This window comes from Streptomyces sp. NPDC016640 (assembly GCF_043076215.1).
GTDB lineage: Bacteria > Actinomycetota > Actinomycetes > Streptomycetales > Streptomycetaceae > Streptomyces.
On record NZ_JBIBRG010000001.1, the window covers coordinates 1 to 455,484 of the forward strand.

Sequence of the window (455,484 nt, forward strand, 5' to 3'; positions counted from 1 at the left end):
GCCCCTACGGCGACTACTACGTCTGGGCCGACGACGACAAGCAGTACCAGGACGCGCGGATCATCTTCGTCGACACCGAGGCCTCCAACTGGACGTACGACCCGGTACGGGGGCAGTACTACTGGCACCGCTTCTTCTCCCACCAGCCGGACCTGAACTACGAGAACCCGGCGGTGCAGGAGGAGATGATCTCCGCGCTGAAGTTCTGGCTGGACCTGGGCATCGACGGCTTCCGGCTGGACGCGGTGCCCTACCTGTACCAGCAGGAGGGCACCAACTGCGAGAACCTGCCGGCCACGCACGCCTTCCTGAAGCGGGTCCGCAAGGAGATCGACACCCAGTACCCCGACACGGTGCTCCTCGCGGAGGCCAACCAGTGGCCCGAGGACGTCGTCGACTACTTCGGCGACTACCGCGCCGGCGGCGACGAATGCCACATGGCCTTCCACTTCCCCGTCATGCCCCGCATCTTCATGGCCGTGCGCCGCGAGTCCCGCTACCCCGTCTCCGAGATCCTCGCCAAGACCCCCGCCATCCCCTCCAACTGCCAGTGGGGCATCTTCCTGCGCAACCACGACGAACTGACCCTGGAGATGGTCACCGACGAGGAACGCGACTACATGTGGGCCGAGTACGCCAAGGACCCCCGCATGCGCGCCAACATCGGCATCCGCCGCCGCCTGGCCCCCCTCCTGGACAACGACCGCAACCAGATCGAACTCTTCACCGCCCTGCTCCTCGCCCTGCCCGGCTCGCCGATCATCTACTACGGCGACGAGATCGGCATGGGCGACAACATCTGGCTCGGCGACCGCGACGCCGTGCGCACCCCCATGCAGTGGACCCCCGACCGCAACGCCGGCTTCTCCTCCTGCGACCCCGGACGCCTCTTCCTGCCCACGATCATGGACCCCGTCCACGGCTACCAGGTCACCAACGTCGAGGCCTCCATGGCCTCCCCCTCCTCCCTGCTCCACTGGACCCGCCGCATGATCGAGATCCGCAAGCAGAACCCCGCCTTCGGACTCGGCACCTACACCGAACTGCCCTCCTCCAACCCCGCCGTCCTCGCCTTCCTCCGCGAGTACGAGGACGACCTCGTACTCTGCGTCAACAACTTCTCACGCTTCGCACAACCCACCGAGCTGGACCTCAGCGCCTTCGACGGACGCCACCCGGTCGAGCTGTTCGGCGGCGTGCGCTTCCCGGCCGTCGGCGAACTGCCGTACCTGCTCACCCTCGGGGGCCACGGCTTCTACTGGTTCCGGCTCCGCAAGGACGCCGTGTAGAAGGCCGGGGCGGGGCGGTTTCCACCGCTCCGCCCGGGGCACGCATCAGTAACGCCCCCGCCCACCGGCGGCGCCTTCGCGGCAAGCCGAAGAAGGGGAAAGGACGCGACGCCATGTCGGAAGCCGTCACCCGTACCGTCACGAGCCCGCCCGGCCTCCTTGCGTCACTGGATCCACTGCTGAGGGAGTGGCTGCCGCGGCAACGCTGGTTCGCGGGCAAGGGCCGCCCGGTCACCGGGTTCGCCCTGGTCTCGGCCACCGAACTGCTGCCGCCCACCGCCAAGCTGGGCCTGTACCACCTGCTCGTGCGCGCCCACCAGTCACTGCAGCCGGGTCACAGCGGCCAGGAACAGCCCGGCGACTGCTACCAGCTCCTCATAGGCGTGCGCGAGGCGCTGCCGCCCCGGCTCGCGCCCGCGCTGATCGGTCATGTGTCGCGGGGCCCCCTGGCCGGACAGACGGTCTACGAGGCCCTGCACGACACCCGGCCCGCCGAACTGCTCCTGGAGGCCTTGCGCACCCGGGCGCGGATCGGCGGGCTCCGCTTCGAGCGGGACCCGCGCCGGGAGATCAGGCCCGGCCTGGTGCCGCGCCTGATGACCGCCGAGCAGTCGAACACGTCGGTCGTCTACGGAGATACGTTCATTCTGAAGCTGCTGCGCCGGATCGTGCCGGGGATCAACCCCGATCTGGAGCTGCCGCTGGCGCTGGCCCGCGAGGGCTGCCCCCGGGTGCCCCCGCCCACGGCCTGGCTGGTCGCGGACCCCGACGACGCACCGGACCCGCCGCCCCCGGCCGAACCGTACGTCCTGGGGGTCCTGCAGCCCTTCGTGCAGGGCGCGACGGACGGCTGGGAGCTGGCGCTGCGGGAGCTGGCCAAGGGGCAGGACTTCACCGCCGAGGCGCGGGCCCTCGGACGTGCCACCGCCGAGGTGCACACCGCGCTGGCCCGGGCGCTGCCGACGGTCACCCTGGGTCACACCCAGCTCCGCACGATCGTCCACGGCATGACCGAGCGGCTCGAGGCGGCCGTGCAGGCGGTGCCCGCCCTGCGGCCGTACGCGGCCGGGCTGCGCTCGGCGTTCACGGCGCTGGACGACCTGGCCGCCGAGGGCGGCACCTGGACCGCCCAGCGGGTGCACGGGGACCTGCACCTGGGCCAGTGCCTGCGGTCCCCGGCCAAGGGCCCCTCCCCCGCTCCCGGCAGTGGGGGTGAGTGGTCGCTGATCGACTTCGAGGGCGAACCGGCCCGGCCGCTGGCCGAGCGCCGGATGCCCCAGCCCGCGGTCCGGGACGTGGCCGGCATGCTGCGGTCCTTCGACTACGCGGCGCGTTCGGCGGACCCGCCCCAGCCGGAGTGGGCCGAGCACTGCCGGGCGGCGTACTGCTCCGGGTACGCGGAGACCGCGGGCCGGGATCCGCGCACCGACCCGGTGCTGCTGCGCGCGTACGAGATCGACAAGGCGGTCTACGAGGTGGTCTACGAAGCCCGGCACCGGCCCGAGTGGCTCCCCGTACCGCTGGCCGCCGTGCGGCGGCTCGCCTCGCCCGACCCGACCTGACCCACCCGACCTTCGTCCAGGAGGCCTCGCCCGTGATCCCCCGCCCCGAGTCCAGCGGTCCGCATCCGGAGCAGCCGGCCGAGCAGAAGCCCGCGGCAGCCGAGCCGACGGGGACGGCCGCCGCCGGCAAGACGGTGACGAAGAAGGCGGCCGCGAAGAAGAAGGCGCCCGTGCCCGTGGAGGCGGCGCCCGTGAAGAAGGCGGCGGCTGCCGAGCCCGTCGCGAAGAAGACGGTGGCGAAGAAGGCCACCGCGAAGAAGGCCCCCACGAAGAAAGCCGTTGCGAAGAAGGCCGTGACGAAGAAGACCGCGGCACAGAAGGCCGTGGCGAAGAAGACCGTGGCACGGAAGACGGCGGCGAAGAAGACCGTGGCGAAGAAGGCCCCCGCCCGGAAGGCGGGCGCGGGGGCGCCCGAGCCCGCCACCGCGCAGTCCCTCCCCCCCGAGATGGAGATCGCCGTCTCCCCCGCCGTGGACGCCGCCGACCGGGAACGGCTGCTGAGCGGTACGCACCACGCCCCGCACTCCGTGCTGGGCGCGCATCCCGTGCCCGGCGGGGTCGTCTTCCGGGTGTTCAGGCCGTACGCCCTCGCGGTGACCGTCCTGTCCGGCGGCCTCGGCGTCGAGCTGCACGACGACGGGGAGGGGTTCTTCTCGGGGCTGCTGCCGCTGTCCGGGGTTCCGGCCTACCGGCTGCGTGTGACGTACGAGGGGACGGTGCAGGAGACCGAGGACGCGTACCGCTTCCTGCCCACGCTCGGCGAGCTGGACCTGCATCTGATCGGTGAGGGCCGGCACGAGGAGCTGTGGACGGTGCTGGGCGCGCACCCGATGACCCACCAGGGCGTGGCCGGCACCCGTTTCTCGGTGTGGGCGCCGAACGCGCGCGGGGTGCGGGTGGCCGGCGGCTTCAACTTCTGGGACGCCTCCGGCTTCCCCATGCGGTCGCTGGGCTCGACGGGGGTCTGGGAGCTGTTCGTGCCCGGGATCGGCGAGGGCGAGCTGTACAAGTTCGAGATCACCCGCCCCGACGGGTCGAAGACGATGCGGGCCGACCCGCTGGCCCGCCGCACGGAGGTCCCGCCGGCCACCTCGTCCGTCGTCACCGCCTCGCACTACGAGTGGGGCGACGCGGAGTGGCTGGAGCGGAGGGCGGACGTGCCCGCCCACCGGGCACCGTTCTCGGCGTACGAGGTGCACCTGGCGTCCTGGCGTCCCGGACTGACGTACCGTCAGCTGGCCGAGCAGCTCCCGGCGTACGTCAAGGACCTGGGCTTCACGCACGTCGAGCTGATGCCGGTCGCCGAGCACCCCTTCGGCGGCTCCTGGGGCTACCAGGTCACCGGCTTCTACGCGCCGACGGCCCGCCTCGGCACCCCCGACGACTTCAGGTACCTGGTGGACGCGCTGCACCGGGCCGGCATCGGCGTGATCATGGACTGGGTGCCGGCGCACTTCCCGCGCGACGAGTGGGCGCTGGCCGAGTTCGACGGCCGGCCCCTGTACGAGCACGAGGATCCGCTGCGGGCCGCGCACCCGGACTGGGGCACCCTGGAGTTCGACTTCGGGCGGCGCGAGGTGCGCAACTTCCTGGTGGCCAACGCGCTGTACTGGTGCGAGGAGTTCCACATCGACGGCCTGCGGGTGGACGCGGTCGCCTCGATGCTCTACCTCGACTACTCGCGCGAGCCGGGCCAGTGGACGCCGAACGAGCACGGCGGCCGGGAGAACCTGGACGCGGTGGCGTTCCTGCAGGAGATGAACGCGACCGTGTACCGCAGGGTGCCGGGCGTGGTGACCATCGCGGAGGAGTCCACGGCGTGGGACGGCGTCACCCGGGCCACCCACCACCAGGGCCCCAGCGGTTTCGGCGGGCTCGGCTTCGGGCTGAAGTGGAACATGGGCTGGATGCACGACTCGCTCCAGTACATGAGCCACGAGCCGGTCCACCGCCGGTACCACCACGGCGAGATGACGTTCTCGATGGTGTACGCCTACAGCGAGAACTACGTGCTGCCGATCTCCCACGACGAGGTGGTGCACGGCAAGCGGTCCCTGGTCTCCAAGATGCCGGGTGACTGGTGGCAGCAGCGCGCCGGCCTGCGCGCCTACCTCGCCTACATGTGGGCCCACCCCGGCAAGCAACTGCTCTTCATGGGACAGGAGTTCGCCCAGGGCGCCGAGTGGTCGGAGGCGCGCGGCCCGGACTGGTGGCTGCTGGACCCGCACTACGGCGCCGAGGCCGACCACCGCGGCGTGCGCGACCTGGTGCGCGACCTCAACACCGTCTACGCGCACACCCCGGCGCTGTGGCGTCGCGACACCGAGCCGGACGGTTTCCGCTGGGTGGCCGGGGACGCGGCCGAGGACAACGTGCTCGCCTTCCTGCGGTACGACGGCGACGGCTCGCCGCTGCTCGCGGTGTGCCACTTCGCCCCGGTGGTCCGGCACGACTACCGGATCGGCGTCCCCGACGACGTGCCCGCCTGGCACGAGGTCCTGAACACCGACGCCGGCCGCTACGGCGGCGGCGGCATCGCGAATCCGGACCCGGTCAAGCCGGAGGCGCGGGGGCGGCACGGCCATCCGGCGAGCATCCGGCTGACCCTGCCGCCCCTGGCGACGGTGTGGCTGCGTCCGGCCTGACCTGCGGTCCGGTTCCTACGCCAGGGCGTCGGCCAGCGGCCTCGGCAGCGGTCCGGTGTGCAGTACGCCGAGCCGCTGGGTGGCGCGGGTGAGCGCCACGTACAGGTCGCTGGTGCCGTAGCGCCCCGGCTCGGCCACGAGGACCGAGTCGAACTCCAGCCCCTTGGCCTGGCGCGGGTCGAGCAGGACGACGTCGTGCGTCAGGTCGGGTTCCGCGCCCGCCGTCACCCCTTCCAGCCGGGCGGCCAGGGCGCGGTGCAGGTCGCGCGGGGCGATGACGGCGAGGCGGCCCTCCGCGGGGGTGAGGTCCGCGACGGCCTCGGCGACGGCGCCGGGCAGGTCGTCGGTGGCGCGGGCCCAGGGGCGTACGCCGGTGGACCGCACCGAGCCGGGCGGCTCGAAGCCGGGGTGCTCCGCGCGGACCACGGCCGCGGCGACGTCCATGATCTCGGCCGGGGTGCGGTAGTTGACGCCGAGCCGGGTGTGCTCCCAGCGGTCCTCGACGTAGGGGCCGAGGATGTCGGCCCAGGCGCCGACCCCGCCCGCCTCCGAGGTCTGCACCGGGTCGCCGACCAGGGTCATCGCACGGGTGGGACTGCGCCGCATCAGCAGCCGCCAGGCCATCGGCGACAGTTCCTGCGCCTCGTCGACGATGATGTGCCCGAACGCCCAGGTGCGGTCGGCGGCGGCGCGCTCGGCGGTGCTGCGGTGGTCCTCCTCCTCGTGCCGCTCGGCGAAGCGTTCGGCGTCGATGATGTCGTGTGCGGACAGCACCTCGGAGGACTCGGGGTCGTCGTCCTCCTTGTCCTCGAACTCGAAGGTCCGGGAGGCGTAGGAGACGTCCAGCACGCCCTGCGCGAAGGCGATCTGCGTCCGCCGCTCGTGTTCGGCCCGCTCGCGGACGAGCCGGTCGTCCTCGCCGAGCAGTTCGGCGGCCTCGTCGAGCAGGGGCACGTCGGAGACGGTCCAGTGCCGGGTGACCGGACGGCGGATCGCGGCGGCGTCCTCCTCGGACAGACGGCCCTCGGGGGCGGCGAGGAGGTCGGCGACCAGGCGCTGCGGGGTGAGCCGGGGCCACAACCGGTCGATGGCGGACCAGACCTCGGGGTTCTCGGCGAGTTCGTCGCGGATCTGGGTGATGTCGCTGGGGTCGAGCAGGTTGGAGCCGTCGTACGGGTCGGTGCCGATGCGTTCGGCGACCATGTCGGTGAGCGCGTTGAGGATGTGGCCCTCGAAGTGCTCCCGGGCCGCGTTGTGCGGCAGCCTGGCGGCGCGGGTGCGTTCGCGGGCGACGTTCACCAGGCCGTCGTCGAGCATGAGGATCTCGCGGTCGTGCTCGATCGTGATCACCGGGTCGGGCAGCGCCTGCCGGTCGCGTACGGCCTCGGCGAGCACGTCGGCCATCTCCGCCCGCCCCTTGACGGCGGCGGCCTCGGGGGTGTCGGTCCGGGTGGTCCGTACGCCGGGGAACAGTTCGCCGACGGTGGCCAGCAGCACCCCGGTCTCGCCGAGGCTGGGCAGCACCTCGCCGATGTAGCCGAGGAACGCCGGGTTGGGGCCGACGATCAGGACGGCGCGGCGGGCGAGCAGTTCGCGGTGCTCGTAGAGCAGGTAGGCGGCGCGGTGCAGGGCGACGGCGGTCTTGCCGGTGCCGGGGCCGCCCTCGACCACCAGGACGCCGCGGTGCGGGGCGCGGATGATGCGGTCCTGGTCGGCCTGGATGGTGCGCACGATGTCGCCCATGCGGCCGGTGCGCGCCGAGCCGAGCGCGGCGAGCAGCACCGCGTCGCCCGTCGGGTCCTCGTGGCCGGTGCGGGTCTCGTCACCGAGGTCGAGGATCTCGTCGTGCAGGGCGGTGACCTCGCGGCCCTCGGTGGAGATGTGGCGGCGGCGCCTGAGGCCCATCGGGGTGTGGCCGGTGGCCAGGTAGAACGGCCGGGCGACGTCGGCGCGCCAGTCGATGAGGACGGGGGTGCGCTCGGTGTCGTCGGCGCGCAGGCCGATGCGGCCGATGTGGTGGGTGTCCCCCGAGGAGAGGTCGATCCGGCCGAAGCAGAGGGAGCCGTCCACCGCGTTCAGCGCGGCGAGCAGCCCGGAGCGCTCGGCGACGAGGATGTCCCGCTCCAGCCGGGCCTGCATGGGGGTGTCGCCCTGGGCGAGCGCTTGCGTGACGGAGACCTCGGCGTCGCCGCGCAGGAGGTCCACGCGTGCGTACAGTCCGTCGATGAATTCCTGTTCCTGGCGCAATTCATCGTCCGGAAATTCGGTGTTTGACAATTCCACTCCCGCCCGGATATACTGTGCTCATCGAACTTCACCGCGACTTGTTTCTCCTGAAGTCGCGAACCAATGAATATACGCAAAGAAAACCCCCGGGCGCAATTGCCCGGGGGTTTTCTTGTGCGGATACGCCGCGGATACGCCGCGGATACGCTGCCGACCGACTGCCGCTTCGCGGGTCAGAGCGCGTCCGCCGGCTCCTCCAGCAGCCGCCGCCCGGACCTGGCCCCCGCCATCGACCGCAGCGGCTCCCCGTCGCGGAACACCATGCAGGTCGGCATCGACAGCACCTGGTACGCGTTGGCCGTCCCGGGATCGGCGTCCACATTCAGCTGGACCGCCTTCAGGTGAACCACCTTCGGCCGGCTGGCCTCCTCGACGGCCGGCGCGCTCAGCACCGGGGCCGTCCGCCGGCACGGCGGGCACCGGTCGGCCGTGGCCCCCACCAGCACCGGCGGCTCCGCCCCGATCACCTCCGCGGCGAAGTCCGCGTCCGTGTGGTGGTCCCGGCCCGTGCGGCCGGCTCGCCGATTCGCGTACCGCCGAACGCAGACCTTGACGTCGGCGTCAGGGCGAGGGCGGACCGGACGGAAAAAGCCGGGCGACGGGCTCACGGGGGGGGGAGGAGCCCGCCGCTCGGCGGTGCGGGAGACCCGGCCTCGGGCCTCCGGCGACCGGGGGGCTGAGCTACGGGGGAGTACCCAGCCGCCCGGGGTCTGCGGGGAGTGGCGCCGGCCGTCAGGCCCTGGCGAGTTCCTTCTCGCCGCCCTGCCCGGGCGCGGCGGCGCGGGAGTCGTCCGGCTTCCCGGTGCCGTGGTCGTCCAGCAGGGTCCGCTCGTCGAAGGGGGCACGGCCGGCGAGGACCTCGGTCACCCGCTCCTTGTCGATCTCCTTGGTCCAGGTGCCGACCAGCACGGTGGCGACCGCGTTGCCCGCGAAGTTGGTCAGGGCGCGGGCCTCGCTCATGAAGCGGTCGATGCCGACGATGAGGCCGATGCCGTCCACCAGGGCGGGCTTGTGCGACTGCAGACCGCCGGCCAGCGTCGCCAGGCCCGCTCCGGTGACACCGGCGGCGCCCTTCGAGGCGACCAGCAGGAACAGCAGCAGCGGGATCTGCTCGCCGAGGGACATCGGCGTGCCCATGGCGTCGGCGATGAACAGCGAGGCCATGGTCATGTAGATCATGGTGCCGTCGAGGTTGAAGGAGTAGCCGGTCGGGACGGTGATGCCGACCACCGGCTTGCTGACGCCCAGGTGCTCCATCTTCGCGATGAGCCGCGGCAGCGCCGACTCGGAGGAGGAGGTGGACAGGATCAGCAGGAACTCGCGGCCCAGGTACTTGAACAGGGTGAGGATGTTCAGTCCGGCGACGATCCGCAGCAGCGCGCCGAGCACCAGGAAGACGAACAGCACGCAGGTGACGTAGAAGCCGAGCATCAGCACCGCGAGGCTCTTGAGCGCGTCCAGGCCGGCCGAGCCGGTGACCGCGGCCATGGCGCCGAAGGCACCGATCGGGGCCGCCCACATGATCATGGCCAGCACGCGGAAGACGAGGCGCTGGATGTGCTCGATGCCGCGCAGGATCGGCTGGCCGGCATTGCCCATGGCCTGCAGCGCGAAGCCGCAGAGCAGGGCGACGAGCAGGGTCTGCAGGACCTCGCCCTGGGTGAACGCGGACACGATCGTGGTCGGGATGATGCCGAGCAGGAACTCGGTGGTGTCCTTCGCCTCGGAGTCGATCTGCGCGTGGCCGGTCTCCTTGACCGCGTCGGTGACCGCGAGGCCGGTGCCCGGGTCCAGGACGTTGCCGACGACCAGACCGATGCCCAGCGCGACCAGTGACATGACCAGGAAGTAGGCCATGGCGATGCCGCCGACGGCGCCGACCTTGGCGGCCTTGCGCACGGAGCCGATGCCCAGCACGATCGTGCAGAAGATGATCGGCGAGATCATCATCTTGATCAGGTTCACGAACCCGGTGCCGATCGGCTTGAGCTCGACCGCGAAGTCGGGTGCGATCAGGCCGACGGCGATACCGAGGGCTACCGCGATGATCACCGCGATGTAGAGATAGTGCGTGCGGTCCCGCTTCGCGCGGGGTGCGGCAGGTGCCGTATCGGCTGTGCTGGTCACGGCGGCCCTCCTTGACGACGTCGTCGGCATCACCGGCGTGCGGCTCACGTCCGGGGGATGGTTCGGGGAATGCCGTGACTATGTCCTGTCCTGTGAGCGCGGTCACCCTTCCGTTCATTTAGTTCACCGCGGGGCGGAGAGGCAGACTGGCGGCATGCGCATCCCCGTCCCCGCACCCCGCAGCCTCGCGGGCCAGCTCTTCGCCATGCAGGCCGTGCTCATCGCGGTCGTCGTGGCCGGGTACGCGCTGTTCACCTACGTCAGCGACCGCAGCCAGGCCGAGCAGGCGGCGGGCAGCCAGGCCACCTCGGTGGCCCGCGCGGTCGCCGACTCCCCCTCCGTGCGGGAGGCGATCCGCACCTCCGACCCCTCGGCGCGGCTCCAGCCGTACGCGGTGGCGGTGGTGCGCGACACGGAGGTCGACTTCGTCACGATCATGAACCCGCGGGGCATCCGCTGGACCCATCCCGACCCGGACCAGATCGGCCTGGCCTTCCAGGGCCACACGGGCCCGGCGCTGCAGGGCCGCACCTTCACCGAGACCTACACCGGCACCCTCGGCCCGTCGGTCCGGGCGGTCACCCCGGTCCGGGACGGCGACCGGATCGTCGGCCTGGTCAGCGCGGGCATAAAGGTCGAGGAGATCAGCCAGCGCGCCCAGGGGCAGCTTACGGCGCTGCTCGCGGTCGCGGCCGGCGCCCTCGGGCTCGGCGCGATCGGCACGTACGTCGTCAACGCCCGGCTGCGCCGGCACACCCACGGCATGAACGCGACCGAGCTCAGCCACATGCACGACTACCATCAGGCCGCGCTGCACGCCGTGCGCGAGGGGCTGCTGATGCTGGACGGCCAGTACCGGGTGGCGCTGATCAACGACGGCGGCCGGGAACTGCTGGGCGTCGGCCGGGAGGAGGACGTGGTGGGCAGACCGGTGGCCGAACTGGGGCTTCCGGCACCGCTGACGGGCGCGCTGCTCGCCTCGGAGCCCCGGGTCGACGAGGTGCACCTGACGGCGGACCGGGTGCTGGCGGTGAACACCTCCCCGGTCACCGGCGGCGAGCGGCGCGGTGCGGTGGTGACCCTGCGGGACGTGACCGAGCTGCAGTCGCTGATGGGCGAGCTGGACTCCGAGCGGGGCTTCACCCAGGCGCTGCGCTCCCAGGCGCACGAGGCCGCCAACCGGCTGCACACCGTGGTCTCGCTGATCGAGCTGGGCCGGGCCGAGGAGGCGGTGGACTTCGCGACCGCCGAGCTGGAGCTGGCCCAGGCGCTCACCGACCAGGTGGTGGCGGCGGTGAGCGAGCCGGTGCTCGCGGCGCTGCTGCTGGGCAAGACGGCCCAGGCCAACGAGCGGGGCGTGGAGCTGGTGGTGTCGGCCGACAGCCGCCTGGACGACGGCCTGCTGCCGGACGCCCTGCCCGCCCGGGACCTGGTGACCATCCTCGGCAATCTGATCGACAACGCCGTGGACGCGGCACAGGGCGGGACGCACCCGCGGGTGACGGTGACGGCGCTGACCGAGGACCGCTCCGAGCTGATCCTGCGGGTGTCCGACACCGGTCCGGGAGTGGACCCGGACCACGTGGAGGCGGTCTTCCTGCGGGGCTTCACGACCAAGCCGTCCGGGCCGGGCGGACGGGGCCTGGGCCTGGCGCTGGTGCGGCAGGCCGTGGGCCGCCACGGCGGGGCCCTGTCCGTGGCGTCCGCGGAGGGGGGCGGCGCGGTGTTCGAGGCGCGGCTGCCGCTGCGGGACACCGGACCCGCCGGGGCGGTCGCTGCCGGGGCCGCGGCGGTCGCCGAGGGCGCGGGAGGCGCCGGATGAGCGGGCCGCCGATCAGGGTGCTGGTGGTCGAGGACGATCCGGTGGCCGCCGACGCCCACGTGATGTACGTGGGACGGGTGCCGGGATTCGTCGCCGTCGGCAAGGCGCACACCGGGGCGGAGGCCCGCCGGGCGCTGGAGCGCACGCCCGTCGACCTGCTGCTCCTCGATCTGCACCTGCCCGATGTGCACGGACTCCAGCTGGCCCGCTCGCTGCGGGCGGCCGGACACCACGCCGACGTGATCGCGGTGACCTCCGCCCGGGACCTCGCGGTCGTGCGCGAGGGGGTGTCGCTCGGGGTCGTCCAGTACGTGCTGAAGCCGTTCACGTTCGCGACGCTGCGGGACCGCCTGGTGCGCTACGCCGAGTTCCACGCCGCGGTCGGCGAGGCCAGCGGCCAGGACGAGGTGGACCGGGCGCTGGCCGCCCTGCGCGCTCCCGGACCGGCCGCGCTGCCCAAGGGGCTGAGCGCGCCGACGCTGGAGCGGGTGACCCTGGCCCTGCGCGACTCCGGGGAGGGTCTGACGTCCACCGGGGTCGCGGAGGCGGTGGGCATCGCCCGCATCACCGCCCGCCGCTACCTGGAGCATCTGGTGGACACCGGCCGCGCGGCCCGCCGCCCGCAGTACGGCACCGTGGGGCGGCCGGAGCTGCAGTACCGGTGGGTGAGCGGGAGTTGAGGCGCACGAGGCCCTCGCCCGCGTCCGGGGGCAATCGGGCGCACACGCATTGACCTGACCGGACCGGTCCTCTTACGTTCGCCACGCAGCCGTCCCGGCCCACAGCGTCGTGTGTCCGTAGGAGGTCGTGCCCGTGCGCCTTGTTGCCGCCCGCCCCCGCCCAACCGCCCGCCTCACCGCGTTCGTCGCTCTCGCCGCCGTCACCCCGCTGGTGCTGACCGCCTGCGGCGGCGGGTCCGGCGATCCAGGAGGCCATGGAGGGGGTGACCACGGGTGACCTGTCGGTCGAGGAGGCCGCGCGCGGCTACGACGACGCGCTGAGGGACGCCACCGGCGGCCGGGTCGTCGAGAAGTGAGCACCGCGCGCCGGTTACTCCCCCGCTTCCTGCCCCTCACCCCCGCGCTGGTCCTGCTGCTGCTGTTCCTCGCGGGTCCGATCGCGTACTGCGTCCTCATCGCCTTCACCGATCTCCAGCTGACCGGTCAGGCCGAGGAGTCGTTCGTCGGCCTGGAGAACTTCCGGCGGGCGTTCGCGGACCGGGAGTTCCTCGACGCCGTGTGGCTGACGCTGGTGTTCACCGTGCTGTCGTCACACTGCAGACGCTGTCGGTGTTCGGGCTGATCCGGGTGATGACGCGGGGCGGTCCCGGCGGGAGGAGCCGGACGCTGCCGCTGTTCATGTACGAACAGGCCTTCCGGAACAGCCTGATCGGCTACGGCACGGCCGTCGCACTGCTGCTTCTGCTGGTCGGCTCGCTGTTCTCCCTCCTGTACATGCGTCTGCTGCGGACGGAGGTCTGACCCGCCATGGCACAGCGCCTGTCCTCCCGCCGCGCCTCCCGCCGGCTGGCCGCCGACGCCGCGCTGCTCGTCGTCGCCGCCGCGTTCGTCCTGCCGCTCGCCTGGGTGGTGCTGTCCGCGCTGGATCCGCGCGCCGGTCTGCGGGTGAAGGTCCCCGACGGGCTCACCCCGGACCACTGAGCATCAACGACTTCTTCGGCAACCGCGGCATGGTGGCGTACGGGCAGCTCGCCGCGTTCTCGATCGTCTACTCGACACCGGTGATCCTGCTGTACGTGCTGATCGCGGGCCGGCTGGGCGGGGGGTTCGCGCTGGGCGGGGCGGTCAAGGGGTGAGCGGGGCGGTCGGTTCGCGCCGCGTGCGCGGCTGCCGCCCGGGCGCCCGGACGCGGCGTACGGTCGCCCGGGGACACGGTCCCCGGGCGTCACGGTGCTCCACCGGCCGCACCGGGACCACCAGGGCCACCCGGCCGCCACCCCCGGCCGGGACGGCGGCCGACGACACGTGCTGCCCCCGGCGGCCGGCGCGGCACGGACCGACCCGGCGGCCGGCGGCAGGGGGCGTGGGCTAGAAGACCGACTCCGCCTCGTCCATGCGGTCCTTCGGGACCGTCTTCAGCTCGGTGACCGCCTCCGCCAGCGGAACCATCACGATGTCCGTGCCGCGCAGCGAGGTCATCCTGCCGAAATCGCCCCGGTGCGCGGCCTCCACCGCGTGCCAGCCGAAGCGGGTGGCGAGGACACGGTCGTACGCGGTCGGTACGCCGCCGCGCTGGACGTGTCCCAGGATGACGGGCTTGGCCTCCTTGCCGAGCCGCCGCTCCAGCTCGTAGGCGAGGGCCGTGCCGATGCCCTGGAAGCGCTCGTGACCGAACTTGTCGATCTCGCCCTTGCCGTAGTCCATGGTGCCGTCGGACGGGTGCGCGCCCTCGGCGACGCAGATCACCGCGAACTTCTTGCCGCGCGCGAAGCGTTCCTCGACCATCTTGACCAGCTGGGCCGGGTCGAAGGGGCGCTCGGGCAGGCAGATGCCGTGCGCACCGGCGGCCATGCCGGACTCCAGGGCGATCCAGCCCGCGTGCCGCCCCATGACCTCGACGACCATCACCCGCTGATGGGACTCGGCGGTGGTCTTCAGACGGTCCATCGCCTCGGTGGCGACACCGACGGCGGTGTCGAAGCCGAAGGTGCGGTCGGTGGAGGAGATGTCGTTGTCGATCGTCTTCGGGACGCCGACCACCGGCAGACCGGCGTCGGAGAGCATGCGCGCCGCGGTCAGCGTGCCCTCGCCGCCGATCGGGATCAGCGCGTCGATGCCGAAGTCGCGGATCATGTCGGAGGCGTTCTCGCAGGCCTCGCGCAGCCGGTCGCGCTCCAGCCGGGAGGAGCCGAGGATGGTCCCGCCGCGGGCCAGGATGCCGCTGACCGCGTTGAGGTCGAGCGGGCGGTAGCGCCCGTCCAGCAGACCCGAGTAGCCGTCCTCGAAGCCGATGACCTCGTCGCCGTAGTTGTCGACCGCTCGGTGGACGACCGACCGGATCACTGCGTTCAGGCCGGGGCAGTCGCCGCCTGCCGTGAGAACTCCGATGCGCATCGTGCTGTGTCTCCTGGTCGCTGTCGATACCGGTGAGCCACTGCCGATTCTTTCACGTCCCCCCGTGCGGTGCCGACGCCGGACGGACGGGCGTCCTAGCCAGTGCCGGAGGTATTGTCAAGAGGGATCGGCTCACCTCGGTGGGCGATTTTTGTGGCCCGACGACACCCCTTGCGTACCCCGACGAAACGGAGAGCGCGCGTGACCCGCAGCGTGTACGTGACCGGCATCGACCGCGGCGACGGCCGCCAGGTCGTCGAGCTGGGCGTCATGGAGCTCCTGACCCGGCAGGTCGACCGGGTGGGCGTGTTCCGTCCCCTGGTGCACGACGGGCCGGACCGCCTCTTCGAGCTGCTGCGTGCCCGCTACCGGCTCACCCAGGACCCGGCGACCGTCTACGGCCTGGACTACCAGGAGGCGTCCGCGCTCCAGGCCGAGCGGGGCACGGACGAGCTGGTGTCCACCCTCGTCGACCGGTTCCACCGCGTCGCCCGCGACTACGACGTCGTCCTCGTCCTCGGCACCGACTACGCCGACACCCAGTTCCCCGACGAACTCTCCCTGAACGCCCGGCTGGCCAACGAGTTCGGCGCCTCGGTGATCCCGGTCGTGGGCGGCCGCAGGCAGACGGCCGAGTCGGTGCTCGCCGAGACCCGCAACGCCTACCGCGCCTACGACACCCTGGGCTGCGACGTGCTCGCCACGGTGGTCAACCGGGTCGCCCGCGAGGACCGCGACGAGATCGCCGAGCGGCTGGCCACCAGGCTGCCCGTGCCCTGCTACGTGCTGCCGGACGAGCCGGCGCTGTCCGCCCCGACCGTCTCCCAGATCGCGCTCACGCTCGGCGCGAAGGTGGTGCTCGGCGACGACTCCGGGCTCGCCCGCGACGCCCTGGACTTCGTCTTCGGCGGCGCGATGCTGCCGAACTTCCTCGCCGCCCTGACCCCGGGCTGCCTGGTCGTCACCCCGGGCGACCGGGCCGACCTGGTGGTCGGCGCGCTGGCCGCGCACAGCGCCGGCACCCCGCCGATAGCCGGGGTGCTGCTCACCCTGGACGAGGTTCCCGGCGACGACGTCCTCACCCTCGCCGCCCGGCTCGCCCCCGGCACCCCGGTGCTCTCGGTGCCCGGCACCAGTTTCCCCACCGCCGAGCAGCTCTTCTCCCTGGAGGGGAAGCTGAACGCGGCCACCCCGCGCAAGGCGGAGACCGCGCTCGGCCTCTTCGAGCGGTACGCCGACACCGCGGAGCTCACCCGGCGGGTCTCCGCGCCCAGCAGCGACCGCGTCACCCCGATGATGTTCGAGCACAAGCTGCTCGAACAGGCCCGCTCCGGCCTGCGCCGGGTCGTCCTCCCCGAGGGCACCGAGGAGCGGGTGCTGCACGCGGCCGAGGTGCTGCTGCGCCGGGGCGTGTGCGAGCTGACCCTGCTCGGCCCGGTCGACACCATCCGCAAGAAGGCCGCCGACCTCGGCATCGACCTCGGCGACACCCAGCTGATCGACCCCTCCGGCTCCGAGCTGCGGGACGCCTTCGCCGAGCGGTACGCGGCGCTGCGCGCGCACCGGGGCGTCACCGTGGAACTGGCCTACGACGTCGTCTCCGACGTGAACTACTTCGGCACGCTGATGGTGCAGGAGGGCCTCGCCGACGGCATGGTGTCCGGCTCGGTGCACTCCACGGCCGCGACCATCCGGCCGGCCTTCGAGATCATCAAGACCCGCGAGGACGCGCGGATCGTCTCCTCCGTCTTCTTCATGTGCCTGGCCGACAAGGTGCTCGTCTACGGCGACTGCGCGGTCAACCCCGACCCGGACGCCGAGCAGCTGGCCGACATCGCCGTGCAGTCGGCGGTCACCGCCGCCCGGTTCGGGGTGGAGCCGCGGATCGCGATGCTGTCGTACTCCACCGGTACGTCGGGCTCCGGCGCCGACGTGGACAAGGTGCGCGCGGCCACCGAGCTGGTGCGCGCCCGCCGGCCCGATCTGCGGATCGAGGGGCCGATCCAGTACGACGCGGCCGTGGAGCCGTCGGTCGCGGCGACCAAGCTGCCGGACTCCGAGGTCGCCGGGCAGGCGACCGTGCTGATCTTCCCCGACCTGAACACCGGCAACAACACCTACAAGGCCGTGCAGCGCTCGGCCGGCGCCATCGCCGTCGGCCCGGTGCTCCAGGGTCTGCGCAAGCCGGTCAACGACCTGTCCCGGGGCGCCCTCGTCCAGGACATCGTCAACACGGTCGCCATCACGGCGATCCAGGCCCAGACCCCCGCCCCCGCCCCCGCCCCGCACGAGAAGGCAGCCGCCCGGTGAGTTCCGCCCGCCCGTCTCCCCCCACCACCCCGTCCGGCGAGCCGCGCCCGGCCCCTCCCTCCCGTGTCCTCGTCCTCAACTCCGGTTCCTCGTCGGTGAAGTACCAGCTGCTCGACATGCGTGACAGCAGCCGGCTCGCCGCGGGACTGGTCGAGCGGATCGGCGAGCGGACCTCGCTGGTGCGGCACACGCCCGTCGCATCGGGCGGCGCGAGCCGGGAGCGGACCGGCCCGGTCGCCGACCACGGCGCCGCGCTGCGGGCGATGGCCGAGGAACTGGCGGCCGACGGCCTGGGACCGGACTCCCCCGAGCTGGCCGCGATCGGGCACCGCGTGGTGCACGGCGGGAAGCACTTCACCGAGCCGACCGTCGTCGACGACCGGGTGCTCGCCGAGATCGAACGGCTGATCCCGGTGGCCCCGCTGCACAACCCGGCCAACCTGACCGGCATCCGCACCGCGCGGGCGCTGCGCCCGGACCTGCCGCAGGTCGCCGTGTTCGACACCGCCTTCCACACCACGATGCCGGAGGCGGCGGCCCGCTACGCGATCGACGTGGAGACCGCCGACGCGCACCGCATCCGCCGCTACGGCTTCCACGGCACCTCGCACGCGTACGTCTCCCGGGCCACGGCGCGGCTGCTGGGCAAGGCGCCCGAGGAGGTGAACGTCATCGTGCTGCACCTGGGCAACGGGGCCTCCGCCTCGGCCGTGCGGGGCGGGCGGTGCGTGGACACCTCCATGGGGCTGACGCCCTTGGAGGGGCTCGTGATGGGTACGCGGTCGGGAGACATGGACCCGGCCGTCATCTTTCATTTGATGCGTGTTGGCGGAATGTCCGCCGACGAGATCGACACTCTTCTCAACAAGAGGAGCGGTCTCGTCGGACTGTGCGGGGACAACGACATGCGGGAGATCCGCCGCCGGATCGACGAAGGCGACGAACGGGCGAAGCTCGCGTTCGACATCTACATTCACCGTCTGAAGAAGTACATCGGTGCCTATTACGCCGTTCTCGGGCGGGTGGACGCGGTGGCCTTCACCGCCGGGGTCGGCGAGAACGCCGCCGCGGTGCGGGAGGCGGCCGTGGCGGGCCTGGAAGGGCTGGGCCTGGCGGTCGACGGCGGGCGCAACGCCGTGCGCGGGGGCGAGCCGCGGCTGATCTCGCCCGAGGGCGCACGGGTCGCGGTCGCGGTGGTGCCGACGGACGAGGAAATGGAGATCGCACAGCAGACATACGCACTGGTCGGAAAGAACAACTGAGCAGGGACTTCCTCATTTGTATTTTCCGCCAGACGGAATATTCCGTTGTGAAACAAACCGATAGGATCGCCCCATGCGCCGTTCGAAAATCGTCTGTACTCTCGGCCCCGCGGTCGACTCCCACGAGCAGCTGGTCGCTCTGATCGAAGCCGGCATGAACGTGGCCCGCTTCAACTTCAGCCACGGCTCGCACGCCGAGCACCAGGGCCGGTACGACCGGGTCCGTGCCGCCGCCAAGGAGACCGGCCGGGCCATCGGTGTCCTCGCCGACCTCCAGGGCCCGAAGATCCGTCTGGAGACCTTCGCCGAGGGTCCCGTCGAGCTGGTGCGCGGTGACGAGTTCACCATCACCACGGAGGACGTCCCGGGCGACAGGACGATCTGCGGGACGACCTACAAGGGCCTGCCCGGTGACGTGTCCAAGGGCGACCAGGTCCTCATCAACGACGGCAACGTCGAGCTGAAGGTCACCGAGGTCGACGGCTCCCGCGTGAAGTCGATCGTCATCGAGGGCGGCGTCATCTCCGACCACAAGGGCATCAACCTGCCCGGCACGGCCGTGAACGTTCCCGCGCTGAGCGAGAAGGACGTCGAGGACCTGCGGTTCGCCCTGCGGATGGGCTGCGACCTGGTCGCCCTGTCGTTCGTCCGGGACGCCAAGGACGTCGCCGACGTGCACCGCGTGATGGACGAGGAGGGGCGCCGCGTCCCGGTCATCGCCAAGGTGGAGAAGCCGCAGGCGGTGGACAACATGGAGGACGTCGTGATGGCGTTCGACGGCGTGATGGTCGCCCGTGGCGACCTGGCCGTCGAGTACCCGCTCGAGCGGGTCCCCATGGTGCAGAAGCGCCTGATCGAGCTGTGCCGGCGCAACGCCAAGCCGGTGATCGTGGCGACCCAGATGATGGAGTCGATGATCACCAACTCGCGCCCGACCCGCGCCGAGGCCTCCGACGTGGCCAACGCGATCCTGGACGGCGCCGACGCGGTGATGCTGTCCGCCGAGTCGAGCGTGGGCGCGTACCCGATCGAGACCGTGCGGACGATGTCGAAGATCGTCCAGGCGGCCGAGCAGGAGCTGCTCTCCAAGGGCCTGCAGCCGCTGGTGCCCGGCAAGAAGCCGCGCACGCAGGGCGGTTCGGTGGCCCGCGCCGCCGCCGAGATCGCCGACTTCCTCGGCGGCAGGGGCCTGGTGGCCTTCACCCAGTCCGGCGACACGGCCCGGCGGCTGTCCCGCTACCGCGCCGGCCAGCCGATCCTGGCGTTCACCACGGACGAGTCCACCCGCAACCAGCTGGCGCTCAGCTGGGGCGTCGAGTCGCACGTCGTGCCGTTCGTGAACAGCACCGACGAGATGGTCGACCTGGTCGAGCAGGAGCTGGTCCGGCTGGGCCGGTTCAACGAGGGCGACATCGTGGTGATCACCGCCGGTTCGCCGCCCGGGGTCCCCGGCACCACCAACATGGTCCGCGTCCACCACCTGGGCGGCCCGACCAGCTGACCCGGCCGGACCCGGCACGGCGCGAGGGCGCTCCCTGCGGACAGGGGGCGCCCTCGGCGTCCGTGCGGCTCCCGGGGGGGGATCTGAGGAGGGCTCAGTCGGTGACGTACTGGCTGAGCCCGGGTACGAACAGGGTTCCGCCGAACTGGCCGGCCTGCTGCACCGTCACATCGGTGAAGTAGATCAGCGGGAGGTTGAGCGGCGGCGGGTGCTCCGGGTCGAACGTGACCGGGATGAGGCCGAGCAGGTTGCCGGAGATCCTCTCCGTGTACATCACGGTGTCGCCGTCGCGGATGGTGGACGTCGATCCCTTGTCGGCCTGCACGTGGTGGGTCTTGCCGGACCGTCTGTCCTTGACCGTCTGGTGCAGGTCGCCGATGTCGGTGCCGTCGGAGACGACGTACTTGAGCACCTTCTTGGTGGCGCCGCTCGCCGTGCGCACTTCGACGATGCCCTGGTAGTCGGCGCCCTTCAGCAGCAGCGAACTGGCGTTCAGGTACCAGGGGTCGTCGGGCAGCAGGATCCTGTTGTCGACCCCGCCCTCGGCGTCGGTGGCGACCGGGCAGTCCTCCGGGTCGGCCGCGGCCGACCCCGAGGGGCTCGGGGAGGCGGAGGGCACGGGGGTCCCGGTCGCCTCCTCGGCTGCTTCTCCGGCGGCCTCCCCGACCGCGTCCACGATGTCCTCCGCGGCCTCCGACGCCTTGCCGCCGGTCTCCTTCGCGGTGTCCTCCACCGTGTCGGTGACCTTCCCGGTGATCTCCTCCACGGCGGAGGCCACGGCCTCGGCGGCGGGCGCGGAGGCGGACGGGGTGGGGCTCGGACTCGCCCCGGGCTTCTCGTCCCCCGGGGTGAGGACGTCCTCGAGGGCGTCCCCGATGCCGTCCAGCAGGTTGCGGTCGGTCTTCGACGGGGACGGCGCGGGCGTTCCCTGCCCCGCGCTCCCGGAGGGGGCCGGCTCGGCACCGGACCCGTCGTCGGAACCTGAATCCGACGAAGAGTCCTCGTCCGGGCTTCCGCCCGTTCCCTCGCCCGTTCCCTCGTCCGTGCCCTCGCCGGTGCCCGCTTCCGGGGCCTGCTGCGCGGGGGCCGAGGGGCTCGGCTCCGCCGAGGGCTCCTCGTCCGCGGAGGCGTCGTCGCCCGGCGTGGCGGTGGGCGTGGGAGAGGAGCCGTCGTCGTCCTTCTCGGCGCCCTCGACGACCTCCAGGCACTTCTGGTACTCGTCGACCGTCAGGCTGTTGGCCGGCGGCGTCTTCCCGTCGTTGCCGTCGGCGAGGGCCAGCGTCGGCGTGAACCCCATCCCCATGAGGACCGCCGTGGGCATCGCCGCCAGGGCGATCGCCTTGCCGCTCGGCACGTGGAATCTGGTGAACAGCGGCTTCCTGGGGGCCGCGTGGCGCGGTCCGCGGACCTCGTCAGCCGACACGGTGCCCCCCGTCGCGGGCTTCGGCCCGGACGCCGTCCGTCCCGTCGCCCCCACCGTTGCCGTAGGGGGTGGCCGGGTACCGCGGGGCGTCGGGGTCCCGGGGCCCGGGGTCCGAGGCCGCGTCCGGCCGGGGCGCGTCGTAGCCGTCCCGGTGCCCCGTCGCCTCGGCCGGGGGCCGGCCCGGCACCCAGGAGAGGGCGAGCGCGCCGCCGACCAGCGCGAGCAGGAAGCCGACCAGGAAGCCGCCTATGTTGGAGACCACCAGCGAGACCAGGGCCAGCAGGATCGCCGCGACACCGGCGAAGACCCGGGTGGCCGACTGGAACCACATGGTCAGGCCCAGCGTGACCAGCAGCACGCCGATGATCAGCGACCCCGCGCCGGCCGTCGTCGCCATGGCGAGCGACATGTGGCCCAGCTTGAGCGTGGCGTAGGGCAGGTAGGCGATGGGGATGCCGCCCAGCAGGGTGAACAGGCCGGCCCAGAACGGCCGGGTGCCCCGCCAGTCGCGGAACCGCAGACGCAGCCGGGTGAGGGTCCCGGCGCTCTGGCCCGGAGTCTCGGCACTCATGGAAAAGCTCCCTGGTCCGGTGGAGGTACGTACCGGCTCGGCCTTAGGCGTGCAGAAGCCGGAAGTCTGAGTCTGTGCGGTGGCCCGGCACGGGGGGCCGGCCGGGCCGGCGGGGCGGAGAAGCGGTGGCTTCCCCGCCCCCGGAGCGGCTCGACCGCTCCAGGACACCCGGTGACGGAGCCGTCAGTAGCACTCCATCTCGGCGTCCGTGCCGAGACGCATCGACAGGCCGTTCAGCGTGAACGTGCCGGCCGTGGTCGCCCACGCCGTCTGCTCGACGCCGTAGAGGTCGGCCGACTCCGCCTGCTGGGCGAAGCCACCCGGCAGGGTGTTCTCGCCCTGCTTGACCTCGGGGCCATGGGACTTGTCCTTGACCGCGACACCGATGTCGATGTTCGTGAACTCCGCGTCGGCGTCGAGCCGGGCGACATCGATGAAGAGGTTCTTGGCCGTGACCGGCTTGTCCGCGTCGTTGCCCGCCTCGAGACGGAGGTAGACCGCCCCCACGAAGGGAACGTCCGTCTTGACCGACTGGCACATCTTGGTGATCCTCGCCGTCTCGAACGACGAGATGGCGACCGGGACCTGCGTCTTCTTGTCACCCTTGACCGAGGTGTAGACGCTGTCGATGCCGCCGTACTGGGCGAAGCCCTCACCGTGCAGGTGGTCGGCCGTCACCTTGAACTGCTGGCCGGACACGCTGAACGACGCCGCGAGGGCACCCTGCGCCAGGCCGACACCCACCGCGGCCGTGGCGACCACGCTGGGCACCATGACCACGGCGAACCGCTTCCATCTGGTCCCGCCACGCACCTGGGACTCCATATTTCCTCCTTCTCGGACGTACATCTCCTGTCCTGACGCGCCGCCATGACGGCGGCCGCGGCCGGGCAGGGATGGGAGAAGTGCTACGTCCTCGGGAAGGGGAGCGCCCGCACTCGGCGGCACGTACCACGCGCCCGAAGCACCGGCGATCACCCCCGAGCGACAACCACTGGTCGCGCCTGACACGCATCACGCACAACCCTGCCGGACAGGCTTCGCCGGGTGGGCGAAGACCCCCCTGTCCGAGAACCGGCGTCACTTCCGCCGGTTCTGCTCGGTGGGGACCCTGGAATTCCCGCGGCCCGACCGGCTGTCGGGGTACGGGAACGGACCGAGCGTCGCTGATCGTGGTGCATTCTCGCCGCCCGCACAAGGGGGTTCGTTACTGGCTAGTAACGATGGGGTAACCGCGCGATGACCCGGCGGCCCCACCCGGCGACGCTGGGTGCACCCGCGGAGGCGGACGAAACTATTGATCGTTGGACGAAATCCGACAGATCAGCGTCGGCGACTTACTCGCAGTAACAGCGGTTTCGATTGCCAAGTTTTGGCAAAGCGGAGCCGCACGGACCTCCGGAGGCCGATCGGGCGACTCCGACCCCACGAATCCGGCCGATCGGTGAACCGGCCGGATTCGGACACCACCCGGAGTCGCTCAGAACAGGGCCCGTGCCAGCGCCCGGCGCGCGGCGATCACGCGCGGGTCCTCGGAACCGACGACCTCGAACAGCTCCAGCAGCCGCACCCGTACGGCGTCGCGGTCGTCGCCCGCGGTGCGCCCCACCGTCTCGATGAGCCGGCCGAAGGCGTCCTCGACATGACCGCCCACCAGGTCCAGGTCGGCGGCGGCGATCTGCGCCCCGGCGTCCCGCGGCTTGTCGGCGGCCTCCTTGCGCACCTGCTGCGGGTCCAGGCCCTGGACGCGCTGGAGCAGTTCGGCCTGGGCGAGACCCAGCTTGGCCTCGGGGTTGCCCGGGTCGTCGGCGAGCACGTTGCGGTACGCCTGGACGGCACCGCCCAGGTCGCCGGAGTCCAGGGCCTGGACCGCGGCCTCCAGCAGCGCGTCGTAGGGGCCCGCGGGCACGGCCTCGGCCACCCGGTCGTCGCCGCCCGGCTCGGCCTCGGGGTCGACGGTGAGGCCGGTCAGGCCGAAGCGCTGCTCGGCGACCTGCACCAGCTGGTCCAGGGTCTGACGGATCTGCGCCTCGCCCGCGGCCCCCTGGAAGAGCGGCAGCGCCTGTCCGGCCACCACCGCGAAGACCGCCGGGATCCCCTGGATCCCGAACTGCTGCATCAGCATCTGGTTGGCGTCGACGTCGATCTTGGCGAGGAGGAAGCGCCCGTTGTATTCGACGGCGAGCCGCTCCAGGACCGGGCTCAGCTGCTTGCAGGGCTCGCACCACTCGGCCCAGAAGTCGATGACGACCGGGACCTCGGTGGACCGCTGCAGGACGTCGCGCTCGAATCCGGCCTCGTCGACGTCGATGACGAGATCGGCCGGGGAGACGGCGCCCACGCCGCCCTGCCGTGCCGCTTCGGCGCGCGCCTGCTCCGCCTTCGCCTTGGCCTCCTGGGCCGCCTTCACCGCGGCGAGGTCGACGACTCCGCTCATGGACATGTTCCGTGGCTGCATGCGCCCATCCTCCCCCGTACCGCGCCCGTGTGTGAAAACGCCCGGGAAAGCCAGGCGTACGTGTGCTGTGGGGCGCCGGGTCCCCACCCCGCGCCGGTGGCCGTCGCTCGGGCACGCCGGTCGCACGTGCTTTCGCTCCGGGTCGTAGCGTAATGCCGGCCGGGGTTCCCTGAACAGGGCGTCGCGGTGATCTCCCTCACGCGAAACCGCGCGGAATCCGCCGTTATCGTCGTGCCATGCAGAGCCGCACCCCAGCCGGTCGCACCGGGCGCCCGCGCAGCGCCGCCGCGGATGCCGCGATCCTGGCCGCGACCCGTGCGGCCCTGGTCGAACTGGGCTGGTCCAAACTCACCCTGGGAGACGTGGCGGTCCGCGCCGGGGTCGCGAAGACCACCCTCTACCGGCGCTGGGCGGGCAAGAACGAACTGGTCGTGGACGCCATCGCGGAGCTCTTCGACGAGCTGGGCCTGCCCGACCGCGGCTCGCTGGCCGCCGACATCGAGGGCGTGGTGCTCCAGTTCGCCTCGATCCTGGACCGCCCGGAGGCCAGGAGCGGGCTGATGGCCGTCATCGCCGAAGCCACCCGCGACCACGCCCTGCGCGAACGCATCCGCGCCTCGATCGTCGAACGGCAGAAGCGCCTCGTCCGCGCGGGCCGCGCCCGCGCCCAGGCGCGCGGCGAGCTGCCGCCCGAGCCGGACGTCCGGGAGGCGGCCCGCGCGGTCGACCTGATCTTCGACATGGTGGCCGGCGCGGTGGTCCACCGCACGCTGGTGAGCGCGGAGCCGGCGGACGAGGAGTGGGTGCACGGCCTCACCCGGGTCCTGCTGTCGGGCCTCGCGGCGGCACCGGACCCGCGTGGCGGGGAAACGCCCTGAACCGTCTTCCGGTACCGGGGCGCCGTCGCCCGTCGTCACCACGGCCCGCCGCCGGGATCACGCGAGACCCGCCGACGAGGAGGGCGCCGGCCACCACGCGGTGATCCCGCCGGACGGCACGGTGGCCCGTGAGCCGTGGCCCGGCGTCCGGGCGGACACCGGGCCACGGCTCACGGTGCCGGGGTCTAGAAACCGGCGGGTTCGGTGTACACGCCCCACTCGTCGCGCAGGACGCCGCAGATCTCGCCCAGGGTCGCCTCCGCGCGGACGGCGTCGAGCATCGGCCCGATCATGTTGGCGCCGGAGCGCGCCGCCTCGACCATGGTGTCCAGCGCGCCGCGCACCTTCGCGTCGTCGCGGGCGGCCCTGCGCTCGCCGAGGAGCCGCACCTGCTCGCGCTCCACCTCGTGGCTGACCCGCAGGATCTCCAGGTCGCCGGTGACGGATCCGGTGTGGACGTTGACGCCGACGACCCGCTTGTCGCCCTTCTCCAGCGCCTGCTGGTAGCGGAACGCCGACTCGGCGATCTCGCCGGTGAACCAGCCGTCCTCGATGCCGCGCAGGATGCCGGAGGTGATCGGCCCGATCGGGTGCCGGCCGTCCGGATGGGCGCGCAGGCCCCGCTCCCTGATCTGCTCGAAGATCTTCTCCGCGTCCGCCTCGATCCGGTCGGTGAGCTGCTCGACGTACCAGGAACCGCCCAGCGGGTCCGCGACGTTGGCGACGCCGGTCTCCTCCATCAGCACCTGCTGGGTGCGCAGGGCGATCTCGGCGGCCTGCTCGCTGGGCAGCGCGAGGGTCTCGTCGAGGGCGTTGGTGTGCAGCGAGTTGGTCCCGCCGAGCACGGCGGCCAGCGCCTCCACGGCCGTGCGGACGACGTTGTTGTACGGCTGCTGCGCGGTGAGCGAGACGCCGGCGGTCTGGGTGTGGAAGCGCAGCCACTGCGCCTTCTCGCTCCGCGCGCCGTAGACGTCGCGCATCCAGCGGGCCCAGATCCTCCTGGCGGCGCGGAACTTGGCGATCTCCTCGAAGAAGTCGACGTGCGCGTCGAAGAAGAAGGACAGGCCGGGCGCGAAGACGTCCACGTCCAGACCGCGGCTGAGCCCCAGTTCCACGTACCCGAAGCCGTCCGCCAGGGTGTACGCCAGCTCCTGAGCGGCCGTCGAGCCGGCCTCGCGGATGTGGTAGCCGGAGACCGACAGCGGCTTGTAGGCGGGGATGCCGGCCGCGCAGTGCTCCATCAGGTCGCCGATGAGGCGCAGGTGCGGCTCGGGCTGGAAGAGCCACTCCTTCTGGGCGATGTACTCCTTGAAGATGTCCGTCTGGAGCGTGCCGTTGAGCACGGCGGGGTCGACGCCCTGGCGCTCGGCGGCGACGAGGTACATGCAGAAGACGGGCACGGCGGGCCCGCTGATGGTCATCGACGTGGTGACGTCACCGAGCGGGATGTCCCGGAAGAGGACCTCCATGTCGGCCGCCGAGTCGATCGCCACCCCGCAGTGCCCGACCTCGCCCAGGGAGCGGGGGTCGTCGGAGTCTCGGCCCATGAGCGTCGGCATGTCGAAGGCGACGGAGAGCCCGCCGCCGCCGTTGCCGAGGATCATCTTGTAGCGCTCGTTGGTCTGCTCGGCGTTCCCGAATCCGGCGAACTGCCGGATGGTCCACGTCCGGCCCCGGTAGCCGGTCGGGTACAGACCGCGGGTGTAGGGGTACTCACCGGGCCAGCCGATCCGCTCGAATCCCTCGTAGGTGTCCCCGGGACGGGGTCCGTACACCGGCTCCACGGGATCGCCGGAGAGCGTGGTGAAATCCGCGTCGCGCCTGCGCGCGGCGTCGTACCGGGCCTGCCAGCGTCGGCGGCCCTCCTCGATGGCGTCAGCGTCCATACCCTCGAATTTACTAGGGCGTCCAAGTAAATGTCGATGGCTGACCGCCGCACACTGCTCCGTGCGGCGGCAGGACGCGCTACGCGACCGCGGGGGCCCCGTCCGCGGCCTCGGCCTCCAGCTCGCGGCTGACCCTGCGCTCCACGAAGAACGCCGCGGTGGGGATCGTGCCGGCCAGCAGCACCCAGAGCTGCTTCTTGACCGGCCACTTCGCCTTGGAGCCCAGGTCGAAGGCGAAGATCAGGTAGACCACGTACAGCCAGCCGTGGGCGATGCTGACCACCTGGGTGAAGTCGGCCGCGCCGCCCATGTCCAGCACGTACTTGCCGATCATGCCAAAGGTCAGGGCGACGAGGAGGACACCGGTGACGTAGGCCATGATCCGGTAGCGGGTCAGCACGCTTCGCTTCATGAGGTCGAGCGTAACGGGCCGTTCCGGGAGATCCCGCCCCGGGTCACTCCTCCACGAAGTCCCCCGCCGCCAGCCGCAGCGGGCGGAGCATGGCGAAGAGTTCGGCGCACTCCTCGGCGTCGTAGGCGCTCAGGCCGAAGTCCATCGCCATCAGGTCGCGGGTGGCCGCCTCGACCACCTCGCGGCCCTTGCCGGTGATGGTCGCGAGGGTGCCCCGGCCGTCGTTGGGGTTGGGGCGCTTGGCCACCAGCCCCGACCCCACCAGCCGGTTCACGGTGTTCGTCACCGACGTGGGATGCACCATGAGCCGCTCGCCGATCTTGGACATCGGCAGCTCACCGGACTTGGAGAAGGTCAGCAGCACCAGTGCCTCGTACCGCGCGAACGTCAGCCCGTACGGCTTGACCACCGCGTCGACCTCGGCCAGCAGGATCTGGTGGGCCCGCATGACCGAGGTGATCGCGGCCATCGACGGCACGTTTCCCCAGCGCTGCTTCCAGAGCTCGTCGGCGCGGGCGATGGGATCGAACGAGAGACTGAGCGGCTTCGGCACGGAGCAGACCCTATCGGCCGGTCAGATGCCGGTCAGCTCCGTCTCGCCCATCGGTCCGCGCTCAGCCGCCGTCCGGCGCCAGGTGACGCTCGACGGTCTCCACCTTGGACGTGAGGCCGTCCGCCACGCCCGGGCGGATGTCCGCCTTGAGGACCAGGGAGACGCGCGGGGCGCGCGCCTCCACGGCGGCCACGGCGCGCTTCACCACGTCCATGACCTCGTCCCACTCGCCCTCGACGGAGGTGAACATGGCGTCGGTGCGGTTCGGCAGCCCGGACTCGCGGACCACGCGGACGGCGTCGGCGACGTACTCCCCCACGTCCTCGCCGACGCCCAGCGGCGTCACGGAGAAGGCGACGATCACGCGTTCACGACCTTCTCGTTACGGACGCGGGAGGCGATCACCGCGTCCTCTGCCTCGCGCTTGAGCCGCCGGTCGGCGAAGAAGCCGCCGGCCGGCAGGACCGACATCAGGAAGTAGAAGGCGGCGGTCTTCAGCGGCCACTTGGCGCGGTTCCAGGCGTCGGCCCAGAAGAGCACGTACAGGACGAAGAGGAAGCCGTGGACCGCGCCCATCACCGGTACGGCGTTGAACTCCGTGGTCCGCTTCAGGACCGAGCAGACGAGCAGCAGGAGGAAGGAGATCGCCTCGGGGCCCGAGACCAGGCGGAGGCGGCGGAGGGCGGTGGCGGTCTTGATGTCCACGGGTCACCTTCGGTGGGAGAGACGTCGGCGTCGAGAGGTCGGGTCGACTTGTGAACGTACGCACAAGCGCCCCGCCATTGTGACAAACCGGCTCCGCGGCCGGCAGAGGGGGTCCCGCTCACCCGTCCGGCCCTAAGGGTCCGGTCAGGGGCCGACTCCACCCCGGGGATCTGTTCGGCGGGGCAAAGGGGCGGCTACCGTCGCAAGCGTGGCGATGTTGCGACTTCAGAGCAGCAAGGTGCTCGCCGTCGAGATGACCGGGGATGCCGTGAAGGCGAAGAACGGCTCCATGGTCGCCTACGACGGCGAGATGGCCTTCAAGAAGCTCAGCGGCGGTGGTGAGGGCATCCGGGGGATGGTGACCCGGCGGCTGACGGGTGAGCAGATGACGCTGATGGAGGTGAGGGGACACGGGACCTGCTGGTTCGCGGACCGGGCCGCCGAGATCAATCTGGTGGGCCTGCGGGGGGACAAGCTGTACGTGGAGGCCGGCAACCTGCTGGCGACCGACGCCGGCCTGCGCACCGGGACCGGTTTCACGGGGGTGCGCGGGGCCTCGCAGGGCAACGGGCTGTTCACCACCACGGTCGAGGGGCACGGCCAGGCGGCCATCCTGTCGGACGGGCCGGCCGTGCTGCTCCGGGTCGGTCCGCAGTACCCGCTGACCGTCGACCCCGGTGCCTATGTGGCCCACCAGGGCGATCTGCGGCAGTCCTTCCAGTCCGGTGCGACCTTCCGCACGCTGCTCGGCGAGGGCGGCGGCGAGGCCTTCCAGATCCGCTTCGAGGGCGACGGGCTGGTCTACGTGCAGCCCAGCGAGCGGAACACGATCGCGGGGGATGTCTGACGTGGCCTTCCGGGAGATCAACGCGAGGGTGGTCGAGGCGACCGTGGCGCCGGGGGAGCGGCTGTTCAGCCAGCGGGGCGCGATGCTCGCCTGCACGGGCGACGTGAGCTTCACCCCGAACCTGGCGGGCGGCCGGGGCGGACTGACGTCGATGATCGGCCGCCGGGTGGCCGACGAGGACACGCCCCTGATGACGGTCGAGGGCAGCGGCACGGTGCTGTTCGGGCACGGCGGCCACCACGTCCAGGTGATCGGCCTGGCCGGCGACACCCTGTACGTCGAGGCCGACCGGCTGCTGGCCTTCGAGGGCACGCTGCAGCAGGGCACGGTGTTCCTCGGCTCCCAGGGCGGGGTGATGGGCATGGTGCGGGGACAGGTCTCCGGACAGGGCCTGTTCACCACCTCGCTGAAGGGCCACGGCTCGGTCGCCGTGATGGCGCACGGCGGGGTGATCGAGATCCCGATCACCCCTCGGCGGCCGGTGCACGTCGACCCGCAGGCGTACGTCGCCCACCACGGTGACGTACGCAACAGGCTGTCCACCGCCCTGGGCTGGCGGGACATGGTGGGCCGCGGCTCCGGCGAGGCGTTCCAGCTGGAGCTGAGCGGCAGCGGTGCCGTGTACGTGCAGGCCTCGGAGGAGAAGCTGTGAGCACCTACGGAACCCCGGGCGCCGGACCCGCGGCCCACGACCCGGCGACCCTGCCGGCCGACGACAACGTCAACGACTACACCTTCTGCGTGGAGCTCACGGGCACCCGGTGGTTCATGCAGAAGGGGAAGATGATCGCCTACTACGGCTCGATCGAGTTCAACGGCATCGGACACGGCCGACTCGACCGGCTCGTCCGTACGTCGTTCCATTCGCCTCTGCACGCGAGCGACTGGGTCGTGGCGGAGGGCACGGGCAAGATGCTCCTCGCCGACCGGGCCTTCGACGTGAACTCGTACGACCTCGAGGACGGCAACCTGACCATTCGCTCGGGCAACCTCCTCGCTTTTCAGCCAAGTCTGTCGCTCAAGCAGTCGATCGTGCCGGGTTTCCTGACGCTGATCGGAACCGGAAAGTTCGTCGCCGCCTCGAACGGGCCGGTGGTGTTCATGGAACCGCCCGTCCGTGTGGACCCGCAGGCTCTGGTCGGCTGGGCGGACTGCCCCTCCCCGTGCCATCACTACGACCACGGCTACATGACCGGCCTGATGGGCGGTCTACGTGCGATGACGGGCCTCGGCGGGGCCTCCGGCGAGGAGCACCAGTTCGAGTTCGTCGGGGCCGGCACGGTACTGCTGCAGTCCTCGGAGGCGCTGATGGCGGAGCAGGCCACGGGAGTCACCCCGGGTGAGCCCGGGGTACCCGGCGGCGGGGCGTCCGGGGGCGCCGGGCAGCCGCCCGGGGCACCGCGCCTTCCCGGTCAGCTGGGAGACCTCCAGCGTCGCTTCGGGCTGTGAGCGGTAATGTGCGGGGTGTGACATCGAACGCCTGCCCGTGATGTCACACGGAAGCCTCATTAGTTCGCCTTTCAACTTGCTTAGGTAGACTTCATTCATGGAGACCGAGACGGCCACCCGCTGGCTGACCAATGCGGAGCAGTGCGCCTGGCGCACCCACCTGGAGGTCAACAGGCTGTTGACGTACCAGCTCGAGAAGGATCTGCAGCCGTTCGGCCTGACGATGAACGACTACGAGATCCTGGTGAACCTGTCCGAGTCGGAGGACCGGCGGATGCGGATGAGCGACCTCGCCGCCGCCACGATGCAGTCCAAGAGCCGCCTCTCGCACCAGATCACGCGCATGGAGAACGCGGACCTGGTCCGGCGGGAGAACTGCGAGTCGGACCGCCGCGGGCTGTACGCCGTCCTCACCGAGCACGGCATGGAGACCATGCAGAAGGTCGCGCCGCATCATGTGGCGTCCGTGCGCCGGCACTTCATCGACCTGCTCTCCCCCGAGGCGCTCGCCGAGCTCGACAAGGCGCTCAAGCCCATCGCCGAGCACTTGCGCGGGCACCGGGGACGCCACTGACGCCCTGACCGGGGCCGTCAGCCGTGCCGGGTCCGCCCGGCCGACGGCAGGCGGAGCTCGAACAGGGCTCCGCCGCCCGGCGCCGCACCCGCCGTGAGCGTCCCGCCGTGCCGTACGGCGACGTCCCGCGCGATGGCGAGTCCCAGACCGGCGCCGCCGTCGTCGCGGCTGCGGGCGGCGTCCAGCCGTACGAACCGTTCGAAGATCCGCTCCCGGTCCGCCTCGGCCACCCCCTCGCCGTCGTCGGCCACCCCGAGCACCGCCCACGCGCCCTCCCGCCGCACGGTGACGGTGACCCGTTCGCGGGCGTGCCGGCGGGCGTTGTCCAGCAGGTTGGCGAGCACGCGTCCGAGCTGCCCCCGCGACCCGGACACCTCGGCCGGCTCCGCGTCCACCGTCACGCCGGTACGGCCCGCGGCCTCCTCACGGGCCAGCGCGGCCAGGTCGACCCGGGCGTCGGCGGGCCGCTCCCCCGCGTCCAGCCGGGCGAGCAGCAGCAGATCGGCGGCGAGGCGCTGGAGCCGCACGGTGTCCTCGACCGCCCCGTCCAGGTCGAGCAGCTCGGGATGGGCGGCAGCCACCTCCAGCTGGGTGCGCAGGGACGCGATCGGGCTGCGCAGCTCGTGCGAGGCGTCGGCGACGAACCGCCGCTGCCGCTCCACGGACGCCTCCAGCGCGGCGAGCGTCTCGTTGGTGGTACGGGCGAGACGGGCGACCTCGTCGTGCGTGGCCGGTTCGGGAACGCGGCGGGCCAGGTCCTCGGAGGCGGTGATCGCGGCCATCTCCCGGCGGATGCCCTCCACCGGGCGCAGGGCGCGACCGGTGACCAGCCAGGTCACGCCGGCGACCACGCCGAGCAGCAGGGGGAGGCCGATGAGCATCGCGGTCAGCGAGGTGGCCACGGCGCCGTGCTCGGCGGCGAGCGGGGCGCCGGCGTGGACGGTGAGACGGCCCCGGTCGAGGGTCCGGACGTCGACGGCGGCGAAGCGGTAGTCCTCCGCGTCGCCGTCGATCGTCGCGGAGCCGTTGTTGAAGGTGGTCCCGCGGGCGATCTCGCCGGGGGCGAGGGACTCGTCGGAGCCGCCGGATCCGTCGGAGCCCTCCGCGTCGTCGCCGTCGGTGCCGTCGGTGCCGTCATCCGGGTCGTCGCCGTCGTCGGCGTCGTCCGGGTCGTCCCCGGGGGCGGGGGCGGACGGCTTCGGCGTCACCTCGCCGGTCGCCGTACCGCTGATCCGCTCCAGGTCCTCGCTCGCCGCGACCAGTCCCCCGTCGCGGCCGACGATCTGCACCGGGCCGTTGTCGCCGTCCAGCCCCGACAGCCTGTCGTACGGCACCCGGGCGGCGAGTTCGGCGGCGACCGCCCGCGCGGAGCGCTCCGCCCGGGTGCCCGCCTCGCCGATCAGGTTCGAGCGCAGCGACAGCAGTACGGCGGTGCCGGCCGCGACGAGGGCCACCGCGACCACGAGGGTGGCACCGAGCGTCGCCCGGGAGCGGACCGAACCGAACAGCCGGCTCACGGCGCCGTCTCCAGCCGGTAACCGGCGCCGCGCACCGTCCGGATCAGTCCGGCGCGCAGCTTGCGGCGCAGGGCGCTGACGTAGACCTCGACGATGTTCGGGTCGCCCTCGTAGGCGAAGTCCCAGACGTGCTCCAGGATCTCGCCCTTGGACACCACCTCGCCGGCCCGCAGCACCAGCTGCTCCAGCACCGAGAACTCCTTGGCGGTCAGCGCCACCTCGGCCTCGCCCAGGAACACCCGGCGGGCGGCGGTGTCCACCTTGAGGTCGCCGTGCACATGCACCGGGGAGGCCCCGGCGCCCTGGCGGCGGCGCAGCAGCGCCTTGATCCTGGCGACGAGGACGACGTACGAGAACGGCTTGGTGAGGTAGTCGTCGGCGCCCGTGTCCAGGCCCTCGGCCTCGTCGTACTCACCGTCCTTGGCGGTGAGCATCAGGATCGGCACGTCGTGGCCGGCGGCACGCAGGGCCGCGCAGACCCGGTAGCCGTTCAGGCCGGGCAGCATGATGTCGAGGACGACGAGGTCGTACGTCCCCTCCGTGGCCCGGTGCAGGCCCTCCCGGCCGTCGTGGACGACGTCCACGGCGTAGCCCTCGGCGGTCAGGCCCTTGGCGAGCGACAGGGCGAGCCGCTTCTCGTCCTCCACGATCAACAGACGCATGCGGTCAAGGGTCGCAAAGCGAAGCTGAAGACCCCTTCAGGGTGCTTCAGGTTCCTCTCAGCGTCGGTCGGCGAGATTGGCGGCATCGAAAACGAAGCGACTCGGGAGGAATCCACATGAAGCGCAACATCGTGATCGCCGTCATGACGGCCGCGGCCCTCGTCGGTGGGGGCACGGCGACGGCCCTCGCGGTCTCGGGGGACGACGACGGGGCGGCGTCGGTGACGCGGACGGAGACCCGGGCGGGGGACGACGACGGGCGGGACGACGACCAGGGGCGTGAGGACGCGGACGGGCGGGACGACCGCGATGACCGCGATGACGACCGGGGCGACGACCGGGGCGTCTCCGGTGGCGTGACCGCTGCCGACGCCATCGCCGCCGCGCTGAAGCACACGCCGGGCACCGCCGTCTCCGCCGAGCTGGACGACGATGGCGACGACGATGACGACAACGGCGGCAGGGCCGCCTGGGAGGTCGACGTCCTCGGGGGCGGCGACACCTGGCACAGCGTGCGTGTCGACCCGGCGACCGGCAAGGTCCTGGGCGCGCAGAAGGACGACGCCGACGACACCGACGACACCGACGAGGTGCGGGGCGTGCTCAAGGGGACGTCCGTGACGGCCGAGGAGGCCGCGCGGGCGGCGGCCGCCAAGGGGACGGTGGTCTCGGTCGGCCTGGACGACGACGAGCGGGGCTGGGAGGCGGAGACGGCCGCCTCCGGCGGGGGTGAGAAGGACTGGCGTGTGGGTCCGGGCAGCGGGAAGGTCACGGCGGACCGAGGGGATGACTCGGATGGCTCGGACGACTCGGACGACTCGGACGACTGACCGTGCGGAGGGGAGGGGGATCGGCGCGGGGGGTCTCACCCCTGCGCCGCCCCTTCCCGTCCCGGGGGGCTGCCGTCCCCTGGACCCCCGCTTCGGCCCCGAACGGGCCTCGTCCCCAGACGCCGGACGGGCTGAAGCCCCCGCCCGGCGGTCAGGACCGTGTCAGCCCCGCCACCAGTTCGTCCGCCGCGCGGTACGGGTCCAGTTCGCCGGCGATGATGCGTTCCGCGAGTGCGCCCAGGCGGCGGTCGCCGTGCAGGTCGCCGATGCGTTCGCGCAGGGCGGTGACGGCGATGGTCTCGACCTCGCGGGAGGCGCGGGCCAAGCGGCGTTCCGTCAGGACGCCCCGCTCCTCCATCCAGGCCCGGTGCTTCTCCAGGGCCTCGACCACCTCGTCGACGCCCTCCCCGCGCGCGGCGACCGTCTTGACGATCGGCGGGCGCCAGTCGCCCGGGGCGCGGGCCTCGCCGAGGCCCAGCATGTGGTTCAGCTCGCGGGCGGTGGCGTCGGCGCCGTCGCGGTCGGCCTTGTTGACGACGTAGAGGTCGCCGATCTCCAGGATTCCGGCCTTGGCCGCCTGGATGCCGTCGCCCATGCCGGGGGCCAGGAGGACGACGGAGGTGTCGGCCTGGGAGGCGATCTCCACCTCCGACTGGCCCACGCCGACCGTCTCGACGAGGATCACGTCGCAGCCCGCCGCGTCCAGCACGCGGATGGCCTGCGGAGCGGCCCAGGCGAGGCCGCCCAGATGGCCGCGCGTGGCCATGGAGCGGATGTAGACGCCGGGGTCGGAGACGTGCTCCGACATCCGGACGCGGTCGCCGAGCAGGGCGCCGCCGGAGAACGGGGAGGACGGGTCGACGGCCAGGACACCGACCCGCCTGCCCTGCTTGCGGTACGCGCTCACCAGCGCCGAGGTGGACGTCGACTTGCCGACGCCCGGGGAGCCGGTCAGACCGACCACGTACGCGTTTCCGGTCAGCGGCGCCAGGGCCGCCATGACCTCCCTGAGCTGCGGGGACGCCCCCTCCACCAGAGAGATCAGCCGGGCCACGGCCCGCGGCCTGCCCTCTCTGGCCTGGGCCACCAGAGTGGAGACGTCCTGCATCACAGCTCCGTTCAGATCCGTTCGTAGGGAAGGTCCGGCGACACCCGCCGGATCTCAGGCCCGGGGTACCCGCACGATCAGCGCGTCGCCCTGGCCGCCGCCACCGCACAGCGCCGCCGCGCCGACACCGCCGCCGCGCCGCTTCAGCTCCAGCGCCAGGTGCAGCACCAGCCGTGCGCCGGACATTCCGATCGGGTGACCCAGCGCGATGGCACCACCGTTGACGTTCACCTTTTCGGAGGAAACGCCCAGGTCTTTCATTGACTGCACGGCGACCGCGGCGAACGCCTCGTTGATCTCGATGAGGTCCAGGTCGGAGACCTCCAGGCCCTCCTTCTTCAGGGCGTGCCGGATGGCGTTGGACGGCTGCGACTGCAGGGAGTTGTCGGGGCCCGCCACGTTGCCGTGGGCGCCGATCTCCGCGATCCACTCCAGGCCGAGCTCCTGCGCCTTGGCCTTGCTCATCACGACCACGGCCGCCGCACCGTCCGAGATCTGCGAGGAGGAACCGGCCGTGATGGTGCCGTCCTTGGTGAAGGCGGGACGCAGCTTGCCCAGCGACTCGGCGGTGGTGTCGCCGCGGATGCCCTCGTCCTGACTGAACAGCACCGGGTCGCCCTTGCGCTGCGGGATCCCGACCGGGGTGATCTCGGCCTCGAAGACGCCGTTCTTCTGGGCGGCCGCGGCCCGCTGGTGGGACAGGGCGGCGATCTCGTCCTGCTCCGGGCGCGCGATGCCGAGACGGGTGTTGTGCTTCTCGGTGGACTCGCCCATGGCGATGTTCTCGAAGGAGTCGGTCAGACCGTCGTGCGCCATGGCGTCGAGCATCTGCACCGCGCCGTACTTGAAGCCCTCGCGGGACTTCGGTAGCAGGTGCGGGGCGTTGGTCATGGACTCCTGGCCGCCGGCGACGACCACGTCGAACTCGCCGGCCCGGATGAGCTGGTCGGCCAGCGCGATGGCGTCGAGGCCGGAGAGGCACACCTTGTTGATGGTGAGCGCCGGGACGCTCATCGGGATGCCGGCCTTGACGGCGGCCTGGCGCGCCGGGATCTGCCCCGCCCCGGCCTGGAGCACCTGCCCCATGATCACGTACTGGACCTGGTCGCCGCCGATCCCCGCACGGTCGAGGGCGGCCTTGATCGCGAAGCCGCCGAGGTCGGCTCCGGAGAAGGACTTCAGCGAACCGAGCAACCGCCCCATCGGGGTGCGGGCGCCCGCGACGATCACGGACGTGGTGCCGTTCGTTGCGGAGGATGCGGAGGATGCGGAGGATGCGGAAGATGCAGATGACATGGGCTGCGATCCCCTTCCGGCTGCACAGCCGAGGAGTGAACGAGGGTTTACTTCGAATGTACTGAGGCGCGGTCCGCGCCGTCATCGGCCTTTCGGTGTGATCGCGCGCACGTTGCGTAACCACCCGGGGAGCGCTGCACTGAACCCATGCTGACGCGAATCGACCACATCGGGATCGCCTGTTTCGACCTGGACAAGACCGTGGAGTTCTACCGGGCCACCTACGGCTTCGAGGTGTTCCACTCCGAGGTCAACGAGGAGCAGGGCGTGCGCGAGGCCATGCTGAAGATCAACGACACCTCCGACGGCGGGGCCTCCTACCTGCAGCTGCTCGAACCGACCCGCGAGGACTCCGCCGTCGCCAAGTGGCTCGCGAAGAACGGCGAGGGAGTCCACCACATCGCCTTCGGTACGGCGGACGTGGACGCGGAGTCCGCCGGCATCAGGGACAAGGGCGTACGCGTTCTGTACGAAGAGCCCCGGCGCGGCTCCATGGGGTCACGGATCACCTTCCTGCACCCCAAGGACTGCCACGGCGTACTCACAGAACTGGTCACTTCGGCGCCTGTTGAGTCATCCGAGCACTGACCCTCGTACATAAGGGCCGGTAGGGTTGGGTCCGGTCGCCGCTCGACTCGTGGTGACCGTTCCCGTCGTCGCGTTCGTCGGCGGGATGACCGGGGTCCGGGTATCGGGGGGCGAGCGCGGGGCATCAGCCCATGCTCCGCCGTTGATCTGACACCATTCCCCGGGGGCCCCGTCCGGCGGATGGACGGAGCTCGGCCAGACTTGCGACCAGGGGACGGATGGGACCGCGCAGTGCGGGGCTACGAGAGCCAGGAGCGAGAGCCGGCGGCTGACGTCGACCACCTCTCTCGGTTCGAAGCCGAGATGAAGCGGCTGAAGACCGAGCGGGAAAAGGCGATCCAGCACGCCGAGGACCTCGGCTACCAGGTCGAGGTGCTGCGCGCCAAGCTGCACGAGGCGCGGCGCACCATCATGTCCCGGCCCGCCTACGACGGCGGCGACCTCGGCTACCAGGCCGAGCAGATGCTGCGCAACGCGCAGATGCAGGCCGAACAGCTCCGCGCGGACGCCGAGCGGGAGCTGAGCCAGGCGCGGGCGCAGACCCAGCGGATCCTCCAGGAGCACGCGGAGCAGGCGGCGCGGCTCCAGGCGGAGCTGCACCAGGAGGCAGTGACACGGCGCCAGCAGCTCGACCGGGAACTGGCCGAGCGCCGGCAGACCGTCGAGTCGCACGTCAACGAGAACGTGGCGTGGGCGGAGCAGTTGCGCGCCCGCACCGAGCAGCAGGCCCGCCGGCTGCTGGAGGAGTCCCGCGCGGAGACCGAGCAGGCCATGGCCGCCGCCCGCGCGGAGGCCGAGCGGCTGACCTCCGAGGCCCGCCAGCGGCTGCGGAGCGAGGCCGAGTCGGCCCGCGCGGAGGCCGAGCAGATCCTGCGCCGGGCCCGCGCGGACGCCGAGCGGCTGCTCAGCGCCGCCTCCACGCAGGCGCAGGAGGCCACCGACCACGCCGAGCAGCTGCGGACGTCGACCGCCAGCGAGTCGGAGTCCGCGCGCCGTCAGGCGCAGGAGCTCAGCAGGTCCGCCGAGCAGCGCATGGCGGAGGCGGAGAGCGCGCTGCGCGAGGCGCGCGCCGAGGCGGAGAAGGTGATCGCCGAGGCGAAGGAGGCCGCGTCCAAGGCCATCGCCTCCGCCGAGTCCGCCAACGAGACCCGCACCCGCACCGCCAAGGAGCAGGTCGCCCGGTTGGTCCAGGAGGCCACGAAGGAGGCCGAGCAGACCAGGGCCGAGGCGGAGCAGCTGGTCGCCGACGCCCGCGCGGAGGCCGAGAAGGTCGTCACCGAGGCCGTCGAGAAGGCCCGCGCGCGCACCGCGGAGGAGTCCGCGACGCAGCTGTCCAAGGCGGCCAGGACCGCCGAGGACGTCCTCAACAAGGCGTCGGAGGAGGCGAAGCGGACCACCAGGGCCGCCGCCGAGGAGGCCGAGCGGATCCGCACCGAGGCCGAGGCCGAGGCGGACCGGCTGCGCGCCGAGGCGCACGACATCGCCGAGCAGCTCAAGGGCGCGGCGAAGGACGACACCAAGGAGTACCGCGCCAAGACGGTCGGGCTGCAGGAGGAGGCCCGCCGGCTGCGCGGCGAGGCCGAGCAGCTGCGCGCCGACGCGGTCGCCGAGGGCGAGAGGATCCGCGCGGAGGCCCGCAAGGAGGCCGTGGCGCAGATCGAGGAGGCGGCGAAGTCCGCCGAGGAGCTGCTCGCCAAGGCGAAGGCCGACGCGGACGAACTGCGCTCCACCGCGCAGACGGACAGCGAGAAGGTCCGCACCGAGGCCATCGAGCGCGCCACGACGCTGCGCCGGCAGGCCGAGGAGACGCTGGAGCGCACCCGCAAGGAGGCCGAGCGGCACCGCGCGGAGGCCGTCGAGCAGGCCGACGCGCTCCGGGAGGACGCCGAGCGGGCCGCGCGCGAGCTGCGCGAGGAGACCGAACGCAGCGTCGAGGCGCGGCGCGCGGAGGCCACCGAGGAACTGGCGCGGCTGCGCACGGAGGCCGCCGAGCGCCTGGCAGCCGCCGAGCAGGCGCTGAGCGACGCGCGCGAGGAGGCCGCCCGGATCCGCCGGGAGGCGTCCGAGGAGACCGAGCGGCTGCGCACCGAGGCCGCCGAGCGGATCCGTACGCTCCGGCAGCAGGCGGAGGCGGAGGCCGAGCGGCTGCGCGACGAGGCGGCCGCCGATGCGTCCACGGCCCGCGCGGAGGGCGAGTCGGTGGCCGTACGGCTGCGGTCGGAGGCCGCGGCCGAGGCGGAGCGGCTGAAGTCGGAGGCGCAGGAGAGCGCCGACCGGATGCGGGCGGAGGCACAGGGGGCCGCCGAGCGGATCGCCGCGGAGGCGTCGGAGACGCTGGCCGCCGCGCAGGAGGAGGCGGCCCGGCGCCGCCGGGAGGCCGAGGAGCTGCTCGGCGCGGCCCGGCAGGAGGCCGGCCAGGAGCGCGAGCGGGCCCGCGAGCAGAGCGAGGAACTGCTGGCCTCGGCGCGCACCCGCGTGGAGGAGGCGCAGGCCGAGGCCGTGCGCCTGGTCGAGGAGGCCGACCGGCGCGCCACCGAGATGGTGTCGGCCGCCGAGCAGCACGCGACGCAGGTGCGGGAATCCGTCGCGGGGCTGCACGAGCAGGCCCAGGAGGAGATCGCCGGGCTGCGCAGCGCGGCCGAGCACGCGGCGGAGCGCACCCGGCACGAGGCCGAGCAGGAGGCGGACCGGGTCCGCGCCGACGCCTACGCGGAGCGGGAGCGGGCGAGCGAGGACGCGGGACGGCTGCGGCGCGAGGCGCGGACGGAGACGGAGGCCGCCAAGGCGCTGGCCGAGCACACCGTGTCCGAGGCGATCGCCGAGGCCGAGCGGATCCGCTCGGACGTCTCCGAACACGCCCAGCGGGTGCGCACGGAGGCGTCGGACACCATCGCCGAGGCCGAGCAGGCCGCGGCGCGGACCAGGGCGGACGCCCGTGAGGACGCCAACCGGATCCGTTCGGACGCGGCGACGCAGGCGGACACGCTCATCACCGAGGCGCGCAACGAGGCGGAGCGGCTCACCACCGAGACCCTCACGGACACCGACCGGCTGCGCACGGAGACCGTCGCCGAGGCGGAGCGGGTGCGCTCGGAGTCGGTCGCCACGGCGGAGAAGCTGATCGCGGACGCCACCGGCGACGCGGAGCGGCTGCGGGCCGAGGCCGCCCGGGCGGTGGGGGCGGCGCAGCAGCACGCGGAGCGGGTCCGCGACGAGGCCGAGCACGTCAGGACCGACGCCTCGGCGGAGGCCGAGCGGCTGGTGTCGGCGGCGCGCGAGGAGGCCGAGCGGACCCTGGACGAGGCCCGCAAGGAGGCCAACAAGCGGCGCTCCGAAGCGGCCGAGCAGGTCGACACGCTCATCACGGAGACCACCGCCGAGGCGGACAAGCTGCTCACCGAGGCGCAGCAGCAGGCGCTGAAGACGACGGCGGACGCGGAGGCGCAGGCGGACACGATGGTCGGCGTGGCCCGCAGCGAGGCCGAGCGGATCGTCTCCGACGCGACCGTCGAGGGCAACTCCAGGGTGGAGAAGGCCCGTACGGACGCGGACGAGCTGCTGGTCGGCGCGCGCCGGGACGCGACCCAGATCAGGGCGCGCGCGGAGGAGCTGCGCGACCGCCTCACCAGCGAGATCGAGGAGCTGCACGAGCGGGCCCGCCGCGAGGCGGCGGAGACCATGAAGTCCACGGGCGACCGCTGCGACGCGCTCATCAAGGCCGCCGAGGAGCAGCTCGCCAAGGCGGAGGCGAAGGCCAAGGAGATCGTGTCCGAGGCCAACTCCGAGGCGGGCAAGGTGCGTATCGCCGCCGTGAAGAAGGCCGAGGGTCTGCTCAAGGAGGCGGAGCAGAAGAAGGCCACGCTCGTCAAGGAGGCCGAGGAGCTGAAGGCCGAGGCGGTCCGGGAGGCACGGCGCACGGTCGAGGAGGGCAAGCGCGAGCTGGAGGTGCTGGTGCGGCGCCGCGAGGACATCAACACCGAGATCTCCCGGGTGCAGGACGTGCTGGAGGCGCTGGAGTCCTTCGAGGCCCCCGCGGGCGGCAAGGACAACGGGGTCAAGGCGGGTGCCTCGGCGGGTGCCACCCGCCCGGGCGGCAAATCATCGGAAAGCTAGCAAAGCGGACTAAATCCCCCGCGTTCGAGGAGCTTTTACCAAGGGTTTGGCAAGCCCTGGGACACTCAGCCACTCAAAAGGGGTGTCATTCTCCGTATCAAACGTGCATCCGCTCGATGACACAGCGCTTCGACCCCTAGGATTCCACCTATCACCTCACCGGTCTCATTCGACAGGAACCCCATGAGCGACACTTCCCCCTACGGCTTCGAGCTTGTGCGGCGTGGGTACGACCGCGCTCAGGTGGACGAACGTATCTCCAAGCTCGTCTCCGACCGTGACAGCGCTCTCGCCCGCATCACCGCTCTGGAAAAGCGCATCGAGGAGCTCCACCTCGAGACGCAGAACGCCCAGGCCCAGGTCAGCGACGCCGAGCCGTCCTACGCCGGTCTCGGCGCGCGCGTGGAGAAGATCCTGCGCCTCGCCGAGGAAGAGGCGAAGGAGCTGCGCGAGGAGGCGCGGCGCGCGGCGGAGCAGCACCGCGAACTCGCCGAGTCGGCCGCCCAGCAGGTGCGCAACGACGCCGAGTCGTACGCCGCCGAGCGCAAGGCCAAGGCCGAGGACGAGGGCGTCCGGATCGTCGAGAAGGCCCAGGGCGAAGCCTCCCAGATGCGCTCCGAGGCGCAGAAGGACGCGCAGTCCAAGCGCGAGGAGGCGGACGCCCTCTTCGAGGAGACCCGCGCCAAGGCCGCGCAGGCCGCCGCCGACTTCGAGACGAACCTCGCCAAGCGCCGCGAGCAGTCCGAGCGCGACCTCGCCTCCCGTCAGGCCAAGGCCGAGAAGCGCCTCGCCGAGATCGAGCACCGCGCGGAGCAGCTGCGCCTGGAGGCCGAGAAGCTGCGCACCGACGCCGAGCGCCGCGCCCGCCAGACGGTGGAGACCGCGCAGCGCCAGGCCGAGGACATCGTGGCCGACGCCAACGCCAAGGCCGACCGGATCCGTTCGGAATCCGAGCGCGAGCTCGCGGCGCTGACCAACCGCCGCGACTCCATCAACGCCCAGCTGACGAACGTCCGCGAGATGCTGGCGACGCTCACGGGCGCCGCGGTGGCCGCGACCGGCACGTCGGCCACCGACGACGAGCCGATCTCCCGCGGGGTGCCGGCCCAGCAGTCCCGGTAACGTCCGGCCGAACGGCGACCGAACATCGGCGAAGCCCTCTGCCACTGAGGTGGCAGAGGGCTTTGTCCCGTTTTAGCGTGGCCTCATGATCGAGCTCGAGGGGCTGACCAAGCGGTACGGCGAGAAGGTGGCGGTCGACCGCCTCACCTTCACCGTCAGACCGGGCATCGTCACGGGTTTCCTCGGTCCCAACGGCGCGGGCAAGTCGACCACCATGCGGATGATCCTGGGCCTGGACCGGCCCACCGCCGGGGACGTGCGGATCGACGGCACCCACTACGACCGGCTCAAGGACCCGCTGACGTCCATCGGCGCCCTGCTGGAGGCCAAGGGCGTGCACCCGGGCCGCAGCGCCTACCACCACCTGCTGTGCCTCGCCCAGAGCAACGGCATCCCGCGGCGGCGGGTGCACGAGGTGCTGGACGCGGTCGGGCTGACGGCCGTGGCGCGCAAGAAGGCCAAGGGGTTCTCGCTCGGCATGGGCCAGCGGCTCGGCATCGCCGCCGCCCTCCTCGGCGACCCGCGGATCCTGATGTTCGACGAGCCGGTGAACGGCCTCGACCCCGAGGGCATCCACTGGATCCGCACCCTGATGAAGTCGCTCGCCGCCCAGGGCCGCACGGTCTTCGTCTCCTCCCACCTGATGAGCGAGATGGCGCTGACCGCCGACCACCTCGTCGTCATCGGCCAGGGCCGGCTGCTCGCCGACACCTCCATGGCCGAGTTCATCGAGCGCAACTCCCACTCCTTCGTCCGGGTGCGCAGCCCGCAGCGCGAGCGGCTCCTCGACGTGCTGCACCGGGCCGGGATCACCGCCGTGGAGAGCGGCAACGGGGCGCTGGAGGTGGACGGTTCCAAGGCCGAGTACATCGGGGAGCTGGCGGCCCGGCACCAGCTGGTGCTGCACGAGCTGAGCCCGCAACAGGCCTCCCTGGAGGAGGCGTTCATGCGGTTGACCGCGGAGTCGGTGGAGTACCACGCCCACTCCGGCACGCCCGCGCCCCCGCAGCAGTGGGGCGACGGCCGGGAGAGGGGCCGAGCATGACGGCAGCACGGGTCGTACGGTCCGAGTGGACCAAGATCCGGTCGGTGGCGTCCACGGTGTGGACGCTCTCCCTGGCGGTGGTCGTCACCATCGCGCTCGGCATGCTGATCTCCGCGCTCTCGAGGAACGAGTTCGAGGGGATGAGCGCGCGGGACCGGCTCTCCTTCGACCCGACGTTCATCAGCTTCGCCGGGATGAGCCTCGGCCAGCTCGCCATGATCGTGTTCGGGGTGCTGGTGGTGTCGACCGAGTACAGCACCGGCATGATCCGCGCCTCGCTCGCGGCCGTACCGCAGCGCGGCACCTTCCTCTTCGGGAAGCTGGCGGTGGCCACCGCGCTCGCCCTCGTCGTCTCCATGGCGACGAGCTTCGCCGCCTTCTTCCTGGGCCAGGCGATGCTCGGCGAGCACAAGGCGTCGATCGGGGACGCCGGGGTGCTGCGGGCGGTCCTCGGCGGCGGCCTCTACATGACGCTGATCGCGCTGTTCTCGATGGGCGTCGCCACGATGCTGCGCTCACCGATGCTGTCGCTGGGCATCCTGATGCCGTTCTTCTTCCTGATCTCCAACATCCTCGGCAACGTCGACGCCACCGAGAAGGCCGGCCGGTTCCTGCCCGACCAGGCGGGCAGCAGGATCATGCAGGTGGTCCCGCGCCTCGACGACGAGACGCCGTACGGGCCCTGGGGCGGCCTCGGCATCATGGCGCTCTGGGTGCTGGCCGCGCTCGCCGGCGGCTACGCGTCGCTGAAACGGCGTGACGCGCAGTGAGCGAGCGACCGCCCGGGACCGGTTTCCACCTCGCCTCGAGCGGAACCGTCAGCACCTGGATATCCTCCTAACCCTTACGGGGGCGTGTGCCCCGCTGTCCTGAACCTTTCGATGGGTGCGGAGCATGATCGAGGCAGTCGGCCTGACCAAGCAGTACGGCGACAAGACCGCCGTGTACAACCTCTCCTTTCAGGTGCGACCCGGTGCCGTCACGGGGTTCCTGGGTCCCAACGGCTCGGGCAAGTCGACGACGATGCGCATGATCCTCGGTCTGGACAACCCCACCGCGGGGCAGGTCACGATCGGCGGCTATCCGTACCGCAGGCTGCCCAACGCCCCTCGTCAGGTCGGCGCCCTGCTGGACGCCAAGGCGGTGCACGGCGGCCGGTCCGCCCGCAACCACCTGCTGTCCCTGGCGCAGTTGTCGGGCATCCCGGCCCGGCGCGTGGACGAGGTGCTCGGTGTGGTGGGCCTGCACGAGGTGGCGCGCAGGCGGTCGAAGGGGTTCTCGCTCGGCATGGGCCAGCGCCTCGGCATCGCCGCCGCGCTGCTCGGCGACCCCCAGGTGCTGCTGTTCGACGAGCCCGTCAACGGCCTCGACCCCGAGGGCATCCTCTGGGTGCGCAACCTGATGAAGTCGCTCGCCGCGGAGGGCCGTACGGTCTTCGTCTCCTCCCACCTGATGAGCGAGATGGCGCTGACCGCCGACCACCTCATCGTCATCGGGCGCGGACAGCTGCTCGCCGACATGAGCGTGAAGGACTTCATCTCGGCCAACTCCGCCGACTTCGCGCGGGTGCGCACCCCCGACGCCGAACCGCAGCAGCGCGAGAAGCTGTCCGCGGCGATCACCGAGGCCGGCGGGCACGTCCTGCCCGAGCAGAACGGCGCGCTGCGGGTGACGGGACTGCCGCTGCCGCGCATCAGTGACATCGCCCACGACGCCGGCGTACGGCTGTGGGAGCTGTCGCCGCACCAGGCCTCGCTGGAGGAGGCGTACATGCGGATGACGCAGGGCGCCGTCGACTACCGCTCGACCACCGACCAGAAGGAAGGGCTCCAGCAGCCGCTGCCGCCCGGTGTGCAGCCGTCGCTGCCGGTGCCGGGCCAGGGCCAGCCCGGCTGGTACGCCCCGCCGCCGCCCCGGCCCGGCGGGCAGCCCTTCGCAGTACCTCCGGCCGCGCCCCTCCACGCTCCCGCGGGTCCCTACGCCACTCCGGGCGCCCCCGCCGCCAACCCCTACGCGCAGCCCGCCCCGCCCGCCGCGCCCCCGACCGCTCCCGCCGCCGACCTGACCAAGCCCGAGGACGCCCGATGAGCACGCCCCCGCCCCCGATGCCGGGGACCGCCGCACCCGACTGGCAGGCGGCGCCCGGCTCCCCCCACCCCCACTACACCTCGCCGATCCCCGTGGTGCGCACGCACCTGGGGCACGCGATCACCTCCGAGTGGACGAAGATCAGGTCCGTGCGCTCCACGATGTGGACGCTGGGCGTGTTCGTGCTGCTCGTCGTCGGCATCGGCCTGCTGACCGGCCTGGTGGTGGCCGGCTCCGACCCCGGCACGGGGGGCGAGAGCCCGCTCTCCCTCGGCTTCTTCGGACTGCTGCTGGGCGCCATGTGCGTCATCACGCTGGGCGTGCTGACCACCGCGTCGGAGTACGGCACCGGCATGATCCGCACCACGACGGTCGCCTGCCCCACACGCGGACGGGTGCTCGCGGCGAAGGCCCTGGTGTTCTTCCTGATCGCCTTCGTGGTCACCCTGGTGTGCGCCACCCTCGTCGGCTTCCTGCACGTGGCGCTGCTCGAGGGGCACGACGTCAAGGAGCCGACGGGCGAGGAGTGGCTGAAGGGCACGGTCGGCGTCTCGCTCTACCTGGCGCTGCTCGGCACGCTGGCGCTGGCCGTCGGGTCCGTCATCCGGCACTCGGCGGGCGCCATCACCATCATGATCGGCGCCGTGCTCGCCCCGCTGGTGATCGCGCTGTTCATGTTCTCGTCCTCGCTCCGGGACGTCCAGCAGGCGCTGTTCGAGTACTCCATCCCGAACCAGATGAGCATCTTCTACGCCAACTCCCTGTCGCAGTCCGGCCCGTCCGGCTGGGACCCGCTGTGGATCATGCTGGTCGCCACGGCGGCCGCGCTCGGGGGCGCCTTCACCCTGCTGGAGAAGCGGGACGTGTAGCGGCCGTTCAGAACTTCGGCGCGTTCCGGGACCGCTGCACCCGTGTGGTGCGGCGGTCCTTGGCGTTCCAGCAGGCCTTGTGCCAGTGCCGGCGCTCGTCGACGCCCGAGTGCGCGGGCCAGGCCACCACGTGCGGCACGCCGTCCGGGATCAGCTGGTCGCAGCCGGGGCACCGGTAGGCCTTGCCCTGCGCGCTGGAGCCCGCCACGTGGCGTACGCTCCACTCCTCGCCCCGCCAGCTCTCCGTGGAGTGCCAGCCGCCGTAGCGGCCGGACCGGTCGTCCTCGGCGCTCCGGCCGGACGAACCGGCTCCCTTGGGTCGGTTTCGACGCGGGGACACAGAACACCTCTCGGGGATTCACCGGATGCGGGGGCGGCGTCCAGCCTACGCGGGAGGAGCCGGGGCAGACATACGGCACCGATCGCCACGCGTTCCCGCCGCGGTGCCGCGGCACCCCTGCCGAGCCGCGCATTCTGCAGACAATCCGCAAAGTCCCTCGTCCTGCCGTGTCCTCGGCAGGTGTCGGGCGGTTATGCCCTGCGGGGGAGCTCCGCGTCGGGGCCAAGGAAGCAGGAAAGTGATGCGCGTCGGAAGTTTCGTGTTGGCCGCCCGGTTCCCCGGGCAGGGCGAGGGTGAGGCACTGCACCGCGCGGTCCGCTCGGCCGAGGTCGCCGAGGAGGCCGGACTCGACACCGCCTGGCTGGCCGAGCACCATTTCGTGCCGTACGGCACCTGTCCGTCGGCCATCACCCTGGCGGCCCTCCTGCTCGGCCGCACCCGCCGCCTGAGGGTCGGTACGGCGGTCAGCGTGCTGTCCACCGTCCACCCGGTGGCCCTCGGCGAACAGGCCGCGCTGCTGCACATCACGAGCGGCGGACGGTTCACCCTGGGACTCGGGCGCGGCGGCCCGTGGGTCGATCTGGAGGTGTTCGGCTCCGGACTGGAGGCGTACGAGAAGGGGTTCCCGGAATCACTCGATCTGCTGGTGCGCTGGCTGCGTGAACCGTCCGTCGCGGCCGGCGGCGAGCGTTTCCGCTTCCGCGAGGTGCCCGTCGTCCCCCGCCCGTCGGAGGCGCTGACCGAGACCGGGGGCCCGGAGGTGGTGGTCGCCTGCACCTCCCCGTCGAGCGTGCGGCTGGCCGCCGAGCGCGGACTGCCGATGCTGCTCGGGATGCACATCGGGGACGAGGAGAAGGCCGAGATGGTCGCCCTGTGGGGGCGGCACGCGCGCGCGTGCGGGCGGCAGGGCCCGGAGGTCCACCGCGCGGCCCATGTCTCGGCCGGCGTCTGCCAGATCGCCGACCGGCGCACGGACGCGGCGGAGACCCTGCTGAAGGCGATGCCGGGCTGGCTGAAGCAGGGGCTCGAGGCCCATGTCACGGTGGACGGGCGGCAGCGGCGGATGCGCGATCCGCTGGCGTACACCGAACTGCTCTGCGGGCTGCACCCGGTGGGGCCCCCGCGGCTGTGCGCCGACCGGCTCGCCGCGACCAGCGAGCGGACCGGCATCTCCCGGTTCGCCCTGCTGGTCGAGGGTTCCGGCGACCTGGCGGCCACCGAGGAGAACGTACGGCGGCTCGGGGGCGAGGTGCTCCCCCAACTCGCCTGAGCGAGCCGGGTTCACGGAAGGCTTGCCGCCCCGGTACAGACCGTACTTCCCGCGTACGGAGCGGCAAGCGATGAGGCGCGTCAGCAGTCGCGCAGTTCCGGCGACTGGTTCAGCAGCTGATTGCGCACCGAGGTGAAGCGGGCCAGCGTCTCGTCGACCGAGGAGTCAAGCGGGAACACGGCCACCCGGTGGCAGTTCTGGAAGGCCAGCCGAACACCGAAGTGCCGTTGCAGCGCGCCGCGTATCGCGTCACTCGCGAGCGCACGCAGCAGTTGACCGCGCGCGTGCTCGTCCGGCGGGGGCGTCTGGTTGTCGGCGAAGGCTCCGCCGTCCACCTTCAGCTGGGCCACCAGGGAGCTGATCATCTCCCACGCGTAGGGCAGGGAGGTCCGGACGCAGTCGACGAATTCAGCTTCGTCGACCTCGCCTCGCTCGGCCTGTTCGAGTAGGGCCGGTGAGACGTCGAGCGACATGGGTTCTCCTCTCGCACCCCCAACGAGCAGGGGTTGCCTGACAGATGAGGGAGGGCGCGATATCGGACACACTGCGTACCCAGTTCGCGACCTCCCGTTCAATACCGTAAGCAACGGACCGTAACGGCACCACCAGAACGGCCGGATACGGGACTCCCCGTGGGCCGGTAATCGGCCATCCCCCGAACACGCGTTTTCCAGGAGATTCAGGACGCGCCCCGTGGGGCTCAGGGGGCTGCCGTGAGGGCGGATCGCGTCCACCCCGTCCGGTCGAGTAGCGTTGCCGACCATGCGTCTCGTCATTGCCCGCTGCTCCGTGGACTACGCCGGGCGGCTCACCGCGCACCTGCCGTCGGCACCCCGTCTGATCCTGATCAAGGCGGACGGCAGCGTCTCGATCCACGCCGACGACCGGGCCTACAAGCCCCTGAACTGGATGTCGCCGCCCTGCACTCTGAAGGAGGGCACCGGCGAGGAAGAGGGCGTCTGGACCGTCGTCAACAAGGGGGGCGAGAAGCTCATCATCACGATGGAGGAGATCCTCCACGACTCCTCGCACGAACTGGGCGTCGATCCCGGCCTGATCAAGGACGGCGTGGAAGCGCACCTCCAGGAACTGCTCGCCGACCGCATCGAGACCCTCGGCGAGGGCTACACCCTCATCCGCCGCGAGTACATGACCGCGATCGGTCCCGTCGACATCCTGTGCCGGGACGCCGAGGGGCGGACCGTCGCGGTGGAGATCAAGCGGCGCGGCGAGATCGACGGCGTGGAACAGCTCACGCGCTATCTGGAGCTGCTGAACCGCGATCCCCATCTCGCCCCGGTGCGCGGTGTGTTCGCCGCGCAGGAGATCAAGCCGCAGGCCCGGGTCCTCGCGACCGACCGGGGCATCGGCTGCCAGGTCCTCGACTACAACGCGCTGCGCGGCATCGAGGACGACAAGCTGCGTCTGTTCTGATCCGGGCGTGACGGACGTGAGGGCCGGGTTCCGTCGGGAACCCGGCCCTCACGCGTGTCCGCCGGCTCAGATCACCGTTTCCGGGCTGCCGGGCGTGCCGGCCCCGCTGCTCTGCGGGGCGCTCGCCGAACTGCTCGTCTCTGCGGGGGCGGAGGAGGTGGGGCCGCTGGCGTTGTCGCTCGTGGACGGCTCCTCCGTCGGCGTGGTGCCGGTCTCGCTCCCGGTGGGCTCCGGGTCCGGGTCCGGTTCGGTCTCGGTCGGCTCCGACTCGGACGGCTCGGGAGACTCCGACGGCTTGCCGGACGTCGAGGGCTTCGCGGGCGGCTTGCCGGACGTCGACGGCTTCGCCGGGTCCGAGGGCTCGTCCGGCTTCGCCGTACCGCTCTTGCGCTCCGACGGCTCGTCCGACGCGGTGGCCGTCGGCGTCGGGTCGTCGGCGGTGCCCAGGGTGCCGTCCGGCCCCGGGTCGGTCGGCCGGCTGGTGGCCTCGCCGGTGTCGCCGCCGCTCTCCTCGTCCGCCCGCTCGGCGCCGAGGCTGCCGTCGTCGGCGCCCTGGCTCGCGGACGGGTTCACGCCGACGCTGTCGGACGGGGTGCCGGCGTCGTTCTCCGACGTGGCGCCGAGGGTGACCACGGTGCCCAGCACGGCGACGAGCAGCGCGCCCGCGCCGGCCGCCACCAGATTGCGGCGGGCCACGCCCTTGAGGCCGCCGGTCTTCAGCGCGCCGGCCCTCCCGGCGGCGCCCGTCCGGGAGCGGGAGGGCGGCGGCACGGCGCGGTTGAGGACCAGCGGGGTGTCGGCGGGCGGCTGGAGCTCCGGGAACGCGGTCGGCGCCCCGCGCGGCGGCGGGGCCGGCTCCTCGGGGTACGCCTCGGGCAGTTCCTCGCCCGCCGGGGGCGTGAGCGTCAGCGGAGTGCCCGAGCGGTCGGCGACCAGGGCCAGCGCCCGGCGGCCGGCGACGGTGCCGCGCCTGTCGGCGAGGGCGCCGCGCAGCGCGATGGAGGCCTCCAGTTCGGCGCGCGAGCGGTCGAGCTGGCCGGCGCACAGGGCGTGGACGCCGAGTTCGTGGTGGAAGTAGGCCTGTTCCGCCACGTCACCGGCGAGCCGGGCGGCCTCCGAGCCGGACCGCAGCGCCCGTTCCCAGGCGCTCCAGTGCAGGCCCGCGGCGAACGCGGGCGCCGCGGCACGGGCCAGCCGTACGGCCGTGTCGGTCTCGTCCCCGGTGGTGGTGGCCGCGAGCGGCGACAGCACGGTGAGGGCGGCGAGCACCGCGTCGGCCTCGGCGCACACCCGCTCGGGGGTGACCGAGGGGTGCCCGGTCCACCAGGCGTAGTGCCGGGCGGCGGCGCGGGCCTGCGCCTCGGCCTCGTCGGCGTACCCGGCGGCCTCCAGCTGGGCCGGGACCCCGGCGGCGAGCCGGTAGCGGGAACCGGCCGGGGAGACCAGCCCGCAGGCGACCAGCTCGCCGAGCGCGGCGTCGGCGTGGGTGTCGCCCACCAGGGCGGGCAGATGGGCCTGGTGGGGCACCTCGCCGCCGAGCGCGACGGCGAACCGCAGGGTGGCGCGGGCGGAGGCGCTGAGCCGGGAGGCGAGCAGCGGGGCGGGGGCGGCGGCCTCGCCGAGCGAGGGCAGCGGGACCTCGTCGCCGTCGGCCGGTTCGGAGGGGGGCGCGCTGGGCCACACGTCCTCGAAGACGCCGTACTCGTCGACGGCGTCGGCGCCGGCCCGCAGCCGGTCCCGCTGCCGCAGCAGGGCGCCGGCCTGGACGAAGCGCAGCGGCAGTCCCTCGGACTCGAACCAGAGGTCGCCGGCCCAGTTCGACTCGTCCTCGGTGAGCCGGCGGCCGACGGCGTGTTCGAGCAGGTCGAGGCCGGCCGCGCGGTCGAGGTGGGTGAGGGCGACCTCCTCGATCCCGGCGTCGGCGGACGGCTCGGGCACGTCCGGGGTGACGCCGAAGAGGAAGGCGCACTCGGGGGTGGCGTCCAGCAGCTCGTCCAGGGCGGCGCCGCCGAACTCGAGGTCGTCGAGGACGACGACGGCGCCGATCCCGCGGACGCAGTCGAGGAGTTCCGCCCGGTCCGGCCGGTGCAGCGGGGCGTCGTGGACGGCGTAGAAGAGGTCGTGCAGCAGGTCGTCGGCGGTGCGGCGGTGGCCGTTCAGGCGGACGACGCCGTCGGGGGCGAGGTCCGCGCAGTCCTCGGCGACGACGCCGAGGAGCCGGGTGCGGCCGGAGCCGGCGGGGCCGGTGAGGCGTACGGAGCGGCCGCGGGCGAGCAGCCGGACCAGCTTCTCGCGCTCCTCCCGCCGGGCCAGCAGCGGCAGCGGGGGCTGCGCGGGTCCGGGCGGCACGGGCGGCCTGGCGGCCCGCTCCACCTCGGCGCGCTCGGCCTCGCCCATCTTCACCGGACGGGCGGGCCGTTCGGCCGGCGGGCAGGGTTCGATCTCGCTGCCGTCGACGGGGTTCACGGTGAGCAGGAAGTCACCGGAGACGAGCTGCACCGTGCGGGCGAGCGCGGGCGCGTGCTGTCCGAAGTCCGCGGTGAGGGACTCCCGGGCAGGGCGCTGGCGCGGCGCGGGGCCCGCGCCGGTCCCGGATCCTCCCCCGCTCCCGGCTTCGCTCGAGCGGGGGGACCCCCATGACCGGGAGGCGCCCCTCTCGTCCTGGCCGTACTCCTCGGGTCCCGGATTGTTCGGGTCCATAGGTCCTTAGCCCCCCAAAAGCGTCGTGTGCCTGCCTGAAGCCCTCCCGGCCTTGCCGCACACCGCGCGCTGTCGCTTCTGGTCCGGGCCCGCTCGAGGGTTGCGAGGCAGCGGGCAGCCGCACCCTAAACCTTCGCCCAGTATCTACGACAGCCCGGGGTGCCGCGCCGTCCCGGACGTCACAGTCTCGTGAGGATTGTGCGGACGACGCACGGTTCGCCGAGGTCCGGCCCGGGTCGTACCGGTCGCCCCTTGCGTCCCCGTACGGCCTCACACACGGGGCAGCGTGTCCACCCCGATGCCCCCCTCGATCGCCAGGATCCGGTGCAGCCGGGTGGCCACCAGCAGGCGCTGCATCTGCGGCGGGACGTCGCGCAGCACCAGTCGCCGGCCGCACCGGCCGGCCCGCCGGTGCGCTCCCATGATCACCCCGAGTCCGGTGGCGTCCCAGGAGTCCAGTTCGGACAGGTCCAGCACCAGGTCGCCGGCTCCGTCGTCGACCGCCGAGTGCAGGACCGTACGGGCGTCCGCCGCGCTGCGGACGTCGAGGCGGCCCCCGACGACCAGCTCGGCGTGGTCGCCCCTGATGTGCATATGCGCTCCCCGTGCGTGCGTCTCGTGCTCCGCGTTCGTGATGCCGGTGATGCAACCTCTGACTCCGCCGCGGCGGCCGGGGTTGCCCGCTGTAAGCGAACCGATACCGAATTCACCCCGGCGTGTGATGCGCGCCGGGGCGGGTGCGGTCTCAGTGCTCGTAGAAGCCCTGCCCGCTCTTGCGGCCGATGTCACCGGCGTCAACCATCCGGCGCATCAGCTCGGGAGCGGCGAACTTCTCGTCCTGGGACTCGGCGTAGATGTTGCCCGTGGCGTGCAGCAGGATGTCCACGCCGGTCAGGTCGGCGGTGGCCAGCGGCCCCATGGCGTGACCGAAGCCCAGCCTGCAGGCCAGGTCGATGTCCTCGGCGCTCGCCACGCCCGACTCGTACAGCTTGGCGGCCTCGACGACGAGGGCGCAGATGAGGCGGGTGGTGACAAAGCCGGCGACGTCGCGGTTGACGACGATGCAGGTCTTGCCGACCGACTCGGCGAACTCCCGCGCCCTGGCGAGGGTTTCGTCGCTGGTCTTGTAGCCGCGGACCAGCTCGCACAGCTGCATCATCGGCACCGGCGAGAAGAAGTGGGTGCCGACGACCCGCTCCGGGCGCTCCGTCACGGCCGCGATCTTGGTGATCGGGATGGCGGAGGTGTTGGAGGCGAGGACGGCGTCCTCCCGTACGAGCTTGTCGAGCGCGCGGAAGATCTCGTGCTTGACCTCGAGCTTCTCGAACACGGCCTCGACCACGACGTCCGCGTCCGCGCAGGCGTCCAGGTCGGTGGTGGTGGTGATCCGGGCGAGGGCGGCGTCGGCGTCGTGCGCCTCCAGCTTCCCCTTGGCGACGAACCTGTCGTACGACGCCCTGATGCCGTCGGTGCCGCGCGTGAGCGCCTCGTCGGTGACATCGCGCAGGACGACGTCCCAGCCCGCCTGGGCGGAGACCTGGGCGATGCCGGACCCCATGAGGCCGGCCCCGATGACGGCGAGCTTGCGTGCCACTGTACGACTCCCCTGATGCGCGCTGGCTTGTTCTCCAGGAGCGGACACTAGCGTTCACCGGGCGCCGTGTGACCGCTAAGTAACGCGCGTCACGTCTCACATGACGGACATCACACCGGAGCCGGTCAGGAGGCGCCCCGGACGGCGTACTTGAGCACCTTGGGACTCAACAGGCCCTCCATCTCGTCCAGCAGGACCAGGGTCGCGCGGGACACCTCGCCGCGGTCGCGGCCGGCGACCATGGCGCGCCCGATGGTGCCCATCACCGTCTGGTGGACCCAGTTGAGCTGACCGGCGATCAGGGCGGGCAGGGGGTCGTCGTCCGGTGCGCCGGTCTCCTCGCGCAGGGTCGCCTCCAGGTTGTCCTGGACCTCCTGCTGGATGGCCCACAGCCGGGAACGCAGGGGCGGCGCGTCCTGGATGACCCTCATGAAGCGGTCGTAGCCGTCCATCAGGCCGACCCGGGGCGAGACCGCCTCGACCTCCCCGCGCAGTTCGCGCAGCACCGCGGCGGCCGCGGACTCGCCGGTGTCCCGGCCGCGCACCCAGCGCGAGAGCCGGTCGACGACGCCCGCGCTGCGGTCGAAGAAGAGGTCCTCCTTGGTCGGGAAGTAGTTGTACACGGTGTTCACGGAGACGTCGGCGGCCTCCGCCACCTCGGCGACGGTCACCGTCACGAAGCCGTGCTCCAGGAACAGCCCGGTGGCGATGTCCGAGATCCGCTGCCTGGTCTCGCGCTTCTTCCGCTCCCTGAGCCCCTCTGCCATGCCCCTCATCGTAGGGCGGGACGAAATTCCTTGGGCTCTCTGAAATTTTGGGCTCATTGCAAAATTTAAGTGACTCTGATTTCCTGAGGCCATGGCAATCATCAGTACGGCCGGTCTCGCCCGTACCTTCCGGACGAGGAACGGCCCGGTCGAGGCAGTGCGCGGCATCGACCTCACCGTCCGCGAGGGTGAGATCCTCGGCTTCCTCGGGCCCAACGGCGCCGGCAAGACCACCACCCTGCGGATGCTCACGACCCTGCTCGCCCCCACCGGCGGCGCGGCCACCGTCGCCGGCCACGACCTGGCCGGCGATCCGGCCGGGGTGCGGCGGGCCTGCGGCTACGTGGCGCAGTCCGGCGGGGTCGACCCGCAGATCACGGTGCGGGAGGAACTCCTCACCCAGGGCCGCCTGTACCGGCTCACCCGGGCGCGGGCGGCCGAGCGCACCGCGGAACTGGCCCGCGACCTGGACCTCACCGGGCTGCTCGACCGCAAGTGCGCCGCGCTCTCCGGCGGGCAGCGGCGCCGCCTGGACATCGCGATGGCGCTCACCCACCGCCCGAAGGTGCTGTTCCTGGACGAGCCCACGACCGGCCTCGATCCCGGCAGCCGCGCCGGACTGTGGGACCTGGTGCGCCGGCTGCGCGACGAGCACGGCACCACCGTGTTCCTGACCACGCATTACCTCGACGAGGCGGACGCGCTCGCGGACCGGCTGGTCGTCGTCGACCGGGGCGTGGTCGTCGCCGAGGGCACGCCGAGCGCCCTGAAGCTCCGGTACGGCGGCTCGATCGACGCCTCGCTCCAGGAGACCTTCCTCGCCATCACCGGCCGCAGCGCCCCGCAGGCCGACGCCGCCCCCGTAGCCGTGTAGGACACCGACACCCATGCTGCTCCACGACACCGCGCTCATCTACGGGCGCTATCTCCGCCAGTCCCTGCGCTCGCGCTTCGCACTGCTCTTCGGCGTGCTGATGCCGCTGCTGTACCTCCTCTTCTTCGGCCCGCTGCTGACCGGTCTGCCACTCGGCGGCCGGGGCAGCTCCTGGCAGCTGCTGGTACCGGGGCTGCTGTTGCAACTCGGTTTGTTCGGGGCCTCGTTCGCCGGTTTCACGATCATCATCGAGAAGAACCAGGGGGTGGTCGACCGGATGCGGGTCACACCCGTGAGCCGCCTCGCCCTGCTGCTGGGCCGGGTGCTGCGGGAAGCCACCGTGTTCGTCTTCCAGGCGGTGCTGCTGGTGCTGGCGGCCCTGGTGATGGGCCTGCGGGCACCGCTGGCCGGCGTGCTGATCGGGTTCGCCTTCGTCGCCCTGCTGACCGTGTCCCTGGCCTCGCTGTCGTACGCGCTCGCCATGAGGATGGACACCCCGCAGAGTTTCGGGCCCGCGATCAACGCGCTGACCATGCCGTCGATGCTGCTGTCGGGCCTGATGCTCCCGATGAGCCTGGGCCCGGCCTGGCTGGACGTGCTCTCCCACCTGATGCCCTTCCGCTACCTGGTGGACGCGGTGCGGGACGCCTACGTCGGGGAGTACGCGAGTGCCTCCATGCTGTACGGCGTCCTGGTCGCCGTCGGCCTCGCGGCCCTCGCCCTGACGGTGGGCACACGGGTGTTCCGCACGGCCGGTGCCTGACCACCGACACGGCACTTAGGCTGGTCGCATGGTCAACCTGACGCGCATCTACACCCGGACCGGGGACAAGGGCACCACCAACCTCGGCGACATGAGCCGGGTGCCCAAGACCGATCCGCGGATCTCCGCCTACGCCGACGCCAACGAGGCGAACGCGGTGATCGGTACGGCCATCGCGCTGGGCGGCCTGGAGGACGAGGTCGTGCGGGTCCTCACCCGGGTGCAGAACGACCTGTTCGACGTGGGCGCGGACCTGTCGACGCCGGTGGTGGAGAACCCGGAGTTCCCCCCGCTGCGGGTCGAGCAGTTCTACGTCGACAAGCTGGAGGCGGACTGCGACCGCTTCAACGAGCGGCTGGACAGGCTCCGCTCGTTCATCCTGCCCGGCGGCACGCCCGGCGCGGCCCTGCTGCACCAGGCGTGCACCGTCGTACGGCGGGCCGAGCGCTCCACCTGGACCGCGCTGGAGGCGTACGGCGAGACCATGAACCCCCTGACCGCCACCTACCTCAACCGCCTCTCCGACCTCCTGTTCATCCTGGCCCGCGTGGCGAACGAGGAGACCGGCGACGTGCTGTGGGTGCCGGGCGGGGAACGCTAGGCCCCTCGGCGCACGGACCGGTACAGGCCCCACGCGGTCTGCGCGCCGCCGCAGCACATCATCACCACCCCGACCTTGGCCGGGGTGACGAGGGGGACCTCCACTCCCCCGGTGAACAGCCACAGGGCGAGGCCCACCAGGAGGGTGGCGCTCCCCTCCCACACGTTCCGCTCCGACAGGTGCCTCACCGGCCCGCCCCCTCCTTCTCCTGCCCGGAGGGGGCCGGGGCGGTGGCGGCCGGGGCCTTCTTCGGCCAGATCGCGTACGAGAGGGCGATCAGGCCGTGGAGGGCCGCCGCACGCCAGGCCGTCTCCTGCCAGCTCTCCAGGGAGGTGGTGCGGCTCGGGTCGTCGACGTACCACATGGCGATCCGGAGCAGCCCCGTCGCCACGGCCGCGGCGAGCAGCGTGCCGAGCCACACCGTGCCCTCGTACCGGGCGCGGGCCATGCCGTACCGCGGCGGGCCCGCCGGCCGGGGCGCGCCGCCCAGCCGGTGCGCGGCGTGCCCGTCGAGCCACTTCACCGTGCGGTGTCCGTGGCCCACGGTGTAGCCGATGTAGAGCGCGGCCAGTCCGTGCGTCCAGTTCGGCTCGGCGCCGTTCTTCAGGTCCAGGGCGGTGGCGACCAGCAGGACGACCTCCAGCAGCGGTTCGCACAGCAGCAGCGCCAGCCCGGTGCGCGGCATCCTCAGCAGGTAGCGGCAGGCCAGCCCGGCGGCCAGCAGCACCCAGAAGCCGATCTCACAGGCCGCGATCAGCGCGACGATCATGGTTCGCTCCTTTCGGTCACCCATTCAGGCTCCCGTCCGGAGCGGCCCGGCGCGTCGTCGCCGCCGGTGAACCCGCGGTACACCGAAAGATGCAGTCCGGGACCGTCCCCGGGGATCAGGCGCCCGGTCCGCGCGCCGTGTTGGATGGTGCCATGGCCGTACCACTGCCCCGCCCCCGCCGCTTCGACGCGTGGGTCGCGCTCGCCGGACTGCTCGGCGGGCTGCTGCTGTGGGGCATAGGGCTGGGCACCCGGCCGGCCGACGAGCCGTACGTGCTGTTCGACGGCCGCTGGCCGCTCCTGGTCCCCCTCGCCGTGGTCGCCGGCTGCGAGCTGCTGCGCCGCGCCGCCCCGCGCACCGGGCTGCTCCTCGGCACCCTCGCCCTGGTCGCGGACACCCTGACCCGGGGCAGCATCGCCACCCTCCTGATGTACACCGACCTGATGTACGCCGCCGTCCTGTACGGCCCGGCCGCCTCCGCCCGCCGCATCCCCTGGATCACCGGGCTGCTCAGCATCGCCGCGGCGCTGGTGCCGTACGCCGTGTGGCGGATGCCCGAGGCGTTGCTGATCGGCGTGGCCGTCGGCGTCGTCTCCTTCGGTCCCGCCTCCACGGGGCTGATCGTGCGCAACCACCGCGAGGCCGCCGACGCCGCCCGGCTGCGTGCCGAACAGACCGCGCTGCTGGCCGAGATGGACCGGACGCAGGCCGTGACGGCCGAACGCGCCCGGATGGCGCGCGAGCTGCACGACATGGTCGCCAACCACCTCTCCGCGATCGCCATCCACTCCACGGCCGCGCTCTCCCTGGACGACCCCGTGACGTCCAGGGAGGCACTCGGCGTGATCCGGGAGAACAGCGTCGAGGGACTGTCCGAGATGCGGCGGCTCATCGGCATCCTGCGCGACGGGGCCGACGACCTGGAACCGGCCGCGACCCCCACCCTCGACTCCCTCGCCGCCCTGGTCGAGGGAGCCCGCGCCAACGGACTGGACGTCACCCTCGACGCCCGGTACGACTCCGTCCCCGCGCCGGTCGAACTGGCCGCGTACCGGATGGTGCAGGAGTCGCTGACGAACGCGCTGAAACATGCCGCGCGGGGGGAGGTCACCGTGTGGCTGCGCCGCCTCGACGACGCCCTCGCGGTCAGCGTGAGCAGTCCGTACGACGGCCGGGACGCCCCGCGCGCACCGGGCTCGGGAGCCGGGCTCGTCGGCATGCGGGAGCGCGCCGCGCTGCTGAACGGCACGTTCGAGGCCGGAGTGGAGAGCGGTCCGGACGGCAAGCTGTGGGTGGTGCGCGCCACCCTCCCCGTCACCGACATCGCCCAAGGAGCAAGCGAATGATCCGCGTCCTGGTCGCCGAGGACCAGTCCGCCGTCCGGGCGGGACTGGTGCTCATCCTGCGCAGCGCGCCCGGCATCGAGGTCGTCGGTGAGGCGGCGGACGGCGAGCAGGCGGTGGCGCTCGCCCGTGAACTCGGCCCCGACGTGGTGCTGATGGATGTGCAGATGCCGCGGCTGGACGGGGTGTCGGCGACCCGGCGGGTGGTCGCGGAAGGGCTCGCCGATGTGCTGGTGCTGACCACCTTCGACCTCGACGAGTACGTGTTCGGGGCGCTGCGGGCCGGTGCCGCCGGGTTCCTGCTGAAGAACACGGAGGCGAAGGACCTCGTCGAGGCGGTGCGTACCGTGGCGCGCGGCGAGGGCATCGTCGCCCCGGCCGTCACCCGGCGGCTGATCGCGGAGTTCGCCGCGAAGCCCGCCCGCCCGGTGACGGCCGATCCGGCGGTGCTGGACTCCCTCACCCGGCGCGAGCGCGAGGTGCTGTCCTGCCTGGGCCAGGGGCTGTCCAACGCCGACATCGCGGTCCGCCTCGACATGGCCGAGGCCACGGTGAAGACGCACGTCAGCCGTCTGCTGGGCAAGCTGGAACTGCGCAGCCGGGTGCAAGCGGCGGTGCTGGCGCAGGAATGGGGGATCTAGCGGAGCGCGGGGGCCGCGACGAGGACAGTGGTCCAGACCTATTGACCCGTGGTCCAGACCTTTCTATTCTCGCGGCACTGCGGGTGTGATGGCTCAGTCACACCCCCACCATCCCCCAGCCGGAGGGACGCCGCGGTGTCGGGAGCGTGAGCGCGCGCAGGCCCCAGGGGCCGAGCACGCTCACGTTCCGGCACCGGCAAGGGCGTCCGGACGGCTAAACCAAAGAGGAGGCGCAGCGTGCGCTTCAGACACAGAGCCGCGGCAGGGTTCGCGACCCTGCTGCTCCCCTTCGCCGGCCTCGTCGGCCTCGCCAGTCCCGCCGAGGCCGCGGCCTCGGCGACCGCCACCTACGCCAAGACCCAGGACTGGGGTTCCGGCTTCGAGGGCAAGTGGACGGTGAAGAACACCGGCACCACGACCCTCAACTCCTGGACCGTCGAGTGGGACTTCCCCTCCGGAACCAAGGTCACCTCCGCCTGGGACGCCACGGTCACCGGCTCCGGCAACCACTGGACCGCCAAGAACCTCGGCTGGAACGGCACCCTCGCCCCCGGGGCGACGGTCTCCTTCGGCTTCAACGGCAGCGGCACCGGCTCCCCCACCGGCTGCAAGCTCAACGGCGGCAGCTGCGACGGCACCTCCGTCCCCGGTGACGCGGCCCCGTCCGCGCCCGGTACCCCGACCGCCTCGAACGTCACCGACACCTCGGTGAAGCTGTCCTGGTCGGCGGCGACCGACGACAAGGGCGTCAAGAACTACGACGTCCTGCGCGACGGCGCCAGGGTCTCCACCGTGACGGGCACCTCGTACACGGACTCGGGCCTCGGCAAGGGCACCGACTACTCGTACACCGTGCAGGCCCGCGACACCGCCGACCAGACCGGCCCGGTCAGCGGCGCGGTGAAGGTCCGCACCACCGGCAGCACCGAGGAACCGCCGCCCACCGGCGACAAGGTCAAGCTCGGCTACTTCACCGAGTGGGGCGTCTACGGCCGCAACTACCACGTCAAGAACCTGGTGACGTCCGGCTCGGCCGCCAAGATCACCCACATCAACTACTCGTTCGGCAACGTCAAGAACGGTCAGTGCACCGTCGACGACACCTTCGCCGCGTACGAGAAGGCCTACACCGCCGACCAGTCCGTCAGCGGCACCGCCGACACCTGGGACCAGCCGCTGCGCGGCAACTTCAACCAGCTGCGCCAGCTGAAGGCCAAGTACCCGCACATCAAGGTGCTGTACTCCTTCGGCGGCTGGACCTACTCGGGCGGCTTCGGCCAGGCCGCGGCCAACGCCGCCGCGTTCGCCAAGTCCTGCAAGTCGGTCGTGGAGGACCCGCGCTGGGCCGATGTCTTCGACGGCATCGACATCGACTGGGAGTACCCGAACGCCTGCGGCCTCACGTGCGACACCAGCGGTCCCGCGGCCTTCAAGACCCTGTCGCAGGCGCTGCGCGCCGAGTTCGGCCGCGACTACCTGGTCACCGCGGCCATCACCGCCGACGGCTCCTCCGGCGGCAAGATCGACGCGGCCGACTACGGCGGCGCCGCCCAGTACCTCGACTGGTACAACGTGATGACGTACGACTACTTCGGCGCCTTCGACGCGGACGGCCCGACCGCCCCGCACTCGCCGCTCACCTCGTACCCGGGCATCCCGCAGGCGGGCTTCAACTCGGCCGACGCGATCGCCAAGCTGAAGTCGAAGGGCGTCCCGGCCGCCAAGCTGCTGCTCGGCATCGGCTTCTACGGCCGCGGCTGGACCGGCGTCACCCAGTCCGCCCCCGGCGGCACGGCGACCGGACCGGCTCCGGGCACCTACGAGCCGGGCATCGAGGACTACAAGGTCCTGAAGAACTCCTGCCCGGCCAACGGCACCATCGCCGGCACGGCGTACGCGCACTGCGGCAGCAACTGGTGGTCCTACGACACCCCGGCCACCATCAACAGCAAGATGGCCTGGGCCAAGAGCCAGGGCCTCGGCGGCGCCTTCTTCTGGGACTTCAGCGGTGACACCACGAACGGTGAACTGGTGAGCGCCATCGACGGCGGACTGAAGTAGGGCTCGGCACACCGAGCGACGTTCACCCTCCCCCGACAGCTGCGCGACACCGTTGGCGAATCCCGGGGCTGAACGTGACGTCGGCCTTCACGACCCGTTGTGGCCGTTGTGGTCGTGAAGGCCGACGTCGTGTCGGGGGGTGTCGGTGTCGTTGCACGCAATGCGTGGTGGACCGACGCCCCAAGAGCCCGCACTCGCACATCTCACCTGGCATCCCTCCGGCCCGCCCGGCAAAACGCGGCAGGCCCGCGTCCACCGCGGAGTGGCCATCGGTCCCATGAGGTGCGAGTGGTGCGCCAGGAGTCTCCGGCCGCCGTCTCGTGCGCCGTCGGACCTGCGAGGGGTGTGACCGAGATACCCGCCGAGGGGGCAACGGGGTGATCTTGAAGCCCTGAGCGCCGGGCCCGTCCCGCATTCCAGAGGGACACCTACGCTGGTCTGCCGACGGCAGAACACCGGCCGGACCGGGCTCGACGATCACTACAGTCCAGTCTCATGACGACGATCACGACGCGTACGGTCCAGTACCCGGCCGACGGTTTGACGATGACCGGGCACCTCGCGCTCCCGGCCGGTGTCGACCGCCGGCCCGCGGTGCTGCTCGGCCCAGAGGGCATGGGGCTCAGCGACGTCGAACGCCGCCGGGCCGATGCTCTCGCCGAGCTGGGATACGTGGCGCTGGCCTTCGACCTTCACGGCGGGCGTTATCTGGGTGACCCCGAGGAGATGCTGGCCCGCTGCATGCCCCTGCTCGCCGATCCCGACCGGATGCGGCGCATCGGCCACGCGGCACTCGAGGAGTTGCGCACCGAGCCCCGGACCGACCCCGACCGGATCGCCGCCATCGGCTACGGCACCGGGGGCGCCATCGCGCTGGAACTCGGGCGCGACGGCGTCGACCTGCGCGCGATCGGGACAGTCAACGCCACTACCACGGGCCGACCGGGCGAGGCGGCGCGCATCCGCTGCCCGGTGTGGGCCGGGGTCGGATCGGAAGACCCGATCATGCCTCCCGCGCGACGAAACGCGTTCACCGCCGAGATGCAGGCCGCGGGCGTCGACTGGCGCCTCGCGATCTATGGCGGCGCCTTGCACGCCTTCCACCACCCGCCGGTCGACCACCCCGTGGTCCCCGGTGTCGGCTACCACCCACAGCACGCGCAGCGAGCCTGGCGCGACGTCGTCGGCCTGCTCGCCGAGTGCCTGCCCGTGACGGAGGACCTGGGGGCATGACGCAGGCAGGCATGGATCTGTAACGGGACACCGACGCCGAAGAGGTCCTCGCCGGAGCCGGATGGGCACCGCCCGTCTGCTGCATCGGCTCGATCGAGCCGACACCGCCGGGCGACGACCAGGGCCGACGTTGCCTGATCAGGAAATTCGCCAACGGTGTCGCTCCGCTGCCGGGGGCACCCCCACCCAGCGGGCCCCCGAACGCCGCTCTACGCGACGTTCACCCTCCCCCAACAGCTCCGCTGCCGGGGGCACCCCCACCCAGCGGGCCCCCGAACGCCGCTCTACGCGACGTTCACCCGCTGTCCCGGTGGGGCCGCCTCCAGCCATGCGAGGAAACCGGTCAGCGCGTCCTCGCTCATCGCGAGCTCCAGCCGCGTGCCCCGGTGCCGGCAGGCGAGGACCACGTAGTCCGTCAGCAGCGCCAGCTCCTCCTCGCCCTCGGGAAGGCGGCGGCCGGCCACCTCGATCGCGGAACGCTCCAGGGCACGGCGCGGGCGGGGGGCGTAGGAGAACACCCGGAACCACTCCACCCGGTCGCCGTTGTAGCGGGCCACACCGTAGGCCCAGCCCTTGCCCTGGGAATCACCCGACTCGGGGGCCTCCCAGCGCAGGCTGCAGTCGAACGTTCCGCCGGAGCGCTGGATGAGGCGACGGCGCAGGCCGAAGACGAAGAGCCCCGCCAGCACGAGCACCAGCACGATTCCGCACACAGTCAGAGCGAGGACCATCGGCACCGACCTCCTCGTCTCCTAGGTAACGGAACGGAAAAATCATCCAGATCTGCCTCAGCCGCGGTCGGCTCCGGATCTCTCCGGTGCCGGCCGCGGCTGAGTGACGTCATCTCACCGCTGTGGGATCAGCGCCCCGCCGTCGCCGCCCGCAGACGGACATCCGCACGACGCTGGGCCTCGGCGTCGTCCTCCGCCTTCGCGCGGGCCAGCTCCTGCTCCGCGCGCTGGACGTCGATCTCGTCCGACAGCTCGGCGATCTCGGCCAGCAGGGACAGCTTGTCGTCCGCGAACGAGATGAAACCGCCGTGCACCGCGGCGACGACCGTCCCGCCCTCGGGCGTACGGATGGTCACCGGGCCCGACTCCAGCACACCGAGCAGCGGCTGGTGACCGGGCATGACGCCGATGTCGCCGGACGTGGTGCGCGCGACGACCAGGGTGGCCTCGCCGGACCAGACCTCTCGGTCGGCCGCGACCAGCGCGACGTGCAGCTCAGCAGCCAAGGTGGCTCCTCGGGTCACCACCCGGCGGGTCTGCCGGGTGTTGGTTACAAGTCTAAGGGGCGTGGGAGAGGGGGCGGGACGCGCCCGCCCCCTCAGGTGTGAACCTCAGGGGTTCACGGTGAGCCTGGTGCTCAGGAGACGCCCAGCTCCTTGGCGTTGTTCTTCAGGTCCTCGATGCCACCGCACATGAAGAACGCCTGCTCCGGGAAGTGGTCGTACTCACCGTCGCAGATCGCGTTGAACGCGGCGATCGACTCGTCCAGCGGCACGTCCGAACCGTCCACGCCGGTGAACTGCTTGGCGACGTGGGTGTTCTGGGACAGGAAGCGCTCCACGCGACGGGCACGGTGGACGACGAGCTTGTCCTCCTCGCCGAGCTCGTCGATACCGAGGATCGCGATGATGTCCTGCAGGTCCTTGTACTTCTGCAGGATGTTCTTCACGCGCATCGCGGCCTGGTAGTGGTCCGCCGCGATGTACCGCGGGTCGAGGATGCGGGACGTGGAGTCCAGCGGGTCCACGGCCGGGTAGATGCCCTTCTCCGAGATCGGACGGGAGAGCACCGTCGTCGCGTCGAGGTGGGCGAAGGTGGTGGCCGGGGCCGGGTCGGTCAGGTCGTCCGCGGGGACGTAGATCGCCTGCATCGAGGTGATCGAGTGACCACGGGTCGAGGTGATGCGCTCCTGGAGGAGACCCATCTCGTCGGCCAGGTTCGGCTGGTAGCCCACCGCGGAGGGCATGCGGCCGAGCAGGGTCGACACCTCGGAACCGGCCTGGGTGAAGCGGAAGATGTTGTCGATGAAGAACAGCACGTCCTGCTTCTGCACATCGCGGAAGTACTCCGCCATGGTCAGACCGGCGAGGGCCACGCGCAGACGGGTGCCCGGGGGCTCGTCCATCTGGCCGAAGACCAGGGCGGTCTTGTCGATGACGCCCGACTCGCTCATCTCGTCGATGAGGTCGTTGCCCTCACGGGTGCGCTCACCGACACCGGCGAACACCGACACACCGTCGTGGTTGTTGGCGACGCGGTAGATCATCTCCTGGATGAGCACCGTCTTGCCGACGCCGGCACCGCCGAACAGACCGATCTTGCCGCCCTTGACGTACGGGGTCAGCAGGTCGATGACCTTGACGCCGGTCTCGAACATCTCGGTCTTCGACTCGAGCTCGTCGAAGTTCGGCGCCTTGCGGTGGATCGGCCAGCGCTCACCGGTGTAGGTCTCGTCGACGTTCAGCACCTCACCGAGGGTGTTGAACACCTTGCCCTTGGTGAAGTCGCCGACGGGGACGGAGATGGCGGAGCCCGTGTCGGTCACCACGGCCTGGCGGACCAGGCCGTCGGTGGGCTGCATGGAGATGGTGCGGACCAGGCCCTCGCCCAGGTGCTGGGCGACCTCCAGGGTCAGCGTCTTGAGCTCGCCCGCCTGCGCCGGGTCGGCGACCTCGACGTGGAGGGCGTTGTAGATCTCCGGCATCGCGTCGACGGGGAACTCCACGTCGACGACCGGGCCGATGACCCGGGCGACGCGGCCCGTAGCCGCCGCGGTCTCAACAGTGGTGGTCATTAGTTGTCACTCCCCGCGGTCGCGTCGGCCAGGGCACTGGCGCCACCGACGATCTCGCTGATTTCCTGGGTGATTTCGGCCTGGCGGGCCGCATTGGCAAGACGGGAGAGCGTGTGGATCAGCTCGCCCGCGTTGTCGGTGGCCGACTTCATCGCGCGCCGCGTGGCGGCGTGCTTCGAAGCGGCCGACTGGAGCAGCGCGTTGTAGATGCGGCTTTCGACGTAGCGCGGCAGCAGGGCGTCGAGGACGTCCTCCGCCGACGGCTCGAAGTCGTACAGCGGCAGGATCTCGCCCTTGGTGGACGTCTCCTCCGCGACCTCTTCGAGGCGCAGCGGAAGCATCCGGGAGTCGACCGCCGTCTGCGTCATCATCGACACGAACTCGGTGTAGACGATGTGGAGTTCGTCCACGCCGCCGTCCGCCGTCTCGCTCTGGATGGCCTCGATCAGCGGAGCCGCGACCTTCTTGGCGTCCGTGTACGAGGGCTCGTCGGTGAAGCCCGTGAACGACTCCGCGATCGTGCGCTCACGGAAGTTGTAGTGGGCGACACCACGACGGCCGACGATGTACGTGACGACCTGCTTGCCCTCGCGCTCGAGGCGCTCGGTCAGCTGCTCCGCCGCCTTGATGGCGTTGGAGTTGAAGGCGCCGGCCAGACCGCGGTCGCTCGTGAGGAGCAGGACCGCGGCACGGGCCGGGTTCTCCGCCTCCGTGGTCAGCGGGTGCTTGGTGTTCGAACCGGTACCGACCGCCGTGACCGCGCGGGTGAGCTCCCGCGCGTACGGCGTGGAGGCCGCCACCTTGCGCTGCGCCTTGACGACGCGCGAGGCGGCGATCATCTCCATCGCCTTGGTGATCTTCTTGGTCGCGGTGACGGATCGGATGCGACGCTTGTAGACCCGGAGCTGAGCTCCCATGAGTCAGGTCCCTTCCTTACGTCACTTGGCGGCGGACGGGGCGTCCTCGCCGAGCAGCTTGCCGTCGCTCGTCTCGAACTGCTTCTTGAAGTCCGCGATCGCCTCGGCCACGGCCTGCAGGGTGTCGTCGGACATCTTGCCGCCCTCACGGATGGAGGTCATGAGGCCCTGCTCCTTGCGGTGCAGGTACTCCAGCAGCTCCTTCTCGAAGCGGCGGACGTCGGCGACCGGCACCTCGTCCATCTTGCCGGTGGTGCCGGCCCAGACGGAGACGACCTGGTCCTCGGTGGACATCGGCTGGTACTGGTCCTGCTTCAGCAGCTCGACCATGCGCTGACCGCGCTCCAGCTGCGCCTTCGACGCGGCGTCCAGGTCGGAACCGAAGGCGGCGAACGCCTCCAGCTCGCGGAACTGGGCGAGGTCCACGCGCAGACGGCCGGAGACCTGCTTCATCGCCTTGTGCTGCGCGGAACCACCGACTCGGGAGACGGAGATACCGACGTTCAGCGCGGGGCGCTGACCGGCGTTGAACAGGTCCGACTCCAGGAAGCACTGGCCGTCGGTGATGGAGATGACGTTGGTCGGGATGAACGCCGAGACGTCGTTGGCCTTGGTCTCGACGATCGGCAGACCGGTCATCGAGCCCGCGCCCAGGTCGTCGGAGAGCTTGGCGCAGCGCTCCAGCAGACGCGAGTGCAGGTAGAAGACGTCACCCGGGTAGGCCTCGCGGCCCGGCGGGCGGCGCAGGAGCAGGGAGACGGCGCGGTAGGCGTCGGCCTGCTTCGACAGGTCGTCGAAGATGATCAGGACGTGCTTGCCCTCGTACATCCACTGCTGGCCGATGGCCGAGCCGGTGTACGGCGCCAGGTACTTGTAGCCGGCCGGGTCGGACGCCGGGGCGGCGACGATGGTCGTGTACTCCAGCGCGCCGTTCTCCTCCAGCGCGCGGCGGACCGACGCGATGGTGGAGCCCTTCTGGCCGATGGCGACGTAGATGCAGCGGACCTGCTTCTTCGGGTCGCCGGAGCGCCAGTTGTCACGCTGGTTGATGATCGTGTCGACGGCCAGGGCGGTCTTGCCGGTCTGGCGGTCGCCGATGATCAGCTGGCGCTGACCACGGCCGATCGGGGTCATGGCGTCGACGGCCTTGTAGCCCGTCTCCATCGGCTCGTGCACCGACTTGCGCTGCATGACCGTGGGGGCCTGCAGTTCGAGGGCGCGGCGGCCCTCGGTCTCGATCTCGCCGAGGCCGTCGATCGGGTTGCCGAGCGGGTCGACCACGCGGCCGAGGTAGCCCTCGCCGACGGCGACGGACAGCACCTCGCCGGTACGGGTGACCGGCTGGCCCTCCTCGATGCCGCTGAACTCACCGAGGACGACGCAACCGATCTCGCGCTCCTCGAGGTTGAGGGCGAGACCGAGGGTGCCGTCCTCGAACTTCAGCAGCTCGTTGGCCATGGCCGAGGGAAGGCCTTCGACCTTCGCGATGCCGTCGCCGGCAACGGTGACCGTACCGACCTCCTCGCGCGAGGCCGCGTCCGGCTTGTACGACTGGACAAAGTTCTCCAGCGCGTCCCGGATCTCCTCCGGCCGGATCGTGAGCTCCGCCATCTGAGTTCCCTGCTCTCCTTGTTGGGCCCGAAGTTTCACTTGGGGGGATCGGGGACTCCCCCCAATAAGAGGTGAATCCTCTGCACGGCCCAACCAGGGCCGTAAGTGCGTACTACTTATGTGAGATGTGCTGCTCAGCTCGCCAGCCGACGACTCGCGTCCTCGAGCCGGTCCGCGAGGGAGCCGTTGATGACCTCGTCACCGACCTGCACCCGGATCCCGCCGACGACCGCGGGGTCGACGTCGAGGTTGAGGTGCATCCGGCGGCCGTAGAGCTTCGCGAGGGCGTCGCCCAGGCGCTGCTTCTGCGGGTCGCTCAGCGGTACCGCGGAGGTGACCACGGCCACCATGCGGTCGCGGCGGTCCGCGGCGAGCCTGGACAGGGACTCCAGTCCCGACTCCAGGCTACGTCCCCGCGGCGCGGTCACAAGACGCGTGACCAGACGCCCGGTGGCCGCGTCCGCCCTGCCGCCGAGCAGGCTGCGCAGCAGCTCGCCCTTGGCGGAGGCGGTGGCGCTCCGGTCGGTCAGCGCGGCGCGCAGCTCGGTGTTCGAGGAGACGATCCGGCCGAACCGGAACAGCTCGTCCTCGACGTCGTCGAGCGCACCGGCCTTCTGGGCGGCGGCGAGGTCGGCCGTGGCGGCCAGCTCCTCGATCGCGTCCACCAGGTCGCGCGACTGCGACCAGCGGGAACGCACCATGCCGGACACCAGGTCGACGGCCGGGCCGCTGACCTGCGAGCCGAGGAGGCGCCGGGCCAGGTCGGCCTTGGCCTCACCGGCCTGCGCCGGGTCGGTGAGGACCCGACGCAGCGACACCTCGCGGTCGAGCAGCGCGGTGACGGCGGCCAGCTCGTCGGCGAGCGAGCCCGCGTCCACGGACGTGGAGTCCGTCAGCGCGTCGAGACGCTCGCGTGCGGCTGCCAGGGCCTCGCGGCTCGCTCCGTTCATCGCGTGGCCTCGGCCTTCTGGTCGAGCTCGTCGAGGAAGCGGTCGATCACGCGGCTCTGCCGGGCGTGGTCCTCGAGGGACTCGCCGACGAGCTTGCCGGCCAGGTCGGTGGCGAGCTTGCCCACGTCCTGACGCAGCGCGGACGAGGCGGCCTTGCGGTCGGCCTCGATCTGCGCGTGACCCGCGGCGACGATCTCCTCGCGCTGACGCTGGCCCTCGGCCCGCATTTCGGCGATGAGCGTGGCACCCTGCTCCTGCGCCTCCTGGCGCAGACGCGCGGCCTCGTGCCGGGCCTCGGCGAGCTGAGCCTTGTACTGCTCAAGGACGCTCTGGGCCTCGACCTTCATGGCCTCGGCCTCTTCGATACCGCCTTCGATCGCCGTGCGGCGCTCCTCCAGAACCTTGTTGATGTTCGGGAGCAGCTTCTTCCAGAAGAAGAAGAACACGATGGCGAAGGCGATGGTGCCGACGAGCAGCTCGGGGCCCGGAGGAATGAGCGGGTTCTGCTTTTCCTCGGCCGCCAGCTGTACCAGGTTGGCGATCACATCAGTGCCTTTCGTCGAAAGGTTTGGCTCGTCGGCGTTCGTCAGTTGTAGACGAACGGCATGACGATGCCGATGAGGGCGAGCGCCTCACAGAAGGCGAAGCCGAGGATCTGGTTGGCACGGATCAGGCCGGCGGCTTCGGGCTGGCGGGCGAGCGCCTGGGTGCCGTTACCGAAGATGATGCCGACGCCGACGCCGGGGCCGATGGCGGCGAGGCCGTAGCCGATGGAACCGATGTTGCCTTCGACGGCGGCGAGGGTCTCAAGGGCAGCCATGCTGATTCTTCCTTCTCTTTCATGGACCGGCGGGGGTTGGCCACCGGACGTTCACGGGGTCTGGGCCGGATCGCTCAGTGGTGCTCGGAGAGCGCGCCCTGGATGTACGAGCAGGCCAGCAGTACGAAGACGTACGCCTGGACGGCCTGCACGAAAAGTTCGAAGAGGATCATGACCATGGTCATGATGAAGGAGATGCCGGCTGCCGGGATCATCCAGCTGTTCAGCAGGTACCAGGAGGCGACGGTGAACATCACCAGCATCAGGTGGCCGGCGAACATGTTGGCGAAGAGTCGCACGGCGTGGGTGAACGGCCGGACCAGCAGGTTCGAGAAGAACTCGATGATCATGACGAGCGGCAGCACCGCGCCCAGCGACTTGTCGTAGCCCGTGACGTTCTTGAAGAAGCCGACGAAGCCGTGCCGCTTGAAGGTCAGCCCCACCCACACGACCCAGACGATCAGCGCGAGCACCATGGGGTACGCGATGATCGACGAGACGGGGAACTGGGCCAGCGGGATCACGGACCAGATGTTCATGATCCAGATGAAGAAGAACAGCGAGACCATGAAGGGGACGTACTTCTCGCCCTCCTTCTTGCCGAGGGTCTCGTAGACGATGCCACGGCGGACGAAGTCGTAGCCGGCCTCACCGACCATCTGGAGCTTGCCCGGCACCACCTTCGCCTTGCCGAAGGCCGCCCAGAAGAAGCCGATGACGAGGACGGTGGTGATGAGCGCGAGCAACATCACCTTGTTGAACTCGAACCCGCCCACCGTGGTGATCGGCTTGAAGAGGAACGAGTGCAGGCCCGGAGCCGGAAAGCCACACCCGTTGTCGGACATGATCCGACAGCTCCAGTCAAAGGCGAGCTGGGTCTGGTCAGCACTCACCGCGGGCTCCTTCGGCATGACGCATAGGTACGGCAACCTCGTTGTGTCGGCGCGGCACGCAGCCGCGGGTCGGCACCGGACAGGTGTTACGGATGTGGGGGCGGCTGGGGGGCATCAAGCCTCGCGAATGAGCAGGCGTCAGCTCGGATGCCCGCGCCCGCGATGCCGCAGTTGGCACCGGACGATAGCAGGATCCCTCTTGCCTCTTTATCCCGGGCCCACCCCTCACGACGAGTGCCCCGGCTTCCGGGGCTTCCCGCCCGCCGTCGACTCGGGCTCGACGTAGAGGATCTTGGCCTTCATGTGGGCACGCGTCTGCGCGGCGATCCAGGCGAGGGTGCCGGCGACCAGCGTGAACGCGAAGGCCTTGGGATGGAACAGCGTGGTGTCCCTGAACGCCGTCAGGAAGACGAACAGCAGCAGGATCTGCGCCGCGTACAGCATCAGCCCCATCATCTGGAACAGATGCGGAAGCGTTTTCGCGGTGCGCTGCAGGACGTACAGACCGATCCCCATGAAGAGGACCACCACCCCGGTCGCGACCACCGCGCCGATCGCCCCCTTGCCACCGGCGACCACCGCGCCGACGACGGCGGCCACCGCGCCGACGGCAGCCGTGGGCACGGCGGCCTGGGCCAGGATCCGGACGTCATTGGACGGCATGGCGGCAACTCCGCTTTTTCACAGGGGGCAGGGTGTCGTCATGGACGAGCGTAGACCCCCGGGCCGAGGGCGAATTCCTCGCGCCGTCGCACCGTCGCATTGCGGTGCGTCGGCTCTATCCGGGGTTCTCGTGAACGCTATCACAAACTATTTGATGCAGTCTTTACCTGATGGGTGTGCTGACTGTCACACATGAGAGTGAATCTGCGCGTCTGAGCGCGAACCCAACCTCTATGTCTGGTATTGGGGCGCTTCGCACCCCCAACGGGGACCCATCGGGGCACCACGACTTGGCAATGCTCTAGTCGGATTCTTACCTTGACCGTGCCGGCCGGTCGGCCAGGGATGTGCCGGAGCCCACGGCCGTCGCGCCGTTGGCACCGGAGACTCCGGCGGCGACCGGGGCACGCTCCTCGGGTGCCTCCTCACCGTCCGCGCGGGGCACGGGGTGGGCGGGGACCGACGCGTCCGGGACGGCCGCCGCCGCACGGCGCCGGTAGCGCGGCGGGACGAAGGCCTCCGCCCAGCGCGGGGCCCGCGGGGTGAAGCGGGGCAGCAGCAGGAGCACCAGGCCGATCGTGGAGAGGATGACCACGCTCAGCACGATCCACATCGAGGCCGAGTTCACCGAGTACGTCAGCGCGCCGAAGGCGATCAGCGCCGACCAGAAGTACATGATCAGCACGGCCCGGCTGTGCGAGTGGCCGATCTCCAGCAGCCGGTGGTGCAGATGGCCGCGGTCCGCCGCGAACGGCGACTGGCCGCGCCAGGTGCGGCGCACGATCGCCAGGATCAGGTCGGCCGCCGGCACCGCGATGATCGTCAGCGGCAGCAGCAGCGGGATGTAGACCGGCACCGTCTGGTGCACGGCCTCCTTCTCCGAACCGGCGAACAGCTTCAGCGCGTCCGGGTCGACCTGCCCCGTGACGGAGATCGCGCCGGCGGCCAGCACCAGGCCGATGAGCATCGACCCGGAGTCGCCCATGAAGATCCGCGCCGGGTGCATGTTGTGCGGCAGGAAGCCCAGGCACATGCCCATCAGGATCGCCGAGAACAGCGTCGCGGGAGCGGCGGCCTCGATGCCGTACGAGTACCAGATGCGGTAGGCGTACAGGAAGAACGCCGCCGCCGCGATGCACACCATGCCGGCCGCGAGGCCGTCCAGGCCGTCCACGAAGTTGACCGCGTTGATGGTGATGACGACCAGCGCCACCGTGAGCAGCGTGCCCTGCCACTGGGTGAGCGCGACGGAGCCGACGCCCGGGACGGGCAGCCACAGGATGGTCAGACCCTGCATGACCATCACACCGGCGGCGATCATCTGTCCGCCCAGCTTGATCAGCGCGTCGATCTCGAACTTGTCGTCCAGCACACCGATCAGCCAGATCAACGCCGCCCCGGAGAGCAGCGCCCGGGGCTCGTTGGACTTCTCGAAGAGCTGGCTGAGGTTGGTGAGGTGGTCGGCGGTCAGCAGGCCCGCGCACAGGCCGAAGAACATGGCGATACCGCCGAGCCGCGGAGTGGGTTCCCGGTGCACGTCACGCGCCCGGATCTCCGGCATCGCCCCGGCCACGATCGCGAACTTCCGTACCGGCCCGGTCAGCAGGTACGTCACCGCAGCCGTGATGCAGAGCGTCAGCAGGTATTCACGCACGGGCTTCCCCACAGGTCTCGCTGGCCATCACAGCCCCACACCCTAGCGAGGCGCGCATACGAGTGGGGACTTCCGGGTAGCGACGATGGTTGCACGCGCGGCTGTGCGCACGGCACACCTCCTCCGTTCCGCCCCGCTCTGTCGCGTTCTGTTCCGTTCCGCTCCGCTCAGCGGGGATACGGCGGGAACGCCGCGGTCAGTTCCCGCACGTCCTCCCGGGCCCGCGCGGTGTCGGTGCCGCCCCGCAGGACGCTCGCCAGCAGTCCCGCGACGAACGTCATCTCCCGCGTCCCCATGCCCTGCGTCGTCACCGCCGCCGTGCCCAGGCGCAGTCCGCGGTCGTCGGCGTGCGGAAGCGCGCAGCAGTCGAGGACGAGACCGGCCGCCGCGAGCCGGCCGCGGGCGGTGCGTCCGTCCACGCCGAGCGGGGCGGGGTCGGCGGTGATCAGGTGCGTGTCCGTGCCCCCGGTGGTGACGGCCAGCCCTTCGGCGGTCAGTGCGGCGGCCAGCGCCCGCGCGTTGGCGACCACCTGGTGCGCGTACGCGGCGAACGCCGGTGTCGCCGCCTCGCCGAACGCGACCGCCTTGGCGGCGATGGTGTGCATCTGGGCCCCGCCCTGGGTGAACGGGAACACGGCACGGTCGACGCGCTCGGCCAGCTCCTCGCCGCACAGGATCATCCCGCCGCGCGGGCCCCGCAGCACCTTGTGCGTCGTCGCGCACACGATGTCCGCGTACGGCACCGGACTGGGCGCCACTCCCCCGGCGACCAGGCCGATGGGATGCGCGGCGTCCGCGACGAGGAAGGCGCCCACCTCGTCGGCGACCTCGCGGAAGAAGGCGTAGTCGAGGTGGCGCGGGTAGGCGATGGAGCCGCAGACGATCGCCTTGGGGCGGTGGCCGCGGGCGAGGGCGCGGACCTGGTCGTGGTCGACGAGACCGGTCTCGGCGTCCACGCCGTAGCCGACGAAGTCGAACCAGCGGCCGGAGAAGTTGGCGGGCGAGCCGTGGGTGAGGTGGCCGCCGTGGGGCAGGCCGAGGGCGAGGACGGTGTCGCCGGGCCGCAGCAGGACGGCGTAGGCGGCGAGCACGGCGGAGGAGCCGGAATGCGCCTGCACATTGGCGTGGTCGGCGCCGAACAGGGCCGTGGCCCGCTCCACGGCGAGGCGTTCGGCGACGTCGACGATCTCGCAGCCGCCGTGGTGCCGGTGGCCCGGGTAGCCCTCGGCGTACTTGTTGGCCAGCGGTGAACCGAGAGCGGCCAGCACGGCCGGCGACATGAAGTTCTCGGCGGCGATCAGCTGGAGCGTGGTCGACTGCCGCTCGCGCTCCCCGAGCAGCACTTCGGCGAGTTCGGGGTCCTGCCGCCGCAGAACATCGGCTTCAAGGGCATGGCTGACCGTCATGGTGGTCTCCCGGACGTCGGCACTGACGTAGGCCCAATGTAGGCCCAACGCCCCGGGACCGCCCGAGTTCCCGCCCCTCGCCCGGCCGTGGTCACCCCAGCGGTCGCCTACGCCCGGGCGGGCACCCCGGTCAACACCGTCACCACGGGATCCAGCGCCTGGTGTATCTCGTCCCCGATGGACCGGAAGAACGTCAGCGGCGCCCCGTACGGGTCGTACACCTCGTCCGCCTCGGCCGTGGGCGCCAGCAGCCACCCCCGCAGCGCCGCGGCGGCCCGCACCAACGCCCGCGCCCGCATCACCAGCCCCTCGTCCAGCGGGGGCAGCGTCGCCGGGTCGATCGCGTTCACCAGCCGGGTGAACTCCTTCAGCGTGAACGTGCGCAGCCCGGCCGAGTGCCCCATGGAGATGACCTGCGCCCGGTGGTCCCGGGTCGCGGTCAGCACCAGGTCCGCGCGGATGACGTGCTCGTCCAGCAGCTCCCGTCCCACGAAGCCGGAGGCGTCCGCGCCGAAGTCCGCCAGCACGGTCTCCGCGTGGGCCTCCATGGACGCGCCCTCGTGCCCCCAGGTGCCCGCGCTCTCCACGATCAGCCCGCCGCCCAGGATGCCCAGCCGCTGGCTCACGAAATGCCGGGTCAGCCGCTCGGTGATGGGCGAGCGGCACACGTTTCCGGTACTGACGTGGAGGATGCGGAAGGTGTCGCGCGGAAACCCGAAGGTCGTGGTCACTTCCGCGCTTGATTCCCCGTTGCCTATGCCACGCCCCGCTCCAGGGGCCGTCAATTCGCCACCTCGAGGTCGGGTACGACCTTGCGCAGCTCGTCCGGCGAGATCGCCCCCTCGCGCAGCAGCACCGGAACGGGCCGCGTGACGTCGACGATCGAGGAGGGCACGTTGCCGGGCGTCGGACCGCCGTCCAGGTACACGGAGACGGAGTCGCCGAGCATCTCCTGCGCGGCGTCGCAGTCCTCCGGCGCCGGGTGACCGGTCAGGTTCGCGGACGACACGGCCATGGGACCGACCTCGGTGAGCAGCTCGATGGCGACCGGGTGCAGCGGCATCCGCACGGCGACCGTGCCCCGGGTGTCCCCGAGGTCCCACTGCAGGGACGGCTGGTGCCGGGCGACCAGCGTGAGCGCGCCCGGCCAGAAGGCGTCGACCAGTTCCCAGGCCAGCTCGGAGAAGTCGGTGACCAGGCCGTGCAGGGTGTTCGGGGAGCCGATGAGCACGGGCGTGGGCATGTTGCGGCCCCGGCCCTTGGCCTCCAGCAGGTCGGCGACGGCCTCCGCGGTGAACGCGTCGGCGCCGATGCCGTACACCGTGTCCGTGGGCAGCACCACGAGCTCGCCCCGGCGGACGGCGGAGGCGGCCTCACGCAGACCGGTCACGCGGTCGGTGGCGTCGTTGGTGTCGTATCGCCGAGCCATCTGGCGGGCCTCCTCGTACACGTGCTGCTGGGGGGTCGGGTGGTGCGTGGTGCTCACGGCAGCGCCTTGCGGGCGGTCGCGAAGCGGGGGCGGTTGTTCAGATCGGGGTGGTCGGCGGCGTCGGTCCAGCCGCGGTCCTCGGCGAAGATCCACGGCACCTGGCCGCCCTGGGTGTCGGCGTGCTCGACGACGACCACCCCGCCGGGGCGCAGCAGCCGGTGCGCGGTGCGCTCCAGGCCGCGGATCAGGTCGAGGCCGTCCTCGCCGGAGAACAGGGCCAGGTCGGGGTCGTAGTCGCGGGCCTCGGGGGCGACGTACTCCCACTCGGTGAGCGGGATGTACGGCGGGTTGGAGACGACCAGGTCGACCTGGCCGTCGAGGTCGGGGAAGGCCGTCAGGGCGTCCCCCTGGCGCAGTTCGACCCTGGACCCCTCCATGTTCCTGCGGGTCCACCGCAGGGCGTCCTCGGACAGCTCCACGGCGTACACGCGCGAGCGCGGCACCTCCTGGGCGAGGGCGAGGGCGATGGCGCCCGAGCCGGTGCACAGGTCGACGATGCACGGCTCGACGACGTCCATGGCGCGGACGGCGTCTATGGCCCAGCCGACCACCGACTCGGTCTCCGGACGCGGCACGAACACCCCGGGTCCGACCTGGAGCTCCAGGTAGCGGAAGTAGGCGTGTCCGGTGATGTGCTGGAGCGGTTCGCGGGCCTCGCGGCGGGCGATGACCTCCCAGTACCGGGCGTCGAAGTCGGAGTCCTTCACGGAGTGCAGCGCGCCGCGCTTGACGCCGTGCACGAACGCGGCGAGTTCCTCCGCGTCGGTGCGCGGCGAGGGCACGCCGGCGTCGGCGAGCCGCTGGGTGGCCTGGGCCACCTCGGCGAGCAGCAGGTTCACGCTGGTCCTCCGGGCTGGGTACGGGGGTTACGCGGCGGCGAGCTTGGCGGCCGAGTCCGCGTCGACACAGGCCTGGATCACCGCGGTGAGGTCGCCGTCCAGGACCTGGTCCAGGTTGTACGCCTTGAAGCCGACGCGGTGGTCCGAGATGCGGTTCTCGGGGAAGTTGTACGTGCGGATCTTCTCGGAGCGGTCGACGGTGCGGACCTGGCTGCGACGGGCGTCGGCGGCCTCCTTCTCCGCCTCCTCCTGCGCCTTGGCGAGCAGCCTGGAGCGCAGGATACGCAGTGCCTGCTCCTTGTTCTGCAGCTGGCTCTTCTCGTTCTGGCAGGAGGCGACGACTCCGGTCGGGATGTGCGTGATGCGCACGGCGGAGTCGGTGGTGTTGACCGACTGCCCGCCGGGACCGGAGGACCGGTAGACGTCGATGCGCAGGTCGTTGGGGTTGACCTCGACGTCGACCTCCTCCGCCTCGGGGGTCACCAGGACGCCCGCCGCGGAGGTGTGGATACGGCCCTGGGACTCGGTGGCCGGCACGCGCTGCACGCGGTGCACGCCGCCCTCGTACTTCAGCCGGGCCCACACGCCCTGGCCGGGTCCGGTCTGCCCGCGGGTCTTCACGGCGACCTGGACGTCCTTGTAGCCGCCCAGCTCGGACTCGGTGGCGTCGATGATCTCGGTCTTCCAGCCGACGCGCTCGGCGTAGCGCAGGTACATGCGCAGCAGGTCGCCGGCGAACAGGGCGGACTCGTCGCCGCCCGCGCCCGCCTTGATCTCGAGGATGACGTCCTTGTCGTCGCTGGGGTCGCGCGGGACCAGCAGCAGGCGCAGCTTCTCGGTGAGCTCCTCGCGCTGCCGCTCCAGGTCCTTGACCTCGGCGGCGAAGTCCGGGTCGTCGGCGGCCAGTTCGCGGGCGGTCCCGATGTCGTCGCCCGTCTGCCTCCAGGAGCGGTACGTGGCGACGATCGGGGTGAGCTCGGCGTAGCGCTTGTTCAGCTTGCGCGCGTTCGCCTGGTCGGCGTGGACCGACGGGTCGGCGAGCTTCTCCTCCAGAACGGCGTGCTCGGCGACGAGTTCCTCGACGGCCTCGAACATGTGGGCTCCTGCTGGTACGTGGGTGAAGGGCGGGCGACCAAAAACGCCGGTCCCGGCCTGCCCCCGGGCGAGGGCGCGGCCGTGGACCGGCGAATGAGGGCTCGCTACTTCTTGGAGCCGGCGGCCTTGCCGAAGCGGGCCTCGAAGCGGGCCACACGGCCACCGGTGTCGAGGATCTTCTGCTTGCCCGTGTAGAACGGGTGGCACTCGGAGCAGACCTCGGCGCGGATGGCACCGCTGGAGATCGTGCTGCGGGTGGTGAACGACGCGCCGCAGGTGCAGCTGACCTGCGTGTCGACGTACTCGGGGTGGATCTCGCGCTTCAAGGTGTCTCCTAGGTTTCGGGAGGGCGCCGGGTCGCCCGTCGCGGGATGCGGGAGCGTGAACCGGAGCCGACGTACCAGTCTGCCAGGACTGGTGCCATCCCCCAAAACCGGGGGCGAGGGCGGGGTATTCCCCGCGGGCCGGCCGCGCCGGCGCGGCGAAACGGCGCACCGCTACGGTCCCGCGCCCCTAGGCGGCGTCGACCACGTCCTTCGCTTCGCCGGTGGCCGTCCCCTCGGTGGCCGCCGCCGGGATCGTCCGGTCGTTCCTCAGCGCGTCCCACACCTGCCGGGCCCTGGTCTCCTCGACCAGGACGCGGTTGGCGTCGGCCGGGTCGTAGATCACCGGCATGGTGACCATGCGCACGCCGGCGGGCTCGATGCCCTTGAGGCCGCCGGCGAAGGACATCAGGGCGTTCACCGAACCCAGGCCGGAGTCGGTGGTGACGGCCCTGGTGGCGCTGTCGGCGAGGTCGTAGAGCTTCGTGGGGCTGGTGAGGACGCCGACGTCCCTGACCTGCTGGACCAGGGCCTTGACGAAGGCCTGCTGGAGCTGGATGCGGCCGAGGTCGGAGCCGTCGCCGACGCCGTGCCGGGTGCGGACCAGGCCGAGGGCCTGCTCGCCGTCGAGCCGGTGGGTGCCGGCCGGGAGGTCGAGGTGGCTCTCGGCGTCCTCGATGTCCTCGGTGATGGTGATCTCGACGCCGCCGAGCTCGTCGATGAGCTGCTGGAAGCCGGCGAAGTCGATCTCCAGGTAGTGGTCCATGCGCAGATCGGTGATCGACTCGACGGTCTTCACCGCGCAGGCCGCTCCGCCCGTGGAGTAGGCGGAGTTGAACATCACGTCGCTCGCGGCGGGGTGGGTGCCGCCCTCGGAGTCGGTGCATGCGGGACGGTCGATGAGGGTGTCGCGCGGCAGGGAGACCACGCTCGCCTTCCGGTGGCCCTCGTGGACGTGCACGATCATCGCGGTGTCGGAGCGGGCGCTGCCGTCGTCGTCGCCGCCGCCGAGCTCCTTGTTGTCACCGGCGCGGGTGTCGGAGCCGAGGACGAGGATGTTCTCGGAGCCGTTGTCCGCCTTCTCGGGCCGGTCGGTGCCGAGGGCCTGGTCGATGTCGACGCTCTCGATGTTGCCGCTGAGCTCGAGGTACAGGTACCCGGCGCCCGTGCCGCCGAGGACGACGATGCCCGCCGCGGTCCAGGCCACGATCTTCATGCCCCTGTGCCGCTTGTCGTGGGTCGTACGGCGGCGCCCCCTGCTCCGGTGGCGCGGCTCCGCTGTGTTCTCGGCAGCCATCCGCTCCTCAGCTCGTCTCCGGTCGGTTACCCCCTGCGCGCGGCGCCAACCGGGCATGTCACGGCCCTGTACGACGCCGTCGTCCGGCCGGACGGCGGGACGGCGGGACGCGGCACAGGGTTGCACGGCGCCCTGTGCCGGGCCTGTGCGCGAAGGGGAGTCAAGCGTTCCGGACGGGAGCGGTGAAGCCCGGCCGACCTGCGCGTTCCGCCACGGAGGCGATACCGCCCGGCCGCCGCGCCGACGCGCGTCCCTGTGGTGAGGACCTCGCCGCAGGAATGCGCGAAGGGCCGCTTCCGGTGCGGAAGCGGCCCTTCGGCGGAAGGCGGGGCGTCAGTCGCCGTTGCCCGGCGTCGGCGTCGTCTTCTGGATCTGCATCAGGAACTCGGCGTTCGACTTGGTCTGCTTCATCTTGTCGAGGAGCAGTTCGATCGCCTGCTGCGAGTCGAGCGCGTGCAGCACCCGGCGCAGCTTCCAGACGATGGCCAGCTCGTCGCTGCCGAGCAGGATCTCCTCCTTGCGGGTACCGGACGCGTCCACGTCCACCGCGGGGAAGATCCGCTTGTCGGCGAGCTTCCGGTCGAGCTTGAGCTCCATGTTGCCGGTGCCCTTGAACTCCTCGAAGATCACCTCGTCCATGCGGGACCCGGTGTCCACCAGGGCGGTGGCGAGGATGGTCAGCGAGCCGCCGTCCTCGATGTTGCGGGCCGCACCGAAGAAGCGCTTCGGCGGGTACAGGGCGGTCGAGTCGACACCACCGGACAGGATGCGGCCGGAGGCCGGGGCGGCGAGGTTGTACGCACGGCCCAGACGGGTGATCGAGTCGAGCAGCACGACGACGTCGTGACCCAGCTCCACCAGGCGCTTGGCGCGCTCGATGGCGAGCTCGGCGACCGTGGTGTGGTCCTCGGCCGGGCGGTCGAAGGTCGAGGAGATGACCTCGCCCTTGACCGACCGCTGCATGTCGGTGACCTCTTCCGGACGCTCGTCGACGAGGACGACCATCAGGTGGCACTCGGGGTTGTTGTGGGTGATCGCGTTGGCGACCGCCTGCATGATCATGGTCTTGCCGGTCTTCGGCGGGGCCACGATCAGACCGCGCTGGCCCTTGCCGATCGGCGACACGAGGTCGATGATCCGGGTGGTCAGCACGCCCGGGTCCGTCTCCAGGCGGAGGCGGTCCTGCGGGTACAGCGGGGTGAGCTTGTTGAACTCCGGCCGTCCCCGGCCGTGTTCGGGCGCCATGCCGTTGACGGAGTCCAGGCGGACCAGCGCGTTGAACTTCTCCCGCCGCTCGCCCTCCTTGGGCTGGCGCACCGCGCCGGTGACGTGGTCGCCCTTGCGCAGGCCGTTCTTGCGGACCTGGGCGAGGGAGACGTACACGTCGTTCGGGCCCGGCAGGTAGCCGGAGGTACGGATGAACGCGTAGTTGTCGAGGATGTCCAGGATGCCCGCGACCGGGATCAGGACGTCGTCCTCGGTGACCTGCGGCTCGGAGGCCATCTCGTCACGGCCACGGCGGCCACGGCGGTCGCGGTAGCGGCCGCGACGGCCACGGCGGCCACTGCCGTCGTCGTCGTAACCGTCGTCCTGACGGCCTCCGCCGCCCTGCTGGTTCTGCTGGCGGCCCTGGCCGCCACCCTGCTGGTTCTGCTGGTCGTCGCCCTTGTTGCGCCGGTCGGCGCGGTCACCGCGGTCACCACGGTCCGCGCGGTCACCACGGTCCGCGCGGTCGCCACGGTCCGCGCGGTCGCCACGGTCCGCGCGGTCACCACGGTCCGTGCGGTCACCACGGTCCGCGCGGTCACCACGGTCCGTGCGGTCACCACGGTCGCCACGGTCCGCGCGGTCGCGGCCGCGCTCACGGCGGTCGCGGCGGCGGCCCTCGCCGTCGTGGTCGGACTTGGTCTCGCCCTGCTGCGTCTGCTGCTGGGCCGGGGCCTCGGCCTCGTTCTTCGCCTCCGCGGTGATCGTCTCGGTCGCGGCGGCCGGGGCACCGGCCTCGGCGGTGGCGCGACGGCGGCGGCGCTCGGCGGGGGCCTCGGCGGCCGGCTCGGCCGCGGCCTTCGGGGAGGGCTGGCCCGGGATGTCGATCTGCTGCTGGGCCGCGGCCTTGCCGGCGGGGGCCTGCTCGTCCTTGACGTCGGCCTTCTCGGCGGCCTCGCCGGTGCGGCTCCGGGAGGTGGCGCGGCGCTTGGGCTTGGTCTCGGTGGCGGACTCGGCCTTGGCCGGGGCGGTGCCCCCGGCGGCCTGCGCCTCCTTGATGACCTCGATCAGCTGGCTCTTGCGCATCCGCGCGGTGCCCCTGATTCCGAGGCCGGATGCGACCTGTTGCAGCTCGGCCAGCACCATGCCCTCGAGGCCGGTACCGCGGCGCCGCCGGGAGCCGGCACCGGTGGCAGGCGCGGAAGCGTCCGTGGCGGGCGCGGCAGCGGTCTCCTCGACACGTGCGCCCATCAGATCGGTGGTGTCGCTCACGAAGGGTCCTTCCCTGGAGCGGACGTCGGCCTGTCTGGCTCGGCGACCGGTTGTGCTGTCCGGCATCGGTCCTTGCTCTGTGAACCGTGCCGGGGCGGTGGTCCGCCTGAACGGCGGAAGAAATGACTGGTGATGGCGCTTCCATGAGCCGTGGCACCCCGTGTCACGTGGCGTGGTCGCACCGGTTCCGGAGCTCCCCCAGAGGGGGTACCCCCACCGTCGGGCCGTTCAGTGTCCGCGTACGACGTACTGCCCGCATACGAAGCAGAGAACACAGTGCGGCTTGGGGGGCTCCCGGAAGAATGTCTGTCCCGGACGGGGACACGAGGCACCTCGCCATGGTGGGGTCGGGTGCAGACTTGAGATTAACACTACCGGATCCAACAAACATTCCCCCTCTCCTAATCCGGCAACCGTGTCAGGTGGCGAGCGGAAGCACGCTCGCTCCCCGCACGTCGAGGCCGAGCCGGTTGGCGGCCCAGTCGGTGCCGGCCAGCGCTTCGACCTTGTCCGCGGTGTCCGCGTCGGCCAGCGCCATGACGGTGGGTCCGGCGCCGGAGATCACCGCGGGGATCCCGTCCCCCCGCAGCCGCTCCACCAGGGCGGCGCTCTCCGGCATGGCCGGGGCGCGGTACTCCTGGTGCAGACGGTCCTCGGTGGCGGGCAGCAGCAGCTCGGGGCGCCGGGTGAGGGCCTCGACGAGCAGGGCGGCACGGCCCGCGTTGGCGGCGGCGTCGACGTGCGGCACGGTGCGCGGGAGCAGTCCGCGCGCGGTCTCGGTGAGGACCGGCTTCCCGGGCACGAAAACCACCGGAACGATGGAATCGGCGGGGTCCATCCTGATCGCGCGGGCCGAGCCGCCCTCCATCCAGGCCAGGGTGAAACCGCCCAGCAGGCAGGCCGCGACGTTGTCGGGGTGGCCCTCGATCTCGGTGGCGAGTTCCAGGAGGGCGCTGTCGTCGAGCCGGGCGTCGGCACCTATCGTCACGGCGCGGGCGGCGACGATTCCGGCGCAGATGGCGGCCGAGGAGGAGCCCATGCCCCGGCCGTGCGGAATGCGGTTGGCGCAGACGATCTCAAGGCCGCGCGGCTGTCCGCCGAGCAGGTCGAAGGCGGTGCGCAGGGAGCGTACGAGCAGATGGCTCTCGTCGCGCGGGAGGGTCTCGCCGCCCTCGCCGGCGATGTCGATGTGCAGCCCGGAGTCGGCCACCCGGACGACCACGTCGTCGTACAGGCCCAGCGCGAGACCGAGGGCGTCGAAACCCGGGCCGAGATTGGCGCTGGTGGCGGGGACGCGCACCCGGACGGCGGCGGCGCGGAACGCGGGACCGGCCATCGCTCGAAGACTCTCCTTGAGCTGCGTGACTGTCGAATGACATTCGATGGACATTCGATGACGTACGAGAACCCCGGGACCGCCGCCGACCGGGGTGGCCGACCGCTTTCCGGGCCGTTCCTGGCCCCGGTTCCGGGCCGCGGAGACGACGTACTGCCGCGGCATATGCGGCGGGCGGGTTCGGTACAGCCTATCGAAGACGGGTTCAATGGCGACACAGGGCGCACAGGAGGCGCACGATGCGTGTCGCAAGCCCCCTGTGCACCCCTGGGGGGGGAACTTCCCCAGGTGAGCGCCCTTACGCCGGTTCCGTGGTTCCGGGAACCGTGCGGCTCGGCGCCGTCCGCCCTAGACGAGACCGAGCCGCTCGGCGGCGGTCGCCGCGTCGACGGGCACGGTGACCGGCTGCGGCGCGCCGGCGACAGCCCAGTCCGGGTCCTTCAGGCCGTTGCCGGTGACGGTGCACACGATCCTCTGCCCCGGGTCGACCCTGCCCTGCTCGGCGGCCTTCAGCAGACCGGCGACCGAGGCGGCGGAGGCGGGCTCGACGAAGACGCCCTCCTGCGAGGCCAACAGCCGGTAGGCACGCAGGATCTCACGGTCCGTCACCTCGTCGATGGCGCCGCCGGACTCGTCCCGCGCGGCCAGCGCGAAGTCCCAAGATGCGGGGTTGCCGATGCGGATGGCGGTGGCGATCGTCGACGGGTCCTTGACGACCTCGCCGCGCACGATCGGGGCGCTGCCCGACGCCTGGAACCCCCACATGCGGGGCGTCCCGGTGGCCACGCCGTCGGCGGCGTACTCCTTGTACCCCTTCCAGTACGCGGTGATGTTGCCCGCGTTGCCCACCGGCAGCACATGGATGTCCGGCGCGTCGCCCAGCATGTCCACGATCTCGAAGGCGGCGGTCTTCTGCCCCTCGATGCGTACCGGATTGACCGAATTGACCAGCGCCACGGGGTAGTTGTCGCTCAGCGCGCGGGCCAGCGTCAGGCAGTCGTCGAAGTTGCCGTCGACCTGGAGGATCTTCGCCCCGTGGACCAGCGCCTGGCCCATCTTGCCGAGCGCGATCTTGCCCTGCGGCACCAGCACGGCGGAGACCATCCCGGCGCGCACCCCGTACGCGGCGGCGGAGGCGGAGGTGTTGCCGGTGGAGGCGCAGATGACGGCCTTGGCCCCCTCCTCCTTCGCCCTGGAGATGGCCATGGTCATCCCGCGGTCCTTGAAGGACCCGGTCGGGTTCGCGCCCTCGACCTTGAGGTGCACCTCGCAGCCCGTGCGCTCGGAGAGCACCTGCGCGGGCACGAGCGGCGTGCCGCCCTCACGGAGCGTCACGACCGGTGTGGTGTCGGAGACCGGCAGCCGGTCCCGGTACTCCTCGATGATTCCGCGCCACTGGTGGGTCATTGCTGGTTACTCTCCTTCAACCCGCATGATGCTGGCGACACCACGCACGGTGTCGAGCTTGCGCAACGCCTCGACGGTCCCGCCGAGGGCCGCGTCGGACGCACGGTGAGTGATGACGACGAGGGAGGCCTCACCGTCCTTGCCCTGCTGGCGAACCGTGTCGATCGAGACACCGTGCTCGGCGAACACGGTCGCGACCTGGGCGAGAACACCCGGTTTGTCGGCCACGTCGAGGCTGATGTGGTAGCGCGTGACGACCTCGCCCATCGAGGAGACGCGCAGCGCGGCATACGCGGACTCACCCGGTCCGGTCGTCCCGCCGAGCCGGTTGCGGCCCACGGCGACGAGGTCGCCGAGCACGGCGGACGCGGTCGGCGCACCGCCGGCACCGGGCCCGTAGAACATCAGCTGTCCGGAGGCGTCCGACTCGACGAACACGGCGTTGTAGGCGCCGCGCACGGAGGCGAGCGGGTGGCTGAGCGGGATCATGGCCGGGTGCACGCGTGCGGTGACCGAGGCACCGTCCTCGGCCCGCTCGCAGATGGCGAGCAGTTTGATGGTGCAGCCCATCTCCCTCGCCGAGGCGAAGTCGGCGGACGTGACCTCGGTCATGCCCTCGCGGTAGACGTCGTCGAGGCGCACGCGCGTGTGGAAGGCGATCCCGGCGAGGATGGCGGCCTTGGCGGCGGCGTCGAAGCCCTCGACGTCGGCGGTCGGGTCGGCCTCGGCGTACCCGAGGGCGGTGGCCTCGTCGAGCGCCTCCTGGTAGCCGGCGCCGGTGGAGTCCATCTTGTCGAGGATGAAGTTCGTCGTCCCGTTGACGATGCCGAGCACCCGGTTGACCTTGTCACCGGCGAGCGACTCGCGCAGCGGACGGATCAGCGGGATGGCGCCGGCGACGGCGGCCTCGTAGTAGAGGTCCCGGCCGTGCTCCTCGGCGGCGGCGTGCAGCGCGGCGCCGTCCTGGGCGAGCAGCGCCTTGTTGGCGGAGACGACGGAGGCACCGTGCTCGAAGGCGGTGGTGATGAGCGCGCGGGCGGGCTCGATGCCGCCGATGACCTCCACGACGATGTCGAGGTCGCCGCGTTTGACGAGGGCGGTGGCGTCGGTGGTGACCAGGGCGGGGTCGATGCCCTCGCGGACCTTGTCGGGCCGGCGCACGGCGACCCCGGCGAGCTCCACCGGGGCCCCGATGCGGGCGGCGAGGTCGTCGGCGTGCGTCGTCATGATGCGCGCCACCTCTGAGCCGACCACTCCACAGCCCAGCAGCGCCACCTTCAGCGGACGCGTACGCATCATCCGACCTCGTTTCCTGATTACCGTCTCGGTTGCACCAGTCTCACTCACCGAACCGGACTTTCTGCCCTTGGTCCGGATCGTGAGACGTCTATTTCATTCCTGCCGCCGGGAAAACCGCAGATCTTTCCGGCCTGTCCTTCGCCGGTCCTTCGCCGGTCCTTCGCCGGTTCCGCCCGCTAGCCGACGTCGAGACGGAGGAGGTCCTCCTCGGTCTCCCGCCGGACGATCACGCGCGCCTCGCCGCCGCCGACGGCGACCACCGGCGGACGCAGGACGTGGTTGTAGTTGCTGGCCATCGACCTGCAGTACGCCCCGGTCGCCGGTACGGCGATCAGGTCACCCGGTGCCAGGTCCCCCGGCAGGAAGGCGTCGCGCACCACGATGTCCCCGCTCTCGCAGTGCTTGCCGACGACGCGGCACAGCATCGGCTCGGCGTCGGAGCCCCGGGAGACGAGGGCGACGCTGTACTCGGCGTCGTACAGCGCGGTACGGATGTTGTCCGACATCCCGCCGTCGACGGAGACGTAGGTCCGCAGCCCGTCGAGCGGCTTGACGGTGCCGACCTCGTAGAGCGTGAAGGCGGTCGGTCCGACGATGGCGCGTCCGGGCTCGACGGAGATCCGGGGGGTCGTGAGGCGGGCGGCGTCGCACTCCCGGGTGACGATCTCGGTCAGCGCCTTGGCGATCTCGTGCGGCTCGCGGGGATCGTCGTCGCTGGTGTAGGCGATGCCGAGCCCGCCCCCGAGGTCGATCTCGGGGAGTTCCACCCCGTGCTCGTCACGGATGTCCCTGAGCAGCCCCACGACCCGGTGCGCGGCGACCTCGAACCCGGACATGTCGAAGATCTGCGACCCGATGTGCGAGTGGATCCCGATGAGTTCCAGCCCATCCAGCTGCAGCGCCCGCCGTACGGCCTCGGCGGCCTGCCCGCCGGCCAGCGGGATGCCGAACTTCTGGTCCTCGTGGGCGGTGGCGATGAACTCGTGCGTGTGCGCCTCGACGCCGACGGTGATACGGATCTGCACCCGCTGCCGCCTGCCCAGTTCCTGCGCGATGTGCGCGACCCGGACCATCTCCTGGAACGAGTCGAGCACGATCCGCCCGACCCCGGTCTCGACGGCCCGGCGGATCTCCGCCACGGACTTGTTGTTGCCGTGGAAGGCGATGCGCTCGGCCGGCATCCCGGCGGACAGCGCGGTCGCCAGTTCCCCGCCCGAGCACACGTCGAGGTTCAGCCCCTCCTCGTGCAGCCACCGCACGACGGCCCGGGACAGGAACGCCTTGCCGGCGTAGAACACGTCGGCCTCGCTGCCGAACGCGGTGCGCCAGGCCCGCGCCCGGGCCCGGAAGTCGGCCTCGTCGAGGACGTAGGCGGGGGTGCCGAACTCCTCGGCGAGCGACTTGACGTCGATCCCGCCGACCGTGACCACGCCGTCCTGCCCGCGGGTGACGGTCTCGGACCACACCTTGGGGTCGAGGGCGTTGGGATCGGCGGGCGGTGCGGAGTAGTGCCCCTCGGGGAGGACGTCGGCGTGACGGGGCCCGGCGGGGTGTGCGGAACGGCTCATTTCTTCGCTGGCTCTCTTCGCTGGCTCTTCAGAGGTGGTCGGGTGCGTCGATGCCGAGCAGGGACAGGCCGCCGGCCAGCACCGTCCCGGCGGCCTCGGCGAGGGCGAGCCGGGAGCGGTGGGCGGCCGAGGGTTTCTCCTCGCCGAGGGGCAGGGCGGCGGGGAGCAGGGGCAGCACGGCGTCGGCGACGGTGACCAGATGCCGGGCGAGCCGGTCGGGCGCGTGGTGGGTGGCGGCACCCTGGAGGACACGGGGGTGGTCGGCGAGCGCCTGGAGCAGCGGCCGGGCATCCTCCGTCTGGGGCCCTGGCTCGGGGGTGAATCCGAGGTCCGTGGCGTTGCGGAGCAGGGCCCGGGTGCGGGCGTGGGCGTAGCGGACACGGAAGAGCGGGTTGCTCTCGCGCTGTTCCAGATGCTCGTCGCCGAGCCGGGGCCGGTCGTGCGGGGCCGGGTGCAGCAGCGCCCAGCGGCCGGCGTCCCGGCCGAGGGGAAGCGGGTCGGCGGGTGCCGGTACGGGGCGGACGTCGGCGTACCGCCCGGGCTGGTCGTCGACGTCGATGCGTACGCCCAGCACACGGCCCCACTCCGCCTCGGGCGGGCCGCCCTCGCAGCCGGTGCGGACGAGGGCGCCCTGGGAGCGGAGGATGCGGGCCAGGACGTCGAGGTGAACGCAGGCACGGACCTCACGCCGGGCGCGGAGCCGGACGGCCTGCCCGGCGAGGGCCTCGGAGCGGCCGTACCGGGAGCCGCGCCGCAGGATCTCCCGCACGAGGGCGGCGGAGGCGGCGTCCCGCAGACTGATGTTGAGGAACCCGGGCCCGGTGACGACGACGTCCGTGATGCCGCCGGTGCCCAGCAGATGGGGCCGGAGGATCTCGGCGACGTGCCCCGGCGGCTGCCCGGCCGGGCGCGCGAGCTGCAGGGCGACGTTGGTGGCGTAGTCCCCGCACCCGCCCGGCCCGGGAGGCGCGACCACGACCCGCTCGGGCACGGCCACCGCCAGTTCCCCCGCGTCGACGGCACGGCGCACCGCGTGCAGCACGGTGCGGGAGAGCTCGACGGGAGTCACGGGACAAGCGTAGGGGAGGAGGGGGGTGGGCAGGCGAACGAGTTCGGTCGCGGTCCCGGGATGTGGACGGCCCCGCGGTCCTGGGAGGGTGCGGCTCCGCGATCCCGGGAGGGTGCGGAGGCCGGCGACGCGGCTCCGCCGCCCTTCGGGCCCGGCCGTCCTCACCCTCCGCTGTGTCCGCGACCCGCTCTCACCCTCCGGCGTGTCCGGCGGCCGGCTCGGCGTCCCCGGGCCCGCGCACGCACCCCGGACGATCCACGCCACCCGGGTGCCGCCCCACGATCAGCTGCTGGACGAGCCGGACGAGTTCCCCCGGGTCGAAGGGCTTGGCGAGGAAGGCGTCGACACCCACCTCCAGCCCGCCCTCGACCTCGTACTGGGTACAGGCGCTCACGACGACGAGCGGGAGATCACGAGTACGAGGGTCGGCACGCAGCCGGGCAGCCGTCCGGAGCCCGTCCAGCCGGGGCATGACCACATCGAGGGTGATGAGGTCGGGCCGCACCTGATGGACGACTTCCAGACACTCGGCACCATCGGCCGCGGTCACGACCTCGATGCCCTCCAGCTCGAGGTTGACCCTGATCAACTGCCGGATGACCTTGTTGTCGTCCACAACAAGAACCCGGCCCGCGGCGCCTGGCACAACTCGAGAGTAGGCGCGGACCGGCCACCACGTCCGGCGTTTCCCCACTTCCACTCCGCACGGGCGACACCCCGCCCGGCGGACCGACGGCCGGCCACCCCGAAAACGGGTTCATGACCACCCCGCCGGGCCTGGTAATGTTCTACCCGTCGCCGCGATCACCGCGAACGACACGCCCCCGTAGCTCAGGGGATAGAGCAACGGCCTCCGGAGCCGTGTGCGCAGGTTCGAATCCTGCCGGGGGCACCTTGATTCAGGTGCCCAAAGACCCCGCCATCAGCGAGAACGCTGAGGACGGGGTCTTCGCGTATGTGCAGGCGGATGCCGCTCAGAGCGGGCGTATGTCGGGGTCCGTGGACTATTCGTGGACAGGATCTTGGGGCATCGTCCCTGGTCAGCCTCAAGATTTCCGAAGTGCCCCTCAGCCAGCATCTGGCCACTCTTCCGGAACCGGAGGCGGCTCCGGATCCTTCTGCCGCTCTGCCCGCCGCGCGTTCTCCCCTCTCAGGGTCGTCAACCACGGCCACAGATCCGGTAGAGGCTGTGCCGGGCAGGCGAGACGGTGCTCGATACGGCACCGCTGGAACTGATCCGGCGGACACACCCCGTAGACCGTCACCCGCCCGTCGGACAGCTCAATCCATCGGTGGTCCGCCGGCACCGTGTGAGCCAGCGGATGCATGTCCGGCTCCAGCAGCACCCATTCGTGTTCGAGTGTCGCCACCCGATCCCCTAACAGCCCGCATCGCGGGCAGCGGGACTGCCCACCACCCAGCCGCCGCGGCTTCTCCTCTAAGACCCCCATACCGTGAGGGTCGCGAGCCCGGCACTCCAGGCGTAGAGCGCGAACCGGACAGATCCCTTGGGACAACCGACCACCAGCGGGACAAAACACGACGCGACAGGTGCAGCCAGCAACCAACGGCCGACGGCACACGGCCGAGATATGACGAAGCCCTCCGGCCCGAGCGGGCTGGAGGGCTCACGGCCTACGCGCGCGTGATCACTCGTACTCGCGCAACAACTCCTCGATCTTGCGGTTGGCGATCTCCTGCCGTCCGTCGATGCACTTGGCGTAGCGGCTCAGCAGGACCTCCACACTGTTGCCCGCACGCTCGGCGACCTCTGTCGGGTCCACCCCAGAGTTGAGCCAGGTCGACAGCGCCGAGTGCCGGAGGTCATACGGGCGAGCCGCGAGCGGTGAGGCGACCACGGCCGGCGGGAGCGCCAGCGCACGGGCCTCCTGCCAGACGCGGTAGTACGTCGAGGAGCCGACCACTCCCCCACGCTCGTTGGTGAATAGCCGCCCGTCCTCGACGGTACCGAACATGTCGAGGTGCTGCCGGAGGATGGCGACGAGCTGGGGCGGGATCGGGACGAGCCGGACCTCTTCCGCCGGGCGGTTCTTGAGGCCCCGATCGTCATGGGTCTCACCGGAGTCCGTCCACTGCTTCCCGACGCTGGGACGCGTCCGATTCAGCAGCACCGTTCCCCAGCCGGCCTCGGGCAGCTTCAGGTCTGCATCGGTGAGGCCGACGGCCTCAGCCGGACGCAAGGCGCCGTAGTACATGCAGGCGAATAGGCCGACGAGGCGGCGGCCACGCGCCCGGCCATACCCACCGACATACGAGACCGCAGTCAGCAGGGAACGGGCCTGTGCGGGATTGGCGACCACCCGGGGATCGACTTCCCCAGTCACCTTCGGTTTCTTCCAGCGAATGCCCGTGATCGGGTTCTCTTTGAACTCCCCGAGATCCACTGCATAGTGCAACGCGTTGACGAGTGTTCGACGCTTGCGCCGGACGGTCTCCGCGGCTGCCGCCGTCCCGTCGAGCTTCAGCTTGAGCGAATCCAGGACGGCCCTGCCGATCGCGGCGTCACCGAGGTCCGAGAGCGGACGCGACGCCTTGGCCACCCAGTGCAAGGTGTTCGCAATCTCAGTCGGCAATTCGCGCTCGTCCGGTCCGGGAAGAACGAAGGCCCAGTTACGAAGCGCCCTCCTGATCAGTTCCTCGGACGGCTGCCCCGGACGCTCGTCGAAAAGAGCCATCGTCACGGCGGTCAGGGCCTCATTGATGCCGTTGCGCGTGTTCGGCGCCGCGTGCGGCCACTTCATGGCGAGGTACTTCAGAGCGAAGGCGTACCAGGTCATTGAGGCTGCCTTTTCGACCATCGAGTCGGGCAGCCCTGTCTCTGTGTCGAACTCTTCACCGGCATGAGCGGCGCGAAGCAGCTTGGAACGGTAGTGGTCCGCAAGCCCTTTGGTGCGGAACTGTTCGGAGAATACGTTCCCGGCAACAGTCCACCGGACGTCATAGGACGACTTCTTGGTGTTCCTCTTCCGAACACCCCACACCTTTACGTCGAGAGACTTCACGCCGCCGCCTCCAACTGTCGCAGCCAGGCGGTGAAGTCACTCCGCCACACCCGGAGTTCCCCGTTGGGCAGCTTGAACGCAGCGGGGCCCTGCCCCAGCTCTCGCCACCGGTAGAAAGTACGGCGGGACACACCACCCAGCTCTGCGAGGATCTGCGGGACGGTCATCAATTCGTCACGTCGGTGGTCCACGCCGGTTCTCCTTCCGTGTCGTCGTTTGTCAGGGATGCGGGTGAAGGGGTGCCGTGAGCGATGAGGTGTTCTGCAGCGGTCAGTCCGGTGCCGGCGAAGCGCCAGTGCGAGAGGACGAGCACGGTGTCCGGGTCGGGCAGCGGGTGGCCGGCCTCGGCCGCGCGTTCGCGGGCCAGTGCTTCGTTGTGGTCGGCGCGTTCCTGGCGGAGGGCACCGAGAGTGACGGAGTAGGCGCGGGACTTGGTGGAGAAGTGGCCGCGGAAGCCGAGCATGTGGGCCCACTTGCGCAGGCGCAGGTCTTCGAGTTCGGGCAGGGCGCCGAGGTGCCAGCAGGTGAGGATCAGGCGCCGGGCGTGGTCGGTGACGCCGGAGCCGATCAGGTCGGTGATCGGGTTACGGATGGGCCGGTCCAGGGTGCCCGCGGTCTCGGCGCCCTTGGTGGCGTACTTGGCGATGTAGGCGGCCACGGCGCGGCTGGACAGTTCCGAGGTGCCCGCGAAGTCGGCCGAGCGGATGGGGCGGATGTCGAGCTGTTCGCCGAAGCGGAAGGCGTACGCGTAGCCGTCGAGGACCGGGCCGGGTGTCTCGGCCGTCCGGGCCGCCGAGCGAATCGCGTCGGTGAGCAGTTCGGTCGTGGCCCAGGCCGGCGGGGCGTCCTCGGCGCCGTCCGGGCCGTCGAGGCGGATGACGGCGTGGAAGTGGACGGCGCCGCGCCGCTGGTACTCGGCGACCTTGGCATAGGAGACCTTGAGGCAGTGGCGCAGCGCCGAGCGGCTGATGCCCACGCGCGAGGCGAGGTGTTGGCGCAGGTAGGTGGTGAAGCGGCTCCACAGCGCCCCGGCGTGCGCGTTCCACAGGACGGCCGCGCGGTAGTCGTAGCGGTCCGGGTCCAGGGGCGTGCCGAGGGCGGGGTCGTCGTCCGGGTGGAGGCGTCCGCAGCGGCACCGGCCGCCGCCGGGGCGGTTGTGGACGGGGCCGAAGGACGGGGCGGTGAAGGTGACGAAGACGCGCGGGTGCCCGGCGACGGCCGGGCCGATGCCCTTGCCGCCGCTCAGCCCGGCGGTGACGAGGTGGAAGGTGTCCTTGCGGTAGATCTCGGCGCAGGAAGCGCACCGGGTGGCACGGCGGTTGTTGCAGCGGATGAGGAGCTGTCCGGCCGGGAGGTCACGGTCGGCGATCTCGCGGACGATCTCGCCGGTGGCGGCGTGGACGTCGAGCCGGTGGCCCTCCATCCGGACGGGCCGCTCGCAGCCGCCGAGGCGCTGGACCTGGTGGGCGTAGGCGCCGAGGTCGCCATGCCAGGCGAGAGCTGCCAGTTGGCGGATGGCTGCGGACGGAGCCGCAGGACGCATGTGCGGGTTCCTCCTTGAAGAGAGCGGACGTGCGGTGTGAGCGCCCGGCCTGTCTAGGGGGCTAGACAGCATGAGCAGGCCGGGCGGACGGAGCGATGAGGTCAGCGGCGGGTGAGGACGGAGCGGATGACGACGGCGCACACGGCCACAGACGTGGCGGTAAGGGCGACGGCGAGGAGCATGGAGACCAGGACGGCGCCGACGACCAAGATCACGCCGGTGCCGCCGCCGACGAGGGCGAGCGCGGCGCCGGGCGTGAGCCTGGCGGCCGGGCGGGTCGGGACCGGGGTGACCGGGGCCTGCGGCGGAGCCGGGGCACTCGGCGTGATGGTGGTCGGTTCGACGACGGCGGGCGGGGCGACCAGACCGGTGGGCTGAGGCATGGTCGGGATCTTCGGTCGGAACATGAACGCTCTCCCTTCGCGGGTTACTTGAGGACGGGGTCGATGACGGGGGCGAGCAGACTGTCGGCGAGGAGGTAGCCGCCGACGAGCAGCACGGCGATGAGCCACCAGGGCGGGCGGATGAGCTTGACGCCGAGAACGCCGACGACGAGCAGGGCAAGCCAGAGCGGAACGTCCACTTCGGTGGTCTCCTGTCAGGCCGAGCAGCGGTGGGTACGGGCGGCCAGTTCGGCAGCGGCGCGGCTGTCGTACTCGGCGGAGAAGTCACAGCGGGGCGCAGTGCAGGCGGCCAGGTGGCGGTGCCGGCCGCGGTCGACGTACGAGGCGACGTTGACCGGTCCGATACGGCGGACGTTGCGGAAACGCCGGTTCATGGCGGTGCTCCTCTCAGAGGTGTGCGGCGACGGATGCGGTCATGGACGGGGGCAGGCCGAGCCGGGCGCGCACGGCGTCCGGGTCGGCGGGGCGGCCGGTGGTCGAGCGGTATTCGTCGGCCAGCACCCGGACGCGGTCGACGAGGGCGGGCGGCAGGGCGACGGCGGGAGCAGACGCGGGGGCCGGAGTGGCGACCGGTTCGGCAGTGACCTCCGGAGCCGAGCCGGGGTCGGTGGAGGACGCCGGCAGTGCCTCACGGTCGGGCTGGTCGACGGCAGATGGAACGGCGTGCGGCTCCGCAGGGGTGTCCGCTGTCGAGGGGGCCGGGGCCGCCGGTGTTTCCGGAGCGTGCGGAGCGTGGGCCAGCAGCGTGCCGCCGAAGAAGGCGATGGCGGGCCAGCCCGCGACCGTCACGCGGAGCCAGGCCGGCACGTCGTCCAGGTCGAGGAGCCCGGCCGTGGCGACGTTGGCGCCGAGGGACGCGGCCAGGGCCACCAGGAACCACAGCCGCGGGCCACCGGCCGCCTGGCCAGCCCGCTGCTGCTGACGCATCCGGCGCCAGGCGGCGACCAGGAGCAGGTCGACGCTCACGGGGTAGGCCCACGCCTTCCAGCCGTCCTGCCCGGCCGCCGCGGCGAGGTCGTGCAGGTGGGAGAAGGACAGGGCACCGGCGATGACGGCCTGAACGATCACGGCGTCCACGCGGGCCAGGTGGGCACGCATCGGCTCGGTCTCCTTCCGGCGTGATCAGTCGGTGGACTTGAGGGAGTCGGCGGGCTCGCGGGCGAGGCGGGTCACCTCGGCGGCCTCGATGTCGCCGGGCGTGTGGTCGGCGATGCGCTCCAGCAGATCCGCCTTACGGTCCATGAGCGCGGCGTACTCGGCAGAGGTCCGGTCCTGCCGGAGCGCGGCCAGGTCCGCGATGAGCGTGCTGACCTCGGCGATGGAGGGACGTGGCACAGGGCTTCCTTCCGATTTCGGGCATGGGAGGGGTAGGGACATGACGCGAGGCGGTCACGTCGGCCGTGGGAGAGGGAGTGCGGTTACTCGGTAACCGGGCGAGCGGTGGGTGCGACAGGAGCGGCCGAGGGAAGCTCGGCGGGCTCCGGGGCGACGACGGGCCGGAAGGCGTCGAGACGGGGCAGTTCCGGGACCAGGCCGGAGGTGTCGCGGCAGACGGCCGCCGCGTCGTCGAGGGTGAGGTGGGGCGAGCGGACGCGAGACCAGCCGCCGGAGGAGTCGCCGACGACCGCGACGCCGGGCCGTTCGGCCGGGATGGAGGTGGCGGCCAGCGCCGCTTCCGGTGCGATGTCGCCGAGTGCCATGTTGGCGGACGTCTCGTCGTTGACGCGGTGGCAGACCCGTCCGGTGAGCTGGGCGCGGAGCATGGTGGCGCCCTTGCCGAGTTCGGCGCCGAAGCGTTGCCCGCACACCTCCAGGTAGATGCCGGCCGCGCGGCCGAGCTGGGCGAGGCGGATGAGCTTGGTGACCATGGCGTCCCGCCGCTTCTCGTCGTCCTTGCTCGCGGCGAGGAAGAGTTCGGCGACCTCGTCGACGACGACCACGATCGGCACCGGCCGCACCTTCTCCGGCAGGCCCCAGACGTCCGAGGTGAGCACGGCGTCCGGACCGGCCCCGCCCGTCATGCCGATCAGGTGGAACCGTGCCTCCATCTCCTTCACCAGGACGTCAAGGAGGTCGTTCGCACGGTCCGGCGTGTCGGCGAGCGCCGACAACCGGGGCGCGAACGGCGCCAGTTCGACGCCCCATTTGCAGTCAATGCCGACGAGCGCGACGGGTTGCCGGGCCAGCCCGCACAGCAGGTTGCGCAGGTACACGGACTTGCCCGACTGTGTGGCGCCGAGGATCAGTTCGTGCGGCACGGTACGGAAGTCCCGGACGTGCCAGTGCCCGTCCTCGCGCAGCGCCAGCGGCAGGGACAGCGGTTCGGTCCGCAGCCACCGCCGAGGAGGACGGACGTCGGCGAGGACGTCCCAGCCGATCAACCGCAGCTCCAGCCGACCCGGCTTGGTGGGACGGACGTGCACGGCGTGCGCGCCCCAGGCGTGCCGCAGCCGGTCGGCCGAGGCGGTGAAGTCCTCGGGTGCCTGCCCGGCCGCCATGCGCAGCCGCATCACGAGCCCGGACCCGGTCGGCAGCGGCAGCGACCGACGAGGCGGTACGGGAGCAGCCTGCCTCCCGACCATCCGGGCGGTGGCCCGGCGCATGGCCGAGGCCGGCACCGTCAGGCCGCAGGCGTCCATGGTGGCCCGGTACGTGGCGAGCACCCGCAGCGCGACGACCGGATACCCGACCAGCCACCAGAACAGGACCGGCAGCCGCCGACGCACCGCGACCAGCGCAGCCACCGCCAGCAGGGCAGGCACCAGAACCCACAGGGCATCGGTCATGACGCTCAGCCCTGCGCCACAGCAGGAGTGCCGACCATGACGGCGTCCGCCCGGTAGGCAATGCCGTGCCGGGCACGGCCGCCGAACTCGCTCTCCCAGGGCCGGGCCACCAGGCCGGACAGGAAGACCGGCGCGCCCATGACCAGGCCCTCGCCGATGCCCTTCTCGGGAACGGTGACCTTGATCATGTCCGAACCGCCCTGGGCGATGAACACCAGCTCCAGGACCATGAGCCGGTCGTTGGTGACCGGGTCCACGGCCACCTCGCCGGTCTGCCGGTCCCTCACCTTGACCTCGGGCAGCTTCGTGACCAGCAGAGTGGCGGACGAAGTGTCCACGGGGATGACACGCATTCTGTGAACCTCACTTGATCGGGCGTCCGTCACAGACGCCGAGCCGCTGAATACCCCCCTAGACAGCGCAGAGGGGAACCCACCCCAACTGTCTAGGGGGGTTGACGGCTACCGTAACGCGACACCCCGACAACTGTCTAGGGGGGTATACGAGCGCCGTGTCGGCAGAGTGACCGGCGCTCTATGAAAGCGCCCAGTGCAGGGCGGTGGCGTCATCGTGCGCCTTGCCCCGCGGCCAGCGCCGGCCGTCAGGGTCGCCCTCCTCCGCCTTACGGGTCTGGCGGATCAGTTCGTCCGGGCCGGCGGAGTCGAGGAGAGCCGAAGTCTCGTCCCACGAGGCAAGCCCGAAGCGGTCCACCAGCCGTGTCGCGCCGTCACTCAGCAGCGTCACCGAGGCCAGGGAGTCAAGCGGCACCGTGCCGGTCAACGCATGCTCGGCCGCGAGCGGATCGGGACCGGCGATCCAGAAGCCGCCCGGCCGGTTCCGGAGAGACGTCAGGGCGTCCCGGTACTCGGCCAGTGCGGCGGCATGTTCTGGCGAACCGGTGGGCAGCTCGTCGACCGACCCACGAAGCCGCGCGCCGACCTCGTCTAGACGCCGGTCAGTGATGACGGAAGAGCTCCCGTCCCGCTTCGCGAGGAGCAGTGAGGAGTCACCAAGCACGAGGTGTTCGAGTACTCCGCCATGGGCACGGACGGCAACGACCGTGCTGGTCGGACTGGTCCGGTACTCCAGGTCGCAGACGTCCTCGTGAAGCGAGCGGGTGATGCGGATGGAGTCGGCCAGACACTCGGCGAGCGACCAGGCCGGACGCGCGACGAGGGTACGCAGCAGCAGCGCACCCAGAGTTCCGGAGAACCAGGCGACGCCGTGCACGCACCCGGTTTCCACGCCCCCTACGCCGGCGCCATCGAGGAGGACGGCGGCATCAGATGCGGCAGCGGCGAAGTCCTCGTTCTCACTGTCCGGCGTGGACGGCGAGGTACCGAGGGTGAACCTCACTCCGCCGTCTCCTCGTCGTGACGGTATAGCGGGCAGACCAGTTCGACGGACCGCGGCTCACTGGTCTCCGGGTCGTACTCGACCCCTACCAGCGTGGAGAACCGGCGATCTCCCACCTGCCCCCAAAGGGAGTTGAGTTCGGAGGAGAGCAACTGGACGACACCGAGCGATCCTTGCGTGTGGATACCGGCGATGGCCAGGAGCGAGCCCTTGCCGTCCGGGCGCGGCAGTCGGCCGAGATAGCCGATGTCGTACGGCCGGGCCGGATCACTGTCCTGCCCCGACCGGTGCACGGTGCCGGTGAGCCGGTCCACGACCGTCCAGGGGCCGCCTTCCGCCTTCTCCCAGCGCAGCACAGGGTCTTGAGCATAGGTGTTCCACATGTCCTGTGACATGCGCGGCCCGCAGACGACGACCAGGCCGTCGCGGTTCAGGTCGATCTCTCCGCTCACCGGTACGTGCTCGGAGGTGACGGCGAGCCCGTACGACCGCGCCAGGTCCTCCAGACGCTTGCCAGAACTGACGTCGTCCACGGCAACGACCGTGCGCCCGCGTTCGTCATCCCGCCGCAGCGGAGTCGCGACCGTGACGGCGCCCGACCCGAGGAACGCGCCCTCGGGCGCCGGGCCGGTGTGGCGGATCTGGTGAATGCGTCCGCGACTGAGGCCGGCCTTCGCCGCGATCTGCGCGTACGACAGTCCTTGTGCATGGAGGTCCTGCACCACGCGGCGCCGCAGCCGAGCGAGTTCGGTGACCTCCTGCTGTGCGTCGGCCAATCGCGTCGTGACCTCACGCAGGAGCAGGTACGGATCATCGATCGCCATGATCCGTTGCAACTCGTCCGACATGTGCTCACCTCCTTGCCTTACCCAAGAGTCTAGGCCCCTAGACGAAACGGGCAGGAGTGGCCGGCCCGACCGGACGCCAATCACGTGGAAGCCGGACCGGCGCCGAGGCACCCCGCGAGGAGTCATTCCCTGCCGCCCGCGCGACGGCCGAGGAGAAGCAGGCTGGAGGTGGTCACACCCCCTCCCGCACCAGATCTGCCCACACCGAAGAGCCCTTCGGCAGAGACTTGGCACCCCAGTCCTTCGCGCAAGCCGCCACCAACATCAGCCCGCGGCCGCCCTCTTCCAGGCCGGTCGCGTTCCGCATCATCGGAGCGCTGTCGCCGCCCTGGTCGATCACCTCGATGCGCACGAAGTCCGCACCGAAGCCGACGACCACGAGGAACCAGCCGCCGGCCTTGCCGCTCAGCGAGTGGCGTACGGCGTTGGCCGCCAGTTCCCCGGCGACCAGGGCCCCCTCGTCGACGCAACCCCACTCCTCGAGTAAGACGGCTACGAAGTGGCGAGCTTCGGCGACTTGTTCAGGCAGGCCAGGGAAGGCACGGCACCACTTGGTGAGCACGGCAACACTCCTCGTCTAGAGGGCTAGACAGCACGAGGAGCAGGGTATTCCCACATGCGACACCAATCTAGGCATGCAGAGGAATTATTCCTCTACTGAGTGACGGCAGTCTCCAACCCGCGAAACTCCCCCATCACCTGCATCAGCAGGTCGCGCGCCTCACCGCCGAAGAGAGCCGCGCCCTCGAACCGGCTGAACATCTCCTCGTACCGAGCGAGGTCGTCTGTCTCAGTGGAGACCCGCTCACTGGGGAACGCCTCCACCACGACGGACCGCCGGTCGCAGAGCGTGAAGCCATGACGAGGCAGCACCGGCACCGGCCGAGTCCACGGGATGACCCCGAGTCGCACCGTGTCCAGACTTTCGACGGCCAACAGCCGATCGAGCTGAGCGAGCATCAGCGACGGCGTCCCCGGCCACGTCCGCAGCACCGCTTCCGTCAACACGAACACCGACTCACGCCCCGGCTCGTACAACAGGCTCTGTCGCTCCACCCGAGCAGCGACGGCCCGGCCTACCGCCTCAGCATCCAGGCCCGGTGACGTCAGGAAGACGTGCCGGGCGTACTCGGCGCTCTGGAGCATGGCCGGCAGGACCACACACTGAAAGGAGCGCACCAGCCGAGCACCGCGGACCGACTCATCCACGACGAGCTCCGCGGAGATGTCCCCATCGGAGCCAGAACCGGTCTCCACAGCAGCAACCGCAGCCAGCAGCTCACGAACCTCACCGACGGTTGACTCATCGAGCCCGAGCCCTCGGGACAACCGGTCCAGCACATCCAGACTCGGGACCATACGCCCGTTCTCGACCTTGGAGACCGTCGGCTGACCCACGCCGGCCTGCTGTGCCAGAGCAGCACCCGTCAGACCGGCATCCGCACGCAGAGCCCGAAGACGTGCCCCAAGCACCTTCATCCGCTCGCGCCGTTCACTCCCCATACTCAGGGTTCTACACCACGAGCCAGCAGCCACCAGGCACAAGAGCAGCCTCAACGACCAGCAACACGAGCGTGATTCAAACTCTCTCTACTGGTTCAAGGCGGCTCGCTCCGCTCACCGCGCGCGGCCCGGCCCCCGGCCGGGCCTGCGCTCCTGTCTCCGCCCCGCTCCAGCCCGGCCGGCGCCCGTGCCGCGCACACAGCAATCAGTCGCCTGATGCCAGAGAAGGGGTACGTCGTGGCTGGGGCGGTCGGCTCCGCGGCTTTACGGAGCCACTTTGGCGCGAGCCTCGAAGATCATGGCCCCAACGTCGTGCTTTACCGGGCAGGTCCACAGACTGCCCGACGCGCCGGAAGCTTACGGGGCCATGATCACTCGCGCCAAAGCAGCGCCACCCCAAAGCCGCTCCACCGACCTGAGCCGTGGGCGGCGAGAGACAGGGCGCGGATCGCTGGTCGACATCGTTCCTGTAGGGGAGAGTAGTCGGTTCGACTGCCGCCACGGCGGACAACTCGGCATCGAGCAGCGGGCCCCAGCTTCCGCCGACGAGGCACTCAACCTCCAGAACGCCGACATCGCCATCCAGCACGTACGAAGCAACCTCTACGCCTCAGCAGCCACGCTAGTGGCAGCGCACCAGCCCTACACTCGAAGAACCCGAACCCGCCACAGCCCGCCTGCTAGGCCCAGCCATGCAGGCGCTCCCCTTCGGGTGAAGGTTCGCCCAGCAACAGAGTTCACAGAACGGGCCGGAGGTCAGCCTCTCGTCGCCAACCGTCGAGGGGAAGGCCCAATCCCCTCGCCTGGGTGAGCCTCCTTAGCACCCACGTGGGGTTGGTACGCCTCAGGAATCGGGACAGGCGCGACGGCACGCGGGACCCTCAGCTGACGCACGGGCAGCAGAGACGGCGCCCTCGCCAAAAGACGAGACCTGGCTGAAGCCCCGCCCAGCTCAAGGTCTCTCACGATCGTCCGCCCCAGTACCTCTGCAAGTAGCGGAGGGGTCGCGTTACCCACCATCCTCCGACCAGCACGGAACGGCTGATCAATGATCCATTCATCAGGGAAGGTCTGCAAGCGCATCTGCTCACGCACAGAAAGGGGCCGATTGTCCCAGTGGAACGGCCCCGTGCTCGGCCCAGGAGAGGCCGGCAAGGTCCAGGACGGTCGATCCTTGGCCAGCTTCAGCAGAAACGACCAGTACCGGGTTCGCCAGCCGAAGAGTTCCTCACCGTCGCCACGAGCCGTGAGATGGAGATAGTTGCCACCTTCTGGGATGGAAGGCAGTAGCGCTGCCCATTGCCCTGTAGCAACAGGCTTCTCATCCTCTTCAAGATCCCAAAGCACGTCCCAGGCCCGCATCGGGTCGCCTGCGTGAGTCGCCTCCGGCAGGTGAACCTCTGCACCGTCCCGGTACGCAATGCCGATAGCCCGACGTCGATGCTGAGGCACCCCGTAGTCAGCTGCATCAACGACCTTGGCCACCATCCTGTAGGAGGTACCATGCCGATCGTTGATACCCGCGAGCCCCTCGTCAATGACCTCGGAGGCGTTCCCGTTCCCTCTCAAGAACCCCTCAACGTTCTCGACGAGCAATGCCCTAGGGAGGAAACCCTCAACCAGGTCGAGCATCCCATGCACACACTTGGCTCGGTCGTCCTCCATGCCACTGCGGGCAGTCGAAGCCCACTGCGCAGCCTTTGAAAACGGCTGACAAGGCGGCCCCCCCGCAATGAGGTCGAGTTGCCCGCGCTTCAACCCTAGCGCTCGGGGAGTGAGGTACTGGGCAGCAGTGTTGACATCGCCGTTGCCAGGCATGGCCCATCCCGGCCGATTGGCTGCGAGCACAGCCCTGGCTTCAGGGTCAACTTCCAGGCAAGCGACGGTAGCCAGCCCAGCCCTCTCCAGACCCACGTCAAGGCCACCCGCTCCGGTAAACAGAGAGAGCACCTTCCCCATGGGCCGGGTTCGCGCTGACGATCGTGCGGCGGTCAACGGAGGCACTCCCCGAAGTAGATCTGCTCAGTGTCTTGACAGAGGGAGCTCACCGGAGAAAACCGCAGCTGTCAAGGCAACCGGGCAGTTCAGCGAGCACAGACACCGAAGAATATCCGACAGACGTTCGAAAAGCGACCAATGTCCTACCGATGGGCTAACGTCTTCCTACGCAGATGAGGGGGTTGCCCATGGACTATGACAGCTGGAACAGAGTTCTCACGGAACACTTCTTCCCTCTCCGTGAACCAGCAGCCCCTGTGTACTTGTCGGTAGACGATGCCCTGCTCACCGAACTGCTGACCAGGCACACCCAGACTGCCACAACGCCCACGACTGCAGCCGAGAACTTCCAAACTGCCATCAGGAGCCGGGTCTTCGGGCGCGACCCCTTCGAAGGCATCGCCTCCAGTGCTCGCCGCTGGCGCCGACACGGGGCCGCGGGCCACCCGCCTTTCATAGCACTCCTCGCAGCAACAGTGCTCGCAGCCTCCAGGATGAACCGCTCCGACAACACTGCAGCCGGCAGGTTTTCCTACTATGGTCCGCTGCGCGAGCTGCTCGGCCTGCACGAAGGCTCCGGCATGCCGGACGGCTACGACGTGATCGTCCCCACCCTGTGGGGTCACCTGAAGTGGTGGCTGACCGAGCATGAACAGGGCCGCCGCGGCCTGCCCTCCGCTATTCCCCATCCGACCCAGGTCAACATCGGCTGGTCCCTGTCCCAAGCCGTTCTGGTCGGATCGGACCGCGTGCAAGTCGGGCTGTTCCTGTCAGCGATCGGAGCACAGCCGGGAGATTCGGTCCCCGAAGCGGAACTCCTCGACCGGTTCCAGGAGTGGGTACGGCTCAACCGGCCCAGCCCGCGAGTCCAGCGCGCTCTGGCATCGCCGGAGTTGCGACCGATCCTGGCAAGCATCCTGCAGCAGGAACTCACCCACTACGACGGGCTCCCGAGAAACTCCGCTGGCCTGCCGTGTGTGCCCTTGTCTCTCACGACCGATGCAGGCGGTTTCCCGTACGGCATCGCGGCCCGCATCCCCTCCCACCTCCGTCTCGAATCGCTCAGCCTGAGCGGCGACGTCATCACGGTTCCCTCCGGCGCGGAATGGTTACCTCTCACGCCTCCGGACCAGAAGCTCACTCCGGGACCGGCACTCGAACTGGCCGCCGACAACGCTACGCTGATGCTCCCCGCTCGCGACCTCTACGTCCTCCAGGCCAACGACTTGGTCGGGAAGTGGACGTCCGTCAATACAGCGGAAATCGGGGTTCCGCATCGGGTATTGGTGAGGACTGACTTCGCAGCGCAGGCGGAGGCGGTGATGCTTGCCTGTGGGTCAGACGCCGTACGCCAGCCCCGCAGAGTTCAGGTGCCGCCCGGCTGGACGTTGTTCAAAGACTACACACCGACCCGATCCGCGACGGTGTCCGGCGTCGTCGGCCCGCTGGCCCCACTGCACCAGCAGCTGGCCCGCCTGTCCGGCGGCCTCCGCATCGATGGCGGCAGACAGACCTACCTCCTCGGGTACGCACCCGATCTGGTTCTGCCAGCGACTCACGATGACCATCCGCCTGCCGTCACCATCAACGGGGTGCCCTTGCCGCCGATTTCCCCGGCCTCGACGGACACGATCACGATTCGGCTAGCGGATCGAGTGCACTCCGTCGGCGAGCACCAGATCGGGGTCGGGAATCGCAAGCTCACATTCACCCTGGTCGAGCGCTACCGGGAGAGAGTTGCCCTGCCGCTACTAGCGCTCCCTCCGAGGAGCAACAAGCTGGCCACAATCCCCAGCAAGGTCCAGAACACGGCAAATCCGTCGGCGCGCGCCCCCTGGCTGCCGCCCGGTCATTTGTCCGGCTCGTTCTTCGGGGACTACCAACCCGACCTGCTTCCTTCTACGAGCCTCCTGCGCCTCGGCGGCTCGATCTACGCCCTAGGCGAGAATCGCCTCGCTGCCCAGCTCGTTCCCGAAGCGCCAGCCTGGATCGCCACCATGGACCAAGTGCCTCACGCGATCGACATCGAACCGCTGCTCGTTGCTCTGCCTTTCCAAGCTCTATGGCTGCTTCAGGTAACCGGTTCCCAGAACGCCAGGGCCTGGCGAGCCCTGATCGTCCAAACCGGATCATGTGGCACGTGTGACGCACCTTCAGGGAGCTGGACGATTCTCAGCCAAGCCGACTGGCACAGGCTGACCTCGGGGAACATCACCACCACCGCACTGGCTTGTGCACAAGACTGGACCGACTACACGGCAGGGAAGTGAATGGTGCACGACGAGCTGCTCCTGTGGTGCTCCGAACGCGGTGCCGGGAGCCTCGATGCCTTCCACGCCACGTACACATGGCTGGGGAAGGGCAAGCAGGAAAGTTCCACGCTGGACTGGCGCATCGCGTTGTATAACCTGCAGGTTCTCGGCCATGTCGAAGTGGACTGGGAAGCCCGGATCTGGAGTGTGACGCCACCGGTCCTCACTACCTTGCCCAATTCCGGAGGGCACGCGCTCCTGGTGGGGCAAAGGCCGCTCTGGCTCATACAGCGGCTGGAACGGCTGCACGAAGACCCTGACCCTGGTACGGCCGCACTCGCGCAGTCCGTGGTAGCACTTCCGCCACATCGACAGGCCAACGGCCCGTCGGTGCGGATGGTGACACTGGCGGATCCTGAGGAATGCCGCGCTCTCTGCAAGGTACTCGGCATCGCCTTCGAGGACCGCGCCGCGGATCAACTCGTTCTGCGTCTTCCCCGCTTCCAAGAAATGCTTACCGAGCGTGGCGTACAGCGGGGGCCCGGCGGCATCGATCCTCAGAAGATGTCCGAGGGGGGCAGTGACCTCTGGACAGATGTCGAAGGCCACGGCGAACCACCTCTCCACGGCGCCTACAGATATCAGCGCTACAACACCCACCGCTATATCTACTGGATCGGCATGAGCGGCTTCATCGCCGACAAGCGCACGGTGGTGTACGCGGAACTCGCGCGCGCACAACGCTGGGTGCTGCGATACAGCCCGCTACGGCGGGAACTCTACGCCCCGAAACGCATGCAACTACCGCATCTCCACGCCCGCGCCGCAGTGCTGCGCAGCGGGCTGCTGCCGCAACTAACCGCGCTCGACCCACAGACAGAGCCAGACCGGCAGTCGATCCCTGGGCACAAGAGTTACGTCAAATACGTGAACGTTGACGAGTCATTCGCCAGAAAATTGGCCGAATCCCTATACCAGAAACTTCAACTCGTCCCCTAAGTCCGGACCCCCGTGAGGATCTTGATGTCTGGCATCTCTCCGTCGGCCGTCCACCGCCGACTTGCCGAGTACTTCCAGCGGTACTACGACACCGCCTACTCCCTTCGCGACTCTTCGGTGGGCGAGGAACTCAGAGGGCTACTCCGCACTCCCGGGGTCCTCTTCCAGGAGCCGTATCTGGAGCTGTTGCCTCAATACGTGCAGTCAGCCCAGACCCTGGAAGAGCTGACGGCGCAAATAGGGATTCCGGAGTTCGCCGGACTTCTAGGAACCGGTCTTCTCCGAGGAATCCCCAGGCTCTACACCCACCAGGCGGACGCGCTGAGGGCAAACAACCGCGGACGGGACATCGTGGTGACGTCCGGAACCGGTTCCGGAAAGACCGAAGCCTTCCTCGTCCCGGTGCTGGCCAGGCTGACCAATGAATCCCGCCAGTGGGCACCGGCAGGGCCCCAGGGTACCGAGCAACCCTGGTGGCGCACGTCACAGCACTGGCAGGCTCAGCGCCGCGGAAGCGGTCGCCCCTCGGCCATGCGCGCCATGTTCCTCTATCCAATGAACGCGCTGGTGGAGGACCAGCTGATCAGGTTGCGGCGTAGCCTGGATGCACCAGACGTACGCGACTGGTTCGAAAGGCACCGTGCCGGCAACCGCTTCCACTTCGGACGCTACACCGGCCGCACCCCGGTTGCCGGCCCGCTGGAGCTAGCTTCCAAGCCGAACTCCTCCAAAATGAAGGAGTTGCGCAGGACTCTGGCCTCGATGGAAGACCGAAGCCGCCAACTGGAGCAGCGCATCGCGGACGGCCTTGTGGAGGACGAGGAAGCCCGCTACTTCCTCCAGCGCCCCTTCGGGGCCGAAATGCGTTCTCGCTGGGACATGCAGGTCGCTCCGCCGGACATCCTCATCACCAACTACAGCATGCTCAACATCATGCTCATGCGCCGAGACGAGGATCCCATCTTCGATCGGACCCGTGACTGGCTGAAGAGTTCCAAGGACCACGTCTTCAGCCTGGTCGTGGACGAACTCCACATGTACAGGGGAACTCAGGGCACTGAGGTCGCCTATCTCCTACGCAAGCTTATCGACCGGCTCGGGTTGTCCACCGATTCGGACCAACTGTCCGTGATCGCCACCTCCGCTTCTATGGATCCGGAAAACCCGGTGGACCGGAAGTTTCTGAGCGACTTCTTCGGACGGTCAGCTGACCGCTTCTCCGTGCTGGCCGGTGAACGCGTCCGGACCAAGGGCAGGACTGATCTCATGCCCTGGGCAGACACCATTGGCCAAGGAACAGGCGCCCTGCCGCCTCTTCCTGACCGGCACGCGGCGCTCCAGGCCGCGTTCAGCGTGAGCGACGAGGACGACTCCCCCCGAGCGAAGCCCCTCACCGATGTATCCGTCAAGCTCTTCCCTGGCCTCGCACCCGACAAGGCTCTGAAGGCCACCGACGCACTCATCTCGCGCCTCGACGGGGAGGCGGATGCCGGCTCGCGATTCCGGCTCCATCTGTTCTTCCGGAACGTCACCGGCATATGGGCGTGCGCGGATCGCAACTGCTCCAAGGTACAACCGCGCACCGCGGAGTCACCGGCGGACCGGCTGGTCGGAAAGCTCTACAGTCGGCCCAGGTATGCCTGTGAATGCGGCGCTCGCGTCCTGGAATTGCTGTACTGCGACACGTGCGGAGAGGTCTTCCTCGGCGGATTCAATTCTCCGACAATCGGCCCTGATCCCACCAGGCGCTACCTGGTCTCCACCGCAACCGATCTCGAATCCCTCCCGGACAAAGCGCGCTTCGATCGCACCGCAGATGTGTACAGCATCTTTCTGCCCACTGCAGGAGAACGCTCCGGTCTCGACATATCGCCGCACAAACACAAGGGTGGCCGACCGGGGGCGAAGAATCGGACGGAGTACACGTTCACTTTTGTTCCGGCCGTGCTGGATCCCGTGAGCGGCAAGGTTGGCAGCTACCCGGACGAGGAGAACAACGGATACCTGCTGGTGGCACAGAGCCAACCGCAGAACCACCTCGGTAAAGTCCGCGCCTTCCCCACGGTCTGCCCCTGCTGCGGGGAAGACAAGGAGATCTTTAAGAACGTTCGCCAGTTCGAGGACCCGTCGCGGTCCAGGTCCCCCATCCGCACCATGGGTACAGGTTTTGAGAAGTCCAACCAGGTCCTGACCGATGCCCTCAAGAGGCAGCTGCAGACGAAGATCGTCGTCTTCTCGGACAGCCGACAGGACGCGGCCCGCATCTCGGCGGGCCTGGAGCGGTCGCACTATCAGGACTTGGTCAGGCAGCTCGTGATCGCCGCCCTCGATCATCCGAAGGATCTCGTGGCCCTGGCAGCAGAGTTCTTCAAGGGGAACCAGGCAGGCCAGGCCGCGCTAACCCAGCTCACAGCGACTGGTTCACCCGATCTGGTTGCAGCAGTGGTCGCCTTGGCCCACGACAACCTCACCCCCGAGCACGAACGCGTGCTGGCGGACTACCGGGCCCAGCAGAAGGGCCCGACACTTGTCGAACTCGGCAACGCAGTCAGCTCGCAAGCAGTCACATACGGCGTGCATCCCGGTGGGCCCTCGTTCTCGCTGAGCGCAAGCACCGAGTCACGGAGCTGGACCAATCTCTACGACTGGACCAGTGGCGTCCCGGTCCCACGGCCCGATGCTTCCCTCACCAACGATCTGTGCGTCCTGAGTTCCGAAATCCACCGGACAGTGCAAGCACAGGTCCAGCAGGCGGTCTTCGCGGGAGGCGGCCGTGACCTGGAATCGCTCGGCATCGGCCATGCCTCTCAGGACATCACCTTCAAGAGCCGGTTGCTCGATGAAGAGGTCTTCCACCAGGTGTGCCTGTCCACGCTGAGGCTGCTGGGTGTGCGCCGCCAGTTTCAGGAGCAGCGACCTGAGCCGCCAGCGAATCTGCACACGGCAGCGAGAAAGTACATCAACGCCGTCGCACGACGTCACGACGTATTCCCGGACGCACTGGTCCAAGAGGTAAAGAATGCACTGGGTCTGAGCGACGCCGAGCCCAGGATCGAAGGGCAGAAGATCAGGATCGTCCTGGCCGGCGGGACCGAATGGCGCTGTGAACGCTGCACCAGAAGGCACCTGCACGGCTCCGCCGGCGTCTGTGCCTTCTGCCTCAGCTCACATCTCGTAGCCGAACCCCTCGACCCGGATTCCGTCACCCTGGACGACTACTACACCTTCCTGGCCCGCGAGGCCGGGATTCCCTTCAGACTCCACTGCGAAGAGCTGACGGGCCAGACCGACAACGACGACGCGCAAGCCCGGCAAGCCCTCTTCCAGTCAGTCTTTCTGAGCGGGAAGGACATCGAGTTGGTCGATGAGGTCGACCTGCTCAGTGTCACCACCACGATGGAGGCCGGCGTCGACATCGGCGCGCTCCGCGCGGTGGTAATGGCGAACATGCCACCACAGCGCTTCAACTACCAGCAGCGTGTGGGCCGGGCCGGCCGCCGGCTCGATCACCTGTCCATCGCCCTGACACTGTGCCGTGGCACCAGGACCCATGACGACCACTACTTCCAGCACCCCAATCGGATCACCGGCGATCCCTCGCCGAGCCCATACGTGGATCTCGATCGCCTGGAGATCCTGCTCCGTTGCTACGCCGCAAGCCTGCTGACTCTCGCCTTCCGGTCGGTCGAGGGAACGTCCGACTGGGATCCGGGACGCAATGTCCACGGGCCATTCGGGACCGTCAGCGGATGGCTATTGGTGCGGGATGACATCCGAAACTGGCTGGCCGGGAACGACATTGCTAAGAGACACGCGGGCCAGGTACTCCTGCAAGGGGCGTCTCCTGGCGCGCCTTCGCTGGATGATCTGGTCTCCTGGGCCACTTCCCGTCTCTACTCCGAGATCGAGGAGGTGGTGACGAACGCGCCAGACGCGGGTCCGCTCAGCCAGTCGCTCGCGGAGCACGGAGTGCTCCCCATGTTCGGATTCCCCACCCGGGTTCGCAACCTGCATCATCAGAGGCCGCACGGACCGGAACTCACCGACGTCATCGACCGGGACATCGACATCGCCATCTCGGAGTGGGCGCCCGGCGGTGAAGTGGTCAAGGACAAGGCGTTGCACACAGCAGTCGGCCTCGTGACGTACGAGCCCGCGGGCGGGCAGTGGCTGCCAGGCAAGGCTCCGGACAGTGATCGCCTCATGGTGGGCATCTGCGCCAAGTGCCTCTCCGTCAATCTCCGCGAATCCGAGCACTCGTGTCCTGTGTGTGGGGCCACCGCAGGAGAAGCCGGCGACTACCGGATGCTCCCGTCGTGTCAGCCGCTCGGATTTCGTACCAGCTACAAGGCTCAGGATTACGACGGCACCTTCGAGTTCACACCACGCGCGTTCTCCGCACGCCTCACCCTCGACACGACATCAGCGCTCGTCCCACGCTGCACTAAGGCCGCTGAATTCAGGAGTGGTCAGGGACGCATCGTGGTGGTCAACGCAGGAACTGGCGAGGGATACCAATTCGGCAAGGTCAAGGGATACGACGGTCTGCTGGACACAAAACTCCTGGCCGATGCCGACCGCGCGAGAGATCTGGGCCTGCCCACACAGCCTTCGGTCAGCAACGAAGAAAAGCTGGCACTGGCCTCAGTGAAACTCACCGACGTTCTTTTGGTCGGCCTCCGCGAGCAACCCGCCGATCTGGCCCTCGACCCAAGACGCATGGCCGCAAGGGCTGCTTGGCTCTCACTCGGTACGGTTTTCAAACTGGCTGCCGTCAGGCTGCTGGACATTGACGGAAGAGAACTCTCGGCTGGCCTGTATCCCGACCGAGGAGAAGAAGAGGGCAGCGTCAAGGCACAAGTCTTCCTCTCGGACACCTTGGAGAACGGAGCCGGATATTCGACCTGGCTGGGGAAGCGCCCTACCGACTTCCTGCTCGCCGCGCGGGAGGTCGCAGCCGATCTCACCCGACACCGCTCCGGTAGCTTGAAGGCCGGGCCATGCGACTCGTCCTGCTACGACTGCCTGCGGGACTACAGCAACAGCGCCTACCACCCGCTGCTCGATTGGCGCCTTGCCACACAGATGGTCGAACTGCTCGATGGGGAGAACCCCGACTTCACCGCTGAGGAGGACTACGCGTTCGAGCGTGTCGAGCAGTTCGCCAGAAGCTTCTCGCACTGGAAGGCCGATTCCTCTCATGGCCTGCCAGTCCTGAAAGACATCCAGCACGAGGATCTCGCTGTCCTCATCACCCATCCTCTTGAGTCCTGGACCGGTCCCGCCCGCTCGAAGCGTGTGGCCCGAGCTCTGGCCTCACTGGAAGCAGAGGGCTTCGAGGTGTTCGAGTCGTTCGAGAACCCGGTCCTGGACAGCGAACCGCCACAGCGCGCGATCGTCGGGGTCGACACGTTCGAGCTGCTTCGGCGGCCCGGCTGGATCGAGTCGAGACTGCAGAGCCTCTTCGATTGACCGGTCGGGCAAAGGGCAGGGACCTGTTTCTGGACCCCTGCCCTCTACCACCGACTCTCCTGCGCTTTCGCGCACCTGACAGTTCCGCTCATATCAGTTCTGGTGGATACACGTCTGGAGTACGCTGATGCATTTTCTTGTAGTGCCTCGCAGCGCGGGCTTCACCGTGCCTTCCACCCTTCCGGCACTCGTCCTTCGGCGCGACCTTTGGGATGATTTTGGATTTAAAACCATGTTCGATGCCTATCTGTACCCTTCCCGAACAGAAGCATCTATTGACTTGGGATCCGTAAAGATCATAAAAAGAGGGCAGAGCGGCGGCCCCACCGAGATCCCCGAAAGTTTCGTCCAACTCGATGATAGTTACTGCTCGCTCGGGCAAGCTTTTTCCTACTACGAAGCGCTGCACGGACTTCCAGAAGAACTACGCGACAGCATTCTGTTCGGCCTCCGCGATATCGCAATCGATCCCTCACTCAGGGAATCGTTTGCCAATGAGCCGGCGATGACCGCCTCACTCCTGCGCTACGGGAACGCCGAACTCGCATTGAGAGACGCCACGGCCCTGTTCGGAGGAACGATAGCCTCGCAGGACAGCAAGCTCGCGTTCACGTTCAGAACGAGTGTCGGAGGAGATCCCTTCTCCATTCACTTTGGCTTCGCGGACCGCCTCCCCCTGCCAGGCCGCATCAACGTCGTCGTGGGCTATAACGGATGCGGAAAAACGCAACTCCTTGCGAACCTAGCCAACACCGCGCATGCAGACCTTACCGACCGAGCTGACGAGAACTTTATCAGACGGTATGGAGAATTCCCCGAAGGAAGCGGTGCGCCACGTTTCTCTTCGGTCATAGCTATCTCATATAGCGCTTTCGACACGTTCGACCTACCGGGGAAGAACCGGCAAGAAGAGGAGCGGCTGGAATCCAGCGGCGAGGTCTCCGGATACACCTATTGCGGCCTTAGGAGATATAATCTCAGCCTTGATTCCAATGCGCCCCGCACCGGGTCACTCAAGGGTGCTGAGGAGATCCAGGATGACATCATGTCCGCCCTCGTTAGGGCTAGTACGCCCGAGCGTAAACAGAGACTGGCAGCAGCCCTCTCTCCGCTGAGCCGAGAACCTTCCTTCAAACGAGTTGAGTTGTCCGACACCTTCGCCTTCGACAGTGATTCGTGGCGGGATTCCTTTTCTGGTCTCAGTACCGGACACAAACTCGTGCTCAACATTGTCGTGCAGCTTGTGGCGCACCTGGAACCCGGATCGCTGGTTCTGATCGACGAACCCGAATCCCACCTGCACCCTCCGCTCTTGGCTGCCTTGCTGAAGAGCATCAGCATATCCCTGGATCAGTTCAACTCCTACGCCGTGATAGCGACGCACTCTCCGGTCCTCCTCCAGGAAGTCCCCAGACGTTACGTTAGGGTCCTGCAGCGATTTGGAGAACTCACACTCGTTGCAGAGCCAGAGATCGAAACTTTTGCAGAAAATGTAGGACTGCTCACGCGCCACGTATTCAACTTGGACAGCAGCGCGACCGACTATCATTCAACCCTCCGATCCATGCAGGAGAGTTTGAACCTGGATGAGATCATGGAACTGTTCGACGGCGAGATGAGCGCACAGTCCATTTCCTACCTGGCGAGCATCAGTCGCGATCGGCCCGGTAGATGATTCGGCTCCCTCGCCCGGAAAGAGATTGCCTGGCCGACCTCGATCTCGCCGTGAGCCGTCGACGGCCATCCTCTCGACGTGTCCTCATGGGAATACGCGCGGGAATCATCGACGCCTATGGCGACTACGAGGACGTTCTGCGAGATATTCGCCGTTTTACATCGCTTGCCCACGGTTCCGATGTGCTCACCAAGGCCCTTCTGGGGAATTACGCTCTCCTCGACAGAGGCCGCCCCCTGGAAGATCTCAGAAACTCGATCTTCCGGACAGCACTGACCCGCAACTCTCGGTGTCCACTGTGCGAAAGAGCCCAGGTTTGCGCCCTCGACCACTTCCTTCCAAAGAATGAATTCCCAGAATATTCGATCCTGGCCGATAATCTCATCCCTGTCTGTGAAAGGTGTAATCGACTAAAGGGGGATGAGTGCGACAAGATAGACGGACTACTCATGTTTCACGCATACTTTGACGAATTCCCGGACTGCGAAATACTGCTCACGGACGTAGGTATCGAAAACACCGTCTCAATCGGATATTCGTTGCATCGCTCCGACAAAATCGACAACCTCACCTTCGCAAGAGTCGAAAAGCAATTCAAAATACTTGGACTTTTCGACTTCTATCAGATGGAGGCCATAGCCGAGCTAACGGACCAAATCGATCTTTATGATGAAACATACGCTTCCCTTGGCGATTCAGGATTGCGCTCAACCCTTAGCGCCTTGGCTCGAGGGGCCGAGAGAAAGGGCGTAAACCACTGGAAGGCAGCACTTTATCGTGCCCTATCCAGAAATGCAGAATTTTGTAGCGGCGGTTATCGGAAGCTACTCACATCGCCAATGACTTGACGGCGTCAAATCTGGCGGACACCGCAATAGTAAGTAGCCTGGAGTGCTGAGGACAGCTTGGGTTGCGGCTCCAGATACGGCTGGCATGCCCCGTCGCCACACCGCTGGCCAGCGCTTGGAGCGCGGCAACGAGCCAGCACTATGACCGACCCCGCTCCTGTGGCACCTCCATAGACCCCCGGATCGACTCCGACGGCGGTTCGTGGACTATCCATGGACGAGTGATCGCGAACTGACCGGCAACAAGCTTGTGACCTGTATAGACGTCCCGTACCGAAGTGCCCTCCGGAGCCGTGTGCGCAGGTTCGAATCCTGCCGGGGGCACCTTGCACGAGGTGCCCGAAGACCCCGCCATCAGCGGAAACGCTGAGAACGGGGTCTTCGCGTATGTGCAGGCGTGTGCCGGGGTCCGTGACGGGATTTCGAGGCGTCGCCGCAGGTGAGCCCCGGCAATCGGGAAGGCCTCTGAACAGTTCCAAAGGTCGGGCACTCGGGATCCCCCGAGAAGGGCGCGCGCACGTGACGTGGCCGTCAGCCCAGGGCGCCTACGGGGTGCCGCCGCCGACCTCGATCGCCGCACACCCACGGCACGAGCCGGCCACAACCGGGAATCCGGACGGGCGGCTCCGTGGTCATGACACGGCCTTCGCACCGCGACTGGGCCGTGCGAAGGCCATGAGGGCAAAAACAGTCCCCGGTAGTACTGCACGTGTCCTGGAGCTTCAGTCGTCACTGTCACTCCGGTATCGCGCCGGCTTGCCGGGGGCCTACACCACATCCTGTCCAAGCCACTCCGCCGACTAGACGTCCTCATCGACTTTGTGACTCTTTCGGTGTTGCGGCTTATTAACCAGGTTAGGCAGCATATGCGCCGAGTCAACATTCTGGGCGGAGTTTTTGAACTCGGAGATCGCCCTGGCAGACCTCGTGCGGGACATCGCGAGGATCGGCTACCCGATGAGCTGGGGCATGGAGCATCGACGAGGCCCCTGGACGCGATGCCAGGGGCCTCGGGTGCAGGACCCCGGTGGCAAGGCGGAGGACCGCGGGCGGGTTCGGGAAGACCTGGACGACGTCGGCGCGGCGCTTGATCTCCCGGTTCGGCCGCCGGGGCACCGGAAGGGGGAGTTCGAGCGAGTCGGGGACGCTGCGGATGTCTGCGGGGCTCTTGAGCGTCGTCAGGGGCAATGAGGCGTCGCGCACTCGCCGGAAGGGGTGACCCAGCACGGGGAGGATGAGAGGTGGGATCAGTGGCATGAGTGAGCCTACCGGCAAGTACTCGATCACCATGCCGCGCGACGTCGCGGAAGCGGCCAAGGCCCGCAGCGGCCCCTCCGGCCTGTCCGCCTACGTGGCTGCGGCCGTCGCCCGTCAGATCGAACGGGAGAGCCTCAACGAACTCGTCGCCGTCGGCGAGGCCGAGCACGGCCCCGTCACAGACGAGGAGATCCAGTCCCTGCGGGACCAGCTCCACCAGGCACGCGAGCAGCAGACGCGGGGCGGAGCGAACGCGGTGTGACCCGTTCCCCCGCCATCCCCGGCGGCACCCTGGTCCTCGACAGCGAAGGGCTGGCCAAGGCTGTTCTGCGAGACCGCACAGTGACCGGCTGGCTCGCCCTGGCCCGCACCGATGACCTGCGCGTGATCACTTCGGCAGCCACACTCGTGGAAGTGGTCCATCCCCGGATCAACCGCCCGGCCCTGGAGTGGACTCTTTCCCGCCTGGTCGTCGAACCGGTCACCGAGCCGATCGCCCGGCGCGCCGCCGCGCTCCTCGCCGACACCGGCCTGCACGGCCACGAGTACGCCGTCGATGCCATGCTCGCCGCCACCGCCCTGACCGCCCCGGGGCCGGTGACTGTCCTCACCTCCGATGCCGAGGACCTCATGGCGCTGTGCGGCGGACGCGTCACCGTCATGAAGGTGTGACGCACCGGGCCGCAGCGGGAGGTGACCGGAGCCCGCCCTCCCCTTCTCCACAGCGGGGAACCAGCGCTCGCAAGGGCACGCCCGGGCGGCATGATGGCGGTATGACGGATGGCGTGGGCAGTGGCGCGGAGGACGTGGTGAACGCGGAGCAGGCCGCGGCCTGGAACGGGTACGAGGGGCGGCACTGGGCCGACCATCAGGACCGCTACGACGCGATCAACGACGGGGTCAACGCCCCGCTGCTCGACGCGGCGGCCCTCGCGCCGACCGACCGGGTCCTCGATGTCGGGTGCGGCAACGGGCGCGTCACCCGTCTCGCCGCCGGGCGGGCGGCGTACGCGCTGGGGGTAGACCTGTCGGCGCCCATGCTGGAGCGCGCCCGGGCCGGTGCCGCCGCCGAAGGGCTCGGCAACGTGGAGTTCGTACGGGGCGACGCGCAGGTGTACGGGTTCGGGGAGGCCGCGTTCGACGTGGCCGTCAGCCGGTTGGGGGTCATGTTCTTCGCCGATCCGGTCGCGGGGTTCGGCAACATCGGGCGGGCCCTGCGGCCCGGTGGGCGTCTGGCGTTCGTCTGCCCGCAGGGTTTCGCCCGTATGGACCAGTCCACGGTCTTCGCGGCGATCGGGGAGCACGTACGGCTGCCCGATCTGTCGCGGCCCGCCGGGCCGGGGCCGCAGGCGTTAGCGGACCCCGGTCACGCGAGGCGGGTGCTGACCGGCTCGGGGTTCGGGGACGTGGCCGTCGAGGGCGTCGAGGCGTCCCAGTACTGGGGTGAGGACGCCGAGGACGCCGCCGGGTTCCTCTTCGGGTTCGGGCCGTTGCGGCACTGGCTGCGGGAGGCGGGCGCCGATGCCCGGACGGAGGAACGCGCCCGGCGGGCCGCGGTGGAGGCGTTCCGGACCTTTCAGGAGGGCGGGGGCGGCAGTGGTGTGCGGCTGACGGGCCGCTACTGGGTCGTCACCGCCGTGCGCCCGGCCGGCTGACGGCCCGTCGGCTCCTGCGCCGTCCCCCGTGCGAGCTGCGTAGGGGTGTCTCCTGTGAGGTGACGATTCCCGGGCGGCCGATCCGTGGCGTTCGAGGCGGTCGCGGCGCTTCGGCCGCGGGTCCGTCGAAGGAGTCCTCCTGGGAGTGGTCCGGCGGATTCCGGCCGTGGTGGGCATCGCCGCCACCGGTGGTTGGATCGTGGTCGCGGTCGAGGACGGCCCGTGGCCGGCGCCGGCCGTCGGACTGTCGGTGGCGGTGCTCCCGGTGCTCGTCTACCGGTGGGTGGTGGGACGGACCGGGCGGGCACGGCTCCTCGGTGGGCGACGGCGGGGTCAATCCGTTCTCCCCGCGATCCTCGCGGCCTCGGTCCCGCCCGCGGCGTCGGTCCCGCCCGTGGTGTCGGTCCCGCCCGTGTTCCCGGTCGCGTCCGGGGTGGCGGCCCTTGGTCGCCCGGTCCGGGCGTCCCCCGGTGTGGCGGCCGTCTCCGTCGGGCTCGGGGCGAGCGTCGAGGTGATCTCGATGTGGTCGCCCACCCGGGCCCGCCGGTAGAACCACTCGGCGTCCGTGATGCTCATGCCCACCCATCCCGCCTTGGCGGTGAGGGCGGCGAGCGCCTTGGTGTCGAAGGCGAGGGCGCCCGCGTAGACCGGTTCCCGGTCGGGGGTGCGCAGTTCCACCAGGTAGGGGACCTTGACGTCCTCGCCCGCCTGGGTGCCGTACTGGAGCGGCAGCAGCTTGGAGTCCGCCCGGGCGACCACCGTCATCCGGGTGCCGGGCGCGAACCGGCGGAAGGAGTGCGAGTCGACGCGCATGACGCGGTCGCCGACCGTGAGGGTGTGGCGGCCCAGGTCGAGGACGCCGGCCGTGGCGGGGGCGGGGACCGGGGCCGCCGTGCTCGGGGGCGGGGCGTCCGGTGCCGCGGCCGGCAGCCGGCGGTTCTCGGCGGGGGCCCCGGTGTGCAGGGTGAACGCGACGGCCGCCAGCGCGCAGGCCGCCGCGGCCGCCGTGCCGAGCGCGGCCGTCGCCCTGCGGCGGCGGGAGCGGCGCCGGGCCCGGTCGCGGATCTCCGCGGCCGCCACGCGCGGCGGGGTCTCGTGCTGTGCCGCCAACTCGCGCAGGACACGGGAGAGTTCATCCGACACGGCCGCTCTCCCTCCAGGCCGGCTCCTCGGCCTCGTCCACCGCCAGCTGCCTGGCCAGTGCCGCCCGTCCGCGGGACAGTCTCGCCTTGACCGTCCCCACGGGTGCGCCGGTCTCGGAGGCTACCTGTTCGACGCTGAGGTCGCACAGATGGTGCAGGACGATCGCCCTGCGCTGGGCCTCCGGCAGTCGGCGCAGCGCGGTGACCAGGGCGGTGCGTTCGGGGCCCGGTCCGGGGGTCGACTCCGGGGGCGGGGTGTGCCGTACCAGTTCCAGCCAGCGTTTCGCGCGTCGCCAGCGGCTCACCGCGAGGCGCATGGCGACGGTGCGTATCCACGCCTCGGGCGCCTCGTCGGCCAGCAGTTTCCGGCGCCGGTCCCAGGCCCGTACGAACGCCTCCTGGACCACGTCCTGGGCCTCGCCGTGGTCCCCGGTGAAGGCGTACAACTGCCCGGTCAGACGGGGGAACGCGGCCGCGTAGAAAGCGTCGAACTCGTCCTCGGTCATGCCCTCCGCCGGAGTCTCGGATTTTCCCCTGCAACCCGGCCGTCACCGCCATGCGTACAGGTATCGCAGGTCGCGCACATCGAAGCACATCCCTGGAGGAAGACGATGAACACGGGTGCCGGGATCCATCGACCCGTCGTGCGGGTGGGCGCGCGGCGCACAGGCCCGGCGGTCACGGAGGTGACGTACGCACCTCTCCGTTCCGGGCGGCCGCCCCAAGCCAACGACGTCGAGGGGGACTTCGCCCGCTACGCACGTGACCGGTGGCCGCGGCTGGTCGCCACCGCGCGGCTGCTCACGGAAGACGCGGGTGCCGCCGAGGAGTTGGCGCGGCGCACGCTGGTGCGGGTGTGCGCGCGGTGGCGGCGGGTGCCGCGGAACGACGTGGACTTCCATGTGCGGCGGTCCCTGGTGCGCGCGTACCTCCGAGGGCGTCGGGCGGGCGGCCGGCGGCGGGTCGTGCTGGTGCTGCGGCACTGGGAGGGGCTGGGGGAGGCCGAGATCGCGCAGCTGCTGGGGTGTTCGGTGGGAGCCGTACGCGCGTGGGTGCGGCGCGGGGAGAAGGAGACCCGGGCCGAGGACAGGCGGGCCGGGTTCGCCGCGGTGCTCGCCGGTCTCGTGCCGCCGGCCGTTCCGCTCGACGACATCCAGCGGGACGGCGTGCTGCGGCGCCGGCGCCGGGCGGGAGCCGTCGCCGCCGGGTGCGCCCTGCTGCTCGCCCCGCCGGCCCTCCTCGCCGCCGGACCGCTCGCGGGCGGTGGCGCCACCCCGGCCTCGGAGGCGCCCGACCGGCCGGCGCCCGGCCCGGTGCGCATCGTCGCTCCCGGTGAGCGGGTGTCCGTCGCACCGGGTGTGGACCTCTGGCTGACTCCGGACGGCCGGCACTGGTCCTCACCGCAGGCGCCGAACCGGTTCCTCCCGGTGGACGACGTGAACCTGGACCGCACACGGGCGGGTGTCTCCGTCCAGGGCGAGGATCTGGGCGGCGGCACGTACCTCCGGAGCGGCATGTACTACGGCCTGACCGCCGACCCGGCCCGCATCGAGATCCGCGCCGGCGGCCGGACCGTCACCGCGAACGTGCTGACGCTGGCGGGCAGTCCGGGGTGGGGTGTGTGGTACGCGAAGACGCCGCTCGCGGACACCGGCACGGACACCATCACGGGGGCCGCCGCCGACCGGGCGAGGACCGCGACGGGAGCGCGCCCGGCCGGGAGCGGGCAGACCGTCACGGTGTACGACGCGGCCGGTGAGGTTCTGGTGCGGTCGGCCGTCGGGCCCCCGGCGGCCCGGCCGGTGCCCGTCGGGATGTGGCGCTCGTGAGGCTGCCGCCAGCCGTCGGCCGCCTCCCGCGCAGGACCGCGGACCGTCTGCGCGCGGCTGCGCACCGTCCGCGCACGGCCCTGGACCACCTCCGGAAGGCTCCGGACCCCCCGCACGGCACCCCGGACGGCCCGCGCAAGGCCCCGGAAGTCCCGCACGGCACCCCGGACGGCCCCCGCGTCCCCTTGCGGACCCGTCTCCGCCGTACCCGTGGACGGTGGCTGCGGCGGCTGCTCGTCGCCTTCCTCACGCTTCTCGCCGTGGTGTGCGGCGCGGCCGTGGTCGCCTACAAGCTGACCGTCATCCCCGAGCCGCACCCCGAGACGGTCGTGCAGAGCACGGTCTTCGTGGACGCCGAGGGCTCCTATCTGGGCCGGCGCGGTCCGGTCGACCGGCAGGAGGTGCCCCTGTCCCAGGTCCCCCGGCATGTCCAGGACGCGGTGATCGCCGCGGAGAACCGGTCCTTCCGTACCGACACCGGGGTGTCCCCGCGTGCCGTCGCCCGCGCGCTGTGGGCCACCGTGTCCGGCGGCGCCCCGCAGGGCGGTTCCACCATCACGCAGCAGTACGTGAAGAACGCGCTGCTCAGTCCGGAACGGTCGCTGTCGCGCAAGGCGCGGGAGGCGTTGATCGCCGTCAAGCTCGACCGTACCCGCGCCAAGGACGAGATCCTGGAGGGCTATCTCAACACGGTGTACTTCGGCCGGGGCGCCGCCGGTGTCCAGGCCGCCGCCCGCAACTACTTCGACGTGGCGCCGGGGGACCTCACCGTCTCGCAGGGCGCCGCCCTGGCGTCGATCGTCAACATCCCCTCGTACTACGAGAAGGCGGGCTCCGATCCGGAGGTGACGGCGAGGCTCCGGGACCGCTGGGAGTGGGTGCTCGACGCGATGGAGGCCGGCGGCGACATCACGGGCGCGCAGCGCGCGGGCGCCCGCTTCCCGGCGTTCCGGTTCTATCCGCCGGGTGGGACGGAGGGGCAGCGGCAGTATCTGATCGACGTGGCCGCGAAGGAGGCGGCCGGCCGGCTCGGCATCAGCGAGGACCAGCTGGCGCGCGGGGGGTACACCGTGCACACCACCTTCGACCTGGCGTTGCAGGACGCGACCGCCGAGTCGGTGAAGCAACGCCCGAGGGGCTCCGGCGACGACGACGTCCGGGTGCACACGGCGGTGGTGGGGATCGAGCCCGGCGACGGGGCGGTACGGGTGCTGTACGGCGGGGCGGACTACGCCCGGCAGCCGTTCAACGACGCGGTGAGCGGGGCGGTGGAGGCCGGCTCGGTGCTGGATCCGTTCGACGGGGTGCGGCTCGACGGCCCGCTGCGCGGACTGCGCGAGTCGGCGGCGCCGACCCCGCTGCGGCTGGCGTCCGCGTACGCGGCCGTGGCGGCGGACGGCGTGTACGCGACCCCCCATACGGTGGCCCGGATCACCCGCGAGGGGCGGACGGTCCACACCGCGCGCCCGGAGACCCGGCGGGTGCTGGACGAGAAGGGCGCCTTCATGGTGACGGCCCGGGCGCAGGGGCGTCTCGGCGGGTGGTCCGGCCCGGGCGTCTCCGTCGCCGCCCCGGCCGGCGGGAGGGGCGGCGACGGCGCGTTCCTCACCGCCGGGGCGGGTGGCGGCATCACCCGGCGCACCGTGTGGTCCGTGGGGTACGACTCCCGGCTCGCCCTGGCCGTGGCGCTCTTCGCCGACCGGCCCGGCGCGAAGAAGGACACCACGGTCCCCGCGCACCTGCCGGACGTCCCCTCGCCCACCCGGTACGCGGAACAGCTGGTGGACGGGACGTGGGCATCGGGGAGACAGCCGTGACGTCGTCCACGGGCGGACCACGTGCCGGTGACCCGCCCGGGCCGGCGGGGGCTCGGCAGGTGTGTGTCCCCGCTCACCCGCCTGGTGGAGCGTGGCACATCAGGCACGTTCCGCGTCCGGTGCCGCCGTGAGCGCCCCGGCTCAGCCGGTCACAGCCCTGCCCAGGTGTTCCGGTCGCGGGCCATCGCGTGCAGGGCCTCCACGTCGGCCGGTTTCAGCACTCCGCCGAGGCGGGACAGGCTGTCCACCTCCCCGTCGGCCAGGACGCGCACCTCGCGGGGCGGGACCGGGACCGTCACGTCCGACGCGCCGACCAGGACGAGCACCGGGTGGACCTCGGCGGTCAGGGCGTAGGAGGCGCGGCCGGCGTCGGCACGGACCCGGCGCAGCAGGGGCCGCGGTTCATGGCGGCCGAGCTTCACCTGGGGGTCGGCCACCGTCACCCGTTGCCCGCGGGTGTACAGGGCGTGGACGGCGTACAGGCCGCCGGGGCCGATCAGCAGGTGGTGCACGCGGTCGCCGCCGGGAAGCGGGATCGAGTGCAGGGCGTGCCAGCCGGCGCCGTCCATGCGGTCCAGGGCCTCGCCCACCGTCCGCTCCGCGGCGAGGGCCCCGCGGCGCGGGTCGGGGCGGAGCAGGCGGGGCGGGCCGGGGTCCCGGTCGAGGGCGATCAGCAACGCCTCCCCGGGGCGGTTCGGCGCGAGGTCGTCGTCGGGGTGCAGGGAGAGACGGGCCAGCTCGGCCGGGGTGGGGACCGGGGGCGGACCGACCGAGACCGGGCCGGTGAGGAAGGGGCCCAGCGCCTCGAGCACGGCTTCCTCGCGGTCGTCGGCGAGCAGGCTCACCCGGGCCGTCTCACGGTCGTACCAGGCGAGGTTCCCGCCGTCCGGGAGGCAGACGTACAGCCTCTCCCGGCCGTGCCGCCAGGTCGGTATGACGCGCAACCCGTCCATGCACCATCACCCCAGTCCATGGGAACAGGCGGGGTGCCCCGCGGGCAAGAAGCCGGATGCCTGAGGCTGAGTCGGGCGGTGAGGGCGGGGAGGCGCCGTCGCGTACCGGCGGGAGGCAAGCCGGCGTACCGGCTCCGGGCAGCCCGTGGGACGAGATCGTGTCCGGTCCGTGGGTGGGCGGGCACCGGTTCCGGGTCCCTCCGGGCAGCTGGGGTCCGCCGTGGCGCTCCGGCGGTTCGATCTTGTGCAGACGCTGCTGCGGCTGCCCGGGCACGGGCCGGAGGCCGATGTCGGGTGCCAGGTGCGGCCGGTCCCGGACGGGCGCTCGACGGGACGCGGCGATCCGGCCGGTCCGCTCCCGCCGCTCGTCCCGGGCCCTGCTCAACGAGTCGTCCGCCGACTGCCTGCGGGCGGGGCCGGGCACGGCGCGACCGCTGGAGGAGCTGACGGAGTGACCGGGGGCCGTCGCCGTGACCCGAAGGGCGCAGCGCCGTCCCCGATGGCGCAGCAGGGCGGGCGGGGCGGCGGGGGGCGCTCCTAGTGTGGCGACAAGTCACCTTCGACCTGTTCGTCCCCCTACATGGAGGTACTGCCATGTCCGTACACCGCCCCCGCTCGCCGCTCACCCGTCGTCTGCCCATAGCTCTCGCCGCCGGGGCCCTCGCGGTCGCGACCGCCGTCGCCCCCGCCGTGGCCGCCGACGATCCCGGCCAGGGCGACCAGGGGAACTGGAACCAGCAGGCCGGAAACAACAACGGGAACGGGAACGGGAACGGGAACAACAACGGCAACGGCAACGGCAACGGCAACAACGGGAACGGAAACCACAACGGGAACGGAAACAACGGCAACGGCGACCACGACCAGCAAGGCGGCAACGGCAACAACGACCAGCAAGGCGGCAACGGCGACCACGACCAGCAAGGCGGCAACGGCAACAACGACCAGCAGGGCGGCGGCCACGGCAACGACAACCAGGCCGGCGGCAACGGCCAGCAGGGCGGCGGCCACGGCAACGACAACCAGGCCGGCGGCAACCACGGCGACCAGGGTGAGTACAAGGGTGTCGTCACCGCGCCGTCGCTGGCCCTGCGCAGCGCCCCCACCCGGGGTTCGCAGGTCATCCGGTACGCCCACAAGGGCGAGGTCGTCTCGATCTTCTGCAAGGTCCCCGGCGACAAGGTGGACGGCAATCCGCTCTGGTACCTCCTCACGGACGGTACCTGGGCCTGGGGTCCGGCCCGCCACATCGACAACATCGGTCCCGCGCCACGCTGGTGCTGACCAGCACAGCCCGCAAGGCGCCCCATGTGGGTAAGTTCCGGACATGAGCAAGGCCGGTATCACCCTGGCGACGGCTGATCCGCCCGCGCCCACCGTCCACCTCCCCCGGCGCCGTGGCGTCGAACTCTCCCTCCTCGTCCTGGCCGTGCTGCTGTCGGTGTACGGATACTGCGCCGTCGGCCTCGCCAGGAACGGCACCGTCCCGCCCGGCGCCGCCGGCTACGGCGCCGGGCTCGGTGTGCTCGCCCTGGTCGCGCATCTGGCGGTGCGCTGGCGCGCCCCGTACGCCGACCCGCTGCCGCTGCCCATCGGGGTGCTGCTCAACGGCCTCGGCCTGGTGCTGATCTACCGGCTCGACCTGGAGGCGCCGGGCGGACCGGCCGCCCCGGCCCAGCTGATCTGGTCGACGCTGGGCGTGGCGCTGTTCACCGTGGTCGTCCTGGTGCTGCGCGACCACCGGGTGCTCCAGCGCTACGCCTACGTCTGTGTCACCGCCGCGCTGGTCCTGCTGACGGTGCCGATCCTGTTCCCCGCGGTCAACGGCGCCCGGATCTGGATCCGGGTCGCCGGCTTCTCCATCCAGCCCGGCGAGTTCGCGAAGGTGCTGCTGGCGGTCTTCTTCGCCGCGTACCTCGCCGCGAACCGCGGCGCCCTCACCTACGCCGGCCGCCGTGCCCGGTGGCTGCGGCTGCCCACCGGGCGGGTGCTCGGCCCGATCGTCGCCGTCTGGCTGGTCAGTGTGGGCGTCCTGGTCCTGGAGCGGGACCTCGGCACCTCGCTGCTGTTCTTCGGCCTGTTCGTGGTCCTGCTGTACGTCGCCACCGGCCGCACCGGATGGATCGCCGTCGGCCTGCTGCTGGCCTCGCTGGGGGCGGTGGCCGTGGGCCGGCTGGAGCCGCACGTGCACGGCAGGATCGACACCTGGCTGCACCCCTTCGCCTCCATCGAGGCGGGCGAGGGGGCCGACCAGCTCGCCCAGTCGCTGTTCGCCTTCGCGGAGGGCGGGATCCTCGGCACCGGGCTCGGGCTCGGGCACTCCGTGCTCATCGGCTTCGCGGTCAAGTCCGACTTCATCCTGGCGACGGCCGGGGAGGAGCTGGGCCTGGCCGGACTGTCCGCGATCTTCCTGCTCTACGGGCTGCTGGTGGAGCGCGGCTACCGGGCGGGGCTCGTCCTGCGCGACCCGTTCGGCCGGCTGCTCGCCGTGGGCCTGGCCTCCATCGTGGCGCTCCAGGTGTTCGTGATCGCGGGCGGGGTGACCGGGCTGATCCCGTTGACCGGGATGGCGATGCCGTTCCTGGCGCAGGGCGGCTCGTCGGTGGTGACCAACTGGGCGATCGTGGCGCTGCTGGTCCGGCTGAGCGACTGCGCGCGGCGGCCCGGCGGCGGGGGCGCCGTCCGGTGACCCGGCACATCCGGCACGCCGCCCTGTTCTGCGCCCTGCTGCTGGTCGCCCTGCTGGTGAACGCGGCCCGCGTCCAGGTGCTGCGGGCCGACGCCTACGACGCCAACCCGGCCAACCGCCGCGAGGTCATCGCCCGCTATCAGCAGCCGCGCGGCGACATCCTGGTCGGGGGGCGGCCGGTCACCGGCTCACGGGACACGGGGGAGCATCTGCGCTACGAACGGACGTACCGCGACGGCCCGTTGTACGCGCCCGTGACCGGCTTCTCCTCGCAGGAGTACGGCACGAGTCTGCTGGAGGACACGGAGGACGGGCTGCTGTCCGGCACCGCCCCGGTGCTCGCGCCGCTGCCGCTGTGGAACGAGTTCACGCGCTCCCGCAGCGCGGGCGGCAAGGTGGTGACGACGATCGACCCGGCGGCGCAGCGGGCGGCGTACGAGGGGCTGCGCTCGCACAAGGGCGCGGTGGCGGCGGTGGAGCCGTCGACGGGGAGGATCCTGGCGCTGGTCTCGGTCCCGTCGTACGACCCGGAACTGCTGTCCGGGAACGGGACGACGGCGCGGAGGGCCTGGGCGCGGCTGAACGCCGACCCGGGCCGGCCGATGCTGAACCGGGCGGTGCGGCGGACGTATCCGCCGGGTTCGACGTTCAAGGTGGTCACCGCGGCGGCGGCGCTGGACGCGGGCGTGGTGACCGACCTCGACGAGCCGACCGACTCCCCCGACCCGTACACCCTGCCGGGGACGACGACCCGGCTGACCAACGGTTCCCGGGGCTGTGCCGACGCCTCGGTGCGGGAGGCGTTCGTCCGGTCCTGCAACACGGTGTTCGCCGGGCTGGGCGTGGCCACGGGCGTGGCGGGGATGAGGGCCGCGGCGGAGGACTTCGGGTTCAACGACGCGGACCTGCGCGTTCCGTTCCGGGTGGCGCGCAGCACGTTCGACCCCACGGTGGACCGGGCGCAGCTCGCGCTGTCGTCGATCGGGCAGTACAACACCCGGGCCACGCCGCTGCAGATGGCGATGGTCGCGGCGGCGGTCGCGAGCGGCGGGCAGGTGCGGGAGCCGTATCTGGTGGAGCGGACCACCCGGGCGGGCGGCGGCACGGTCTCCACGGCCGGCGCACGTCCGGTGCGGCGGGCCATGCATCCGGCGACGGCGATGCGGCTGCGGGAGCTGATGCGGGGCGTGGTGGAGGAGGGCACCGGCACCGGGGCCGCGATCCCCGGTGCGGTGGTCGGTGGGAAGACCGGCACCGCCCAGCACGGCCTGGGCAACTCCGGTACTCCCTATGCCTGGTTCGTCTCCTGGGCGCAGCGTGAGGAGGAGATGGAGCCCCGGGTGGCGGTCGCGGTGGTGGTCGAGGACGCGGCGGCGAACCGGCGGGAGATCAGCGGCGGCGGGACGGCGGCACCGATCGCGCGGGCGGTGATGGAGGCGGTGCTCGGCCGGTGAGCCGGGCGTCCCGGCCGGCGCCGGCGGTGACGGCGGTGCGGCCGCTGCCGACGGGGGACGGAAACCAGGTGGATCCGTCGCCAACAAGTCGCGCGCAGGGGATTGACGGTCTTGCTGACAGGCAGTCTCATAAGTGGGGTGAACCGCCGGTAACCCAAGATGCCCATGAGGTGGAACCGCCATGACGACCCTGTCGGAAGCCGACGCGCTCGACGGCCTGCGTGACGCGCTCGGCCTGCTCAAGGACCGCGAGCAGGTGGCCCAGCGGCTGCTCGACTCGTCGGCCAGACACTCCTTCGACCCCGACAAGGAGCTGGACTGGGACGCACCCTTCGAGGAGGGCAAGTGGTTCTGGCCGCCGGAGCTGGTGTCGCTGTACGACACCCCGATGTGGCGGCGGATGAGCGAGGAGCAGCGCGTCCTGCTCTCCCGGCACGAGGCCGCCGCCCTCGCCTCCCTCGGCATCTGGTTCGAGCTGATACTCATGCAGCTGCTGGTGCGGCACATCTACGACAAGGCCGCCACGAGCGCGCACGTGCGCTACGCCCTCACCGAGATCGAGGACGAGTGCCGGCACTCCAAGATGTTCGCCCGCCTCATCACGCGCGGCGGCACCCCGTGGTACCCGGTGAGCCGGGCGCACCAGAACCTCGGCCGGCTGTTCAAGACGATCTCCACCACCCCCGGCTCCTTCACGGCGACCCTGCTCGGCGAGGAGGTGCTGGACTGGATGCAGCGGCTGACCTTCCCGGACGAGCGGGTCCAGCCGCTGATCCGGGGCGTCACGCGCATCCACGTCGTCGAGGAGGCGCGGCACGTGCGCTACGCCCGTGAGGAACTGCGGCGCCAGATGCTGACCGCGCCGAAGTGGTCGCAGGAGTTCACCCGGGTCACCTCCGGGGAGTTCGCCCGGATGTTCTCGGTGGCCTTCGTCAACCCCGAGGTGTACACCAACGTCGGTCTGGACCGGCGCGCGGCCGTGGCCCAGGTGAAGGCGAGCGGCCACCGCCGGGAGGTGATGCAGCAGGGCTCGAAGAAGCTCACGGACTTCCTGGACGACATCGGGGTGCTGCGCGGCGCCGGGCGGCGGCTGTGGAAGTCGTCCGGGCTGCTGGCATAGGCGCCTGCCGGGGGCGGCCGGTTACGCTGCGGAGCATGACCCCGCAGGCCTCCACCCCCGCCTACCGGCGCCTCGGCGTCGAGGAACGCCGCAGCCAGCTGCTCGAGGCCGCGCTGTCGCTCTTCGCCCACCGCGCTCCGGAGGACGTGTCCCTGGACGACGTGGCGGAGGCGGCCGGCGTATCCCGGCCCCTGGTCTACCGGTACTTCCCCGGCGGCAAGCAGCAGTTGTACGAGGCTGCCCTCAGGTCCGCCGCCGACGAGCTGCGCACCTGCTTCGACGAGCCGCACGAGGGCCCGCTGCTGCCCCGCCTCTCCCGGGCCCTCGACCGCTACCTCGCCTTCGTCGACCAGCACGACGCCGGCTTCAGCGCGCTGCTCCAGGGCGGGAGCGTGGTGGAGACCTCCCGTACGACCGCCATCGTCGACGGGGTGCGCCGGGCCGCCGCCGAGCACATCGTCAGCCATCTCGGGGTCGCCGGGCCCGGACCCCGGCTGCGGATGACCGTCCGGATGTGGATCACCGCCGTGGAGGCGGCCTCGCTGATCTGGCTCGACGAGGACAAGCAGCCGCCACCGGACGAACTGCGGGACTGGCTCGTGGAGCAGTTCGTGGCGGTGCTGGCGGTGACCGCGCGGCGCGACGCGCAGACCGACGCGCTGGTCCGGGCCCTGGCCATGGACCTCTGACGGCGGGGACGGCTGCCGTCCCCGCCGTGGGCGGCCCGGACCGTCGCGGCCGGTTGCGCGCGCATGGCCGAAACTGGTGGGGTGAAGAGCCAAGACACCCCCTTCGAGGGCGGGCCCATGGACGGGCGCGTCCTGCCCGTGCTGCTGGGCATCACCGGGCACCCGCCCAAGACGTACCGCATCCCCGTCCCGGCCCCCGGCGGCGGCCCGCCCACCGTGCTGGTCTACCGTCGGGTGCCCCGGGGACAGAGCTCGCGGACCGGGCTGACCCGGGGCTGGAAGTACCTCCACGATCCCACGGGCCGGGCGGGCGGCCGGCCGAGGTGGCCGTGGTCGAAGCCCGCGCCCGATCCAGACGCCACGCCGAAGGGCCGACCGGAGGACACCGACGGGTGACCCCGTTGCGCCGGACCGCGCACACTCGGCGAGCGGGACCCGGGAGCCCGCCGGATGCTCGCGATGCGGAGCGGACGGGCCGCCCCGCGTCGGAGGTGATGGCGTGTCAGGAATGCTTCTGCGTCTGGTGTGCACGGCGGCGGTGGCGGCCGGGGCCGTGCTCGCGCCCGTGCCCGCGACGGCCGCCCCGGAGCCGGCCGGCCCCGGCGAACGCTCCGTCGCCGCGCTGCTGACGGAGCTTCAGACCCTGTACCGGGAGGCGGAGAAGGCCACCGAGAGCTACAACGCCACCGAGGAACGGCTGACGAGGCAGCGCGCCGAGTCCGCGCGGCTGGAACGTGCCCTCGCCCGTGCCCGGCTCTCCCTGCGCGACAGCCGGGGCGCCGCCGGACGGCTGGCCCGGCAGCAGTACCAGAGCGTCACCGCCGTCTCCCCGTACGTACGCCTGTTGCTGGCGCGCGATCCGCAGGGCGCCCTCGACCAGGGCCATGTGATCGGGCAGGTGGCGCGCCGGCGGGCACACGCGGTGGGCCGGCTGACCGGCGAGGAGAAGGCGGCCGGCGAACTGGCCCGCCGGGCCCGCGCCTCGCTCGACGCCCACCTGGCGCTCACCGAGCGGCGCAGGGAGGAGCGGGACGAGGTGCGCGAGCGGCTGGGCGACGTGGAGGAACTGCTCGCCTCGCTCACCGCCGGGGAACTGGCCGCGCTGGCCGAGTTCGAACGGGCCGAGGTGGCGAAGGCGCAGGAGGAACTGGTGGCCTCCGGTGCGCTGAGCACCGCCCGCACGCCCTCCGAGGCGGGTGACCGTGCCGTGCGCTACGCCGTGGAACAGCTCGGGAAGCCGTACCAGTGGGGTGCGGAGGGGCCGGAGACCTATGACTGCTCGGGGCTGACCTCCCGGGCGTGGGGCGCCGCCGGGACGCCAATCCCCCGGACCAGCCAGGAGCAGTGGGCGCGGCTGGACCGGGTGCCGCTGCGGGAGCTGCGCCCGGGGGACCTCGTCGTGTACTTCCCCGAGGCCACGCACGTCGCCCTCTACCTCGGCGACGGCATGGTGGTGCAGGCGCCCCGGCCCGGCGCGCGGATCAAGGTCTCCCCCATCGCGGCCAACCCGGTCCTCGGCGCCGTACGCCCCGATCCGGACGGCAGGCCGCTGCGCGGGTACGTGCCGCCGGAGCTGCCCGAGGGGGCCGCGGAAGGGTCCGACGAGGGGTACGCGGCGTCCGCGGCGCCCACGGCCGCCGACCGGTCACGGCCGCGGCGGTGACTTCGGCCGGCCGGAGCGGTCCGGCCTCCGTCGGCCGCCTGCGAGGAGCCCCACGAGTCGGCTGCCGCGCGTCCGGAACCCCAACGCCTCGAGCGACGGCGTCGCCGCCGCCGGTGAGCACCAAAGCCCGCGGAGCCCGTTCGGCCCGCCCGGCGCGGAGGCCCGGTTCGCCCGGGCCGGCGCCACGGCGAGCCGGCCCCACCGCACCGACCCCGGTGGGTCGCGCGGCCCGGACGACTGCTGCACCCGCGACTTCGCCCACGGCATCGGCGCCCGGATCACGGGCCGCAACAAGTCCGGTCCCCGGCGCGGGCCCCGGGCGAGCACGAGTGGCGTGGCCGGTGGGGTGACGAACCGCCGTTCCGCACCGCGGTGTTCGTGATGACCCACCACCCGCGTCCGTCGTTCACGCCGTCCGGCACCACGTTCCGCTTCGTGGCCGGTGACCCGGCGCCCGCGCGGGCGCGCCGGGCGCTGCTCAGGCGCCCGCGGCGCCCGAGACCTCCATCAGGTAGGCCTCGGCCTTCTCCGGCTCGTAGAAGAAGTTCTCGAAGTCGGCCGGGTTGTCGAACCCGTTGGCGAAGCGGTCGGCGACGGGCTGGAGCTGTCCGGCGGCGCCGAGCAGGTCGAGGATGTGCTCCGGCGGCGGGGCGAGCATGGCGTTCGTCCACTTGGTGACGTGCCGGGCCGTCTCCCAGTAGCGGTCGAAGGTCTGCTGCATCCAGGCCTCGTCGAACTCCTTCTCGCCGTGCTCGAGGATCGAGGAGAGGTAGGAGGCGGCGCACTTGGAGGCCGAGTTGGAGCCCTGGCCGGTGATCGGGTCGTTGGCGACGACCACGTCGGCGACGCCGAGGACCAGTCCGCCGCCGGGCAGCCGGCCGACGGGGTTGCGCACGGTGGGGGCGTAGCGGCCGGCGAGGGTGCCGCCGGCGTCGGTCAGCTCGGCCTTGGTGGCCCGCGCGTACTCCCAGGGGAGGAACCTCTCCATGAGTTCCAGGGTCAGGGAGAGGTGCTCCGCCGGGTCCTTGACGTCCTTGAAGGCGTCCAGCGGGCCGCCGGGTATGCCCTCCCAGAACAGGATGTCGGCACGGCCCGAGACGGTGTGGGTCGGCATGATGAACATCTCGCCGACACCGGGGACCAGGTTGCAGCGGACCGCCTCGGTCTCCGGGTGCTCCGGGCGCGGGCCCAGGCCGTGGACGTAGGCGACGGCGAGGGCGCGCTGCGGCTCGCTGTACGGGGAGCGCGAGGCGTCCCGGCCGAACATCTGCACGAGCTCGCCCTTGCCCGCCGAGACGAGCACCAGGTCGTAGGCGCGGGAGAAGTAGTCGAGGTCGCCGACCGCCGCGCCGTGGATGATCAGCTGGCCGCCGCGCTGGGCGAAGGTCTCCATCCAGCCGGCCATCTTCACCCGCTGGTCGACCGACTGCGCGTACCCGTCGAGGCTGCCCAGCCAGTCGATCGCGCGCTGCGAGGGGCCCGGGTCGAAGGAGCCGGGGGCCGCGACCGAGACGCCGAGTCCTTCGATCTTCGGGGCCTGGGACTCCCAGAAGTTCAGCTGGAGATCGCGCTCGTGCTGCAGGGCGGTGTGGAACATGCACTGCGTCGACATCACCCGTCCGGTGCGGATCTCGTCCGCGGTCCGGTTGGACATCAAGGTGACCTCGTACCCGTGCGACTGCAGGCCGAGGGCGAGCTGGAGACCGGACTGGCCGGCTCCGACGACGAGTATCTTCCGCATGCGGGGACGCTCCTAGGGGGACTACTCGGGCGTTTCGTCGAGCGCGTGACCCACGAGGGACAACAGGGTCTCGATGACCGAGATCCGGCGGCGCGCATCCATGATCATTACAGGTATGTGCGCGGGGATCGTCAACGCCTCCCGCACGTCCTCCGGCTGGAACAGCTCACTGCCGTCGAAGTGGTTGACCGCGACGACGTACGGCAGCCCGCAGCTCTCGAAGTAGTCCAGCGCCGGGAAGCAGTCCTTCAGACGGCGGGTGTCGGCCAGGACGACGGCGCCGATCGCGCCGCGCACCAGGTCGTCCCACATGAACCAGAACCGCTGCTGGCCGGGGGTGCCGAAGACGTAGAGCACCAGGTCGTCGTCGAGCGTGATGCGGCCGAAGTCCATGGCCACGGTGGTGGTGAGCTTGTCCGGCGTGGCGGTGAGGTCGTCGTGCTCCTCGCTCGCCTCGGTCATCAGCGCCTCGGTCTCCAGGGGAGTGATCTCCGAGACGGTGGTGACCAGCGTGGTCTTGCCGACGCCGAAGCCGCCCGCCACCACTATCTTCGTGGCGACCGGTGCGCGGGTGCGGTCCGTCTGCCAGGGCAGCAGGGGCTCGTCGCCTTCGACGAGCGGGGAGACGCCGTGAGCGACGTCAGAGACGGCGGAGTCCACTCAGCACCCTTTCCAGCAGCGCGCGTTCCGGGCGGCCCGTGCCGTGGCCGGTGCCCGTTCCGTAGACACGGATCTTTCCCTGGTCCGCGAGGTCGCTCAGGAGGACGCGGACCACGCCGAGCGGCATCTTCAGCAGCGCGGCGATCTCGGCCACCGTACGCATCCGGCGGCACAGTTCGATGATGGCCCGCATCTCCGGCATCACGCGGTGGGCGAGACCGCCTCCCCCGCTGCCGAAGGCGTGGGCGGTACCGCCCGTCAGCTCCCTGCGCTCCGAGGCGGCGTCGAGCGCGGCGGTGCCGGCCGTGGCGCCGACGAAGGTCTCGACGAGCAGGACGTGGCCGAAGCGGGTCCGGCCGCCGGTGAGCGAGTAGGGGCGGACCCGGGCGGGTTTGCGCTCGCCGCCGCGGACCGGCAGGACCTTCCTGGACGTACTGCTCATCGGGGACTCCCGGTGGACTCGGTCTCCAGGTTCTTGCGCAACTCGCTGCGCAGCTCGGGGGTCAGGACGTGGCCGGCACGGCCGACGAACAGGGCCATGTGGTACGCCACGATGCTCATGTCGCAGTCCGCGGAGCCGTGCACGCCGAGCAGCGAGCCGTCACTGATGGACATCACGAACAGGCTGCCCTCCTCCATCGCGACCATCGTGTGCTTGACCGGACCGAAGTCCATCAGCTTCGAGGCGCCGATGGTGAGGCTGCCGATGCCGGACACGACGGTGGCCAGGTCGGCGGCGGAGCCGCGCGGACCGGTGCGCCTGCCGCCGCCGGTGTCGCGCGCCTCGGCGTTGCGGCCCGGGTCGGAGGAGAGCAGGAGCAGCCCGTCGGAGGAGACCACCGCGACGGAGAGGATGCCGGGCACCTCCTCCACGAGGTTGCTCAGCAGCCAGTGCAGGTTGCGGGCCTCACTGCTCAGTCCGAAGGTACTGGGCGCGATCAACTGCTTGCCTCCTCGACTGTGCCCCCCGCGGCTTCTTCGGATGGTGCGGTCGTGTCGCTCGGCGGCTGGCCGGGGCCGGTCCGTTCGGAGAGCTCCGCCTCGACGTCACGGCGCCCCTCGGCGGCCCCCCGGCGGAACCCGCCGAGCCGTCGGCGCAGCGCGTCGGCGTCCACGGACCCGGTGCGTGCCCGGGGCACGTCGGTGGGCGCGGCGATCTTGGGGGTGCGCTTGGGCAGGCCCTTGGCGGTGACCTGCTCCTCGTCACCGGGTCCGTCGGGCACCCGCGCGTGCTCGGCCTCGGACCCGGACCCCGGCAGGGGGCGGCTCGGCAGTCCGGTCCGGGCCGGTGCGGGCCCTCCGGCGTCCCGGGCGCCGGTGCCGGCCGGGGTGGCCGGGACGGCCGGGGTGTCCGGTACGGCCGGAGTGTCCGGGGCCTCCGCATGGGCGGTCCCGGGTCCGTCATCGGTTCCGGCCGCGTGTCCGGTACCCGGGCGGACGGTGACGGCCTGCGGTCCGCCGGCGGACCGGGCCGGTGCGGCGGGCTCGCCGGTCCGGGTGCCGGGGGCGGTCGTGTGGTCGCGGGCGGGAGCCGGGTCCTGCGTCGGGGCCGCCGGGGCGTCGGACCCGTCGGGCCGGACCGGGAGCAGCAGCTCCATCGTCACCTCGGCGGGCGGCTGCGGCGGCGCGCCGTCCGCGTCGTCCCCGGCCGCGGGGCCCGTCGTGTCCGCCGGCCCGGCCGGGCGGTCCTCTTCCCCTTGCTGGCGATCCGTCGCGGCCTCACCCGCACGGTCCTCGGTCGGCTCGTCCGACCGGCCCGGCGCGGGTGCGGCCGTGGCGTCCGCCGCGGGCTCCCCGGCCGCCTCCCGGCTGCGTACCGCCTTCTCCGCCAGGGCGACCAGCGGGTCGGCGCTCTCGTTGCGGCCGTGCAGCACGTTGGAGTTGGCCTCGGCGTCGGCGCCCGGGAGGGAGACGGTGTGGCCGGCGCCGGCGACCGAAGCGGGGACCGCGGTGGGGGCGGCGGAGGCCAGCAGGGAGTCGGGGAGGACGACGACCGCCGCGATGCCGCCCTGCTTCTGCTCGCGCAGCTCGACCCGCACCCCGTGCCGGTGGGCGAGCCGGGCCACGACGTACAGGCCGAGGCCGAGACCCTCCTCGCCCTCCACGTCGTACGTGGCCTCGGGATCGAACCCGGAGAGCCGGGAGTTGAGCAGCTCCAGCCGCTCGCCGGTCATGCCGATGCCCTCGTCCTGCACGGAGAGCATGACCTCGCCGTTCTCCAGCAGCCAGCCGGAGACCTCGACGGGCAGGTCCGGCGGGGAGAAGGACGTGGCGTTCTCCATGAGCTCGGCCAGCAGGTGGGAGACGTCGTCCGCCGCGAACCCGGCGATGTGCGCGTGCGGCGGCAGGGCGGCGATCCGCACCCGCTCGTACCGCTCGATCTCGCTGACCCCGGCCCGTACGACGTCCACGAGCGGGACGGGGCCCGCCGTGTGCTGGACGTGCTCGGTACCGGCGAGGACGAGCAGGTTCTCGCTGTGCCGGCGCATGACCGTGGCGAAGTGGTCCAGCTTGAACAGGGTGGCCAGGCGCTCCGGGTCGTCCTCCCGCTCCTCCAGCCCCTCGATGACGCCGAGCTGCCGCTCGACCAGGCCGAGGGTGCGCAGCGCGAGGTTGACGAAGGTGCCGCCGATGCTGGTGCGCAGCCGCTCCAGATGGGCGGTGGACTCGGCGAGTTCGGTGCGCAGTTCCTCGCGGGCGTCGGCCATCTTCTGCCGCTGTCCGACGAGGTGCTTGCGGTCGGTCTCCAGGGTGGCGATCCGCCCGGCCAGGGCGGCGGCGTGCGCGTGCAGGGCGTTGACGGAGCGCACGACCTGGGCGAACTCGTCGTTGCGCCCGGTGAAGGTGACCGGCTCCTCGCTCGTGGGGTCCTCCGCCTCGGCGAGGCGGGCGGAACCGCGGCGCAGCACGGACAGCGGACGGGTGAGGGTGCGGGCCATCGCCGTGGCGATGCCGATGGTGAGCAGCATCAGGGCGCCGAGGACGGCGATCCGGATCTCCAGCGCGGTGACGTCGTCGTCGCGCAGCTGGGCGAGGTCCTTGGTGCGCCGGTCGAAGAGCGCCGACTCCACCCCGCGCATCGTCTCGAGCCGCGCGGTGAGGGCGGCCCGCACCTTCTCGGCGCTGGTGTCGAGTTCGCCGTCGGTGAGCGCCGGGTCGTCGGTGAGGTCCGCGAGGTACTTCTCGGCGGCGTCGACCTCGGGGCCGGTGACCGTGGAGTCGTAGGAGGTGCGGGCGGCCTGGGGCGCGGCGTCGCGGAAGTCGGCGAGGGCCGCGTCGGAGCGCAGCCGGGCCTGGAGCGCGGCCGAGGTCAGCGCGTCGCGCCGCTCGGTGTCGGCGTCCGGGGAACCGTTGGTCGCGGACGGCAGGCCGGTGACCGGGTCGATCACGGTCTGCGTGCCGCTCGGCACGCTCAGCGCGGCGAGCAGCAGCCCTCGGGTGGCGGCGGCCTGCTGGACGGCGGAGTCCAGCTCGGCGAGGGCGTGGGTGCCGGCGCCCGCGCGCGGCGGGGTCCGCTCCGCCAACTGCTCGGCGAGCCGGTGCAGCTGGGTGATGGCGGTGGAGTACGCCTCGTGCGCTTCGAGCGCACTGCTCTTGCCGGTGAGCGCCGCCCTGCGCACGGCCGCGATGGCGTCGAGGTCGTCACGCAGCGCCTGGGAGGTGTCGGTGTCCGCGCGCAGTTCCTCGACCTGCCGGTCGACCCGGGCGCTGTGCTCCTCGGAGGGCGCCTTGGACCTGGGCCGGCCGGCCGCGATGTAGGGGATGGCGTCGTCGCGCTCGTCGGCCAGGGAATGGGCCAGCGCGAGGGCGTCCTGGGTCTGCCCGGCGAGCGTCACCAGCTCCTGCGAGTCACTGAGCTCCTCGGAGGCCGTGAGGACGGAGGGAGCCCCGGCCGCGGCGATCGCCGCGGCCACCACCGCCACGGCCACGATGAGCCGGTTGCGTACGTGGGTGGGGCGGCCCCTGCCGACGGTGGGCGTCTGCTCGTCCCCCGCGGGGGCCGTCTGCTTGCCTTTGCGACGAGGCCGCGACTTCTGCACCGGTGCTCGCATTCCTGACTCGTGTACCCATGGGCCCGGGTGACGCTCCGTCAACGGTTCGGGCGTTCACCCCGAGCTCTTGAGCGCGCTCGGACAGCGAGGCGCCCCCATCGCTCCCCGACCCTCCCAGTGCCCGTGGACAGTGGATGCGCATCACCTGGCCCGCCACTCGAAGGAGTGAACATCGGACAGGAGTTGAGGGGCAAGTTCCGGCGTCCCGCGCGGCGGCGCCGCGCGGGACGCCGGTTGGACGTCTGCGGCGGGCGGTGGCAGTATTCGCCGCCACTGCTTCCCGGAGCGCGGTAATCCCCCTCAAACCAGGCGTCTGACCTGCGCCGCTGTGTGGATCCAGCAGGTGCCGCCACCCTTTCGGGGCCCTTGTGAAGGGCTCGTGCAGACTGGCCGGATGCGTACGGAACTGGTCTCGGAGCCCGGTGGTCCGGGCCGCCCCAACGAGGACTTCGCGAGTGTCGGACTCCCGGCCTCCGGGCAGGGCGGTTCGCTCGTGGTGCTGGACGGTGTCACGCCACCGGGGGACGGGGGCGGTTGTCTGCATTCCGTTCCCTGGTTCACCGCCAGGCTGGGCGGGGCGCTGACCGAACTGGCCGTTTCCCTCCCGGATGTCCCCCTGCCGGAGCTGCTCGCCCGCGGCCTCTCGCGCACCGCGGGGAGCCACGCGACGGCCTGTGACCTTTCTCACCCCCGTACCCCTCAGGCGACGGTGGCACTGGCCCGCTGGTCACCGGCCTCGGTCGAGTACCTGGTCCTGTGCGACTCGGTCCTGCTCGTCGAGTCCCCCGACGGCGCGGTCACCGCACTGCTCGACGACCGGCTGGCCCGGCTGCCCCGCTCGGCCCTGGCCACCGACGCCCTGGTGGACGCCACGCTGCGCAACCGGGAGGGCGGCTTCTTCACGGCGGCGGCGGACCCGTCGGTGGCCTCCCGCGCGGTCACCGGTTCCCTGCCGCGCGGCGAGGTGCGCTCCCTGGCCGCGCTGACGGACGGGGCCGCGCGCTGGGTGGAGCGGTTCCGCCAGGGCGACTGGGCGGACTGCCTGACGCTGATCCGCAAGGAGGGCCCGCAGTCCCTGGTGGAGCGCGTACGGACCCTGGAGCGGGCGGACGCGGACCGGGTGCCGCCGCCCCGGGGCAAGGCCCACGACGACGCGACGGTGGTCTACGTGGAGCTGTGACCCGGTCACCGGCGCGGAACCGGGACGGCCGGCGCGGAACCGGAACCCCGGGCACGAGGCCGGGGCCGTCGACGCCGGGCGGGCCGCCGCCCGGCCCGCTTCCTTCCGCCGCCCGGCCCGCTCCCGTGCCGCCCGGTTCACTCGTCCGCCCCGGCCCGCTCCTGCGGCCTCCGCCTCACCCCACCGGGCCCGGGACCACCCCTCCGGCCTCCGCCTCACCCCACCAGCCTCCGCCTCACCCCTCCGGCCTCCGCCTCACCCCACCGGCCCCCGGATCACCCCACCGGCCCCCGGTTCACTTCTCCGATGCCCGGTTCAGCTGGTTCAGCAGCCGGGCCAGTTCGGTGACCTCGGCGGGGTCCCAGTCGGCGAGCCGGCCGGCGTAGCGGGCGCGGCGGGCCTCGCGGACCCTCCTCACCCGGTCGTGTCCCTCCTGGGTGAGGGCGACCAGCCAGGCGCGTCCGTCGGCGGGGTCCGGCTCGCGGGCGACCAGTCCGAGCTGCTCCAGCGCGCGCAGCTGGCGCGACATCGTCGCCTTGCCGACGCCGATGTAGGCGGCGAGTTCGGTGGCCCGCTGCCGGCCGCACTCGTCCAGACGGACCAGCAGCCCGTACGCGGACGACTCGAGGTCGGGATGGACCGCGCGGGCCATCTCCCCCTGGCTGGCCCGGGCGCGTCGCAGCAGCACCGTCAACTCGCGTTCCAGCGCGAGGAACCCGGGCCGGTTCACATCGGGTCCGGACCCCGGGGAGGCGTCGTGCCCCTCCCCGCCGTTTCCGTCTTCGTGCACGTCTGACCCTGCCTCGGTTTTCCGGTTCTGAAGGTTTCCCGCCAAGTGGCGACGTCGCCGCAGCTCCGCCAGTATTTCGCAGGCGTAGACCAACGGCAGCCCGCGGACGTTCCGCCCCGCCGTGGTCCACGTGCGCAGTGTGCCCACCAGGCGATTGCGTGGCATGCCCACTACATGCGATGTGGGTCACATCCGGGTTCGCCCCCACCGACCTTTCGGAGATGCGTCATGCCTGTGCCCAGATCCGGTTCCCCCCGTATACGCGCCCTCGCGACCGCCGGCGCGGTCCTGCTCGCGGCCCTCTCCCTCCCCCACACGGTCCAGGCGGCCGAATCCGCCCCCACCGCTCCCCCGCGCGGCTCCGCCCGCATGGGCATGGGCGTCCTCGCCCACGACGGCGGCGGCGGCCTCCCCACCACGCGCACCACCCATACGGAGGGCGTGGACGTCTCCAGCCACCAGGGCGCGGTCGCCTGGACGACCCTGTGGAACAGCGGAGTCCGCTGGGCCTACGCGAAGGCCACGGAGGGGACGTACTACACCAACCCGTACCACTCCCAGCAGTACGACGGCGCGTACGACGTCGGCATGATCCGCGGCGCGTACCACTTCGCCACGCCCGACACGGCGAGCGGCGCCGCCCAGGCGGACTACTTCGTCGACCGCGGCGGCGGCTGGTCCGCGGACGGACGGACCCTGCCGGGCGTGCTCGACATCGAGTGGAACCCGTACGGCGCAGCCTGCTACGGCAAGTCACGGAGCGCGATGGTGAGCTGGATCCGCGCCTTCCTCGACCGGTACCGGGCCCGCACCGGCCGCGACGCCGTCATCTACACGGCCACCAGCTGGTGGAAGGAGTGCACCGGCGACTACGCCGGCTTCGCCTCCGCCAACCCGCTGTGGATCGCCCGGTACGCCTCCACCGTGGGCGAACTGCCCGCCGGCTGGGACACGTACACGATGTGGCAGTACACCTCCACCGGCCCGACCGTCGGCGACCACGACCGCTTCAACGGCCCCCTCGACCGGGTACGGGCCCTCGCGCTCGGCTGACCCGCCCGTTCACCCGGCCGGCCCGCCCGGCTCGGTGAAGGCCCGGGCCTCCTCGCGGGACCCGGGCCTCCCCTCATCCGGCCACCGCCGTCACACGGCGACCGGAACCTCCGGCGCCGCGCCGTTCGTGGCCGGTGACAGCGCCAGTTCCAGCACCTGGCGGACGTCCGTGACGGGGTGGACGTCCAGCGTGTCCAGCACCTCCGCCGGGACGTCGTCCAGGTCGGGCTCGTTGCGCTTGGGGATGATCACGGTGGTGATCCCCGCCCGGTGCGCGGCGAGCAGCTTCTGCTTCACCCCGCCGATCGGCAGCACCCGCCCGGTCAGCGAGACCTCGCCGGTCATCGCCACATCGGTGCGGACCAGCCGGCCGGAGAGCAGCGAGGCCAGGGCGGTGGTCATCGTGATGCCCGCGCTCGGGCCGTCCTTGGGCACCGCGCCCGCCGGGAAGTGGATGTGCGCGCCCCGGTCCTTCAGGTCGCCCACCGGCAGCTCCAGCTCGGCGCCGTGGCTGCGCAGGAAGCTCAGCGCGATCTGCGCCGACTCCTTCATCACGTCGCCCAGCTGGCCGGTCAGCGTCAGCCCCGCCGCTCCCGTCTCCGGGTCGGCCAGGGACGCCTCCACGTAGAGGACGTCACCGCCGGCGCCGGTCACGGCGAGCCCGGTGGCGACACCGGGGACGGCGGTGCGGCGCTCGGCCGGGTCCTGGGCGGACTCGGGCACGTGGTGCGGCCGGCCGATCAGGTCCCGCAGGTCGGCGTCCGTCACGGTGAACGGCAGGTCCCGCTCGCCCAGTTCGTGCTGGGCCGCGACCTTGCGCAGCAGCCGCGCGACGGACCGCTCCAGGGTGCGCACCCCCGCCTCACGCGTGTACTCGCCGGCCAGCTTGCGCAGCGCGCCCTCGTCGATGCCCACCTCGTCCTTGTCCAGCCCGGCCCGCTCCAGCTGGCGCGGGAGCAGGTGGTCGCGGGCGATGACGATCTTCTCGTCCTCGGTGTAGCCGTCCAGGCGGACGATCTCCATGCGGTCCGCCAGTGCCTCCGGGACGGCCTCCAGCACGTTGGCGGTCGCGAGGAAGACCACGTCGGACAGGTCCAGCTCGACCTCCAGGTAGTGGTCCCGGAAGGTGTGGTTCTGCGCCGGGTCGAGGACCTCCAGCAGGGCCGCGGCCGGGTCGCCCCGGAAGTCCGAGCACACCTTGTCGATCTCGTCGAGGAGCACCACCGGGTTCATGGACCCGGCCTCCTTGATCGCCCGGACGATCCGGCCGGGCAGCGCGCCGACGTACGTACGCCGGTGGCCGCGGATCTCGGCCTCGTCGCGGACGCCGCCCAGGGCCACCCGGACGAACTTGCGGCCCATCGCGTGGGCCACGGACTCGCCGAGGGAGGTCTTGCCGACGCCGGGCGGACCGACCAGCGCGAGGACCGCGCCGCCGCGCCGCCCGCCCACCACGCCCAGCCCCCGGCCGGCGCGCCGCTTGCGCACCGCCAGGTACTCGGTGATGCGCTCCTTCACGTCCTGCAGACCGGCGTGCTCGGTGTCGAGGACCGCCTGGGCGCCCCGGATGTCGTAGGCGTCCTCGGTGCGCTCGTTCCACGGCATCTCCAGGACCGTGTCGAGCCAGGTGCGGATCCAGGAGCCCTCGGGCGACTGGTCGGAGGCGCGCTCCAGCTTGTCGACCTCCTTGAGCGCGGCCTCGCGGACCTTCTCCGGCAGGTCGGCGGCCTCCACCCGGGCCCGGTAGTCGTCGGACTCCTCGGCGGGGTCCTTGCCCGCCTCGCCGTTCAGCTCGCGCAGTTCCTTGCGGACGGCCTCCAGCTGACGCCGCAGCAGGAACTCGCGCTGCTGCTTGTCGACGCCCTCCTGGACGTCCTTGGCGATGGTCTCGGCGACCTCCTGCTCGGCGAGGTGGTCGCGCAGTTGCTGGGTGGCGAGCTTCAGCCGGGCCACCGGGTCGGTGGTCTCCAGCAGGACCACCTTCTGCTCGGTGGTCAGGAACGGCGAGTATCCGGAGTTGTCGGCGAGCGCGGAGACGTCGTCGATCGCCTGGACGCGGTCGACGACCTGCCAGGCGCCGCGCTTGCGCAGCCAGGCGGTGGCGAGCGCCTTGTACTCCTTCACCAGTTCGGCGACCTGTCCCGGCAGCGGCTCCGGCACGCTCTCGTCGATCCGGGTGCCCTCCACCCACAGCGCCGCGCCCGGCCCGGTGGTCCCGGCGCCGATCCGTACCCGGCCGCGGCCGCGGATCAGGGCGCCCGGGTCACCGTCGGCCAGCCGGCCGACCTGCTCGACCGTGCCCAGCACACCGGTGCCGGCGTAGGTCCCGTCGACGCGTGGCACCAGGAGCACCCTGGGCTTTCCCTGTGTGGTCCCGGCGGCGGCCTGGGCGGCCTCCACCGCGGCGCGCACCTCGGAATCGCTCAGGTCCAGCGGAACCACCATCCCGGGCAGCACGACCTCGTCGTCGAGCGGCAGCACAGGCAGGGCGAGTGGTGTGGACTCAGCAGCCATGATCTCCCCTTCGGCAGTCAAGTTGAGCTATGCCGACTCAATGCTCGTGAGCCGACGAATGTTCCCGGGACCGCGTTCGCTCTGAGCGATCATCTTCCGGGCGCCAGGAGGCCGTGACCGCCACGAGGCCGTGACCGCCGGGAGAACGGAGCTGCTTGGATGAACACATGTCCACCCCGTACGACATTCCCGAAGTCCTGGACCGCCGCGAGGGCCCGTACGGCGAAGTGGTGCTGCGGCGGCACGGTGGCCTGCTGCAGATCATCGCCAACGGCTGCTTCCTGATGGACACCTCCGACGGCCGTTCGGAGCGGCGGCTCGTCGACGCCGCCCTGGCCGCCCTCGACGCGGCCGGCGCTCCCGGGGGGCCCCGCCCGCACGTCCTCATCGGCGGACTCGGGGTCGGCTTCTCGCTCGCCCACGCCGCCGCGCAGCCCCGCTGGGGGCGGATCACCGTGGTGGAGCGCGAACCGGCCGTCATCGACTGGCACCGCGGGGGCCCGCTGGCCGAGCTCTCCGCCCGGGCCCTCGCCGACCCGCGCACCCGGATCGTCGATGCGGATCTCGTCGAGTACGTCAATGAGACGTCCGACACATTCGACGCCCTGTGCCTCGACATCGACAACGGACCCGGCTGGACCGTCACAGAAGGGAACGAGGGGCTCTACTCACCGGCCGGACTGGCAAGCTGCGCACGGGTGTTGCGACCGCGCGGCGTACTCGCGGTGTGGTCCGCGAAGCCGTCGCCGGAATTCGAAGGAACCTTGCGGAATGCCGGGTTCCAGCAGGTGCGTACCGAAGAGATCCCCGTTGCCCGGGGCGTTCCGGACGTCGTGCACATCGGCGTCCGCCCTGAATAGCAAAGGCGCGGTGACTCCCCGTACGCTGCTGCCCTGACGCCGATCATTAAAGCGTCAATCGCAGTCATGCGCAGATGACGGATCACCCCACTGATTCGAAAAGCACACCTCAGGGGCGGGCGATGGAGCAGACACACACCTCCCACAACGGCACGGCGACGACCACCCCCGGCGCTCAGCGCAGGGTTCTGGTGGTGGAGGACGACGCGACGATCGTGGACGCCATCGCGACCCGCCTTCGTGCCGAGGGATTCCTGGTGCAAACGGCGGGCGACGGTCCGTCCGCGGTGGACACGGCGGAGGCCTGGCAGCCCGATCTGCTGATCCTCGACATCATGCTGCCCGGCTTCGACGGCCTGGAGGTCTGCCGGCGCGTACAGGCCCAGCGGCCGGTGCCGGTGCTGATGCTCACCGCGCGCGACGACGAGACCGACATGCTGGTCGGGCTGGGCGTCGGCGCCGACGACTACATGACGAAGCCCTTCTCCATGCGGGAGCTGGCGGCACGCGTGCATGTGCTGCTGCGCCGCATGGAGCGGGCGGCCCTCGCCGCCACCACCCCGCGCAGCGGCATACTGCGCCTGGGCGAACTGGAGATCGACCACGCGCAGCGCAGGGTGCGGGTGCGCAGCGAGGACGTCCACCTGACGCCCACCGAGTTCGACCTGCTGGTGTGCCTGGCGAACACGCCCCGCGCGGTGCTCTCCCGGGAGCAGCTGCTGGCCGAGGTCTGGGACTGGGCGGACGCCTCCGGCACCCGGACCGTCGACAGCCACATCAAGGCGCTGCGCCGCAAGATCGGCGCCGAGCGCATCCGCACCGTGCACGGCGTGGGCTACGCCCTGGAGACGCCGACGCCATGAGCGACGGGCCGGCCGGACGCAGAGGCCCCGGGGAACCGCAGCCCTGGGGCGCTGTACGCCCGTTCTCGATCAAGACCAAGCTGGGCGCGCTGGTCGTCGTCTCGGTGCTGATCACCACGGGTCTGTCGGTGATCGCCGTGCACACCAAGACCGAGCTGCGCTTCATCACCGTCTTCTCGATGATCGCCACGCTGCTCATCACGCAGTTCGTGGCCCACTCGCTCACCGCGCCGCTGGACGACATGAACGCCGTGGCCCGGTCCATCTCGCACGGCGACTACACCCGCCGGGTGCGCGAGAACCGCCGCGACGAGCTGGGCGACCTGGCCCAGACGATCAACGCCATGGCCGACGAGCTGGAGGCGCAGGACAGCCAGCGCAAGGAGCTGGTGGCCAACGTCTCGCACGAGCTGCGCACCCCCATCGCGGGCCTGCGCGCGGTGCTGGAGAACATCGTCGACGGTTTCACCGAGGCCGACCCCGAGACGATGCGCACGGCCCTGAAGCAGACCGAGCGCCTGGGTCGCCTGGTGGAGACGCTGCTGGACCTGTCCCGCCTGGACAACGGCGTGGTCCCGCTGAAGAAGCGCCGGTTCGAGGTGTGGCCGTACCTGTCCGGTGTGCTGAAGGAGGCCAACATGGTCGCGTCGGCCCGCGCGGGCATGGCCTCCGGATCGGGCAGCCACACCCGTACGGACGTCCATCTGCACCTCGACGTCTCCCCGCCGGAGCTCGTCGCGCACGCCGATCCGGAGCGTATCCACCAGGTCGTCGCCAACCTCATCGACAACGCGGTCAAGCACAGCCCGCCGCACGGCCGGGTGACGGTCAGGGCGCGGCGCGGCGCGCAGCCGGAGTCGCTGGAGCTGGAGGTGCTGGACGAGGGGCCCGGCATTCCGCGGACCGAATGGCACCGCGTCTTCGAACGGTTCAACCGGGGCAACGTCAACCGGCCGCACGGGCCGGGCAGTGACGGCGGCACCGGTCTCGGTCTGGCGATCGCGCGCTGGGCGGTCGATCTGCACGGCGGCCGGATCGGAGTGGCCGAATCCGAGCGGGGCTGCCGAATTCTCATCACTCTTCCGGGAGCCTCTCCGGCACCAGGTTGACGTAAAGTTCGAAGCGGAGCCGCACGATCCATGGGTGTTCGCGCTGACGGACACGTGTGATCAGGCACAGGCCCGCGCGAACTGCGCGTCGAGGCCCGGCCAAGTGATCCCTGATGCCGCCCGAAAAACCGGAACCTCGCTTGTTTCCCGCCATTTCCTGCGCCGAAACACGCGCTGAGATGTGACTTACGCGACGATGAACGGACCCGGCCTGACCTTCTCGCTCCGGGGGGCGTAGCCTTTATTTCCGCTGTCCATCACCTTGTGAAGCGGAAGAGGGCGGTTGCCGCCGTGTCGCCACAGTCCCCCAGTAACTCGAGCATCTCGACCGACACCGACCAAGCGGGCAAGAACCCCGCTGCGGCCTTCGGTGCCAACGAGTGGCTCGTCGACGAGATCTATCAGCAGTACCTCCAGGACCCGAACTCGGTGGACCGAGCCTGGTGGGACTTCTTCGCCGACTACAAGCCGGGCACGCCCGCCGGCTCGGGTCCGGCGGGCAACGCGGCCGCGGGGGCCGCGGGGACCACCGCTCAGCCGGCCGCTCCGGCCCAGCCCGCCGCGCCCGCGCAGCCCGCCGCTCCGGCCCAGCCCGCCGCGCAGCCCGCCGCCGCCCAGCCGGCCGCCAAGGCCCCGGCCCAGGCACCCGCTCCGGCGAAGGCCGCTCCCGCCGCGAAGCCGGCCGCCGCCAAGCCCGCGGCCGAGCCCCCCGGCGAGGCCAGGACCGGCCCCGAGCAGGTGACCCTGCGCGGTCCGTCCGCCGCCGTGGCGAAGAACATGGACGCCTCGCTGGAACTGCCCACGGCCACGTCCGTGCGCGCGGTCCCGGTGAAGCTGCTGTTCGACAACCGCATCGTCATCAACAACCACCTCAAGCGGGCGCGCGGCGGGAAGATCTCCTTCACGCACCTCATCGGCTACGCCATGGTCCAGGCCATCAAGGCCATGCCGTCGATGAACCACTCGTTCGCGCGGGTGGACGGCAAGCCCACCCTGGTCAAGCCGGAGCACGTCAACCTCGGTCTCGCCATCGACCTGGTGAAGCCCAACGGCGACCGCCAGCTGGTCGTCGCGGCCATCAAGAAGGCCGAGACGCTGAACTTCTTCGAGTTCTGGCAGGCCTACGAGGACATCGTCCGCCGCGCCCGCGACAACAAGCTGACGATGGACGACTTCACCGGTGTCACGGTCTCCCTGACCAACCCCGGCGGCCTCGGCACCGTCCACTCCGTGCCGCGTCTGATGCCCGGCCAGTCGGTGATCATGGGCGTCGGCGCCATGGACTACCCGGCGGAGTTCCAGGGCACCTCCCAGGACACCCTGAACAAGCTCGGCATCTCCAAGGTCATGACGCTCACGTCGACCTACGACCACCGGGTCATCCAGGGCGCCGCCTCCGGCGAGTTCCTGCGCCAGGTCGCCAACCTCCTGCTCGGCGAGAACGGCTTCTACGACGAGATCTTCGAGGCGCTGCGCATCCCCTACGAGCCGGTCCGCTGGCTCAAGGACATCGACGCCTCCCACGACGACGACGTCACCAAGGCCGCCCGCGTCTTCGAGCTGATCCACTCCTACCGGGTCCGCGGCCACGTGATGGCCGACACCGACCCGCTGGAGTACAAGCAGCGCAAGCACCCCGACCTCGACGTCACCGAGCACGGGCTGACGCTGTGGGACCTGGAGCGCGAGTTCGCCGTCGGCGGCTTCGCGGGCAAGTCGATGATGAAGCTGCGCGACATCCTCGGCGTGCTGCGCGACTCGTACTGCCGCACCACCGGCATCGAGTTCATGCACATCCAGGACCCCAAGCAGCGCAAGTGGATCCAGGACCGCGTGGAGCGCCCGCACTCCAAGCCGGAGCGCGAGGAGCAGCTGCGCATCCTGCGCCGGCTGAACGCCGCGGAGGCCTTCGAGACCTTCCTGCAGACGAAGTACGTCGGCCAGAAGCGCTTCTCGCTGGAGGGCGGCGAGTCCGTCATCCCGCTGCTCGACGCGGTGCTGGACTCGGCCGCCGAGTCCCGTCTGGACGAGGTCGTCATCGGCATGGCCCACCGCGGCCGGCTGAACGTGCTGGCGAACATCGTCGGCAAGTCCTACGCGCAGATCTTCCGCGAGTTCGAGGGCAACCTCGACCCGAAGTCGATGCACGGCTCCGGCGACGTGAAGTACCACCTGGGCGCCGAGGGCACCTTCACCGGCCTGGACGGCGAGCAGATCAAGGTCTCGCTGACCGCCAACCCCTCGCACCTGGAGGCGGTCGACCCGGTCCTCGAGGGTGTCGCCCGCGCCAAGCAGGACATCATCGGCAAGGGCGGCACGGACTTCACGGTCCTGCCCGTCGCGCTGCACGGTGACGCGGCCTTCGCGGGCCAGGGCGTCGTGGCCGAGACCCTGAACATGTCGCAGCTGCGCGGTTACCGCACCGGCGGCACGGTCCACATCGTCATCAACAACCAGGTCGGCTTCACGGCCGCCCCGGAGTCCTCGCGCTCGTCGATGTACTCCACCGACGTGGCCCGCATGATCGAGGCGCCGATCTTCCACGTGAACGGCGACGACCCGGAGGCCTGCGTCCGCGTGGCGCGGCTGGCCTTCGAGTTCCGTCAGGCGTTCAACAAGGACGTGGTGATCGACCTCATCTGCTACCGCCGCCGCGGTCACAACGAGACCGACAACCCGGCCTTCACCCAGCCGCTGATGTACGACCTGATCGACAAGAAGCGCTCGGTGCGCAAGCTGTACACCGAGTCCTTGATCGGCCGCGGCGACATCACCCTGGAAGAGGCCGAGCAGGCGCTGCAGGACTACCAGGGGCAGCTGGAGAAGGTCTTCACCGAGGTCCGCGAGGCCGCCTCCCAGCCGGCCTCCGTGGACTCCCCCGAGCCGCAGGCCGAGTTCCCGGTCGCCGTGAACACGGCGGTGACCACGGAGGTCGTCAAGCGGATCGCCGAGTCCCAGGTCAACATCCCCGACCACATCAGCGTCCACCCGCGTCTGCTGCCGCAGCTGCAGCGCCGGGCGTCGATGGTCGAGGACGGGACGATCGACTGGGGCATGGGCGAGACCCTCGCCGTCGGCTCGCTGCTGCTGGAGGGCATCCCGGTCCGGCTGTCCGGCCAGGACTCCCAGCGCGGCACCTTCGGCCAGCGGCACGCGGTGATCATCGACCGGGAGACCGGCGAGGAGCACACCCCGCTGCTCTACCTCTCCGAGGACCAGGCCCGCTACAACGTCTACAACTCGCTGCTCTCCGAGTACGCGGTGATGGGCTTCGAGTACGGCTACTCGCTCGCCCGTCCGGACGCGCTGGTGATGTGGGAGGCGCAGTTCGGCGACTTCGTCAACGGCGCGCAGACGGTCGTGGACGAGTTCATCTCGTCGGCCGAGCAGAAGTGGGCCCAGACCTCCGGCGTCGTGCTGCTGCTGCCGCACGGCTACGAGGGCCAGGGCCCGGACCACTCCTCGGCCCGCCCGGAGCGGTTCCTGCAGCTCTGCGCACAGAACAACATGACGGTCGCCATGCCGACCCTGCCGTCGAACTACTTCCACCTCCTGCGGTGGCAGGTGCACAACCCGCACCACAAGCCGCTGGTCGTCTTCACCCCGAAGTCGATGCTGCGCCTGAAGGCCGCGGCCTCGAAGGCGGAGGAGTTCACCACGGGCCAGTTCCGCCCGGTCATCGGCGACGCCTCGGTCGACCCGGCCGCGGTGAAGAAGGTCGTCTTCTGCGCCGGCAAGGTCTACTACGACCTGGAGGCCGAGCGGCAGAAGCGCGGCGCGACGGACACGGCGATCATCCGCATCGAGCGCCTGTACCCGCTGCCGGGTGCCGAGCTCCAGGCGGAGATCAAGAAGTACCCGAACGCCGAGAAGTACCTGTGGGCACAGGAGGAGCCGGCGAACCAGGGTGCCTGGCCGTTCATCGCGCTCAACCTGATCGACCACCTCGACCTGGCGGTCGGCGCCGACATCCCGCACGGCGAGCGCCTGCGCCGCATCTCGCGGCCGCACGGCTCGTCCCCGGCGGTCGGCTCCGCCAAGCGCCACCAGGCCGAGCAGGAGCAGCTGGTGCGCGAGGTCTTCGAGGCGTAACCGGAGGCCGTACGCGGGCGGGCCGCACCCCTTTCCGGGGTGCGGCCCGCCCCGTTTCCCGCACCTATCCTTGTCCTCATGTACTTCACGGACCGTGGCATCGAGGAACTGGAGAAGCGGCGCGGCGGGGAGGAGGTCACCTTCGAGTGGCTGGCCGAGCAGCTCCGTACGTTCGTCGACCTCAACCCCGACTTCGAGGTCCCGGTGGAGCGCCTGGCCACCTGGCTGGCCCGCCTGGACGACGAGGACGACGCGTAGTCCCGCCGGGGCCGGGACCGCCGTGGGAGGGCGGTCCCGGCCCCGCGCACCCGGCGCGGGCACGCACGGGCCGGGCTCTTGTCCGCAGCGCCCGGAGGTCAGTGCGCGTGGGGCGTCAGGCCCAGGGCGCCGTGGAGCAGGAGGAGCGCTCCCGCCACGGTCCAGCCGGTGTCCCGGTGGCGCAGGCCCCAGACCGTCAGCGACAGGCCCACGGCCAGCTGGGCCAGGTCCCCGGGGCGCGGTACGGGACCGGCGGGCCGGGGCGCGGGAGCCTCGGCGGTCGTCTTCGCCGGCTGCCGCTCCTCCTCGACGGGCCGGGCCTCCGGCCGGGTCCGGGCGGCTTCGAGGAGGCGGGCGGGCGACTCGCCGGGGACCAGGCCCGGGGGCACGAGGACGCCCGCACGGGTGAGGACCGCGAGGACGCCGCTCAGCCGGGCCGTCGCGTCGGCGGCGGGATCCGGCCCGGTCAGCAGGTCGAGGCTGCGCACGTCCAGGACCGGGTCCAGCCCCAGCCGGGCGGCGAAGGTGCGCATCGCCTCGTCCTCGCCCGCGGGCGTGCCGTTGGCCAGCCACACGTAGCCGACGGGACGGTGGAAACCGGAGGCGAGGCTGAACCCGGCGCGGTCGGCGTCCCACCACAGGGCGATGACCGGCCAGGACGCGCCCACCGCGAGCGCGGTGGCCCAGCCGGTGGCGGCCCGGTCCACCGGCTCGGTGCCGTCCCGCCAGGGCCGGCCCTCGGGCACCAGCGCGCTCCATTCCTCGCCGGCCCCTACGACCAGCATGGGTTCCCGCAGCAGCCGGGCGGCGGGGGCGACGGATCCGGCCCCCGCACGGCACAGCAGCAGGGCGCCCGGCGCGGCCGGTCCGCCCCGCCGCCCGGGCATGGACTTTTCCGTCGACATGCTCACACGCTAGGCCACTTCGCCCGCTTCGCATGCGGGCTGATCACCAGAACGGGTGTCTTGACTTTCCTCCACCGCGATATATCGTGAATAACGTAAGACGCGATATGGCGCGTTGTTGTGTTCGTTGCCAGGAGGTCGTCAGATGCCCGAGTGGTCCGTCGCGGAGCCCAGGAAGCTCACCTTCGACGCGCCCGTGAGCGAACTCCGGGTGCGCATCGTGGGCGGAGCGGTGAACGTCGTGGGGACCGACGAGGGGTGCGCCCGTCTGGAGGTCTCCGACATCGAGGGACCGCCCCTGGTGGTCACGGAGAAGGACGGCACCCTCACGGTCGCCTACGAGGACCTGCCCTGGAAGGGCTTCCTCGCCCTGCTGGACCGTCCGGGCCGGCGGCGCAGCGCGGTGGTCTCCCTGGCCGTCCCGGCACCGACCCGGGTGGAGCTGGGCGTGGTCGACGCGGGCGCCGTCGTCTCCGGCATCCGGGGCCCCTCCCTGGTGAGGAGCGTCGCGGGCGACACCACCCTGGTCGCCCTCTCCGGCCCGGTCCGCGCCGACACGCTGTCCGGGAACGTGGAGGCCCAGTCGGTCACCGGCGGCCTCCGCTTCGCCTCCGTCTCCGGCGACCTCACCGTCGTCGAGGGCTCCGGCTCCTCCGTCCGGGCCAACACGGTCAGCGGCTCCGTCATCGTGGACCTCGGCCCCGGCGGCCCCACCGACGTCCGGCTGAGCAGCGTCTCGGGCGAGATCGCGATCCGGCTGCCCGAGCCGGCGGACGCCGAGGTCGAGGCCAACACGGCGAGCGGCGCCATCTCCAGCGCCTTCGGCGGCCTCCGGGTGCACGGCCAGTGGGGCGCCCACAAGCTCACCGGCCGTCTGGGAGCGGGCAGCGGCAGGCTGCGGGCGACCACCGTCTCCGGCTCCATCGCCCTGCTGCGCCGCCCGGCCGGGGAGGACGGGCCCGCGCCCTGGGACGCCCCGGGGGACCATGCCCCTCCCGGCCCGGACGAGGGCGCGCCCCATGCCCCGGCCGACGGTACGACCGACAAGAAGGTGCTCTGACATGCCCCCCGTCTTCGCCCACGGACGCCTCCGCCTCTATCTGCTGAAGCTGCTGGACGAGGCGCCGCGTCACGGCTACGAGGTGATCCGTCTCCTGGAGGAGCGTTTCCAGGGGCTGTACGCGCCGTCGGCCGGCACGGTCTATCCCCGCCTGGCCAAGCTGGAGGCGGAGGGCCTGGTCACCCACACCACCGAGGGCGGCCGCAAGGTGTACTCGATCACGGACGCGGGCCGCGCCGAACTGACCGGCCGCAGTGGCGAGCTGGCCGACCTGGAACTGGAGATCCGGGAGTCGGTGGCCGAACTGGCCGCCGAGATCCGGGCCGACGTCAGCGGCGCGGCGGGCGATCTGCGCCGCGAGATGCGGGCGGCGGCCGGCAAGGCCGGCCAGGCCCGGGGCGGCGGCGAGGACGGGATCCCCGGGGACTTCCCGGTCTTCGGCGACAGCGAGGCCTGGCGCACCGTCAAGGAGGAGATGCGCCGCGCCAAGCAGGAGTGGAAGGAACAGGCCCGGCGCGCCAAGGACGAGAGCCGCCGCTCGCGCGAGGAGGCCGAGCGCGCCCGCCGCCAGGCCAAGGAGGCGCAGGAGGAGGTGCAGCGCATCGTGCGGCAGGTCCAGGATCAGGTGCAGGACCACTTCGCCCGGGGCGACTGGCCGACGGGACTGCGCGAGGGCCTGGGTGAACTGGCCAAGGAGATGGGCGAGTTCGGCAAGGGCTTCGCCTTCGGCCGCACCGGCACGGGCACCTCGGGCCGGTCCTCCCGGCCGTCGTACTCGGGGCCCCCCGAGGACTTCCCCGCCGACTACGTCCCCGCCTGGGCGCACGAGGACGCCTCGCAGTCCACCGGCGACCCGGCCCGTGATCTGGACCGCCTGCTGGACCGGTTCCGGGACGACATCCGGGACGCGGCCCGCGACCGCGGCGTCACGGCGGACCAGCTCCGCGACGCCCGCGACCACCTGTCCACGGCGGCGGCCAGAATCGGGGCACTCCTGCGCGCCCCGAAGCCCTGAGCGGCCCGGCCCGCCCGGGTCGTCCGGATCGCCGGGTCCGGCCGGACCGCCCGGACCCGGCGTGCGCCGCCGTCAGCCCGCCTTGGCCTCGCCGACGCCGTACAGCACCCGGGTGACCGACTCGTACGTCACCCCGTGGTCGGCGAGGACCTCGGCGGGGACACCGGGACGGGCGGTCAGCGCGAGCAGGATGTGCTCGTCGCCGATGTGACGGTCCCGCCGGGCGGTGGCGGCGCGCAGGGCGCCGGTGAGGAGGTCCTTCGCCTCCCGCTCGAAGGGCCGGTGCCCCGACCGCCGGCCACCGCCCCTCCGGTCGCCCGACAGGGCCCCGGCCCCGTGCACCTCCTCCACCCGGGCCACGATCCCGGGCACATCGATCCCGAGCCCGGCGAGGGCATCGGTCTCGGCCTGGGTCAGTCCGCCCCGCCGTCGTGCCCGCCCCAGCGCGGCGCGTACCGCATCCCGCCGCCCGCCCAGCCCGAGGGCGGCCAGCGCGAAGGAGGCCCGGCCCGCCTCCCGGTCGAGCAGCGCCAGCAGCAGATGCTCGGCGCCCACCCGCCCCGCACCCATTCCCTCCGCCTGTTCGACCGCCCCCTTCACCACGGCCCGGGCGTCCTTCGTGAACCGCTCGAACATCACTGCCTCCCGTACTTCTTGTGCACGGCCTGCCTGCTCACCCCGAGTGCGGTCGCGATCTCCTGCCACGACCAGCCCTGCCGGCGCGCGTTGCGCACCTGCACGGTCTCCAGCTGCTCCAGCAGCCTGCGCAGCGCCGCGACGGCCCGCAGGCCGACGCGTGGATCACGATCACCCGCGCGCTCGGCGAGGTCGGTTGCCTCAGTCATGATGTCAACTTAGATTGACAGCCCCGTATGCGTCAACCCCGGTTGACATACCTGCGGCCGGCCCGGAGAACCGGACCGGCCGCAGGATGCAGGAGCCGCAGGCGGGGCGCACACCCCCTCGGGGGCGGGTGAGCACGACTTCAGGGGTGGGTGAGCACGATCTTCCCGAACTGCCCGCCGGCCTCCATGCGTGCGAAGCCCTCCCGCGCCCGGTCCATGGGCAGCACCTCGTCGATGACCGGCCGCACGCCGGTGGCGGCGCAGAAGGAGAGCAGGTCCTCCAGCTCGTCCTTGGTGCCCATCGTCGACCCGACGACCCTGAGCTCCAGGAAGAAGATCCGCGTCAGCTCGGCGTGCGAGGGCCGGTCACCGCTGGTGGCACCGGAGATCACCAGTGTGCCGCCGGGGCGCAGCGACTTCACCGAGTGGGACCACGTGGCCGCCCCCACGGTCTCGATCACCGCGTCGACCCGCTGCGGCAGCCGCGCGCCGGGCTCCAGCGCCTCCACGGCCCCCAGCTCCAGCGCCCGCTTCCGCTTGGCCTCGTCCCGGCTGGTGGCGAAGACGCGCAGCCCCGCGGCCTTCCCGAGCACGATGGCGGCGGTGGCGACCCCGCCCCCGGCGCCCTGCACGAGCACGGAGTCGCCGGGCCGCACCCCCGCGTTGGTGAACAGCATGCGGTACGCCGTCAGCCACGCGGTCGGCAGACAGGCGGCCTCCTCGAAGGAGAGTTCCCGGGGCTTGGGCAGGACGTTCCAGGTGGGCACGGCGACCTGCTCCGCGAACGTGCCCTGGTACCGCTCGGTGAGGATGGAGCGGGGCTCCCCGGGCCCCACCCCGTGACCGCTCTGCCCGATCACCGAGTGCAGGACGACCTCGTTGCCGTCCTCGTCGACACCGGCGGCGTCGCAGCCGAGGATCATCGGCAGCTTGTCCTCCGCGAGGCCGACGCCCCGCAGGGACCAGAGGTCGTGATGGTTGAGGGAGGCGGCCTTGACCGTGACGGTGCTCCAGCCGGGTCGGGACCCGGGAGCGGGGCGCTCTCCCAGTTCCAGACCGGCGAGCGGCCGGTCGCGGTCGATTCGGGCGGCGTAGACGGCGAACATGACCCCGACGATAGGTTCCCCGCCCCGCCGAAGGAACAAGGGGCCGCTGTGAGACACGCCCTCTTGCCACGCGGCGGCGGCGCCCACCCGGTCGGCCCAGTGCCCGGGAAGACGATCGGTCCCGCCCTCCACCGGAGGACGGGACCCGCGGGGAACGCGCGCCTCAGCGGCGGGCGACCCCTTCCGCCCGGGCGGCCGCGGCCACCGCCGCCGCCACCGCGGGGGCGACCCGCTCGTCGAACGGGGACGGGATGACGTAGTCGGCGGCGAGGTCGTCACCGACCACCGACGCCAGCGCCTCGGCCGCGGCCAGCTTCATCCCCTCGGTGATCCGGGAGGCGCGCACCTGCAGCGCCCCCGCGAAGATCCCCGGGAAGGCCAGCACGTTGTTGATCTGGTTCGGGAAGTCCGACCGTCCGGTGGCCACGACCGCCGCGTACCGGTGCGCGACCTCCGGGCGCACCTCCGGCTCGGGGTTGGCCATGGCGAAGACGAACGCGCCCTCGGCCATCGACGCGACCGCGTGCTCCGCCACCGTGCCGCCGGAGACGCCGATGAAGACATCGGCCCCGGCCAGCGCCGACTCCAGCGACCCCGAGAGACCGGCCTTGTTGGTGAACGACGCCAGCTCCGCCTTGACCGGCGTGAGGTCCGCGCGGTCGCGCGACACGACGCCCTTGCGGTCGGCCACGGCGACGTCCCCGATGCCGGCCTCGACCAGCATCCTGGCGATCGCCACACCCGCGGCGCCCGCACCGGAGATCACGGCCCGCAGGTCACCGAGCGGCCGTCCGCTCAGCCGTGCCGCGTTCCGCAGCGCCGCCAGCGTCACGACCGCCGTGCCGTGCTGGTCGTCGTGGAAGACCGGGATGTCCAGCCGCTCCTGGAGCCGCTTCTCGATCTCGAAGCACCGGGGCGCGGAGATGTCCTCCAGGTTGACCCCGCCGAAGGACGGGGCGAGCCGGACCACGGTCTCGACGATCTCGTCCACGCCGGTGCAGGCCAGCGCGATCGGGACCGCGTCCACGCCGCCGAACTGCTTGAAGAGGATCGCCTTGCCCTCCATCACCGGGAGGGAGGCCTCGGGCCCGATGTCACCGAGTCCGAGGACGGCCGTACCGTCCGTCACGACGGCGACGACCGACGACTTCCACGTGTAGTCGTGGACGAGGTCCGGCTGTTCGGCGATCGCGCTGCACACCTTCGCGACGCCGGGCGTGTAAGCCAGGGACAGATCGTCCTTGTCGCGGACCGGCACGGTGGCCTGGACGGCCATCTTGCCCCCGCGGTGCAGCGCGAACGCCGGATCGAAGGAATCCAGGGGCTCGGCCCCGCTCTCCTGCTCCGTATGGCCGTCACGGCTTTCGCTGTCGCTGCGAGGATTGACAATCTCCGCTGCCACTTGGTTTTACCCCTTAAATGTTCACGGTTTGAGGGTTGCCACTCCTGGTGAGGGGTGGGCGGGACCGCGCACGGCCCGGGGGGTGATGCGTACGGGCCGAACACGACGGGCGCGCCGCACACGCGCCCTGAGCCCCGGGTGAGGGGTGTGAAGAACCTTCTTACCGGACACGCACCGTCGGCGACGAGTCCATAACGCGAAGGTCACAGGGCGGCACCCCGAATCTTCGTCCGATATCAGGACAAGGGTCGGGCGAACTCGCAGCAAGCCCGCAATCACACCAAAGGCTTCGGCGGCCCTTCCTGTTTTCCGGCCGACACCGGAGATCTTCCGGCTGGAATGGCGGATTCCCGCAGACTGTCCGGCCTTACTGCACAGGAGTACTGCGGTTCGGCCGTCACCCGTTACCCGATTTTGACATCGCGGGCCCCCTGAACAGCGCAGTCCGAATGGCAAGATGCGGTAATCAGACGAGGTCGCGACACTCGAAGGCGTGTGCTCATGACCCAGGGCGATGCCGCACAGGCAGTCGCCGGCCCCAAAGGCAACTCCACCCATCCGCCGGAGGAACCCACCATGACCGCAAGCACCACCCGTCGTACCACCGCCGCCCGGTCCCGGCTAGCAGCGGTCGGTGCGGTCGCGGTCGCAGGCGCGCTGCTTCTCACCGGCTGCGGTGACCAGACGGACAAGGCCGACGACAGCGGCACCGCGGACGCGTCCACCGCGCCCCTCGCCGACCGGCTCCCCGCCGACATCCGTGAGGCGGGCGTGATCAAGGTGGGCTCCGACATCGCGTACCCGCCGGTCGAGTTCATGAAGGACGGCAAGGCCGTCGGCATCGACCCCGACATCGCGGCGGCCCTCGGCAAGCAGCTCGGCGTGAAGTTCGACTTCCAGAACGGCAAGTTCGACCAGCTCATCGTGGGTCTGCAGTCCAAGCGCTTCAACGTGATCATGTCCGCGATGAACGACACCGAGGACCGCCAGAGCGGCATCGACCCGGACACCGGCAAGAAGGCCGGCAACGGCATCGACTTCGTCGACTACTTCACCGCCGGCACCTCGATCCTCGTCCAGAAGGGCAACCCGAAGGGCATCGAGTCCCTGGACGACCTGTGCGGCCAGGTGGTGGCGCTGCAGCGCGGCACCACCTCCGAGGGCATCGCCAACGAGCAGAACAAGAAGTGCACCGAGGACGGCAACGAGGCGATCAAGCTCCAGACCTACGACACCGACCCCGAGGCGCTGCTCCGTCTGAAGCAGGGCGCGTCCGTCGCCGACCTGAACGACTTCCCCGTGGCGGCGTACAACGCCAAGACGTCGGGCGGCGGCAAGGACTTCGAGGTCGTCGGCGAGCAGATCGAGGCCGGCCCGTACGGCATCGGCGTCAGCAAGGAGAACACCGAGCTGAGGGACGCCCTCCAGGCGGCCATGAACGCCATCATCGAGAACGGCGAGTACACGAAGATCCTGGAGAAGTGGAACGTCACGGACGGCGCGGTGACCGAGGCGAAGATCAACGGCGGTTCCTGAACCTCGGCGACACTGAAGGGCAGTCACTGTGACCGACACGGTCGACAAGGCTCCGGCGCCATCGGTGCCACCGGAGCAGATCAAGGCGATCCCGGTGCGCCACTACGGCCGCTGGGTGGCGGGCGCGGTGGTCATCGCCGTACTGGTGCTGATCGGAATCGCCTTCTCCAACGCGAACATCAACTACGGCGTCATCCCGGACTACCTCACGGACGGCACGATCCTCTCGGGCGCGTGGCACACGCTGTACATCTCCGTGCTCGCCATGCTGCTCGGCCTGGTCCTGGGTGTGGTCCTCGCGGTCATGCGGATGTCGTCGAACCCGGTCACCAGCACGGTGGCCTGGGCCTACGTCTGGTTCTTCCGCGGCACGCCGGTCCTGGTCCAGCTGCTCATCTGGTACAACATCGCCCTGGTGTTCCCCGTCCTCAACCTGGGGTTCTACAAGGACGAGATGAACCAGGTGATGACGCCGTTCCTCGCGGCGCTGCTGGGTCTCGGCCTCAACGAGGCGGCGTACATGTCCGAGATCGTCCGGGCGGGCATCCAGTCCGTGGACGAGGGGCAGACGGAGGCGTCGCACGCGCTGGGCATGACGCGCGCCAAGACGCTGCGCCGGGTGGTGCTCCCGCAGGCGATGCGGGTGATCGTGCCGCCCACCGGCAACGAGTACATCAACATGCTGAAGACCTCCTCGCTGGCCTACGTGGTGCAGTTCAGCGAACTCATCAAACGGTCGACGGACATCTCCAGCACCTCGCTCGCCGTGGTCGAGATGTACTTCGTGGCCTCGATCTGGTACCTGGCCCTCACCAGCGTCTTCAGCGTCGGCCAGTACTACCTGGAGCGCCGCTACGCCCGGGGCGCGACGCGCAGTCTGCCGCCGACGCCGCTGCAGCGCCTGAGGAAGAACCTCCGCCTCTTCAACTCCCTCGGCCGCCCGGAGGTGACCCGATGAGCGGTCTCGGCAAGGACATCGCGAGCGGCACGAGCGGTCACCCGATGGTCAAGGCGGAGGGCGTCCACAAGTCCTTCGGTCTCACGCACATCCTCAAGGGCATCGACCTGGAGGTGAACCCGCGGGAGGTGTTCTGCCTGATCGGCCCGTCCGGTTCCGGCAAGTCCACGTTCCTGCGGTGCATCAACCACCTGGAGAAGATCAGCGCCGGCCGGCTGTACGTCGACGGTCACCTGGTCGGCTACCGGCAGAAGGGCGACAAGCTCCACGAGCTCAAGGAGAAGGAGGTCGCGGCGCAGCGGCGGGACATCGGCATGGTGTTCCAGCGCTTCAACCTCTTCCCGCACATGACGGCGCTGGAGAACGTCATGGAGGCTCCGATGCAGGTCAAGCGGGAGACGAGGGCGGTCGCCCGGGAGCGTGCGCAACGGCTGCTGGACCGGGTGGGCCTCGGTGACCGCACGGGCCACTACCCCGCCCAGCTCTCCGGCGGGCAGCAGCAGCGCGTGGCCATCGCGCGTGCGCTGGCGATGCAGCCCAAGCTGATGCTCTTCGACGAGCCGACCTCCGCCCTCGACCCGGAGCTGGTCGGCGAGGTCCTCGACGTCATGCGCGACCTCGCCACGGACGGCATGACGATGATCGTCGTCACCCATGAGATGGGCTTCGCCCGGGAGGTGGGCGACTCGCTGGTGTTCATGGACGACGGCGTGGCCGTCGAGACCGGGCACCCGAGGGACGTGCTGACGAATCCCCAGCACGAGCGGACGAAGTCGTTCCTGTCCAAGGTGCTCTGACCTGCGGTACGCGCGCGGCGAAGGGGCGGTACGGACTCTCCGTACCGCCCCTTCGCCGTGGCCTACTTCAATGCCAGCAGCAGGGTGTCCGAGGGCGAGCACCACACCGGCCGCGCCTCGCCGAAGCCCGCCTCGCGCAGCACGCGCGCGTGCCAGGCCGCCGAGGGCGTGTCGCCCTCGGCGTGCTCGCCGTAGATCTCGTAACGCCGGGCCGTGGGACCGGCCAGGACGGGGTCCTCGGCGGCGAGCCGCCACCACTGGGCCCAGTCCAGGGCACCGTCCCGCTTGGCCTGATCCATGCGGGCGTGGCGCAGGGCACGCTCGGCCGCGTTGATCCGGGGCGTGGTCTCGTCGATCATGTGGTCCGCGTTCATGAAGACACCGCCGTCGCGCACCAGGTCCGCGATGTGCCCGTAGAGGTCCGCGAGGGGTTCCCGGTGCAGCCAGTGGAGGGCCGTCGCGGTCAGCACGGCGTCGTAGGAGTCGTGCGGCAGTGCCGCCGCCCACCCGGGGTCCTTGAGGTCGGCCGTCACGAAGGAGACCCGGCCGTCCCCGGCGAAGGTGCCCTCGGCGATGGCGAGCAGCGCCGGGTCCAGGTCGACGCCGGTGCTGGTGGCGTCCGGGAACCGGGCGAGCAGCCGGGCCGTGATGCTGCCCGTGCCGCAGGCGAGGTCCAGCACGCGCGGGGAGGTGCCGACGAGGGCCTCCACCATGTCGAGCATGACCCGGAACCGCTCCTCGCGGTCGGGCATGTACCACTCCTGCTGCCGGTCCCAGCTCTCCTGCCAGGCGTGCCAGTCGGCGGCGGCCGTGGTGGTGTCGGCGTCCGTCATCGAGCCCCTCCCGCGTGTACGTCCCGTAATACCCTGTTACTGCGATCGTCTGTTACCCAACCGCACGCACGACCATAGAGCCCCTGCGTAAGGACTACAAGTGGAACTGGCCTATTACTCGGATTACGCGGTGCGCCTCGTCAACACCGAGGAGCCCGCCCGGGGGAAGGACACGCTGACCTCGGTCGAGGCCGTCCGCGATCTGTTCGGCGGGAACCAGTCGGCCGCCCGGCGCGCCACCGACGCCGATGTGACCCGGTTCCGTTCGGTCCGTGCCAGGCTGCGCGCGGTCTTCGAGGCGGCGGACAGCGGCGACGAGACGCTCGCCGTCGACCTGCTGAACTCGCTGCTGCTGGAGTTCCCGGTGAGCCCGCAGATCTCCGGACACGACTTCCGCGACGACGACGGCCGCCCGCTGTGGCACATGCACCTGGCCGACCACCCGTCCAACGCGACCGCGGGCTACGCCGCCATCGCCGCGATGGGCCTCGCCTTCCACCTCACCGAGTACGGCGTGGACCGCCTCGGCCTGTGCGAGGCGCCGCCCTGCCGCAACGCCTACCTGGACACCTCGACCAACCGCTCCCGGCGCTACTGCTCCGACCGCTGCGCCACCCGGGCCAACGTGGCGGCCTACCGCGCCCGCAAGCGCCTGGAGGCCGACCGGTCGGAGAAGACGGGCCGCGCCGACGACAGCGCCCAGCCCACCACGGCCAGCGGCGACCGCCGACCGGGCCTGCGCGGCCGGTAGCGGAAGCGGACCCGGCCGAGCACCAGCTCGTCCGGCACGACCCCGTAGTCGGTGCTGTCGCCGCCCGCGTACGCGTTGTCCCCGAGCACCCACCAGCCGTCCGCACGCCGCTCGGCGGCCCGCTTGACGACGAGCAGGTCCTGCTGGAACGGGTGCCGCAGCACGATCACGTCACCGCGTCCGACCCGGGCGCCGTAGTGCACCAGCAGCAGGTCCCCGTGGTGCAGCGTGGGCACCATGGACGGCCCCGTCACCTCGGCCACCCCGAACGGGAGCGGCGCCCTCACGCGCTCGGCCTCCCGCGGCACTTCCGGCATCACCCGGCACCTCCCCGGTTCTTCCTCCACCAGTCTCGGTCACACCCGGACTTTTGTCCTAAGCCCACGGGGGCACTCGCGAAAACCCGTCCGGCACGGAGTAATGTCCAGTGTGAGAAGACGATCACGAGGAAGGAAACGCTTCATGCTTTCCCGCCTGTTTGCCCCCAAGGTCAAGGTCAGCGCGCACTGCGACCTGCCCTGCGGTGTGTACGACCCGGCTCAGGCCCGCATCGAGGCGGAGTCGGTCAAGGCCGTCCAGGAGAAGATGGCCGGCAACGACGACCCGCACTTCCAGACCCGTGCCACGGTCATCAAGGAGCAGCGCGCCGAGCTGGCGAAGCACCACGTCTCCGTGCTGTGGAGCGACTACTTCAAGCCCCCGCACTTCGAGAAGTACCCGGAGCTGCACCAGCTGGTCAACGACACCCTGAAGGCCCTCTCGGCCGCCAAGGCGTCGACCGACCCGGCCACCGGCCAGAAGGCGCTGGACTACATCGCCCAGATCGACAAGATCTTCTGGGAGACCAAGAAGGCCTGAGCCTTCGTGCCTTCCGACCTGCGATTCCCTTCGGTTTGCAGCGTCTTTCGGACCGCACCCGGCCCGCAGCCCGCCCAGCACGGCGTATCTGACGGTCCGGGTGCGGTCGTCTTTCCACGGCTGCCGTGACGGCGTGGGATGCTGAGCGGATGGAGCTGGAGGATCTGGTCCGGCTGCGGGGGGCCCGGGACCGGATGGACCGTGAGTACGCCGAGCCCCTCGGCATCGCGGAGCTGGCGCGGACCGCGCTGATGTCGCCCGGCCACTTCCAGCGCAGCTTCCGCGCGGCGTACGGGCAGACGCCGTACGGCTATCTCATGACGCGGCGCATCGAGCGCGCGAAGGCGCTGCTGCGGCGGGGCGACCTCACGGTGACGGAGGTGTGCCTCGCGGTCGGCTGCACCTCCCTCGGGTCGTTCAGTTCCCGGTTCACCGAGCTGGTCGGGGAGACCCCCAGCGCCTACCGGGCCCGTTCGCACGAGGCGAGCGCGGTGATCCCGCCGTGTGCGGCGCGGATGTACACCCGCCCGGTGCGGGGCCGGTCCCGGGCCGATCCGGGCGGACCCCCGCCGACGCGGCACTAGCGTGGGCGCATGGACACAGGAAACGACGTGCGGCTCGCCCAGTGCTTCATCTCCGTCGACGACCACGACAAGGCACTGGCCTTCTACCGCGACGTGCTCGGTCTCACGGTCCGCAACGACGTGGAGTTCGAGGGGATGCGCTGGGTGACGGTCGCCTCGCCGGAGCAGGACGTGGAGATCGTGCTGGAACCGCCCGCGGCGAACCCGGACTCCTCCCCCGGCGACAAGCAGGCGATGGCCGAGCTGCTGGCCAAGGGCATGCTGCGCGGGGTCAACTTCACCACCGCCGACTGCGACGCCCTCTTCGAACGCGTCCGGGCCGCCGGTGCGGACGTGCTCCAGGAGCCGCTGGACCAGCCGTACGGCATGCGCGACTGCGCGTTCCGCGACCCCGCGGGGAACATGCTGCGCTTCGTCGAGCGCCCCCGCCGGTGAGCGTCCGCCGGGCGTACGCCCTCCTCGACCGGCCGGCACCCCGAGTCGGTCCGGGGCCGCCCGTCGTGCGCGGCAGCCGTCCGGGCCGGGTGTGCCTCGATGTCCCGCCGTCCGCTTACGGCGCCGGGGCGCCTTCCGAGGTGAGCTGTCGGCCGGCCGGAACGCCGCTCCCGGCTCACCGCCGGAGTTCCGTGTGGCCGGGCCGCCCGCTCGCGTCCCGCTGCGGCGGCTGAACGAGGAACGTCCGGTCTCCGCCCGTGTGGACCCCGCCCGTGCGGGCATCGGGGCGGCCCGGGCCCGGCACGAGGAGCTCGGCGCCGTGGCGGCTCAGCGCTCCCTGCCGTACGTCCGCACCACGGCGCCGTTGCCGAACACGCGCACCGGCCCCAGCGTGAACCGCGTGACCGAGAAGCCGGAGGCGAACATCGGCATGCCGGCGCCCTGCACCATCGGGTACGTCTTGATGACCAGCTCGTCGATCTCCTCGACCAGCTCGCCGGCGAGCTCGGCCCCGCCGCACAGGTAGATGTCGAACGCGCTGTCCTCCGCCTTCAGCGCGCGCACCCGGCCGGCCAGGTCGTCCGCGATGATCTCGACGTTCGGATCGGGCGACTCGAGCGTGCGGGAGGCGACGTACTGGCGCAGGTGGGCGTAGGGGCTGGTGATGCCCTCCCGCAGGGCCACGTCGTAGCTGCCCCGGCCCTGGACGATCGTGTCGAACCGCCTGTTCGGCAGATCGTCGATGTCGAGCTGCCGACGGCCGTGGGTCGCGATGGTCTCCGGGTACTCCGCGGTCAGGAACCCGAGGAACTCCTCGTCGACGTAGGAGAACATGACCGACGCGTCGCCCTCGGGGTCTGCGATGAAGCCGTCGATGGAGCAGGCGACGAAGTAGGTCAGCTTGCGCACAACGGCCTCTTCCGGTGGACGTGCACTCTGCGTGAACAACTCCAGTTGTAGTACTTCATACGTAGTGGAGGCAAGGGAACAACGGCTTCGGCGGTAGGGGCGGTGAGCCCGACGGAGAGCGGCCGGGGTGAGAGCGGGTCCCGCACATCGTGGGGAAGTGCGGGACCCGCAGGGCCGGAGCCACGGTGCCGCGGCGGGGTCAGGAGCCGCACGGCAGCCGGTGGTTCCGGGTCCGGGGGAACGGCGGGCGGGCCGTCAGGTGCTGCGCCGTGTCACGAACTCGGCCAGGGCGAGCAGCCCGCCCGCCGCCTCCGGGTCGGGCACCGCGCGGGCCACCTCCTGCACCGCCCGGGCCATCCGGTCGGCCGCCTGGGTCTGCGCCCAGTCGCGCCCGCCGGCCCGTTCCACCGTCCGGGCGAGGTGTTCCAGGTCCTCCTTCTGCCGCGGCGCCGTGTAGAGGGCGGCGAGTTCGGCCGCCGCCGGGGTGCCGGAGGTGAGCGCGGCGACCACCGGCAGGGACTTCTTGCGTGCGGCCAGGTCCGCACCGGCCGGCTTGCCGGTGCGCAGCGGATCACCCCATATGCCGATCACGTCGTCGATCAGCTGGAAGGCCAGCCCCGCCGCACGGCCGAACGCGTCCAGAGCCGCCACGTCCGGGTCCGCGGCCTGCGCGTACAGCGCACCGATCGCGCAGGCGCAGCCGAGCAGCGCGCCCGTCTTGGACTCGGCCATGACGAGCGTCTCGTCCAGGGTGACCTCGCCGGGGCCGAGCCGCTCCATGGTGGTGTCCGCGTGCTGCCCCGCGCACAGCTCGATCACACAGCCGGCGAGCCGGACCGCCGCGGCCGGGGCCGCCGGATGGCGGTCCTCGGCGAGCAGCCGCAGGGCGAGGGCCTGGAGGGCGTCCCCGGCGAGGATCGCCTCGGAGGCCCCGAACACCGTCCACGCGGTGGGCCGGTGGCGGCGGGTGGTGTCCCGGTCCATCACGTCGTCGTGCAGCAACGTGAAGTTGTGGACCAGTTCCACGGCCGCCGCCGCCCGCACGGCCGCGGCCCGGGCCGTGGGGCCGCCCAGCGAGGAGGCCGCGGCGAGCACCAGCGCGGGACGTATCGCCTTGCCCGAACCGCCGTCGGCCGGGGTGCCGTCCGCGTGCTCCCAGCCGAAGTGGTAGAGCGCGATCCGGCGGATCGGGCCGGGCAGCGAGCCGATGGCGGCCCGCAGCACCGGGTCGACCGCGGCCCGCGCCCGCTCCAGCAGGAGCGTCGCCTCGTGCCCGTCGCCGGGACGCTGCTCCGGCTCCGCCGTGGTCCCGGTCGCGCACCCGGCCGTGAGCCCGGCCTTCGGCTCCGTCATGGACTCCGTCATCGGCTCCCCCCTGTGACCGGCTCGGCGAGGGAGCGGAGGGACGACGCTTCCGCACCCGTCGAGCGCGTACCTCCCTGATGTACCCGTCCGGACGGGCGGGGACACGGAGGGAGCCCGCGGGCGGTCATCGCCAGCGGCCGATCTCGACGTTCTCCAGGACACCGAGCGCGTCCGGTACCAGGACCGCGGCGGAGTAGTAGGCCGTGACCAGGTACTTGATGACGGCCTGTTCGTTGATGCCCATGAACCGCACGGAAAGACTCGGCTCGATTTCGTCGGGGATGCCGGCGGCCCGCAGACCGATCACGCCCTGGTCCTCCTCTCCGGTGCGCAGGGCGATGACGGAGGTCGTACGGGCCTCGGTCACCGGGATCTTGTTGCACGGGAAGATGGGCACCCCGCGCCAGGTGGGGATGCGGTTGCCGCCCATGTCGATGGTCTCCGGGACGAGCCCGCGCCTGTTGAGCTCGCGGCCGAACGCGGCGATCGCGCGCGGGTGGGCGAGCAGCATCCTGGTTCCGCGCCGCCTGCTGAGCAGTTCGTCCATGTCGTCGGGGCTCGGCACGCCGTCGTGCGGCTGGATCCGCTGGTCGTACTCGCAGTTGTGGAGCAGTCCGAAGTCGCGGTTGTTGACGAGTTCGTGTTCCTGGCGCTCCTTCAGTGCCTCGACAGTCAGCCGGAGCTGCTGCTCCGTCTGGTTCATGGGCTGGTTGTAGAGGTCGGCGACGCGCGTGTGGATGCGCAGCACGGTCTGGGCGACGCTGAGTTCGTACTCGCGCGGGCTCGCCTCGTAGTCGACGAAGGTGTGCGGGATGTCCGGCTCTCCGCTGTGGCCGGCCGCGAGGTCGATCTCCCGCTCGCCGTACTTGTTGGTGCGCTGCCCGGTGCCCGTGAGCCGCCGGCGGAGGTGGTCGCGCAGGGTGTCCGACCGCTCCGCGACCTGTGCGACGGCCTCGCGCGGCAGCACCAGCACGGTGCAGGCCGTGAGGGTGCGGGCGGTGTACTCCCAGACGGCGTCCTCGCCCAGCAGCGCCTGCTCGCCGAAGTAGGCGCCGTCGGCGAGGACTCCGAGGGATTCGTCCTCGCCGTAGGGGCCGGTGCCGACCCGCTCCACCCTGCCGTGCGCCAGCAGGTACACCTCGTCGGCGGGGCCACCGAGGGAGGCGATCACCTGGCCGGCCCCGATCTCCCGCTGCCGGCAGCGGGCGGCCAGTTCGGTCAGCACCTCCTCGTCCTCGTACGACCGCAGGGCGGGCAGCTCGGCCAGCTCCGCGGGGACGATCTCGACCCGGTCGCCGGTCTTCACGAACGCCATCCGGCCGTCACCCACGGCATACGTCAGCCGCCGGTTCACCCGGTAGGTGCCGCCCCGCACATCCACCCAGGGCAGCATGCGCAGCAGCCAGCGTGAGCTGATCTCCTGCATCTGCGGCACGGACTTGGTCGTGGTGGCCAGGTTCCGCGCGGCTGCCGTACCGAGGCTCTGCTGCTGCCCGGTCTGCTCCGTACGGACGTCTTCGCCTGCCGACATAGAGAATTGCCCTCCCCGAATGGTGATCCACGCCCGGCCACGCCGGGCACGGCACTGCGCGATCAAGCGTTCCTCACGCAGCGTGCGGGCGCCATTACCCGATCGAGCGGGGTTGGATCTTGGAAGGGCTGGGCATACGCGGGCGGCCGTCCAACGGCGCCCTGCCGGAAGGAGATTGTCCGGATCGGCTCGTACAGGACCCGAACGATTCGTTGAACGCCTCCCTTTCAGGTATAGGCACCGATACAGGCGGTTGCACCGGGCGGCCGCCGCCCAGCACGAAGGAGGGCGGTCATGGCCCCTCCCATGTCCGCGAGCGCGTTCCTGCGCGCCCTGAAGGCGGAAGGTCTCGCGGTCGTCGAGGTCGGCGACTGGCGTGATCACAACCGGAACCACAAGGGCCCCTGGGGCCCGGTCCACGGCGTCATGATCCACCACACGGTGACCAGGGGAAGCGCCCCGACGGTGGAACTCTGCCGCAGGGGCTACGCGGATCTGCCGGGGCCGCTGTGCCACGGCGTCATCACCAAGGACGGCCGGGTCCACCTCGTCGGCTACGGCCGGGCCAACCACGCGGGGCTCGGCGACGACGACGTACTGCGCGCGGTGATCGCCGAGCGGGCGCTGCCGGCGGACAACGAGGCGAACACCGACGGCAACCGGCACTTCTACGGCTTCGAGTGCGAGAACCTGGGCGACGGCGAGGATCCCTGGCCGAAGGCGCAGCTGGAGGCCATCGAACGGGCCGCGGCCGCCGTGTGCCGCCACCACGGGTGGAACGAGCGGTCGGTGATCGGGCACAAGGAGTGGCAGCCGGGGAAGGTGGACCCGCGCGGGTTCACGATGACCTCGATGCGGAACCGGATCCGCGACCGGCTGACGTGACGCGCCGTCGCCACACCGTGCGGTCCGACGGGCGCCGACCCGCCGGAGAGCGGCAGCCCGCCGGAACCCGTCGTCCGGCCTTCCGGTGCCCCGGTCCCCGCCCGGGCGTCCGCCGGCGCGGTGCGCGGCACCGGCCGCACGCCGCCTCCGCCACCACCCCGCCCGCCACCACCCCGCCTGCCACCGCCTCCGGGTGACAATGACCCTGTGACCAGTTCCGACGGCCCCGGCTCCGGCGCCCTCCAGGGCCTGCGCCCGCGGCTGCCCTCGCCCCTGCTGGAGGTGGCGGACGAGCGGTTCGCGCGGCGAGGTGTCCGGCTCCTGCTGAAGCGGGACGATCTGATCCACCCCGAGCTGGCCGGCAACAAGTGGCGCAAGCTGGTGCCGAATCTGCGGACGGCGGCCGGGCGGACCGTCCTCACCTTCGGCGGCGCCTACTCCAACCACCTGCGGGCCACGGCCGCCGCCGGCCGGCTGCTCGGCCTGGAGACGGTCGGGGTGGTGCGCGGCCAGGAGCTCGCCGGCCGCCCGCTCAACCCCTCGCTCGCGCGGTGCGCGGCCGACGGCATGCGGCTGCACTTCGTCGACCGGCCGACGTACCGCCGCAAGAGCGAGCCGGAGACGCTGGCGGCCGTCCTGCGCGCGGCGGACGCCGAGGACGCGTACGTCGTGCCCGAGGGCGGCAGCAACTCCGCCGCCGTGCGCGGCTGCCGGGCGCTGGGCGAGGAACTGGCCGGCCGGGCCGACGTGGTGGCGGTGGCCTGCGGCACCGGCGGCACCCTCGCCGGGCTCGCCGCCGGACTCGGCGGCGGGCGCGCGCTGGGCATACCGGTGCTCAGGGGCGGCTTCCTGACCGGCGGGATACGGGACCTGCAGACCGGGGCGTTCGGCGGCCCGCGCGGCGACTGGAGCCTGGACGACCGCTTCCACTTCGGCGGCTACGCGCGCGTCACGCCGGAACTCGAGGCGTTCGCGGCGGACTTCGAACTCCGCCACGGCATTCCCGTGGAGCGTCTCTATGTCGCCAAGTTGCTCTACGCCCTTGCCGCCCTGCTGGAGGAGGACGCGTTCCCGCGCGGCAGCACGGTGGCCGCCGTGATCACCGGCCGTCCCTTCCCGTGAGCGGCGGACCCTACGCCGTCTCCCGGTAGGCCGCCGCCTCCTCCAGGTCGAGCCGGCGCAGCAGGGTCCGCAGCATCTCGTCGTCGATGTGGCGGCCGTCGCGGAGTCTGACGAACATCTCGCGCTCCGCGCTGATCATCTCGCGCGACAGCCGCCGGTAGGTGTCGTCCACCGACTCCCCGGTGACCGGGTTGACCTGCCCGAGCCGTTCCCAGACGGCGTTGCGGCGGCGCTCCAGGACGGTGCGCAGCCGGTCGGCGAGCGGTGCCGGCAGGGCGTTGCGCTCGTCGGACAGGAGCTCGTCGAGGCGCTGTTCGGCGGCCCGGGACGCCTGCGCCTGGGCGTTGGCCTCCGCCAGGGTCTCGGCCTGCGCGTCACGGCCGGGAAGTTCGAGCACGCGGATCAGCGGGGGCAGCGTGAGGCCCTGCACGACCAGGGTGCCGATGACGGTGGTGAAGGTCAGGAAGAGCAGCAGGTTGCGCTGCGGGAAGTCCTCGCCCCCGGTGGCGACCGGGATCGAGAAGGCGATGGCCAGCGAGACCACGCCCCGCATCCCGGCCCACGCGATGACGAACGGCGCCTTCCAGCCGGGCTTCCCCTCGCGTTCCCGGATCCGTGCCGACAGCAGCGGGGGCAGCCAGGTCGCCGGGTACACCCAGACGAACCGCACCACGACGACCACCGCGAAGACGGCGAGCGCGTACCAGGCGGCGTCGGCGCCCTCGTACTCGCCCAGGCCCGCGAGGACGACGGGCAGTTGCAGACCGATGAGCGCGAACACCACGGATTCCAGCACGAACGCGACCATCCTCCACACCGCCTCCTCCTGGAGGCGGGTGGCGAAGTCGACCTCCCACGCGCGGTGCCCCAGGAACAGGGCGACGACCACGACGGCGATGACGCCGGAGGCGTGCACCTGCTCGGCCGCGGCGTACGCGACGAAGGGGATCAGCAGGGAGAGCGTGTTCTGCAGCAGCGCCTCGCGCACATGGGTGCGCAGCCAGTGCAGCGGCACCATCAGTACCAGGCCGAACGCCGCCCCGCCGACCGCCGCGAGCAGGAAGTCCCCGACTCCCTCGGCCCAGCCGGCGCCCTCGCCGACCGCCGCCACCACGGCCACCCGGAACGCGGTGATCGCGGTGGCGTCGTTCAGGAGCGACTCGCCCTGGAGGATGGTGGTGATCCGGGACGGCAGGCCCACCCGGCGGGCCACCGCCGTCGCCGCGACCGCGTCCGGCGGGGCCACCACCGCGCCGAACACCAGCGCCGCGGTCAGCGGCAGCCCCGGCACGATCCGGTACAGGGCCCAGCCCACGGCGAAGGTCGCGAACAGCACGTACCCGACCGACAGCAGCGCCACCGGCCGCAGTTGCGCGCGCAGGTCGAGGTAAGAGCTCTCGGTGGCCGCCGTGTGCAGCAGCGGGGGCAGGATCAGCGGCAGGACGATGTGCGGGTCGAGCTCGTACGTGGGCACCCCGGGGAGGAAGCCGGCCGCCAGGCCCGCCGCGACCAGCAGCAGGGGTGCCGGCACGGGTGTGCGCCGGGCGGCCGCGGCGACCGCGGCGCTTCCCGCCACCAACAACAGCAGTGGCATCACATCCATGTCCGCCGCCCCTCCGTTTTTCCGCGCGGTCGCCCACGCGCGCGTCGTAATCTGGCAATCATGAAACAGTGCACGCACGCCGACGCGCTGCCGCACCCGGAACCCGTCCCGCTCGGTGAGACATGTCCGGAGTGCCTGCGGGACGGCACCGATCCGGTGCAGTTGCGCGTCTGCCTCACCTGCGGTCACGTCGGGTGCTGCGACTCCTCGCCGCACCGGCACGCGACCGAGCACCACAGGGAGACCGGCCACCCCGTGATGCGGACCCACGAGCCCGGCGAGAACTGGCGCTGGTGTTTCGTCGACCACGTACTCGTGTGACCGGACGTGACCCCGGTGCCGGACGGTTCGACCGTCTGACGTCTGGGTACGTCAATGCGGCGCGCGCTCTTCCCATTTGGCAGCCGCAGACCCCTAGCCACGGAGCGTGTTCATAGTTTTACTATGAGTGACGGCAATGGGCCGGGGTCCCGGGGACAGGACCGCCGCGAGCGCGATAGCGTCACCGCTGAACCACGTAGCGCGTTACCCGGGGGCGAACCCGGCCCTGAAACGCTTGTACCACCTTGGAGGTGAGGGTGTCCCAGATCGCAGGCGAGCCCGCGACCCAGGACTTCGTGGAAGTCCGGCTGCCGGCCGCGGGTGCCTACCTGTCGGTGCTGCGTACGGCCACGGCCGGTCTCGCGGCCCGTTTGGACTTCACCCTCGACGAGATCGAGGACCTGCGCATCGCGGTCGACGAGGCCTGCGCGATCCTGCTGCAGCAGGCCGTGCCGGGGTCGGTGCTCAGCTGTGTCTTCCGGCTCGTCGACGATTCGCTCGAGGTCACCGTCTCGGCGCCCACCACGGACGGGCACGCCCCCTCGCGGGACACCTTCGCCTGGACCGTCCTGTCCGCGCTCGCGGGCAAGGTCTCCTCCGCCGTGGACGAGGACAGAACCGTTTCGATCAGCCTCTACAAACAGCGCGGCGCGGGACCCGGGCCGGCGTGAGGAACGAGGACGGGCCGGTGCGGGACGAAGAACGCGGCACACGGGAGCTGCCGGCCGAGCGCGTGCCGGAGGGTATCGACGGCATCCCCGAGCAGGCCCGGCCGCATCCGGAGGACGACTCGGCGGAGGCCGTCCCCCCGGGCGGCGGGCGGCCCGGCGGTGCCACGCGGAGCAGGCCTCCGGCCGGGCCGGCCGGGGCGGCTCCCGGCCATGGGGGCGTTCCCGCGCGGGCGAGGCCGGCGGGGGACGAGGCGAGCGCTCGGGGAAGGGCGACGGGCGGGACGATGAGCGAGCACGAGCGACACGCCGAGGACGAGGCGCCGCGGGCGCCCGGCGCCGAAGGCGGCGCGCGGCGCACACCGGGTGCGCCGGGTGCCCAGGGCGGGCACGCGCACCACCACCCGCAGGACCGAAGCGGGGCGCGTGCCCTGTTCCTCGAGCTGCGCACGCTGCAGGACGGCACTCCCGAGTACGCGGAACTGCGCAACCGCCTGGTGCGCATGCACCTGCCGCTCGTCGAGCATCTCGCGCGCCGCTTCCGCAACCGCGGTGAGCCGCTGGACGACCTCACCCAGGTCGCCACCATCGGACTGATCAAGTCGGTCGACCGCTTCGACCCGGACCGGGGCGTCGAGTTCTCGACGTACGCGACCCCGACCGTGGTCGGCGAGATCAAGCGGCACTTCCGCGACAAGGGCTGGGCGGTGCGCGTGCCGCGTCGGCTCCAGGAGCTGCGCCTGGCGCTCACCACGGCCACCGCGGAGCTGTCCCAGCTGCACGGCCGCTCCCCCACGGTGCACGAGCTGGCCGAGAGGCTGGCCATCTCGGAGGAGGAGGTCCTGGAGGGCCTGGAGTCCGCCAACGCGTACTCCACGCTGTCCCTGGACGTCCCCGACACCGACGACGAGTCCCCGGCGGTCGCCGACACCCTCGGCGCCGAGGACGAGGCGCTGGAGGGCGTGGAGTACCGGGAGTCGCTCAAGCCGCTGCTGGAGGACCTGCCCCCGCGCGAGAAGCGGATCCTGCTGCTGCGCTTCTTCGGGAACATGACCCAGTCGCAGATCGCGCAGGAGGTCGGCATCTCGCAGATGCACGTCTCCCGGCTGCTGGCCCGCACCCTGGCCCAGCTGCGGGAGAAGCTGCTCGTCGAGGAGTGAGTCCGCGGCTCGCGGAGCGCTACCCGGCGGTGTTCCCGGGCCCGCGGATGCCGAGGGCCCGGGTCGTCTCGGGGTTGATCAGCAGGACGAGCGCGGTGACGGCCACCAGGGCGAGCACGATCCCGGCCGGAATGGCCACACCGTCGGACCGGAGCAGGTTGTAGGCGACCGGCAGCGCCATGATCTGGGTGATGACGGCGGGGCCGCGGCTCCAGCCGCGCAGGGCGAACAGTCCCCGCACGGCGATCAGCGGCAGCAGCGCCAGCGCGATCAGCGTCACCCCGCCGGTGACGGCCTGCCGGCGGTCGTCCGGTTCGCCCGCGAGACCGTAGACCAGCATCCAGACCCCGCCGGCCACCAGCGCGAGTCCCTCCAGGGCGGCCAGCGCCGCCGCGTACGTGAGGCGGCGCGGGCGGGGGCCGATGGCGTCCGGGGCCGTGGTGGGGGTCTGCTCACTGCTCACCCCTGAAGGGTAGCCCTCGCCGCACGCGCCCCCGTGCGGAGGTTCACGTCCCCCTCCCCCGCCTCCGTCCCGCCTCGGTCTGGGCCCGGTACCACTCAGTAGGTACCCTGCACGTCATGCGTGCACTTCTCGTGGTCAATCCGGCGGCAACCACCACGAGTGCGCGCACGCGCGATGTGCTGATCCACGCGCTCGCCAGCGAGATGAAACTCGAGGCGGTCACCACCGGGTACCGCGGGCACGCCCGGGACCTGGGCCGGCAGGCCGCGGAGAGCGACGACATCGACCTGGTGGTGGCCCTCGGCGGGGACGGCACGGTCAACGAGGTGGTCAACGGTCTGCTGCACGCGGGACCCGATCCGGAGCACCTGCCCGGCCTCGCCGTGGTCCCCGGCGGCTCCACCAACGTCTTCGCCCGCGCCCTCGGGCTGCCGAACCAGCCCGTGGAGGCCACCGGCGTCCTGCTGGACGCGCTGCGCGAGGGCCGGGAGCGCACCGTGGGCCTGGGGCTGACCTCGGGCACGCCGGGCTCGGAGGACGAGGCCGTACCGGAGCGCTGGTTCACCTTCAACGCGGGGCTGGGCTTCGACGCCGGTGTGGTCGGCCGGGTGGAGCAGCAGCGGGAGCGCGGCAGGAAGTCCACCCACGCGTTGTACATGCGGCAGGTCGTCCGGCAATTGCTCGGCGAGCCGCACCGCCGGCGCGGGGTGATCACCCTGGAACACCCCGGCGAGGAACCCGTCACCGATTTGGTGCTCTCCATAGTCTCGAACACCTCGCCATGGACGTTTCTCGGCAATCGCCCGATCTATGCGTCACCTAAGGCCTCGTTCGATACGGGTCTCGATCTCTTCGGTCTGAGCCGGCTGTCCACCGCCGCGGTTGCCCGGTATGGCACCCAGTTGCTCACTTCGTCCCCGGAGCGCGGACCCCGTGGCAGGCATGCGGTCTCCCGGCACGATCTGACCCGCTTCACCTTGCATTCGAAGGTGCCACTACCCCTCCAGATGGACGGTGACCACCTGGGGCTGCGTACCAGCGTGACGTTCACAGGCGTACGCCGTGCACTGCGTGTGATTGTGTGAGCAGAAAGGGCCAAAGTCCTTTCACTCGAACGTTTAGGCCAGGGTCCACCCCATGGAAGTACGGCTGTGACCTAGTCGACACCGAAGAATCAAAAAAAACTTTTCGGAAGGGGTTGTATCCGTCGCCGAGGTTTGCGAGTCTCTACATGGCGATCGGGACGGCCCGCAACACCAGCCTCCACAGATCGCCAGAATCCCTCTCCAAAGCCAAGGACGACGTCAGCGACCCTGACGGTCGGGCCTTCACTTGTTGAGGGTTTCGTGAAAGCGTTCACATTCACAAGCACCTGAAGTAATACCAAGGAGAGGTAGCAGCCATGGACTGGCGTCACAACGCCGTTTGCCGCGAGGAAGACCCCGAGCTCTTCTTCCCCATCGGCAACACCGGTCCCGCGCTGCTGCAGATCGAGGAAGCCAAGGCCGTCTGCCGTCGCTGCCCGGTGATCGAGCAGTGCCTGCAGTGGGCGCTCGAGTCCGGTCAGGACTCCGGCGTCTGGGGTGGTCTCAGCGAGGACGAGCGTCGTGCGATGAAGCGCCGCGCCGCCCGCAACCGGGCCCGTCAGGCCTCCGCCTGACAGCCCCGCCCCTGCTGGACAGCCTGAGCTTGGCGGCGCGTGTGCCTGACGGCATCACTCCGTAGACAGCGCGTACGCATCCCCCGCCCCCGAGCCGCAGCGCGCGGTTCCCCCCAGTGCTCGACCTCGAGCAGGGGGACCCCGAAGCAACGAGCATCAGCCCCGGACCGTCACCCGGTCCGGGGCCTTTTGCCGTGCCCGGAACCACCCTCCCCGGTCCCGGCTTCCGCCCGGCTCACTTGTCCGACTGCACGGGGACGTCCAGGATCACCCTGGTCCCCCGCCCCGGGGCGGGGACCATGTCGAAGGTGCCGCCCAGCTCGCCCTCCACCAGGGTCCGTACGATCTGCAGGCCGAGGTTGCCCGCGGTGCGCGGGTCGAAGCCCCCGGGCAGACCCACGCCGTCGTCCTGCACGGTGACCAGCAGGCGGGACTCCCTGGTGGTGCCGCCGCGGACCGCGGACACCTCGACGGTGCCGGTCTCGCCCTCGCGGAAACCGTGCTCCAGGGCGTTCTGCAGGACCTCGGTCAGCACCATCGACAGCGGGGTGGCGACCTCGGCGTCGAGTATGCCGAAGCGGCCCGTGCGCCGGCCGGTGACCTTGCCCGGGGAGATCTCGGCGACCATCGCGAGGACGCGGTCGGCGATCTCGTCGAACTCCACCCGCTCGTCCAGGTTCTGGGAGAGCGTCTCGTGCACGATCGCGATCGACCCCACCCGTCGCACGGCCTCCTCCAACGCCGCACGGCCGCGCTCGGATCCGATGCGGCGGGCCTGGAGGCGCAGCAGCGCCGCCACCGTCTGGAGGTTGTTCTTCACCCGGTGGTGGATCTCCCGGATGGTCGCGTCCTTGGTGATCAACTCGCGTTCGCGGCGGCGAAGTTCGGTGACGTCGCGGAGCAGGACCAGCGACCCGATGCGCGTCCCCTTCGGCTTGAGCGGGATGGCCCGGAACTGGATCACCCCGTCGTGCGCCTCGATCTCGAACTCGCGCGGCGCCCAGCCGCTGGCGACCTTGGCCAGCGCCTCGTCCACCGGCCCCCGGGAAGGCGCCAGTTCGGCGGTGGTACGGCCGAGGTGGTGGCCCACCAGGTCGGCGGCGAGCCCCATGCGGTGGTACGCGGACAGGGCGTTCGGGGAGGCGTACTGGACGGTGCCGTCGGCGTCGAGCCGGATCAGCCCGTCGCCGACGCGCGGCGAGGCGTCCATCTCGAGCTGCTGGTTCGCGAACGGGAAGGAACCGGCCGCGATCATCTGGGCCAGGTCGGAGGCGCTCTGGAGGTAGGTGAGCTCCAGCCGGCTCGGGGTGCGCACGGTCAGGAGGTTGGTGTTGCGCGCGATGACGCCGAGCACCCGCCCCTCGCGCCGTACGGGGATGGACTCGACCCGTACGGGAACCTCCTCGCGCCACTCCGGGTCGCCCTCGCGCACGATGCGGCCCTCGTCCAGGGCCGCGTCCAGCATGGGCCGGCGTCCGCGCGGGACGAGGTGGCCGACCATGTCGTCCTGGTAGGAGGTGGGGCCGGTGTTGGGCCGCATCTGGGCGACGGAGACGTAGCGGGTGCCGTCGCGGGTGGGGACCCACAGGACCAGGTCGGCGAAGGAGAGGTCGGAGAGCAGTTGCCACTCCGAGACCAGCAGGTGGAGCCACTCGAGGTCGGTGTCGCCGAGGGCGGTGTGCTGGCGTACGAGTTCGTTCATGGAGGGCACGTCAGCGAGCGTACCCGGGGGCCGGCGCCGTCCCGGAGGACACCCGCGGGCCGCGGCGCCTGAGAGGGACCCTCAACCCTCCCGGCACCGCAGCCCGGAGCACTGCCGGCCGTGGGGTGTGCGGCCCCGGTCGGCCGGGACGAGGAACCGGGCAGTCAGGGCAGAGAGCTCCGGAACCTCGGTCCGCCTTCCTGTGCGGGGAAGGCAGGTTTCTGTGTCCTGCTACGCAATTGTGGACTAGACCACTGCCCGTGTAAATGCGCGAGGCGCTGTTCTTTTCCGTCGGGTCCCCGTGCGCGCCCGGACGCGGAGACGTCCGGCGAAGAGCCTAACCCGCGGGCGTTCCCCGCGGGGCCCGGCGGCCATGGTCATCCGGACGGGGTGATCCCGGTGCCGCCCGCCGCCCCGTCCGCGCCCACCGCGGCCCGTGCCGGCCGGGGCCGTTCGTCCGTCCGGGACGCCCGGGACGCCTGGGAGGGAGGTGGCCGCTCTGCTAGATTGAGATTGGTCTAAACCACATGGTCCCGCCCTCCCGGGTCCAGTCCCAGTCGAGTCCTCCTGAAGATCGGCAGGCCCACCGTGGAAGTTGTCATCGTTGCGGACGCCAAAGCGGGCGGCGAGCTCATCGCCGAGGCCATGGCACAGCTGCTGCGGCGCACACCCGACGCCCTGCTGGGGGTGGCCACCGGCTCGACGCCGCTGCCCGTCTACGAGGCGCTGGCGGCCAAGGTGCGCTCCCGCGCCGTGGACGCCTCGCGGGCGCGGATCGCCCAGCTCGACGAGTACGTCGGGCTGCCCGCCGAACATCCCGAGTCCTACCGCTCGGTGCTGCGGCGCGAGGTGCTGGAGCCGCTCGGGATCGGGATGGACGCCTTCATGGGCCCCGACGGCACCGCCGAGGACGTGCAGGGCGCGTGCGAGGCGTACGACAGGCGGCTGGCCGAGGCCGGCGGCGTGGACCTCCAGCTGCTCGGGATCGGCACGGACGGGCACATCGGGTTCAACGAACCGTGTTCCTCCCTCGCCTCGCGCACCCGCATCAAGACGCTGACCGAGCAGACCCGGGTGGACAACGCGCGCTTCTTCGGCGGCGACATCGGCCAGGTCCCGCACCACGTCATCACCCAGGGCATCGGCACCATCCTGGAGGCCCGTCACCTGGTGCTGCTGGCCACCGGCGAGGGCAAGGCCGACGCGGTCGCCGCGACCGTCGAGGGACCGGTGGCGGCGGTCTGCCCGGCGTCCGCGCTCCAGCTGCACCCGCACGCCACGGTGGTCGTCGACGAGGCGGCCGCCTCCAAGCTGAAGCTCGCCGACTACTTCCGGCACACCTACGCGAACAAGCCGGGGTGGCAGGGCATCTGAGCCGGGGCCGTGGACTAGACCAGCCCTTGTCGCAAAGGTATACAGAGGAGATCACGGAGCGTGCGGGGCGCACCCCCGCGGCGGGCCGTGCCACGATGTCAGCCGTGGCCGATGCGGATGTCGGCCGTTTCGGCACTCGGAGCCGGGAAGGCAGAGCATGAGCACCGACGTCAGCAGTGCGGAGAACGAGGGTGGGACCACGGTCCGTACGGCGCGTGTGCCCAAGTACTACCGGCTGAAGAAGCATCTGCTCGACATGACCGAGACGGCGCCGCCCGGCACGCCGGTGCCGCCCGAGCGCACGCTGGCGGCGGAGTTCGACACCTCGCGCACCACCGTGCGCCAGGCACTCCAGGAGCTGGTGGTCGAAGGGCGCCTGGAGCGCATCCAGGGCAAGGGCACCTTCGTCGCCAAGCCCAAGGTCTCCCAGGCGCTGCAGCTCACCTCGTACACCGAGGACATGCGCGCCCAGGGCCTGGAACCCACCTCGCAGCTGCTGGACCTCGGCTACATCACCGCCGACGACCGGCTCGCCGTGCTGCTCGACATCGCACCCGGCGGACGGGTGCTGCGCATCGAGCGGCTGCGCATGGCCAACGGCGAGCCGATGGCCATCGAGACGACCCATCTGAGCGCGAAGCGCTTCCCGGCGCTGCGCCGCAGCCTGGCGAAGTACACCTCCCTCTACACCGCCCTCGCCGAGGTGTACGACGTCCACCTCGCGGAGGCGGAGGAGACCATCGAGACGTCCCTGGCCACCCCGCGCGAGGCCGGTCTGCTCGGCACCGACGTCGGACTGCCGATGCTGATGCTCTCCCGGCACTCGCTGGACCGGGACGGACAGCCGGTGGAGTGGGTGCGCTCGGTGTACCGGGGCGACCGGTACAAGTTCGTCGCGCGGCTCAAGCGCCCCCGGGACTGAGCCGGCCCCGGACCGCGTTCGCACGTCCCGGCAACCGGACCGCGTTCACACATCCCGGCAAAGCGGGCGGCGGACGGGGTCTTCATTGCTGTTTCCTCTCGGTTGGGCGGCGTCTGGATACCGCCATGCGGACGAGGGGTTACCACCGGCGCCGTCCCTGACCTAGATTTCCTGCGCATTACCGTCGGTGATCAGTAAGGGGACGGGAGCCGTCTGATGTCACAAGCCCCAGAATCCACAGGAGGCCCGGTGGTGACGCCCGTGCGCGTCGTCATCGCCCTCTGTCTCGTCGCGCCGTTCGTGGCCATGCTCTGGGTCGGTTCGTACGCGAAGACCGACCCCGTCGTCATCGGCATCCCGTTCTTCTACTGGTACCAGATGCTCTGGGTGCTGATCTCCACCGCGCTCACGATGGTCGCGTACAAGCTGTGGCAGCGTGACCAGCGCGGCCGCTCGGCCTCGAAGGGCGGTGCGTCGCGGTGAACGAGGGCGTGAACGGCGTGGCACTCGCCGTCTTCATCTTCTTCTTCGTGCTCGTCACGGTCATGGGCTTCCTGGCCGCGCGCTGGCGCAGGGCCGCGAACGAGCACAGCCTCGACGAGTGGGGTCTGGGCGGGCGGTCCTTCGGCACCTGGGTGACCTGGTTCCTGCTCGGCGGCGACCTGTACACCGCCTACACCTTCGTGGCCGTTCCGGCGGCGATCTACGCGGCGGGCGCGGCCGGCTTCTTCGCGGTGCCGTACACGATCCTGGTGTACCCGCTGATCTTCACCTTCCTGCCCCGGCTGTGGTCGGTGTCGCACAAGCACGGCTATGTGACGACGTCCGACTTCGTGCGCGGCCGGTTCGGCTCGAAGGGGCTGTCGCTGGCCGTCGCGGTCACCGGGATCCTGGCGACGATGCCGTACATCGCGCTCCAGCTGGTCGGCATCCAGGCCGTGCTGGACGTGATGGGCGTCGGCGGCGGCGAGGACACCAACTGGTTCGTCAAGGACCTGCCGCTGCTGCTCGCGTTCGGTGTGCTGGCGGCGTACACGTACTCGTCGGGGCTGCGGGCCCCCGCGCTGATCGCGTTCGTCAAGGACACGCTGATCTACCTCGTGATCGCGGTGGCGATCATCTACATCCCGATCAAGCTGGGCGGCTTCGACGAGATCTTCGCCTCGGCGAGCGAGGCGTACAGCCAGACCAACCCGGCCACGGGCGCGCCGCGCGGGGCGCTGGTGCCGGGTGAGGCGGGCCAGTGGACGTACGCCACGCTGGCGCTGGGCTCGGCGCTCGCACTGTTCATGTACCCGCACTCGATCACCGCGACGCTGTCCTCGCGCAGCCGTGAGGTGATCCGCCGCAACACCACGATCCTGCCGCTGTACTCCCTGATGCTGGGGCTGCTGGCGCTGCTGGGCTTCATGGCGATCGCGGCCGGGGTGAAGGTGGAGAACGGGCAGCTGGCGATCCCGCAGCTGTTCGAGGACATGTTCCCGGACTGGTTCGCGGGTGTGGCCTTCGCGGCGATCGGCATCGGCGCGCTGGTGCCGGCGGCGATCATGTCCATCGCGGCGGCGAACCTGTTCACCCGCAACATCTACAAGGACTTCATCAAGCCGGACGCGACCCCGGCGCAGGAGACCAAGGTTTCCAAGATCGTCTCCCTGCTGGTGAAGGTGGGTGCGCTGGCCTTCGTCCTGACCATGGACAAGACGGTCGCCATCAACTTCCAGCTCCTCGGCGGCATCTGGATCCTGCAGACCTTCCCCGCCCTGGTGGGCGGTCTCTTCACCCGCTGGTTCCACCGCTGGGCGCTGCTCGGCGGCTGGGCGGTCGGCATGGTCTACGGCACGGCCGCCGCGTACGGGGTGGCCTCGCCGACGCAGAAGCACTTCGGCGGCTCGTCGGAGGAGATCCCGGGCATCGGCGAGATCGGCTACATCGGTCTCACCGCCTTCGTGATCAACGTCCTGGTGACGGTGGCCCTGACCTTCGTCATGAGGGCAGTCAAGGCGCCCGAGGGCGTCGACGAGACCAAGCCGCAGGACTACACGGCGGACGCGGGTGACCCCGGCGTCCGGGTGGAGCTCCCGCCGGCCACGGCGGGCAGCTCGCACTGACGCCGCGGACCTCGGGCGACGGGCCGTCGGAGACATCCGGCGGCCCGTCGCCGTACCCGTCCGGCGGCCCCCGTGGACATCGCCGCACAGGGCCCGTCCGCTGGACGGGCCGCTCGGCTTCGGGAAGAGCGACGCCTGCCCCGGCGAGCTCAGGGACGTGGCGAGGCGCGCGGCCGAGGTGCCGGTCGCCGCGGAGAACGGGCCGGTGCCGGGCGGGTGGCCTTCGTGCCCGGCGGCGGTCCGACGGCCGGCACATCCGGGCCCGGCGCGCCGTGCGCTCCGTCCACCGCGTCCACCGCGTCCACGAGCGGCGGGTCCCACCCGCGCCCCCGAGCACGACCGGAACCCTCCGCCGGAGCTGTGCGACCTCACTCTCCCCACCTACGAGTTGACGCTCCGAGAGCAGCGCGACACAACATATGGGATTGCGGGCGGCACCCGACACAAGATGTATGCTCATGCTCGCTGTCGCCGCAGGGGAATCCGGTGCGAATCCGGAACTGTCCCGCAACGGTGTACCCATGCCCGCGCGCCTTCGCGTACGCATGGACGTCAGTCCGAGGACCTGCCGACAGTGCGCCCGGCCGTCCGGTCCGGGTGCATGGACGTCCGGGCCTCGTGGGATGGGCCGGTGGACGCGACGCCGCGTGCGCTCGTGTGCTGCCGCCCGCCCCCGTGAGGCCCCGTGCCGAGCGAGGGAGAGCCACACGTGACCATCGCGCCAGCCGATCCGGCTTCAGCCATCGACGTGACCGAGGGGGCGACGGCCCCGGTGCCGCGCTGCTGCGGACCCTGACCGGGCTGACCGCCGACCTGCCCGACGCCGACCCCGGCCGGGTCGCCGCCGCCGCGCTGCGCGGCCGGTCCGCCGGAGCCGACGAGGCGGAGCTGCGGGAGCTGGCCACCGAGGCGGCGGCCGGGCTCATCTCCGAGGACCCGGTCTACTCCCGGCTCGCGGCCCGCCTGCTGACCGTCGGCATCCGCGCCGAGGCCGCCTCGCAGGGCGTCACGTCGTTCACCGGGTCCGTCGCGACCGGGCACCGCGAGGGGCTGATCGCCGACCGGACCGCCGAGTTCGTCCGGCTGCACGCGGACCGCCTCGACGCACTGATCGACACCCGGGCCGACGACCGCTTCGGCTACTTCGGCCTGCGCACCCTGCACAGCCGCTACCTGCTGCGCCACCCGGTCACCCGCAAGGTCCTCGAGACGCCCCAGCACTTCCTGCTGCGCGTCGCCGCCGGTCTCGCCGAGGACGACACCGCGCGCTCGGTGGACGAGGTCGCCTCGCTCTACCGGCTGATGAGCCGCCTGGACTACCTGCCCTCCTCCCCCACGCTGTTCAACTCCGGTACGCGGCACCCGCAGATGTCGTCCTGCTACCTGCTCGACTCCCCCAAGGACGAGTTGGACTCCATCTACGACCGCTACCACCAGGTGGCCCGCCTCTCCAAGCACGCGGGGGGCATCGGCCTGGCCTACTCCCGCATCCGCTCCCGGGGTTCGCTGATCCGCGGCACCAACGGGCACTCCAACGGCATCGTCCCGTTCCTGAAGACGCTGGACGCCTCGGTCGCCGCGGTCAACCAGGGCGGGCGGCGCAAGGGCGCGGCGGCGGTCTACCTGGAGACCTGGCACTCCGACATCGAGGAGTTCCTGGAGCTGCGCGACAACACCGGTGAGGACGCCCGCCGTACGCACAACCTGAACCTCGCGCACTGGGTGCCGGACGAGTTCATGCGCCGGGTCGACGCGGACGCGCCCTGGTCGCTGTTCTCCCCGGCGGACGTGCCCGAGCTGGTCGACCTGTGGGGCGAGGAGTTCGACGCGGCGTACCGGGCCGCCGAGGCCGCGGGCCTGGCGCGGAAGACGCTCCCGGCCCGCGAGCTGTACGGCCGCATGATGCGCACCCTCGCCCAGACCGGCAACGGCTGGATGACCTTCAAGGACACCGCCAACCGCACCGCCAACCAGACCGCCGAGCCGGGGCAAGTCATCCACTCCTCCAACCTCTGCACGGAGATCCTGGAGGTCACCGACGACGGGGAGACGGCGGTCTGCAACCTGGGGTCGGTCAACCTCGGCGCGTTCGTCGACCCGGCCGCCGGCGACCTCGACTGGGAGCGGCTGGACAGCACCGTACGCACGGCCGTCACCTTCCTCGACCGGGTGGTGGACATCAACTTCTACCCGACCGAGCAGGCGGGCCGCTCCAACGCCCGCTGGCGGCCGGTGGGCCTGGGCGCGATGGGCCTCCAGGACGTCTTCTTCAAGCTGCGCCTGCCCTTCGGCTCGCCCGAGGCGAAGGACCTGTCCACCAGGATCGCCGAGCGGATCATGCTCGCCGCCTACGAGGCCTCCGCCGACCTCGCCGAGCGGGACGGCCCGCTGCCCGCCTGGGAGAAGACCCGCACCGCCCGGGGCGTGCTGCACCCGGACCACTACGGCACGGACCCGGCCTGGCCGGAGCGCTGGGCGGCACTGCGGACGCGGATCGCCTCGGTCGGGATGCGCAACTCGCTGCTCCTGGCGATCGCGCCCACCGCCACCATCGCGTCGATCGCGGGGGCGTACGAGTGCATCGAGCCACAGGTGTCCAACCTGTTCAAGCGCGAGACGCTGTCCGGGGAGTTCCTCCAGGTCAACTCCTACCTGGTCGACGACCTGAAGCGGCTCGGCGTGTGGGACGCGCGCACCCGTGAGGCGCTGCGCGAGGCGGGCGGCTCGGTGCAGGACTTCACGTGGATCCCCGAGGAGGTGCGCCGGCTGTACCGCACGGCATGGGAGATCCCGCAGCGCTCCCTGATCGACATGGCGGCCGCCCGCACCCCGTTCCTGGACCAGGCGCAGTCGCTGAACCTGTTCCTGGAGACGCCGACCATCGGCAAGCTCTCCTCGATGTACGCCTACGCCTGGAAGCAGGGCCTCAAGACCACCTACTACCTCCGTTCCCGCCCGGCGACCCGGATCGCCCGAGCGGCGCGCGCGTCCGTCCCCGTTCCGCGGGCGGCCGACCCCGAGGCCGTCGCCTGCTCCCTGGAAAACCCCGAGTCCTGCGAGGCCTGCCAGTAATGCCCACCCGCCGCCCGACCACCACCCCTGGAGGACGGCGCTCCGCGCCGACTGTGATGACGACGAAGAACCTGCTCGACCCGGGCTTCGAACTGACGCTGCGCCCCATGCGCTACCCCGACTTCTACGACCGCTACCGGGACGCCATCAAGAACACCTGGACCGTGGAGGAGGTCGATCTCCACTCCGACGTGGCCGACCTCGCCAGGCTGAGCCCCGCCGAACAGCACCTCATCGGCCGGCTCGTGGCCTTCTTCGCCACCGGCGACTCCATCGTGGCGAACAACCTGGTGCTCACCCTCTACAAGCACATCAACTCCCCCGAGGCGCGGCTGTACCTGTCGCGACAGCTCTTCGAGGAGGCGGTGCACGTCCAGTTCTATCTGACCCTGCTGGACACCTACCTGCCCGACCCGGAGGACCGGACGGCGGCCTTCGCGGCCGTGGAGAACATCCCGTCCATCCGGGAGAAGGCCGAGTTCTGCTTCCGGTGGATGGACTCGGTGGAGAAGCTCGACCGGCTCGCGACCCGGGCCGACCGCCGCCGCTTCCTGCTGAACCTGATCTGCTTCGCCGCGTGCATCGAGGGCCTGTTCTTCTACGGTGCCTTCGCCTACGTGTACTGGTTCCGCAGCCGGGGCCTGCTGCACGGCCTGGCGACCGGCACCAACTGGGTGTTCCGCGACGAGACGATGCACATGTCCTTCGCCTTCGACGTGGTCGACACCGTGCGCAAGGAGGAGCCGGAGCTGTTCGACGGGCAGCTGGAGCGGCAGGTCACCGACATGCTGCGCGAGGCGGTCGAGGCGGAGCTGCAGTTCGCGCGTGACCTGTGCGGGGACGGGCTGCCGGGCATGAACACCGAGTCGATGCGGCAGTACCTGGAGTGCGTCGCCGACCAGCGCCTCGTCCGGCTGGGCTTCGCTCCGGTGTACGGCTCGGAGAACCCGTTCTCCTTCATGGAGCTCCAGGGCGTCCAGGAGCTGACGAACTTCTTCGAGCGGCGCCCGTCCGCGTACCAGGTCGCCGTGGAGGGCACGGTCGACCTGGACGAGGACTTCTGAGACCCCGCCGTCGGCCCGGCCGGCGGACCCGTGCTGCGCCGCGGCACGGGCTTCACCCTCCGGGTGGAACCCGGTCGCGGGCGTCCGGCGGCGGACCTCATCGCCGTGCCCACCGGTTCGCAACCACGCCCGCCGGCGGACGTCCTGCGGCCCGGAGGCCGCCCGAACGCCCGCCGGCGGGCGGGTCTCACCGTGTGACCGGCCTGAGCAGCAGCCGGTTCGGATGCAGCGTGATGCCGATGCGCGGGTCGTCGTCGGACTCGGCCACCCGCTCGAAGCGGTACCGGTGGGCCAGGGACGCCGTGATCAGCGTCAGCAGGGCCATCGAGAAGTGGTCACCCGGGCACTTGCGATTGCCCACGCCGAAAGGACGCATGGCATATTTCGGAATGCTCTGGGAGCGTTCCGGGAGCCACCGGTCGGGATCGAACTCCAGGTGACGCTCGTACGACGCGGGATCGCGCTGGATCGCGTACGGGCTGTAGATGATGTCCGCCCCGGCCGGAATGCGATAGCCGCCGAGTTCCGTTTCGGTCACCGCCCGGCGGGTCAGGATCCAGACGGCGGGACGCAGACGCATTGCCTCGACGACGACATTGTTGGTGTGCGACAGCCGGTGGACGTCCCGTAATGCCACAGGGCGCCCACCCGTCACGGCTTCTACTTCGTCGCGCACCTTGTCCCCGTGTTCCGGGTGCACGGCGAGCATGTAGAGCAGCGACATGATCGTGGACGAGATCGTCTCGCCTCCGGGGGTGAGTATCGCGACCACCTGGTCGTGGATCTCCTGTTCCCCGATGGGGTCGCCATTGTCGTCCTTCGCCTCCAGCAAAGTCGTCAGCAAATCGTCCGGCTTTTGACCGGATGCGCGGCGCTCGGCCACGATCTCGTCGACGAGGAGGTGCAGATCGGCCAGCGCCCGGTTGAATTCGCGATGGGCCGGGATCGGCAGCTTGTAGAGCGGTCCGAGCGGCACCACCATCCGCTGGTACATCCCGCGGAAGACGGTGGCGAGGGCGGCGCACAGGCGCTCGGCCCGCTCGTCCATGAACCTGCTGCGCAACAGGCAGCGGGCCGCGACGCGCACCGCGACCCGGTAGGACTCGGCGGTGCAGTCCAGGGTCCGCCCGGGGACCCACCGCTCGGTCAGGGCGTGCACCTCCTCCTCCATGACCGGGCCGTAGCCGGGTATGGCGCCGAGCCGGAAGGCGGGCTGGATGGTGCGTCGCTGGCGCCGGTGCAGCGGGCCGTTGGCGGTGGCCACGCCCTCCTTCCCGAGCAGGTCCTCCAAGGACTCCCACAGGGGGCCGGAGATGATGTAGTCGGGGCTCAGCGCCAGCGCCCCGGTGAGGGCGGGGGTGGTCACGGCGTACACCGTCTTCGGACCGAGCTTCAGGCGCACCACGTCGCCGTGGTCGCGCAGCCGGCACATGAAGGCCAGCGGATCGCGCACCAGTTTCCAGCCGTGACCGAGGACGGGGACACCGCCGCCGGCCACGGGCGGCTCGCGCAGCGCGGTCGTCGCGGATGTTCCGGATCTCACCGATTCGACGGTCATTTCCCACCTGCCGCTTCGTTGTCGACGTACGGGGGCGTGGACCGGTCGTCCCAGCTGTCGACCCGGTACCGGCCGGACTCGTGGTGGAACCAGTAGACCGAACTGAACCAGTTCCGCATGTTGCCGACGCAAGCGCGCACCGCGGCACTCATCTCTTTTCCTTCCACCGTGCCGTCGTCGAGGCCGTCGGCGAAACGTAAGGCGTCCTGTTCGGCGTCCAGGAATGCACCGATGCATTGCTCGACGCGGCGCCTCACGTCCCTGACGGCTTCTTCCAGTGTCAGTCCCTCGTGGGTGATGAGACTTATTCCGAGATTGTGCACCTCACTGCCCGCTATTTCCTTCGGCAAGGAACAAAGGTCGTTGTACCAGGCGGCGAACTCCTGACTGAGCAGTGCCGCCTTCCGGAACGCCGGGTTCTTGCGTACCGCGTACGGGAGTTCACTCCCCGCGCTCGGTTCCAGGAGATCGGTCCAGATCCAGTGCGCAAAGGTGAGCCGACGCAGTTCCAGGTATTCCCCCACGGTGGGGACGATGCCCTCCGCACGGTTGTGGAATTCCCGGTCGTACGCCTCGATCACCGCGTGGAAGTGCCGGGCGAACCGGGCGTTCCAGCTGCCCGGCAGGAACGTGTACAGCCGCCGCACGCTGTCCGCGAGCCCCGCCACCACCGGATCCTCGTGACCCAGGTGGGCCCCGGGGCGGTCGAGGGCCGTGTGCAGCCGGTCCTTCAGCCGCCGCCAGGCGGCGGGGCGTCCGTGCACGATGTCGCGGTCGTGCCGGTCGTCCCAGACGAAGAACCACGCGCTGTAGTCCGCTATCGCCTGCAGGACCTCGTCGGGGGCGCCCATGTAGTAGCCCGCCATAAGGTCGGTGTAGCGCAGACCGTCGGCGTGATCCTCCACCGTGTCCGCCGGCATGAGCCGCTTTTCGAGCAGCCAGGCCCGGGTGGTCTCCTGAAGCCTGGGCCAATACGGGTGGAGTCGCCGGGAAAACGTCGTCTCGATCACCGGGAGAGACAGCGCCGGTGGAACTGCGATGGTGGTCGGTGCCGATGTGGTGCCGTGTGACAAGGCATGCACGAACAATCCCCTCTCAGCCGCCAGTCGGCGTGCGGCCGCCCCCAAACCGGCCGCACACCGTGCGTATCGCCGCCTCACCATTCAGCACTACAACTGACCTTGCTGTGAACGTATTTACTCCTTCTCCTACGTCAAGGAGCGTACGCACGAACGGCGTCCGACCGGAGGGGGTCCGATCGAACGCCGTGCACGAGGAAGCGGGGTGGGCCTTCGCGGCCGGTCAGTCGTTGGCGACCACGGGGTAACGCGGCTCGTTCTCGGCCATCTGCCGCAGCGCGTCCTTGCGTTCCCGCTTGGACAGCCGGTCGATGTAGAGGTAGCCGTAGAGGTGGTCGGTCTCGTGCTGCAAACACCGCGCGAAGTAGCCGGTGCCGCGCACCCGGACCGGGTTGCCCTTCTCGTCCTGCCCGGTCACTTCGGCGTAGTCGGGGCGGGCCAGCTGCGCATAGGCGGTGGGCACCGACAGACAGCCCTCGTTGCTGTCGTCCAGCCGGCGCCTCTCGGCGGGCAGTTCGACCAGCTCGGGGTTGCAGATCGCACCGACGTGCCGCACGCCCTCGTCGTCCGGGCAGTCGTAGACGAAGACCTTCAGATCGACACCGATCTGGTTGGCGGCCAGGCCCACGCCCTCGGCGGTGCGCTGGCTGGCGAACATGTCGGCGACCAGCTGCTGGAGTTCCTCGCCGAAGTCCGTGACGTCCTTGCACTCCTTGTGCAGCACCGGGTTGCCGACCACGGTGATGGGACGCGAGGTGCCGCGCTCCCGCCAGGACGTCTCGCGCGCCTCGCAGTCCTCCGTGTCGATGACGTACCCCTCGTCGTCGACGGGGAGCACGCCCGCGTGCTGCTGATCGGTGTCCTGCTGAGCCATGACCGAGGTGTGCCTTCCTGGAAAAACAAGGGGTGTGATCCTGATACAGGGTACGGGGACCGCGTCCTCGGGGGCGCGGAACCGTACCAGTGCGCGGCTCCGCCGCGAGGGCGCCGGCGACCACGACGGACCCGCAGCCGGCCGACGGCCTCAGCAGACCTCTTCCAGATCCCGCCAGTCCCTGGAGTCCGGACTGTCCGCGACCCAGCCGTCCAGCAGCCCCTTCACCAACGAAGCCGGCGCAGCCACCCCGCACTCCCGCTCCGGCACCCACAACTGCCCGTCGGTCCGGTGGCCGAGCGGCCCCGGGTGGCCGGGCTCACTGTGGTCGTGCGGGTCGAGGTGCTCGCCCTCGCCCTCGTCGGACGGCATCCGGGACTCCGAGCACATCCGGCACAGCAGCCGTACGGACGAGGACCAGTCCTCGGCGGCGAACCCGGCGTCGGAGGCCAGCTGCTCCAGCGCGTCCCGGTCCGCCTCGGACGCGGCCTCCAGCAGGACCACCCAGGTCGGGACAGGCGAGGGCGCCCACAACTCGATCTCGTCGAACACCGGGTAGGTGTGCCCGGCGGCGGTGCTCCGCTCGCCGTGCGGCACGCCGTCGTGCAGGACGACCTCGCCCCAGCGCCGCCCGGAGGACGGCAGCGGAATGGACAGCACCTCGATCCGTGCGGGGTCGAGGCGCCGCCCCCACACCACTTCCGCCTCCCCCTCCGGGGACAGCCGTACGGCGGCGCTGCCCAGGTCCATGCCCAGCGGCTCACCGGAGTCGGTGGGCGGGCCCGGCACCTTGAGCCCGTAGGCCTGCCAGGCCCGCCGGGCCAACGGCCAGTCCTGCAGGGCGGTGGCGGCGATGCCGACGTTCCACCAGTCGGGAGCCCCGGCGTCGCGGTCGAGCAGCGCCACGGCACGCAGCCCGGCCGCGCGCGCCTGCTCCCAGTCGTGCCGGAACTTGTGCAGCAGGGCGAGGTTGAACCAGGACTCCGACAACCACGGCTCCAGATCGGCGGCACGTGTCAGCAGCGCACCCGCGTCCTCGTACCGGCCATCGCCTATGAGCGTGAACGCGCGGTCCGTGGCCTGCCGCCAGGAGGCGGAGGGCCGGTGCCGTCCCTTGCCGAAGATCCTCACGATTCCCGCCTGCCAGTTCCGTTCGCTGGGCCGGCTGTACCTGTCCGCGCCCCCGGACACCCTCTCCTTCGCATCCAACCACGTACGGCCGGAGAGGCGCTCATTACCCATGGGTTACCCAGCCTCGGCAGGGGTCAGACAGTCGCATTCGCAGCTCTCACCACGCCCGGTCCCCGCATTCACACGCCCCCGCGTTCCGTGCCAGTACCCGGGCCAGTGCTTCGACGACCTCGGGCGCGTACTCCCCGGCGGTACCCAGCCGCAGTTCCTCGAGCGCGGTCAGCGGCCCGCCGGGTCCTCCTGCCCGGGACTTCTCCTCGTACGCGTTGACCACCCGGACGATCCGCGCGGCGAGCGGCTGCTCCCGGTGCGGATCGGCCTGCCGTTCCACGATCCCGGCCACCCGGGGGTCCACCCCGGTCTGGCGCACCACGGCGCCGCCGAGCAGTGCGATCCGCCGCTGCTCGGCGGCCGGCAGGGCGGCGGTGGCACCCGCGGGGACCGGGTCGACGAGGCTGAGCTGGCCGATGTCGTGCATCAGGGCCGCGTACTCCAGCACGGTCAGCTCGGGCTCGGTCAGCCCGAGGTCCCGGCCCACCGCCTGGCTGAGCGCGGCGACCCGGCGCGCGTGCCCGGCCGGCGTGTACCCGGCGATCTCGGTGGCCCGCGCGAGGGAGGCGATGGTCTGCCGGTAGGTGGCCCGCACGGCGGCGTAGCGCCGGTAGGACAGCTGCGCGAGCAGCAGGGGCACGGAGAAGACCGGCAGCGCCCACAGCCCCACGACCGCGACCCCGAGCGCCATCACCGCGCCCGTGGCGACGACGGCGGCCCCGATGCCGGGCACGGCCCGCAGCTCGTCGCGCAGGGCCGGCAGGAAGGGCCGTCCGGTGCGGGAACGGGCCGGCACGGCGGCGAGCACGGCGTCGCACAGCGCGGTGAGGGAGAGCAGGGCGAGCAGCAGCAGCGCGTGCGCCGGCCCGCCCCAGTCGTCGAAGGTGCCCCGGTTGTACAGGGGCTGGAAGCACACGGCGACGAAGCCGACCGTCAGCACCCGGCGGGCGGGCGCGTCGAGGGTGGGCCCGTCGCCACGCCCGACGTGCGGCACGCTGCCGAGCAGGGAGGCGGCGAGCACGACGGTGACGACCTGGGCGGCGCCGTGGTGGGTCGGCCGGCCCGCGGTCTCGCCGAGCAGCGCGTACGACAGCGCGCCGGCGGCGGCGAGCGGGGCGGCCTCCCTGATCCGTGTCCCGTTGCGCCGGGTGAGTTCGCCGACGGTGATGAGCACGCCGAAGGCGAGAGCCGTACGGCGGTCCTCGACCCCCTGGTAGAGGGTGGTGCCCAGGGAACCGGCGGCGAGGGCGGCGGCGCACAGGTGCACGACGGTGTGGAGCCGGTGCCTCATCGGCGCGCCCCGGGCCGGTCGCCGACCGGTGCGGCGGGCTCGGGGACGGCGGTGGACCGGGCGTCGTCGGCGGTCACCGCCGGATGCCACCCGGCCCGGCCGATCGCCCGTACCAGCGCGCCCACCATCCTCGGGTCGAAGTGGGTTCCCGCGCACCGCCGGAGCTCCTCCAGGGCCACGGGCACGGGCCGCGCCCTGCTGTAGGAGCGGGTGGAGGTCATCGCGTCGAAGGCGTCGGCGACCGCGACCACCCGCGCGGACTCGGGGATCTGACCGCCCGCCAGTCCGTAGGGGTATCCGGTGCCGTCCAGCCGCTCGTGGTGGTGGAGGACCGCCGCGCGGGCCTCACCGAGGAAGGAGATGCCCCGCACCATCTCGTGCCCGTACTCGGGGTGCAGTTCGATCACCCGGCGTTCCTCGGGGGTCAGCGGACCGTTCTTGGTGAGCAGCCGGGTGGGCACGCCGAGTTTGCCGACGTCGTGCAGGATGCCCGCGAACCGCAGCACCTCGACCCGCTCGTCGTCCATGCCGAGTTCCCGCGCGATCATCATGGACGCCCGTCCGACGCGCTCGCTGTGCCCGCGCGTGTAGCCGTCCTTGATGTCGACGGCCTGGACGAGCGCGCGGATCGTCGCCTGGTGGGCGGCCCGTTCACGGTGGTACTGGCCGAACGCCCACCACGAGACGCCCATCGGCAGCAGCACGAGCAGCGCGGCCACGGGGCCGTAGGGGCTGCGCCACAGCAGCGCCATCATGAGGCCGGCCAGGCCGTGCACGGTGAGCGGTGCCAGGGACCGCAGGAACAGCCGGCACCAGGCGCCCGGTGCCGTGCGTCCCGCGCGCGGGAGCGCGCCGGACGTCAGCGCCAGGATGCCGCCGTCCAGCAGGGTGAGCACCAGGCAGAACGCCGTCGTCGCGGCCCCGGCCGTCACGAGCGCGCCCGGTACGTCGCAGTCCGCGACCGCGTCCCGGCCCCCGGCCGCCAGGTGGACCCGGCCCGCGGCCCACACGGCGAGCACCAGCCGGGCGGCCCGCCAGAGCCTGCGCGTCAGGTACGGCCGTCGCTCCACGGACAGCAGCAGCGCTCCGGGCACCGCGACCAGCGCCGCCGCCGACGGGGGCAGCAGGAACGCCCCGGCGAGCAGAACGGGGTGGAAGGTTCCGCCCGGGTGCGGGGCGGCGACCGGACGCGAACCGGCCAGGCGCTCGCAGCCGGCGTACAGCGCGGCCGGCAGGGCCACCTCCCACCAGGGGACCGCGACGCCCGGCGACGACGGCAGGGCGCCCGACAGCGGGAGCAGGCAGAGAACGGCCGACAGGGCGACGACGGCGACGTACGCGCGGGCCCGCCCCGGTAACCCCTCCATAGCCCCTCCCCGCCCGCGCCCGCCGCACTCGATCTGCCGCCTGCCAGGATCCGGAGCCTAGGACGGTGAGAGGGGGCTCCACGGGTCGATAACCCGCGGATTAGCACGTACGAGTGACATGGGGGTGCCGGGGGAAGGCGGGGTGTCAGGACTCCCGCGGAGTGGCCGACGAGGCCGTGACGTCCTGGTCGGGCACGGCCTGGCCGGAGCGGATCAGGTCGATCCGCCCCATGACCTTGGAGCGCAGGTCGCCCGGTACGTCGTCCTGCCCGCAGCAGCGCTTCACCAGCTTCTTCACCGCCCGCTCCAGACCGTACTTCTCCAGGCAGGGCGAGCATTCCTCGAAGTGATGCTCGAACTTCACACAGTCGGAATCCGGCATCTCACGGTCGAGGAACTCGTAGAGATGATCGAGGATTTCGCTGCAATCCGTCTCGTGCGGCTCTCCGCAGCTCATGACCCCGAGCCTTTCGCTTCGTTCGACTCTCCGGCGCCGGCGGGAACGAGTCCGCGCTCACGCGCGTAGTCCTCGAGCATGCCGCGCAGCTGACGGCGGCCCCGGTGCAGCCGGGACATCACCGTACCGATGGGTGTCCCCATGATGTCGGCGATCTCCTTGTAGGCAAAGCCCTCGACATCGGCGAGATACACCGCGATGCGGAACTCCTCGGGGATCGCCTGGAGTGCTTCCTTGACGTCCGAGTCGGGCAGGTGGTCCAGCGCCTGCGACTCCGCGGAGCGCAGACCCGTCGACATGTGCGACTCGGCGCGCGCGAGCTGCCAGTCCTCGATCTCCTCGGCCGCGCTGCGCTGGGGCTCGCGCTGCTTCTTGCGGTAGGAGTTGATGAAGGTGTTGGTGAGGATCCGGTACAGCCACGCCTTGAGGTTGGTGCCTTCGCGGAACTGGTGGAACGACGCGTACGCCTTGGCGTACGTCTCCTGCACCAGGTCCTCCGCGTCGGCCGGGTTGCGCGTCATGCGCAGCGCGGCCGAGTACATCTGGTCGAGGAACTCCAGCGCGTCCCGCTCGAAGCGCGCGCTGCGCTCCGCGGTCGACTCCGCGCCCGTGCCGCCCCGGCCCTCGGGCTGCTCCGCCTGGCCGTGTTCGGTCCCTGCGTCGGTACCGGGAACCGGACCCACCTCCTCCAGTGTTGTCGCGAGACCGACACCGGTCTCACCCGAATCGGAGGATAGACGACGATCCGGTCCGCCCGCCGCCCGGACGGGGGCGGTCCTGGCCGCGTGCAGCACCGTCCACTCCAGGTCGGCGCGGCTGCTGCGGCTCGGGCAGTAGATCGAACCCATGCGGCGGACTCCCTCTGCTACGACGGCGGTGCCGCTGACCGGCACGTACGTCCGCCTCAACAGGGGAAGCCGCCCCGGCATTCCCGGCGTCTCACGCGAGTGATCCGGCCCACCGCACGACCGCGTCCGTGATCACCGCCATGGCCTCCCGCTGCGTGATGCCGGCCCGTTCGGGGACGGCGAAGCCGTGGTCGCCGTACGGCACCTCGACCAGTTCGTACGCCCGCCCGTCCCCCGCCCGTGCGCCGGCGTTCCCCCGGAGCCGAACGCCCGGGGGGACCCCCGTCGCGCGGCCCCTGCCGCACTCGGGGAACTCCCCGGGCCTGCCGAACGGGTCGTTGCCGCCCTGGACGACGAGGGTGGGCACCCCGGCGCCGAGCAGCTCGTCCGCGCGGGACTTCTCCGGCCTGCCCGGCGGGTGCAGCGGGAAGCTCAGGGCGAGCACCGCGCGGGCGCCGAGTTCCGTCGCCGTGCGGCAGGCGACGCGGGCCCCGGCGCTGCGCCCGCCCGAGATCACCGGCAGGCCCGGCGCGGCCAGCGCGGGCCAGATGCCGCGCCAGCCGGTGTCGAGGGTCTTCGGGGCGGGGGCCACCTTCTTGCCGGCCACCCGCCAGGGCTGTTCGACGAGGGCGACGGTCACACCGTGCGCGGGCAGCTCGGCCGCGAGCGCCGTCAGGTCCCGGGCCTCGATGCCGCCGCCGGCCCCGTGGCCCACCGCGAGGACGAGCCGGGCGCCGCGCCCCGCGCGGTGCCAGGTGACGCGGGCGGTGCCGGCGTCGGTCCCGACGGTCTCGGTGGTTACCGCGGTTCTGGGGGTCACGTCAGAAGAGTGTGCCCTCTTCCGGGGCGGCCAGCTCCTCCAGCAGCTCCGGTCCGTTGTTGCGGACGTTGCCGACCGCCGTGGTGACCGGGTAGGCGCGCATCAGGCCGGGCGGCGGCGGGGCGAGCAGCCCGCGCAGTTCGCCGACGTCCGTCCTGGCGGGGTCCAGCCAGGCGTCCCAGCGGTCCGGCGTGAGCATCAGCGGCATCCTCGGGTGGATGTCGGCGAGGGCGTGCGGACCGTCCGCCGGGGCCGCGGCGAGCGGGCCGGTCTCCGCCTCGGTGGTGAGGACGGAGCACGTCGCCCACCACGCCTGCGGGTGGTCCTCCGGCAGGGTCCGGTCCCGCCAGAACTCGTACAGCCCCGCCATCGCGAACACCGAGCCGTCGGCCGGCGTCACGAAGTACGGCTGCTTGCGGGGCCGCTTCTTCCTGCCCTCGACCTCCAGGTCCCGCTCCTCTTTGCCGGTGACCCACTCGTAGTAGCCGTCGGCGGGCAGGATGCAGCGCCGGGTGGAGAAGGCGCGGCGGTAGGCCGGCTTCTCGTGGACGGTCTCGGCGCGGGCGTTGATCATGCGGGCGCCGCCCTCGGGGGTCTTCGACCAGGAGGGCACCAGCCCCCACTTCAGCTTCCGCAGCTGCCGAACCGGGCGCGGGTCCGACACGTCCTTCAGGGCACGGTCGAGTACGGCGAGGACCTCTTTGGTCGGCGCCACGTTGTAGTCGGGCCCCGGGGTCTCCTCCGGCTCCCACTTCTCGACCCCGAAGATTCCCGCGAGATCCTCGGGCCTGCGACTCGATGCATACCGTCCGCACATACATGCAACACTGCCAGACTCCGCCCGCCCAGAGGAAACGATCCGAAAGCACATGGAAGCCATGGTCAGCACCGTGTCCGCCTCCCTCGCCTCCCTCTGGGACGAGGTTTCCGGCACCCAGCCCGAACCGGACGTGTGGGTGGTCGTCGCCACACTGGCCGCCGCGGCCGCCGTCGTCGTACCGCAGGGGCTGTGGCGGCTGTCCCGCAACGCCGTCACCATCGCCCACGAGGGCGGGCACGGCCTGGTGGCGCTGCTCACCGGCCGCACGCTGACGGGGATACGCCTGCACTCGGACACCAGCGGCCTGACCGTCAGCCGCGGCAAGCCGCACGGCATCGGCATGATCCTCACCGCCGCGGCCGGCTACACCGCTCCCCCGCTGCTCGGCCTGGGCGGCGCCGCGCTGCTCGGCACCGGGCGCATCACGCTGCTGCTGTGGCTGGCCACGGGGCTGCTGGTGGCGATGCTGGTGATGATCCGCAACGCGTACGGGGCGCTGAGCGTGTTCGTCACCGGCGGCACGTTCGTACTGGTGTCCTGGCTGACCGGACCCCAGGTGCAGGCGGCGTTCGCCTACGCCGTGGTGTGGTTCCTGCTGCTCGGCGGGGTGCGCCCGGCGTTCGAGCTGCAGGCCAAGCGGTCCCGCGGCGGCGCCGGCGACTCGGACGCGGACCAGCTGTCCCGGCTGACGCATGTTCCCGCGGGGCTGTGGCTGTTCCTGTTCCACGCGGTGTCGCTGTGCGCGTTGCTGGGCGGAGGGCGATGGCTGCTCGACCTGTGACGCCCCCGAAGCACGGCGCGCCCGCCGACCGGGACGGTGGCGGCCGGCCCGGGGAGGCGGGCCCGGGCCGGCGTACGGCTCCGCCGCGCGGGCGCGACAGTGCGCAGCGGTGCCGCACCCGGAGGCGGCCATGGCTCCCGGCCTCCTTATAAAGTGGGCCCATGGCCCCGAACCCCGCGCACACCGCCCTCTGGCCCGCCCCGCACGCAAGCGGAGCCGTCGACGCGACGGTCCACGTGCCCGGGTCCAAGTCGGTCACCAACCGTGCCCTCGTGCTCGCCGCCCTCGCCTCCGAGCCGGGCTGGCTGCGCCGCCCGCTGCGCTCCCGGGACACCCTGCTGATGGCGGGCGCGCTGCGCGCCATGGGCGTGGAGATCGAGGAGGGCGTGGGCCCGGACGGCACCGGGGAGGCCTGGCGGGTGGTCCCCGCCGGTCTGCACGGGCCGGCCACCGTCGACGTCGGCAACGCCGGCACGGTGATGCGGTTCCTCCCGCCGGTCGCCGCGCTGGCCGACGGGCCCATCCACTTCGACGGCGACCCGCGCTCCTACGAGCGTCCCCTGAACGGCGTCATCGACGCGCTGCGCCGGCTGGGCGCCCGGATCGACGACGACGACCGCGGCGCGCTGCCGATGACCGTGCACGGCGGCGGCGCCCTGGACGGCGGCACGGTGTCGGTCGACGCCTCCTCCTCCTCCCAGTTCGTCAGCGCCCTGCTGCTGTCCGCGCCGCGCTTCAACCAGGGCGTCGAGGTCCGGCACACCGGCGCGACGCTGCCGTCCATGCCGCACATCCGCATGACCGTCGACATGCTCCGCGCGGTGGGTGCGCAGGTGGACACCCCCGAGTCGGGCGGCGAGCCCGACGTCTGGCGGGTCACGCCGGGCGCCCTGCTCGGCCGGGACCTGACCGTCGAGCCGGACCTGTCCAACGCCCAGCCGTTCCTGGCGGCGGCGCTGGTGACCGGCGGCAAGGTCGTCGTCCCGGACTGGCCGGCCCGCACCACCCAGCCCGGCGACCGGCTGCGGGAGATCTTCACCGAGATGGGCGGTTCCTGCGAGCTGACCGAGTACGGCCTGGTGTTCACCGGCTCCGGCGCGGTCCACGGCATCGACGTGGACCTCGGCGAGGTCGGTGAGCTGACGCCGGGCATCGCGGCCGTCGCGGCGCTCGCGGACTCCCCGTCCACCCTGCGCGGCGTGGCCCACCTGCGGCTGCACGAGACGGACCGGCTGGCCGCGCTCACCAAGGAGATCAACGAACTCGGCGGTGACGTCACCGAGACCGCCGACGGTCTGCGCATCCGCCCGCGCCGGCTGCACGGCGGGGTCTTCCACACCTACGAGGACCACCGCATGGCGACCGCCGGCGCGATCATCGGCCTCGCGGTCGAGGGGGTGCGGATCGAGAACGTGGCGACCACGGCGAAGACCCTGCCGGACTTCCCCGAGCTGTGGACCGGGATGCTCGGGGCGTAGGGGTTCATCATGCGCCGCTACGGCAAGCACACCGACGAGGACGACATCCGCTCCCGCCCCAACCGCAAGGGCAACCGGCCGCGCACCCACATCCGGCCCAGGCACGAGGACGCCGCCGAGGGCATGGTCCTCACCGTCGACCGGGGCCGGCTGACCTGCCTCGTCGAGGGCCGCACCGTGACGGCGATGAAGGCCCGGGAGCTGGGCCGCAAGGCGGCGGTGGTCGGTGACCGGGTGGCGATCGTCGGCGATCTGTCCGGCCGGAGGGACACCCTCGCGCGGATCGTGCGCATCACGGAGCGGACGTCGGTGCTGCGCCGCACGGCGGACGACGACGACCCCTTCGAGCGGGTGGTGGTGGCCAACGCCGACCAGCTCGCCGTGGTCACGGCGCTCGCCGATCCCGAGCCCCGCCCGCGGCTGATCGACCGGTGCCTGGTCGCGGCGTACGACGGCGGTCTGACGCCGCTGCTGGTGCTCACCAAGTCGGACCTCGCGCCGCCGGACAAGCTGCTGGAGCTGTACGGCGACCTCGACATCCCGTACGTCGTCACCAGCCGGGCGGAGCTGGAGAGCGGTGAGGCGGTGGACCGGGTGCGCGAGCAGCTGGACGGACGGATCACGGCGTTCGTGGGGCACTCCGGGGTCGGCAAGACGACACTGGTGAACGCGCTGGTGCCGGAGGAACAGCGGCGCACGATCGGGCACGTCAACGCGGTGACGGGGCGGGGCCGGCACACGACGACCTCCGCGCTGGCGCTGCCGCTGTCGGGCTCGCAGGGCTGGGTGATCGACACCCCCGGTGTGCGGTCGTTCGGGCTCGCCCATGTCGACCCGACCCGGGTCATCCACGCCTTTCCCGATCTGGAGCCGGGCACGGAGGGCTGTCCGCGCGCGTGCGGTCACGACGAGCCGGACTGCGCGTTGGACGCCTGGGTGGCCGAGGGCCATGCGGGACAGGCGCGGCTGTACTCGCTGCGCCGGCTGCTGTCGTCGCGGGAGCGTACGGAGGGCGACTGACCCCCGCGGTGTTTGTCGGGGCGTTCGGGCGGTAAGTCCATAATCGCGCCGATCCGGAGCCGGCCCGGCGAAGCGGTCACCGTGCGTGGGGAACTACGGGAGGACGACACATGGCGTGGCTGCTGGTCGTGGTGGCCGGGTTGCTCGAGACCGGTTTCGCCGTGTGTCTGAAGCTGTCGCACGGCTTCACCCGGCTGTGGCCGACCATCGCGTTCTGCGCGTTCGCGCTGGGCAGCTTCGGGCTGCTGACCCTGGCGCTGAAGAAGCTGGACGTGGGCCCCGCGTACGCGGTGTGGACGGGCATCGGCGCGGCGGGGACGGCCATCTACGGGATGGTGTTCCTCGGCGACCTGGTCTCCGCCCTGAAGATCGTGTCGATCACCTTGGTGATCGTCGGCGTGATCGGACTGCAGCTGTCGGGGTCCGCGCACTGACGGCCCGCGGCGTCGCGGGGCGCTCGCGCGGCACCACGGCACCGGCCGCCGGTGCAGGGCGCCGCGCACCGGATCGGCGACGCCGTCGCCGGCCGGCGGTGCGACGACGCGGGACAGAGCGGGGCGGACCACGAGCTCACAGGACCGGGCCAGGCCGGCGGTGTCGTCCCCGGGACCGCCGGGGCCGGCCAGGACGGCGACGACACGGTCGCGGACGAGGGCGACGCAGCCGGCCGGTGAGGGCGGGGGCGCGGCGCGGGCGTGGCGGGCGCGGCGCTGCGCGGGCGCGGCGGAGGGGAAGCGGACGGTACGGGCGGGAGGGCCGGGGCGGGCAGGCGCTCGCTCCAGCAGCCGCGCGGCGGGCCACGGCCGGCGCGCCAGTGCCGTGCGAGCGGCGTCCGGCAGTGCCTCCCGCGCCGCAGGCACCGTCGCCTCCCCCGGGGCGAGCGGCCGCCCCGCCGTCCGGATCCGAGGCGCCGCCGGGGGCTGTCAAGGGTTCGCGGGCCCCCGGTGGCCCCGCACCGACCTCGACGGATACCGTTCGTTGCATGCCCGACTACCTCGACGACCTGCGTCTCGCCCACGTCCTCGCGGACGCCGCCGACGCCGCGACGATGGACCGGTTCAAGGCCCTCGACCTCAAGGTGGAGACCAAACCGGACATGACGCCGGTGAGCGAGGCCGACAAGGCCGCGGAGGAACTCGTCCGCGGCCATCTCCAGCGTGCCCGCCCGCGGGACGCCGTCCTCGGCGAGGAGTACGGCGTCGAGGGCACGGGACCGCGCCGCTGGGTGATCGATCCGATCGACGGCACCAAGAACTACGTCCGCGGTGTTCCCGTGTGGGCCACGCTGATCGCTTTGATGGAGGCCGGCGAGGGAGGCTTCCAGCCGGTCGTGGGGGTCGTCTCGGCTCCCGCCCTGGGCCGCCGGTGGTGGGCCGCGAAGGGGCACGGCGCCTTCGCCGGCCGCAGCCTGTCGTCGGCCACCCGGCTGCGGGTCTCCAGGGTCTGCGAGCTCTCCGACGCCTCCTTCGCGTACTCCTCGCTCGGCGGCTGGGAGGAGCAGGGACGGCTGGACGGCTTCCTGGACCTCACCCGCGAGGTGTGGCGCACCCGCGCGTACGGCGACTTCTGGCCCTACATGATGGTTGCCGAGGGGTCGGTCGACCTGTGCGCCGAGCCGGAGTTGTCGCTGTGGGACATGGCGGCCACGGCGATCGTCGTCACGGAGGCCGGCGGCTCGTTCACGGGGCTCGACGGCCGTCCCGGACCGCACAGCGGCAACGCGGCCGCCTCGAACGGCCTGCTGCACGACGAGTTGCTGGGGTACCTCAACCAGCGCTACTGAGCGGCACGGGGGTTCGCGTGCGCGCCCCCGACCGGCCGCACGCGCCTCTTGTTGACCCCCGCTCGGCCTGTCACTCTGGGAGTCCCCCCACTTGTGAACTTGTGAAACCGTGGACGAGCGGACCCCGTGCCCGCCGGCCGAGCGGTTTCCGGTAGGAGGTGGCTCCATCCATGCTCGTCCGTGACGCCATGAGCACCGTGGTCCTCACCATCGGTCCCGCCCACACCCTCCGCCAGGCCGCCGCCCTGATGTCCGCCCGCCGGGTGGGTGCGGCCGTGGTCCTCGACCCCGACGGCACCGGCATCGGCATCCTCACCGAGCGCGACGTCCTCGACTCCGTGGGCCTCGGCCAGGATCCGGACGCCGAGTGCGCCCACGCCCACACCACCACCGACGTCGTCTTCGCCGCCCCGTCCTGGACGCTGGAGGAGGCCGCCGCCGCCATGGCCCACGGCGGTTTCCGCCATCTGATCGTCCTCGACCGGGGCGAGCCCGCCGGCGTGGTCTCGGTCCGCGACCTCATCCGCTGCTGGGCGCCTCGGCGGCAGGCCCAGAACGTACCGGCGTAGTGGCACGAGAGGCGGGCCGGGCCCCCGAGGGGAGCCCGGCCCGCCGTTCGGCAAGCGGTCCAGCGCTGGAATCAGCCGCGCAGGGCCTGCACCGCGGCCTCCAGCCGCTTGCCGAAGTCCTCGTCCGCCTGACGGAAGTTGCTGATCGCGCGCTCGGCGATGTCGTCGCGCGTGACCCCCGAGATGGCGTTCGCCAGGTTCTTCACCAGGCGCTCCTTCTCGTCCTCCGACATCAGCCGGTAGAGGTTGCCCGCCTGCACGAAGTCGTTGTCCTCGGCGTGGACGGGCGTGACCGTCTCGCCGGTGACACCGGTCACCGGGATCGGCTGCCAGAGCGGACGGTCCGCCTGGAACGGGCCGCCGAAGCTGTTCGGCTCGTAATTCTTCGCACCCTTGTGGCGGCCGTCATAGAGGTGGCCGTCACGGGAGTTGGTGCGCGCCTCGGTGGCGTGCGGGCGGTTCACCGGCAGGTGGTCGGCGTTGATGCCGACGCGGTAGCGGTGGGCGTCGCCGTACGCGAAGAGGCGGCCCTGGAGCATCTTGTCCGGGGAGGGACCGATGCCCGGCACGAAGTGGGCGGGGCTGAAGACGGACTGCTCGACCTCGGCGAAGATGTTCTCCGGGTTGCGGTTGAGCTCCAGCTTGCCGATCTCGACGACCGGGTAGTCCGCGTGCGGCCAGACCTTGGTCAGGTCGAACGGGTTGAAGCGGTAGGTCGCCGCCTCGGCCGCCGGCATGATCTGCACACCCACGGTCCAGGACGGGAACTCGCCGCGCTCGATGGCCTCGCGCAGGTCCCGCTGGTGGGAGTCGGGGTCCTTGCCCGCGAGGACCTCGGCCTCCTCGGCGGTCAGGTTCTTGATGCCCTGGTCGGTCTTGAAGTGGTACTTGACCCAGAAGACCTCGCCGGCCTCGTTGTTCCACTGGTAGGTGTGCGAGCCGAACCCGTCCATGTGGCGGTAGGACGCCGGAATGCCGCGGTCACCGAACAGCCAGGTCACCTGGTGCGTGGACTCGGGCGACAGACCCCAGAAGTCGAAGACGTTGTCCGCCTCCTGCGAGCCGGTGTACGGGTCGCGCTTCTGGGTGTGGATGAAGTCGGGGAACTTGATGGCGTCCCGGATGAAGAACACCGGGGTGTTGTTGCCGACGAGGTCGTAGTTGCCCTCCTCGGTGTAGAACTTCAGCGCGAAGCCGCGCGGGTCGCGCACGGCGTCCGCGGCGCCCAGATTGCCGGCCACCGTCGAGAAGCGGAGGAAGGTCTCCGTCTGCTTGCCGACCTCGGAGAGGAACGCGGCCCTGGTGTACTTCGTGACGTCGGCGGTGACCGTGAAGGTGCCGTAGGCACCGGCGCCGCGGGCGTGCACGACACGCTCCGGGATGCGCTCGCGGTTGAAGTGGGCCAGCTTCTCCAGCAGCAGCTGGTCCTGGACGAGGACCGGGCCACCGATGCCCGCGGTCTCGCTGTTCTGGTTGTCGGCTACCGGGGCACCGGCCTCCGTAGTGAGCGGTCCCTGCGTCACGTACGCCTCCTGCGTCATTACCAGCCTGTCTCTTGGCTAAAGCCGGTCTCGATCCTACAATAGACATTGTCTAAGTCAAGCAAAGCTCCAAAGTCACACCCGTTCGGGACCTGGTCCCCCTGCTGTTAGGCTGGTGCCTATGAGTGACCTTCTGGAACGGCTGCGTGGACGTGGATGGCGGATGACCGCGCAGCGCCGTGTCGTGGCCGAGGTCCTCGACGGCGAACACGTCCATCTGACGGCCGACGAGGTGCACGCCAGAGCCGTCGTCAGGCTGCCCGAGATCTCCCGGGCGACCGTCTACAACACCCTGGGCGAGCTGGTCTCGCTCGGCGAGGTGCTGGAGGTCGCCACGGACAGGCGGGCCAAGCGCTACGACCCCAACGCCCACCGGCCGCACCACCACCTGGTGTGCGCGCGGTGCGGCTCGATCCGCGACGTCCACCCGACCGGCAATCCGCTGGCCGACCTCCCCGACTCGGAGCGCTTCGGTTTCACGGTCTCCGACGTCGAGGTGACGTACCGCGGTCTCTGCCCGAACTGCGCGACGCCCTAGACGGCCCGTACCGGCGAAAGCCCCGTCACCCAAGGTGACGGGGCTCGTCCTCGTGCCGTGAACAGGGTGACGCGTACGGAGGACTCGGCGTGTGGTCGCCGCCCATACACCGAGGGCCGGAACCCTTTCGGGTTCCGGCCCTCGGACTTGAGTAGCGGGGACAGGATTTGAACCTGCGACCTCTGGGTTATGAGCCCAGCGAGCTACCGAGCTGCTCCACCCCGCGTCGGTGAATGCAACATTACGTCAAGGACGCGGACAGAAGCAAATCGCTTCTGTCCGCGGGCCGACGGAGCGCCGGCCGCGCCGTCTCACGCCGACAGTTCCTGGCGCAGGGCGTCGCGGAGACGGGTCGCGCGCTCGGTGACCGCCGCGGGGCCCAGGGCCGCCGCCCGGTCCGCCCAGCCCTGGCCCTCGGCCAGCTCGCCCCGGCGCGCGTAGGCCAACGCGAGCCGCAGCGCCGCACGGCCGTGCCCGGCGTCGGCCGCGCGGGTCCACCAGGCGGCCGCCTCGGGCTCGCTGCCCTCACGGGCCAGCAGCAGGCCCAGGTTGAAGGCGCCGTTGCGGGAGCCGGCCTCGGCGGCCTCGCGGTACCAGCGGGCCGCCTCGGCCACGTCCCCGCGGGCCGCGGCGAGCATGCCGACGCGCACCTGGGCGCGGCGGTGCCCCTGCGAGGCCGCGCGCTCGTACCACTCCTCGCACTCGCTGCGCCGGTTCACCGGCTCCCCCAGCTCGTGTGCGGGCTCGGGCGGCCGGCGGGCGTCCAGCACGGTCGCCAGGCGGTAGGCGGCCTCGGCGCTGCCGCCGCCCGCGGCGCACCGCAGGAACCGCTCCGCCTCGCTCTCCTCGCCGTCCCGCAGCCGCGCCATGCCGACCTGGAGCGCCGCCTCGGTGTGCCCGGCGGCCGCCGCCCGCTCGTACCACCGCAGCGCGGCCCGCTCCTCGCCCCGGCCCGCGTGCAGGATGCCCAGGTTGAAGGCGGCGTCCACACTGCCGGCCTCCGCCGCCTTGGAGAACCACGGCTCCGCGCCGGTCTCGTCCCCGGCCCGCAGCAGCAGGATCGCCAGCGCGTTGGCCGCCTCGCGGTGCCCCGCGTAGGCGGCACGGCGGTACCACTGCTCGGCCTGGGCGGTCCGGCCCTGGTCGGCGCAGAGCAGCGCGAGGTTGTACGCGCCGTTGATGTCACCGGCGTCCATCGCGGCCCGGTACCAGCGCTCGGCGGTCTGGGTCTCGCCCCGCTCGGCGTGCAGCGCGCCCAGGGCGTTGGCGGCGTTGCCGTCGCCGTCCTGGGCGGCCCGCAGCCACCACACGGCGGCGTTCTCGGTGTCCCCGGCGTCGCGCAGCAGGAAGCCGAGCGCACAGGCCGCCCGCGCCTCCCCGTCCTTGGCGGAGGTCAGGTACCAGCGGCCGGCCTCCTTGAGCTCGCCGCGCCGCTCCAGGATCGCCCCGAGGTGCAGCGCGGCCCGGCGGTGTCCGCGGGCGGCGGCCTGCCGGTACCACTGCTCGGCCTCGTCGGCCGGCGGAACGCCGTCGTCGCCCTCCGGCGCGGCCTTGCGGTCCAGCGCGCGGGCCAGCCGGTACGCCCCTTCCCGGTGCCCCCGCTCGGCGGCGGCCCGCATCCAGCGCTCGGTCCCGGCCGTGTCACCGCGGTGTTCCAGCAGGTCGGCCAGGGCGTACGCGCCGAGGGTGTGGCCCTGCTCGGCGGACTGGCGCAGCCAGTACTCGGCGGCGGGTTCGTCACCGCGCTCCCGGTGGTAGCGGCCGAGCGCGTGCGCCGCCGCGGTGGAGCCGGCGACGGCGGCGATCCGCCACCATCCGGCGGCCTCGTCGGCGTAGCCCCGCTGGTGCAGCAGGACGCCCAGGTTGTTGGCGGCGGCGCGGTCGCCCGCGGCGGTGGCGGCACGCAGATGGGGCTCGGCCCCGTCGAGATCCCCGCGGCGCAGCAGCATGGCGCCGAGAACGCTCATCGCCTCGACGTCACCGGCCTCGGCGGCGATCCTCCGGCGCAACTCCTCGGCCGCCTCGTCGGCGGCTTCCCCCGTCTCGTCGCGGGGTTCCTCCCGGTGGGAGGACTGCACAAAACGCCCGGTCCTGAACAGAGTTGCCTTGTCCCCCATAACGTCCATCGTCGCACCACCTGCAACCTGGGTACACCTGGTATACCGCAGCCAGTGAGGTCACTTCAGCGTTTTGTCGACATGCCCACAGAGAGACAAGTCAAACACAGATCGCCCAACTCCCGTCGGCGGCGCGGCCGTCCTCCACCCGATGCACATGCGTTCGCGCACCACAAAGGCCCGGATTCCTGGAGGAATCCGGGCCTTTGGTGTCGCCGACTGCGCGACGTCAGTAGCGGGGACAGGATTTGAACCTGCGACCTCTGGGTTATGAGCCCAGCGAGCTACCGAGCTGCTCCACCCCGCGCCGTTGTGTTGCAACCGTAGCACGGCGCGGGAGGGGTCTTTGACCAGCCTGCTCGCTAACTGCTCGGGCTCGCGTCGGGAGCGGGACTCCCGTCCCCGCCGCCGGCGCCGTCACCCCCTTCGGCCGACTGGGCCTCCTCAGCCCTGCGCAACGCCTCCTCAAGGTCCTTCTGCGCCTGGCCGTAGGCCTCCCAGTCGTTGTTCTTCAGGGCCTCCTGGCCGGCCTCGAAGGCGTCCTGCGCATCGTTCAGGGCCTCCTGGACGGTGGGGTTGTCGGACGTCGGCGGAGGCGTCTCGCCTTCCTCCTCGCCCGCGCCCTCGTCCTCGCCGGGTGGTGGCTCGGTGGTCGTGCCCTCCCCTCCGAAGAGCTTGTCCAAGGCCTGCTCGAGGGTGTCCTCGAACGCGGTCTGGCCGCCGTAGGTCACCAGCACCTTCCGCAGCAGCGGGTACTTCAGTCCGCCACCGCGCACGTAGACCGGCTCCACGTACAGCAGTCCTCCGTCCAGGGGGACGGCCAGCAGGTTGCCGTACTCGACCTCGGAGTCGCCGCCTCTCAGCAGCCGGATCGTCTCGGCGATGTCCTGCTGGGAGTTGAACTGGCTCTGCACCTGCTTGGGTCCGGAGACCGTGGTGCTGGTCGGCAGTTTCAGGATTCTGATCTTGCCGTAGTCATCGGTGCCGGGATCGGCGTTCACCGCCATGAAGGCACTGAGGTTGTCACGGCCGTTCGGGGTGAACGTCGTGGTGAGCGAGAAGGTCTGCTCCTGCTGATCGGGCATCTTCATGCTCAGGTAGTACGGCGGCACCGCGTCGCCCGTCCTGTTGGTCGGGTCGTCCGGCACCTGCCACACCTCGCTGCCGCTGAGGAACGTCGTGGCGTCCTTCACGTGGTAGCGGGTCAGCAGCTCGCGCTGCACCTTGAACAGGTCCTGCGGGTAGCGCAGGTGGGCCATCAGCTCGCCGGAGATCTCGGCCCTCGGCTCCACCGTGTCCGGAAACGCCTTCATCCACGTCTTGAGGACGGGGTCCTGGGTGTCCCACTGGTAGAGCTTGACCTCGCCGCTGTAGGCGTCGACGGTCGCCTTCACCGAGTTGCGGATGTAGTTGACCTGGTTCTGCTGGGCCACCACCGCGCGCTGGTCGTTGGTCGCGGTCAGCGAGTCGGCCGTCGTGTCACCGAGGGTCGTCCGCGACGCGTACGGATAGCCGTTGGTGGTGGTGTAGGCGTCGACGATCCACTGGATCCGGCCGTCCACGACCGCCGGGTAGGCGTCGCCGTCGATGGTCAGCCAGGGCGCGATCGCCTCGACCCGCTCCTTGGGCGTGCGGTTGTACAGGATCCGCGAGCCCTCGCCGATCGCACCGGAGTAGAGGATCTGCGGCTCGCCGAACGCGACCGCGTACGCGGCCCGGTTGACCGGGTTGGCGAGGTTGACCCCGCTGTCGCCCCGGTAGCTGTACGTCTTCTCGCCGCTGTCGTCGGAGTAGTCGATCTCCTTCTGCGGACCGCCGACGATCGAGTACGTCGTCGTGCGCTCGCCGTAGTAGACGCGCTGCTCGTACGTCCCGAGGTCGCCCTTGGACGGCAGGTCGGACTCCGTGAACTCCGGGCGGCCTCCGGCGTCGGCGCTGGTGCCCTCGGCGGCGACGACACCGTAACCATGGGTGTAGCGGAAGTGGTCGTTGATCCAGTTCCGCTTGGGGATCCCGTTGTAGTTCAGCTCCCGCAGACCGATGACCGTGTCCTGCTCGGTGCCGTCCTTGCTGTACCGGTCGACGTCCAGGTTGGTCGGGAACGCATAGTAGTTCCTGATCTGCTGGAGCTGCTGGAACGTCGGCGAGACGACGTTCGGGTCCATGATGCGGATGCTCGCCGCCGAGTCGACGTCGTCGCGCAGCTGGGTCTTGTCCTCGGTCCGGCTCGTGCCCGGGTACTCACTGACCTGCGAGTCGTCGATGCCGTAGGCCTCACGCGTCGCCGCGAGGTTCTTCTCGACGTACGGCGCTTCCTTGGCCTGCTCGTTCGGCTGGACCTGGAACTTCTGCACGATCGCCGGGTACAGGCCGCCGATGAGGATCGCCGACAGCACCATCAGACCGAAGCCGATCACGGGCAGCTGCCAGGTGCGCCGCCACAGGGTGGCGAAAAACAGCAGCGCGCAGATCACGGCGATGCAGAACAGGATCATCTTGGCCGGCAGATAGGCGTTCGCGTCGACGTACCGCAGACCGGTCCAGCTGTCGGTGGCCTTGAAGTCGCTGGACTTCACCGCGAGACCGTACCGGTCGAGCCAGTACGCGACCGCCTTCAGGGCGACGAAGACGCCGAGGAGCACCGACAGGTGCCCGGTGGCCGCGGCCGTGGCGCGTGCGCCCGGGCTGGTGACGCGCAGCCCGCCGTACAGGTAGTGGGTGAGCGCGGCGGCGATCAGCGCCAGGATCGTGGCGGCGAAGCCGAAGCCGAGCAGGAACCGGTACCAGGGCAGGTCGAAGGCGTAGAAGGAGACGTCGAGCTTGAACTGCGGGTCCTTCTGCCCGAAGGACACGCCGTTGAGCCACATCAGCCAGGTGCGCCACTGGCCGGACGCCGATGCGCCGGCGATCAGGCCCACCAGCGCGGTGATGCCCAGCAGCAGCCACTTCTTGTAGGGGGCGATGCCCATCCGGTACCGGTCGAGGTTCTGCTGCTCCATCGACATGGCGCTCAGCGGTGGCCGCATCCGGTGCGCCAGCCAGATGTTGAAGCCGACCGCCAGGGCCATCAGCAGGCCGAAGACGAAGAAGAGCCCGATCTTGGTCCACAGGGTCGTCGTGAAGACCGACGAGTAGTTGACCGAGCGGTACCACAGCCAGTCCGTCCAGAAGCCCGCGAACATGGTGAACACCATGCCGAGGACGGCCAGGACGCCCAGTGTCATGAGCAGGGTCCGGACCCGCCGGGACGGGCGGCCCACTCTGATCCGTGGCCCCGTCGGGCCTCCGCCGCGGTCCGGCATCTGGAAAGCCAAGGTAGGCACCTCGAAGTTCGCTGTCGATTCGTCAGGCCCGCGCTTTTCGTGGACCGGGTGCGGACCCGTGATCGCGGGCCCACACCTATTGCAACTTACTCACCCTTTACTCGGTTCCCGATTCGGGTCGGCAACGAGAGAGGATTGTGACCATGTCCAACACACCCATGGCGGCAAACCCGCTCACCCGGGCCGTGCTCGAGATCGACGAGTACGTCTCCGGCCTCGGCTGGGACCAGCCCGCCCGTCTGTTCGCCCTCGTCGACACCGCCCGGCTGCGGGCCGAGCAGCCCTCGCTCGCGGACCGGCTCGGTCTGGGCGGCGAGCAGGAGACCACCGCCCTGACCCCGATCGAGCAGGACGAGGTTCCGGCGGGCAAACCGCTGGACGAGTTCCTGGGCACCATCGCCTGGCCCGGCTCCGTGGCCGGCTGCGCCCTGAGCGTGGAGCGGCTGATGCTGCCGCCCTCCGCGGAGGCCCAGGTGCCGAAGGACCTGGACGAGGCCGCGCTGACGAAATGGGTGGCGCGGCACCCGGAGCGCCAGGAGGTCCGCATGACGGTCGCGGTGCTGCGCGACGGCGCCCGCGAGTCGGCGCTCCGGCTGCGCGAGAAGGACTCCCCCACGGAGGTCCTCACCGGTTCCGACCTGGTACCCGGACTGGCGGAGGCGTTGACGGCGACGTTCGAGGAGTAGCCGGCCCGCTCAGGAGGCCGTGCACGTGGGCAGGCCGGCGGTGTCGCCGGAGCGGATGTCCTTCAGGGCGCCCAGGGCGTCGTCGATGGTGTTCACCTTGACGAGGGTGAGCCCCTCGGGGGTGTCCTCGGCGGCGGCCGCGCAGTTGTCGGCGGGCGTGAGGAAGTACCGGGCGCCCTTGTCGCGCGCGCCGACCGTCTTCATCTCGATCCCGCCGATCGGTCCGACCCTGCCGTCGTCGTCGATCGTGCCGGTGCCGGCGACGAACGCGCCGCCGGTCAGGCTGCCCGGGGTGAGCTTGTCGTAGATGCCGAGGGCGAACATCAGGCCCGCGCTCGGCCCGCCGACGTCGGCGAGCTTGATGTCGATGGTGAACGGGAAGGTGTGGTCGGTCCCGGCGGAGATCCCGACGACGGCCCGCTTCTCGCCGCCGTCGTCGGAGGTCGTGGTGGTGATCGTGACCGTCTCGGTCTTCGTCGCCGTCCGGTTCTCCTTCTCGGCGGCGGCCTGCTCCTTGGCGGGCACGATCGTGAAGACGACGTCCTGGCCCGGCTCGTGCTCGGTCACCAGCTCGGCGACGTCGGCCGGATCCTTCACCGCCGTGCCGTCGACGGCCTTGATCACATCGCCCGCGTGCAGTGCGCCCTCGGACGGCGATCCCTTGACGACCGTGGAGACGATCACCCAGGACTTCACCGGGACGTCGAGTTCCCTCAGGGCCGCGACCTTGGCGCTCTCCTGGGACTGGCTGAACTCCTCGGCGTTCTCCTGGGTGGACTCCTCCTCCGTCTTGCCGTCGGGGTAGAGGGTCTCGCGCGGCACGACCTTGTTGTCGTGGGCGAGCCACCCGTAGACGGCCTCGGCGAGGTTCATCCGGTAGTCGGCGCTGGTGACCCGCACCGTGGTCATGTTGAGGTGACCGTCCGTGGGATAGGTCCTGCGTCCGTCGATCTGCAGCACCGGCTCGCCGTCGTGGTCACCCAGCGTGTTCACCGTCGGCCCCGGGGACATCTCCGAGTAGGGCACGGGGATGAACACTCCCGCGCACAGGAGCGCGATCAGCATCAGGGTGGAGGCGAGCATCGTCGCGGTGCGGCGTGGCATGACTCGACAGTACGGGACGGGGCTGTCGGCGCCCCGTCAGGGCCGCCCCGCCGGGATCACCCTGACGGGGGGCGGTCCCGCCCGCCGGGAACGCTCCGACAACCCGTTGTTCTCCGGCCCTCAGCTGCCCGGCCGTGGCCGTTCCATGGCCTCGCGGAAACGGGCGTACCCGACGAGTTCGGGCCCGTCGCCGCGCACCTTGCGGGTGCGGTTGGCCCAACTGCCCCACAGTCCCGCACCTATCGCGGCCACGAGCGGAATCAGCAACCAGGCAAGCGCCGCCATGCCGACCTCCCAACCCCATGAGCGTCCGCAACTGACTGATCAGCAGATTAACCATCCGCAGTGACAACGCTCACGCCGGGGGTGCGGTTACGCAACCGGAGTCCCGGCAGCCGACTTCAGCGGAACCGGCCCCCCGCCCACCCGTCGCCCGGCCACCACCCCCAACGACGGCGCTATGCGCCCACCCGCCCTCCCGTCGCCCGGCCACCACCCCCAATGACGGCGCTATGCGCCCACCCATTCCTCGGCGCCGTCGGAGAACCTCTGGTGCTTCCAGATGGGCACCTCGTGCTTGAGGTCGTCGATCAGCTTCCGGCAGGCCTCGAAGGCCTCGCCGCGGTGCGGGCACGACACGCCGACGACCACGGCGAGGTCCCCCACTCCCAGGTCCCCCACCCGGTGCACGGCGGCCAGGGCCCGCACGGGGTACTCGGCGGCGACCTTCTCGGCGATCCTCCGCATCTCGGCCTCGGCGCTGGGGTGGCACGAATAGCCGAGCTCGTCGACGTCGGCGCCTCCGTCGTGGTTGCGCACGGTCCCCACGAACAGCGCCGTCCCGCCCGCCGCGTCGTCACCGACGGCCTGGAGGACCTCGTCCACGGACAGCGCCGTGCCGCGGATGGCGATCAGCTTGATCGGGTTCTGTGCGGCCTGCTCACCGGGGTGATCGTGCGTGGATGCCATGCCCCCATCGTGCCCCACCCCGACGACAACGCGGAACGGTGTGCTCGCCCCGCACGCGCGCGTGCCGGCCCGGAGCCTGCCGCCGGGCCCGGCCCGGGCCGGTCCGCCCGGCTCCCTTCGCGCTCAGATCCGCCGCCGGGCCTTCCGGGCCCGCCGTACCACCGCCGCCGCGCCCAGCAGGGCCACCGTCGCACCCGCGGCACCGGCGGCCGTCGCGTCCTTGCGCCCCAGCCGCCGGCCGGCGACCGTGTGCCTGCCGGAGACCTCCTCCAGCAACTCCGCCAGCACCTCCTCGTTGGTGTACGCGGGCCGCCATCCGGCGTCGTGCAGCCGGCTCCCGCTCACCACCCAGGGGTACATCGTGTACGCCAGGTCACCGGCCGGGGACGGGGTGAGCCCGATCCGGTGCAGCCGGGCCGCCGCGCCCAGCGCGACCGCCGACGGCAGCTCCATCCGGCGGATCCCGCTGAGCTCCTCGACCTCCTCCTGCTCCAGCCAGCCGTCACAGCCGACGGCCAGCTCGCCGTCGACCTTCTCCAGCACGGCGTACTCCAGGGCGCCGCACAGATCCTCGACGTGGCAGAACTGCCACGCGGGCCGCGACCCCGCCACCACGAGCAGTCGGGGCGACTCGAAATACCTGGTCAGCGCCGTGTCGGTGCCGCCCACCAGCACAGCGGGGCGTACCACGGTGACGTTGAGGCCGGGGTGCGCCCGCGGCGCCCGGCGCGCGAGCCGCTCGACCTCCAGGAGGTCCCCGACCCCCGTGGCCTCCGCGGTGGCCCGCAGTTCCGCGTCCTCGGAGAGCGGCAGCTCGTTGTCCGGCAGCGCCCCGTAGACCATCGTCGAGGTGCACAGCACGACCCGGTGCACGCCGGCGGCCGCGGCGGCCGTCAGCACGGTCTGCGTTCCGCGCACGTTGTAGGCCGTTCGGGCGGCGGCATCGGTCTCCAGATCGAGATCGAGGGCCAGGTGGACCACCACGTCGGCCCCGCGCAGCTTGTCCGCGATGGCCGGATCCCGTACATCGAGAATGTGCCATCGGGCCTCGGCGCACTCGCCGCGCCGCTCGTCGATGGCGATGACCTGCTTGATCTCCTCCGATGCGGCGAGCCGCTCGGTGAGCAGCGCGCCGACGCCGGACGCGGCGCCGGTGACCGCGACGACGGGCCCGCGCGCCACGGGGCTGGTTGACTGGTTTCGCGCTGCGCGAACCTGCGGATCTGGGGAACTCACCGGGCGTCTCCAGAGGTTGTCTTCAGTACGAGCGCGAGCGACGCGTACGTACCAGGTGGCATCCATCCTGCCGCAGGCCCTCTGTCGGCGAAGCACCGAGGCCCGAACCGCTTCAGGTGTCTACGCTGGGTGGTGTTGTCGGGCAGCCGTGCCGCCGGAAAGAACCGGTGGCCCTACCAGCCGAGGAAACCCGTGAGTGACACCCCATTCGGATTCGGCCTTCCGCCGGAGGAGCCGGACGACGGCGACGAAGGCAAGAAGAAGGACCCGCAGAGCGGTGGTGGTCAGGGCCCGGCCAACCCGTTCGGCTTCGGCACGTCCGGAGCCGGAGGTTTTGGCGGCCCTGGCGCGGACAATCCGTTCGCCGCGATGTTCGGTTCCCTGAACCCCAACGACCTGGGCGCCGCGTTCCAGCAGCTCGGCCAGATGCTCTCCTACGAGGGCGGGCCGGTGAACTGGGACATGGCCAAGCAGATCGCCCGGCAGACCGTCTCCCAGGGCACCGCGGAGGGTTCCAAGGACGCGAGCGTCGGCCCCGCCGACCGCAAGGCCGTGGAGGACGCCGTCCGCCTGGCCGACCTGTGGCTGGACGACGCGACCTCGCTGCCGTCCGGCGCCCACTCCGCCGTGGCCTGGAGCCGCGCGGAGTGGGTCGAGGCCACCCTTCCGGCGTGGCGGGAGCTGGTCGACCCGGTCGCCGAGCGCGTCGGGAACGCGATGGGCGACGTCCTGCCGGAGGAGATGCAGGCCATGGCCGGCCCGCTGATCGGCATGATGCGCTCCATGGGCGGCGCCATGTTCGGCACCCAGATCGGCCAGGCCGTCGGCGTGCTCGCCGGTGAGGTCGTCGGCTCCTCCGACATCGGCCTCCCGCTCGGCCCGTCCGGCAGGGCCGCGCTGCTGCCGCTGAACATCCGGACGTTCGGCAAGGACCTCGGTGTGCCGCAGGAGGAGGTGCGGCTGTACCTCGCCCTGCGCGAGGCCGCCCACCAGCGTCTGTTCGCGCACGTCCCGTGGCTGCGCTCGCATCTCTTCGGCGCCGTCGACGGCTACGCGCGCGGGATCAAGGTCGACACCGGCAAGCTGGAGGACGTCGTCGGCCAGTTCGACCCGCAGAACCCCGAGCAGTTGCAGGAGGCCCTCCAGCAGGGCATGTTCCAGCCGGAGGACACGCCGGAGCAGAAGACCGCCCTGGCCCGTCTGGAGACGGCTCTGGCGCTCGTCGAGGGCTGGGTGGACGCGGTGGTGCACGCGGCGGCCAAGCCGCGGCTGACGTCGGCCGACGCGCTGCGCGAGACGCTGCGCCGCCGGCGCGCCTCGGGCGGTCCGGCGGAGCAGACGTTCGCCACGCTGATCGGTCTGGAACTGCGCCCGCGCCGGCTGCGCGACGCCTCGCGCCTGTGGGCCTCGCTCACCGACGCACGCGGGGTCGACGGCCGGGACGCCCTGTGGGCCCACCCGGACATGCTGCCGACGGCCACCGACCTGGACGACCCGGACGGGTTCGTGCACCGCGAGCAGATCGACTTCTCCGAGCTGGACAAGATGCTCGGCGAGGCCGCCGACAGGCCCGACCTCCGGAAGAAGGACGAGGGCGGGAGCGGCGAGGGCGGGAACAGGGGCGACGGCACCGAGTGAGCCTGTACGACGACGCGGTCCTCGTCCTCAAGGGGTACGAGGACCAGCCCGGGCTGCGCCAGGCCTACCTGGACCATCTGGCGGCCCGTCCGGACGGCATGTGGAAGGCCTGCCACGCCGGCCACGTCACGGCGAGCGCCCTGGTGGTCGATCCCGAGCGGGGCCGGGTGCTGCTCACCCTGCACCGGAAGCTGCGCATGTGGCTGCAGATGGGCGGCCACTGCGAGCCCGGTGACGTCTCGCTCGCGGCGGCGGCCCTGCGCGAGGCGACGGAGGAGTCCGGCATCGCCGGCCTGACGCTGCTGGCAGGCGGACCCGTACGCCTTGACCGGCATCCGGTCCCGCCGCCCTGCCACTGGCACTTCGACGTCCAGTACGCGGCCCTCGCCGCGCCGGACGCCGCGCACGCGATCAGCGAGGAGTCTCTCGACCTGCGCTGGTTCTCCTACGACGAGGTCGCGGAGGTGGCCGACGCCTCGGTCCTCCGTCTCGTCGGGGCGACCCGGGCGAGGCTGGGCGTCTGAGGTACGCGCAAGGGGCGACCGCCGTCGCGATCGCCCCTTGCCTCGGTCCGGCGCGCGCCGTCAGCTCCAGGCGTTGCCCTGGTTCTGGCCCCGGGCACCCTGCTGCCCCATGCCGTACTGCGCGGTGAGGCCCCCGCCGACCTGGGCGTTCTGCGGCGGCAGCAGCTCGCTGGGCTGCACGAGCGCGAACCCGTTGCCCATGAAGCCGAGCTCCCAGCCCTCACCGGTGCTGCCGCGGCGCCGCCACACCCCGGAGGAGTGCGTCTGCGCCTGCATCTGTACGCGCAGCGACGTGGACCAGGCGACGATCGCGTCGGCGTCGCAGTTGACGTACTTGTCCGGCGTCACCTGCATCAGCAGCGGCATGCCGGAGGTCATCAGGGCGACCTTGCCCCGGCCGGTGATGTTGAGCTGGTACTTCCCGGAGCCGGAGATTCCGTACAGGCTGTCGACGGCGATGACCTCGTGGTGCAGCGAGGAGTCCATCGCGAGCACGTAGCTGCTGTCGACCGTCAGCCCGTCCTGCTCCACCTCCATGACGTGGACGCGCTGGGCGAGGTTGGCGAGGTAGACCGTGCCCTGCCCGTGGCAGCGCATCAGGTCGAGTCCCTCACCGGTGTGCGCACGCGCGCGTGACTGGTCGTTGCTCTGGTACTCGGCGTCGAACTCGACGAGACCCTGGTAGGCGACCATCGTGCCCTTGCGGGCGAGGATGTCGTCGTGGCCCTCCAGGGCGACGCGGAGCATCTGCTGGTTCTGCAGGCTCCAGCGCTCCTGGGTCTGCTGGTCGTGGTGGGCGAAAAGCGGGCTCTGCATGGTGTGGTTGCTCCCCCTCAGCCCCGGACCCGGAGACGGTCGGTGCTGTCCTCACTGGGCTGGACGACGACGATGCCCTGACCGGAGAAGGCCATCTGGTAGGCCTCACCGCTGCCGCGGCCGATCAGCGACTGGGCCCGGAAACTGCGCTTGCCCTTCACCTTGAGGTTCGGGGACCAGGCGACCAGGGCGTCCGGGTCGACGTACGTCTCGTCGTCGCCGCCACCGCAGTCGACGACGATCGGCTTGCCGCGCGAGGTCAGCGCGACCCATCCCTGACCGGAGATCCTGGTGTTCCACAGGCCCTGTCCGGCGAACTTCGCCAGGCCCTTGACCCGCTCCACGCCCCACGTCAGATGGGCGTCGAAGGCGAGCAGGTTGGTGGCGTTGACGGAGATGCCGTCGCCGTTGAGATTGATCACCACGACGTTGGCGCCGTAATCGGCCAGGTAGAGCAGGCCGTCGCCGGAGCACTTCATCAGGGGCGCGCCCTCGCCGGTGAGCCAGTCCTTGGCGATCTGGCGGACGGCGGGCGGGTTGGGCTCGTACTGGACGAACCCCTCGTAGGCGACCATCGAGCCCACGCGCGCGAGGAGGTCGCTGCCGGTCTGCATGGCGACCTTCAGCATGTGGTTGCCGTGGTTCTCCATGCGGGCGGTGACGGGGGTAGGGGCGTAGCCCGCGAGTGGCTGGTTCATGACGGGCTCCCTCTAGATCTCGTACGGCTGGACGACGATGAAGTTGCCGGGTGCGCCCCGGAACTGGAGGTTGACGCTCTCCCCCGTGTCACCGGGGTAGGAGTTGCGGCGCATCCGCACCTGGCTGGAGACGACCACCTGGGAGGCGGCCGACCAGGCGACCACGGCGTTGCAGTCGGCGAAGGTGGTGGGCGTGACCGGCAGCACCACGGGCACGCCGTGGGTCTTCACGACGATGGTGCCGGTGCCCTGGAACTGCATCGTGAACAGCGCCCCGCCGGGGATGCCGTGCCCCTCGATCCGGCGGACCTCGTACTGGAGGCCCTCGTCGAAGGCGAGGACGTTCTCGGCGGAGACGCACACGGCGTCGCCCTGGAGCTCGATCGGGTGGAGCATCGTGGAGTTCTCCGCGAAGAACACCTGGCCCTGGCCGGTACAGCGCATCAGCTGCATCTCCTGGCCGGTGGCGTTGCCCACGATCCGGCCGGAGAACCCGGCGCCCTTGTAGCTGAAGTCGACCTTGCCCTGGTAGAGCACCATGCTGCCCTGACGGGCCAGCACCGGCTGGCCGCCGATGCCGAGGTCGGCGCGGACGAGCTTCTTGTTCTGCTGGGTCCAGCGCTGCCCGGTGGGCGTCTCCCGGAACTGCTGGAGCGCGCCGAGGACACCGGGGGTCTGCGGTGCGCCCTGGGGGGCTCCCTGGGCAACGCCCTGGGGAACGCCGTAAGGGGCGTGCTGGTGCGGCAGTGGGCCCGGCGGGGGCTGCTGTCCGTAGCCCGGAGGGGGCGTCGGCTGGCCGTAGCCGGGCGGCGGGGCGGGTGCCTGGGGCTGGCCGTAGCCCGGGGACGGCGGGGCGGTCTGGCCGTACGGTGGCTGGTGGCCCGGCTGGCCGTAGGGGGCGGGCGCCGGCGCCGGGGGCGGCACCGGGGAGCCGCCGGGCGGGGTGTGCAGGGGCGCGACGATGGTCGGCGCGGTGTGCACCGGCGGAGCCGGGGGTGCGGGGGCCGGGGGCGGGGTCGCGCCCGGCGGCGGCGCGAAGCCCTGGACGGCGGGCTGGGGGGTGGGGGTCGGTGCGGGAGCGGGGGCCGGTGCGGGACCGCCGGCGGGTGCGGGACCGCCGGCGGGTGCGCCGAACGCGGGCGGCGCGGAGGCCTGGGCGGGCGGCGCGAAGCCGGGCGCGGCCGCGCCGGCCTGCGGCTGCTGCGGAGCGGCCGGTTCCTCCTCGGCCACCTCCCCGCCGAAGTTCCTCAGCAGCGCGTCGAGTCCGCCGTCGAAGCCCTGTCCGACGGCGGCGAACCGCCACACGTCCTTGAAGTAGAAGTCGCCCAGCATCACGGCGCGCTCGGTGGAGAACTCCGAGCCGCTGAACGGGTACCGGGCCACTTCCTCGCCGCCCGCGACGATGCGGATGTATCCGGGAGCGATCTGCGACATCTGCCCGGCGCCGTCGAGCGTCGCCGTGAAGGACAGCTTCCTGATCTGCTGCGGGATCCGGTCCAGCGTGACGCGGAAGGACTCCGAGTCGCCCGCCTGGGCGCCGAGGAGCTGGATGGACTCCTCGGGGGACTTCGGCTGGTTGTAGAAGATGAAGTACCGGTCGTCCGAGAGCCGTTCCTCGGCGTCGAGGCCGAAGCAGCTGATGTCGAAAGTCAGCCCCGGACCGGAGATCTGCACACCTACGTACAGATCCGTACCCGCCGTGAGGTCACTGATCCTGGCCTTGTGGCCGCGTTGGAATTCCCTGGCCATACGTACGACCGTCCCCCATCCCGAATGTGAGTGCGTCGCGCCAGGCTAACGGCAAACTCCGACACCGGATGATGTCGGTACAGACCCGGTACACAACGCGTGCGGGCGCATACGGCCCGCTCACCTGGGGCGGCGCTCACTCGCCGGGCACGTCCGCCACATGCGGCAGCCGCTCGGCCGCGACCACCCCCTCGAGGTAGCCACGGGCCCGCTCGGTCCTCGGATACGCCTCGAGCAACCGCCAGAACCGGGGTCCGTGCCCGGGCACCAGCAGGTGCGCCAGTTCGTGGCAGAGGACGTAGTCGACGACGTACTCGGGCATGCCCTGCAGCCGGTGCGACAGACGGATGCTGGCCTCGGCCGGGGTGCACGAGCCCCAGCGCGTGTTCTGGTTGGTCACCCAGCGCACGGAGGCGGGCCTGGCCCGTCCGCCGAAGTACTGCTCCGACAGCAGCCGGGCACGCTCGGCCAGCTCGGCGTCCCCGAGCGCACGCCGGCTCTCCTGGGCGGCCAGCTTGTCGAGCATGACGGTCACCCATCGCTGCTCCTCCGCCTCGGACATCCGGGCGGGGATGAGCACGACGGTGCGATCGCCCTCGCGGTACGCGGAGACCGTCCTGCGTCGGCGGGTGCTCCTGCGGACCTCGATCGCGCTCGCCCGTGAGCCGTTCGGCGGCTGGCTCGTCGTGCTGCGCTGTGGCGTTCCGGCGCGGTGCAGTGGGTCGGCGGGCACGCCTCGACGTTACCCGGTGCACACGGTGAAGTCTTGGCTCCCGGCAGGGTTCGGTCGCGATCCCCCACCGGCCGCCGGATTCGTACGATGAGTTCTCTCACCTGTGGACAACTTTCGGCGGCCTCCGCCACGTCCCGGCATGCTGGTATGCGTCGGCCGTACCGCGAACGGGCTCGGCCGCTTCAGGGGACGATCCAGGACATACGGGGGCCTGTCATGCATCCGATGGTCAAGCCCGCGCTCCGGCGCGGATGGCGCGATCTCAACACCGTGCAGTTCGGGATGACGCCGGCGCACGCGCTGACGCTGGGCCCGATGGACACGGCCACGGGCAGCTTCCTCGACCTGCTCGACGGCACCCGCGGTCTCGACCTCCTGCGGGAGGAGGGACGGCGCATGCAACTGCCCGACGGCCACGTCGACCGGCTCGTACGACGGCTGTCGCGGGCCGGGCTGCTGGACGACTCCCGGGGCGGCGGACCGGCGGCCGGCACGCTGCGTCAGAAGACCGAGGTGCTCGACCGGCTCCGTCCGGACCTGGCCTCGCTGAGCCTGACCACCTCCGAACCGGGCGATCCGCTCCGCCGGCTGGCGGCCCGTCGCAGCACGCGGGTGCAGGTGAGAGGCGCGGGCCGGGTGGGCGCGGCACTCGCGGCACTGCTGTCGGGTGCCGGCGTGGGCGACGTCGATGTGCGCGATGTCGGGCGGGTGGAGCCGTGGGACGTCGCGCCGGGCGGACTGCCCGTCGAGGCCGTCGGCGACCGCAGGGACGAGGCCGCCCGCCGCACCGTACGCCGGGCGGCGCCGGACCGGCCGCCGCGCCGGACGGCCCGGTCCCCCCTCGACGAGGGCGATGCCGGCTTCTGTCTCGTGATCCTCGCCCCGCGGGACGATGTCGCCGTGCACGCGCCCGACCCGTCGGCCGCCGAACCCCTGCTGGCTTCGGGCACACCCCATCTCTACGCCGGTGTCGTGGAGGGAACCGGTGTGGTCGGCCCGCTCGTCCTGCCCGGCGAGACCGGCTGTGCGGGCTGTCTCCAGCAGGACCGCACCGACCGGGACCCGACCTGGCCGCGCCTGGCCGCCCAGTGGCGCTCCGGCCGGCAGCGCCGGGTGGGCGCCTGCGACCTGACGCTGGCGACGACGGTGGCCGGACTGGCGGCGGCCCACGCGCTGGCCTTTCTGGACGGCCGGGTTCCGTCCAGCGCCGGAGCGCGGTGGGAGGCCTCCGTTCCCGGCCTGCACTGGCACGCGCGGCCGGTCCCGCCCCATCCCGCCTGCCCGTGCGGAGCGGGGGCGGGCGGTCCGGAGGAAGGTGAGAAGAAAGGTAAGGGAGAACACACCTCCGAGGAGGGGGTCCCGCACGAGACAATGGCCGTGCACGGGCCGACGGAGCCGTGGCGCCGTCAGGCGGACGCGGAGCGGCCGGCAGGGACTTGGAGGGCGCATGTCTGATCTTCCCCGGAAGGCGGTCACCCGGACCGCCAAGCTGGCCGCGCTCCCGCTCGGCTTCGCCGGGCGGGCGACCTGGGGGCTCGGCAAGCGGATCGTGGGCGAGTCCGCGGAGATCGTCGGCCGCGAACTCCAGCAGCGCACCGCCGAGCAGCTCTTCAAGGTGCTCGGCGAGCTCAAGGGCGGCGCGATGAAGTTCGGCCAGGCCCTGTCGGTCTTCGAGTCGGCCCTGCCGGAGGAGGTCGCCGGACCCTACCGTGCGGCGCTGACCAAGCTGCAGGACGCGGCCCCGCCCATGCCGACCCGTACCGTCCACGCGGTGCTGGAGGAACGGCTGGGCGAAGGGTGGAGCGAGCTGTTCCTGGAGTTCGAGGACAAACCCTCCGCGGCGGCCTCGATCGGCCAGGTGCACCGGGCGGTGTGGCACGACGGCCGTGAGGTGGCGGTCAAGGTGCAGTACCCGGGCGCCGGGGACGCGCTGCTGTCCGACCTGACCCAGCTGAGCCGCTTCGCCCGTCTGCTGGGTCCGCTCATCCCCGGGATGGACGTCAAGCCGCTGATCACGGAACTGAGGGACCGGGTCTCGGAAGAACTCGACTACGGCCTGGAGGCCCAGGCCCAGCAGGCCCACGCCGACGAGTTCGCGGGCGACCCCGACGTCGTCGTGCCGCACGTGGTCCACCAGACCGATCAGGTGCTGATCACCGAGTGGATCGACGGCATACCCCTGTCGGAGATCATCTCGGAGGGCACCGGGGAACAGCGCGACCGGGCCGGTCAGCTCCTGGCCCGCTTCCTGTTCTCCGGCCCGGCCCGCACCGGCCTGCTGCACGCCGACCCGCATCCGGGCAACTTCCGCCTGCTGCCGGGTGGCCCGGACGGCGAGGACGACTGGCGCCTCGGCGTACTGGACTTCGGCACCGTCGACCGGCTCCCCGGCGGTCTTCCCGAGCCGATCGGCGAGGCCCTGCGGATGACGCTGGACGGCGAGGCGGAGGCCGTCTACGAGAAGCTGTGCGCGGAGGGCTTCGTCAAGGAGTCGATGGAGCTGGATCCCGAGGCCGTCCTCGACTACCTCCTGCCGATCATCGAACCGGCCCGGGTCGACGAGTTCACCTTCACCCGCGGGTGGATACGGAGCCAGGCTGCCCGGATCGCCGACCCCCGCTCCCCCGCCTCACAGCTGGCCAAGCGGCTCAACCTTCCCCCGGCCTACCTTCTGATCCACCGGGTGACCCTGAGCACGATCGGTGTGCTCTGCCAGCTCAACGCGACGGTGCGGCTGCGGGAGGAACTGGAGGAGTGGCTGCCGGCGTTCGTGCCGGAGGAGCCGACGACGGAGGAATCGGCCGCCCAGGGATGACGGACACGGCGGGCGGCGGGCGCATCGTCGGCGCCGGCCACCCCTGCCACCACTGCGTGGCCGGCCCGCCCTCGACCGCCCGCGGGTTACCGCGGGAACGCCTCTCGCGGGAACGCCGACGGGCGCCGTTCTCCGCGGAGAAGGTGCGGGTCGGCCGCCGGCCCCCGGCCCGGGTGCCGCAGCGGGCGCACACCAGCGGCTCGGACTCCGCTCCGGAGCCGCCGTCCCCACCGCCACCGGGACGACTCGGCACCCGGCGGCCATGACCGCCGTTGCCGGTGGCCCGCCCCGTACGACGCGCCCCGGGGGCCGCTCCGTTCACACGGACCGGCCCCCGGGAAAAGCTGGGCCTCCGGCCGGGGAGGCCATCGCTCGGGATCGGATCGGTTACTGCATGACCGCCATGGCGAGCGCGCGGCGGGCGCGCCGGGAAGCGCGCTCGGCCCGGCGCTGCATCCGGCGAGCGGTCACCAGGCGTACGGCCCGGCGCTCCAGCTGCGCCTCCTGCAGTCGCTCGTGCATTCGCGCACGGGCGAGGGCTTCTGGGATGAGTTGCATCTCTCGGGTCCTGTTCTGGCGCGAGTCGTTCGCACCACTGGTGGTGAAGTCTTCGGTCGCGGAGCCTGCGGGTTCGTGAGTGGACGGCATCATCGGGGCCTGCTTCTGGGGGTCGTGCGTGAGGGGACGGTCGATCGTTCCTGGGACGTTCATGCCGAGACCGGGTTCTTGCGCGGGCGGCCACGCGGCCGCTTCCGGGCGACGACAACGCCCTGGACGAACAGCTCGCCACCCCAGACGCCCCAGGGCTCACGCCGCTCCTTGGCACCGGCGAGGCAGGCCTCGACCAGCGGGCAGGTGCGGCAGAGGGACTTGGCGTACTCGACGTCCGCGGGCGACTCGGCGAAGAAGACCTCCGGGTCGTAGGAGCGGCACGGGACGGGTACGCCGAGGTTCTCGATGGCGTCGTCGAGCGCGGTGAGCGCGGTGAGCGGAGTCAAGGTCGGGTCCTCCGTGGAGCCGGGCTTGGGGATCGTGTCGGAAGGCGGTACGGACGGGGCGTGCGCTTCGAGTTGCACGGTTCGTCTTCCTCGTCTGGTCGTTTCCGGCCGGTCGGCCGGGGCGGCTGGGTACCGGGTTCTTTTCTTGTCCCGAGGCGCTTCGCCGTGTCTCCCCGTTCGGGGAAAACAGAAGGGCCGCGGATCCCGGATGGGGTTCCGCGGCCCTGAAGGCGCCGGCCTGATCGAATCAGGCTGGATCACTCCAGGGTTCTGGCCCACGGAAGGCCCACATCAGGTGGTGCTGCGTCGTCTGCTTCCGGAATCCGGCACCGGCCGCCGCAAAGGCATAGGCCTGGGCCTGTGCCGCTACCGCTTCCAGTACCTTGATCGGTCGCTCATCGCGCTCACGGACGGCAGGAGCCGCGGGAGCGAGGGAGGACACCAGACGCGCGGCACGGATGCCGGACAGACCGGTGCCCTGGTCGGAGGCGCCGAGAATGCACAAGGAGACGGCCGAGCGATCGGTCGTTTTGACGACGGAGCTGTTGTTGATGCTGATCACTGGACTCGCCTCCTCTCGGCGTCTCGGGGGACTGGGGTGAGCCAGTCCGCGGATATGCAAGTACAACACGGAATCAGTGCCTCCGAGAAGGCCGCTGTTCCCCGTGCCTAAGAACCTATGGGGATCGCCGGGGCATGCGCAAACTATTTTTTCGACGAGTTCGCATCAGCCGTGACCTTGGTCCCCGCCGACGTCACGGCCTGCGCAGATGGCCAGAACCTCGGCCCCGTAACGGCCCAGCTTGCGCATCCCGACCCCGGGGATGCGGGCGAGGGCGTGCTCGTCGTCGGGCGCCGTCTCGGCGATGGCGATCAGCGTCTTGTCCGTGAACACACAGAAGGCCGGCTGCCCGCTGCGCAGCGCCTGGCCGGCCCGCCACTCACGGAGCCGCTCGTACAGGCCCTCGTCCATGTCGGAGGGGCAGTCCTCGCAGCGCATCAGCTTCATCTCGCCCGCCTCCGTCAGCGTCCGGCCGCAGACCCGGCAGCGCGCGGGGCTGCGCTGTCCGCGTCTCGGGCTCGGCGCGGCCGGGGCGGGCGCCGCGGTGAAGGAACCGCGCTCCACGCCGCCCGCGCCGGCCGCACCGCCACCGCCCGCGGCGGCGTGCGAACCCAGGCGCAGTCCGCCGAGGAAGCGGCTGGGGCGGCGGCTGGGCCGTCCGCCGGGCGAGCGGGACAGCGCCCACGACAGGTGCAGGCGCTCGCGGGCCCGGGTGACGCCGACGTAGAGGAGGCGTCGCTCCTCCTCGACCTGCTCGTCCGTCTTTGCGTAGGTGATCGGCATCATGCCCTCGGCGACGCCGACCAGGAAGACGACGTCCCACTCCAGCCCCTTGGCCGAGTGCAGCGAGGCGAGCGTGACACCCTGCACGGTCGGGGCGTGCTGGGCGCCGGCCCGTTCGTCGAGTTCGGCGACGAGGTCGGCGAGCGTGGCACCGGCTCTGGCGGCGGCGAAGTCCTGGGCGAGATGCACCAGCGCGGCCAGTGACTCCCAGCGTTCCCGGACCGCGCCCGAGCCGGCCGGCGGCTCCGGTGTCCAGCCCTCGCCCGAGAGGACGGCGCGCACCTGGGAAGGCAGGTCGGGAGCGTCGTCGAGGAGCGCGTCGTTGCCGCCGAAGCGGGCCGCGCCGCGCAGGGCGATGCCCGCCTTGCGCACCTCGGGCCGGTCGAAGAACCGCTCGGCGCCGCGCAGCTGATAGGGCACCCCGGCATCGGCGAGGGCCTGCTCATAGGTCTCGGACTGCGCGTTCGTACGGAAGAGGACCGCGACCTCGCTCGCCGGGACCCCCGCGTCGATCAGTTCACGGATGCGGCGCGCGGTGCCCTCGGCCTCGGCGGGCTCGTCGGTGTACTCGGTGAAGACCGGTTCGGGTCCCGCGGTGCGCTGGGAGACCAGTTCCAGCCGGTGATCGGCGGCGCGGCCACGGGCCTGGGCGAGCAGGGCGTTCGCCAGACGGACGACCTGGGGGGTCGAACGGTAGTCGCGGACCAGCTTGACGACGGTCGCTCCGGGATGGCGGATGCGGAAGTCCAGCAGATGGTCGGGGGTTGCGCCCGTGAACGAGTAGATCGTCTGGCTGGCGTCGCCAACCACGCACAGGTTCTCCCGGTCACCGAGCCACAGCTCCAGCAGGCGCTGCTGCAGCGGGCTGACGTCCTGGTACTCGTCGACGACGAAGTGCTGGTACTGGGCGCGGACCTGCTCGGCGATGTCGTGCCGGTCCTGCAGGACGGCGACGGTCAGCAGCAGCACGTCCTCGAAGTCGATGACGGCGCGCTCGCGCTTGAGGTCCTCGTAGGCGGAGTAGAGCTGGGCGACCTCGGCGGGGTCACGGGGCATCTCCCGGCCGGCCCGGGCGGCGGCGGCCGCGTAGTCCGCCGGAACCGTCTGGGTGACCTTGGACCACTCGATCTCGGCGGTGACGTCCCGCAGCTCGCCGCGGTCGAGGCGGATGCGGCAGGCGACGGCCGCGTCGGCGACCAACTGGATCTTGCGGTCGACGAGCCGGGGAAGGGAGCCGCCGATCGCCTTCGGCCAGAAGTACTGGAGCTGGCGCAGCGCCGCGGAGTGGAACGTCCGGGCCTGGACACCGACGGCGCCGAGCTGGCGCAGCCGGCCGCGCATCTCCCCGGCGGCACGGTTGGTGAAGGTGACGGCGAGCACACTGGACGGCTGGAGGATCCCGGCGCGCACCCCGTAGGCGATCCGGTGGGTGATCGCCCGGGTCTTGCCGGTGCCCGCGCCCGCCAGCACGCACACCGGACCGTGCAGGGCGGTGGCCACCGCGCGCTGCTCGGGGTCGAGCCCTTCGAGCACCGCGTCGGCCGAGTCCGGTACCTGCGGGAAGAGGGTGGAGTGCGTTGCTGCTGTCACACCGCCATGCTGCCAGGTCGCCCGAGACGGGTGAGCCGGTTGTCCACAGGGAGGGCCTCGCGGTCGTACCGATGCGGCGAGCGTCACGCCGGGACCGCCGGCGGCTCCCCGGCGGCGGGAATGCATGCGCTTTCAAGTACGTTCCCCGTACAGCGAGGACTTTCCCGAGCCGCCGAAGGAGCACGAGAGACATGCCGGGCACTGTGACGATGTACAGCACCACATGGTGCGGCTACTGCCGTCGGCTGAAGAGCCAGATGGACCGTGAGGGCATCGCGTACACCGAGGTCAACATCGAGCAGGACCCGGAGTCGGCCGCGTTCGTGGAGAAGGCGAACGGCGGCAACCAGACGGTACCCACCGTCCTCTTCCCGGACGGTTCGACGCTCACCAACCCGTCGCTGGCACAGGTGAAGCAGAAGATCGGCGCCTGAGCGGTTCGCACGGAGCGGGGTGGCACTCCCTCACGGGACGGCCACCCCGCTTCCTCGTGTCCGGGCTCAGAAGGCGCTGCGGGTCGGCAGATCCTTGCCGTACCAGCGCTCGATCAGGCGGGCCGCGATCGAGATGCCGTACGGCGGCAGCACCTCGCCGGAAGCGAAGGCGGCGCCGAGCTCGTCGCGCGAGAACCAGCGGGCCTCGTGGATCTCGTCGCCGTCGACGTTGATGTCGGTCGAGGTGGCACGGGCCGTGAAGCCGAGCATGAGGCTGGACGGGAAGGGCCAGGGCTGGCTGGCGACGTACTCGACCTCGCCGACGCTGACGCCCGCCTCCTCGTGGACCTCGCGGCGCACCGACTGCTCGATGGACTCGCCGGGCTCGACGAATCCGGCGAGCGTGGAGAAACGGCCCTCGGGCCAGTGGACCTGGCGGCCGAGCAGGATGCGGTCGTGGTCGTCGATGACGGCCATGATCACCGCGGGGTCGGTGCGCGGGTAGTGCTCGGCGCCGCAGGCGGGGCAGCGGCGGATGTGACCGGCGGCGGCGATGACGGTGCGCTCGCCGCAGCGGGAGCAGAAGCGGTGCAGCCGCTGCCAGTTCTCCAGGGCGACCGCGTGCACCATCAGTCCGGCCTCGCGCGGTGACAGGAGCAGCCCCGCCTCGCGCAGGCCCGCCGGACGGGCGGAGGCGTCCATGCGGCCGGGGAGGGAGTCCTTCTGCAGGGCGAAGTAGCTGACGCCGTCCTCGTCGTTCCCGAGGAAGTAGCGGTGTGCCTCGGTGAGCGGTGCCTCGAAGGACGGGGTCATGACGATCTCGGTGCGCCCGTCCGCCGTCTCGTCGATGAGGACCTGGCCGCCGGAGACCACGAAGCAGCGGGTCGAGGGGTGGCTCCACGCCGCCGCGAGCCATGCCTCGTCGAGCCGGTGGTGGGCGGCGCGGTCGATGCCGCTCGGGGCGGTGAGCGAGATGGGGCGGTCGGCGGTGTGGTCGGTCCAGGTGGTCACGGGTGCTTCCAACTCCCCCGGTGGAACGGATTGGGTCGGCGGGTGGTTCGGCGGGACGTGCGGCGGGAGGGGACCGGGTCCGGCGGGCGCGGTGGCGGGCCCTTCCAGTGTGCCCCGCGCGGACATCGGGTTCGGACGGCGCGGGCGGTCAGGATGCGTGCCGCCAGTGCTCGGCGAGGTCGCCCCACAGGTACGCGCTGGTTTCGGCGCCCTTGAGGAGCAGGTCCAGCTCGACCTTCTCGTTGGGGGCGTGCCAGCCGTCGGACGGGACGGAGATGCCGAGGAAGAGCACCGGTGCGCCCAGGACGTCCTGGAGGTCGGCGGCCGGTCCCGAACCGCCTTCGCGGGTGAAGCGGACGGGTGCGCCGAAGGCGCGGCCCATCGCGCGGACCACGGACTGCAGGGCCGGGTGGTCCAGCGGTGTGAGGCAGGGCCGGGTGGCGGGGCTGAAGGCGATCTCGTGGCGGATGCCGGCGGGTACCTGCGCGGGCACCCAGGCGCGGACGGCCCTCGCCACGTGCTCCGGGTCCTGGCCGGCGACCAGCCGGAAGGACAGCTTCACCATGGCGGAGGACGGAATGATCGTCTTGCTGCCGGGGCCCTGGTAGCCGCCGCCGATGCCGTTGACCTCGGCGGTGGGACGGGCCCAGACGCGCTCCAGTGTGCTGTATCCGGCCTCGCCTCGGGTGCCGTGGGACTTGGCGGTGCGCAGCCACTGCCGTTCGTCGAAGGGCAGCTCGGCGAAGAGTTCGCGTTCGCGGTCGGTGAGCTCGACGACACCGTCGTAGAAACCGGGGATCGCCACGCGTGCGTGCTCGTCGTGGAGGGCGGCCACCAGGCGGGCGGCGGCGGTGGCCGGGTTGGGGACCGCGCCGCCGAAGGAACCCGAGTGGATGTCCTGGTCGGGGCCGTACAGCCGGATCTCGCACTCGGCGAGGCCGCGCATCCCGGTGCAGACCGTGGGGGTGTCCTCGGACCACATGCCGGTGTCGGAGACGATCACGGCGTCGGCGGTGAGCCGTTCCGCGTGCTGTTCCAGGAGCGCCCGGAAGTGCGGCGATCCGGATTCCTCCTCGCCCTCGACCAGCAGTTTCAGGTGGACGGCCGGGGTGGTGCGGCCGGTGCCGGCGAGGTGGGCGCGGATCCCCAGGGTGTGGAAGAACACCTGGCCCTTGTCGTCGGCGGCGCCCCGGGCGTAGAGGCGGTCGTCGCGGACGACGGGCTCGAAGGGTTCGCTGTCCCAGCCGTCCTCGCGGGCGGCGGGCTGCACGTCGTGGTGGCCGTAGACCAGCACGGTGGGCGCCCCGGGGTCGGCGGAGGGCCACTCGGCGTAGACCGCCGGCGCCCCCGGGGTCTGCCAGACCTCCGCGGTCGGGAACCCGGTCTCCTCGAGCTTGGCGGCGAGCCAGTCGGCGCTGCGGCGTACGTCGGGCGCGCGGTCGGGCCGGGCCGACACGGACGGGATGCGCAGCCACTCGGCGAGGTCGTCGAGGAAGGCGGCGCGGTGCTGCTCGATGTACGTACGGACGGCGCTGACGGCACTGTCAACGGGCTGGCTCATGGTCACGAGCCTATCGGCCCGCGCCGGCGTCCTCGGAGTGCGGTATCTCACCGGACGGCTCCTCGAGCAGCAGCCGTTCCAGCTCGGCGCGGCCGGGCAGGGCGTCGGGGCGGACGACCTCGCCGGTGCGGACGTACAGGAACGCGGCGGTGACGGACTCCGGGGGGACGCCCTGCTGCTCGGCCCAGGCGAGCCGGTAGACGGCGAGCTGGAGCGGATCGGCGGTGCGGCCGCGGCCGGTCTTCCAGTCGACGATCTCGTACGTCGTCCCGTCCCCGTCTTCCTCTTGGTAGACGGCGTCGATGCGGCCGCGGACGACCCGGCCCGCGATCGTCAGCTGGAAGGGTGCCTCCACGCGGTGGGGCGTCCGGTGGGCGTACTCGGTCCGCTCGAAGGCCTCCTTGAGGGCCTCCAGGTCCCGCTCGTCGGCGATCTCGGCTTCGCTGCCGGGCAGCTCCTCGGGGTCGAGCATGGGCAGCGTCAGTTCCTCGAAGCGCGCCTCGACCCAGGCGTGGAAGCGGGTGCCGCGGCGTGCGGCGGGCTGCGGCGGGCGGGGCATGGGGCGGGCCAGCTCCTGTGCGAAGCCGTCCGGGTCCGCGGCCAGGCGGAGCAGCTGGGACGCGGTCAGTGAGGCGGGCAGCCGGACCTCGGTGACGCTCGCGCGGGTGCGCAGCAGCTCGCCGGTGAGGGCATCGAGATCGCGGTCCCAGGAGGCGACGGTGCGGGCCTCCTCGGGGGTGAGCCGGGCTCTCCCGGGCTTTCGCGCGAGGTGGGGCGGCTCCGCCGCGCGGTGGCGCGCGGTGGCTTCCGGGGCCGTCGCCTGGCGCGGGACGGCGGGGCGGCCGGTGGTCCAGGAGTCCCAGCCGCCGGGGTCGGTGTCCGTGAAGGGGCCGTCCTCGAAGGGGCCGTCCTCCTCGGGAGGGAAGCCGTGGTGCTCGGGAGGGACGTCCTCGTCCTCGGGGAGGAGATCCTCGTCCTCGGGCGGGGGTGGCCAGTCCGGGTCCTCGTACGTGTCCGGGTCGTGCACGGCCGTGGCGGGGCCGTCCGGGCGCCCGGCGAGGCGGTCGAGGTGGGCGAGGACGGTCTCGGCGGCCGCGCGGCGGCGGGCGAGCGCGGCGTCGTCCAGGGGAAGGGGCCACGCCTGGGCGTCGGTGGCCCGGCGCAGGGCGGGGTTCTCCTCGTCCTCGGTGGGCTCGTCCGCCCAGGCCTCGATCTCGCCGTGGCCGGCGGCGCAGTGCGTGTAGAGGGCGTGGAGGAAGTCGGAGGGACCGCGCGGTCTCTTCTGGCTGGGCCCCCACCAGTGACCGGAGCCGAGCAGCAGCGAGCGGGGGCGGGTGAAGGTGACGTAGCCGAGGCGTAGTTCCTCGGTGTGCTGGTGTTCCTTCATGGCCTCGTGGAAGGCCTTCAGGCCCCGGGAGTCCCAGGAGGCGACGTCGGGCAGGGTGTCGGCGTCGCCGCGCAGGGCGTGCGGCAGCACCCTGCCCTGCGCGGTCCACTTCTCGCGGCCCTGGCCGCTGGGGAAGGTGCCGTTGACCAGTCCGGGGACGGCGACGACGTCCCACTCCAGGCCCTTGGCCTTGTGCGCGGTGAGCACCTTGACGGTGTTCTCGCCGCCGGGCAGCGCGTTGTCGAGACCCTTCTCGTACTGGGCGGCGGTGCGCAGGAAGCCGAGGAAGGCGAGCAGGGTGGCCTCGCCGTCACCGGTGGCGAAGGAGGCGGCGATGTCGAGGAAGTTGGAGAGGGTTTCGCGGCGGCGGGCGGCCAGGGCGTGCGGGGATGCGGACAGTTCGACCTCCAGGCCGGTGACGGCCAGGACGCGGTGCAGTACGTCCATGAGGGGGTCGGCCAGGGAGCGGCGCAGGTCGCGCAGTTCGGCGGCCAGGCGGGCGAACCGCACGCGCGCGTCCGGCGAGAACGGCAGGCCGTCGTCGTCGCCCCGGCCGTCGAGCGGTGTCTCCAGGAAGGTGTCGAGGGCGTCCGCGAGCGAGATCACCTCGGCGGGGTCGATGCCCTCGACGGCCGCGGCGAGCCGCCGGTCGGGATCGTCGTCGCCGTGCGCGTGCGCGTGGGAGACGAGCAGCCGTGCGCGCCGTCCCAGCAGGGCGAGGTCGCGCGGGCCGATGCGCCAGCGCGGTCCGGTCAGCAGCCGTACGAGGGAGGCGTTGGCGCCGGGGTCCTGGAGGACCTCGCAGACGGCGACGAGGTCGGCGATCTCGGGCAGGTGCAGCAGCCCGGACAGGCCCACCACCTCGACGGGGACGTCACGTGCGACCAGGGCGCCCTGGATCTCGGCGAAGTCGCCGGCGGTGCGGCACAGCACGGCGATCTCGCCGGGTGCCTTTCCGGTGCGTACGAGGTGGGCGAGGGAGTCGGCGATCCAGTCGATCTCCTCCGCGTGGGTGGGCAGCAGGGCGCAGCGGACGGTGCCGTCGTGTTCGGCGCCCGGGGCCGGGCGGAGGGCCTCCACGCCCGCGTGCATGGCGCGCAGGGGTTCGGCGAGGCCGTTGGCGAGGTCCAGCAGGCGGCCGCCGCTGCGCCGGTTCTCGCTGAGCGACTGACGGGTGGCGGGGCGGCCGTCGGCGTGGGCGAAGTGCTCGGGGAAGTCGTCGAGGTTGGCGACGGAGGCGCCGCGCCAGCCGTAGATGGCCTGGCAGGGGTCGCCGACGGCGGTCACGGGGTGGCCGGTGCCGGCGCCAAACAGCCCGGCGAGCAGGACGCGTTGGGCGACCGAGGTGTCCTGGTACTCGTCGAGGAGGACGACGCGGAACTCCTCGCGCAGGACGCGGCCCACCTCGGGGATCTCGGCGAGCCGGGCGGACAGGGCGATCTGGTCGCCGAAGTCGAGCAGGTCGCGTTCTCGTTTGGCCCGGCGGTAGCGCAGCACGAGGTCGGCGAGTTCCCGCCGCGCGGCGGCGGCCTCGGGGATCTTGCGCAGGTCGGCGTTGGTGAGCTTGACGTTCTCCAGGGTGCGCAGCAGTGCGGCGTCGTGGGCGCGCAGGTCCTCGGGTCGTACGAGGTGCTCGGCGAGTTCGCCGTCGAGGGTGAGGAGGTCGCCGACCAGGTCGGGGAAGGAGCGGGTGAGCGCCGGGTAGGGGCCGGGTGCCTCGCGCAGGACGCGTGCGGCGAGTTGGTAGCGGGTGGCGTCGGCGAGCAGCCGGGAGGTCGGTTCCAGGCCGATGCGCAGGCCGTGGTCGGTCAGGAGGCGGCCCGCGAAGGCGTGGTACGTGGAGATCACCGGCTCGCCCGGCGGGGTGTCCGGGTCCGACGGGGAGGGGCCCGCGCGAAGTGCCGTCGCCGAAGGGTGGTGGCCGGGTGGCGGGAGGGCGTCGGGGTCGGTGACGCCGGCCTTGATCAGCGCCTTGCGGACGCGTTCGGCCAGTTCGCCGGCGGCCTTGTTGGTGAAGGTGAGGCCGAGCACCTGTTCGGGGGCGACCTGGCCGGTGCCGACCAGCCACACCACGCGGGCCGCCATCACCGTCGTCTTGCCCGATCCGGCTCCGGCCACGATCACTTGCGGGGCGGGCGGCGCGACGATGCAGGCCGTCTGCTCCGGGGTGAACGGGATCCCGAGCAGCTCCTTGAGCTGATCGGGACCGGTGATGTGAGCGGGCACAGACAGAGGCTAGCGGCGGGCACCGACACCGGAGGCCACGAGAGCGCTCCGCGGCGAGGAACCGCAGGTCGACGTGGGTGGTGCGATGCGTCACGCCGTTCACTCGACCACGTGCCGGCCCTCCGGGCGGGCGCTGCACGAGGCCCGGAACGCGCAGTGGGTGCAGTGCTGGCCCGCGGTCGGGGTGAACCGTTCGTCAAGGACCTTGCCGGCGGCGGTGGCCAGCAGATCGCCGACCCACTCGCCCGCCGGCGGCTCCTGGGCCTGCACCTTGGGCAGGATCTCGCCGCCGTCCCGTCGGGCGGCTCCCTGCCGCAGCTGGACGAGTTCGGCACCGCCGGGTTCGGGGCGTGTGCCGTCGAAGACGTCGTCGACGGCGCCCTCGCGGACGGCGAGCTGGTAGACGGCGAGCTGGGGGTGACGGGCGACCTCGGCCGAGCTGGGCGCCTGCTTGCCGGTCTTGAAGTCCACGACGTAGGCGCGGCCGTCGCCGCCGGCCTCGACGCGGTCCATCTGGCCGCGGATGCGGACCTCGTACTCGCCCGCTCCGAGGGTGACGTCGAAGTCGTGCTCGCTGGCCACCGGGGTGCGGCCGGTGCGGTCCATGACGTGCCACTTCAGGAAGCGTTCGAGCGCCACGCGCGCGTTCTCCTTCTCCTGCGCCGACTTCCACGGCGCGTCGAAGGCGAGCGCGTTCCACACGGAGTCGAGGCGCTCCATGAGGACGGCGAGATCGGCCGGGGTGTGCCCCGAGGCCACCTCGTCGGCCAGGACGTGCACCACGTTGCCGAAGCCCTGGGCGGCGGTCGCGGGTGCGTCGGCCTTCACCTCGCGGCCCAGGAACCATTGCAGGGCACAGGTGTTGGCGAGCTGGTCGAGTGCGCTGCCGGAGAGCACGACGGGCTGGTCGCGGTCGCGCAGCGGCACCTTGGACCGCGTCGGTTCGAACATGCCCCACCAGCGGTACGGGTGTGCGGACGGCACCAAGGGGCGGCCGTCCTCGTCGGCGAGCGCGGCGAGGCGGGCCAGCCGCCCGGCCGCCGCTTCCCGGAGGGTGTCGGAGACCCGCGGGTCGACCGTGGTGGCGCGCAGTTCGGCGACGAGCGCGGCGACGGACAGGGGGCGGCGCGGCCGTCCGGTGACGTCCTTGGGCTCGACTCCGAGTTCGGTCAGGAAGCGGGAGGGCTGGTCGCCGTCGTCGGCGGGTGCCTTCACGGCGGTCACGACGAGACGCTCACGCGCGCGTGTGGCGGCCACGTAGAACAGGCGGCGTTCCTCGGCGAGCAGCGCGCCGGGGGTGAGGGGTTCGGCGAGTCCGTCGCGGCCGATGCGGTCGGCCTCCAGGAGGGAGCCCCGGCGGCGCAGGTCCGGCCACAGGCCCTCCTGGACGCCGGCCACGACGACCAGCCGCCACTCCAGCCCCTTCGAGCGGTGCGCCGTCATCAGGCGCACCGCGTCGGGACGGGCGGCGCGGCGCGTCAGGGTGTCGGCGGCGATGTCCTGGGCCTCGATCTCCTCCAGGAAGTTCAGGGTGCCCCGGCCGCCGGTGCGTTCCTCCGCGCGGGCGGCGGTCGCGAACAGCGCGCACACGGCGTCGAGGTCCCGGTCGGCGTTGCGGCCCGCCGCTCCGCCGCGCCGGGCGGAGCGCTCCAGACGTCGGGGCCACGGCGTGCCGTCCCACAGGTCCCACAGGGCCTCTTCCGCCGTACCGCCGCCCGCCAGGCGTTCACGCGCCCGGCGCAGCAGGGCGCCGAGGCGCTGCGCGCCCCGCGCGTAGACGGGGTCGTGCACGGCGAGCCGCTCCGGCTCGGCCAGCGCACGCGTGAGCAGTTCGTCCGAGGGCGGCGGCAGTGGGTTGCCGGCGGCCCGCTCCTCCTCGCGCAGGGCCCGCCCGAGCCGGCGCAGATCGGCGGCGTCCATGCCGGCGAGGGGGGAGGCGAGCAGGGTGAGGGCGGTTTCGGTGTCGAGCCAGCACGGTTCCGCTTCGGCGTCCGCCTCGGCATCGCCCTCGACCTCCGCCCCGGCTTCGGTGTCCGCCCCGGCTTCGGCGTCGGCCTCGGTGTCCGCCCCGGCTTCGGCGTCGGCCTCGACGTCGCCCTCGGCGTCCGCCCCGGCGTCGGTGCCTTCTGCGTCACCCGCCTCCGCCGTCGCCACCGCGCGCAGCGCCGTCAGCAGCGGGGCCACCGCCGGTTCGTGGCGCAGGGGCAGGTCGTCGCCGTCGACGTCCACGGGGACGCCCGCCGATGTGAGCGCGCGGCGGACCAGAGGCAGGGTCCGGGAGCCGGCCCGCACCAGAACGGCCATGTCGTTCCACGGAACGCCGTCCTCCAAGTGCGCCCTGCGCAGGATGTCGGCGATGTTGTCCAGCTCCGTGCCGGCCGTCGGATAGGTGTACACCTCGACCCCGCCGCCGTCCCGTGCGGCGGTCAGCTCGCGGTGGGCGCGGACCTTCTCGGCGGGCAGCCGGGGCAGCGGCATGCGCCGGGTCACCCGCCGGGTGGCCTCCAGCAGCGCGGCACCGGAGCGCCGGGAGACGCGGAGCACCTCGACGGGGGCCGGGCGGCCGTCCGCGCGGGGGAACGTGTGCGGGAACTCCAGGATGCCGTTGACGTCCGCGCCCCGGAAGGCGTAGATCGACTGGTCGGGGTCGCCGAAGGCGACGAGGGTGCGTCCGCCGGCCAGCGCGCGCAGCAGCCGTACCTGGGCGGGGTCGGTGTCCTGGTACTCGTCGACGTAGACGGCGTCGTACCGCGCGGCCAGCTGTCCGGCGGTCTCCGGGCGGCGGGCGAGGAGCACCGCGCGGTGGACCAGTTCGGCGTAGTCGAGGGTGCCCTGCAGGTCGAGGACGTCGAGGTACTCGGCGAGGAAGGCGGACGCGGCGCGCCAGTCGGGGCGTCCGATGCGGCGGGCGAAGGCGTCCAGGGCGCCGGGGCCCAGGCCCAGTTCGCGGCTGCGGGCGAGCACCGCGCGGACCTCGTCGGCGAAGCCGCGGGTGGTCAGGCAGGCGCGCAGTTCGTCCGGCCAGCGCACGTGGGCGAGCCCGAGCCGTTCCAGGTCCACCTGGCCGGCGAGCAGTTCGCGGACGGTGACGTCCTGTTCGGGGCCCGACAGGAGGCGCAGCGGCTCCACGAAGAGGTCGCTGTCCTGGTGGGCGCGGACCAGGGCGTAGCAGAACGAGTGGAACGTGGTCGCCTGCGGGGCGCGCGCGGCTCCGATCCGCAGGGCCATGCGGTCGCGCAGTTCGACGGCCGCCTTGCGGCTGAACGTCAGCACCAGGATGCGCTCGGGGTTCGCGCCACGGGCGATCCGCGCGGCCACGGACTCGACGAGGGTGGTGGTCTTTCCGGTGCCCGGACCCGCGAGAACGAGCAGCGGGCCGGTCCCGTGCTCAACCACGGAGCGCTGGGCGGCGTCCAGTCGGGGGGGAATCGCGCGAACCGGCGGGGTACGCACCAGTCGATAAGCGCCACGGCTTCCCCGCCGCACCTGGGGGTGCGACAGGCCGCTTGTGGAGGAAGAGGAGCTCACGTGGTTCGCCGGTCCTGGTGGGTGTGCTGTTGGGCCATTCGCCACGCGTGCGGGGCGGTGGTTCGCGGGGCGAGGGGGACACGCGCAGCCGACGCTACGCCGGTGAAAAGCGCGGAAGCAGACTTTCCGCTTCTTCCCTCCGGCCCCTCACGACGCGCATGTCCCTCGTCTCACGAACGTACGTCATGCCGCGGATATGCCTCATGTCCCCCGGAAGCATCACAGGTCACACGGCGGTGTGCGCGATGGCGGAAGCTGTCAGGTGTGACCCCCGGTGTGCCCGCCGCCGTCCCACCGCGCCCGTCTCATGTCGAGGCGCGGCACGTGGCCCCCCGCGGCCCGGCCCGCCTCCTTCAGCGGCGTGCCCTCCGCGCGGTAGTGGCCGAGGGCTCTCGGTTCGTGGCCCGGCAGCAGCACACCGTCCGCGCGGACCACGCGCCACCACGGGACGGCCCCTCCGTACAGGGCCATCACGCGCCCGACCTGCCGGGGCCCGCCCTCCCCCAGCCACTCGGCCACGTCGCCGTACGTCATGACACGCCCCGGGGGGATCAGTTCGGCCACCTCGAGGACCCGCTCGGCGTAGTCCGGCAGGGCGTCGGGGTGCTCGGGGCCGCCGTCGGACGGAAGGCTCTCCTGGCTCATCCGGCCCATCCTGCCCCACCCCACCGACAACGCGGCGTGGTCACGCGCGTGCGCACGGCTCACTCCCGGGGGTCCCTACGGGCCGGCTGCGCCGCCTGCCTTTCTGACCCTGATGCCCCCTGGAGCCGGTACGGCATGCCACCATCATGCGGGCGGTGACTGGTGATACGAGATCGAGAAGAGACGATGAAGCAGCAGGGCGCACACGCCGGGGACACGGAGGGCACCGCTGACGCCTCGTCGCGCCCGGACCCCGTGGACCGCCCGGACACGGCGGATCCCGACACCGCGCACGTCGACGAGGTCGAGGGCGACGAACCGCTGCTGCCCGCGCGCGTGCACCGCCCGTCCGATCTCGTGCGGCTGCTGGTGGGCGTCCTCGCCGTCGTGGTGCTGCTGGCGATCGCCGCGTTCGCCAGCAGCACCACCTCGGGCCTGGAACAGGACATCAACAAGGGCACCGGTCAGGCGCCCGACCTGCTCATCAAGATCGCGGGCCTGGCGTCCAGCATCGCCATCCTCCTGGTGCCGGTCGCCTTCGCCATCGAGCGGCTGATCAAACGGGACGGGCTCCGGATCGCCGACGGCGTGCTCGCCGCCGTCCTCGCGCACGGCGTGACCCTCGCCACGGACCTGTGGGTCGCGCGTGCCGCCCCCGACTCGGTCCAGGACGCGCTCACCCAGCCCTCCCCCGGCGACTTCGCCGCGCTCACCGATCCGGTGCACGGTTATCTCGCCCCGGTCATCGCGTACATGACGGCCGTCGGGATGTCCCGCAGACCCAGATGGCGTGCGGTGCTGTGGGTCGTGCTGCTCCTCGACGCCTTCTCGATGCTGGTCACCGGGTACACGACACCGTTCTCGATCATTCTCACGGTGCTGATCGGCTGGACCGTGGCCTACGGCACCCTCTACGCGGTCGGCTCGCCCAATGTGCGCCCGACCGGCCGCACCCTCATGGCGGGCCTGCGGACCGTCGGATTCCGCCCCGTGACCGCGTCCCGCGTGGAGTCCCCCGACGCCTCCGAGGCCGGGGACCGCGGACGCCGGTACTTCGTCACCCTGGAGGACGGGCCTCCGCTGGACGTGACGGTGGTCGACCGCGAGCAGCAGGCCCAGGGCTTCTTCTACCGCGCGTGGCGCAATCTGGCCCTGCGCGGCTTCGCCACGCGCAGCAGCCTCCAGTCGCTGCGCCAGGCGCTGGAGCAGGAGGCACTGCTGGCCTACGCGGCCATCGCGGCCGGCGCCAACGCACCCAGGCTGATCGCGACCTCCGAACTGGGCCCCGACGCGGTGATGCTGGTCTACGAGCACAGCGGCGGACGCACCCTCGACTCGCTGCCGGACGAGGAGATCACCGACGGCCTGCTGCACGACACGTGGCACCAGGTACGGGCACTGCAGTCCCGCCGCATCGCGCACCGCAGACTGGTGGGCGACGCCATCCTGGTGGATCCCTCCGGCACGGTGATCCTCACCGACCTGCGGGTCGGCGAGATCGCGGCCGGTGAGCTGCTGCTGCGCATGGACGTCTCCCAGCTGCTGGTGACGCTGGGCCTCAGGGTGGGCGCCGAACGGGCGGTGGCCTCCGCGCTGAGCGTCCTCGGGCCCGACGCCGTGGCGGACTGCCTGCCGATGCTCCAGCCCATCGCGCTGAGCCGTTCCACGCGCGCGACGCTGCGGAGGCTGGGCCGGGAACGCGCGGAACGCGAGCGCGAGGCGGTCCTCGACGCCTCCCGGCAGGCCAAACTGCTCCGCGCCGAGCAGGCCGCCGAGGACGCCGACGGACCCGCGCTCGACAAGCCGGACAAGAAGGCCGTACGCGCGGAGCAGCGGGCCGAGAAACGGGCCATCGACGAAGCCGTCGAGGAGGCGCGCGAGGAGGACCTGCTCACCCAGATCCGGCACGAGGTGCTGCGCATCAGGCCGCAGGCCCCGGTCGAACCGGCCCGTCTGGAGCGGGTGCGGCCGCGGACGCTGATCAGTTTCATCGCCGGCGCGATCGGCGCGTACTTCCTGCTGACCCAGCTCACGCACACCAAGTTCGGGCCGCTGATCGCCAACGCCGAGTGGGGCTGGGTGGCCGCGGCCGTGCTGTTCTCGGCGGCCAGCTACTTCGCGGCGGCCATGTCGCTGCTCGGGTTCGTGCCGGAACGGGTGCCGTTCCTGCGCACCGTGACCGCGCAGGTCGCCGGCTCGTTCGTGAAGATCGTCGCCCCGGCGGCGGTGGGCGGGGTCGCGCTGAACACCCGGTTCCTCCAGCGCGCGGGGGTGCGGCCGGGGCTGGCGGTGGCGAGCGTCGGCGCCTCGCAGCTGTTCGGGCTGGGCTCGCACATCGTGCTGCTGCTGTCCTTCGGCTACCTGACCGGCACCGAGAAGACGCCCTCCCTGTCGCCGTCCCGCACGGTCATCGCGGGTCTGCTGACGGTGGCGGTCCTGGTGCTCGTGGTGACCTCGGTGCCGTTCCTGCGGAAATTCGTCGTCACGCGCGTGCGCTCGCTCTTCGCGGGTGTCGTGCCACGCATGCTCGACGTGCTGCAGCGCCCGCAGAAGCTGGTCACCGGCATCGGCGGCATGCTGCTGCTCACCACCTGCTTCGTGATGTGCCTGGACGCCTCGATCCGGGCGTTCGGCGGCGACACGGCCTCGGTCAGCCTCGCCAGTGTCGCGGTCGTCTTCCTCGCGGGCAACGCCCTGGGGTCCGCGGCACCGACCCCGGGCGGTGTGGGCGCGGTCGACGTGACCCTGACGGTCGGCCTGATCGCCGTCGGGCTCCCCCAGGAGGTGGCCGCGCCCGCGGTGCTGCTCTTCCGGCTGCTGACGCTGTGGCTGCCGGTGCTGCCGGGATGGCTGGCCTTCAACCACCTCACGCGCAAGGAAGCGCTGTAGGACGGCACGCGCGGGAGCCGGCGTGCTTACCTCGTACGGCCGGTGCCCGGGGCGCCGGCCCCTCCCCGTCTCCCCTGCCGGACGGTGGCACCCGGACCTGCGCCGCCATGAAGGTGCCCCTGGACCGGGAGGAGCCGCGCGGCGGGCACCGTCGGCCTCGTGCTGATCCCGGGCGGAGTCGAGCGGCCGGGCTGTTCGGCGGCTGCCTCGCGTGGGGGATGCCCGGCTGCACCGGCTGGGCCGTGCCGGGAGCGGCCGACCATCCGGACGTGAGCGCCCCGGGCGCGGCGCCGCTCCCGGTGACCCGACCCGGTGACCCGAGCGGACGCCCGGCTCCGGGCGGTCCTGTGTAGTTGCAGTTCAGAGCGTTGTCCACAGGCAGTCCCGGCGAATCGCGGATCTGCCTACCATGGCCTGACCGCCATCTGCGGCACAGTGCGGACGGCCAGCGAGGGGGGGAATCGGCGCATGACCGGTATCACACGGTGGACGGCCCTGGCGGTCGCCGCCGCGCTTCTGACGGCCGGCTGCAGCGGCGGCTCGTCGGACGACGGCTCCGGGAACGAGGGCAGGAGCGGCGGGGCGGCGCTCGACTGGGGACGCTGCAGGGCCGCCGGGGACGCCCCCGCGCCGGGCGGTGACTGGCAGTGCGCCACGCTGCGGGTGCCGCTGGACTGGTCGGAGCCCGACGGCTCGACCATAGGGCTGGCGTTGATCCGGGCCAAGGCCACGGGCGACGACCGCCTCGGCTCCCTGCTGTTCAACTTCGGCGGCCCCGGTGGCTCGGGGGTGTCCATGATGCCGTCCTACGCCGACACGGTCTCCGAGCTGCGGGAGCGGTACGACCTGGTGAGCTGGGATCCTCGAGGAGTGGCCGCCAGCGGGGGCATCCGCTGCCGCGACGACGAGAGCATGCGGGCCGCCGAGTCGTCGGTGGACGGCACCCCGGACACGCCGGCCGAGGAGCAGGCCTTCCTCCAGGACGCGGCGGACTTCGGCCAGGGCTGCCGGCAGGCGGCCGGGAAGCTGATGGCCCATGTCTCGACCACGGACAGCGCCCGCGACATGGACCGCATCCGCCAGGCCCTCGGCGACGACCGGCTGAACTACTTCGGCATCTCCTACGGCACCGAACTCGGCGGCGTCTACGCCCACCTGTTCCCGAAGAGGGTCGGGCGGATGACGCTCGACGCGGTGGTCGACCCCGGCGCGGACACGGTGGGCCACGCCAGGAACCAGACCCGGGGCTTCCAGACGGCGCTCGACAACTATCTGAAGTCCACCGGCCGGGACCCCGAGCGGGGTTCGCGTGAGATCGCGGAGCTGCTGGAGCGGATCGACGCCGAACCACTGCCGACGTCCTCCTCCGGGCGTGAGCTGACGCAGACCCTGGCGCTGACCGGCATCGTGCTGCCGCTGTACAGCAAGGACGGCTGGCCGGCGCTGACCAGCGCGCTGAAGGCGGCACAGGAGGGGGACGGTTCGGAACTGCTGGCGCTGGCCGACGGCTACAACGAACGTGACTCCTCGGGCCGCTACGGCACCACGACCCACTCACAGCGCGTCATATCGTGCCTGGACGCCAAGCAGCGGCCGACCCCGCAGGAGACGAAGAGGCTGTTGCCGGAGTTCGAGGAGATCTCGCCCGTGTTCGGCTCCTTCCTCGGCTGGGACACGGCCGGCTGGTGCCACGACTGGCCGGTCCCCGGTCAGCACGACACCCCCGAGGTGAGCGCGCCGGGCGCGGCGCCGATCCTGGTCGTGGGCAACACCGGCGACCCGGCGACGCCGTACGAGGGCGCCCGGAGGATGGCGGACGAACTGGGCGAGGGCGTCGGTGTGGTGCTCACCTGGAAGGGCGAGGGCCATGGCGCGTACGGCAGCGGCAGCGACTGCGTCGACTCCACGGTGAACGCCTACCTGCGGGAGGGCACGGTGCCCGAGGACGGCAAGGTCTGCTCGTGACGACGGCGGGGGCCCCGCGCACCCGTGGTGCCCAAAGCCCCCGCCCCGGCTTCCGTGCCGGGCGTCGTCGCTCAGTAGACCGGCTTCTCCGGTTCGATCTGGTTGACCCAGCCGATCACGCCGCCGCCGACGTGGACGGCGTCGGCGAAGCCCGCGGACTTCAGAACCGCGAGGACTTCCGCACTGCGGACACCCGTCTTGCAGTTCAGGACGATCTTCTTGTCCTGCGGCAGGGTCTCCAGGGCACTGCCCATGAGGAACTCGTTCTTGGGAATCAGCCGGGCGCCCGGGATGGACACGATCTCGAACTCGTTCGGCTCGCGGACGTCGATGAGTTCGATGTTCTCGCCGTCCTCGATCCACTCCTTGAGCTGCTTGGGAGTGATCGTGGAGTCGGCGGCCGCCGCCTGGGCCTCCTCGGACACGACACCGCAGAAGGCCTCGTAGTCGATGAGCTCGGTGACGGTCGGGTTCTCGCCGCAGACCGCGCAGTCGGGGTCCTTGCGGACCTTGACCTGGCGATACTGCATCTCCAGGGCGTCGTAGATCATCAGACGGCCGACGAGGGGCTCACCGATGCCGGCGAGCAGCTTGATGGCCTCGTTGACCTGGATGGAGCCGATGGACGCGCACAGCACGCCGAGGACGCCGCCCTCGGCGCAGGAGGGGACCATGCCGGGGGGCGGGGGCTCCGGGTACAGGCAGCGGTAGCAGGGGCCGTGCTCGGACCAGAACACCGAGGCCTGGCCGTCGAAGCGGTAGATCGAGCCCCACACGTACGGCTTGTTCAGCAGGACGCAGGCGTCGTTGACCAGGTAGCGGGTCGCGAAGTTGTCCGTGCCGTCGACGATCAGGTCGTACTGACCGAAGATCTCCATCACGTTGTCGGCCTCGAGCCGCTCCTCGTGAAGGATCACGTTCACGTACGGGTTGATGCCCTTGACGGTGTCACGGGCGGACTCGGCCTTCGGCCTGCCGATGTCGGCCTGGCTGTGGATGATCTGACGCTGCAGGTTCGACTCGTCGACCTCGTCGAACTCCACGATGCCGAGCGTGCCCACACCGGCCGCGGCCATGTACATCAGCGCCGGCGAGCCCAGGCCACCGGCGCCCACACAGAGCACCTTGGCGTTCTTCAGCCGCTTCTGCCCGTCCATGCCCACATCGGGAATGATCAGGTGGCGGGAGTACCTGCGGACCTCGTCTACGGTGAGCGCGGGGGCCGGCTCGACCAGGGGTGGCAGCGACACGGGGACTCCGTTGGTCGGTCGATCACTACGGTTGTTCTCCGCTCAACACTGCCATGGCCTTTTTCATTCCGAGACACCCGTCCCGATACGCGAGACGATGTCGTCCCAGTAACCGGGCAGTGGCTCCCAGCATTCGTCGCGGCCGCCGCGTCCCGTGTGATCGGTGAAGTAGATCGTCGCGGCCCCCTGCCAGCGGGCGATGCGCAGGGCCTCCTCCAGATGCGGCCCGGGAACTCCGTGCACGAAGTGGCAGAAGCGTTCGGGCGGGTGGTCGGCGGTCCACTCCGCCGCCTGCGACCAGCGGTAGTCGTTCCACGGGCCGGAGAAGGTGACCAGCTGGTCGGCGTGTTCGGCGTACTCCGGACAGGGGTGGGTGCCGTGCCCGAGGACGATGTGGGCCTCTTCGTGGACCACCCGGAGCGTGGTGACGGTGCGCCGGACCTCGGGAAGCGCTGCGCGGTCGGCGGGGCAGCGGCCCAGGAGGAAGCCGTCGACCTGGTACCAGTCGAGGAAGCGGTGGGCGTCCGAGACCACCTCGCCGAAGGTACGGAGGCCGTATGCGGTGTCGAGGTGGCCGAGGACGCGGACCCCGGCGTTGCGCAGACGGCCGGCCGACTCCAGGCAGTGCGGGTCGGGCCGGTCGCCGGGGCCGTCGGCCACGTTGAGCACCACCCAGTGCAGCGGGGTGCCGGGGCGGGTGAGTCCGTTCCACTCGGCGCGGGCGATCAGGGGGTGTGCGAAGCCGGGGATGCCGATGCCGGTGCGGACGCCCGTGCTCGCCGTGCCGGGTCTGACCCTGGTCAGATGCGGCATGCCGCCTCCATCCAGATGTCGGCCAGGGACTCCTCGAGATTGATCCGGGGGCGCCAGCCCAGCCGGTCGCGGGCGGTGCGCACATCGGCCTGCTGCCAGCTGCCGCATCCGTCCGGGTACGGGAAGGCGGCCGGGTTCGCCGGGTGGTCGGGGTCGGATCGGGGGTGGCCGATGGTGGGCCGGAGGTGGGAGGACTGACTGGCGTGCGACGCGTGGGTGGTGTGGTGGGAGTACGCCGTGCCGTGGGGCGGGTGGTGCAGGCCGGGCGGGCCGTCCAGTTCGTTGAGGGCGCCGGCGTAGCCGGCCACGCGGGCGAGGGTCGCGGCGGCGTCGCGGAGGCGGACGGCGCGGCCCGAGCCGATGTTGATGACGCCCTGCGCGGCGGAGAGCGAGGCGGCGTGGACGGCGCGGGCCACGTCGCGGACGTCGACGAAGTCCCGTTGGACACCGAGGCCGCCGAGTTTCAGCTCCCCGTCCCCGGACTGCATGGCGCGGCGCATCGCCTCGGCCAGCCGGCCGAGCGGGGAGCCGGCGGGGGTGCCGGGACCGACGGGTGAGAAGACCCGCAGGACCACGGCATCCAGTCCGGAGCCGAGGACCAGCTCGGTGGCGGCGAGCTTGCTGACGCCGTAGGGGCCGCCGGGGCGGGGGACGGCGTCCTCCGCCGTGGAGGAGCCGGGCTGGCTGGGGCCGTACTCCGAGCCGCAGCCGAGTTGCACGAGCCGGGCGCCGCAGCCGCTGCGGCGCAGCGCCTCGCAGACGGTGGCGACGGCGACGGTGTTGTGCCGGGTGAGTTCGCGGGCGCCGCCCCGCGTGGCGCCGGCGCAGTTGACCACGACGCCGGGGTGGACGGCGTCGAGGAAGCGGGTGAGGGCCCCGGGGCTGCCGGTGGCGAGGTCGAAGCGGACGTCGGCGTCGTCGCCGCGGCCCAGGGCGGTGAGCTGGACGGCGGGATCGGCCAGCAGGCGGTCGGCCACGAAGCGGCCGAGGTAGCCGTTGGCTCCGATCAGCAGAACTCTCATCGGGCGGCTCCTTCGGAATGCGGCGGGGCGGGGCGGGTGGTCATGCGGGGTCTCCTTCGGGCGGGGTCACCGTGGTGGCTCCGGTGGGGTGTGGGCCGAGGCCCGGGTGAGTGTGCGGAAGGTGTGGATCAGGAGGATCAGGGCCGCTCCGCCGCAGGTGAGGGCGGGGAGCGCGGCGGCGTCCCAGGCCGTGAGGGTCTCCACGGGCGCGGCCAGCGGGGCGCAGCCGGGGAGGCGGCCCGCGAAGACCGAGGCCAGGGCTGCGGCCTGGGTGGCGGCCGTGATCGTGAGCATCACCTTCGGCGCGTGGGTGAAGCCATGGGCGGTGAGGAGGCGGGCGAGGAAGAGGAGGGCGCCCAGGGTGAGCGTTTCCGCGAGGGCGAAGGGTTCCTCCAGGAGGGCGGACGACGCGGCGAGAAGGGCTGCCAGCGCGGCCAGGTACAGGGCGACCGTGCCGGACAGCAGGGGCCGTACGGAGGCGGCGAAGTCCTCCAGGCCACGGCTCGATCCGAGCCTGCGGCGGGCGCGCGCGGTGAAGAGGTGCGCGGTCCAGGCCGCGGGCGCGCAGGACAGGGTGAGTGCCAGGACGGGGGCGACGGTGAGCGGCCAGTGCCCCTGAAGCGTGCCGTTGGGCAGGCCGTCCGGGCCGCCGCTGATCGCCGCCCCGAGCAGGCCGTCGCCCAGGAGGGCGTAGCCGGTCAGCCACCAGGTCCGGGACGCCGTGGCGGAGCGGGGCGGGACGCTGCCGCGGGTGCCCAGCGGTCCACGGCGCAGGACCGCGCGCAGGGCGAGGGTGACGGCGAGCACGCCGACGGCCGCCGCGTAGAGGCGGGTCCGGCCGCCGGTGTGACGCAGGGCGATCACCGACGCCGCGCACAGGGCGCCGGGCAGAAGGGGGAGGAGGAGGCGGACGGTCCGCCCGGCGCCCCTCCTGGGCGGCGTGGGCTGCGGGGCGGGCCGCGGCGTCTCTCCGTGGCCGGGGGCCCGGGCGTAGAGCTCCTCCGCGAGGGAGAAGACGTCGCGGTGGCGGAAGCGGGCGGCGGTCCGGTCGGTGATGCCGTGGGCCTCCAGGCCCGCTGCGATCTCCAGGGGGTCCACCGCCCGTTCGCACAGGTCGCGGTGGCGGTGCAGCAGTGCCTTGACCGGGTCGGCCGTGCCCGGCCGGGTGCCGCGGTCCAGTTCTCCCGGGTCGGTCATCGGGCCGTCCTCGTCGCGGGAGCGGGGGTGTCCACGGCCCAGCCGGGGACGGTGCGCGGCGGGGGGTCGCTCCAGTGGCCGGGGACGTGGACCTCGGCGGGAGTGGCGAAGGGCAGGGGGTCGCCGGTGTCGTCGAGGAGGAGCCGGTGGACCGGTGCCCGCGCGACGATCTCCAGGTAGATGCCGTGGAACGCCGCGACGTTCTGGTCGACGGTGAACAGTTCGAGTGCGCGGGCCCGCGCCGCGGCACCCAGGCGCGCACGGCGCCCGGGGTCTCGCAGCAGGGAGACGCACGCCTGGGCGAGCGCCCGCGGATTGCGCGGCGGTACGACGAGACCGGTGCCGCCGACGGCCTCCACGACCGCGCCGACGTCCGTGGAGACCGTCGCCCGACCGCAGAACATCGCCTCGACCAGGCCGACCGGGAACCCCTCGACGACGCTGGAGAGAACGGTCACGGCGCCGCACGCGTGGGCGTCCGCGGAGGTCGGCACGTCCGGACCGCCGAGTTCCTCGAAGGACACGGGGTTGTCGCCGACGGCGTGCGGGCCCTCGGCCTCGTCCGGGAAGAGGTGGGCGGCCAGGGCCGTGCAGTGGCCGAGGTAGGCGGCGCCCTCGGGGCCGGAGGGGGAGCCGACGATCCGCAGGCGGGTCTTCGGCTCCTCCTTGCGGATCTCGGCGAAGGCGTGCAGCAGCGAGACCAGGTCCTTGGCGGGCTCCACCCGGCCGACCCAGACCAGGGTGTGCGGGTCGGTCCGCTCCGGGGACTCGCCCACCTCCGCGAAGGGCTCGGCGTCCATGCCGGGGTACACGGTGCGGAGCTTCGCCCGGTCGGCGCCGCAGCGCTCCTGCCAGCGGCGGGCGTGTGTGTTGCCCGCCGTGACGAACGCGGCCCGGCGGTAGACCTCGGCGGCGAGCCTGCCCTGGAAGGCGGCGAGCAGGGAGCGGACCGCGGGCGAGGAGTCCGGGCGGGTGAGGTAGTGCGTCCGCAGGCGCACGCCGTATTCGGTGACCAGCAGCGGGATGCCGAAGAAGTGGTGGGCGAGCAGACCCGGGAGCGCCGTCACCCCGCCCGCGGCGGCGTGGCACAGGTCGACCGCGCCGAGCCCGTCCTCCTCGTACCAGTCGAGCGAGAGGGGGCGCAGGGCGCGCTCGAGGTACGCGGCGACGGCCAGCAGGTCCGGTACACGCGCTTCGCGCGCGGTGCGCGGCGCGCCGTGCGCCCTGCAGGCGCGCTCCAGGGCGCGTACGGCGATGTCCGAGCGGAGGGCGGAGGGCAGTCCGCCTTCGTCGCGGGCGAGTTCGGCGAGGCCGTGCAGAGCGGTGGCGAAACGGTCCGCCTCAGGGGCCGCGTCGGGCGTCGCGGGCTCGGGGCGGGGGGCGAGGGGGGCCGCCGCGGCGCAGAGGACGGCGGCCAGTTCGCCGTAGTGCTCCGAGAAGCGCCGGCGTGCGCGGCGGCCGTACACCACCCCGTCGTCCTCGGCCGTCCACAGCGGCGCGGTACGCACCCTGCCTACCTGCGGCGGCAGCGGGACCCAGCCCGCTTCCTCCTGGACAGCGCTGCCGCTGAACGCGTAGACGTCGAACTCGTGTCGGCCGAGTCCGCGCACCAGGCGGTCGCACCAGAGCCCGCCTTCACCGCCCACATACGGATAACCACGCTCCGTAAGCAGTCCGATGCGCATGTGTGCACCCTCGATCTCCCGTACGGGGAGCCGCCGTTGATCCGGCGACTCGCAGCGGGACGAACGTATGCGGACAAGGCGGTGGCGCGACGGACGGTTGTCCATCACGCCACCAGAAGGGGTGAACGGGCGTAACTTTCCCGCGCGGGACGCGTTCCGTCGCGCCAGGCGATCAGGGCGCGATCAGCCGGTGATCAGCTTTTCGGGTAGGGCCACGGGTTGGGGCGGCAGCTGATCCCGTCGTGCTCGAGGAACTTGGTCTGCTGCTGCATGACCGGGGCCAGGTCGCCGTCCTTGTCGCAGGTGACGTGGCCGTAGCCCAGGCGGTGGCCGATCTCGTGGTTGATCAGCATCTGGCGGTAGGCGTGCATCTTCCCGCCGTACGTCTCCGCCCCCTGCGCCCACCGGTACGCGTTGATCATCACACGTTCGGTGGCCGCGGAGTCGCAGGAGACGTTGTCCACCGTGGTGTCCAGGCCGGACCTGGCGCACCATTCGGCGGTCGTCTCGGGACCGGCGAGGGTGATCACGAAATCCGCCTGCCCGGAGTGGATGCGTTCGAAGGCGCGGGCGCCGTTGTGCGCCCAGCTGCGATCGTCGTTGAGCGTCTTCTGCACCGCTTCGGCGAAGAGTTCGCCGTCCAGGCCGAGCCCCCGCTCCACGTCCACGCGGTAGGTGATCTTCTGACCCGCGCCCGGTGCCTTGTCGATGCCGGGAATCGCGTCGAACTCCCCCGTGCCTCCGCTCGAGGCACTGACCGGGTACCTCTTGTCCATCTTCTGCTCGTACGTCAGCGGCTCGGCGGCGGGAGCCGAGGGGGTCTCCCGGTCGTCCCCGCGCGAGGCGGAGTCCCGGACGTCGCGCGCCGGGTCGCCGGCGGACTGCGCCCGTACGCCGGTGCCGCCGCGCTCGCCGGCGGCCTGGCCGGCCACGACGACGATCAGCACCGTGGTGACGGCGGCGGCCGCGACCCCGGTGAACGCGCGCCCCTTGCCGCCCTTGGCCGGCGCGGGCTCTCCGGCCGGCGGGGCCTTGTCGCCGCCGGGACCGGGGCCGGAGGGGATGCCGGTGACCGGAGCGGCGTTCCGTTCGATGACGGCGGCGCAGGGATCCCCGGAGCGCGCGGCGGCGGGCCGGCGCGGGGTGAAGAGGTCGTCCTCCTCGCCGAAGGCGTCGAGGTAGTCCTGGCGGGGCCCCTCCGAAGGGGCCCGCCGCTGCCGCGGGAGCGGCACGCCCTGTCCGGCGGGCGGCATGCCGTGCCCGGCCCCGGACCCGGCCGCTGTCCGGCCCTGCGACGTCCCCCAGCCGCCCCCTGGTTCCCGCTGCTCGGGATGTCCCCCCCGGGCGCGCGGGACACCGTGCGCGGGGGTCCCGTCGGGAAGCCGGGGCACCCCGTGCGCGGGGGTGCCGTCCGGCGTACGCGGCACCCCGTGCGCCGGGGTCCCGTCCGGAAGCCGGGGGAAGCCGTGCGCCGGTGTGCCGTCCGGCATGCGCGGGACGCCACCTGCCGGCGCTGCCCCCGCAAGCCATCCGTCCGGAAGGCGCGGCACCCCGTCGGCGGGGGTTCCGGGCCGCTGGGCTCCGTATGCCGGCGTTCCGTGCGGCGGCGTTCCGTGCGGTCCGTCGTCCCGGCCGGCACCCGGCCGGTCGTCCCGGCCATCGCCCCGTCGGCCCTCGCGGCCGGCCCGGCCGCCCCGCGCCGCGGTGGTGTCCGCGGTGTCGCCCTTCGGTGCGGGTCCGCGACGGCTGTGGCGTCCCACGTCGCGCCTCAGCCCCTCATGCTCTCGACGGTGGTCCCCCCACCGGTGTCGGCGGGCGGCCCCGGGGCGTCCTGCGCACCCGGCTCCCCAGTATCCCCCTCGTCCACCGAATCCGTTGCGTCCGCGAGGAGTTCACGGAAGGCGAGGGCCACGGTCTCGGGATACTCCATCATCGCCACGTGCCCCGCGTCCGGGAGCGTCACCAGCCTCGAGTTCCGGAACGCGCGTGCCGACCGCTGCGCCATGCGGAAGCCGACGAGCTGGTCCCGGCCGCCGTAGACGAGCAGGGTCGGCGCGAGCACCCGCTCGGCCTGACGCCACAGTCCCTGCTGGCCACCGAGCATGTACGCGCTGACGAGCCCCCGCGCGGAGCGTGCCATCGCGTCCCAGAAATACGGCAGCCGCAGCCGCCGCTCCATCTCCTGCACGGCGTGCCCGAACGCTTCCGGCGTCACCCGCGCGGGGTCCCCGTAGCAGAGGTCCGTCACGCCCCGGACCCGCTGTTCCGCCGTCCACTCCCGGGTGATCCGGTTGAACAGCGGCACGATCCCGGGCAGCGCCAGCAGCCCCGTCGGGACGGCGGTGCGCTGCACCCGCAGTTCGGGCAGGGCCGGCGACACGAGCGTGAGGGTGCGGACGAGGTCGGGGCGTACGGCGGCGACCCGGGTCGCGATCGCGCCACCGAGCGAGTTCCCGAGCAGGTGCACCGGGCCGCGGTCGGCGGCCTCGAGATAACGGATCACCGCGCGTGCGTGCGCGGTGATGGAGTAGTCGCCGTCGTCCGGGGGCGGGGAGTCGCCGAAGCCGGGCAGGTCCACGGCCTCACTGGAGACGACGTCGTCCAGCAGCGCCATGAGCGCCGACCAGTTCAGCGAGGAGCCGCCGAGTCCGTGGATGTGGAGCGCGGGCGGCAGTCCCTCCCGCGCGGGTGGTCTCGACCGCACCGACAGGGTGATCCCGGGCAGTTCCACCGACCTGAGCCGCTCGCCCTCCGCCACCCTGACGGCCACGGCCCCGGGAAGCGCGGTTGCGGGCGGCACGGACGGCAGCTCGGTCGAAGACATGCGGCAATGTTACGAGACGATCACGCACTGGCTCATGTGTTCGCCATCACACGGGCATCGGTTTCCGCACCTCCCGGGTGCGCGCGCCGTCACGTCCCGGTCGCGGATCGCATAGCGTCCGGATCGGGTGTCTCCTAGGCTCGTACAGAGGGCACCCGGATGTGGCCCCTGTATTCATCAGGGACGTGCGTAGGAAGGGAGCCCAGCATGGCCGTGGATCCGACCGACCCCGAGACGTTCGCGGAGGACGAGGACGTTCGCGAGGACCAGGAGTTCGACGTCGAGGCGCCCGAGGGCGACGCCGCCGAGCAGCACACCGAGGTGAAGCCGGACCGCGACGACCCGCTGACCGGTATCGACCCCGACCGCGCCAACGAGGCGGACCTGGTGGAACAGACCCGGGTCGTCTCCCTCGACGAGGACGACTACCGGTGACGAACCCTTCGGCGGGGACGGCACCGAGCAGCGAGGGGGACGATTTTTGCCCGCTCTGAAACCTTTTGAAACCGACCGTTCCGCTTTCACCCCCGTCCGGTCCGTGAAATTCTGCGTCCTCACCGCGCACACCGCGGTTACCGAAAAGTACGATGGCGGCGCGGCTCACACCGCACGTGGACGACATTGGGAGGCGGCGTGACAGCCATCGAGCAGACAGAGGCGGTACGCCCGAAGGGCACTCGCCTGCCGCGCCGAGCCCGACGGAACCAGTTGCTGGGCGCCGCCCAGGAAGTCTTCGTCGCGCAGGGATACCACGCGGCCGCGATGGACGACATCGCCGAGCGCGCCGGCGTCAGCAAGCCGGTGCTCTACCAGCACTTCCCCGGCAAGCTCGATCTCTATCTCGCGCTGCTGGACCAGCACTGCGAGGCACTGATCCAGTCGGTGCGCCACGCGCTGGCGTCGACGACGGACAACAAGCAGCGCGTCCGGGCGACCATGGACGCCTACTTCGCGTACGTCGAGGACGACGGCGGGGCGTTCCGCCTGGTCTTCGAGTCGGACCTGACGAACGAGCCCGCCGTGCGCGAGCGCGTCGACAAGGTGACCACCGAGTGCGCGGAGGCGATCTGCGACGTGATCGCCGAGGACACCGGGCTGTCGCGGGCGGAGTCGATGCTGCTCGCCTCGGGGCTCGGCGGACTCGCGCAGGTGGTGGCGCGGTCCTGGCTGCACAGCGACCGCAGCGTGGCACGCGACCAGGCGGTGCAGTTGCTGGCCTCGCTGGCCTGGCGGGGCATCGCCGGGTTCCCGCTGCACGGCAACGAACAGCACCACTGAGCATGCGGCGGGTGCCGGCAGCCGCTTGTTCCCGCCGGCTGTTCGCTCCTGGCGTTGCCGGGCGCACGGTGCACGTCCCCTCACCGGGCTAATGTGTGCTGGTACGGCGCGAAAGGTCGCGCATTCACTGACCGTCGGAGGGACATAGCCGTGGAGGTCAAGATCGGCGTGCAGCACGCGCCCCGCGAGATCGTTCTGGAGAGCGGTCAGAGCGCCGAGGAGGTCGAGCGCGTGGTGGCCGAGGCGCTGGCCGGGAAGTCTCAGCTGCTGAGCCTCGTGGACGAGCACGGCCGCAAGGTCCTGGTCCCCGCCGACCGTCTCGCGTACGTCGAGATCGGCGAGCCGGCCCCGCGCAAGGTGGGATTCGGCGCGCTGTAGGCGACGACCGGCAGTCACGGGAGGGCCCGGCGGTGCAGAACCGCCGGGCCCTCCCGCGTTCCGGGCCGTGCGCGGATGTCCGTCCCGCCGTGCCGTCCGTGAATTCCACTCACGGACGGAGCACAAGTGCTTCACAGAGAAGGATTGGATTCCGCAGGTCAGGGGTAAACCGGGCTACAACCGATACGAGCGGGCCGGCCATGTGGGAGGGACCCCGACATGCTCTTGGAAGCGTTCAGCTCCGCCATCCTCGGCCTGGCTCTGGCGTGGGCGGCCTGCCACCGCCTGCCGCACCGTCTTCCCGCCCGCGCCCTGGTGCTGCCGACCGGTGTGGCCGGAGCGCTCTTCGGCGCCTTCGTCATGAACAGCGCGCTGGACGCCGGCAATCTGCTGACGATCTTGCTCGGCGCGGTGATCGTGTCCGTGGCGTCCCTGTCCCTGCTGCTGCGCCCGGCGGCAGGACTGCGCCGCCGGTCGGCGACCGCCTGACCGACCGCCCGACCGCCCGACCGCTTGACCGCCCGCCGATGGCTGCGCCGGGGGTGACCAGGCCCGGCGCGCCCTCAGGCCGCCAGGCCCAGTGCCGCCATCCGCTTGGTGTGCGCCTCGGTGATGCGGGAGAACATCTTGCCCACCTCAGCGAGGTCGAACCCGTCCGCGACGCCCCCCACCAGCATCGTCGACAGCGCGTCCCGGTCGGCGACCACCCGCTGGGACTGCGACAGCGCCTCGCCCATCAGCCGGCGTGCCCACAGCGCGAGCCGCCCGCCCACGCGCGGGTCCGCGTCGATCGCCGCGCGCACCTTCTCCACGGCGAAGCCGCCGTGGCCCGTGTCGTCGAGCACGGCCAGCACCAGGGCGCGGGTGTCGGAGTCCAGACGGGCCGCGACCTCCCGGTAGAAGTCGCTGGCGATGGAATCGCCGACATACGCCTTGACCAGCCCTTCCAACCAGTCGGAGGGCGCCGTCTGCTTGTGGAAGCCGTCGTAGGCGGCGACGAACGGCTCCATGGCGTGCGTCGGCTCCTCGCCGATCCCGGCGAGCCGGTCGCGCAGCCGCTCGAAGTGGTGGAACTCGGCCGAGGCCATCTTCGCCAGCGCCGCCTTGTCCGCCAGCGTGGGCGCCAGCTTGGCGTCCTCGGCGAGCCGCTCGAACGCCGCCAACTCCCCGTAGGCGAGCGCGCCGAGCAGATCCACGACAGCGGCGCGGTACTGGGGTTCGGCGGAGGCGGCCGTCCAGTCCATGGCGGCGACGCCGGTGTGTCCGGGGGTGGTCTCGGGACTGTCCGCGGCGTTGTCAGGCTTGTCAGAGCTCGTCATGAAGCGCACAATAGCCCGCTTGCCACATGCCGGAAGGCCCCGGCGAATCAGTGTGACGACGACTACGTGGCCAAATCGGCCATGGCGTGTGCGCGAATCCAGGGTATGGTGGTAATGCGCCTGCTGAGAACTCTCACGTACTCGACAGGCCGCATGCATGAGGATGCCCGGTCGGTGGCCCGATCGGCTCCGACCCGACAGCCCTCCTTGCCGTACGCCACGCTGCGCACGGATCCGGAGGGGGACCCTCAGCGGTACGAGCGCTGGGCCTGATCCGGTGGACAGGCCCTTGAGCGTCGGCAGTGGTCCCGTGCCCTACGGCACCGCCCGTAAGGCAGCCGACGTCCCCCGGCACGGTCCCTACACGACCCCCGCGCTCGCCTCGCACCGCGCACACAGAAGAGGCAGCACCCTGACTACGACGTTCCGAGAGCTCGGGATCCTCCCCGAGACCGCCGAGGCCCTGGAGGCCGTCGGCATCATCACCGCCTTCCCCATCCAGGAGATGACGCTTCCCGTGGCCCTGTCGGGCAAGGACGTCATCGGCCAGGCCAAGACCGGCACCGGCAAGACGCTCGGCTTCGGCCTGCCGCTCCTCGATCGCGTCACCGTCCCCGCCGACGTGGAGGCGGGCCGCGCGAAGCCCGAGGACCTCACCGACACCCCGCAGGCGCTCGTCGTCGTTCCCACGCGCGAGCTGTGCACGCAGGTCACCAACGACCTGCTGCTCGCCGGCAAGGTACGCAATGTGCGCGTCACCGCGATCTACGGCGGCCGTGCCTACGAGCCGCAGGTCGAGGCGCTGAAGAAGGGCGTCGACGTGATCGTCGGCACCCCGGGCCGGCTGCTCGACCTCGCCGGGCAGAAGAAGCTGAACCTGAAGCACGTGAAGGCGCTCGTCCTGGACGAGGCCGACGAGATGCTCGACCTGGGCTTCCTGCCCGACGTCGAGAAGATCATCAACCTGCTTCCGGTCAAGCGCCAGACCATGCTGTTCTCGGCGACCATGCCGGGCGCGGTCATCGGACTCGCCCGCCGCTACATGTCGCAGCCCACGCACATCCGCGCCACCGCGCCGGACGACGAGGGCGCGACGGTCGCGAACACCACGCAGTTCGTCTACCGGGCGCACAACATGGACAAGCCCGAGGTGGTCTCGCGGATACTGCAGGCCGACGGCCGGGGCCTGGTCATGGTCTTCTGCCGCACCAAGCGGACGGCCGCCGATCTCGCCGACCAGCTCAAGCAGCGCGGCTTCGCCTCCGGCGCCGTCCACGGCGACCTCGGCCAGGGCGCCCGCGAGCAGGCCCTGCGCGCGTTCCGCAACGGCAAGGTGGACGTGCTGGTCTGCACCGACGTCGCCGCCCGCGGCATCGACGTCGAAGGCGTGACGCACGTCATCAACTACCAGTCCCCCGAGGACGAGAAGACGTACCTGCACCGCATCGGCCGTACGGGCCGCGCGGGCGCGAAGGGTACGGCGATCACGCTGGTCGACTGGGACGACATCCCGCGCTGGCAGCTGATCAACAAGGCGCTCGACCTGGGCTTCGGCGACCCGCCGGAGACGTACTCCACGTCCCCGCACCTGTTCGCGGACCTCGGCATCGCCGAGGGCACCAAGGGTGTCCTGCCGCGCTCGGAGCGCACACGCGCCGGGCTGGACGCGGAGGAGCTGGAGGACCTGGGCGAGCCGGGCGGCCGCGGACCGCGCGGACGCGGTGGCCGGGGCGGGCGCGACGAGTCCCGTCCGGCCGAGCGCGAGACCTCCGCCCGTACGCCGCGACGCCGTCGCCGTACGCGGGGCGGCACCCCGCTGGACGAGGCGGCGCAGCGGCCCGCGAGCCAGGCCGCCGAGAGCGTCGGCGAGGGCACCGGCGAGGCGGAGACCGGCACGGTCACCGCACGCACCCCGCGCCGCCGTCGCCGTACCCGCGGTGGAGCCGCGGCCGGGTCGGCGACGACGGCAGTGGAGCAGGTGGAGCCGTCCGCACCGTCCGAGGCGGTCGTGGACACGGCCGAGGGCACGGCCGCGGACGCCACCGAGGCCCCCGCCCAGCCGCGCCGTCGCCGCACCCGCAGGACGGCCGGGACGGAGGCCGTGGACACGGCCGTCGCCACCCCGTCGGTCGACGAGGCCGCGGCGGCCGTGGTCGCCCCGGTGATCACGGAACCCGAGGCTCCGGCCGCCGAGCCCCGTCGCCGCACCCGCAGGACCGCGGCGAAGACCGAGACGGCGGCCGACACGGCCGGGAACAGCGCCGAGCCGGCGGCCGGCACGGCGGAGAAGAGCGCCGAGCCGGTCGAGGCGGCGGAGACCAAGCCGCGCCGCACGCGGAAGACCGCCGCCGAGAAGGCCGAGGCCGCCGTCGACACCGCCGAGGCCACCGAGGCCACCGAGGCCAAACCGCGCCGCCGCACCCGCAAGACGGCCGAGGCGGACCCGGCGGTCGCCGTCGAGATCCCGGCGCAGACGGCTCAGGAGCCCGAGGCGGCGGAAGCCAAGCCGCGCCGCACGCGGAAGACCGCCGCCAAGAAGGCCGAGGCCGCCGTCGACACCGCCGAGGCCACCGAGGCCAAACCGCGCCGTACCCGCAAGACCGCGGCCACCGCCGCCGTGCAGGAGCCCGGGGCAGCCACCGAGGCCAAGCCCCGCCGCGCCCGCAAGACGGCCGTCGCCGAGGCCGCCGACACCGCGGAGGCCACGCCCCGGCGCCGCACCCGCAAGGCCGCCGAGATTCCGGCGCAGGCCACGCCGGAGCCGGAGGGCGCGGAGGCGAAGCCGCGCCGCACCCGCAAGGCCGCCACGGCCGCGCAGGAGCCGGACGGCACGGCGGAGGCGAAGCCCCGGCGGACCCGGAAGGCGGCAGCCGCCGTGGAGTCCGCGGAAGGCTGACACAGCGAACCGGCGGCCCGGCCCCCACCCGTGGGGGCCGGGCCGCTGGCGTCTGCGCACCCGCTACTCTCGCCCCGTGACCAGCCACTCCTCCCCCGTCCACGCCCGCCGGCTCCGCACCCCCCGCGGGGAGTTCGCCGTCGTGGACGCGCCCCCCGCCGCCGGGGTCCCGGTGAGAGGAACCGCGTTGCTGCTGCCCGGGTACACCGGCAGCAAGGAGGACTTCACGCTGGTGCACGAGCCGCTCGCCGCGCGCGGGTACCGCACGGTAGCCGTGGACGGACGGGGGCAGTACGAGTCGGAGGGGCCCGTCGACGACGAGTGCGCCTACGCGCAGACCGAGTTGGCACGGGACGTGCTCGCGCAGGCCGAGGCGCTCGGTACGTCCGTGCATCTCGTCGGGCACTCGCTCGGCGGCCAGATCGCCCGTGCCGCCGTCATCCTGGACCACTCCCCCTTCCGCTCGCTCACGCTCGTCTCCTCCGGTCCCGCCCGGATCTCCGTCTCCCAGGAACAGCGGGTGCGGCTGCTGCGGGACGCCCTCGCGGTGATGTCGATGGCGGAGTGCTGGGAGGCGATCCTGGCCATGGGCCCACCGGAGGAGGTGGGTGGTCCGGCGCGCGGGATCGGCGACCGGGAGCAGTTGCGGCGCCGCTGGTCGGCTACGAGTCCCGCGCAACTGCTGGCCACGGGAAGGCAGTTGTGCGTGGAGCCGGACAGGGTCGCCGAACTGGCCGCCGTGCCCCTGCCGTTCCACGTCCTGTCCGGCGTGCACGACGACACCTGGCCGGTGGCGGACCTCGACGAGATGGCTCTGCGGCTGGAGGCGCGTCGCACCGTCATCGACGGAGCCGGGCATTCACCGCCCGTCGACCGCCCCGAAGCGACCGCCCGTGCCCTCGCCGACTTCTGGGACGGCCACACCCGGACCCCTGGGTGAGCAACCCCACGGATGGCTCGCTCATCCCGGATCGACAAGGCAGGGAGGACCGACGACAACGCGGTAGCCGCGCGTGCCGGACCCGTCGTCCGCGGCATGACCCGGACGACGGGCCTCAGTACTGCGCCTGCAGATGGTCCCAGAAGCCGTCGCGCAGGGCGCGTCGCAGGTCCGCCTGGCCGCGCAGGGAGTACTGCAGCAGCCCCTCTGCCTCCACCAGCAGATCCTGGTCGACCGAGCCGGGCAGGTAGGGATGACCGGGGAGCAGTTCCACCAGCGTGTCCCGGCCCCGCGCGGCCAGCCACTTCGCGGCGATCTGCGCGCCGACGAACCGGACGTCCTCGCGGGTGGGCCGGCCCGTCGTGGCCTCGTGCGCCTGGGCCGTGCGTCGGGAGACGTACGGCTTGAAGAAGTCCAGGTCGAGGGTGCGCTGGCTGTCCACCTCCCAGAGCAGCGGCTCGGCCTGGTTGCGCCCCTCGGGCGCCTCGATGCCCCAGAGGTGGACCCGGGCGCCGTAGCCCTGTGCCGCCTCGACCGCCGAGACGAGGTCCTCGTCGCCGCCGAGCAGGGCGGCGTCGCTGATGGCGCGGTGCCGGGCCAGTGACTCCAGGTCGCCGCGGATGAGGGAGTCGACGCCCTTCTGCTGGTTGTTGGCGTTGAGGTTGCCGAGGCGGACCTTGACGTCGGGGAGTTCGGCGATGGTCTGCTGCTCGGAGGTGTGGATGCGGCGCCTGGCGCCGTCGTACCAGTAGACCCGCAGCAGCCTGCTGTCCGCGAAGACGGTGCGGGCCCGGTCGATGAGCGCGTCGATGAGTCCCTCGGCGTCGAGGTCGAAGGCCCGGCGGTCCTCCGTCCCGGCCACGAGCCGCCCCGCGGCGGCGTACAGGTAGCCGGCGTCGACGAAGATCGCGTGCGTCGAGGGCGTCTTCGCCACCTCGGCGAGCATGCGCTGGAGCAGCTCGTTCGTGCGATCGATTCGGGCGTGCAGGGCCGCGAGGTCTTCGTTCATCACCTCCATTCTCCTGGTGGTCACGCTACGAACACAACCGGTCCCGATCGGTCCACCGCGAAACACTTACCGATCAGTATTTAGCAGCTCGAAAATTTTCTTTAGCGTAGGGAATGTTTGCATCAGGCGGACCGTTGAACTCTCCATGGAACACGGGCCCCACTGGCCCGTGGGCCGTCCACCCAGTAGTTCTCCTTCAGGAGGATGACCAGACGAAGGGAGAAGCCCTTGCGCTTCCAGATCATGCGACTCGACGACGTCGACGGCGCCCCCGTGGACACCACCGTCGTGGACGCCGCCTCCGTCAACCGCATCGTGCAGCAGGCCGCCGCCATCGGGCAGCGCCTGTGGATCCGCCCGGCAGACGCACCGGCCTCATAACGCGGGACGCCGGCCCCAGGGGCCGGGTCCTCACGCCGTACGCCTCGGAGCCCCCGTACCGCATGGGTACGGGGGCTCCGTGTGTGCCGCGGCGGTGACGGGGTCAGCCGCCCCGGACCACCTGGGTGACGCCGTTGATGATCTGCTGGACGGCGATCGCGGACAGCATCATGCCCGCCAGCCGCGTCACCAGGACCACGCCGCCGTCCTTGATGACCCGGATGATCAGCAGCGAGTACCGCATCACCAGCCACAGCACGACATGGATGGCGAGGATCGCCGACCACACCGAGAGCTGCCCGGTGACGCCGTCGGCCTTCTGCACGGCGAGGATGACCGACACGATGGCACCGGGCCCGGCCAGCAGCGGCATCCCCAGCGGGACCAGCGCGACGTTGACGTCCTTGGTCTGTTTGGGCTCGTCGGTCTTGCCGGTGAGCAGGTCGAGCGCGATCAGCAGGAGCAGCAGCCCGCCCGCGATCATGAGCGCGGGCACCGACACGTGCAGGTAGTCGAGGATCCGGTGGCCGAGCAGTCCGAAGACGGTGATCACGCCACCGGCCACACAGACGGCCTGCAACGCCATCCGCTTCTGCGTCTTGGCGGGCCGGCCGGCGGTGAGGCCGAGGAAGATCGGGGTGATCCCCGGGGGATCCATGATGACGAAGAGGGTCAGGAAGAGGGAGCCGAAGACGGCGATGTCGAGCATGACTGCCTTGCCGAGGAACGAACGGGGGAGCGCGCCGGGGAGGCACAGGGACGCACCGGGGCGGGCGCGCGGCGAAGGGGGCGGTGGGGGAACGGGAGGTGAGGAAGCGGGAGGGGAGGGAGCGGGGCGGGCGCGCAGGAGGCGCGCGCTCAGAATCCGCCGGTCCCCGGCACCGGGAAGGCCCCGGTCGCACGCCGGGTGATCTCGCCGTACACCTCGGGATCCGTGGTGAACTCGCCGAGCACACAGGTCTTCCGGCTGCCGTGGTAGTCGCTCGAGCCGGTCACCAGGAGCCCCAGCTCCTTGGCGAGGCCCCGCAACCGCGCCCGGGTCCCGGGATCGTGGTCCATGTGGTCGACCTCGATGCCGTCGAGGCCGGCCCCGGCCAGCGCGGCGATCGCGGACTCCGGCACGGTCCGGCCCCGCTTGCTCGCGGCGGGGTGCGCGAAGACGGCGACCCCGCCCGCGTTCCTGATCAGCCGCAGGGCCTCGAACGGGTCGGTCTCGTGCTTCTCCACGTACGCCCGGCCGCCGTCGGCCAGCCACTCCTGAGTGAAGGCGTCGCTCACGGTCGGCACGACGCCCAGCTCGACGAGCGCGGTGGCCACGTGCGGGCGCCCCACCGATCCGTCACCGGCGATCCGCGCGACCTGCTCCCAGGTGACCGGCACGCCCAGCGCGTTCAGCCTGTCGATCATGCCGCGGGCCCGCGGCACCCGGTCGTCCCGGACCAGCTCGCGCTCGGCGAGCAGCGCGGGTTCCTCCGGGTCGAAGAGGTAGGCCAGCATGTGCATGCTGATGCCGTCGAACCGGCAGGAGAGTTCGGCACCGGTGACCAGGGTGAGTCCCGCCGGCAGCGCCTCGAGGGCCCCGGTGTGGCCCCGGGTGGTGTCGTGGTCGGTCAGCGCGATGACGTCGAGTCCTGCGGCGGCGGCCTTGCGGACCAGTTCGGCCGGCGTGTCCGTACCGTCGGACGCGGTGGAGTGGGTGTGCAGATCGATGCGCACGACGCGTTACTCCAAGCAGGTGACGGACGAAGGGACGCCTCAGGATAACCGGATTTCCGAACGTCCCTTGTCACACCCGAACCGGCCGTGCACCCCCTACCGATGCCCTGTGGGACGCCCGGGCCGCCCGCGGGGCCGCCCGCACGGACGGCTCAGGTCCCCCGCACGAGGGCCTCGGGGCGCCTGCGCCTCCCCCAGGGCCTACCGCACGGGTGTCTACGCCTCCAGCAGGCGCGGTGACAGGGCCCCGCAGGGCACCAGCTCCACCTCGGCCCCGGCGTCCCGCAGGTCGGCGAGCACCAGCTCGTCGTACATCAGCAGCCCGGACTGCTCGGGCCACACCACCGCCCACAGCCACATCCCGAGCGCCTCGCCCGCGAAGACGGCGCGGTCGTCGGGTGTCTCGGCGACATGCCAGAGCGGTGTCGGGCGGCCGGCGGCCAGTACCTTGGCCTGCGGCGGCTTCTCCACGTCCATGTACGGCCCCGGATCCGGGCCGTCCATGCCCGCGTACCGCGCGCCGAGGCCGACGCCGAGTTCCTCGGCGACCAGGATCAGCTCGCCCATGCCGCCGAGCGGTCCGGGCCCGGTGCACGCGACGGCGGCCGCCCGGCCCCCGTTGCGGTCGTCGCCCGCACTGGCCACGCCCGTGAAGAGCCAGCCGACCGGCAGCGGCCAGGGCATCCACACCGGCACCCGCGTGCGGTGCACGACGACCTCGAGGGCCTCGACGCTCGGCGGTATCACGGGCTGGAGCGGGTGCACGGTGCCGTGCGCGTCGCACTGCCACGCATCCGAGAAGAGGCCGGGAGCCCTGACCCGGCCACCACACTTCGGGCAACTGGGTTCGCCCCTCATGGGATCCCACGGTCCTACCCCCGCCGCGCCACGTCAAGGACGATCACCCGTCCGGACGGAACCGGTCACCGGAAAACCGCACGCGTCCACCACCACCAGCATGCCCGGGCCCTTGCGCGCCCTCGCCAACTCGCGCGACCGGGTGCGGTGTTGGTGAGCTTGCTCACTCCAGCGGCACGGACCTCCGGGCTGGATCCCTGAGGTCCGTCCCCTGGCCCAGCCAGCGCTCCCGGAGCGCCTGGGCGCCGTGCACCCGCTTCCAGGCGGCCTCGTTCGGGGTCATCGGCAGCAGCGGCAGGAACCGCACGGGATCCAGGGGCGCGTCGAGCTCCAGGTCCTCCACCAGACCGCCGGGCTCGGCGACCAGCACCGAGGTGAACGGGGCGCCGGGCCACAGCGGCCCGCCGACGTCGAGCGAGGCACCGGGGGCCACGACCACGCCCTCGACCTGCGGCGACGCGGCCAGCACGGCGAGCGGGCGGAGCACCTTGTCGGTGTCGGCGACACCGGACCGCACGGACAGCACCAGCTCGACACGCGGACCCCTCACCGGATCCGCGACCACCGCCGTGGGATCGGTCATGGGCTGCGCCGACATGCCGAGAGTGGCGTAGCGCACGATGTCGCCCTCGTGGAAGCGCAGCACCTCGATGCGGTCCGTGCCCAGGAAGGTGACCGCCGCGCGCGCGTCCGGTTCGCCCAGTGCCGTACGCAACCGGGCCTCGACCAGAGGAAGAACATCAGCCATGCCGCGAGCATAGAACTCGCCGGTAAGGGGCAAAGCCGAGCCTTGACATGGCAGTCGGCTGATACGCTTGGCCGGCGGTTCGGGACAGCACGCAGCGGGTACACCACCCAGGCCCTCCGGGTTCCGGGAGAGTCCGATCGAGTTCCGATCGAGTCCCGACCGCCGATGTGACACTCCCCGCTCGAGGGGAATCCCCCAGGGGATCGTGGATCGTCCCTCACGAGGGACCGGCCGGAGGAGGTGGGGCTGGCATGGACCGAAGTCGGCCGTGCAGTACCACCCGCTCTTCCGCCCGCTGACGCAGCCGCTTCTTTCCTGGCTGTCGCCTCTCGCATTCGCGTCTTCATCGGAAGAGCACTTCGTTTCGTTCTGCCTGATCTGCCCCAGAAGCTGAATCAGCGACGAAGCCCGCCACCGCGACGGCGCGGTGCTCCCCGCTTTGTGGACGTGCCGGACATCCGCAGTTGAGGACGTCCCCATTCCGGGTTGTTCCACCCGTCGTACCGGCGCCTTTCGTTGCCCGTCTGCGAAGGAGCCCGCCATGTCGATGATCCGCGACCTGCGCGCCGCAGTCCGACCCGCCTCCCGCATCTCCCTGCGCAAGGAGAGCGGTCCGTACGACACCACCCGTGACCCGGCGGCCACCACGGCCGTCGTCGACTGCGCCGTCTACCGCGACGGCCGGCGCCTGGAGACCGGCAGCGCCCTCGGCCCCCAGGAGGCGATGCGTCTGGTGCGTCGCGACGGAGGCTTCGTGTGGATCGGGCTGCACGAGCCGAACGAGGCGGAATTCGCCGGTATCGCCCAGGAGTTCGGGTTGCACCCGCTCGCCGTGGAGGACGCCGTGCAGGCGCACCAGCGGCCCAAGCTGGAGCGCTACGACGACTCGCTGTTCACGGTCTTCAAGACCGTGCACTACGTCGACCACGACCAGCTCTCCGCCAGCAGCGAGGTCGTCGAGACGGGCGAGGTGATGTGCTTCACCGGCCGGGACTTCTTCATCACCGTCCGGCACGGCGGACAGGGCTCCCTGCGCGCCCTGCGGCACCGTCTCCAGGACGACCCCGAACTGCTGGCCAAGGGCCCCTCGGCCGTGCTGCACGCCATCGCCGACCATGTGGTGGACGGCTACATCGCGGTCGCCGACGCGGTGCAGGACGACATCGACGAGGTCGAGACGGAGGTCTTCTCGCCGGGCCGCAAGGGCACCCCGCGCGGCACCGACGCCGGACGGATCTACCAACTCAAGCGTGAGGTACTGGAGTTCAAGCGGGCCGTGTCGCCGCTGCTGCGGCCGATGCAGCTGCTGAGCGAGCGGCCGATGCGGCTGATCGACCCGGACATCCAGAAGTACTTCCGGGACGTCGCCGACCACCTGGCCCGGGTGCAGGAGCAGGTCATCGGCTTCGACGAACTGCTCAACTCGATCCTCCAGGCCAACCTCGCGCAGGCGTCCGTGGCGCAGAACGAGGACATGCGCAAGATCACCTCGTGGGCCGCGATCATCGCCGTACCGACGATGGTGTGCGGGGTCTACGGCATGAACTTCGACCACATGCCCGAGCTGCGGTGGAAGTACGGCTACCCGCTCGTCCTGGGGATCACGGTGGCCCTCTGTCTGGGCATCCACCGCACGCTGAAGCGCAACGGCTGGCTCTGAGCGCTCGTGGAGCCCGCGGGGTGCGTGACGCCCGTGGATAGGCTGGGCACATGACAGGCGAGTTGCTCGAGCGGGCCCTCATCGAGGAGGCCACGAAGAAGTCCGGCCTCATCTGGGTCGAGGCGCCCGGTGTCCCGGCCCGTGCGCTGTGGCATGTGTGGCACGCGGGTGCCGCGTGCGTGATCGGCGACGGGCCCGGGGAGCAGCCGCTGCCGGGGCTGGCCGACGGCGTGCCGGCCGAGGTGACGGTCCGCAGCAAGGACAAGGGCGGCCGGCTGGTCTGCTGGAGCGCGACGGTCGTGGAACTGCCGCCGGACTCCGGGGAGTGGACGGCGGCGGTCGCCGAGCTCAAGGGCAAGCGGCTCAACGCGCCCGACGGCGAGGCGATGACCGGCCGCTGGGCCCGCGAGTGCCGGGTGCTGCGGCTGGAGCCGACCGGGGCGACGGCACCGCTGCCCGACGGCTCGCTGGCCGAGGCCCCGCTGCCGACACCGGTGACCACCCGGCGGCCGGCCCCCGCGGGGCTGCCCCGGCTGCTGCTGAAGCGGAGGCGCCGGCGCGGCTGACCGCGCCCTACGAGGTCGGGAGCTGCCCGCCGTAGTCGAGGGTCTCGTCCTCGGCCGGCTCCTCCAGGGGGAAGTCGGTGCCCCAGGCGGAGAACGTGAGGGTGCCCGCCTCACCGGCCCGCACCAGACGCACCGGGTACGGCGTGCCCTCGAGCGAGACGTCCAGGGTGCCGCCGGAGCCCTTGTCGCCGGTGACGCGGACGGTGCGCACGCCCGACTGCTGGTGGTGGCCGTCGGTGGCCAGAGTGCCGTGCAGGGTCAGCAGACCGTCGAGGAGGACATTCTTGTCCGTGAAACCGATGAATTTCTTGTACGACGGATCGCCCTGCGGCACCTTCACGTACTTCTCGGCGAGCTTGCCGGCCGCCGCCGCGTCCGACTCGCCGTCGCCCTCGCCCCCGCCGTCCTCCGTGCCGTCGCCCTGGCCCCAGAACTCGGCACCGGCCTTCAGATAGAGCTCGTCGTCGACGCGCAGGAGGCGGAACGTCTCCCCCTTGGTGGTGACCGAGCCGATGCCGCCCTTCTCCTTCAGCCGCATGTCGAGCGTGTACGTGCGTCCGCTGGTGACCACGGTTCCGTGCAGCCGCACCGTGCCCGCCGACGTGGCGGCCTTCTGCGCTCTGCCCTGGATCTTGTCCGCGGACAGTCTGCCGACCCCGTTCGTCCCCTCGTTCGGGTCCTTCTCGGAGCATCCCGTGAGCGCCGTCCCCGTCACGAGCAGCGCGCACGCGGCGGCAACCAGCGTGGCCCTGGGGGAACGGCCCTGGGAGATCGGAATCACAGGTGGGCTGCCTCTCTGACGGGGGACCTGAACGGCGTACCGCAGGGTACCGGGGCCGGGCGATCCGATCGGAGCCGGACCGGCCGGACCGGCCGCGAGGGCACGGCCGATCGGGACGGGCTAGCCTGAAGCCCACCCGAGCGGGCAATCCGGAAAACAGACGCAGCAGGCAGTACACGGCAACGAAACCTTCCGCACGCAAAGGAGCCGCGGCCATGGCAGCGGGCGCCCCCCGGTTCTTCGTTTCGCACGTCTCCGGTGTCGCCGTCTTCGACCCGGCCGGCGACCAGGTGGGGCGCGTGCGCGATCTGGTCGTCATCCTGCGGGTCGGCCGGCGGCCACCCCGCCTGCTCGGCCTGGTGGTCGAACTCTCCACCCGCCGCCGCATCTTCCTGCCCATGAACCGGGTGACCGCCGTGCAGTCGGGCCAGGTCATCACGACCGGAGTGCTCAACGTCCGGCGCTTCGAGCAGCGGCCCACCGAGCGGCTCGTCTTCGGCGAGCTCCTGGACCGGCGGGTGACACTCGTGGACGGCGGTGAGGAGGTCACCGTCCTCGACCTGTCGGTGCACCAGCTGCCCGCCCGCCGCGAGTGGGAGATCGACCGCGTCTTCGTGCGCAAGGGGAAGAAGGGCGGCGCCTTCCGGCGCGGCAAGGGCGAGGCGCTGACCGTCGAGTGGTCGGCCGTCACCGGCTTCTCCCTGGAGGAGCAGGGGCAGGGTGCCGAGAACCTGCTCGCCACCTTCGAGCAGCTGCGCCCCGCCGACCTCGCCAACGTCCTGCACCACCTCTCCCCCAAGCGGCGGGCGGAGGTCGCCGCCGCCCTCGACGACGACCGGCTGGCCGACGTGCTGGAGGAGCTGCCCGAGGACGACCAGATCGAGATCCTCGGCAAGCTGAAGGAGGAGCGCGCCGCCGACGTCCTGGAGGCCATGGACCCCGACGACGCGGCCGACCTGCTCGGTGAGCTGCCCGAGGCGGACAAGGAGCGGCTGCTGAGCCTGATGCAGCCCGGCGACGCGGCCGACGTGCGGCGCCTGATGTCGTACGAGGAGCACACGGCGGGCGGTCTGATGACGACCGAGCCGATCGTGCTGCGGCCCGACGCGACCGTCGCGGACGCCCTCGCCCGGATCCGCGAGCCGGACCTGTCCCCGGCGCACGCCGCGCAGATCTACGTCTGCCGCCCGCCCGAGGAGACGCCCACCGGCAAGTACCTGGGCACCGTCCACTTCCAGCGCCTGCTGCGCGATCCCCCGTACACCCTGGTCGGCTCGATCCTGGACGCCGATCTGCAGCCCCTGGAGCCGGACGCGGCCCTGCCCGTGGTCGCCGGGTTCTTCGCCGCGTACGACATGGTGGCGGCGCCCGTGGTCGACGAGGCGGGCTCGCTGCTGGGCGCGGTCACCGTGGACGACGTGCTGGACCACATGCTGCCCGAGGACTGGCGGGAGACCGAGTTCCACCTCGACGAGGGGGTGGTGACCGATGGCGCCTGACCGCGAGGAGGGGCGCGAGCGCCGGCCCGCCGGCGCCACGGCCGCCGGACGGCCGCGGGTGCCCCGGCTGGACCAGCCCCGCCCTCCCCGGCGCCGGTTCCTGCCCGAGTGGGACCCGGAGGCCTTCGGGCGGCTGTCGGAGCGGGTCGCGCGCTTCATCGGCACCGGGCGCTTCCTGGTCTGGATGACGGTCGCCATCATCGTGTGGGTGCTGTGGAACGTGTCCGCCCCGCGCGAGCTGCGCTTCGACGAGTACCCGTTCATCTTCCTGACGCTGATGCTGTCCCTCCAGGCCTCCTACGCGGCGCCGCTGATCCTGCTCGCGCAGAACCGGCAGGACGACCGCGACCGGGTCAATCTGGAGCAGGACCGCAAGCAGAACGAGCGGTCGATCGCGGACACCGAGTATCTGACCCGGGAGATCGCCGCCCTGCGGATCGGGCTCGGGGAGGTGGCCACCCGGGACTGGATCCGCTCGGAGCTCCAGGACATGGTCAAGGAGCTGGAGGGACGGCAGGACGGGCACAAGGACCATCAGGGCCCGTTCCCGGCGATGCGGGCGGAACGGCCGCCGGGACGTGACGCAGACGACCACTGACGGGCTTACCGGCGGGTGTGCCCGGCGCCGTACCATCGTCCTTATGGCTACGGAAGACGCGGTGCGCGAGGCACTGGCGACAGTGAACGACCCCGAGATCAACCGGCCCATCACCGAACTCGGCATGGTCAAATCGGTGGAGACCGGCGCGGACGGGGCGGTCGCGGTCACCGTGTACCTGACGGTCTCCGGCTGCCCGATGCGGGACACCATCACGCAGCGCGTGACGGACGCGGTCTCCCGCGTGGAGGGCGTCACCCGGGTCGACGTGACGCTGGACGTCATGAGCGACGAGCAGCGCAAGGAGCTGGCGAGCGCCCTGCGCGGCGGCCAGACCGAGCGCGAGGTGCCCTTCGCCAAGCCGGGCAGCCTGACCCGCGTCTACGCGGTCGCCTCCGGCAAGGGCGGCGTCGGCAAGTCCTCGGTGACGGTCAACCTGGCGGCGGCGATGGCGGCCGACGGTCTGAAGGTCGGGGTCGTGGACGCCGACATCTACGGCCACTCGGTGCCGCGCATGCTGGGAGCCGACGGGCGTCCCACCCAGGTCGAGAACATGATCATGCCGCCGTCGGCGAACGGCGTGAAGGTCATCTCCATCGGCATGTTCACCCCGGGCAACGCGCCGGTCGTGTGGCGCGGCCCGATGCTGCACCGCGCGCTCCAGCAGTTCCTCGCGGACGTCTACTGGGGCGACCTCGACGTGCTGCTGCTCGACCTGCCGCCCGGCACCGGTGACATCGCGATCTCCGTGGCCCAGCTGGTCCCGAACGCCGAGATCCTGGTCGTCACCACGCCCCAGCAGGCGGCGGCCGAGGTGGCCGAGCGGGCGGGTTCCATCGCCGTGCAGACGCACCAGAAGATCGTCGGCGTGGTCGAGAACATGTCCGGGCTGCCCTGCCCGCACTGCGGCGAGATGGTCGACGTCTTCGGCACCGGCGGCGGTCAGACCGTCGCCGACGGCCTCACCCGGACCACCGGCACGAACGTCCCGGTGCTCGGCTCCATCCCCATCGACGTCCGGCTGCGCGAGGGCGGCGACGAGGGCAGGCCCGTGGTCCTGACCGACCCGGAGTCCCCGGCGGGCGCGGCGCTGCGCTCGATCGCCGGCAAGCTGGGCGGCCGGCAGCGGGGCCTGGCGGGGCTGTCGCTGGGAATCACGCCGCGCAACAAGTTCTGAGGCTCCAGGGGCCCCCGGCGTGAGGGCGCCGTCCCGGTGGGACGGCGCCCTCACGCGTACCGCGGCGCGGATGTTCAGGACGTGTACGCGGAGATGTCCTTGACCACGGCGAAACCGAGGCCGTACGCGCTCATGCCCCTGCCGTACGCCCCCACGTGCACGCCGGCCCGCGTGGAACCGGCGAGCACCCAGCCGAACTCGGACTCCCGGTAGTGGAACGGCGTCGCGGTCCCGTCCACGGGCAGGGACAGCGTCGACCAGTGCGGGCCCTCCAGATCGTCCGCGAGCACCCAGGCGGTCTCCGTCTGCTGCTCCAGCCAGTCGTCGCGCAGGGAGTGGTCCATCTGGCCGGGCCAGGTGAAGGACAGCAGCCCCACACCCGCCAGCCAGGCGGCGGAGGAGACCGAGGTGGCCTCCAGCAGTCCGGTGCCGTCGGCGCTGCGGCGCACCGGGTTGGCGGCCACCGTCACCACGACCGCGAACTTCTCCTTGGCGTCCTGGTCGGTCCCGGCCGCGTACTCGCTGCGCACCGAGGGCTCGTCGCCGTGCCCCACCGACCCGTGCTCGACGGCCCCGTCGGCCGCCAGTCCGACCTGCATCAGCCAGCGCGCCCCCGTGAAGGCCTCGTCGAGGCCGTACCACGGGAAGGGCGCACGCAGGTAGCCGTCGGCCGTGCGCCGGGCGGAGGGGACGTGCTGTCCGCCCTCCGCGGCCGGCGCCTGCGCGACTGCCCGACTCGTCGTCTCCATCTGCCCGGACGCCTCCTCGCTCTCGTCGGACCGGGCGGCCCGCCCTCCTCGGGGCGTACTCGTCCGTTCCGCACAACAACTGGGCAGCATAGCCACCCCGCCGCCGCGGGCCGGGAAACCGCCCGGCGCGTGGGCCGCACGGACGTCCGGATCACGCCGTGCGCGGCCCGGGAGGAGTATGAAACGCGTCACGTGCACGGGGGCGTACGCCGCCGGATGCCCGGCTCAGGTGGCGTCCGCGTCGAAGGGCGGGCGGTTGTCGGCCGCCGGTGCCTCGGGCTTCTTGGTCATGTCCACGCGGCCATCGGCGGAGCCGGCGGTCCCGGCGGAAGAGGGGGACGGTGAGTCGCCGCCGCGGCCGTGCACGGCGTCCGTGACCTCGGCCATCTCCTTCTTCAGGTCGAATCCGCTGCGGATCTCCCTGAGCCCCAGGTCGTCGTTGTCCATCTGCTTGCGGATGAACGTCTTGGGGTTGAGGTCCTCGAACTCGAAGTCCTTGAACTCCGGGCCCAGTTCCTGCCGGATGTCCTGCTTGGCGCTCTCCGAAAAGTCCCGGATCTTCCGGATGGTGCGCGTCACGTCCTGGATGACCTTGGGGAGCTTGTCCGGACCGAAGACGAGCACGGCGAGGACGATGAGCGTGACCAGCTCGAGCGGTCCTATGTCATTGAACACCTGAAGCTCCTCGCGATGCCTTCGGTCCTCGGCCCTCGGTGGGGGCTGTGGTCTTCCGTGGTCCGGGCCGGGTCCACGGTACCCGGCCATCCCGTACGACCGGTACCGTCCCGTGCGCCACGGGTGCGGGCACGGATGCGGTTTTCCCGGATGTTCGCCGTCCCGTGCCGCGCCGTACGTCCCGCGCGGGCACGGGCACGGCCGTCCTCGGCCGCCGCCCCTGCCCCGCCGTCACCGGCCGCCCTCCTCGGGCGCCGTCCTCAGCCGCCGCCCGACGACCCGAGCACCAGCGAGACCGTCCGCTCCTTCCCGTCCCGCTCCACGGTGAGCTCCAGCCGGTCGCCGGGGCGGTGGGCGCGGGTCTTGACGATGAGTTCCTCGCCGGAGTGGACGCGCCGGCCGTCGACCTCCGTGATGACGTCGCCGGACTCGATCCCGGCCCGGGCGCCGGGGCCGCCGGTGGTGACCGCGGGGCCGCCGTCGCTGCCCTTGGCGGCGACGCGGGCGCCGTCGCCGCTGTAGTCCATGTCGAGGGTGATGCCGATCACCGGGTGGGTGGCCTCACCGGTGTTGATCAGTTCCTCGGCGACGCGTTTGCCCTGGTTGATCGGGATGGCGAAACCGAGCCCTATCGAGCCGGCCTGCCCGCCGTCGAGGTCGGCACCGCTGCCGGCGGAGCGGATGGCCGAGTTGATGCCGATCACCCGGGCCTCGGCGTCGAGGAGGGGGCCGCCGGAGTTGCCGGGGTTGATCGGCGCGTCGGTCTGCAGGGCGTCGACGTACGACACGTCACTGCCGTCGCCCTTCTCGCCGCCGGCGGTGATGGGCCGCTCCCTGGCGCTGATGATGCCGGAGGTGACGGTGCCGGCCAGGTCGAAGGGGGCCCCGATGGCGACGACGGGGTCGCCGACCCGCACGTTGTCGGAGTTGCCGAGGGGCAGGGGGGCGAGCCCGCTGACTCCCTTCACCCTCACGACGGCGAGGTCGTAGCCGCTGTCCCGGCCGACCACGGTGGCCTCGGCGGTGTCGCCGCTGTTGAAGGTGACGGTGATCTCGCCGTCGTCCCCGGCGGGTTCGACGACGTGGTTGTTGGTGAGGATGTGGCCGCGCGCGTCGAGCACGAAGCCGGTCCCCGTGCCGGCCTCGCCGGCGCCGCTGACGTGCAGGGTGACGACGCTGGGCAGCGCCTGTGCGGCGATTCCCGCGACGCTGTCCGGGTCCCGCCCGGCCGCCTCCTGGCCGGCCTGCGGCAGCTCCACGGTGCCGACGCCGCCATTGCGCTCCAGATAGGTGCCGACGATTCCGCCGATGCCACCGGAGACGAGCGCGAGCACCAGCGCGGCACCGACGACCGCGCGCCTGGCCCGGCCGCGCCGCTGCTTCGCGTCGATCACGGTGGGCCCCGCCTGCTGCAACGGCGCGGCGGCCGCCACCGCCCAGGGGTCGTAGCGGCCCCAGGGATCGGCGGGCGCCGCATCCGCGGGGGCGGCAGTGACGGGGGCCGGAGGTACGGGGGCGGGTTCGGGGGCGGCGACGGGGGCCGGAGGTACGGGCGCGGTGACAGGGGCCGGAGGCACGGGCGCGGTGACAGGGGCCGGAGGCACGGGTGCGGACGGTCCCGGGTGGGCGCCGGGGGACGCCGTGGGCGCGGCCGGGGGAGGCGGCGCGGTCGCCATGCCGTGCGCAGGGGTGACCGCCGGGTGCTGCACGGGCGGTGCGGGCGCCCAGGGGCCCGGCTCGCCGTAGGGCGGGGTGCTGTAGGGGTCGGGGTCGTGCAGGGGCTTCGGCCGCTCGCCCCCGCCGACGGGCACACCGGGTGCCGCGGCGGACCCCGCGGAGCCGGCGTTCCCGAGGACGGACGCGGCCGTTTCGGTGATGGCGCCGGGCGCCGGGGCGAGCACGTCCGACGAGTCCGCCCCGGCGGCGACGGCTCCCGGGACGGACGGCGGCGCGGGCGCGTCCCGCGGGTCGGCTTCGGGACCGATGCCGCCGGACGCCGCCGGTGCGGGGGCGGAGGGCGTGGTGGGCGGTTCGGGACGTGTGGAGGCCCCCGTGGGCTCGGCCGGCCGTTCGGGCACGCGGGGGCGGTTCAGTGGGTGGTCGCCCTCGTGGCCGTCCACGGGGACGGCCCCCGCCCGGTCCGGACGGGCCAGTTCGAAGTCCCCGTCGGATCCTTCCGGACGCGCGGTCGGCTCCTCCCCCGATGGGCCCGGCTTCCCCTCGTTCATGCTCTCCCCACAACGACACGGCACGGTTCGTCGGCTCCGCGGCCCGTCCGCCTGCGCGTCGGAGCCCGGTTCGGCACCCGGCTGTGCGGGCCTGGGCGCGCCACCTGGATTCAATCAGGTTCGGGCGCCCCCGCGCAGTGGACGGGTCAGCGGGCCGTGCGGGAGGTGGCGGTGGGAGTGGGGCCCGGCGTCGTCCCGGCGGTCACGGGAGCGGGTTCCACGAGCCCGGTGGACTCGGTCCAGGTGGTCAGGGTGAGCAGCGGGGCGGAGCCGAGCGGTCGTATCAGCGGTGAGACCGACATCGCGCCTCCCACCATCGGCGTGCCGGGCGTGGGGTGGCGCTGCGCGGGTGCCGGCACTCCGGGCAGCAGCGGCGCGGACACCGCGGCGGGGGCGGCGGCCGTGTGCCCGACCGCGCTCTGGCCGTCCGGCTGACCGAGCAGCGGGCCGACGCCACGGCGCCGCTGGGAATCGGGCGTCGTCGTCGCGCCCGTCCCCTGCGTACGTATCGGCGTCGCGTTGCTGCCCTTGCCCGCGCCGCGCGCCTCGGCGTCGGTGGAGCCGCTCGTGGTGACCCCGCCGAGCGCGATCGCGGCCAGCGACACCGCCCCGGCGGCCACGAACGCGAACCGCAGCCCGCGCGAGGAGGGCCGGTCGGTCTCGTGACGGCCGACGTCATGGATGCGGAAGCCCCGGCCGACCGCCTCGCCCACCGGCAGCACGGACTCGTGACGGCGGACGGGCGCGTACGTGAACTCGAAGCGCTCGCTCCGTCTGGTACCGAAGACCCCGGAGCCCGCCCCGGACCGGCCGGACGCGCCGCCCGGGGGCCCTCCGCCGCCCAGCGGTGAGCCGCCGTCGCCGAGGCCGCTCCCGGCCGGCAGGCCCTGCAGGCGGGCCAGGAAGCTTTCCGAGGGCGGCGGCGGGGCCGCCTCCGCGAACACGTTCTTCAAGCGGCGCTGCGCGTCCACCTCCACCTTGCACTTCGCACAGGTGGCGACGTGCGCCAGTACGCGCTCACGCGCGTCGTGACCGAGCTCTCCGTCCACCAGGGCGGAGAGCCGGTCTCCCAGGTGATGCTCTGCGAGGTGTCCCTCGGAAGACTTCTGCAGTGGCCCGCTCACGCGCTCGCGCCCCCTCCTCCCAGTGCGGCGACACGCGGCACGAAGGAGCGGCGTTCCGCGCGCGCCTGGGGCGAGCGGTGTGCGAGGGCCTTGCGCAGCTGGGAACGGCCGCGGTGGATACGGGACCGCACCGTGCCGAGCTTGACGCCCAGGGTGGCCGCGATCTCCTCGTACGACAGGCCCTCGATGTCGCACAGGACGACGGCGGCGCGGAACTCGGGGGCCAGGGTGTCGAGGGCCTGCTGGACGTCCGCGTCGAAGTGGGCGTCGTTGAACACCTGCTGGGGAGTGGGCTCCTTGCTGGCCAGCCGCTCGGCCGCGTCCTCGCCGAGCGCGTCGAAGCGGATGCGCTGCTTGCGGCGGACCATGTCCAGGAAGAGGTTGGTGGTGATGCGGTGCAGCCAGCCCTCGAAGGTGCCCGGCGTGTACGTCGACAGGGAGCGGAAGACGCGGACGAAGACCTCCTGGGTGAGGTCCTCGGCGTCGTGCTGGTTGCCGGTGAGGCGGTAGGCGAGCCGGTAGACCCGGCCGCTGTGCGTGCTGACGATCTCCTCCCAGGTGGGCGGAGTCCACGCCTGCCCGTCCGCGTCGGTGGAGAAGGTCGCGGTCTGGGTCGGCTCGCCGGTGCGGGCGTGGTCAGCAGCGGTGTCGTTCACGGATTTCGGCCTGCCCGCCGATCCGAGGAAGCGCCGCAGCACCCCTCCGCGATCCATAGGCGCAGCCGCACCCCCTCTATCGGCTCTGGTGGTGTCCAGTGGAGCCCCTACCATAGCCACCTCGCCCGTTAGCTCCGGATAAGCGGTTTTACGAGAATTTGATCTGGGCCGACACAGCTCGTACGCCTGCGTCAGCAGTTGCTCGGCGTCCTCGTCCACCGGCTGTCCCCCCGTCATGACCCACGCCCTTTGCCCACCTCTTCGAACGACCGGTCCCATCTGCGGGTTCCCGACGCCAACGGATACAGTCACGCCCAGGCCACCACGGGGACAGGAGAGGGTCATTACCGCCAACCGGCAGACGAGCTGGGCGTTCGCCGACGCCTATGTCGCCGAGGACGAAGCGCTGCACTGGGCCCGTGACCGGGCCCGCGACGCAGGGCTGCGCTCGGTGTCGCCCGGCACGGGCGCGGCCCTGCGGTTGCTGGCCGCCAGCGTGGACGCCAAGGCGGTCGCGGAGATCGGCACCGGCTGCGGGGTCTCCGGGATCCATCTGCTGCACGGGATGCGTCCGGACGGGGTGCTGACCACGGTCGACCAGGAGCCGGAGCACCAGCAGTCCGCCCGCCAGGCCTTCCGCGACGCCGGTTTCGCCGGCAACCGCGCCCGGTTCATCCCGGGCCGCGCGCTGGACGTCCTGCCCCGTCTCGCGGACGCCGGATACGACCTGGTCTTCTGCGACGGCGACCGGCGGGAGTACCAGGACTACCTCGCCGAATCGTTGCGTCTTCTGCGTCCGGGAGGCCTGGTGGCCTTCGAGGGTGTCTTCGCGAACGGGCGCACGGTGGACTCCGGACCGCAGCCCACGGAGGTGCTGCGGCTGCGGGAACTGGTGCGCACCCTGCGGGAGAGCACGGAGCTGGTGTCGTCACTGCTGCCGGTGGGCGACGGGCTCCTCTGCGCCGTGAAGCGCTGAGACACGGGACCGAGCCGGGACACGGGACCAGACAACCGCCCCGGCACCGCGTGCGGTGCCGGGGCGGCTGGAAGGGTATGGCCGCTTGCGCGTCAGCCGACGACCTTCTTGAGGGCGTCGCCGAGCGCGTCGGCCTCGTCCGGGGTCAGCTCGACGACGAGCCGACCGCCGCCTTCGAGCGGAACGCGCATGACGATGCCCCGCCCCTCCTTGGTCACCTCGAGCGGGCCATCACCCGTTCGCGGCTTCATGGCCGCCATGCTCGTTCCCCTTCCTGAAACCCAGCTCAACCGTCTCGCCGACGGCCCACTGAAGGGCACATGCGGTCCCTGAAGCAGGACACACGCCACCGGCATCGAACACATTGCTTCCAAGCCATTATCCCGCATCTCAGGACCCGATGACCAACATCGGACGGCATCGCTTGGGCAACGCACGCGAGCAAAACCACTCAATTCGGCGATGTGACTGTGATACTGCGCCACCGCACACAGTTCCGCCGACCGGAAACGGGCGGCGTTTGTTGACGCAGGTCACACGCCGACCGCGATCCGCCGCCGGTGAACTCCGTCATGCTGTCCTGCAGACACGGGCGTACCGGCCGGTACGTCCCGAGCCGCCACACGGAGGGATACGCCATGGCCGACACCGTGCTCTACGAGGTGAGCGACGGACTCGCGACGATCACGCTGAACCGCCCCGAGGCGATGAACGCGCTGAACGTCGAGGCCAAGGCCGCCCTGCGGGACGCGGTCCGGTCCGCCGCTGACGACACCGCCGTACGGGCCGTGCTGCTGACGGCGGCCGGGGACAGGGCGTTCTGCGTCGGGCAGGACCTCAAGGAGCACATCGGGCTGCTGGCCGCCGACCGGGAGAGCGGTGCGGGGCAGACCATGAGCACGGTGCGCGAGCACTACAACCCGATCGTGAAGGCCCTGGCCGGCGCCCCGAAGCCGGTGGTCGCGGCGGTGAACGGGGTCGCGGCGGGCGCCGGCTTCGGCTTCGCGCTGGCCGCGGACTACCGGATCGTCGCGGACACCGCGGCGTTCAACACCTCGTTCGCCGGGGTCGCGCTGACCGCCGACTCCGGGATCTCCTGGACGCTGCCGCGGGTGATCGGTCCCGGGCGCGCCACCGACCTGCTGCTCTTCCCGCGCAGCATCTCCGCCCAGGAGGCGTACGAGCTGGGCATCGCGAACCGGCTGGTCCCGGCGGCCGGGCTGCGCGCGGAGGCGGAGAAGGTGGCCCGCGCGCTGGCCGAGGGGCCGACGGTGGCGTACGCGGCGCTGAAGGAGTCCGTGGCGTACGGGCTGAGCCACTCGCTGGAGGAGGCCCTGGAGAAGGAGGACGAGCTCCAGACCCGGGCGGGCGCCTCGGACGACCACGCGATCGCGGTGCGGGCGTTCGTGAACAAGGAGAAGCCGAAGTTCCTGGGCCGCTGAGCCGGGTCGCGCGGCGCCGGGCGGCTCAGCGCCGCCTGGCCACGCAGGTCTCCAGGTGGTCGTCGACCAGCCCGCAGGCCTGCATCAGGGCGTACGCCGTGGTCGGGCCGACGAAGCGCAGGCCACGCTTCTTCAGTGCCGTGGACAGGGCCGTCGACTCCGCGGTCACCGCGGGCACGTCGGCGAGCGTCTTCGGGACCGGGCGGCCCTTCGGCTCGGGGGCGTGCGACCAGATCAGGGTGTCCAGGTCGCCGGGCGCCCACGCGGCCAGCACGCGCGCGTTGGCGAGGGTGGCGTCGATCTTGGCGCGGTTGCGGATGATGCCGGTGTCGGCCAGCAGGCGCTCGCGGTCGGTGCCGGTGAATTCCGCGACGGATGCGATCTTGAAGTCGGCGAAGGCGGCGCGGAAGCCGGGGCGGCGGCGCAGGATGGTGATCCAGGACAGGCCGGACTGGAACGCCTCCAGGCTCAGACGTTCGAAGAGGGCGTCGTCGCCGTGGACCGGGCGGCCCCACTCCTCGTCGTGATACGCCACGTAGTCCGGGGTGGACAGGGCCCAGGGGCAGCGGGGGACGCCGTCCGGGCCGGCGGGGACGGGTGCGTCGCTCACCGCTGCTCGTCCTCCCCGGGGGCGGGCTTGTCCGTGGAGACGTGGGCCGCCGCGGCACGGGCGCCCGCCAGCGCGGACTCCAGGTCGGCGATCCGGGCGTCGCGCTCGGAGATCTCGGCGCCGAGGCGGCCGAGGGCGTCGTCCACATCGGCCATGCGGTAGCCGCGGACGGCGAGCGGGAAGCGCAGGCCGTCGACGTCCGCGCGGCTGACCGGGCGGTCCGGCGGCAGGGCGTCCCACAGGTGCTCGGGGGCGGCCTCGGGCAGCGGGCCGTTGTCGCCGCCGCCCACCACGGCGAGGGTCACCGCGGCGACCACGACGGCGAGCGCGACGACCAGGAACAGGAACATGAGCATCGCCGGGGCCCCCACGGTCGGATGTGTCGGAGTCGGATGTGTGGCTCCGATCGTGCCATGCGAATCTGACAGCCGGGGCCGCCGGGCGGTTTCGCGGGCGGCCGGGACGGGACGTACGAGGAGAGGTCACAGGGGATGCTCAGGCTGGGCAGGCGGGAATTCGCACCGCACGAGCGGGTGGTCATGGCGATCGTCAACCGGACCCCGGACTCCTTCTACGACCAGGGCGCCACGTTCCGCGACGAGCCGGCGCTCACGCGCGTGGAGCAGGCCGTGGCGGAGGGCGCCGCGATCGTCGACATCGGCGGGGTGAAGGCCGGGCCCGGCGAGGAGGTCACGGCCGAGGAGGAGGCGCGCCGGACGGTCGGTTTCGTCGCCGAGGTGCGGCGGCGCTTCCCGGACGTCGTGATCAGCGTGGACACCTGGCGGCACGAGGTCGGCGAGGCGGTGTGCGAGGCGGGGGCGGACCTGCTGAACGACGCCTGGGGCGGGGCCGACCCGCGGCTCGCGGAGGTCGCCGCGCGCCACGGCGTCGGGCTGGTGTGCACGCACGCGGGCGGCTCGGAGCCGCGGACCCGGCCGCACCGGGTGACGTACGACGACGTCATGGCCGACATCCTCGGCGTGACCGTGGGACTGGCCGAGCGGGCGGTGGCGCTCGGCGTGCCGAGGGAGTCGGTGCTGATCGATCCCGGGCACGACTTCGGGAAGAACACGCGCCACAGCCTGGAGGCGACGCGGCGGCTGGACGAGATGGTCGCCACGGGGTGGCCGGTGCTGGTGTCGCTGTCCAACAAGGACTTCGTCGGGGAGACGCTGGACCGGCCGGTGAAGGAGCGGGTGCTGGGGACGCTGGCCACGACCGCGGTGTCGGCGTGGCTGGGGGCGCAGGTGTACCGGGTGCACGAGGTCGCCGAGACGCGGCAGGTGCTGGACATGGTGTCGTCCATCGCGGGGGACCGGGCACCGGCGGTCGCGCGGAGGGGGCTGGCCTGACACCGGGTCCCGCCCCCACCGCCCCGCCCCTCGGGGCGCCGCCCCCGGGGGCGGGCCTTCGCCCACCCGCCGCCCGGCCCGGTGGGTGAGGGTCGCGTCAGCGGCCCGCCTCCTTCGAGACCAGGGCCACCGCCTCGTCCACGTCGTCGGTGACGTGGAACAGCAGCAGGTCCTTCTCCGACGCCTTGCCCTGCGCGATGACCGTCGTGCGGAGCCAGTCGACCAGGCCGCCCCAGTAGTCCGTGCCGAACAGGACGATGGGGAAGCGGGTGACCTTCTGGGTCTGCACGAGGGTGAGGGCCTCGAAGAGTTCGTCGAGGGTGCCGAGGCCGCCGGGCAGGACCACGAAGCCCTGGGCGTACTTGACGAACATCATCTTGCGGACGAAGAAGTAGCGGAAGTTCAGGCCGATGTCGACGTAGGGGTTCAGCCCCTGCTCGAAGGGCAGTTCGATGCCCAGGCCGACCGACATGCCCTCGGCCTCGCACGCGCCCTTGTTGGCCGCCTCCATGGCGCCGGGGCCGCCACCGGTGATCACCGCGAAGCCCGCCTCGACCAGGCCCCGGCCCAGACGGACGCCGGCCTCGTACTCCGCGGAGTCCGCCGGTGTGCGCGCCGAACCGAAGACGCTGATGGCGGGCGGGAGTTCGGCCAGCGTGCCGAAGCCCTCGATGAACTCCGACTGGATGCGCAGCACCCGCCAGGGATCGGTGTGGACCCAGTCCGTGGGGGCGCGCTCGTCCAGCAGCCGCTGGTCGGTCGTGCTCGCCTGCACCTGGCCCCGCCGGCGGAGGACCGGCCCCAGACGCTTCTCCTCCGGCGGCTGCTGCTTCCCCTCCGGGTTACCGGTCGCCATGTGCGCTCCCTCCGTTGTGCGGGTGGTTCCACCTCAGCGTAGATCTACGCGGGTTACGTACGGGGGACGTCAGCATGTCCGCGCGACAGCGTCCCAAACGCCCCGGCGTACCGGCGCCCTCACGCCGTCAGCCAGGACCGCAGCCGCTCCTCCCCCGCCAGGATCTTCGCGGTGTCCACGCGCTCGTCCCGCCGGTGCGCCAAGTGGGGGTTGCCGGGGCCGTAGTTGACCGCCGGGACGCCCAGGGCGGAGAAGCGGGAGACGTCCGTCCAGCCGTACTTGGGCTGCGCGGTGCCGCCCACCGCCTCGATGAAGGCCGCGGCGGCCGGGTGGGACAGGCCGGGCAGCGCCGCCCCGCTGTGGTCGTCGACGACGAACTCCGTCACCCCGCAGTCCGCGAAGACCTCGCGGACATGGGCCAGGGCCTCCTCCTCACCGCGGTCGGGGGCGTAGCGGAAGTTCACGGAGACGACGCACTCGTCGGGGATGACGTTGCCGGCCACTCCCCCGGAGATGCCGACCGCGTTCAGGCCCTCCCGGTACTCCAGGCCGTCGATCACCGGGTGGCGCGGTTCGTAGGCGGCCAGGCGGGCGAGGATCGGTGCGGCCGCGTGGATCGCGTTGGAGCCCATCCAGGAGCGCGCCGAGTGGGCGCGCTCGCCGGCGGTCTTCAGCAGCACCCGGAGCGTGCCCTGGCAGCCGCCCTCCACCTGGCCGTCGGAGGGCTCGAGGAGCACCGCGAAGTCGCCCTGCAGCCACTCGGGGTGCGCCTCGGCGACGTGTCCCAGGCCGTTGAGGTCGGCGGAGACCTCCTCGTTGTCATAGAACACGAAGGTCAGGTCCCGGTTGGGGGCGGGGACCGTGGCGGCGATCCGCAGCTGGACGGCCACGCCCGCCTTCATGTCACAGGTGCCGCAGCCCCACAGCGTGCCGTCGGCGTCGAGCCGGGAGGGGACGTTGTCCGCGATCGGCACCGTGTCGATGTGGCCGGCGAGGATCACGCGCTCCGCCCGCCCCAGCCGCGTACGGGCGACGACGTTGTTGCCGTGCCGGTCGACCGTGAGGTGCGGCAGCGTGCGCAGCGCGGTCTCGATCGCGTCCGCGAGCGGCTTCTCGGTGCCGCTGACGGAGGGGAAGTCGACGAGCTGCGCGGTCAGGCGCGCGGCGTCCAGCGTGAGGTCAAGCGGGGTGTCGGCCATGGCGTCGACCCTAACGCGCCGGGCCCCGGCACACTGTCCACACCCGGCTCACACGTTTCCGTACTCTCCAGTACCTTGTACGCGTGCCAGAGCCGTCCCTTCCCTCCAAGCGTCGTGGCCGCCTCTTCCGCTTCGGGGCGTCCCTCGCGGTCCTGCTCGCGGTCGCCGGGTACCTCGTGGTGCAGTACGTCACCGGAGGCAAGGGCGGCCCGGGCTGCCGGGTCGTGTCCGGCGGGAGCGACGGGGCGACGTACGAGTTCACGCCCGAGCAGGCGGTGAACGCGGCGACGATCACCGCCGTGGGCACCGCGCGGGATCTGCCCGAGCGGGCGGTGACGATCGCGTTGGCGACCGCGTTGCAGGAGTCCGCGCTGCGCAACATCGACTACGGCGACCGTGACTCGCTCGGCCTGTTCCAGCAGCGTCCCTCACAGGGCTGGGGCACGCCGAAGGAGATCATGGACCCGGCGTACGCGTCGGAGAAGTTCTACGAGCACCTGGAGGAGGTGCCGGGCTACACCCGGCTGCCGCTCACGGTCGCCGCGCAGAAGGTGCAGCGCAGCGGGTTTCCGCAGGCGTACGCCAAGCACGAGCCGGACGCCGCGCTGCTGGCCGCCGCGCTCACCGGGCGCTCGGCGGCGACGCTGACCTGCGAGGGCCGTCCGGCGGCGACCCGCGCGGCGGGTGCGGACGCGGTGCGGGCCGCGCTGGTGCGCGACTTCGGGCGGGATCTGCTGGAGCCGGCGGGCGCGGAGGTGGGCGACGCGGCGCCGTCGTCCCCGGCGTCCCCGAGCGCGCCGGCGGCCGTCCCCGGCTCCGACGGGCGCACGGTGACGCTGCCGGTCGCCGCCGAAGAGGGTGCCGACGCCGGGACGCGGGGCTGGCAGCTGGCCCACTGGGCCGTGGCCAACGCCTCCGACCTGCACATAAAGCAGGTGTCGTACGCGGGGCGGGAGTGGACCGCCGGGAACACCGACAGCCAGTGGCGGCCGACCGACGGCAAGGGGTCCGGGGACCCGGGGGACGGCGCGGGCGCGGTCCGGATCACGACCACGCGGTAGCGCGTTCAGGAGTGCGAGGACTCCCCCGCGGGTGTCATAGGCGGCCGATAATGCGACGCATTGCCAACTCTTTACGTCCTCCCGCCGCAACCTTCCCGGCGGTCGAGCGGTAGTCACTGCGTCCGAGCCCGGTGGCCGACAGCCAGTCGATCCCTTCCGGGCAGGCCGGACACCTCATCGTTCTCTCCGTCGAAGGAGCACCATGTCCCTCCCCCTGACCCGCCGGATCGCCCGTGCCGCGCTGATCGTCGCTGCGGGAGCGGCCGCCGGGGTCGGTGCGGCCGGATCCGCCAGCGCGGCTCCGGAGCTGCCGGCCGCGCCGAACGTCGGCGGGCTGACCGCCCTGGACGGGGCGACCGGCGACACCGTGGACGACGTGACGCGTGACGTCACCGGGACCGCGGGTGGCGCCGGCAAGGTGGCGCCGGTCGCCGGCAAGACCGTCGAGAAGGCCAAGCCGACGCTGAAGAAGCTGCCGACCAAGTCGCTGACCAAGGGTGGTGTTCCGTCGGCGAAGACGCTGCCGCTGGTCTGACGCCGGGCTGCGACGGGGGTCCGGGGGCGTTCCCCCGGACCCCCGTCGCCGTGTCCGCGTCGCGTTGCGGGACGGGCCGGGGGCCGGGTCAGGGGGTGAGGCGGGTCACCGCTGCGTGGACGCGGTCGTCCGTGGCGGTCAGGGCCACGCGGACGAAGTTCTCGCCCGCCGGGCCGTAGAAGTCGCCGGGGGCGACCAGGATGCCGTGTTCGGCGAGGTGGGCGACCGTGGTCCAGCAGGACTCCTCCCGCGTGGCCCACAGGTAGAGGCCGGCCTCGCTGTGCTCGATGCGGAAGCCGTGGGCGAGCAGTGCCCCGCGCAGGGCGGTGCGGCGGGCCGCGTAGCGCTCGCGCTGGACCCGGACGTGCTCGTCGTCGCCCAGGGCCGCCGCCACGGCCGCCTGCGTCGGCGCGGAGGTCATCATCCCGCCGTGCTTGCGGATCTCCAGCAGCGGGCCGAGGACCGCCGGGTCACCGGCCAGGAAGGCGGCCCGGTAGCCGGCGAGGTTGGAGCGCTTGGACAGGGAGTGGACCGAGACGATGCCGTCGTAGGAGCCGCCGTTGACGTCCGGGTGCAGCACCGAGACCGGGTCGGCCTCCCAGCCCAGTTCGATGTAGCACTCGTCGGACAGCACCAGGACCCCGTGCTCACGGGCCCAGGCGACGATCCGGGTCAGTTCCTCCTTGGACAGCACCCGGCCCGTGGGGTTGGACGGCGAGTTCAGCCAGAGCAGCTTCAGGTTCGCCGGGTCCAGCTCGGTGGGGTCGTCGTACGCCTCGTGGTCCGCGCGGGCCAGGCGGGCGCCGACCTCGTACGTCGGGTAGGCCAGGCGCGGGTGGGCGACCCTGTCGCCGGGGCCGAGGCCCAGCTGGGTGGGCAGCCAGGCGACCAGTTCCTTGGAGCCGACGACCGGCAGGACGTGGCGGTGGGTGACCCCGCGGGCGCCGAGCCGGCGCTCCACCCAGCGTGTGATCGCGTCGCGCAGTTCCGGGGTACCCCAGACCGTGGGATAGCCCGGCGAGTCCGCCGCGGCGGTCAGGGCCTTCTGGACCGGCTCGGGGACCGGGTCGACGGGGGTGCCGACGGACAGGTCGACGATGCCGTCGGGGTGCGCGGCGGCCAGCTTCTTGTAGGGCTCCAGCTTGTCCCAGGGGAAGGTGGGCAGCCGGTCGGAGACTGCGGACACGGGTACGGGCTCACTTTCTGGTGCGGCAAACACCGCGGTCCCGTACGGCGGTCGAGCCGTACGGGACCAAGGCGGTGCGTCGGCGCGGGGCGGCCGACGGACGGCTACGCCTGTGGCGGCAGCGCGGCGATGAACGGGTGGTCGCGCTCGATCAGCCCCAGCTTGCTGGCTCCGCCGGGCGAGCCGAGTTCGTCGAAGAACTCGACGTTCGCCTTGTAGTAGTCCTTCCACTCCTCCGGAGTGTCGTCCTCGTAGAAGATGGCCTCGACCGGGCAGACCGGTTCACAGGCGCCGCAGTCGACGCATTCGTCCGGGTGGATGTACAAGGACCGCTGGCCCTCGTAGATGCAGTCCACCGGGCACTCCTCGATGCACGCCTTGTCCTTCACGTCGACACAAGGCTGCGCGATGACGTAGGTCACGCTGTCGTTCCTCCTCGATAGGGCGCTGGCGGGCCTCCTCAGGCTCCGCCGCCTGGCGCGCGGGAGCGCGGCGTCGTCGATGCCCGCCCCTAGTATCTCCGTTCTTGGGCATGATCCGAACAGGAGGGGTGAACTGACCTGTGGAAATCTCAGCCGCCGGGCGCCTCGAGGTCCGTATCACCGCTGCTGACGTGGGAAAACGGGTCTCCGTACGCAGCTTGATCGAACACGACCCCCCGGGTGAGCAGTTCACCGACACGGTCGGCGTTCTCACATCATGGGACAACGGTGTGCTGCGGATCACAAGGAAGAACGGTGAGAGCGTCCGCGTCGCGGAGTCCGCGCTGGCGGCGGGGAAGGTGGTGCCGGCCGCCCCCGCGCGCCGGCGCGGTCCCGCCGCCTCGTACGAGGAGCTGGCGCGGGTCTCCGCGCGGGCGTGGCGGCCCGTGGAGAGCGGGTGGCTCGGCGAGTGGGAGCTGCGGGCCGCGGTCGGGGAGGTGCCGCGCGGGGCCGCGGCCGGGCGGCGGGCCGGTTTCACGCGGCGCGCCAACTCGGTCCTGCCGCTCGGCGATCCGGGCGTGCCGCTCGACGAGGCGCTGACGGCCGTACGCCGCTGGTACGCCGCGCGGGGTCTGCCCGCCTACGTCCAGACCGCGACCGGCGCCGAGGGGACGCAGGAGCGGCTGTGCGCGGAGCTGGAGCGGCGGGGCTGGGTGCGGGAGGTGACCGCGGAGCTGTGGGTGGGCCCGCTGGCGCCGGTCGCCGACCTGGCCGGGGACCCCTGGGAGGTGGCGCTGTCGCGGGAGGCCGACGCGGCGTGGCTGGCCCGGTACCGGCGCAAGGGGGTGAGCGAGGTGGCCCTGCGGGTGCTGGGCAGCGGGCCCTCGGTGTGGTTCGCCGCGGTGCCGGGCCCGGACGCGCCGGCCGCCATCGGGCGGTGTGTGGTGGACGGGCGGTGGGCCGGGTTCGCGGCGGTCGAGGTGGACCCGGCGCGGCGGCGGCGGGGGCTGGCGACCGCCGTGATGGCCGCGCTGGCCCGGCGGGCGCTGGACGAGGGCGCCTCGGCGGCCTGGCTCCAGGTCGAGGAGGACAACGCGGCGGCGCGGGCCCTGTACGGCCGCATGGGCTTCGCCGCGCACCACGCGTACCACCACTACCGCGCGCCGGAATCGCCGGCCCCGGCGGGTGACGGACCGCGATGAGCGGGCACGAACCAGGTATGCGCTCCCCCCGTCCCCCGTCGTCCGGCCGCTCCGCCGAGCTGCGCCGGCGGTTCGCCGAGGAGGCCCGCTGCGAGCGGCCGGACCTGTCGACGCTGTGCCTGCTGCTGGGTGCGGTGGCGGACGGCACGCTGGACGAGACGGCCATGGACGAGGCGCAGGTGGAGCTGGACCGGCTGGCCGGCGAACTTCCCCACCGGCCCGGCACGCCCCGCGCCTGGGCGCTCGCGCTGCGGGATCTGCTGGGCGGGCGGTACGGCTTCCACGGCACCCCGGACGACTACCGGCGGCTGGAGTCCTCGCTGCTGCACGAGGTGCTGCGGCGGCGGCGCGGACTGCCGATCCTGCTGTCGGTGGTGTGGCTGGAGGTGGCCCGGCGGGCGGGCGCGCCGGTGTACGGGGTGGCGCTGCCCGGGCACTTCGTCGTCGGTTTCGGGGAGGCGGAGGGGCAGGTGCTCGCCGATCCGTTCGACGGGGGCCGGGTGCTGACCGGCGCCGACGCGGAGCTGCTGGTCGCCGGGGCGACGGGGGCGCCGTCGGAGGCGTCGATGCTGAGGCCCGCCGGCTCCCTGGACGTCGTCCTGCGCGTTCTGAACAACGTCCGGGCGTGGGCGGCGGCCCGTCCCGAGCAGTCCGGCGTGGCGTTGTGGGCGGTGGAGCTGTCCCTGCTCCTGCCCTCGCATCCGGCGCGGCTGCGTTACGAGCGGGCCCGGTTGCTGGTGGGGCGCGGGGACTTCCGGGACGGGGCGCGGGAGTTGGAGGCGTACGCCGAGGTGGTCGCCGCGGTGGACGAACCGGCGGCGGAACGGATCCGGGGCCAGGCCCGGGCGGCGCTGGCCCTGCTCAACTGAGGACGGGGGCGCCCGGTGGTTCACCGGGCACCCCCGTCCTCACCTCGGGTCAGCCGGGGTTCGTCTCGATGACGGCGAGCCGGTCGGTCCTGCTCATCAGCGCCTGGCGGAGGGCGACATAGACGTCCTGCGGGGTGACGGGCGTCTTCTTCCCGTTGCCCCGGGTGACGAGCACACCGTCGAACGTCTGGCCGTACAGCTCCTTCAGGGCGTTCAGGTCGGGCTTGTCGACCAGTGTGCCGCCCACGGCCTCCACCCTGAGGAACTTCCACAGGGACTTCTCGGGGCTCATGGGGATGGAGTGCGCCGGGTCGGTCTGGACGGTCACGATGTCCGACATCGCCGGCTCGGCGTACTCCTTCATCATCCGGTCGACCTCGGCCTTGGAGACCTTCGGCTGCTGGGCGGAGGTCGGGAGGTTCACCGGTGTGGCGGTGCCGGTCTCCACCTGGGTGCGGTACGCCTCCGTCACCGCGTCGGTCGCCTCGGCGACGTCGATGCCCTGGCCCGCCTTGGGGTACACCGGGACGGCCTTGCCGGACTCGAACGTGATGGAGCCCTCGGTCACCGAGCCGGAGCCGCCGGCGGCGTCCCGCAGGGCGGCGTGGAGCTTCTCCTCGTCGACGGGCAGCACCGGGTCGACGACGCGGTGGTTGCCGGCGAGGGAGCCGATCACGGTGACCGGGTTGTAGTCGCTGCCGGTGGCCGCGTCGACGGTGGCGTCGGTGTCGACCTGCAGTCCCGCGTTGTCCGGCTCCAGTTCGACCGTCCTGCCGTCGACGGACAGCTTCAGTGGCTTGTTGAGCCGGTCGTCGAGGGCGGCGTCCAGTTTCTGCACGGCCTCGTCGCGGGTGCCGCCGCCGATGTCGACGCCGAGCACGGTGGTGCCCTTGGGCACGTCGGAGCGGTTCATCAGCAGTCCGGCGCCGTAGGCGACACCGCCGAGGAAGACCACGCAGCCGCAGAGCAGGACGAGTTTGCTGCGCCCCTTCTTCTTCGGCTTCTTCGAGGAGGCCGCCGGGGACGGGGAGACCGGTTCGGGCAGCTTGGGCGGCGTGTGCGGCAGGGGGCCGTCGGTGGGGGTGCCGCCCGGGCCGAAGGTCGCGCCGGGCGACACGACCGGCATGCCGCTGGTGACGGTCTGCCCGGAGACGTTGTCGTGGCGGGGGCCGTAGCCCGGGGTGCCCGGTTCGGCGGGCTTCTGGGGGGTGAGGATCGCGGTGTCGTCGCTCAGGCCGCCGCCGGGGCGGCCCTGCTCGGTGAAGTCCTCGCCGCCCGGGGCGCCGGGTCCCCGGCCGGCCGGCGGGGCCGGCGGGCCGTCGCCGGTGACGGGGCCCGTGGTCGGGCCCGCGGGGCCCTGCGGGCCGCCGGGGCGGCCCTGACCGCCGTAGCCGGGCTGCCCGCCCTGTCCCGGCACGCCGCCCGGTCCCTGCTGCCCGTGGTGGCCGCCGGGCCCTTCCTCCGGGAAGTAGGGCAGGCCGTCGCGGCTCGGCTCGGCGCCGTGGTCCGTGCCCGGGCGGCTGCCGTTGCCCGCGGGCGCGCCGGCCAGTGCCTCGGTCACGTCGAAGGAGCCGGTGCCGCCGCCGTGCCCGGGGGCCACGGGTCCGCCGGTCGCGCCGGTGGGTGCGGGCCCCTTCGTGCCGCCGGGGCGGGAGCCGCCCGGGGCGTTCATGGAGCCGGCCACGCCGCCCGGGTGTCCTGTCGCCGGCCGCGGGCCGGCGGGGGCGGGACGGGCCGCCGCGGGCCCGGAGCCGCCGGGGGCACTTGCCCCGGGGGCGGAGCCGCCGGCCGGACCGCCCTTGCCGGTACCGGACCTGCGCGGCGCGAACCAGTCGCTGGGCGGCTTCTCCCCGGCGGTCTGCGGTGCGGGGCGTGCCGTCCGGGCGGACGGAGCGGGAGGCTCGGCCGCGTCGGCGGACCCGGCCGGGGACGGCGCCGGCGTCTCGGCGGCGGTGGTGTCCTTGCTCTCCGCGTCCGTGACGGGCTTGCGCACGACGACCGGCGGAATGGGCCGTGAGCCGGGGATGTTGATCCGGATCCGGGTCGTCAGCGTGGTTTCGGTCTTGCGTTCCTCCGGTCGCGCGGCCGGCCGGCCCGCGCCCGTGCCCTCGTCCGGAATCGCCGGGATCCCGTAGGGCGGGGTGCCCGACGGGTAGGCGGCTCCGCCGTGCCCGTCGGGCCCGGAGGACGGAGTGTCAGTTTCACGACTCAAGGCAGGTTCTCCTGGTTGGCTCCGCCGCCCGTCACGACCTCACGGTGGGGGTCCCCAGCTCGGAACGGAGCCGAGTGTGCGGGGGAAGGCTCGGCGGCGCGCACCACCTTACTGGCCACGTCCGGCCCGTATCCCAGGACCGCCGGGGAAACCCGCACCGGACCCGCACGCTCGGGACGCGGCGAAGTGGTACGTCACTTGCCAAGTCGGACGGGACGGCCGTCCGGTTGCCCCCCGGGGGCACGCGTGGCGCAGATCACAGCGAGGGCGATGCCGCCGAGCAGGAAGAGGTAGGAGCCGCCACCCGCCGCGAACAGGAAGTCGCCTTCCGGGCGGCTGGCGGTGAGCAGGACGACGGCGAGCGCCCATCCGCCGGCCACCGACGCGCCCCCGGCGCGGCTGCCCAGGGCGCGGGTCGCGCCCAGGCACAGCCCGGCCTGGCCGGCGAGGGCCAGCAGCAGTCCGCCGGGGAACCACGCGGGCTGCACGAGCGCCCCGGCCGCGCCGGCCACGGCGCCGAGGAGGAACAGGCCCAGGCAGGCGGCGATCCGTCCGGCGGAGGGGGCCCGCAGCGGCTGGGCGAGCGCGGAGGACGACCGGTCGCTCACGGTGCCTCCCCGATCCCGGCGAACAGATCGCTCTCCCGCGCCTCGGGACGCTCTCCGCGCACCAACTCGTAGTACTCGGTGGTGAAGAGGGGTTGGGCCAGCTCGTTGGAGAGCACGAAGTACGGTGCCGCCACCGTGATCTGGGTGGCGTGGGCGCTCATCGCGGCGACCTTGGCCGGTGCGTACGCGGCGCCGTCGATCGCGGTGGTGATCCGCTCGTCGGGGACGACGCCCGGGACGTCGCCGACGGTGGCCGCCCGCTCGAAGGGCAGGCCGGGCAGGTCGTCGCGCAGGCGGGCGAAGGACTCCTCGGCGACGGAGCGGGGCACCCGGTTCCAGTAGACCTTGGGGACGTCCCAGCCGGAGCCCGCGGCGAGTTCGACGGCGCGCATGGCGACGCGGTGGGCCTGGATGTGGTCGGGGTGGCCGTAACCGCCGTTGTCGTCGTAGGTGACGAGGACCTGGGGGCGCACCTCCCGGATCACCTCGGCGAGCAGCCCGGCGGCCTGGTCGACGTCGGCCTGCCAGAAGCAGCCGGGGTCGTCGTTGTCGGGCAGCCCCATCATCCCGGAGTCGGAGTACCGCCCGGCGCCGCCGAGCAGCCGGAAGTCCTCGACGCCGAGCGCGCGCATCGCCTCCTTCAGCTCACCGAGCCGGTGTCCGCCGAGGGCGGCCCCGCTCAGATGACCCGACTCCGGCGGAATGACCTCGCCGCGCTCACCGAGGGTGCAGGTGACCAGCGTCACATGGGCGCCCTCGGCGGCGTACCGGGCCATGGTCGCGCCGTTGTTGATCGACTCGTCGTCCGGGTGGGCGTGCACCAGCAGCAGACGCCGGTCGGGCAGTTCCGTCATGGGGTCACCTTACGAGGCGGCAGGCCGGCCACCGGGGTGGCCCGACCCCCGAGGGTGACGTCCGGGGCGATTTCCTCATTCGCCCCACCCGGCGTGACCGACCAGCGGCAGCTCCGCATCCTTGGACTGCGGTACGGCATCATCCGGGCGCAGGCTCTCACACCACGCGAGTCGGCCGTGTTCATCGGTCAACTGCTGGGGGAGACATGAACCGCAACACCCCGTCCAGGGACGCTGTCGACGTCGGCCTTGCGTGGTTCAAGAGCAACTACAGCAGTGGGGCGGAGACCGACTCGTGCGTGGAGGTCGCCACGGAGCCCCGTACCGTCCACGTCCGTGACTCGAAGGTCGCCGAAAGGCCCGGGCTTGCCTTCACCTCCGCCGCGTGGGCGGGTTTCGTCTCCGGCGGCCCCAACGGTCACCTGGAAGCGGGGTCCGGTGCGGTACCGGCCCGGCCGGTCGGCCGGCCCGCACCGGACACCGCTCAGAAGTTGATGCTGCCGATCATCCCCGCGATGTTGGTCGTCAGCTCGCTGATCGTGGGCGCGATCGTCGACGATGCGAGGTAGAAGCCGAGCAGCATGCACACGATGGCATGCCCCGCCTTCAAGCCCGACTTCTTGATCAGCAAGAAGACGATGATCGCCAGCAGCACCACCGCCGAAATCGAGAGTGCCACGGCGGCTCACCTCCAAGGTCCCAGGGCGCGGGGGGGTAGGAATATTGGGGGTTAATAAGTTCACACAACAGCCAGCAGGTTCATACCCACTATGCGCTAACGATCATAACTTTGCGTACGTGCGCATCGATCGGCGCACAGCCGCACAAGGGGGCGCATGGCCAATATGGTCAGGGTATGACGACCGAGGCTGACTCCTTCCCCCGACGACACGCCCGCACCCAGCGCTTCACGCTCGGCGCGCCGCGTTCGTTCACCGTGGCGCCCGACGGCTCACGTGTCGTGTTCCTGCGTTCCGCTTCCGGTACGGACCGGGCGAATTCGCTCTGGGTCCTCGACCCGGCGGGCGGCGGGGAACGCGTCGCCGCCGACCCGCACGCCCTGCTGGGCGGCGCCTCGGAGCAGCTCTCCGCGGCGGAGCGCGCACGGCGCGAGCGGAGCCGCGAAGGGGGTGCCGGCATCGTCGGCTACGCCACCGACGCGGCCGTCGAGCTGGCGTCTTTCGCCTTGTCAGGGCGGCTCTTCACAGCCGAACTGCGGGCCGGCACGGCGCGTGAACTACCCGTTCCCGGGCCGGTGATCGACCCCCGGCCGTCGCCCGACGGACGGTACATCGCCTACGTCGCCCGCGGTGCGCTGCGGGTGGTCGGGGCCGAGGGGGAGGACGACCGCGCGCTGGCGGCCCCGGAGACGGACGAGGTCACCTACGGTCTGGCCGAGTTCATCGCGGCCGAGGAGATGGGGCGCTCGCGGGGCTTCTGGTGGGCTCCCGGGTCGGACCGGCTGCTGGTGGCGCGCGTGGACGACACGCCGGTGAAGCAGTGGTGGATCTCCGATCCCGCCCACCCGGAGCGCGAGCCGGCCGTGGTCCGCTACCCGGCGGCGGGAACGGCGAACGCGGACGTACGACTGTTCGCGATCGGGCTCGACGGGGTGCGCACGGAGGTCTCCTGGGACCGGGCGCGCTACCCGTACCTGGCACATGTGCACTGGTCAGCGGCAGGAGCCCCGCTGCTGCTCGTACAGGCGCGCGACCAGCGCAGCCAGCTCATCCTGGCCGTGGATCCGGGCACCGGCCAGACCCGGATGGTGCACGCCGACGAAGATCGAATTTGGCTGGAACTTTTCCCAGGGGTGCCGTGCTGGAGCCCCTCCGGGCAGCTGGTGCGGATCGCGGACGAAGGGGGCGCGCGGCGACTCGCCGTCGGCGAACGCCCGCTGACGGGAGCACAGTTGCACGTCAGGGCGGTACTCGACGTCTCCGACGACGAGGTGCTGGTCTCGGCATCGGCGGGCGAGGAGGCGGCGGCCCCGGAAGTCGGCGAGGTGCACGTGTACCGGGTGAACGAGCTGGGCGTGGAGCGCGTCTCGCAGGAGCCCGGCGTGCACTCGGCGGTACGCGCCGGGGGCGTGACCGTACTCGTCTCCGCGACACCGGACCGGCCGGGTTCCCGGGTGCAGGTCCTGCGTGACGGGAAACCGACGGCGACTGTCCGCTCGTACGCCGAAGACCCCGGTATGTCCCCCCGTATGACCCTGGTTCAGGGGGGCGCACGCCGCATCCCGTGCGCCGTGCTTATGCCTCGGGACTACACCGGTGACACCCTCCTGCCGGTACTCATGGACCCCTACGGCGGCCCGCACGGGCAGCGGGTGGTCGCCGCCCACCATCCGCATCTGACCTCGCAGTGGTTCGCCGACCAGGGATTCGCCGTGATCGTCGCGGACGGGCGCGGGACGCCGGGCCGCTCGCCCGCCTGGGAGAAGTCGATCCGGGACGAGATCGCCGCGATCGTGGTCCAGGACCAGGTCGACGCGCTCCAGGCGCTCGCCGGGGAGTTCCCGCTCGACCTGGGCCGGGTCGCCATCCGGGGCTGGTCCTTCGGCGGCTACCTGGCGGCCCTCGCGGCGCTGCGCCGGCCCGACGTCTTCCACGCGGCGGTGGTGGGCGCCCCGGTCACCGATCTGCGCCTGTACGACACCCACTACCAGGAACGCTACATCGGCCACCCGGACGAGCAGCCGGAGGTGTACCGCCGCAACTCGGTGATCGACGACGCGGGCCTGGTGGACGCCGCCGAACCGCACCGCCCGATGATGATCATCCACGGGCTGGCGGACGACAACGTGGTGGTCGCCCACTCGCTGCGGCTGTCCTCGGCGCTGCTGGCGGCCGGCCGGCCCCACGAGGTGCTGCCCCTGTCCGGCGTCACCCACATGACCCCGCAGGAGACGGTCGCCGAGAACCTGCTCCGGCTCCAGCTCGACTTCCTCCGGCGGGCGCTCACCCCCGCGAATGGGGACGAACCGCGTTAACACACGGGCAACTCCACCGAAGCGGTACCGATATACGGACACGCGAGGCTGAACGGCGTACGGCCGTGCGGGTGCCGTCGAGCGGGCCGGGGTGCGCCATGTCACCCCGGCCCGCCGCCGTGCCCGGCCGGCGGCACCACCTGCTTCTCCGCCGCGAAGTGGCAGGCCGAGTCGTGCGCCGCCGGGCCGCCGCCCGTGCGGAACCGGGCCGGGACCGCGAGGGCCGGCACCTCCAGCGCACAGCGCTCCTGCGCCTTCCAGCAGCGGGTGCGGAAGCGGCAGCCGGAGGGGACGTTCGTCGGGGACGGGACGTCACCGCTGAGGACGACCCGCTCCCGGCGTTCCCGGGCCGCCGGGTCCGGCACGGGGACGGCGGAGAGCAGCGCCTGGGTGTAGGGGTGCGTGGGGTGCTCGTAGATCTCGGTGTCCGTGCCGGTCTCCACGATCCGGCCGAGGTACATCACCCCCACGCGGTCGGAGATGTGGCGGACGATCGACAGGTCGTGCGCGATGAAGAGGCAGGAGAGCCGGAACTCGCTCTGCAGCCGGTCCATCAGATTGATGACCTGGGCCTGGACGGAGACGTCCAGTGCCGAGACCGGTTCGTCGGCGACGATCACCTCGGGGCGCAGCGCCAGTCCGCGGGCGATGCCGATCCGCTGGCGCTGGCCGCCGGAGAACTGGTGCGGATAGCGGTTGATGTACTCCGGATCGAGGCCGACGACGTCCAGCAGGTCCTGGACCCTGCGGCGCCGGTCGCCCCTGGGGGCCACCTCCGGGTGGATGTCGTACGGCTCCCCGATGATGTCGCCCACCGTCATCCGGGGATTGAGGGAGGTGTACGGGTCCTGGAACACCATCTGGATGTTGCGTCGGACGGCCCTGAGCGCCCTGCCGGACAGCCGGGTGATGTCCTCGCCCTTGTAGCGGATCGAACCGGCCGTCGGCCGCTCCAGGTTGACCAGCATCTTCGCGACCGTCGACTTGCCGCAGCCGGACTCCCCGACGATGCCCAGCGTCTCGCCCCGGCCGAGGCGGAAGTCCACGCCGTCCACCGCGCGCACGGCGCCGACCTGCTTCCTGAACAGGACGCCCCGCGTGAGCGGGTAGTGCTTGACCAGGCCGCTGACCTCGATGATCGGCTCAGTCATCCAGGCACTCCCGCCAGAAGTGGCAGGCGCTCCCCCGCGTCGGCGAGACCTCGTACAGCGGGGGCTCGTCGGTGCGGCAGACGTCCCGGGCCAGCGGGCAGCGGGGGTGGAAGGCGCAGCCCGGCGGGATGTGCGCGAGGTTGGGCGGCAGGCCCCTGATGGCGTAGAGCTGCCCGCCCTTCTGGTCCAGGCGCGGGATGGAGTCCAGCAGGCCGCGGGTGTAGGGGTGGGCGGGTGCCCGGTAGATGTCGTGCACGGGTGCCGACTCGACGATCCGGCCCGCGTACATCACGGCGATGCGGTCGGCGACGTCGGCGACCACGCCCAGGTCGTGGGTGATCAGGATCAGGCCCATCCGGTACTCGCGCCGCAGTTCCGCGAGCAGCTCCATGACCTGCGCCTGGACGGTGACGTCGAGGGCGGTGGTGGGTTCGTCGGCGATGATCAGGGCGGGTTCCAGGGCCAGCGCCATCGCGATCATGATGCGCTGGCGCATGCCGCCGGAGAACTGGTGCGGGTACTGCTTCACCCGCTCCCGGGCGGCGGGGATGCGCACCCGGTCCATCAGCTCCACGGCCCTGGCCCGCGCGTCCTTGCGGGACATGCCGCGGTGCACGGTGAACATCTCGCCGAGCTGGTCGCCGACGGAGAGCACGGGGTTCAGGGACGACAGCGCGTCCTGGAAGATCATCGCCATCTCGGCGCCCCGGATCCGCCGGCGTTCGTCCTCCTTCAGCCTCAGCAGGTCCCGCCCCCGGAAGAGGACCTGTCCGCCGGTGATCCGGCCGGGCGGCACGTCGAGGATGCCCATGACGGCCTGGGCGGTCACCGACTTGCCGGAACCGGACTCGCCGAGCACGGCCAGCGTCTCGCCGGCGTCCACGCCGTAGCCGACGCCGTTGACGGCCCGGGCCACCCCGTCCCGGGTGCGGAACTCCACGTGCAGATCGCGCACTTCGAGCAGCACGGCGGCTCACCTCAGCTTCGGGTCGAGGGCGTCGCGCACCGCGTCGCCGAGCATGATGAACGCCAGGACGGTGACGGCGAGGGCCCCGGAGGGCCACAGCAGCGCGTGCGGGGCGTTGCGGACGTACGGGGAGGCGGCGGAGATGTCGATGCCCCAGGACACGCTGGGCGGCTTCAGGCCGACGCCGAGGTAGGACAGGGTGGCCTCCAGGGCGATGTACGTGCCGAGCGCGATGGTCGCGACGACGATGACCGGGGCGACGGCGTTGGGCGCGATGTGCCGGAGCATCAGCCGGGAGTTGGAGGCGCCGAGCGCCCGCGCGGCCTGGACGTAGTCGTTCTGCTGGGCGGTGATGACGGCGCCGCGGGCGATGCGGGAGATCTGCGGCCAGCCGAGCAGCACGATGAACCCGATGACCGGCCAGACGGTGTTGCTGGTGATGACGGACAGCAGGACCAGTCCGCCGAGGACGACCGGGATGGCGAAGAAGACGTCGGTGATCCGGGACAGGATCGAGTCCCAGGTGCCGCCGAAGAACCCGGCGAGGGCGCCGAGGACGCTGCCGAGGACCGTGACGCCGAGGGTGGCGAGGAAGCCGACCGTCACGGACGTGCGGGCGCCGTGGACGGTGCGGGTGTAGACGTCGCAGCCCTGGCCGTCGAAGCCGAAGGGGTGGCCGGGCCGGGAGCCCTCCTGGGCCCTGGCCAGATCGCACCTGAGGGGGCTGCCGGAGGTGATCGCCGAGGGCCACAGGGAGATGAGGAGCAGGAAGGCGATGACGAGGCCGGAGACGATGAAGACCGGGTTGCGGCGCAGGTCGCGCCAGGCGTCGGACCACAGGGAGCGCGCCCTGTCCTGCGGTCCGGTGCCGTCCGGGCCCGCCGGCCGCTTCTCCAGGGTCTCGGCCTCGTCGACGCCCAGGTCCATGGTGCCGCCCATTCCGGTTCCCGCGACGGCCCGGTCGGGGTCGTAGTGCTGCTCAGGCATAGCGGATCCTCGGGTCGAGTACGGCGTAGAGGAGGTCGACGACGAGGTTGGCGACCAGGAACACCAGCACCAGCACGGTCACGAAGCCCACGACGGTCTGGGTGTTCTGCCGAAGGATGCCCTGGTAGAGCTGGTAGCCGACGCCGTGGATGTTGAAGATCCGCTCGGTGACGATCGCGCCGCCCATCAGGAAGCCGATGTCGGCCCCGATGAAGGTGACCACGGGGATGAGGGAGTTGCGCAGCAGGTGCCTCACGACCACCCGGTGCCGGGGCAGGCCCTTGGCGATGGCGGTGCGCACGTAGTCGGAGCGGCGGTTCTCGGCGATGGAGGTGCGGGTCAGCCGGGTGACGTAGGCCAGCGAGACGGAGGCCAGTACCAGTCCGGGCAGGATCAGCTCGTCGAGGGGCGCCTCGGAGGAGACCGAGGGGCGGATCCAGCCCCACTTCACCCCGAGCAGCAGCTGGAGCAGCAGGCCGGTGACGAAGGTGGGCACGGAGACGACGACCAGGGTGAGCAGCAGGACGCCGCTGTCGACGGGGTGTCCCCGGCGCAGTCCGGTGATCACGCCGAGGGTGACGCCGATGACGACCTCGAAGAGGACCGCGATCAGGGTGAGCCGGATGGTGACGGGGAACGCCGTCGACATCAGCTCGGTGACCTCCTGGCCGTTGAAGGCCGTGCCGAAGTCGCCGGTGAAGACGTTGCCCATGTAGGTCAGGTACTGCTGCCAGACCGGCTTGTCGAGGCCGAACTCCCGCTCGAGCCGGGCGGCGGTCGCCGGGTCGCAGCGGCGCTCCCCGCACAGCCCCGCGATGGGGTCGCCCATCACGTTGACCATCAGGAAGATCAGCAGCGTGGCCCCGGCGAACACCGGGATCATCTGGAGCAGCCGCCGGAGGACATAGCGCCCCATGGCGGCTCAGCCCACCTTGATCTGTTCGTAGACCGGGACGCTGAAGGGGTTGAGCTTCACGTCGGAGAGCCGCTCGGACCAGCCGGCGCTGCCGCTCTGGTACCAGAGCGGGATGGCGGCCATGTCGTCGCGGACCACCTCCTCGGCCTGTTGGAACAGGTCGACGGCCGCGGCGGTGTCGGTCTCCTGGTTGGCCCGGTCGACGAGCCCGTCGAACTCCTCGTTGGACCACTTGCCGTCGTTGGAGGAGGCGTTGGTGTAGTAGAGGGGCTGGAGGAAGTTCTGGATGAGCGGGTAGTCCATCTGCCAGCCGGCGCGGAACGGGCCCCCCATCTTGCGGTCGGTGATCCGGTTGCGGAAGTCGGCGAAGGTGCCGACGGGGTTGGCGGTGCAGGCGCGCTCGTCGTCCAGCGCGTCGTTGATGGAGTTGCAGACGGCGTTGACCCATTCGCGGTGCGAGCCGGTGTCCGCGTTGAAGGTGATCGTCACCCGGCCGCCGGGCAGGCCGCCGCCCTCCTCGATGAGCTTCCTGGCCTCGTCGGGCCGGTACTCGCAGGCCTCGCCGCACAGGCCCTCCCGGAAGCCGCCGGCCTCGCCGAGGACCGGGGAGGTCCAGTCGGTGGCGGGGGTGCGGGTCCCCTGGAAGATCGTGTCGGTGATCTGCTCGCGGTCGATCGCCATGGACAGGCCCTTGCGGACCTTCTCCATGCCGGCCCTGCCCCAGTTCCTGTCGTAGTGCGGGAAGGCGAGGGTCTGGATGATGCCGGCGGGCGTGTTGAGGTAGCGGTCGCCGAGGTCGTTCTCCACGTTCCTCAGCTGGGCGGCGGGGACGTCGTCGGCCAGGTCGAGGTTGCCGGCCATCAGGTCGGTGTAGGCGGTGTTGTTGTCGGTGTAGACCTTGAGGTCGACGCCGCCGTTGCGCGCCTTGTCCTCGCCCGGGTACTCCTCCCACGTGCGCAGGGACATCTGCGAGCCGCGGGTGTAGGAGTCGACGCGGTAGGGGCCGTTGCCGACCGGCTTCGCCACCCAGGCGTCGTGGTCGTCGAAGAAGGCGCGGGGCAGCGGGGCGAAGGCGTTGTAGCCGAGGGTGTCGGGGAAGGTGGAGAACTTCTGGGTGAGCCTGACGGTGAAGGTCCGCTCGTCGACCACCTTCAGCCCGGAGAGGGTGTCGGCGCTCTGCTCGCCCTGCTCGGGGTGGACCTTGTCGTACCCCTCGATGTAGCCGAAGAAGTAGGAGTTGCGCTGGTTGTTCCTCAGGCTCGCGCCGTAGTTCCAGGCGTCGACGAAGGAGCGGGCGGTGACCTTCTCGCCGTTGCTGAAGGTCCAGCCGTCCTTGACGGTGACGGTGAAGTTCCGCGAGTCCGGGGTCTCGATCCTCTCGGCGAGCATGTCCTCGGCCTCACCGGTCTCCGGGTGGTAGCGCTTCAGACCCCGGAAGATCATGTCGAGGACCTTGCCGCCCTGGACCTCGTTGGTGTTGGCCGGCTCCAGCGGGTTCTGCGGATCGCCCCAGGACGCGCTCAGCACGGCACCGGCGTCGCCGCCGCTCCCTCCGCCTCCGCAGGCCGTCGCCGCGAGGGCGACCGCCACCGCACAGGCGGCCCATCGGGCGTGCATGACTCCGCGCATGGGTGCCTCCTCGTACGTACGCCGATCCTTCACGCCAATATCGGCACGGAAGGTGCATGCCGCACATGTACGGCACCTGTACGGGGCCGACACCAGCCATATGTACGTACGAGGAGGCCGAACGGAAAGCGGCTGCCGCCCGCCTCACGGGGAGGGGGACGGCAGCCGCTGCGTGCCCGACGCGGGGTCAGTCCTTGTCGACGTTCTCCAGGGCCTTCAGCGCCGGGTCGAGGACGACGTCCTCCGCGCGGGCCGTGGTGCTCGGGTCCTCCGGGAAGTGGCAGGCCGTCAGGTGCCCCTCGGTGTTGCCGGAGATCCGCACCAGCGGCGGCTCCTCCGTGGCGCACTTGTCCTGCGCCTTCCAGCACCGGGTGCGGAAGCGGCAGCCGGAGGGCGGCATGATCGGCGAGGGCACGTCACCGTAGAGCCGGATGCGCTCCCGGTTCTCGCTCTCGTCGTCCATGGCGACCTCGGGCACGGCCGACAGCAGGGCGTGCGTGTAGGGGTGCCGGGGCCGGTTGTAGATGGAGTCCCGGTCGCCGACCTCGACCACCTTGCCGAGGTACATCACGGCCACGCGGTGCGAGAAGTGCCGGACGACCGCCAGGTCGTGGGCGATGAACAGGAAGGCGATGCCCAGCTCTTCCTGGACCTTCTGCAGCAGGTTGACGACCTGCGCCTGGATCGACACGTCCAGCGCGGAGACCGGCTCGTCCGCCACGATCAGCTTCGGGCTGAGCGCGAGGGCGCGGGCGACGCCGATGCGCTGGCGCTGACCGCCGGAGAACTCGTGCGGGAAGCGGTTGTAGTGCTCGGGGTTGAGGCCGACGAGTTCGAGCAGCTCGCGCACCTTCTTCTCCCGGCCGCCCGCGGGGTTGATCCCGTTGACCTCCATCGGCGACTTGATGATGGTGCCGACGGTCTGCCGGGGGTTCAGCGAGGAGTACGGGTCCTGGAAGATCATCTGGATCTCGGACCGCACGGGCGCCAGCTGCCGGCGCGAGGCGTGCGTGATGTCCTGGCCCGCGTACTCGATCTTCCCGCCGGTCGGCTCCAGGAGCCGGGTGATGAGGCGGCCCGTGGTCGACTTGCCACAGCCGGACTCACCCACCAGGCCGACGCTCTCGCCGACGCCGACGGTCAGGTCCACGTTGTCGACCGCCTGCACGGCGCCGACCTTCCGCTTGATCGGGAAGCCGCCGTAGATCGGGAAGTGTTTGGTCAGGCCCTCCACCTTCAGCAGCGCCTCGGTCGACGCGCCGGTGGAGCCCTGCTGTGCGGGGAGGGTGAGGTTGTCGCTCATGTCTCGGATCTCCCTAGCGCAGCCGGGGCTGGATCTTGTCGATGAAGATGGTCTGCTTCTGCTCCGCCGTCAGGTGGCAGGCGGCGGCGCGGCCCTCGCCGAGCGGCGGGCGCTCGGTGCTGCACCGGTCCCCCGGCACCTGGCTCTTGAACGTGCAGCGGGGGTGGAAGGGGCAGCCGGAGGGCGGGTTCAGCAGGCTGGGCGGGGAGCCGGGGATCGGCGTCAGCGCCTTCGAGGTGCTGCCGCCGAGGCGCGGCATCGAGCTGAGCAGGCCCCAGGTGTAGGGGTGCCTGGGCTCGCGCAGCACCTCGCGGACGCCGCCTCGCTCCACGGCCCGGCCGGAGTACATCACCAGCAGGTCGTCGGCCATGTCGGAGATGACGCCCAGGTCGTGGGTGATGAAGATGATCGCCGAGCCGAACTCCTGCTGGAGGTCCTTGAGCAGGTCGAGGATCTGGGCCTGGACCGTCACGTCCAGGGCCGTGGTCGGCTCGTCCGCGATCAGCAGGTCGGGGTCGCAGACCAGCGCCATGGCGATCATGGCGCGCTGGCGCATGCCGCCGGAGAACTGGTGCGGGTAGTCGTCGACCCGGGTCGTGGGCTGCGGGATGCCGACCTTGGTCAGCATCTCGATGGCCCGCTCCCGCGCCTCCTTCTTGGAGGCGCCGGTGTGCTTCATGAACGGCTCGGCGATCTGCCGGCCCACCGTGTAGTACGGCGACAGGGCCGTCAGCGGGTCCTGGAAGATCATCGCGACCTTGTTGCCGCGGAGCTTCTCCATCTCCTTCTCGGGCGCGGTGACCAGCTCCTGCCCGTCGAGGACGATCTCGCCCTCCACGGTGGTGGTCTTGCGGTTGTGCAGTCCGAGAACGGTCAGGTTGGTGACGGACTTGCCGGAGCCCGACTCACCCACGATGCCGAGCGTCTTGCCGCGTTCGACATCGAAGGACAGTCCGTCGACCGCCTTGACGACGCCGTCCTCGGTGGAGAACCGCACCCGCAGGTCGCGGACCGAGAGGAAGGACTCCGGCCCGGTCGGGGCCTTCTCGCCTTCGGTCTTGGTCAGTGTGGTCACGGTGTTTCTCCTAGCTGAGCCGCACGCGCGGGTCGATGTAGGCGTACGCGAGGTCGACGATGATGTTCAGGATCAGGATGAAGAAGGCCCCGAACAGCATGACGCCCATGGTCACCGGCAGGTCCTTGGTCAGTGACGAGTCGACCGCGAGACGTCCGATGCCGGCCAGGTCGAAGGTGAACTCCGTGACCACGGCGCCGGACAGCAGCGCGCTGAGGTCGATGCCGAGGATCGTGACGATCGGGATCAGCGAGCCGCGCCAGGCGTAGCGGAAGAAGACGTACCGCTGCCTCATGCCCTTGGCGCGCGCGGTGCGGACGTGCTCCTCCTGCAGTTGCTCGATCATGGTCGAGCGGGACATACGCGTGTACTGGGCGGTGAAGATGGTGGCCATCACCAGCCAGGGGATCAGCATGCCGGTGGCCCAGGCCACCGGGTTCTCGGTGAACGGGCTGTACCTCGGGTTCTCCATCCAGCCGGTCTGGTAGACGAAGAGGCCGAGGACGATCGGGCCGAGGAAGTAGATCTGGAACGAGCTGAGCACGATCGAGGCGCCGCTGACGAGCTTGTCCGCCACGGTACCGCGCTTCCAGGCGGCGAGCAGACCCGAGCCGAGGCCGACGATCAGGAAGATCACCAGACCGCCGACGGTCAGCGAGAGCGTCAGCGGGAACCGGTCCATGATCGAGTCCCAGACGAACTGACCGGTGTCGAAGGACATTCCCAGGCACGGCGCGGAGCAGTGCCCCTGAGCGAAGTCCCGCCCGGCCACGATGCCCGTCATGAACTCCCAGAACTGGGTGGTGATGGGCTTGTCCAGGCCGAGGTTCTCGCGGATCACCGCGAGGTTCTCGGGCGAGCAGTTCTTGCCGCAGGACAGCGCAGCGAAGTCCTGGGGGATCGTATAGAACAGGAAGAACGTGAAGGCGCCGATCAGGAACATGATGACGACGGCGCCGATCAGCCTGCGGATGAGGAACTGAAGCATGGCGGGTGAATGCTCTCTTCGAAACGCGGCGGCAGGGCGGGGGTACCGTCCGCGGGGGTGCGCTCCGCCTGGCGCACACCCCCGCGGTCAGCCGAGCTGACGGATTACGGCTGCTTCAGGTACAGGTCGTTGATGTCGATGTAGTTCGACTCCGTGCTGTACCGGGCGCCACCGATGTTCGATCCGTAGAGCTGGATCTGCTTCGAGTAGTAGACCGGGGCGGCGGGGTTGATCTCCTCCACGATGCGGTGGTGAGCCTGCTCCCAGGTCTTGGCGGCCTCCTCCGGCTCCTGCGTCAGCGCCTTCTTGATCAGGTCGTTGACCTGCTTGTCGTTGATGTGCGAGTAGTTGGACGCACCGTCGGCGACCAGCTCACCGTCGTAGACCGGGGTGATGACCGTGGACGCGGACGGCCAGTCCTGGCCCCAGCCGGTCATGTAGATGTCGTACGGGTTGTCCAGCTTGCCGACCTGCTCGTAGAAGCTGGCCCGGTCGATCTCCTTGGCCTGGACGTCGAAGCCGATCTTCTTCAGCGCGTCCTTGATGATGACCTGCTGGGCCTGGCCGCGCGGGGTGTTGGAGTAGGCGTAGGTGAGCTTCGTGCCCTCCTTGACACCCGCCTCCTTCAGCAGCTCCTTGGCCTTCGCCGGGTCGCCGTTGGGCTTCTTCAGCTTGCCGAACGGGTCGTAGGACGGGTCGAAGTTCGACAGGGTCGGGGCGATCAGACCGCCGGCGACCTCACCGCCGTAGCGGCCGCCGTCCGCCTGGACCATGGACTGGTTCGGGATGGCGTAGGTGATCGCGTCGCGGATCTTCTTGTCCTTCACCCGGTCCAGGTTGAAGGTGAGCTGCCACACGTAGGGCTGGTAGCCCTGGATGGTGCGCTTCTTCGTCGCCGCGTCGCCGATGACCGTGGACATCTGCGCCGGGTCCACCGGGTCGGTGAACTGGATGGCGTTCTTGGCCTCGCCCTGGTCGGCGATCAGACGCTTGGTCTGGCTGGCCTGGTCGATGGTGGAGGTGAAGTTGTAGCCGTCGACGTACTGGTGGCGCACCGAGTCCGTCTTCGGGTCCCACTGGTCGTTCTTGACCAGCTTCATCGACTTGCCCGGCTTGTACTCGGCGATCTTGTAGGGGCCGAGCGCGGCGGGGGCGTCGTCGTACTTCTCCTTCGTGTCCTGCTTCTCGGGCACGATGGCGTAACCGGCCATGGCCAGGGCCTGCGGCAGGTCCGGGCGCGGCTGGTCGAAGTGGAAGACGACCGTGCTGTCGTCCGGGGTCTCCAGGACGGAGTCCGGCAGGTGCTTGCCCTTGTAGGGGCCGTCCGGCAGCGCCTTGCGGTAGTCGTTGCCCGAGAGCCAGGACTGCACGTAGGTCGGGCCGTCGAAGATGACCTTCGAGTACATGCGCTCGATGGTGTGGCGGACGTCGGCCGAGGTGATGACGTTGCCGTCCTCGTCCTTGACGCCCTCCTTGAGCTTGAACGTCCAGGTCTTGCCGCCTTCGGAGGACTTCCCGGAGTCGGTGGCGATGTCACCGACGACGGTCAGGTTGCCCTCCGCGTCCTCCTGGAAGTTCGTCAGGCCGCGGTGGACCAGGTTGGAGAACTGGCCGGCGTCGGAGACGTAGATCTGACCCGGGTCCATGTGGGACAGGTCCGACTGCATGTAGACGTTGATGAAGCCACCGGACTTGGCGCCGGCGATCTCCTCGGCCGGGCCGCTGGAGGCGGCGACGTCACCGTAGGCGACAGGGTCCTGCTGCTCGGCAGCGTCCTTCTGCGACTTGGACTCGTCCTTGCCCTTGCTGCCGCCGTTGTCGCCGGAGCAGCCGGTCAGTGCCAGCGAGCCGGCCACGATGGCGACGGCGATGGCGCGCGTGGTGCGCGTTCTGATGGGCTTCATGATGCCGATGCACCTACCTGTCGATAGTTGTCCACGAGTGCTGCCTGACGGACCGGTCACCCGGCACGGGGGCGGCAGCTCCCCCACCACCAATGGACGATTTACCGTCCGGTCTTGGGGTCGAATGCGTCCCGGACGGAGTCTCCGAGAAGGTTGAAGGAGAGTACGAAGACCACCAGCGCCACGCCCGGGAAGAACATGAACATCGGGTCCTGCTCGTACACGTCGGCGCCGATGGCGAACATGCGGCCCCAGTCCGGGGTCGGCTCGACGAAGCCGACTCCGATGAACGAGAGGAAGGCGATGGAGAGGATGGTGCTCGGCAGGATGTAGGTGGCCTGCACCAGGATCGGCGTCACGATGTTCGGCAGGATCTCCTTGCGCACGATGCGCCAGGGAGAGGCTCCGGACACCTTGGCGGCCTCCACGAACTCCCGCTCGGCGAGCGAGAGCACGGAGCTTCGCACGAGACGGGCCAGGCCCATCCAGCCGAGGAACCACATCACCAGGGTGATCGCCAGGGCCCGCAGGTAGGTGGGGGTCTCGTCCTGCGGGGAGACGAACATGGCGGTCACGACCGGCATGAAGGCGATGAAGAACAGCTGCTGCGGGAAGGCCAGGAAGAAGTCCGTCACCCGCCCGAGCCAGTAGTCCACCCGGCCGCCGAAGAAGCCGCTGACCATGCCGATGAGTACGCCCGTGACCACGCACAGCGTCGTGACGACGACGGCCATGTACAGCGAGGTCCGCATGCCGTACAGGAGCATGGTGAACACGTCACGGCCGAGCTTGGGCTCGACACCGAACCAGAAGTCGCCCGAGATGCCGCCGAAGGCACCGGTGGGCATCGCGAAGTCGTCCAGGAGGAACGGGTAGTCCGGCTCCTGGGCGTACAGGGTGTACGGGTTCTTGCCGTAGACCTTCGCGATGAGCGGCGCCAGCGCGGCGACGACGAAGAAAAAAATCACCACGCAGGCGGAGACGACTCCGGTACGGTCGCGCTTGAAGCGCTGCCACATCAACTGGCCGGGGGAACGACCCTCGGGCTGCTTCTCGCCCTTGACGACCGCGTTTTCGGTGGTCGCCGCGAGCTCAGGGTCCAAGACAGCCGCGGACCCGGAGTCCTCGGCCTTGATTGGACTGGTCATCGTGTTCGTCCCCCGGGGGGTTGGAGAGTTGAGCGCAGCACAGATACCGGCAGGTTCTGTGGTTTGGGGGAACTTTCGCCAAACGAGTCAACGCGCGTCAAGGGCAGAAGACATAGGGATCTCCCTACCGTCCATATTTTGAGCAAAAATTGCAAAGATTGACATCTGCACGCGCTTGACACCTCTGGAGAGAAACCGGCGAATCGGACAAATAGGTACGGCATTTTGTTTACATGTCCGAAACGTGTCTTTGCCCATACCGATATCCGAACACATCGTGTGGGTCGCCCGGGGCACGGGGTGCCTCCGGGCTCGCGAGGGCGGACCGCGCCGCGGGCCCGTACCATGGGGTGAGGCCGAGGCATGTTCAGCCCGGCAGGGCCCGCACACCACAGACGCTCGTGCGGGACATTCCTCAGCACTCCGGGAGTACGCCTTTCATGGCACCGTCTTTGACACGTCACGACATCCGCAACGTCGCCATCGTCGCCCACGTCGACCACGGCAAGACCACCATCGTCGACGGCATGCTCAAGCAGGCCGGCGCCTTCGCCGCCCACCAGCTCGACCACGTCGACGACCGCATGATGGACTCCAACGACCTGGAGCGTGAGAAGGGCATCACGATCCTCGCCAAGAACACGGCGGTGAAGTACCACCCCAAGGACGGCGGGGACCTGATCACCATCAACATCATCGACACCCCCGGCCACGCCGACTTCGGCGGCGAGGTCGAGCGCGGTCTGTCGATGGTCGACGGTGTCGTGCTGCTGGTGGACGCGTCCGAGGGCCCGCTGCCGCAGACCCGCTTCGTGCTGCGCAAGGCGCTCCAGCAGCGGCTGCCGATCATCCTGTGCATCAACAAGACGGACCGGCCGGACGCCCGCATCGACGAGGTCGTCAACGAGACCTACGACCTCTTCCTCGACCTGGACGCCGACGAGGAGCAGATCGAGTTCCCGATCGTCTACGCCTGCGGCAGGGACGGCGTCGCCTCCCTGACCAAGCCGGAGGACGGCACGGTCCCGGCCGACTCCGACTCGCTGGAGCCGTTCTTCTCCACCATCCTGCAGCACATCCCGGCCCCCACCTACGACGAGGGCGCCCCGCTCCAGGCCCACGTCACCAACCTCGACGCCGACAACTTCCTCGGCCGCATCGCCCTGCTGCGCGTCCACCAGGGCGAGCTGAAGAAGGGGCAGACGGTCGCCTGGATGAAGCGCGACGGGTCGGTCGCCAACGTGCGCATCTCCGAGCTGATGATGACCGAGGCGCTCACCCGCAGGCCCGCCGAGAAGGCGGGCCCCGGTGACATCTGCGCCGTCGCCGGCATCCCGGACATCATGATCGGCGAGACGCTGGCCGACCCGGAGAACCCCGTACCGCTGCCGCTGATCACGGTGGACGAGCCGGCGATCTCCATGACCATCGGCACCAACACCTCCCCGCTGGTCGGCCGCGGCGGCACCGGCAAGGGCGCCGACAACAAGGCGGCCGTCAAGGACCGCAAGGTCACCGCCCGCCAGGTCAAGGACCGCCTGGACCGCGAGCTGATCGGCAACGTCTCGCTCCGCGTCCTGGACACCGACCGCCCCGACGCCTGGGAGGTGCAGGGCCGCGGTGAGCTGGCGCTGGCCATCCTGGTCGAGCAGATGCGCCGCGAGGGCTTCGAGCTGACCATCGGCAAGCCGCAGGTGGTCACCAAGGAGGTCGACGGCAAGGTCTACGAGCCGGTCGAGCGCATGACGGTCGACGTCCCCGAGGAGCACATGGGCGCGGTCACGCAGCTCATGGGCGTCCGCAAGGGCCGGATGGACAACATGTCCAACCACGGTTCGGGCTGGGTCCGCATGGAGTTCGTGGTGCCCTCCCGCGGTCTGATCGGCTTCCGTACGGAGTTCCTCACCCAGACCCGCGGCACGGGCATCGGCCACTCCATCCACGAGGGGCACGAGCCCTGGTTCGGCACGCTCACGACGCGTAACAACGGTTCCCTGGTCGCCGACCGCGCCGGTGCCGTCACCGCGTTCGCGATGACCAACCTGCAGGAGCGCGGCGTGCTGTTCGTCGAGCCCGGCACCGAGGTGTACGAGGGCATGATCGTCGGTGAGAACTCCCGCTCCGACGACATGGACGTCAACATCACCAAGGAGAAGAAGCTCACCAACATGCGGTCGTCCACGGCCGACGTGGCCGAGTCGATCGTGCCGCCGCGCAAGCTGTCGCTGGAGCAGTCCCTGGAGTTCTGCCGCGACGACGAGTGCGTCGAGGTGACCCCGGAGGCGGTGCGCATCCGCAAGGTGAACCTGGACGCCCGCGAGCGCGCCCGCGCCGCGAGCCGCGCCAAGCACGGCTGATCCCGGCCGGCACACGACGGACGCGAGCGGCACACCCCGGCGGGGTGTGCCGCTCGCGTCCGTGAGGCGTCAGTCCCCGGCCGGCGGCGCGGTGCCCCCGGCGCTCGGCCCCTGCGGGGGCTTCTTCAGGAAACCCATGTCCTCGTACACCGGCGTGCGGAAGCCGAAGGCGCCGGCGTTGGCCAGGCTCCCGCGGGCGGCGGTGAGCTGGGGGCGCTGGTAGAGGGGGATCGAGCCGGCCGCCGCCCAGATGCGGGAGTCGGCCTTGCGGATCAGGCCACGCCGCTCGGAGTCGTCGAGCGTGGTGACGGCCTGGTCGAAGAGCTGGTCGACCTGGTCGGTGCCGACCCGGGTGTAGTTCTGCTCCACGTTCAGGGAGCCGTCGGCGGCCGGGACCGGCTTGGCGTAGACGGGGCGGGCGTCGGTGGCGGGGAAGGCGGTCGCGGGCCAGGAGTACAGGGCGAGGTCGTACTCGCCCGAGGCGATGTGGTCCTTGAAGTAGCTCTCGTCGTCGACCTCGGAGATGTCCGTGCGGATGCCGATCCGCTTCAGCATCGCCGAGATCCGGTCGGCCACGGTGCGCAGCGTGTCCGAGCCCGGCCCCGAGGGCAGGACGAAGCGGAGGGTGAGCGCCTTTCCGTCCTTGGCGACGGGGGCGGTCCCGGCCCGGGCCGGGGCGGCGGTGCCCCTGGGGGCGTAGGCGCCGGGGGCGGTCCCGGCCCGGCTCAGGTGCCGGGTGCCGGAGTCCCGGGGGGCCTTGCTGTCGTCACCGGCGTCCTCGCCGCCGCCCTCGCCGTCGTCGCTCCCGCCGTCGTCGTCCTCGCCGACGATGTACGTGCCGTCGTCGCCGCCCCCGGACTCGCTCGCGGAGTCCCCGCTCTCCTCGTCCTCCGGGCCGGCTGCCTCCTCCCTCTCGTCCTCCGCCTTCTTCACCGGCCCGCCCGGCACCCAGCCGGCGTCCGCGAGCAGGGCCCGGGCCTCCTTGGCGTCCTGCTCGCCGAGGGCGCCGCTGTTGTCGGCGTAGGCGGCCTGCCCGGACAGCGCGAGATGGCTGCCGACCGGCTCGGCGGGCAGCCCGAGCGGCTTCAGGACCGCCTCGGCGATGTCCTCGCGGTCCAGGGCGCGAGCCACGGCGCGGCGCACCCGCTCGTCGGCGAGGGGACCGCCGGCGCCGTTGAGGGCGAGCTGGGTGTAGGCGGGCTCCAGCGACTTGCGCACCTCGAAGCCGCCGAGCGCCTTCTGCCGGCGGGCGTACCCGGCGGCCTTGCGTCGCAGCTTCCCGCGGGCGGCGATCTCCTCGTCGGCGGCCTCCTCGTCGGAGCCGTGGGCGATCGCCCAGGAACGCAGGGCGTCCGCGGCGGACCGGTCCGCGCCGGGGCCCATGAGCGGGCTGCCCGCGCCGCGCGGAAGCGCGGCGGCGGTGACGCGGCGGGCGGCGGCCGGGGTGATCTCGGCGAGGTCGACGGTGCCCTCGCCGAGCGCGGAGATCCGCTTGTCGTGGGGGACGGCGCGCAGCACGATCGTGGAGAGCTTCGCCGGCTCCCCCCACCAGCGCCCGTTGCGCGTGAGGACGACCTCGTCCGCCTTGCCGTCGACCTTCTTCACTCTGAAGGGGCCCGCGGTGACCTGCAGCTTCTTGCGGGCCCCGTCGTTGAAGGAGTCCGGGTCGCCCATGACGTCCTTCGGGTACAGCGGGGTGAACAGGGACCGCCAGTCCGCGTAGGGGCGGCTGAAAGTGACCTTGACTTCGAGGTTCCCCTTGCCGCGCTCGATCTTCTCGATGCGGTCGTAGCCGGCGTTGCGGGCGGTCCAGTAGGCGGTGTCCTTGCCGGACAGGGCGCGCCACTGGGCGGCGAAGTCGGCGGCGCCGATCTCGCGGCCGTCGCTCCAGACGGCCCGCTGGCTGAGCCGGTAGAGGACGACCTGTCTGGGCTCGGTCTCGACGACCTCGGCGGACTCCAGGTAGTCCGGGTTGCGCACCGGCCGGCCCCGGCTGTCCATCCGGTACATCGACGGCAGGACCGCCTGCGCGATCCGGGTGGTGGTGGCGTCGGCGTCCGACTGGAAGACGTTCAGGGTGTCCGGGACGGTGTCCACGGCCCAGCGCAGGGTGCCCCCGTCGGCGATCAGGGCCCGGTCGGCGCGCGCGATGTCCGGCCCGGCGAGAGGCCGGCCCGCGGGATCGCCGGAGCCGCATCCGGCCAGCGCCGGCACCGTGAGGGCGCCCGCGGTGAGGAAGGCGACCGAGCGCGGAGCCGCGCGCGGGCCGATGCCGTCGGGGGACATCTCTGGGTACCTCCGGGAAGCCGCGGGCGTTACGATCACTTTTGATGATATTTGGGGCTCATCTGATGTATGCGGCCCACTGAAGAGGAAAGGGTTCGGCAAGGCAGGGCGACACGGCGGGCACGGGCGGCAAGCCCACCCGTGCGGCGCAACACACCGGGCGATGCACCCCCACGCCTCGGCCAATCGATGCACATCCCTTCACAGGGCCAGGTGTGACGCGCAACACTCGCAGACGCATGAACGTTGCCGTCTCGGGCCCCGAGGACCCGTGAAAGTGAGGTCACGTCATGTCCGTGCACAACGAACTGGCATCCGTCCAGCGCTGTCTCGACGACCTGGTCCGGTCGGTGGGGCGGCTGGAGAAGCAGCTGGGCAGCGGCGGCCTGGAGATGCGCCGCGTCCGTGCCGACACCGATCACCTGCGCGAGAGCGTCGCGCTGCTGCGGGAGACGGCCGCCTCCGGCACGGCCCCGCAGGCGCGGTCCGATCTCGTGACCATCTCCGACACGCCGTACGACCCCTCGCTGTGGGTGGACACGGACGACGAGGGTCTCGGCGCCCGCGACCGTCGCGCCCCCTGACCCCGACTTCGGAGCGGACCAGTGGCCACTGGCACGGAACCCCCTGCGACAGACCCCCGGCCCCGGGGCGGCGGCGTGCGAACGGGTACGCGCGCCGCGATCGGCGCGCGGCACCTGCGGACCGACCGCTGGTGGCTGGCCCCGGCCGCCACCGCGGCCGGGCTGCTCGCCTTCGTCGTCTACTCGACCTGGCGGGCCTTCGCGAACGCCGACTACTACGCGGCGCCGTACGTCTCGCCGTTCTACTCGCCCTGCCTCGCGGAGAACTGCGAGCCGATGAGGGCCGGGCCGAACTGGGAGCTGTTCGGCAGCTGGTGGGGCATCTCGCCGGCGATCATCGTCCTGATCTTCCCGCTCGGCTTCCGCCTGACCTGCTACTACTACCGCAAGGCCTACTACCGGGGCTTCTGGGCGTCCCCGCCGGCCTGCGCGGTCGCCGAGCCGCACCGCACGTACACCGGCGAGACGCGCTTCCCGCTGGTCCTGCAGAACATCCACCGCTACTTCTTCTACGCGGCGATCCCGGTGGCGGGCATCCTGACCTACGACACCGTGCTCGCCTTCCGCGACGAGCACTACGCGTGGGGCCACATGGGCCTGGGCACGCTGGTCTTCCTGGTCAACATCGTGCTGATCTGGGCGTACACCCTCTCCTGCCACTCCTGCCGGCACATCGTCGGCGGGAAACTGAAGCACTTCTCCCGGCATCCGGTGCGGTACCGGATGTGGCAGTGGGTGGGCCGGCTGAACGCCCGGCACATGCAGCTCGCCTGGGCGTCGCTGCTGAGCGTGGCCCTCGCCGACCTCTACGTCTACCTCGTCGCGTCCGGCGCCTTCGACGATCCGCGCTTCTTCTAGCCGAGTGGGGACTCAAGCCATGTCCGTGGTCGACCGACAGGAGTGGGACGTCGTCGTGGTCGGGGCCGGTGGCGCGGGCCTGCGCGCCGCCGTCGAGGCACGCGAGCGGGGCGCCCGTACGGCCGTGATCTGCAAGTCGCTGTTCGGCAAGGCGCACACCGTGATGGCCGAGGGCGGCATCGCGGCGGCGATGGGCAACGTCAACGCCGGGGACAACTGGCAGGTCCACTTCCGCGACACCATGCGCGGCGGGAAGTTCCTCAACCAGTGGCGGATGGCCGAGCTGCACGCCCAGGAGGCGCCGCAGCGGGTGTGGGAGCTGGAGACCTGGGGCGCGCTGTTCGACCGGACGAAGGACGGCCGGATCTCGCAGCGCAACTTCGGCGGCCACGAGTACCCGCGCCTGGCGCACGTCGGCGACCGCACCGGCCTGGAGCTGATCCGCACCCTCCAGCAGAAGATCGTCGCGCTCCAGCAGGAGGACTTCCGGGAGACCGGGGACTACGAGTCCCGGCTGAAGGTCTTCCAGGAGTGCACGGTCACGCGTGTGCTGAAGGAGGGGGAGAAGGTCTCGGGGGTCTTCGGCTACGAGCGGGAGTCCGGCCGGTTCTTCGTCCTCCGGGCGCCCGCCGTGGTGATCGCGACGGGCGGCATCGGCAAGTCGTTCAAGGTGACGTCGAACTCCTGGGAGTACACCGGCGACGGTCACGCGCTGGCGTTGCTGGCCGGGGCCCCGCTGCTGAACATGGAGTTCGTGCAGTTCCACCCGACGGGCATGGTCTGGCCGCCGTCGGTGAAGGGGATCCTGGTCACCGAGTCGGTGCGCGGGGACGGCGGGGTGCTGCGCAACTCCGAGGGCAAGCGGTTCATGTTCGACTACATCCCGGACGTCTTCAGGGAGAAGTACGCCGAGTCCGAGGAGGAGGGCGACCGCTGGTACGACGACCCGGACCGCAACCGGCGCCCGCCCGAACTGCTCCCCCGCGACGAGGTGGCCCGCGCGATCAACGCCGAGGTGAAGGCGGGCCGCGGCTCCCCGCACGGCGGAGTCTTCCTGGACGTGTCCACACGGATGCCGGCCGAGGTGATCAAGCGGCGGCTGCCGTCGATGTACCACCAGTTCAAGGAACTGGCGGACGTCGACATCACGGCGGAGGCGATGGAGGTCGGGCCGACCTGCCACTACGTGATGGGCGGCATCGCCGTCGACTCCGACTCGGCGGCGGCACGCGGCGTACCGGGGCTGTTCGCGGCCGGTGAGGTGGCCGGGGGGATGCACGGCTCCAACCGGCTCGGCGGCAACTCGCTGTCCGACCTGCTGGTGTTCGGGCGCCGGGCGGGCCGGCACGCGGCCGAGTACGCGAGCGGGACGGGGGAGGCGCGGCCCCGGGTGGACGACGCGCAGGTCGACGAGGCCGCCGCGGAGGCCCTGCGCCCGTTCTCCGCGGGGAGCGGGGAACCGGCCGGCGGACCGCCGGAGAACCCGTACACCCTGCACCAGGAACTCCAGCAGACGATGAACGACCTGGTCGGCATCATCCGCCGCGAGCACGAGATGGAGCGCGCCCTGGAGAAGCTGGCCGAGCTGCGGACCCGGGCCCGCCGGGCCGGGGTCGAGGGACACCGGCAGTTCAACCCGGGCTGGCACCTCGCGCTGGACCTCCGGAACATGCTGCTGGTCAGCGAGTGCGTGGCCCGGGCGGCGCTGGAGCGCACCGAGTCGCGCGGCGGGCACACCCGCGAGGACCACGCGGCGATGGACCGCACCTGGCGCAACGTCAACCTGCTGTGCGCGCTCGCCGACCGCACGGACGGCCTCGCGGCCACGGATCCGGCGCGCGGCCGGATCACCCTCACCCGTGAGACGACCGAACCCATCCGCCCCGACCTGCTCGCCCTCTTCCAGAAGGAGGAGCTGGTCAAGTACCTCACCGAAGAGGAGCTCTACGAGTGAGCAGCTACGAGGCCCGCTTCAAGGTGTGGCGCGGGGACGCGCGGGGCGGCGGCCTGGAGGACTTCGCGGTCGAGGTGAACGACGGCGAGGTGGTCCTCGACATCGTCCACCGTCTCCAGGCCACCCAGGCCCCCGACCTGGCCGTGCGCTGGAACTGCAAGGCCGGCAAGTGCGGTTCGTGCTCGGCGGAGGTCAACGGGCGTCCCCGGCTGCTGTGCATGACCCGGATGTCGGTGTTCGAGCGGGACGAGACGATCACCGTGACACCGCTGCGGGCCTTCCCGGTGATCCGCGACCTGGTGACGGACGTCGGCTTCAACTACGCCAAGGCCCGTCAGGTCCCGGCCTTCGTGCCACCGGAGGGGCTCGGTCCCGGCGAGTACCGGATGGCGCAGGAGGACGTGGACCGCTCGCAGGAGTTCCGCAAGTGCATCGAGTGCTTCCTGTGCCAGGACACCTGCCACGTGGTGCGCGACCACGAGGAGAACAAGCCGGCGTTCGCGGGGCCCCGGTTCCTGATGCGGGTCGCGGAGCTCGACATGCATCCGCTGGACGCGGCCGGGGAGACCGGTCTGGACCGCAAGCGCGCGGCCCAGGACGAGCACGGACTCGGCTACTGCAACATCACCAAGTGCTGCACGGAGGTGTGTCCCGAGGGCATCAAAATCACCGACAACGCGCTCATCCCGCTGAAGGAACGGGCGGCCGACCGCAAGTACGACCCGCTGGTGTGGCTGGGCGACAGGATCCGCCGGCGCTCCTGAGCGCCGGTCGGCGCCGGTTCACCCAGCCCTCCCGGTACGCCGCCCAGTCCGCCTCCGTCGCCGTGAAGTCGATGTAGAGGGCCACGCCGAAGTTGGCGCGGTCGGCGTCCTCGCGGGACAGGCCGAGGCGGACGCCCCGGACGGCGGCGGGGACGGTCTCGGCGTGGGCCCAGTGACCGAACCGGTTCTCCTGGTAGGCGGGCAGGCCCATCAGCAGGTCGGTGGAGGGCGGGGTGACCTCCAGGGCGAGCGCGGTACGCCCCAGCCGCCGGGCCCGGGATCCGCGGCGTCTCCCGCCGGGTGGGCCGGGGGCTTCCGGCGCGCCGGCGGCGTCCGGCGGGGCGGCGGCGTCCGGCGGGGCGGCGGCGTCCGGCCGGCCCGGGGCAGCGGCCCCGGCCGGGGCGCCGTCGGACGGCTGCCGCGGGGGCCCCGCGCCGTCGGTGTCCCCGGTGGCGCCCGCGTCCGCCGGTTTCGGCAGGCGGTCCCCGTCCCGTCCGGCCTGCGGTTCCGTGCGGTCCATCCCGGCTCCCCTCACCCGTCGGCTGCCGTCGGCACCGCGGTGGTCGGTGGTGCCCGGGAGGACGGGCGAACAGGTGCTCCGGTTGCGGTCGTCCGGCGGAGACCGCCTCGCGCGCGGCGTCAGAACAGGCTCAGCAGCGCCTCCGCCGGGTCGGCGAGGGTGGTGTCCGGGCCGGGAAGCGGGAGCTCGAACCAGACCGTCTTGCCCCGGGGCGTACGGCGCGAGCCCCAGGCCGCGCTGAGCAGTCCGACGAGCTGGAGACCCCGGCCGCCCTCGTCGGTGTCGCGGGCGCGACGGCGGCGGGGCTGGACCAGACCGGAGTCCCAGACCTCGCAGACCAGGGTGCGGTCCAGGAGGAGACGGAGCCTGATCTCGCCCTCGCCGTAGCGCAGGGCGTTGGTGACCAGCTCGCTGACCAGGAGCTCGGTGGTGTCGACCAGGGGCTCCATGTCCCAGCTGAGCAGCTGCGCGCGGGCGTACTCGCGGGCCCGGCCCACGCTGCGCGGCTCGCGGGGCAGGGTCCAGTCACCGACGGACTCGGCGGGCAGCCCCTGGACGCGGGCCATCAGCAGGGCGATGTCGTCCTCGCCGTGGTGGGTGTCGAGGGTGTGCAGGACGTGGTCGCAGACGTCCTCCAGGTTCCTGTGCGTGTCGGCGCGGAGCGCCGCCGTCGTGCCGCCCGGACCGGCCGACGGGCGTGCGGGGTCCGTCAGCGCGCCCACGAAGGCCTCCAGGCCCTCGTCGAGCGGGTGGTCGCGGCTTTCGACCAGGCCGTCGGTGTAGAGCGCGAGCAGGGCGCCCTCGGGCAGTTCGACCTCCACCTCCTCGAAGGGCTCCCCGCCGACGCCGAGCGGCAGGCCGGGGGGGACGTCCAGCATCAGCGCGGGCTCGCCGGGTTCCACCAGGACGGGCGGCAGATGGCCCGCGTTGGCGAAGGTGCAGCGCCTGGTCACCGCGTCGTAGACGGCGTAGACGCAGGTCGCCAGGTAGACCTCGGAGAGGTCGGCCTCCCGGGGCCGGCGGGCCGCCCTCGTGGCCTGCTGGACGCCGCCGGGGGCGCCGAGGCCCCGGGCGATCTCGTCCAACTGGGAGAGCACCTCGGCCGGTTCGAGGTCGAGCTGGGCCAGGGTGCGTACGGCGGTGCGCAGTTCGCCCATCGTCACGGCCGCGCGCAGGCCACGCCCCATGACGTCGCCGACGACCAGCGCGGTGCGGTGGCCGGGCAGTTCGATGACGTCGAACCAGTCGCCGCCGACCTCGCTGGGCCGGCCGGTGGCCACGTTGCCGGGCAGGTAGCGGCAGGCGATGTCGAGGCCGGAGGCCTCCGGGTCGCCGGGCGGGAGCAGGGAGCGCTGCAGTATCAGCGCGCGTTCGTGCTCGCGCCGGTACAGGCGGGCGTTGTCGATGCACACGGCGGCCCGCGCGGCCAGTTCCACCGCGAGGTCGCGGTCGCGGTCGCCGAACGGCTCGCTGCCCTTGGTGCGGGCGAACTGCGCGAGGCCCACCACCGTGTCGTGGGCGACCATCGGCACGGCGAGGGTGGACTGCACCAGCCCGCCGTCCCCGCCGGGGACGTTCTGCGGGCGGGCGGTGCGCAGGGCGTCCGCACACGGCGAGTTGAAGGGGTAGTGGTGCAGGGCGCCCAGTTTGACGCGCTCCCCGGCGCCGTTGAACGGCGCGTCGGAGACGGCGCTGGCGAAGGCGACGCGGCGGACCTCCGCACTGCCGTCGGCGAGGCCCGGCGGGGTCTCGTCACCGGCCAGCAGCCCCTGGTAGAGGTCGACGGTGGCCAGGTCGCAGAAGCCGGGGACGACGACGTCGAGGAGTTCGCGGGCGGTGGTCTCCAGGTCGAGGGAGTTGCCGATCCGGGCGCCGGCCTCGTTGAGGAGGGCGAGGTTGCGCCGGGCGGCGGCTGCCTCGCGGGCGGCGGCGCGACGGGCGGTGACGTCGGTGCCGAGCCAGGCGATGCCGATGGGCCGGCCGCTGCCGCTGTGCACGCGGTAGAGGTTGACGGACCAGTGGCGGCGGTCGTCGAAGCCCGGCACGAAGCCCGTGACGTGCATGTCGGTGATGGAGTCGCCGGTCTCCAGCACCCGGCGCAGGGTGGCGGAGACCCGGTCGGCCTCGCCGCGCGGCAGATAGTCGTACACGCCCTTGCCGCGGTGGTCGTCGGGGCTGCCGCCGAAGACGGACGCGAACCGCTGGTTGGCGCGGCGTACCCGCAGGTCGGGGTCGATCAGCAGGAAGCCGAACGGAGATTGGCCGAATATGGCCTGCGAGGCGGCGAGGTCGGTCTCGATGCGGCGCAGGGTGCGGACGTCGACGACGATGCAGACGGCGGCCTTCTCGCCCTCCTCGGTGCGCGTCGGCATGACGTAGACCTCGGCCAGGCCCTCCCGGTCGCGCGGGTCGGCCGCCATCGAGTCCGGCAGCCGGAACGGCACCACACCGGTCCACTCCCGCCCGTCGAGGATTTCGGCCATCTTGCGCTGGCCGCGCTCGCGCCGGACGGGCTCGAGGAACGCCTCGATGGGGTCCATGCCGACGGCGCGGTCGGCGGGGATGCCGAAGATCTGCTCGGCGCGCAGGCTCCACTGGTCGACGAGCCCGTCGGGCCCGATGGAGAAGGAGGCGACCTTGATGTAGTCGTAGAGGGAGCCGGGCGGACTGCTCTGCCACATCGAGTCGGCGTACGGAGCGTCGCCGAAGGCGAGGCCGTCCGCGGCCCCTGCACGCGCGCCGCCCGACGGGTCCTCGGACTCCGTGGCCTTCGCTGGTATCTCGCTCACGCGAACCGTCCCCTCCAGCTCACCGCGTCCGGCACCGGTCACCGGAGGCGGCTGCCCGCAGTATCCAGCACTACGGCGCCGCACAACACGGTGTTCACGATCACAGCACGGTCCCGATGCTTTTCGGTCCGTGCTGTGAGAACACTTCCAGTCTTCTAACCGGCGGACACGTCATCGAATCCCCTCGTCGGCATCCGCCACCGGTCCGAACAGGTCACTCGGCGCAAGGGCCGGGCACGTACACCGGTGAACGGCTGTACGACGCCTCATCGTGGCACCGCCAGTTCGAACCACACGGTCTTCCCGGCGCCGCCGGGACGGGCGCCCCAGCGGCGGGAGGCGGAGGCCAGGAGCTGCAGCCCGCGTCCGCTCTCGTCCTCGGGCCGGGCGGTGCGTTCGCGCGGGAGGTCGGGGAGCGGGTCGGAGACCTCCACCAGGAGGACTCCGGGCCCGGAGGGGCGTACCAGGCGGACGCCTATGGGGCCCGCGGCGTGCCGCAGGGCGTTGGTGACCAGCTCGCTGACGAGCAGGGCCGCGAGGTCGCCGACGCTGTCCAGGTCCCACAGGCGCAGCTGGTCGCGGACGGCCGAGCGGGCGGCGCGCACGGCGCCCGGATCAGCGGAGAAGGTCCACGCGGCCCAGTCGCCGCCGGTGTCGCTCACGCGGATCACTTCCCCGCCGAGGGAGTCCGTCCATGTCCGTCTTCATGGGTTTAATGGGCCCATACCCGATATACCGGTCGGCGTACCGCGCTCGACGGCGCTCGACGGCGCGTCGTGGCACGAGCGGCGCCGGACGGCGCCCACGCCCCGTCGGCGCCGCTCCCGCACGCCGCGGTCGCGCTTCACGCGCCCTGCCACCGGGGAGGGGCGGTCACGGATGCGGCGCGGCGCGGGTGAGGGCGTCCCGGACGGCCGGCACGTCGTGCTCGAGCCAGTCGACGTCCCAGATCCGGTCGGGGGTGAGCCAGCGCAGCTCGTCGTGGTCCTCGAGGGGCCGGGGGGCGGGGGATCCGGGGCGCAGGCGGGCGGTCCACACCTGCATCACGTACGGCGCCCGCAGCGGCCACTCCCCCGGGACGCGCTCCTGCGCCTCGGCCTCGACACCGAGCTCCTCGCGCAACTCCCGTACGACGGCCGCGTCCGGGGCCTCCCCCGGCTCGACCTTGCCGCCGGGCAGCTCCCAGCGCCCGGCCAGCTCGGCGGGCGCGCTCCGGCGCGCGGCGAGCAGCCGCCCCTCGTGCCACAGGGCCGCACCGACCACCACGATCCGCTCGCTCATGCGCCGGAGCCTACGGGAGGGAACCGCCATGCCCTCCGGAGGGCATGGCCGGCGGTCCGGATCGCCGGGGGCCGGGTCAGTCGGCGGACGTTCCGTTCCGGCCGATCCGCTCGACCCAGTAGAGCTGTTCGTGGCCGCGTTCGTCGAGGCTGCCGGCGATCCGCTCGGCCTCGGCGCGGGTCGCGTACCGCCCGACCCGGTAGCGGTTGCCGTTGCCGTCCTGACGCACGACGAGCCAGGGAAGAGTCACCGCGCCGTCGCTCATCGCTCCCCTCCACTTCCCGCCCGCGGCCTGCGCCGCGCCCCGCCCGATAAGGAAACCCCAGTCCGCATATGCCCGAGCCTACGCCTTGCCTTCACTGAGCGAACACGGCTTTTCACGAAGAGGCACGCAACCGGCCAGAAGACAGGGGGCGCGCGAAGGCGGATGCGCCGTGCGCCGGGGCGGACACGTCCGGTCAGCGGCATCCCGCGCGGCGCGCGCGGCGTCGGGCACGACCTGGGAGAACGGCCAGATTGCTACGGCGTCCGGGCGGCCGCTGCCGGGACGGCGCGCCGGAGCGTACGCGCGGCGGGGGCGCGGAAGGGAGCGCGCGGGAGTGAGGAGGTGACGGGGCAGCGGTGCGACGGCCGTGACGGGCTACTTCACCGGGAGGTGGTAGGAGGCCCGGTACCGGTCGGCGGGGATGACCACGTCTGCGGTCTCGACCGGCCGGCCCGAGGCGAAGTAGGTGCGCTGGATGACCAGGACGACGTGACCGGGGACACCGCCCAGCAGGACCAGCTCCTCGGCGAGCCCGGGGCGGGCGCCGACCTCCTCGGTGACGTTGTCCACGATCACGTCGATGGCGCGCATGCGCTCGACGACACCCATGCCGCCGAGCGGTCCCTCCTCGGGCAGCATCACGGGCGTGCGCCCGGTCAGGGCGAGCGGCTCCCAGGAGGTGGAGAGCATCATCGGCTCGCCGGCCTCCCGGAAGAGGTACTTGGTGCGCATCACGCGGTCGCCGGGTTCGATGCCGAGCCGCTCGGCGACGGCGGCGCAGGCCCCGGTCTGCTCGCTGCCGGACTCCCAGGTGCCCCGGGCGCCCGCGTCGGCCTGCTCCTGCCGGAAGGGCGTGGCCCCGTGCTCCGGGCGGAAGCCGGAGCGGGCGACCCGGCGCGGCACCGGCCGCTCGCGCACGTACGTCCCCGAACCGGAGCGTCCCTCGACGAGTCCCTCCGCCATGAGGACCTTGCGCGCCTCCAGGGCGACGGTGTCCGAGACGCCGTACTCCTCGCGGATCCTGGCCTGGGAGGGCAGCCGGGTGTGGGGCGGCAGCCGGCCGTCGACGATCTTCTCCCGGAGGTCACCCGCGACACGCAGGTACGCCGGCTGCTCACCGAATGTCACGGGCCGCTCCCATCAGCTTGTACAGACAGCAACAGGGTGGCAACCCTGGGTTCTGCCAGGCAAGTGAAGGCCAGAGAATCACTCGATGTGATGACATCTGCCGGGTGAGGGCTTTACGCAGGCACTTTCTCCCCGCTATGGCGGCCGCCACACCTGCATGCCGCCGCTGTCCGGGTCGCGCCCGGTCTCCTCGCCGTACTCGGGCGGGGAGGTCTCCCGCCCCAGAGCCTTGCGTGCGGTGACCGAGCCGTCGGGGCCGACGGGGTCACCTCCCCGTTGCCGTGCGCCGTCTCCTCGGCGGCCTCCCGGACGCCGGCCGCGGTGAGGGGTGCGGGCCCTGGGGCCCGGAGGCGGGGTGCCGGCCGTGGGGGTCCTGCGGGTCCTGCGGGTCCTGAGCGTGCTGCGGCCCGGAGGGAGGAGGCGGGGACACGACGCGCGTCGTGGGCGCGGGCGCGGCGTGCCCCGTCCCCGGGGCGGGCCGGGGACGGGGCACCGGTCCCGCAGCCCTTCCCCGGGGACGGGGTGCCGGCGGGCGCCGGTCCGGGATGCGTCAGAACTGCAGGGACCAGCCGTTGAGCCGGCCGGTGTCCCACGAGGCGTTGTCGCCGACGCGCAGCTTCCACGTGCCGTTCGCCGTCTCGGCGGAGGCGTCGACGGTGTAGGTGGTGTCGATGCCGTCGGCGCTGCCGCCGGTGCCGTACCCCTTCAGGGTGTACGCCGTGCCGTCCGGGGCGACCAACTGGACCTGGAGGTCACCGATGTAGGTGTGGGTGATGTCGACCGCGACGGCCAGGTCCGAGGGCGCGTTGCCCGGGACGCCGGAGACGGTGACGGGGGATTCGACGGTCGCGTTGTCGGCGATCGGGTAGCCGGTGGTGCTCTCGAAGCGGTCGCCGGTCGGGGGCGGAGTGGTGCCGCCGTCGCCCACGTACAGCAGGCGGTTGGGCGAGCCGCTGCCCGGGCTGCCGACGACGCCGGTGGTGGCGGCGGAGGTCAGCGCGGAGGACACCTGGGCGGGGGTGGCGGAGGGGTTGTCGGCGAGGTGGAGGGCGGCGGCCCCGGCGACGTGCGGACTCGCCATGGACGTACCGGAGATGGTGTTGGTGGCCGTGTCGCTGGTGCGCCAGGCCGAGGTGATGGAGGAACCCGGTGCGAACAGGTCCAGAACGGAACCGTAGTTGGAGTAGCTGGCGCGGGCGTCGCCGGAGGTGGTGGCGCCGACGGTGATCGCCTCGGTGACGCGCGCCGGGGACTTGGTGGAGGCGTTGGTGGACTCGTTGCCCGCCGCGACGACGAAGGTGACGCCGGAGGCGACGGCGCCCCGGACGGCCGCGTCGAGGGCGCTGTCGGCGCCACCGCCGAGGGACATGTTGGCGACGGCCGGCTTGACCGCGTTCCGCGCCACCCAGTCGATGCCGGCGACGACCTGGGCGGTGGTGCCGGAGCCGGAGTTGTTCAGCACCCGGACCCCGACGACCTTCGCCTTCTTGGCCACGCCGTGGGCGGTGCCCGCGACCGTGCCGGCGACATGGGTGCCGTGACCGTGACCGTCCTGGGCGGTGTTGTCGTTGTCGATGGCGTCGTAGCCGTCGGACGCGCGGCCGCCGAAGTCGCTGTGGGTGGTGCGGACGCCGGTGTCGATGACGTACGCCGTGACGCCCTGTCCGGCCGAGTCCGGGTAGGTGTACGAGCTGTTCAGCGGCAGGTTCCGCTGGTCGATCCGGTCCAGGCCCCAGGAGGGCGGGCCGGGCTGGGTGCCGGTGATGCGGAACGTGCGGTTCTGGATCACCGAGGCGACGGCCGGGTCGGCGGCGAGACGCTTCGCCTCGGCCTCGGACGCCTGGACCTCGTAGCCGTTCAGGGCCTTGGTGTACGTGCGCTCGATGGCGGCGCCGTACTTCGCGGCCAGGGCGCGGCCCTCGGCGGATCCGGACCGGGCCTCGTCCACCTCCAGGGTCACGATGTAGCTGCCGGCGACGGCGTTCGCGGCGCCCGCGTACTGGATGCGGCCTTCGGGAGCGGCCGGGGCCGCGCCCGCGGGGAAGGCGGAGACGAGACCCGCGACGAGGGCCGCGGTGGTCGCGGCGCCGAGGGCGGTCAGTCTTCGCCGGGGGTGACGCATCACTGTCATGTGAGGGTTCCTCCTCAGTCGGCGGTGCGTGTGCCGTGGGGACGTGGTGCGGGTCGACGCACGTGCGACGCGTGTGGCGGAACGACCACCGAGTGACGGGATCATGTCAATCAGTTGGCCGAGCAGGTGCGTCAGCCGAAAGATTGAGGGTTCCACAGGAATTGCACAAGAGGGCCCGCACGAACGCGCGGGCCGCACCCCGGCCGACACGCCGACGGCCGACCGGGCACACCGCCCGCCGGGAGGGGCGCCCAGGCGGTGCGGGACCGCAGGACCGGGAGAGGTGACTCCCGGCCCGACCGGCGCCGGGCCGACCACCGGAACCACTCACGCGGTGCACACGTGACCGCCGGCCGTTGATGCGCCTAATGCGTCTTTCATGAACGGGAGTTACGCCGGACGTTCCACCGTTCCGGATCCGGACGCGCGGCCGGGCACCCTTTTCACCGGCATTCCAGTAATTCTCCGTGGCGTACGTGGTATAAGGTGCCGGCCGATCGCAGCAGGCCGCACTCGTGGTACCAGCGAGGAAAGCGGTCAGGCGCCACGGCGGCCTGCCGTGAACGGCGGCGAGCAGCCGGGGCACCTGCAAGCCGGTCGGCGTCCAGTGCGGCGCAGGGCGTGAGTGCCGCGACGACGGTTCCGGGCACCACCCGATGAGCTGGTCATCTGACTAGAAAGACTCGACTACGATCCCGTCACTCGTTATCTCCCAGTAATCAGACAATTTGAAGGTATACGTGACATCTTCGTCGCCGGTCGGCCGCTCCACCGAGAAACCACAGGCGGAAGAGGGGCAACGGTCCAAGTTAACCCGGGGCTTAACGCTTCTGAACGCGTTCCGGCCTCAGGACAACGAGGTCCAGCTGTCCGAACTCGCCCGGCGGACCGGACTACCGAAACCCACCGTGCACCGGCTGATAAAAGAACTGGTCGACCAGGGCTTCCTGGAACGCGGCCGGCGAGGGCTGAGGCTGGGGCACATGCTGTTCCTGCTCGGCTCCCGGGCGCCGCAGCACCAGTTGCTGCGGCGGACGGCGCTCCCCTGTCTCCAGCGGCTGAACGAGGCCATCGGCGGCAGCACCTACCTCTCCTTCGCGGACGGTCCGAACGTCGTCCACCTGGACGCCGTGCACAGCCCGTTCCTCCCGACCATGCGCCGCACCGACCACCCCACGGTGTGCGCCTCGGCGGCACGCCAGGCGCTCTCCTCCCCCGCCCCCGCCAAGAGGGCCGACTGCCAGCAGTACACCACGGTGCCCGGCGCGCGCGGACTGGTCGCCGTCTCCACCCCGGTCCTGGGCGGGGCCGGAACACCGGTGGCCGCCCTCACCGTGGTCGGCATCATGACGCATCTGCGCCCCGAGACCGCCGCCCGGCACGCCCAGGGGGCGGCCCGCACCATCTCGCGCCAGTTGCAGGAACCGTGGGAACAGCCACCGTGCTGAGCGGCACGGGCGCGCCCCGGCCGGTGCCGCCCCGCCCCTGTCTCAGGCCTTCCGGGCGACGAACAGCCGGGGCAGCAGGCGCTCGGCCCGGTACTCCGCCAGCGCGGAGTCGAGGGTGCCGCCCACCCGGTCCGCCGAGTCGGCACCGAGGATGGAATCCACGCTCCCGCGGAACAGCCGCAGGGCGCGCAGCCGCTCGGCCACCAGCTGAGCGGCCCACGCGGAGACGTCCACGTCGGCCACGAGGTCCAGGCCCGCCGCCGTGAACTGGGTGCGCCGCTCGTCGATGTCCGTCAGGAAGAACACGCCCTCGGGATGGAAGCGCCGGAAGGCAGGAGCCGGTGCTTCTCCGGTGGCGCACAGGCTCACCTCCTCGGTGACCACCAGCACGCCCCCCTCCGCGAGCAGCCGCGCGGCCTCGCGCAGGACCGCCGCGGGGTCGGGGAAGTGCGGCATGGAGCCGGTGACCACCACCGCGTCCACCTCCCCGTCGGGCAGTGGCACCGCGGCGGCGGACGCGCACACCTCGGTGACGTTGGAGCGGCCCTGCGAAGCGGTGATGCGCGCGCTGACCTCACAGTGCTCCGGGACCAGGTCCACTCCGACCGCCTCGCCGACGACGACGCCGCGCGCGGTCAGGGCGTCCACGAGGTAGCGCAGGGCACCGCCGAAGCCGCTGCCGAGCTCGACCAGCCGCAGGGGCTGCCCGGCCGGGCCGGCGGGCCGGTGCGCGGCCACCGCCTCCGCCACGCGGTCGCAGCCGTGCGGGCCGAAGTGGCCCATCTGGTCGAGACCCAGCAGCCCCGACGGGCCCGTCTGACCGGTGAAGTCGGCGATCCTGCCGACCGTGGTCTCCCAGTCGTGCCAGGCGGGGAACAGCTCCCGGTGGTACTCGCCCTGTGCCGCGGTCTGCCCTCCCCCGCTCATCCGGCGGCCTCCGGACGGACGAAGTGCACCAGCAGGGTCTGCCGTTCCTGACGCGCCTCGTCGGTCACGGCCGTCACCGAGTGCCACGACGCGTCGGAGGGCACCAGCACCACGGACTCCCCCAGGTCCGGCCGCACCTGCCGCACCGCCTCGTCCCCGTTCGGCCCGGCCAGGATGCACAGGGCACCGCCCCACTCCGGCAGCCAGCCGGAGTTGAAGTACCAGGTCTGGGTCACCGCCTTGTCCGCGCGATCGGTGTGCGGGTCGATCCAGGAGCCCGCCCCGTAACGGACGGCGCGCGCCTCGACGGTGCAGCCGGTCAGGTCACGCCCCGACAGCGCGGCCACCGCCGCCCGGTACTGCGGGGACAGCAGCGCGTCGACCACGGCCCGCCAGCGCGGCGTCAGCAGCGCCAGGGCGGCGGGGACGGGCTCGGACCGCTCGACGAGCTTGAGGTTGCGGGTGCTGTAGCCCTTGCCGCCCGTGCCCGTGGCGCGTTCGGTGAGGGTGAAGCCCTCGGTGGGGAACTCCTCGGCCAGCCGGGTGCCGACGGCGCCGGGCAGCATGCCGCGCACCAGCGCCCAGCGGAACGGATCGGTGGCCGGCTCGGTGCGGGCCAGCGCGTCGTAGTCGAAGGGCGCGTTGTCGACGGTCGTGGTCACGAGGCATCCTCGGGGGTGATGGTGGCGCCGAGCGAGGTAAGCTTGGCGGCGAGGTCCTGGTATCCGCGGCGCAGGTGGCCGACGCCGACGAGGCGCTGCGGGACACCGGTGCCCAGGGCGGCCAGCACCAGCGTGGCCGCGGCCCGCAGGTCGCCCGCCACCAGGTCCGTACCGGCCGGACGCAGCCGGCTCGGCGTGGTCGTGAGCCGGTTGCCGCTCAGGTCCAGCCGGGCGCCCAGGGCGCGCAGCCCCTCGGCGTAACCGAAGCGGCCGCCGTGCCAGACCAGATCGGTGAGGGTGGCCGGGCCGTCGGCACCCAGCAGCATCAGCGCGAACAGCGGCTGCGCGTCGCTGTAGGCGAAGTGGGAGGCGGCCAGGACGTCCGTGGCGCGCAGCCGCGCGGGCTCGCCGATCCGCAGGGACGACGGACCCCACTCCAGGGGCACGCCCATGGCGTCCAGGTAGCGCAGTTCCGGGGCCAGTCCGGCGCGTACCTCCTCGGCGCCGTCCAGCGCCAGTTCCAGCGGACGGCGCAGGTGCACGGCGAGGGCGACGAAGGTGACGACCTCCATCAGGTCGGACGGCACCGTGACACGGGCCGCGCCCAGCGGCCCGCCGACGCCCTCCACCACGATGCGGCCGGGGGCGGTCTCCACCGCCACCCCGGCTTCGGCGAGCACCCGCACCAGGCCGTACACGTCGAGCTTGGGGTACGGGTTGCGTATCTCGGTGGTGCCGGTGGCCGTGGCCGCGGCCAGCAGGGCGGTCTTCGTGGCGCCGGAGTAGTACGGGCCGGTCAGCGTTCCCGTGGCGGGCTCGACGTCGGCGAAGTCGGCCATGTCCAGGGTGGCGCCGCGCAGTCCGCCGCGGGGCGCGCGGGCGCTGAACCCGCCCGCGGTGGCCTCGCAGGTGGCGCCGAACGCCTCCAGGACGCGTGCCACGTGGCCCGTCGGCCGGGCGCCGCCCGCGCCGTCGCCGATGCTGCAGCCGCCGTGCGTGCCCGACACCACCCGGCCGCGCGCCGCCAGCAGTGTCGGCAGCAGGTACATGCCGCCGTGCACGCCCTGGGACAGCGCGGCCGGTATCTCGTGGCCCGTCAGCCCGCGCGGGTCGACCGTCATCCGGTCCCCGTCGTGCTCGACCCGCCCGCCGAGCGCGGAGACGATGCCGCCCAGCGCGTGCCGGTCGGCGATGTCGGGGACGTTGGTGAACTCCCACGGCGCGCCGGCCAGGCAGGCGGCGGCCAGGCTCGGCACGAGCAGGTGCTTGAACCCGTCCGCCCGTACGGGACCGGCGTCCGCCGCGGGGGAGCCGCCGCACACCGTCCACACGTCGGTGTCGGCGGGGTTGCGCATGAGGGTGGAACCGCTCATCGCCACATCTCCACCTGCACGGTCACCCGCAGGCCGGGCGCGGACGGACGCACCGGGGCGACCGCGTGCCAGGAGTTCTCCGAGCGCGCGAACAGCACCGACCGGCCGCCGCCGGGGACGATGGACGCGTGCACCGGCGCGTCGTCGCCCGCCGTGCCGCGTACCAGGAACTCGCCGCCGTCGTCCGTGCCCCACTCCTCGTTGAGGTAGAGCACGTGGGTGGCGTTCTTGTCGGCCTTGTCGGTGTGCGAGGACACCCAGTCGCCCTCGCCGAAGACGAACACGCCCACGTCGAAGGCGCCGTCCGACACGTCCGCGCCCACCGTCTCGCGCACCCAGTGGCGGTACTCGGGCGACTGGACGGCCGCGGCGAACCCGGCCCACGCCTCGCCCGCCTTGCGCAGCGCGGGCTGCTCCTCGCCGCGGTGCACCAGGGGCAGCACGTGCATGCCGTACGTCTTGTCACCGCCGGTGCGGCGCTCGGAGCGGGTGAAGTGCTCCAGCGCGGGCACCGACTCCCGCAGCGCGGCACGCGCGTCGGCGGGCAGCAGACCGGTGACGGTCGACCAGTGGTAGGGCTCGGTCCTGGTGTCCCGGGCGGCGGTGAAGTCGAGCACGTTGTCCTCCTCGGACGATGGGGTGGTGCGACGGGCGGACGCCGGCCGGGTCGTTTCACCGGGGACAACGGCGTGCGCCGGCCGGAGGGCAGGAGTCCGGTGGCAGGGCCTACAGCGGGGGCTCGGGAAGGCGCGGGCCGAAGGAGACCTGCGGCACGCCCTCCTGGCCGGGTTCGCGCGAGCGGAGGATCTGCACCTCGCGGAAGGACTCCCGCTGGGAGTGCGCGAGGTCCCAGATGATCCCGGCGACCTCGGCCGGGTCCATCATCGTGCCGTAGTCGATCTCCAGCCCCGTGTGGAAGTCGGGCACCGCGAGGCCGCCCGGCTGGATCAGGGTCACCTGGTTCGCCGGGTGCGCCTCCACCAGTTCCGGCACCAGCCCCCTGGTCGCGGTGGCCTGCGCGGCCTTGAGCGCGCAGTACAGGGACTCGTTCTCCCGCCGCTTCCAGCCGGAGGAGGAGGCGATGGTCACCAGCCGCACGCTCGACGGGGCGGCCGCCAGCATGCGCCGCAGCAGCTTGAGCGGACCGGTCAGGAGCAGGTCGGTCAGCCCGTCGATCTCCGCGTCCTCGGTCTTGGCCAGGGGCTTCTTCAGGAAGGCCCCGGCCACCCAGAACACGTACGCCGGACCGGGCAGCGACACGTCCGCCGAGGCCACGGAGTCCGCGTCGCACAGGTCCAGTTCACGCGGTTCGAACCCGCGCGAGCGCTCCGGCGGCAGGTCGTGCACGGACCGGCCGTAGACGAAGGTGCGCAGGCCCGCGTCCCGGCAGCGGACCGCGAGCTGGTGGCCCAGACCCCGGGTGCCGCCGATCACCGCCGCCACTGCGGGCCGCGCTTGCGACGTTGCTGATGTCATGGAGGAGTCACCTTCCGGGATCCGGTGTCAGGTCGAGCAGGAGGAAACGCGGCCTGGTGGCCACCGCGGGGAACTTCTTGTCGCCGAAGGCGGCGCGGTGCTCCTCGGTCGCGCGCGGTTCGCGCAGGTCCCGCACCGCGAGGCCGGCGGCGTGCGCGGCGGCGACCATGTCCCCGAGCGGCCTGCGGTAGAAGCGAACCACCATCGGCGGGGGGCCGTAGGACTTCCAGGTGTCGGTCAGCTGCTCCACGGCGAAGTAGTCGCCCAGCTCGGACAGTTCGAGGTCGTCGAAGGGGTGGTGGGTGGAGATCACCACCCGGCCGCCGGGGGCCAGCACCCGGCGGAACTCGGTCAGCACCGGCACCCAGTCCGCCACGTAGTGCAGCGTCAGCGACGACACCACCCGGTCGACCGAACCGGTCTCCAGGAAGTCCAGCGGCTCGCGCAGGTCGTGCACGCGGAACTCGGCCTTCTGCCCCGCCCGTTCGCGGGCCGCCGCCACCAGGGAGGGGCTGACGTCCAGGCCCAGTACCCGCGCGCCGTCGTCCGCCAGCTGCGCGGAGAGCCGGCCGCCCGCGCATCCGGCCTCCAGCACGCGCAGTCCGCGCACCGGTCCGAGCAGCTCCCGCAGCGCGGGCCGCTCCAGGAGGGTGTTGTAGGGGTTGTCCGCGCTGCCCCGGTCGTACTGGAGTGCGAACGGCTCGTAGCCGAGGTCGTCCTCGTCCCGGTCGGGGCCGGTGGTGGGTGCGTCGTGCTCGCTCATCGTCGTCCTCCGCTCAGCCCGCCGTCCCGCTGACGGCGGGATCGGCAGTGATCATGGCAGCTGCCTCGTCGAGGACCTGCCATGCGCGGTCGAGCTGTGCGGGGGTGGTGACCAGTGGCGGAAGCAGCCGCAGCACCTCGGGCTCGCCCAGGCACGGCGACAGCAGCAGTCCGCGCTGCCCCAGCTCCATGAGCAGGTCGCCGGCCGCGGCGGGCGAGACCGTCTCCAGGCCCCACAGCAGTCCGCGTCCGCGCGCGCCGCGCAGCAGGCCCGGGTGGCGGGCGCACAGCTCGGCCAGTCCCCGCTCGACCCGTCCGGCCAGGTCGGCGCCGTCCGCGGCATGCTCCTCGACCGCTGTGAGCGCGGCCGCGCCGGCCGCCGCGCACAGCGGATGTCCGGAGAAGGTCGTGGTGTGCAGGAACGGGTCGCGGGCCAGGGGACGGTGGAACTCCTCGGTGGCCACCATCGCCGACAGCGGCAGGACGCCGCCGCCGAGCGCCTTGCCCAGCAGCACCGCGTCCGGGCGCAGTCCCGCCGTCACCGCCAGCGACCGCTCGCCGCAGCGGCGCAGGCCGGTCTGGATCTCGTCGGCGACGACGAACGCGCCCGCCGCGCGGGCCCGTGCGACCAGGGCGTCCAGGAACTCCGGCGGCAGCGGGCGCACACCGCCCTCGCCCTGCACCGGTTCGAAGATCACTGCGGCGACGTCGCCGTCCGCGAAGGCCGCGTCCAGCGCGCCGACGTCCACCGGCACGTGAGTGACCCCGCCCAGCAGGCCGCGCACCGGCGCGCGGTAGCGCTCGCTCCAGGTGGCGGCGAGCGCGCCCAGCGACTTGCCGTGGTAGGCGCCCTCGACGGCGACGACGCGGGCGCGGCCGGTGTGCGCGCGGGCCAGCTTCAGGGCGGCCTCCACGGCGTCGCAGCCGTTGAGCCCGAACCAGGCGCGGGTCAGCCGGCCGGGGTCGAGGTAGCCGGTCAGCCGGTCGGCGAGCGCGGCGGTGGCCGGGTTGGCCAGGACCCGGGTGGAGGTGGGCATGCGGCCCAGTTCGGCGGCGACCGCGGCGGTGACCGCCGGGTGCCGGTGGCCGAGCAGGGTGACGGCGTAGCTTCCGAAGTCCACCGCGTCCCGGCCGTCGGAGAGGCTGACGAGCGCCCCGTCGCCGGTGGCCTCCACCGCGTCCTTGCCGTTGATCGCGTACAGCATGCCCAGACTGGGCGAGATGTGCTCGCGGACTCCGCGCAGGGTGTCCGCGGCGCTTCCCACGGCGTCTTGGGCCGCCGGCCTCACACCGTCTCCAGCTGCTGGAAGAACTGGGTGACGGCCATGGTGGCGTAGCAGCCGGAGGGCAGGAAGAACGACAGGGTGCAGGCCCAGCGGTCCGGGAACCGGTCGTCGGGGCGCACGCCGAGCACCCGCACCCGCGTCTGCACCACGGTGGGGCGCGGGGACTCGGTGTAGCGCATCTCGCCGTCCGTCCACCGGTAGCGGCCGCAGGCCAGCTCCGGCGCGGCGCGCAGCACCTCACGCGCGGCGGCGGGGGTGCGCGGCAGGACGTAGCGCAGGCCCTCCCGGTCGGTCTCGACCGTGTCCGCGCCGCCCCCGCCGGCGACCAGCTCGGTCAGCCGCTCGTTCCACTCGGCCGAGGCGTGGGCGCAGCGGTAGAAGGCGAGCACGCGCGGGTCGAGCGCGGCGAGGAACTCCGCCGGGTCCCCGTCGTGCGCCAGTGCCTGCCCGCCCTCGGGCGAGCCCGACTCCCGCAGCAGCCGGAAGGCGGCCCGGTCGTCGCCGTCGATCAGCGCGCCGCCCAGCAGGTGCGTCTGCTTGGGGCCGCCGGGCACACCGAAGCGCTGGGTGTCGTAGTAGTTGACGAAGAACATGTTGTGCTGCGCGGGACCCGCGCGCAGAGCGTCCGCGGTGGCCGCGTCCAGGTCGCGGGCGACGATGCGGAAGCAGTTGCCGTCCAGCTCACCGACGACGACCGGCGCACCGCCGTGCCCGCGCTCGGTCAGCCGCATGTAGTCGGCGCCGGCGTGCGCGCGGTTGAAGGCGGCCAGCTGCTCGGGGGAGGCCGTCCCGCGCAGCGACAGCGTCTGTTCGGTGACCCCGTCCTCGTCCTTCAGTCCGGCGGCGGCGACGGCCTCGCGCTCCACCCCCAGGTGGGCGGCGACCGCGGCGACGGCCTGGTGGGTGGTGTACCCGCGTTTGGTGAGCAGCAGGTACTGGTGGTCCGCGGCCCCTGCGGGATCGGTGGCCGTCCCCAGGCACTCGCTCACCGCGAAGTCCTCGGGGACCGCTTTGAGTACGCAGACGGACATCGGGTTCCTTCCCAGGGGGTCGTGCGGTGCGGGCCCGGCCGGGCCGGGCCCGCACACGCTCTCGCTTCGGTCCGGGGCGAGCGCCCGTCGTCCGGCGTCCGGGGTCATTCGTTCCCCCGACGCGAGAACGCGTCTCGCGCAGGCCGGGCGGGGCCGCTGTCGGTGCAACACGTGGGGTCCGCGTACGGACCTCGTGGTGGGTGCTGCCTCAACGACTCCCGGCCGGAGACGGTCGGAGTGGTCCCGACTCTAGGCACGCCCCATCCGGTGCCGGGTCCAGGTGTTCCGAGCAGTGGAACACCGAACGACGTTTCAGGGAAAGGCAGTTCAGGATGGTGGTGCGGCGCCGCCCGGCGCCGCGCGAGCAACCACCCAGGGAGGGCGTCCTGTCGATCGCACCCTTCGCGTCCTCGGCCGCGTCCGCTTCGGACGATCTCCTGCGCACCCGGCTGGAAGCGTTCCTGACGGCCCGGTCGTTCGGCCTGGACGATCTGCTCGAGGAGACCGACCAGGGCCACGGCGAACCGGTGATCGCGGTCGCCGCGGGCTCCGTCCTGGCGGGCTTCGGCACCCACAAGAGCGACCTCGACCTGCTGGTCCTGGTCGACAACGACCGCGTCACCCGCATGCCGATCACCTCACACCGTTTCGGCACGCTCGTCGACGTCACCGTGCGCGCCGCCGCACCGGCGAAGGCCGCGGCCGAGGAGTTGACGGCCACCGACTGGCCCACGGTGGACCGGGTGGACAACGCGGGCTGGAACCACCACCGCCGTTCCCTGAACACCACCAGCCGGATGGCACTCGGCCTGCCGCTCAAGGGCGGCGACGACTGGCTCGCCTGGCAGCGCGGTCTGCGCGGACCGTGGCTCGGCCGGGTGCTGCAGCGCTGGTGGGTGGCCGAGTCGGTGCGGATGCGCACCGCCGCCCGCTGGCTCGCGCCGGCCAACCCCGCCCTGGCGCTGCTGCGCGCCCGCGACGCCGTCCTGCACGCCCTGCACGCCCGCGCCACCGGGGCGGGACAGTGGTACTTCAACGCCAAGTGGCTGCCGGAGAAGCTGCGCGTCCTGGACGACGGTGACGGGCTGGCCAAGGTGACCGCGCTGCTGGCCGGCCGCGTCACCCTCGACACCGCGCTGTCCTGGGCCGACGAACTGCTCGGCGCGGCGGGCCGCTGGGACGCGGCGGTGCACTGGGCGCCCGGCGTGTCCACCTGGCCGGTCGACACCGGCACCGTCGTCGACCGCTGGGGCATCCGCGCGGTGCAGACCCCGCTGTCCGGTCTCCCCGCCGCCCCGGGCGACGGCGCGGTGTGGACGGGGCCGGCCGACGCCCCGCCCCCGGCGGTCCGCGACCTGTTCGCCCACGACATGCTGTGGCTGGGCGTGGCCCCGGCCGTGAAGGAGGCCCCGTGAGTGGCGCGGCCCTGCCCGACGTGCGCAGGCTCATCGGCTACCGCGCCCACGGCGCGGCCCGCCTCGTCCTGGAGGGCCATGCCGCGCTGGAGGACGTCGAGGGCTCGCTGGCCGCCGGCCAGCCGGAGACGGCCGTGCTGATGGCGCACGAGCTGATCCAGATCTCCCTGTCCATCAGGGGCCTGGCCACCGCCGGGGAGTTGAGCTGGCCGCAGGGCCAGGCCAGCTTCGACCCCTTCGCCGGGGTGGACCCGCAGGAGGTCGCCGAGGGCGACGCGCTGGCCGCGCGCGGCCTGGAGCACGGCGACGAGGCCTGGCTGGAGGAGCTGCGCGCCCACCTGGCGGAGACCGAGAAGCGGCTGGGCTACCCCGAACCCCTGCCGTACGTGCGCTCCGGTGCCGGGATGTTCAAGGCCGTCGGCCTGGTCCGCACCTGGGCCGCCCATCTGGAGAAGCTCGGCCTTCCGGGCGTCCTCCCCGGCGACTGGGCGCTGCCCGGTGACTGAGTCCGTCCACGACGCGCCGATCGCCGCCGTCGGGCCGAAGTCCGGTGCCGGCCGCGGCGGCCTCGCGCTGGACGTCGCCGGCGTCACGAAGTCCTACGGCGACGTCCACGCGCTGCGCGGGGTCGACCTGCGCGTCCCGCCGGGCCGGATCACCGCGCTCCTCGGCGAGAACGGCGCGGGCAAGTCCACGTTGATGTCGCTGGTGGCGGGCCTGCGGCGGCCCGACGCGGGCACCATCGCCATCGCCGGGCACGATGTGGCCGGCGCGCCCCGGTCGGCCCGGCGCGCCCTGGGCTTCGCCCCGCAGGACCTGGGTGTCTACCCCACCCTGACGGTCCGCCAGAACCTGATGTTCTGCGCGGAGCTGGCCGGGCTGCGCCGCGGCGCAGCCCGGGACCGTACGGCCAGGACCGCCGAGCCGCTCGCGCTGGCCGGGCTGCTGGACCGGCGGGCGGGCGAGCTGTCCGGCGGCCAGCAGCGCCGGCTGCACGTGGCCATGGCGCTGGTGCACCGGCCCGCCGTCCTGCTGCTGGACGAACCCACCGCCGGAGTGGACGTCCGCACCCGTACCGCCCTGCTGGACCTGGTGCGCGCTCTCGCCGCCGACGGCGTCGCCGTGTGCTACTCCACGCACTACCTGGCCGAGGTGGAGTCCCTCGACGCCCACGTCGCCGTCCTCGACGGGGGCCGGATGATCGCCCACGACACCCTGTCGGCGCTGGTGGACCGGTACGCCCGCGGCGCGCTGGAGCTGACCTTCCACGGCCCCGTCCCCGAGGACCTCGACCTGCCCTGGCCCACCCGCCCCACCGAGGACGGCCTGCGGGTGCTGGCCGACCGGCCGCACGAGGCGGCGGCCCGCCTGCTGGAGCTGCTCGGCCCCACCTCCGCGCTGTCCGGGCTGCGCGTGGTCCGTCCCGACCTGGAGACGGTCTTCCTCGAACTGACCGGCCGCCGCTACCGCGACGAGGGGAGCCCCGCCGATGCGTGAGTCCCTGCCGCAGTCGGCCCTGCGCGTCGCGGCGCTGGTCCGGCACGACCTGCGACTGCACCGCGCCGACCTGACCCCGCTGGTCACCATGACGGTGATGCCCCTGCTCATCATGGCGTTCGTGCGCCCGCTGTACCTGAGCAGCCTCAGCACCCGCTACGGCACCCCGCCCGACGGCGTCCCGTTCACCGGCGCGGAGCTCGCCGTGCCGGGCGTCGCGGTGATCTTCTCGTTCTTCCTGGCCGCCGACATCGGCTACGGCGTCTTCCGCGAACACGGCTGGCGCACCTGGGACCGGCTGCGCACCGGTCCGGCCCGCCCCTTCGAGGTGCTGGCCGGACGGGCGGTCGTCCCGCTGCTGGTGCTGCTCGTGCAGCTGACGCTGCTGTTCTCCGTCGGCGGACTGCTGTTCGGGCTGCGCGTGCGCGGCTCCTACGCGGCGATCGCCGCCGTCGGCGTGTGCCTGGCCCTGTGCCTGGTCGCCTTCGGGTTCGTCCTGGTCGCGCTCTGCCGCACGGTGATGCAGCTGAACGTCTTCTCCAACGTGGCCGCCCTGCTGTTCGCGGGCCTCGGCGGCACCCTGGCCCCGGTCGAGCAGCTGCCCGGCTGGGTACAGGCCCTCGCCCACGTCACACCCACCTACTGGGCCATGCGCGGCTTCACCGGAGCCGTGCTCGACGGGGACGGCCTCGGCGGGGCCGTCCTGCCCTGCCTGGTGCTCCTCGCCCTCGCGGCCGTGCTCACCGTCGCCGGCCTGAACCGGTTCCGCTTCGAGGACCGCAAGGTCTCCTGGTCCTGACCGGCGCACCGTCCACCACACCGTTCGCACTCTTCCGGAGGGGCCCGCATGCCCGCCCTCGTCGTCTTCGACTGCTTCGGCACCGTGGTCACCGAGCTGACGCCCATGCCCGGGGCACCGGAGCTGGCCCGCCGGCTGGCGGCCGTCCTCGAGCTGCCCGCGGCCACCGCGGCCGCCGTGCTCGACGACCTGATCGGCACCTTGTGGACCGCGCTGACCGATCCGGCCGCCGAACAGCCCGCTTCCCGGCAGCTGCTCGCACGCGTCCTGGACGAGCACGGCGTCGCGGCGGACGCGGCGGCCGTGGACCGGGCCCTGTGGCACGTCATGGGACCGGACGACGGCCGCTTCCGGCTGTGCGCCCCGGCCGCGGAGGCGATGGTCCGGACGGCCGCCGCCGGTCACACCGTCCGCATGGTCAGTACCTGCTACCTGCCCGGGGACCAGATGCGCCGGCTGCTGGCCGGACTCGGGGTGCCCGACGTCCTCGACGCCTGTCTGTTCTCCGCCGACGGCGGCCCCAAGAAGCCCGACCCGCGGGCGTTCGCGGCCGTCGGCGCGGGGGACTTCACCCGGCGCGTCATGGTCGGCGACACCCCGCACAACGACATCGCGCCCGCACGGGAGCTGGGCTGGGACACCGTGCAAGTGGACCCGGCGGCCCCGGACTTCACGCCGTTGCACGACCTGCTCGGCACCTGAGCCGGTCCTCGCCCCAACTTGGCCGAATCAGCGTTCCAACCACAGAAACACCGCGTTCCCCGCACCCGCACGACGGCACAGAATCGTCGTGCCCCCACCAGCCGAGGAGTTCATCCGTGGCGAAGATCCTGGTCGTCTGGCCGCCGCACGTGCCCAGCTACTTCAACGCGGGCCACCACACGCCGCTGTACATGACGGCGGGTCACCTGCGTGCCGAGGGGCACGAGGTGGAGACCTGCGACGCGAGTGCGGCGGGCCTGAACTGGAAGGCCATGGGTGACCTGCTCTACCAGGGCACCTACGACGTGATCGCGATGATGAACGACTTCGACGCCGTCGACGGCTTCGAACGGTTCGTCCTCTACGCCCAGGAGCTGTGCCCCGGCGCCCGCCTGATCACCTTCGGCCGGCTCAGCAGCATGAACCCGGGTTTCTTCGCCCGCTACGCCCTCGACGCCGTGGTGCAGTCCGGCGACTACGAGACCGGCGTGGCCCACTACGCGCGTGCCCTGGCCGAGGGGGCGGTCACCACCGGCCTGCCCGGAGTCACCGTGCGCGAGGGCGAGCGCTGGCACCCGCCCACCGGCCCCGGCGACACGCTGCCCGCCGATCAGTGGGTGCTGCCCGAGGTCGACGAGATCCCCTACGACTCCTACGACCGCCTCTACGCCGACGACGCGCACAAGTTCTGCGGCATCCCCTTCCGCCGCGAACTGGTCGTGCCCGCCGCCCGCGGCTGCCCCGTCAACTGCGACTTCTGCGAGGTCCCGGTCATCTTCGGACTGCGCGAGCGACGGCTGAGCGTGGACGCGACGATCGACTACATCCGCCGTTCCTACGAGAAGGCGCCCTTCGAGTACGTCGCCTTCTACGCGCCGACGTTCACCCTGGACCGCCGCTGGGTCAAGGAGCTGTGCCGGCGCTTCGTCGAGGGCCCGGTCTCGCCCCAGTGGAAGTGCGCCACCACCATTCCGCACCTCAGCGAGGAACTGGTCGCCCTGATGGGCGAGGCGGGCTGCGTCCGCATCTCCGTGGGCCTGGAGACCCTCGAACCCGACGGGCAGGGCACGCTGCCGCGCGCCAAGCGGATCGAGGAGGAACGCTTCCGCGAGCTGGCGCGCTGGTGCGAGGCCGCGGGCATCGAACTCAACGCGTTCGTCATCGTGGGGCTGCCCGGAACCACCGCCGCCGGGGCCGCCCGCACCCGCGAGGTGCTGCGCGACACCGGCGCCCGCTTCCGTCCCACGGTCTACACCCCGCTGCACGAGATGACGCCGGCCATGACCCCGCTGGAGATCAGCCGGTTCAACCGCCAGCTGACCTCCGCCCCGCTCGGCGCGGAGTCCACCGAGATCTACGACTTCGTCTTCGGCGGCGACGACCGGCTGACCTCGGTCTACAAGAACATACCCAGGCGGCTGTCGGGCGGGGTGTCGTGACGGCCGCCACGGAACCCGTACCCGTCTTCGCCACCGCACCCGGCGCGGCGGCCGTGGATCCCCGGCCCCGCCTGCGGACCGACGCGCTCAACCTCAAGAGCTGCGAACTGCGCCACCCCGGCTCCGACCGGCTCGTGGACCGGGCGCTGGCCCGCGTGCGCGTGGAGGACACCCGCTCCTACCCGTACCAGGCCCAGACGCTCGCCGCGCTCGCCCGGGTCCACGACACCCCCGTCGAGGGCATCACCCTGACCGCGGGCTCGGACGCCGCGATCGGACTGCTCGTCGACGCGTTCGCGCGCCCGGCCGGCGGACTGGTCGTGGCCCGGCCCGCCTTCGAGGCCTGGGAGTACTACGCCCGGCTGCGCGAGGTGCCGGTCACCGGTGTGCCCGTCCTCGTCGGCACGCCGCCGCGCACGGACCTCGACGCGCTGGCCGGCGCCCTGGCCGACGCGCCCTCCCCGGCCGTGGTCGCGCTGGCCAACCCGGTCAGTCCCGCCGGTCTCGTGCTCGACACCACCGAGGTGGCCGGCCTGGCGGTGCTCGCCGCGCGCCACGGGCACCTGCTCGTCGTCGACGAGTGCTACGGCGCCTTCACCGGCACCACCCACGTGCCCCTGCTGCGCCGCCACCCGAACCTGGTCGTGGTGCGCTCCTGCTCCAAGGCCTACGCGCTGGCCGGCGCCCGGCTGGCCGCGGTCTTCTCCCACCCCGGCATCGCCGCCGAGCTGTTCAAGTACCGCCCCGACAGCACCGTCTCCGGACCGGCGCTGGCCCTGCTGGGCCAGGGTCTCGACGCGCTCGACGAGTACCGCGCCGTGTGGGCCGACCTGGCGCGCATACGCGAGGAGTTCGCCGCGGCCGTGCTCGCCGGCCGTCCCGACTGGACGTTCCTGGCCCCGGGCGGCAACTTCGCCACCTTCGTCACCGGCGACCCCGCGCTGCCCGACCGCATCACCGAGGGCCTGGCCGAACGCGGCGTCCGTATCCGGTCGCTGACCTCGCTGACCGGGCTGAGCGGCGCCTTCCGCGTCTCGCTGGCCGACGACGCCACCATGCGGCGGGTCGCCCGGCTGATCCGGGAGGTGTCCGATCAGCACGCCTGAGCCCGTCAGCCGGATCGCCGTGCTCGGCAGTCCCGGAAGCGGCAAGACGACCTTCTGTCACGCGCTGGCCGCCGCGGGCGGTCCCCCGCTGTACCACCTCGACGACCTCTACTGGGGCCGGGGCTGGCGGCGTCCCGGCCCCGCCGAGTGGGAGGCCAGGGTCGCGCGGCTGACCCGGCTGCGGACGTGGACGGCCGACGGGAACTTCATCGACACCGTGCCGGTCCGGGTGGCCGCGGCCGACGTGGTGGTCCTCTTCGACCGCCATCCGCTGCTGTGCGCCGCGGCCCTGGTGGGCCGTTCGGCCCGGCTGCGCCGCGGCGAGCGCACCGACTACCTGCCGCACGGGCTCGCCCCGGACGACCCGCCGGTGCGCAGCGTGCGCGCGCTGCTGCGCAAGGCGCTGGGCTTCCGCCGCCGCGAACTGCGCCGCATGGCACCGCTGCTGGCCGGGGCCGACGTCCGCGTGGTGCGCACCCGGCGCGCCGCCGCGGCCCTGCTGGCGGAGCTGTCCGCCCCCGACCGGCGGGCACCCGCCGCGGACGGCGACCCGGACCTTCCCCCGTGCCGCTGTCCCGAGACCCTGTCCCCGAGAGGAGAGCCGATGACCCACGGCACCACGCCACGAGCGGACCGGGGGACCGGCACGTGACCGCCCCCGTGACAACCCCTCCCGTGTGCGCCGAGGCCACGCTGTCGTGCTGGTTCGGCCGCATCAACGTGGAGAGCGAGGTGCCCGGGCTCGACGACGTGATCGCCGCCGTGCTGGCGCCCTACTTCACCCTGACGCCCGGTCACACCCTGGGCGCCGTCACCGTGCGCATCACCCGCTCCGCACGGCTGCCGGTCTCCGAGTCCGACCTGGAGGCCGTACGCCGTACGCCGCAGTTGTGGCTGAACGAGGACGGGCCGCGCTTCGTCCTGCTCGACCACGGCCACGACCGGATGGTCCTGCTGCGCGACGCGGAGGAGGACAGCGGCCCGATGCTGGTCACCGCCTCGCGGCCGGCCGGGCACGTGCACCTGGAGGTGTACGACGAGCGGCCGCAGACCGTCCGCGCCCTGGTGCGCTACCTGGCCTTCCTGGTCGGGGCGCAGCTGCACCACGGCGGCGTGCCGGTGCTGCACGGCTCCGCCGTGGCCCGCCACGGCGAGTCGGTGATCATGCTGGGGGAGACCAACTCCGGCAAGTCCACCCTGGCGTTCCTGGCCACCACCCTGGCGGGCTGGGACTTCGTCAGCGACGACACCCTGATGGTGTGGCGCGACCACGCCTCCGCCCCGCCCCGGGTGAGCGGCTGGCCGCGCCGGCTCGGCATCAGCGTCGGCAGTCTGGTCGGCCACCCGGCCCGCGCCCGCTTCGAGCAGGCCTCGCTGCGCCGCTACGACGGTCCGGTGGGCCCGCTGCCCACTCCGGGCGCCTCGTCGTGGACCCGTGAGGGCCGTGTACGCGTCTACTGCGACCTGGACGAGTTCACCGCCGTCACCGGTGCCACGGTCGACCAGGACTCCCGGCCGCGCGGCATCCTGCTGCCGCACGCCGACCCCACCGTCCGCGGCTGGCAGGTGGAGCCGGTCGACGGCGTACCACCCGAGCTGGCCCCCGTCGCCGGCCGCAACCTGCGCCACTTCGTCGACTACCTCGGCGTGCTGCCCCCGTCCGTCGCCGACACCGTCACCCGCGCCTCCGTCCTCGCCGACCTCGCCGCGCTGCCGTGCGCCCACGTGCGCTACGGCCCGGACGTCAACACCGACTTCCCCCGCTTCTGGGCGGACGCCACCGCCGCCCTCGCCACCCCGGCGGGGGTGCGATGAACGGCGGCGACCGCGTCGGGGTGAACTTCCGCGCCGTGCGCGCCCGCGGCCTGGCGGCGGACCGGATGTTCCGCTGCGGCGCCGTGACCACGTACACCGCGCGGGACGCGACGGCCCTGCGCGACCGGTACGGCATCCGCGCGCTGGTCGACCTGCGCTCGCGGCGCGAGATCGACAAGTACGGCGCGCCCGGGGCGCTCGTCGACGCGGGCATCCGCTGGATCAACGCGCCCGTGACGGGCTATCCCAGCACCCCGATCGACAAGCCGCGCCCCACCTCCGACGACGTGGTGGCGTACTACCACGGGATGCTCGCGGACGCGCTGCCGGAGAGCTGGCCGGACCTGTTCGCCGCCCTGGCCTCGGTGGCGCACGAGCCCTTCCTGGTCTGCTGCCACTGCGGCAAGGACCGCACCGGCGTGGTGGTCGCCGCCGTGCTCGACACGGTGGGCAGCCCCGCCGCGGACATCGCCGAGGACTACGGCGCCAGCGCCGCGGACCTGGTGGCCCGGGTCGACCTGTTCGAGGACAAGTGGAGCAAGCGCGGCCACACCCGCGACGACTACCTGACCCGGATGCGTGTGGTGCCCGCCACCATGGCGGACTTCCTCGCCGGGGTCCCCGGTGGCCTGGCCGGCTTCGTCGCCCGTCGAGTGGACCCGGCCGATCTGGCCGCGGTGCGCGCCGCGCTGGCCGTGCCGTGACCGCCGCCCTGCTCACGGCCGTACGCGTGACCAGTCCCGTCCCCCGTGACCTCTGGCACGCGGCGCTCGCACAGGACCCCGACGCGCTCGCCACCCAGACCCCCGGGTGGCTGGACGCGATGTGCGCGGTGCGGCCCTACCGCGACGTCAGCCGGCTCTACGAGTGGGAGGACGGACGGCGCCTGGTGCTGCCGCTGGTGCGCTCCCGCCTGACCACCGCTGCCCGCGCCCAGGAACTGGGCTGGCCGCTGGACTGGGGCATCGGCGGGCCCGTGGCCCCCGGCGGCCCCGTCACCCGCGAGGAGGCGGCCACCGTCTTCGCCGACCTCGCCCGCCGGCCCGGCGCCGCCGCCTATCTGCGGCCCAGCCCGCTGACGGACGAGGTGTGGCGCGCGGCCGCCCCCGGCCACGTGCGCCGCTACCCGCGCATCACGCAGATCGCCGACCTGTCCGGCGGGTACGCCACGGTCTGGAGCGAGCGCTTCACCTCCAACACCCGCCGCAACGTGCGCAAGGCCGAGCGGGCCGGGATCAGCGTCGAGGTGGGCAACGACCCGCGGCTGGTGAAGGAGTTCGACCGGCTCTACCGGATGTCGGTGGACCGCTGGGCCGGCCAGGAGGGCACGTCCCGGCCGCGCGCCCGCTGGCGGATGTGGCGCAAGGACCCGCGGCGCAAGTTCGCCGCCGTCGCCCGCCACCTCGGCGGCGCCTGCCAGATCTGGCTGGCCCACCACCAGGGCCGGGCCGTCGCCGGGATCGTCACCATGCGCCAGGGCGGGCACGCCAAGTACTGGCGCGGCGCCATGGACAAGGCGCCCGCGGCGGCCACCGGCGCCCCCACCCTGCTCCAGGCCCTGGCCATCGAGGCGGCCTGTGCGCAGGGCTGCCGCTACTACCACATGGGCGACAGCCGTCCCGACACCCCGGTCACCCGCTTCAAGCACCGCATGGGCGGCCGGCTGCACCACACGGAGGGCTGGTGGATCGACCCGCGCCCGGACGCGGCGCCCACCGGACCCGGCCGGCACGAGGAGAGCACAGCGTGACCATCACCGACACCGACCGGCACACCGACCGGCACCTCACCCTGCTCGACGCCGGCTGGCACACGCCGGACGCCTGGCCGGGGCCGGTGCACGACCCCGAGGAGGGCACCCCGGCCGAGCGCATCCGCGCCGTGGCCGCCTCCGGGTTCGCCTCGCTGGCGATCCCGGAGGCGTTCGGCGGCGCGGGCGCCGACCTGGCGCGGACCGCCGCCGCGCAGCGCGCCCTGGCCCGGCGCGATCCGCACGCGGCGATCGCGCTCAACATGCACTCCCTGACCGTCGGCCTGATGACCGACTACTGGGAGCGCCACCGCGACACCACCTCCTGGCTCCTGGAGGGCATCGCGACGCAGAACGCCCTGGTGGCGTCCGCGTTCGCCGAGCCGGGCGGCAACGCCAACTTCCTCAGCAGCGTCTCCACCGCGCGCCGGGAGGGCCGCGGTTACGTGGTGTCCGGCACCAAGTACCCCTGCTCGCTGGCCTCCACCGCGACGCTGGTGTGCCTGAGCGCCCGGGTCACCGGCACCGACGACACCATCATCGCGCTGTGCCCGAGCGCCTCCCCCGGACTGCGGGTGGAGGGCGACTGGCCCTCCCTGGGCATGAACGCCTCCGACACGGCGAAGCTGGTCCTCGACGAGGTCGAGATCGACGACCGGCTGGTGTTCCACCGCGCGCCCGCCGACTCCGTCGACGACACCGTCATCGCCGGCATCGTGTGGTTCGCCGTACTGATCGGCGCCACCTACCACGGTGTGCTGACCTCCCTGCTGGACCTGGCCGTGAAGACGGTCACCACCAGCGGCCGGCACGGCCCGCGCACCGTACGGATCGGACAGGCGGCGCGCGACCTGCTCGCCCTGGGCGGCGCCTGCCGGCAGCTGGCCCGCGACTGGACCGACGGCTCGCTCGGCGGCGAACCGGCCCTGGCCACCGCCATGGCGCTGCGCTCCTCGCTCAGCGACACCCGGGACCGGGTGGTGTCCACGCTGACCCCCGTGATCGGCAGCCGGATGTACACCCGCGGACAGCACGCCGCGGCGCTGCACCTGGACTCGCTCGCCGCCCACCACCACCCGCCGAGCCTGCTGGCCTGCGACGAGGCGGTCGGCGCCTACTGCACCGGCCGGCCCCTCGGCTTCGACCCCTCCAGCTGACGTACCACCGAAGGAGAACACCGTGCCCACCGTTGAAGTCAAGCTGAGCATCGCCGCGCCGGCGGACGAGACCTGGCAGGCCGTCAGCCGCATCGAGGACTACGCCGACTACATGGACAGCGTGAACTCGGTCCGCGTGACCGACTCCTCCGGTACGCGGCGCGTCAGCGAGTGGTCGGTGCTGCTCAAGGGCTCGACGCTGGAATGGGTCGAGGAGGACGAGATCGACGACGCCGACCGCACCATGACGTTCCGGCAGCTCACGGGCGACCTCGACCACTTCGGCGGCTACTGGAGGGTCGACCCGGACGGCGACCGCACTTCGGTGACCACGTTCTTCGTGGAGTTCGAGATCGGTATCCCGCTGCTGGCCGACATGCTCAACCCGGTGGCCGCCAAGGCCCTGCGGGACAACGCCCAGCAGATGCTCACCTCCATCGAGCAGCGGGTCGTGACGCCGTGAGCCCGCGGATCCTGGTCGCCGGCGCGACGGGAGCGGTCGGCGGCGAGCTGATCCGCCACCTGCGCGCCCGCGGCGCCGACGTGACCGGGGTGAGCAGTCGCGGCGCCCCCGGCCAGTACGCCTGGAGGATCGGCTCCGAACCGCCGCCCCGGGAACTGCGCGACACCTCCTGGGACGTCATCGTCAACAGTGCCGCGGACACCCGCTGGAACCTGCCCGCCGACCAGGCCGAGGCCGCCAACGTGGGCCCGACGAACGCCCTGCTCGACCTGGCGGACGAGCACACCCACTTCCTCCAGCTGTCCACCACCTTCGCCGCGGGTCTGCGCGGTGACGGCGCGTCCGCCGACCCCGCCGACTACCGCAACACCTACGAGTGGTCCAAGGCGTGGGCGGAACGGACGGCGTCGGCCCGCCACGCCCGCACCGACGTCGTCCGCTTCCCCATGGTCATGGGCCGCCGCACGGACGGTGCGATCGACCGGTTCAGCGGACTCTTCTGGATCGTCTCCGGCCTGTGCTCCGGGGTGATCCCGGCGGTCGTCGGAGTCAAGGACGCCTACGTGGAGATCGTGGCTGCCGACGACCTCGCCGCGTGGATCACCGACACCGTGTACGCCGGGCCGCCCGAGGAGCCCCGCGCCTCGGTGCTCGGCCGGGGCGCCGACGCCCCCCGGGTCGGCGAGATGTTCGACCTGACGGTGGAGGGCCTGAACTCCTGGCGCGTCCCGCGGGGCGCCTCGGCGCTGTCCACGCCGCCGTTCGTCACCCCCGAGGCGTGGAACCGCTTCCACCTGCCCTTCGCCCGGGAGACCCTCAGCCGCGTCCAGCTGCGCCGGGTGGAGATGTACGCGGCCTACCAGGTCTACCTCGCGATCGAGGAGCCCATCGGGTGCACGCACGTGATGCCCGACCCGGCCGACTCCATCCGGTCCTCGCAGGTGTACTGGGCCGAGCACAACGCGCGGGCCGCGTCCGCCGAGCCGAAGGCGTGGACCGGATGAGCCCCGCCACGGCCCACGGCACCGCGCCGGACACCGCCACCCCCTTCGCCGCCCAGGCCGCGCGGGCGGTCGCGGGCCGGCGCTGCGTCCTGGCCGGCATGTCCCCCGCCCGCCTGGTCCCGCGCGTCACCCAGCTGCTGGAACTGGGCGCGGCCGGCGTGTTCGCCCTGTCGGCCCGCCCGGACTCGGCGCCCGCCGCCGGCCGCCCCGCCTCCGCGCGGCTGGTGTGGTGGGACGCCGGTCTGGCCTCCGGCGACCAGGACACCCTGGCCGCGGAGTTCACCCGGCTGCTGTCCCGGCCCACGCCCGAGCTGGCCGCACGCCTGGACGCCTTCGACCCGGACCGCTCCGCCCTGGTCCTGGACACCCTGGACACGGACGGCGCCGAACTGCTGCACCGCCGCCGCTACGGCCACCGGCGCCCGCGCTGGACGGTCGCGGAGGACAAGGTGCGGGTGCACGAGGTCTGGGAACGGGCCGGTATCGCCGCGGCCCCGGAGACGGTCGTCCCGTGCGAGCCCGGCGCGCTCGCCGAGGCCGTACGCGGGCTCGGTACCGCCGGAGGGACCGTGTGGGCCGCCGACGCCCGCGACGGCATCCACACCGGGGCCCGCGGCACCCGCCACCACCCGCCCGGGGCCGACACCTCCGCGCTCGCCGCCGAGTTCGCCGGGCGCGCCGACCGCGTGCGGGTCATGCCGTTCCTCGACGGGCTGCCGTGCAGCATCCACGGCCTGGTCGTCCCCGGCAGCGACGCCGTACCCGTCTTCCGCCCGCTGGAGCTGCTGACCCTGCGCCGCCCCGACGGCGCCTTCGTCTTCGCCGGCACCTCCACGTACTGGGACTGCCCGGCACCCCGCGGAGCCGAGCTGCGCGCCACCGCCCGCGCCGTCGGCCGCGCCCTGCGCGAGCTCTACGGCTACCGCGGCGCCTTCACCCTGGACGGCGTCCTCACCGCGGACGGCTTCCTGCCCACCGAGGTCAACGCCCGCCTCGGCAGCGGTCTCAACATCGACAGCACCCGGCCCGAGCTGGCCTTCGACCTGCTGTGCCGGGTCCTGCGCGAGGGCGACCCGGTGGACGTGGCCCCCGCCCTGCTGGAGAGCACCGTCCTCGACGCGCTGGACCGGGTCCGGCACAGCGAGGCCAAGATCCGGCTGGACGCCCCGGCCGAGCCCGGCCTGCGGCTCGCCCTGCTCCTCGGCCCCGACGGCACGCTGCGGCCCGCCGGGCGTCACGACCGCCCCGACGCCACCCTGCGCACCGAGCGGTCCGCCGTGGGCGACCGGGTGCGCTTCCAGCCGCGCACCGACGCCTTCCGCGGCCACGCCCTGGGCAGCGCCCTCGCCGGGGCCTGCGCCCTGGGCGTACGCGAACTCGGCCTCCGCATCACGCCACTGACCGCCTGCGTCCCACCCGCCGTCCCCGGATCAGGAGCCACCGCATGACCGTCACCGACCCCGCGACCACCACCGGCCTGCGGCACCGTTTCCCCGGGCTGCGCGGCGACTGGGCCCGGCTGGACGGGCCCGGGGGCACCCAGGCCGTCGACACCGCCGTGGAGGCGATGACCCGCTACCTGACCAACGGCGACAACGCCAACACCGAGGGCATGTTCGCCGCGGCCGACGCGACCGACGAGGTCGTGGCCCGCGGGCGGGCCGCGATGGGCGAGCTGTTCGGCACGGACCCGCGCGGCGTCGTCTTCGGCCCCAACACCACCTCGCTGGTCATCGACCTGGCGCAGACCGTGGCCGCCGGCCTCGGCCCCGGCGACGAGATCGTGTGCACGCGCCTGGACCACGACGCCAACGTGGCCCCCTGGCTGCGGATCGCCGCCCGCACCGGCGCCACGGTCCGCCTCGCCGACGTGGACACCGACACCGGCCGGCTGCCCACCGAGAACGTCACCCGCCTGCTGAGCGACCGCACCCGCTGGGTGGCCGTCACGGGCGCCTCCAACGCCCTGGGCAGCATCCCCGACGTGGCGGCCATCGCCGCCGCCGCGCACGCCGCCGGGGCCAGGGTCCTCGTCGACGCCGTGCACCTGACCCCGCACCGCCCGGTGGACCGCACGGCCCTCGGCGCCGACGTGCTGGTCAGCTCCGCGTACAAGTGGTACGGCCCGCACCTGGGCGTGCTGTGCGCCGACCCCGGTCTGCTCGACGCGCTCGACCCGGACCGGGTGCGGCCCGCCCCCCAGGAGGCCCCCGACCGCTGGCAGACCGGCACCCCGTCCTTCGAGGCGATCGCCGCCGCCACCGAGGCCGCCCGCTTCGTCCTCGACCACGCCCGCGCCGTGGACGAGACGGCCGTGTTCGCCCCGCTCCTCGACGGCCTGCTGGCCATGCCCCACGTACGCGTGCACGGCCCGCACGACCACACCGACCGCACCCCCACGGTGGCCTTCACCGTCGCCGGCCACCGCGCCGACGACGTCGCCCGGCACCTCGCCCGGCAGAGGATCGCCACCTGGAGCGGCATCTTCTACGCCCACGAGGTCATGCACGCCCTGGGCCTGCACGAGGACGGCGCCGTCCGCGCCGGCCTGTCCTGCTACACCAGCACCGAGGACGTCGACCGCCTGCTGCGCGCCGTGGACGCACTCGCCTGAAGGGAAACTCCCATGCTCACCAGGATCGACCTCACCGCCGAGGACCGGGATGCCGTGGCCGCCCTGTGCGCCGAGGCCGCCGGGGAACACCCGGCCGCCGACGACCCCGCCTTCCTGCGCGAGGCCCCGCTGATCGCCCACCGCCTGCCCCGCGCGGTCCGCGCGGCGCTCGCGGGACTGCACGCGGACGACGGCTCGTCGGCCCTGGTCATCGGCGGGCTCGACGTCCCCGACGAGGCCATCGGGCCCACCCCGTCCAGCTGGCGCGAGAGCCGCCCCGTACCGCCGGCCGTGCACCGGCTGGAGAACGCCCTCGTCCTGTACAGCTCCCTGCTGGGCGACGTGTTCGGCTGGGCCACCCAGCAGGACGGCCGTCTCGTCCACGACGTGGTGCCCACCCGTGGCCACGAGGACGAGCAGCTCGGCTCGGGCAGCACCGCCCCGCTGATGTGGCACACCGAGGAGGCGTTCCACCCCTACCGGGCCGACTACGTGGTCCTCATGTGTCTGCGCAACCCCGACGGCGTGGCCACGACCGTCGGCGGCTTCGACCCCTCGGTGCTCACCGAGGAGGAGCGCCGCTGCGCCTTCGAGCCCCGTTTCCGCATCCGCCCGGACAAGTCGCACCTGCAGGCGTACAACGCGGAGAACGCCGACCGCCACCGCGAGGGCTTCGACCGCACCGAGCAGATGAACGAGGAGCCCGACGCGGTGCCGGTCCTCTTCGGTGCCCCGCACGACCCCTTCCTCCAGATCGACCCGGCGTACATGGACACCGCCCCCGGTGACGAGCCCGCCCGGCGCACCCTGGACCGCATCGGCGAGGCCATCGAGGGCGGGCTGACCGACGTGCCGCTGCGCCCCGGTGACGTGGTCTTCATCGACAACTTCCGCCTCGTGCACGGCCGTCAGCCGTTCAAGGCCCGCTACGACGGCACCGACCGCTGGCTCAAGCGCGTCAACGTCACCCGGGACCTGCGCAAGTCCAGCGCGCTGCGGTTCCCCGACGCCGTGCGCGTCGTCGCCTGAGCCCGTGAGAGGTCTTCCGTGAACTGGTCGACACTCGGCCTGACCGTCGGGGTCTTCGCCGTCCTGGTCTGCCTGGAGCTGCTGGCGCACAAGTACCTGCCCTCCGACGAGGACACCGGCTACGACCTGCGCGACACCGCCAGCAGTCTGGGCCTGGCCATGGGCAACCAGGTCGTCAACTTCTTCTGGCAGGGCACCAACGTCGCCATCATCGCCGCCCTCTACACGATCAGCCCGCTGCGCGTGGACGCGAGCGACTGGCGGATGTGGGTCCTGCTGTTCGTCCTGGACGACCTGTGCTACTACGCCTTCCACCGGTCCCACCACCGCGTCCGGGTGCTGTGGGCGGTGCACAGCGTCCACCACTCCAGCGAGCGCTTCAACTTCACCGTGGCGGTGCGCAACTCCTGGGCGCCGATGACCTCCATCCCCTTCTTCGCCGCCGAGCCGCTGCTGGGCTTCCCGCCGTGGATGCTGCTCGTCGTGCAGACCGTGGGCCTCGTCTACCAGCTCGTGCTGCACACCGAGAAGGTGGGCAAGCTGTGGGCCCCCGTCGAGTGGGTCTTCTGCACCCCGTCGCACCACCGTGTGCACCACGCCAGCCACTACCCCTACCTGGACAAGAACTACGGCGGCGTCTTCATCGTCTGGGACCGGATGTTCGGCTCCTTCGAGCCGGAGGAGAGCCGCATCGCCTACGGCATGACCACCAACGTCAAGTCGTACAACCCGCTGCGCATCGCCACCTTCGAGTGGCTGCGCCTGGGCCGTGACCTGCGCCGCGCCCACTCCCCGCGCGAGGCGGGCGGCTATCTCTTCCGCGGCCCCGGGTGGCAGCCGCGGCGCGAGGAACAACCGGAAGGACAGCCATGATCCAGAACGTGATCGCGGGGGCCTCGGTCCCGGCGGCCGACGGCTCCACCCTCGATCTGATCGACCCCTGCACCGGAACCGTCTGCGGTGCGTCCGTCCGGGCCGGGGCCGCCGACGTCGACGCAGCCGTCCGCGCGGCCCGCGCCGCGTTCCCCGGCTGGCGCGACGCCACCCCGGGCGGACGCCAGGCGGCGCTGCTGCGCCTGGCCGACGTCGTGGAGGCCCACGCCGACGCCCTCGTGGACGCCGAGTGCGCGGACACCGGCAAGCCGCGTGCCACCACGCTCCAGGAGGAGCTGGTCCCCACCGTCGACCAGCTCCGCTTCTTCGCGGGTGCCGCCCGCTCGTTGCAGGGCAGTGCGGCCGGGGAGTACACGCCGGACTTCACGTCCATGCTGCGCCGGGAGCCACTCGGTGTGATCGGTCAGGTCACGCCCTGGAACTACCCGCTGATGATGGCGGTGTGGAAGGTGGCACCGGCCCTGGCCGCCGGCAACACGGTGGTCCTCAAGCCCGCCGAGACCACCCCACGCAGCACCGTCCTCCTGGCGGAGCTGGCCGCGGGCGTCCTGCCGCCCGGCGTGCTGAACGTCGTCTGCGGCGACCGCGACACCGGACGCGCCCTGGTCGGCCACCCGGACGTGGACATGGTGGCCGTCACCGGGTCGGTGCGCACGGGGATGGAGGTGGCCGCCACCGCCGCGGCCGGCCTCAAGCGCGTCCACCTGGAACTGGGCGGCAAGGCGCCCGCCCTGGTCTTCCCCGACGCCGGCCTCGCGGCCGCCGCCGAGGGCATCGCCCAGGCCGCGTTCTTCAACGCGGGCCAGGACTGCATCGCCGCGACCCGCGTGCTGGTCCACGAGGACGTGCACGACGACCTGCTCGCCGCCCTGGTGAAGGAGGCCGAGGGCACGCGGGTCGGTCCGCCCTCGGACACCTCCGCCTTCTGCGGCCCGCTCAACAGCGAGACCCAGCTCCAGCGGGTCGGCGGCTTCATCGACCGCCTTCCCGGTCACGCCCGCGTCCTCACCGGGGGCCACCGCGTCGGCGACGAGGGCTGGTTCTACGCGCCGACCGTCGTCGCCGGCGTGCGCCAGGACGACGAGATCGTCCAGCGCGAGGTCTTCGGCCCGGTCCTCACCGTCCAGCCCTTCTCCTCCGAGGAGGAGGCCCTGGCCCTGGCCAACGGCGTCGACTACGCCCTGGCCGCCAGCGTCTGGACCCGGGACCACCCCCGTTCCATGCGCCTGGCCAGGCACCTGGAGGCGGGCTGCGTCTGGATCAACGCCCACATCCCCCTGGCCGCCGAAATGCCCCACGGCGGCACCAAGCACTCCGGCTACGGCAGCGACCTGTCCAGCTACAGCATGGAGGACTACACCCGCCTGAAGCACGTGATGACCAACCTGAACCCCTGACGCCCCCTCCCGGCGGGTGCACGCGGCCCGCGACCCGTCGCCGAGGGGTATGCGCAGGCCTCCTGTGGGGCGTCCCGGGGTCCGGGGACGCCCCACACGCATGCGGACCGACTGCGGACCGACCGGGGGCGCCAAGGCAGGGAAACGCCTGGCGCACCGGCCGGATCCGCACCGGGAATCCACGACACCCGAACCGCCCTGACGGGGAATCAGAGCATCCGGCACCCATCCGGCACGGGAAAACGACGGGGTCCGCCTCCGCGGAGGCGGACCCCCGTCCGAACTGCACGCCTGGCAGTCACCTGACGCACGGCACCGGAACAACTACACGTTGAAGCGGAACGCCTGCGGTCTGATCCTGACCTGCGACAGATCGCTTTCCAGGGCTCTGACCTGGGATTTCCTCGTCGGCATGCGTTGGCTCCCGCCGGCCGTTTACGAGTGTCCTGCGGACTGGCTGCGGACTGGCCGGGGGATCCGAGGCGGCGAAATCCCTGGCACACCGGCGGGGCCTGCAAGGAGACTGCGCAGGTGAGCGACTCCTACCCCTGTCCCTGCTGCGGGCACCGCGTGCTGGACGCGATACCCGGCTCGTACGAGATCTGCCCCGTCTGCTTCCGGGAGGACGACGGGGTCTAGTTCCGCTGGCCGACCATGGCAGGCGGCGCGAACAAGGTCTCCTTGATCGAGGCCCAGCGCAACTACCAGGACTTCGGTGCCTGCGACGAACACGGCCGCCGGTACGTCCGCCCTCCGGCTGAGGATGAGCCGCTCGACCCCGCCTGGCGCCCCATCGACCTGACACGCGACTCCTTCGAGGACTGGGCGGCCGAGGACCGCGCCCCGTGGCCCGACGACCTCTCGGTGCTCTGCTGGTGGCTGCCCACCTTCTGGCGCCGGGACCACTCCGCGTCATGACCTCCCACATCGAGACACTCGTCCAGCAGCTCGACGGCAAGGCCGACGAGTCCCACGACGCCCGCGCGGAACTGATCCGGCTCGGCGCCGACGCCATCCCCACCCTCATCGACGGACTCCCCTCCCTCGACGGTTTCGGCCAGCTGACCGCCATCGAGGTCTTCGAGGAGGTGGGCGATCCCCGTTGCGGCCCCGCTCTCATCGGCCTGCTGGACAGCGACAACCCGACCGTCCGCGAATGGGCGGCCATGGCCCTGGCGAGCCTGGAGATCGACGGCGCCGTCGAAACCCTGCGCCGCGTCTACCGCGTCTACCGCGCCTGCCTGGAACGCGCGACCCCACCGGACTGGGCCGAGTCCGTCGGCATCCGCTGGGCGCTGACCGAACTCGGCGCCCGCACCCCCGTCGTCCCGCCGCTCACCGCGCACCTACGCACCACCGTGGCAGACGACGCCCCGGGCTGGCCCTCGGCCCACTTCACCGAGATCATCAACGACCTGGCCGACCACGCCCAGGTGATCCTCTACTCCAAGTTCTGGCACCTGGACGCCAGCAGCACGTACGGCATCTCCGGTACCGCCCTGGACTGGGAACTCGACTGGACCGCGCCCTGGGAGCACCTGGTCGAAGAGTCCCGCACCTGGTCCCTGCTGGAAGCCTCCGAGGCCCCCGTCGGCGACAACGTCTTCGTCGCCCCCACCTGGATCGACCGTAGCGACCTGTACCCGGAGAGGTGACCGATGCCGTCCCAGCACCCCGAGGAGATCGGCTACGGCTACGTGATCGAGCGCTACGTCACGAGGAAGGACTCGGACAACCCGCGCTATCGAACGCGGCATCCCAGCTCTCCGACCACGCGGCGGCCACGAGCCGCGCCATCAGCAGCTTCGACGCCTGGGCGTCCTGAGACGAACTGTCCAAGGTCATCTCCAGGGGACGCGCAGGTTGCCGCGTAGAACAAGAACGGGGCTCCGGACCGCTTTGCAAGCTGTTCGACCAGTCGTGACTTGCCCACCCGGCACCGCCTGCTCAACATCACGCACCGACCGGGTCGCTTCCCCGCCGCCACCTTCTGCAGCTCGTCAGAAGAGGCAACGGGCAACCCCACCGAACCCCGATTCTTGAGGCACGCCCCATGCCAGACTCGCCCTCGGATGCGAAGCAAAACGCCGCGGTCGCAACAGGTGTTCGTCGTCGGCCTTCGCATCGGCCAGTGAATGTCGAACGAAAGTTCCCTGTGGGAGCGCACAACTCTCACGATCACTGTTCAAGGGGGAGGCTAACGATGAGCACACCTTTACGTTTCGGCCCGGAACTTCGCCGTTTACGGCAGGAATCGGGGCTGACTCTGACCGAGTTCTCCGTAGCGCTCAACTACGACAAGGGGCACCTCAGCAAGGTCGAGCGCGGGGAACGTTCCGCATCCCCCGAACTGGCCCAGCGGTGCGACGCCTTCCTCGGCGCGAACGGCGAGCTGCGGCGCCTGGCCGTCCGCCCCGAGAGCGACTCGGACACCACCGAAACGCCCGCCGCCACGAACCTCTGGCTCGTCGGGCGCCGGGCAGTCCTCTCGGCGGGTACGGGGGCGCTGATCGACCTCGGCCTGAAACTCGGCAGTCAGGCGCCCGCTGCCGTCGACCCCCTCCTCCCCTCCTTCCGCGCACAGTTCGACCAACTGCGAAAGCTCGGCCAGTCCACCGCGCCGAAGGCCCTGCTTCCCCTACTGGAGACGCAGACGCGCACGGTCGCCGGGCTGGCCGCCGGCGCCCCGTCCGCCACTCGTGCCCCCGGGTTCCTGCTCGCGTCGCGGTTCGCGGAGTTCACCGGCTGGATGGCCCAGGAGGCCGGGGACAGCGGCGCGGCTCTCGGCTGGACCGGTGAGGCCGCCGAACTGGCGCACGCCGGGGGCGATCCGTACCTCGGTTCCTACGCGCTCGTGCGACGCGCCCTTGTCACGCTCTACGACGGGGACGCCGCAGGTACCGTCGCCCTGGCCCGGCGGGCCCAGAGCAGCGAACTCCCGCCGCGCATCCGGGGACTCGCGGCCCAGCGGGAGGCGCAGGGACACGCGCTCATCGGCGACAAACACGACTGCCTCCGCAGTCTCGACAGGGCGCGGGAACTGCTCGATAGCGACGACGCCCGCAGCGGCGCCGAGCCCGTGATCGGCACCACCCACGTGAGCGATCCGGCGGCGATGACGACCGGCTGGTGCCTGTACGACCTCGGTCGCCCCAAGGACGCCGCCGAGGTCCTCGACCGGGAGTGCCGCCGCCTCCCAGCGCACGCGCTGCGCACCCGCGCCCGGTACGGCTTCCGCAGGGCTTTGGCCCACGCCGCCTCCGGAGAGGCCGAGCACGCGTGCGCGATCGCCGGGGAGTTCCTGGGGATGATGCCGGCCGTGCCCTCGGCGACGGTGAACAGCGACGTCCGGCGTCTCGCGCGGGAACTCTCCCGGTTCCGGAGCAGCCGGGCCGTACACGATCTGCAACCGGCGCTGGCACGGGTACTCGCCCCCGCGCACGACTGATACCGCTTCCACGACCGATGCCGGCTCCTCGAGCCGTCCGGCTCGCTGGTCTGTCCGGTCGGCCCTCCGGATCCCACGATCCCGACGGGACCCTCTGGTCCCCGCCCGACGTGTCACGCCGTGCCCTGCCTTCCTCGGGCTACCCGCGACCAGTGAAGCGCCGGGCGGCGCACCTCCATCCGTACGCCCTTCCGTGGACGCACCGTGCCGTCACGCGGTCGGGGGCCTCATGCCCCGGGTGGACCAGAGCCCCGGAGCCCTGTCTGCAGCCCTCGCGCCCATACCCATGCGTCTCCGTCCTCCTCTCACGAAGGGAACCTTCATGCCCGACGTCTTCGTCAACTACCGCACAGGTGACGTGGAAAACGCCGCAACCATGATCGCGAGAGAGCTCTCCCGCCGGTTCGGCGACGAGCGGATCTTCTTCGCCAGCAACTCGATCGAGGCTGGGCGCCGTTTCCCGGTGGAACTGATCAGAGCTATGGAGGAGTGCCAGGCACTTCTCGTCGTGATCGGTCCGCGTTGGGCGGAGGTGCAGGGGGCCGACGGCCGCCCCGCCCTCGAAGCCGAACAGGACTGGACCCGTCGTGAGATCCAGACCGCGCTCGACCGCGGGATCCTGGTGATCCCCGTGCTCGTCGGAAAGGCCACGCGGATCGACCCCTCCGTCCTCCCGGAAGACCTGCGGGAACTGGCAGACTGCCAGTACAGGCGGTTCGACCACCGCAACGCCGAGTCGGACCTGACGTCGCTCAGCGACACCCTCGCCCGGCTGCTGCCAGAGCTGGGCGCAGAGGACCGCGACGCCCGTGCGGCGCGGGAGCGGGCGGAGGTGAAGTCTCGCAAGAAGCCGGCCCGGGCCGCCGGGCATACCAGGATGCGGACGCGCGACGTCGAGCAGCGCGTGCGCGGAGGCATCGGAAACCTCAACGGGGACCTGGGCACCTTCGTCAACGAGCCGCAGGGTCCCGTGAACACCGGTCGGGGCCACCAGTACAACGCCCCCCACTTCCAGGGCGACAACACCGGGGTCCAGTTCACGGCGGGCGACAACAGCGGTACGGTCCACCAGCGCTTCGAGCGTGAGCGCCGACGCTCGGACGACGGACGATGACCGGACAGGACCGCGTCACCATCAACGATCCGCGCGCCCCGGTGAACAACGGCGAGGGGCACCAGTACGTCTTCTACAGCGTCGGCGCGGACTGGATGACCCGAAAAGGGGTCGAGGCCCTCCGGATCACCCGCGAGGACCGGATACGCCTGGCCGACCGGTTCGTTCCGCCACGGAACTATCGCGTCGCCGCCAATCGCCTGGAGAAACCCGGATCGGTGGTGCTGCTGGAGGCTCCGCCCGGCAGCGGCCGCCGCGCCGCGGCGATCATGCTGCTGCACGGGGTCGGTGAGGACGGGGGCTCCGACGAGGAGGGGGCCCGGTTCGAGGAGCTTCCCGTCACGGGCAAGGACGAGAATCCACTCGCTCCCGGTGAGGGGGACCGCTTCCTCCTCGACCTCTCCGGGATCGGCGACGAGGAGGCGTACGCCAAGGTCCAGCGCCACCTGGTCGTGCGCCGGTCACAGGTCCAGGATGCGGGGGCCCACATGGTCGTCGTCCTGCCGTCGGGCATGGAGCACGCCCACGCGCCGGGCCTCGAACCGCACACGGTGACGCTAGAGCGCCCCCGGGGCGTCGCCGTCGTCACCCGGTACCTCCGCATGGACCGGATGGCCTTCCGCCCCGCGGACCTGGGGAGCGCCGACCTCCAGCGCCTGTACAACCGCTCTCCCATGCGGGAACTGGCGCGGTTCGCAGGGCTGGTGAGGGCCGCTCGCGACAGCGGCCGGTTCGGCGCCGACTTCGCGGGATGGCTCGACCAGGCGATGCACGCGGTGACCGACCGCGCCGGTGAAGTGGGCCGGCAGGTGGCCTCAGTCCGCACCGCGCCCGAGCGGGCCCTGCTACTCGCGACGGCAATGTTCGAGGAGGCCAGCGCCGACATTGTCTACGAGGCGTGGCACGGCTTGATGAGGACGGTGAGGCACGAGGAGGAGGCTACGACCGAACTCGCGCGGACGGATTTCGGGGAGCGGTTGGCGGGGCTCGGAATCGAGCGGGACCCGGACGGACGGCTCCGCTTCGAGCGGCTGGCCTACGCCGACGCAGTACGGACGTACTTCTGGGCGAACTTCCCCGGAGTACGCGACGATCTCAGGGACTGGATCGGCCACACCGCCGGGCTGCACGGTCTGACCACCGACGACCGGGTGAACGTCATCGTCCGCTTCGGTGGGCGGTCTCTGGCCGTCGGGCGGCCCGACCACCTCTTCGACCTTGCGGTCCGCTGGGCGGACAGCTCGACCGGGGCGTCCTGCGACCCGCGAGCCGTGGCGGCCCTCGAACTCGGGCTCAGTCACGAGAGGTTCGGAGGGTGGTTCCGCAAGCGCATGTACAGGTGCGTGAGTTCCGGCTCCTTGTCGGACGGTCTCGCCCGCGTCCTGACCGTCGCCTGCCTACAGAGCCTCGGCGCAACGCACCCGGATCAGGCGATGGTACGGCTCCACTACCTCGCCGTACGGAAGGGAGAGGCGGCACACGAGGCCCGGGAGGCACTTCTCGGCCTCGCCAGCCGCGACCGCCGGCTCTACCGGCTGCTGATCGACCGTCTGCGGGACCGGACGCGTCGGGAGCCGCGTAAGGCGGAGCCTCACCTCCGGTTGCTCACGGAGCTGTTGAGGAGCGACCGGGCACCGGACCCGCCGCCGTGGCCGGACCTGTTCCTGGGCTGGGAGACGGTGTTCTCCCAGCCGCCGACGGAGCTCTGGAACCTGCTGGTGAGCAGTTGGCTGAGCGCCGTGGCGGGCGACAGTACGCGGGAAATGGCGCTGGGCGTGATGGTCGGGGCAACGCACGGCCGCACGGTCACTCTCCACCGCCTCTACGTCATCACCTGCGGCTGGGCGGGGCTCGCACGCCATCCGTCCCGGGCGGGCGTCGCCGCCCTCTTCTGGCAGCACATCGACCACGCGCAATACGCCCGCACGGAGAATACGGAGCGTGCAGGCGCCGGACCACGGACCACGGAAGAGGCACGATGAGACACCGCTTTACCAGCCTGCTGTTCGTAGCTCTTTGCAGCCTCACACCGGCTGTGCTCGGAAACCTCCTGCACTGGTCGCCATGGCTGTGGGGCTTCATGTTCATGGTCACAACCTCGGGCTCCCTGCTGCTCGTGATGACGGTCCTCAGTGGTGGCCGCGCGTCGGCTGGCCCGTACGAGCCCGGGAAACCCGTGCCGCCCGCGGCGCCGGCGGAGCAGCCGTACCAGGAGACGCGGGTGATCGACGCGGCGCTGCCAAGCGCGGCAGACGGCTACGACTTCCTCTTCTCCGCCACTGTGTGGTGGAGGCCGGTCCCCAACCACGCCGGCCGGTCCGACGGCGCCTCCCCGGCCCTCGCCGTGTCCTCGGTCGTCAGCCGGGCCCTGGAGATCGTCCGCCACGAGGAGCCCGGCCGGGCGAGCTTCGCGCGGTACCTCCTGGAGGGGGAGCTGAGCGCCCCGCTCCCCGACCGGAGCGGACGGGTGAAGGCCCGCGCGGCCGATGTGACGCTGACCCTCGCCCCCGCCGACCGCGAGCGCCTGCGGAAGCTGAACGACCTCCGTAAGGACGAGGAGGTCTGGGAGTACGAGCGTCAGCACGAGCGCAACAAGCGGCGCTACCTCGGTGACGACGTACTCAAGAGCGCGGGCAGCGCGGTGGTGTGGTGGCTCGCCCGCCACGAGAACGAGATCGAGAAGGCGGTCGGCATGATCGGCCCGCTCGCCCAGATCGCGGCGGCGGCCAATGACGAGGAGGTGCCCGAGCTCTTCCGTCACCTGCTCGTACCACACGTGGGCGCGCGGAGCGAGGCGACCGTCGGGGGCCAACTGTGGGACGGACACGGCCAGGGAGGAGGGGTGTTCGACCCTGAGGAGGAAGTAGGGGTCTCGGATCGGCTGCGCCTGTTGCTGGCGGCGGCGGGCCTGAAGTCGGACATGGACGGGTACACGGTGCTTGTGCACCGTGTGGTGCGGAGCCTGGAAGAGGAAGGGCTGGACGAGGCCGCCCAGGAGATCAGGCGGACCTTTCTCCCAGCGCCCGACGAGGGCGACGACGAAGGGCTGGGGGGCAGGTCTTCGAGCGAAGGGGACCACACGGGACCCTGGTCGCCGCGCTTCCCGGACCCCGAGGGCTCGCCGTTCACCAACGCGGCCCCGGACCCGGATGCCGACGCGGGCGAACGGAACCAAGGCCAGCGGGAGAGGAGCGAGAGCGACACGGCACCTCCACACTTCCGCGACACCTCGCACAGCCAGCACCGGCCCGCCGCACCTCGCGCATGGGACGAGGACGACGAGTACGGGAGCTGATCCGATAGGCGGCCGGCTCTCCGGGACTTCCCTTCACCGCACACCTCGGCAGGGAAGCCCTTTCCTGTCCCGAGACCTGGGCAAGCGCGGGGAGGAGAAAAGCGGGACACGAACCATCACTGGAGCCCCGGCATCCCAGCACCCTCCCCGCGCGGGAACTGACCAAGTGCCCGACCTTTCTAGGTCGAGCCCCTCATGACCTGCATGTTTGCCAAGTCATCGATGTGGAATAGAGCACCCGCTGCACGTTGAAGCGAAGGTCCGAGCCTCGACCCTGACCTGCGGCGGAGCCCCACGCGAGCCTCTGACCAGGCTTTTCACCGTTTGACCGCGTTGGCCTCCGACGGGCGTCTACGAACGCCCTGCGGACCGGCGGGCCTTCGCCGACCCGGGAATACACGGCACCAGGACCATCCCGTCGGCGACTGCACCGGTGAGCCGCCGTTTTCCCTGTCGCTCGTTCGGGTGCCGTGGACCTCCCGTCGGTCATGCCCAGGCGCACCTGTTCCTCCTTGGCGGTCCGTCGAGCCGACTCGGCGTCCGACACGTCGACCGCGTCCGGGGTGGCTTCGGTCATGGCGCTGCGACGGGCGTAAGCGTCAGACAGACGGGGCTTCTCCTCCAGCATCTTCACCATGCGTTGTGAAAAGCCATACGGCGGGAAGTGCCGATGCGGTTGACGTGGAGGGCTACCTTCCCGGCTTCCTGCGGGTCGGCGGCTTTGCCACGCGTTCACGTATTCGGTCCACGCATCACCGAGAGATCCATTAGGTTGACTCTGCGTTCACCACCTGACCAAAGGGCCTGCATGTCACCGCTACCCACATTCGATCCCGTCACGGAGTGTCCACCCCCGGGCAGGTTTCCGCTGACCTGGGACGAAGTCGAGTCGGAACTGGTGAAGGCGGCGTACTTCACGAACTCGTCCACGCGCGGCCACCTCTTCGGAGAACTACAGACCCACTACGCAATGGTGGAACTCACAACCGGAGCAGTGGGTCGGCTATGGCTCGCCGGAAGCTTCGTCAGCGGCAAAGTGGATCCCGAGGACGTCGACGTCACCTACCTCATACCTCCAGATGCATACGCCCGGGCGATGGCGGACACCGACACGGTTGACTACCTTGACAATCTGGGTACCAAGGACTGGTGTACGCGCCATGCCATGCGAGTGGACGCCTATGTCCTGTGCCTTCCCGAGACGGAGGACTTCCGCTCCCTGGGGGTGACTGGGGCCATGGCACCCAGCGACCACAAGGTCTTCGAGAGCCTCGGGGTCTATGACGAGGTCTGGCAGCGCTGCCGGAGCGGGCAAAACGGTATCCCCGAGAGGGCCCGGCGAGGATATGTGGAGGTGCTGCTGTGAACAGTCCGCAGAACCTGCCCGACCCCTCGGACAAGGAGGCCCTGAGGGCCTGGATGCAGGCCAACCGTGGCAAAGCAGACGGTCATCATCCGGTGCGGTCAGCAGATGAATTCGCTGCAGCACAGCGGCGCAAGCTACTGAAGACCGTGGGATGTACAACCAGCAGCGCCGAAGCCGGTACGGCTAGGCGATCACTCCGGCTGGCTCTCGAAGGGACGCCCGTCCGGGAACATCGCATGGAGTCGTCCGTACTCGGACAGTGGCTGACCCTCTTCCAGGAGGCCGTCACCACCGTCGCCCATGCCCTCGATGAGAGTCGCCCCACACACGACTACGGTCCGTTGCCGCAAGCCGTCCGAAAAGCAACACGGCTCTACGCTGCAGCGACCTTTCCTTCGTCGTACGGCATGGTCCTGGAGGAAGCGCCGACAGACGAGGACGAGCTACCGCTACCGGAGGTGGCCTCGACGGAGTCGTTGCTGGACCGCGCGATGGGAACTGTCCTTGACATCACTGACCGGGCGGAGGCCGGCCCAGGAGCCATCGACGCGGTGATCGAAACAGCGCTGCCCCTGGGTGGGCGGGTCTTCAACCGCCTTGCCGACCTGACAGAGGTACTCGCTGACTCGGGCACCGATGTCAGCCTGACCTGGAGTTCGCCGTACAACGGTGTGCGTGCCTCCCGCCTCGGCTCAAGAAACGCCCAGCGGTGCCGGGACGCGCTGCGCGCCGCGCAGCCCGAGGAGCACTCGGAACGGTTGGCGGGCAGGCTCGTCGGCGGCAGCGTACTGCGGGGAACGGTGGAGATCGAGACGGCCGACCGGGGCGTAATCACGGCGCGCGTGGATCACGAGGTCACCAGCCTGCTGAGCGCCTACGCGAACCGTCGGATCACCGCTGAGGTCCTCGTGTCAACCGTCCGCTCACCGCACGGACGCGAGCACCACAGCTATGTCGTACTCAATTTGGCCCTGTACACAAGCTGACACCGTGTTCTCCGTGATCAGTTGACTGTTGAGTCGGCCACCTACGCCGGGACGATGGAGGCAGTGCCAGGGATATCCCAGACGTCGTATCCGCCCAACACCTCGGGCACCAGTTGCCGCAGCCTGGCCTGCGCAGCCTCGCTCGCAGTCGGCGAAGGCGAAAAGTGCGGGTCTTTGGGTACGAGGTGGAGCAGCGTGATACTTACTGATCGTTTCAGAATGAGAGCTGGACGATCATTCGTTGTCGAGTCGCTGGAGAACCTGTGTGAAGTCGCCGTCGTCGAGCAGGCCGGCCAGCACCTGCGTCATGTTGTCGATGCCGGGATCCCGGACGATGAGGCCGTCGGAGCACCAGAAGTAGCGGCCGTCCAGGGCCTCGCCGGTATGGGACCACCTGTCCATGATGCGTTCGACCTCGGCGAGCGTGAACACGGTCGCGCTCCAGAGTGAGCCGTCCGCCGTCAGCCGAACCTCGACGTCGACGTTGCAGATGCTGTCCAGAGGCTCGCCCGCATTGGGTACGAACGATGCCTCGAACCGATCTGTGCGGACGCGGTAGAAGGGTCCGTCCCAACCCTGCTCCGCGGTTTCGCTCCTGGTGTTGGCCATCCGGGGAGTATGTCCAGCCAGCCCGAGCTGCTCAACTGGGTTCTCTGGCAAGCTTCAGCATCGTGATCGCGAACCTTGTCCCCGACGAGCTGTGGGACCGGATAGCCCCGCTCTTGCCAGCGCGGCCCGTGCGACGGCCTCGCCACCCTGGGCGGCGCCCGGTGCCGGACCGGGTTGCCCTGGCCGGCATCGTCTACCTCTTGCGCAAGGACGTGGCCTGGCGCGACGTACCGAGTGAAGTGGTGGGCTGCTCCGGGGTGACGGCATGGCGCCGCCTGCGGGACTGGACAGAGGCGGGCGTCTGGCCTCACCTCCATGCGCACTGTTGACCGAACTGCGTCGAGCTAACTTGTTGGACCTGGACGACTGCGCCGTGGACGGCTCGCACATCCGGGCCCTCAAAGGGGGGATCACGTCGGCCCCTCGCCCGTCGACCGCGCCCGCCCCGGCTCAAAGCACCACCTGATCGTCGACCGCCACGGCACCCCGCTGGCCGTCACCTCACCGGCGGCAACCGACATGATGTCACTCAGCTCCTGCCGCTGCTGGACGCGGTCCCACCGATCCGGGGTCTGCGAGGGCGGCCCCGCCGTAAGCCCCAGCGCCTATATGCCGACCGGGGTTACGACTTCGACAAGTACCGCCGCCAGCTGTGGAAACGCGGCATCAAGCCGGTGATCGCCCGACGCGGCATCGCTCACGGCTCCGGACTCGGCAAAGTGCGCTGGGTCGTGGAGCGCGCGTTCGCCTGGCTGCACCAGTTCAAGCGCCTGCGCATCCGCTACGAGTACCGGGCAGACCTTCACCAAGGGCTCCTCGAACTCGCCTGCTCGATCATTTGCCTGCGGCGGCTCTCGCGATCATTCTGAAACGATCAGTTACTCTGCCGGCCAGCCGTCCAGGGAGACCTCCACACCGTGGTTCAGGTAGTGGTGAAGGGCACTGGCCGTGGTGTCCACGAAGGCGTCGGGGATGGCGTTGGCATCGACCCAGCGGACCTGGGAATGCTTGCGGGGTTCGCGGTTTTCGGGTTCGCCGGTCCATTCGTGGGCTGCGAAGACGACGGTGAGGAAGCCGTTGGGGGCCTCCACGCCCCAAGCTCCGTGGATGACGTGGGCGACCTTGAGGGACTCGGGCTTCACCGTAAGGCCGGTCTCCTCGTAGAGCTCGCGGACGGCGGTCTCGGTGATGGGCTCACCCGGTTCGCTCTTGCCGACGGGGAGGTCCCACATGCCCTGGGCGAACTTGGCGTTCTCGCTGCGCTGGAGGAGGACGACACGGTTGGTGGCCTTGTCGTGGACGATGACGGCGGCGACCAGCAGGGTCATGGATTCGAGCGCCGGCTTCAGGCCCTTCGGCTGATCGTCGGTCTGCTGGGTCACGGTGTTCCCTTCGTCGGGCGGGTTGTTGGGCATGTTAGGCGAGGGCCTCGCGGGCGCGGCGGGCGAGATCGGCGGCGCCGGGAACGCGGCGGCGCTGGTAGACCGCGAGGGTGGAGCGGATCGAGGTGATCGCCTTACGGGTGCGGTCGGAGGTCATGCCCTCCATGAGGACCAGGGCCTGGGTCCAGGCGGCGACCGCCTCGTCGGCGCGGGCCTGGGCGGCGAGGCTGTCGCCGAGGTCGGCGTGAGTGAGGGCGTGGACGCGCTTGTATTTGTCGGGGTCCCAGCGGGTGAGCGCGTCGCGGTGCTGCTGTTCGGTGCCGATGTGGTCGGCGAGGTCGGTCAGGGTGCGGGCAGTGTGGCTGGCCACGGTGCCGGCGGCGGGGCCGCTGACGCGGGAGTAGCTGGGCTGGGGGCCGTCGTCTCGTAGGAGGGCGTCCTCGGCGGCGAGCAGGGCGCGTGCGGCCGACGGGTTCTCGTCGGTGGCTGCGTAGGCGCGGGCGTGGGTGATGTGGAGGAGGGCCTCGGTCTGGCCGTCGACGTGGCCGAGGCCGCGTCGTAGGGCGCCTTCGACGAGGTCGACGCAGTGGTGGGGCTGTTTGAGACTCAGGGCCTGGTGGGCGAGGGCGCGCATCATCCAGGCGGCGTGGCCGTGGGGGTCGGCTTCGCAGGCGAGCTTGTAGCCGACCTGGTAGTAGCGCTGGGCGGCGCCTTCCTGGCCGAGGTCGTGGTGCTTCCACCCTGCGAGGTAGGCGAGTTCGGCGACGGCACCGAAGGCGGCCCGGCGTAAGGCTTCGCTGGGGAAGCGTCCGCGCAGCATGGGGGCGGCTGTGTCGGCGAGGTACGCGGTGACGGTGGTCAGGCCGTGTCCGCCACCGAGGCGCTCGTCGGCGGCACTGAAGGCCGTGGTGATTTGCCGTACGACGTCCACGTCCTCCGCCCCGACCATGGACGTACCGGTGCGGGCGCGGAGCATGCGGGCAGTGGCTTCGTGGTCGTATCCGAGCGGCATGGCGACGCCGGCGGTGGTGAAGGCCGCGATGGCGAGGAAGCGGCGGCGCTCGACGTCGGCGCGGCCCAGGTCGGTGGCGGCGAGGACGGGGTCGGATTCCGCCGGCTCTTCGTCACCACCGGTCTGGAGGCCGATCTCGGTCTGGGTGATCGTGCGCCCCGCTCGGCGGGACAGCGCCTCGGCCAGGTACTGACCCACCCTGCCCGAAGGGGTGCGGGTGCCGTTCACCCAATGCGAGATGGCCGACTTGTTGGTCTGAAGGATTTCGCCGTTCTCGGCCGCGATACGCCGCACGTCCCTGGCGAGGGCCTCGTAGGTGCAGTCGACCGCCGCGATGACGTCGCGCAGAGGGGAGTTGGGGTCTCTCTGCGTCGCCACGATCGCCTCCACTCCGGAACTGTAAACCGCGTATACCGCTTCAACTGCCTTCCACCGTACCCACTGAGCGTGAGCACAGGTTCACTTATCAGTAGCCGCCCGGAACGGCGCGACCGTGATCCAGGCTCCCCCTTGGTCCGGGCGGCGCCCCGAAGTTCCTTACGCCCACACCGGGCTCGGGCATTCCTATGCCCGCGTCCGGACGAACAGAGACGGAGACACGGTGACCACCATCGACATCACGGCCATCACGGTCGAGCTGCCCGAGGCGTTCGACCCGCGCTGGAGCCGCCTGCCCGGCATCCAGGTCGACGGCCGGCGCATCACCATCGACCCGGCCGAGTACTTCTTCCGCTTCGAGTCGAACACCTGGCTCGTCGCCGACTGGGAGCTGGTCAAGTCCCAACTTCTCGGTGCAGACGAGACGACCGAAAGCGCGGTCGAGCAGCTCGCGCTCGACTTCATCAAGCACCACGGCGAGGCCACCTCCGACGCCGCCCGCGTCCTGGCCACCGCGTACGAGGTGTACGCCTACCTCTTCCGTGACGAGCACCTGGCCAGCCTCGGCCTGCCGCAGATCACCGCCGACCACCTGCGGATGCTCCGCGAGGCGGCCACACTCATGGCGCTCAACAAGGTCGAGCTAGACGGGCACATTTCCAACGTCGGCCCGTGCTGGTTCTTCCCCGCCGCCACCTCCGTCGTCTTCAATCTGGACGATGAGATGGGCGGCATGCTCGACGAGGTCTACCACGGCGGCTGGTTCAACGAGCACCGCCGGATCGAGTCCATCAAGGCCCACGCCGCGCTCGGTGGCCGGCTCGTGCACGGCTGCCAGTCCGTGCCGGACCAGTCCGGCGGAGTGGTCGCGCCCTACGGTGCCTCGATGGCCAACTTCCGCGACGACCTCGCAGCCTTCAAGGCGGGCTGGCTCGAGCAGGTCTACGCCCACCGCGTGAACCCCGCCGCGTAACCCCACCCGATCAGGCTCCGGGGCGGGCTGGCATCTCTCGCCCGCCCCGGACGCCACCATCTCCCTGGAGCCCCCACGTGACCACGAACCCCAGCGCCGAACTCCTCGACAACCTGCTTACCGTGGCCGGCCAGGCCACCGCCGTACGGGAGGAGGTGCGCGTGTGGTCCATGTCCGGCGTCGAGCATGTCACCTTCCCCGACGGCACCACGGCCATCTTCAAGTACGCCAAGAAGCCCTTCGACAGCGAGGACCAGGCCCTCCGCCTGGCCTACACCCTCGGCGTACCCGTTCCCCAGGTCCACGCCTCCGCAGTCCTGGACGGCTGGCTCGGCATGCTCATGGAGAACCTCGGGCCGTCCGTCCGCGAGGCCGACGACCTCGACGGCGTTGCCGCGGCTGTGGTCCTGCACGGCACCCGCACGGCTCCGCCCTTGCCCGTCCTCGACCAGGACCGGCTGCGCACGCTCCCGGCCCAGGCACTGGAGCATCTCGAACGGCTGCGCAAGGCCGACCGGTGGCAGGACGCCGACGACGTCGAGGGCGCGCTCGACCGGATCGCCCAGGCCGCCGAGGCCCGCTCGGCCGGGGCAACGCTGGCGCCGTTCGGCTGGGTGCACTCCGAGTTCCACCACACCAGCCTCCACATCGGCAAGCATGGGTGGCGGCTGCTCGACTTCGCCCGCGCCTTCACCGGCCCCGGCCTGCTCGACCTCGCCAGCTGGCACGGCACCATCGAGCCACCGCACCCCGTGCGCCTGCGCGTCTTCCTGGAGCAGTACGTCACCGCCGGCGGCACCCCCGACGCTCTCGCCCCGCGCGGCGGGCTCACCGCCGAGAACTGGGCCCTGGGCTGGCACCGCATGTGGGCCGTCGAGTGGTTCATGGAGCAGGCCATCCGCTGGATCAACGACCCGGCCACCGACCCCGCCTACATCAAAGCCGTCCGCCGCCACCTCACCGACGTCCTCCACCTCCTGGAGATCTGACGTGCTCGCCCAGGCATCCCCCTGGCACGCCCACGCCCTCCAACGCACCGCCGGGCTCGCCGAACCCCTTTCCGTACCCGCCCGGATGGAATGGACCACGAGACCCGGCCAAGGCCCCGGAGCAGAGATCCTCGGCCCCGACCTGCACGGCAAGCGCCTCCTGGAACTCGGCTGTGGCCCCGGCCACAACGCCGCCCACCTCGCCACCCGCCACGGCGCCCACGTCACCGGCGTCGACCTGGTCGGCCTACAAGTCCGCCGCGCCCGCTCCCACTACGGACGGCTGAACAACCTCACCTTCGTCGCCGGTCACGCCCTGCACTTCCTGCACGCCTCTGACGAGCAGTTCGACGCGATCTACTCCGTCTTCGGCGCCGTCGGTCTCGTCGCTCCCGAGTTCCTGCTCCCGGCCATCGCCCAACGCCTCACGCCCGGCCGCGTGCTCGCCTTCTCCGTCCCCCACCCGCAGCGTGGCGGCCGAAGCCCTTCCGGCGACGACCGGCCTCGCCGCGACTACATCACCCTCCCCGACCGCACCCGGCTCCCCATCGCCCGCTGGGAGTTCGACACCAACCGCTGGGAGAGACACCTCAGCCGGGTGGGCTTCTGGCTTATCTCGGCCCAGGAGTTCCACGACCCTCGCATGGGCCACTGGCCCACCACCCTGCTGATCCGCGCCCGCAAGCTCTGACCTGCCATTCGCGCCACTTTCCCCGGAGGAACCGATGCGCCCGCCCTACCTGCTCCTCGACATCGACGGCGTCCTCATACCCTTCCCCGACGAACACGGCTCGACCCCGACCACGCACGCCCGCCACGACGTTGTTCCCGCCGACCGCAGCGCTGACAACCCGGTCACCGTCTGGCTCGACCCCGGCCACGGCCCCGCGCTCATGGATGTGATCAGTACGGGTCTCGTCACACCGGTCTGGTGCACCAGCTGGCGGCAGGACGCCACCACCCTGATCGGACCGCTCCTCGACCTCCCGCCTCTGCCGCACGTCGACCTGCCGCGTCCCCAGATCACCACCAGCCACCCCAACGGCTACCTGTGGAAGCGCGACCACGTCGATGCCTGGCTGGCAGACGCCCCCGTCGTCTGGATCGACGACGACTTCACCAGCCTCGACCACGCCTGGGCGGCGGGGCGCACCGCCAGAGGAACGCCGACCCTCCTCGTTCAGCCCGACCCACACCTCGGGCTTCAGCCCGAGCACCTGACCGAGGTGACGAAGTGGGCCGCGCAGCTACCCACAGTCCACGCCGCCTGACGACTGATGCCCTCGCTGCCACGAGCAGCGAGGGCATCAGGGTGTGCTGTGTGGCCCGACTACCTGGGTGCGGGTAGAAGTTGAGACTCAACTTAGGAGGGCTTGAGGACGGGCAGTGCCAAACGTGCTGAGGTGGCTTCTTGCCGCCCAGCTCGCGGGTGCGCAGATCGACGTGGTGGTCGAGGCGCTTGGCGAGCTGGGAATAGGTGGCTGCCGGGTCGCGGCCGGGGTCGGGGGCGCCGGCCATGTCCCAGGCGGCGACGATGTGCGGGTCGGTGTGTTCGTCGCGGCGGCCGGGGCCGAAGAGGTAGACGATCAGTCCGCGGGTGTCGGAGCCGGTGGAGACATCAGGAACCATGCGCGGTGCCTTCCGCCAGGAGCTGGTCGATCAGCCGGTAGCTGCTCTCGGCCGCTTGCTCGACGCGGTCCAGCACCGCCTCGGCGCGCTCGGGCACCGTTCCTCGGTGGATGGCTGCGGTGATCTGGTTGAGGTTGCCGCCGACGCGGTTCAGTGCGACCGTCTGTGCCTCGACGGCCTCGATCAGCGGGCGGACCGGGTCGTCCTCCGGGCTGCCGACCAGCCCCGCCTTGCCGAGGGCGACGGCGAGCGCGGCGTGCCCGACTCATCCAGCACGCTGCGGACTCTGTGCGGACAGCAAAAGCCGCCCAACCCGCTCCGTCGCAGGTCAGACGGCCTTTCGCCGAACGTCTTAGACGTTGAAGCGGAACTCCACCACGTCGCCGTCCTGCATGACGTAGTCCTTGCCCTCCATGCGGGCCTTGCCCTTGGCGCGGGCCTCGGCGACCGAGCCGGTTTCGACCAGGTCGGGGAAGGAGATGACCTCGGCCTTGATGAAGCCCTTCTGGAAGTCGGTGTGGATCACACCGGCGGCCTCGGGGGCGGTGGCGCCCCTCTTGATGGTCCAGGCACGGGACTCCTTGGGGCCGGCGGTGAGGTAGGTCTGCAGGCCCAGGGTGTTGAAGCCGACGCGGGCGAGGGTGGCGAGGCCGGGCTCCTCGGCGCCGACCGACTCCAGGAGCTCCATCGCGTCCTCCTCGTCCAGCTCGGCGAGGTCCGCCTCCAGCTTGGCGTTGAGGAAGATCGCCTCGGCGGGGGCGACGAGGGCGCGCTGCTCGTTCTTGAAGTCCTCGTCGGTCAGCTCGTCCTCGTCGACGTTGAAGACGTAGAGGAAGGGCTTGGTGGTGAGGAGGTGCAGGTCGTGCAGGAGCTCGTTGCGCTCGGTGCCCTGGACGATGCCGTGCGCGAAGAGCGTGTCGCCCTTCTCCAGGATCTCCTTGGCCTCCTCGACCGCCTTGACCTTGGGCACGACGTCCTTCTTGATCCGCGACTCCTTCTGCAGGCGCGGCAGGACCTTCTCGATGGTCTGCAGGTCGGCGAGGATCAGCTCGGTGTTGATCGTCTCGATGTCGTCCTTCGGCGAGACCTTGCCGTCGACGTGCACGACGTTCTCGTCCTTGAAGGCGCGGATGACCTGGCAGATCGCGTCGGACTCGCGGATGTTCGCCAGGAACTTGTTGCCGAGCCCCTCACCCTCGCTCGCGCCGCGCACGATGCCGGCGATGTCGACGAAGTCGACCGTGGCCGGCAGGACGCGCTCCGACTTGAAGATCTCGGCCAGCCGGGCCAGGCGGGGATCGGGGACGCCGACCACGCCGACGTTGGGCTCGATCGTGGCGAACGGGTAGTTGGCCGCCAGCACGTCGTTCTTGGTCAGGGCGTTGAACAGGGTCGACTTGCCGACATTCGGCAGACCGACGATTCCGATCGTGAGCGACACGTTGCGACTTCCCGTACGTGAGGATGGAGGCGGGGACCGGCCGGCTGGGCTGCGTGGCCGATCCACCAGTCTACGGCGTGCCCGCGACCGGCCCGCCGATCCGTCGAACGCCTGCTCCCACTTCGCTTCCCGGCGTGTCTGACGGACCGTTCGGCACATAAAACGACCTAAGTTGGTCCAGTGGAGCAACACAGGACGCGACCCGCCCGGTACGGACCGCGACGCGACACGGCGCCCGGTCCGCCCAAGCCCGCCCGGAGGACGCCCGAGCCCGGGCCGCCCCTGCCGCCGCAGGCGGGGCGGGCAGCCGGCGGCGGGGTCGCCCGGTCCCCCCGGCCGGCCCGGGAGCCGCGGCGGCCCGCTCCCCCGCCCGCGTCCGGCAGGATGCCGGGCCCCCGGCTCACCGGACTGGGCGGCGGCCTGTTCTGCGGGCTGCTGATGCTGACGCTCGGGCTGCTGGCCGAGACGCTGTTCGGGGGCTCCCAGACGGTGTACGGCGTGCTGTTCCTGCCGGTGTGCGCGCTGACCGCGGTGTGGCTGCGCGAGGGGGATCTCCTCACTGCGCCCATCGTCGTGCCGATCGCCTTCGCCCTGGGGCTCCTGCCGGTCGCCGACGGCGGCGGGGACGGCACGCTCGGGGGACTGACGGGCCTGGTGACGGGCCTGGCCACGCAGGCCGGGTGGCTCTACGGCGGGACGCTCGTCGCGGGTGTGATCGTGCTCGTCCGCAGGGTCCGGCTGGTGCGGCGGGTCCGCCGGCTGCGCACGGCCGACCGGAGTGCCCCGCGGAGCCGGCCCCGCCGCTGAGCCACCCGCCGCACGGAGCCGGCCCCGAGTCCACCCGCCGCGCGCTTACGCGCCCGCCGCGTGCCTACGCGCCGGTCGCGTGCCTACGCGCCGGTCGCCGCGCGCATCGCCGCTCCCACGATGCCGGCGTTGTTCTGCAGGCCGGCCGGGACGATCTCCGCCTTGATCCCCTCGATGTGGTGCAGGAACTTGTGGGCCTTGCGGCTGACGCCGCCGCCGATGACGAACAGCTCAGGCGAGAACAGCATCTCCACGTGGGCCAGGTACTCCTGCACCCGCTGCGCCCAGTCCTCCCACGACAGCTCCTCGTCCTCCCGCGCCTTGCTGGAGGCCCGCTTCTCCGCGTCGTGGCCGTGCAGTTCCAGATGGCCGAGCTCGGTGTTGGGGACGAGGACGCCGTCGACGAACAGGGCGCTTCCGATGCCGGTGCCGAAGGTCAGCAGGACGACCGTGCCCCGGTGGTGGCGGCCGGCGCCGAAGTGCATCTCGGCGACGCCCGCGGCGTCCGCGTCGTTCACCACCGTCACCGGCAGGCCACCCAGGCGGTCGCCGAGCAGTACGCGCGCGTCGGTGTCGATCCAGTCCTTGTCGACGTTGGCCGCCGTACGGATCGTGGCGCCGCCGGTGACGACGCCCGGGAAGGCGACGCCGACCGGCCCGCTCCAGCCGAAGTGGTCCACGACCTCCTTGACGGCGTCGGCCACCGCGTCCGGCGTCGCGGGGTGCGGGGTGAGGACCTTGCAGCGCTCCTGCGCCAGGTCCCCCTTGTCCAGGTCGACCGGGGCACCCTTGGTCCCGGATCCGCCGATGTCCACGCCGAAGATCTGCATGGCCCTACGTTACGACGGACGGCGCACGGACACGGACCCGATCACCGTGACCGCCACCGTCGTCCCACCGTCACTGCGCGGAACCCTCACGGGAGCCGGCCCCGGCACCGGAGCCCGCCCCCGTGCCGCCGCGCTCGGCCACCAGGGCGGCGGCCTCCTCGCGCAGGTCGCGGCGGAGTTCCTTCGGCAGGGAGAAGATGATGGACTCCTCGGCCGCCTTGACCAGTTCGACGTCCTCGAAACCGCGCTCGGACAGCCACTGCAGGACCTGCTCGACCAGGATCTCCGGCACCGAGGCGCCCGAGGTGACGCCGACCGTGGAGACACCCTCCAGCCAGGCCTCGTCGATCTCGTCGGCGAAGTCCACCAGGTACGCCGCGCGGGCGCCGGCGAGCTTGGCGACCTCCACCAGCCGCTTGGAGTTGGAGGAGTTGCGGGAGCCGACGACGATCACCAGGTCGGCCTCGGCGCCCATCTGCTTGACCGCGAGCTGGCGGTTCTGCGTGGCGTAGCAGATGTCGTCGCTGGGCGGCGAGATCAGCTGGGGGAACTTGTCCTTGAGGGCGTCGACGGTCTCCATGGTCTCGTCGACGGAGAGGGTGGTCTGGGAGAGCCAGACGACCCTGGACGGGTCACGGACCTCGACCTTGGCGACGTCGCCCGGACCGTCGACGAGCTGGATGTGGTCGGGGGCCTCGCCGGAGGTGCCGATGACCTCCTCGTGGCCCTCGTGCCCGATCAGGAGGATGTCGTAGTCCTCCTTGGCGAACCGGACCGCTTCCTTGTGCACCTTGGTGACCAGCGGGCAGGTGGCGTCGATGGTGGCGAGCCGGCCGCGCTCGGCCTCCTCGTGGACGACGGGGGCGACACCGTGCGCGGAGAACATGACGATGTTGCCGGGGGGGACCTCCTCCGTCCGCTCGACGAAGACGGCGCCCTTCTTCTCCAGGGTCTGCACGACGTACTTGTTGTGAACGATCTCGTGCCGGACGTAGACGGGGGCCCCGTACTGTTCCAGGGCCTTCTCGACGGCGATCACGGCGCGGTCCACACCCGCGCAGTAGCCACGGGGGGCGGCGAGCAGGACACGGCGGCCAGGCGAAGCGGTCATGCGTCCCATCGTAAGGGCCGCGTCCGGGGGCTCGGTCACGGTGCGTTGTCGGTGGGGCGCACTACTCTCTGGTCATGGCTGTCAACACGTCCGCGGAAGCGCCGATGCCCGTCGGTGAGGTGTCGCGGCTCATCGGAGGGTGGATCGACCGGCTCGGCGCGGTGTGGGTCGAGGGGCAGATCACCCAGCTGTCGCGGCGTCCGGGCGCCGGGGTGGTGTTCCTGACGCTGCGCGACCCCTCGCACGACATCTCCGTGGGCGTGACCTGCTACCGGCAGGTGTTCGACGCGGTGGCGGACGTCGTGAGCGAGGGCGCGCGGGTGGTGGTGCACTGCAAGCCGGAGTGGTACGCCCCGCGCGGGCAGCTGTCGCTCAGGGCCGCCGAGATCAGGCCGGTGGGGGTCGGGGAGCTGCTCGCGCGGCTCGAGCAGCTGAAGAAGTCCCTGGCGCGCGAGGGGCTGTTCGCGCCGGAGCGCAAGAAGCCGCTGCCGTTCCTGCCGCGGCTGATCGGGCTGGTGTGCGGGCGGGCCTCGGCCGCCGAGCGGGACGTGCTGGAGAACGCCCGGCGCCGCTGGCCGGCCGTGCGCTTCGAGGTGCGCAACGTGCCCGTGCAGGGGGTGCACGCGGTGCCGCAGGTCGTCCAGGCCGTGCAGGAGCTGGACGCGGTCGACGACGTGGACGTGATCGTCGTGGCGCGGGGCGGTGGCAGCGTGGAGGACCTGCTGCCGTTCTCCGACGAGCAGCTGGTGCGGGCCGTGGCGGCCTGCCGCACGCCGGTCGTGTCCGCGATCGGGCACGAGCCGGACAGTCCGCTGCTGGACCTGGTGGCCGACCTGCGCGCCTCCACGCCGACCGACGCCGCCAAGAAGGTGGTGCCGGACGTGGGCGAGGAGTACGAGCGGGTGCGGATGCTGCGCGACCGCGCGCGGCGCTGTGTCCACGCGCTGCTGGACCGGGAGGAGCGCGGGCTGGCCCAGGCGCTGGCCCGGCCCTCGGTACAGGATCCGTACCGGATGACCGACGCCCGGGCCGAGGAGGTCACGGCACTGCTGGAGCGGGGCAGGCGCTGTCTGCGGCACCAGCTGGACCGGGCCGACTCCGAGCTCACGCACACGCACGCGCGCGTGGTGGCCCTGTCCCCGGCCGCCACGCTCAAGCGCGGGTACGCCGTGCTGCAGCGGGAGGACGGGCACGCGGTGCGCGCCCCGGGCGAGGTGGAGGCCGGCGAGGTGTTGCGGGCGCGGGTGTCCGAGGGCGAGTTCACTGTCCGAGTCGATGCATAGGGTGGGCGGATGACCAGCAAGACGGAGCAGACGGCGGCACGGTCCGAGGCACTCGGGTACGAGCAGGCGCGGGACGAGCTGATCGAGGTCGTACGGCGCCTGGAGGCGGGCGGTACGACGCTGGAGGAGTCCCTCGCGCTCTGGGAGCGGGGCGAGGAGCTGGCCAGGGTGTGCCGGCGCCGGCTGGAGGGGGCGCGGGCCCGGCTGGACGCGGCGCTCGCGCAGGAGGCGGAGCCGGAGGACGCCGGGAGGGCCGAGTAGCCCCCTGGGCCGTCACGGGGCCGGGAGCGGACGGGATCTGTGAAGTGGATCACCGCGCTCCAGGTTTAGTTGAGCATTGAACTTCATGGGCGTACGGTCGAACGCGTCAACCGGTCCGCGCCCCCCGACGGAACCGCGGACCGACGTATCCCCGAGAAGGTTCACGCATGTCTCTCGTTCTTGACCCCGCCGCCCAGGACCTGCTGTTCCGCGAGGCGCGCACCGCCAACACGTTCACCGACGAACCGGTGACCGACGAGCAGGTGCGGGCGATCTACGACCTGGTCAAGTACGGCCCGACCGCTTTCAACCAGTCGCCGCTGCGCGTCACGCTGGTCCGCTCCCCCGAGGCCCGCGAGCGTCTCGTCACCCACATGGCCGAAGGCAACCGGCCCAAGACGGCCACCGCCCCGCTGGTCGCCATCCTGTCGGCGGACAACGAGTTCCACGAGGAGCTGCCCCAGCTCTTCCCGCACTTCCCGCAGGCCAAGGACGCCTTTTTCAGCGAGCGCCCGGCCCGTGAGGGTGCCGCCGCGCTGAACGCCGCCCTCCAGGCGGCCTACTTCATCGTCGGCGTGCGCGCCGCGGGCCTGGCCGCCGGCCCGATGACCGGCTTCGACTTCGAGGGCCTGCGCAAGGAGTTCCTCGACGACGACCACACCCCGCTGATGGTCGTCAACATCGGCCGCCCGGGCCCGGACGCCTGGTTCCCGCGCTCGCCCCGCCTGGAGTACGAGCAGGTCGTCACCACCGTCTGAGGACGCACACGGCACGCAGGGGGCGGGGCCCCGTCGGATCAGCCGATCCGACGGGGCCCCGCCCCCTGCGCCCACCCGGTCACCCGGTCACCCGGTCACCCGGTCACCCGGTCACCCGGTCACTCGGTGCGCAGCGCCTCGGCCACCGTCGTCAACTGGTCGAACGACCCGGTGCCCGTCACCAGGGTGGTCGAACCCTCGGTGCCCTCGAGCACCAGCGCGTCGTAGTGCCCGCCCTCGTAGCGCGTCCACGTCTCGCCGTCGATCCGCTGGGTGGACCCGGTCCTCTCCGCACCCTGGGTGGCGTCCTCGATGAAGGGCACCCGCTTGCCCGCGGACTGCTCGACCGCCACGTACTCCCCGTCGGGGGCGTGGAAGCCGAGGTGCCAGGCCTCGGAGTCCTCGCCGCGGTAGCGGACCGAGGTGGGCTTCCACGCGTCGGGCAGCCCCTCGGGGGCGGCCACGGGGTAGGAGGCGGCCCGGCGGGCCGTGAGCAGGTCGACCCGGTAGTCGACCCGCTGGACGGGGGGCTCGCCGTCCTCGTGCGGGATGAACAGCCAGACCACTCCCGCCGCGAGCACGATGAGCACCAGGGAGAGGATCATGTCCCGGGCCGTTTTCTGCATGCTGCTCGTTCCTGCCACGCCCCCTATCGTCGCAGGTACCCGCTGCGCTCATCCGTGGGGGGCCCTGCTCATTCTGTCTGCCTGGCGATAGAGTCGTGCCCCAAACCCTCATCCGGCCGTCGTCGTACAGAAAGGTGCGCTCCGATGACCGAACACCATCACTTGCCGTCCGAACTCGATGTCCCCTCCGAGGCCCCCGACCGCAACCTCGCCCTGGAGCTCGTACGGGTGACCGAGGCCGCGGCGATGGCCGCCGGCCGCTGGGTAGGGCGCGGCGACAAGAACGGCGCGGACGGCGCCGCGGTGCGCGCCATGCGCGCCCTCGTCTCCACCGTCTCGATGAACGGCGTCGTCGTCATCGGCGAGGGCGAGAAGGACGAGGCCCCGATGCTCTTCAACGGGGAGCGCGTGGGCGACGGGACCGGCCCCGAGTGCGACATCGCCGTCGACCCGATCGACGGCACCACGCTGACCGCCAAGGGCATGACCAACGCCATCGCGGTACTGGCCGCGGCCGAGCGCGGCTCGATGTTCGACCCCTCGGCCGTGTTCTACATGGACAAGCTGGTCACCGGGCCGGAGGCCGCCGACTTCGTCGACATCGACGCGCCGGTCAACGTGAACATCCGCCGGGTCGCCAAGGCCAAGCGGGCCACGCCCGAGGACGTCACCGTGGTGATCCTCGACCGGCCGCGGCACGAGGGCATCATCAAGGAGATCCGGGAGACCGGCGCGCGCATCAAGCTGATCTCCGACGGCGACGTGGCCGGCTCGATCCTCGCGCTGCGCGAAGGCACCGGCATCGACCTGCTGCTCGGCGTCGGCGGCACCCCCGAGGGCATCATCTCGGCCTGCGCCGTGAAGTGCCTCGGCGGCACCATCCAGGGCAAGCTGTGGCCCAAGGACGACGAGGAGCGGCGGCGGGCGGCCGACGCCGGGCACGACCTCGACCGGGTGCTGACGACCGACGACCTGGTCTCCGGGGAGAACGTGTTCTTCGTGGCCACCGGCATCACCGACGGTGAGCTGCTGCGCGGGGTGCGGTACCGGTCGGAGACCGCCACGACGGACTCGATCGTGATGCGGTCGAAGTCGGGGACGGTGCGCAGGATCGACTCCGAGCACCGGCTGAGCAAGCTGCGGGCGTACAGCGCGATCGACTTCGACCGGGCCAAGTGACGGCGGACGGTCGCGCGCCGGCACCGGGGGCCGCGCGGAGCGCGGGCGGGCCCGGGCAGTGCTCCCCGGCCGGCCGCGGCGGTTGCCCGCCCCCCGGGGAGGAACGTCCCCTGTGACAGAAGGGCACCCTCTGTGCGGAGAGGGTGCCCTGCTCGCTCGCGTACGCGCTAACCGGCCGCCGCTATGCGGCCCGTCGCGCGGGAGGCCTTCTTCAGCTCCACCTCGCGGCGCCGGCGCCGGGCCAGGACCACCCGGCGTTCGGCGGCGGTCAGGCCGCCCCAGACGCCGTAGGGCTCGGGCTGCAGCAGGGCGTGCTCGCGGCACTCGACCATCACCGGGCAGCGGGCGCAGACCTGCTTGGCCGCCTCCTCGCGGGAGAGCCGGGCGGCGGTGGGCTCCTTCGACGGCGCGAAGAACAGCCCCGCCTCGTCACGCCGGCACACCGCCTCGGTGTGCCAGGGGGCGTCCTGGTCCCTCTCCCGCGCTGCCGCTCGCCGGTCCGGAACGGCGGCTACCTGCAGGGACGAATGCGGCGGTTGCAGCACGGGTCTACTCCTGACGACGGCTTCGCGAGCGAGAGACGATGCAGCAAGGCTTACCCGATGTACGCGCGCCTATGCACTGAGTCCCGAACAGGGCTCCCCCCCATGCCGGTGCGCCGGGGTCAGTGGCCCGGATGCCTGCGCACGCTCCTGTCGACCGTGCGCTGCACCTTGTCGAGGATGTCCGCGACGAGCCTGCCCCGCCTGGCGCGCGCCTCGACGCTCCCGAGCACGGCCCAGCCGTCGACGTAGACCACCGGGGCCTCGGCGTCGGTCGCGTCCAGCGTGTCCGTCTCGAAGCTGCCGAGGACGCCGCCGCCCATGCCGCGCAGCGACACGTTCTCCGGGACGCGGATCTCGACGCTGCCGAAGACGGCGAACGCCTTGATCACGACCTGCTGATGGTCGAACAGCGCCTCGCTGAGATCGATCTCCACACTGCCGAAGACCGCGTACGCGTGGATGCGGCGGCCGGTCCGCCGGCGGCCCTTGCGGGAGGCGGCGCCGAAGACCGCGACCACGTTGTCGTCTGGGTCCAGCGGGATCGCGCCGGCGCCGGGGCGGCCGGGGACGGAGACCGGGGCCTCGCGCCGACGATGCGCTGCCGGCAGGTCCCGGACGAACACCTCCAGCTCCCCGACCGTCCTGGCGGCCAGCACGCCCTCCACGCGCTCCGCGTGCTCGTCGGCGGTCAGGCGCCCCTCGGCCAGGGCCTCGCGCAGGAGGTCGGCGGTCCGGTCCCGGTCGGCGTCGGAGGCGCGCAGCTCGGCCGTCCGCGGCGCCGTGTCCGGCTGCTGGGCGTGCTTCTGAAGGTCCACGACAACAGCGTACCGAAACGCGATAGATCGCGACTACCCTCCGGCGGGGACAACTGAGGACAACCTCACAGGCCCGGCGCCGACGGCAGGTCATACGCTGGTGGCCGCCCGCCAAAGGAGGCGGGCGGTCTTCCGTCGAGTGAGGAATGGGCGAGATGCCTGAGTTCGAGTACGCCGATCTGCTCCCCATGGGAGAGGACACCACCCCCTACCGGCTGGTGACCTCCGAAGGTGTCTCCACCTTCGAGGCCGACGGCCGGACCTTCCTCAAGGTGGAGCCGGAGGCGCTGCGCAGGCTCGCCGAGGAGGCGATCCACGACATCCAGCACTACCTGCGCCCCGCCCACCTCGCCCAGCTGCGCCGCATCATCGACGACCCCGAGGCGTCGGGCAACGACAAGTTCGTCGCCCTGGACCTGCTGAAGAACGCGAACATCGCGGCGGCCGGCGTGCTCCCCATGTGCCAGGACACCGGCACGGCGATCGTCATGGGCAAGCGCGGCCAGAACGTGCTGACCGGGGGCCGTGACGAGGAGGCCCTGTCCCGGGGCGTCTACGACGCCTACCGGAACCTGAACCTGCGCTACTCGCAGATGGCGCCGCTGACCATGTGGGAGGAGAAGAACACCGGCTCCAACCTCCCGGCGCAGATCGAGCTGTACGCCACCGACGGCGGCGCCTACAAGTTCCTGTTCATGGCCAAGGGCGGCGGCTCCGCCAACAAGTCCTTCCTCTACCAGGAGACCAAGGCCGTCCTGAACGAGGCCTCCATGATGAAGTTCCTGGAGGAGAAGATCCGTTCGCTGGGCACGGCCGCCTGCCCGCCGTACCACCTGGCCATCGTCGTCGGCGGTACGTCGGCCGAGTACGCGCTGAAGACCGCGAAGTACGCCTCCGCGCACTACCTGGACGGGATCCCCTCCGAGGGGTCCCCGCTCGGCCACGGCTTCCGGGACAAGGAGCTGGAGGAGAAGGTCTTCGAGCTGACGCAGAGGATCGGCATCGGCGCGCAGTTCGGCGGCAAGTACTTCTGCCACGACGTGCGGGTGGTGCGGCTGCCGCGGCACGGGGCGTCCTGCCCGGTCGCGATCGCCGTCTCCTGCTCCGCCGACCGCCAGGCCGTCGCGAAGATCACCGCCGAGGGCGTCTTCCTGGAGCAGCTGGAGACGGACCCGGCGCGGTTCCTGCCGGAGACGACCGACGAGCACCTCGACGAGGCCGGCGACGTCGTGCGGATCGACCTCAGCCGGCCGATGGACGACATCCTCGCGGAGCTCACCAAGTACCCGGTGAAGACCCGGCTGTCGCTGACCGGCCCGCTGGTCGTGGCCCGTGACATCGCGCACGCCAAGATCAAGGAGCGGCTGGACGCGGGCGAGGAGATGCCGCAGTACCTGAAGGACCACCCGGTGTACTACGCGGGCCCCGCGAAGACCCCGAAGGGATACGCGTCCGGGTCGTTCGGTCCGACGACGGCCGGGCGCATGGACTCCTACGTGGAGCAGTTCCAGGCGGCCGGCGGCTCCAAGGTGATGCTGGCCAAGGGCAACCGGAGCAAGCAGGTCACCGCCGCGTGCGACGCGCACGGCGGCTTCTACCTCGGCTCGATCGGCGGACCGGCGGCGCGGCTGGCGCAGGACTGCATCAAGAAGGTCGAGGTCGTCGAGTACGAGGAGCTCGGCATGGAGGCGGTCTGGAAGATCGAGGTCGAGGACTTCCCGGCGTTCATCGTCGTGGACGACAAGGGCAACGACTTCTTCCAGGATCCGGCGCCGCAGCCGACGTTCACCAGCATTCCGGTGCGGGGGCCGGGGCCGGCGTAGGCGCCCCGGGCGCGGCGGGGTGTGCTTCGCCCCGCCGCCCCTTGCCTTCCCTCCCCTTCCCTCCCCTTGCCTTCCCTCCCCTTGCCTTCCCTTCCTGTCCCGTCCCCGGGGCCGTGCCCCGGATCCCTCCGGCCCTGGACGGGCCTCGTCCTCGAACGCCGGAGGGGCCGGCTCACCGTCCGCATAGCGAAACGGCTGTGCTTCTTTCGGACAACCTGGCCGTCCTCCCGCCCGTTCCGTTGACTGTCTCCTTCGCCGCTGTGAGTCTTTCGCCGCTCCGGCATGCACATGCCATGCCCTGAGTGGCTCACCCCACAGCCACCTCCCGGAGGAGACGAAGTGATACGAAGATTCGCCGTGGCGAGCGTCACGCTCGCCGTCGTGCTCGGCTGCGGAACACTCCCCGCCGCGGCCGCCGGCTCCGTACCCGTCGCGGACACCCTCGCCGCGCCCGACGTCGACGTGACCAAGGTCAGGGGACATCTCAGCGAACTGAGCGCCATCGCCGGACGCAACGGCGGCAACCGCCGCTCCACCGGCCAGGGATACCGCGACTCCGTCGCCTACGTGAAGGGCAGGCTGCAAGCCGCCGGCTACACCGTCACCGAGCAGCCGTGCACCTCCGGCTGCACCAGCGGGGCCGGCCCCAACCTGATCGCCGAGTGGCCGCACGGCGACGCCGGCAACGTGTACATGTTCGGCGCCCACCTCGACAGCGTCTCGGCGGGCCCCGGCATGAACGACAACGGCTCCGGCTCGGCCGCCCTGCTGGAGAACGCCCTGACGCTGGCACGGCAGAACCCGTCGATGCGCAACCGGGTCCGCTTCGCCTGGTGGACCGACGAGGAGCAGGGCCTGAACGGGTCCGACTTCTACGTCCGTTCGCTGTCCTCCACCGACCGCGCGAGGATCAGGGCGTACTACAACTTCGACATGGTCGCGTCCGTCAACGGCGGCTACTTCGTCAACCACATCACCTCGTCCGCCGCCGCCCCCATGAAGGCGTACTGGGACTCGCTCGGGCTGCGGCCCGAGGAGAACACCGAGGGCGCCGGGCGCAGCGACGACTACCCCTTCGAGCAGTACGGCATCCCGACCTCCGGCTACGCGATGGGCGCCAGTGCCCGCAAGACGTCCGCGCAGGCCGCCAAGTGGGGCGGTACGGCCGGCAGCGCCTACGACCCCTGCTACCACCGGTCGTGCGACACCCTCACCAACATCAACACCACCGGCCTCGACCGCGCGTCCGACGGCATCGCGTACACCCTCTGGCAGCAGGCCGTGCAGACGGGGACGAGCGGCTGCGACACCGCCGCCGCCGTCGCCAACGGCGGGTTCGAGAGCGGTACCTCGCCGTGGACCGGGGACACCGCCACCATCGGCGCGCACGCGGGGCGGTCCGCCCACTCCGGGACCCGTTTCGCCCGGCTCGCGGGGTACGGCGCCACGCGCACCGAGTCGCTCGCCCAGACGGTGACCGTGCCGGCCGGGTGCACCCGGGCGGCGCTGGACTACTGGCTGCACATCGACACCGACGAGTCCGGCTCGACGCCGTACGACAGGTTCACGGTGAAGGCCGACGGCACCACGCTCGCCACACTGTCCAACGCCGACGCCGGCAGCGGCTACGTGCAGCGCTCGGTCGACCTGACGGCGTACGCGGGCCGGCAGGTCACCGTGACCTTCACCGGCAGCGAGGACGCGTCCCTGCGGACGGGCTTCGCCGTCGACGACGTCACCCTCCAGGGCGGCTGACCCCGCTCCACCTCGTTTCCGCCCCGCCGTGCTTCTCCCGCGGCGGGGCGGGGACCCTCCGGGAATACGCTCGGCCGGCACCACTGCTGTCACTCCTCGGAGGTAAGACGATGACGACCACGGACGACGACCGGCGCTACCGCATCGAGCACGACTCCATGGGCGAGGTGAGGGTCCCGGCCGACGCCAAGTGGCGCGCGCAGACCCAGCGCGCCGTGGAGAACTTCCCGGTCTCCGGACAGCGCCTGGAACGCGCCCACATCGAGGCCCTGGCCCGCATCAAGGGCGCCGCGGCCGAGGTGAACGCCCGGCTCGGGGTGCTGGACGCGGACATCGCCGAGGCCGTCCGGGAGGCGGCCGGTGAGGTCGCCGAGGGCCGGTGGGACGAGCACTTCCCGGTCGACGTGTTCCAGACCGGCTCGGGGACCTCGTCCAACATGAACGCCAACGAGGTCCTCGCCACCCTGGCGAGCGAGCGGCTCGGGCGGGACGTGCACCCCAACGACCACGTCAACGCCTCCCAGTCGTCCAACGACGTCTTCCCGTCGTCGATCCACATCGCCGCCACCGCGGCCGTCACCCGCGATCTGATCCCGGCCCTGGAGCGCCTCGCGGCCGCGCTGGAACGCAAGGCCGGGGAGTTCGCCGACGTGGTGAAGTCCGGGCGGACGCACCTGATGGACGCCACGCCCGTGACCCTGGGCCAGGAGTTCGGCGGGTACGCGGCCCAGGTGCGGTACGGGATCGAGCGGCTGAACGCCTCGCTGCCGCGCCTCGCCGAGCTGCCGCTGGGCGGCACCGCCGTGGGCACCGGCATCAACACCCCGCCGGGCTTCTCCGCCGCCGTCATCGAGGAGGTCGCCCGGGTCACCGGACTGCCGCTGACCGAGGCGCGCGACCACTTCGAGGCGCAGGGCGCCCGGGACGGGATCGTGGAGACCAGCGGCCAGCTGCGGACCATCGCCGTCGGCCTGACGAAGATCGCCAACGATCTGCGGTGGATGTCCTCCGGACCGCGCACCGGGCTCGCGGAGATCAGCCTGCCCGATCTCCAGCCCGGTTCCTCGATCATGCCCGGCAAGGTCAACCCGGTCGTCCCGGAGGCCGTGCTCATGGTCTGCGCGCAGGTGATCGGCAACGACGTGACCGTCACCACCGCCGGCGCCTCGGGCAACTTCGAGCTGAACGTGATGCTCCCGGTCATCGCGAAGAACGTGCTGGAGTCGGTCCGGCTGCTCGCGAACGCCTCCCGGCTGCTCGCCGACCGCACGGTCGACGGGATCGTCGCGCACCGCGAACGGGCCCGCGAGTACGCCGAGTCCTCGCCGTCCGTGGTCACCCCGCTCAACAGGTACATCGGCTACGAGGAGGCCGCCAAGGTCGCCAAGAGGTCGCTGGCCGAGCGGAAGACCATCCGTCAGGTGGTCCTGGAGGGCGGCTACGTGGAGCGCGGCGACCTCACCGCCGAGCAGCTCGACGAGGCGCTGGACGTCCTGCGGATGACCCGCCCGTAGAGCCGCGCGCGCCGGACGAGAACCGTGACGGGCGCCGCAGCGTCGTATGCCCGGGGCACCTAATATCTGCGCATGGCAGAGGGCGGAACGATGAGACGCGGGGAAGCGGACCGTACGGCCGGGTTCTGGGCGCCCGGGACGCACATACTGTGGCGGTACCGGGAGAACGGCGGCGCGCGCATCCACATCGCGCGCCCTGTCACGGTCGTACGCGACGACCGGGACCTGCTCGCCGTGTGGCTGGCGCCCGGCACCGAGTGCGTGAAGCCGGTGCTCGCCGACGGCACGCCCGTGCACCAGGAGCCGCTCGGCACCCGGTACACCAGGCCGCGCACGGTGCGGCGGGACCGCTGGTTCGGCACCGGTGTGCTGAAGCTGGCCCGGCCCGGTGAGCCCTGGTCGGTGTGGCTGTTCTGGGATCCGGACTGGCGGTTCAAGAACTGGTACGTGAACCTGGAGGAACCGCTGGCCCGCTGGGCCGGCGGGGTGGACTCCGAGGACCACTTCCTGGACATCTCCGTGCACCCGGACCGCAGCCGGCACTGGCGGGACGAGGACGAGTTCGCGCAGGCCCGGCGGGACGGACTGGTGGACCCCGCGCTGGCCGCGAGGGTGCGCGCGGCCGGGCGGGCCGCGGTGGAGGTGATCGACGCGTGGGGGCCGCCGTTCGCGGACGGCTGGGAGAACTGGCGCCCGAACCCGTCCTGGACGGTACCGTCACTGCCACAGGACTGGGACCGCACTCCGGCGCATGTCTCCTCGTGAGACCCTTGCTGCGGCCCCGGTCGGGAACCGTAGGATCGTCCTCCGCAAGGGCGCGGAGCAACAATTACCGGAGTACGCGCCGGGCTTGACCGATCGTCACCGAGGGGCGGCAGGACGTGAGCGAGGGGTACGGAAACACCGGTACCGGCCGGAAACGGCCGACCGGCGACACAGGAACAACCTCTGACCACGCGGGGATTCCGTTCCGGGGGCACGTGTTCCGGGTATCGGAGTCTCGGCGGGACGAACCGCGCGCACGGCGTGCGCCGGACGGATGGACTCGACACGCGTGACGGAGCAGCCGACCTCCTTCGAACGCCCCGAGCCGGGCGTGGACCCCGCCGATCCCCGCGGGGCGCTTCTGCACACCCCGGCCCGGGTGCCGGACACCGGGTCCGCCTCACCGGTACAGGGCCGCTCCGGCGGTGAGTCCACCGCGCCCGGGGCGGCGTCCCCGGGGACGCCGGGGGCCACGTCCCCCGGCACGGTGACGCCCGGCGACACGGAGCGGGACCCGGCGGGGCCCGAGCACTCCCAGCCGGGCGCCGGGCAGGGCGCCGAGCCGGACGCGCACCGGCCGCGGCCCGTGGCCGAGAGCATCCCGGTGCAGCCGGGTGCGGGACCGGACGGGCCGCAGGGTCCCGACGGCCAGGAGCGCCGTACCGGCCAGGCGGCGCAGCCCGGGCGGCCGACGCCGATGCGGCGGGACGGGGACCGGCTGCGGTTCGTCGGTGCCGCGACGCGGCGGATCGCCCGCGGCATCGACCTGGACGAGATCGTGATGGGGCTGTGCCGGGCCACCGTGCCCACCTTCTCCGACGCGATCCTGGTCTACCTGCGCGATCCGCTGCCGGTCGGCGACGAGCGGCCCACCGGTCCGCTGGTGCTGCGGCTGCGCCGCAGCGACCGGCTGCCGCCGGAGCGGGACACCGAGGGCGGGTTCACCCCGGTCGCCCCGCCGGAGCCGAACGAGCTGGACTCGGTCGGCGCGGAGCTGTGCACGGTGCGGCCCGGCAGCGCGCTCGCCGAGGTGCTGCGCGGCGTACGGCCGGTGTTCACGGACGCCCCGGCCGCCCGCGCCGCGCTGCCCGAGCTCCTGGGCGAGGAGGGCGCGCCGCTCGTCCCCGAGGGGCAGCGGGCGATCCTCGCGCCGCTGCGCGGCCGGCGCCGGGTGATCGGCGCGGCACTCTTCCTGCGCCGCCCCGAGCGCCTCCCGTTCGAGGCCGACGACCTGCTGGTGGCCGCGCAGCTCGCCACGCACAGCGCCCTGGGCATCGACAAGGCGGTGCTGTACGGGCGGGAGGCGTACATCGCGGACGAGCTGCAGCGCACCATGCTGCCGGAGCACCTGCCGCGCTGCACCGGTGTACGGCTGGCGTCGCGCTATCTGCCGGCGGCGGAGACCGCGCGGGTCGGCGGCGACTGGTACGACGCGATCCCACTGCCCGGCAGCCGGGTCGCGCTGGTCGTCGGTGACGTCATGGGGCACTCCATGACGTCCGCGGCGATCATGGGCCAGCTGCGCACCACCGCACAGACCCTGGCCGGGCTCGATCTTCCCCCGCAGGAGGTGCTGCACCATCTCGACGAGCAGGCGCAGCGGCTCGGTGTGGACCGCATGGCGACCTGCCTGTACGCGGTGTACGACCCGGTGTCGCACCGCATCACCATCGCCAACGCCGGCCATCCGCCGCCCGTCCTGCTGCACCTGGGCGGCCGGGCCGAGGTGCTGCGGGTGCCCGCGGGCGCCCCGATCGGCGTGGGCGGGGTGGACTTCGAGGCCGTGGAGCTGGACGCGCCCGCCGGGGCGACCCTGCTGCTCTACACGGACGGGCTGGTGGAGTCCCGGCTGCGGGACGTGTGGACCGGCATCGAGCAGCTGCGCGAGAAGCTCGCCGCGACGGCGCAGCTGACCGGGGCGGATCACCCGCCGCCGCTGGAGGCCCTCTGCGACGAGGTGCTGGACATGCTCGGCCCGGGCGACCGGGACGACGACATCGCGCTGCTCGCCGCCCGTTTCGACGGGATCGCGCCGAGCGACGTGGCGTACTGGTTCCTGGAGCCGGAGGACGCGGCCCCCGGCCGGGCCCGCCGCCTGGCCCGGCGGGCGCTGTCCCGCTGGGACATGGAGGACCTGAGCGACTCGGTGGAGCTGCTGGTCAGCGAGGTGGTGACCAACGCCGTGCGGTACGCCACGCGACCGGTCACGCTGCGGCTGCTGCGCACCGACGTGCTGCGCTGCGAGGTCGGCGACGACGTGCCCCAGCTGCCGCGGCTGCGGCAGGCGCGCGCCACGGACGAGGGCGGGCGCGGGCTGTACCTGGTGAACCGGCTGGCCAGGCGGTGGGGTGCGACCCGGCTGAGCACGGGCAAGGTGGTGTGGTTCGAGCTGAACCACGGCTGAGCGGTCGTACGGCGCGGCGGGGGCGCCCGGTGATCACACCGGGCGCCCCCGCCCTCTCGTCTACTCCTCCGCGTTCCCCTCCGGGTCCTCCGGGTCCTCCGGGATGCCGGGGGTCGGCGGGGGCGAGCTGGTGGTCGCCGGCGGCTCCGCGGTCGGCGTCTGGCTCGGCGGCTGCGAGGTCGGCGTCTTCGACGGGGTCATGGACGGCGCCTCGGTGGTCGGTGCCTCGCTCGTGGGCTCCTCGCTGGGCGTCTCGGACGGCGACTGGGTGTCCGACGGCTGCTGCGTCGGCCGCACCGCCGCGCCCTGCTTGGTGTCGAGGTCGAACCCGGTGACCTCGTCCATCACGCCGAAGGTGTACGCGGCCCAGATCTCGGCGGGGAAGCCACCGCCGTTGACGCGGTGGCCGACGCCGCCCGCCCGGTACATGGGGACCTGGTCCTGGGTCTTCGCGTCCTCGCCGAACAGGCCGACCGAGGTGACCAGGCCGGGGGTGAAGCCGGTGAACCAGGCCGACCTGTTGTTGTCGGACGTACCCGTCTTGCCGGCGACCTGCTGGCCGTCGCGCAGCGGGTTCTCCCGCACGGACTGCCTGGCGGTGCCGTCGTCGACCACGCCGGTGAGCACGGAGGTCACGGTGTCGGCGGCCTCGCGGCTGATGACCCGCTCACCGATCGGGTCGGGGAACCCGACCCGGCGGTCCTTGTGCTCGGCCGATTTCACGACGGCCGGGGTGACCTTCCTGCCGTGGTTGTCGAGGGTGGCGTAGACGCCGGCCATCTCCAGCGGGCTCGCGCCCATACTGCCCAGGGTCTGGGCGGGCAGGGGGTCCATGCCCTCGGTCTCCATGCCGAGTTCGCCCGCGGTCCTGACGACCTCGGGCATGCCGACGTCGATGCCCATCTGCGCGAAGACGGAGTTGACGGACTTGTTCATCGCCTCCTGCACGGTGACGTCGCCGTAGTCGACCTCGTCCTCGTTGGGCGGCGCGAAGCCGACCTTGCGGGAGCCGTCCGTCACGGGGCGCCTGCTCGTACCGTCGTAGACCGTGTCGGCCGTGATCGGCACGCCGTCCTGGGTCACGGCGTCCTGGTCGACGGCCGCGGCCAGGATCACCGGCTTGAAGGTGGAGGCGGGCTGGTAGTCGTCGCGGGTGGCGTTGTTGGTGTAGTGCTTCACGTAGTCCACGCCGCCGTACATCGCCACGACCGCGCCCGTCTTGGGGTTCACGGAGACGGCGCCGGCCTGGACGTCGGCGTCGACCTCGCGCTTGTCGGGGTCCAGCTTGCTGGTGAGCCGGGTCCTGACCGCCTCTTCGAGCGCGGTCTGCTTCTTCTTGTCGATGTTGAGCGTGACGGTCCAGCCGCCGGCGTCCACCAGGGCCTCGGCCCGGTTCATGTCCTCGGCGGTGCCCTGGGCGACGAGCTGCCGCTTCAGCGCGTCGTTGGCCGCCTCGACGACGTACCCGGTCTGTCCCTCCATCCCGGGGGCCGGCCTGGGCTCCTCGGGGACGGGGAACTCCATGGCCCGGCGCCCGGACCGGTCCAGCCACTTCTGCTCGACCATGTTGTCCAGGACGTAGTTCCAGCGTTCCTTCGCCAGCGTCTTGCCGGTCTCGCTGGCGATCGCCCAGTCGTACTGGTTCGGCGCCTGGAGCAGCGCGGCGAGGTAGGCGCCCTGTTCGACCGTCAGGTCCTCGGCGTCGACGCGGTAGTAGGCCTGCGCGGCGGCCTGGATGCCGTAGGCGCCGCGGCCGTAGTAGCTGGTGTTGATGTAGCCGGCGAGGATGTGGTCCTTGGACTTCTCCCGGTCCAGCTTCAGGGAGATGACCATTTCCTTGAGCTTGCGGGTGACGGTCCGGTCCTGCGTCAGGTAGTAGTTCTTGACGTACTGCTGGGTGATCGTCGAACCGCCCTGCGCGCCCTTGCCGGACAGCGTGTTGAGCAGGCCGCGCGCGGTGCCCCTGATGTCGACGCCGGAGTCCTTGTAGAAGGTCTTGTTCTCGGCGGCGACGAAGCTGCGCTGCACGTCCTTGGGGACCCTGGCCAGGTCGACGATCTCGCGGTTGTAGCCCTTGCGCGCCATGAGCGAGCCGTCGCTGTACTCGTAGACGTTGCCCTGCAGTTCGGCGTCGGCGTTCCCCTCGGGGATGTCGATCAGCATGTACAGCACGATGAAGGCGCCCATGCCGAGCAGGCAGAGGCCGAAGAACGTGCCGAGGATCTTCTTCCAGGTGAGGAAGCGGCGTATGCCGGTGCGGCCGGCCGCGTCCGACGAGCGGCGGCCCCCGGGTGCCGCACGGCGCCCGCCGCGCCGTCGTGCGCGTCTTTCTTCCGCTCGTCCCATGCGTCCGTTCCGCTCCGCTTCGTTCGTGTGTGCTCGGCCGCCACACGGGTTCGCCGCTCAGGTCAGCTCAGAAAGCTAACACCGGGAGGTATGACAAAGGCCTGCCGATCCGGTCTTTACGGGCGTGACAATCAGCACCCGTCCCACCGGAACCGACGTACGGGAGGGGCGTGGGGTTGCCGAGATCGGATAATCTGATATCACTAAGATAGAGCAACGCTAGCCGGCCGCCCGCACGGTGGGCGCCGGAGAAACGGGGGGACCACCCATGTCCGCGCATGACACACAGATGACGGCCGACGTGCCCGAGATGCCGGCCCCGCGCGTGCGGGAGGTCACGGCGCACAGCATCGGCGGCGGGTTCGCGCTGCTGCTCGGACTGGTCGGGCTGCTGGCCGGCACGGCCCTGGTCGTCACCGCCACGGCCGTCAGCGGGGCCGGCGTCAAGGCCGTACTGATCGTCGGCGGCGTCCTGATCGCGCTCGCGGCGTTCCTCGCGATGTGCGGGCTGAACATGGTGGCGCCGGGCGAGGCGCGGGTCGTGCAGCTCTTCGGCCGCTACCGGGGCACGATCCGGCAGGACGGACTGCGCTGGGTGAACCCCTTCACCTCGCGCACCAAGATCTCCACGCGCGTCCGCAACCACGAGACGGCCGTGCTGAAGGTGAACGACGCCTACGGCAACCCGATCGAGCTGGCCGCGGTCGTGGTGTGGCGGGTGGAGGACACCGCCCAGGCCACCTTCGAGGTGGACGACTACATCGAGTTCGTCTCCACCCAGACCGAGGCGGCGGTGCGGCACATCGCCATCGAGTACCCCTACGACGCCCACGACGAGGACGGCCTCTCGCTGCGCGGCAACGCCGAGGAGATCACCGAGAAGCTCGCCGTCGAACTGCACGCACGCGTGGAGGCGGCCGGCGTGCAGATCATCGAGTCCCGCTTCACCCACCTCGCGTACGCCCCCGAGATCGCCTCGGCCATGCTCCAGCGGCAGCAGGCCGGCGCGGTCGTGGCGGCGCGGCAGCTGATCGTGGAGGGCGCCGTGGGCATGGTCGAGACGGCGCTCGCCCGGATCGCCGAGCAGGACATCGTGGACCTCGACCCGGAGCGCAAGGCGGCGATGGTGTCCAACCTGATGGTGGTGCTGTGCGGTGACCGTTCCGCCCAGCCGGTCCTCAACACCGGGACCCTCTACCAGTGACGGCTCCCGCCGGGGGTTCCGCCCCCCAGGGCCGGCCGCAGCGCAAGCAGGTGCTGCTGCGGCTGGACCCGTCGGTGTACGAGGCGCTGGCGCGCTGGGCCAACGACGAACTGCGCTCGGCCAACGCCCAGATCGAGTTCCTGCTGCGGCGCGCCCTCGCGGAGGCGGGACGGCTGCCGGGTGAGGCCGGGCCGATTCCCCGCCGCGGCCGTCCGCCCGCGCAGCCTCCCTCCCAGCCCCCCGTCCAGCCACCCGGCGACGGGCGCCGGCCCCAGTAGCGGAACTGTGACAATCGGCCCCCACCTGGGCTCTCCCACCCTCCGCCCGGATCTGCACACACTGCGTATACACGCCGTGTATACGCAGTGTGTAGAGTGCTCCGCATGTCCATCGGTCACACCCTTCTGGGGCTCCTGGAATCCGGCCCGCGCCACGGTTACGACCTGAAGCGGGCCTTCGACGAGAAGTTCGGTCACGACCGGCCGCTCCACTACGGCCAGGTCTACTCGACGATGTCCCGCCTGCTGAAGAACGGGCTCGTCGAAGTCGACGGCATCGAGGCCGGGGGCGGCCCCGAGCGGAAGCGGTACGCGATCACCGAGGCCGGCATCACCGATGTCGAGCGCTGGCTCGCCACACCGGAGAAGCCGGAGCCGTACCTCCAGTCCACGCTGTACACCAAGGTCGTACTGGCCCTGCTCACCAGCCGCGACGCGGCCGACATCCTCGACACGCAGCGCTCGGAGCATCTGCGCGGCATGCGGATCCTCACCGACCGCAAACGCAAGGGCGATCTCGCCGACCAGCTCATCTGCGACCACGCCCTGTTCCACCTCGAGGCCGACCTGCGCTGGCTGGAACTGACCGCGGCGCGTCTCGACAAGCTCCGTGCGGCGGTGGCCCGATGACCTTCCACCCCACCGGTTCCCTCCTCACGGCCCGGGACCTGCGCAAGGCCTACGGCCCGACCCCCGCGCTCGACGGCGCCGACTTCTCCATCCACCCCGGCGAGGTCGTCGCCGTGATGGGACCGTCCGGTTCCGGCAAGTCGACGCTGCTGCACTGCCTCGCCGGGATCGTCCCGCCCGACTCCGGGTCGATCACGTACAACGGGCGCGAGCTGACCGCCATGAACGACGCCGGGCGCAGCGCGCTCCGGCGCACGGAGTTCGGCTTCGTCTTCCAGTTCGGCCAGCTCGTACCGGAGCTCACCTGCGTGGAGAACGTCGCCCTGCCGCTGCGGCTGAACGGCACCTCCCGCAAGGAGGCCGAGCGGGCGGCGCTGGCCCGGATGGAGCGGCTGGAGGTCGACGACCTCCGCGCGAAGCGTCCCGGCGAGGTGTCCGGCGGACAGGGGCAGCGGGTCGCCGTGGCCCGGGCGCTGGTCACCGACCCGCGCGTGCTCTTCGCCGACGAGCCGACCGGTGCGCTCGACTCGCTGAACGGCGAGCGGGTGATGGAACTGCTCACCGAAGCCGCCCGGTCCTCGGGGGCCGCCGTCGTCCTCGTCACGCACGAGGCGCGGGTGGCCGCGTACTCCGACCGCGAGATCGTCGTGCGCGACGGCAAGTCCCGGGACATGGAGCGCGCCGTATGAGCACGCGGAGGTGGGCCCGGGATCTGGCCATGGGCATCCGGTTCGCCTTCGCCGGCGGACGCGAGGGGTGGATCCGGGCGCTGCTCACCGCCGTCGGTGTGGGACTGGGGGTGGCGCTGCTGCTTCTCACCACCGCCCTGCCGGGCGCGCTGGCGGAACGCGACCGGCGCGAGGAGGCGCGGCTCGACTACGCCTTCAGCTCCGAGGAGATCCCCCGGGCGGACGACACCCTGGTCGTCGCGACCACCGACACCGCGTACCGGGAACGGGACATCCGCGGCCGGCTGGTGGAGCCGGACGGCCCCCGGGCCCCGCTGCCGCCGGGCGTGGACGCGTTCCCGGCGCCGGGCGAGATGGTCGTCTCCCCCGCGTTGCGGGAACTCCTCGACTCCGACGGCGGCGGGCTGCTCCGCGAGCGGCTGCCGTACGACGTCGTGGGGACGATCGGCGAGCAAGGGCTCATCGGCTCCCAGGAACTCGCCTACTACGCGGGCTCCGACGGCCTCGGCGAACGGGCCGGCACGTCGGCCGCGACCCGCATCGACGGCTTCGGCAGCCCCGACCCGAGCCCCGAGGAGCCGCTGGATCCGGTCCTCGTGCTGCTGATCCTGGTGGTCTTCGTGGTGCTGCTGACGCCGGTGGCGGTGTTCATCGCCGCGGCCGTGCGGTTCGGCGGCGAGCGGCGCGACCGCAGGCTGGCGGCGCTGCGACTGGTCGGCTCCGACGGCGGCATGACCCGGCGGATCGCCGCGGGCGAGGCGCTCGCCGGGGCACTGCTGGGGCTGGTCCTCGGCACCGGCTTCTTCCTGGCCGGACGCGAGGCGGCGGCGTCCTTCGAGGTGTTCCACATCAGCGTCTTCCCCAGCTACCTGAACCCCTCGCCGCTGCTGGTGCTGCTGGTGGCGACGGCGGTCCCGGCGGCCGCGGTGCTGGTGACGCTCCTCGCGCTGCGCGGGGTGGTCATCGAACCGCTGGGCGTGGTCCGTACCGCCCGGCCCGCGCGCCGCCGGCTGTGGTGGCGGCTGCTGCTGCCGCTGGCCGGGATCGGCATGCTCGCCCCCATGATCGGGCAGGGCAGGGACGGCGGGGACTTCAACCAGTACCTGGTCGTCGGTGGTGTGATGTGCCTGCTCGTCGGGGTCACCGCGCTGCTGCCGTGGATCGTGGAGACGGTGGTCGCCCGGCTCGGCGCGGGCGGCGTCTCCTGGCAGCTGGCGGTCCGGCGGCTTCAGCTGAGCAGCGGAGCGGCGGCCCGCATGGTCAACGGCATCGCGGTGGCGGTGGCCGGCGCCATCGCGCTGCAGATGCTGTTCGCCGGGGTCGAGAACGACTACACCAGGGACACGGGCTACGACACCTCGCGCGCCCAGATGCACGTCCAGCTGCCGCGGGGCACGGAACTCGCGCCGGCCGCGGCGTCGCTCGCGGAGGCCAAGGGCGTGAGCAGGGTCTACGCGCTGTCCGACGGCTATCTCGCCGACCGGCCCTGGGCTCAGGAGCCGGAACTCACCGCCCAGCTGACCGTGGGCGACTGCGCGACCCTGCGCGAGGTGGCGAGGCTGCCCTCGTGCGAGGACGGCGACGTGTTCTCGGTGCGGGGCGGCGAGTACGACACCGCCACACCGTCGCTGAGCGAGCCGGGCCGGACGCTGTACCTGGAGACGGCCGCCGCAGGCGCCGGGGGCGAGGACCTCGCCTGGGTCCTCCCCGAGGAGCTGAAGCGGGCCGAGTCCGTCGAGGACCTGTCCGGCACGAAGCGCGGCGGCTTCCTGATGACCCCGGGGGCGGCGCCCGCCGGCCTCGCGGAGGCGGTCTCCGGCGAGCTGTACCTGTCGATCGACGCGGCGGTGCCGGACGCCCCGGAGCACGTGCACAACGCGGCGGCGGCGCTCGACCCGCTGGTCAAGTCCATGGCGTGGCACGCCACGGATCGTGCCACGCGCTACGACACCATCCGCACCGGCCTGCTGGTCGGCGCCACCGCCGTACTGGCGCTGATCGGGGCGAGCCTGCTGGTCTCCCAGCTGGAGCAGCTGCGCGAGCGCCGCAAGCTGCTGTCGGCCCTGGTCGCCTTCGGCACCCGGCGGCGCACCCTGAGCCTGTCGGTGCTGTGGCAGACGGCGATCCCGATCGGCCTGGGCCTGCTGCTCGCCTCGGCGGTGGGCATGGCCCTGGGCGCGGTGCTGCTCCGGATGGCCTCGGCCTCCGTCCGGGTGGACTGGACGAGCGTGCTCCAGCTGACCGGCGCCGGCGCGGCGGTGGTCCTCCTGGTGACCCTGCTGAGCCTCCCACCCCTCCTGCGCATGATGCGCCCGGAGGGCCTCCGCACGGAGTGACCCCCCCCGGCTCCGCGAGCCGGAACGGCCCGCCGGAGCGATCCGGCGGGCTACGGGGGCGGAGGCGAGGGCGAGGGCGGGCACCGGACCGGGGGTGGGCCCGGGCACGGGCGTCAGTGGCTGACTGTCCGTACCGGGAGGTCGCGCATCGCCTCGCGCAGCGCCGTCGCCAGTTGCTCGTACTCCGACGCGCGGGCCGTGCCCGTGCGCATGGCGAGGGCGACCCGGCGGGTGGGGGCCGGATCGGCGAAGCAGCCGGTGAGCAGACGGCTGGAGCGGGTGGTCTCGACGTCGACGGCGGTGCGCGGCAGCAGCGTCACCCCGAGGCCGCCCGCCACCAGTTGCACCAGCGTGGACAGCCCCGCCGCCGTGGTCGTGGCGGGCACACCCGCGCGGCCGGCCTCGCGGCAGATGTCCAGGGCCTGGTCACGCAGGCAGTGGCCCTCGTCCAGGAGGAGCAGGTTCAGCTCGCGCAGTGCCTCGCGGGGTATGCCCTCCCGCCCGCCGAGATGGTGGTCCAGCGGCGTGACCAGCACGAAGTCCTCGTCGAAGAGGGGAAGCTCGGTCACGCCGGGCACGCCGAGCGGCACGGCGAGCAGCAGCAGGTCGAGCCGGCCCCCGGCCAGCCCGTCCAGCAGGTTGGCGGTCTGCTCCTCGTGCACCTGGAGGTCGAGGTGCGGATAGCGGTCGTGGACCAGCCGCAGCACGGTGGGCAGCAGGTACGGCGCCACCGTCGGGATCACCCCCAGCCGCAGCACCCCGGTGAACGGCGCCCGCACCGCGTCGGCCTCCTCCATCAGCGCCCCCACCTCCGCGAGCACGCCCTTGGCGCGGACGGCGAGCCGTTCACCGGCCGGCGAGAGCAGCACCTTGCGCGTCGTACGCTCCAGGAGGGTGACGCCCAGCGTCTCCTCCAGCGCCGACACGGCCCCCGAGAGGGCCGGCTGGCTCATCCCGATCGCCGCCGCGGCGTCCCGGAAGTGCAGATGCTCGGCCACCGCGGCGAACGCCCGCAGCTGCGCGAGACTCGGCTGCCGAGGTCTATTACCCACGGTCACTGATAACCCCCTCCGATCAACACGACCGAGTGTAGCTATTTCACTAATCAATGCACCCTGTGCCAACATCATCCAGGTCCAACCCATGGGAAACACCAGCAATCCCGGTGTTTCTTCGCTGCAAGGAGAGCCTGTGCTCACTGTCGGTGACAAGTTCCCCGAGTTCGAACTGACCGCCTGCGTCTCGCTGGAGAAGGGCAAGGAGTTCGAGACGATCAACCACAAGACCTACGAGGGCAAGTGGAAGATCGTGTTCGCGTGGCCCAAGGACTTCACCTTCGTGTGCCCGACCGAGATCGCCGCCTTCGGCAAGCTGAACGACGAGTTCGCCGACCGTGACGCCCAGGTCCTGGGCTTCTCCGGTGACTCGGAGTTCGTCCACCACGCCTGGCGCAAGGACCACGACGACCTGCGCGACCTGCCGTTCCCGATGATGGCGGACTCCAGGCACGAGCTGATGCGCGACCTCGGCATCGAGGGCGAGGACGGCTTCGCCAAGCGCGCCGTCTTCATCGTCGACCAGAACAACGAGATCCAGTTCTCCATGGTGACCGCCGGCTCCGTCGGCCGTAACCCCAAGGAGGTCCTGCGGGTCCTGGACGCCCTGCAGACCGACGAGCTCTGCCCGTGCAACTGGTCCAAGGGCGACGAGACCCTGGACCCGGTCGCGCTGCTGTCCGGAGAGTGACCTGACATGTCGCTCGACTCCCTGAAGTCCCGTATACCGGACTACGCCAAGGACCTGAAGCTCAACCTGGGCTCGGTCATCGGCAACTCCGACCTGCCGGCCCAGCAGCTGTGGGGCACGGTGCTGTCGACGGCGATCGCCTCGCGCTCGGCCATCGTGCTGCGCGAGCTGGAGCCGGAGGCGAAGGCGAACCTGTCGCCGGAGGCGTACACGGCCGCCAAGGCCGCCGCCGCGGTGATGGCGATGAACAACGTCTTCTACCGCACCCGCCACCTGCTGTCGGACCACGAGTACGGCACCCTGCGCGCCGGCCTGCGGATGAACGTCATCGGCAACCCGGGCGTCGACAAGGTCGACTTCGAGTTCTGGTCCTTCGCGGTGTCCGCGATCAACGGCTGCGGCATGTGCCTCGACTCCCACGAGCAGGTGCTGCGCAAGGCCGGCCTGGAGCGCGAGACCGTCCAGGAGGCGTTCAAGATCGCCGCGGTGATCCAGGCGGTCGCCGCCACGCTGGACGCCGAGGCGGCCCTCGCGGAGTGATTCCGCCCCCCGCAGGACCTCGGGCCCGTCCACCGATCAGGGTGGACGGGCCCGATGCCGTACTGCGGGGCTGCCGTACTACGAGCCTGCGGGGCTACGGGGCTACGGGCCTGTGCGGGGCCTGTCCCTCGCCCGGATCGCCCTGCTCCCCCGGCCGCCTCTCCGCCGCGGGCGGCTCCGGCGACGTCCCGGGCGCCGCGGGAGCCGGGGCGTCCGCCTGCGACATCGCCGTCGCGCCCCGGGGTTTCGGGGAGTGGCGCACGGTCGTCTCGTGGGAGAACGCCCGCAGATAGCCGACGACCGTGTTGGTCACCGCGACCAGCGGTACGGCCACCACCGCGCCGCCGATGCCGGCCACCATGCCGCCGGAGGCGACCGCCAGCACCACCGCGAGCGGATGGACCCGGACCGCGCGGCCCAGGATGAACGGCTGGAGGATGTGCCCCTCGATCTGCTGCACCGCCAGCACCACCAGCAGCGTCATGACGCCCGTGAACACCCCCTGGGTGACCAGTGCGACGACCACCGCCAGCGCTCCCGACACCACCGCGCCCACGAGCGGGATGAACGAGAACAGGAAGATGAAGACGGCGAGCGGCACCGCCATCGGCACGTCGAGGAAGTAGATGCCGAGGCCGATGAAGATCGCGTCGATCAGAGCCACTATCACCGTGCCGCGCACATACGCCGTGAGCGTCCGCCACGCGGCCGGACCCGCACCGGCGACACCCGGACGGGCGGCGGCCGGGACGAGCTTGAGCGACCACTGCCAGATCCGCTTGCCGTCGTAGAGCAGGAACAGCGTCGAGAAGATCGCCAGCAGGATGCCGGTGAGCGCCTCGACGACGACGGTCACGCCCTCCAGACCGGCCGAGGTGATCTGCTCGGTGTTGGCGCCGACCGCCTCCCGCAGGTTCCTGGCGATCTCGTTGATCTGCTTGTCGGTGACGTGGAAGGGGCTGTTGAGCAGCCAGTTGCGCAGTTCGTCGATGCCGTCCTGGATCTGGCTGGAGAGGGTGTCGATGTTCTCCATGACCTGCCAGGTCACGAACCACCCCATGAGCCCCATCACGACGAACCCGAACAGGGCCGTCAGGGCGGTGGCCGGCCCCCGCGGCACCCCTGCCCGCCGCAGCCGTGCCACCGTCGGCTGGAGCAGCGCGGTGATCAGCAGCGCGGCCGCGAACGCCAGCACCACCAGCTGTACGGCGCTGATGACCCGCATGAGCACCCAGAGCGTGCCGGCCAGCACCAGCAGCCGCCAGCCGGCCTCGGCCGCGACCCGTACCCCCCAGGGCACGGCCTGCGCCGGGTCGGGGCGGGCCTGGACGACGGCGGCGGCGTACTCGGCCGTCGTCGGCGGCGGGCCGGGAGGCGGGGCGGTCTCCGCTCCGGTGTCCGCGTCGGGGCGGCGGTCCCACTCCACTTCGGCGCGGCGCTCGTCCAACCGCTTGCTGACCGCGGTCAGTCCGGCTCCGACCCGGCCGAGCCACCTTGGCACTCGCGACATGATCCGTCCTCTTCCCCCGTTTCTCCCCACCACTCCCCCCGGGAGTCGTCGGTCAGACCGTACATGGCGAAAGCCCCGCACCGTAGAACGGTGCGGGGCTTTGCCGGGATCGAGCGCGGCCGGGGCGATGGGCTCCCGGTCCCGCCGGTACGTCTAGTACCAGTGATTGGCCTGCCAGAAGTTCCAGGCACCGCAGGGACTGCCGTACCGGTCGTTCATGTAGCCCAGACCCCATTTGATCTGGGTGGCCGGGTTCGTCATCCAGTCGGCTCCGGCGGAGGCCATCTTGGAACCCGGAAGCGCCTGCACGAGGCCGTAGGCGTCGGAGGTGGGATTGTCGGCCCGGTAGTTCCAGCTGGACTCGTGGTCCACGATGTTGCTGAAGCACTGGAACTGGTCGGCGGGCACCAGCTGGCGCGCCATGGCCTGGACATCGGCGACCGTGTACGAGCTCTGGACGGCGATCTCGGAGGCGTCCCGGACCACGTCGCGGCTGGCGGCGGCCTTGGCCTCCGCGCGCTCCTTGGCCTCGCGCTCCGCCTTCTCGGCGGCTTCCTTCTTCTTCGCGATCGCGATCTCGGCGGCGGCCTTGCGGGCGGCCTCCTCCGCGTCCTTCTTCGCGGTCGCGTCCGCGGCGATGGCCATCGTTTCGGCCTGCTGCGTCAGGGACGCGGTCTGCACCTGGGCCTGCTGGCCCGCGGGGATGTCCGCGAGCAGGGTGGTGCCGCTGGCCGTCGCTTCGGCGTCGTTGTTCTGCGCGGTGCTGCCCGAGGCAACGCCGACGACGCTTCCGACAGCGGTGACCGCCGTGGCCGAGGCCACTGCGAATCCCCGGACCGAGATCCGGCTCACACGGTTTCCTTCCAGCATCGCCCGCTTCGGTGACCCTCGCGGACGCAATCGTGCCCCCAGCACTGGCCTCCCCAACTACGGGTCACGGAAGGCACGGGCCCGGTGGGCAACTCCCGCGAGGGGAGCGCCGCGTGTAGCTCGGGCGGCATACGACGACGCTATGCAGTTGGACTGTGCTCACTGTGGCGCCGGACCGCTGGGGGTACGGCTGTGTCGTATGCGGGGCCTGACAGGAGTGAGACTCTGCCGTAACCCGACGCCGCGAGGCAATCTCCTGTTGCGTGTGAAAGCTCACACCTCGTTCGGCCCCGAGGATTCCCGGAAATCCGCACACGCGTCGGCGCCGCCCGGCTAGGCTCTACGCCTTTTCCGGACGGCGCCAACTACTGCACGATCACTCTTTGTTGCGCTCGGGGGTCAGATCTGCCCGTCCTCGAGCATTTCGGTCACAAGGGCGGCGATCTGGGACCTCTCGGACCGGGCCAGGGTCACATGGGCGAAGAGCGGATGCCCCTTCAGCTTCTCGACGACGGCGACCACACCGTCGTACCGGCCGACCCTCAGATTGTCCCGCTGGGCGACGTCATGGGTCAGAACGACCCGCGAATTGGCCCCGATCCGGGACAGAACGGTCAGCAGGACGTTCCGTTCCAGCGACTGCGCCTCGTCCACGATCACGAACGCGTCGTGCAGCGAGCGGCCCCGGATGTGGGTGAGCGGCAGGACCTCCAGCATCCCGCGCGCGGTGACCTCCTCGATGACCTCGCGGCTGGTGACCGCCGACAGCGTGTCGAAGACGGCCTGCGCCCAGGGGCTCATCTTCTCCGCCTCGGTGCCGGGCAGATAGCCGAGCTCCTGCCCGCCCACCGCGTACAGCGGACGGAAGACCATCACCTTCTGGTGCTGCCGGCGCTCCAGCACCGCCTCCAGCCCCGCGCACAGCGCCAGCGCCGACTTGCCGGTGCCGGCCCGGCCGCCCATCGACACGATCCCGATGTCCGGGTCGAGCAGCAGGTCGAGCGCGATCCGCTGCTCGGCGCTGCGGCCCTTGATGCCGAACGCCTCCCGGTCGCCGCGCACCAGCCGGACGTTGCCCTCGGCGGTGACCCGGCCGAGGGCCTTGCCGCGCTCGGACTGGAGGGTGAGTCCCGTGTGCACGGGGAGGTGGGCCGCTTCGGGCACGTACACGTGCCCTTCCTCGAAGAGGACGTCCACCTGCTCGCCGGGCAGGGTCAGTTCGGACATGCCGGTCCAGCCGGAGGCGTCCGTGATGGCGAGTTCCGCGCGGTACTCCTCGGCGAGGAGACCGACGGAGGACGCCTTGATCCTGAGCGGCAGGTCCTTCGACACGACGGTGACGTCGAACCCCTCGGCCTGCAGGTTGCGGGCGACCGCGAGGATGCGGGAGTCGTTGTCCCCCAGGCGGTAGCCGCTGGGCAGCACGCTGGGGTCCGAGTGGTTGAGCTCGACCCGCACGGTCCCGCCGAGGTCCCCGGTCGGAATGGGGGCGTCGAGACGGCCGTACCGCACCCGGTAGTCGTCCAGCAGGCGCAGCGCCTGGCGGGCGAAGTAGCCGAGTTCGGGATGGTTCCGCTTGGCCTCCAGTTCCGTCACCACGACGATGGGGAGCACGACCTCGTGCTCGTCGAAGCGGCTCAGGGCGCCTGGATCGGCCAGCAGGACGCTGGTGTCGAGAACATACGTGCGCCGGTCTGGCTTGTGGCGCTTTGCGCTGGTCACCACGGAAGGACGTACCCCCTCGGATGAGGTCGGGGAGCGACGGAGCGGAAGCTGGACCGGGAGGGCGGGAGAATCCCGACCGGTTGTCGGCCGCCCTGCACGGCGGGCCGGAAACCGGCCCTCCACTGCTTCTTCCGCACCGTGACCGCACGGTCGGGCTGATGCAAAGGGCCTCCCGGGCGGACGGCCCCGAGCCGTCCGCTGAGATCCGACACCCGTGGTTCGGGCGTCGACCTGTCTGGGTTATGCCCTCGAACGCGCGCCGCCATGCCACGGCCCATGACGGCGCCCCGGTGAACAGCTCGTGACGACCGGGGCGGGAGGGGTCCGACGGGCCGACGGGGCCGACGGGTCCGGGGGCCCGGTACGCCGGGGGTGTGGGGACGCCGGGGGTGTCGGGTCCTGGGAGCCTGCGGGCCCGAGGGCCGCTCAGCCGCCGTAGCGCCGGTGGCGGGCGGCGTAGTCGCGCAGTGCGCGCAGGAAGTCGACCTTGCGGAAGGCCGGCCAGAAGACCTCGCAGAAGTAGTACTCCGAATGCGCGGTCTGCCAGAGCATGAATCCGGACAGCCGCTGCTCGCCGCTGGTGCGGATGACGAGGTCCGGGTCGGGCTGGGCCCGGGTGTAGAGGTGACGCCCGATCATGTCGACGTCGACGGCCTCGGTGAGCTCCTCCAACGAGGTGCCCTTCTCCCGGGCGTCGAGGAGCATGGACCGCACCGCGTCGGCGATCTCCTGCCGACCGCCGTACCCGATGGCGACGTTGACGACTATCCCGTCGACGTGCGCGGTGGCCTCCTCGGCCTCCTTCAGGGTGGTCTGCATCCCGGAGGGCAGCAGATCGGGCGTGCCGACGTGATGCACGCGCCAGCGGCCGTCGGCGGCGAGGGTGCGAACCACGTCCTCGATGATGCCGAGCAGCGGAACGAGTTCTTCCTTGGGCCGGTCGAAGTTGTCCGTCGACAGCAGCCAGAGAGTGACGACCTCGACGTCCGTCTCACTGCACCAGCCGAGGAACTCCTCGATCTTCTCCGCGCCGGCCCGGTGGCCGTGGACGGTGCTGGAACCCGCGGCCTTCGCCCACCGGCGGTTGCCATCCATGATGACGCCGATGTGCTTGGGCACCTGAGCGGTGTCCAGGTGGCCTTCCACCCGGCGTGCGTACAGCCTGACCAGCAGGCCCCGCAGCTTGTCGCGCAGGTTCACGTGATCGTCAGCCCCTCCGTGCGGATCGGACAGGCGCGTCGCCCCGCCGTGTCGCACGGCAAGCGGTCCGGTCTCGGCCGCGGGCGGCCCTGTCCGTATGGCGGTCCCCGGGGGCGAAGCCTACCCCCGCCGGGGCACGGGTCCCCAAAGTCGGGGTGGTGCCCTCGCCGGCCGTACCGCCGCGCCGGCTCCACCGCGGCGGCACGCCGTTCGCCCGGCACCGCGGGGCCTCCTGCCCCGCCGTGCCCCGACCGGGCGGAGCGATCACGGCGGCTCAGGACGGTGGCTCGGGGCGGCGGCTCGGGGCGGGGGTGAGGAGCACCGCGAGCGCGGACGTCACGGAGATCACGGTCCGGGGCGTGCGCGGGGCGGGGGCGCCGCCGGGCGGCAAGAAAAAACGGGCCGGTCCGTGGGGGGGAGACGGACCGGCCCGAGGGGGGGCTTCCACCATAACCCTTTGTAAGTGATGCTGCGTGCATTGGCGGGCCACAACTACTCTCCGAAGTCACCCGGCAACACCTGGATGGCCCTGGAAGCCATAATTCCGGGGGTTGGCGTGACCGGAATCCGGCGATGTTCCGCGAAAACAGAACGCTGCCGTGACCGGTGTGCAGGATGTGACACCGGGGCGCCGACGCCACCATACTCTTCCGGCCGTCCCCTCGACGGGTGGCCCCGCAGGCAGCGCCCGCTCGGTCCGACGGCGACGTCGCGGACCGCGGGATCGGACGCCGCGCGGCCCCCTCCACCGCACGGCACCGTCCTGCACGGCACCGTCCTGCACGGCCCTGCCCGCGCGCGTCACCTCGGCCCGGACCGTGCGCTGCCGTGTTCCGCGGCCCGGCCGCGGCCCATGACGACACGCGGACACTCATGGACGTGCGGTGCCGCTGGTCGCGCCCTTTCGGTGGGAGCGGCGGCCCCTTCGGCGATGAGCTCTTCGAACATGCGCGTCCGCTGGTCGGCCATCAGCCGACCCCGCACGACCGTGCCCTCTGCTGTCGCCCGCTCGTCCACTCCCGCGCCCACGCGCGAAGACCCGCCCGGAGGGCACGCGACGGCACGCTCGAAGGCCCGCGCTCACGGCACCAGGGGCCGCACTTCCTCCGCCACGAACCGCACGAAGCCCTCGGGGTCCGGCTCGTCACCGGTCGGCTGGACGATGACGGAGTCGGCCCCGGCCTCGGCCAGCCGCTCGACCGCCTTGGCAACGGCACCGGCGTCCCCGGCCGCCCCGAGATCCGCCTCCCCGCCGGCGCCCTCGGCGATCAGATCGGCCCGCACCCGCTCGTCGGCGCCGGCCCCTGTGGCGGCGAGCAGATAGACGACGACCTTGTGCGGTTCGCCGCTCCGGCCCGCCGCGGCCCGCCCCTCGTCGATGAGCCTGCGTGCGCGCCGTACCCCCTCGGGGGAGGTGGTGCAGGTGAGGATGGTTCCGTCCGCGGCCTCACCGGTGAGCCGCACGGTACGCGGCCCGGTGGCACCGGCGAGCACCTCGACGGGGCCCCGCGGCGGCCAGTCGAGAGCGACGTCGTCGAGCCTGACGTACCGCCCCCGGGTCGTGACCCGCTCCCCGCCCAGCAGGGCACGCAGCGCGATCAGGTGCTCCCGCAACAGGGTCACCGGCGACCCGGCCCGCGCCCCGACCTGACCCATCCAGTCCTGCACGCCGTGTCCGACCCCGAGGATCGCGCGCCCGGGGAACATCCGGTGCAGGCCGGCGGCCTCCATCGCGGTGACGGCCACGTTCCGCAACGGCACCGGGAGCAGCCCGACACCGATCCGCACCCGTTCGGTCCACGCCAACGCGGCCGCAGCGGTCGAGATCCCACCCTCCCGGAAGCAGTCCTCCCACAACCAGAGTTCCTCCAGCCCGACGTCATCCGCGAGCCGGGCGACACTGCGAAGCCGCTCGGGGGCGAGCTGGGGGCGGAAGACTGCGCCGAGTGTGGTCATGGTGGGGTCCTACCCGCGACGGGTCGGGTGGGTAACCCCGCCGGCGGAGCAGGTCCTTCCACTCCGCTCGGTTACCGGTAACCGGCCCGGATCGGCTATCGGCTACCGGCTACCGGCTTCGGGGCGGGTCGGCGGGGTCCGTGAGCGGGTGGGTGCTGATCAGAGCCGTGAGGATCATCGGGGCGTCGCCGTCGGACTGGTTGAGGGAGACGGCGGCCCAGCGGGGTGCCGGGGTGGGCAGCGGGCCCCAGAGCGACAGGTCGCCGTAGCAGTCCTTGGCGGACAGCGTGTGGAAGGGCTCGGGGAGGGGGTCCCCGGTCCCCCGCCGGAGCAGGGGTACGCGCATGCTCACCGTGCGGTGGGGGCCCCAGCGGCGGTCCAGTTCCGTCGTGAGCGCGCTCAGGTGGGCTTCGGCCGTCGCCTCGGCCTCGTCCCATTCGCTGCCGTACACGCCCGTGAGGGCATCGCTCTCCCACAGGGGGAGGAGCAGGAAGCCCTCGCCGCGGGTCGACACCCACTCGCCGGTGACCGGTTCGCCCTCGTCGGTCGTCGGGCCGGACTCCGGGAGGGGGGTGGCGAGGGCGGCGTCGACGGAGGAGACGGCGCGGGCCGTGTCGAAGGACTCGCCGGCGCGGGCGGTCACAGCGCGGGCCTCGTCATCGGGTGCGGCAGGGGGTCGACGGCTCCGGTCTCCCTGAGCGCCCGGTACGCCGTGACCACGGCCGCCGTGTCGCCGGGGGGCGCGATGGTCAGCAGCACGCCCCCGGTGGAGAGTTCCCTGCGGCCGGGCAGCAGGTCGGCGGGGACGCGGGCCGCACGGCCCGCGGACAGGTAGCCGACCCACCCGACCGAGGGTGTGCCGATCCTGAAGCCCGCCTCCTTCTTCAACGCGGACGTCACGGCGCGGTCGCCGACGTCGCCGTAGTCCGGATGCCACACCTCGGCGACGGCGGTGAGGAGTTCGGCGTCGGGGAGGTGCCTGCCGTCGGGGGACACGATCGTGGCGACCACCGACTGGAGCAGGGACTCCGGGGTCCCGCCGGCGAGTGCGGCGATCTCCACCTTCCAGCCGTCGGCCGCGTCGGCGGCGAGCAGTCGCAGTGAGGTGCCGTCGGCCGCGGACCAGCCGTCGGCGGCCTGCGCCGAGCGCAGGGCACCGAGCAGGGCCGACTCGTCCGGCCGGAGCGTACGGGCCGGTCCGGAGGCGGGGACGGTGCGCCACGCCGGCGGGCCGCCGGCCGATGTCCCCATGGCCTCCGGCAGCAGTCGGGCGAACCGGTCCAGCGTCGTGCTCCACCGTGCGGCAAGTTCCTCCGCCGACTCCTGCCGGGGGCCCCAGAAGCCCCGCACCACGCGCCGCATGTCGCGTTCCCGTTCCCTTCCGGTCCAGGTCTTCTGTCGTCCCTCGCCCACGTCCGCGTTCCTCAGCCTAGGACGTACGGGGCCTGCCGCCCCGTCAGTCGAACGCCTCGGGGCGCCGGTCGCCGGCGACCGCGTCGGGGGCCGTGTGGACGACCTCGATGTCCAGGCCCGCGTCCTCGAAGGCGTCCCGGGCCGCGTCGGCGACCTCCTCGTTGGAGAAGTGCCACTCGATCCCCTTGCCGCGCGCCGCCGCCACCTGCCTGCGGGCCTCGGCCAGCAGGCGTTCCGTGCCGGACGGCGTGAGTTCGGTGCGGTCGGCGCTCAGGAAGCCGTCGTAACCGTTCTTCGCCTCCAGGTAGGTCCGGCGGGAGGAGTCCCAGCCGTCGAACTCGACGTCCGGTACGTCCGGGTCGGGGTGCGGGACGACGTACTCGTAGCCGCGCCGCGTGCCGGTGACCTGTTCCTGGTAGCGCAGCCACGACTCGTTCTTCCAGGTGGGCGCGGGGTTGCGGTCGCGGCCGGCCCAGAAGCCGTCGCCGTTGTCCGCGTCGCCGTACGTACGGTCGTCCAGGTCCCCGGCCCAGTCCGGCGGGTTGTAGTTGCGGGGGTCCTTGTTGTCGCCGTGCGCGGGCCCCGGCCACTGCTTCTTGTTCCGCGAGGCCTCCCGGGCGCGCTCCGGCTCCTGGGCGCGCTTGCGGTCCAGGTAGGCCTGGCGTTCCGCGGCGCGGGCCGTCTCGGCCTGCTCCCCGGCTTCCTCGTCGCAGCCGCCCTCCGCGAGGACGACGTGCGGGCGGTGGGCGGCGGGGCCGGCGGCGAGCACGGTGGTGCCGGTGCCGGGTCCTCCGTGCGGGCCGGGGCGCGGACCGCCGCCTTCGCCGTACGGGATGCCGCGGGGCGGTGCGGAGAGGGTGCAACCGGTTCTGCGGGCCGCGTCCTCCGCCTCGTCCGCCGCCTCGTCGGCGCGCCGGGCGGCGTCCTCCAGCGCCTCCAGGTCGCCCGCCTCGGCCGCGCGCCGTGCGTCCTGGGCGGCCCCGGTGGCGTCGTCGACGACTCCGCTCAGCCGGCCGAGCGAGCCGGCCTTCTCGACGATCTTCACTTCGCCGTAGCCGGGGATGAAGAGGGAGCCGACGTTCCAGACGACGGTGGTGACGGCGCGGGTCCCGTCGCCGTCGTTCCACCGGTCCACGACGTCGTCGCCGACGAAGGAGTCGAAGAGGACCGTGCCGCCGGTGCCGATCGAGGCACCGCCCCAGTCCCCGATCGCGCCGAGGTAGTCGCCGTCGTCCCACTTCCCGCGGGCGTCGGCGGTACCGCTCCACCACTCGTCGCCCAGTGAACGGCCGTAGTCCATCAGACCGTTCCAGGTGTCGACGGGACGGGTGACCACGTCCCGGATGCCGGTGACGTCACCCCAGACACCGTCGACGAACAGGCCTCCGCCCACCTGCCCCAACTGGTCGCCGGCGCAGCCGAGGAAGGCGCCGAAGCCGGAGAAGCAGCCGCCGTCGCCGTCGCCGTCGTCGCTGTCGTCGTCGCCGTCGTCGTCGTCGCTGTCGTCTTCGCCGTCGCCGTCCGTGGTGGTGGCCGGGTCGTCGTACGGCGGCTCGTCGATCTCGTCCTCGGCGGCCACGGGGTCGACGCGGGAGGGGTCGTCGCCGGCCGGCTCGGTGGGCGTGTCCCCGGGGCCGGGGGTGCCCGCCGCCGTGTCGTCCCCGTCGCCGCCGGGGTTTCCCGGCCCCGCGGTGCCGCCCTCCTCCGCCGTGACCCGGCCGTCCCCGCCGCCCCCGCCCGGCGCGGGGCACGCCGTGCCGGTGACGCGGCACACCTGGGACTGGATGCCGGCGAGGACCTGCGTGCCGAGGCCGGAGACGACGAGGGCGGTGACGATCGCCGCGACGACCGCGACCAGCCCCGCGTACTCCACCGCCGTCTGGCCGTCGTCCCGGCGCGCGCGGATCATCCGGGCCGGGGAGAAGGGGCGGGGCGCGCGCCGGTCCGGTTCGGCGAGGCGGTACCAGTCGCGGCTCTCCGGGCGGGTCAGGAGGAACAGGACGAGGAGTGGGAGGAGCAACTGGGTGAGGCCGCGGGCCGATCCGCCGGCGAGACCGGACATCGAGCCGACGATCAGCCATCCCTGTACGGCGATCAGTCCGAGCCGGACCGGGGTCCCGCCCCGCCGGGTGCGGCGGGCCAGCCACCGGCCGAGCACCCCGGGGGCGGCGGCGTAGGCCACCTGGGCGAGCAGGGTGCCGTCCACCGCGTCGAGCGACGCCGCCGTCAGGAGCAGGCCCAGGCCGCCGAGCACCGTGAGGGCGAACAGCGCGTCGACGAGCAGCAGGGCCAGGGACAGGGGGCGGGGCATGTCCCGCCGTCCTCCCCCGTGCCCTGGTGCCCGCGCGGCCCCCGGCTCCGTTCCTCCCCCGCCCCAGGCCATGACGCGCCTCCTCAAGTCCCCCGACCCGCAACCGCGTTCGGTTCACGGCAGGCCCCGAGCGTAGGAAGGGGCAGGTGGCCGGGGCATGGGCCCGTGGGCCCAAATCAACTTCCGGGCACGGTTGTTCACGCCGCTGCCGCCGCGCACCGCCCGCGTTGTCGGACCGGCGCACTAAGGTCCCTGATCACAGTCGCCGCCACCGAGGCGGCCGATGTCGCCGACCTGTCAGCAGAAGCTGGAGCAACCATGGGCTTTGAGGCCACCTACGCGGACTTCTCCGTCGAACCCGCTCGACGGGCCAACGCCGACGTCAGGTATCACGGGGCCCGGTTCGCCGGCTCGCACCTGGCGTTGAGCGCGGGCGGGTCCGTGACGCTCGACTTCGAGGTGGCGGACACGGAGGACGTTCCCCAGGCGACGCTCAGCATCACGGCACTGGTCTCCAGGCTCGGCTCCTCCCCCGGGTACGCCCCCATGGAGGTACTGGTTCAGGGCGAGACGCTGGTCGAGGACCTCACCGTGCCCGGTGGCGGGGACCTGCCGCACGACAACGTTTTCGCCGTGCCCGGACACCTGCTGAAGCCCGGCACCAACAGCCTGGAGATACGGTCCTCGGCCAAGGCGGAAAGCATGCTGTGGCTCTACCGGATCATCCTGGACCCCGTCTGGGAGCGCGGCCGCTCGGAGCGTGCGCGGACGGCCGAGGCCGCCCGGGACTCGGTCTTCACCTACCGCACGGAACTCCGGCCCGCCCACTCCGCCTCCGCCCCCTGGCAGCAGGCGCCGCAGCTGCTCTTCCACATCGACCGGGACGAGCACTCCCTGCCCGCCCAGCTCGGCTGGCGCGGTGAGGACGGGGCCGAGTCCGCCGTCAGCTTCCAGGCCAACATGTCCGACTTCCACGGCGTTCACCGCACGGCGGACGGCGCGGCGTACGAGTACCGCGGGCGTCTGGCCGACCGCCGGCCGTACTCGGAGGAGACCCAGAACCTCTCGGCGTCCGTCCTGCACCGCTTCGACACGGAGGAGGGGTGGGGCGGCGGCTGGCACGCCTCCCACGAACTGCGGTTGCTGGTCGACGACGGCGGAGCCCCCGTCGAGCGGGTGACGTGGCGCGACCAGCGGGGCAACTCCGGCGTGGTCGTGCTGCACGTCCCCTCCGCCGAGGTCGAGGTGACCGAAGTCGAGGCGAGCGACGAGTTCGACGACGGCGGCGAAGGAGCCGGCAACCTGCTCGAGGACCGGCGCAGCAAGTGGCTGGCGTTCGAGGAGACCGCCCGGCTCGACTTCACCCTCGCCCGGCCCACCGCCGTCGCCGCGTACACGCTGGTGTCGGCGAACGACGCCCCCGACCGCGATCCCCGCGACTGGACTCTCCACGGCTCCCACGACGGCCACACCTGGACGCCGCTGGACACGCGCGGCGGCGAGACGTTCGCCGGGCGCTTCGAGTCGCGGGAGTTCCACCTCCGCTCCCGTCCCCGGGCCTACCGGCACTACCGCCTCGACATCACCCGCAACGCCGGATCGAGCGAGACCCAGCTCGCCCGGGTCCGCTTCACCGAGGCTTCCGGCGGGCAGGCGTTCACCGGGTACTACCAGCGCTACGACGAAGGCCCCATCGGCTACCGCGGCACGCCGGTCCCCGCCGCCTCGCCCGTCCGTTCCGCCGATCCCCGCGTCGCCTCGGAGCTGTCGGCCGCCGCCTCCAGCCTGGCCGAGACCGCCCAGACGCTGGCCGCCCTGGCCGAGCGGCTCCGCAGGCACTGACCTCCGAAGGCCCCCGGGCGCTACGTTCGGTGCGGACGGCCGGTCGGACAGGCGGAGGGGGCGGGCGGCAATGGCGCGCTGGCGGGACGGGCACGGGGAGTTGACCGTACGGGGGGAGGGCGGGGGGTCGCCGGTGCGGGTTCCCCTGGAGATCGCCACCTCCTACCGGGCCCGTACGAAGGGGTTGCTGGGGCGGGACTCGCTCGACGGGGCCCTGCTGCTCTCCCCCGCCTCAGGCGTGCACACCTTCCGTATGCGCATGCCGATCGACGTCGCCTACCTCGACCGGCGGCTCCGGGTCGTCGCCGTGCGCACCATGCCGCCGGGGCGGCTCGGGCTGCCCCGGCTGCGGGCGCGGCATGTCATCGAGGCCGAGGCCGGGGCGATGGCGGGGTGGGGGTTGCGGGCCGGGGTGCGGGTGGAGGTGAGAGTGGGGGTGGCGCGGGAGGGTGAGTGACGGGGGTTGTGCGACTCCCCGTCCAGGTGCGCGCCGGCGCCCCCGGTGAGGCCCTGCCCACGGTGAGGTCCTGTGCGCCCTCGTCCGGGGGTTCGAGGGCGCAGGACCTGGCACCGGCAGCTCGACGCCACCTGCTGCCCGTCCGGAAAGACCGTCACCGTATGGCAGGTGGACCAGGACGGCACCCTCGAGCCGGGCCCGCCGCGCGTCACCGGCTGGCGGGGTCCCCACCTCCTCCGGCCCGGTACGTGGACCGGGCCGGAGGGGCGTCACGTCACCGTGCGCGGGAAGGAGATCTCGACCCGGCGGTTCTTCTTCCGGCCGGCCTCCGTCGAGTTGTCGGCGATCGGATACTGCTCCCCGTACCCCCGGACCTCGTAGGTGAGGTCGGCATCGCTCAACTCCTGCACCAGGACGCCGTGTACGGCGTTGGCGCGCTGCCGGGACAGGACGTCGCCGTGAGCGGACGAGCCGAGGTCGTCCGTGAAGCCGAAGACGCGGATCTTCGTCGCGTCCTGGGTCTTGATCTCCTGCGCGATCGTGGCGATGCGGGCCTTCGCCTCCCCGCCGAGCTTCGCGCTGTCCTTGCCGAACAGCACCTCGGCCTGGAGCGCGAACTTCACGTCGGAGTTGGTGTCCTCGCGACGCTCGTCACCGCTTTGGTCCTCCACGACCTGCTTGATGTCCAGGACCTTGGGCTCGGTGAGGGTGGCGCCTTCGGGGAGCTTGAGATCGGGGTCGTTCGGATCGACCTCAACGGGAGCCGAAGCGGACGCTTCAGTCCCCGGAGGGACGCTGGGCCCTTCGTCCGCGTGCGCGATCACTGTGCCGTAGACGTTCGTGGCGACCATGACCGTGGCGGCCGTCAGGACCAGAGCGAAGCGTGGGGGTGCCAGACGGGTTTGCGTGCGAGTCATGGCCAGCCTCATCCGGCGATCTTGATCGTGCCGCTGGAGAATGTGGGGACCTGAAGGGCGACCTCCGTCGTGCTCGCCGGCGGGGCAGGGAACTGCATGAAAACCGGCAGAGTCTGTCCCGCCTCAAGGCTCCCGAGGCCTGTCGTTGTCAACGGCCGCCCATCCGTGTCACGCAGCACGTAGTAGCGCTTTTTACCCTTTGGGTCCACGAGTGTCGCACCACCGAGCGATGGGCCGTGCTTGATGACTTCGGTCTCGTCACCGCTCGTCTGAGGCGGAATAACCGATGATTCGGCACCGTCGTTCTTCACAGTGCCATTAACGGTGATGAAGCCACCGGTATCGCGTTCAGCCGACACGATCTGAAGGAGCAATCCGTCCGTACCCCGCAGTTCGGCCTGCGGCGTCTCGGTCTGCTCGTCTTGAGTACTCGGCTTTGATCCACTGTCCTTGGAAGTCGTCGACGAAGACTTCGGCTTTTCGTCTCCACCGCCACCTCCGCAACCCGCCACGCCCAAGGCCAGACCGGCCGCAATGGTCAACGCAACCATCCCCCTGTGGGCCTTCGCAGTGAACCGAATGCTCATCTCTCCGCTTCCTTCATCACTCATCGTTCGCTTGTCAGTCGGCCAGGTGGACGTCGAACAGGTCCTCGGGTGCAGGGAGGAGATCAATGGGGCCCTTCGGGTCCATATTCCATTCCTTGCCCTTGCATCTGAGCAGTGGCAACACGTTGTCGTCGGCACTCTCAGCCGGAAACTTGAATGTGCATCGCGGCTCGATCACAGCGATGGCGGAAGCGTTGGACCTTCGCTCCTCCGTGCCGGGGACAATAGAATCCCCGACGGACTTGTTGGTCTCCACCTCGACCTCGTAGCGGAGCGCGCCAGGGAGGCAGCTCAAGACATCGGCATCGTTCTGCGCCGCGAGTTGGTCCGCACGCCAGCACGACAGGCCGAGCCCGTCAGCTTCACCGTCGAAGATCTCCGCCCACTTGGTCGGATCGAGCACGTTCTCCAACCACGCGCCCGCGAGTTGATCCCGCCTGTCCTGAGCCGCAGCGAGTGCGGCCGCGTCAGCGGCTGTCTGTGCGTCATTCCGATTTGCCGCGGCCTGGCCGACCGCAAAGTACGCGAACGCAAGGAAGAGCAGGCCCCCCACCACCGTGATGTAGATGGGGAACGCCTGCCCTGCGTCACCGCCCTGGCGAAATCGCCTCAAGGAGCGACCTTGGCGATCTGTGCCTGGATCTTGCCGAGGATGGTCTGACCCAGACTGGTGCCGGTGATGGCGAGCACGATCAACACGACCACCGCGATGATGCCCAGGTACTCGACGGCGGTCTGGCCCTTGTCGGCATTGCGGCGCCGCATGGCTTCGACCGTCGTGTTCTTCCAGCCGTTGACGCGGACCTTGGTCGCAACGGCGCTCTTCAGCATCAGGTCGCTCATGGTGTTCCCCTCCGGCTGACGCGGTAGCGGTCTCCTTCGTGAGGCCGCCCTCGACTTCCGCACCGTACGGCCGGTCGCCCCGTTCGTCGGAGGGTCCCAGGGCCCAAGGGCGGGCCCAAGCGCGGGCCCAGGTCTTCGTCTCCCCTGCCGTCATCTGAGGTCACCCCGTCCCTCGGCCCGAACCCGGTGCCGTGCCGAGCCACTTCGCCGCGGCCTCGGAGCGGCTGGTGCTGTGGAGCTTGGCGAAGATGCGGTTGATGTGGTTCTTCACCGTCTTCTCGCTGATGAAGCACGTGGCGGCGATCTGCTGGTTGTTCATGCCGGACGCGATGAGGTCCATGATCTCCGCCTCCCTCGCGCTCAGTCGGTACCTCGACCTGTCGGGAGCGGCCGGACGGCCGCTTGCCCACCCAGACGAAGACTGTGCCACAGTCGGTTGCAGTCGCGAAAGGTTTTCCGCAGAAGTAGATGAGATGGGGGGCGTGGGTCGGCCGAATCGCCTATAGTCCGGCCGAGTTGCGGTTGCCGCACCCAAGCCGTCCGGTAGCGTGCATTCCGGCTGCGCCCTCTGGCGAAGTTGCGCCAGCAACGCGTCCGCCGCCGTCGAGGTGAAGTGGGCCCTGCCCTCCTTGATGTCCCTGATCGCCGACACCAGCTGGTCCGCCGTGAACTCGCCGTGGACCAGGTAGCCGCCCGCTCCCCTGCGCAGGGCCTCCTGGACGATCTCCGATTCCCTGCTGTACGTCAGCATCACGACCTGGGCGATCCCCACCAGGTACGGGAGCGCCGAGATGCCGTCCACGTTCGGCATGCGGACGTCCAGGAGGACCACGTCGGGGCGGTGGGTGTGGGCCGCCGCGCAGGCTTCCCGGCCGTCCGCCGCCTCCGCCACGACCGTGATGTCCTCGCGGCCGGTGAGGAGCGCGGTCAGGCCCGCCCGGACCACCGGGTTGTCGTCGGCCACCACCACGCGGAGCGGGGCGGGCGGCGGGACGTTTTCGAAGGGGGTCGTCATCATGGAGTGCCCTCCGTGGGAGGTGTCGTCGTCACGGCCGCCAGCGGCAGTTCCAGGCGGACCTCGGTGCCGCTGGTGTGCGCGCCCCGGCCGACGCGGATGCGGGCGCCGACCGAGGCCGCCCGCTCGACCATGCCGACCAGGCCGAAGTGGCCGGCTCTGCGCAGTTGCTCGAGGTTCGTGCCGGGCGGGAGGCCGCGGCCGTCGTCGTGGACGCTGATGCGCAGCAGATCGCCGTGGACGCCGGCACCGACCTCCACCCGGGTCGGCGCGGCGTGGCGGTGGGCGTTCTCCATGGCCTCCGAGGCGATGGTGAGAAGCTGGCGGGCCACCGCCGGCGGAACCGGGGGGACCGGGAGGTCGCCCGTGGGGTGACAGGCGGCCGGGACGCCGGTGCGGCTGCCGAATTCGCGTGTCCTGGCCTCCAGTTCGGCCAGTACGTCCGTGCCCTGGTCCGGGTCCGACTCGCGGCGCAGGTCGGTGAGGAGTTCGCGGGATTCGGCGGCGGCGCGACGGGCCGAGCGGGCGACGAGTTCCGCCTGCTGCTTCACGAGCGTCGGGTCCATGCGGTCCGAGCCGGCCGTGCCGGCCAGTCCGTCGGCCGCCAGGGCGACCCCGTGCAGGGTCTTCGCCACCGAGTCGTGCATCTCCCGGGCCAGCCGCGCCCGTTCGGCGCTGACCGCCTCCGTGACGGCCAGGCGGGCCTGGACCCTCGTCAGCGCCTGGGTGGCCGTGCCGAGGCGGAGCATCAGGTTGCGCAGGCTGGAGCCGGCCGCGCCCGCGATCACGCAGAGGCCGGGCAGGAGCAACGTCTGCGCCGGGCCCGCCCGCGAGTCCTCCAGGGTCGCGTGGACGAGCAGGAGGATCAGTCCCTGGAGGGACGCGAAGACGGCCGCTCCGCGCCAGCCGTAGACCAGGCCGGCCAGCAGCGGGGTGCAGACGCTGACGTAGGCGAGCGTGCTGTCCGGGCCCGCGGAGACGAGGAGCAGGGAGCCGAAGAGGGTGTCCACGGCGAGGAGCGTGGGGTGGCGCAGGAGGAGGGGGCCGAAGCGTTCCCAGTCGCGGAAGAGGACGTAGGACGCCATGAAGGTGACGACGACCGCGATGCCGACGAGACGGGTGCCCCAGCCGGGGCCGGCGTTGAGGAGGGCGGCGGGGGCGGCCAGCGCGATCATCGCCAGGCGGAAGCCGAAGGCCTGACGGCACAGGGCCTGCAGGGCGTTGATCTGGATCTGGACGTCTGGCGCGGGCGCGGAGAGCGGGGCGGCGGGCGCGGAGGGCGGGGCGGAGACGGGGGCGGGTTGTGGGGGATGCGCCCGGCCCTCACCGGGGCCACCCGCCTCCGACGAGGAAACCCGCACGGGCGGTACCGGCGGCACGGGCGGTACGGTGGGCCCGTCCGGGCCCTCCTCCCCCGGCGCCGCCGGTTCCCAGCCCGGGGGAAGTGCCGGGGTCGCCGTCGTGACCGGGACGTCCGGGGCGCCCGTCCTCGCATGGTCGGGGAGGACCGTGCCGGCCGGCGGGGTGGTGATCTCCGACGGTCGCGCGGCGCGGCGGAACAGCCCCGTACGGGCTCCCGTGCGTTCCCCGGTCGTCGTCATCGCACCCCGCCCCCGTCCTACTCTCCCGTGACCGCGCCGAAGTCGATGCCGGAGCCGAGGATCAGGCCCGCACCGAGGAGGATCATCGTGGCCGGGACCATGAACGTGGTGATCATCATGGTGGCCTTGGGGACCGCGCGGGCGGCCTTGCGGCGGGCGTTCTGGGCGTCCGTACGGCGCATGTCCTTGGCGAGCGACACCAGTGTGTCGACGATCGGCGCACCCAGTTCCTCGCCCTGCTGCAACGCGGTGACGAACATGGTGACCTGTTCGGAGTCGTTGCGGCGGCGCAGTTCCGCGAAGGCCTGGCGGCGGCTCATGCCCAGGTCCATCTGGCGGAGCGTGATGCGCAGTTCGTCCGCCCACGGGCCCTCGTACCTGGACGCCACCCGGTCCAGGGCCTGGCGGAAACCGAGGCCCGCGCTGACCACGACCGCCAGGACGTCCAGGAAGTCGGGCAGGGTGCGCTCGATGACGTCCTTGCGGATGCGGATCGCCGACCAGATGCCGACCTCCGTCCAGAACGCGCCGAAGGCGAGCAGCAGCAGGGCCACGAAGAGCTGCCCGCGCATGAGGAAGACCAGGAAGCCGACGGTGCCGAGGGCGCCGTAGACCGCGCGGCGGGCGGCGTAGCGGTCGAGGGTGAGGCCGCCGGGGTTGCCCGCCAGGTCGATCTTCCGGCGGTACTTGGCGACCTGCTTGGGGCCCATGAGGCGCAGTACGGCGGGGGCGTAGCGCATGCCCATGCGGTCGACCACGGAGTCGACCGCGCCGGTGCGGGTGGCACCGACCTCCAGGGCGAGCATCAGGTCGCCGGGGAGCCGCGCCTCGGCCCGGTACATGCGCAGTCCGGCGAAGACGCCCCAGACGCCGAGGCCCATCAGCAGTGCGAGCAGAAGTCCCATGTCCGTCAGCCCTCCCGTACTCAGACGTCGATGCGGGACAGGCGGCGGATCAGGACGAAGCCGACGGCGTACAGGCCGAACGCGACGACCACCGCCGCCTGCCCGGCGGGTGAGCCCGTCATGCGTTCGAGGGCGCCGTCCTTCACCCCGTTCATCAGGAACAGCGAGCCGACGCCCAGCACGGGGACGGCGTACGACGTCATGCTGACCTGGGAGAGCTGTGTCCGCACTTCGCGCCGCGTCTCCTTGCGCTCCTCCAGCGTCTCGGTGAGGTTCCTGAGCGCGCCGACCACCTGGCCGCCGGCCCGGTTGGACAGCACCAGCGTGGTGACCAGGACGACCAGTTCGCGCGAGGGGAGGCGGTCGGCGAGTTCACCGAGGGCGTCGTCCATCGAGGCGCCCATCGCCAGTTGGCCGGCGACCTTGGACAGCTCCTCGCCGGCGGGGGCCACCAGTTCCTCCGCGGCCATGCCGATCGCCGTACGCAGGGCCAGGCCGGCCTGGGTGGCGTTGGCCAGGATGCGGGCGAGTTCGGGGAGTTGGCTGATGAACTTTTCGATGCGTTTCTGGCGCTGCCAGTTGAGGAACTGCAGTGCCGCCCAGCTGCCGAGCAGTCCGGCGATCGGGCCGAAGAAGGGCGCGAGGGCCGCCTGGCCGACGAGCCAGAGGCCGGCGACCGTGGCGAGCATGACGGCGAAGAACTCGCCGGGGGTGATGTCCAGTCCGGTGGCCAGCAGGCGCAGTTCCAGCTTGCGGCCGAGCTTCGTGCGGCGCAGGCGGCGGTCCAGGGTGGGGAAATGGCGCCGGCGGCCGGCGACGGGGATCTGGCCGGTGGCCGACAGACGGTCCACCAGCGCCTGACGCTGTGCCCTGCCGGTGGCGTAGGAGTGCACACCGACGACCGCGAGGACGCAGGTCAGCAGGGTGACGCCGGTGGTCAGCGTGATCAGGTTCCGCAGATCCATGGGAACGGTTCCTACCTGGCTTCTCGGGTGGCGAGCTGGTCGGAGGACTGGGCGACGCCGAACGCCTGGGGGATGGGCTGGCTCGCCATGTAGAGGCGGTCGGCGGTGCGGCGCGGGAGGGGGTGGTACTCGAAGGCGCCGTGGACGCGGCCGTCGGCGGCCATGGGCCGTGCGTGGAAACGGGCGGCGGTGGCCAGCCGGTACGGCTCCCCGCCGTGGCTCTCCAGCAGGGCGATCTCGGTGATGCGGCGGGCGCCGTCGGCGAAGCGGGTGAGCTGGACGATCACGTCGACGGCGCTGTTGATCTGGTCGTGCAGGGCGACGAAGGGGATCTCGACGTCGGACATGGAGGCGAGGGTCTGCAGACGCGTCAGGGCGTCCTCGGCGCTGTTGGCGTGGACGGTGGCCAGGGAGCCGTCGTGGCCCGTCGACATCGCCTGGAGCATGTCCAGCGACTCGCCGCCGCGGACCTCACCGACGACGATGCGGTCGGGGCGCATGCGCAGGGAGTTGCGCACCAGGTCGCGGATGGTGATGCGGCCCTTGCCCTCGACGTTCGGCGGGCGGGACTCCAGGCGGATGACGTGCGGCTGCTGGAGCTGGAGTTCGGCCGAGTCCTCGATGGTGATGATGCGCTCGCCCTCGGGGATCAGGCCGGAGAGGGCGTTGAGCAGGGTGGTCTTCCCGGTGCCGGTCGCGCCCGAGACGATGACGTTGAAGCGGGCCTGCACCAGGCCGGCGAGCAGGTAGAGCATGGGCTCGTCGAGCGAGCCGAGGCCCATGAGCTCCCGGAGGGTGAAGGAGCGCGGGAAGCGGCGGATGGTGAGGGTGGCGCCGGTCAGGGACAGCGGCGGGATGATGACGTTGACGCGCTCGCCGGAGGGGAGGCGGGCGTCGACCATCGGGTTGGACTCGTCGACGCGGCGGTTGACGGTGGAGACGATGCGTTCGATCGTCTGCATCAGCTGGTCGTTGGAGGCGAAGCGCAGGGGGAGCTGTTCGACCCGGCCACCGCGCTCGACGAAGATCGCGTCGGGTCCGTTCACCATGATCTCGGTGATGGACGCGTCCTCCAGCAGCGGTTCCAGGATGCCGAGGCCCAGTGCCTCGTCGACGACGCGGCGGATCAGCTGGGAGCGTTCGACCGTGGAGAGGACCGGTCCCTCGCGGCTGATGATGTGGCCGAGCACGCGTTCCAGCCGGGCGCGGCGTTCGGCCGCTGCCAGCGAACTCATCTCCGCGAGGTCGATCTCCTCCAGGAGTTTGGCACGGTAGGAGGCGACCAGGTGGCCGTCCTCGCCCCGTCCGGCCGTCTCCTCGGGGGAGTTGATGCGTGCCCGCAGGCTCATGAGTCGCTTGCCCCTCGTTCCTCGGTCCTGCTCGGCTCTCGTCCTCGGTCCTGTCCGGTTCTCGTCCTCGGTCCTGTCCGGTTCTCGTCGCCCGTCCCGCTTCTCGTCCCCGGTCCCGCTCGGCCCCCGGTCCCCCGTCCTGCCCGGCCGTCGTCCCCGGTCAGTGGTCCATCGGCATCGTCGCGGTCTTGCGGGCGGGGCCGAAGTCCCAGCCCGGCACGATCGAGGGGACGTCGACGGTGGCCGTGACGGACACCGCGTCGCCGCCCTCGGCGGCGCCGCAGTCGGTGCCGTCGGCCAGCCAGTCGCTGACGGCGGCGGTGCAGGCGTAGCCGTAGGCCTCCTCGAGCGAGGCGCTGCGCGCACCCGCGCGGGCGGCGGTGCCGGCCTGCTGGGCGGTGTAGGCGATCAGGCCGAGCTGTACGGCGGCCATCGCGACGACGAGCAGGACGGGGAGGAAGCCGAGGTATTCGATGGCGACCTGACCGCGGTCACGGCGTCCGCGACGGTCCCCCGCCCCGCAGCCCCGCGTCCGGTGGTACGGCATGTCAGTCCACCTCCTCCTCGACCGCGCCCGCGTGCCCCTTCACGTCGAAGGGGAAGCCGATGGTGCCCGGGAAGAGGAGGGGGACGCTCAGCGTCACGTCGGCGGTGACGAAGCCGCCCCCGGTCGCGCAGTTCACGGTCGCTCCCTCCGCCCACGCTCCCGACAGCTTGTCCAGCCCGGCCTCCCGGCAGGCCCCCTGGCGGGCGCCCGGCGCCGCCGCCGTCGCCGCCCGTACGGCCTCGTCCGCAGCATTCCCCGCGAGGGTGAACGTGTACCCCACGAGCACGAGCTGCCACAGCACCACCAGGGTCACGAGGATGGTGGGGGTCATGCCGAGGAACTCGATGGTGACCTGGCCCCGGTCGCGGGATCGTCGCAGCGCCGTCATGTTCGTCCCCCCGCGTCCTTCCGCCGCCGGAGGCTCACCGATCCCCGGTCGCCGCGCAGCCGGCCCGTCCGGTGGGTGCCCTCGGTGGCCTTGACGAGGCCGAGTTCGCCGGCCAGGCCCCACAGGGCCTGCTTGACCGTGCTCTTGTTCTCCAGCTCGTGGACGCGGCCGGCGTCCACGACGCCCTGCAGTTCCTTGAAGTGGGCGGGGACCGTGGTGGCCGCGACCGTCGTGCCGGTGATCCGCTGGATGAGCGGGGGCTGGATCTCCGTGGACCGGGTGTACCGGTTGACCACCACCGTGGTCTCCTCCGCCTTGCGGATCTGCAGCCGGTCCCACATCCGCACCGTCCGCTTGGCGCCCCGTACGGCGACCACGTCGGGGGTGGTGACCAGCAGGGCGGTGTCGGCCATCTCCACCGCGGCCGCGCCCGCCCCGCCGAGCTGGGCGCCGCAGTCGATGACGACGACCTCGTAGCGGGAGCGCAGGGTGCTGACGATCTGGCGGGCCGCCCGGTCGGTGACGTCCTCGCCGCGTTCGCCCTCGGCGGGCGCGAGCAGCAGAGCGACGCCGGTGTCGTGCCGGAAGACGGCGTCGGCCAGGACGCGCGGGGAGATGTCGTTGATCGCGGCGAGGTCGACCACGGACCGGCGGAACTGGACGTCCAGGTAGGAGGCGATGTCCCCGGTCTGCAGGTCCATGTCGACCAGGGCGGTGGTGCGGCCGGACGCCTGGGCGGCGAGGGCGAGGTGGACGGCCGTCAGGGTCGTCCCCACGCCGCCCTTGGACCCGCTGACGGTGACGACCCGGCCGCCGACGCCGGCGAACACGTCGGCGCCGGCGCCCAGATGACGGCGTACGCCGACCGACCACTGGGCGACGGCCTGGACACGGCTGGCGACTTCCTCGTAGCCGAGCGGGAGGGCGACCAGGCCGCGGGCGCCGTAGTCCATGGCGGCCTGGAAGAGGCCGGGGCTCGCGTCGGAGGTGACGAGGATGACGCCGACCGACGGGAAGCGCAGGGCCACCTCGCGGATCAGCTCGAGCGCGGGGACGGGGCCGATCCGCTCGTGCACGACCACGACCTCGGGCAGTTCGTCGACGGACTCGGCGGCCAGGCGCGCGAGGGTGTCGACGAGCTGGGTGGAGTCGGCCACCGGGGCCACCGGCTCGGCGTCCGGGAGCTGGCTGAGCAGTGTGGTGATGGACCGGACCGCGTCCGCGTCGCCGACTGCCGGGAGGATCCTCGTGGGCATGCGGGCCTCTCACTTGTCCTTCGCGAGTTCGTACGTCCGCTGCGAGTCCGGGACGGTGGTGCCGCTGCCGGGTGCGACCAGCGCGAGCCGGACCCGCTGGGCGAACGACTCGGCGTAGGTGATGCGCTGGGCGTCGATGGTGGACAGCGCGAAGGTGATCGGGACGGCGTCGGTGGGCTCCCGGCCCCGGTCGTTCTCGTCGGGCCGGAGGGCGGTCAGCCGGCCCACGTCGAGGACCTTGGCGCCGGTGACGATGATCTTGGACTGGGCGGGGTCGCCCTCCCGCTCGCCCGCGAAGGTGGCGAAGACGTTGACCGTCGCACCGGGTGTGATCTTGCCGGCGACCCCGGTCGCCGCGTCGATCATGATGGCGACCTCCTGCTGCCCCGGCCGGAGGGCGGGCCGGTTCACGATCATGTCGCTCTGCAGCAGGGAGCCCGCGCGCAGGGTGGTGACGGCGATCTTGTCCCGGATCTCGCGCAGATCGGTCACGGCGTTCTCGGACAGCCACCGTTCGGGCATCGAGATCTTCTCGAACTGGCCCGAGGCGAGGGCGGTGTAGGGCGCCACGTCGGACTTCAGCCGGTACGCGGCGACCTCGGGCCCGACCTTGGACTCCACGTCGTTGATGACGGACAGCACGCCGGCGAACGCGCCGAGGGCGCACAGGACCGACAGGAGCAGGAGTATCACGCCGCGGCGCTGACGGGAGTTCATGAACCGTACAACCTCATCGGGGATATCGGTCGAGCGGGATCGGGCGGGAGAACGGGATCGGACCGGAGGATCGGATCGGGCGGAAGGGCGGGATCGGACCGGAGAGCCGGCGTGGGCGGGGAGGCGGGGCCGGACGCGGTGAGCGGCGGTCCGGGTGCCGTACCGGGCTCGCCCGACGGTGTAAGGGACTCATCCGGCCGTCGCCCGGTCCTCGGGCCCGGGCCGGGGAGGCGCGTCCTGGCCGGGTGGTGTGGCCGAGCAGAAGACGCACCGGTCGCCGATGACGTCGATGCCGCACCAGTGGCAGGTACTCCGCCGCACGGAGGTGACCAGCTGGTACAGGACGGGCAGGTCGGGCAGATAGGTGCAGAACTCGATCATCTTGCCCGTTCCCCACCAGCCGGGGGATTCGGCCGGAAGCGGACACTCGCGCAGCCCTTGCACCTTCCAGGCCGGCGCCAGGGCGGCGGTCACCCAGTCGGACGGGAGCTGCCCCTTGGCGACCAGCATCCAGGTGCCGAACTCGGGTCCGTCGAGGGCGGTTTCGGGGCCGAGGCGGACGAGCTGCGGCTGCGGGTGGGCGAGGACGGCGAACTGACTGCCCGGCATCCAGGACTTGGCGTGCTGCTTCAGGTTCACGGGAACGCAGTCGAGGCGGGTGACGGAGCCCAGCAGCGCGCCGCAGTGGAGGTAGTGGACCAGCAGGCGGCCGGCCGAGGCGAGGACGCCGGGGCCGAGGTCGCAGGAGGCCAGCTGGCGCAACTGGCGTGCCAGGACGGCCACGCCGAGGGGCGGCAGATCGGGCTGGAACAGGGCTATCCGGTCGCTCTCCAGGAGGGAGCGCAAGGTGTGCAGCCGGCGCCGGACGGCGACGGGTGCGACCCGGGAGCAGACGACGATGACGTGGCCGTGCTGTTCGACGAGCAGTTGCACGTCGGTCAGGGCCTGTTCGAGCGGGCGGGTGCCGAGGTCCCGCAGCACCACGGCGGGCAGGGTTCGCTCGTCCTGCGCCGGCAGCGCCATGTCGGCGCTGGTCACGGCAATGGCGGTTGGCACGCGCGGCTCCCCGTTCTCCCCATGCCCGTCGGCCCACCGGGCGTTACTCCGTTGCACCCTGGCGACTTCACTGCGTGACTACCTCAGCACTGTATCCGCGGGCCTGTGACCGGAGAACAGCGTTTGGACAGCCGGACAGCAACTCATGGTGCACAAGGTGCGCCAAAACGGGGCAGGTTGAGCATCTCGCCGGTCCCGGTCCGGACCCGGAGGTGTGGGTCCTGTGCGCCGGCTTGACGCCCCTCCCCGCTTCGGGCCCCCGGACCCACGCTTCCCTCGCGCACGCACCCCTACTCCCGCGCCCGGCGCCCGTGTTTTTGGTCTGGACCCATTGACAAGGCTATTGGTCTGGACCACCTTGTCCTCCAACGGTGGCCACCGTCGCTCCCCGCTCCCCTTCTCCCCCACCGGAGGCCCCAGTGGACCGCGCACCACGCACGCCCGGCCGCAGCAGACGCGTCTGGGCCGGCGCCCTCGTCTCCGCCCTCGCCCTCGCCCTTCCCCTCGCCGGCGCGGGCCAGGCGTCCGCGGCGGACGTGAACAACGCCAGGAACGCCGGTTTCGAGGCGGGACTGAGCGGCTGGACCTGCTCGGCGAACAGCGGGACGACCGTCTCCTCCCCCGTGCACGGCGGTACGGCCGCGCTCAAGGCCACGCCGTCCGGTCAGGACAACGCCCGCTGCACCCAGACCGTCGCGGTGCGGCCCAACTCCACGTACCAGCTGAGCGGCTGGGTGCAGGGCGGCTACGCCTACCTGGGCGTGACCGGCACCGGTACCACGGACGTGTCCGCCTGGACCCCGGACTCCGGCAGCTGGAAGCAGCTGTCGACGCGCTTCACCACCGGCTCCTCCACCACGTCGGTGACGGTCTACACCCACGGCTGGTACGGCCAGACGGCGTACCACGTGGACGACCTGTCGGTCTTCGGCCCCGACGGGGGCGGCGGCGGTGAGCAGGAACCCACGGTCCCGGGCACACCGGGCGGGCTGAGCGTCTCCGGGACGACGGCCTCGTCGGTGTCCCTGGCCTGGAACGCGGTGTCGGGGGCGACGGGATACACCGTCTACCGCGACGGCACGAAGGTGACGGCGGTGTCGGGAACCTCGGCGACGGTGACCGGTCTCGCGGCCGCCACCTCGTACTCCTTCCAGGTGGCCGCGACCAACGCGGCGGGCGAGTCGTCCAGGTCCACGGCGGTGGCGGCCCGGACGAAGGAGAGCGGCAGCGGCGGAGGCGGTGGCCTGCCCAAGCACGCGGTGACCGGCTACTGGCAGAACTTCGACAACGGCGCGGCCGTCCAGAGGATCTCCGACGTCCCCGCCCAGTACGACATCATCGCGGTCGCCTTCGCCGACGCGACCGGCACCCCCGGTGCGGTCACCTTCAACCTGGACTCGGCGGGCCTGAACGGCTACACCGTCGCCCAGTTCAAGGCGGACGTCCGGGCCAAGCAGGCGGCCGGGAAGAAGGTCATCATCTCGGTCGGCGGCGAGAAGGGCACCGTCTCGGTGAACGACCCGGCCTCGGCGGCGAACTTCGCGAACTCGGTGTACGCGGTGATGCAGGAGTACGGCTTCGACGGCGTCGACATCGACCTGGAGAACGGACTCGACGCCACCTACATGACGCAGGCGCTGCGGTCACTGTCCGCGAAGGCGGGTCCGTCGATGATCCTGACCATGGCCCCGCAGACGATCGACATGCAGTCGACGTCCAACGCGTACTTCAAGACGGCGCTGAACGTGAAGGACATCCTCACGGTCGTCAACATGCAGTACTACAACAGCGGTTCCATGCTGGGCTGCGACGGCAAGGTCTACAGCCAGGGCTCGGTCGACTTCCTGACCGCGCTCGCCTGCATCCAGCTGGAGAACGGCCTCGACCCCTCCCAGGTCGGGCTGGGCCTCCCGGCCTCGACGCGCGGCGCGGGCAGCGGCTACGTCTCCCCGTCCGTGGTGAACAACGCCCTGGACTGCCTGACGAAGGGCACGAACTGCGGCGCCTTCAAGCCGTCCAGGACCTACCCGTCGCTGCGCGGCGCGATGACCTGGTCCACCAACTGGGACGCGACGGCGGGCAACGCCTGGTCGGGCGCGGTGGGCCCGCACGTCCACGCGCTGCCGTGACCCCCTGAACACCGGCCCCGCCCCCTTCCCGCCGACGTGGAAGGGGGCGGGGCCGTGCGTCCGCGGTCGGGCACCCGGCGTCGGACCGGTGCGGGAGCCGACGGCCCGTCGGTGCGGAGGCCGACGGGCCGTCGGCTGCCGCGCGGCACCCGGCCGGCGAACGTGGCGTGCCGCCCGGCGACGGACCGGAAGCCGTGCGGCGGCACCACCCGGCCCCGCGTCGCGCGCCGGCACGGTCACCCGCTCCCTCAGAAGAACTCCGACCACGGCTGGTCCCAGACCTGCTTCACGCACAGCACCAGGAACAGCAGGCCCGCCAGGGCGAGCATGCCGTTGCTCAGCCGGCCGTTGCGCCACTCGCGCGGGGTGCGGGAGGAGTTGAGGAGCCACAGCAGGGTGAGCGCGAGGAAGGGCATGAAGGCGGCGCCGAGGACGCCGTAGATGATGATCAGGCGGAAGGGCTGGCCCTGGAAGAGCAGGATCATGGGCGGGAAGGTGAGCCAGAGCAGGTAGGCGCGGAAGGCCCAGGAGCGCTCACGGCGGCCGGAGGCCAGTTCGTCGCCGCGCGCCTCCCGCTCGCCCCGCTGCCGGGCCAGGAAGTCGGCGAACATCAGGCTGACGCCGTGCCAGACACCGATCAGGGAGGTGAAGGAGGTGGCGAAGAAGCCGATCAGGAAGAGCTTGCCGGTCGCCGTGCCGTACTCCTCCTCCAGGATGTCGCCGAGCTGGATGAGGCCCTTGTCCCCGCTCGCGATCGCGATCTCCGCCGAGTGCAGCAGCTCCGCGCCGACGAAGAGCATCGCGACGACGAAGACGCCGGTGGTGGCGTAGGCGACCCGGTTGTCCAGGCGCATCACCTTCATCCAGCCGGTGTTCGTCCAGCCCTTGGCGTTGACCCAGTAGCCGTACGCGGCCAGCGTGATCGTGCCGCCGACGCCGCCGATCAGGCCGAGGGTGTTGAGGACGGAGTCCTTCTCGTCCGGGAGCACCGGGAGGAGGCCGGCGAAGGCGTCACCGAGGTTGGGCGTGACCCTGATCGCCAGGTACACCGTCACCACGAACATGACGCCCACCAGGACGGTCATGACCTTCTCGAAGACGGAGTACCTGTTGAACCAGACGAAGACCAGACCCACCAGCCCGCAGGCGATGCCCCACCATTCGAGGTCCATCACGTCCGGGAAGAGCGCCTGCAGCGGCAGCGCGCTGGACGACATCGCCGCCGCGCCGTAGACGAAGCCCCAGATCACGGCGTAGACGGCGAAGAACCAGGCCGTCCAGCGGCCGAGACCGGCCCAGCCGTCGAAGAGGGTGCGGCCGGTCGCCAGGTGCCACCGGCCGCACGCCTCCGCCAGGGAGATCTTCACCAGGCAGCCGATGACCGCGGCCCACAGCAGCGTGTAGCCGAAGTTGCTGCCCGCGATGAGGGTGGCGACGAGGTCGCCGGCGCCCACACCGGTCGCCGCGACGACGATGCCGGGCCCGATGTGGCGCCAGCTGGACGTGCGGGGGTGCGGTCCGGATGCGCCCGGTGCTCCGATGTCCTGGGAGTTTTCTGTGGTGTCCGCCATGGAGGTCAACAAAGCCCATGGGGGACGGCCGGGCAAGAGGGCGTGCGGGGATCTTCACGGGATGCACCTGGACGAGCGGTACGACCGGAACCACTCTCTTGACCAGTCCATGCCAGCACCTGAGGATGACCGCACCGCACCACGCACGTCGTCATGGACGACCCCCACCTCCCACAAGGAGACTTCATGCGGCTCCGCATCCGTGGCAGACGCTCCGCCGCGCTCGCCACCCTGCTCGCCCTCGCCCTCGCGGCGCCTCTGTCGCTGACGGCGACCGAGGCCGGCGCCGACAGCGCGAAACGGCCGGCGCCCTCCGCCGACGACATCCGCCAGTACGAGATCCACCAGCACACGACCCCCGTGACCCGTACGGCGATCCAGCGCTCCGGGGTCACCGTGGACGAGGCCGACGAGGAGACCGTGGTCGTCTCCGGCCGCGCCGACCAGGTCCGCACGCTGCGTCAGCAGGGGTACGAGGTCACGCCGTTGGGCGCGGCGCCGGACCGCTCGTCCGCCGCCGACGGCGTGCGTCTGTACGACTTCCCCTCGGCCGACTCCCGATACCACAACTACGCCGAGATGAACGCGGAGATCGACCAGCGGCTGTCGGCGTACCCGGGCATCATGAGCAAGCGGGTGATCGGCAAGTCCTACCAGGGCCGGGACATCGTCGCCATCAAGATCAGTGACAACGTGGCCGCGGACGAGAACGAGCCCGAGGTCCTGTTCACCCACCACCAGCACGCCCGCGAGCACCTGACCGTGGAGATGGCGCTGTACCTGCTGCGCGAGCTCGGCGCCGGGTACGGCAGCGACTCGCGCGTCACCAACATGGTGAACGGCCGGGAGATCTGGATCATCCCGGACCTCAACCCGGACGGCGGCGAGTACGACATCGCCTCCGGCTCCTACCGCTCATGGCGCAAGAACCGCCAGCCCAACGCCGGTTCGTCCTACGTCGGGACCGACCTGAACCGCAACTGGGACTACCGCTGGGGCTGCTGCGGCGGCTCCTCGGCCTCCGCGTCCTCCGACACCTACCGGGGTTCCGCCCCGGAGTCCGCGACCGAGGTGAAGGTCGTCGCGAACTTCGTGCGCAGCCGGGTCGTCGGCGGGGTGCAGCAGATCAAGGCCGGCGTCGACTTCCACACGTACAGCGAGCTGGTGCTGTGGCCGTTCGGCTACACCTACTCCGACACCACGACCGGGATGACGGCCGACGACAACGCCGCGTTCAAGGCGGTCGGCCAGAAGATGGGCGCGAGCAACGGCTACACCGCCCAGCAGTCCAGCGACCTGTACATCACCGACGGGTCGATCGACGACTACCTGTGGGGCACGCACAGGATCTTCGGCTACACCTTCGAGATGTACCCGGGTTCGAGCTCCGGGGGCGGGTTCTACCCGCCCGACGAGGTGATCGAGCGGGAGACGTCCCGTAACCGGGACGCCGTCCTGCAACTCCTGGAGAACGCCGACTGCATGTACCGCTCCATCGGCAAGGAGGCGCAGTACTGCCGTTAGCGGACGGCGGCGGCGCCGGCGGCGGTACCGCCGCCGGCGGGCGGTACCGCTCGCCGTCGGACGGTCACTTCCGCTCGGCGTCGTCCCCGGCGGCCGCCTCGGTCCCGGTCCCGTCCGTGGCCCCGGCGGCCGCCTCCGGTGCGTCGGTGGTCTTCCCGGCCGCCGAGGCCCCCGCGGACTCCGCGGCCTCCGCGGACGTGCCGCCGCCGTCGTCGTCCTCGAAGTACTCGTCGAGGACCGCGTCCAGTCCGGCGTCCCACTGTTCGAACCGGCTCCTGGACGGGGCCTCGATCTCCAGGTAGTACCAACGGCGGTCGGGCGTGTGGACGGTGACCGTCCACCGCTTGCCGAAGCGGGCGGTCTCCGTCTCCACCGCGGCGATCTCGTCCCAGCGGAACTCGCACTCCTGGTCGTCCAGGCGCAGTCGCACGCCCCCGTGGTCGGCGACCATCGCGGCGCGGCGGTCGGACGCCTCGAAGACGGGGCCGTCGGGGACGGCCTCCTGCGTCTCTTCCGCCTCCTGCGCCGGCTCCGTCGGCTCCGCCTCGGACGATGCCGTCTCCTCCGGGTCCTCCGTGTCCTCCGGCTTCTCGGACTCCGCCTTCGCGTCCTCCTCCCGGCCGGACGCGGGTGAGGTGAGCCCGGGGATGAAGGCCGGGTCGAACCCGGCGCCTTCCAGGGGCTGGCTGCTCGAACCTATGCGCTGCTCCACAGCGCAGCAGTATGGTCGACAAACCCGTGCCGGGCACAGTCGGACCCGACTTCGTTATCAGACGCCTACACGGGCACCACGGCTCACACGACCAGGCTGAGCGCCGCGGCGACCACGAATCCGGCCACGGACAGCACGCTCTCCAGCACGGTCCACGTCTTGAGCGTGTCCCGCTCGCTGATGCCGAAGTACTTGGCGACCATCCAGAATCCGCCGTCGTTGACGTGCGAGGCGAAGATGGAGCCCGCCGAGATGGCCATGATGACGAGCGCCACGAACGCCTGCGAGTGGTCCCCCTCGGCCAGCAGCGGGGCGACGATGCCCGCCGTCGTCACGATCGCCACCGTCGCCGAGCCCTGCGCGACCCGCAGCACCACGGAGATCAGGTAGGACAGGACGATCACCGGCAGGCCGACGTCGTTGAAGGTGTCGGACAGCGCCTGGGCGACGCCGCTGGCCTTGAGGATCGCGCCGAAGACGCCGCCCGCGCCGACCACCAGCAGGATGTTGCCGACCGGCTTCAGCGAGGAGGTGGAGACGGTCTCCAGGGACTTGCGGGACCAGCCGCGCCGGATGCCCAGCAGGTAGTAGGCGAGGAACAGGGCGAGGGTGAGCGCCACGAAGGGGTGGCCGAAGAACTCGATGACCGAGCGGAGGGTGGAGGGGTCCAGGGCGATCGAGGAGAAGGTGGCCGCGAGGATGAGGACGAGCGGCGTACCGATGATCCCGAGGACCGTGCCGAGCGGCACCGGCGCCTCGCGCGGCTCGACGCCCGAGGCGCGTTGCTCGGCGACGACGGCCTGCTTGGCCTCCTCGGCCGCCTCGACCATGTCCTGCGGCACGGCGACGAAGATCCGCTTGCCGATCCAGGCGGAGTAGGCCCACGCGGCGACGACGGCCGGCAGACCGCAGACGACGCCCATCAGGATGACCCAGCCGAGGTCGACCCGGAGCAGTCCGGCGGCGGCCACCGGGCCGGGGTGCGGGGGCAGGAAGGCGTGGGTGACCGACAGGCCGGCGAGCAGCGGCAGGCAGTACAGCAGGATCGACTTGCCGGAGCGCTTGGCGGCGGCGTAGACGATCGGCGCGAGGACGAAGATGCCGACGTCGAAGAAGACCGGGATGCCGAAGATCAGGCCGGTGAGGCCCATCGCGAGGGGCGCCCGCTTCTCGCCGAACAGACCGAGCAGCCGGCCCGCCAGCACCTCGGCGCCACCGCTGACCTCGAGGATCGCGCCGAGCATGGTGCCCAGGCCGATGATGATCGCGACATGGCCGAGGATGCCGCCCATGCCGGACTCGATGGTGGACACCGCGTCCGAGCGCTGGACCGTGCCGAAGAGTTCGGTGACCGACAGACCGGCCAGCAGGCCGACGGCTATGGAGACGCCGAGCAGCGCGACGAAGGGCTGGAGCCGGACCTTGATGATCAGGAAGAGGAGGAGCGCGATGCCGATGGCGGCGACGGTCAGCAGACCGGCGGTGCCGTCGAGCAGGAGGAGCAGTCCGCCGGTGTGCGGTGGTGTCTCCGTTGGTGCGGAGGCGGCGAGCGGGAGGGACGGATGGGACATTCGGGGGTCCTCTGGGTAAGGGCATGAGGCTTTCGGGCAGGGGGGATCGCGGCACGGCGTCCCAGGGGGTGCGGGACGCCGTGCCGTGACGACGTACGGCGTGCGGCGTGCGGGTCGGGCGGGGTGCGGCGCGCGGGTCAGCCGAGGACGGCGAGCGCGTCGATCTCGATGAGGAGTCCGGCGGGCAGACCGACGTAGACGGTCGTGCGGGCGGCGGGCGGCTGGGTGAGGCCCTGCTCGCCGAAGTAGGCGTTGTAGATCTCGTTCATCTCCGCGAAGTGGTCCACGTCGGTGAGGTAGACGCGGATCATCATCACGTCGTCCCAGCTCGCGCCGCCCTCCTCGAGGATCGCCTTGACGTTGGCGAGGGTCTGGAGGGTCTGCTCGCGCAGGGTGGGGCCGGCCGGGGTGGGGGCCTTGCCCTCCTCGTGGGGGAGGAAGCCGACCTGGCCGGCGACCTGGAGGATGTTGCCCTTCTTCACGCCGTGGGAGAACTGCGCCGGCGGGACGGTGTGGGTGGCGGGGGTGAGCGCGGTCTTCTCGGTCTTGTCGGTCATGCGGTGTCCTTGTCGGGGTGGTGCACGGGGGTCCTGCCGGAGTACTCGCCGCTGATCGCGTCCGCGGTACGGCGCACGAGCGGGAGCAGGGTGAGGAGTTCGTCGGCGGTGACGACGACGTTCGGCGCGGAGACCGACATCGCGGCGACCACCCGGCCGTCGGCGCCGCGGATCGGCGCGGCGACGCAGTTGATGGACTCCTCGTGGCCGCCGAGGTCGGTGGCCCAGCCCTGTTCGCGCACCTTCTCCAGTTCGCGCAGGAACGCGGCCGGGTGGGGGGTCGAACGGGCCGTGTACAGGGGGTAGTCGAGCTTCTCCGCGAGGGCGCGGCGCTCGTGTTCGGGCAGGTCGGCCAGGAGCAGTTTGGCGACGGCGGCGACGGTGATGGCGACGGGCTTGCCGATCCGCGAGTACATGCGCACCGGGTAGCGGCTCTCCACCTTGTCGATGTAGAGGACCTCGTTCTCCTCGTACACGGCGAGGTGGACGGTGTGCCCGCACTCCTCGTTGAGGCGTACGAGGTGGGCGTGGGCGATCTCGCGCACGTCGAGGTTCTCCATCGCCTCCTGGGCGAGGGCGAAGAGGCGGGCGCCGAGGCGGTAGCGCTGGTCGGACTGGCGGTAGACCAGGCCGTGCTCGTGCAGGGTGCGCAGCAGGCGCAGGGCCGTGGACTTGTGCACGCCGAGGCGGTCGGCGACCTGTCCGAGGTCGGCGGGGCCCTCCGCGAGCAGCGGCAGGATGCTCAGCGCGCGGTCGACGGTCTGGCTCATGGGGTGCGTACCTCCTCCTCGGGCCCTTGGTCGGCGTGTGTCCAGCCGGGGCCGAGTCGCAGTCTCCCCCACGCGGTGTCGTCCAGGGCGGCCAGGCGGTCGGCGAGGGCGCGGGCGGGGGGTGCGGCGAGGTCGCCGGGGGCGGTGAGGGCGGCGGCGGCGGTGAGGTGGCCGTGGCGGAGGCGGGTGCGCAGGGGCAGGCCGCGCAGGGTGGCGGAGAGGAAGCCGGCGGCGAAGGCGTCACCGGCGCCGGTCGTGGCGACGACGTCGACGTCGAGGGCGGGGGCGGTCGCGGCCGGGCGGGGTGCGCGGACCGGCGCCGGCGGGGTGCCGCCGTGCCCGTCATTCCCCGCTCCCGGCTCCGCCCGGGCGGGGGGACCGCCGTCGCCCCGGGCGGCACGGCCGCCCGCGGTGCGGCCGAAGGCCACGGCCCTCCGTGCTCCCTGCTTGACCACCAGGATGTCCGGTTCGGGCAGGGCCGCGCGGATGGACGAGGGGCCTCCGTCGATCCCCCAGGCGGATTCGGCCTCGTCCTCGCCCACGAAGACGATGTCCGCGCCGCGGGCCAGTTCCAGCAGCACCTCGGGGCCGGGGCCGTCGCGCCACAGGCCCGGCCTGTGGTTGACGTCGAAGGAGATCAGGGGGCGGCCGGGGCGGGGGGCGGTCAGGTGGCGCAGCAGGGCCAGGCAGCCGTCGGAGAGGGCGGCCGTGATGCCGGACAGGTGCAGGACGCGTCCGGCGCCCGCGGCGTCGAGGTCGACGCCCGTCACGCTCATCGCGGAGGCCGCCGAGCCCGCCCGGTAGTAGGCGACCTCGTGGGTGTCGCCGGCCCGGTCGCCGGCCGTGCGGAAGTAGACGCCGGTGGGGCGGTCCGGGTCGCGGCGGACGTACGACACGTCGACGCCGTGGCCCGCGATCGTCTCCAGGAGGTGGTCGCCGAAGCCGTCGGCGCCCACGCGGCTGACCCACCGCGTGGTGTGCCCGGCCGCGGCCAGCGCGCAGGCGGTGTTGGACTCCGCGCCGCCGATGCCGCGGTCGAAGGAGGGGACGTCGGCGAGGCGGCCCGGCCGGGTGGGCAGGAACGTCACCATGGACTCGCCGAGCGCGACGACGTCCACGACGTGGGGGGCGTCGGGGGCGTTGCCGGGTCCGGTGACGGTCACGATGACGGGGCTCCTCGTCGGGTCGGGCGTCGCGGGGTCCGTTGACCCCGCGTGGCCGAGATGTTAGACAGCGTTGAGCGATATACGCAATGAGCGTTGCAACAAATGCAACGCACCTGATCAGGGAGGTCTGATGGTCCTCGACCCCGGCTCCGACTCCTTTGCCCAGCTCGCCCGGCTCGCCGAGGAACGCGTCGACCACCGCTTCAAGGGCCTCCCGCCGGACGCCGGGGGGCTGACCGTCGGCGAGCTGGCCGCGCAGCGCCGCAACCTGTTCACCGGCGGTTTCACCACCCCCGTGCTCGCGCTCTCCGCCGAGCGCCTGGAGCACAACCTGAGGCTGATGGAGACGTACGCGGACCGGCACGGGCTCGCCTTCGCCCCGCACGGCAAGACGTCCATGGCCCCGCAGCTCTTCCACCGCCAGATCGGGCACGGGGCGTGGGGCATCACCCTCGCCGTGCCGCATCAGGTGCGGGTGGCGCGGGCGTTCGGGATCCAGCGGGTCTTCCTCGCCAACGAGCTGGTGGACGCGGCGGCGCTGCGCTGGATCGCGGCGGAGCTGGACGCCGACCCGGGCTTCCGGTTCGTCTGCTACGTCGACTCGGTGCGCGGGGTCGAGCTGATGGACGCGGCGCTCGCGGGGGTCTCCCGCCCGGTGGACGTGGTCGTGGAGCTGGCCGCCGGGGAGGGCGCCCGCACCGGGGTGCGGACCGGGGCCGGGTGCGCCGCCGTCGCCGACGCCGTGGCCGGTGCGCGCGGGCTGCGGCTGGTCGGGGTCGCCGGGTACGAGGGCGAGGTGCCGGGGGCCGATCCGGAGCGGGTGCACGCCTGGCTGCGGCGGCTGGTGTCGCTCGCCGTGGACTTCGACGAGGCGGGCCGTTTCGCGGGCCTGGACGAGATCGTGGTGAGCGCGGGCGGCAGCGCGTGGTTCGACGCGGTGGCCGACGTCTTCGCCGGCATCCCCGGACTCTCCCTGCCCGTACTGAAGTTGCTGCGCTCGGGTGCGTACGTCTCGCACGACGACGGCCACTACCGCGAGCTGACGCCCTTCAACCGGGTCCCGGCGGAGGGGGCGCTGGAACCGGCGTTCCGGCTGTGGACGCAGGTGGTGTCCCGCCCCTCCCCCGAGCAGGCGTTCACCAACGCGGGCAAGCGGGACGCGGCCTACGACCTCCACCTGCCGTTCGCGCAGGTGGTCCGGCGGGACGGCGGTGAGCGCCCGGCCACCGGGATCTCGGTGACCGGGCTGTCCGACCAGCACGCCTGGCTGAGCACCACCGGGGAGGCCGATCTCCGGGTCGGCGACTGGGTGGGGCTCGGGCTGTCCCACCCGTGCACGTCCTTCGACAAATGGGTGCTCATCCCCGTGGCCGAGGCGGACGGCACGGTGGTCGACTACATCCGTACGTTCTTCTAGGGGGCCGGCGTGGAAGAGCTCGTCATCCGGGACGCGGACGTCGTGGACGGCTCCGGGGAGCCGTCGTACCGCGCCGATGTCGTCGTGGACCGCGGCAGGATCGTCTCGGTCGTGAAGGAGGCGGCGGACGCGGGCTGCCAGCGTCCTACGGCCCGCCGTGAACTTGACGCCGGGGGGCTGGTGCTGGCCCCCGGCTTCATCGACATGCACGCCCACAGCGATCTGGCGCTGCTGCGCGACCCCGACCACAGCGCCAAGGCCGCGCAGGGCGTCACCCTCGAGGTCCTGGGCCAGGACGGGCTGTCGTACGCGCCGGTGGACGACCGCACGCTCGGTGAGGTGCGCCGGGCGATCGCCGGCTGGAACGGCCCCGGCGACGACATCGACTTCGACTGGCGGTCGGTGGGCGAGTACCTGGACCGGCTGGACCGGGGCATCGCGGTCAACGCCGCCTACCTGATCCCGCAGGGCACGGTCCGCGCGCTGGTCATGGGCTGGGAGGACCGCGCGGCCACGCCCGGGGAGCTGGACCGGATGCGGCGGCTGGTCGCGGAGGGCATGGAGCAGGGCGCCGTCGGCATGTCGTCGGGGCTGACGTACACGCCCGGCATGTACGCCCAGGACTCCGAACTCACCGAACTGTGCCGGGTGGTGGCGTCGTACGGCGGCTACTACTGCCCGCACCACCGCTCCTACGGGGCGGGCGCCCTGGAGGCGTACGAGGAGATGGTGGCGCTCACCCGGGAGGCGGGCTGCCCGCTGCACCTGGCGCACGCCACGATGAACTTCGGCGTGAACAAGGGCCGGGCGCCCGAACTGCTGGCGCTGCTCGACGGGGCGCTGGAGGCGGGGGCCGACATCAGCCTCGACACCTATCCGTACACCCCCGGCTGCACCACCCTGGTGGCGCTGCTGCCGAGCTGGGCGAGCGAGGGCGGTCCGGAGGAGGTCCTGCGGCGGCTCGCGGACGAGAGCACCGCCGAGCGGATCCGCCACCACCTGGAGGTCACCGGCTCGGACGGCTGCCACGGCGTGCCCGTGGAGTGGGAGACCATCGAGATCTCGGGCACCGGCGACCCGGCGCTGGGCGCGTACGTGGGCCGTACGGTGCTGGAGTCGGCGCGGGCGCGCGGCGAGAGCCCCTGGGCGGTCGCGCGTGGGCTGCTGCTGAAGGACAGGCTGGCCCCGACGATCCTGCAGCACGTCGGCCACGAGGAGAACGTCCGGGCGATCATGCGGCACCGGGTGCACACCGGCGGCTCGGACGGCATCCTGCGGGGCGCGAAGCCGCATCCGCGCGCGTACGGCACGTTCCCGCACTATCTCGGGCGTTACGTCCGGGAGCTGGGGGTGCTGTCGCTGGAGGAGTGCGTCGCGCACCTGACCTCGCGGCCGGCCGCGCGGCTGCGGCTGGCGGACCGGGGGCTGGTCCGCGAGGGGTACCGGGCCGATCTGGTGCTGTTCGACCCGGCGACGGTCGCCGCGGGCTCCACCTTCGAACGGCCCCGGACGCCGCCGACGGGCATCCCGCACGTCCTGGTCGACGGGCGGTTCGTGATCGAGGACGGGCGGCGCACGGACGAACTGGCGGGGCGGGCGGTCCGCGGGACCTCCCGCTGACCGCCCGTCCCGGCGGAAACCGTTACGGCTTGGGGACCGTGCAGCCGCTCGCGTTCAGCTCGAGCCGGCTGTCCACGCCGAAGCAGGCGGGGAACGGGTACGTCTGCTGGGCGTAGTTGATGCCCTGCCGGACCGTCACCTGGCCGTTCTGGTCGACCTCGCACGGGTTGTTGACCGTGCAGCGCCCGCCGCTCTCGTTGCCGGTGTTGTTGACGGCGACCACCTTTCCGGTGGCGTCGTCGACGACCGGCGAGCCGGAGGTGCCGCCGATGGTGTCACAGGCGGAGGTGTAACGGACCGAGTCCTTCCAGGTCCAGTCGCCCTCCTTCATCCGGTACGCGAACCCGTCGATGGAGCAGCTGTAGATCCGCTTCCAGTACCCGGAGACCACGCTGATGGCGGTTCCGGCCGTCGGCCGGGTGTCGTTCAGCGTCAGCGCGTCGATGCCGTACGAGCTCCTGATCCGCGCGTAGGTCGTGCCGAGCCGGTAGATCGCCGCGTCCGTGTCGGTCATGGTGGCGTACAGGAGCCGGTCGGCGCGCAGGGTGGCGACCTTGGAGCCGGAGGAGTTCAGCAGCCCGAAGGTGCGGCTGGACGCCTGGTCGACGATCACCTGGCCGGGCGCCGGGAAGCCGCTCTCCAGGCAGTGGCCGTTGGTGAGCACCAGCGCCGGGTCGTCGGCCGCCGAGTCGGGCATCCGGACGACGGAACCGGAGCAGTTGCTGAGCGAGACGGTGCCGGCGAAGCCCACCGCGCCGGCCCGGTGCGCGGTGGGTCCGTTCAGGGTGTCCGCCGCGGTCCCGACCGTGCCGTCGACGACATCCGTCAACGTGGCCGGGACCGCGCCCGTGGTCGTGTCCGCGCCCGTGGGGGAAGGCGCGGCGGCGACCGCGGGAGTCGCGCCCGCCCCGGCGAGGGCCAGGGCGCAGAACGCGACGACGAGAGGTTTTCTCATGGGGGTCCCCTCTTGCGGCGTCGGGCGGCCGGACATCCTCCGGCCACCCACAAAATTGTCATGCGCATTGTTATGCCGTGGGCGAAGGGGGGACAAGGACGCGTTTCCGGCCGGTGGCCCGGCGCGCCGCGGCCCTCGGGGTCACCCGGATCCGGGGGCGAAGGGGGCCCGCCGCGGGGAGGCTCGGTGCGGGGTGACGAAGACGGACGGCCTCGCGGACACAACCACCCGAAACGACGCGTCCCACGTGTCGGAGAACACGGCCCAAAAGGCACGAGCGGGCCGTAAGCTCCCTGCATGCAGGTGATCCAGTCGACCAAGCTCGCCAACGTCTGTTACGAGATCCGGGGCCCGGTGCTCGAGGAGGCGATGCGACTGGAGGCGGCCGGTCACCGCATCCTCAAGCTGAACACCGGTAACCCGGCGGCGTTCGGTTTCGAGTGCCCGCCCGAGATCCTGGAGGACGTCCTCCGCAACGTCGCCTCGGCGCACGGTTACGGCGACGCCAAGGGCCTGCTGGCCGCGCGCCGGGCGGTGGTCATGCACAACCAGACCCTCGGCATCGAGACCGACGTCGAGCACGTCTTCATCGGCAACGGCGTCTCCGAGCTGATCGTGATGGCGATGCAGGGGCTGCTGGACGACGGCGACGAGGTGCTCGTCCCCGCCCCGGACTACCCGCTGTGGACGGCCGCCGTCTCGCTCTCCGGCGGCACGGCGGTGCACTACCGCTGCGACGAGCAGTCCGACTGGATGCCCGACCTCGCCGACGTGGAGCGCAAGGTCACCGACCGCACCAAGGCGATCGTCATCATCAACCCGAACAACCCGACCGGCGCCGTCTACGACGAGGCGGTCGTCAAGGGCCTGACGGACATCGCCCGCCGCCACAACCTGCTGGTCTGCTCGGACGAGATCTACGACAAGATCCTCTACGACGACGCGAAGCACATCCCCACGGCCTCCGTCGCCCCGGACCTCCTCACCCTCACCTTCAACGGCATGTCGAAGGCGTACCGGGTGGCCGGCTACCGGGTGGGCTGGATGTCGATCTCGGGCCCGCGCGCCCACGCCGACTCCTACATCGAGGGCCTGACGATCCTGGCGAACATGCGCCTGTGCGCGAACATGCCGGGGCAGCACGGCGTGGTGGCGGCGCTCAGCGGACGCCAGACGATCAACGACCTGGTGCTGCCGGGCGGCCGGCTGCGCGAGCAGCGGGACACGGCGTACGAGCTGCTGACCCGGATCCCGGGCGTGAGCTGCGTGAAGCCGAAGGGGGCGCTGTACCTCTTCCCGCGCCTGGATCCCGATGTCTTCAAGATCAAGGACGACCGGCGGATGGTCCTGGACCTGCTGCGCCAGGAGAAGATCATGGTCGTCCAGGGCACCGGCTTCAACTGGCCGGAGCCGGACCACTTCCGGGTCGTCACCCTGCCGTCGGTCACCGACCTGCGGGACGCGGTGGGCCGGATCGGCCGCTTCCTGGACGGGTACGGCCAGCCCTGAGACGGCGCACTTACGAACGACTCAACTTTAGACAGAATCTAATGTAGGATGGTTTCCTGCCGGCATCCAGGAGGCCATCCATGTACGAGCCGATCCGCACCAAGTCGGTCCACAGCACGATGGCCGGCACCTCCGACGACTTCCCCCACCGCACTCGTGAGGAAGAGCTGGACATCCAGCTCGCGGGCCATCTGGCCGCGCTGCTCACCGTCACCGACGAGTTGCGCGTGGTGGCTCACACGGCCGACCTGGACACCGCGGCCGAACGGCTCGCCGAGCAGGTAACCCGCCTGCGGGGAGGACGTGTGCCGGCCCGCGCGCCGGCGGCCGCGACCGGCCGCGAGCCGAACGCGGCCGCCCTGCACCGGCGGGCGCACGCCCTCGCCGGCCGCGCCCTGGTCGTCGCCGCCTCCCGCGCCGACACGGCGGTGGCGATCCTCGCCGCCGAACGGATGGACGCCCACAACGCGGCCCAGCAGCCGCGCACCCTCGCGTCCCACTGAGCCCACCGGGCTCCCACAGACGGCCCCGGTCCGCGTGCACCCGCAGCGACGCGCGGACCGGGCGCCATGAACGGCACCGCCGGCGGGGCACCCCGGGCAGCACGCCCGGGGTGCCCCGCCGGCGCTTTCCGCGCGGTCGGCGGGTGACGCGGAACGTCGCCGACGCCGTGGCCCCCTCGTGCGGGTCGTCGCCGGGCCGGCCGACCGTACGGGTCGTCTCGCCCCGGGTACGCGGCGGGTCGCCGACGGCGAAGGGGCCGTCCGCCTTGACGGTCGCGGTGCCGAGCCCCTGCGTACCGTTCGCGTCGGTGCGGGTCGCCGTGACCTTCAGCGGCTCGGCGGGAGCCGGACCGTCCAGTTCCAGCTTTCCGCGCACCGCCGGCGCCTCGCCCACGACGGCCTGGGCGGGGCTGGATGACATGCGGCCAGTACTGGTTTCCGGCGGTGCTGGTGGCGGCTCCTCCTGATCGGCGTCACCCGGATGACGATGACGTCGGTTCCGTCGGTGCCGACCGGGGCAACGCCCGGATTCCGGAGTCCCGTCGTGGTGTTCGGCGATGAACCGCACCGCGAGGAGGCAGGTATGCCGCCGAAAAACGGGAGCATCTCGGCCTCCGGTGTTCGCGCACCGCTCATGTGAGTGCGCACGTTGCATCAGTCCGCTGAATGCTCACCCTTTTCGGCAGGGTAGAGGTCCTCAGCCCCCGGGTGAGCATGTCCCGCCGGGTGGTGCAGCCGGCCGAGTACGCGGCACGGGTCACGGCACCCCGGGTGGTTCGGGGGACGTCCCGCCCGTGGCGGTGAGGCGGGCCGGTCGGCGTCGAAGCGGTCGACGCCGACCGGCCGTGGCACGCGGCGGGACCTACTTGAGGGACGTGACGAACGACGTCCAGGCCGGTGCCGTGATGGTGAGGACCGGTCCGTGGGGGACCTTGGAGTCACGGACGGGGACGACGGCGGTGTGGGCGTCGCAGACTTCGACGCAGTCGCCGCCGTCACCGTTGCTGTAGGTGCTCTTGCGCCAGCGGGCGGCACCGGGGAAGGCCTCGGCGACCTCCAGGCAGTCGCCGCCCGTTCCGTTGCTGTAGCTGCTTTTGCGCCAGACGGCGGTGCTCAAGTCATTCGTATTGCTTGCCATTTCGCACATCCTCAGCCGCTTGTTCGATCAGGGCGAGGGACGCCTCCAGGGGCAGTGCGGCGGCCCTGAGCCGATCGTATGCCTTACGGTATTGCTTCACGAGGGCCGGATCGTCAATGGTGTCCCCGCTGTACTGGGACTCCAAGTACACCAATGGTGGGGCATCAGGGAAGGTCATGACTTTCGCCATGCCCATCATTAGAGGGTGGGGCCCGCAGTTCCACGGAAGAACTTGTGGAACGATCCGGCGACGGCACGCCAGCCCGGCGATGCGCTCCAGTTGCTCTGCAGCCTGCTCCGGAGGAAGGACCGGCTGACGCAGGAGCCCTTCGGACAGGATCGCCCAGTACTCCGGTGTCTTGTGGTTGTCCTCGAAGAGGCGAGCCCGTGCCATCCTGGCGCCGACCTTCTCCTCCACCTCCGCGTCCTGTGCCAGCGGATGCGCCGACCGCATCACCGCTCGCGCGTACGCGTCCGTCTGCAACAGACCCGGAATCAAGTTCGGACACCATTCCTCAATGCTGTCCGCGTGCTTCTCCGCCTCCAGTACACGCTCGAAGTAGCTCGCGTAGCCCCGCCGTTTCGCCCTCCGCACGTCCTCGCACCGGCGCCGGAAGAACCCGTCCGTGCCGAGCACCTTGTCCACGTGTTCGGCCAGCTCCGCCGGCATCCGGCGCGTGCCGCGTTCGATCTCGCTGAGGTGGCTGGGGCCGTAGAAGCTGCCCTCGACGAGTTGCTGGAGGGTGAGTCCCGCCTCCTCCCGTTTCCAGCGCAGCTCGCTGCCGTAGAAGGTCGGGACGCCCGTCGAGCCGTCGATGTCCTTGCGCTGCCCCATCGTTCACCGTCCTTGGTGTGCCGTTACCGCCCGCTTCCCGGCGTTCCCCCGCCCCTACCGACTCCCGAACCGCATACGTGCAGTTCAGGACCGGGATGCCGAAGGGCTGTCACGCTACGTCGACCGGCGGCACAGTGTGAGCAGTTCGTCACACAGCGCACTGGAAGGTGTGAACCACCCATGCACAGCCCCTCCGAAGCCGACACCTGCGTCGAGGAACTGCGGGCGGCGCTCGCCGTCCACGGCATCCGGCTGCCGTCCCTCGGCGTCGACCTCCCGACGTTCGCCTCCGGTTGCCCGACCCGGCCGCTGATCACGCTCGGCACCTGCAACGTCCTGACCGCCCGGGCCCTGACCGCCGCCCTCCGCGAGGGAGCCGCGTGATGCGACCGGCCATGACGCTGGAACTGCTCGCGGCCCCGGCCGAGGTGTCCGGCGTGCGGCGGGCGCTGCGCGCCTACGGGACCGACGTCCAGCTCTGCGCGAGCGAGCTGGTCACCAATGCGATCCAGCACCTGGGCGAGGGTGTTCCCGTCACCGTCCGGGTGTGGTGCGACGACGGCGGCCGTACGCGGCTCGAGGTCACCGATCCCGACCCGCGTGCGCTGCCCGTCCTGCGTGCGGCGGTGCCCGACGAGGACGAGTCGGGGCGGGGGCTCGCGCTGCTCGACGCGCTGACGCTGAGGTGGGGCGTGGCGCAGGGGCCCGACGGCAAGACGGTGTGGTGCGAGCTGGGGGCACGGACGGCGGAGGCACCGGAAAGGGATGCCGTGGGTCCCCGGTGCCCACGAGCCGCTGTGGAGCCGCCGCAGGCCGACGAGGACGGCCTCGCCCCGGTCCCCGCGGCCGGGGGTGGAGCCGGGGCGAAGCCCGCGCCGCTGTAGCAGGCGGGTGTGGCGTGGCGGGTGTCAACGCCCCGTGCCGTCAGCAATGTCCGTGGGGAGTAGTCGGCCCGGCCGTCGGTCTGTCCGGCGGCGGGAAAGAAGGCCGGGGCCGGCAGTTGCCGTCGGCGACGGACGGATCTTCGTGGTCAGTCCGCCGCGGGAGCGGCCGATGGCGTGGTCGCCGGGTTCGCCGGCCGGGGCCCCTTTTTGCGGGCCCCGGCCGCGTGCTGATGAGCCCGCACGATCGTGGAGTCGACCGAGACCGCCCAGTTGAGGTCCTCGTCCGCGTCGGCCTGGGCCACCAGGGCGGTGAGGACCCGCTCCCATGTGCCGTCGACGGCCCACATCCGCAGCCGGTTGCAGACCCCTCGCCGGTTGCCGTACTTCTCCGGCAGGTGGACCCACTGCGTGCCGGTCTGGAACTTGAAGGCGATCGCGTCGATCACCTCACGATGGTCCCGCCGCCGGCCACCCCGCTTCGGCGTCCGGTCCGGGGGCAACGGCTCGATCCGCGCCCACTGCGCATCAGTCAACGGCACACCCGGACCAACGGCCAACTGATCCAAACGAAACTGCCCAGCTAGCCCTTCGGGACGATCCCTTCGATCAACAGGTCCAACCGGGACTCCTCGCCGTGCGTCGGTATGCGGCCGGTCGCCGACAGGGCGGAGATGCCGTGCAGAGCGGCCCACAGCAGTTCGGCACGTGCCTCCCGGTCCGTGCTGTCCTCGGGCAGTGCCTCCACGAACGCGTCGAACGCGGCACGCAGCGCGGCGGACGTCTCCTCGCTGGCGAACCGCAGCTGTGTGGGCATCACGAACATCGCCTGGTAGAGGGCCGGACGTTCGACGGCGAAACGCAGATAGGCCCGGCATACGGCGTGCAGGCGGCTCTCCCGCGCACGCCCCCCGGCGGCTGTCCTCGCACCGCGCAGCAACTCGGCCAGTTCGGCGAAGCCGTCCTCGGCGACGGCCGCCACGATCGCGTCCTTGCCCTTGAAGTGGCTGTAGAGCACGGGCTGGCTGTACTCCACGCGCTCGGCCAGGCGGCGGGTGGTGACCGCCTCCCAGCCCTCGGCCTCAGCCAGTTCGCGGGCCACGGCCAGGATGAGGCGGTGGCGCTCGGCGCGCTCCCGCTCACGACGGTTCCGGGTGATGGACATGCATGGATTCTAGCACCGCTAGACATCGGGCCATTGCTCGTTCTAGCATCGCTAGCGAAATGAGCGGCGCTCGCCAGAGGCCGTCGCCGTGAGCTGAGGAGAGCACCGCATGCCTGACGCCGTCACCACCGCCGCCACCGTCGTCACCTGGGCGATCGCCGCCGGGATCATCTTCATCGGCACCCGCTTCCTGGTGGCCCCGCAGCGTGCGGCAACAGATTTCGGGATCCCCGGCAACCGCACCGTGGACGACCTCAATTTCCGGGCCTGGCTCTCCGTCAAAGGCGTCCGTGACATCGTCTCCGGGCTCTTCCTGCTGATCGTCCTGCTCGCCGGCGACACTCACCTGCACGGCTGGATCATGCTGGCCGGCTCACTGACAGCCCTCGGCGACGCGCTGATCACCAAGCTCAGCGGCGGACCCGCAGCGGCGTACTACGGCATCCACGGGAGCACCGCCGCGGTCATGGCCGCCGCCGGCGCCGTACTGCTGCTGTCCTGACGCAGCCGTCTACGGGGAGCACTGCCGGGTCTCCTGCGCACCCCGCCGACGCCGGAATCACCGGCGTGGCACCCGGCCGGCCCCTCACCCCGCCCTCGCCCCGCGCGAGCGCAACCACCCCCGCGACCCCGGCCCACGCAAGGAACACCACAACCGCCATGAACACACTCACCGACGTCGCCGCACTCGTCGCCGTCTTCAGCACCGGGATCATCTACGGCACCGACGTCTTCTGCGCGCTGGTTCTGCGCCCGGCCGCCCGTGACGCGAGGGACGCCTCCGTCGCCGACCTGCTCGGCAGGGTCCACGCATACGGAGACCGCCGCCTGCCCCTGCCGGGTGTCCTGGCCATCGTCGCCACAGCACTCGCGACCGCAGTCACCGACAGCACTCCGGCTCGCACCGGCGGAGCCGTCGCCCTGACCGCGCTCCTGCTGTGGCTCGCCCTCTACCTGCGCGTCAGCGCACCCGTCAACAAGAGGCTCCGCGCAGCCGCGGCCGCCCACACCGTCCCGGCAGACACCAGACAGCTCCAGCAGCGCTGGGACAGCGTCATCTGGATACGTGCCCTCCTTCAGACCATCGCGCTGGCCGGCCTCCTCACGATCGTTCTCACCCGGTGACCCCGCCGAGGCCGCCGGTGAGGGCGCCTCACGGAGCGGGAGGGTCCTCCCGCTCCGTGAGGCGCCTGGCGCGTCGGTCCGGGGTTGCCGGAGGGGAGCGCCGGCCAAGGACCGGGCCGAGTGCGGCCGGCGCGCCGGAGGTCCCGAAGACCACGTCCACATGCTCGGGCAGCCCTTCGCCGGCGGAGAGGCCCCGCGTCTCGCCGACGCCCATGGCGCGGGCGACGCCGCAGCGGGGTGGCCGCCGGCGGGACCATCGTGGGGTGATCGACGCGATCGCCTTCGAGTTCCGGACCGGTACTCAGTGGGTGCACCTGCCGGAGAAGTACGGCAACTGGCGGGGTGTCTACAACCGGCTGCGGATGTGGGCCGGGGCACCTTCCTCCGGTCCGCCCGCTGATCCGAACGAAACCGCCTAGCCGTCCAGCAAGCGGGCTGTCGTGTCGTGACCGCCGCCCAGCGCGCCCACCACGGTCCGCACCATCAGAGCGACCCTCGCCCCGGTCTCGTCCGCGGTCTCCGAGGCCAGGGCCGGGGAGTCCGCGGGCAGGTCGTGGACCTCGTGCAGGAGGGCCAGGTAGACACGGCGGCACCAGACGGGGTCGACCGCGGTGATCGCTCCTGCGTCCCTCAGGCGGGCGAAGAGCAGGTCGAGGCCGTCGAGGACGGCCGGCGGGAGGGCCGCGGCCAGCTGTGCGCCGAAGCGGTGGCAGAGCTTGAGGTCGAAGACGATCTCCGTGAGACGGTGCAGCGCGACCAGGGGTGGCGCGGTCCTCACCCGCGCTTCCGCCAGTCCGGCCAGATAGCGCTGACCGATCCGTTCGGCCAGGGCGTCCAACAGCGCGGTGCGGGAGGCGAACCGGCGGTGGACGGTGGCGCGGGCGAGCCCCGCGGCGTCCGCGATCCGCTCCAGGGAGGCGGTGGCGTCCACGGCGAGCACCGCCTCGGCCGCTTCCAGGATGCGGGCCGTGCTGCGTTCGGCGTCCGCCCGGATCCGCCGGGGAGAGCTGTTCCCGCCCACGTCACCTCCTCTGCCTCGGAGCCACCCTACCTTCGCCAATAAGTGAGACAGGAAAGATGCAGTTATTGACATAACTGAGATTCCTCTGTTTCAGTTGCGACGCCCGATCCCCCTCCAGCACAGGAGCACGTCATGGATCTTCAGCTCGCCGGAAAGCACGTCCTCGTCACCGGGGCGAGCAGGGGCATAGGCCTCGCGATCGTTCGGGCGTTCCAGGAGGAAGGGGCCTCGGTGACCGCGACGGCGCGGCGCAGCACGCCCGAACTCGATGCCACCGGAGCCGCTTTCGTCCCCGCCGACCTCGCCACGGCCGACGGTCCGCAGCGCATGGTCGATGCCGTCCTGGCCCTCGGTCCCGGAATCGACGTCCTGGTCAACAACGCCGGTGGCGGCGAAGTGCCGCAGGAGGTGTTCGGCGACCCGCTCAACGGCGGGGACGACGTCTGGGCAACCGCGTTCACCCTCAACCTCCACGCGACGGTACGGACCACCCGCGCGGCACTGCCCTCGCTGCTCGAAGCCAAGGGTGCCGTGGTCAACATCAGCTCCGACAGCGCCCGGCGGCCGGGGGCGGAGCCGCTGCCCTACTCCGTCGCCAAAGCGGCCGTCAACGCCTTCACCCGACAGCTGGCCGAGCGCGTGGCACCCTCCGGCGTGCGGGTCAACGCGGTGTCGCCGTCAGCGACCCGCACGCCCCAGATCACGGGTGAGGACGGATACATCGCGCACGTCGCGGACAGCATGGGCGTCGGCCACGGCACACTGGTGGCGGCCCTGCCGAAGCGGACCGGGATGCTCACCGAGACCCTGATCGAGCCCGCCGAGATCGCCCGCGCGGTGCTGCTGCTGGCCTCCCCGACCATGCCGAGCGCGATCGGCGCGAACTGGTTCGTCGACGCGGGGGCCACCAAGACCGTCTGAGCGTGCTCCTCGCCGCTCCGCCGGACCGCCGTGCTCGCCCCCGGCCGGGTCAGGAGCGGATGCCCCCGGCCTCCGGACCGGCCATGTCCGTCGGGGTGACCGTCCCGCCCCGGCGGAAGGGCTGATTCCCGTTGCGTACCGGTATCACGCGGACACCGGCCGTTCACCGCGCCCGCCCAGGAACGTTGGATTCCGCAGGGATGCTCCGGACGTGAGACGGATTATGGGAATCGTCCTCGCGGTACTGCTGATCGGTGGCGTGGTCGCCGCCGTCGTCGCGGGCCGGAACAGCGAGGAGACGGGCACGGCAACGAAGACCGTGCGCATGGTGATCGGGTCGGAGAAGGCGGAGTTCTTCGCCGACCCGGACGTGGTGCAGGCCCTGGCCGCCCGGGGCTACACCGTCGAGGCCGAGACCTCCGGGTCCTGGGCCATGGAAGGGCTGGACCTGAAGGGGTACGACCTGGCGTTCCCGTCCAGCCGTGCGCCCGCCGCCGAACTGGCCGAGAAGTACGGGGTGCGCGGCATGCTGCCGCGCCCCTTCTACTCGCCCCTCGTGGTCGTGTCCCGGCGCGGTGCCGCCGAGGTGCTCGCCGCGAACGGGCTGGCCGTGCTCGACGGGAAGAACCCGGGCACGCTGACGATGGACGCCTACCTCGACGCGGCCGAACGCGACCGCACCTGGCAGCAGCTCGACGGGGCCGAGGAGTACGGGGAGCTGACCGGCACCCTGTTCATCTCCAGCACCGACCCGGAGACCTCCAACTCCGGCGCGCTGTACCTGGCCGCCGCCTCCTACGTCGCCAACGGCGGCAAGGTGGTCGCGAGCGACGCCGAGGTCGGGCGGACCGCTCCCCTGCTGCACAAGCTGATCAGCGTCCAGGGCGCCCAGCAGTCCAGCACGGACGCGGCGTTCCGGGACTTCGTCAGCGGGGCCGGCAACCCGCTCGTCCTCGTCTACGAGTCCCAGGTGGCCGCGCTCCTCGACGAGCAGCAGAACGCGGACGACCTCGTCGTCCTCTACCCGGACACCACGGTCAACAGCGACCACACCGTCGTCCCGCTCACCGAGGACGGCCGGAAACTCGCCGAACTCCTCGGCGGCGACACGGCGCTGCGCAAGCTGGCCGTCCGGCACGGCTTCCGCCCGCAGGGCGACGTCACCGAGTTCGCGGCGGCCGCCGTGGGCCGCACCGCCTACCTCAAGCAGCAACTGACCGGCGTCCGCCAGGCGCCCGTGCCCACCTCCGCGGTGCTGCACGAGCTGGCGCGACGGGCGCGCGGATAAGGGGGACGACACCAAGTGAGCACCACTGACGGCGACTTCGCACTCACGCCACCCGAGCCCGTCGCTCCCGTGCCCCGGGAGAAGGCCGGCGGTCTCGTCCCGGTCGACGACGGCGTCCGCGCCGAGATGGCCGCCAGGGCCGCCGCGTACGTCGACGGCCTGGCCGCGCTGGACGCCCGCTCGCCCGAGTTCGCCGGCAAGGTCGGCGAGATCACCGCGCTGGGCGCCGGCGAGATGCGCACCGCCACCGCGCAGTCCAACCGCATGCTGGAGCGCACCGTCCGCAGCCTGCCCGACCGGGGCGGGGACGCCCAGGCCAAGGTCGCGGGATCACTCGTCGAACTGCGGCGCGTGGTCGAGGACCTGGACCCGCGGGAGCTGCCCGCGGGCAGGGGCCGCACGTTCCTCTCCCGGCTGCCGGGCGGCAAGAGGCTGCGCGACCACGTCGCCAAGTACGCCTCCGCGCAGGCCACCCTGAACGGCATCGTGGGCTCGCTGCGGAGCGGGCAGGACGAACTGCGCCGCGACAACGCCGCGTTGCAGACCGAGCGGGTCCGGCTGTGGGAGACCATGGGCAAGCTCCAGGAGTACGTCGTCCTGACGGAGGCCCTGGACAGGGCCGTCGGGCAGCACATCACCGGCGTGGAGGCCACCGACCCCGCGCAGGCCGGCTCGCTGCGCGCCGACGTCCTCTTCCCCGTACGGCAGAAGCACCAGGACCTGCTCACCCAGCTCGCGGTGTGCGCACAGGGCTACCTCGCCATGGACGTCGTACGCCGCAACAACGACGAGCTGGTCAAGGGCGTGGACCGGGCGGCCACCACCACCGTGTCGGCGCTGCGGATCTCCGTGATGCTGGCGTCCGCGCTGGAGAACCAGAAGAAGGTGGTCGAGCAGGTCGGCGCGCTGCGCGGCACCACCGAGGACCTGATCCGCGGCAACGCGGAGATGCTGGCGACACAGAGCGGGGAGATCCAGCGCATCGCCGCCGAACCGGCGGTCGGGGCGGAGACCCTGCGGAGCGCGTTCCAGCAGATCTACCGCACCCTCGACGCCATCGACACCTACAAGGTCCAGGCCACCGAGGCGATGGCGGCGACGGTGGAGAACCTGGCCTCCGAACTGCGGCACGCGAGCACGTACCTGGAGCGCGGCCGGGCACGGGGCGCGCTGGAAGGGGGCCTCGGATGAGGACGGGACCGGCCCTGGCGGCCCTGCTCGCCACCGCCACCCTGCTGACCGCGTGCACGGGCGGCGGGGACGGCCGCGAGGACACCGACCCGTACGCCGCCGAGCCGGGCACCCTCCGGGTCCTCGCCTCCAGCGAACTCAGCGACATGACACCGGTGTTCGAACGGATCGAGAAGGACACCGGCGTCACCCTCCGGCCCACCTACGTCGGCACCCTGGACGCCGTGGACATGCTGGCCGCGGGGACGACCGACGGCAGGTACGACGCCGTGTGGCTGTCCTCCAACGACTATCTGCGGCTGCGGCCGGAGGCGGCGGAGAAGGTCGTCTCGGAGACGCCCGTGATGTCCAGCCCGGTCGCCGTCGGCGTGCGCCCGGCCACCGTGGAGAAGCTGGGCTGGAAGCCGGAGGAGGTCACCTGGTCCGCGATCGAGCGGGCCGTGCGGGACGGCCGGCTCACCTACGGCATGACCGACCCGGCGCGCTCCAACTCCGGTTTCTCCACCCTGATATCGGTCGCCTCGGCGCTCTCCGGCGCCCAGTCCGCGCTCACCGACGCGGACGTGACGAAGGCGCGCCCGCGGCTGGAGGAGTTCTTCCGGGGACAGGAACTGACCTCGGGTTCCTCGGGCTGGCTGGCCGGCGCCTACGCCCGCCGCGGGGACGTCGACGCGCTCCTGAACTACGAGTCCGTCCTCGAGGGGTTCGAGAACCTGACGGTGATCCGCCCGAAGGACGGTGTCGTCACCGCCGACTACCCGCTGTCCTCCCTCGCCTCCACCGACGCCGCCACCCGCGAGGACGTGCGCCGGGTGGCCGGGGCGCTGCGCTCGGACGCCGTCCAGCGGCTGATCACCGACCACACGCACCGCCGCCCGGTCGTCGCCTCGGTCGAGCCGGCCACCGGGCTCGACACGAGCAGACGCCGCGAACTGCCCTTCCCGGGCAGCCGCACCGTCGCCGACGGCCTGCTCGACGCCTACGAGAACGAACTGCGCCGCCCCTCGCGGACGGTGTACGTCCTCGACACCTCCGGCTCGATGGAGGGCGGGCGCCTCACCCGTCTGAAGCAGGCCCTCACCCGTCTCACCGGCGACTTCCGCGACCGCGAGGAGGTCACCCTGATGCCGTTCGGCTCGGCGGTGAAGAGCGTGCGCACCCACGTCGTCGAGCCCGGCGACCCGCAGCGGGGCCTCGCCGCGATCCGCCGCGACACCGGGCGGCTGCGGGCCGAGGGCGAGACCGCGATCTACACGTCCCTGGAGAAGGCCTACGACCACCTCGGCACCGGCGAGGACACCTTCACCTCGATCGTGCTGATGACGGACGGCGAGAACACCGCGGGCGCCGGGGCCGCCGACTTCGAGTCCTTCTACCGGGGGCTGTCCGGGGACCGGCGGGACACCCCCGTCTTCCCCGTCCTGTTCGGCGACTCCGACCGCGCGGAACTGGAACACATCGCCGAGCTGACCGGCGGCCGGCTCTTCGACGGGCAGGGCTCGCTCGACGAGGCGTTCGAGGAGATCCGTGGCTACCAGTAGGGCGATGGCGTATCTGGAGTCCCGCAAGAACCTCACCGGGAGCGCGGGCGGGCTCGCCGGGCTGGTGCTGACGTTCACGGGCGCGGCGGGACCGTACTGGCCGGTCGTGGTGGCCGGCCTGTACGGCGCGGGCGCGCTGGCCGCCCCGCCGGAGCGGCCGGCGGTGCCGGACTTCCCGGACCCGTCCGCCCGGCTCGAGGAGGTGCGGGCCGACTTCGGCCGGCTGCGGGACTACCTGGCGGACGTCGAGCTGCCGGCCGCCGCCGGGGACCGGCTCACCGAGCTGACGGACCTGCTGGCCGCGCTGCTGGACCCGGGGTGGGTGGCCGAGGTCCTCGCCCGGGACCCGGACGCCGTGCACACCCTGTCCCGGGCCGTACGGCAGGACGTACCGGAAGCCGTCGACGCCTACCTCCGCACCCGCTGGTGGACCCGGCTGGCACCGGGCCAGGTGCCCCCGGAACGGCACCTGGAGCGCCAGCTCGCCCTGCTCCACGACGAGGCGAACCGCCTGGCCACCGACCTGTACGAGACGCAGGCCCGCCGCCAGGAGACCCACACCCGCTACCTGGAGAACCGCTCGGACTGACCCGCCCGTGCCCCCGCCCCCGCGCACAAGGGCGAGGGCCTGTGGCCGTCCCCTGCGCCGGGGCGGGCGGAGGGCACGGCCACAGGCCCGTGGTCCGCACGCCGTCGTGCGGGCCTCGCCGTGTGTCCCGCGGCCGGCCGTGACGATCGCTGGTCAGGGCATCCCGGTCCCAACCGGCCGCGGAGTCCGTGCGGGCGTTCAGCCCAGGCGCCTCACCAGCGCGTGATACTGGTCCCACAGCTCCTTGGGCGTGTGGTCGCCGAAGGTGTTCAGGTGGTCGGGGACCAGGGCGGCCTCCTCGCGCCACACGTCCTTGTCGACGGTGAGCAGGAAGTCCAGGTCGGCGTCGGACAGGTCCAGGCCGTCGGTGTCCAGCGCGCCCTTGGCGGGGAGCACGCCGATCGGGGTCTCGACGCCCTCCGCCCTGCCCTCCAGTCGCTCCACGATCCACTTCAGGACGCGGGAGTTCTCGCCGAAGCCGGGCCAGACGAACCTGCCGGCGTCGTCCTTGCGGAACCAGTTGACGTAGTAGATCCTCGGCAGCCTGGACTGGTCCTTGTCCTTGGCCACGTCGATCCAGTGACCCATGTAGTCGCCCATGTTGTAGCCGCAGAACGGCAGCATGGCGAACGGGTCGCGGCGCAGCTCGCCGACCCTGCCCTCGGCGGCGGCGGTCTTCTCGCTGGCCACGTTGGCGCCGAGGAAGACGCCGTGGTTCCAGTCGAAGGACTCCGTGACCAGCGGCACGGCGGTGGCGCGGCGGCCGCCGAAGAGGATCGCGGAGATCGGCACGCCCCCGGGGTCCTCCCACTCGGGCGCGATGATCGGGCACTGCGCGGCGGGGGTGGTGAAGCGGGCGTTGGGGTGGGCGGCGGGGGTGCCGGACCCGGGGGTCCAGTCGTTGCCCTTCCAGTCGGTGAGGTGGGCGGGGGCCTCCTCGGTCATGCCCTCCCACCACACGTCGCCGTCGTCGGTGAGCGCCACGTTGGTGAAGACGGAGTTGCCCCACAGGGTCTTCATCGCGTTGGCGTTGGTGTGCTCGCCGGTGCCGGGCGCGACGCCGAAGAAGCCGGCCTCGGGGTTGATGGCGTACAGGCGGCCGTCCTCGCCGAAGCGCATCCAGGCGATGTCGTCGCCGATCGTCTCGACCGTCCAGCCGGAGATCGTGGGCTCCAGCATGGCGAGGTTGGTCTTGCCGCAGGCGGAGGGGAAGGCGGCGGCGACGTACCGGGACTCCCCCCGCGGCGGGGTGAGCTTGAGGATGAGCATGTGCTCGGCCAGCCAGCCCTCGTCGCGGGCCATCACGGAGGCGATCCGCAGGGCGTAGCACTTCTTGCCGAGCAGCGCGTTGCCGCCGTAGCCGGAGCCGTAGGACCAGATCTCGCGGTCCTCGGGGAAGTGCGAGATGTACTTGGTGCTGTTGCAGGGCCAGGGGACGTCCTCCTGGCCCGGCTCCAGCGGGGCGCCCAGGGAGTGCACGGCCTTGACGAAGAAGCCGTCGGAACCCAGCTCGTCCAGGACCGGCCGGCCCATGCGGGTCATGGTGCGCATGGAGACGGCGACGTACGCCGAGTCGGTGATCTCGACGCCGATCGCGGACAGCGGCGAGCCGAGCGGGCCCATGCAGAAGGGCACGACGTACATGGTGCGGCCCTTCATCGAACCGCGGAAGACGCCCCGCTCACCGGTGAAGATCTCCCGCATCTCGGCGGGGGCCTTCCAGTGGTTGGTCGGGCCGGCGTCCTCCTCCTTCTCGGAGCAGATGAAGGTCCGGTCCTCGACGCGGGCGACGTCGGTGGGGTCCGACGCGGCGTAGTAGGAGCCGGGGCGCTTGACCGGGTCGAGCTTGCGGAAGGTGCCCCTGGCGACGAGCTCCCCGCACAGGCGCTCGTACTCGGCCTCTGAGCCGTCGCACCAGACCACCTGGTCCGGCTGCGTCAGGTCTGCGATCTCGTTGACCCAGGAGATCAGTCCCTGGTGGGTGGTGGGGACGCTGGGAGCCGCGATGTCGCGCGCCACGATTGCTCCTAAATGAGGGATTTTGTGTTGGGAGGCCCCGTGGGGGCTGCGACCCGGATGCTTCACGGTGGAGCCCTGGGCGCTCATCCGGTGTCGACCGCACTCATTTGATCATCCGACGAGAGCGCCCATCTGTCCAGAGGGGCGCACAAGTGAGCGACGTGACGATGGCCACGGTTTCTCCCGACGCCTTGCGCGCACGGTGCGTGGACCCGGCGACTCCTTTGCGTGACGGCCGGATTCCGCGGCGGGGGCGGGCGTGAGACCATGACCACTCCGCGCCGCCGAACCGGCACCCCGAGGCGTAACCTACGGTTCCGTAGGTACGATGTGGGATATGACTGCGTTCGCCCCCGACGTGCCCCCGGACCGTCCGGCCGACGGCCACGGCCCGGTGGCCACCTCTCTGCCGCATCCGGTCAAACCCAAGCTCCGCGGCTGGCTGCACCTCGGCATGTTCCCCGCCGCCCTGGTGGCCGGGCTGGTGCTGACCGCCTCCGCGGACTCACCCCGGGGCCGCCTCGCCTGCGGCGTCTACGCCCTGACCGCCTGCCTGCTGTTCGGCGTCAGCGCGCTGTACCACCGGGGCGACTGGAGCCCCCGGATGGACGGCGTGCTGCGCCGCCTCGACCACGCCAACATCTTCCTGATCATCGCGGGCACCTACACCCCGCTCACCATCCTGCTGCTGCCGGACTCCAAGGGCCGGTGGCTGCTGTGGGGCATCTGGGCCGCGGCCGCCGCCGGGATCCTCTTCCGGGTCTTCTGGGTCGGCGCCCCCCGCTGGCTCTACACCCCCTGCTACATCGCGATGGGCTGGGCGGCCGTCTTCTTCCTCCCCGACTTCCTGCGCACCGGCGGCGTCACCGTCCTCGTCCTGGTGGTCGCCGGCGGTCTGCTCTACAGCGCGGGCGGGGTCATCTACGGCCTCCAGAAGCCCAACCCGTCACCGCGCTGGTTCGGCTTCCACGAGGTCTTCCACACCTTCACCCTGGCCGCCTTCATCGCGCACTACGTCGGCATCTCCCTGGTGGCGTACTAGGCCCGCCGGCGGCGTGGGCGCGGGTCCGCACGGCGTCCCCGACGGGCGGCCCGGTGGAGGCCGGCCGGTACCGGGCCGGACGCGGTCGCAGCGACGACTTCGCCGGCCTCGCCGGCCGGGTCCTCGGCGTCTTCGGGCACGGCCCACCCGCCGCGGGAACCCCGGGCGTCCGATCCCGCGCATGACATCCTTGGCCGGGTGAACGGTCCCGAGATCCACCTCGAGTTCTCCCCCGAGCTGCTCGTCTTCGTCCCCCGGGCCCGCGCCACGGGCGCCGTGAAGTCCGCCACCGACGGCGTGTCCAGCCTCGGCCACCTCGTCGAGTCCCTCGGTGTCCCGCTGACCGAGGTCGGCGTGCTGCTCGTGGACGGCCACGAGGTGCCCGCCGGCCACGTCCCCGCCGCCGGCGAGTCGGTGACCGTACGCGCCGTCGCCCATCCCCAGCGGGTACCGGGCGCCCCCCTGCGCTTCCTGCTCGACGTGCACCTCGGCACGCTGGCGCGCCGGCTGCGGCTGCTCGGCGTGGACACGGCGTACGAGTCGACGGACATCGGCGACCCGGCGCTGGCCACCCGGTCGGCCGCCGAGCGGCGGGTCATGCTCAGCCGCGACCGGGGGCTGCTGCGCCGCCGGGAGCTGTGGGCGGGCGCGTTCGTCTACAGCACCCGCCCCGAGGAACAGCTCACCTACGTACTGGACCGCTTCCGGCCCGAGCTGCGGCCCTGGACCCGCTGCACCGCCTGCAACGGCCTGCTGCACCGGGCCACCAAGGAGGAGGTCGCCGACCAGCTCAAGGGCGGCACCCACCGCACCTACGACGTGTTCGCCCGGTGCACCGCGTGCGGGCGCGCCTACTGGAAGGGCGCGCACCACGAGCAGCTGGAGGCCATCGTGGAGCGCGCCCTGAGCCGGGACACCCACGGGGGCTGAGTGCCCCGGCCGGTACCCCTGCGACGAGCGGTGCTCCCCCGTCCCCGACGGCCTCGCCCACGGGGGGGCCTCCCGGCCTCCCACCGCCGGGCCGGCGACCGCCGCCGTGACCGCGCCGGCCTCCTCCCTGCTCACCACGGGGCTCACCACGGGCGCGCCGATCCTCGGCGCGCCCGGCGTTCATCCCCGGCCCCGGGGCCGGGCGGCTCAGCCGCCCAGCGCCGCGCGCAGCCGGTCCGGATCGGTCGTCGGCGCGTCGCAGGTGAAGTTGCGGCAGACGTACGCGGCCGGTCCGCCCCCGACCAGCGGCCGGTCGGCGAGCAACGGGAACTCGTCGCTCCCCGGGGTGCCGACGGCGACCACCGCGCCGGGCGCGGCACCCAGGAGTGCCGTGCGGTGCAGGGCGGTCGTCGAGGGGTCGTCGAGCGCCGGACCGACCACCGCGACCTCCCGCGGACCGTCCAGCACCGCCTCGGCGACCGCGAGCCCCCACCCGACGAACCTCGGCACCCGCGGCCCGAGCGCCTTCACCACGCCGAGCGCCCGCTCGGCGGCGGCGCGGTGCGGCTCCGACCCGGTGTGCGCGGCGTAGCCCAGCAGCGCGCCCGCGGCGGCCGTCCAGCCGGACGGAACGGCGTTGTCGGTGGGATCCTGCGGCCGCCGGATGAGCCGCTCCGCGTCGGCCGCCGTGTCGTACAGGGCACCCGAAGCGGGATCGGTGAACCGGGCGAGCACATGGCCGAGCAGCAGTCCGGCGAACTCCAGCCACACGCCCTCCCCCGTCACCGACGCGAGCGCCAGGAAGCCCTCGGCGACGTCCGCGTAGTCCTCCAGCACCCCCGCGTTGGCCCCGACACGGCCGTCCCTGCTGGTGCGGGAGATACGGGCCTGGTCGTCGAGGTGCAGCCGCACCAGCAGGTCACCGGCGGCGACGGCCGCCTCGGTCAGGTCCGGCCGGTCGAAGTAGGCCCCGGTCTCGGCGAGCGCGGCGATCGCGAGCCCGTTCCAGGCGGCGACCACCTTGTCGTCCCGGCCGGGCGCGGGCCGCGCGGAACGCGCCGCGAACAGCCGCTCCCTGATGCCGTCGATCCGCCCGGCGTCGAACACCTCGTCCCGTTGCGGCAGCCGCAGCACCGAGGCGCCCTCCTCGAAGGTGCCCTCCTCGGTCACCCCGAAGTACCGCGCGGCGAGTTCGGCGTCGTCCTCCCCCAGCACCCCGCGCAGTTGCGCGGGCGTCCACACGTAGTACGCGCCCTCGACGTGCCGTCCCGAGCCGTCGTCGCTGTCGGCGTCCAGCGCGGACGCGAACCCGCCCTCGCCGGTGCGCAGTTCGCGGACCATGAAGTCGGCGGTCTCCAGCGCCACCCGGCGCGCGAGCTCCGAGCCGGTGGCCCGCCACAGATGGGCGTAGACCCGGCACAGCAGCGCGTTGTCGTACAGCATCTTCTCGAAGTGCGGCACGACCCAGTCCCGGTCGACGGAGTACCGCGCGAACCCGCCGCCGAGCTGGTCGTAGATCCCCCCGCGCGCCATCCGCTCGCAGGTGTCCCGCGCCATCTGCAGCGCGCCCTCGGCACCGGTGCGGGCGTGGTGCCGCAGCAGGAACTCGATCACCATGGACGGCGGGAACTTCGGCGCCCCGCCGAACCCGCCGCGCTGCGGGTCGTACTCCCGGGTCAGCCCGAGCAGCGCCTGCGCGAGCTCCGGCTCGCCCGGCACCCGGTCGTCGCCGTAGGACAGCTCCCGCCCGGCCAGATCCCGCGTGATCTTCCCGGCGACCTCGTCGACCTCGTCCCGCCGCTCGTCCCACGCCTGGTGGACGCCGTCGAGCACCTGCCGGAAGGACGGCATGCCGTGCCGGGGCGCGGGCGGGAAGTACGTACCGAAGTAGAACGGCTCGGCGTCCGGCGTGAGGAACACGGTCATGGGCCACCCGCCCTGCCCGGTCGCCGCCTGCACCGCCTCCATGTAGACGGCGTCGACGTCCGGGCGCTCCTCGCGGTCCACCTTGATGCTGACGAAGTGCGCGTTCATGTCGTCGGCGGTGGCCCGGTCCTCGAAGGACTCGTGCGCCATCACATGGCACCAGTGGCAGCTCGAGTAGCCGACGCTCAGCAGCACCGGCACCTGGCGCCGCCGCGCCTCCTCGAACGCCTCCGGGGACCACGGCCACCAGTCGACCGGGTTGTCGGCGTGCTGGAGCAGATAGGGGGACGTCTCGTCGGCCAGTCGATTCGGCATATCCCCATCCTGCCCGACGAACCGGGAACCGTCGCAGGACGGCCCGGCCGGCACCGCCCGCCCGGGGCCCTCGCGCTGCGGCGCCGTCCCGGGCACACTCGTGGGCGACGGAGTCGCCGCCGGAGGGGGACGTGACATGCGGGACGGTCATCGGGCGGATGCCGAACGGCTGTCGGCGCGGGCCGTGGAGGAGGAAGTGCGCCGGTGGGGCGGGCGCAGCGACGGCAAGGTGCTGCTGGCGCGGGGGGTGAGCCTGGAGGCGGGCCGGCAGGCCTGGCGCCTCGGCATGGTCCCCGGCCGCCACGCCCGCGAGGTGATGGGCGTGGCGGTGGGCGGGAAGGCGTAGGAGCGCCGCCCCCGCGGGCGGTCGCACCGCCCCCGGCAAGTCGTGCCGCCGGGGCGGCGCGGGTGGGCGGTGGGGGTTCTCCGCTCGAGCGGGGCCGAGTGCGGGGGAGGCACCTCGCGGGCACCCCGCGGGCGCCGGGCCGCGCGACCGCACCGGCCCGTCCCGGCACCGGGCGCCCGCCCGCACCGCCCAGCGGCCGGTGGTCAGCGGCCGGTGGTCAGCGGTCAGCCGCGCTTCTCACCGCCGTTGGCCGCGGCGGCGTTCTCCGCATCGGCCCCCGGCTCCCGGGACTCGGGGAAGTCCACCCGTCCCATGTGCCGGTTCATCGACTTCATCAGGCCCCAGACCGCCAGGGCCATCACCGCGAAGACGATGAAGCCGAGGACGCCGGGGGTGACCTTGTCCTCGTCGAGTTCCTTGGCGAGGGGGACCAGGTGGGTCATTGCCAGGCTTGCGCTTGCGCTCATGTCAGGCATTGTCCCGGATGCCCGCGAAGAGGTCGTCCTCGGGGAGGGAGGTGTCGACGAGGGACTTGGCGAGCTCGTACTCCTCCGTGGGCCAGACCTCCCGCTGGAGGTCCATCGGCACCCGGAACCAGCCGCCGTCGGGGTCGATCTGCGTGGCGTGCGCGATCAGCGCCTTGTCGCGGATCTCGAAGAAGTCGGCGCAGGGCACGTACGTGGTGAGCGTGCGCTCCTTGCGCTCGAACTCGCTCCAGCGCTTGAGCCACTCCCCGTACGGCGACTCCATCCCGCGGTCCAGCATGGCCTGGTGCAGCGCTTCGGTGCGGGGGCGGTTGAAGCCCTGGTTGTAGTAGACCTTCAGCGGCTGGTACGCCGGGCCGTACTCTGCCTCGGGGTACTTCGCGGTGTCCGCCGCGCCCTCGAACGCCACCATCGTGATCTTGTGGGTCATGATGTGGTCGGGGTGCGGGTAGCCGCCGTTCTCGTCGTAGGTGGTGATCACCTGGGGACGGAAGGCACGGATCCTGCGGACCAGCTCGCCCGCCGCCTTGTCGACGTCCTCCAGGGCGAAGCAGCCCTCCGGCAGCGGGGGCAGCGGGTCGCCCTCGGGCAGGCCGGAGTCGACGAAGCCGAGCCACTCCTGCTTGACCCCGAGGATCTCGCGGGCCTCGTCCATCTCCTTCTTGCGTACCTCGTGGATGTGCTCCTCGATGTACGCGTCGCCTTGCAGTTTCGGGTTGAGGATGGAGCCGCGCTCCCCTCCGGTGCAGGTCACCACCAGCACGTCCACCCCCTCGGACACGTACTTCGCCATGGTGGCCGCGCCCTTGCTCGACTCGTCGTCGGGGTGGGCGTGCACGGCCATCAGTCGCAGCTGGTCAGTCAAGACTCAATCCTCAAGTCGTTGGGCGCCCTGTATGCGGCGGCGCAGTCGCAGGCTTCTATAGTGACCGAATCGGGGGACGAAAAATTCCGGAGTCCCGTTCCGGGACCCGCCGGGTGACGCCGGTCCCCTGCTGCCGAGGAGACGATCATGAGTACGCCGAGCACGCGGCTGCCCGAGGGCCGATACGGCCGCTCCTCGGACGAGCGTGCCGACCGCACCCTCAAGGCCGTCGGCGCGGTGCTGGGGGTGCTGCTGCTCGGGCTGGTCGGCTGGTTCGGCTACCACTACGTGGGCCAGAACGAGATCAGCGCCGAGGTGATCGGCTTCGACGCCTCCGAGGACGCGGTGAAGGTGCACCTGGAGGTGCACAAGGACGCGGGGACCGCCGGCTACTGCACGGTGCGCTCGCAGGCCGAGAACGGCGCCGAGGTGGGCCGCGCCGACTTCCGCTTCGGCACCGACGCCACGCGCGTCGACGAGGTCGTCACCCTGCGTACGACCTCCCCGGGCACCACCGCCGAACTCGTCGGCTGCCACGCGGAGTGACGCGGCGAGGAATACCCGGCCGCTGACCTGCGCCGACACGATTCCGGTGGCTTTTGTCCTCCCCCTTCGCGTCCTGAATTGTTAGGCTCGTGGTTTCGCCCATCCCTGGAGGACCATGCTTCTGGGAGGGCGATGCTTTGTATCCCAGTACCTACGAGGAGCACCTGTGACCCAGACCAGCGAGAACGTCACCTGGCTGACCCAGGAGGCGTACAACAAGCTCAAGGACGAGCTTGCGTACCTTACTGGTCCCGCGCGCACGGAGATCGCCGCCAAGATCGCCGCCGCGCGCGAGGAGGGGGACCTGCGGGAGAACGGCGGGTACCACGCGGCCAAGGAGGAGCAGGGCAAGCAGGAGCTCCGTGTGCGCCAGCTCACCCAGCTCCTCGAGAACGCGAAGGTCGGCGAGGCCCCGGCGGCCGACGGCGCGGTGGCGCCCGGCATGGTCGTGACGATCGCCTTCGACGGCGACGAGGACGACACGCTGACCTTCCTGCTCGCCTCGCGCGAGTACGCGAGCTCCGACATCGAGACCTACTCGCCGCAGTCCCCGCTGGGCTCCGGCGTCATGGGCCACAAGGTCGGCGAGGACGCGGAGTACGAGCTGCCGAACGGCAAGAAGGCCTCGGTGAAGATCCTCGAGGCCGAGCCGTACAGCGGCTGACCCGCCCCGCGGGTCCCCACGGCGGCCCCCGGCGCCCCAGCGGCGCCGGGGGCTTCGTCATGCCGCGGCCGAGCGGTGCCTGCGCACGGCGAGGGTGCGGAAGAGCACGACGATCAGGACCGGCCGATGGCCCCGCCGGCCGATGACCGCGTCAGCCGATGACCGTGTGACCCGCCTCGCGCAGGGCCTGGCCGACCTCGGCGCAGTGCGCCGGGCCCTTGGTCTCCAGGTGCAGCTCGACCTCCGCCTCCGTGAGCCCGAGCCGCGGGTCGGTCCGTACGTGACTCACGTCGAGGACGTTGACGTCGACCGCGGACAGGGTCCCGAGCAGCGACGCGAGGGCGCCCGGCCGGTCCGTCAGACGCAGCCGGACGGCCAGGTACCGGCCCTGCGCCGCCATGCCGTGCCGCAGCAGCCGCTCCAGCAGCACCGGGTCCACGTTGCCGCCGGACAGCACCGCGACGACCGGCCCCTCGAAGGCGCCGGGCCGGCTGAGC

The 455,484-nt window shown here is 71.8% G+C and carries 411 protein-coding genes, 3 tRNA genes, 12 pseudogenes and 1 riboswitch (1 of these 427 only partly in view); of the genes and pseudogenes, 196 read left to right on the forward strand and 230 right to left on the reverse strand.

The genetic code is table 11. The annotated features are described in order from the left end of the window. The 3 genes from treS to glgB all read left to right on the forward strand — a co-directional run. Nucleotides 1–1,289 (forward strand): maltose alpha-D-glucosyltransferase (gene treS, locus ACF07S_RS00005; protein WP_391973064.1); only part of this gene is annotated, 1,289 nt, incomplete at its 5' end. A 113-nt stretch (nucleotides 1,290–1,402) separates the two neighbouring features. Continuing rightward, nucleotides 1,403–2,851 carry a maltokinase gene (locus ACF07S_RS00010; RefSeq protein WP_391973065.1) on the forward strand — a complete coding sequence of 483 codons (1,449 nt, stop codon included), beginning with the start codon at nucleotides 1,403–1,405 and terminating at the stop codon, nucleotides 2,849–2,851. A gap of 32 nt (nucleotides 2,852–2,883) precedes the next feature. Further along, nucleotides 2,884–5,496 carry a 1,4-alpha-glucan branching enzyme gene (gene glgB / locus ACF07S_RS00015; RefSeq protein WP_391973066.1) on the forward strand — a complete coding sequence of 871 codons (2,613 nt, stop codon included), beginning with the start codon at nucleotides 2,884–2,886 and terminating at the stop codon, nucleotides 5,494–5,496. 15 nt (nucleotides 5,497–5,511) lie between these two features. Here the strand turns inward: glgB and ACF07S_RS00020 are convergent, their stop codons facing one another. The 3 genes and pseudogenes from ACF07S_RS00020 to ACF07S_RS00030 form a co-directional block, all read right to left on the reverse strand. After that, the gene (locus ACF07S_RS00020; RefSeq protein WP_391961856.1) at nucleotides 5,512–7,743 is read right to left on the reverse strand and encodes a HelD family protein; all 2,232 of its coding nucleotides are present in this window, start codon (nucleotides 7,741–7,743) and stop codon (nucleotides 5,512–5,514) included. A gap of 212 nt (nucleotides 7,744–7,955) precedes the next feature. Beyond that, a pseudogene (locus tag ACF07S_RS00025) lies at nucleotides 7,956–8,273 on the reverse strand (thioredoxin family protein); the annotation flags it as partial. A 241-nt stretch (nucleotides 8,274–8,514) separates the two neighbouring features. Continuing rightward, nucleotides 8,515–9,909, reverse strand: a complete 1,395-nt coding sequence (locus ACF07S_RS00030; protein WP_391961256.1) for a cation:dicarboxylate symporter family transporter — start codon at nucleotides 9,907–9,909, stop codon at nucleotides 8,515–8,517. A 154-nt stretch (nucleotides 9,910–10,063) separates the two neighbouring features. Here ACF07S_RS00030 and ACF07S_RS00035 point away from each other — a divergent pair, with 154 nt between their 5' ends. From ACF07S_RS00035 to ACF07S_RS00055, 5 genes and pseudogenes are all read left to right on the forward strand, one after another. Next, nucleotides 10,064–11,731 carry an ATP-binding protein gene (locus tag ACF07S_RS00035; RefSeq protein ID WP_391973067.1) on the forward strand — a complete coding sequence of 556 codons (1,668 nt, stop codon included), beginning with the start codon at nucleotides 10,064–10,066 and terminating at the stop codon, nucleotides 11,729–11,731. Then, nucleotides 11,728–12,411: a response regulator gene (locus tag ACF07S_RS00040; RefSeq protein ID WP_391973068.1), complete on the forward strand. Its 684-nt coding sequence runs from the start codon at nucleotides 11,728–11,730 to the stop codon at nucleotides 12,409–12,411. The genes ACF07S_RS00035 and ACF07S_RS00040 overlap by 4 nt, the downstream gene beginning before the upstream one ends. A 352-nt stretch (nucleotides 12,412–12,763) precedes the next feature. After that, nucleotides 12,764–13,212, forward strand: a pseudogene (locus ACF07S_RS00045) (hypothetical protein). Nucleotides 13,213–13,218: 6 nt separating this feature from the next. Then, nucleotides 13,219–13,392: a hypothetical protein gene (locus ACF07S_RS00050; protein ID WP_391961886.1), complete on the forward strand. Its 174-nt coding sequence runs from the start codon at nucleotides 13,219–13,221 to the stop codon at nucleotides 13,390–13,392. After that, nucleotides 13,380–13,547, forward strand: a pseudogene (locus ACF07S_RS00055) (carbohydrate ABC transporter permease); the annotation flags it as partial. The gene ACF07S_RS00050 and the pseudogene ACF07S_RS00055, both read left to right, overlap by 13 nt. Nucleotides 13,548–13,779: 232 nt before the next feature. Here the strand turns inward: ACF07S_RS00055 and ACF07S_RS00060 are convergent. Beyond that, nucleotides 13,780–14,805, reverse strand: coding sequence for an ATP-dependent 6-phosphofructokinase (locus ACF07S_RS00060; protein ID WP_391961259.1), 1,026 nt, complete (start codon nucleotides 14,803–14,805; stop codon nucleotides 13,780–13,782). A 201-nt stretch (nucleotides 14,806–15,006) separates the two neighbouring features. Here ACF07S_RS00060 and pta point away from each other — a divergent pair, with 201 nt between their 5' ends. The 3 genes from pta to pyk all read left to right on the forward strand — a co-directional run bounded on the left by pta (nucleotide 15,007) and on the right by pyk (nucleotide 19,878). Then, nucleotides 15,007–17,115 (forward strand): phosphate acetyltransferase, encoded by a 2,109-nt coding sequence (gene pta / locus ACF07S_RS00065; protein ID WP_391961260.1) that lies wholly within the window; start codon nucleotides 15,007–15,009, stop codon nucleotides 17,113–17,115. Then, on the forward strand, nucleotides 17,112–18,377 hold the full coding sequence (locus ACF07S_RS00070; RefSeq protein WP_391973069.1) for an acetate kinase: 1,266 nt from the start codon (nucleotides 17,112–17,114) through the stop codon (nucleotides 18,375–18,377). Before pta ends, ACF07S_RS00070 begins: the two co-directional genes overlap by 4 nt. Nucleotides 18,378–18,450: 73 nt before the next feature. Next, complete coding sequence (gene pyk, locus ACF07S_RS00075) at nucleotides 18,451–19,878, forward strand: pyruvate kinase (RefSeq protein ID WP_391961262.1); 1,428 nt, start codon at nucleotides 18,451–18,453, stop codon at nucleotides 19,876–19,878. A gap of 94 nt (nucleotides 19,879–19,972) precedes the next feature. Here pyk and ACF07S_RS00080 read toward each other — a convergent pair whose 3' ends face one another. The 4 genes from ACF07S_RS00080 to ACF07S_RS00095 form a co-directional block, all read right to left on the reverse strand. After that, a complete protein-coding gene (locus tag ACF07S_RS00080) occupies nucleotides 19,973–21,301 on the reverse strand; it encodes a hypothetical protein (protein WP_391973070.1) in 1,329 nt (442 codons plus the stop codon). Continuing rightward, nucleotides 21,291–21,872, reverse strand: a complete 582-nt coding sequence (locus ACF07S_RS00085) for a DUF6114 domain-containing protein (protein ID WP_391961264.1) — start codon at nucleotides 21,870–21,872, stop codon at nucleotides 21,291–21,293. Before ACF07S_RS00085 ends, ACF07S_RS00080 begins: the two co-directional genes overlap by 11 nt. Nucleotides 21,873–22,055: 183 nt before the next feature. Further along, nucleotides 22,056–22,697 carry a DUF6230 family protein gene (locus tag ACF07S_RS00090; RefSeq protein WP_391961265.1) on the reverse strand — a complete coding sequence of 214 codons (642 nt, stop codon included), beginning with the start codon at nucleotides 22,695–22,697 and terminating at the stop codon, nucleotides 22,056–22,058. Nucleotides 22,698–23,352: 655 nt separating this feature from the next. Beyond that, a complete protein-coding gene (locus ACF07S_RS00095; RefSeq protein WP_391961266.1) occupies nucleotides 23,353–24,330 on the reverse strand; it encodes a tetratricopeptide repeat protein in 978 nt (325 codons plus the stop codon). 236 nt (nucleotides 24,331–24,566) lie between these two features. Between ACF07S_RS00095 and ACF07S_RS00100 the strand changes: the two genes are divergently transcribed. Beyond that, the gene (locus ACF07S_RS00100; protein WP_391961267.1) at nucleotides 24,567–25,208 is read left to right on the forward strand and encodes a TetR/AcrR family transcriptional regulator; all 642 of its coding nucleotides are present in this window, start codon (nucleotides 24,567–24,569) and stop codon (nucleotides 25,206–25,208) included. 185 nt (nucleotides 25,209–25,393) lie between these two features. On the opposite strand, the gene ACF07S_RS00105 is transcribed toward ACF07S_RS00100, so the two are convergent. The 5 genes from ACF07S_RS00105 to ACF07S_RS00125 all read right to left on the reverse strand — a co-directional run bounded on the left by ACF07S_RS00105 (nucleotide 25,394) and on the right by ACF07S_RS00125 (nucleotide 28,764). Next, nucleotides 25,394–27,094: a methylmalonyl-CoA mutase gene (locus ACF07S_RS00105; protein WP_391961268.1), complete on the reverse strand. Its 1,701-nt coding sequence runs from the start codon at nucleotides 27,092–27,094 to the stop codon at nucleotides 25,394–25,396. A 79-nt stretch (nucleotides 27,095–27,173) separates the two neighbouring features. Beyond that, on the reverse strand, nucleotides 27,174–27,506 hold the full coding sequence (locus ACF07S_RS00110) for a DUF3817 domain-containing protein (protein ID WP_391961269.1): 333 nt from the start codon (nucleotides 27,504–27,506) through the stop codon (nucleotides 27,174–27,176). A 43-nt stretch (nucleotides 27,507–27,549) separates the two neighbouring features. Further along, a complete protein-coding gene (locus ACF07S_RS00115) occupies nucleotides 27,550–28,059 on the reverse strand; it encodes a MarR family winged helix-turn-helix transcriptional regulator (RefSeq protein WP_391961270.1) in 510 nt (169 codons plus the stop codon). Nucleotides 28,060–28,120: 61 nt separating this feature from the next. Continuing rightward, nucleotides 28,121–28,423 carry an MTH1187 family thiamine-binding protein gene (locus ACF07S_RS00120; protein WP_391961271.1) on the reverse strand — a complete coding sequence of 101 codons (303 nt, stop codon included), beginning with the start codon at nucleotides 28,421–28,423 and terminating at the stop codon, nucleotides 28,121–28,123. Beyond that, on the reverse strand, nucleotides 28,420–28,764 hold the full coding sequence (locus tag ACF07S_RS00125) for a DUF3817 domain-containing protein (RefSeq protein ID WP_391961272.1): 345 nt from the start codon (nucleotides 28,762–28,764) through the stop codon (nucleotides 28,420–28,422). Before ACF07S_RS00125 ends, ACF07S_RS00120 begins: the two co-directional genes overlap by 4 nt. 214 nt (nucleotides 28,765–28,978) lie before the next feature. Here ACF07S_RS00125 and ACF07S_RS00130 point away from each other — a divergent pair, with 214 nt between their 5' ends. The 4 genes from ACF07S_RS00130 to ACF07S_RS00145 all read left to right on the forward strand — a co-directional run bounded on the left by ACF07S_RS00130 (nucleotide 28,979) and on the right by ACF07S_RS00145 (nucleotide 31,634). After that, nucleotides 28,979–29,611 carry an AIM24 family protein gene (locus ACF07S_RS00130; RefSeq protein ID WP_391961857.1) on the forward strand — a complete coding sequence of 211 codons (633 nt, stop codon included), beginning with the start codon at nucleotides 28,979–28,981 and terminating at the stop codon, nucleotides 29,609–29,611. Between the two features lies 1 nt (nucleotide 29,612). Beyond that, nucleotides 29,613–30,263, forward strand: coding sequence for an AIM24 family protein (locus ACF07S_RS00135; protein ID WP_391961858.1), 651 nt, complete (start codon nucleotides 29,613–29,615; stop codon nucleotides 30,261–30,263). Continuing rightward, nucleotides 30,260–31,060, forward strand: a complete 801-nt coding sequence (locus ACF07S_RS00140; RefSeq protein WP_391961273.1) for an AIM24 family protein — start codon at nucleotides 30,260–30,262, stop codon at nucleotides 31,058–31,060. Before ACF07S_RS00135 ends, ACF07S_RS00140 begins: the two co-directional genes overlap by 4 nt. Before the next feature lie 97 nt (nucleotides 31,061–31,157). After that, nucleotides 31,158–31,634 (forward strand): MarR family winged helix-turn-helix transcriptional regulator, encoded by a 477-nt coding sequence (locus ACF07S_RS00145; RefSeq protein ID WP_391961274.1) that lies wholly within the window; start codon nucleotides 31,158–31,160, stop codon nucleotides 31,632–31,634. Nucleotides 31,635–31,651: 17 nt separating this feature from the next. Here the strand turns inward: ACF07S_RS00145 and ACF07S_RS00150 are convergent, their stop codons facing one another. Next, a complete protein-coding gene (locus ACF07S_RS00150) occupies nucleotides 31,652–33,151 on the reverse strand; it encodes a sensor histidine kinase (protein WP_391973071.1) in 1,500 nt (499 codons plus the stop codon). Further along, entirely contained in the window at nucleotides 33,148–33,813 is a 666-nt protein-coding gene (locus ACF07S_RS00155) for a response regulator transcription factor (protein WP_391961276.1), read from the reverse strand. The genes ACF07S_RS00150 and ACF07S_RS00155 overlap by 4 nt, the downstream gene beginning before the upstream one ends. Nucleotides 33,814–33,929: 116 nt before the next feature. Between ACF07S_RS00155 and ACF07S_RS00160 the strand changes: the two genes are divergently transcribed. Further along, nucleotides 33,930–34,643, forward strand: coding sequence for a PepSY domain-containing protein (locus ACF07S_RS00160; RefSeq protein ID WP_391973072.1), 714 nt, complete (start codon nucleotides 33,930–33,932; stop codon nucleotides 34,641–34,643). 151 nt (nucleotides 34,644–34,794) lie between these two features. On the opposite strand, the gene meaB is transcribed toward ACF07S_RS00160, so the two are convergent. Continuing rightward, nucleotides 34,795–35,751, reverse strand: coding sequence for a methylmalonyl Co-A mutase-associated GTPase MeaB (gene meaB / locus ACF07S_RS00165; protein WP_391961278.1), 957 nt, complete (start codon nucleotides 35,749–35,751; stop codon nucleotides 34,795–34,797). A 54-nt stretch (nucleotides 35,752–35,805) separates the two neighbouring features. Next, nucleotides 35,806–37,047 (reverse strand): acetyl-CoA C-acetyltransferase, encoded by a 1,242-nt coding sequence (locus tag ACF07S_RS00170; RefSeq protein WP_391973073.1) that lies wholly within the window; start codon nucleotides 37,045–37,047, stop codon nucleotides 35,806–35,808. Nucleotides 37,048–37,194: 147 nt separating this feature from the next. On the opposite strand from ACF07S_RS00170, the gene mce reads away from it, so the two are divergent. From mce to ACF07S_RS00205, 7 genes are all read left to right on the forward strand, one after another. Further along, nucleotides 37,195–37,635: a methylmalonyl-CoA epimerase gene (gene mce, locus ACF07S_RS00175; RefSeq protein ID WP_391961280.1), complete on the forward strand. Its 441-nt coding sequence runs from the start codon at nucleotides 37,195–37,197 to the stop codon at nucleotides 37,633–37,635. A gap of 231 nt (nucleotides 37,636–37,866) precedes the next feature. After that, on the forward strand, nucleotides 37,867–41,748 hold the full coding sequence (gene scy / locus ACF07S_RS00180) for a polarized growth protein Scy (RefSeq protein WP_391973074.1): 3,882 nt from the start codon (nucleotides 37,867–37,869) through the stop codon (nucleotides 41,746–41,748). 183 nt (nucleotides 41,749–41,931) lie between these two features. Next, nucleotides 41,932–42,870: a cellulose-binding protein gene (locus tag ACF07S_RS00185; RefSeq protein WP_391961282.1), complete on the forward strand. Its 939-nt coding sequence runs from the start codon at nucleotides 41,932–41,934 to the stop codon at nucleotides 42,868–42,870. An 85-nt stretch (nucleotides 42,871–42,955) separates the two neighbouring features. Next, a complete protein-coding gene (locus ACF07S_RS00190; RefSeq protein ID WP_391961283.1) occupies nucleotides 42,956–43,915 on the forward strand; it encodes an ABC transporter ATP-binding protein in 960 nt (319 codons plus the stop codon). After that, nucleotides 43,912–44,685 (forward strand): ABC transporter permease, encoded by a 774-nt coding sequence (locus tag ACF07S_RS00195; RefSeq protein WP_391961284.1) that lies wholly within the window; start codon nucleotides 43,912–43,914, stop codon nucleotides 44,683–44,685. The genes ACF07S_RS00190 and ACF07S_RS00195 overlap by 4 nt, the downstream gene beginning before the upstream one ends. A 124-nt stretch (nucleotides 44,686–44,809) precedes the next feature. Beyond that, entirely contained in the window at nucleotides 44,810–46,003 is a 1,194-nt protein-coding gene (locus ACF07S_RS00200; protein ID WP_391973075.1) for an ABC transporter ATP-binding protein, read from the forward strand. Next, nucleotides 46,000–46,872, forward strand: a complete 873-nt coding sequence (locus ACF07S_RS00205; RefSeq protein ID WP_391973076.1) for an ABC transporter permease — start codon at nucleotides 46,000–46,002, stop codon at nucleotides 46,870–46,872. The genes ACF07S_RS00200 and ACF07S_RS00205 overlap by 4 nt, the downstream gene beginning before the upstream one ends. Nucleotides 46,873–46,879: 7 nt before the next feature. Here ACF07S_RS00205 and ACF07S_RS00210 read toward each other — a convergent pair whose 3' ends face one another. After that, nucleotides 46,880–47,212 carry an ATP/GTP-binding protein gene (locus tag ACF07S_RS00210; RefSeq protein ID WP_391961287.1) on the reverse strand — a complete coding sequence of 111 codons (333 nt, stop codon included), beginning with the start codon at nucleotides 47,210–47,212 and terminating at the stop codon, nucleotides 46,880–46,882. Between the two features lie 241 nt (nucleotides 47,213–47,453). On the opposite strand from ACF07S_RS00210, the gene ACF07S_RS00215 reads away from it, so the two are divergent. Further along, on the forward strand, nucleotides 47,454–48,482 hold the full coding sequence (locus ACF07S_RS00215; RefSeq protein ID WP_391973077.1) for an LLM class flavin-dependent oxidoreductase: 1,029 nt from the start codon (nucleotides 47,454–47,456) through the stop codon (nucleotides 48,480–48,482). Between the two features lie 80 nt (nucleotides 48,483–48,562). Here the strand turns inward: ACF07S_RS00215 and ACF07S_RS00220 are convergent, their stop codons facing one another. Next, a complete protein-coding gene (locus ACF07S_RS00220) occupies nucleotides 48,563–48,955 on the reverse strand; it encodes an SCO5389 family protein (protein WP_391961289.1) in 393 nt (130 codons plus the stop codon). A 289-nt stretch (nucleotides 48,956–49,244) separates the two neighbouring features. Here ACF07S_RS00220 and nucS point away from each other — a divergent pair, with 289 nt between their 5' ends. Next, nucleotides 49,245–49,916: an endonuclease NucS gene (gene nucS, locus ACF07S_RS00225; RefSeq protein WP_391961290.1), complete on the forward strand. Its 672-nt coding sequence runs from the start codon at nucleotides 49,245–49,247 to the stop codon at nucleotides 49,914–49,916. Nucleotides 49,917–49,982: 66 nt separating this feature from the next. On the opposite strand, the gene ACF07S_RS00230 is transcribed toward nucS, so the two are convergent. From ACF07S_RS00230 to ACF07S_RS00245, 4 genes are all read right to left on the reverse strand, one after another. Continuing rightward, nucleotides 49,983–52,616: an ATP-binding protein gene (locus ACF07S_RS00230; RefSeq protein ID WP_391973078.1), complete on the reverse strand. Its 2,634-nt coding sequence runs from the start codon at nucleotides 52,614–52,616 to the stop codon at nucleotides 49,983–49,985. A gap of 270 nt (nucleotides 52,617–52,886) precedes the next feature. Continuing rightward, nucleotides 52,887–53,210, reverse strand: coding sequence for an STAS domain-containing protein (locus tag ACF07S_RS00235; protein ID WP_024884536.1), 324 nt, complete (start codon nucleotides 53,208–53,210; stop codon nucleotides 52,887–52,889). A gap of 151 nt (nucleotides 53,211–53,361) precedes the next feature. Further along, entirely contained in the window at nucleotides 53,362–54,210 is an 849-nt protein-coding gene (locus ACF07S_RS00240; RefSeq protein WP_391973079.1) for a 3-hydroxyacyl-CoA dehydrogenase family protein, read from the reverse strand. A gap of 125 nt (nucleotides 54,211–54,335) precedes the next feature. Then, nucleotides 54,336–54,977 (reverse strand): TetR/AcrR family transcriptional regulator, encoded by a 642-nt coding sequence (locus tag ACF07S_RS00245; protein WP_391973080.1) that lies wholly within the window; start codon nucleotides 54,975–54,977, stop codon nucleotides 54,336–54,338. A gap of 91 nt (nucleotides 54,978–55,068) precedes the next feature. Here ACF07S_RS00245 and ACF07S_RS00250 point away from each other — a divergent pair, with 91 nt between their 5' ends. The 3 genes from ACF07S_RS00250 to ACF07S_RS00260 are packed head-to-tail and all read left to right on the forward strand — an operon-like array spanning nucleotide 55,069 to nucleotide 57,215. Then, complete coding sequence (locus ACF07S_RS00250) at nucleotides 55,069–55,851, forward strand: ATP-binding cassette domain-containing protein (RefSeq protein WP_391961294.1); 783 nt, start codon at nucleotides 55,069–55,071, stop codon at nucleotides 55,849–55,851. 13 nt (nucleotides 55,852–55,864) lie between these two features. After that, a complete protein-coding gene (locus ACF07S_RS00255; protein ID WP_391961295.1) occupies nucleotides 55,865–56,614 on the forward strand; it encodes an ABC transporter permease in 750 nt (249 codons plus the stop codon). A gap of 28 nt (nucleotides 56,615–56,642) precedes the next feature. Beyond that, complete coding sequence (locus tag ACF07S_RS00260) at nucleotides 56,643–57,215, forward strand: cob(I)yrinic acid a,c-diamide adenosyltransferase (RefSeq protein WP_391961296.1); 573 nt, start codon at nucleotides 56,643–56,645, stop codon at nucleotides 57,213–57,215. Here the strand turns inward: ACF07S_RS00260 and ACF07S_RS00265 are convergent. Both ACF07S_RS00265 and ACF07S_RS00270 read right to left on the reverse strand, forming a co-directional pair. Then, nucleotides 57,212–57,403 (reverse strand): DUF5708 family protein, encoded by a 192-nt coding sequence (locus ACF07S_RS00265; protein ID WP_391973081.1) that lies wholly within the window; start codon nucleotides 57,401–57,403, stop codon nucleotides 57,212–57,214. The genes ACF07S_RS00260 and ACF07S_RS00265 overlap by 4 nt on opposite strands. Continuing rightward, a complete protein-coding gene (locus ACF07S_RS00270; RefSeq protein ID WP_391961298.1) occupies nucleotides 57,400–57,984 on the reverse strand; it encodes a hypothetical protein in 585 nt (194 codons plus the stop codon). The genes ACF07S_RS00265 and ACF07S_RS00270 overlap by 4 nt, the downstream gene beginning before the upstream one ends. 152 nt (nucleotides 57,985–58,136) lie before the next feature. On the opposite strand from ACF07S_RS00270, the gene ACF07S_RS00275 reads away from it, so the two are divergent. From ACF07S_RS00275 to ACF07S_RS00290, 4 genes are all read left to right on the forward strand, one after another. Continuing rightward, nucleotides 58,137–59,330: a sensor histidine kinase gene (locus ACF07S_RS00275; RefSeq protein WP_391973082.1), complete on the forward strand. Its 1,194-nt coding sequence runs from the start codon at nucleotides 58,137–58,139 to the stop codon at nucleotides 59,328–59,330. Then, the gene (locus ACF07S_RS00280) at nucleotides 59,327–59,968 is read left to right on the forward strand and encodes a response regulator (protein ID WP_391973083.1); all 642 of its coding nucleotides are present in this window, start codon (nucleotides 59,327–59,329) and stop codon (nucleotides 59,966–59,968) included. Before ACF07S_RS00275 ends, ACF07S_RS00280 begins: the two co-directional genes overlap by 4 nt. A 237-nt stretch (nucleotides 59,969–60,205) precedes the next feature. Further along, complete coding sequence (locus tag ACF07S_RS00285) at nucleotides 60,206–62,029, forward strand: glycosyl hydrolase family 18 protein (RefSeq protein ID WP_391961301.1); 1,824 nt, start codon at nucleotides 60,206–60,208, stop codon at nucleotides 62,027–62,029. 495 nt (nucleotides 62,030–62,524) lie between these two features. Next, nucleotides 62,525–63,262 (forward strand): dienelactone hydrolase family protein, encoded by a 738-nt coding sequence (locus ACF07S_RS00290; protein ID WP_391973084.1) that lies wholly within the window; start codon nucleotides 62,525–62,527, stop codon nucleotides 63,260–63,262. A gap of 284 nt (nucleotides 63,263–63,546) precedes the next feature. On the opposite strand, the gene ACF07S_RS00295 is transcribed toward ACF07S_RS00290, so the two are convergent. The 25 genes from ACF07S_RS00295 to ACF07S_RS00415 all read right to left on the reverse strand — a co-directional run bounded on the left by ACF07S_RS00295 (nucleotide 63,547) and on the right by ACF07S_RS00415 (nucleotide 89,881). After that, nucleotides 63,547–63,993: a DUF2550 domain-containing protein gene (locus tag ACF07S_RS00295; protein WP_391973085.1), complete on the reverse strand. Its 447-nt coding sequence runs from the start codon at nucleotides 63,991–63,993 to the stop codon at nucleotides 63,547–63,549. Nucleotides 63,994–64,121: 128 nt separating this feature from the next. Further along, entirely contained in the window at nucleotides 64,122–64,499 is a 378-nt protein-coding gene (locus ACF07S_RS00300) for a F0F1 ATP synthase subunit epsilon (RefSeq protein ID WP_391961304.1), read from the reverse strand. A gap of 131 nt (nucleotides 64,500–64,630) precedes the next feature. Then, entirely contained in the window at nucleotides 64,631–66,067 is a 1,437-nt protein-coding gene (atpD, locus tag ACF07S_RS00305) for a F0F1 ATP synthase subunit beta (RefSeq protein WP_391961305.1), read from the reverse strand. Continuing rightward, the gene (locus tag ACF07S_RS00310) at nucleotides 66,067–66,984 is read right to left on the reverse strand and encodes a F0F1 ATP synthase subunit gamma (protein WP_391973086.1); all 918 of its coding nucleotides are present in this window, start codon (nucleotides 66,982–66,984) and stop codon (nucleotides 66,067–66,069) included. The genes atpD and ACF07S_RS00310 overlap by 1 nt, the downstream gene beginning before the upstream one ends. Before the next feature lie 21 nt (nucleotides 66,985–67,005). Next, nucleotides 67,006–68,595 (reverse strand): F0F1 ATP synthase subunit alpha, encoded by a 1,590-nt coding sequence (atpA, locus tag ACF07S_RS00315; protein WP_391973087.1) that lies wholly within the window; start codon nucleotides 68,593–68,595, stop codon nucleotides 67,006–67,008. A gap of 134 nt (nucleotides 68,596–68,729) precedes the next feature. Further along, on the reverse strand, nucleotides 68,730–69,545 hold the full coding sequence (locus ACF07S_RS00320) for a F0F1 ATP synthase subunit delta (protein ID WP_391961308.1): 816 nt from the start codon (nucleotides 69,543–69,545) through the stop codon (nucleotides 68,730–68,732). Next, nucleotides 69,542–70,090 (reverse strand): F0F1 ATP synthase subunit B, encoded by a 549-nt coding sequence (locus tag ACF07S_RS00325; RefSeq protein WP_391973088.1) that lies wholly within the window; start codon nucleotides 70,088–70,090, stop codon nucleotides 69,542–69,544. Before ACF07S_RS00325 ends, ACF07S_RS00320 begins: the two co-directional genes overlap by 4 nt. 41 nt (nucleotides 70,091–70,131) lie before the next feature. Continuing rightward, nucleotides 70,132–70,365 (reverse strand): ATP synthase F0 subunit C, encoded by a 234-nt coding sequence (atpE, locus tag ACF07S_RS00330; RefSeq protein WP_143636214.1) that lies wholly within the window; start codon nucleotides 70,363–70,365, stop codon nucleotides 70,132–70,134. 74 nt (nucleotides 70,366–70,439) lie between these two features. Further along, nucleotides 70,440–71,210: a F0F1 ATP synthase subunit A gene (atpB, locus tag ACF07S_RS00335; protein WP_391973321.1), complete on the reverse strand. Its 771-nt coding sequence runs from the start codon at nucleotides 71,208–71,210 to the stop codon at nucleotides 70,440–70,442. 273 nt (nucleotides 71,211–71,483) lie between these two features. Further along, nucleotides 71,484–71,921 carry a hypothetical protein gene (locus ACF07S_RS00340; protein ID WP_391961310.1) on the reverse strand — a complete coding sequence of 146 codons (438 nt, stop codon included), beginning with the start codon at nucleotides 71,919–71,921 and terminating at the stop codon, nucleotides 71,484–71,486. Between the two features lie 313 nt (nucleotides 71,922–72,234). Further along, a complete protein-coding gene (locus ACF07S_RS00345) occupies nucleotides 72,235–73,575 on the reverse strand; it encodes an MraY family glycosyltransferase (RefSeq protein ID WP_391973089.1) in 1,341 nt (446 codons plus the stop codon). A 167-nt stretch (nucleotides 73,576–73,742) separates the two neighbouring features. After that, nucleotides 73,743–74,981, reverse strand: coding sequence for a serine hydroxymethyltransferase (glyA, locus tag ACF07S_RS00350; protein ID WP_391973090.1), 1,239 nt, complete (start codon nucleotides 74,979–74,981; stop codon nucleotides 73,743–73,745). 107 nt (nucleotides 74,982–75,088) lie between these two features. Next, a complete protein-coding gene (locus ACF07S_RS00355; protein ID WP_391961313.1) occupies nucleotides 75,089–75,766 on the reverse strand; it encodes a protein-tyrosine-phosphatase in 678 nt (225 codons plus the stop codon). Continuing rightward, entirely contained in the window at nucleotides 75,763–76,410 is a 648-nt protein-coding gene (locus ACF07S_RS00360; RefSeq protein WP_391961860.1) for an L-threonylcarbamoyladenylate synthase, read from the reverse strand. The genes ACF07S_RS00355 and ACF07S_RS00360 overlap by 4 nt, the downstream gene beginning before the upstream one ends. A gap of 53 nt (nucleotides 76,411–76,463) precedes the next feature. Beyond that, nucleotides 76,464–77,309 (reverse strand): peptide chain release factor N(5)-glutamine methyltransferase, encoded by an 846-nt coding sequence (gene prmC, locus ACF07S_RS00365; protein ID WP_391961314.1) that lies wholly within the window; start codon nucleotides 77,307–77,309, stop codon nucleotides 76,464–76,466. Between the two features lie 27 nt (nucleotides 77,310–77,336). Beyond that, the gene (gene prfA, locus ACF07S_RS00370; protein WP_391961315.1) at nucleotides 77,337–78,404 is read right to left on the reverse strand and encodes a peptide chain release factor 1; all 1,068 of its coding nucleotides are present in this window, start codon (nucleotides 78,402–78,404) and stop codon (nucleotides 77,337–77,339) included. A gap of 104 nt (nucleotides 78,405–78,508) precedes the next feature. Further along, a complete protein-coding gene (gene rpmE / locus ACF07S_RS00375) occupies nucleotides 78,509–78,730 on the reverse strand; it encodes a 50S ribosomal protein L31 (RefSeq protein ID WP_391961316.1) in 222 nt (73 codons plus the stop codon). Nucleotides 78,731–78,917: 187 nt separating this feature from the next. Next, a complete protein-coding gene (locus ACF07S_RS00380) occupies nucleotides 78,918–80,024 on the reverse strand; it encodes an LCP family protein (RefSeq protein ID WP_391973091.1) in 1,107 nt (368 codons plus the stop codon). 333 nt (nucleotides 80,025–80,357) lie between these two features. Next, entirely contained in the window at nucleotides 80,358–82,502 is a 2,145-nt protein-coding gene (rho, locus tag ACF07S_RS00385; RefSeq protein ID WP_391973092.1) for a transcription termination factor Rho, read from the reverse strand. 418 nt (nucleotides 82,503–82,920) lie between these two features. After that, a complete protein-coding gene (gene thrB / locus ACF07S_RS00390) occupies nucleotides 82,921–83,838 on the reverse strand; it encodes a homoserine kinase (RefSeq protein WP_391961319.1) in 918 nt (305 codons plus the stop codon). A gap of 348 nt (nucleotides 83,839–84,186) precedes the next feature. Then, nucleotides 84,187–85,245 (reverse strand): threonine synthase, encoded by a 1,059-nt coding sequence (thrC, locus tag ACF07S_RS00395; protein ID WP_391961320.1) that lies wholly within the window; start codon nucleotides 85,243–85,245, stop codon nucleotides 84,187–84,189. Between the two features lie 6 nt (nucleotides 85,246–85,251). Further along, nucleotides 85,252–86,544: a homoserine dehydrogenase gene (locus ACF07S_RS00400; RefSeq protein ID WP_391961321.1), complete on the reverse strand. Its 1,293-nt coding sequence runs from the start codon at nucleotides 86,542–86,544 to the stop codon at nucleotides 85,252–85,254. A gap of 176 nt (nucleotides 86,545–86,720) precedes the next feature. After that, complete coding sequence (gene lysA / locus ACF07S_RS00405) at nucleotides 86,721–88,112, reverse strand: diaminopimelate decarboxylase (protein ID WP_391973093.1); 1,392 nt, start codon at nucleotides 88,110–88,112, stop codon at nucleotides 86,721–86,723. Between the two features lie 28 nt (nucleotides 88,113–88,140). Then, the gene (gene nrtL / locus ACF07S_RS00410) at nucleotides 88,141–89,181 is read right to left on the reverse strand and encodes an ArgS-related anticodon-binding protein NrtL (RefSeq protein ID WP_391973094.1); all 1,041 of its coding nucleotides are present in this window, start codon (nucleotides 89,179–89,181) and stop codon (nucleotides 88,141–88,143) included. Between the two features lie 190 nt (nucleotides 89,182–89,371). Further along, complete coding sequence (locus ACF07S_RS00415; RefSeq protein ID WP_391961324.1) at nucleotides 89,372–89,881, reverse strand: response regulator; 510 nt, start codon at nucleotides 89,879–89,881, stop codon at nucleotides 89,372–89,374. 120 nt (nucleotides 89,882–90,001) lie between these two features. Between ACF07S_RS00415 and ACF07S_RS00420 the strand changes: the two genes are divergently transcribed. Beyond that, nucleotides 90,002–90,073: transfer RNA gene (locus tag ACF07S_RS00420), tRNA-Arg, on the forward strand. Nucleotides 90,074–90,248: 175 nt separating this feature from the next. Here the strand turns inward: ACF07S_RS00420 and ACF07S_RS00425 are convergent. The 16 genes from ACF07S_RS00425 to ACF07S_RS00500 form a co-directional block, all read right to left on the reverse strand. Continuing rightward, a complete protein-coding gene (locus ACF07S_RS00425; RefSeq protein ID WP_391973095.1) occupies nucleotides 90,249–90,632 on the reverse strand; it encodes a DUF6083 domain-containing protein in 384 nt (127 codons plus the stop codon). A gap of 198 nt (nucleotides 90,633–90,830) precedes the next feature. After that, nucleotides 90,831–92,204, reverse strand: a complete 1,374-nt coding sequence (locus ACF07S_RS00430; protein ID WP_391973096.1) for a tyrosine-type recombinase/integrase — start codon at nucleotides 92,202–92,204, stop codon at nucleotides 90,831–90,833. Then, nucleotides 92,201–92,371 carry an AlpA family transcriptional regulator gene (locus ACF07S_RS00435; protein WP_006134823.1) on the reverse strand — a complete coding sequence of 57 codons (171 nt, stop codon included), beginning with the start codon at nucleotides 92,369–92,371 and terminating at the stop codon, nucleotides 92,201–92,203. Before ACF07S_RS00435 ends, ACF07S_RS00430 begins: the two co-directional genes overlap by 4 nt. Next, entirely contained in the window at nucleotides 92,371–93,747 is a 1,377-nt protein-coding gene (locus tag ACF07S_RS00440) for a replication initiator (RefSeq protein ID WP_391973097.1), read from the reverse strand. The genes ACF07S_RS00435 and ACF07S_RS00440 overlap by 1 nt, the downstream gene beginning before the upstream one ends. Before the next feature lie 101 nt (nucleotides 93,748–93,848). Continuing rightward, nucleotides 93,849–94,154 (reverse strand): SpdD-like protein, encoded by a 306-nt coding sequence (locus ACF07S_RS00445; protein ID WP_391973098.1) that lies wholly within the window; start codon nucleotides 94,152–94,154, stop codon nucleotides 93,849–93,851. Between the two features lie 20 nt (nucleotides 94,155–94,174). Then, nucleotides 94,175–94,330: a hypothetical protein gene (locus ACF07S_RS00450; RefSeq protein WP_189559203.1), complete on the reverse strand. Its 156-nt coding sequence runs from the start codon at nucleotides 94,328–94,330 to the stop codon at nucleotides 94,175–94,177. A gap of 15 nt (nucleotides 94,331–94,345) precedes the next feature. Continuing rightward, the gene (locus tag ACF07S_RS00455) at nucleotides 94,346–94,525 is read right to left on the reverse strand and encodes a mobile element transfer protein (protein ID WP_391973099.1); all 180 of its coding nucleotides are present in this window, start codon (nucleotides 94,523–94,525) and stop codon (nucleotides 94,346–94,348) included. Nucleotides 94,526–94,538: 13 nt separating this feature from the next. After that, on the reverse strand, nucleotides 94,539–95,249 hold the full coding sequence (locus ACF07S_RS00460) for a DUF2637 domain-containing protein (RefSeq protein ID WP_391973100.1): 711 nt from the start codon (nucleotides 95,247–95,249) through the stop codon (nucleotides 94,539–94,541). A gap of 24 nt (nucleotides 95,250–95,273) precedes the next feature. Continuing rightward, nucleotides 95,274–95,486, reverse strand: a complete 213-nt coding sequence (locus ACF07S_RS00465; protein WP_391973101.1) for a hypothetical protein — start codon at nucleotides 95,484–95,486, stop codon at nucleotides 95,274–95,276. An 83-nt stretch (nucleotides 95,487–95,569) separates the two neighbouring features. After that, nucleotides 95,570–96,937, reverse strand: a complete 1,368-nt coding sequence (locus ACF07S_RS00470) for an FtsK/SpoIIIE domain-containing protein (RefSeq protein ID WP_391973102.1) — start codon at nucleotides 96,935–96,937, stop codon at nucleotides 95,570–95,572. A gap of 5 nt (nucleotides 96,938–96,942) precedes the next feature. Next, entirely contained in the window at nucleotides 96,943–97,290 is a 348-nt protein-coding gene (locus tag ACF07S_RS00475; RefSeq protein WP_385950964.1) for a hypothetical protein, read from the reverse strand. 181 nt (nucleotides 97,291–97,471) lie between these two features. Continuing rightward, nucleotides 97,472–98,293 carry an integrase gene (locus ACF07S_RS00480; protein ID WP_391973103.1) on the reverse strand — a complete coding sequence of 274 codons (822 nt, stop codon included), beginning with the start codon at nucleotides 98,291–98,293 and terminating at the stop codon, nucleotides 97,472–97,474. Next, the gene (locus ACF07S_RS00485; protein WP_391973104.1) at nucleotides 98,290–99,141 is read right to left on the reverse strand and encodes a sigma-70 family RNA polymerase sigma factor; all 852 of its coding nucleotides are present in this window, start codon (nucleotides 99,139–99,141) and stop codon (nucleotides 98,290–98,292) included. The genes ACF07S_RS00480 and ACF07S_RS00485 overlap by 4 nt, the downstream gene beginning before the upstream one ends. Before the next feature lie 172 nt (nucleotides 99,142–99,313). Continuing rightward, nucleotides 99,314–99,703, reverse strand: a complete 390-nt coding sequence (locus tag ACF07S_RS00490; protein ID WP_391973105.1) for an ATP-binding protein — start codon at nucleotides 99,701–99,703, stop codon at nucleotides 99,314–99,316. 92 nt (nucleotides 99,704–99,795) lie between these two features. Beyond that, nucleotides 99,796–100,644, reverse strand: coding sequence for a helix-turn-helix domain-containing protein (locus ACF07S_RS00495; protein ID WP_391973106.1), 849 nt, complete (start codon nucleotides 100,642–100,644; stop codon nucleotides 99,796–99,798). A 756-nt stretch (nucleotides 100,645–101,400) separates the two neighbouring features. Continuing rightward, the gene (locus tag ACF07S_RS00500; protein WP_391973107.1) at nucleotides 101,401–102,603 is read right to left on the reverse strand and encodes a DNA cytosine methyltransferase; all 1,203 of its coding nucleotides are present in this window, start codon (nucleotides 102,601–102,603) and stop codon (nucleotides 101,401–101,403) included. A gap of 227 nt (nucleotides 102,604–102,830) precedes the next feature. Between ACF07S_RS00500 and ACF07S_RS00505 the strand changes: the two genes are divergently transcribed. From ACF07S_RS00505 to ACF07S_RS00540, 8 genes are all read left to right on the forward strand, one after another. Beyond that, a complete protein-coding gene (locus ACF07S_RS00505) occupies nucleotides 102,831–104,912 on the forward strand; it encodes a hypothetical protein (RefSeq protein WP_391973108.1) in 2,082 nt (693 codons plus the stop codon). After that, the gene (locus ACF07S_RS00510; RefSeq protein WP_391973109.1) at nucleotides 104,913–105,893 is read left to right on the forward strand and encodes a hypothetical protein; all 981 of its coding nucleotides are present in this window, start codon (nucleotides 104,913–104,915) and stop codon (nucleotides 105,891–105,893) included. 24 nt (nucleotides 105,894–105,917) lie between these two features. Beyond that, nucleotides 105,918–111,365, forward strand: a complete 5,448-nt coding sequence (locus ACF07S_RS00515; protein WP_391973110.1) for a DEAD/DEAH box helicase — start codon at nucleotides 105,918–105,920, stop codon at nucleotides 111,363–111,365. 232 nt (nucleotides 111,366–111,597) lie between these two features. Next, nucleotides 111,598–113,040 carry an AAA family ATPase gene (locus tag ACF07S_RS00520; protein ID WP_391973111.1) on the forward strand — a complete coding sequence of 481 codons (1,443 nt, stop codon included), beginning with the start codon at nucleotides 111,598–111,600 and terminating at the stop codon, nucleotides 113,038–113,040. Between the two features lie 86 nt (nucleotides 113,041–113,126). Next, complete coding sequence (locus ACF07S_RS00525; RefSeq protein WP_391973112.1) at nucleotides 113,127–113,888, forward strand: HNH endonuclease; 762 nt, start codon at nucleotides 113,127–113,129, stop codon at nucleotides 113,886–113,888. A 1,255-nt stretch (nucleotides 113,889–115,143) separates the two neighbouring features. Further along, a complete protein-coding gene (locus ACF07S_RS00530) occupies nucleotides 115,144–115,407 on the forward strand; it encodes a CopG family transcriptional regulator (RefSeq protein ID WP_391973113.1) in 264 nt (87 codons plus the stop codon). Next, a complete protein-coding gene (locus ACF07S_RS00535) occupies nucleotides 115,404–115,817 on the forward strand; it encodes a PIN domain-containing protein (protein WP_391973114.1) in 414 nt (137 codons plus the stop codon). Before ACF07S_RS00530 ends, ACF07S_RS00535 begins: the two co-directional genes overlap by 4 nt. Before the next feature lie 101 nt (nucleotides 115,818–115,918). Further along, nucleotides 115,919–116,800, forward strand: coding sequence for a class I SAM-dependent methyltransferase (locus tag ACF07S_RS00540; protein ID WP_391973115.1), 882 nt, complete (start codon nucleotides 115,919–115,921; stop codon nucleotides 116,798–116,800). Nucleotides 116,801–117,133: 333 nt separating this feature from the next. Here the strand turns inward: ACF07S_RS00540 and ACF07S_RS00545 are convergent, their stop codons facing one another. After that, complete coding sequence (locus ACF07S_RS00545; RefSeq protein WP_391973116.1) at nucleotides 117,134–117,943, reverse strand: hypothetical protein; 810 nt, start codon at nucleotides 117,941–117,943, stop codon at nucleotides 117,134–117,136. Further along, on the reverse strand, nucleotides 117,933–118,448 hold the full coding sequence (locus ACF07S_RS00550; protein ID WP_391961329.1) for a SigE family RNA polymerase sigma factor: 516 nt from the start codon (nucleotides 118,446–118,448) through the stop codon (nucleotides 117,933–117,935). Before ACF07S_RS00550 ends, ACF07S_RS00545 begins: the two co-directional genes overlap by 11 nt. A gap of 180 nt (nucleotides 118,449–118,628) precedes the next feature. Between ACF07S_RS00550 and ACF07S_RS00555 the strand changes: the two genes are divergently transcribed. After that, nucleotides 118,629–119,771, forward strand: a complete 1,143-nt coding sequence (locus ACF07S_RS00555; RefSeq protein ID WP_391973117.1) for a sigma factor-like helix-turn-helix DNA-binding protein — start codon at nucleotides 118,629–118,631, stop codon at nucleotides 119,769–119,771. A gap of 185 nt (nucleotides 119,772–119,956) precedes the next feature. After that, nucleotides 119,957–121,588: a transglycosylase domain-containing protein gene (locus ACF07S_RS00560; protein ID WP_391973322.1), complete on the forward strand. Its 1,632-nt coding sequence runs from the start codon at nucleotides 119,957–119,959 to the stop codon at nucleotides 121,586–121,588. A 149-nt stretch (nucleotides 121,589–121,737) separates the two neighbouring features. On the opposite strand, the gene ACF07S_RS00565 is transcribed toward ACF07S_RS00560, so the two are convergent. Continuing rightward, nucleotides 121,738–122,541 (reverse strand): nuclease-related domain-containing protein, encoded by an 804-nt coding sequence (locus ACF07S_RS00565; protein ID WP_391973118.1) that lies wholly within the window; start codon nucleotides 122,539–122,541, stop codon nucleotides 121,738–121,740. A gap of 594 nt (nucleotides 122,542–123,135) precedes the next feature. On the opposite strand from ACF07S_RS00565, the gene ACF07S_RS00570 reads away from it, so the two are divergent. The 8 genes and pseudogenes from ACF07S_RS00570 to ACF07S_RS00605 form a co-directional block, all read left to right on the forward strand. Continuing rightward, nucleotides 123,136–123,825 carry an SH3 domain-containing protein gene (locus tag ACF07S_RS00570; RefSeq protein WP_391973119.1) on the forward strand — a complete coding sequence of 230 codons (690 nt, stop codon included), beginning with the start codon at nucleotides 123,136–123,138 and terminating at the stop codon, nucleotides 123,823–123,825. Nucleotides 123,826–123,868: 43 nt separating this feature from the next. Continuing rightward, nucleotides 123,869–125,230: an FtsW/RodA/SpoVE family cell cycle protein gene (locus tag ACF07S_RS00575; RefSeq protein WP_391961334.1), complete on the forward strand. Its 1,362-nt coding sequence runs from the start codon at nucleotides 123,869–123,871 to the stop codon at nucleotides 125,228–125,230. Next, on the forward strand, nucleotides 125,227–126,684 hold the full coding sequence (locus ACF07S_RS00580; RefSeq protein ID WP_391973120.1) for a penicillin-binding transpeptidase domain-containing protein: 1,458 nt from the start codon (nucleotides 125,227–125,229) through the stop codon (nucleotides 126,682–126,684). The genes ACF07S_RS00575 and ACF07S_RS00580 overlap by 4 nt, the downstream gene beginning before the upstream one ends. A gap of 181 nt (nucleotides 126,685–126,865) precedes the next feature. After that, nucleotides 126,866–127,804 carry a diiron oxygenase gene (locus ACF07S_RS00585; protein WP_391961336.1) on the forward strand — a complete coding sequence of 313 codons (939 nt, stop codon included), beginning with the start codon at nucleotides 126,866–126,868 and terminating at the stop codon, nucleotides 127,802–127,804. Nucleotides 127,805–127,839: 35 nt separating this feature from the next. Continuing rightward, entirely contained in the window at nucleotides 127,840–128,493 is a 654-nt protein-coding gene (locus ACF07S_RS00590; protein WP_391961337.1) for a TetR/AcrR family transcriptional regulator, read from the forward strand. Nucleotides 128,494–128,574: 81 nt separating this feature from the next. Further along, on the forward strand, nucleotides 128,575–128,889 hold the full coding sequence (locus ACF07S_RS00595) for a hypothetical protein (RefSeq protein ID WP_391973121.1): 315 nt from the start codon (nucleotides 128,575–128,577) through the stop codon (nucleotides 128,887–128,889). 103 nt (nucleotides 128,890–128,992) lie between these two features. Beyond that, nucleotides 128,993–130,156 (forward strand): NlpC/P60 family protein, encoded by a 1,164-nt coding sequence (locus tag ACF07S_RS00600; RefSeq protein ID WP_391973122.1) that lies wholly within the window; start codon nucleotides 128,993–128,995, stop codon nucleotides 130,154–130,156. Between the two features lie 61 nt (nucleotides 130,157–130,217). Beyond that, a pseudogene (locus ACF07S_RS00605) lies at nucleotides 130,218–130,630 on the forward strand (deaminase); the annotation flags it as partial. A 4-nt stretch (nucleotides 130,631–130,634) separates the two neighbouring features. Here the strand turns inward: ACF07S_RS00605 and ACF07S_RS00610 are convergent. From ACF07S_RS00610 to ACF07S_RS00630, 5 genes are read right to left on the reverse strand one after another with little or no spacing between them, the layout of a single operon-like run. Then, on the reverse strand, nucleotides 130,635–131,897 hold the full coding sequence (locus ACF07S_RS00610) for a styrene monooxygenase/indole monooxygenase family protein (protein ID WP_391961340.1): 1,263 nt from the start codon (nucleotides 131,895–131,897) through the stop codon (nucleotides 130,635–130,637). A gap of 21 nt (nucleotides 131,898–131,918) precedes the next feature. Next, nucleotides 131,919–132,557 carry an ATP/GTP-binding protein gene (locus tag ACF07S_RS00615; RefSeq protein ID WP_391961341.1) on the reverse strand — a complete coding sequence of 213 codons (639 nt, stop codon included), beginning with the start codon at nucleotides 132,555–132,557 and terminating at the stop codon, nucleotides 131,919–131,921. Next, nucleotides 132,538–132,999: a DUF742 domain-containing protein gene (locus tag ACF07S_RS00620; protein ID WP_391961342.1), complete on the reverse strand. Its 462-nt coding sequence runs from the start codon at nucleotides 132,997–132,999 to the stop codon at nucleotides 132,538–132,540. The genes ACF07S_RS00615 and ACF07S_RS00620 overlap by 20 nt, the downstream gene beginning before the upstream one ends. After that, on the reverse strand, nucleotides 132,996–133,499 hold the full coding sequence (locus ACF07S_RS00625) for a roadblock/LC7 domain-containing protein (RefSeq protein ID WP_391961343.1): 504 nt from the start codon (nucleotides 133,497–133,499) through the stop codon (nucleotides 132,996–132,998). The genes ACF07S_RS00620 and ACF07S_RS00625 overlap by 4 nt, the downstream gene beginning before the upstream one ends. Next, complete coding sequence (locus ACF07S_RS00630) at nucleotides 133,496–136,597, reverse strand: nitrate- and nitrite sensing domain-containing protein (protein WP_391973123.1); 3,102 nt, start codon at nucleotides 136,595–136,597, stop codon at nucleotides 133,496–133,498. Before ACF07S_RS00630 ends, ACF07S_RS00625 begins: the two co-directional genes overlap by 4 nt. Before the next feature lie 406 nt (nucleotides 136,598–137,003). Here ACF07S_RS00630 and ACF07S_RS00635 point away from each other — a divergent pair, with 406 nt between their 5' ends. Next, nucleotides 137,004–137,789, forward strand: a complete 786-nt coding sequence (locus ACF07S_RS00635) for a hypothetical protein (RefSeq protein WP_391973124.1) — start codon at nucleotides 137,004–137,006, stop codon at nucleotides 137,787–137,789. Nucleotides 137,790–138,084: 295 nt separating this feature from the next. On the opposite strand, the gene ACF07S_RS00640 is transcribed toward ACF07S_RS00635, so the two are convergent. Further along, nucleotides 138,085–138,579, reverse strand: coding sequence for a MarR family winged helix-turn-helix transcriptional regulator (locus tag ACF07S_RS00640; protein ID WP_391961346.1), 495 nt, complete (start codon nucleotides 138,577–138,579; stop codon nucleotides 138,085–138,087). Nucleotides 138,580–138,807: 228 nt separating this feature from the next. Between ACF07S_RS00640 and ACF07S_RS00645 the strand changes: the two genes are divergently transcribed. Next, a complete protein-coding gene (locus ACF07S_RS00645) occupies nucleotides 138,808–139,632 on the forward strand; it encodes a lysozyme (RefSeq protein ID WP_391961347.1) in 825 nt (274 codons plus the stop codon). Between the two features lie 90 nt (nucleotides 139,633–139,722). On the opposite strand, the gene lon is transcribed toward ACF07S_RS00645, so the two are convergent. After that, entirely contained in the window at nucleotides 139,723–142,146 is a 2,424-nt protein-coding gene (gene lon, locus ACF07S_RS00650; RefSeq protein ID WP_391973125.1) for an endopeptidase La, read from the reverse strand. Nucleotides 142,147–142,313: 167 nt separating this feature from the next. On the opposite strand from lon, the gene ACF07S_RS00655 reads away from it, so the two are divergent. The 5 genes from ACF07S_RS00655 to ACF07S_RS00675 all read left to right on the forward strand — a co-directional run bounded on the left by ACF07S_RS00655 (nucleotide 142,314) and on the right by ACF07S_RS00675 (nucleotide 149,328). Beyond that, entirely contained in the window at nucleotides 142,314–143,006 is a 693-nt protein-coding gene (locus ACF07S_RS00655) for a spermidine synthase (protein WP_391973126.1), read from the forward strand. 122 nt (nucleotides 143,007–143,128) lie between these two features. Next, nucleotides 143,129–143,869, forward strand: coding sequence for a response regulator transcription factor (locus tag ACF07S_RS00660; protein WP_019522934.1), 741 nt, complete (start codon nucleotides 143,129–143,131; stop codon nucleotides 143,867–143,869). Further along, entirely contained in the window at nucleotides 143,866–144,978 is a 1,113-nt protein-coding gene (locus ACF07S_RS00665) for an ATP-binding protein (RefSeq protein ID WP_391961350.1), read from the forward strand. Before ACF07S_RS00660 ends, ACF07S_RS00665 begins: the two co-directional genes overlap by 4 nt. 291 nt (nucleotides 144,979–145,269) lie before the next feature. Next, a complete protein-coding gene (locus ACF07S_RS00670) occupies nucleotides 145,270–149,070 on the forward strand; it encodes a multifunctional oxoglutarate decarboxylase/oxoglutarate dehydrogenase thiamine pyrophosphate-binding subunit/dihydrolipoyllysine-residue succinyltransferase subunit (protein WP_391973127.1) in 3,801 nt (1,266 codons plus the stop codon). A 78-nt stretch (nucleotides 149,071–149,148) separates the two neighbouring features. Beyond that, nucleotides 149,149–149,328, forward strand: a complete 180-nt coding sequence (locus tag ACF07S_RS00675) for a DUF6104 family protein (RefSeq protein WP_391961352.1) — start codon at nucleotides 149,149–149,151, stop codon at nucleotides 149,326–149,328. Between the two features lie 98 nt (nucleotides 149,329–149,426). Here ACF07S_RS00675 and ACF07S_RS00680 read toward each other — a convergent pair whose 3' ends face one another. Then, on the reverse strand, nucleotides 149,427–150,233 hold the full coding sequence (locus ACF07S_RS00680; protein WP_391973128.1) for a hypothetical protein: 807 nt from the start codon (nucleotides 150,231–150,233) through the stop codon (nucleotides 149,427–149,429). A gap of 145 nt (nucleotides 150,234–150,378) precedes the next feature. On the opposite strand from ACF07S_RS00680, the gene ACF07S_RS00685 reads away from it, so the two are divergent. Next, complete coding sequence (locus ACF07S_RS00685) at nucleotides 150,379–151,293, forward strand: DUF4097 domain-containing protein (RefSeq protein WP_391961354.1); 915 nt, start codon at nucleotides 150,379–150,381, stop codon at nucleotides 151,291–151,293. 1 nt (nucleotide 151,294) lies between these two features. Beyond that, on the forward strand, nucleotides 151,295–152,308 hold the full coding sequence (locus tag ACF07S_RS00690; protein WP_391961355.1) for a helix-turn-helix transcriptional regulator: 1,014 nt from the start codon (nucleotides 151,295–151,297) through the stop codon (nucleotides 152,306–152,308). 72 nt (nucleotides 152,309–152,380) lie between these two features. On the opposite strand, the gene ACF07S_RS00695 is transcribed toward ACF07S_RS00690, so the two are convergent. The 4 genes from ACF07S_RS00695 to ACF07S_RS00710 form a co-directional block, all read right to left on the reverse strand. Further along, nucleotides 152,381–152,944, reverse strand: coding sequence for a Clp protease N-terminal domain-containing protein (locus ACF07S_RS00695; RefSeq protein ID WP_391973129.1), 564 nt, complete (start codon nucleotides 152,942–152,944; stop codon nucleotides 152,381–152,383). Further along, nucleotides 152,944–153,153 carry a helix-turn-helix domain-containing protein gene (locus tag ACF07S_RS00700; RefSeq protein WP_391961357.1) on the reverse strand — a complete coding sequence of 70 codons (210 nt, stop codon included), beginning with the start codon at nucleotides 153,151–153,153 and terminating at the stop codon, nucleotides 152,944–152,946. The genes ACF07S_RS00695 and ACF07S_RS00700 overlap by 1 nt, the downstream gene beginning before the upstream one ends. A 140-nt stretch (nucleotides 153,154–153,293) precedes the next feature. Then, a complete protein-coding gene (locus tag ACF07S_RS00705) occupies nucleotides 153,294–154,259 on the reverse strand; it encodes a zinc-binding dehydrogenase (protein ID WP_391961358.1) in 966 nt (321 codons plus the stop codon). Between the two features lie 163 nt (nucleotides 154,260–154,422). After that, on the reverse strand, nucleotides 154,423–155,661 hold the full coding sequence (locus ACF07S_RS00710; RefSeq protein ID WP_391973130.1) for an NADP-dependent malic enzyme: 1,239 nt from the start codon (nucleotides 155,659–155,661) through the stop codon (nucleotides 154,423–154,425). A 576-nt stretch (nucleotides 155,662–156,237) separates the two neighbouring features. On the opposite strand from ACF07S_RS00710, the gene ACF07S_RS00715 reads away from it, so the two are divergent. Genes ACF07S_RS00715 through ACF07S_RS00725 form a run of 3 tightly spaced genes read left to right on the forward strand, consistent with a single transcriptional unit; the run spans nucleotide 156,238 to nucleotide 158,952 of the window. Next, entirely contained in the window at nucleotides 156,238–157,197 is a 960-nt protein-coding gene (locus ACF07S_RS00715) for an ABC transporter substrate-binding protein (RefSeq protein WP_391973131.1), read from the forward strand. Nucleotides 157,198–157,225: 28 nt separating this feature from the next. After that, nucleotides 157,226–158,155 carry an amino acid ABC transporter permease gene (locus ACF07S_RS00720; protein ID WP_391961361.1) on the forward strand — a complete coding sequence of 310 codons (930 nt, stop codon included), beginning with the start codon at nucleotides 157,226–157,228 and terminating at the stop codon, nucleotides 158,153–158,155. Next, entirely contained in the window at nucleotides 158,152–158,952 is an 801-nt protein-coding gene (locus ACF07S_RS00725) for an amino acid ABC transporter ATP-binding protein (protein WP_391973132.1), read from the forward strand. Before ACF07S_RS00720 ends, ACF07S_RS00725 begins: the two co-directional genes overlap by 4 nt. A 62-nt stretch (nucleotides 158,953–159,014) precedes the next feature. Here ACF07S_RS00725 and ACF07S_RS00730 read toward each other — a convergent pair whose 3' ends face one another. Then, a complete protein-coding gene (locus ACF07S_RS00730) occupies nucleotides 159,015–159,785 on the reverse strand; it encodes a class I SAM-dependent methyltransferase (protein WP_391961363.1) in 771 nt (256 codons plus the stop codon). A 100-nt stretch (nucleotides 159,786–159,885) separates the two neighbouring features. On the opposite strand from ACF07S_RS00730, the gene ACF07S_RS00735 reads away from it, so the two are divergent. Next, complete coding sequence (locus ACF07S_RS00735; protein ID WP_391973133.1) at nucleotides 159,886–160,536, forward strand: CGNR zinc finger domain-containing protein; 651 nt, start codon at nucleotides 159,886–159,888, stop codon at nucleotides 160,534–160,536. On the opposite strand, the gene sodX is transcribed toward ACF07S_RS00735, so the two are convergent. Continuing rightward, nucleotides 160,419–160,853 carry a nickel-type superoxide dismutase maturation protease gene (gene sodX, locus ACF07S_RS00740; protein ID WP_391961365.1) on the reverse strand — a complete coding sequence of 145 codons (435 nt, stop codon included), beginning with the start codon at nucleotides 160,851–160,853 and terminating at the stop codon, nucleotides 160,419–160,421. The two genes, ACF07S_RS00735 and sodX, sit on opposite strands and share 118 nt — an antisense overlap. A 145-nt stretch (nucleotides 160,854–160,998) precedes the next feature. On the opposite strand from sodX, the gene sodN reads away from it, so the two are divergent. The 3 genes from sodN (at nucleotide 160,999) to ACF07S_RS00755 (ending at nucleotide 162,413) form a co-directional block, all read left to right on the forward strand. Then, nucleotides 160,999–161,394: a superoxide dismutase, Ni gene (gene sodN / locus ACF07S_RS00745; RefSeq protein WP_143627044.1), complete on the forward strand. Its 396-nt coding sequence runs from the start codon at nucleotides 160,999–161,001 to the stop codon at nucleotides 161,392–161,394. 149 nt (nucleotides 161,395–161,543) lie between these two features. Continuing rightward, nucleotides 161,544–161,978: a helix-turn-helix transcriptional regulator gene (locus ACF07S_RS00750; RefSeq protein ID WP_391961366.1), complete on the forward strand. Its 435-nt coding sequence runs from the start codon at nucleotides 161,544–161,546 to the stop codon at nucleotides 161,976–161,978. Between the two features lie 9 nt (nucleotides 161,979–161,987). Next, nucleotides 161,988–162,413: a VOC family protein gene (locus ACF07S_RS00755; RefSeq protein ID WP_391961367.1), complete on the forward strand. Its 426-nt coding sequence runs from the start codon at nucleotides 161,988–161,990 to the stop codon at nucleotides 162,411–162,413. Nucleotides 162,414–162,740: 327 nt separating this feature from the next. On the opposite strand, the gene ACF07S_RS00760 is transcribed toward ACF07S_RS00755, so the two are convergent. From ACF07S_RS00760 to ACF07S_RS00770, 3 genes are all read right to left on the reverse strand, one after another. Continuing rightward, the gene (locus ACF07S_RS00760; protein ID WP_391973134.1) at nucleotides 162,741–163,322 is read right to left on the reverse strand and encodes a dihydrofolate reductase family protein; all 582 of its coding nucleotides are present in this window, start codon (nucleotides 163,320–163,322) and stop codon (nucleotides 162,741–162,743) included. A gap of 255 nt (nucleotides 163,323–163,577) precedes the next feature. Continuing rightward, nucleotides 163,578–164,675, reverse strand: coding sequence for a family 2 encapsulin nanocompartment cargo protein polyprenyl transferase (locus ACF07S_RS00765; protein ID WP_391961369.1), 1,098 nt, complete (start codon nucleotides 164,673–164,675; stop codon nucleotides 163,578–163,580). A 136-nt stretch (nucleotides 164,676–164,811) separates the two neighbouring features. After that, a complete protein-coding gene (locus ACF07S_RS00770) occupies nucleotides 164,812–166,218 on the reverse strand; it encodes a family 2B encapsulin nanocompartment shell protein (RefSeq protein ID WP_391973135.1) in 1,407 nt (468 codons plus the stop codon). 294 nt (nucleotides 166,219–166,512) lie between these two features. Between ACF07S_RS00770 and ACF07S_RS00775 the strand changes: the two genes are divergently transcribed. Further along, on the forward strand, nucleotides 166,513–167,103 hold the full coding sequence (locus tag ACF07S_RS00775) for an N-acetylmuramoyl-L-alanine amidase (protein ID WP_391973136.1): 591 nt from the start codon (nucleotides 166,513–166,515) through the stop codon (nucleotides 167,101–167,103). A 207-nt stretch (nucleotides 167,104–167,310) separates the two neighbouring features. Then, entirely contained in the window at nucleotides 167,311–168,225 is a 915-nt protein-coding gene (locus ACF07S_RS00780) for a 1-aminocyclopropane-1-carboxylate deaminase/D-cysteine desulfhydrase (protein ID WP_391973137.1), read from the forward strand. A gap of 10 nt (nucleotides 168,226–168,235) precedes the next feature. Here ACF07S_RS00780 and ACF07S_RS00785 read toward each other — a convergent pair whose 3' ends face one another. Further along, nucleotides 168,236–169,828, reverse strand: coding sequence for a Na+/H+ antiporter (locus tag ACF07S_RS00785; protein WP_391961373.1), 1,593 nt, complete (start codon nucleotides 169,826–169,828; stop codon nucleotides 168,236–168,238). 60 nt (nucleotides 169,829–169,888) lie between these two features. Between ACF07S_RS00785 and ACF07S_RS00790 the strand changes: the two genes are divergently transcribed. The 3 genes from ACF07S_RS00790 to ACF07S_RS00800 all read left to right on the forward strand — a co-directional run bounded on the left by ACF07S_RS00790 (nucleotide 169,889) and on the right by ACF07S_RS00800 (nucleotide 171,977). After that, complete coding sequence (locus ACF07S_RS00790) at nucleotides 169,889–170,149, forward strand: UBP-type zinc finger domain-containing protein (RefSeq protein WP_391961374.1); 261 nt, start codon at nucleotides 169,889–169,891, stop codon at nucleotides 170,147–170,149. Nucleotides 170,150–170,406: 257 nt separating this feature from the next. Beyond that, entirely contained in the window at nucleotides 170,407–170,820 is a 414-nt protein-coding gene (locus ACF07S_RS00795; RefSeq protein WP_006136266.1) for an anti-sigma factor, read from the forward strand. 17 nt (nucleotides 170,821–170,837) lie between these two features. Then, nucleotides 170,838–171,977, forward strand: coding sequence for an RNA polymerase sigma factor SigF (locus ACF07S_RS00800; RefSeq protein ID WP_391961375.1), 1,140 nt, complete (start codon nucleotides 170,838–170,840; stop codon nucleotides 171,975–171,977). Between the two features lie 19 nt (nucleotides 171,978–171,996). Here ACF07S_RS00800 and ACF07S_RS00805 read toward each other — a convergent pair whose 3' ends face one another. Further along, the gene (locus tag ACF07S_RS00805; RefSeq protein ID WP_391973138.1) at nucleotides 171,997–172,440 is read right to left on the reverse strand and encodes a hypothetical protein; all 444 of its coding nucleotides are present in this window, start codon (nucleotides 172,438–172,440) and stop codon (nucleotides 171,997–171,999) included. A gap of 116 nt (nucleotides 172,441–172,556) precedes the next feature. Between ACF07S_RS00805 and ACF07S_RS00810 the strand changes: the two genes are divergently transcribed. Next, nucleotides 172,557–173,525, forward strand: a complete 969-nt coding sequence (locus ACF07S_RS00810) for a diacylglycerol/lipid kinase family protein (protein WP_391961377.1) — start codon at nucleotides 172,557–172,559, stop codon at nucleotides 173,523–173,525. A gap of 317 nt (nucleotides 173,526–173,842) precedes the next feature. Beyond that, nucleotides 173,843–174,100, forward strand: a complete 258-nt coding sequence (locus ACF07S_RS00815) for a WhiB family transcriptional regulator (RefSeq protein ID WP_003992873.1) — start codon at nucleotides 173,843–173,845, stop codon at nucleotides 174,098–174,100. 235 nt (nucleotides 174,101–174,335) lie between these two features. Here ACF07S_RS00815 and ACF07S_RS00820 read toward each other — a convergent pair whose 3' ends face one another. Then, the gene (locus ACF07S_RS00820; RefSeq protein WP_391961861.1) at nucleotides 174,336–175,802 is read right to left on the reverse strand and encodes a sensor histidine kinase; all 1,467 of its coding nucleotides are present in this window, start codon (nucleotides 175,800–175,802) and stop codon (nucleotides 174,336–174,338) included. Nucleotides 175,803–176,390: 588 nt separating this feature from the next. On the opposite strand from ACF07S_RS00820, the gene nagB reads away from it, so the two are divergent. The 6 genes and pseudogenes from nagB to ACF07S_RS00850 all read left to right on the forward strand — a co-directional run bounded on the left by nagB (nucleotide 176,391) and on the right by ACF07S_RS00850 (nucleotide 184,342). After that, nucleotides 176,391–177,176, forward strand: a complete 786-nt coding sequence (gene nagB / locus ACF07S_RS00825) for a glucosamine-6-phosphate deaminase (protein ID WP_391961378.1) — start codon at nucleotides 176,391–176,393, stop codon at nucleotides 177,174–177,176. A 157-nt stretch (nucleotides 177,177–177,333) separates the two neighbouring features. Next, nucleotides 177,334–178,098, forward strand: coding sequence for a GntR family transcriptional regulator (locus ACF07S_RS00830; protein WP_391961379.1), 765 nt, complete (start codon nucleotides 177,334–177,336; stop codon nucleotides 178,096–178,098). Nucleotides 178,099–178,314: 216 nt separating this feature from the next. Then, the gene (locus tag ACF07S_RS00835; RefSeq protein WP_391961380.1) at nucleotides 178,315–178,581 is read left to right on the forward strand and encodes a DUF3311 domain-containing protein; all 267 of its coding nucleotides are present in this window, start codon (nucleotides 178,315–178,317) and stop codon (nucleotides 178,579–178,581) included. Further along, entirely contained in the window at nucleotides 178,578–180,206 is a 1,629-nt protein-coding gene (mctP, locus tag ACF07S_RS00840) for a monocarboxylate uptake permease MctP (protein ID WP_391961381.1), read from the forward strand. The genes ACF07S_RS00835 and mctP overlap by 4 nt, the downstream gene beginning before the upstream one ends. A 415-nt stretch (nucleotides 180,207–180,621) precedes the next feature. Further along, nucleotides 180,622–180,794, forward strand: a riboswitch (cobalamin riboswitch). Between the two features lie 121 nt (nucleotides 180,795–180,915). Beyond that, nucleotides 180,916–183,278, forward strand: a pseudogene (locus tag ACF07S_RS00845) (ribonucleoside-diphosphate reductase subunit alpha). A gap of 56 nt (nucleotides 183,279–183,334) precedes the next feature. Further along, on the forward strand, nucleotides 183,335–184,342 hold the full coding sequence (locus ACF07S_RS00850) for a ribonucleotide-diphosphate reductase subunit beta (RefSeq protein ID WP_391961383.1): 1,008 nt from the start codon (nucleotides 183,335–183,337) through the stop codon (nucleotides 184,340–184,342). A 187-nt stretch (nucleotides 184,343–184,529) separates the two neighbouring features. Here the strand turns inward: ACF07S_RS00850 and ACF07S_RS00855 are convergent, their stop codons facing one another. From ACF07S_RS00855 to ACF07S_RS00900, 10 genes are all read right to left on the reverse strand, one after another. Further along, complete coding sequence (locus ACF07S_RS00855) at nucleotides 184,530–185,900, reverse strand: cytochrome P450 (protein WP_391973139.1); 1,371 nt, start codon at nucleotides 185,898–185,900, stop codon at nucleotides 184,530–184,532. Beyond that, on the reverse strand, nucleotides 185,897–186,982 hold the full coding sequence (gene cyc1, locus ACF07S_RS00860) for an epi-isozizaene synthase (RefSeq protein WP_391973323.1): 1,086 nt from the start codon (nucleotides 186,980–186,982) through the stop codon (nucleotides 185,897–185,899). Before cyc1 ends, ACF07S_RS00855 begins: the two co-directional genes overlap by 4 nt. A gap of 220 nt (nucleotides 186,983–187,202) precedes the next feature. After that, nucleotides 187,203–187,853, reverse strand: coding sequence for a peptide deformylase (def, locus tag ACF07S_RS00865; protein ID WP_391961385.1), 651 nt, complete (start codon nucleotides 187,851–187,853; stop codon nucleotides 187,203–187,205). 150 nt (nucleotides 187,854–188,003) lie between these two features. Further along, a complete protein-coding gene (locus ACF07S_RS00870; protein WP_391961863.1) occupies nucleotides 188,004–188,984 on the reverse strand; it encodes a tetratricopeptide repeat protein in 981 nt (326 codons plus the stop codon). Between the two features lie 157 nt (nucleotides 188,985–189,141). Then, nucleotides 189,142–190,386 carry an HD-GYP domain-containing protein gene (locus ACF07S_RS00875; RefSeq protein WP_391961386.1) on the reverse strand — a complete coding sequence of 415 codons (1,245 nt, stop codon included), beginning with the start codon at nucleotides 190,384–190,386 and terminating at the stop codon, nucleotides 189,142–189,144. Further along, entirely contained in the window at nucleotides 190,383–191,753 is a 1,371-nt protein-coding gene (locus tag ACF07S_RS00880; RefSeq protein ID WP_391973140.1) for an HD-GYP domain-containing protein, read from the reverse strand. Before ACF07S_RS00880 ends, ACF07S_RS00875 begins: the two co-directional genes overlap by 4 nt. 145 nt (nucleotides 191,754–191,898) lie before the next feature. Continuing rightward, nucleotides 191,899–192,210 carry a mycothiol system anti-sigma-R factor gene (rsrA, locus tag ACF07S_RS00885; RefSeq protein ID WP_391961388.1) on the reverse strand — a complete coding sequence of 104 codons (312 nt, stop codon included), beginning with the start codon at nucleotides 192,208–192,210 and terminating at the stop codon, nucleotides 191,899–191,901. Beyond that, a complete protein-coding gene (gene sigR / locus ACF07S_RS00890) occupies nucleotides 192,207–192,893 on the reverse strand; it encodes an RNA polymerase sigma factor SigR (protein ID WP_190161734.1) in 687 nt (228 codons plus the stop codon). Before sigR ends, rsrA begins: the two co-directional genes overlap by 4 nt. Nucleotides 192,894–193,149: 256 nt before the next feature. Then, nucleotides 193,150–193,878, reverse strand: a complete 729-nt coding sequence (locus ACF07S_RS00895; protein ID WP_391961389.1) for an alpha/beta family hydrolase — start codon at nucleotides 193,876–193,878, stop codon at nucleotides 193,150–193,152. 1 nt (nucleotide 193,879) lies between these two features. Continuing rightward, a complete protein-coding gene (locus ACF07S_RS00900) occupies nucleotides 193,880–194,695 on the reverse strand; it encodes an SOS response-associated peptidase (protein ID WP_391961390.1) in 816 nt (271 codons plus the stop codon). Nucleotides 194,696–194,756: 61 nt separating this feature from the next. Between ACF07S_RS00900 and ACF07S_RS00905 the strand changes: the two genes are divergently transcribed. From ACF07S_RS00905 to ACF07S_RS00920, 4 genes are all read left to right on the forward strand, one after another. Then, nucleotides 194,757–195,479 carry a M50 family metallopeptidase gene (locus ACF07S_RS00905; RefSeq protein ID WP_391961391.1) on the forward strand — a complete coding sequence of 241 codons (723 nt, stop codon included), beginning with the start codon at nucleotides 194,757–194,759 and terminating at the stop codon, nucleotides 195,477–195,479. A 161-nt stretch (nucleotides 195,480–195,640) separates the two neighbouring features. Further along, nucleotides 195,641–196,957, forward strand: a complete 1,317-nt coding sequence (gene aroA, locus ACF07S_RS00910; protein WP_391961392.1) for a 3-phosphoshikimate 1-carboxyvinyltransferase — start codon at nucleotides 195,641–195,643, stop codon at nucleotides 196,955–196,957. A gap of 9 nt (nucleotides 196,958–196,966) precedes the next feature. Beyond that, nucleotides 196,967–197,977: a ribosome small subunit-dependent GTPase A gene (rsgA, locus tag ACF07S_RS00915; RefSeq protein ID WP_391961393.1), complete on the forward strand. Its 1,011-nt coding sequence runs from the start codon at nucleotides 196,967–196,969 to the stop codon at nucleotides 197,975–197,977. 110 nt (nucleotides 197,978–198,087) lie between these two features. Continuing rightward, nucleotides 198,088–198,411: a DMT family transporter gene (locus ACF07S_RS00920; protein ID WP_391961394.1), complete on the forward strand. Its 324-nt coding sequence runs from the start codon at nucleotides 198,088–198,090 to the stop codon at nucleotides 198,409–198,411. A 42-nt stretch (nucleotides 198,412–198,453) separates the two neighbouring features. On the opposite strand, the pseudogene ACF07S_RS00925 reads toward ACF07S_RS00920, so the two are convergent. Next, nucleotides 198,454–198,764 (reverse strand): annotated as a pseudogene (locus ACF07S_RS00925) (TetR/AcrR family transcriptional regulator); the annotation flags it as partial. A gap of 195 nt (nucleotides 198,765–198,959) precedes the next feature. Between ACF07S_RS00925 and hisN the strand changes: the two are divergent. Both hisN and ACF07S_RS00935 read left to right on the forward strand, forming a co-directional pair. Continuing rightward, a complete protein-coding gene (gene hisN, locus ACF07S_RS00930) occupies nucleotides 198,960–199,760 on the forward strand; it encodes a histidinol-phosphatase (RefSeq protein WP_391961395.1) in 801 nt (266 codons plus the stop codon). Between the two features lie 170 nt (nucleotides 199,761–199,930). Continuing rightward, on the forward strand, nucleotides 199,931–200,329 hold the full coding sequence (locus tag ACF07S_RS00935; RefSeq protein WP_391961396.1) for a cyclic nucleotide-binding/CBS domain-containing protein: 399 nt from the start codon (nucleotides 199,931–199,933) through the stop codon (nucleotides 200,327–200,329). A gap of 71 nt (nucleotides 200,330–200,400) precedes the next feature. Here ACF07S_RS00935 and ACF07S_RS00940 read toward each other — a convergent pair whose 3' ends face one another. Beyond that, entirely contained in the window at nucleotides 200,401–201,852 is a 1,452-nt protein-coding gene (locus tag ACF07S_RS00940) for a catalase (RefSeq protein ID WP_391961397.1), read from the reverse strand. A 139-nt stretch (nucleotides 201,853–201,991) separates the two neighbouring features. Here ACF07S_RS00940 and ACF07S_RS00945 point away from each other — a divergent pair, with 139 nt between their 5' ends. Continuing rightward, the gene (locus tag ACF07S_RS00945) at nucleotides 201,992–202,408 is read left to right on the forward strand and encodes a Fur family transcriptional regulator (RefSeq protein WP_391961398.1); all 417 of its coding nucleotides are present in this window, start codon (nucleotides 201,992–201,994) and stop codon (nucleotides 202,406–202,408) included. Between the two features lie 152 nt (nucleotides 202,409–202,560). Here the strand turns inward: ACF07S_RS00945 and ACF07S_RS00950 are convergent. The 4 genes from ACF07S_RS00950 to ACF07S_RS00965 form a co-directional block, all read right to left on the reverse strand. Next, a tRNA-Met gene (locus ACF07S_RS00950) sits at nucleotides 202,561–202,634 on the reverse strand. Between the two features lie 85 nt (nucleotides 202,635–202,719). Then, complete coding sequence (locus ACF07S_RS00955; protein ID WP_391961399.1) at nucleotides 202,720–204,534, reverse strand: tetratricopeptide repeat protein; 1,815 nt, start codon at nucleotides 204,532–204,534, stop codon at nucleotides 202,720–202,722. A gap of 224 nt (nucleotides 204,535–204,758) precedes the next feature. After that, nucleotides 204,759–204,832 (reverse strand) — tRNA-Met (locus ACF07S_RS00960). 55 nt (nucleotides 204,833–204,887) lie between these two features. Further along, on the reverse strand, nucleotides 204,888–207,827 hold the full coding sequence (locus ACF07S_RS00965) for a UPF0182 family protein (protein WP_391973324.1): 2,940 nt from the start codon (nucleotides 207,825–207,827) through the stop codon (nucleotides 204,888–204,890). A 164-nt stretch (nucleotides 207,828–207,991) separates the two neighbouring features. Between ACF07S_RS00965 and ACF07S_RS00970 the strand changes: the two genes are divergently transcribed. Then, nucleotides 207,992–208,534: a PPA1309 family protein gene (locus tag ACF07S_RS00970; protein WP_391961400.1), complete on the forward strand. Its 543-nt coding sequence runs from the start codon at nucleotides 207,992–207,994 to the stop codon at nucleotides 208,532–208,534. A 9-nt stretch (nucleotides 208,535–208,543) separates the two neighbouring features. Here ACF07S_RS00970 and ACF07S_RS00975 read toward each other — a convergent pair whose 3' ends face one another. From ACF07S_RS00975 to ACF07S_RS00990, 4 genes are all read right to left on the reverse strand, one after another. Then, the gene (locus ACF07S_RS00975; RefSeq protein WP_391973141.1) at nucleotides 208,544–209,638 is read right to left on the reverse strand and encodes a PDZ domain-containing protein; all 1,095 of its coding nucleotides are present in this window, start codon (nucleotides 209,636–209,638) and stop codon (nucleotides 208,544–208,546) included. A 120-nt stretch (nucleotides 209,639–209,758) separates the two neighbouring features. Continuing rightward, a complete protein-coding gene (locus ACF07S_RS00980) occupies nucleotides 209,759–209,923 on the reverse strand; it encodes a hypothetical protein (protein ID WP_391961402.1) in 165 nt (54 codons plus the stop codon). 225 nt (nucleotides 209,924–210,148) lie between these two features. Then, nucleotides 210,149–210,607 carry a molybdenum cofactor biosynthesis protein MoaE gene (locus tag ACF07S_RS00985; RefSeq protein ID WP_391961403.1) on the reverse strand — a complete coding sequence of 153 codons (459 nt, stop codon included), beginning with the start codon at nucleotides 210,605–210,607 and terminating at the stop codon, nucleotides 210,149–210,151. Nucleotides 210,608–210,730: 123 nt separating this feature from the next. Then, nucleotides 210,731–211,843 (reverse strand): SDR family oxidoreductase, encoded by a 1,113-nt coding sequence (locus ACF07S_RS00990; protein ID WP_391961404.1) that lies wholly within the window; start codon nucleotides 211,841–211,843, stop codon nucleotides 210,731–210,733. A 192-nt stretch (nucleotides 211,844–212,035) separates the two neighbouring features. Between ACF07S_RS00990 and ACF07S_RS00995 the strand changes: the two genes are divergently transcribed. Both ACF07S_RS00995 and ACF07S_RS01000 read left to right on the forward strand, forming a co-directional pair. Next, on the forward strand, nucleotides 212,036–213,481 hold the full coding sequence (locus ACF07S_RS00995) for a zinc-dependent metalloprotease (RefSeq protein WP_391973142.1): 1,446 nt from the start codon (nucleotides 212,036–212,038) through the stop codon (nucleotides 213,479–213,481). Next, complete coding sequence (locus tag ACF07S_RS01000; RefSeq protein ID WP_391961406.1) at nucleotides 213,478–214,005, forward strand: NUDIX hydrolase; 528 nt, start codon at nucleotides 213,478–213,480, stop codon at nucleotides 214,003–214,005. Before ACF07S_RS00995 ends, ACF07S_RS01000 begins: the two co-directional genes overlap by 4 nt. 60 nt (nucleotides 214,006–214,065) lie before the next feature. Here the strand turns inward: ACF07S_RS01000 and ACF07S_RS01005 are convergent, their stop codons facing one another. The 4 genes from ACF07S_RS01005 to ACF07S_RS01020 all read right to left on the reverse strand — a co-directional run bounded on the left by ACF07S_RS01005 (nucleotide 214,066) and on the right by ACF07S_RS01020 (nucleotide 218,001). After that, nucleotides 214,066–214,821 carry an AIM24 family protein gene (locus tag ACF07S_RS01005; protein WP_391961407.1) on the reverse strand — a complete coding sequence of 252 codons (756 nt, stop codon included), beginning with the start codon at nucleotides 214,819–214,821 and terminating at the stop codon, nucleotides 214,066–214,068. 17 nt (nucleotides 214,822–214,838) lie between these two features. Next, complete coding sequence (locus ACF07S_RS01010; protein ID WP_391961408.1) at nucleotides 214,839–215,519, reverse strand: AIM24 family protein; 681 nt, start codon at nucleotides 215,517–215,519, stop codon at nucleotides 214,839–214,841. A 12-nt stretch (nucleotides 215,520–215,531) separates the two neighbouring features. Further along, on the reverse strand, nucleotides 215,532–217,268 hold the full coding sequence (locus ACF07S_RS01015; RefSeq protein ID WP_391973143.1) for a TerD family protein: 1,737 nt from the start codon (nucleotides 217,266–217,268) through the stop codon (nucleotides 215,532–215,534). Between the two features lie 136 nt (nucleotides 217,269–217,404). Next, on the reverse strand, nucleotides 217,405–218,001 hold the full coding sequence (locus ACF07S_RS01020; RefSeq protein WP_391961410.1) for a M48 family metallopeptidase: 597 nt from the start codon (nucleotides 217,999–218,001) through the stop codon (nucleotides 217,405–217,407). Between the two features lie 216 nt (nucleotides 218,002–218,217). Here ACF07S_RS01020 and ACF07S_RS01025 point away from each other — a divergent pair, with 216 nt between their 5' ends. Both ACF07S_RS01025 and ACF07S_RS01030 read left to right on the forward strand, forming a co-directional pair. Further along, entirely contained in the window at nucleotides 218,218–219,456 is a 1,239-nt protein-coding gene (locus ACF07S_RS01025) for a TOMM precursor leader peptide-binding protein (protein ID WP_391961411.1), read from the forward strand. Continuing rightward, complete coding sequence (locus ACF07S_RS01030) at nucleotides 219,449–220,816, forward strand: ABC1 kinase family protein (protein ID WP_391961412.1); 1,368 nt, start codon at nucleotides 219,449–219,451, stop codon at nucleotides 220,814–220,816. The genes ACF07S_RS01025 and ACF07S_RS01030 overlap by 8 nt, the downstream gene beginning before the upstream one ends. Before the next feature lie 387 nt (nucleotides 220,817–221,203). Here ACF07S_RS01030 and ACF07S_RS01035 read toward each other — a convergent pair whose 3' ends face one another. From ACF07S_RS01035 to ACF07S_RS01050, 4 genes are all read right to left on the reverse strand, one after another. Next, nucleotides 221,204–221,527 carry a hypothetical protein gene (locus ACF07S_RS01035; protein ID WP_391961413.1) on the reverse strand — a complete coding sequence of 108 codons (324 nt, stop codon included), beginning with the start codon at nucleotides 221,525–221,527 and terminating at the stop codon, nucleotides 221,204–221,206. Continuing rightward, nucleotides 221,524–221,892 (reverse strand): WhiB family transcriptional regulator, encoded by a 369-nt coding sequence (locus tag ACF07S_RS01040; protein WP_006134966.1) that lies wholly within the window; start codon nucleotides 221,890–221,892, stop codon nucleotides 221,524–221,526. The genes ACF07S_RS01035 and ACF07S_RS01040 overlap by 4 nt, the downstream gene beginning before the upstream one ends. Before the next feature lie 169 nt (nucleotides 221,893–222,061). Then, entirely contained in the window at nucleotides 222,062–222,376 is a 315-nt protein-coding gene (locus ACF07S_RS01045) for a hypothetical protein (RefSeq protein ID WP_391961414.1), read from the reverse strand. Between the two features lie 165 nt (nucleotides 222,377–222,541). After that, nucleotides 222,542–224,875, reverse strand: a complete 2,334-nt coding sequence (locus ACF07S_RS01050; protein ID WP_391973144.1) for an ATP-dependent DNA helicase UvrD2 — start codon at nucleotides 224,873–224,875, stop codon at nucleotides 222,542–222,544. A 65-nt stretch (nucleotides 224,876–224,940) separates the two neighbouring features. Here ACF07S_RS01050 and ACF07S_RS01055 point away from each other — a divergent pair, with 65 nt between their 5' ends. Beyond that, entirely contained in the window at nucleotides 224,941–225,183 is a 243-nt protein-coding gene (locus tag ACF07S_RS01055) for a mycoredoxin (RefSeq protein WP_030400692.1), read from the forward strand. A gap of 66 nt (nucleotides 225,184–225,249) precedes the next feature. Here the strand turns inward: ACF07S_RS01055 and nudC are convergent, their stop codons facing one another. The 5 genes from nudC to ACF07S_RS01080 form a co-directional block, all read right to left on the reverse strand. Next, on the reverse strand, nucleotides 225,250–226,194 hold the full coding sequence (gene nudC, locus ACF07S_RS01060; protein ID WP_391973145.1) for an NAD(+) diphosphatase: 945 nt from the start codon (nucleotides 226,192–226,194) through the stop codon (nucleotides 225,250–225,252). Nucleotides 226,195–226,342: 148 nt separating this feature from the next. Then, entirely contained in the window at nucleotides 226,343–227,755 is a 1,413-nt protein-coding gene (locus ACF07S_RS01065; protein WP_391973146.1) for a dipeptidase, read from the reverse strand. Between the two features lie 10 nt (nucleotides 227,756–227,765). Continuing rightward, on the reverse strand, nucleotides 227,766–231,368 hold the full coding sequence (locus ACF07S_RS01070) for a UvrD-helicase domain-containing protein (RefSeq protein WP_391973147.1): 3,603 nt from the start codon (nucleotides 231,366–231,368) through the stop codon (nucleotides 227,766–227,768). A gap of 99 nt (nucleotides 231,369–231,467) precedes the next feature. Next, on the reverse strand, nucleotides 231,468–234,896 hold the full coding sequence (locus tag ACF07S_RS01075; RefSeq protein WP_391973148.1) for a UvrD-helicase domain-containing protein: 3,429 nt from the start codon (nucleotides 234,894–234,896) through the stop codon (nucleotides 231,468–231,470). Between the two features lie 258 nt (nucleotides 234,897–235,154). Then, nucleotides 235,155–235,541 (reverse strand): MGMT family protein, encoded by a 387-nt coding sequence (locus tag ACF07S_RS01080; protein WP_391961420.1) that lies wholly within the window; start codon nucleotides 235,539–235,541, stop codon nucleotides 235,155–235,157. A 186-nt stretch (nucleotides 235,542–235,727) separates the two neighbouring features. On the opposite strand from ACF07S_RS01080, the gene ACF07S_RS01085 reads away from it, so the two are divergent. Next, nucleotides 235,728–238,430, forward strand: coding sequence for a YbhN family protein (locus ACF07S_RS01085; RefSeq protein ID WP_391973149.1), 2,703 nt, complete (start codon nucleotides 235,728–235,730; stop codon nucleotides 238,428–238,430). A gap of 468 nt (nucleotides 238,431–238,898) precedes the next feature. Beyond that, a complete protein-coding gene (locus ACF07S_RS01090) occupies nucleotides 238,899–240,395 on the forward strand; it encodes an alpha/beta hydrolase (protein ID WP_391973150.1) in 1,497 nt (498 codons plus the stop codon). 71 nt (nucleotides 240,396–240,466) lie between these two features. On the opposite strand, the gene moeZ is transcribed toward ACF07S_RS01090, so the two are convergent. The 7 genes from moeZ to ACF07S_RS01125 form a co-directional block, all read right to left on the reverse strand. Continuing rightward, on the reverse strand, nucleotides 240,467–241,645 hold the full coding sequence (gene moeZ / locus ACF07S_RS01095; protein WP_391961423.1) for an adenylyltransferase/sulfurtransferase MoeZ: 1,179 nt from the start codon (nucleotides 241,643–241,645) through the stop codon (nucleotides 240,467–240,469). A gap of 63 nt (nucleotides 241,646–241,708) precedes the next feature. Beyond that, a complete protein-coding gene (locus tag ACF07S_RS01100) occupies nucleotides 241,709–242,458 on the reverse strand; it encodes a spherulation-specific family 4 protein (protein WP_391961424.1) in 750 nt (249 codons plus the stop codon). Continuing rightward, nucleotides 242,446–243,480 (reverse strand): NAD-dependent epimerase/dehydratase, encoded by a 1,035-nt coding sequence (locus ACF07S_RS01105; RefSeq protein ID WP_391961425.1) that lies wholly within the window; start codon nucleotides 243,478–243,480, stop codon nucleotides 242,446–242,448. Before ACF07S_RS01105 ends, ACF07S_RS01100 begins: the two co-directional genes overlap by 13 nt. Before the next feature lie 66 nt (nucleotides 243,481–243,546). Further along, nucleotides 243,547–244,677 carry a hypothetical protein gene (locus ACF07S_RS01110; RefSeq protein ID WP_391973151.1) on the reverse strand — a complete coding sequence of 377 codons (1,131 nt, stop codon included), beginning with the start codon at nucleotides 244,675–244,677 and terminating at the stop codon, nucleotides 243,547–243,549. Continuing rightward, nucleotides 244,674–246,362: a DUF3492 domain-containing protein gene (locus ACF07S_RS01115; RefSeq protein ID WP_391961427.1), complete on the reverse strand. Its 1,689-nt coding sequence runs from the start codon at nucleotides 246,360–246,362 to the stop codon at nucleotides 244,674–244,676. The genes ACF07S_RS01110 and ACF07S_RS01115 overlap by 4 nt, the downstream gene beginning before the upstream one ends. 194 nt (nucleotides 246,363–246,556) lie before the next feature. Then, a complete protein-coding gene (locus tag ACF07S_RS01120) occupies nucleotides 246,557–248,122 on the reverse strand; it encodes a DUF3152 domain-containing protein (RefSeq protein ID WP_391973152.1) in 1,566 nt (521 codons plus the stop codon). An 8-nt stretch (nucleotides 248,123–248,130) separates the two neighbouring features. Beyond that, entirely contained in the window at nucleotides 248,131–249,186 is a 1,056-nt protein-coding gene (locus ACF07S_RS01125) for an alpha/beta fold hydrolase (RefSeq protein WP_391973153.1), read from the reverse strand. A 207-nt stretch (nucleotides 249,187–249,393) separates the two neighbouring features. On the opposite strand from ACF07S_RS01125, the gene ACF07S_RS01130 reads away from it, so the two are divergent. From ACF07S_RS01130 to ACF07S_RS01145, 4 genes are all read left to right on the forward strand, one after another. Then, nucleotides 249,394–249,621 carry a hypothetical protein gene (locus ACF07S_RS01130; protein WP_391961430.1) on the forward strand — a complete coding sequence of 76 codons (228 nt, stop codon included), beginning with the start codon at nucleotides 249,394–249,396 and terminating at the stop codon, nucleotides 249,619–249,621. Between the two features lie 198 nt (nucleotides 249,622–249,819). Then, nucleotides 249,820–250,464 (forward strand): TetR/AcrR family transcriptional regulator, encoded by a 645-nt coding sequence (locus ACF07S_RS01135; protein WP_391961431.1) that lies wholly within the window; start codon nucleotides 249,820–249,822, stop codon nucleotides 250,462–250,464. Between the two features lie 150 nt (nucleotides 250,465–250,614). After that, nucleotides 250,615–250,842, forward strand: coding sequence for a DUF3107 domain-containing protein (locus tag ACF07S_RS01140; protein WP_159535660.1), 228 nt, complete (start codon nucleotides 250,615–250,617; stop codon nucleotides 250,840–250,842). A gap of 219 nt (nucleotides 250,843–251,061) precedes the next feature. Continuing rightward, nucleotides 251,062–251,331, forward strand: a complete 270-nt coding sequence (locus ACF07S_RS01145) for a hypothetical protein (protein ID WP_391961432.1) — start codon at nucleotides 251,062–251,064, stop codon at nucleotides 251,329–251,331. 74 nt (nucleotides 251,332–251,405) lie between these two features. Here ACF07S_RS01145 and ACF07S_RS01150 read toward each other — a convergent pair whose 3' ends face one another. Continuing rightward, nucleotides 251,406–252,161: a ferritin-like domain-containing protein gene (locus tag ACF07S_RS01150; RefSeq protein WP_391961433.1), complete on the reverse strand. Its 756-nt coding sequence runs from the start codon at nucleotides 252,159–252,161 to the stop codon at nucleotides 251,406–251,408. Between the two features lie 505 nt (nucleotides 252,162–252,666). Here ACF07S_RS01150 and ACF07S_RS01155 point away from each other — a divergent pair. Beyond that, complete coding sequence (locus ACF07S_RS01155; protein WP_391973325.1) at nucleotides 252,667–255,057, forward strand: DEAD/DEAH box helicase; 2,391 nt, start codon at nucleotides 252,667–252,669, stop codon at nucleotides 255,055–255,057. A gap of 76 nt (nucleotides 255,058–255,133) precedes the next feature. After that, a complete protein-coding gene (locus ACF07S_RS01160; RefSeq protein ID WP_391961434.1) occupies nucleotides 255,134–255,997 on the forward strand; it encodes an alpha/beta fold hydrolase in 864 nt (287 codons plus the stop codon). A 115-nt stretch (nucleotides 255,998–256,112) separates the two neighbouring features. Here the strand turns inward: ACF07S_RS01160 and ACF07S_RS01165 are convergent, their stop codons facing one another. Continuing rightward, nucleotides 256,113–257,006: an NYN domain-containing protein gene (locus ACF07S_RS01165; protein WP_391961435.1), complete on the reverse strand. Its 894-nt coding sequence runs from the start codon at nucleotides 257,004–257,006 to the stop codon at nucleotides 256,113–256,115. A 204-nt stretch (nucleotides 257,007–257,210) separates the two neighbouring features. On the opposite strand from ACF07S_RS01165, the gene ACF07S_RS01170 reads away from it, so the two are divergent. Beyond that, the gene (locus ACF07S_RS01170) at nucleotides 257,211–257,387 is read left to right on the forward strand and encodes a hypothetical protein (protein ID WP_391973335.1); all 177 of its coding nucleotides are present in this window, start codon (nucleotides 257,211–257,213) and stop codon (nucleotides 257,385–257,387) included. 103 nt (nucleotides 257,388–257,490) lie between these two features. Here the strand turns inward: ACF07S_RS01170 and ACF07S_RS01175 are convergent, their stop codons facing one another. The 4 genes from ACF07S_RS01175 to ACF07S_RS01190 all read right to left on the reverse strand — a co-directional run bounded on the left by ACF07S_RS01175 (nucleotide 257,491) and on the right by ACF07S_RS01190 (nucleotide 260,709). Beyond that, nucleotides 257,491–258,096, reverse strand: coding sequence for a MarC family protein (locus tag ACF07S_RS01175; protein WP_391961436.1), 606 nt, complete (start codon nucleotides 258,094–258,096; stop codon nucleotides 257,491–257,493). A 149-nt stretch (nucleotides 258,097–258,245) separates the two neighbouring features. Beyond that, nucleotides 258,246–259,103 (reverse strand): PHP domain-containing protein, encoded by an 858-nt coding sequence (locus tag ACF07S_RS01180; RefSeq protein ID WP_391961437.1) that lies wholly within the window; start codon nucleotides 259,101–259,103, stop codon nucleotides 258,246–258,248. Nucleotides 259,104–259,319: 216 nt separating this feature from the next. Further along, on the reverse strand, nucleotides 259,320–259,961 hold the full coding sequence (locus tag ACF07S_RS01185; protein ID WP_391961438.1) for a DUF6758 family protein: 642 nt from the start codon (nucleotides 259,959–259,961) through the stop codon (nucleotides 259,320–259,322). Nucleotides 259,962–260,124: 163 nt separating this feature from the next. Beyond that, entirely contained in the window at nucleotides 260,125–260,709 is a 585-nt protein-coding gene (locus ACF07S_RS01190; protein WP_391961439.1) for a suppressor of fused domain protein, read from the reverse strand. A 541-nt stretch (nucleotides 260,710–261,250) separates the two neighbouring features. Here ACF07S_RS01190 and ACF07S_RS01195 point away from each other — a divergent pair. Beyond that, entirely contained in the window at nucleotides 261,251–262,369 is a 1,119-nt protein-coding gene (locus tag ACF07S_RS01195; RefSeq protein WP_391961440.1) for a magnesium and cobalt transport protein CorA, read from the forward strand. Nucleotides 262,370–262,419: 50 nt separating this feature from the next. After that, nucleotides 262,420–262,935: a hypothetical protein gene (locus ACF07S_RS01200; protein WP_391973154.1), complete on the forward strand. Its 516-nt coding sequence runs from the start codon at nucleotides 262,420–262,422 to the stop codon at nucleotides 262,933–262,935. A 7-nt stretch (nucleotides 262,936–262,942) separates the two neighbouring features. Here the strand turns inward: ACF07S_RS01200 and ACF07S_RS01205 are convergent, their stop codons facing one another. Continuing rightward, on the reverse strand, nucleotides 262,943–263,716 hold the full coding sequence (locus tag ACF07S_RS01205; RefSeq protein WP_391961442.1) for a hypothetical protein: 774 nt from the start codon (nucleotides 263,714–263,716) through the stop codon (nucleotides 262,943–262,945). Between the two features lie 215 nt (nucleotides 263,717–263,931). Between ACF07S_RS01205 and ACF07S_RS01210 the strand changes: the two genes are divergently transcribed. The 3 genes from ACF07S_RS01210 to ACF07S_RS01220 are packed head-to-tail and all read left to right on the forward strand — an operon-like array spanning nucleotide 263,932 to nucleotide 266,990. Continuing rightward, a complete protein-coding gene (locus tag ACF07S_RS01210; protein WP_391961443.1) occupies nucleotides 263,932–265,215 on the forward strand; it encodes a magnesium transporter MgtE N-terminal domain-containing protein in 1,284 nt (427 codons plus the stop codon). After that, complete coding sequence (locus ACF07S_RS01215) at nucleotides 265,205–265,813, forward strand: DUF1003 domain-containing protein (RefSeq protein WP_391961444.1); 609 nt, start codon at nucleotides 265,205–265,207, stop codon at nucleotides 265,811–265,813. Before ACF07S_RS01210 ends, ACF07S_RS01215 begins: the two co-directional genes overlap by 11 nt. Before the next feature lie 43 nt (nucleotides 265,814–265,856). Then, nucleotides 265,857–266,990: an Mrp/NBP35 family ATP-binding protein gene (locus ACF07S_RS01220; protein ID WP_391961445.1), complete on the forward strand. Its 1,134-nt coding sequence runs from the start codon at nucleotides 265,857–265,859 to the stop codon at nucleotides 266,988–266,990. Nucleotides 266,991–267,064: 74 nt separating this feature from the next. Here ACF07S_RS01220 and ACF07S_RS01225 read toward each other — a convergent pair whose 3' ends face one another. From ACF07S_RS01225 to sigE, 5 genes are all read right to left on the reverse strand, one after another. Beyond that, entirely contained in the window at nucleotides 267,065–267,739 is a 675-nt protein-coding gene (locus ACF07S_RS01225) for a hypothetical protein (protein ID WP_391961446.1), read from the reverse strand. 225 nt (nucleotides 267,740–267,964) lie between these two features. Further along, entirely contained in the window at nucleotides 267,965–268,414 is a 450-nt protein-coding gene (locus tag ACF07S_RS01230) for a sec-independent translocase (protein WP_391961447.1), read from the reverse strand. Between the two features lie 260 nt (nucleotides 268,415–268,674). Beyond that, complete coding sequence (locus ACF07S_RS01235; RefSeq protein ID WP_391973155.1) at nucleotides 268,675–270,642, reverse strand: trypsin-like peptidase domain-containing protein; 1,968 nt, start codon at nucleotides 270,640–270,642, stop codon at nucleotides 268,675–268,677. A gap of 146 nt (nucleotides 270,643–270,788) precedes the next feature. Continuing rightward, on the reverse strand, nucleotides 270,789–271,766 hold the full coding sequence (locus ACF07S_RS01240) for an anti-sigma factor family protein (RefSeq protein ID WP_391973156.1): 978 nt from the start codon (nucleotides 271,764–271,766) through the stop codon (nucleotides 270,789–270,791). Further along, nucleotides 271,763–272,479: an RNA polymerase sigma factor SigE gene (gene sigE / locus ACF07S_RS01245; protein WP_391961450.1), complete on the reverse strand. Its 717-nt coding sequence runs from the start codon at nucleotides 272,477–272,479 to the stop codon at nucleotides 271,763–271,765. Before sigE ends, ACF07S_RS01240 begins: the two co-directional genes overlap by 4 nt. Nucleotides 272,480–272,657: 178 nt before the next feature. Here sigE and ACF07S_RS01250 point away from each other — a divergent pair, with 178 nt between their 5' ends. After that, a complete protein-coding gene (locus ACF07S_RS01250) occupies nucleotides 272,658–273,398 on the forward strand; it encodes an O-methyltransferase (RefSeq protein ID WP_391961451.1) in 741 nt (246 codons plus the stop codon). A 92-nt stretch (nucleotides 273,399–273,490) separates the two neighbouring features. On the opposite strand, the gene ACF07S_RS01255 is transcribed toward ACF07S_RS01250, so the two are convergent. After that, the gene (locus ACF07S_RS01255) at nucleotides 273,491–273,658 is read right to left on the reverse strand and encodes a DUF3117 domain-containing protein (RefSeq protein ID WP_003966491.1); all 168 of its coding nucleotides are present in this window, start codon (nucleotides 273,656–273,658) and stop codon (nucleotides 273,491–273,493) included. Between the two features lie 378 nt (nucleotides 273,659–274,036). Here ACF07S_RS01255 and ACF07S_RS01260 point away from each other — a divergent pair, with 378 nt between their 5' ends. Further along, nucleotides 274,037–274,840, forward strand: coding sequence for an enoyl-CoA hydratase/isomerase family protein (locus ACF07S_RS01260; protein ID WP_391961452.1), 804 nt, complete (start codon nucleotides 274,037–274,039; stop codon nucleotides 274,838–274,840). A 25-nt stretch (nucleotides 274,841–274,865) separates the two neighbouring features. On the opposite strand, the gene ACF07S_RS01265 is transcribed toward ACF07S_RS01260, so the two are convergent. Then, nucleotides 274,866–275,450, reverse strand: coding sequence for a DNA-3-methyladenine glycosylase I (locus tag ACF07S_RS01265; protein WP_391973157.1), 585 nt, complete (start codon nucleotides 275,448–275,450; stop codon nucleotides 274,866–274,868). After that, nucleotides 275,447–275,800, reverse strand: a complete 354-nt coding sequence (locus ACF07S_RS01270; protein WP_391973326.1) for a DivIVA domain-containing protein — start codon at nucleotides 275,798–275,800, stop codon at nucleotides 275,447–275,449. The genes ACF07S_RS01265 and ACF07S_RS01270 overlap by 4 nt, the downstream gene beginning before the upstream one ends. Nucleotides 275,801–275,941: 141 nt before the next feature. On the opposite strand from ACF07S_RS01270, the gene folP reads away from it, so the two are divergent. Then, nucleotides 275,942–276,802 carry a dihydropteroate synthase gene (gene folP, locus ACF07S_RS01275; RefSeq protein WP_391961454.1) on the forward strand — a complete coding sequence of 287 codons (861 nt, stop codon included), beginning with the start codon at nucleotides 275,942–275,944 and terminating at the stop codon, nucleotides 276,800–276,802. 97 nt (nucleotides 276,803–276,899) lie between these two features. Here folP and ACF07S_RS01280 read toward each other — a convergent pair whose 3' ends face one another. Continuing rightward, on the reverse strand, nucleotides 276,900–277,658 hold the full coding sequence (locus ACF07S_RS01280; protein WP_391961455.1) for a TIGR00730 family Rossman fold protein: 759 nt from the start codon (nucleotides 277,656–277,658) through the stop codon (nucleotides 276,900–276,902). 119 nt (nucleotides 277,659–277,777) lie between these two features. After that, nucleotides 277,778–278,857: a succinyl-diaminopimelate desuccinylase gene (gene dapE / locus ACF07S_RS01285; protein ID WP_391961456.1), complete on the reverse strand. Its 1,080-nt coding sequence runs from the start codon at nucleotides 278,855–278,857 to the stop codon at nucleotides 277,778–277,780. 83 nt (nucleotides 278,858–278,940) lie between these two features. Between dapE and ACF07S_RS01290 the strand changes: the two genes are divergently transcribed. Further along, complete coding sequence (locus tag ACF07S_RS01290) at nucleotides 278,941–279,918, forward strand: heavy metal transporter (protein ID WP_391961457.1); 978 nt, start codon at nucleotides 278,941–278,943, stop codon at nucleotides 279,916–279,918. A 202-nt stretch (nucleotides 279,919–280,120) separates the two neighbouring features. Further along, entirely contained in the window at nucleotides 280,121–280,453 is a 333-nt protein-coding gene (locus tag ACF07S_RS01295; RefSeq protein ID WP_391961458.1) for an ATP-binding protein, read from the forward strand. Between the two features lie 88 nt (nucleotides 280,454–280,541). Here the strand turns inward: ACF07S_RS01295 and ACF07S_RS01300 are convergent, their stop codons facing one another. Beyond that, nucleotides 280,542–281,639 carry a bifunctional succinyldiaminopimelate transaminase/glutamate-prephenate aminotransferase gene (locus ACF07S_RS01300; RefSeq protein WP_391961459.1) on the reverse strand — a complete coding sequence of 366 codons (1,098 nt, stop codon included), beginning with the start codon at nucleotides 281,637–281,639 and terminating at the stop codon, nucleotides 280,542–280,544. A gap of 104 nt (nucleotides 281,640–281,743) precedes the next feature. Further along, on the reverse strand, nucleotides 281,744–282,061 hold the full coding sequence (fdxA, locus tag ACF07S_RS01305; RefSeq protein ID WP_004926152.1) for a ferredoxin: 318 nt from the start codon (nucleotides 282,059–282,061) through the stop codon (nucleotides 281,744–281,746). A 140-nt stretch (nucleotides 282,062–282,201) separates the two neighbouring features. Here fdxA and ACF07S_RS01310 point away from each other — a divergent pair, with 140 nt between their 5' ends. Together ACF07S_RS01310 and ACF07S_RS01315 are read left to right on the forward strand one after the other, a co-directional pair. Then, on the forward strand, nucleotides 282,202–283,263 hold the full coding sequence (locus ACF07S_RS01310; protein ID WP_391973158.1) for a GNAT family N-acetyltransferase: 1,062 nt from the start codon (nucleotides 282,202–282,204) through the stop codon (nucleotides 283,261–283,263). Nucleotides 283,264–283,280: 17 nt separating this feature from the next. Continuing rightward, nucleotides 283,281–284,132, forward strand: coding sequence for a tetratricopeptide repeat protein (locus tag ACF07S_RS01315; protein ID WP_391961461.1), 852 nt, complete (start codon nucleotides 283,281–283,283; stop codon nucleotides 284,130–284,132). Between the two features lie 49 nt (nucleotides 284,133–284,181). Here the strand turns inward: ACF07S_RS01315 and ACF07S_RS01320 are convergent, their stop codons facing one another. The 3 genes from ACF07S_RS01320 to mshB form a co-directional block, all read right to left on the reverse strand. Beyond that, nucleotides 284,182–286,344 carry a hypothetical protein gene (locus ACF07S_RS01320; RefSeq protein ID WP_391961462.1) on the reverse strand — a complete coding sequence of 721 codons (2,163 nt, stop codon included), beginning with the start codon at nucleotides 286,342–286,344 and terminating at the stop codon, nucleotides 284,182–284,184. A 194-nt stretch (nucleotides 286,345–286,538) separates the two neighbouring features. Then, nucleotides 286,539–286,952: a DUF6113 family protein gene (locus ACF07S_RS01325; protein ID WP_391961463.1), complete on the reverse strand. Its 414-nt coding sequence runs from the start codon at nucleotides 286,950–286,952 to the stop codon at nucleotides 286,539–286,541. Beyond that, nucleotides 286,949–287,806, reverse strand: a complete 858-nt coding sequence (gene mshB / locus ACF07S_RS01330; protein ID WP_391961464.1) for an N-acetyl-1-D-myo-inositol-2-amino-2-deoxy-alpha-D-glucopyranoside deacetylase — start codon at nucleotides 287,804–287,806, stop codon at nucleotides 286,949–286,951. Before mshB ends, ACF07S_RS01325 begins: the two co-directional genes overlap by 4 nt. Nucleotides 287,807–287,905: 99 nt before the next feature. Between mshB and ACF07S_RS01335 the strand changes: the two are divergent. Continuing rightward, nucleotides 287,906–288,016, forward strand: a pseudogene (locus ACF07S_RS01335) (transcriptional regulator); the annotation flags it as partial. Next, the gene (locus ACF07S_RS01340) at nucleotides 288,013–288,375 is read left to right on the forward strand and encodes a DUF397 domain-containing protein (protein WP_391961465.1); all 363 of its coding nucleotides are present in this window, start codon (nucleotides 288,013–288,015) and stop codon (nucleotides 288,373–288,375) included. The pseudogene ACF07S_RS01335 and the gene ACF07S_RS01340, both read left to right, overlap by 4 nt. Here the strand turns inward: ACF07S_RS01340 and ACF07S_RS01345 are convergent. Continuing rightward, on the reverse strand, nucleotides 288,291–288,485 hold the full coding sequence (locus ACF07S_RS01345) for a hypothetical protein (protein ID WP_184766477.1): 195 nt from the start codon (nucleotides 288,483–288,485) through the stop codon (nucleotides 288,291–288,293). The two genes, ACF07S_RS01340 and ACF07S_RS01345, sit on opposite strands and share 85 nt — an antisense overlap. A gap of 177 nt (nucleotides 288,486–288,662) precedes the next feature. On the opposite strand from ACF07S_RS01345, the gene ACF07S_RS01350 reads away from it, so the two are divergent. Next, nucleotides 288,663–290,801 carry a prolyl oligopeptidase family serine peptidase gene (locus tag ACF07S_RS01350; protein WP_391961466.1) on the forward strand — a complete coding sequence of 713 codons (2,139 nt, stop codon included), beginning with the start codon at nucleotides 288,663–288,665 and terminating at the stop codon, nucleotides 290,799–290,801. Nucleotides 290,802–290,902: 101 nt separating this feature from the next. On the opposite strand, the gene ACF07S_RS01355 is transcribed toward ACF07S_RS01350, so the two are convergent. The 10 genes from ACF07S_RS01355 to ACF07S_RS01400 form a co-directional block, all read right to left on the reverse strand. Continuing rightward, nucleotides 290,903–291,952, reverse strand: coding sequence for an ABC transporter ATP-binding protein (locus ACF07S_RS01355; RefSeq protein ID WP_391973159.1), 1,050 nt, complete (start codon nucleotides 291,950–291,952; stop codon nucleotides 290,903–290,905). Further along, nucleotides 291,945–292,919, reverse strand: a complete 975-nt coding sequence (locus tag ACF07S_RS01360) for an ABC transporter ATP-binding protein (RefSeq protein WP_391961468.1) — start codon at nucleotides 292,917–292,919, stop codon at nucleotides 291,945–291,947. The genes ACF07S_RS01355 and ACF07S_RS01360 overlap by 8 nt, the downstream gene beginning before the upstream one ends. Nucleotides 292,920–292,925: 6 nt before the next feature. Further along, on the reverse strand, nucleotides 292,926–293,906 hold the full coding sequence (locus tag ACF07S_RS01365; protein ID WP_391973160.1) for an ABC transporter permease: 981 nt from the start codon (nucleotides 293,904–293,906) through the stop codon (nucleotides 292,926–292,928). Further along, a complete protein-coding gene (locus ACF07S_RS01370; RefSeq protein ID WP_391961470.1) occupies nucleotides 293,899–294,822 on the reverse strand; it encodes an ABC transporter permease in 924 nt (307 codons plus the stop codon). The genes ACF07S_RS01365 and ACF07S_RS01370 overlap by 8 nt, the downstream gene beginning before the upstream one ends. Before the next feature lie 6 nt (nucleotides 294,823–294,828). Next, nucleotides 294,829–296,451, reverse strand: coding sequence for an ABC transporter substrate-binding protein (locus ACF07S_RS01375; RefSeq protein ID WP_391961471.1), 1,623 nt, complete (start codon nucleotides 296,449–296,451; stop codon nucleotides 294,829–294,831). 187 nt (nucleotides 296,452–296,638) lie between these two features. Further along, nucleotides 296,639–297,754: an ABC transporter ATP-binding protein gene (locus tag ACF07S_RS01380; protein ID WP_391961472.1), complete on the reverse strand. Its 1,116-nt coding sequence runs from the start codon at nucleotides 297,752–297,754 to the stop codon at nucleotides 296,639–296,641. A gap of 13 nt (nucleotides 297,755–297,767) precedes the next feature. After that, entirely contained in the window at nucleotides 297,768–298,829 is a 1,062-nt protein-coding gene (locus ACF07S_RS01385; RefSeq protein ID WP_391961473.1) for an ABC transporter ATP-binding protein, read from the reverse strand. A 10-nt stretch (nucleotides 298,830–298,839) separates the two neighbouring features. Further along, complete coding sequence (locus ACF07S_RS01390; RefSeq protein ID WP_391961474.1) at nucleotides 298,840–299,817, reverse strand: ABC transporter permease; 978 nt, start codon at nucleotides 299,815–299,817, stop codon at nucleotides 298,840–298,842. Nucleotides 299,818–299,921: 104 nt separating this feature from the next. Continuing rightward, complete coding sequence (locus ACF07S_RS01395; RefSeq protein ID WP_391961475.1) at nucleotides 299,922–301,721, reverse strand: ABC transporter substrate-binding protein; 1,800 nt, start codon at nucleotides 301,719–301,721, stop codon at nucleotides 299,922–299,924. 101 nt (nucleotides 301,722–301,822) lie between these two features. Then, entirely contained in the window at nucleotides 301,823–302,869 is a 1,047-nt protein-coding gene (locus ACF07S_RS01400) for an ABC transporter permease (protein WP_391961476.1), read from the reverse strand. Nucleotides 302,870–303,309: 440 nt separating this feature from the next. Here ACF07S_RS01400 and typA point away from each other — a divergent pair, with 440 nt between their 5' ends. Continuing rightward, complete coding sequence (gene typA, locus ACF07S_RS01405; protein ID WP_391961477.1) at nucleotides 303,310–305,226, forward strand: translational GTPase TypA; 1,917 nt, start codon at nucleotides 303,310–303,312, stop codon at nucleotides 305,224–305,226. Nucleotides 305,227–305,295: 69 nt separating this feature from the next. Here the strand turns inward: typA and ACF07S_RS01410 are convergent, their stop codons facing one another. Next, entirely contained in the window at nucleotides 305,296–307,512 is a 2,217-nt protein-coding gene (locus ACF07S_RS01410; protein ID WP_391973161.1) for an ABC transporter family substrate-binding protein, read from the reverse strand. Nucleotides 307,513–307,802: 290 nt separating this feature from the next. On the opposite strand from ACF07S_RS01410, the gene ACF07S_RS01415 reads away from it, so the two are divergent. The 4 genes from ACF07S_RS01415 to ACF07S_RS01430 are packed head-to-tail and all read left to right on the forward strand — an operon-like array spanning nucleotide 307,803 to nucleotide 311,672. Further along, nucleotides 307,803–308,096: a hypothetical protein gene (locus ACF07S_RS01415; protein ID WP_391961479.1), complete on the forward strand. Its 294-nt coding sequence runs from the start codon at nucleotides 307,803–307,805 to the stop codon at nucleotides 308,094–308,096. Nucleotides 308,097–308,117: 21 nt separating this feature from the next. After that, nucleotides 308,118–308,954, forward strand: a complete 837-nt coding sequence (locus ACF07S_RS01420) for a hypothetical protein (RefSeq protein ID WP_391973162.1) — start codon at nucleotides 308,118–308,120, stop codon at nucleotides 308,952–308,954. A gap of 19 nt (nucleotides 308,955–308,973) precedes the next feature. Next, the gene (locus ACF07S_RS01425) at nucleotides 308,974–310,908 is read left to right on the forward strand and encodes a fumarate reductase/succinate dehydrogenase flavoprotein subunit (protein WP_391961481.1); all 1,935 of its coding nucleotides are present in this window, start codon (nucleotides 308,974–308,976) and stop codon (nucleotides 310,906–310,908) included. Next, on the forward strand, nucleotides 310,905–311,672 hold the full coding sequence (locus tag ACF07S_RS01430; RefSeq protein ID WP_391961482.1) for a succinate dehydrogenase/fumarate reductase iron-sulfur subunit: 768 nt from the start codon (nucleotides 310,905–310,907) through the stop codon (nucleotides 311,670–311,672). Before ACF07S_RS01425 ends, ACF07S_RS01430 begins: the two co-directional genes overlap by 4 nt. Here ACF07S_RS01430 and ACF07S_RS01435 read toward each other — a convergent pair. The 7 genes and pseudogenes from ACF07S_RS01435 to ACF07S_RS01465 all read right to left on the reverse strand — a co-directional run. Continuing rightward, nucleotides 311,590–311,931, reverse strand: a pseudogene (locus ACF07S_RS01435) (hypothetical protein); the annotation flags it as partial. The gene ACF07S_RS01430 and the pseudogene ACF07S_RS01435 sit on opposite strands and share 83 nt — an antisense overlap. Before the next feature lie 380 nt (nucleotides 311,932–312,311). Next, on the reverse strand, nucleotides 312,312–314,981 hold the full coding sequence (locus tag ACF07S_RS01440) for a SpoIIE family protein phosphatase (protein ID WP_391961484.1): 2,670 nt from the start codon (nucleotides 314,979–314,981) through the stop codon (nucleotides 312,312–312,314). A 266-nt stretch (nucleotides 314,982–315,247) separates the two neighbouring features. Continuing rightward, on the reverse strand, nucleotides 315,248–315,652 hold the full coding sequence (locus tag ACF07S_RS01445; RefSeq protein ID WP_391961485.1) for an ATP-binding protein: 405 nt from the start codon (nucleotides 315,650–315,652) through the stop codon (nucleotides 315,248–315,250). 202 nt (nucleotides 315,653–315,854) lie between these two features. Continuing rightward, complete coding sequence (locus ACF07S_RS01450) at nucleotides 315,855–316,262, reverse strand: (deoxy)nucleoside triphosphate pyrophosphohydrolase (RefSeq protein ID WP_391961486.1); 408 nt, start codon at nucleotides 316,260–316,262, stop codon at nucleotides 315,855–315,857. Between the two features lie 76 nt (nucleotides 316,263–316,338). After that, nucleotides 316,339–316,527: an SPOR domain-containing protein gene (locus tag ACF07S_RS01455; protein ID WP_391961487.1), complete on the reverse strand. Its 189-nt coding sequence runs from the start codon at nucleotides 316,525–316,527 to the stop codon at nucleotides 316,339–316,341. A gap of 375 nt (nucleotides 316,528–316,902) precedes the next feature. Continuing rightward, on the reverse strand, nucleotides 316,903–317,655 hold the full coding sequence (locus ACF07S_RS01460) for a GntR family transcriptional regulator (RefSeq protein ID WP_391961488.1): 753 nt from the start codon (nucleotides 317,653–317,655) through the stop codon (nucleotides 316,903–316,905). A 550-nt stretch (nucleotides 317,656–318,205) separates the two neighbouring features. Beyond that, on the reverse strand, nucleotides 318,206–319,786 hold the full coding sequence (locus ACF07S_RS01465) for a S8 family serine peptidase (RefSeq protein WP_391973163.1): 1,581 nt from the start codon (nucleotides 319,784–319,786) through the stop codon (nucleotides 318,206–318,208). Between the two features lie 740 nt (nucleotides 319,787–320,526). Here ACF07S_RS01465 and ACF07S_RS01470 point away from each other — a divergent pair. Then, nucleotides 320,527–321,234, forward strand: a complete 708-nt coding sequence (locus tag ACF07S_RS01470; RefSeq protein ID WP_391973164.1) for an IclR family transcriptional regulator — start codon at nucleotides 320,527–320,529, stop codon at nucleotides 321,232–321,234. Between the two features lie 42 nt (nucleotides 321,235–321,276). Here the strand turns inward: ACF07S_RS01470 and ACF07S_RS01475 are convergent, their stop codons facing one another. The 8 genes from ACF07S_RS01475 to truD form a co-directional block, all read right to left on the reverse strand. Next, entirely contained in the window at nucleotides 321,277–322,161 is an 885-nt protein-coding gene (locus tag ACF07S_RS01475) for a class I SAM-dependent methyltransferase (protein ID WP_391973165.1), read from the reverse strand. Further along, nucleotides 322,158–322,823 (reverse strand): 2OG-Fe(II) oxygenase, encoded by a 666-nt coding sequence (locus ACF07S_RS01480; RefSeq protein ID WP_391961492.1) that lies wholly within the window; start codon nucleotides 322,821–322,823, stop codon nucleotides 322,158–322,160. Before ACF07S_RS01480 ends, ACF07S_RS01475 begins: the two co-directional genes overlap by 4 nt. Continuing rightward, nucleotides 322,820–324,196, reverse strand: a complete 1,377-nt coding sequence (locus ACF07S_RS01485) for a hypothetical protein (protein WP_391961493.1) — start codon at nucleotides 324,194–324,196, stop codon at nucleotides 322,820–322,822. Before ACF07S_RS01485 ends, ACF07S_RS01480 begins: the two co-directional genes overlap by 4 nt. Beyond that, nucleotides 324,193–324,813: a 2OG-Fe(II) oxygenase gene (locus tag ACF07S_RS01490; RefSeq protein WP_391973166.1), complete on the reverse strand. Its 621-nt coding sequence runs from the start codon at nucleotides 324,811–324,813 to the stop codon at nucleotides 324,193–324,195. The genes ACF07S_RS01485 and ACF07S_RS01490 overlap by 4 nt, the downstream gene beginning before the upstream one ends. A 109-nt stretch (nucleotides 324,814–324,922) precedes the next feature. Further along, entirely contained in the window at nucleotides 324,923–325,672 is a 750-nt protein-coding gene (locus ACF07S_RS01495; RefSeq protein WP_391961495.1) for an SDR family NAD(P)-dependent oxidoreductase, read from the reverse strand. Nucleotides 325,673–325,679: 7 nt separating this feature from the next. Continuing rightward, the gene (locus tag ACF07S_RS01500; RefSeq protein ID WP_391961496.1) at nucleotides 325,680–326,435 is read right to left on the reverse strand and encodes a class I SAM-dependent methyltransferase; all 756 of its coding nucleotides are present in this window, start codon (nucleotides 326,433–326,435) and stop codon (nucleotides 325,680–325,682) included. A 13-nt stretch (nucleotides 326,436–326,448) separates the two neighbouring features. After that, nucleotides 326,449–327,699 (reverse strand): aspartate aminotransferase family protein, encoded by a 1,251-nt coding sequence (locus ACF07S_RS01505; protein ID WP_391961497.1) that lies wholly within the window; start codon nucleotides 327,697–327,699, stop codon nucleotides 326,449–326,451. A 20-nt stretch (nucleotides 327,700–327,719) separates the two neighbouring features. Next, entirely contained in the window at nucleotides 327,720–328,751 is a 1,032-nt protein-coding gene (gene truD / locus ACF07S_RS01510) for a tRNA pseudouridine(13) synthase TruD (RefSeq protein ID WP_391961498.1), read from the reverse strand. 332 nt (nucleotides 328,752–329,083) lie between these two features. Here truD and ACF07S_RS01515 point away from each other — a divergent pair, with 332 nt between their 5' ends. The 27 genes and pseudogenes from ACF07S_RS01515 to ACF07S_RS01645 all read left to right on the forward strand — a co-directional run bounded on the left by ACF07S_RS01515 (nucleotide 329,084) and on the right by ACF07S_RS01645 (nucleotide 358,041). Then, nucleotides 329,084–330,166, forward strand: a complete 1,083-nt coding sequence (locus tag ACF07S_RS01515; RefSeq protein WP_391961499.1) for a hypothetical protein — start codon at nucleotides 329,084–329,086, stop codon at nucleotides 330,164–330,166. Continuing rightward, nucleotides 330,163–330,672: a hypothetical protein gene (locus ACF07S_RS01520; RefSeq protein WP_391961500.1), complete on the forward strand. Its 510-nt coding sequence runs from the start codon at nucleotides 330,163–330,165 to the stop codon at nucleotides 330,670–330,672. The genes ACF07S_RS01515 and ACF07S_RS01520 overlap by 4 nt, the downstream gene beginning before the upstream one ends. After that, nucleotides 330,665–331,663, forward strand: a complete 999-nt coding sequence (locus ACF07S_RS01525) for an ABC transporter ATP-binding protein (protein ID WP_391973167.1) — start codon at nucleotides 330,665–330,667, stop codon at nucleotides 331,661–331,663. Before ACF07S_RS01520 ends, ACF07S_RS01525 begins: the two co-directional genes overlap by 8 nt. After that, on the forward strand, nucleotides 331,656–332,462 hold the full coding sequence (locus tag ACF07S_RS01530) for an ABC transporter permease (RefSeq protein WP_391961502.1): 807 nt from the start codon (nucleotides 331,656–331,658) through the stop codon (nucleotides 332,460–332,462). Before ACF07S_RS01525 ends, ACF07S_RS01530 begins: the two co-directional genes overlap by 8 nt. A 48-nt stretch (nucleotides 332,463–332,510) precedes the next feature. After that, on the forward strand, nucleotides 332,511–333,164 hold the full coding sequence (locus ACF07S_RS01535) for an HAD family hydrolase (protein ID WP_391961503.1): 654 nt from the start codon (nucleotides 332,511–332,513) through the stop codon (nucleotides 333,162–333,164). A gap of 116 nt (nucleotides 333,165–333,280) precedes the next feature. Further along, a complete protein-coding gene (locus tag ACF07S_RS01540; RefSeq protein ID WP_391961504.1) occupies nucleotides 333,281–334,603 on the forward strand; it encodes a B12-binding domain-containing radical SAM protein in 1,323 nt (440 codons plus the stop codon). Next, nucleotides 334,600–335,709 (forward strand): aminotransferase class I/II-fold pyridoxal phosphate-dependent enzyme, encoded by a 1,110-nt coding sequence (locus ACF07S_RS01545; RefSeq protein ID WP_391973168.1) that lies wholly within the window; start codon nucleotides 334,600–334,602, stop codon nucleotides 335,707–335,709. Before ACF07S_RS01540 ends, ACF07S_RS01545 begins: the two co-directional genes overlap by 4 nt. Before the next feature lie 19 nt (nucleotides 335,710–335,728). Further along, nucleotides 335,729–336,361, forward strand: a complete 633-nt coding sequence (locus ACF07S_RS01550) for a hypothetical protein (protein ID WP_391961506.1) — start codon at nucleotides 335,729–335,731, stop codon at nucleotides 336,359–336,361. Between the two features lie 8 nt (nucleotides 336,362–336,369). Beyond that, entirely contained in the window at nucleotides 336,370–337,524 is a 1,155-nt protein-coding gene (locus tag ACF07S_RS01555; protein ID WP_391973169.1) for a hypothetical protein, read from the forward strand. After that, nucleotides 337,521–338,228: a tyrosine-protein phosphatase gene (locus ACF07S_RS01560; protein WP_391961508.1), complete on the forward strand. Its 708-nt coding sequence runs from the start codon at nucleotides 337,521–337,523 to the stop codon at nucleotides 338,226–338,228. Before ACF07S_RS01555 ends, ACF07S_RS01560 begins: the two co-directional genes overlap by 4 nt. A 26-nt stretch (nucleotides 338,229–338,254) precedes the next feature. After that, a complete protein-coding gene (locus ACF07S_RS01565) occupies nucleotides 338,255–339,274 on the forward strand; it encodes a GNAT family N-acetyltransferase (RefSeq protein ID WP_391961509.1) in 1,020 nt (339 codons plus the stop codon). After that, nucleotides 339,271–340,431 carry an acyl-CoA dehydrogenase family protein gene (locus ACF07S_RS01570; RefSeq protein WP_391973170.1) on the forward strand — a complete coding sequence of 387 codons (1,161 nt, stop codon included), beginning with the start codon at nucleotides 339,271–339,273 and terminating at the stop codon, nucleotides 340,429–340,431. Before ACF07S_RS01565 ends, ACF07S_RS01570 begins: the two co-directional genes overlap by 4 nt. Before the next feature lie 22 nt (nucleotides 340,432–340,453). Beyond that, nucleotides 340,454–340,894 carry a type II toxin-antitoxin system RatA family toxin gene (locus ACF07S_RS01575; RefSeq protein WP_391961511.1) on the forward strand — a complete coding sequence of 147 codons (441 nt, stop codon included), beginning with the start codon at nucleotides 340,454–340,456 and terminating at the stop codon, nucleotides 340,892–340,894. Continuing rightward, nucleotides 340,891–341,898 carry an NAD-dependent epimerase/dehydratase family protein gene (locus ACF07S_RS01580; RefSeq protein WP_391961512.1) on the forward strand — a complete coding sequence of 336 codons (1,008 nt, stop codon included), beginning with the start codon at nucleotides 340,891–340,893 and terminating at the stop codon, nucleotides 341,896–341,898. The genes ACF07S_RS01575 and ACF07S_RS01580 overlap by 4 nt, the downstream gene beginning before the upstream one ends. After that, a complete protein-coding gene (locus ACF07S_RS01585) occupies nucleotides 341,895–343,346 on the forward strand; it encodes a hypothetical protein (RefSeq protein ID WP_391973171.1) in 1,452 nt (483 codons plus the stop codon). The genes ACF07S_RS01580 and ACF07S_RS01585 overlap by 4 nt, the downstream gene beginning before the upstream one ends. Beyond that, nucleotides 343,343–344,512 (forward strand): cysteine desulfurase-like protein, encoded by a 1,170-nt coding sequence (locus ACF07S_RS01590; RefSeq protein ID WP_391973172.1) that lies wholly within the window; start codon nucleotides 343,343–343,345, stop codon nucleotides 344,510–344,512. Before ACF07S_RS01585 ends, ACF07S_RS01590 begins: the two co-directional genes overlap by 4 nt. Nucleotides 344,513–344,524: 12 nt before the next feature. Further along, nucleotides 344,525–345,541 (forward strand): guanitoxin biosynthesis L-enduracididine beta-hydroxylase GntD, encoded by a 1,017-nt coding sequence (gene gntD, locus ACF07S_RS01595; RefSeq protein WP_391961515.1) that lies wholly within the window; start codon nucleotides 344,525–344,527, stop codon nucleotides 345,539–345,541. 18 nt (nucleotides 345,542–345,559) lie between these two features. Continuing rightward, nucleotides 345,560–346,414 (forward strand): sterol desaturase family protein, encoded by an 855-nt coding sequence (locus ACF07S_RS01600; RefSeq protein WP_391961516.1) that lies wholly within the window; start codon nucleotides 345,560–345,562, stop codon nucleotides 346,412–346,414. After that, nucleotides 346,411–347,832 carry an aminobutyraldehyde dehydrogenase gene (locus tag ACF07S_RS01605; RefSeq protein WP_391973173.1) on the forward strand — a complete coding sequence of 474 codons (1,422 nt, stop codon included), beginning with the start codon at nucleotides 346,411–346,413 and terminating at the stop codon, nucleotides 347,830–347,832. Before ACF07S_RS01600 ends, ACF07S_RS01605 begins: the two co-directional genes overlap by 4 nt. Before the next feature lie 531 nt (nucleotides 347,833–348,363). Next, nucleotides 348,364–348,750: pseudogene (locus tag ACF07S_RS01610) on the forward strand (CPCC family cysteine-rich protein). Next, nucleotides 348,747–349,487 (forward strand): HEAT repeat domain-containing protein, encoded by a 741-nt coding sequence (locus ACF07S_RS01615; protein ID WP_391973174.1) that lies wholly within the window; start codon nucleotides 348,747–348,749, stop codon nucleotides 349,485–349,487. The pseudogene ACF07S_RS01610 and the gene ACF07S_RS01615 overlap by 4 nt, the downstream one beginning before the upstream one ends. 548 nt (nucleotides 349,488–350,035) lie before the next feature. Further along, the gene (locus ACF07S_RS01620; protein ID WP_391973175.1) at nucleotides 350,036–351,280 is read left to right on the forward strand and encodes a helix-turn-helix domain-containing protein; all 1,245 of its coding nucleotides are present in this window, start codon (nucleotides 350,036–350,038) and stop codon (nucleotides 351,278–351,280) included. Nucleotides 351,281–351,602: 322 nt separating this feature from the next. Next, nucleotides 351,603–352,394 (forward strand): toll/interleukin-1 receptor domain-containing protein, encoded by a 792-nt coding sequence (locus ACF07S_RS01625; RefSeq protein WP_391973176.1) that lies wholly within the window; start codon nucleotides 351,603–351,605, stop codon nucleotides 352,392–352,394. Then, on the forward strand, nucleotides 352,391–354,376 hold the full coding sequence (locus ACF07S_RS01630; protein ID WP_391973177.1) for a hypothetical protein: 1,986 nt from the start codon (nucleotides 352,391–352,393) through the stop codon (nucleotides 354,374–354,376). The genes ACF07S_RS01625 and ACF07S_RS01630 overlap by 4 nt, the downstream gene beginning before the upstream one ends. Further along, on the forward strand, nucleotides 354,373–355,689 hold the full coding sequence (locus ACF07S_RS01635; protein WP_391973178.1) for a hypothetical protein: 1,317 nt from the start codon (nucleotides 354,373–354,375) through the stop codon (nucleotides 355,687–355,689). The genes ACF07S_RS01630 and ACF07S_RS01635 overlap by 4 nt, the downstream gene beginning before the upstream one ends. Nucleotides 355,690–356,497: 808 nt before the next feature. Further along, complete coding sequence (locus ACF07S_RS01640; protein ID WP_391973179.1) at nucleotides 356,498–357,055, forward strand: DUF6932 family protein; 558 nt, start codon at nucleotides 356,498–356,500, stop codon at nucleotides 357,053–357,055. After that, entirely contained in the window at nucleotides 357,052–358,041 is a 990-nt protein-coding gene (locus ACF07S_RS01645) for a hypothetical protein (RefSeq protein ID WP_391973180.1), read from the forward strand. Before ACF07S_RS01640 ends, ACF07S_RS01645 begins: the two co-directional genes overlap by 4 nt. A 234-nt stretch (nucleotides 358,042–358,275) precedes the next feature. On the opposite strand, the gene ACF07S_RS01650 is transcribed toward ACF07S_RS01645, so the two are convergent. After that, the gene (locus ACF07S_RS01650; protein ID WP_391973181.1) at nucleotides 358,276–358,650 is read right to left on the reverse strand and encodes a hypothetical protein; all 375 of its coding nucleotides are present in this window, start codon (nucleotides 358,648–358,650) and stop codon (nucleotides 358,276–358,278) included. 62 nt (nucleotides 358,651–358,712) lie between these two features. Here ACF07S_RS01650 and ACF07S_RS01655 point away from each other — a divergent pair. Further along, a pseudogene (locus ACF07S_RS01655) lies at nucleotides 358,713–359,519 on the forward strand (IS5 family transposase). A 9-nt stretch (nucleotides 359,520–359,528) separates the two neighbouring features. Here the strand turns inward: ACF07S_RS01655 and ACF07S_RS01660 are convergent. Both ACF07S_RS01660 and ACF07S_RS01665 read right to left on the reverse strand, forming a co-directional pair. Then, nucleotides 359,529–360,065, reverse strand: coding sequence for an NUDIX domain-containing protein (locus ACF07S_RS01660; RefSeq protein WP_391973182.1), 537 nt, complete (start codon nucleotides 360,063–360,065; stop codon nucleotides 359,529–359,531). Nucleotide 360,066: 1 nt separating this feature from the next. Next, nucleotides 360,067–361,422: a tetratricopeptide repeat protein gene (locus ACF07S_RS01665; protein WP_391973183.1), complete on the reverse strand. Its 1,356-nt coding sequence runs from the start codon at nucleotides 361,420–361,422 to the stop codon at nucleotides 360,067–360,069. A 223-nt stretch (nucleotides 361,423–361,645) separates the two neighbouring features. Between ACF07S_RS01665 and ACF07S_RS01670 the strand changes: the two genes are divergently transcribed. From ACF07S_RS01670 to ACF07S_RS01685, 4 genes are all read left to right on the forward strand, one after another. Next, a complete protein-coding gene (locus ACF07S_RS01670) occupies nucleotides 361,646–362,395 on the forward strand; it encodes a hypothetical protein (protein WP_391973184.1) in 750 nt (249 codons plus the stop codon). A gap of 77 nt (nucleotides 362,396–362,472) precedes the next feature. Then, nucleotides 362,473–363,384 (forward strand): aminoglycoside phosphotransferase family protein, encoded by a 912-nt coding sequence (locus tag ACF07S_RS01675; protein WP_391973185.1) that lies wholly within the window; start codon nucleotides 362,473–362,475, stop codon nucleotides 363,382–363,384. A gap of 1 nt (nucleotide 363,385) precedes the next feature. Beyond that, complete coding sequence (locus ACF07S_RS01680) at nucleotides 363,386–364,075, forward strand: class I SAM-dependent methyltransferase (RefSeq protein WP_391973186.1); 690 nt, start codon at nucleotides 363,386–363,388, stop codon at nucleotides 364,073–364,075. A gap of 34 nt (nucleotides 364,076–364,109) precedes the next feature. Beyond that, complete coding sequence (locus ACF07S_RS01685) at nucleotides 364,110–364,655, forward strand: HAD domain-containing protein (RefSeq protein ID WP_391973187.1); 546 nt, start codon at nucleotides 364,110–364,112, stop codon at nucleotides 364,653–364,655. A 94-nt stretch (nucleotides 364,656–364,749) separates the two neighbouring features. On the opposite strand, the pseudogene ACF07S_RS01690 reads toward ACF07S_RS01685, so the two are convergent. From ACF07S_RS01690 to ychF, 3 genes and pseudogenes are all read right to left on the reverse strand, one after another. Further along, nucleotides 364,750–365,013: pseudogene (locus ACF07S_RS01690) on the reverse strand (mobilization protein); the annotation flags it as partial. Next, nucleotides 365,003–365,278 (reverse strand): annotated as a pseudogene (locus ACF07S_RS01695) (hypothetical protein); the annotation flags it as partial. The pseudogenes ACF07S_RS01695 and ACF07S_RS01690, both read right to left, overlap by 11 nt. 87 nt (nucleotides 365,279–365,365) lie before the next feature. Continuing rightward, the gene (ychF, locus tag ACF07S_RS01700) at nucleotides 365,366–366,454 is read right to left on the reverse strand and encodes a redox-regulated ATPase YchF (RefSeq protein ID WP_391961518.1); all 1,089 of its coding nucleotides are present in this window, start codon (nucleotides 366,452–366,454) and stop codon (nucleotides 365,366–365,368) included. 180 nt (nucleotides 366,455–366,634) lie between these two features. Between ychF and ACF07S_RS01705 the strand changes: the two genes are divergently transcribed. Continuing rightward, a complete protein-coding gene (locus ACF07S_RS01705; RefSeq protein ID WP_391973188.1) occupies nucleotides 366,635–367,261 on the forward strand; it encodes a DUF6542 domain-containing protein in 627 nt (208 codons plus the stop codon). A gap of 83 nt (nucleotides 367,262–367,344) precedes the next feature. Here the strand turns inward: ACF07S_RS01705 and ppgK are convergent, their stop codons facing one another. Beyond that, nucleotides 367,345–368,091: a polyphosphate--glucose phosphotransferase gene (gene ppgK / locus ACF07S_RS01710; protein WP_391961520.1), complete on the reverse strand. Its 747-nt coding sequence runs from the start codon at nucleotides 368,089–368,091 to the stop codon at nucleotides 367,345–367,347. Nucleotides 368,092–368,161: 70 nt separating this feature from the next. After that, on the reverse strand, nucleotides 368,162–369,211 hold the full coding sequence (locus tag ACF07S_RS01715; protein WP_391961521.1) for a 4-hydroxy-3-methylbut-2-enyl diphosphate reductase: 1,050 nt from the start codon (nucleotides 369,209–369,211) through the stop codon (nucleotides 368,162–368,164). Between the two features lie 65 nt (nucleotides 369,212–369,276). Between ACF07S_RS01715 and xseA the strand changes: the two genes are divergently transcribed. The 3 genes from xseA to ACF07S_RS01730 all read left to right on the forward strand — a co-directional run bounded on the left by xseA (nucleotide 369,277) and on the right by ACF07S_RS01730 (nucleotide 371,504). Then, nucleotides 369,277–370,485: an exodeoxyribonuclease VII large subunit gene (gene xseA, locus ACF07S_RS01720; RefSeq protein ID WP_391973189.1), complete on the forward strand. Its 1,209-nt coding sequence runs from the start codon at nucleotides 369,277–369,279 to the stop codon at nucleotides 370,483–370,485. A 9-nt stretch (nucleotides 370,486–370,494) separates the two neighbouring features. Next, entirely contained in the window at nucleotides 370,495–370,746 is a 252-nt protein-coding gene (locus ACF07S_RS01725; RefSeq protein WP_391961523.1) for an exodeoxyribonuclease VII small subunit, read from the forward strand. Nucleotides 370,747–370,913: 167 nt separating this feature from the next. Continuing rightward, nucleotides 370,914–371,504 (forward strand): malonic semialdehyde reductase, encoded by a 591-nt coding sequence (locus ACF07S_RS01730; RefSeq protein ID WP_391973190.1) that lies wholly within the window; start codon nucleotides 370,914–370,916, stop codon nucleotides 371,502–371,504. Between the two features lie 119 nt (nucleotides 371,505–371,623). On the opposite strand, the gene ACF07S_RS01735 is transcribed toward ACF07S_RS01730, so the two are convergent. Further along, nucleotides 371,624–372,130, reverse strand: a complete 507-nt coding sequence (locus ACF07S_RS01735; RefSeq protein WP_391961525.1) for a DUF4245 domain-containing protein — start codon at nucleotides 372,128–372,130, stop codon at nucleotides 371,624–371,626. Between the two features lie 144 nt (nucleotides 372,131–372,274). Between ACF07S_RS01735 and glpX the strand changes: the two genes are divergently transcribed. Further along, complete coding sequence (glpX, locus tag ACF07S_RS01740) at nucleotides 372,275–373,309, forward strand: class II fructose-bisphosphatase (RefSeq protein ID WP_391961526.1); 1,035 nt, start codon at nucleotides 372,275–372,277, stop codon at nucleotides 373,307–373,309. Between the two features lie 167 nt (nucleotides 373,310–373,476). Here glpX and ACF07S_RS01745 read toward each other — a convergent pair whose 3' ends face one another. Beyond that, nucleotides 373,477–373,854 (reverse strand): WhiB family transcriptional regulator, encoded by a 378-nt coding sequence (locus tag ACF07S_RS01745; protein ID WP_391961527.1) that lies wholly within the window; start codon nucleotides 373,852–373,854, stop codon nucleotides 373,477–373,479. Between the two features lie 119 nt (nucleotides 373,855–373,973). After that, on the reverse strand, nucleotides 373,974–374,669 hold the full coding sequence (locus tag ACF07S_RS01750) for a DUF1707 domain-containing protein (RefSeq protein WP_391961528.1): 696 nt from the start codon (nucleotides 374,667–374,669) through the stop codon (nucleotides 373,974–373,976). A 146-nt stretch (nucleotides 374,670–374,815) separates the two neighbouring features. On the opposite strand from ACF07S_RS01750, the gene ACF07S_RS01755 reads away from it, so the two are divergent. The 5 genes from ACF07S_RS01755 to ACF07S_RS01775 all read left to right on the forward strand — a co-directional run bounded on the left by ACF07S_RS01755 (nucleotide 374,816) and on the right by ACF07S_RS01775 (nucleotide 382,930). Beyond that, the gene (locus ACF07S_RS01755; RefSeq protein WP_391961529.1) at nucleotides 374,816–376,492 is read left to right on the forward strand and encodes a fumarate hydratase; all 1,677 of its coding nucleotides are present in this window, start codon (nucleotides 374,816–374,818) and stop codon (nucleotides 376,490–376,492) included. Nucleotides 376,493–376,831: 339 nt separating this feature from the next. Next, nucleotides 376,832–378,247 carry a M28 family peptidase gene (locus tag ACF07S_RS01760; protein WP_391961530.1) on the forward strand — a complete coding sequence of 472 codons (1,416 nt, stop codon included), beginning with the start codon at nucleotides 376,832–376,834 and terminating at the stop codon, nucleotides 378,245–378,247. Between the two features lie 110 nt (nucleotides 378,248–378,357). Next, on the forward strand, nucleotides 378,358–379,761 hold the full coding sequence (locus tag ACF07S_RS01765; RefSeq protein ID WP_391961531.1) for a class II fumarate hydratase: 1,404 nt from the start codon (nucleotides 378,358–378,360) through the stop codon (nucleotides 379,759–379,761). A 72-nt stretch (nucleotides 379,762–379,833) separates the two neighbouring features. Next, nucleotides 379,834–380,526 carry a DUF402 domain-containing protein gene (locus ACF07S_RS01770; RefSeq protein WP_391961532.1) on the forward strand — a complete coding sequence of 231 codons (693 nt, stop codon included), beginning with the start codon at nucleotides 379,834–379,836 and terminating at the stop codon, nucleotides 380,524–380,526. A 274-nt stretch (nucleotides 380,527–380,800) separates the two neighbouring features. Next, a complete protein-coding gene (locus tag ACF07S_RS01775; protein WP_391973191.1) occupies nucleotides 380,801–382,930 on the forward strand; it encodes a SpoIIE family protein phosphatase in 2,130 nt (709 codons plus the stop codon). A gap of 60 nt (nucleotides 382,931–382,990) precedes the next feature. Here ACF07S_RS01775 and ACF07S_RS01780 read toward each other — a convergent pair whose 3' ends face one another. Further along, a complete protein-coding gene (locus ACF07S_RS01780) occupies nucleotides 382,991–385,276 on the reverse strand; it encodes a transglycosylase domain-containing protein (RefSeq protein WP_391973192.1) in 2,286 nt (761 codons plus the stop codon). Nucleotides 385,277–385,544: 268 nt separating this feature from the next. Here ACF07S_RS01780 and ACF07S_RS01785 point away from each other — a divergent pair, with 268 nt between their 5' ends. The 5 genes from ACF07S_RS01785 (at nucleotide 385,545) to ACF07S_RS01805 (ending at nucleotide 390,413) form a co-directional block, all read left to right on the forward strand. After that, the gene (locus ACF07S_RS01785; RefSeq protein WP_391961535.1) at nucleotides 385,545–386,480 is read left to right on the forward strand and encodes an SPFH domain-containing protein; all 936 of its coding nucleotides are present in this window, start codon (nucleotides 385,545–385,547) and stop codon (nucleotides 386,478–386,480) included. Then, the gene (locus ACF07S_RS01790; RefSeq protein ID WP_391973193.1) at nucleotides 386,477–386,758 is read left to right on the forward strand and encodes a hypothetical protein; all 282 of its coding nucleotides are present in this window, start codon (nucleotides 386,477–386,479) and stop codon (nucleotides 386,756–386,758) included. Before ACF07S_RS01785 ends, ACF07S_RS01790 begins: the two co-directional genes overlap by 4 nt. Before the next feature lie 105 nt (nucleotides 386,759–386,863). Continuing rightward, nucleotides 386,864–387,388 carry a PadR family transcriptional regulator gene (locus ACF07S_RS01795; protein WP_391961537.1) on the forward strand — a complete coding sequence of 175 codons (525 nt, stop codon included), beginning with the start codon at nucleotides 386,864–386,866 and terminating at the stop codon, nucleotides 387,386–387,388. Next, the gene (locus tag ACF07S_RS01800) at nucleotides 387,385–388,077 is read left to right on the forward strand and encodes an ABC transporter ATP-binding protein (RefSeq protein ID WP_391961538.1); all 693 of its coding nucleotides are present in this window, start codon (nucleotides 387,385–387,387) and stop codon (nucleotides 388,075–388,077) included. The genes ACF07S_RS01795 and ACF07S_RS01800 overlap by 4 nt, the downstream gene beginning before the upstream one ends. Continuing rightward, nucleotides 388,074–390,413, forward strand: a complete 2,340-nt coding sequence (locus ACF07S_RS01805; protein WP_391973194.1) for an ABC transporter permease — start codon at nucleotides 388,074–388,076, stop codon at nucleotides 390,411–390,413. The genes ACF07S_RS01800 and ACF07S_RS01805 overlap by 4 nt, the downstream gene beginning before the upstream one ends. A gap of 113 nt (nucleotides 390,414–390,526) precedes the next feature. On the opposite strand, the gene ACF07S_RS01810 is transcribed toward ACF07S_RS01805, so the two are convergent. Next, nucleotides 390,527–391,471, reverse strand: a complete 945-nt coding sequence (locus ACF07S_RS01810; RefSeq protein ID WP_391961540.1) for a LysR substrate-binding domain-containing protein — start codon at nucleotides 391,469–391,471, stop codon at nucleotides 390,527–390,529. Nucleotides 391,472–391,604: 133 nt separating this feature from the next. Between ACF07S_RS01810 and ACF07S_RS01815 the strand changes: the two genes are divergently transcribed. After that, complete coding sequence (locus ACF07S_RS01815; protein WP_391961541.1) at nucleotides 391,605–392,159, forward strand: peroxiredoxin; 555 nt, start codon at nucleotides 391,605–391,607, stop codon at nucleotides 392,157–392,159. A gap of 6 nt (nucleotides 392,160–392,165) precedes the next feature. Continuing rightward, entirely contained in the window at nucleotides 392,166–392,699 is a 534-nt protein-coding gene (locus tag ACF07S_RS01820) for an alkyl hydroperoxide reductase (protein WP_359987542.1), read from the forward strand. Nucleotides 392,700–392,793: 94 nt separating this feature from the next. On the opposite strand, the gene ACF07S_RS01825 is transcribed toward ACF07S_RS01820, so the two are convergent. The 8 genes from ACF07S_RS01825 to ACF07S_RS01860 form a co-directional block, all read right to left on the reverse strand. Beyond that, nucleotides 392,794–394,209, reverse strand: coding sequence for an AI-2E family transporter (locus ACF07S_RS01825; RefSeq protein ID WP_391973195.1), 1,416 nt, complete (start codon nucleotides 394,207–394,209; stop codon nucleotides 392,794–392,796). 153 nt (nucleotides 394,210–394,362) lie between these two features. Then, nucleotides 394,363–395,061 carry a transglycosylase SLT domain-containing protein gene (locus tag ACF07S_RS01830; protein WP_391961543.1) on the reverse strand — a complete coding sequence of 233 codons (699 nt, stop codon included), beginning with the start codon at nucleotides 395,059–395,061 and terminating at the stop codon, nucleotides 394,363–394,365. A 417-nt stretch (nucleotides 395,062–395,478) separates the two neighbouring features. Continuing rightward, complete coding sequence (locus ACF07S_RS01835; protein ID WP_391961544.1) at nucleotides 395,479–396,804, reverse strand: PhoH family protein; 1,326 nt, start codon at nucleotides 396,802–396,804, stop codon at nucleotides 395,479–395,481. A gap of 426 nt (nucleotides 396,805–397,230) precedes the next feature. Continuing rightward, nucleotides 397,231–398,004: an isoprenyl transferase gene (locus ACF07S_RS01840; RefSeq protein ID WP_391961545.1), complete on the reverse strand. Its 774-nt coding sequence runs from the start codon at nucleotides 398,002–398,004 to the stop codon at nucleotides 397,231–397,233. 1,080 nt (nucleotides 398,005–399,084) lie between these two features. Continuing rightward, on the reverse strand, nucleotides 399,085–399,960 hold the full coding sequence (locus ACF07S_RS01845) for an LLM class flavin-dependent oxidoreductase (protein WP_391961546.1): 876 nt from the start codon (nucleotides 399,958–399,960) through the stop codon (nucleotides 399,085–399,087). Between the two features lie 109 nt (nucleotides 399,961–400,069). After that, nucleotides 400,070–400,603, reverse strand: a complete 534-nt coding sequence (locus tag ACF07S_RS01850) for a hypothetical protein (RefSeq protein WP_391961547.1) — start codon at nucleotides 400,601–400,603, stop codon at nucleotides 400,070–400,072. Next, the gene (locus tag ACF07S_RS01855; RefSeq protein ID WP_391961867.1) at nucleotides 400,600–401,322 is read right to left on the reverse strand and encodes a hypothetical protein; all 723 of its coding nucleotides are present in this window, start codon (nucleotides 401,320–401,322) and stop codon (nucleotides 400,600–400,602) included. The genes ACF07S_RS01850 and ACF07S_RS01855 overlap by 4 nt, the downstream gene beginning before the upstream one ends. 94 nt (nucleotides 401,323–401,416) lie before the next feature. Beyond that, a complete protein-coding gene (locus ACF07S_RS01860; RefSeq protein WP_391973196.1) occupies nucleotides 401,417–403,684 on the reverse strand; it encodes a Tox-REase-5 domain-containing protein in 2,268 nt (755 codons plus the stop codon). 318 nt (nucleotides 403,685–404,002) lie between these two features. On the opposite strand from ACF07S_RS01860, the gene ACF07S_RS01865 reads away from it, so the two are divergent. Further along, entirely contained in the window at nucleotides 404,003–405,526 is a 1,524-nt protein-coding gene (locus ACF07S_RS01865; RefSeq protein WP_391973197.1) for an alpha-1,2-mannosidase, read from the forward strand. 70 nt (nucleotides 405,527–405,596) lie between these two features. Further along, entirely contained in the window at nucleotides 405,597–405,983 is a 387-nt protein-coding gene (locus ACF07S_RS01870; protein ID WP_391973198.1) for a DUF192 domain-containing protein, read from the forward strand. 269 nt (nucleotides 405,984–406,252) lie between these two features. On the opposite strand, the gene ACF07S_RS01875 is transcribed toward ACF07S_RS01870, so the two are convergent. From ACF07S_RS01875 to ACF07S_RS01940, 14 genes are all read right to left on the reverse strand, one after another. Beyond that, on the reverse strand, nucleotides 406,253–406,900 hold the full coding sequence (locus ACF07S_RS01875) for an OmpA family protein (protein WP_391961551.1): 648 nt from the start codon (nucleotides 406,898–406,900) through the stop codon (nucleotides 406,253–406,255). Nucleotides 406,901–406,908: 8 nt separating this feature from the next. After that, on the reverse strand, nucleotides 406,909–407,487 hold the full coding sequence (locus tag ACF07S_RS01880; RefSeq protein ID WP_391973199.1) for a hypothetical protein: 579 nt from the start codon (nucleotides 407,485–407,487) through the stop codon (nucleotides 406,909–406,911). A gap of 34 nt (nucleotides 407,488–407,521) precedes the next feature. Further along, nucleotides 407,522–408,121: a pilus assembly protein TadG-related protein gene (locus ACF07S_RS01885; RefSeq protein ID WP_391973200.1), complete on the reverse strand. Its 600-nt coding sequence runs from the start codon at nucleotides 408,119–408,121 to the stop codon at nucleotides 407,522–407,524. After that, complete coding sequence (locus tag ACF07S_RS01890; protein WP_391973201.1) at nucleotides 408,118–408,351, reverse strand: hypothetical protein; 234 nt, start codon at nucleotides 408,349–408,351, stop codon at nucleotides 408,118–408,120. Before ACF07S_RS01890 ends, ACF07S_RS01885 begins: the two co-directional genes overlap by 4 nt. Before the next feature lie 160 nt (nucleotides 408,352–408,511). After that, nucleotides 408,512–409,369, reverse strand: a complete 858-nt coding sequence (locus ACF07S_RS01895) for a response regulator (RefSeq protein WP_391973202.1) — start codon at nucleotides 409,367–409,369, stop codon at nucleotides 408,512–408,514. Continuing rightward, a complete protein-coding gene (locus tag ACF07S_RS01900) occupies nucleotides 409,366–410,967 on the reverse strand; it encodes a sensor histidine kinase (protein WP_391973203.1) in 1,602 nt (533 codons plus the stop codon). The genes ACF07S_RS01895 and ACF07S_RS01900 overlap by 4 nt, the downstream gene beginning before the upstream one ends. A gap of 17 nt (nucleotides 410,968–410,984) precedes the next feature. Beyond that, nucleotides 410,985–411,872, reverse strand: coding sequence for a DUF5936 domain-containing protein (locus ACF07S_RS01905; protein ID WP_391961557.1), 888 nt, complete (start codon nucleotides 411,870–411,872; stop codon nucleotides 410,985–410,987). A 20-nt stretch (nucleotides 411,873–411,892) separates the two neighbouring features. Then, complete coding sequence (locus ACF07S_RS01910; protein WP_391973204.1) at nucleotides 411,893–412,837, reverse strand: type II secretion system F family protein; 945 nt, start codon at nucleotides 412,835–412,837, stop codon at nucleotides 411,893–411,895. Between the two features lie 11 nt (nucleotides 412,838–412,848). Next, nucleotides 412,849–414,186 carry a CpaF family protein gene (locus ACF07S_RS01915; RefSeq protein WP_391961559.1) on the reverse strand — a complete coding sequence of 446 codons (1,338 nt, stop codon included), beginning with the start codon at nucleotides 414,184–414,186 and terminating at the stop codon, nucleotides 412,849–412,851. A 160-nt stretch (nucleotides 414,187–414,346) separates the two neighbouring features. After that, nucleotides 414,347–414,733: a TadE/TadG family type IV pilus assembly protein gene (locus ACF07S_RS01920; protein ID WP_391973205.1), complete on the reverse strand. Its 387-nt coding sequence runs from the start codon at nucleotides 414,731–414,733 to the stop codon at nucleotides 414,347–414,349. A gap of 1 nt (nucleotide 414,734) precedes the next feature. After that, complete coding sequence (locus ACF07S_RS01925) at nucleotides 414,735–415,121, reverse strand: pilus assembly protein (protein ID WP_391961561.1); 387 nt, start codon at nucleotides 415,119–415,121, stop codon at nucleotides 414,735–414,737. Then, nucleotides 415,118–416,377: a CpaE family protein gene (locus tag ACF07S_RS01930; protein WP_391973206.1), complete on the reverse strand. Its 1,260-nt coding sequence runs from the start codon at nucleotides 416,375–416,377 to the stop codon at nucleotides 415,118–415,120. The genes ACF07S_RS01925 and ACF07S_RS01930 overlap by 4 nt, the downstream gene beginning before the upstream one ends. A 9-nt stretch (nucleotides 416,378–416,386) precedes the next feature. Beyond that, nucleotides 416,387–417,094 carry a Flp pilus assembly protein CpaB gene (cpaB, locus tag ACF07S_RS01935; RefSeq protein WP_391973207.1) on the reverse strand — a complete coding sequence of 236 codons (708 nt, stop codon included), beginning with the start codon at nucleotides 417,092–417,094 and terminating at the stop codon, nucleotides 416,387–416,389. A gap of 189 nt (nucleotides 417,095–417,283) precedes the next feature. Continuing rightward, complete coding sequence (locus ACF07S_RS01940; RefSeq protein ID WP_391973327.1) at nucleotides 417,284–418,132, reverse strand: hypothetical protein; 849 nt, start codon at nucleotides 418,130–418,132, stop codon at nucleotides 417,284–417,286. Nucleotides 418,133–418,569: 437 nt separating this feature from the next. Between ACF07S_RS01940 and ACF07S_RS01945 the strand changes: the two genes are divergently transcribed. Continuing rightward, nucleotides 418,570–420,279, forward strand: coding sequence for a chitinase (locus ACF07S_RS01945; protein WP_391961564.1), 1,710 nt, complete (start codon nucleotides 418,570–418,572; stop codon nucleotides 420,277–420,279). 248 nt (nucleotides 420,280–420,527) lie between these two features. Here the strand turns inward: ACF07S_RS01945 and ACF07S_RS01950 are convergent, their stop codons facing one another. After that, on the reverse strand, nucleotides 420,528–421,850 hold the full coding sequence (locus ACF07S_RS01950; protein ID WP_391961565.1) for an Nramp family divalent metal transporter: 1,323 nt from the start codon (nucleotides 421,848–421,850) through the stop codon (nucleotides 420,528–420,530). Nucleotides 421,851–422,036: 186 nt separating this feature from the next. Here ACF07S_RS01950 and ACF07S_RS01955 point away from each other — a divergent pair, with 186 nt between their 5' ends. Continuing rightward, complete coding sequence (locus ACF07S_RS01955; RefSeq protein ID WP_391973208.1) at nucleotides 422,037–423,374, forward strand: M14 family metallopeptidase; 1,338 nt, start codon at nucleotides 422,037–422,039, stop codon at nucleotides 423,372–423,374. A gap of 64 nt (nucleotides 423,375–423,438) precedes the next feature. On the opposite strand, the gene ACF07S_RS01960 is transcribed toward ACF07S_RS01955, so the two are convergent. The 5 genes from ACF07S_RS01960 to ACF07S_RS01980 form a co-directional block, all read right to left on the reverse strand. Continuing rightward, a complete protein-coding gene (locus tag ACF07S_RS01960; RefSeq protein ID WP_391973209.1) occupies nucleotides 423,439–424,086 on the reverse strand; it encodes a hypothetical protein in 648 nt (215 codons plus the stop codon). A gap of 83 nt (nucleotides 424,087–424,169) precedes the next feature. Continuing rightward, nucleotides 424,170–425,657: a GntP family permease gene (locus ACF07S_RS01965; RefSeq protein WP_391973210.1), complete on the reverse strand. Its 1,488-nt coding sequence runs from the start codon at nucleotides 425,655–425,657 to the stop codon at nucleotides 424,170–424,172. Between the two features lie 137 nt (nucleotides 425,658–425,794). Then, entirely contained in the window at nucleotides 425,795–426,214 is a 420-nt protein-coding gene (locus tag ACF07S_RS01970; protein ID WP_391961569.1) for a RidA family protein, read from the reverse strand. Then, entirely contained in the window at nucleotides 426,211–426,984 is a 774-nt protein-coding gene (locus ACF07S_RS01975; protein ID WP_391961570.1) for an IclR family transcriptional regulator, read from the reverse strand. Before ACF07S_RS01975 ends, ACF07S_RS01970 begins: the two co-directional genes overlap by 4 nt. Continuing rightward, entirely contained in the window at nucleotides 426,981–428,147 is a 1,167-nt protein-coding gene (locus tag ACF07S_RS01980) for a sugar kinase (protein ID WP_391973211.1), read from the reverse strand. Before ACF07S_RS01980 ends, ACF07S_RS01975 begins: the two co-directional genes overlap by 4 nt. Before the next feature lie 133 nt (nucleotides 428,148–428,280). On the opposite strand from ACF07S_RS01980, the gene ACF07S_RS01985 reads away from it, so the two are divergent. Then, on the forward strand, nucleotides 428,281–429,567 hold the full coding sequence (locus ACF07S_RS01985; protein WP_391961572.1) for an amino acid deaminase: 1,287 nt from the start codon (nucleotides 428,281–428,283) through the stop codon (nucleotides 429,565–429,567). 9 nt (nucleotides 429,568–429,576) lie between these two features. Further along, nucleotides 429,577–431,187 (forward strand): amidohydrolase family protein, encoded by a 1,611-nt coding sequence (locus ACF07S_RS01990; RefSeq protein WP_391973212.1) that lies wholly within the window; start codon nucleotides 429,577–429,579, stop codon nucleotides 431,185–431,187. 22 nt (nucleotides 431,188–431,209) lie between these two features. Here ACF07S_RS01990 and ACF07S_RS01995 read toward each other — a convergent pair whose 3' ends face one another. Next, nucleotides 431,210–432,142: a serine protease gene (locus ACF07S_RS01995; RefSeq protein WP_391973213.1), complete on the reverse strand. Its 933-nt coding sequence runs from the start codon at nucleotides 432,140–432,142 to the stop codon at nucleotides 431,210–431,212. A 297-nt stretch (nucleotides 432,143–432,439) separates the two neighbouring features. On the opposite strand from ACF07S_RS01995, the gene ACF07S_RS02000 reads away from it, so the two are divergent. Together ACF07S_RS02000 and ACF07S_RS02005 are read left to right on the forward strand one after the other, a co-directional pair. Continuing rightward, complete coding sequence (locus tag ACF07S_RS02000; protein WP_391961575.1) at nucleotides 432,440–433,651, forward strand: pyridoxal phosphate-dependent aminotransferase; 1,212 nt, start codon at nucleotides 432,440–432,442, stop codon at nucleotides 433,649–433,651. 80 nt (nucleotides 433,652–433,731) lie between these two features. After that, entirely contained in the window at nucleotides 433,732–434,154 is a 423-nt protein-coding gene (locus ACF07S_RS02005) for a hypothetical protein (RefSeq protein ID WP_391961576.1), read from the forward strand. Between the two features lie 862 nt (nucleotides 434,155–435,016). Here ACF07S_RS02005 and ACF07S_RS02010 read toward each other — a convergent pair. Further along, nucleotides 435,017–435,292, reverse strand: a complete 276-nt coding sequence (locus tag ACF07S_RS02010) for a DUF397 domain-containing protein (RefSeq protein WP_391961577.1) — start codon at nucleotides 435,290–435,292, stop codon at nucleotides 435,017–435,019. Continuing rightward, nucleotides 435,273–436,127, reverse strand: a complete 855-nt coding sequence (locus ACF07S_RS02015) for a helix-turn-helix domain-containing protein (RefSeq protein ID WP_391973214.1) — start codon at nucleotides 436,125–436,127, stop codon at nucleotides 435,273–435,275. The genes ACF07S_RS02010 and ACF07S_RS02015 overlap by 20 nt, the downstream gene beginning before the upstream one ends. Nucleotides 436,128–436,307: 180 nt before the next feature. Between ACF07S_RS02015 and ACF07S_RS02020 the strand changes: the two genes are divergently transcribed. Together ACF07S_RS02020 and ACF07S_RS02025 are read left to right on the forward strand one after the other, a co-directional pair. Further along, nucleotides 436,308–436,511 (forward strand): hypothetical protein, encoded by a 204-nt coding sequence (locus ACF07S_RS02020; RefSeq protein ID WP_391973215.1) that lies wholly within the window; start codon nucleotides 436,308–436,310, stop codon nucleotides 436,509–436,511. Next, nucleotides 436,511–437,011 (forward strand): ATP-binding protein, encoded by a 501-nt coding sequence (locus tag ACF07S_RS02025; protein WP_391961579.1) that lies wholly within the window; start codon nucleotides 436,511–436,513, stop codon nucleotides 437,009–437,011. The genes ACF07S_RS02020 and ACF07S_RS02025 overlap by 1 nt, the downstream gene beginning before the upstream one ends. Nucleotides 437,012–437,157: 146 nt before the next feature. Here the strand turns inward: ACF07S_RS02025 and ACF07S_RS02030 are convergent, their stop codons facing one another. Further along, a complete protein-coding gene (locus tag ACF07S_RS02030) occupies nucleotides 437,158–437,703 on the reverse strand; it encodes an IS5 family transposase (protein ID WP_391973216.1) in 546 nt (181 codons plus the stop codon). Beyond that, entirely contained in the window at nucleotides 437,592–438,173 is a 582-nt protein-coding gene (locus tag ACF07S_RS02035; protein ID WP_391973217.1) for a TetR/AcrR family transcriptional regulator, read from the reverse strand. Before ACF07S_RS02035 ends, ACF07S_RS02030 begins: the two co-directional genes overlap by 112 nt. A 109-nt stretch (nucleotides 438,174–438,282) precedes the next feature. Here ACF07S_RS02035 and ACF07S_RS02040 point away from each other — a divergent pair, with 109 nt between their 5' ends. From ACF07S_RS02040 to ACF07S_RS02050, 3 genes are all read left to right on the forward strand, one after another. Beyond that, nucleotides 438,283–438,675, forward strand: a complete 393-nt coding sequence (locus tag ACF07S_RS02040; RefSeq protein ID WP_391961582.1) for a DUF4267 domain-containing protein — start codon at nucleotides 438,283–438,285, stop codon at nucleotides 438,673–438,675. 158 nt (nucleotides 438,676–438,833) lie between these two features. Continuing rightward, complete coding sequence (locus tag ACF07S_RS02045; protein ID WP_391973218.1) at nucleotides 438,834–439,298, forward strand: DUF1772 domain-containing protein; 465 nt, start codon at nucleotides 438,834–438,836, stop codon at nucleotides 439,296–439,298. Nucleotides 439,299–439,561: 263 nt separating this feature from the next. Beyond that, nucleotides 439,562–439,717 (forward strand): transposase, encoded by a 156-nt coding sequence (locus tag ACF07S_RS02050; RefSeq protein WP_391961583.1) that lies wholly within the window; start codon nucleotides 439,562–439,564, stop codon nucleotides 439,715–439,717. Here ACF07S_RS02050 and ACF07S_RS02055 read toward each other — a convergent pair. After that, nucleotides 439,714–440,319, reverse strand: coding sequence for a TetR/AcrR family transcriptional regulator (locus ACF07S_RS02055; protein ID WP_391961584.1), 606 nt, complete (start codon nucleotides 440,317–440,319; stop codon nucleotides 439,714–439,716). The two genes, ACF07S_RS02050 and ACF07S_RS02055, sit on opposite strands and share 4 nt — an antisense overlap. Before the next feature lie 132 nt (nucleotides 440,320–440,451). Between ACF07S_RS02055 and ACF07S_RS02060 the strand changes: the two genes are divergently transcribed. From ACF07S_RS02060 to ACF07S_RS02080, 5 genes are all read left to right on the forward strand, one after another. Further along, entirely contained in the window at nucleotides 440,452–441,240 is a 789-nt protein-coding gene (locus ACF07S_RS02060) for an SDR family NAD(P)-dependent oxidoreductase (protein WP_391973219.1), read from the forward strand. A gap of 211 nt (nucleotides 441,241–441,451) precedes the next feature. Beyond that, entirely contained in the window at nucleotides 441,452–442,528 is a 1,077-nt protein-coding gene (locus tag ACF07S_RS02065; RefSeq protein ID WP_391961586.1) for a hypothetical protein, read from the forward strand. 15 nt (nucleotides 442,529–442,543) lie between these two features. Then, nucleotides 442,544–443,719: a toxic anion resistance protein gene (locus tag ACF07S_RS02070; RefSeq protein WP_391973220.1), complete on the forward strand. Its 1,176-nt coding sequence runs from the start codon at nucleotides 442,544–442,546 to the stop codon at nucleotides 443,717–443,719. Further along, the gene (locus tag ACF07S_RS02075) at nucleotides 443,716–445,260 is read left to right on the forward strand and encodes a substrate-binding domain-containing protein (RefSeq protein ID WP_391973221.1); all 1,545 of its coding nucleotides are present in this window, start codon (nucleotides 443,716–443,718) and stop codon (nucleotides 445,258–445,260) included. The genes ACF07S_RS02070 and ACF07S_RS02075 overlap by 4 nt, the downstream gene beginning before the upstream one ends. Nucleotides 445,261–445,264: 4 nt before the next feature. Beyond that, nucleotides 445,265–445,849, forward strand: a complete 585-nt coding sequence (locus ACF07S_RS02080) for a hypothetical protein (protein ID WP_391961869.1) — start codon at nucleotides 445,265–445,267, stop codon at nucleotides 445,847–445,849. Nucleotides 445,850–446,047: 198 nt separating this feature from the next. Here ACF07S_RS02080 and ACF07S_RS02085 read toward each other — a convergent pair whose 3' ends face one another. Next, the gene (locus ACF07S_RS02085; protein WP_391961589.1) at nucleotides 446,048–447,868 is read right to left on the reverse strand and encodes a phosphoenolpyruvate carboxykinase (GTP); all 1,821 of its coding nucleotides are present in this window, start codon (nucleotides 447,866–447,868) and stop codon (nucleotides 446,048–446,050) included. A 337-nt stretch (nucleotides 447,869–448,205) separates the two neighbouring features. Here ACF07S_RS02085 and ACF07S_RS02090 point away from each other — a divergent pair, with 337 nt between their 5' ends. Both ACF07S_RS02090 and ACF07S_RS02095 read left to right on the forward strand, forming a co-directional pair. Beyond that, nucleotides 448,206–448,910: a hemolysin III family protein gene (locus ACF07S_RS02090; RefSeq protein WP_391961590.1), complete on the forward strand. Its 705-nt coding sequence runs from the start codon at nucleotides 448,206–448,208 to the stop codon at nucleotides 448,908–448,910. Between the two features lie 198 nt (nucleotides 448,911–449,108). Next, on the forward strand, nucleotides 449,109–449,840 hold the full coding sequence (locus ACF07S_RS02095; protein WP_391973222.1) for a Mut7-C RNAse domain-containing protein: 732 nt from the start codon (nucleotides 449,109–449,111) through the stop codon (nucleotides 449,838–449,840). 207 nt (nucleotides 449,841–450,047) lie between these two features. Here the strand turns inward: ACF07S_RS02095 and ACF07S_RS02100 are convergent, their stop codons facing one another. Then, a complete protein-coding gene (locus ACF07S_RS02100) occupies nucleotides 450,048–452,081 on the reverse strand; it encodes a thioredoxin domain-containing protein (protein ID WP_391973223.1) in 2,034 nt (677 codons plus the stop codon). A 136-nt stretch (nucleotides 452,082–452,217) separates the two neighbouring features. Between ACF07S_RS02100 and ACF07S_RS02105 the strand changes: the two genes are divergently transcribed. Then, entirely contained in the window at nucleotides 452,218–452,427 is a 210-nt protein-coding gene (locus ACF07S_RS02105; protein ID WP_391973224.1) for a hypothetical protein, read from the forward strand. A 224-nt stretch (nucleotides 452,428–452,651) separates the two neighbouring features. On the opposite strand, the gene ACF07S_RS02110 is transcribed toward ACF07S_RS02105, so the two are convergent. Together ACF07S_RS02110 and mca are read right to left on the reverse strand one after the other, a co-directional pair. Further along, complete coding sequence (locus tag ACF07S_RS02110) at nucleotides 452,652–452,903, reverse strand: hypothetical protein (protein WP_391973225.1); 252 nt, start codon at nucleotides 452,901–452,903, stop codon at nucleotides 452,652–452,654. Beyond that, nucleotides 452,896–453,777, reverse strand: coding sequence for a mycothiol conjugate amidase Mca (gene mca / locus ACF07S_RS02115; RefSeq protein WP_391961595.1), 882 nt, complete (start codon nucleotides 453,775–453,777; stop codon nucleotides 452,896–452,898). Before mca ends, ACF07S_RS02110 begins: the two co-directional genes overlap by 8 nt. 147 nt (nucleotides 453,778–453,924) lie before the next feature. On the opposite strand from mca, the gene ACF07S_RS02120 reads away from it, so the two are divergent. Further along, entirely contained in the window at nucleotides 453,925–454,323 is a 399-nt protein-coding gene (locus ACF07S_RS02120) for a DUF4307 domain-containing protein (protein WP_391961596.1), read from the forward strand. Nucleotides 454,324–454,489: 166 nt separating this feature from the next. After that, nucleotides 454,490–454,987, forward strand: coding sequence for a transcription elongation factor GreA (greA, locus tag ACF07S_RS02125; protein WP_391961597.1), 498 nt, complete (start codon nucleotides 454,490–454,492; stop codon nucleotides 454,985–454,987). A gap of 151 nt (nucleotides 454,988–455,138) precedes the next feature. Here the strand turns inward: greA and ilvA are convergent, their stop codons facing one another. Continuing rightward, nucleotides 455,139–455,484, reverse strand: partial view of a threonine ammonia-lyase gene (gene ilvA / locus ACF07S_RS02130; RefSeq protein ID WP_391961598.1) — the 3' end only. It continues 884 nt past the right edge of the window; the window shows 346 of its 1,230 coding nt (coding positions 885–1,230); its start codon lies beyond the right edge, outside the window — the gene reads right to left on this strand; its stop codon occupies nucleotides 455,139–455,141.

Coding starts and splice junctions, on each gene's coding strand:
- ACF07S_RS00010 (WP_391973065.1), top strand. CDS start 1,403: ATGTCGGAAGCCGTCACCCGTACCGTCACGAGCCCGCCCGGCCTCCTT.
- ACF07S_RS00035 (WP_391973067.1), top strand. CDS start 10,064: ATGCGCATCCCCGTCCCCGCACCCCGCAGCCTCGCGGGCCAGCTCTTC.
- ACF07S_RS00040 (WP_391973068.1), top strand. CDS start 11,728: ATGAGCGGGCCGCCGATCAGGGTGCTGGTGGTCGAGGACGATCCGGTG.
- ACF07S_RS00050 (WP_391961886.1), top strand. CDS start 13,219: ATGGCACAGCGCCTGTCCTCCCGCCGCGCCTCCCGCCGGCTGGCCGCC.
- ACF07S_RS00060 (WP_391961259.1), bottom strand. CDS start 14,805: ATGCGCATCGGAGTTCTCACGGCAGGCGGCGACTGCCCCGGCCTGAAC.
- pyk (WP_391961262.1), top strand. CDS start 18,451: ATGCGCCGTTCGAAAATCGTCTGTACTCTCGGCCCCGCGGTCGACTCC.
- ACF07S_RS00085 (WP_391961264.1), bottom strand. CDS start 21,872: ATGAGTGCCGAGACTCCGGGCCAGAGCGCCGGGACCCTCACCCGGCTG.
- ACF07S_RS00090 (WP_391961265.1), bottom strand. CDS start 22,697: ATGGAGTCCCAGGTGCGTGGCGGGACCAGATGGAAGCGGTTCGCCGTG.
- ACF07S_RS00095 (WP_391961266.1), bottom strand. CDS start 24,330: ATGCAGCCACGGAACATGTCCATGAGCGGAGTCGTCGACCTCGCCGCG.
- ACF07S_RS00100 (WP_391961267.1), top strand. CDS start 24,567: ATGCAGAGCCGCACCCCAGCCGGTCGCACCGGGCGCCCGCGCAGCGCC.
- ACF07S_RS00105 (WP_391961268.1), bottom strand. CDS start 27,094: ATGGACGCTGACGCCATCGAGGAGGGCCGCCGACGCTGGCAGGCCCGG.
- ACF07S_RS00110 (WP_391961269.1), bottom strand. CDS start 27,506: ATGAAGCGAAGCGTGCTGACCCGCTACCGGATCATGGCCTACGTCACC.
- ACF07S_RS00130 (WP_391961857.1), top strand. CDS start 28,979: ATGTTGCGACTTCAGAGCAGCAAGGTGCTCGCCGTCGAGATGACCGGG.
- ACF07S_RS00145 (WP_391961274.1), top strand. CDS start 31,158: ATGGAGACCGAGACGGCCACCCGCTGGCTGACCAATGCGGAGCAGTGC.
- ACF07S_RS00155 (WP_391961276.1), bottom strand. CDS start 33,813: ATGCGTCTGTTGATCGTGGAGGACGAGAAGCGGCTCGCCCTGTCGCTC.
- ACF07S_RS00160 (WP_391973072.1), top strand. CDS start 33,930: ATGAAGCGCAACATCGTGATCGCCGTCATGACGGCCGCGGCCCTCGTC.
- meaB (WP_391961278.1), bottom strand. CDS start 35,751: ATGCAGGACGTCTCCACTCTGGTGGCCCAGGCCAGAGAGGGCAGGCCG.
- ACF07S_RS00170 (WP_391973073.1), bottom strand. CDS start 37,047: ATGTCATCTGCATCTTCCGCATCCTCCGCATCCTCCGCATCCTCCGCA.
- mce (WP_391961280.1), top strand. CDS start 37,195: ATGCTGACGCGAATCGACCACATCGGGATCGCCTGTTTCGACCTGGAC.
- ACF07S_RS00185 (WP_391961282.1), top strand. CDS start 41,932: ATGAGCGACACTTCCCCCTACGGCTTCGAGCTTGTGCGGCGTGGGTAC.
- ACF07S_RS00190 (WP_391961283.1), top strand. CDS start 42,956: ATGATCGAGCTCGAGGGGCTGACCAAGCGGTACGGCGAGAAGGTGGCG.
- ACF07S_RS00195 (WP_391961284.1), top strand. CDS start 43,912: ATGACGGCAGCACGGGTCGTACGGTCCGAGTGGACCAAGATCCGGTCG.
- ACF07S_RS00200 (WP_391973075.1), top strand. CDS start 44,810: ATGATCGAGGCAGTCGGCCTGACCAAGCAGTACGGCGACAAGACCGCC.
- ACF07S_RS00205 (WP_391973076.1), top strand. CDS start 46,000: ATGAGCACGCCCCCGCCCCCGATGCCGGGGACCGCCGCACCCGACTGG.
- ACF07S_RS00215 (WP_391973077.1), top strand. CDS start 47,454: ATGCGCGTCGGAAGTTTCGTGTTGGCCGCCCGGTTCCCCGGGCAGGGC.
- ACF07S_RS00220 (WP_391961289.1), bottom strand. CDS start 48,955: ATGTCGCTCGACGTCTCACCGGCCCTACTCGAACAGGCCGAGCGAGGC.
- nucS (WP_391961290.1), top strand. CDS start 49,245: ATGCGTCTCGTCATTGCCCGCTGCTCCGTGGACTACGCCGGGCGGCTC.
- ACF07S_RS00230 (WP_391973078.1), bottom strand. CDS start 52,616: ATGGACCCGAACAATCCGGGACCCGAGGAGTACGGCCAGGACGAGAGG.
- ACF07S_RS00235 (WP_024884536.1), bottom strand. CDS start 53,210: ATGCACATCAGGGGCGACCACGCCGAGCTGGTCGTCGGGGGCCGCCTC.
- ACF07S_RS00245 (WP_391973080.1), bottom strand. CDS start 54,977: ATGGCAGAGGGGCTCAGGGAGCGGAAGAAGCGCGAGACCAGGCAGCGG.
- ACF07S_RS00250 (WP_391961294.1), top strand. CDS start 55,069: ATGGCAATCATCAGTACGGCCGGTCTCGCCCGTACCTTCCGGACGAGG.
- ACF07S_RS00255 (WP_391961295.1), top strand. CDS start 55,865: ATGCTGCTCCACGACACCGCGCTCATCTACGGGCGCTATCTCCGCCAG.
- ACF07S_RS00260 (WP_391961296.1), top strand. CDS start 56,643: ATGGTCAACCTGACGCGCATCTACACCCGGACCGGGGACAAGGGCACC.
- ACF07S_RS00270 (WP_391961298.1), bottom strand. CDS start 57,984: ATGATCGTCGCGCTGATCGCGGCCTGTGAGATCGGCTTCTGGGTGCTG.
- ACF07S_RS00275 (WP_391973082.1), top strand. CDS start 58,137: ATGGCCGTACCACTGCCCCGCCCCCGCCGCTTCGACGCGTGGGTCGCG.
- ACF07S_RS00280 (WP_391973083.1), top strand. CDS start 59,327: ATGATCCGCGTCCTGGTCGCCGAGGACCAGTCCGCCGTCCGGGCGGGA.
- ACF07S_RS00290 (WP_391973084.1), top strand. CDS start 62,525: ATGACGACGATCACGACGCGTACGGTCCAGTACCCGGCCGACGGTTTG.
- ACF07S_RS00295 (WP_391973085.1), bottom strand. CDS start 63,993: ATGGTCCTCGCTCTGACTGTGTGCGGAATCGTGCTGGTGCTCGTGCTG.
- atpD (WP_391961305.1), bottom strand. CDS start 66,067: ATGACCACCACTGTTGAGACCGCGGCGGCTACGGGCCGCGTCGCCCGG.
- ACF07S_RS00310 (WP_391973086.1), bottom strand. CDS start 66,984: ATGGGAGCTCAGCTCCGGGTCTACAAGCGTCGCATCCGATCCGTCACC.
- atpA (WP_391973087.1), bottom strand. CDS start 68,595: ATGGCGGAGCTCACGATCCGGCCGGAGGAGATCCGGGACGCGCTGGAG.
- ACF07S_RS00320 (WP_391961308.1), bottom strand. CDS start 69,545: ATGAACGGAGCGAGCCGCGAGGCCCTGGCAGCCGCACGCGAGCGTCTC.
- atpE (WP_143636214.1), bottom strand. CDS start 70,365: ATGGCTGCCCTTGAGACCCTCGCCGCCGTCGAAGGCAACATCGGTTCC.
- atpB (WP_391973321.1), bottom strand. CDS start 71,210: ATGTCCGACAACGGGTGTGGCTTTCCGGCTCCGGGCCTGCACTCGTTC.
- ACF07S_RS00340 (WP_391961310.1), bottom strand. CDS start 71,921: ATGCCGTCCAATGACGTCCGGATCCTGGCCCAGGCCGCCGTGCCCACG.
- glyA (WP_391973090.1), bottom strand. CDS start 74,981: ATGACGGTCAGCCATGCCCTTGAAGCCGATGTTCTGCGGCGGCAGGAC.
- ACF07S_RS00360 (WP_391961860.1), bottom strand. CDS start 76,410: ATGGCTCGGCGATACGACACCAACGACGCCACCGACCGCGTGACCGGT.
- prfA (WP_391961315.1), bottom strand. CDS start 78,404: ATGTTCGAGGCCGTCGAGGAACTCGTCGCCGAGCACGCCGTTCTGGAG.
- ACF07S_RS00380 (WP_391973091.1), bottom strand. CDS start 80,024: ATGGCTGCCGAGAACACAGCGGAGCCGCGCCACCGGAGCAGGGGGCGC.
- thrB (WP_391961319.1), bottom strand. CDS start 83,838: ATGGCCGGTCCCGCGTTCCGCGCCGCCGCCGTCCGGGTGCGCGTCCCC.
- thrC (WP_391961320.1), bottom strand. CDS start 85,245: ATGACCCACCAGTGGCGCGGAATCATCGAGGAGTACCGGGACCGGCTG.
- ACF07S_RS00400 (WP_391961321.1), bottom strand. CDS start 86,544: ATGATGCGTACGCGTCCGCTGAAGGTGGCGCTGCTGGGCTGTGGAGTG.
- lysA (WP_391973093.1), bottom strand. CDS start 88,112: ATGAGCCGTTCCGCACACCCCGCCGGGCCCCGTCACGCCGACGTCCTC.
- ACF07S_RS00425 (WP_391973095.1), bottom strand. CDS start 90,632: ATGGGGGTCTTAGAGGAGAAGCCGCGGCGGCTGGGTGGTGGGCAGTCC.
- ACF07S_RS00435 (WP_006134823.1), bottom strand. CDS start 92,371: ATGACCGTCCCGCAGATCCTCGCAGAGCTGGGTGGTGTGTCCCGCCGT.
- ACF07S_RS00440 (WP_391973097.1), bottom strand. CDS start 93,747: ATGCGTCCTGCGGCTCCGTCCGCAGCCATCCGCCAACTGGCAGCTCTC.
- ACF07S_RS00445 (WP_391973098.1), bottom strand. CDS start 94,154: ATGTTCCGACCGAAGATCCCGACCATGCCTCAGCCCACCGGTCTGGTC.
- ACF07S_RS00455 (WP_391973099.1), bottom strand. CDS start 94,525: ATGAACCGGCGTTTCCGCAACGTCCGCCGTATCGGACCGGTCAACGTC.
- ACF07S_RS00460 (WP_391973100.1), bottom strand. CDS start 95,249: ATGCGTGCCCACCTGGCCCGCGTGGACGCCGTGATCGTTCAGGCCGTC.
- ACF07S_RS00470 (WP_391973102.1), bottom strand. CDS start 96,937: ATGACCGATGCCCTGTGGGTTCTGGTGCCTGCCCTGCTGGCGGTGGCT.
- ACF07S_RS00475 (WP_385950964.1), bottom strand. CDS start 97,290: ATGCGTGTCATCCCCGTGGACACTTCGTCCGCCACTCTGCTGGTCACG.
- ACF07S_RS00485 (WP_391973104.1), bottom strand. CDS start 99,141: ATGTCGGACGAGTTGCAACGGATCATGGCGATCGATGATCCGTACCTG.
- ACF07S_RS00495 (WP_391973106.1), bottom strand. CDS start 100,644: ATGGGGAGTGAACGGCGCGAGCGGATGAAGGTGCTTGGGGCACGTCTT.
- ACF07S_RS00500 (WP_391973107.1), bottom strand. CDS start 102,603: ATGGGGAAGGTGCTCTCTCTGTTTACCGGAGCGGGTGGCCTTGACGTG.
- ACF07S_RS00505 (WP_391973108.1), top strand. CDS start 102,831: ATGGACTATGACAGCTGGAACAGAGTTCTCACGGAACACTTCTTCCCT.
- ACF07S_RS00510 (WP_391973109.1), top strand. CDS start 104,913: ATGGTGCACGACGAGCTGCTCCTGTGGTGCTCCGAACGCGGTGCCGGG.
- ACF07S_RS00515 (WP_391973110.1), top strand. CDS start 105,918: ATGTCTGGCATCTCTCCGTCGGCCGTCCACCGCCGACTTGCCGAGTAC.
- ACF07S_RS00520 (WP_391973111.1), top strand. CDS start 111,598: ATGTTCGATGCCTATCTGTACCCTTCCCGAACAGAAGCATCTATTGAC.
- ACF07S_RS00525 (WP_391973112.1), top strand. CDS start 113,127: ATGGGAATACGCGCGGGAATCATCGACGCCTATGGCGACTACGAGGAC.
- ACF07S_RS00530 (WP_391973113.1), top strand. CDS start 115,144: ATGAGTGAGCCTACCGGCAAGTACTCGATCACCATGCCGCGCGACGTC.
- ACF07S_RS00540 (WP_391973115.1), top strand. CDS start 115,919: ATGACGGATGGCGTGGGCAGTGGCGCGGAGGACGTGGTGAACGCGGAG.
- ACF07S_RS00550 (WP_391961329.1), bottom strand. CDS start 118,448: ATGACCGAGGACGAGTTCGACGCTTTCTACGCGGCCGCGTTCCCCCGT.
- ACF07S_RS00565 (WP_391973118.1), bottom strand. CDS start 122,541: ATGGACGGGTTGCGCGTCATACCGACCTGGCGGCACGGCCGGGAGAGG.
- ACF07S_RS00570 (WP_391973119.1), top strand. CDS start 123,136: ATGTCCGTACACCGCCCCCGCTCGCCGCTCACCCGTCGTCTGCCCATA.
- ACF07S_RS00575 (WP_391961334.1), top strand. CDS start 123,869: ATGAGCAAGGCCGGTATCACCCTGGCGACGGCTGATCCGCCCGCGCCC.
- ACF07S_RS00585 (WP_391961336.1), top strand. CDS start 126,866: ATGACGACCCTGTCGGAAGCCGACGCGCTCGACGGCCTGCGTGACGCG.
- ACF07S_RS00590 (WP_391961337.1), top strand. CDS start 127,840: ATGACCCCGCAGGCCTCCACCCCCGCCTACCGGCGCCTCGGCGTCGAG.
- ACF07S_RS00610 (WP_391961340.1), bottom strand. CDS start 131,897: ATGCGGAAGATACTCGTCGTCGGAGCCGGCCAGTCCGGTCTCCAGCTC.
- ACF07S_RS00620 (WP_391961342.1), bottom strand. CDS start 132,999: ATGAGCAGTACGTCCAGGAAGGTCCTGCCGGTCCGCGGCGGCGAGCGC.
- ACF07S_RS00635 (WP_391973124.1), top strand. CDS start 137,004: ATGCGTACGGAACTGGTCTCGGAGCCCGGTGGTCCGGGCCGCCCCAAC.
- ACF07S_RS00645 (WP_391961347.1), top strand. CDS start 138,808: ATGCCTGTGCCCAGATCCGGTTCCCCCCGTATACGCGCCCTCGCGACC.
- lon (WP_391973125.1), bottom strand. CDS start 142,146: ATGGCTGCTGAGTCCACACCACTCGCCCTGCCTGTGCTGCCGCTCGAC.
- ACF07S_RS00655 (WP_391973126.1), top strand. CDS start 142,314: ATGTCCACCCCGTACGACATTCCCGAAGTCCTGGACCGCCGCGAGGGC.
- ACF07S_RS00660 (WP_019522934.1), top strand. CDS start 143,129: ATGGAGCAGACACACACCTCCCACAACGGCACGGCGACGACCACCCCC.
- ACF07S_RS00665 (WP_391961350.1), top strand. CDS start 143,866: ATGAGCGACGGGCCGGCCGGACGCAGAGGCCCCGGGGAACCGCAGCCC.
- ACF07S_RS00675 (WP_391961352.1), top strand. CDS start 149,149: ATGTACTTCACGGACCGTGGCATCGAGGAACTGGAGAAGCGGCGCGGC.
- ACF07S_RS00680 (WP_391973128.1), bottom strand. CDS start 150,233: ATGTCGACGGAAAAGTCCATGCCCGGGCGGCGGGGCGGACCGGCCGCG.
- ACF07S_RS00685 (WP_391961354.1), top strand. CDS start 150,379: ATGCCCGAGTGGTCCGTCGCGGAGCCCAGGAAGCTCACCTTCGACGCG.
- ACF07S_RS00690 (WP_391961355.1), top strand. CDS start 151,295: ATGCCCCCCGTCTTCGCCCACGGACGCCTCCGCCTCTATCTGCTGAAG.
- ACF07S_RS00695 (WP_391973129.1), bottom strand. CDS start 152,944: ATGTTCGAGCGGTTCACGAAGGACGCCCGGGCCGTGGTGAAGGGGGCG.
- ACF07S_RS00700 (WP_391961357.1), bottom strand. CDS start 153,153: ATGACTGAGGCAACCGACCTCGCCGAGCGCGCGGGTGATCGTGATCCA.
- ACF07S_RS00705 (WP_391961358.1), bottom strand. CDS start 154,259: ATGTTCGCCGTCTACGCCGCCCGAATCGACCGCGACCGGCCGCTCGCC.
- ACF07S_RS00715 (WP_391973131.1), top strand. CDS start 156,238: ATGACCGCAAGCACCACCCGTCGTACCACCGCCGCCCGGTCCCGGCTA.
- ACF07S_RS00725 (WP_391973132.1), top strand. CDS start 158,152: ATGAGCGGTCTCGGCAAGGACATCGCGAGCGGCACGAGCGGTCACCCG.
- ACF07S_RS00730 (WP_391961363.1), bottom strand. CDS start 159,785: ATGACGGACGCCGACACCACCACGGCCGCCGCCGACTGGCACGCCTGG.
- sodX (WP_391961365.1), bottom strand. CDS start 160,853: ATGCCGGAAGTGCCGCGGGAGGCCGAGCGCGTGAGGGCGCCGCTCCCG.
- sodN (WP_143627044.1), top strand. CDS start 160,999: ATGCTTTCCCGCCTGTTTGCCCCCAAGGTCAAGGTCAGCGCGCACTGC.
- ACF07S_RS00750 (WP_391961366.1), top strand. CDS start 161,544: ATGGAGCTGGAGGATCTGGTCCGGCTGCGGGGGGCCCGGGACCGGATG.
- ACF07S_RS00755 (WP_391961367.1), top strand. CDS start 161,988: ATGGACACAGGAAACGACGTGCGGCTCGCCCAGTGCTTCATCTCCGTC.
- ACF07S_RS00765 (WP_391961369.1), bottom strand. CDS start 164,675: ATGACGGAGCCGAAGGCCGGGCTCACGGCCGGGTGCGCGACCGGGACC.
- ACF07S_RS00770 (WP_391973135.1), bottom strand. CDS start 166,218: ATGTCGGCAGGCGAAGACGTCCGTACGGAGCAGACCGGGCAGCAGCAG.
- ACF07S_RS00775 (WP_391973136.1), top strand. CDS start 166,513: ATGGCCCCTCCCATGTCCGCGAGCGCGTTCCTGCGCGCCCTGAAGGCG.
- ACF07S_RS00785 (WP_391961373.1), bottom strand. CDS start 169,828: ATGGATGTGATGCCACTGCTGTTGTTGGTGGCGGGAAGCGCCGCGGTC.
- ACF07S_RS00790 (WP_391961374.1), top strand. CDS start 169,889: ATGAAACAGTGCACGCACGCCGACGCGCTGCCGCACCCGGAACCCGTC.
- ACF07S_RS00810 (WP_391961377.1), top strand. CDS start 172,557: ATGCGTGCACTTCTCGTGGTCAATCCGGCGGCAACCACCACGAGTGCG.
- ACF07S_RS00815 (WP_003992873.1), top strand. CDS start 173,843: ATGGACTGGCGTCACAACGCCGTTTGCCGCGAGGAAGACCCCGAGCTC.
- ACF07S_RS00820 (WP_391961861.1), bottom strand. CDS start 175,802: ATGAACGAACTCGTACGCCAGCACACCGCCCTCGGCGACACCGACCTC.
- ACF07S_RS00830 (WP_391961379.1), top strand. CDS start 177,334: ATGAGCACCGACGTCAGCAGTGCGGAGAACGAGGGTGGGACCACGGTC.
- ACF07S_RS00835 (WP_391961380.1), top strand. CDS start 178,315: ATGTCACAAGCCCCAGAATCCACAGGAGGCCCGGTGGTGACGCCCGTG.
- ACF07S_RS00850 (WP_391961383.1), top strand. CDS start 183,335: ATGACGACGAAGAACCTGCTCGACCCGGGCTTCGAACTGACGCTGCGC.
- ACF07S_RS00855 (WP_391973139.1), bottom strand. CDS start 185,900: ATGACCGTCGAATCGGTGAGATCCGGAACATCCGCGACGACCGCGCTG.
- def (WP_391961385.1), bottom strand. CDS start 187,853: ATGGCTCAGCAGGACACCGATCAGCAGCACGCGGGCGTGCTCCCCGTC.
- ACF07S_RS00875 (WP_391961386.1), bottom strand. CDS start 190,386: ATGAGGCACCGGCTCCACACCGTCGTGCACCTGTGCGCCGCCGCCCTC.
- ACF07S_RS00880 (WP_391973140.1), bottom strand. CDS start 191,753: ATGGAGGGGTTACCGGGGCGGGCCCGCGCGTACGTCGCCGTCGTCGCC.
- rsrA (WP_391961388.1), bottom strand. CDS start 192,210: ATGAGCTGCGGAGAGCCGCACGAGACGGATTGCAGCGAAATCCTCGAT.
- ACF07S_RS00900 (WP_391961390.1), bottom strand. CDS start 194,695: ATGTGCGGACGGTATGCATCGAGTCGCAGGCCCGAGGATCTCGCGGGA.
- ACF07S_RS00905 (WP_391961391.1), top strand. CDS start 194,757: ATGGTCAGCACCGTGTCCGCCTCCCTCGCCTCCCTCTGGGACGAGGTT.
- aroA (WP_391961392.1), top strand. CDS start 195,641: ATGGCCCCGAACCCCGCGCACACCGCCCTCTGGCCCGCCCCGCACGCA.
- rsgA (WP_391961393.1), top strand. CDS start 196,967: ATGCGCCGCTACGGCAAGCACACCGACGAGGACGACATCCGCTCCCGC.
- ACF07S_RS00920 (WP_391961394.1), top strand. CDS start 198,088: ATGGCGTGGCTGCTGGTCGTGGTGGCCGGGTTGCTCGAGACCGGTTTC.
- hisN (WP_391961395.1), top strand. CDS start 198,960: ATGCCCGACTACCTCGACGACCTGCGTCTCGCCCACGTCCTCGCGGAC.
- ACF07S_RS00935 (WP_391961396.1), top strand. CDS start 199,931: ATGCTCGTCCGTGACGCCATGAGCACCGTGGTCCTCACCATCGGTCCC.
- ACF07S_RS00945 (WP_391961398.1), top strand. CDS start 201,992: ATGAGTGACCTTCTGGAACGGCTGCGTGGACGTGGATGGCGGATGACC.
- ACF07S_RS00955 (WP_391961399.1), bottom strand. CDS start 204,534: ATGGACGTTATGGGGGACAAGGCAACTCTGTTCAGGACCGGGCGTTTT.
- ACF07S_RS00965 (WP_391973324.1), bottom strand. CDS start 207,827: ATGCCGGACCGCGGCGGAGGCCCGACGGGGCCACGGATCAGAGTGGGC.
- ACF07S_RS00970 (WP_391961400.1), top strand. CDS start 207,992: ATGTCCAACACACCCATGGCGGCAAACCCGCTCACCCGGGCCGTGCTC.
- ACF07S_RS00975 (WP_391973141.1), bottom strand. CDS start 209,638: ATGCCACGCCGCACCGCGACGATGCTCGCCTCCACCCTGATGCTGATC.
- ACF07S_RS00980 (WP_391961402.1), bottom strand. CDS start 209,923: ATGGCGGCGCTTGCCTGGTTGCTGATTCCGCTCGTGGCCGCGATAGGT.
- ACF07S_RS00985 (WP_391961403.1), bottom strand. CDS start 210,607: ATGGCATCCACGCACGATCACCCCGGTGAGCAGGCCGCACAGAACCCG.
- ACF07S_RS01005 (WP_391961407.1), bottom strand. CDS start 214,821: ATGCAGAGCCCGCTTTTCGCCCACCACGACCAGCAGACCCAGGAGCGC.
- ACF07S_RS01010 (WP_391961408.1), bottom strand. CDS start 215,519: ATGAACCAGCCACTCGCGGGCTACGCCCCTACCCCCGTCACCGCCCGC.
- ACF07S_RS01015 (WP_391973143.1), bottom strand. CDS start 217,268: ATGGCCAGGGAATTCCAACGCGGCCACAAGGCCAGGATCAGTGACCTC.
- ACF07S_RS01025 (WP_391961411.1), top strand. CDS start 218,218: ATGCATCCGATGGTCAAGCCCGCGCTCCGGCGCGGATGGCGCGATCTC.
- ACF07S_RS01030 (WP_391961412.1), top strand. CDS start 219,449: ATGTCTGATCTTCCCCGGAAGGCGGTCACCCGGACCGCCAAGCTGGCC.
- ACF07S_RS01035 (WP_391961413.1), bottom strand. CDS start 221,527: ATGAACGTCCCAGGAACGATCGACCGTCCCCTCACGCACGACCCCCAG.
- ACF07S_RS01050 (WP_391973144.1), bottom strand. CDS start 224,875: ATGCATTCCCGCCGCCGGGGAGCCGCCGGCGGTCCCGGCGTGACGCTC.
- ACF07S_RS01055 (WP_030400692.1), top strand. CDS start 224,941: ATGCCGGGCACTGTGACGATGTACAGCACCACATGGTGCGGCTACTGC.
- ACF07S_RS01065 (WP_391973146.1), bottom strand. CDS start 227,755: ATGAGCCAGCCCGTTGACAGTGCCGTCAGCGCCGTCCGTACGTACATC.
- ACF07S_RS01080 (WP_391961420.1), bottom strand. CDS start 235,541: ATGAGCCAGGAGAGCCTTCCGTCCGACGGCGGCCCCGAGCACCCCGAC.
- ACF07S_RS01085 (WP_391973149.1), top strand. CDS start 235,728: ATGAAGCAGCAGGGCGCACACGCCGGGGACACGGAGGGCACCGCTGAC.
- ACF07S_RS01090 (WP_391973150.1), top strand. CDS start 238,899: ATGACCGGTATCACACGGTGGACGGCCCTGGCGGTCGCCGCCGCGCTT.
- ACF07S_RS01100 (WP_391961424.1), bottom strand. CDS start 242,458: ATGCCGCATCTGACCAGGGTCAGACCCGGCACGGCGAGCACGGGCGTC.
- ACF07S_RS01105 (WP_391961425.1), bottom strand. CDS start 243,480: ATGAGAGTTCTGCTGATCGGAGCCAACGGCTACCTCGGCCGCTTCGTG.
- ACF07S_RS01110 (WP_391973151.1), bottom strand. CDS start 244,677: ATGACCGACCCGGGAGAACTGGACCGCGGCACCCGGCCGGGCACGGCC.
- ACF07S_RS01115 (WP_391961427.1), bottom strand. CDS start 246,362: ATGCGCATCGGACTGCTTACGGAGCGTGGTTATCCGTATGTGGGCGGT.
- ACF07S_RS01125 (WP_391973153.1), bottom strand. CDS start 249,186: ATGTCTTCGACCGAGCTGCCGTCCGTGCCGCCCGCAACCGCGCTTCCC.
- ACF07S_RS01130 (WP_391961430.1), top strand. CDS start 249,394: ATGGCCGTGGATCCGACCGACCCCGAGACGTTCGCGGAGGACGAGGAC.
- ACF07S_RS01145 (WP_391961432.1), top strand. CDS start 251,062: ATGCTCTTGGAAGCGTTCAGCTCCGCCATCCTCGGCCTGGCTCTGGCG.
- ACF07S_RS01150 (WP_391961433.1), bottom strand. CDS start 252,161: ATGACGAGCTCTGACAAGCCTGACAACGCCGCGGACAGTCCCGAGACC.
- ACF07S_RS01155 (WP_391973325.1), top strand. CDS start 252,667: ATGACGCTTCCCGTGGCCCTGTCGGGCAAGGACGTCATCGGCCAGGCC.
- ACF07S_RS01165 (WP_391961435.1), bottom strand. CDS start 257,006: ATGAACGAAGACCTCGCGGCCCTGCACGCCCGAATCGATCGCACGAAC.
- ACF07S_RS01170 (WP_391973335.1), top strand. CDS start 257,211: ATGACCAGACGAAGGGAGAAGCCCTTGCGCTTCCAGATCATGCGACTC.
- ACF07S_RS01175 (WP_391961436.1), bottom strand. CDS start 258,096: ATGCTCGACATCGCCGTCTTCGGCTCCCTCTTCCTGACCCTCTTCGTC.
- ACF07S_RS01185 (WP_391961438.1), bottom strand. CDS start 259,961: ATGAGGGGCGAACCCAGTTGCCCGAAGTGTGGTGGCCGGGTCAGGGCT.
- ACF07S_RS01190 (WP_391961439.1), bottom strand. CDS start 260,709: ATGGCTGATGTTCTTCCTCTGGTCGAGGCCCGGTTGCGTACGGCACTG.
- ACF07S_RS01195 (WP_391961440.1), top strand. CDS start 261,251: ATGTCGATGATCCGCGACCTGCGCGCCGCAGTCCGACCCGCCTCCCGC.
- ACF07S_RS01200 (WP_391973154.1), top strand. CDS start 262,420: ATGACAGGCGAGTTGCTCGAGCGGGCCCTCATCGAGGAGGCCACGAAG.
- ACF07S_RS01210 (WP_391961443.1), top strand. CDS start 263,932: ATGGCAGCGGGCGCCCCCCGGTTCTTCGTTTCGCACGTCTCCGGTGTC.
- ACF07S_RS01215 (WP_391961444.1), top strand. CDS start 265,205: ATGGCGCCTGACCGCGAGGAGGGGCGCGAGCGCCGGCCCGCCGGCGCC.
- ACF07S_RS01220 (WP_391961445.1), top strand. CDS start 265,857: ATGGCTACGGAAGACGCGGTGCGCGAGGCACTGGCGACAGTGAACGAC.
- ACF07S_RS01225 (WP_391961446.1), bottom strand. CDS start 267,739: ATGGAGACGACGAGTCGGGCAGTCGCGCAGGCGCCGGCCGCGGAGGGC.
- ACF07S_RS01235 (WP_391973155.1), bottom strand. CDS start 270,642: ATGAACGAGGGGAAGCCGGGCCCATCGGGGGAGGAGCCGACCGCGCGT.
- sigE (WP_391961450.1), bottom strand. CDS start 272,479: ATGGATCGCGGAGGGGTGCTGCGGCGCTTCCTCGGATCGGCGGGCAGG.
- ACF07S_RS01250 (WP_391961451.1), top strand. CDS start 272,658: ATGACCCACGCCCTTTGCCCACCTCTTCGAACGACCGGTCCCATCTGC.
- ACF07S_RS01255 (WP_003966491.1), bottom strand. CDS start 273,658: ATGGCGGCCATGAAGCCGCGAACGGGTGATGGCCCGCTCGAGGTGACC.
- ACF07S_RS01260 (WP_391961452.1), top strand. CDS start 274,037: ATGGCCGACACCGTGCTCTACGAGGTGAGCGACGGACTCGCGACGATC.
- ACF07S_RS01270 (WP_391973326.1), bottom strand. CDS start 275,800: ATGTTCCTGTTCCTGGTCGTCGCGCTCGCCGTCGTGGTCGCCGCGGTG.
- folP (WP_391961454.1), top strand. CDS start 275,942: ATGCTCAGGCTGGGCAGGCGGGAATTCGCACCGCACGAGCGGGTGGTC.
- ACF07S_RS01280 (WP_391961455.1), bottom strand. CDS start 277,658: ATGGCGACCGGTAACCCGGAGGGGAAGCAGCAGCCGCCGGAGGAGAAG.
- dapE (WP_391961456.1), bottom strand. CDS start 278,857: ATGGCCGACACCCCGCTTGACCTCACGCTGGACGCCGCGCGCCTGACC.
- ACF07S_RS01295 (WP_391961458.1), top strand. CDS start 280,121: ATGTCCCTCCCCCTGACCCGCCGGATCGCCCGTGCCGCGCTGATCGTC.
- ACF07S_RS01315 (WP_391961461.1), top strand. CDS start 283,281: ATGCGCTCCCCCCGTCCCCCGTCGTCCGGCCGCTCCGCCGAGCTGCGC.
- mshB (WP_391961464.1), bottom strand. CDS start 287,806: ATGACGGAACTGCCCGACCGGCGTCTGCTGCTGGTGCACGCCCACCCG.
- ACF07S_RS01340 (WP_391961465.1), top strand. CDS start 288,013: ATGAACCGCAACACCCCGTCCAGGGACGCTGTCGACGTCGGCCTTGCG.
- ACF07S_RS01350 (WP_391961466.1), top strand. CDS start 288,663: ATGACGACCGAGGCTGACTCCTTCCCCCGACGACACGCCCGCACCCAG.
- ACF07S_RS01355 (WP_391973159.1), bottom strand. CDS start 291,952: ATGACTGAGCCGATCATCGAGGTCAGCGGCCTGGTCAAGCACTACCCG.
- ACF07S_RS01365 (WP_391973160.1), bottom strand. CDS start 293,906: ATGCCTGAGCAGCACTACGACCCCGACCGGGCCGTCGCGGGAACCGGA.
- ACF07S_RS01370 (WP_391961470.1), bottom strand. CDS start 294,822: ATGGGGCGCTATGTCCTCCGGCGGCTGCTCCAGATGATCCCGGTGTTC.
- ACF07S_RS01375 (WP_391961471.1), bottom strand. CDS start 296,451: ATGCGCGGAGTCATGCACGCCCGATGGGCCGCCTGTGCGGTGGCGGTC.
- ACF07S_RS01380 (WP_391961472.1), bottom strand. CDS start 297,754: ATGAGCGACAACCTCACCCTCCCCGCACAGCAGGGCTCCACCGGCGCG.
- ACF07S_RS01390 (WP_391961474.1), bottom strand. CDS start 299,817: ATGCTTCAGTTCCTCATCCGCAGGCTGATCGGCGCCGTCGTCATCATG.
- ACF07S_RS01395 (WP_391961475.1), bottom strand. CDS start 301,721: ATGAAGCCCATCAGAACGCGCACCACGCGCGCCATCGCCGTCGCCATC.
- ACF07S_RS01400 (WP_391961476.1), bottom strand. CDS start 302,869: ATGACCAGTCCAATCAAGGCCGAGGACTCCGGGTCCGCGGCTGTCTTG.
- typA (WP_391961477.1), top strand. CDS start 303,310: ATGGCACCGTCTTTGACACGTCACGACATCCGCAACGTCGCCATCGTC.
- ACF07S_RS01410 (WP_391973161.1), bottom strand. CDS start 307,512: ATGTCCCCCGACGGCATCGGCCCGCGCGCGGCTCCGCGCTCGGTCGCC.
- ACF07S_RS01415 (WP_391961479.1), top strand. CDS start 307,803: ATGTCCGTGCACAACGAACTGGCATCCGTCCAGCGCTGTCTCGACGAC.
- ACF07S_RS01425 (WP_391961481.1), top strand. CDS start 308,974: ATGTCCGTGGTCGACCGACAGGAGTGGGACGTCGTCGTGGTCGGGGCC.
- ACF07S_RS01450 (WP_391961486.1), bottom strand. CDS start 316,262: ATGAGCGAGCGGATCGTGGTGGTCGGTGCGGCCCTGTGGCACGAGGGG.
- ACF07S_RS01455 (WP_391961487.1), bottom strand. CDS start 316,527: ATGAGCGACGGCGCGGTGACTCTTCCCTGGCTCGTCGTGCGTCAGGAC.
- ACF07S_RS01465 (WP_391973163.1), bottom strand. CDS start 319,786: ATGACAGTGATGCGTCACCCCCGGCGAAGACTGACCGCCCTCGGCGCC.
- ACF07S_RS01475 (WP_391973165.1), bottom strand. CDS start 322,161: ATGAGCGGGGGAGGGCAGACCGCGGCACAGGGCGAGTACCACCGGGAG.
- ACF07S_RS01485 (WP_391961493.1), bottom strand. CDS start 324,196: ATGAGCGGTTCCACCCTCATGCGCAACCCCGCCGACACCGACGTGTGG.
- ACF07S_RS01495 (WP_391961495.1), bottom strand. CDS start 325,672: ATGACATCAGCAACGTCGCAAGCGCGGCCCGCAGTGGCGGCGGTGATC.
- ACF07S_RS01500 (WP_391961496.1), bottom strand. CDS start 326,435: ATGAGCGAGCACGACGCACCCACCACCGGCCCCGACCGGGACGAGGAC.
- truD (WP_391961498.1), bottom strand. CDS start 328,751: ATGTCCGTCTGCGTACTCAAAGCGGTCCCCGAGGACTTCGCGGTGAGC.
- ACF07S_RS01515 (WP_391961499.1), top strand. CDS start 329,084: ATGGTGGTGCGGCGCCGCCCGGCGCCGCGCGAGCAACCACCCAGGGAG.
- ACF07S_RS01530 (WP_391961502.1), top strand. CDS start 331,656: ATGCGTGAGTCCCTGCCGCAGTCGGCCCTGCGCGTCGCGGCGCTGGTC.
- ACF07S_RS01535 (WP_391961503.1), top strand. CDS start 332,511: ATGCCCGCCCTCGTCGTCTTCGACTGCTTCGGCACCGTGGTCACCGAG.
- ACF07S_RS01560 (WP_391961508.1), top strand. CDS start 337,521: ATGAACGGCGGCGACCGCGTCGGGGTGAACTTCCGCGCCGTGCGCGCC.
- ACF07S_RS01585 (WP_391973171.1), top strand. CDS start 341,895: ATGAGCCCCGCCACGGCCCACGGCACCGCGCCGGACACCGCCACCCCC.
- ACF07S_RS01590 (WP_391973172.1), top strand. CDS start 343,343: ATGACCGTCACCGACCCCGCGACCACCACCGGCCTGCGGCACCGTTTC.
- gntD (WP_391961515.1), top strand. CDS start 344,525: ATGCTCACCAGGATCGACCTCACCGCCGAGGACCGGGATGCCGTGGCC.
- ACF07S_RS01605 (WP_391973173.1), top strand. CDS start 346,411: ATGATCCAGAACGTGATCGCGGGGGCCTCGGTCCCGGCGGCCGACGGC.
- ACF07S_RS01615 (WP_391973174.1), top strand. CDS start 348,747: ATGACCTCCCACATCGAGACACTCGTCCAGCAGCTCGACGGCAAGGCC.
- ACF07S_RS01620 (WP_391973175.1), top strand. CDS start 350,036: ATGAGCACACCTTTACGTTTCGGCCCGGAACTTCGCCGTTTACGGCAG.
- ACF07S_RS01625 (WP_391973176.1), top strand. CDS start 351,603: ATGCCCGACGTCTTCGTCAACTACCGCACAGGTGACGTGGAAAACGCC.
- ACF07S_RS01630 (WP_391973177.1), top strand. CDS start 352,391: ATGACCGGACAGGACCGCGTCACCATCAACGATCCGCGCGCCCCGGTG.
- ACF07S_RS01635 (WP_391973178.1), top strand. CDS start 354,373: ATGAGACACCGCTTTACCAGCCTGCTGTTCGTAGCTCTTTGCAGCCTC.
- ACF07S_RS01640 (WP_391973179.1), top strand. CDS start 356,498: ATGTCACCGCTACCCACATTCGATCCCGTCACGGAGTGTCCACCCCCG.
- ACF07S_RS01650 (WP_391973181.1), bottom strand. CDS start 358,650: ATGGCCAACACCAGGAGCGAAACCGCGGAGCAGGGTTGGGACGGACCC.
- ACF07S_RS01660 (WP_391973182.1), bottom strand. CDS start 360,065: ATGCCCAACAACCCGCCCGACGAAGGGAACACCGTGACCCAGCAGACC.
- ACF07S_RS01685 (WP_391973187.1), top strand. CDS start 364,110: ATGCGCCCGCCCTACCTGCTCCTCGACATCGACGGCGTCCTCATACCC.
- ppgK (WP_391961520.1), bottom strand. CDS start 368,091: ATGCAGATCTTCGGCGTGGACATCGGCGGATCCGGGACCAAGGGTGCC.
- ACF07S_RS01715 (WP_391961521.1), bottom strand. CDS start 369,211: ATGGGACGCATGACCGCTTCGCCTGGCCGCCGTGTCCTGCTCGCCGCC.
- xseA (WP_391973189.1), top strand. CDS start 369,277: ATGGCTGTCAACACGTCCGCGGAAGCGCCGATGCCCGTCGGTGAGGTG.
- ACF07S_RS01725 (WP_391961523.1), top strand. CDS start 370,495: ATGACCAGCAAGACGGAGCAGACGGCGGCACGGTCCGAGGCACTCGGG.
- ACF07S_RS01730 (WP_391973190.1), top strand. CDS start 370,914: ATGTCTCTCGTTCTTGACCCCGCCGCCCAGGACCTGCTGTTCCGCGAG.
- ACF07S_RS01735 (WP_391961525.1), bottom strand. CDS start 372,130: ATGCAGAAAACGGCCCGGGACATGATCCTCTCCCTGGTGCTCATCGTG.
- glpX (WP_391961526.1), top strand. CDS start 372,275: ATGACCGAACACCATCACTTGCCGTCCGAACTCGATGTCCCCTCCGAG.
- ACF07S_RS01755 (WP_391961529.1), top strand. CDS start 374,816: ATGGGCGAGATGCCTGAGTTCGAGTACGCCGATCTGCTCCCCATGGGA.
- ACF07S_RS01765 (WP_391961531.1), top strand. CDS start 378,358: ATGACGACCACGGACGACGACCGGCGCTACCGCATCGAGCACGACTCC.
- ACF07S_RS01770 (WP_391961532.1), top strand. CDS start 379,834: ATGGCAGAGGGCGGAACGATGAGACGCGGGGAAGCGGACCGTACGGCC.
- ACF07S_RS01775 (WP_391973191.1), top strand. CDS start 380,801: ATGGACTCGACACGCGTGACGGAGCAGCCGACCTCCTTCGAACGCCCC.
- ACF07S_RS01780 (WP_391973192.1), bottom strand. CDS start 385,276: ATGGGACGAGCGGAAGAAAGACGCGCACGACGGCGCGGCGGGCGCCGT.
- ACF07S_RS01785 (WP_391961535.1), top strand. CDS start 385,545: ATGTCCGCGCATGACACACAGATGACGGCCGACGTGCCCGAGATGCCG.
- ACF07S_RS01795 (WP_391961537.1), top strand. CDS start 386,864: ATGTCCATCGGTCACACCCTTCTGGGGCTCCTGGAATCCGGCCCGCGC.
- ACF07S_RS01800 (WP_391961538.1), top strand. CDS start 387,385: ATGACCTTCCACCCCACCGGTTCCCTCCTCACGGCCCGGGACCTGCGC.
- ACF07S_RS01805 (WP_391973194.1), top strand. CDS start 388,074: ATGAGCACGCGGAGGTGGGCCCGGGATCTGGCCATGGGCATCCGGTTC.
- ACF07S_RS01820 (WP_359987542.1), top strand. CDS start 392,166: ATGTCGCTCGACTCCCTGAAGTCCCGTATACCGGACTACGCCAAGGAC.
- ACF07S_RS01825 (WP_391973195.1), bottom strand. CDS start 394,209: ATGTCGCGAGTGCCAAGGTGGCTCGGCCGGGTCGGAGCCGGACTGACC.
- ACF07S_RS01845 (WP_391961546.1), bottom strand. CDS start 399,960: ATGACCACACTCGGCGCAGTCTTCCGCCCCCAGCTCGCCCCCGAGCGG.
- ACF07S_RS01855 (WP_391961867.1), bottom strand. CDS start 401,322: ATGCGGCGCGTGGTGCGGGGCTTCTGGGGCCCCCGGCAGGAGTCGGCG.
- ACF07S_RS01860 (WP_391973196.1), bottom strand. CDS start 403,684: ATGCCCCGCCCCCTGTCCCTGGCCCTGCTGCTCGTCGACGCGCTGTTC.
- ACF07S_RS01865 (WP_391973197.1), top strand. CDS start 404,003: ATGGGCTTTGAGGCCACCTACGCGGACTTCTCCGTCGAACCCGCTCGA.
- ACF07S_RS01870 (WP_391973198.1), top strand. CDS start 405,597: ATGGCGCGCTGGCGGGACGGGCACGGGGAGTTGACCGTACGGGGGGAG.
- ACF07S_RS01875 (WP_391961551.1), bottom strand. CDS start 406,900: ATGACTCGCACGCAAACCCGTCTGGCACCCCCACGCTTCGCTCTGGTC.
- ACF07S_RS01880 (WP_391973199.1), bottom strand. CDS start 407,487: ATGAGCATTCGGTTCACTGCGAAGGCCCACAGGGGGATGGTTGCGTTG.
- ACF07S_RS01890 (WP_391973201.1), bottom strand. CDS start 408,351: ATGAGCGACCTGATGCTGAAGAGCGCCGTTGCGACCAAGGTCCGCGTC.
- ACF07S_RS01895 (WP_391973202.1), bottom strand. CDS start 409,369: ATGATGACGACCCCCTTCGAAAACGTCCCGCCGCCCGCCCCGCTCCGC.
- ACF07S_RS01900 (WP_391973203.1), bottom strand. CDS start 410,967: ATGACGACGACCGGGGAACGCACGGGAGCCCGTACGGGGCTGTTCCGC.
- ACF07S_RS01905 (WP_391961557.1), bottom strand. CDS start 411,872: ATGGGACTTCTGCTCGCACTGCTGATGGGCCTCGGCGTCTGGGGCGTC.
- ACF07S_RS01910 (WP_391973204.1), bottom strand. CDS start 412,837: ATGGATCTGCGGAACCTGATCACGCTGACCACCGGCGTCACCCTGCTG.
- ACF07S_RS01915 (WP_391961559.1), bottom strand. CDS start 414,186: ATGAGCCTGCGGGCACGCATCAACTCCCCCGAGGAGACGGCCGGACGG.
- ACF07S_RS01920 (WP_391973205.1), bottom strand. CDS start 414,733: ATGCCGTACCACCGGACGCGGGGCTGCGGGGCGGGGGACCGTCGCGGA.
- ACF07S_RS01925 (WP_391961561.1), bottom strand. CDS start 415,121: ATGACGGCGCTGCGACGATCCCGCGACCGGGGCCAGGTCACCATCGAG.
- ACF07S_RS01930 (WP_391973206.1), bottom strand. CDS start 416,377: ATGCCCACGAGGATCCTCCCGGCAGTCGGCGACGCGGACGCGGTCCGG.
- cpaB (WP_391973207.1), bottom strand. CDS start 417,094: ATGAACTCCCGTCAGCGCCGCGGCGTGATACTCCTGCTCCTGTCGGTC.
- ACF07S_RS01950 (WP_391961565.1), bottom strand. CDS start 421,850: ATGGCGGACACCACAGAAAACTCCCAGGACATCGGAGCACCGGGCGCA.
- ACF07S_RS01955 (WP_391973208.1), top strand. CDS start 422,037: ATGCGGCTCCGCATCCGTGGCAGACGCTCCGCCGCGCTCGCCACCCTG.
- ACF07S_RS01965 (WP_391973210.1), bottom strand. CDS start 425,657: ATGTCCCATCCGTCCCTCCCGCTCGCCGCCTCCGCACCAACGGAGACA.
- ACF07S_RS01970 (WP_391961569.1), bottom strand. CDS start 426,214: ATGACCGACAAGACCGAGAAGACCGCGCTCACCCCCGCCACCCACACC.
- ACF07S_RS01975 (WP_391961570.1), bottom strand. CDS start 426,984: ATGAGCCAGACCGTCGACCGCGCGCTGAGCATCCTGCCGCTGCTCGCG.
- ACF07S_RS01985 (WP_391961572.1), top strand. CDS start 428,281: ATGGTCCTCGACCCCGGCTCCGACTCCTTTGCCCAGCTCGCCCGGCTC.
- ACF07S_RS01995 (WP_391973213.1), bottom strand. CDS start 432,142: ATGAGAAAACCTCTCGTCGTCGCGTTCTGCGCCCTGGCCCTCGCCGGG.
- ACF07S_RS02000 (WP_391961575.1), top strand. CDS start 432,440: ATGCAGGTGATCCAGTCGACCAAGCTCGCCAACGTCTGTTACGAGATC.
- ACF07S_RS02005 (WP_391961576.1), top strand. CDS start 433,732: ATGTACGAGCCGATCCGCACCAAGTCGGTCCACAGCACGATGGCCGGC.
- ACF07S_RS02010 (WP_391961577.1), bottom strand. CDS start 435,292: ATGGCAAGCAATACGAATGACTTGAGCACCGCCGTCTGGCGCAAAAGC.
- ACF07S_RS02015 (WP_391973214.1), bottom strand. CDS start 436,127: ATGGGGCAGCGCAAGGACATCGACGGCTCGACGGGCGTCCCGACCTTC.
- ACF07S_RS02020 (WP_391973215.1), top strand. CDS start 436,308: ATGCACAGCCCCTCCGAAGCCGACACCTGCGTCGAGGAACTGCGGGCG.
- ACF07S_RS02025 (WP_391961579.1), top strand. CDS start 436,511: ATGCGACCGGCCATGACGCTGGAACTGCTCGCGGCCCCGGCCGAGGTG.
- ACF07S_RS02035 (WP_391973217.1), bottom strand. CDS start 438,173: ATGTCCATCACCCGGAACCGTCGTGAGCGGGAGCGCGCCGAGCGCCAC.
- ACF07S_RS02040 (WP_391961582.1), top strand. CDS start 438,283: ATGCCTGACGCCGTCACCACCGCCGCCACCGTCGTCACCTGGGCGATC.
- ACF07S_RS02045 (WP_391973218.1), top strand. CDS start 438,834: ATGAACACACTCACCGACGTCGCCGCACTCGTCGCCGTCTTCAGCACC.
- ACF07S_RS02060 (WP_391973219.1), top strand. CDS start 440,452: ATGGATCTTCAGCTCGCCGGAAAGCACGTCCTCGTCACCGGGGCGAGC.
- ACF07S_RS02075 (WP_391973221.1), top strand. CDS start 443,716: ATGAGGACGGGACCGGCCCTGGCGGCCCTGCTCGCCACCGCCACCCTG.
- ACF07S_RS02080 (WP_391961869.1), top strand. CDS start 445,265: ATGGCGTATCTGGAGTCCCGCAAGAACCTCACCGGGAGCGCGGGCGGG.
- ACF07S_RS02090 (WP_391961590.1), top strand. CDS start 448,206: ATGACTGCGTTCGCCCCCGACGTGCCCCCGGACCGTCCGGCCGACGGC.
- ACF07S_RS02100 (WP_391973223.1), bottom strand. CDS start 452,081: ATGCCGAATCGACTGGCCGACGAGACGTCCCCCTATCTGCTCCAGCAC.
- ACF07S_RS02105 (WP_391973224.1), top strand. CDS start 452,218: ATGCGGGACGGTCATCGGGCGGATGCCGAACGGCTGTCGGCGCGGGCC.
- ACF07S_RS02110 (WP_391973225.1), bottom strand. CDS start 452,903: ATGCCTGACATGAGCGCAAGCGCAAGCCTGGCAATGACCCACCTGGTC.
- ACF07S_RS02120 (WP_391961596.1), top strand. CDS start 453,925: ATGAGTACGCCGAGCACGCGGCTGCCCGAGGGCCGATACGGCCGCTCC.